This is a genomic window from Planococcus massiliensis (assembly GCF_000821325.1).
Taxonomy (GTDB): domain Bacteria; phylum Bacillota; class Bacilli; order Bacillales_A; family Planococcaceae; genus Planococcus; species Planococcus ruber.
This window is the reverse complement of sequence record NZ_CCXS01000001.1, coordinates 2607029-3068401: the sequence shown is the minus strand read 5'-3', so window position 1 is coordinate 3068401 and position 461373 is coordinate 2607029. Positions and strand designations below refer to the sequence as shown.

450 protein-coding genes, 10 tRNA genes, 1 rRNA gene, 2 pseudogenes, 4 riboswitches and 2 other annotated features (2 of these 469 only partly in view) are annotated in these 461373 nt (G+C 46.6%); of the genes and pseudogenes, 340 read left to right on the top strand and 123 right to left on the bottom strand.

The genetic code is table 11. The features are described from left to right. Nucleotides 1-442 carry the end of a zinc-binding dehydrogenase gene (locus BN1080_RS15305; protein WP_052654680.1) on the top strand. The gene continues 545 nt to the left of window position 1, outside the view, so only the last 442 of its 987 coding nucleotides appear in the window; the start codon falls outside the window, past its left edge; it ends in the stop codon at nt 440-442. A gap of 67 nt (nt 443-509) precedes the next feature. Next, nucleotides 510-818, top strand: coding sequence for a DUF4870 domain-containing protein (locus BN1080_RS15300; RefSeq protein WP_052653442.1), 309 nt, complete (start codon nt 510-512; stop codon nt 816-818). Between the two features lie 279 nt (nt 819-1097). On the opposite strand, the gene BN1080_RS15295 is transcribed toward BN1080_RS15300, so the two are convergent. Together BN1080_RS15295 and BN1080_RS15290 are read right to left on the bottom strand one after the other, a co-directional pair. Next, complete coding sequence (locus BN1080_RS15295) at nt 1098-1538, bottom strand: YtoQ family protein (protein WP_052653440.1); 441 nt, start codon at nt 1536-1538, stop codon at nt 1098-1100. A 54-nt stretch (nt 1539-1592) separates the two neighbouring features. Beyond that, nucleotides 1593-1814: a hypothetical protein gene (locus BN1080_RS15290; protein WP_052653439.1), complete on the bottom strand. Its 222-nt coding sequence runs from the start codon at nt 1812-1814 to the stop codon at nt 1593-1595. Between the two features lie 128 nt (nt 1815-1942). Here BN1080_RS15290 and BN1080_RS15285 point away from each other — a divergent pair, with 128 nt between their 5' ends. The 7 genes from BN1080_RS15285 (at nt 1943) to BN1080_RS15255 (ending at nt 10268) form a co-directional block, all read left to right on the top strand. Next, on the top strand, nt 1943-3106 hold the full coding sequence (locus BN1080_RS15285; RefSeq protein WP_052653437.1) for an exonuclease SbcCD subunit D: 1164 nt from the start codon (nt 1943-1945) through the stop codon (nt 3104-3106). Further along, nucleotides 3107-6199: an AAA family ATPase gene (locus BN1080_RS15280; protein ID WP_052653436.1), complete on the top strand. Its 3093-nt coding sequence runs from the start codon at nt 3107-3109 to the stop codon at nt 6197-6199. A gap of 96 nt (nt 6200-6295) precedes the next feature. Then, complete coding sequence (locus BN1080_RS15275; RefSeq protein ID WP_052653434.1) at nt 6296-6949, top strand: hypothetical protein; 654 nt, start codon at nt 6296-6298, stop codon at nt 6947-6949. 12 nt (nt 6950-6961) lie between these two features. Further along, on the top strand, nt 6962-7174 hold the full coding sequence (locus BN1080_RS15270; RefSeq protein ID WP_052653432.1) for a hypothetical protein: 213 nt from the start codon (nt 6962-6964) through the stop codon (nt 7172-7174). Between the two features lie 99 nt (nt 7175-7273). Beyond that, on the top strand, nt 7274-8542 hold the full coding sequence (locus BN1080_RS15265) for an acetyl-CoA hydrolase/transferase family protein (protein ID WP_052653430.1): 1269 nt from the start codon (nt 7274-7276) through the stop codon (nt 8540-8542). Nucleotides 8543-8665: 123 nt separating this feature from the next. Next, nucleotides 8666-9100, top strand: coding sequence for a MarR family winged helix-turn-helix transcriptional regulator (locus BN1080_RS15260; protein WP_052653428.1), 435 nt, complete (start codon nt 8666-8668; stop codon nt 9098-9100). After that, the gene (locus BN1080_RS15255) at nt 9093-10268 is read left to right on the top strand and encodes an MFS transporter (protein ID WP_052653426.1); all 1176 of its coding nucleotides are present in this window, start codon (nt 9093-9095) and stop codon (nt 10266-10268) included. Before BN1080_RS15260 ends, BN1080_RS15255 begins: the two co-directional genes overlap by 8 nt. A gap of 62 nt (nt 10269-10330) precedes the next feature. Here BN1080_RS15255 and BN1080_RS15250 read toward each other — a convergent pair whose 3' ends face one another. Continuing rightward, entirely contained in the window at nt 10331-11110 is a 780-nt protein-coding gene (locus tag BN1080_RS15250; RefSeq protein WP_110925667.1) for a 2-keto-4-pentenoate hydratase, read from the bottom strand. A gap of 108 nt (nt 11111-11218) precedes the next feature. Further along, nucleotides 11219-11866: a PAQR family membrane homeostasis protein TrhA gene (gene trhA / locus BN1080_RS15245; protein WP_052653424.1), complete on the bottom strand. Its 648-nt coding sequence runs from the start codon at nt 11864-11866 to the stop codon at nt 11219-11221. Nucleotides 11867-12004: 138 nt separating this feature from the next. Here trhA and BN1080_RS15240 point away from each other — a divergent pair, with 138 nt between their 5' ends. Together BN1080_RS15240 and BN1080_RS15235 are read left to right on the top strand one after the other, a co-directional pair. Beyond that, nucleotides 12005-12580, top strand: coding sequence for a DUF1836 domain-containing protein (locus tag BN1080_RS15240; protein ID WP_052653422.1), 576 nt, complete (start codon nt 12005-12007; stop codon nt 12578-12580). Further along, a complete protein-coding gene (locus tag BN1080_RS15235; RefSeq protein ID WP_052653420.1) occupies nt 12577-13023 on the top strand; it encodes a YaiI/YqxD family protein in 447 nt (148 codons plus the stop codon). The genes BN1080_RS15240 and BN1080_RS15235 overlap by 4 nt, the downstream gene beginning before the upstream one ends. A 56-nt stretch (nt 13024-13079) precedes the next feature. Here BN1080_RS15235 and BN1080_RS15230 read toward each other — a convergent pair whose 3' ends face one another. After that, a complete protein-coding gene (locus BN1080_RS15230) occupies nt 13080-14183 on the bottom strand; it encodes an S-layer homology domain-containing protein (protein WP_052653418.1) in 1104 nt (367 codons plus the stop codon). Between the two features lie 228 nt (nt 14184-14411). On the opposite strand from BN1080_RS15230, the gene BN1080_RS15225 reads away from it, so the two are divergent. The 6 genes from BN1080_RS15225 (at nt 14412) to BN1080_RS15200 (ending at nt 19300) form a co-directional block, all read left to right on the top strand. After that, nucleotides 14412-15131, top strand: a complete 720-nt coding sequence (locus BN1080_RS15225) for a type 1 glutamine amidotransferase domain-containing protein (protein ID WP_199876634.1) — start codon at nt 14412-14414, stop codon at nt 15129-15131. 269 nt (nt 15132-15400) lie between these two features. Then, nucleotides 15401-15679: a hypothetical protein gene (locus tag BN1080_RS15220; RefSeq protein ID WP_052653414.1), complete on the top strand. Its 279-nt coding sequence runs from the start codon at nt 15401-15403 to the stop codon at nt 15677-15679. A 93-nt stretch (nt 15680-15772) separates the two neighbouring features. Continuing rightward, a complete protein-coding gene (locus BN1080_RS15215) occupies nt 15773-16870 on the top strand; it encodes an AI-2E family transporter (RefSeq protein ID WP_052654677.1) in 1098 nt (365 codons plus the stop codon). 109 nt (nt 16871-16979) lie between these two features. After that, entirely contained in the window at nt 16980-17771 is a 792-nt protein-coding gene (locus tag BN1080_RS15210; protein WP_052653412.1) for a transporter substrate-binding domain-containing protein, read from the top strand. A gap of 159 nt (nt 17772-17930) precedes the next feature. Next, on the top strand, nt 17931-18575 hold the full coding sequence (locus BN1080_RS15205) for an amino acid ABC transporter permease (RefSeq protein WP_052653411.1): 645 nt from the start codon (nt 17931-17933) through the stop codon (nt 18573-18575). Continuing rightward, the gene (locus BN1080_RS15200) at nt 18572-19300 is read left to right on the top strand and encodes an amino acid ABC transporter ATP-binding protein (RefSeq protein ID WP_052653410.1); all 729 of its coding nucleotides are present in this window, start codon (nt 18572-18574) and stop codon (nt 19298-19300) included. The genes BN1080_RS15205 and BN1080_RS15200 overlap by 4 nt, the downstream gene beginning before the upstream one ends. Before the next feature lie 174 nt (nt 19301-19474). On the opposite strand, the gene BN1080_RS15195 is transcribed toward BN1080_RS15200, so the two are convergent. Then, nucleotides 19475-19918 carry a peptidylprolyl isomerase gene (locus tag BN1080_RS15195; protein ID WP_052653408.1) on the bottom strand — a complete coding sequence of 148 codons (444 nt, stop codon included), beginning with the start codon at nt 19916-19918 and terminating at the stop codon, nt 19475-19477. Nucleotides 19919-19993: 75 nt separating this feature from the next. Continuing rightward, a complete protein-coding gene (locus BN1080_RS15190; RefSeq protein WP_052653406.1) occupies nt 19994-20785 on the bottom strand; it encodes an SDR family oxidoreductase in 792 nt (263 codons plus the stop codon). Between the two features lie 178 nt (nt 20786-20963). Here BN1080_RS15190 and BN1080_RS15185 point away from each other — a divergent pair, with 178 nt between their 5' ends. The 12 genes from BN1080_RS15185 to BN1080_RS15135 all read left to right on the top strand — a co-directional run bounded on the left by BN1080_RS15185 (nt 20964) and on the right by BN1080_RS15135 (nt 30825). Next, a complete protein-coding gene (locus tag BN1080_RS15185) occupies nt 20964-21950 on the top strand; it encodes an NAD(P)/FAD-dependent oxidoreductase (RefSeq protein WP_052653404.1) in 987 nt (328 codons plus the stop codon). A 243-nt stretch (nt 21951-22193) separates the two neighbouring features. Further along, entirely contained in the window at nt 22194-22973 is a 780-nt protein-coding gene (locus tag BN1080_RS15180; RefSeq protein ID WP_052653402.1) for a 3D domain-containing protein, read from the top strand. 208 nt (nt 22974-23181) lie between these two features. Beyond that, nucleotides 23182-23940, top strand: a complete 759-nt coding sequence (locus tag BN1080_RS15175; protein ID WP_052653400.1) for a gluconate 2-dehydrogenase subunit 3 family protein — start codon at nt 23182-23184, stop codon at nt 23938-23940. Nucleotides 23941-23958: 18 nt separating this feature from the next. After that, nucleotides 23959-25671, top strand: a complete 1713-nt coding sequence (locus tag BN1080_RS15170; RefSeq protein WP_052653398.1) for a GMC family oxidoreductase — start codon at nt 23959-23961, stop codon at nt 25669-25671. Between the two features lie 53 nt (nt 25672-25724). After that, nucleotides 25725-25928: a twin-arginine translocase TatA/TatE family subunit gene (gene tatA, locus BN1080_RS15165; protein WP_052653396.1), complete on the top strand. Its 204-nt coding sequence runs from the start codon at nt 25725-25727 to the stop codon at nt 25926-25928. Between the two features lie 10 nt (nt 25929-25938). Then, a complete protein-coding gene (tatC, locus tag BN1080_RS15160) occupies nt 25939-26802 on the top strand; it encodes a twin-arginine translocase subunit TatC (protein ID WP_052653394.1) in 864 nt (287 codons plus the stop codon). A 166-nt stretch (nt 26803-26968) separates the two neighbouring features. Further along, the gene (locus tag BN1080_RS15155; protein WP_052653392.1) at nt 26969-27442 is read left to right on the top strand and encodes a GNAT family N-acetyltransferase; all 474 of its coding nucleotides are present in this window, start codon (nt 26969-26971) and stop codon (nt 27440-27442) included. Between the two features lie 63 nt (nt 27443-27505). Continuing rightward, entirely contained in the window at nt 27506-28012 is a 507-nt protein-coding gene (locus BN1080_RS15150) for a GrpB family protein (RefSeq protein ID WP_052653390.1), read from the top strand. Next, complete coding sequence (locus tag BN1080_RS15145; protein ID WP_052653389.1) at nt 28012-28425, top strand: NUDIX hydrolase; 414 nt, start codon at nt 28012-28014, stop codon at nt 28423-28425. Before BN1080_RS15150 ends, BN1080_RS15145 begins: the two co-directional genes overlap by 1 nt. A gap of 29 nt (nt 28426-28454) precedes the next feature. Further along, on the top strand, nt 28455-29594 hold the full coding sequence (locus tag BN1080_RS15140) for a PstS family phosphate ABC transporter substrate-binding protein (protein WP_110925666.1): 1140 nt from the start codon (nt 28455-28457) through the stop codon (nt 29592-29594). Nucleotides 29595-29644: 50 nt separating this feature from the next. Then, nucleotides 29645-29812: a hypothetical protein gene (locus BN1080_RS17285; RefSeq protein ID WP_199876633.1), complete on the top strand. Its 168-nt coding sequence runs from the start codon at nt 29645-29647 to the stop codon at nt 29810-29812. Nucleotides 29813-29868: 56 nt separating this feature from the next. Beyond that, nucleotides 29869-30825 (top strand): magnesium transporter CorA family protein, encoded by a 957-nt coding sequence (locus BN1080_RS15135; RefSeq protein ID WP_052653383.1) that lies wholly within the window; start codon nt 29869-29871, stop codon nt 30823-30825. A 22-nt stretch (nt 30826-30847) separates the two neighbouring features. Here the strand turns inward: BN1080_RS15135 and BN1080_RS15130 are convergent, their stop codons facing one another. After that, the gene (locus tag BN1080_RS15130; RefSeq protein ID WP_234398978.1) at nt 30848-31159 is read right to left on the bottom strand and encodes a hypothetical protein; all 312 of its coding nucleotides are present in this window, start codon (nt 31157-31159) and stop codon (nt 30848-30850) included. A 179-nt stretch (nt 31160-31338) separates the two neighbouring features. Between BN1080_RS15130 and BN1080_RS17280 the strand changes: the two genes are divergently transcribed. Then, complete coding sequence (locus BN1080_RS17280) at nt 31339-31476, top strand: hypothetical protein (RefSeq protein WP_199876632.1); 138 nt, start codon at nt 31339-31341, stop codon at nt 31474-31476. A 96-nt stretch (nt 31477-31572) separates the two neighbouring features. Next, complete coding sequence (abc-f, locus tag BN1080_RS15125; protein ID WP_052653379.1) at nt 31573-33213, top strand: ribosomal protection-like ABC-F family protein; 1641 nt, start codon at nt 31573-31575, stop codon at nt 33211-33213. 51 nt (nt 33214-33264) lie between these two features. Here the strand turns inward: abc-f and BN1080_RS15120 are convergent, their stop codons facing one another. After that, nucleotides 33265-33588 carry a winged helix-turn-helix transcriptional regulator gene (locus BN1080_RS15120; RefSeq protein ID WP_052653377.1) on the bottom strand — a complete coding sequence of 108 codons (324 nt, stop codon included), beginning with the start codon at nt 33586-33588 and terminating at the stop codon, nt 33265-33267. A gap of 128 nt (nt 33589-33716) precedes the next feature. Here BN1080_RS15120 and BN1080_RS15115 point away from each other — a divergent pair, with 128 nt between their 5' ends. Continuing rightward, nucleotides 33717-34568: a VOC family protein gene (locus BN1080_RS15115; RefSeq protein ID WP_052653375.1), complete on the top strand. Its 852-nt coding sequence runs from the start codon at nt 33717-33719 to the stop codon at nt 34566-34568. Nucleotides 34569-34614: 46 nt separating this feature from the next. Here BN1080_RS15115 and BN1080_RS15110 read toward each other — a convergent pair whose 3' ends face one another. Then, nucleotides 34615-34902: a hypothetical protein gene (locus BN1080_RS15110; protein ID WP_052653373.1), complete on the bottom strand. Its 288-nt coding sequence runs from the start codon at nt 34900-34902 to the stop codon at nt 34615-34617. A gap of 130 nt (nt 34903-35032) precedes the next feature. On the opposite strand from BN1080_RS15110, the gene BN1080_RS15105 reads away from it, so the two are divergent. From BN1080_RS15105 to BN1080_RS15095, 3 genes are all read left to right on the top strand, one after another. After that, nucleotides 35033-36109 carry an NAD(P)H-dependent flavin oxidoreductase gene (locus tag BN1080_RS15105; RefSeq protein ID WP_052653371.1) on the top strand — a complete coding sequence of 359 codons (1077 nt, stop codon included), beginning with the start codon at nt 35033-35035 and terminating at the stop codon, nt 36107-36109. Between the two features lie 113 nt (nt 36110-36222). Beyond that, the gene (locus BN1080_RS15100) at nt 36223-37902 is read left to right on the top strand and encodes a sulfite exporter TauE/SafE family protein (protein WP_052653369.1); all 1680 of its coding nucleotides are present in this window, start codon (nt 36223-36225) and stop codon (nt 37900-37902) included. A gap of 108 nt (nt 37903-38010) precedes the next feature. Beyond that, nucleotides 38011-39138 (top strand): CAP domain-containing protein, encoded by a 1128-nt coding sequence (locus BN1080_RS15095; protein WP_052654675.1) that lies wholly within the window; start codon nt 38011-38013, stop codon nt 39136-39138. Between the two features lie 65 nt (nt 39139-39203). On the opposite strand, the gene BN1080_RS15090 is transcribed toward BN1080_RS15095, so the two are convergent. After that, nucleotides 39204-40034, bottom strand: a complete 831-nt coding sequence (locus BN1080_RS15090) for an undecaprenyl-diphosphate phosphatase (protein ID WP_052653367.1) — start codon at nt 40032-40034, stop codon at nt 39204-39206. A 142-nt stretch (nt 40035-40176) separates the two neighbouring features. On the opposite strand from BN1080_RS15090, the gene BN1080_RS15085 reads away from it, so the two are divergent. From BN1080_RS15085 to BN1080_RS17530, 9 genes are all read left to right on the top strand, one after another. Then, a complete protein-coding gene (locus BN1080_RS15085) occupies nt 40177-41256 on the top strand; it encodes an AI-2E family transporter (protein ID WP_052653365.1) in 1080 nt (359 codons plus the stop codon). A gap of 111 nt (nt 41257-41367) precedes the next feature. Continuing rightward, nucleotides 41368-41820, top strand: coding sequence for a MarR family winged helix-turn-helix transcriptional regulator (locus BN1080_RS15080; protein WP_052653363.1), 453 nt, complete (start codon nt 41368-41370; stop codon nt 41818-41820). Then, entirely contained in the window at nt 41821-44448 is a 2628-nt protein-coding gene (locus BN1080_RS15075; RefSeq protein ID WP_052653361.1) for an MMPL family transporter, read from the top strand. It begins immediately after the preceding gene. Nucleotides 44449-44652: 204 nt separating this feature from the next. After that, complete coding sequence (locus BN1080_RS15070) at nt 44653-45576, top strand: VanZ family protein (RefSeq protein ID WP_199876631.1); 924 nt, start codon at nt 44653-44655, stop codon at nt 45574-45576. Nucleotides 45577-45691: 115 nt separating this feature from the next. After that, nucleotides 45692-46144: a hypothetical protein gene (locus BN1080_RS15065; RefSeq protein ID WP_052653357.1), complete on the top strand. Its 453-nt coding sequence runs from the start codon at nt 45692-45694 to the stop codon at nt 46142-46144. Then, nucleotides 46144-46611, top strand: a complete 468-nt coding sequence (locus BN1080_RS15060; protein ID WP_052653355.1) for a GNAT family N-acetyltransferase — start codon at nt 46144-46146, stop codon at nt 46609-46611. Before BN1080_RS15065 ends, BN1080_RS15060 begins: the two co-directional genes overlap by 1 nt. A gap of 103 nt (nt 46612-46714) precedes the next feature. Beyond that, a complete protein-coding gene (locus tag BN1080_RS15055) occupies nt 46715-47746 on the top strand; it encodes an ATP synthase beta subunit C-terminal domain-containing protein (RefSeq protein ID WP_052653354.1) in 1032 nt (343 codons plus the stop codon). A 303-nt stretch (nt 47747-48049) separates the two neighbouring features. Then, nucleotides 48050-49321 (top strand): serine/threonine transporter SstT, encoded by a 1272-nt coding sequence (gene sstT, locus BN1080_RS15050; protein WP_052654672.1) that lies wholly within the window; start codon nt 48050-48052, stop codon nt 49319-49321. Nucleotides 49322-49440: 119 nt separating this feature from the next. Then, nucleotides 49441-51087 (top strand): serine hydrolase, encoded by a 1647-nt coding sequence (locus BN1080_RS17530; RefSeq protein WP_110925665.1) that lies wholly within the window; start codon nt 49441-49443, stop codon nt 51085-51087. Nucleotides 51088-51520: 433 nt separating this feature from the next. Here BN1080_RS17530 and BN1080_RS15035 read toward each other — a convergent pair whose 3' ends face one another. After that, entirely contained in the window at nt 51521-51721 is a 201-nt protein-coding gene (locus BN1080_RS15035) for a cold-shock protein (RefSeq protein WP_006830093.1), read from the bottom strand. Nucleotides 51722-51948: 227 nt separating this feature from the next. Here BN1080_RS15035 and BN1080_RS15030 point away from each other — a divergent pair, with 227 nt between their 5' ends. From BN1080_RS15030 to BN1080_RS14985, 10 genes are all read left to right on the top strand, one after another. Further along, entirely contained in the window at nt 51949-52470 is a 522-nt protein-coding gene (locus BN1080_RS15030; protein WP_052653350.1) for a P-loop NTPase family protein, read from the top strand. A gap of 109 nt (nt 52471-52579) precedes the next feature. After that, nucleotides 52580-53290, top strand: a complete 711-nt coding sequence (locus BN1080_RS15025) for a hypothetical protein (protein WP_052653348.1) — start codon at nt 52580-52582, stop codon at nt 53288-53290. Nucleotides 53291-53445: 155 nt separating this feature from the next. After that, complete coding sequence (locus BN1080_RS15020) at nt 53446-53979, top strand: NfeD family membrane protein (RefSeq protein WP_052653345.1); 534 nt, start codon at nt 53446-53448, stop codon at nt 53977-53979. Between the two features lie 15 nt (nt 53980-53994). Next, nucleotides 53995-55524: a flotillin family protein gene (locus tag BN1080_RS15015; protein WP_052653344.1), complete on the top strand. Its 1530-nt coding sequence runs from the start codon at nt 53995-53997 to the stop codon at nt 55522-55524. A gap of 232 nt (nt 55525-55756) precedes the next feature. After that, the gene (locus BN1080_RS15010; RefSeq protein WP_052653342.1) at nt 55757-57247 is read left to right on the top strand and encodes a UDP-N-acetylmuramoyl-L-alanyl-D-glutamate--2,6-diaminopimelate ligase; all 1491 of its coding nucleotides are present in this window, start codon (nt 55757-55759) and stop codon (nt 57245-57247) included. Between the two features lie 92 nt (nt 57248-57339). Continuing rightward, the gene (gene fumC / locus BN1080_RS15005; RefSeq protein WP_052653340.1) at nt 57340-58722 is read left to right on the top strand and encodes a class II fumarate hydratase; all 1383 of its coding nucleotides are present in this window, start codon (nt 57340-57342) and stop codon (nt 58720-58722) included. Between the two features lie 151 nt (nt 58723-58873). Beyond that, nucleotides 58874-59536 carry a Dph6-related ATP pyrophosphatase gene (locus tag BN1080_RS15000; protein WP_052653338.1) on the top strand — a complete coding sequence of 221 codons (663 nt, stop codon included), beginning with the start codon at nt 58874-58876 and terminating at the stop codon, nt 59534-59536. A 5-nt stretch (nt 59537-59541) separates the two neighbouring features. Continuing rightward, the gene (locus tag BN1080_RS14995; protein WP_052654665.1) at nt 59542-60540 is read left to right on the top strand and encodes a GNAT family N-acetyltransferase; all 999 of its coding nucleotides are present in this window, start codon (nt 59542-59544) and stop codon (nt 60538-60540) included. An 18-nt stretch (nt 60541-60558) separates the two neighbouring features. Then, nucleotides 60559-61068 carry a glycine/sarcosine/betaine reductase selenoprotein B family protein gene (locus BN1080_RS14990; protein ID WP_052653336.1) on the top strand — a complete coding sequence of 170 codons (510 nt, stop codon included), beginning with the start codon at nt 60559-60561 and terminating at the stop codon, nt 61066-61068. Between the two features lie 15 nt (nt 61069-61083). Further along, entirely contained in the window at nt 61084-61317 is a 234-nt protein-coding gene (locus BN1080_RS14985) for a hypothetical protein (protein WP_052653334.1), read from the top strand. A gap of 237 nt (nt 61318-61554) precedes the next feature. Here the strand turns inward: BN1080_RS14985 and BN1080_RS14980 are convergent, their stop codons facing one another. Continuing rightward, the gene (locus tag BN1080_RS14980; RefSeq protein ID WP_052653332.1) at nt 61555-62601 is read right to left on the bottom strand and encodes a bifunctional glycosyltransferase family 2/GtrA family protein; all 1047 of its coding nucleotides are present in this window, start codon (nt 62599-62601) and stop codon (nt 61555-61557) included. Between the two features lie 231 nt (nt 62602-62832). Here BN1080_RS14980 and BN1080_RS14975 point away from each other — a divergent pair, with 231 nt between their 5' ends. Together BN1080_RS14975 and BN1080_RS14970 are read left to right on the top strand one after the other, a co-directional pair. Beyond that, entirely contained in the window at nt 62833-63531 is a 699-nt protein-coding gene (locus BN1080_RS14975; protein ID WP_052653331.1) for an ABC transporter ATP-binding protein, read from the top strand. Then, nucleotides 63521-64798, top strand: a complete 1278-nt coding sequence (locus tag BN1080_RS14970) for an ABC transporter permease (RefSeq protein WP_052653329.1) — start codon at nt 63521-63523, stop codon at nt 64796-64798. The genes BN1080_RS14975 and BN1080_RS14970 overlap by 11 nt, the downstream gene beginning before the upstream one ends. A 171-nt stretch (nt 64799-64969) precedes the next feature. Here BN1080_RS14970 and BN1080_RS14960 read toward each other — a convergent pair whose 3' ends face one another. Then, nucleotides 64970-65524: a M15 family metallopeptidase gene (locus BN1080_RS14960; protein WP_052653326.1), complete on the bottom strand. Its 555-nt coding sequence runs from the start codon at nt 65522-65524 to the stop codon at nt 64970-64972. A gap of 102 nt (nt 65525-65626) precedes the next feature. Between BN1080_RS14960 and BN1080_RS14955 the strand changes: the two genes are divergently transcribed. Genes BN1080_RS14955 through BN1080_RS14945 form a run of 3 tightly spaced genes read left to right on the top strand, consistent with a single transcriptional unit; the run spans nt 65627 to nt 67739 of the window. Next, nucleotides 65627-66358, top strand: a complete 732-nt coding sequence (locus BN1080_RS14955; RefSeq protein ID WP_052653324.1) for an NADPH-dependent oxidoreductase — start codon at nt 65627-65629, stop codon at nt 66356-66358. A gap of 26 nt (nt 66359-66384) precedes the next feature. Then, nucleotides 66385-66999: an NAD(P)-dependent oxidoreductase gene (locus BN1080_RS14950; RefSeq protein ID WP_052653323.1), complete on the top strand. Its 615-nt coding sequence runs from the start codon at nt 66385-66387 to the stop codon at nt 66997-66999. Next, nucleotides 66996-67739: an alpha/beta hydrolase gene (locus BN1080_RS14945; RefSeq protein WP_052653322.1), complete on the top strand. Its 744-nt coding sequence runs from the start codon at nt 66996-66998 to the stop codon at nt 67737-67739. Before BN1080_RS14950 ends, BN1080_RS14945 begins: the two co-directional genes overlap by 4 nt. Before the next feature lie 490 nt (nt 67740-68229). Here the strand turns inward: BN1080_RS14945 and BN1080_RS14940 are convergent, their stop codons facing one another. Both BN1080_RS14940 and BN1080_RS14935 read right to left on the bottom strand, forming a co-directional pair. Next, a complete protein-coding gene (locus tag BN1080_RS14940; protein ID WP_234398977.1) occupies nt 68230-69183 on the bottom strand; it encodes an ABC transporter permease in 954 nt (317 codons plus the stop codon). After that, nucleotides 69152-70075 carry an ABC transporter ATP-binding protein gene (locus BN1080_RS14935; RefSeq protein ID WP_052653319.1) on the bottom strand — a complete coding sequence of 308 codons (924 nt, stop codon included), beginning with the start codon at nt 70073-70075 and terminating at the stop codon, nt 69152-69154. Before BN1080_RS14935 ends, BN1080_RS14940 begins: the two co-directional genes overlap by 32 nt. A 182-nt stretch (nt 70076-70257) precedes the next feature. On the opposite strand from BN1080_RS14935, the gene BN1080_RS14930 reads away from it, so the two are divergent. Beyond that, nucleotides 70258-70656 (top strand): hypothetical protein, encoded by a 399-nt coding sequence (locus BN1080_RS14930; protein WP_052653317.1) that lies wholly within the window; start codon nt 70258-70260, stop codon nt 70654-70656. Nucleotides 70657-70819: 163 nt separating this feature from the next. Then, a complete protein-coding gene (locus BN1080_RS14925) occupies nt 70820-71062 on the top strand; it encodes a hypothetical protein (RefSeq protein WP_052653316.1) in 243 nt (80 codons plus the stop codon). A 57-nt stretch (nt 71063-71119) separates the two neighbouring features. On the opposite strand, the gene BN1080_RS14920 is transcribed toward BN1080_RS14925, so the two are convergent. Together BN1080_RS14920 and BN1080_RS14915 are read right to left on the bottom strand one after the other, a co-directional pair. Then, a complete protein-coding gene (locus tag BN1080_RS14920; RefSeq protein WP_052653314.1) occupies nt 71120-71374 on the bottom strand; it encodes a hypothetical protein in 255 nt (84 codons plus the stop codon). Then, a complete protein-coding gene (locus BN1080_RS14915; RefSeq protein WP_052653312.1) occupies nt 71371-72528 on the bottom strand; it encodes a class I SAM-dependent methyltransferase in 1158 nt (385 codons plus the stop codon). The genes BN1080_RS14920 and BN1080_RS14915 overlap by 4 nt, the downstream gene beginning before the upstream one ends. 163 nt (nt 72529-72691) lie before the next feature. On the opposite strand from BN1080_RS14915, the gene BN1080_RS14910 reads away from it, so the two are divergent. From BN1080_RS14910 to cydC, 4 genes are all read left to right on the top strand, one after another. Beyond that, the gene (locus BN1080_RS14910; protein WP_199876630.1) at nt 72692-74332 is read left to right on the top strand and encodes an AMP-binding protein; all 1641 of its coding nucleotides are present in this window, start codon (nt 72692-72694) and stop codon (nt 74330-74332) included. 191 nt (nt 74333-74523) lie between these two features. Continuing rightward, the gene (gene wrbA, locus BN1080_RS14905) at nt 74524-75138 is read left to right on the top strand and encodes an NAD(P)H:quinone oxidoreductase (protein WP_052653311.1); all 615 of its coding nucleotides are present in this window, start codon (nt 74524-74526) and stop codon (nt 75136-75138) included. A gap of 599 nt (nt 75139-75737) precedes the next feature. After that, a complete protein-coding gene (gene cydD, locus BN1080_RS14895; RefSeq protein ID WP_052653309.1) occupies nt 75738-77462 on the top strand; it encodes a thiol reductant ABC exporter subunit CydD in 1725 nt (574 codons plus the stop codon). Next, on the top strand, nt 77459-79165 hold the full coding sequence (gene cydC / locus BN1080_RS14890) for a thiol reductant ABC exporter subunit CydC (RefSeq protein ID WP_052653308.1): 1707 nt from the start codon (nt 77459-77461) through the stop codon (nt 79163-79165). The genes cydD and cydC overlap by 4 nt, the downstream gene beginning before the upstream one ends. A 113-nt stretch (nt 79166-79278) precedes the next feature. Here cydC and BN1080_RS14885 read toward each other — a convergent pair whose 3' ends face one another. Continuing rightward, entirely contained in the window at nt 79279-79527 is a 249-nt protein-coding gene (locus tag BN1080_RS14885; protein ID WP_052653306.1) for a hypothetical protein, read from the bottom strand. A 301-nt stretch (nt 79528-79828) separates the two neighbouring features. On the opposite strand from BN1080_RS14885, the gene BN1080_RS14880 reads away from it, so the two are divergent. The 3 genes from BN1080_RS14880 (at nt 79829) to BN1080_RS14870 (ending at nt 82668) form a co-directional block, all read left to right on the top strand. Further along, entirely contained in the window at nt 79829-80848 is a 1020-nt protein-coding gene (locus BN1080_RS14880; RefSeq protein WP_052653304.1) for a Delta(5) desaturase DesA, read from the top strand. A gap of 90 nt (nt 80849-80938) precedes the next feature. Next, complete coding sequence (locus tag BN1080_RS14875; RefSeq protein ID WP_052653302.1) at nt 80939-82072, top strand: sensor histidine kinase; 1134 nt, start codon at nt 80939-80941, stop codon at nt 82070-82072. Further along, nucleotides 82069-82668, top strand: coding sequence for a response regulator transcription factor (locus BN1080_RS14870; protein WP_052653300.1), 600 nt, complete (start codon nt 82069-82071; stop codon nt 82666-82668). The genes BN1080_RS14875 and BN1080_RS14870 overlap by 4 nt, the downstream gene beginning before the upstream one ends. Before the next feature lie 224 nt (nt 82669-82892). On the opposite strand, the gene BN1080_RS14865 is transcribed toward BN1080_RS14870, so the two are convergent. Then, nucleotides 82893-83258 (bottom strand): DUF2188 domain-containing protein, encoded by a 366-nt coding sequence (locus tag BN1080_RS14865; RefSeq protein WP_052653298.1) that lies wholly within the window; start codon nt 83256-83258, stop codon nt 82893-82895. A gap of 108 nt (nt 83259-83366) precedes the next feature. On the opposite strand from BN1080_RS14865, the gene putP reads away from it, so the two are divergent. Further along, nucleotides 83367-84899 (top strand): sodium/proline symporter PutP, encoded by a 1533-nt coding sequence (putP, locus tag BN1080_RS14860; RefSeq protein WP_052653295.1) that lies wholly within the window; start codon nt 83367-83369, stop codon nt 84897-84899. A gap of 60 nt (nt 84900-84959) precedes the next feature. On the opposite strand, the gene BN1080_RS14855 is transcribed toward putP, so the two are convergent. Beyond that, nucleotides 84960-86516, bottom strand: a complete 1557-nt coding sequence (locus BN1080_RS14855) for a BCCT family transporter (protein ID WP_052653293.1) — start codon at nt 86514-86516, stop codon at nt 84960-84962. A 185-nt stretch (nt 86517-86701) separates the two neighbouring features. On the opposite strand from BN1080_RS14855, the gene BN1080_RS14850 reads away from it, so the two are divergent. Both BN1080_RS14850 and hflX read left to right on the top strand, forming a co-directional pair. Further along, nucleotides 86702-87430 carry a VOC family protein gene (locus tag BN1080_RS14850; protein WP_052653291.1) on the top strand — a complete coding sequence of 243 codons (729 nt, stop codon included), beginning with the start codon at nt 86702-86704 and terminating at the stop codon, nt 87428-87430. Nucleotides 87431-87523: 93 nt separating this feature from the next. Then, nucleotides 87524-88795: a GTPase HflX gene (hflX, locus tag BN1080_RS14845; protein WP_052653289.1), complete on the top strand. Its 1272-nt coding sequence runs from the start codon at nt 87524-87526 to the stop codon at nt 88793-88795. 104 nt (nt 88796-88899) lie between these two features. Here hflX and BN1080_RS14840 read toward each other — a convergent pair whose 3' ends face one another. Next, a complete protein-coding gene (locus tag BN1080_RS14840; protein WP_052653287.1) occupies nt 88900-90621 on the bottom strand; it encodes an ABC transporter ATP-binding protein in 1722 nt (573 codons plus the stop codon). A gap of 150 nt (nt 90622-90771) precedes the next feature. On the opposite strand from BN1080_RS14840, the gene BN1080_RS14835 reads away from it, so the two are divergent. The 9 genes from BN1080_RS14835 to BN1080_RS14795 all read left to right on the top strand — a co-directional run bounded on the left by BN1080_RS14835 (nt 90772) and on the right by BN1080_RS14795 (nt 98814). After that, nucleotides 90772-91638, top strand: a complete 867-nt coding sequence (locus BN1080_RS14835) for a DUF6612 family protein (RefSeq protein WP_234398976.1) — start codon at nt 90772-90774, stop codon at nt 91636-91638. Between the two features lie 250 nt (nt 91639-91888). Further along, complete coding sequence (locus tag BN1080_RS14830) at nt 91889-92839, top strand: ABC transporter permease (protein ID WP_052653285.1); 951 nt, start codon at nt 91889-91891, stop codon at nt 92837-92839. Beyond that, on the top strand, nt 92832-93782 hold the full coding sequence (locus tag BN1080_RS14825) for an iron chelate uptake ABC transporter family permease subunit (protein WP_052653283.1): 951 nt from the start codon (nt 92832-92834) through the stop codon (nt 93780-93782). The genes BN1080_RS14830 and BN1080_RS14825 overlap by 8 nt, the downstream gene beginning before the upstream one ends. After that, complete coding sequence (locus BN1080_RS14820) at nt 93779-94540, top strand: iron ABC transporter ATP-binding protein (RefSeq protein ID WP_052653281.1); 762 nt, start codon at nt 93779-93781, stop codon at nt 94538-94540. The genes BN1080_RS14825 and BN1080_RS14820 overlap by 4 nt, the downstream gene beginning before the upstream one ends. A gap of 21 nt (nt 94541-94561) precedes the next feature. After that, nucleotides 94562-95521 carry a siderophore ABC transporter substrate-binding protein gene (locus tag BN1080_RS14815; protein ID WP_052653279.1) on the top strand — a complete coding sequence of 320 codons (960 nt, stop codon included), beginning with the start codon at nt 94562-94564 and terminating at the stop codon, nt 95519-95521. 366 nt (nt 95522-95887) lie between these two features. Then, complete coding sequence (locus BN1080_RS14810; protein WP_052653277.1) at nt 95888-96190, top strand: antibiotic biosynthesis monooxygenase family protein; 303 nt, start codon at nt 95888-95890, stop codon at nt 96188-96190. A 158-nt stretch (nt 96191-96348) separates the two neighbouring features. Continuing rightward, nucleotides 96349-97416, top strand: a complete 1068-nt coding sequence (locus BN1080_RS14805) for an ABC transporter permease (RefSeq protein WP_052653275.1) — start codon at nt 96349-96351, stop codon at nt 97414-97416. 4 nt (nt 97417-97420) lie between these two features. After that, entirely contained in the window at nt 97421-98098 is a 678-nt protein-coding gene (locus tag BN1080_RS14800) for an ABC transporter ATP-binding protein (protein ID WP_052653273.1), read from the top strand. Between the two features lie 101 nt (nt 98099-98199). Next, entirely contained in the window at nt 98200-98814 is a 615-nt protein-coding gene (locus BN1080_RS14795; protein WP_052653271.1) for a phosphatase PAP2 family protein, read from the top strand. A gap of 45 nt (nt 98815-98859) precedes the next feature. On the opposite strand, the gene BN1080_RS14790 is transcribed toward BN1080_RS14795, so the two are convergent. Beyond that, on the bottom strand, nt 98860-100143 hold the full coding sequence (locus BN1080_RS14790) for an ammonium transporter (protein ID WP_052653269.1): 1284 nt from the start codon (nt 100141-100143) through the stop codon (nt 98860-98862). Between the two features lie 12 nt (nt 100144-100155). After that, nucleotides 100156-100497: a P-II family nitrogen regulator gene (locus BN1080_RS14785; protein WP_052653267.1), complete on the bottom strand. Its 342-nt coding sequence runs from the start codon at nt 100495-100497 to the stop codon at nt 100156-100158. Between the two features lie 148 nt (nt 100498-100645). Here BN1080_RS14785 and BN1080_RS14780 point away from each other — a divergent pair, with 148 nt between their 5' ends. From BN1080_RS14780 to BN1080_RS14685, 20 genes are all read left to right on the top strand, one after another. Next, complete coding sequence (locus BN1080_RS14780) at nt 100646-101287, top strand: uracil-DNA glycosylase (RefSeq protein WP_052653265.1); 642 nt, start codon at nt 100646-100648, stop codon at nt 101285-101287. Nucleotides 101288-101448: 161 nt separating this feature from the next. Further along, entirely contained in the window at nt 101449-102258 is an 810-nt protein-coding gene (zupT, locus tag BN1080_RS14775) for a zinc transporter ZupT (protein ID WP_052653263.1), read from the top strand. Between the two features lie 52 nt (nt 102259-102310). Beyond that, entirely contained in the window at nt 102311-103258 is a 948-nt protein-coding gene (locus BN1080_RS14770) for a DUF4003 family protein (protein WP_052653261.1), read from the top strand. A gap of 109 nt (nt 103259-103367) precedes the next feature. After that, entirely contained in the window at nt 103368-104585 is a 1218-nt protein-coding gene (locus BN1080_RS14765) for an MFS transporter (protein WP_052653259.1), read from the top strand. Nucleotides 104586-104738: 153 nt separating this feature from the next. Beyond that, a complete protein-coding gene (locus BN1080_RS14760; RefSeq protein WP_052653257.1) occupies nt 104739-105593 on the top strand; it encodes a GNAT family N-acetyltransferase in 855 nt (284 codons plus the stop codon). Nucleotides 105594-105814: 221 nt separating this feature from the next. Then, nucleotides 105815-106783, top strand: coding sequence for an ABC transporter ATP-binding protein (locus tag BN1080_RS14755; protein WP_052653255.1), 969 nt, complete (start codon nt 105815-105817; stop codon nt 106781-106783). Further along, complete coding sequence (locus BN1080_RS14750) at nt 106783-107418, top strand: ABC transporter permease (protein ID WP_052653253.1); 636 nt, start codon at nt 106783-106785, stop codon at nt 107416-107418. Before BN1080_RS14755 ends, BN1080_RS14750 begins: the two co-directional genes overlap by 1 nt. A 12-nt stretch (nt 107419-107430) precedes the next feature. After that, complete coding sequence (locus BN1080_RS14745; protein ID WP_052653251.1) at nt 107431-108333, top strand: glycine betaine ABC transporter substrate-binding protein; 903 nt, start codon at nt 107431-107433, stop codon at nt 108331-108333. Nucleotides 108334-108489: 156 nt separating this feature from the next. Next, complete coding sequence (locus tag BN1080_RS14740; RefSeq protein ID WP_052653249.1) at nt 108490-109638, top strand: thiolase family protein; 1149 nt, start codon at nt 108490-108492, stop codon at nt 109636-109638. Nucleotides 109639-109656: 18 nt separating this feature from the next. Next, the gene (locus BN1080_RS14735; RefSeq protein ID WP_052653247.1) at nt 109657-110427 is read left to right on the top strand and encodes a 3-hydroxyacyl-CoA dehydrogenase; all 771 of its coding nucleotides are present in this window, start codon (nt 109657-109659) and stop codon (nt 110425-110427) included. Nucleotides 110428-110457: 30 nt separating this feature from the next. Continuing rightward, complete coding sequence (locus BN1080_RS14730; RefSeq protein WP_052653245.1) at nt 110458-111606, top strand: acyl-CoA dehydrogenase family protein; 1149 nt, start codon at nt 110458-110460, stop codon at nt 111604-111606. A gap of 1 nt (nt 111607) precedes the next feature. Beyond that, nucleotides 111608-112585: a CaiB/BaiF CoA transferase family protein gene (locus BN1080_RS14725; protein ID WP_052653243.1), complete on the top strand. Its 978-nt coding sequence runs from the start codon at nt 111608-111610 to the stop codon at nt 112583-112585. 112 nt (nt 112586-112697) lie between these two features. Further along, nucleotides 112698-112930 (top strand) — a binding site (T-box leader). 62 nt (nt 112931-112992) lie between these two features. Beyond that, complete coding sequence (gene trpD, locus BN1080_RS14720; protein ID WP_052653241.1) at nt 112993-113985, top strand: anthranilate phosphoribosyltransferase; 993 nt, start codon at nt 112993-112995, stop codon at nt 113983-113985. Further along, nucleotides 113982-114755, top strand: coding sequence for an indole-3-glycerol phosphate synthase TrpC (gene trpC, locus BN1080_RS14715; RefSeq protein ID WP_052653239.1), 774 nt, complete (start codon nt 113982-113984; stop codon nt 114753-114755). The genes trpD and trpC overlap by 4 nt, the downstream gene beginning before the upstream one ends. Next, entirely contained in the window at nt 114752-116548 is a 1797-nt protein-coding gene (gene trpB / locus BN1080_RS14710) for a tryptophan synthase subunit beta (protein WP_110925664.1), read from the top strand. The genes trpC and trpB overlap by 4 nt, the downstream gene beginning before the upstream one ends. Continuing rightward, entirely contained in the window at nt 116545-117315 is a 771-nt protein-coding gene (gene trpA, locus BN1080_RS14705; RefSeq protein ID WP_052653237.1) for a tryptophan synthase subunit alpha, read from the top strand. Before trpB ends, trpA begins: the two co-directional genes overlap by 4 nt. Nucleotides 117316-117338: 23 nt before the next feature. Further along, on the top strand, nt 117339-117929 hold the full coding sequence (locus BN1080_RS14700; protein WP_052653235.1) for a DNA-3-methyladenine glycosylase: 591 nt from the start codon (nt 117339-117341) through the stop codon (nt 117927-117929). Nucleotides 117930-118000: 71 nt separating this feature from the next. Beyond that, on the top strand, nt 118001-118522 hold the full coding sequence (locus tag BN1080_RS14695; protein ID WP_052653233.1) for a type 1 glutamine amidotransferase domain-containing protein: 522 nt from the start codon (nt 118001-118003) through the stop codon (nt 118520-118522). Nucleotides 118523-118670: 148 nt separating this feature from the next. Next, entirely contained in the window at nt 118671-119000 is a 330-nt protein-coding gene (locus BN1080_RS14690; protein WP_052653231.1) for an ArsR/SmtB family transcription factor, read from the top strand. A gap of 15 nt (nt 119001-119015) precedes the next feature. Then, on the top strand, nt 119016-120311 hold the full coding sequence (locus BN1080_RS14685) for an arsenic transporter (RefSeq protein WP_052653229.1): 1296 nt from the start codon (nt 119016-119018) through the stop codon (nt 120309-120311). Between the two features lie 31 nt (nt 120312-120342). Here BN1080_RS14685 and BN1080_RS14680 read toward each other — a convergent pair whose 3' ends face one another. Next, a complete protein-coding gene (locus BN1080_RS14680) occupies nt 120343-121146 on the bottom strand; it encodes a GNAT family N-acetyltransferase (RefSeq protein WP_052653227.1) in 804 nt (267 codons plus the stop codon). Between the two features lie 329 nt (nt 121147-121475). Here BN1080_RS14680 and BN1080_RS14675 point away from each other — a divergent pair, with 329 nt between their 5' ends. The 3 genes from BN1080_RS14675 (at nt 121476) to BN1080_RS14660 (ending at nt 125299) form a co-directional block, all read left to right on the top strand. Continuing rightward, nucleotides 121476-122402 carry a manganese-dependent inorganic pyrophosphatase gene (locus BN1080_RS14675; RefSeq protein WP_052653225.1) on the top strand — a complete coding sequence of 309 codons (927 nt, stop codon included), beginning with the start codon at nt 121476-121478 and terminating at the stop codon, nt 122400-122402. A gap of 522 nt (nt 122403-122924) precedes the next feature. Continuing rightward, on the top strand, nt 122925-123635 hold the full coding sequence (locus BN1080_RS14665) for a DsbA family oxidoreductase (RefSeq protein ID WP_052653221.1): 711 nt from the start codon (nt 122925-122927) through the stop codon (nt 123633-123635). A gap of 116 nt (nt 123636-123751) precedes the next feature. Next, the gene (locus BN1080_RS14660) at nt 123752-125299 is read left to right on the top strand and encodes an FAD-dependent oxidoreductase (RefSeq protein WP_052653219.1); all 1548 of its coding nucleotides are present in this window, start codon (nt 123752-123754) and stop codon (nt 125297-125299) included. A 41-nt stretch (nt 125300-125340) separates the two neighbouring features. Here BN1080_RS14660 and BN1080_RS14655 read toward each other — a convergent pair whose 3' ends face one another. Then, complete coding sequence (locus BN1080_RS14655; protein ID WP_052653217.1) at nt 125341-125862, bottom strand: YceI family protein; 522 nt, start codon at nt 125860-125862, stop codon at nt 125341-125343. Between the two features lie 249 nt (nt 125863-126111). Here BN1080_RS14655 and murB point away from each other — a divergent pair, with 249 nt between their 5' ends. The 4 genes from murB to BN1080_RS14635 all read left to right on the top strand — a co-directional run bounded on the left by murB (nt 126112) and on the right by BN1080_RS14635 (nt 130265). Beyond that, complete coding sequence (gene murB, locus BN1080_RS14650; protein WP_052653215.1) at nt 126112-127029, top strand: UDP-N-acetylmuramate dehydrogenase; 918 nt, start codon at nt 126112-126114, stop codon at nt 127027-127029. Between the two features lie 163 nt (nt 127030-127192). After that, nucleotides 127193-129550: a penicillin acylase family protein gene (locus BN1080_RS14645; RefSeq protein WP_052653213.1), complete on the top strand. Its 2358-nt coding sequence runs from the start codon at nt 127193-127195 to the stop codon at nt 129548-129550. Nucleotides 129551-129585: 35 nt separating this feature from the next. Next, nucleotides 129586-129939 carry a fluoride efflux transporter FluC gene (locus BN1080_RS14640; protein ID WP_052653211.1) on the top strand — a complete coding sequence of 118 codons (354 nt, stop codon included), beginning with the start codon at nt 129586-129588 and terminating at the stop codon, nt 129937-129939. Then, nucleotides 129936-130265 (top strand): fluoride efflux transporter FluC, encoded by a 330-nt coding sequence (locus tag BN1080_RS14635; RefSeq protein ID WP_052653209.1) that lies wholly within the window; start codon nt 129936-129938, stop codon nt 130263-130265. The genes BN1080_RS14640 and BN1080_RS14635 overlap by 4 nt, the downstream gene beginning before the upstream one ends. Before the next feature lie 36 nt (nt 130266-130301). Here BN1080_RS14635 and BN1080_RS14630 read toward each other — a convergent pair whose 3' ends face one another. Further along, nucleotides 130302-130721, bottom strand: coding sequence for a universal stress protein (locus BN1080_RS14630; RefSeq protein WP_052653207.1), 420 nt, complete (start codon nt 130719-130721; stop codon nt 130302-130304). A 14-nt stretch (nt 130722-130735) separates the two neighbouring features. Further along, nucleotides 130736-132199, bottom strand: a complete 1464-nt coding sequence (locus BN1080_RS14625; RefSeq protein ID WP_110925663.1) for a SulP family inorganic anion transporter — start codon at nt 132197-132199, stop codon at nt 130736-130738. 173 nt (nt 132200-132372) lie between these two features. Between BN1080_RS14625 and BN1080_RS14620 the strand changes: the two genes are divergently transcribed. The 3 genes from BN1080_RS14620 to BN1080_RS14610 are packed head-to-tail and all read left to right on the top strand — an operon-like array spanning nt 132373 to nt 135934. Then, nucleotides 132373-132744, top strand: a complete 372-nt coding sequence (locus BN1080_RS14620; RefSeq protein WP_052653203.1) for an ArsR/SmtB family transcription factor — start codon at nt 132373-132375, stop codon at nt 132742-132744. Next, a complete protein-coding gene (locus BN1080_RS14615) occupies nt 132701-134791 on the top strand; it encodes a heavy metal translocating P-type ATPase (protein WP_052654658.1) in 2091 nt (696 codons plus the stop codon). The genes BN1080_RS14620 and BN1080_RS14615 overlap by 44 nt, the downstream gene beginning before the upstream one ends. Before the next feature lie 21 nt (nt 134792-134812). Continuing rightward, a complete protein-coding gene (locus tag BN1080_RS14610) occupies nt 134813-135934 on the top strand; it encodes a GNAT family N-acetyltransferase (RefSeq protein WP_052653201.1) in 1122 nt (373 codons plus the stop codon). A gap of 49 nt (nt 135935-135983) precedes the next feature. On the opposite strand, the gene BN1080_RS17070 is transcribed toward BN1080_RS14610, so the two are convergent. Next, nucleotides 135984-136139, bottom strand: a complete 156-nt coding sequence (locus tag BN1080_RS17070) for a lmo0937 family membrane protein (protein WP_110925662.1) — start codon at nt 136137-136139, stop codon at nt 135984-135986. Nucleotides 136140-136301: 162 nt separating this feature from the next. On the opposite strand from BN1080_RS17070, the gene mntR reads away from it, so the two are divergent. From mntR to BN1080_RS14580, 6 genes are all read left to right on the top strand, one after another. Continuing rightward, complete coding sequence (gene mntR / locus BN1080_RS14605) at nt 136302-136724, top strand: transcriptional regulator MntR (protein ID WP_052653199.1); 423 nt, start codon at nt 136302-136304, stop codon at nt 136722-136724. A 23-nt stretch (nt 136725-136747) separates the two neighbouring features. Continuing rightward, nucleotides 136748-137608 carry a CvfB family protein gene (locus tag BN1080_RS14600; protein ID WP_052653197.1) on the top strand — a complete coding sequence of 287 codons (861 nt, stop codon included), beginning with the start codon at nt 136748-136750 and terminating at the stop codon, nt 137606-137608. A gap of 53 nt (nt 137609-137661) precedes the next feature. Beyond that, nucleotides 137662-138549, top strand: coding sequence for a DUF1002 domain-containing protein (locus BN1080_RS14595; protein ID WP_052653195.1), 888 nt, complete (start codon nt 137662-137664; stop codon nt 138547-138549). A 129-nt stretch (nt 138550-138678) separates the two neighbouring features. Continuing rightward, the gene (locus tag BN1080_RS14590; protein ID WP_052653193.1) at nt 138679-139647 is read left to right on the top strand and encodes a ring-cleaving dioxygenase; all 969 of its coding nucleotides are present in this window, start codon (nt 138679-138681) and stop codon (nt 139645-139647) included. Between the two features lie 16 nt (nt 139648-139663). Next, nucleotides 139664-139945: a GNAT family N-acetyltransferase gene (locus BN1080_RS14585; RefSeq protein ID WP_052653191.1), complete on the top strand. Its 282-nt coding sequence runs from the start codon at nt 139664-139666 to the stop codon at nt 139943-139945. Between the two features lie 333 nt (nt 139946-140278). Further along, nucleotides 140279-140896 carry a DUF4064 domain-containing protein gene (locus BN1080_RS14580; protein WP_052653189.1) on the top strand — a complete coding sequence of 206 codons (618 nt, stop codon included), beginning with the start codon at nt 140279-140281 and terminating at the stop codon, nt 140894-140896. An 18-nt stretch (nt 140897-140914) separates the two neighbouring features. Here BN1080_RS14580 and BN1080_RS14575 read toward each other — a convergent pair whose 3' ends face one another. After that, the gene (locus BN1080_RS14575; RefSeq protein ID WP_052653187.1) at nt 140915-141406 is read right to left on the bottom strand and encodes a GNAT family N-acetyltransferase; all 492 of its coding nucleotides are present in this window, start codon (nt 141404-141406) and stop codon (nt 140915-140917) included. A gap of 96 nt (nt 141407-141502) precedes the next feature. Here BN1080_RS14575 and BN1080_RS14570 point away from each other — a divergent pair, with 96 nt between their 5' ends. Then, entirely contained in the window at nt 141503-141955 is a 453-nt protein-coding gene (locus BN1080_RS14570) for a GNAT family N-acetyltransferase (RefSeq protein ID WP_052653185.1), read from the top strand. Nucleotides 141956-142033: 78 nt separating this feature from the next. Continuing rightward, the gene (locus BN1080_RS14565) at nt 142034-142375 is read left to right on the top strand and encodes a hypothetical protein (RefSeq protein WP_052653183.1); all 342 of its coding nucleotides are present in this window, start codon (nt 142034-142036) and stop codon (nt 142373-142375) included. Nucleotides 142376-142507: 132 nt separating this feature from the next. On the opposite strand, the gene BN1080_RS14560 is transcribed toward BN1080_RS14565, so the two are convergent. Further along, complete coding sequence (locus tag BN1080_RS14560; protein ID WP_052653181.1) at nt 142508-143635, bottom strand: MFS transporter; 1128 nt, start codon at nt 143633-143635, stop codon at nt 142508-142510. Nucleotides 143636-143736: 101 nt separating this feature from the next. Between BN1080_RS14560 and BN1080_RS14555 the strand changes: the two genes are divergently transcribed. The 4 genes from BN1080_RS14555 (at nt 143737) to BN1080_RS14540 (ending at nt 146949) form a co-directional block, all read left to right on the top strand. Continuing rightward, nucleotides 143737-144630 (top strand): diacylglycerol/lipid kinase family protein, encoded by an 894-nt coding sequence (locus BN1080_RS14555; protein WP_052653179.1) that lies wholly within the window; start codon nt 143737-143739, stop codon nt 144628-144630. A 294-nt stretch (nt 144631-144924) separates the two neighbouring features. After that, nucleotides 144925-145710 (top strand): helix-turn-helix domain-containing protein, encoded by a 786-nt coding sequence (locus tag BN1080_RS14550; protein ID WP_052653177.1) that lies wholly within the window; start codon nt 144925-144927, stop codon nt 145708-145710. 159 nt (nt 145711-145869) lie between these two features. Next, the gene (yidC, locus tag BN1080_RS14545; protein WP_052653175.1) at nt 145870-146652 is read left to right on the top strand and encodes a membrane protein insertase YidC; all 783 of its coding nucleotides are present in this window, start codon (nt 145870-145872) and stop codon (nt 146650-146652) included. Between the two features lie 51 nt (nt 146653-146703). Further along, nucleotides 146704-146949 (top strand): hypothetical protein, encoded by a 246-nt coding sequence (locus BN1080_RS14540; protein ID WP_052653173.1) that lies wholly within the window; start codon nt 146704-146706, stop codon nt 146947-146949. A gap of 223 nt (nt 146950-147172) precedes the next feature. On the opposite strand, the gene BN1080_RS14535 is transcribed toward BN1080_RS14540, so the two are convergent. Then, the gene (locus BN1080_RS14535; protein WP_052653171.1) at nt 147173-148324 is read right to left on the bottom strand and encodes a 3-phenylpropionate MFS transporter; all 1152 of its coding nucleotides are present in this window, start codon (nt 148322-148324) and stop codon (nt 147173-147175) included. A 123-nt stretch (nt 148325-148447) separates the two neighbouring features. Between BN1080_RS14535 and BN1080_RS14530 the strand changes: the two genes are divergently transcribed. Further along, nucleotides 148448-149398 carry a M15 family metallopeptidase gene (locus tag BN1080_RS14530; protein ID WP_052653169.1) on the top strand — a complete coding sequence of 317 codons (951 nt, stop codon included), beginning with the start codon at nt 148448-148450 and terminating at the stop codon, nt 149396-149398. A 63-nt stretch (nt 149399-149461) separates the two neighbouring features. Here BN1080_RS14530 and cls read toward each other — a convergent pair whose 3' ends face one another. The 5 genes from cls to BN1080_RS14505 form a co-directional block, all read right to left on the bottom strand. After that, on the bottom strand, nt 149462-150916 hold the full coding sequence (cls, locus tag BN1080_RS14525) for a cardiolipin synthase (protein ID WP_052653167.1): 1455 nt from the start codon (nt 150914-150916) through the stop codon (nt 149462-149464). Nucleotides 150917-151066: 150 nt separating this feature from the next. Continuing rightward, entirely contained in the window at nt 151067-151897 is an 831-nt protein-coding gene (locus tag BN1080_RS14520) for a squalene/phytoene synthase family protein (protein WP_052654656.1), read from the bottom strand. 187 nt (nt 151898-152084) lie between these two features. Further along, the gene (locus BN1080_RS14515; protein WP_052653165.1) at nt 152085-152804 is read right to left on the bottom strand and encodes an HAD-IIB family hydrolase; all 720 of its coding nucleotides are present in this window, start codon (nt 152802-152804) and stop codon (nt 152085-152087) included. Then, complete coding sequence (locus BN1080_RS14510) at nt 152749-154011, bottom strand: glycosyltransferase (protein ID WP_052653163.1); 1263 nt, start codon at nt 154009-154011, stop codon at nt 152749-152751. The genes BN1080_RS14515 and BN1080_RS14510 overlap by 56 nt, the downstream gene beginning before the upstream one ends. 178 nt (nt 154012-154189) lie before the next feature. Next, nucleotides 154190-155041, bottom strand: a complete 852-nt coding sequence (locus BN1080_RS14505) for an MBL fold metallo-hydrolase (protein WP_052653161.1) — start codon at nt 155039-155041, stop codon at nt 154190-154192. A gap of 150 nt (nt 155042-155191) precedes the next feature. On the opposite strand from BN1080_RS14505, the gene BN1080_RS14500 reads away from it, so the two are divergent. Then, nucleotides 155192-156310: an NAD(P)/FAD-dependent oxidoreductase gene (locus BN1080_RS14500; RefSeq protein ID WP_052653159.1), complete on the top strand. Its 1119-nt coding sequence runs from the start codon at nt 155192-155194 to the stop codon at nt 156308-156310. An 8-nt stretch (nt 156311-156318) separates the two neighbouring features. Next, on the top strand, nt 156319-157869 hold the full coding sequence (locus tag BN1080_RS14495; RefSeq protein WP_407674791.1) for an aminotransferase class V-fold PLP-dependent enzyme: 1551 nt from the start codon (nt 156319-156321) through the stop codon (nt 157867-157869). A gap of 22 nt (nt 157870-157891) precedes the next feature. On the opposite strand, the gene BN1080_RS14490 is transcribed toward BN1080_RS14495, so the two are convergent. Beyond that, complete coding sequence (locus BN1080_RS14490) at nt 157892-159118, bottom strand: helix-turn-helix domain-containing protein (RefSeq protein WP_052653155.1); 1227 nt, start codon at nt 159116-159118, stop codon at nt 157892-157894. Between the two features lie 118 nt (nt 159119-159236). Here BN1080_RS14490 and BN1080_RS14485 point away from each other — a divergent pair, with 118 nt between their 5' ends. After that, a complete protein-coding gene (locus BN1080_RS14485; RefSeq protein ID WP_052653153.1) occupies nt 159237-160526 on the top strand; it encodes an MFS transporter in 1290 nt (429 codons plus the stop codon). A gap of 123 nt (nt 160527-160649) precedes the next feature. Beyond that, entirely contained in the window at nt 160650-161507 is an 858-nt protein-coding gene (locus BN1080_RS14480) for an SDR family oxidoreductase (RefSeq protein ID WP_052653151.1), read from the top strand. Nucleotides 161508-161637: 130 nt separating this feature from the next. On the opposite strand, the gene BN1080_RS14475 is transcribed toward BN1080_RS14480, so the two are convergent. Then, entirely contained in the window at nt 161638-162798 is a 1161-nt protein-coding gene (locus BN1080_RS14475) for an MFS transporter (protein WP_052653149.1), read from the bottom strand. Between the two features lie 314 nt (nt 162799-163112). Between BN1080_RS14475 and BN1080_RS17480 the strand changes: the two genes are divergently transcribed. Next, on the top strand, nt 163113-163244 hold the full coding sequence (locus tag BN1080_RS17480) for an Lmo0850 family protein (protein WP_251477275.1): 132 nt from the start codon (nt 163113-163115) through the stop codon (nt 163242-163244). A 54-nt stretch (nt 163245-163298) separates the two neighbouring features. Here the strand turns inward: BN1080_RS17480 and BN1080_RS14470 are convergent, their stop codons facing one another. Beyond that, nucleotides 163299-164486, bottom strand: a complete 1188-nt coding sequence (locus BN1080_RS14470) for an FtsW/RodA/SpoVE family cell cycle protein (RefSeq protein ID WP_052653147.1) — start codon at nt 164484-164486, stop codon at nt 163299-163301. 161 nt (nt 164487-164647) lie between these two features. Between BN1080_RS14470 and BN1080_RS14465 the strand changes: the two genes are divergently transcribed. From BN1080_RS14465 to BN1080_RS14425, 9 genes are all read left to right on the top strand, one after another. Next, nucleotides 164648-165418, top strand: a complete 771-nt coding sequence (locus BN1080_RS14465) for a hypothetical protein (RefSeq protein WP_052653145.1) — start codon at nt 164648-164650, stop codon at nt 165416-165418. 80 nt (nt 165419-165498) lie between these two features. Next, complete coding sequence (locus BN1080_RS14460) at nt 165499-165858, top strand: DMT family transporter (RefSeq protein WP_052653143.1); 360 nt, start codon at nt 165499-165501, stop codon at nt 165856-165858. Then, the gene (locus BN1080_RS14455; protein ID WP_052653141.1) at nt 165846-166163 is read left to right on the top strand and encodes a DMT family transporter; all 318 of its coding nucleotides are present in this window, start codon (nt 165846-165848) and stop codon (nt 166161-166163) included. Before BN1080_RS14460 ends, BN1080_RS14455 begins: the two co-directional genes overlap by 13 nt. Before the next feature lie 115 nt (nt 166164-166278). Then, complete coding sequence (locus BN1080_RS14450) at nt 166279-167349, top strand: D-alanine--D-alanine ligase (protein ID WP_052653139.1); 1071 nt, start codon at nt 166279-166281, stop codon at nt 167347-167349. Between the two features lie 13 nt (nt 167350-167362). After that, nucleotides 167363-168721: a UDP-N-acetylmuramoyl-tripeptide--D-alanyl-D-alanine ligase gene (locus BN1080_RS14445; RefSeq protein ID WP_052653137.1), complete on the top strand. Its 1359-nt coding sequence runs from the start codon at nt 167363-167365 to the stop codon at nt 168719-168721. 76 nt (nt 168722-168797) lie between these two features. Further along, nucleotides 168798-169493 (top strand): alpha/beta hydrolase, encoded by a 696-nt coding sequence (locus BN1080_RS14440; protein WP_052653135.1) that lies wholly within the window; start codon nt 168798-168800, stop codon nt 169491-169493. Nucleotides 169494-169827: 334 nt separating this feature from the next. Beyond that, on the top strand, nt 169828-171327 hold the full coding sequence (locus tag BN1080_RS14435; protein WP_110925661.1) for a degradosome RNA helicase CshA: 1500 nt from the start codon (nt 169828-169830) through the stop codon (nt 171325-171327). 147 nt (nt 171328-171474) lie between these two features. Continuing rightward, entirely contained in the window at nt 171475-171954 is a 480-nt protein-coding gene (locus tag BN1080_RS14430) for a PH domain-containing protein (RefSeq protein ID WP_052653133.1), read from the top strand. Continuing rightward, nucleotides 171947-173506, top strand: coding sequence for a PH domain-containing protein (locus BN1080_RS14425; RefSeq protein ID WP_052654653.1), 1560 nt, complete (start codon nt 171947-171949; stop codon nt 173504-173506). The genes BN1080_RS14430 and BN1080_RS14425 overlap by 8 nt, the downstream gene beginning before the upstream one ends. 2 nt (nt 173507-173508) lie before the next feature. On the opposite strand, the gene BN1080_RS14420 is transcribed toward BN1080_RS14425, so the two are convergent. Continuing rightward, nucleotides 173509-174117: a rhomboid family intramembrane serine protease gene (locus tag BN1080_RS14420; RefSeq protein WP_052653131.1), complete on the bottom strand. Its 609-nt coding sequence runs from the start codon at nt 174115-174117 to the stop codon at nt 173509-173511. 66 nt (nt 174118-174183) lie between these two features. Between BN1080_RS14420 and acpS the strand changes: the two genes are divergently transcribed. The 28 genes from acpS to tsaD all read left to right on the top strand — a co-directional run bounded on the left by acpS (nt 174184) and on the right by tsaD (nt 188887). Further along, complete coding sequence (gene acpS / locus BN1080_RS14415; protein ID WP_052653129.1) at nt 174184-174534, top strand: holo-ACP synthase; 351 nt, start codon at nt 174184-174186, stop codon at nt 174532-174534. An 18-nt stretch (nt 174535-174552) separates the two neighbouring features. Beyond that, a complete protein-coding gene (gene alr / locus BN1080_RS14410; RefSeq protein ID WP_052653127.1) occupies nt 174553-175653 on the top strand; it encodes an alanine racemase in 1101 nt (366 codons plus the stop codon). A 97-nt stretch (nt 175654-175750) separates the two neighbouring features. Beyond that, complete coding sequence (locus BN1080_RS14405; protein WP_110925660.1) at nt 175751-176035, top strand: transcriptional regulator; 285 nt, start codon at nt 175751-175753, stop codon at nt 176033-176035. Between the two features lie 4 nt (nt 176036-176039). Further along, complete coding sequence (locus BN1080_RS14400) at nt 176040-176390, top strand: type II toxin-antitoxin system PemK/MazF family toxin (protein WP_052653123.1); 351 nt, start codon at nt 176040-176042, stop codon at nt 176388-176390. Between the two features lie 194 nt (nt 176391-176584). Then, complete coding sequence (locus tag BN1080_RS14395) at nt 176585-177415, top strand: RsbT co-antagonist protein RsbRA (protein WP_052653121.1); 831 nt, start codon at nt 176585-176587, stop codon at nt 177413-177415. Continuing rightward, nucleotides 177412-177774, top strand: a complete 363-nt coding sequence (locus tag BN1080_RS14390) for an STAS domain-containing protein (protein ID WP_036807366.1) — start codon at nt 177412-177414, stop codon at nt 177772-177774. Before BN1080_RS14395 ends, BN1080_RS14390 begins: the two co-directional genes overlap by 4 nt. Nucleotides 177775-177776: 2 nt before the next feature. Next, nucleotides 177777-178178, top strand: a complete 402-nt coding sequence (locus BN1080_RS14385; protein ID WP_052653119.1) for an anti-sigma regulatory factor — start codon at nt 177777-177779, stop codon at nt 178176-178178. 12 nt (nt 178179-178190) lie between these two features. Beyond that, nucleotides 178191-179192, top strand: a complete 1002-nt coding sequence (locus BN1080_RS14380; RefSeq protein ID WP_052653117.1) for a PP2C family protein-serine/threonine phosphatase — start codon at nt 178191-178193, stop codon at nt 179190-179192. Nucleotides 179193-179285: 93 nt separating this feature from the next. After that, on the top strand, nt 179286-179615 hold the full coding sequence (locus BN1080_RS14375) for an anti-sigma factor antagonist (protein WP_052653115.1): 330 nt from the start codon (nt 179286-179288) through the stop codon (nt 179613-179615). Between the two features lies 1 nt (nt 179616). Further along, nucleotides 179617-180087: an anti-sigma B factor RsbW gene (rsbW, locus tag BN1080_RS14370; RefSeq protein WP_052653113.1), complete on the top strand. Its 471-nt coding sequence runs from the start codon at nt 179617-179619 to the stop codon at nt 180085-180087. Further along, a complete protein-coding gene (gene sigB, locus BN1080_RS14365; protein WP_052653111.1) occupies nt 180065-180847 on the top strand; it encodes an RNA polymerase sigma factor SigB in 783 nt (260 codons plus the stop codon). The genes rsbW and sigB overlap by 23 nt, the downstream gene beginning before the upstream one ends. Next, on the top strand, nt 180847-181446 hold the full coding sequence (locus tag BN1080_RS14360) for a PP2C family serine/threonine-protein phosphatase (RefSeq protein ID WP_052653109.1): 600 nt from the start codon (nt 180847-180849) through the stop codon (nt 181444-181446). Before sigB ends, BN1080_RS14360 begins: the two co-directional genes overlap by 1 nt. 108 nt (nt 181447-181554) lie before the next feature. After that, nucleotides 181555-183726, top strand: coding sequence for a Tex family protein (locus tag BN1080_RS14355; protein WP_052653107.1), 2172 nt, complete (start codon nt 181555-181557; stop codon nt 183724-183726). Between the two features lie 82 nt (nt 183727-183808). Continuing rightward, nucleotides 183809-184261, top strand: coding sequence for a SprT family protein (locus BN1080_RS14350; protein WP_052653105.1), 453 nt, complete (start codon nt 183809-183811; stop codon nt 184259-184261). A gap of 92 nt (nt 184262-184353) precedes the next feature. After that, a tRNA-Asn gene (locus BN1080_RS14345) sits at nt 184354-184428 on the top strand. 4 nt (nt 184429-184432) lie between these two features. Next, nucleotides 184433-184507: transfer RNA gene (locus BN1080_RS14340), tRNA-Glu, on the top strand. Between the two features lie 217 nt (nt 184508-184724). After that, nucleotides 184725-184801, top strand: a tRNA-Met gene (locus BN1080_RS14335). Between the two features lie 3 nt (nt 184802-184804). Next, nucleotides 184805-184880: transfer RNA gene (locus BN1080_RS14330), tRNA-Asp, on the top strand. Nucleotides 184881-184887: 7 nt separating this feature from the next. Then, nucleotides 184888-184962 (top strand) — tRNA-Gln (locus tag BN1080_RS14325). A gap of 120 nt (nt 184963-185082) precedes the next feature. After that, nucleotides 185083-185168, top strand: a tRNA-Leu gene (locus tag BN1080_RS14320). Between the two features lie 9 nt (nt 185169-185177). Then, nucleotides 185178-185254: transfer RNA gene (locus BN1080_RS14315), tRNA-Arg, on the top strand. 27 nt (nt 185255-185281) lie between these two features. Continuing rightward, nucleotides 185282-185355: transfer RNA gene (locus BN1080_RS14310), tRNA-Gly, on the top strand. Nucleotides 185356-185616: 261 nt separating this feature from the next. Continuing rightward, nucleotides 185617-185843: a sequence feature (23S ribosomal RNA rRNA prediction is too short), on the top strand. Between the two features lie 96 nt (nt 185844-185939). Beyond that, nucleotides 185940-186055 (top strand): 5S ribosomal RNA (gene rrf, locus BN1080_RS14305). Nucleotides 186056-186069: 14 nt separating this feature from the next. Beyond that, nucleotides 186070-186142, top strand: a tRNA-Asp gene (locus BN1080_RS14300). A 136-nt stretch (nt 186143-186278) separates the two neighbouring features. Next, nucleotides 186279-186731: a tRNA (adenosine(37)-N6)-threonylcarbamoyltransferase complex ATPase subunit type 1 TsaE gene (tsaE, locus tag BN1080_RS14295; protein WP_052653103.1), complete on the top strand. Its 453-nt coding sequence runs from the start codon at nt 186279-186281 to the stop codon at nt 186729-186731. Beyond that, entirely contained in the window at nt 186728-187423 is a 696-nt protein-coding gene (tsaB, locus tag BN1080_RS14290; protein WP_052653101.1) for a tRNA (adenosine(37)-N6)-threonylcarbamoyltransferase complex dimerization subunit type 1 TsaB, read from the top strand. Before tsaE ends, tsaB begins: the two co-directional genes overlap by 4 nt. After that, on the top strand, nt 187420-187875 hold the full coding sequence (gene rimI, locus BN1080_RS14285) for a ribosomal protein S18-alanine N-acetyltransferase (RefSeq protein ID WP_052653099.1): 456 nt from the start codon (nt 187420-187422) through the stop codon (nt 187873-187875). The genes tsaB and rimI overlap by 4 nt, the downstream gene beginning before the upstream one ends. After that, on the top strand, nt 187868-188887 hold the full coding sequence (gene tsaD / locus BN1080_RS14280; protein WP_052653096.1) for a tRNA (adenosine(37)-N6)-threonylcarbamoyltransferase complex transferase subunit TsaD: 1020 nt from the start codon (nt 187868-187870) through the stop codon (nt 188885-188887). Before rimI ends, tsaD begins: the two co-directional genes overlap by 8 nt. 356 nt (nt 188888-189243) lie before the next feature. On the opposite strand, the gene BN1080_RS14275 is transcribed toward tsaD, so the two are convergent. Next, a complete protein-coding gene (locus BN1080_RS14275) occupies nt 189244-191184 on the bottom strand; it encodes an ABC-F family ATP-binding cassette domain-containing protein (protein WP_052653094.1) in 1941 nt (646 codons plus the stop codon). Between the two features lie 128 nt (nt 191185-191312). Between BN1080_RS14275 and BN1080_RS14270 the strand changes: the two genes are divergently transcribed. The 3 genes from BN1080_RS14270 to tatC (BN1080_RS14260) all read left to right on the top strand — a co-directional run bounded on the left by BN1080_RS14270 (nt 191313) and on the right by tatC (BN1080_RS14260) (nt 193011). Then, entirely contained in the window at nt 191313-191945 is a 633-nt protein-coding gene (locus BN1080_RS14270; protein WP_052653092.1) for a redox-sensing transcriptional repressor Rex, read from the top strand. Between the two features lie 91 nt (nt 191946-192036). Further along, nucleotides 192037-192231, top strand: a complete 195-nt coding sequence (gene tatA / locus BN1080_RS14265) for a twin-arginine translocase TatA/TatE family subunit (RefSeq protein WP_052653090.1) — start codon at nt 192037-192039, stop codon at nt 192229-192231. 12 nt (nt 192232-192243) lie between these two features. Beyond that, the gene (tatC, locus tag BN1080_RS14260; protein ID WP_052653088.1) at nt 192244-193011 is read left to right on the top strand and encodes a twin-arginine translocase subunit TatC; all 768 of its coding nucleotides are present in this window, start codon (nt 192244-192246) and stop codon (nt 193009-193011) included. A 100-nt stretch (nt 193012-193111) separates the two neighbouring features. On the opposite strand, the gene BN1080_RS14255 is transcribed toward tatC (BN1080_RS14260), so the two are convergent. Next, complete coding sequence (locus tag BN1080_RS14255) at nt 193112-193909, bottom strand: CPBP family intramembrane glutamic endopeptidase (protein WP_110925712.1); 798 nt, start codon at nt 193907-193909, stop codon at nt 193112-193114. A gap of 194 nt (nt 193910-194103) precedes the next feature. Between BN1080_RS14255 and groES the strand changes: the two genes are divergently transcribed. The 4 genes from groES (at nt 194104) to BN1080_RS14235 (ending at nt 198368) form a co-directional block, all read left to right on the top strand. Next, nucleotides 194104-194388 (top strand): co-chaperone GroES, encoded by a 285-nt coding sequence (gene groES, locus BN1080_RS14250; RefSeq protein ID WP_052653086.1) that lies wholly within the window; start codon nt 194104-194106, stop codon nt 194386-194388. Between the two features lie 35 nt (nt 194389-194423). Further along, nucleotides 194424-196055, top strand: a complete 1632-nt coding sequence (groL, locus tag BN1080_RS14245) for a chaperonin GroEL (protein WP_052653084.1) — start codon at nt 194424-194426, stop codon at nt 196053-196055. Between the two features lie 202 nt (nt 196056-196257). Next, nucleotides 196258-197196, top strand: coding sequence for a sensor domain-containing diguanylate cyclase (locus BN1080_RS14240; protein WP_052653082.1), 939 nt, complete (start codon nt 196258-196260; stop codon nt 197194-197196). A gap of 197 nt (nt 197197-197393) precedes the next feature. Next, nucleotides 197394-198368, top strand: a complete 975-nt coding sequence (locus BN1080_RS14235; protein WP_052653080.1) for a tRNA dihydrouridine synthase — start codon at nt 197394-197396, stop codon at nt 198366-198368. A 52-nt stretch (nt 198369-198420) separates the two neighbouring features. Here BN1080_RS14235 and BN1080_RS14230 read toward each other — a convergent pair whose 3' ends face one another. After that, nucleotides 198421-199140 (bottom strand): excalibur calcium-binding domain-containing protein, encoded by a 720-nt coding sequence (locus tag BN1080_RS14230; protein ID WP_052653078.1) that lies wholly within the window; start codon nt 199138-199140, stop codon nt 198421-198423. 237 nt (nt 199141-199377) lie between these two features. Here BN1080_RS14230 and BN1080_RS14225 point away from each other — a divergent pair, with 237 nt between their 5' ends. The 4 genes from BN1080_RS14225 (at nt 199378) to BN1080_RS14210 (ending at nt 201639) form a co-directional block, all read left to right on the top strand. Further along, nucleotides 199378-200142 (top strand): aquaporin, encoded by a 765-nt coding sequence (locus tag BN1080_RS14225; RefSeq protein ID WP_052653076.1) that lies wholly within the window; start codon nt 199378-199380, stop codon nt 200140-200142. A gap of 333 nt (nt 200143-200475) precedes the next feature. Beyond that, nucleotides 200476-200613, top strand: a complete 138-nt coding sequence (locus BN1080_RS17275) for a hypothetical protein (RefSeq protein ID WP_199876629.1) — start codon at nt 200476-200478, stop codon at nt 200611-200613. Nucleotides 200614-200739: 126 nt separating this feature from the next. Then, on the top strand, nt 200740-200958 hold the full coding sequence (locus BN1080_RS14215; RefSeq protein WP_052653072.1) for a hypothetical protein: 219 nt from the start codon (nt 200740-200742) through the stop codon (nt 200956-200958). A gap of 162 nt (nt 200959-201120) precedes the next feature. Further along, nucleotides 201121-201639, top strand: a complete 519-nt coding sequence (locus tag BN1080_RS14210; RefSeq protein WP_052653069.1) for a YehS family protein — start codon at nt 201121-201123, stop codon at nt 201637-201639. A gap of 193 nt (nt 201640-201832) precedes the next feature. Here BN1080_RS14210 and BN1080_RS14205 read toward each other — a convergent pair whose 3' ends face one another. Beyond that, a complete protein-coding gene (locus tag BN1080_RS14205) occupies nt 201833-202258 on the bottom strand; it encodes a hypothetical protein (protein WP_052653067.1) in 426 nt (141 codons plus the stop codon). Nucleotides 202259-202446: 188 nt separating this feature from the next. Next, nucleotides 202447-202551, top strand: a riboswitch (SAM riboswitch). A gap of 72 nt (nt 202552-202623) precedes the next feature. Here BN1080_RS14205 and BN1080_RS14200 point away from each other — a divergent pair. Both BN1080_RS14200 and metH read left to right on the top strand, forming a co-directional pair. Next, complete coding sequence (locus tag BN1080_RS14200; protein ID WP_052653065.1) at nt 202624-204483, top strand: bifunctional homocysteine S-methyltransferase/methylenetetrahydrofolate reductase; 1860 nt, start codon at nt 202624-202626, stop codon at nt 204481-204483. Further along, nucleotides 204464-207901, top strand: a complete 3438-nt coding sequence (metH, locus tag BN1080_RS14195; protein WP_052653063.1) for a methionine synthase — start codon at nt 204464-204466, stop codon at nt 207899-207901. Before BN1080_RS14200 ends, metH begins: the two co-directional genes overlap by 20 nt. A gap of 168 nt (nt 207902-208069) precedes the next feature. Here metH and BN1080_RS14190 read toward each other — a convergent pair whose 3' ends face one another. After that, nucleotides 208070-209680, bottom strand: a complete 1611-nt coding sequence (locus BN1080_RS14190) for a glycoside hydrolase family 43 protein (RefSeq protein ID WP_052653061.1) — start codon at nt 209678-209680, stop codon at nt 208070-208072. Nucleotides 209681-209884: 204 nt separating this feature from the next. After that, nucleotides 209885-211093 (bottom strand): ROK family protein, encoded by a 1209-nt coding sequence (locus BN1080_RS14185; protein ID WP_052653059.1) that lies wholly within the window; start codon nt 211091-211093, stop codon nt 209885-209887. A 179-nt stretch (nt 211094-211272) separates the two neighbouring features. Here BN1080_RS14185 and BN1080_RS14180 point away from each other — a divergent pair, with 179 nt between their 5' ends. The 3 genes from BN1080_RS14180 to BN1080_RS14170 all read left to right on the top strand — a co-directional run bounded on the left by BN1080_RS14180 (nt 211273) and on the right by BN1080_RS14170 (nt 214389). Then, a complete protein-coding gene (locus BN1080_RS14180; protein WP_052653057.1) occupies nt 211273-212571 on the top strand; it encodes an extracellular solute-binding protein in 1299 nt (432 codons plus the stop codon). Between the two features lie 102 nt (nt 212572-212673). Next, nucleotides 212674-213552 (top strand): carbohydrate ABC transporter permease, encoded by an 879-nt coding sequence (locus tag BN1080_RS14175; protein WP_052653055.1) that lies wholly within the window; start codon nt 212674-212676, stop codon nt 213550-213552. 15 nt (nt 213553-213567) lie between these two features. Beyond that, nucleotides 213568-214389, top strand: coding sequence for a carbohydrate ABC transporter permease (locus BN1080_RS14170; RefSeq protein ID WP_052653053.1), 822 nt, complete (start codon nt 213568-213570; stop codon nt 214387-214389). Nucleotides 214390-214607: 218 nt separating this feature from the next. On the opposite strand, the gene BN1080_RS14165 is transcribed toward BN1080_RS14170, so the two are convergent. Next, a complete protein-coding gene (locus BN1080_RS14165) occupies nt 214608-215237 on the bottom strand; it encodes a YesL family protein (RefSeq protein WP_052653051.1) in 630 nt (209 codons plus the stop codon). A gap of 307 nt (nt 215238-215544) precedes the next feature. Between BN1080_RS14165 and xylA the strand changes: the two genes are divergently transcribed. From xylA to BN1080_RS14120, 8 genes are all read left to right on the top strand, one after another. Then, nucleotides 215545-216867, top strand: coding sequence for a xylose isomerase (gene xylA / locus BN1080_RS14160; protein WP_052653049.1), 1323 nt, complete (start codon nt 215545-215547; stop codon nt 216865-216867). A 29-nt stretch (nt 216868-216896) separates the two neighbouring features. Then, entirely contained in the window at nt 216897-218396 is a 1500-nt protein-coding gene (gene xylB / locus BN1080_RS14155; RefSeq protein WP_052653047.1) for a xylulokinase, read from the top strand. 80 nt (nt 218397-218476) lie between these two features. After that, nucleotides 218477-219460, top strand: a complete 984-nt coding sequence (locus BN1080_RS14150) for an aldo/keto reductase (protein ID WP_052653045.1) — start codon at nt 218477-218479, stop codon at nt 219458-219460. Nucleotides 219461-219519: 59 nt separating this feature from the next. After that, nucleotides 219520-220617: an ABC transporter ATP-binding protein gene (locus tag BN1080_RS14145; protein WP_052653043.1), complete on the top strand. Its 1098-nt coding sequence runs from the start codon at nt 219520-219522 to the stop codon at nt 220615-220617. A gap of 109 nt (nt 220618-220726) precedes the next feature. Continuing rightward, nucleotides 220727-221701 (top strand): Gfo/Idh/MocA family protein, encoded by a 975-nt coding sequence (locus BN1080_RS14140; RefSeq protein WP_052653041.1) that lies wholly within the window; start codon nt 220727-220729, stop codon nt 221699-221701. A gap of 72 nt (nt 221702-221773) precedes the next feature. Next, the gene (locus BN1080_RS14135; RefSeq protein ID WP_052653039.1) at nt 221774-222760 is read left to right on the top strand and encodes an LLM class flavin-dependent oxidoreductase; all 987 of its coding nucleotides are present in this window, start codon (nt 221774-221776) and stop codon (nt 222758-222760) included. A gap of 401 nt (nt 222761-223161) precedes the next feature. After that, nucleotides 223162-224634 (top strand): aldehyde dehydrogenase family protein, encoded by a 1473-nt coding sequence (locus BN1080_RS14125; RefSeq protein ID WP_052653012.1) that lies wholly within the window; start codon nt 223162-223164, stop codon nt 224632-224634. Nucleotides 224635-224751: 117 nt separating this feature from the next. Next, nucleotides 224752-225495, top strand: coding sequence for an SDR family NAD(P)-dependent oxidoreductase (locus tag BN1080_RS14120; protein WP_052653010.1), 744 nt, complete (start codon nt 224752-224754; stop codon nt 225493-225495). Nucleotides 225496-225697: 202 nt separating this feature from the next. Here BN1080_RS14120 and BN1080_RS14115 read toward each other — a convergent pair whose 3' ends face one another. Both BN1080_RS14115 and BN1080_RS14110 read right to left on the bottom strand, forming a co-directional pair. After that, nucleotides 225698-226159, bottom strand: coding sequence for a universal stress protein (locus BN1080_RS14115; protein ID WP_052653008.1), 462 nt, complete (start codon nt 226157-226159; stop codon nt 225698-225700). 95 nt (nt 226160-226254) lie between these two features. After that, on the bottom strand, nt 226255-226737 hold the full coding sequence (locus tag BN1080_RS14110) for a universal stress protein (RefSeq protein WP_052653006.1): 483 nt from the start codon (nt 226735-226737) through the stop codon (nt 226255-226257). Between the two features lie 248 nt (nt 226738-226985). Between BN1080_RS14110 and BN1080_RS14105 the strand changes: the two genes are divergently transcribed. The 5 genes from BN1080_RS14105 to BN1080_RS14085 are packed head-to-tail and all read left to right on the top strand — an operon-like array spanning nt 226986 to nt 231521. After that, nucleotides 226986-227942 carry a sugar kinase gene (locus BN1080_RS14105; protein ID WP_052653004.1) on the top strand — a complete coding sequence of 319 codons (957 nt, stop codon included), beginning with the start codon at nt 226986-226988 and terminating at the stop codon, nt 227940-227942. Nucleotides 227943-227963: 21 nt separating this feature from the next. Further along, nucleotides 227964-228584, top strand: a complete 621-nt coding sequence (locus BN1080_RS14100; protein ID WP_052653002.1) for a bifunctional 2-keto-4-hydroxyglutarate aldolase/2-keto-3-deoxy-6-phosphogluconate aldolase — start codon at nt 227964-227966, stop codon at nt 228582-228584. Between the two features lie 15 nt (nt 228585-228599). Beyond that, a complete protein-coding gene (uxuA, locus tag BN1080_RS14095) occupies nt 228600-229676 on the top strand; it encodes a mannonate dehydratase (protein WP_052653000.1) in 1077 nt (358 codons plus the stop codon). Continuing rightward, entirely contained in the window at nt 229673-230509 is an 837-nt protein-coding gene (locus BN1080_RS14090) for an SDR family oxidoreductase (RefSeq protein ID WP_052652998.1), read from the top strand. The genes uxuA and BN1080_RS14090 overlap by 4 nt, the downstream gene beginning before the upstream one ends. Before the next feature lie 7 nt (nt 230510-230516). Next, nucleotides 230517-231521: a LacI family DNA-binding transcriptional regulator gene (locus BN1080_RS14085; protein WP_052652996.1), complete on the top strand. Its 1005-nt coding sequence runs from the start codon at nt 230517-230519 to the stop codon at nt 231519-231521. A gap of 69 nt (nt 231522-231590) precedes the next feature. On the opposite strand, the gene BN1080_RS14080 is transcribed toward BN1080_RS14085, so the two are convergent. Next, nucleotides 231591-232919 carry a TrkH family potassium uptake protein gene (locus BN1080_RS14080; RefSeq protein WP_052652994.1) on the bottom strand — a complete coding sequence of 443 codons (1329 nt, stop codon included), beginning with the start codon at nt 232917-232919 and terminating at the stop codon, nt 231591-231593. Nucleotides 232920-233158: 239 nt separating this feature from the next. On the opposite strand from BN1080_RS14080, the gene nagE reads away from it, so the two are divergent. The 12 genes from nagE to BN1080_RS14020 all read left to right on the top strand — a co-directional run bounded on the left by nagE (nt 233159) and on the right by BN1080_RS14020 (nt 245014). Further along, entirely contained in the window at nt 233159-235066 is a 1908-nt protein-coding gene (nagE, locus tag BN1080_RS14075) for an N-acetylglucosamine-specific PTS transporter subunit IIBC (protein WP_052652992.1), read from the top strand. A gap of 67 nt (nt 235067-235133) precedes the next feature. Next, a complete protein-coding gene (nagA, locus tag BN1080_RS14070; protein WP_110925659.1) occupies nt 235134-236303 on the top strand; it encodes an N-acetylglucosamine-6-phosphate deacetylase in 1170 nt (389 codons plus the stop codon). After that, nucleotides 236300-237040 carry a glucosamine-6-phosphate deaminase gene (nagB, locus tag BN1080_RS14065; protein ID WP_052652990.1) on the top strand — a complete coding sequence of 247 codons (741 nt, stop codon included), beginning with the start codon at nt 236300-236302 and terminating at the stop codon, nt 237038-237040. Before nagA ends, nagB begins: the two co-directional genes overlap by 4 nt. Before the next feature lie 5 nt (nt 237041-237045). Continuing rightward, entirely contained in the window at nt 237046-237765 is a 720-nt protein-coding gene (locus BN1080_RS14060; protein WP_052654648.1) for a GntR family transcriptional regulator, read from the top strand. 15 nt (nt 237766-237780) lie between these two features. Next, the gene (locus BN1080_RS14055; protein ID WP_052652988.1) at nt 237781-238047 is read left to right on the top strand and encodes a phosphocarrier protein HPr; all 267 of its coding nucleotides are present in this window, start codon (nt 237781-237783) and stop codon (nt 238045-238047) included. A 234-nt stretch (nt 238048-238281) separates the two neighbouring features. Further along, the gene (locus BN1080_RS14050) at nt 238282-240396 is read left to right on the top strand and encodes a BglG family transcription antiterminator (protein WP_052652986.1); all 2115 of its coding nucleotides are present in this window, start codon (nt 238282-238284) and stop codon (nt 240394-240396) included. Between the two features lie 33 nt (nt 240397-240429). Then, a complete protein-coding gene (locus BN1080_RS14045) occupies nt 240430-240873 on the top strand; it encodes a PTS sugar transporter subunit IIA (protein WP_052652984.1) in 444 nt (147 codons plus the stop codon). Further along, entirely contained in the window at nt 240870-241139 is a 270-nt protein-coding gene (locus BN1080_RS14040) for a PTS sugar transporter subunit IIB (protein WP_052652982.1), read from the top strand. Before BN1080_RS14045 ends, BN1080_RS14040 begins: the two co-directional genes overlap by 4 nt. 47 nt (nt 241140-241186) lie before the next feature. Further along, the gene (locus tag BN1080_RS14035) at nt 241187-242482 is read left to right on the top strand and encodes a PTS ascorbate transporter subunit IIC (protein ID WP_052652980.1); all 1296 of its coding nucleotides are present in this window, start codon (nt 241187-241189) and stop codon (nt 242480-242482) included. Nucleotides 242483-242506: 24 nt separating this feature from the next. Further along, the gene (locus BN1080_RS14030; protein WP_052652978.1) at nt 242507-243499 is read left to right on the top strand and encodes a phosphotriesterase family protein; all 993 of its coding nucleotides are present in this window, start codon (nt 242507-242509) and stop codon (nt 243497-243499) included. 12 nt (nt 243500-243511) lie between these two features. Then, on the top strand, nt 243512-244246 hold the full coding sequence (locus BN1080_RS14025; protein ID WP_052652976.1) for a creatininase family protein: 735 nt from the start codon (nt 243512-243514) through the stop codon (nt 244244-244246). Nucleotides 244247-244279: 33 nt separating this feature from the next. After that, nucleotides 244280-245014, top strand: coding sequence for an SIS domain-containing protein (locus BN1080_RS14020; protein ID WP_052652974.1), 735 nt, complete (start codon nt 244280-244282; stop codon nt 245012-245014). Nucleotides 245015-245235: 221 nt separating this feature from the next. On the opposite strand, the gene BN1080_RS14015 is transcribed toward BN1080_RS14020, so the two are convergent. Then, nucleotides 245236-245562, bottom strand: coding sequence for a four-helix bundle copper-binding protein (locus tag BN1080_RS14015; RefSeq protein WP_052652972.1), 327 nt, complete (start codon nt 245560-245562; stop codon nt 245236-245238). Nucleotides 245563-245729: 167 nt separating this feature from the next. On the opposite strand from BN1080_RS14015, the gene BN1080_RS14010 reads away from it, so the two are divergent. The 3 genes from BN1080_RS14010 to BN1080_RS14000 all read left to right on the top strand — a co-directional run bounded on the left by BN1080_RS14010 (nt 245730) and on the right by BN1080_RS14000 (nt 248147). Further along, nucleotides 245730-246275 carry a GNAT family N-acetyltransferase gene (locus tag BN1080_RS14010; protein WP_052652971.1) on the top strand — a complete coding sequence of 182 codons (546 nt, stop codon included), beginning with the start codon at nt 245730-245732 and terminating at the stop codon, nt 246273-246275. A 121-nt stretch (nt 246276-246396) separates the two neighbouring features. After that, nucleotides 246397-247122 carry an ABC transporter ATP-binding protein gene (locus BN1080_RS14005; RefSeq protein ID WP_052652969.1) on the top strand — a complete coding sequence of 242 codons (726 nt, stop codon included), beginning with the start codon at nt 246397-246399 and terminating at the stop codon, nt 247120-247122. After that, the gene (locus BN1080_RS14000; RefSeq protein ID WP_052652967.1) at nt 247119-248147 is read left to right on the top strand and encodes an ABC transporter permease; all 1029 of its coding nucleotides are present in this window, start codon (nt 247119-247121) and stop codon (nt 248145-248147) included. Before BN1080_RS14005 ends, BN1080_RS14000 begins: the two co-directional genes overlap by 4 nt. A gap of 57 nt (nt 248148-248204) precedes the next feature. On the opposite strand, the gene BN1080_RS13995 is transcribed toward BN1080_RS14000, so the two are convergent. The 4 genes from BN1080_RS13995 to BN1080_RS13980 all read right to left on the bottom strand — a co-directional run bounded on the left by BN1080_RS13995 (nt 248205) and on the right by BN1080_RS13980 (nt 252002). Further along, nucleotides 248205-249560 (bottom strand): tripartite tricarboxylate transporter permease, encoded by a 1356-nt coding sequence (locus BN1080_RS13995; RefSeq protein ID WP_052652965.1) that lies wholly within the window; start codon nt 249558-249560, stop codon nt 248205-248207. Beyond that, nucleotides 249557-249979, bottom strand: coding sequence for a hypothetical protein (locus BN1080_RS13990; RefSeq protein ID WP_052652963.1), 423 nt, complete (start codon nt 249977-249979; stop codon nt 249557-249559). Before BN1080_RS13990 ends, BN1080_RS13995 begins: the two co-directional genes overlap by 4 nt. Before the next feature lies 1 nt (nt 249980). Beyond that, entirely contained in the window at nt 249981-251246 is a 1266-nt protein-coding gene (locus tag BN1080_RS13985) for a hydroxymethylglutaryl-CoA reductase, degradative (RefSeq protein WP_052652961.1), read from the bottom strand. 183 nt (nt 251247-251429) lie between these two features. After that, nucleotides 251430-252002, bottom strand: a complete 573-nt coding sequence (locus tag BN1080_RS13980) for a helix-turn-helix domain-containing protein (protein ID WP_110925657.1) — start codon at nt 252000-252002, stop codon at nt 251430-251432. Between the two features lie 95 nt (nt 252003-252097). Between BN1080_RS13980 and BN1080_RS13975 the strand changes: the two genes are divergently transcribed. From BN1080_RS13975 to BN1080_RS13960, 4 genes are all read left to right on the top strand, one after another. After that, nucleotides 252098-252856 carry a class I SAM-dependent methyltransferase gene (locus BN1080_RS13975; protein WP_052652957.1) on the top strand — a complete coding sequence of 253 codons (759 nt, stop codon included), beginning with the start codon at nt 252098-252100 and terminating at the stop codon, nt 252854-252856. Between the two features lie 213 nt (nt 252857-253069). Next, nucleotides 253070-255835 (top strand): bifunctional diguanylate cyclase/phosphodiesterase, encoded by a 2766-nt coding sequence (locus tag BN1080_RS13970; RefSeq protein ID WP_052652955.1) that lies wholly within the window; start codon nt 253070-253072, stop codon nt 255833-255835. Nucleotides 255836-255973: 138 nt separating this feature from the next. Further along, the gene (locus tag BN1080_RS13965; protein ID WP_052652953.1) at nt 255974-256420 is read left to right on the top strand and encodes a DUF4385 domain-containing protein; all 447 of its coding nucleotides are present in this window, start codon (nt 255974-255976) and stop codon (nt 256418-256420) included. 77 nt (nt 256421-256497) lie between these two features. Beyond that, complete coding sequence (locus tag BN1080_RS13960; protein WP_052652951.1) at nt 256498-257412, top strand: TIGR01777 family oxidoreductase; 915 nt, start codon at nt 256498-256500, stop codon at nt 257410-257412. Nucleotides 257413-257530: 118 nt separating this feature from the next. Here the strand turns inward: BN1080_RS13960 and BN1080_RS13955 are convergent, their stop codons facing one another. Beyond that, nucleotides 257531-257986, bottom strand: a complete 456-nt coding sequence (locus BN1080_RS13955) for a GNAT family N-acetyltransferase (protein ID WP_052652949.1) — start codon at nt 257984-257986, stop codon at nt 257531-257533. Nucleotides 257987-258058: 72 nt separating this feature from the next. After that, on the bottom strand, nt 258059-258862 hold the full coding sequence (locus BN1080_RS13950; protein WP_052652947.1) for a DUF817 domain-containing protein: 804 nt from the start codon (nt 258860-258862) through the stop codon (nt 258059-258061). Nucleotides 258863-258974: 112 nt separating this feature from the next. Between BN1080_RS13950 and BN1080_RS13945 the strand changes: the two genes are divergently transcribed. Both BN1080_RS13945 and BN1080_RS13940 read left to right on the top strand, forming a co-directional pair. Next, entirely contained in the window at nt 258975-259751 is a 777-nt protein-coding gene (locus BN1080_RS13945; protein WP_052652945.1) for an alpha/beta fold hydrolase, read from the top strand. A gap of 93 nt (nt 259752-259844) precedes the next feature. Next, nucleotides 259845-261320 carry a protein adenylyltransferase SelO gene (locus BN1080_RS13940; RefSeq protein WP_052652943.1) on the top strand — a complete coding sequence of 492 codons (1476 nt, stop codon included), beginning with the start codon at nt 259845-259847 and terminating at the stop codon, nt 261318-261320. 191 nt (nt 261321-261511) lie between these two features. On the opposite strand, the gene BN1080_RS13935 is transcribed toward BN1080_RS13940, so the two are convergent. Then, on the bottom strand, nt 261512-262096 hold the full coding sequence (locus tag BN1080_RS13935; protein WP_052652941.1) for a biotin transporter BioY: 585 nt from the start codon (nt 262094-262096) through the stop codon (nt 261512-261514). A 231-nt stretch (nt 262097-262327) separates the two neighbouring features. Between BN1080_RS13935 and BN1080_RS13930 the strand changes: the two genes are divergently transcribed. The 16 genes from BN1080_RS13930 to BN1080_RS13855 all read left to right on the top strand — a co-directional run bounded on the left by BN1080_RS13930 (nt 262328) and on the right by BN1080_RS13855 (nt 284243). Next, entirely contained in the window at nt 262328-263935 is a 1608-nt protein-coding gene (locus tag BN1080_RS13930) for a glycoside hydrolase family 13 protein (protein WP_052652939.1), read from the top strand. A gap of 45 nt (nt 263936-263980) precedes the next feature. Then, complete coding sequence (locus BN1080_RS13925) at nt 263981-264856, top strand: ROK family protein (RefSeq protein WP_052652937.1); 876 nt, start codon at nt 263981-263983, stop codon at nt 264854-264856. Nucleotides 264857-265028: 172 nt separating this feature from the next. Further along, entirely contained in the window at nt 265029-266327 is a 1299-nt protein-coding gene (locus BN1080_RS13920) for an ABC transporter substrate-binding protein (RefSeq protein WP_052652935.1), read from the top strand. 104 nt (nt 266328-266431) lie between these two features. Continuing rightward, nucleotides 266432-267292, top strand: coding sequence for a carbohydrate ABC transporter permease (locus BN1080_RS13915; RefSeq protein ID WP_052652933.1), 861 nt, complete (start codon nt 266432-266434; stop codon nt 267290-267292). Beyond that, the gene (locus tag BN1080_RS13910) at nt 267292-268107 is read left to right on the top strand and encodes a carbohydrate ABC transporter permease (protein WP_052652931.1); all 816 of its coding nucleotides are present in this window, start codon (nt 267292-267294) and stop codon (nt 268105-268107) included. The genes BN1080_RS13915 and BN1080_RS13910 overlap by 1 nt, the downstream gene beginning before the upstream one ends. Before the next feature lie 12 nt (nt 268108-268119). Further along, nucleotides 268120-269139 (top strand): LacI family DNA-binding transcriptional regulator, encoded by a 1020-nt coding sequence (locus BN1080_RS13905; protein WP_052652929.1) that lies wholly within the window; start codon nt 268120-268122, stop codon nt 269137-269139. Between the two features lie 13 nt (nt 269140-269152). Beyond that, complete coding sequence (locus tag BN1080_RS13900) at nt 269153-270772, top strand: glycoside hydrolase family 13 protein (protein ID WP_052652927.1); 1620 nt, start codon at nt 269153-269155, stop codon at nt 270770-270772. Nucleotides 270773-270872: 100 nt separating this feature from the next. Further along, nucleotides 270873-272900, top strand: coding sequence for a penicillin-binding transpeptidase domain-containing protein (locus tag BN1080_RS13895; protein ID WP_052652925.1), 2028 nt, complete (start codon nt 270873-270875; stop codon nt 272898-272900). A gap of 695 nt (nt 272901-273595) precedes the next feature. Beyond that, nucleotides 273596-274075, top strand: coding sequence for a MarR family winged helix-turn-helix transcriptional regulator (locus BN1080_RS13890; RefSeq protein ID WP_052652923.1), 480 nt, complete (start codon nt 273596-273598; stop codon nt 274073-274075). Beyond that, nucleotides 274069-275793 (top strand): ABC transporter ATP-binding protein, encoded by a 1725-nt coding sequence (locus tag BN1080_RS13885; protein ID WP_052652921.1) that lies wholly within the window; start codon nt 274069-274071, stop codon nt 275791-275793. Before BN1080_RS13890 ends, BN1080_RS13885 begins: the two co-directional genes overlap by 7 nt. Next, nucleotides 275790-277646, top strand: coding sequence for an ABC transporter ATP-binding protein (locus BN1080_RS13880; RefSeq protein WP_052652919.1), 1857 nt, complete (start codon nt 275790-275792; stop codon nt 277644-277646). Before BN1080_RS13885 ends, BN1080_RS13880 begins: the two co-directional genes overlap by 4 nt. A 517-nt stretch (nt 277647-278163) precedes the next feature. Further along, nucleotides 278164-278706 (top strand): helix-turn-helix domain-containing protein, encoded by a 543-nt coding sequence (locus BN1080_RS13875; protein WP_052652917.1) that lies wholly within the window; start codon nt 278164-278166, stop codon nt 278704-278706. A 26-nt stretch (nt 278707-278732) separates the two neighbouring features. Further along, nucleotides 278733-280778: a hydantoinase/oxoprolinase family protein gene (locus BN1080_RS13870; protein ID WP_052652915.1), complete on the top strand. Its 2046-nt coding sequence runs from the start codon at nt 278733-278735 to the stop codon at nt 280776-280778. A gap of 10 nt (nt 280779-280788) precedes the next feature. Beyond that, nucleotides 280789-282516 carry a hydantoinase B/oxoprolinase family protein gene (locus tag BN1080_RS13865; RefSeq protein ID WP_407674807.1) on the top strand — a complete coding sequence of 576 codons (1728 nt, stop codon included), beginning with the start codon at nt 280789-280791 and terminating at the stop codon, nt 282514-282516. A 2-nt stretch (nt 282517-282518) separates the two neighbouring features. Then, nucleotides 282519-282848 carry a cupin domain-containing protein gene (locus BN1080_RS13860; RefSeq protein WP_110925655.1) on the top strand — a complete coding sequence of 110 codons (330 nt, stop codon included), beginning with the start codon at nt 282519-282521 and terminating at the stop codon, nt 282846-282848. Nucleotides 282849-282887: 39 nt separating this feature from the next. Continuing rightward, nucleotides 282888-284243, top strand: a complete 1356-nt coding sequence (locus BN1080_RS13855; protein ID WP_052652912.1) for a purine-cytosine permease family protein — start codon at nt 282888-282890, stop codon at nt 284241-284243. A gap of 329 nt (nt 284244-284572) precedes the next feature. Here BN1080_RS13855 and BN1080_RS17270 read toward each other — a convergent pair whose 3' ends face one another. The 7 genes from BN1080_RS17270 to BN1080_RS13825 form a co-directional block, all read right to left on the bottom strand. Then, on the bottom strand, nt 284573-284740 hold the full coding sequence (locus BN1080_RS17270; protein ID WP_199876628.1) for a hypothetical protein: 168 nt from the start codon (nt 284738-284740) through the stop codon (nt 284573-284575). A gap of 53 nt (nt 284741-284793) precedes the next feature. Then, on the bottom strand, nt 284794-285063 hold the full coding sequence (locus BN1080_RS13850; protein WP_052652910.1) for a hypothetical protein: 270 nt from the start codon (nt 285061-285063) through the stop codon (nt 284794-284796). Between the two features lie 49 nt (nt 285064-285112). Then, entirely contained in the window at nt 285113-286051 is a 939-nt protein-coding gene (gene hutG, locus BN1080_RS13845) for a formimidoylglutamase (RefSeq protein ID WP_052652908.1), read from the bottom strand. A gap of 120 nt (nt 286052-286171) precedes the next feature. Further along, the gene (locus BN1080_RS13840) at nt 286172-286561 is read right to left on the bottom strand and encodes a hypothetical protein (RefSeq protein ID WP_052652906.1); all 390 of its coding nucleotides are present in this window, start codon (nt 286559-286561) and stop codon (nt 286172-286174) included. Nucleotides 286562-286575: 14 nt separating this feature from the next. Next, on the bottom strand, nt 286576-287964 hold the full coding sequence (locus BN1080_RS13835; protein WP_052652904.1) for a sensor histidine kinase: 1389 nt from the start codon (nt 287962-287964) through the stop codon (nt 286576-286578). Further along, on the bottom strand, nt 287961-288632 hold the full coding sequence (locus BN1080_RS13830; RefSeq protein WP_052652902.1) for a response regulator transcription factor: 672 nt from the start codon (nt 288630-288632) through the stop codon (nt 287961-287963). Before BN1080_RS13830 ends, BN1080_RS13835 begins: the two co-directional genes overlap by 4 nt. A 66-nt stretch (nt 288633-288698) precedes the next feature. Then, nucleotides 288699-290798 (bottom strand): MMPL family transporter, encoded by a 2100-nt coding sequence (locus BN1080_RS13825; protein ID WP_052652900.1) that lies wholly within the window; start codon nt 290796-290798, stop codon nt 288699-288701. 207 nt (nt 290799-291005) lie between these two features. On the opposite strand from BN1080_RS13825, the gene BN1080_RS13820 reads away from it, so the two are divergent. The 3 genes from BN1080_RS13820 (at nt 291006) to BN1080_RS13810 (ending at nt 293522) form a co-directional block, all read left to right on the top strand. Further along, nucleotides 291006-291608: a type 1 glutamine amidotransferase family protein gene (locus tag BN1080_RS13820; RefSeq protein ID WP_052652898.1), complete on the top strand. Its 603-nt coding sequence runs from the start codon at nt 291006-291008 to the stop codon at nt 291606-291608. A 598-nt stretch (nt 291609-292206) separates the two neighbouring features. Beyond that, complete coding sequence (locus tag BN1080_RS13815) at nt 292207-292536, top strand: ArsR/SmtB family transcription factor (protein ID WP_052652896.1); 330 nt, start codon at nt 292207-292209, stop codon at nt 292534-292536. 35 nt (nt 292537-292571) lie between these two features. After that, a complete protein-coding gene (locus BN1080_RS13810) occupies nt 292572-293522 on the top strand; it encodes a cation diffusion facilitator family transporter (RefSeq protein WP_052652894.1) in 951 nt (316 codons plus the stop codon). A gap of 60 nt (nt 293523-293582) precedes the next feature. Here the strand turns inward: BN1080_RS13810 and BN1080_RS13805 are convergent, their stop codons facing one another. Both BN1080_RS13805 and BN1080_RS13800 read right to left on the bottom strand, forming a co-directional pair. Continuing rightward, complete coding sequence (locus BN1080_RS13805) at nt 293583-293843, bottom strand: hypothetical protein (protein ID WP_052654645.1); 261 nt, start codon at nt 293841-293843, stop codon at nt 293583-293585. 61 nt (nt 293844-293904) lie between these two features. After that, nucleotides 293905-294249, bottom strand: a complete 345-nt coding sequence (locus tag BN1080_RS13800) for a hypothetical protein (protein ID WP_052652892.1) — start codon at nt 294247-294249, stop codon at nt 293905-293907. A gap of 291 nt (nt 294250-294540) precedes the next feature. Between BN1080_RS13800 and BN1080_RS13795 the strand changes: the two genes are divergently transcribed. The 8 genes from BN1080_RS13795 (at nt 294541) to BN1080_RS13760 (ending at nt 307285) form a co-directional block, all read left to right on the top strand. After that, nucleotides 294541-296103 (top strand): response regulator transcription factor, encoded by a 1563-nt coding sequence (locus BN1080_RS13795; RefSeq protein WP_052652890.1) that lies wholly within the window; start codon nt 294541-294543, stop codon nt 296101-296103. Further along, nucleotides 296063-297871 carry a sensor histidine kinase gene (locus tag BN1080_RS13790; protein ID WP_052652888.1) on the top strand — a complete coding sequence of 603 codons (1809 nt, stop codon included), beginning with the start codon at nt 296063-296065 and terminating at the stop codon, nt 297869-297871. The genes BN1080_RS13795 and BN1080_RS13790 overlap by 41 nt, the downstream gene beginning before the upstream one ends. A 147-nt stretch (nt 297872-298018) precedes the next feature. Beyond that, nucleotides 298019-299311: an ABC transporter substrate-binding protein gene (locus tag BN1080_RS13785; protein WP_052652886.1), complete on the top strand. Its 1293-nt coding sequence runs from the start codon at nt 298019-298021 to the stop codon at nt 299309-299311. 111 nt (nt 299312-299422) lie between these two features. Then, nucleotides 299423-300370 (top strand): carbohydrate ABC transporter permease, encoded by a 948-nt coding sequence (locus BN1080_RS13780; RefSeq protein WP_110925654.1) that lies wholly within the window; start codon nt 299423-299425, stop codon nt 300368-300370. Beyond that, a complete protein-coding gene (locus BN1080_RS13775) occupies nt 300367-301194 on the top strand; it encodes a carbohydrate ABC transporter permease (RefSeq protein ID WP_052652884.1) in 828 nt (275 codons plus the stop codon). Before BN1080_RS13780 ends, BN1080_RS13775 begins: the two co-directional genes overlap by 4 nt. A 68-nt stretch (nt 301195-301262) precedes the next feature. Then, the gene (locus BN1080_RS13770) at nt 301263-303473 is read left to right on the top strand and encodes an alpha-galactosidase (protein ID WP_052652882.1); all 2211 of its coding nucleotides are present in this window, start codon (nt 301263-301265) and stop codon (nt 303471-303473) included. 26 nt (nt 303474-303499) lie between these two features. Further along, nucleotides 303500-305224, top strand: a complete 1725-nt coding sequence (locus BN1080_RS13765) for a glycoside hydrolase family 35 protein (protein ID WP_052652880.1) — start codon at nt 303500-303502, stop codon at nt 305222-305224. 30 nt (nt 305225-305254) lie between these two features. After that, the gene (locus tag BN1080_RS13760) at nt 305255-307285 is read left to right on the top strand and encodes a beta-galactosidase (RefSeq protein ID WP_052652878.1); all 2031 of its coding nucleotides are present in this window, start codon (nt 305255-305257) and stop codon (nt 307283-307285) included. 350 nt (nt 307286-307635) lie between these two features. On the opposite strand, the gene BN1080_RS13750 is transcribed toward BN1080_RS13760, so the two are convergent. The 4 genes from BN1080_RS13750 to BN1080_RS13735 form a co-directional block, all read right to left on the bottom strand. Beyond that, nucleotides 307636-308733 carry an ABC transporter ATP-binding protein gene (locus tag BN1080_RS13750; RefSeq protein ID WP_052652874.1) on the bottom strand — a complete coding sequence of 366 codons (1098 nt, stop codon included), beginning with the start codon at nt 308731-308733 and terminating at the stop codon, nt 307636-307638. Nucleotides 308734-308880: 147 nt separating this feature from the next. Further along, nucleotides 308881-310359, bottom strand: coding sequence for a UDP-glucose--hexose-1-phosphate uridylyltransferase (gene galT / locus BN1080_RS13745; protein ID WP_052652872.1), 1479 nt, complete (start codon nt 310357-310359; stop codon nt 308881-308883). Between the two features lie 2 nt (nt 310360-310361). Next, the gene (gene galE / locus BN1080_RS13740) at nt 310362-311357 is read right to left on the bottom strand and encodes a UDP-glucose 4-epimerase GalE (RefSeq protein WP_052652870.1); all 996 of its coding nucleotides are present in this window, start codon (nt 311355-311357) and stop codon (nt 310362-310364) included. 2 nt (nt 311358-311359) lie between these two features. Further along, complete coding sequence (locus tag BN1080_RS13735; protein ID WP_052652868.1) at nt 311360-312538, bottom strand: galactokinase; 1179 nt, start codon at nt 312536-312538, stop codon at nt 311360-311362. A 126-nt stretch (nt 312539-312664) separates the two neighbouring features. Here BN1080_RS13735 and BN1080_RS13730 point away from each other — a divergent pair, with 126 nt between their 5' ends. The 5 genes from BN1080_RS13730 (at nt 312665) to BN1080_RS13710 (ending at nt 316784) form a co-directional block, all read left to right on the top strand. Continuing rightward, nucleotides 312665-313819, top strand: coding sequence for an ROK family transcriptional regulator (locus tag BN1080_RS13730; RefSeq protein ID WP_052652866.1), 1155 nt, complete (start codon nt 312665-312667; stop codon nt 313817-313819). 42 nt (nt 313820-313861) lie between these two features. Then, the gene (locus BN1080_RS13725; protein ID WP_052652864.1) at nt 313862-314752 is read left to right on the top strand and encodes a PucR family transcriptional regulator; all 891 of its coding nucleotides are present in this window, start codon (nt 313862-313864) and stop codon (nt 314750-314752) included. 83 nt (nt 314753-314835) lie between these two features. Further along, the gene (locus BN1080_RS13720; RefSeq protein WP_052652862.1) at nt 314836-315423 is read left to right on the top strand and encodes a hypothetical protein; all 588 of its coding nucleotides are present in this window, start codon (nt 314836-314838) and stop codon (nt 315421-315423) included. A gap of 2 nt (nt 315424-315425) precedes the next feature. Continuing rightward, nucleotides 315426-316265: an RCC1 domain-containing protein gene (locus tag BN1080_RS13715; protein WP_052652860.1), complete on the top strand. Its 840-nt coding sequence runs from the start codon at nt 315426-315428 to the stop codon at nt 316263-316265. Nucleotides 316266-316304: 39 nt separating this feature from the next. Further along, the gene (locus tag BN1080_RS13710) at nt 316305-316784 is read left to right on the top strand and encodes a DinB family protein (RefSeq protein WP_052652858.1); all 480 of its coding nucleotides are present in this window, start codon (nt 316305-316307) and stop codon (nt 316782-316784) included. Nucleotides 316785-316833: 49 nt separating this feature from the next. On the opposite strand, the gene gltS is transcribed toward BN1080_RS13710, so the two are convergent. Together gltS and hutG (BN1080_RS13700) are read right to left on the bottom strand one after the other, a co-directional pair. Then, complete coding sequence (gltS, locus tag BN1080_RS13705) at nt 316834-318039, bottom strand: sodium/glutamate symporter (RefSeq protein WP_052652856.1); 1206 nt, start codon at nt 318037-318039, stop codon at nt 316834-316836. Then, nucleotides 318023-319009 (bottom strand): formimidoylglutamase, encoded by a 987-nt coding sequence (hutG, locus tag BN1080_RS13700; RefSeq protein ID WP_052652854.1) that lies wholly within the window; start codon nt 319007-319009, stop codon nt 318023-318025. Before hutG (BN1080_RS13700) ends, gltS begins: the two co-directional genes overlap by 17 nt. Before the next feature lie 132 nt (nt 319010-319141). Between hutG (BN1080_RS13700) and BN1080_RS13695 the strand changes: the two genes are divergently transcribed. The 4 genes from BN1080_RS13695 (at nt 319142) to BN1080_RS13685 (ending at nt 320740) form a co-directional block, all read left to right on the top strand. Then, nucleotides 319142-320038, top strand: a complete 897-nt coding sequence (locus BN1080_RS13695; RefSeq protein WP_052652852.1) for a LysR family transcriptional regulator — start codon at nt 319142-319144, stop codon at nt 320036-320038. After that, nucleotides 320010-320114, top strand: a tRNA-Val gene (locus tag BN1080_RS17265). Before BN1080_RS13695 ends, BN1080_RS17265 begins: the two co-directional genes overlap by 29 nt. 103 nt (nt 320115-320217) lie before the next feature. Then, on the top strand, nt 320218-320493 hold the full coding sequence (locus tag BN1080_RS13690) for a type II toxin-antitoxin system Phd/YefM family antitoxin (protein WP_052652850.1): 276 nt from the start codon (nt 320218-320220) through the stop codon (nt 320491-320493). Next, nucleotides 320486-320740 carry a Txe/YoeB family addiction module toxin gene (locus tag BN1080_RS13685; RefSeq protein WP_052652848.1) on the top strand — a complete coding sequence of 85 codons (255 nt, stop codon included), beginning with the start codon at nt 320486-320488 and terminating at the stop codon, nt 320738-320740. Before BN1080_RS13690 ends, BN1080_RS13685 begins: the two co-directional genes overlap by 8 nt. A gap of 183 nt (nt 320741-320923) precedes the next feature. Here the strand turns inward: BN1080_RS13685 and BN1080_RS13680 are convergent, their stop codons facing one another. After that, nucleotides 320924-321238: a PH domain-containing protein gene (locus BN1080_RS13680; protein ID WP_234398975.1), complete on the bottom strand. Its 315-nt coding sequence runs from the start codon at nt 321236-321238 to the stop codon at nt 320924-320926. 312 nt (nt 321239-321550) lie between these two features. Between BN1080_RS13680 and BN1080_RS13675 the strand changes: the two genes are divergently transcribed. The 14 genes from BN1080_RS13675 to BN1080_RS13610 all read left to right on the top strand — a co-directional run bounded on the left by BN1080_RS13675 (nt 321551) and on the right by BN1080_RS13610 (nt 340359). Next, nucleotides 321551-322465, top strand: a complete 915-nt coding sequence (locus BN1080_RS13675) for a hypothetical protein (protein WP_052652844.1) — start codon at nt 321551-321553, stop codon at nt 322463-322465. Continuing rightward, entirely contained in the window at nt 322458-323732 is a 1275-nt protein-coding gene (locus tag BN1080_RS13670) for a hypothetical protein (RefSeq protein WP_052652842.1), read from the top strand. The genes BN1080_RS13675 and BN1080_RS13670 overlap by 8 nt, the downstream gene beginning before the upstream one ends. Nucleotides 323733-323801: 69 nt before the next feature. Further along, complete coding sequence (locus BN1080_RS13665; RefSeq protein ID WP_052652840.1) at nt 323802-324248, top strand: hypothetical protein; 447 nt, start codon at nt 323802-323804, stop codon at nt 324246-324248. Between the two features lie 251 nt (nt 324249-324499). After that, a complete protein-coding gene (locus BN1080_RS13660; protein ID WP_052652838.1) occupies nt 324500-327259 on the top strand; it encodes a type I restriction endonuclease subunit R in 2760 nt (919 codons plus the stop codon). Nucleotides 327260-327277: 18 nt separating this feature from the next. Further along, nucleotides 327278-328861, top strand: a complete 1584-nt coding sequence (locus BN1080_RS13655; RefSeq protein ID WP_052652836.1) for a type I restriction-modification system subunit M — start codon at nt 327278-327280, stop codon at nt 328859-328861. After that, complete coding sequence (locus BN1080_RS13650) at nt 328836-330065, top strand: restriction endonuclease subunit S (protein ID WP_052652834.1); 1230 nt, start codon at nt 328836-328838, stop codon at nt 330063-330065. Before BN1080_RS13655 ends, BN1080_RS13650 begins: the two co-directional genes overlap by 26 nt. Nucleotides 330066-330146: 81 nt before the next feature. Beyond that, nucleotides 330147-331259 (top strand): toll/interleukin-1 receptor domain-containing protein, encoded by a 1113-nt coding sequence (locus BN1080_RS13645; protein WP_052652832.1) that lies wholly within the window; start codon nt 330147-330149, stop codon nt 331257-331259. A gap of 32 nt (nt 331260-331291) precedes the next feature. Beyond that, a complete protein-coding gene (locus tag BN1080_RS13640; RefSeq protein WP_052652830.1) occupies nt 331292-331789 on the top strand; it encodes a hypothetical protein in 498 nt (165 codons plus the stop codon). 251 nt (nt 331790-332040) lie between these two features. After that, complete coding sequence (locus BN1080_RS13635) at nt 332041-332574, top strand: hypothetical protein (RefSeq protein ID WP_052652828.1); 534 nt, start codon at nt 332041-332043, stop codon at nt 332572-332574. Between the two features lie 14 nt (nt 332575-332588). After that, nucleotides 332589-333704 carry a DGQHR domain-containing protein gene (locus BN1080_RS13630; protein ID WP_052652827.1) on the top strand — a complete coding sequence of 372 codons (1116 nt, stop codon included), beginning with the start codon at nt 332589-332591 and terminating at the stop codon, nt 333702-333704. A gap of 722 nt (nt 333705-334426) precedes the next feature. After that, the gene (locus BN1080_RS13625; RefSeq protein WP_052652825.1) at nt 334427-336382 is read left to right on the top strand and encodes a DDE-type integrase/transposase/recombinase; all 1956 of its coding nucleotides are present in this window, start codon (nt 334427-334429) and stop codon (nt 336380-336382) included. Then, nucleotides 336379-336987, top strand: a complete 609-nt coding sequence (locus BN1080_RS13620; RefSeq protein ID WP_052652823.1) for an ATP-binding protein — start codon at nt 336379-336381, stop codon at nt 336985-336987. The genes BN1080_RS13625 and BN1080_RS13620 overlap by 4 nt, the downstream gene beginning before the upstream one ends. A gap of 238 nt (nt 336988-337225) precedes the next feature. Beyond that, complete coding sequence (locus BN1080_RS13615) at nt 337226-338566, top strand: PQQ-dependent sugar dehydrogenase (protein WP_052652821.1); 1341 nt, start codon at nt 337226-337228, stop codon at nt 338564-338566. A 314-nt stretch (nt 338567-338880) separates the two neighbouring features. Continuing rightward, nucleotides 338881-340359, top strand: coding sequence for a phytoene desaturase family protein (locus tag BN1080_RS13610; RefSeq protein ID WP_052652819.1), 1479 nt, complete (start codon nt 338881-338883; stop codon nt 340357-340359). 110 nt (nt 340360-340469) lie between these two features. Here BN1080_RS13610 and BN1080_RS13605 read toward each other — a convergent pair whose 3' ends face one another. Then, nucleotides 340470-341759 carry an aminotransferase class V-fold PLP-dependent enzyme gene (locus tag BN1080_RS13605; protein ID WP_052652817.1) on the bottom strand — a complete coding sequence of 430 codons (1290 nt, stop codon included), beginning with the start codon at nt 341757-341759 and terminating at the stop codon, nt 340470-340472. A 27-nt stretch (nt 341760-341786) separates the two neighbouring features. Continuing rightward, the gene (locus BN1080_RS13600) at nt 341787-343052 is read right to left on the bottom strand and encodes a dicarboxylate/amino acid:cation symporter (protein ID WP_052652815.1); all 1266 of its coding nucleotides are present in this window, start codon (nt 343050-343052) and stop codon (nt 341787-341789) included. Between the two features lie 129 nt (nt 343053-343181). Between BN1080_RS13600 and BN1080_RS13595 the strand changes: the two genes are divergently transcribed. From BN1080_RS13595 to BN1080_RS13575, 5 genes are all read left to right on the top strand, one after another. After that, nucleotides 343182-344078 (top strand): LysR family transcriptional regulator, encoded by an 897-nt coding sequence (locus tag BN1080_RS13595; RefSeq protein ID WP_052652813.1) that lies wholly within the window; start codon nt 343182-343184, stop codon nt 344076-344078. 220 nt (nt 344079-344298) lie between these two features. Beyond that, nucleotides 344299-345141, top strand: a complete 843-nt coding sequence (locus tag BN1080_RS13590; RefSeq protein ID WP_052652811.1) for an aldo/keto reductase — start codon at nt 344299-344301, stop codon at nt 345139-345141. A gap of 269 nt (nt 345142-345410) precedes the next feature. Then, entirely contained in the window at nt 345411-346034 is a 624-nt protein-coding gene (locus BN1080_RS13585) for an EcsC family protein (protein WP_110925651.1), read from the top strand. A gap of 188 nt (nt 346035-346222) precedes the next feature. Beyond that, nucleotides 346223-346816, top strand: a complete 594-nt coding sequence (locus BN1080_RS13580; protein ID WP_052652801.1) for a DUF4230 domain-containing protein — start codon at nt 346223-346225, stop codon at nt 346814-346816. Between the two features lie 268 nt (nt 346817-347084). After that, entirely contained in the window at nt 347085-349355 is a 2271-nt protein-coding gene (locus BN1080_RS13575) for an ATP-binding cassette domain-containing protein (RefSeq protein ID WP_052652800.1), read from the top strand. A gap of 103 nt (nt 349356-349458) precedes the next feature. Here BN1080_RS13575 and BN1080_RS13570 read toward each other — a convergent pair whose 3' ends face one another. From BN1080_RS13570 to BN1080_RS13560, 3 genes are all read right to left on the bottom strand, one after another. Further along, nucleotides 349459-349914 (bottom strand): hypothetical protein, encoded by a 456-nt coding sequence (locus tag BN1080_RS13570; RefSeq protein WP_052652798.1) that lies wholly within the window; start codon nt 349912-349914, stop codon nt 349459-349461. 142 nt (nt 349915-350056) lie between these two features. Then, on the bottom strand, nt 350057-351079 hold the full coding sequence (locus BN1080_RS13565; protein ID WP_052652796.1) for an STAS domain-containing protein: 1023 nt from the start codon (nt 351077-351079) through the stop codon (nt 350057-350059). Nucleotides 351080-351261: 182 nt separating this feature from the next. Next, entirely contained in the window at nt 351262-352062 is an 801-nt protein-coding gene (locus BN1080_RS13560) for a CPBP family intramembrane glutamic endopeptidase (protein ID WP_052652794.1), read from the bottom strand. 261 nt (nt 352063-352323) lie between these two features. Here BN1080_RS13560 and BN1080_RS13555 point away from each other — a divergent pair, with 261 nt between their 5' ends. Continuing rightward, the gene (locus BN1080_RS13555; protein WP_052652793.1) at nt 352324-352899 is read left to right on the top strand and encodes a DUF2269 family protein; all 576 of its coding nucleotides are present in this window, start codon (nt 352324-352326) and stop codon (nt 352897-352899) included. A 51-nt stretch (nt 352900-352950) separates the two neighbouring features. Here the strand turns inward: BN1080_RS13555 and BN1080_RS13550 are convergent, their stop codons facing one another. Both BN1080_RS13550 and BN1080_RS13545 read right to left on the bottom strand, forming a co-directional pair. Next, entirely contained in the window at nt 352951-353943 is a 993-nt protein-coding gene (locus BN1080_RS13550; RefSeq protein ID WP_052652791.1) for an MsnO8 family LLM class oxidoreductase, read from the bottom strand. 144 nt (nt 353944-354087) lie between these two features. Further along, on the bottom strand, nt 354088-355299 hold the full coding sequence (locus BN1080_RS13545; protein WP_052652789.1) for an EAL domain-containing protein: 1212 nt from the start codon (nt 355297-355299) through the stop codon (nt 354088-354090). A 277-nt stretch (nt 355300-355576) separates the two neighbouring features. Here BN1080_RS13545 and BN1080_RS13540 point away from each other — a divergent pair, with 277 nt between their 5' ends. Beyond that, on the top strand, nt 355577-355918 hold the full coding sequence (locus BN1080_RS13540; RefSeq protein ID WP_052652787.1) for a hypothetical protein: 342 nt from the start codon (nt 355577-355579) through the stop codon (nt 355916-355918). Nucleotides 355919-355969: 51 nt separating this feature from the next. Here BN1080_RS13540 and BN1080_RS13535 read toward each other — a convergent pair whose 3' ends face one another. Beyond that, the gene (locus tag BN1080_RS13535; protein WP_052652785.1) at nt 355970-357013 is read right to left on the bottom strand and encodes an aromatic acid exporter family protein; all 1044 of its coding nucleotides are present in this window, start codon (nt 357011-357013) and stop codon (nt 355970-355972) included. A 179-nt stretch (nt 357014-357192) separates the two neighbouring features. Continuing rightward, on the bottom strand, nt 357193-358296 hold the full coding sequence (locus tag BN1080_RS13530) for a threonine synthase (protein ID WP_052654643.1): 1104 nt from the start codon (nt 358294-358296) through the stop codon (nt 357193-357195). 239 nt (nt 358297-358535) lie between these two features. Next, nucleotides 358536-358627, top strand: a riboswitch (cyclic di-GMP riboswitch). A gap of 46 nt (nt 358628-358673) precedes the next feature. Between BN1080_RS13530 and BN1080_RS13525 the strand changes: the two genes are divergently transcribed. The 3 genes from BN1080_RS13525 (at nt 358674) to BN1080_RS13515 (ending at nt 360753) form a co-directional block, all read left to right on the top strand. Beyond that, nucleotides 358674-359555: an amidase gene (locus BN1080_RS13525; protein WP_052652783.1), complete on the top strand. Its 882-nt coding sequence runs from the start codon at nt 358674-358676 to the stop codon at nt 359553-359555. A 146-nt stretch (nt 359556-359701) separates the two neighbouring features. Then, nucleotides 359702-360253, top strand: coding sequence for a PadR family transcriptional regulator (locus BN1080_RS13520; protein ID WP_052652781.1), 552 nt, complete (start codon nt 359702-359704; stop codon nt 360251-360253). 2 nt (nt 360254-360255) lie between these two features. Next, a complete protein-coding gene (locus tag BN1080_RS13515; protein WP_052652779.1) occupies nt 360256-360753 on the top strand; it encodes a DUF4188 domain-containing protein in 498 nt (165 codons plus the stop codon). A gap of 244 nt (nt 360754-360997) precedes the next feature. Here the strand turns inward: BN1080_RS13515 and BN1080_RS13510 are convergent, their stop codons facing one another. Continuing rightward, nucleotides 360998-362530, bottom strand: a complete 1533-nt coding sequence (locus BN1080_RS13510) for a tetratricopeptide repeat protein (RefSeq protein ID WP_052652777.1) — start codon at nt 362528-362530, stop codon at nt 360998-361000. 342 nt (nt 362531-362872) lie between these two features. Between BN1080_RS13510 and BN1080_RS13505 the strand changes: the two genes are divergently transcribed. Continuing rightward, complete coding sequence (locus BN1080_RS13505) at nt 362873-363190, top strand: hypothetical protein (protein ID WP_052652775.1); 318 nt, start codon at nt 362873-362875, stop codon at nt 363188-363190. 51 nt (nt 363191-363241) lie between these two features. Here the strand turns inward: BN1080_RS13505 and BN1080_RS13500 are convergent, their stop codons facing one another. Beyond that, complete coding sequence (locus BN1080_RS13500; RefSeq protein ID WP_052652773.1) at nt 363242-363886, bottom strand: peptidoglycan-binding domain-containing protein; 645 nt, start codon at nt 363884-363886, stop codon at nt 363242-363244. 135 nt (nt 363887-364021) lie between these two features. Here BN1080_RS13500 and BN1080_RS13495 point away from each other — a divergent pair, with 135 nt between their 5' ends. After that, nucleotides 364022-364687, top strand: a complete 666-nt coding sequence (locus BN1080_RS13495; protein ID WP_052652771.1) for a GNAT family N-acetyltransferase — start codon at nt 364022-364024, stop codon at nt 364685-364687. A 50-nt stretch (nt 364688-364737) separates the two neighbouring features. Here BN1080_RS13495 and BN1080_RS13490 read toward each other — a convergent pair whose 3' ends face one another. Beyond that, on the bottom strand, nt 364738-365091 hold the full coding sequence (locus BN1080_RS13490; protein WP_234398974.1) for a sensor histidine kinase: 354 nt from the start codon (nt 365089-365091) through the stop codon (nt 364738-364740). A gap of 3 nt (nt 365092-365094) precedes the next feature. On the opposite strand from BN1080_RS13490, the pseudogene BN1080_RS13485 reads away from it, so the two are divergent. From BN1080_RS13485 to BN1080_RS13445, 9 genes and pseudogenes are all read left to right on the top strand, one after another. Beyond that, nucleotides 365095-365652 (top strand): annotated as a pseudogene (locus tag BN1080_RS13485) (ABC transporter ATP-binding protein); the annotation flags it as partial. Nucleotides 365653-365858: 206 nt separating this feature from the next. After that, nucleotides 365859-367250, top strand: coding sequence for a YfcC family protein (locus tag BN1080_RS13480; RefSeq protein ID WP_052652767.1), 1392 nt, complete (start codon nt 365859-365861; stop codon nt 367248-367250). A 25-nt stretch (nt 367251-367275) separates the two neighbouring features. Beyond that, entirely contained in the window at nt 367276-368400 is a 1125-nt protein-coding gene (locus tag BN1080_RS13475) for a M20 family metallopeptidase (protein WP_052652765.1), read from the top strand. A gap of 182 nt (nt 368401-368582) precedes the next feature. Beyond that, nucleotides 368583-369251 carry a vWA domain-containing protein gene (locus tag BN1080_RS13470; RefSeq protein ID WP_052654640.1) on the top strand — a complete coding sequence of 223 codons (669 nt, stop codon included), beginning with the start codon at nt 368583-368585 and terminating at the stop codon, nt 369249-369251. A 90-nt stretch (nt 369252-369341) separates the two neighbouring features. Next, complete coding sequence (locus BN1080_RS13465) at nt 369342-369851, top strand: YfiT family bacillithiol transferase (RefSeq protein ID WP_052652763.1); 510 nt, start codon at nt 369342-369344, stop codon at nt 369849-369851. A gap of 108 nt (nt 369852-369959) precedes the next feature. After that, entirely contained in the window at nt 369960-370946 is a 987-nt protein-coding gene (locus BN1080_RS13460; protein WP_052652761.1) for a YhdH/YhfP family quinone oxidoreductase, read from the top strand. A gap of 27 nt (nt 370947-370973) precedes the next feature. Next, entirely contained in the window at nt 370974-371783 is an 810-nt protein-coding gene (locus BN1080_RS13455) for a tryptophan-rich sensory protein (RefSeq protein WP_052652759.1), read from the top strand. 144 nt (nt 371784-371927) lie between these two features. After that, nucleotides 371928-372911, top strand: a complete 984-nt coding sequence (locus BN1080_RS13450; protein ID WP_052652757.1) for an aldo/keto reductase — start codon at nt 371928-371930, stop codon at nt 372909-372911. A gap of 163 nt (nt 372912-373074) precedes the next feature. After that, complete coding sequence (locus tag BN1080_RS13445; protein WP_052652755.1) at nt 373075-374211, top strand: NADH-dependent flavin oxidoreductase; 1137 nt, start codon at nt 373075-373077, stop codon at nt 374209-374211. Between the two features lie 60 nt (nt 374212-374271). Here the strand turns inward: BN1080_RS13445 and BN1080_RS13440 are convergent, their stop codons facing one another. Further along, nucleotides 374272-375399, bottom strand: coding sequence for a 5-methyltetrahydropteroyltriglutamate--homocysteine S-methyltransferase (locus tag BN1080_RS13440; protein WP_052652753.1), 1128 nt, complete (start codon nt 375397-375399; stop codon nt 374272-374274). Nucleotides 375400-375515: 116 nt separating this feature from the next. Then, nucleotides 375516-375616: riboswitch (SAM riboswitch) on the bottom strand. 201 nt (nt 375617-375817) lie between these two features. On the opposite strand from BN1080_RS13440, the gene BN1080_RS13435 reads away from it, so the two are divergent. Further along, nucleotides 375818-376225, top strand: coding sequence for an Ltp family lipoprotein (locus BN1080_RS13435; protein ID WP_052652751.1), 408 nt, complete (start codon nt 375818-375820; stop codon nt 376223-376225). Between the two features lie 51 nt (nt 376226-376276). On the opposite strand, the gene BN1080_RS13430 is transcribed toward BN1080_RS13435, so the two are convergent. After that, a complete protein-coding gene (locus BN1080_RS13430) occupies nt 376277-377152 on the bottom strand; it encodes a YitT family protein (protein WP_052652749.1) in 876 nt (291 codons plus the stop codon). 257 nt (nt 377153-377409) lie between these two features. Here BN1080_RS13430 and BN1080_RS13425 point away from each other — a divergent pair, with 257 nt between their 5' ends. Further along, nucleotides 377410-378486, top strand: coding sequence for an alpha/beta fold hydrolase (locus BN1080_RS13425; RefSeq protein WP_324607161.1), 1077 nt, complete (start codon nt 377410-377412; stop codon nt 378484-378486). A 102-nt stretch (nt 378487-378588) separates the two neighbouring features. Here the strand turns inward: BN1080_RS13425 and BN1080_RS17260 are convergent, their stop codons facing one another. Next, nucleotides 378589-378735, bottom strand: coding sequence for an SGNH/GDSL hydrolase family protein (locus BN1080_RS17260; RefSeq protein ID WP_199876627.1), 147 nt, complete (start codon nt 378733-378735; stop codon nt 378589-378591). 322 nt (nt 378736-379057) lie between these two features. Here BN1080_RS17260 and BN1080_RS13420 point away from each other — a divergent pair, with 322 nt between their 5' ends. Next, the gene (locus BN1080_RS13420) at nt 379058-379483 is read left to right on the top strand and encodes an OsmC family protein (RefSeq protein ID WP_052652747.1); all 426 of its coding nucleotides are present in this window, start codon (nt 379058-379060) and stop codon (nt 379481-379483) included. A 59-nt stretch (nt 379484-379542) separates the two neighbouring features. Here the strand turns inward: BN1080_RS13420 and BN1080_RS13415 are convergent, their stop codons facing one another. The 4 genes from BN1080_RS13415 to aldA all read right to left on the bottom strand — a co-directional run bounded on the left by BN1080_RS13415 (nt 379543) and on the right by aldA (nt 385125). Next, a complete protein-coding gene (locus BN1080_RS13415) occupies nt 379543-380259 on the bottom strand; it encodes a 3-ketoacyl-ACP reductase (protein ID WP_052652745.1) in 717 nt (238 codons plus the stop codon). Nucleotides 380260-380392: 133 nt separating this feature from the next. Continuing rightward, a complete protein-coding gene (ade, locus tag BN1080_RS13410) occupies nt 380393-382120 on the bottom strand; it encodes an adenine deaminase (RefSeq protein ID WP_052652743.1) in 1728 nt (575 codons plus the stop codon). Nucleotides 382121-382257: 137 nt separating this feature from the next. Then, a complete protein-coding gene (locus BN1080_RS13405; protein WP_052652741.1) occupies nt 382258-383487 on the bottom strand; it encodes a dicarboxylate/amino acid:cation symporter in 1230 nt (409 codons plus the stop codon). A 186-nt stretch (nt 383488-383673) separates the two neighbouring features. Beyond that, nucleotides 383674-385125 carry an aldehyde dehydrogenase gene (gene aldA, locus BN1080_RS13400; protein WP_052652739.1) on the bottom strand — a complete coding sequence of 484 codons (1452 nt, stop codon included), beginning with the start codon at nt 385123-385125 and terminating at the stop codon, nt 383674-383676. A 205-nt stretch (nt 385126-385330) separates the two neighbouring features. On the opposite strand from aldA, the gene nadX reads away from it, so the two are divergent. After that, nucleotides 385331-386110, top strand: a complete 780-nt coding sequence (nadX, locus tag BN1080_RS13395) for an aspartate dehydrogenase (protein WP_052652737.1) — start codon at nt 385331-385333, stop codon at nt 386108-386110. 85 nt (nt 386111-386195) lie between these two features. Here the strand turns inward: nadX and BN1080_RS13390 are convergent, their stop codons facing one another. The 3 genes from BN1080_RS13390 to BN1080_RS13380 form a co-directional block, all read right to left on the bottom strand. Next, complete coding sequence (locus BN1080_RS13390) at nt 386196-386702, bottom strand: DUF2812 domain-containing protein (protein ID WP_052652735.1); 507 nt, start codon at nt 386700-386702, stop codon at nt 386196-386198. Then, nucleotides 386689-387018, bottom strand: a complete 330-nt coding sequence (locus BN1080_RS13385) for a PadR family transcriptional regulator (protein WP_052652733.1) — start codon at nt 387016-387018, stop codon at nt 386689-386691. Before BN1080_RS13385 ends, BN1080_RS13390 begins: the two co-directional genes overlap by 14 nt. Before the next feature lie 193 nt (nt 387019-387211). Continuing rightward, nucleotides 387212-388291, bottom strand: a complete 1080-nt coding sequence (locus BN1080_RS13380; protein WP_052652731.1) for a CdaR family transcriptional regulator — start codon at nt 388289-388291, stop codon at nt 387212-387214. A gap of 132 nt (nt 388292-388423) precedes the next feature. Here BN1080_RS13380 and BN1080_RS13375 point away from each other — a divergent pair, with 132 nt between their 5' ends. The 4 genes from BN1080_RS13375 (at nt 388424) to BN1080_RS13360 (ending at nt 394065) form a co-directional block, all read left to right on the top strand. Then, nucleotides 388424-389554 (top strand): glycerate kinase, encoded by a 1131-nt coding sequence (locus tag BN1080_RS13375; RefSeq protein ID WP_052652729.1) that lies wholly within the window; start codon nt 388424-388426, stop codon nt 389552-389554. 13 nt (nt 389555-389567) lie between these two features. Beyond that, nucleotides 389568-390917 carry a GntP family permease gene (locus tag BN1080_RS13370; RefSeq protein ID WP_052652727.1) on the top strand — a complete coding sequence of 450 codons (1350 nt, stop codon included), beginning with the start codon at nt 389568-389570 and terminating at the stop codon, nt 390915-390917. Between the two features lie 255 nt (nt 390918-391172). Beyond that, on the top strand, nt 391173-392369 hold the full coding sequence (locus BN1080_RS13365; protein ID WP_407674787.1) for a M14 family zinc carboxypeptidase: 1197 nt from the start codon (nt 391173-391175) through the stop codon (nt 392367-392369). Nucleotides 392370-392559: 190 nt separating this feature from the next. Beyond that, nucleotides 392560-394065 (top strand): phytoene desaturase family protein, encoded by a 1506-nt coding sequence (locus BN1080_RS13360; protein ID WP_052652725.1) that lies wholly within the window; start codon nt 392560-392562, stop codon nt 394063-394065. A 116-nt stretch (nt 394066-394181) separates the two neighbouring features. Here BN1080_RS13360 and BN1080_RS13355 read toward each other — a convergent pair whose 3' ends face one another. Together BN1080_RS13355 and BN1080_RS13350 are read right to left on the bottom strand one after the other, a co-directional pair. Further along, nucleotides 394182-395324, bottom strand: a complete 1143-nt coding sequence (locus BN1080_RS13355) for a hypothetical protein (RefSeq protein ID WP_199876626.1) — start codon at nt 395322-395324, stop codon at nt 394182-394184. A 227-nt stretch (nt 395325-395551) separates the two neighbouring features. After that, nucleotides 395552-396448 carry a sulfurtransferase gene (locus BN1080_RS13350; protein ID WP_052652721.1) on the bottom strand — a complete coding sequence of 299 codons (897 nt, stop codon included), beginning with the start codon at nt 396446-396448 and terminating at the stop codon, nt 395552-395554. A 138-nt stretch (nt 396449-396586) separates the two neighbouring features. Between BN1080_RS13350 and BN1080_RS13345 the strand changes: the two genes are divergently transcribed. Both BN1080_RS13345 and BN1080_RS13340 read left to right on the top strand, forming a co-directional pair. After that, complete coding sequence (locus BN1080_RS13345) at nt 396587-396943, top strand: hypothetical protein (protein ID WP_199876625.1); 357 nt, start codon at nt 396587-396589, stop codon at nt 396941-396943. Between the two features lie 184 nt (nt 396944-397127). After that, nucleotides 397128-398030, top strand: coding sequence for a hypothetical protein (locus BN1080_RS13340; RefSeq protein WP_110925647.1), 903 nt, complete (start codon nt 397128-397130; stop codon nt 398028-398030). Between the two features lie 239 nt (nt 398031-398269). Here the strand turns inward: BN1080_RS13340 and BN1080_RS13335 are convergent, their stop codons facing one another. Next, a complete protein-coding gene (locus BN1080_RS13335) occupies nt 398270-399052 on the bottom strand; it encodes a glucose 1-dehydrogenase (protein ID WP_052652719.1) in 783 nt (260 codons plus the stop codon). A 157-nt stretch (nt 399053-399209) separates the two neighbouring features. Between BN1080_RS13335 and BN1080_RS13330 the strand changes: the two genes are divergently transcribed. Genes BN1080_RS13330 through BN1080_RS13320 form a run of 3 tightly spaced genes read left to right on the top strand, consistent with a single transcriptional unit; the run spans nt 399210 to nt 400833 of the window. Continuing rightward, a complete protein-coding gene (locus BN1080_RS13330) occupies nt 399210-399806 on the top strand; it encodes a TetR/AcrR family transcriptional regulator (RefSeq protein WP_052652718.1) in 597 nt (198 codons plus the stop codon). Then, nucleotides 399799-400290 (top strand): GNAT family N-acetyltransferase, encoded by a 492-nt coding sequence (locus tag BN1080_RS13325; RefSeq protein WP_234398973.1) that lies wholly within the window; start codon nt 399799-399801, stop codon nt 400288-400290. Before BN1080_RS13330 ends, BN1080_RS13325 begins: the two co-directional genes overlap by 8 nt. A 21-nt stretch (nt 400291-400311) precedes the next feature. Next, complete coding sequence (locus BN1080_RS13320; RefSeq protein WP_052652716.1) at nt 400312-400833, top strand: YcxB family protein; 522 nt, start codon at nt 400312-400314, stop codon at nt 400831-400833. A 49-nt stretch (nt 400834-400882) separates the two neighbouring features. Here BN1080_RS13320 and BN1080_RS13315 read toward each other — a convergent pair whose 3' ends face one another. Together BN1080_RS13315 and BN1080_RS13310 are read right to left on the bottom strand one after the other, a co-directional pair. Next, nucleotides 400883-402715, bottom strand: coding sequence for an FtsX-like permease family protein (locus tag BN1080_RS13315; protein ID WP_052652714.1), 1833 nt, complete (start codon nt 402713-402715; stop codon nt 400883-400885). After that, complete coding sequence (locus BN1080_RS13310) at nt 402712-403467, bottom strand: ABC transporter ATP-binding protein (RefSeq protein ID WP_052652712.1); 756 nt, start codon at nt 403465-403467, stop codon at nt 402712-402714. Before BN1080_RS13310 ends, BN1080_RS13315 begins: the two co-directional genes overlap by 4 nt. A 236-nt stretch (nt 403468-403703) precedes the next feature. Here BN1080_RS13310 and nhaC point away from each other — a divergent pair. Both nhaC and BN1080_RS13300 read left to right on the top strand, forming a co-directional pair. Further along, nucleotides 403704-404948: pseudogene (gene nhaC, locus BN1080_RS13305) on the top strand (Na+/H+ antiporter NhaC). Between the two features lie 91 nt (nt 404949-405039). Further along, nucleotides 405040-405471 (top strand): hypothetical protein, encoded by a 432-nt coding sequence (locus tag BN1080_RS13300; protein ID WP_052652710.1) that lies wholly within the window; start codon nt 405040-405042, stop codon nt 405469-405471. A gap of 49 nt (nt 405472-405520) precedes the next feature. Here BN1080_RS13300 and BN1080_RS13295 read toward each other — a convergent pair whose 3' ends face one another. The 4 genes from BN1080_RS13295 to BN1080_RS13280 all read right to left on the bottom strand — a co-directional run bounded on the left by BN1080_RS13295 (nt 405521) and on the right by BN1080_RS13280 (nt 408774). Beyond that, nucleotides 405521-406270: an amino acid ABC transporter ATP-binding protein gene (locus tag BN1080_RS13295; protein WP_052652708.1), complete on the bottom strand. Its 750-nt coding sequence runs from the start codon at nt 406268-406270 to the stop codon at nt 405521-405523. A 15-nt stretch (nt 406271-406285) separates the two neighbouring features. After that, nucleotides 406286-406969, bottom strand: coding sequence for an amino acid ABC transporter permease (locus BN1080_RS13290; protein WP_052652707.1), 684 nt, complete (start codon nt 406967-406969; stop codon nt 406286-406288). A 60-nt stretch (nt 406970-407029) separates the two neighbouring features. After that, entirely contained in the window at nt 407030-407878 is an 849-nt protein-coding gene (locus tag BN1080_RS13285; RefSeq protein ID WP_052652703.1) for a transporter substrate-binding domain-containing protein, read from the bottom strand. Between the two features lie 130 nt (nt 407879-408008). Further along, a riboswitch (SAM riboswitch) is annotated at nt 408009-408117 on the bottom strand. A gap of 99 nt (nt 408118-408216) precedes the next feature. Then, nucleotides 408217-408774 carry a DUF4256 domain-containing protein gene (locus BN1080_RS13280; RefSeq protein ID WP_052652701.1) on the bottom strand — a complete coding sequence of 186 codons (558 nt, stop codon included), beginning with the start codon at nt 408772-408774 and terminating at the stop codon, nt 408217-408219. A 178-nt stretch (nt 408775-408952) separates the two neighbouring features. Here BN1080_RS13280 and BN1080_RS17385 point away from each other — a divergent pair, with 178 nt between their 5' ends. Together BN1080_RS17385 and BN1080_RS17380 are read left to right on the top strand one after the other, a co-directional pair. Then, nucleotides 408953-409324, top strand: a complete 372-nt coding sequence (locus BN1080_RS17385; RefSeq protein ID WP_234398972.1) for an NAD-dependent epimerase/dehydratase family protein — start codon at nt 408953-408955, stop codon at nt 409322-409324. After that, nucleotides 409321-409971 (top strand): NAD-dependent epimerase/dehydratase family protein, encoded by a 651-nt coding sequence (locus tag BN1080_RS17380; protein WP_234398971.1) that lies wholly within the window; start codon nt 409321-409323, stop codon nt 409969-409971. The genes BN1080_RS17385 and BN1080_RS17380 overlap by 4 nt, the downstream gene beginning before the upstream one ends. Before the next feature lie 61 nt (nt 409972-410032). On the opposite strand, the gene BN1080_RS13270 is transcribed toward BN1080_RS17380, so the two are convergent. From BN1080_RS13270 to BN1080_RS13260, 3 genes are read right to left on the bottom strand one after another with little or no spacing between them, the layout of a single operon-like run. Beyond that, nucleotides 410033-410752: a hypothetical protein gene (locus BN1080_RS13270; RefSeq protein WP_052652699.1), complete on the bottom strand. Its 720-nt coding sequence runs from the start codon at nt 410750-410752 to the stop codon at nt 410033-410035. A gap of 1 nt (nt 410753) precedes the next feature. Then, the gene (locus BN1080_RS13265) at nt 410754-411626 is read right to left on the bottom strand and encodes an ATP-binding cassette domain-containing protein (protein ID WP_052652697.1); all 873 of its coding nucleotides are present in this window, start codon (nt 411624-411626) and stop codon (nt 410754-410756) included. Further along, entirely contained in the window at nt 411626-412000 is a 375-nt protein-coding gene (locus BN1080_RS13260; protein WP_052652695.1) for a GntR family transcriptional regulator, read from the bottom strand. Before BN1080_RS13260 ends, BN1080_RS13265 begins: the two co-directional genes overlap by 1 nt. A 159-nt stretch (nt 412001-412159) precedes the next feature. Between BN1080_RS13260 and BN1080_RS13255 the strand changes: the two genes are divergently transcribed. The 3 genes from BN1080_RS13255 to BN1080_RS13245 all read left to right on the top strand — a co-directional run bounded on the left by BN1080_RS13255 (nt 412160) and on the right by BN1080_RS13245 (nt 417853). Beyond that, nucleotides 412160-413095 carry an NADP-dependent oxidoreductase gene (locus BN1080_RS13255; RefSeq protein WP_052652693.1) on the top strand — a complete coding sequence of 312 codons (936 nt, stop codon included), beginning with the start codon at nt 412160-412162 and terminating at the stop codon, nt 413093-413095. Nucleotides 413096-413325: 230 nt separating this feature from the next. Continuing rightward, nucleotides 413326-417096, top strand: coding sequence for a DEAD/DEAH box helicase (locus BN1080_RS13250; RefSeq protein WP_052652692.1), 3771 nt, complete (start codon nt 413326-413328; stop codon nt 417094-417096). A gap of 4 nt (nt 417097-417100) precedes the next feature. Then, on the top strand, nt 417101-417853 hold the full coding sequence (locus BN1080_RS13245) for a hypothetical protein (protein WP_052652690.1): 753 nt from the start codon (nt 417101-417103) through the stop codon (nt 417851-417853). A 240-nt stretch (nt 417854-418093) separates the two neighbouring features. Here the strand turns inward: BN1080_RS13245 and BN1080_RS13235 are convergent, their stop codons facing one another. Beyond that, nucleotides 418094-419122, bottom strand: coding sequence for an NADP-dependent oxidoreductase (locus BN1080_RS13235; protein ID WP_052652685.1), 1029 nt, complete (start codon nt 419120-419122; stop codon nt 418094-418096). A 147-nt stretch (nt 419123-419269) separates the two neighbouring features. On the opposite strand from BN1080_RS13235, the gene BN1080_RS13230 reads away from it, so the two are divergent. Both BN1080_RS13230 and BN1080_RS13225 read left to right on the top strand, forming a co-directional pair. Beyond that, nucleotides 419270-419992 carry a class F sortase gene (locus tag BN1080_RS13230; RefSeq protein WP_234398970.1) on the top strand — a complete coding sequence of 241 codons (723 nt, stop codon included), beginning with the start codon at nt 419270-419272 and terminating at the stop codon, nt 419990-419992. Further along, nucleotides 419976-420470 carry a GNAT family N-acetyltransferase gene (locus BN1080_RS13225; protein ID WP_052652684.1) on the top strand — a complete coding sequence of 165 codons (495 nt, stop codon included), beginning with the start codon at nt 419976-419978 and terminating at the stop codon, nt 420468-420470. Before BN1080_RS13230 ends, BN1080_RS13225 begins: the two co-directional genes overlap by 17 nt. A gap of 47 nt (nt 420471-420517) precedes the next feature. Here BN1080_RS13225 and BN1080_RS17475 read toward each other — a convergent pair whose 3' ends face one another. Together BN1080_RS17475 and BN1080_RS13220 are read right to left on the bottom strand one after the other, a co-directional pair. Beyond that, nucleotides 420518-420652: a hypothetical protein gene (locus BN1080_RS17475; protein WP_267882918.1), complete on the bottom strand. Its 135-nt coding sequence runs from the start codon at nt 420650-420652 to the stop codon at nt 420518-420520. Nucleotides 420653-420720: 68 nt separating this feature from the next. Then, nucleotides 420721-421209 (bottom strand): hypothetical protein, encoded by a 489-nt coding sequence (locus tag BN1080_RS13220; protein WP_052652682.1) that lies wholly within the window; start codon nt 421207-421209, stop codon nt 420721-420723. Nucleotides 421210-421404: 195 nt separating this feature from the next. Here BN1080_RS13220 and BN1080_RS13215 point away from each other — a divergent pair, with 195 nt between their 5' ends. The 3 genes from BN1080_RS13215 (at nt 421405) to BN1080_RS13205 (ending at nt 425248) form a co-directional block, all read left to right on the top strand. Next, nucleotides 421405-421974 carry a sigma-70 family RNA polymerase sigma factor gene (locus tag BN1080_RS13215; RefSeq protein WP_234398969.1) on the top strand — a complete coding sequence of 190 codons (570 nt, stop codon included), beginning with the start codon at nt 421405-421407 and terminating at the stop codon, nt 421972-421974. Continuing rightward, on the top strand, nt 421949-423031 hold the full coding sequence (locus BN1080_RS13210) for a DUF4179 domain-containing protein (RefSeq protein WP_052652678.1): 1083 nt from the start codon (nt 421949-421951) through the stop codon (nt 423029-423031). The genes BN1080_RS13215 and BN1080_RS13210 overlap by 26 nt, the downstream gene beginning before the upstream one ends. A 267-nt stretch (nt 423032-423298) precedes the next feature. Continuing rightward, nucleotides 423299-425248 (top strand): lipoteichoic acid synthase, encoded by a 1950-nt coding sequence (locus tag BN1080_RS13205; protein ID WP_052652676.1) that lies wholly within the window; start codon nt 423299-423301, stop codon nt 425246-425248. Nucleotides 425249-425563: 315 nt separating this feature from the next. Here BN1080_RS13205 and BN1080_RS13200 read toward each other — a convergent pair whose 3' ends face one another. After that, on the bottom strand, nt 425564-426295 hold the full coding sequence (locus BN1080_RS13200) for a ZIP family metal transporter (protein WP_052652674.1): 732 nt from the start codon (nt 426293-426295) through the stop codon (nt 425564-425566). Nucleotides 426296-426505: 210 nt separating this feature from the next. Here BN1080_RS13200 and BN1080_RS13195 point away from each other — a divergent pair, with 210 nt between their 5' ends. The 14 genes from BN1080_RS13195 to BN1080_RS13130 all read left to right on the top strand — a co-directional run bounded on the left by BN1080_RS13195 (nt 426506) and on the right by BN1080_RS13130 (nt 439098). Continuing rightward, nucleotides 426506-427096, top strand: a complete 591-nt coding sequence (locus BN1080_RS13195) for a hypothetical protein (RefSeq protein WP_052652673.1) — start codon at nt 426506-426508, stop codon at nt 427094-427096. 169 nt (nt 427097-427265) lie between these two features. Continuing rightward, nucleotides 427266-428168 carry a ribokinase gene (gene rbsK / locus BN1080_RS13190; protein ID WP_052652671.1) on the top strand — a complete coding sequence of 301 codons (903 nt, stop codon included), beginning with the start codon at nt 427266-427268 and terminating at the stop codon, nt 428166-428168. Between the two features lie 98 nt (nt 428169-428266). Beyond that, entirely contained in the window at nt 428267-428485 is a 219-nt protein-coding gene (locus BN1080_RS13185) for a hypothetical protein (RefSeq protein ID WP_052652669.1), read from the top strand. Between the two features lie 169 nt (nt 428486-428654). Further along, nucleotides 428655-429038: a VOC family protein gene (locus tag BN1080_RS13180; RefSeq protein WP_052652667.1), complete on the top strand. Its 384-nt coding sequence runs from the start codon at nt 428655-428657 to the stop codon at nt 429036-429038. A gap of 187 nt (nt 429039-429225) precedes the next feature. Continuing rightward, the gene (locus BN1080_RS13175; RefSeq protein WP_052652665.1) at nt 429226-430716 is read left to right on the top strand and encodes a BCCT family transporter; all 1491 of its coding nucleotides are present in this window, start codon (nt 429226-429228) and stop codon (nt 430714-430716) included. Nucleotides 430717-430916: 200 nt separating this feature from the next. Then, complete coding sequence (locus tag BN1080_RS13170) at nt 430917-431633, top strand: PspA/IM30 family protein (protein WP_052652663.1); 717 nt, start codon at nt 430917-430919, stop codon at nt 431631-431633. A gap of 48 nt (nt 431634-431681) precedes the next feature. Continuing rightward, a complete protein-coding gene (locus BN1080_RS13165; protein ID WP_052652661.1) occupies nt 431682-432710 on the top strand; it encodes a TFIIB-type zinc ribbon-containing protein in 1029 nt (342 codons plus the stop codon). Continuing rightward, nucleotides 432704-433486 carry a TPM domain-containing protein gene (locus BN1080_RS13160; protein WP_052652659.1) on the top strand — a complete coding sequence of 261 codons (783 nt, stop codon included), beginning with the start codon at nt 432704-432706 and terminating at the stop codon, nt 433484-433486. The genes BN1080_RS13165 and BN1080_RS13160 overlap by 7 nt, the downstream gene beginning before the upstream one ends. A gap of 31 nt (nt 433487-433517) precedes the next feature. After that, nucleotides 433518-434477 (top strand): SPFH domain-containing protein, encoded by a 960-nt coding sequence (locus tag BN1080_RS13155; protein WP_052652657.1) that lies wholly within the window; start codon nt 433518-433520, stop codon nt 434475-434477. Nucleotides 434478-434548: 71 nt separating this feature from the next. Next, nucleotides 434549-435337, top strand: coding sequence for a class I SAM-dependent methyltransferase (locus tag BN1080_RS13150; RefSeq protein ID WP_234398968.1), 789 nt, complete (start codon nt 434549-434551; stop codon nt 435335-435337). Between the two features lie 152 nt (nt 435338-435489). Further along, nucleotides 435490-436347 carry a YitT family protein gene (locus BN1080_RS13145; protein ID WP_052652655.1) on the top strand — a complete coding sequence of 286 codons (858 nt, stop codon included), beginning with the start codon at nt 435490-435492 and terminating at the stop codon, nt 436345-436347. Between the two features lie 483 nt (nt 436348-436830). Continuing rightward, a complete protein-coding gene (locus tag BN1080_RS13140; RefSeq protein ID WP_052652653.1) occupies nt 436831-437280 on the top strand; it encodes a PTS sugar transporter subunit IIA in 450 nt (149 codons plus the stop codon). A gap of 134 nt (nt 437281-437414) precedes the next feature. Then, on the top strand, nt 437415-438794 hold the full coding sequence (locus tag BN1080_RS13135) for a PTS galactitol transporter subunit IIC (RefSeq protein WP_199876624.1): 1380 nt from the start codon (nt 437415-437417) through the stop codon (nt 438792-438794). Nucleotides 438795-438813: 19 nt separating this feature from the next. Further along, the gene (locus BN1080_RS13130; protein ID WP_052652650.1) at nt 438814-439098 is read left to right on the top strand and encodes a PTS sugar transporter subunit IIB; all 285 of its coding nucleotides are present in this window, start codon (nt 438814-438816) and stop codon (nt 439096-439098) included. Between the two features lie 141 nt (nt 439099-439239). Here the strand turns inward: BN1080_RS13130 and BN1080_RS13125 are convergent, their stop codons facing one another. The 4 genes from BN1080_RS13125 to BN1080_RS13110 all read right to left on the bottom strand — a co-directional run bounded on the left by BN1080_RS13125 (nt 439240) and on the right by BN1080_RS13110 (nt 443556). Further along, nucleotides 439240-440604 carry a YjiH family protein gene (locus tag BN1080_RS13125; protein WP_052652649.1) on the bottom strand — a complete coding sequence of 455 codons (1365 nt, stop codon included), beginning with the start codon at nt 440602-440604 and terminating at the stop codon, nt 439240-439242. 167 nt (nt 440605-440771) lie between these two features. Then, complete coding sequence (locus BN1080_RS13120; RefSeq protein ID WP_052652647.1) at nt 440772-441308, bottom strand: cupin domain-containing protein; 537 nt, start codon at nt 441306-441308, stop codon at nt 440772-440774. 27 nt (nt 441309-441335) lie between these two features. Then, nucleotides 441336-442562 carry a DUF819 family protein gene (locus tag BN1080_RS13115; protein WP_052652645.1) on the bottom strand — a complete coding sequence of 409 codons (1227 nt, stop codon included), beginning with the start codon at nt 442560-442562 and terminating at the stop codon, nt 441336-441338. A gap of 25 nt (nt 442563-442587) precedes the next feature. Then, on the bottom strand, nt 442588-443556 hold the full coding sequence (locus BN1080_RS13110) for a dipeptidase (protein WP_052652643.1): 969 nt from the start codon (nt 443554-443556) through the stop codon (nt 442588-442590). A gap of 169 nt (nt 443557-443725) precedes the next feature. Here BN1080_RS13110 and BN1080_RS13105 point away from each other — a divergent pair, with 169 nt between their 5' ends. From BN1080_RS13105 to BN1080_RS13090, 4 genes are all read left to right on the top strand, one after another. Continuing rightward, the gene (locus BN1080_RS13105) at nt 443726-444223 is read left to right on the top strand and encodes a pyridoxamine 5'-phosphate oxidase family protein (protein ID WP_052652641.1); all 498 of its coding nucleotides are present in this window, start codon (nt 443726-443728) and stop codon (nt 444221-444223) included. A 186-nt stretch (nt 444224-444409) separates the two neighbouring features. Beyond that, nucleotides 444410-445792 (top strand): NADP-specific glutamate dehydrogenase, encoded by a 1383-nt coding sequence (gene gdhA, locus BN1080_RS13100; RefSeq protein ID WP_052652639.1) that lies wholly within the window; start codon nt 444410-444412, stop codon nt 445790-445792. Between the two features lie 381 nt (nt 445793-446173). Beyond that, nucleotides 446174-446911: a glycoside hydrolase family 16 protein gene (locus BN1080_RS13095; protein ID WP_052652637.1), complete on the top strand. Its 738-nt coding sequence runs from the start codon at nt 446174-446176 to the stop codon at nt 446909-446911. A 24-nt stretch (nt 446912-446935) separates the two neighbouring features. Next, nucleotides 446936-448510, top strand: a complete 1575-nt coding sequence (locus tag BN1080_RS13090) for a glycosyltransferase family 2 protein (RefSeq protein WP_052652635.1) — start codon at nt 446936-446938, stop codon at nt 448508-448510. Nucleotides 448511-448604: 94 nt separating this feature from the next. Here the strand turns inward: BN1080_RS13090 and BN1080_RS13085 are convergent, their stop codons facing one another. Then, nucleotides 448605-449111: a DUF2798 domain-containing protein gene (locus tag BN1080_RS13085; protein WP_052652633.1), complete on the bottom strand. Its 507-nt coding sequence runs from the start codon at nt 449109-449111 to the stop codon at nt 448605-448607. Nucleotides 449112-449495: 384 nt separating this feature from the next. Between BN1080_RS13085 and BN1080_RS13080 the strand changes: the two genes are divergently transcribed. From BN1080_RS13080 to BN1080_RS13070, 3 genes are all read left to right on the top strand, one after another. After that, nucleotides 449496-450695: a Bcr/CflA family efflux MFS transporter gene (locus BN1080_RS13080; protein ID WP_052652631.1), complete on the top strand. Its 1200-nt coding sequence runs from the start codon at nt 449496-449498 to the stop codon at nt 450693-450695. 81 nt (nt 450696-450776) lie between these two features. Next, the gene (locus tag BN1080_RS13075) at nt 450777-451739 is read left to right on the top strand and encodes an Abi family protein (RefSeq protein ID WP_052652629.1); all 963 of its coding nucleotides are present in this window, start codon (nt 450777-450779) and stop codon (nt 451737-451739) included. A gap of 20 nt (nt 451740-451759) precedes the next feature. After that, on the top strand, nt 451760-452308 hold the full coding sequence (locus BN1080_RS13070; protein WP_052652627.1) for a DUF1697 domain-containing protein: 549 nt from the start codon (nt 451760-451762) through the stop codon (nt 452306-452308). A 175-nt stretch (nt 452309-452483) separates the two neighbouring features. On the opposite strand, the gene mug is transcribed toward BN1080_RS13070, so the two are convergent. Beyond that, a complete protein-coding gene (mug, locus tag BN1080_RS13065; protein ID WP_052652625.1) occupies nt 452484-452990 on the bottom strand; it encodes a G/U mismatch-specific DNA glycosylase in 507 nt (168 codons plus the stop codon). A 161-nt stretch (nt 452991-453151) separates the two neighbouring features. On the opposite strand from mug, the gene BN1080_RS13060 reads away from it, so the two are divergent. Next, on the top strand, nt 453152-453712 hold the full coding sequence (locus BN1080_RS13060) for a DUF488 domain-containing protein (protein WP_052652623.1): 561 nt from the start codon (nt 453152-453154) through the stop codon (nt 453710-453712). A gap of 46 nt (nt 453713-453758) precedes the next feature. On the opposite strand, the gene BN1080_RS13055 is transcribed toward BN1080_RS13060, so the two are convergent. After that, nucleotides 453759-454508 (bottom strand): SDR family NAD(P)-dependent oxidoreductase, encoded by a 750-nt coding sequence (locus BN1080_RS13055; protein ID WP_052652621.1) that lies wholly within the window; start codon nt 454506-454508, stop codon nt 453759-453761. A 184-nt stretch (nt 454509-454692) separates the two neighbouring features. Here BN1080_RS13055 and BN1080_RS17470 point away from each other — a divergent pair, with 184 nt between their 5' ends. The 4 genes from BN1080_RS17470 (at nt 454693) to BN1080_RS13040 (ending at nt 456862) form a co-directional block, all read left to right on the top strand. Next, nucleotides 454693-454824 carry a hypothetical protein gene (locus BN1080_RS17470; protein ID WP_267882917.1) on the top strand — a complete coding sequence of 44 codons (132 nt, stop codon included), beginning with the start codon at nt 454693-454695 and terminating at the stop codon, nt 454822-454824. A gap of 27 nt (nt 454825-454851) precedes the next feature. Beyond that, nucleotides 454852-455064 (top strand): protein kinase family protein, encoded by a 213-nt coding sequence (locus BN1080_RS17375; RefSeq protein ID WP_052652619.1) that lies wholly within the window; start codon nt 454852-454854, stop codon nt 455062-455064. 7 nt (nt 455065-455071) lie between these two features. Then, a complete protein-coding gene (locus tag BN1080_RS17370; RefSeq protein WP_052652617.1) occupies nt 455072-455302 on the top strand; it encodes a protein kinase family protein in 231 nt (76 codons plus the stop codon). Nucleotides 455303-455500: 198 nt separating this feature from the next. Continuing rightward, nucleotides 455501-456862, top strand: a complete 1362-nt coding sequence (locus BN1080_RS13040) for a VWA domain-containing protein (RefSeq protein ID WP_052652615.1) — start codon at nt 455501-455503, stop codon at nt 456860-456862. Nucleotides 456863-457073: 211 nt separating this feature from the next. Here BN1080_RS13040 and BN1080_RS13035 read toward each other — a convergent pair whose 3' ends face one another. Further along, entirely contained in the window at nt 457074-457511 is a 438-nt protein-coding gene (locus BN1080_RS13035; protein ID WP_052652613.1) for a VOC family protein, read from the bottom strand. Between the two features lie 231 nt (nt 457512-457742). Between BN1080_RS13035 and BN1080_RS13030 the strand changes: the two genes are divergently transcribed. Continuing rightward, nucleotides 457743-458618, top strand: coding sequence for an AraC family transcriptional regulator (locus BN1080_RS13030; RefSeq protein ID WP_052652611.1), 876 nt, complete (start codon nt 457743-457745; stop codon nt 458616-458618). A 49-nt stretch (nt 458619-458667) separates the two neighbouring features. Here the strand turns inward: BN1080_RS13030 and BN1080_RS13025 are convergent, their stop codons facing one another. Further along, nucleotides 458668-459132: a BsuPI-related putative proteinase inhibitor gene (locus tag BN1080_RS13025; RefSeq protein WP_052652609.1), complete on the bottom strand. Its 465-nt coding sequence runs from the start codon at nt 459130-459132 to the stop codon at nt 458668-458670. A 423-nt stretch (nt 459133-459555) separates the two neighbouring features. Here BN1080_RS13025 and BN1080_RS13020 point away from each other — a divergent pair, with 423 nt between their 5' ends. Continuing rightward, entirely contained in the window at nt 459556-460155 is a 600-nt protein-coding gene (locus BN1080_RS13020) for a YdcF family protein (RefSeq protein WP_199876623.1), read from the top strand. A gap of 41 nt (nt 460156-460196) precedes the next feature. On the opposite strand, the gene BN1080_RS13015 is transcribed toward BN1080_RS13020, so the two are convergent. Then, nucleotides 460197-461093, bottom strand: coding sequence for an oxidoreductase (locus BN1080_RS13015; RefSeq protein ID WP_052654624.1), 897 nt, complete (start codon nt 461091-461093; stop codon nt 460197-460199). A 150-nt stretch (nt 461094-461243) separates the two neighbouring features. Between BN1080_RS13015 and BN1080_RS13010 the strand changes: the two genes are divergently transcribed. After that, nucleotides 461244-461373, top strand: partial view of an ABC transporter ATP-binding protein gene (locus BN1080_RS13010; RefSeq protein WP_052652605.1) — the start only. It continues 599 nt past the right edge of the window; the window shows 130 of its 729 coding nt (coding positions 1-130); it begins with the start codon at nt 461244-461246; its stop codon lies off the right edge, out of view.

Here is a 461373-nt window from a genome sequence, read left to right as displayed (position 1 = left end):
GATCGTGACTTCCCAGAGTGAAGAAAAGAGAAAGCGTGCGCTGGAACTTGGAGCGGATAGAGCAATTGACTCCAATAGCGATTGGGAAAAGGAACTGGCAGATGAAACGATCGACTTGGTCATTGACAGTGTCGGGCGTGCAACGTTCAATCGTTCGCTGGAGGTGCTAAAGCCGGGCGGACGCATCGTCATTTTCGGTGCAACGACAGAAGACAATGTGGATTTCAATTTGCGCAAATTTTTCTACGGCCAATACCAATTGTTTGGCTCGACCATGGGCAGCCGGGAAGAATTGCGGAACTTACTTTTGCATATCGAAAAATTTGATATGCACCCGATTGTGGACCGCGTTTTTGAGCTGGAAGAAGCCCAGCAAGCATTCGATTATCTCGCAGAAGGCAAGCAATTCGGCAAAGTGGTCTTGAAAATAAATTCTTATTGATTTTTGAAACCATTCATCTCTTGGGCCGTATAATAAAGTAATAGAAAAAAGACTGGAGATGAAATGTATGCAAAACACAGGGATGAAAATTCTTGTTCACGCGAGCGCGTTTTTCGCACCGTTTTTAGTGCCGTTTATCGTGTTCCTTGTATCGAATGATGAAGAAGTGAAAAAACTGTCCATTCAGGCGTTGCTGTTCCAACTGGTGATGGGCGTCTTATTGTTCGTTTCAAGCTTGCTGGTGATCGTGCTGATCGGTATTCCAATGCTAATTGTACTCGGCATCGTTACTTTGATCGTACCGATTTTGGGCATTATCCGCGCATTGAACAACGAAAAGTTCGATTACCCGATCGTCGGTGCGTGGTATCAATAAAAAAGTCCCTTTGGGGCTTTTTTTATTGAGCTGAAATGGATTTTCAGGTGAGATTTTAGGTTGCGCGCGTTCGTAGAGAAATGCGCTCGCTCAGTGAAAAATGCGCGCGTTCGTGGAGAAATGCGCGCGTTCAGAAAAAAATACGCGCGTTCAACGAAAAATGCGCGCGTTCAGATGAAAATCCGCGCGTTCACCGAATTTCCACGCCGCCCGACCACATCCAGCCACTGACATCAGCCAAAACAAAAAACCTATCCTACGTGCGGATAGGTTTTTTGCTTATTCAACAATATAAGCCAATGCTTTGATTGCCTGGTCGACGGTTTCGACCGTGGCATTCGCTTTTTGCGACAATTCTTTCAGTGGATGGTGGAGCTTTCCCGGACGAATCAAAATGACGGGTTTGCCGGAAGCGAGAGCTGAACTCGCATCCATGGCGGTATTCCATTGTTTGTATTGTTCGCCGAAGAGCGCGATGACCAGATCCGCTTTCTGCATCAAGACGCCCGTCCGTAAATTGTTGAAACTGGATGCGGCTGCGTCCTTGAATACGGCATTCGGCTGTTCGCCTAAAATTTCTTCGCCGATATTGTCGGAGCGGTCGTGGTTTTCCATCGGGCCGACAAAATCGATCGGCAAATCTAGGGCAAGGGATTTCTTTTTGATTTCTTCGCGCCACGTGCTGTGGATTTCTCCAGCAAGGTAAACGGTTAATCTCATCTTCGATTCCTCCCAAAATAGACATTTGTTCCAGTCTATCATAGTTGGAGCCGCTCAGATGATCAGGCGTTCTTTTTGCGTTACCGGAATCAATGAAAGCACATTCTCCATTTTGAACGTGCGTTTCTTATGCCGGAGAAAGCAATAGGCTTGGAAGGATTCGCCGCTGACTTTTAAAATCTTGACGCGCCGTTTGCTGATTGTGCCATCATTCGCCATGTACATCATATCCACAAGCTGCTGATGCTTAAACGCTTTAAGTATCTGTGCTTTCATCGTTTTCACTCCTTTAATCGAACGTTTGTTCTTATTATATCCCATAAGTTTAAGGGAAACAAGCAATGTGTTTTCGTGTATAATAGAACGAACATATATTCTTTTATTTGAAGGAAGGGGCTCATTTTATGAAGTTTTTCCATACCGCCGACTGGCATTTAGGGAAGCTTGTGCAAGGCGTTTACATGACCGAAGACCAGCGCCATGTGCTTGATCAATTTATCGCGGCAATAGAAGAGGAACGGCCGGATGCCGTTATTATTGCAGGGGATTTGTATGACCGCGCGGTTCCGCCGACAGATGCCGTCAATCTCTTGGACGAAGTGCTGGCGAAAATTGTTTTGGAGTTGAAGACGCCGGTTTTTGCTGTCGCTGGAAACCATGACAGTCCGGGACGCCTGAATTTTGGCAGCCGGTTGATGAAGACGAATGGCATTCACATTGTCGGGCAGATGAATGCGGAGATAGCGCCTGTCGTTTTGCAGGATGCATTCGGGCCGGTGCATATTCATTTGATCCCGTATGCCGATCCGTCCCAAGTTCGCTATGCCCATGATAATCCGGAAATCCGTTCGCATAACGATGCGATGATGGCCATTACGGAAAAAATCCGCAGCACCATGGATTCAAGTGCTCGCCATATTGCAGTCGGCCATGCATTCATTACGCCTCATGGAGAGCCGGAGGAAAATACGAGCGATTCAGAGCGCCCGTTATCCATTGGCGGAGCTGAACACGTGGCAGCCGAGCATTTTCACCCGTTCCACTATACAGCGCTCGGCCATTTGCACCAAGCCCATTATGTCTTGAATGAAACCGTGCGCTATGCAGGGTCTCCTATGAAATATTCCATTTCAGAAGAGCATCACCAAAAAGGGTTTTTGGTTGTGGAGATGGATGCAGTTGGCGCCGTTTCCGTTGAAAAAAGGCCGCTCGAACCGAAAAGAGACCTTCGGACAGTAGAAGGCTTTATGGAAGACCTACTTACTCACGAAATCAATGAAGATTATGTCTTTGTGAAATTGCTTGATGAGACGCCGATTTTATACCCAATGGAAAAAATCCGTTCCGTCTATCCGAATGCGATGCATGTAGAGCGCAAACATTTCGGGCAAGTTTCAAAACAAAGCGATTCGGGTTCGCGCCGGGAAATGGACCCCCTGGTTTTATTCAATGCATTCTACGAGGAAGTGAAAGGCGAACGGGCGTCAGAAGAAACAGAAGCGATTTTCAAAGACGTGCTGCAGGAATTTCTGCGCGAAGAAACTGATGAGAAAGAGGGGGTGAAGTAAATGCGTCCCTTGAAATTAAAACTGACTGCGTTCGGTCCATATAAACATACCGAGACCATTGATTTTGCCGATTTGAAAGGCAATCAATTATTCGTCATTTCCGGAAGCACAGGATCCGGGAAGACGACTATCTTTGACGGCATTTGTTTTGCGCTTTACGGTGCTGCAAGCGGTTCGGACCGTGCCGAGACGCGGAATCTGCGGAGTGATTTTGCAGAAGACGGGACCCATACCTGCGTTGAAATGGAATTTGAGATACATAGGAAAGTCTACCGGATTCTCCGGCAGATGGGCCATGTGAAAAAAGGCAATAAAAGCGCGACAGGAGAAAAATATGAGTTTTTCGAAGTGACGGAAAAAGGCGAAGTGCCTTGCGTGGAGCGGCAAATCGTCTCGGAAATCAACCGCCGCGTAGAAGAAATCATCGGCTTGTCGCAAAACCAATTTAGCCAGATTGTGATGCTGCCGCAAGGTGAATTCCGGAAGCTCCTCACTTCCGAAACAGACAATAAAGAAGAAATCCTCCGGAAAATCTTCAAAACGGAACCGTATAAAATGATCAGCGAACGCTTGAAGCATCGAAAAGATGCTGCGGCTAAAGCTTACCAATACGAAGAGCACGCGCTTGCAAGCTTGATCAACGGAATTGCATCCGTCCTGCCGCAACGGGATTCTGAGCTATTTGAACTGCTGGAACGCGAACATTTCAATGTCAATCAAGTACTGAATGCGCTTCGCCAGGAAGCTGTCTATTATGGAGAGAAAGCAGCAAAAGATGAACAAGCATATTTGGCCGCTTACGGGCTGCATGACGGCAAATTAGCGGAATTCCATGAAGCGAAGAAATGGAACGACCGCTTGCAGGAGCTCGAAGAAAAAACCAAGCGCTTGGAAGCGATGAAAGAGCAGTTGCCGCAAATCGCTGATCAAGAACGGCGGCTGCAGCAGGCGGAACGTGCCGCTTTGATTGAAGGAAGCGAAAACCTGTTCAAGGAATTGCAGGCTAATGAAACGACGAAAAGACAGGCATTTGAAAGAGCGGTCGACGATGAAGCGCGGGCAAGCACACAACTTGGAAATGCAGAACATGCTTTTTCCATCGAGCAAGGAAAAGAAAAAGAGCGGGAAGACATCAGCCAAGAGCTGCATCAGCTAGAGAATATCCTTCCGTCCGTTCGCGAAATCGATGGCAAAAAACGGGAATTGAAAGCAATGGAAGCATCCGTTGCGTTGGCACAACAAAACCTCTCGGAAGCGGCTTCGAAGTTCCAATTGGAAAAAGAAGCGCATCAACAGCTTGGCGAGGCCGCTGCAGCTTTGGAGCAGAAACTCGAGCCTTTTGATGCGAAGAACAGCGAATGGAATTCGTTGAAGGAGCAAAGCCGCATTCTCAAGGAATGGCTTGCGGCAGAAAATGACTGGCAGGCCCAGCAGCAGACCCATCGATTAAAAGAGCAGCGGTTCACCGAATTGAACGCCTCCTATCAAGCGTTAGAGAACGGTTGGTTAGCCAATCAAGCACAAATTTTAGCGGCTTCTTTGCATGATGGGGAAGCTTGCCCGGTGTGCGGAAGCACCGAACATCCGCAGAAATCTTCAGCAGCCCATCACTCGGCAGTTACGAAAGAAGAGCTGGAAGCGGCAAAAGCGGAATTCAGCCAAGCAGACGGAGAATACCGAAATGCGGCCGCCAAATTGAATGCCTTGGAAGAACAATTAACTTTGAAAAAGGGCATTGCAGCCCAGTTCGGAGAACTGGCGGAAGATGCAGCTTCTGCATATGAGCAAGCGGAGAAAGAAAGAAGAGCATTGGAGCTGGAAGTAGCAGCCTTGTCCGCCGATAAAAAGCAGCTTCGTTTCCTGAAAGAACAACTGAATCTCCAAACAGAAAAAGTGGAAGCTTTAGAAGCCGGCAAAAATGCAGCTGCAGAAAAAGCGCAGCAATTGGCTGCATCTTTCCAGACAGCCGCTGCTGTGTTTGAACAAAGCCTATTGGCGATTCCGGAAGGCCTGCAGCATTTAGAGATTCTGGAAAAGAAAATACGCACCGTGAAATCCTTGAAAACCGAACTGGCGGAGGCCTGGAAAAAAGTGCAGCAGCAGTTGCAGGAAGCGAAAGAACGGCAGGCAACGGCCGTGATCACTGCCAAGCACACGAAAGAAGCGGCAGAAGAAATTCGATTGAAAAAAGAAAAAGCCGAACAGCAATTTAAAGAAGCGCTGCAGAAATCGGATTTCGAATCAGCGGAAGCGTACCAGCAAGCGAAATTATCTGACCAGCAGCAAACGGCGTTAAAGAATGAAATTCAGGAATTCAAGCAAAGCCATCATACATTGCGCGAGCAAGTGAAGGAATTGCAGGAAGCACTCGAAGGAAAAGCGAAAGCGGATTTGCCGGGAATGGAAGCGGAACTCGCCCACTTGAAGCAAGCCTATGAAGACTCCTTGACTACGTGGAACCGTGCGAAAGAATGCCGGCTCCAGATCAGCCAGCTGTCGGACAACATTTCCAAAGCTTCTAGGCAAACCGCTGAAATGGAAAAGCAGATGAACCGGGTCGCTGATTTGTATGATATGGTCCGCGGACAGAATCAGCTGAAGATTTCATTTGAACGCTATTTGCAGATTGAATACTTGGAACAGATTATCCATTCAGCGAATGAACGACTGAAGAACCTATCCAATGGCCAGTTTTACTTGATCCGGAGCGACCGCCAAGAAGCAAGAGGCAAACAGAGCGGCCTCGGGTTGGACGTTTATGATGCCTATACGGGGCAAACACGCGACGTGAAAACTTTATCCGGCGGCGAAAAATTCAATGCTTCGCTTTGCCTGGCGCTCGGCATGGCAGATGTTATCCAAAGTTTCCAAGGCAATGTCGCCATCGATACGATGTTCATCGATGAAGGTTTCGGTTCGCTGGATGACGAGTCATTGAACAAATCGATCGACACGCTGATCGATTTGCAGAAGTCAGGCCGAATGATTGGCGTCATTTCACACGTCCAGGAACTAAAAGCGGCGATCCCTGCTATTCTGGAAGTGAAGAAATCGAAAGAAGGATTCAGCCAAACGAAGTTCGTCCTGAAATAAAACAGCATAGAGGAGGGGCCAAAAGCATCGATTGTTTAAAGGCCTTCCGTTTAGTGAATGGTAAAGTAACACCCACTTTTCGGAAGGAAGGTGCATATGGATACCCTTCTCTATTTTTTATTTACAGCTGCTTATATGGGGCTTGTGATAGGGGGACTCCGGCGGCAGCGTTCGTGGAATTTCATGTCATTCATCTACCTCGTCCTGCTTGGGCTGATTTATGACAATGGCATGATTGCCCTCGGAAAATTCATCGGCGAAGGCCCGCTTCTTGAAAACTTGAGCTTGCTGCGTTTTTGGAGTCATGCTTTCTTGACGCCTGCTTTAGTGTTGTTTTCTTATGGTGCCTTGCAGGAAGCTAGAGTAGAATGGAGCAGAAAGAGGATTATCGGCATCGCAGCGATTTTCTATACTGCCGCTTTGATTATTGCTGAACTGCTGCTGGAAACGATAGGCATGGAGCTCATGATTGAAAAAGAATACGGCGTTTTGCGCTATGTGTCTGCCGATCCGGCATCCGGCCCGCCTATTATGGTATTGCTGGTTTCTGTCGTGCTTCTTGCAGCAGGAGCGATTCTTTGGAAAAGGCGTGGATGGAAATGGATGCTGGTGGGAGCGGTAGTGATGACGATCGGCAGCGCAGTTCCCATCCCAGTAGAGAGCTCAGCAGCAACCAATGCATTTGAACTTTTCTTGCTGGCGGCATTAGTCTCGACGAAAGTGCATTTGGAACGACGACACGATACATGAAGGAGCATCGCTATGAAAAATTTCACGGTTAAAACACGGATGATCTATTTTGCGGTTATCGCGCTTATCAGCATCGCTTTCTTTGTTCTGCAACTATATGCGAACTCAAGCGGAGATTATGGAATGGGTTCCATTATCGTTTTAATCCTTTGGGCATTGCTCGCCCTCTTTGGAATTGCAGGGCTTATTTTCACACTTTCAAAACGGGACCGTCATCAAAAATGACGGTCTTTTTTTGAATAGAATGGCTATTTTGCTTTTATGGAGCGCCAAAGGAAATGTGATAAAATTTAGACATCCAGACAGTCGGGAGTGAACCAATAAATGACTAGAAAATTGAGTGCACAAGAAGTGGTTGGCTTAATCGATCAAGGGGCAGATATCATCATTCCGATCGCAAACGGCGAACCGATCCAATTGCTTGATATATTGGAAGAACACGCAGACCAGCTGCAAGGCGTGAAAATCCATCAAATGCTGGCGCTTCGCAACCGCCCTTACATTGAAGGCGCATACGAAGGGCTCAAGCACGTTTCTTATTTCTTGAGCGGCGCTACACGGAAGGTCTATCAACAGGCAAAAATGGAGCTTGTGCCGAATAACTTCCATGAAGTCCCGCGCATGCTGCAAAAAGTGACCAAGATGTCGATGATGATGACAGTCGTGTCGCCAATGGACGAGCACGGGTTTTTCACAATGGGCACGCAAGCCGACTATGTTTCTGAATTTGTTGGAAAAGTTCCGTTCATTGTCGAAGTGAATGACCAGATGCCGAGAACTTATGGGCGCAACCAAATCCATATTAGCCAAATTGCGGGGTATGTGGAACATAACGCGCCATTGACTGAAGAAAAAGCGTCGCCGATCGGAGATAAAGATCTTTTGATCGCTTCTTCCGTCATTGAAGACATCGAAGACGGCGATACGCTGCAGATTGGCATCGGTTCTGTTCCGAATGCCGTCATCAGCATGCTGAAAGACCACCGCCATCTGGGCATCCATACCGAAATGCTGCCAGACGGCATTGTGGATTTGATAGAAGCGGGAGCCGTAGACGGCACCCGCAAATTCACAAATCCCGGAAAAATCGTCGCGACTTTTGCATACGGTTCTAAGAAACTGTATGATTTCATCGACGACAACCCGGTTGTCGAATTCTTGCCGGTAAGCATTGTCAACGATCCGCGGGAAATTGCCTTGGAAAAGAACATCGTTTCCATCAACGCCACAACGGAAGTCGACTTGTTTGGCCAATGTGCATCTGAAACCGTTGGCGGCAAATATTATTCTTCAAGCGGCGGCCAAATCGACTTTGCGCGCGGCGTGCGTTTTGCCGAGAACGGCAAAGGCTATATTTGCATGACGTCGACCGCGAAGAACGATGAGATTTCCCGCATTAACCTTCAATTGACTCCGGGATCGGTCGTCACTACAGGCAAAAATGATGTAGATAACATCGTGACGGAATACGGGATGGCCCGCTTGCACGGCGTCTCCATTTCAGAACGGGCGAAGCGCCTCATTTCAATTGCGCATCCGAAATTCCGTGATGAACTGATGTTTGACGCAAAAAAACAAGGGATCATTATTTAATAATAGCGTGTTGAACAAAGCCTTTCCTGCACTTCTGCGAGGAAAGGCTTTGTTTTGTTCTCTATACAAAAGCACAGAATTCATATATACTTACCTAAGTAAGTAATTTAAGGGCGGATGACGATGCAAAAATTACTGTTCCATGAAATTCATCAAAAATCTCGGCTTTCTGTGAAAGAAGTGAATGAAGCGCTTAAAGAGTTCGATTTATACAGTGCCCAATGGTCAATCCTTTTTTGTATCAAGCAATTTGGTTCTATGACGCAAAAGGAAATTTGGCAATATTTGAATGTGGAAGCTCCGACCATCACCAGGACCGTAGCAAGGCTTGAAGAAAGCGGTTGGGTTGAACGGAAAGAAGGCGCTGATAAGCGGGAACGTATCGTATTTTTATCGGACCGCGCAAAAAATACAGTTCCTAAAATTGAAAAGCGCATTTTGGAAGTGGAAGAGCGGCTGCTTTCGCTGCTCTCAGAAGGTGAACAAGCGCAGCTGATCGAGTTATTGAAGAAAATAGGAAATGCAGCAGAATATGAAAAGGATGGAAGCAATGACTGAAAAAAGACCAATTTGGACAAGAAGTTTTATCAATATCTCCATTAGTACATTTTTTATTTTTACCGTATTTTATGCATTGCTGACGTTCCTGCCAATTTACGTCATGAACGAGCTTGGCGGGACAGCGAGCCAAGGAGGGATGGCGGTCTCCGTCTTCCTGGTTTCTGCTATCATCATGCGCTTCTTTGCCGGAATGATCTTGGAGAAGTACGGAAAAAGAAGAATTTTGATCCTCAGTGTGCTGATGTTCGCAGTCAGCACTATTTTCTATGTGTTTGTAGATGATTTTGCACTCTTATTGGGACTGCGGTTTTTCCATGGGATTTGGTTCAGTTTGATGACGACGGTTGGGGGAGCCATCGCTGCCGATATTGTCCCGCCGGAACGGCGCGGGGAAGGGCTTGGCTATTACGGCATTGCAATGAACATTGCGATTGTCGCAGGCCCTTTCATTGCGTTAACGCTGCAGCCTTTCATGGCAGCAAGATCCATCTTTATTATTTTTAGCGTCATCATGGTGATCGGCTTTTTCTGTGCTTTAGCGGTTCGGGTGGAAGAAGCGGCACCGGTGCTGCGCGAAGGAAAACGCAAACTGTCTTTGCATGACTTTCTTGAAACAAAGGCGATGCCCATCGCAAGCGTTGGATTTTTTGTTTCCTTTGTGTATGCAAGCATTGTTTCTTTCATCTCTGTTTACGCGGAATCATTAGGATTGCTGAAAACGGCCAGTTATTTCTTCTTGGTTTATGCAATCGCCATGCTGGTGGTGCGGCCATTCAGCGGGCGGATATTCGACTCAAGAGGGCCGCATATCGTTATCATTCCTTCTTGCATCATGTTTGCCATCGGGCTGTTTTCATTGAGTATTACGCAATCGCCTTGGATGCTCCTCTTATCAGGTGCGTTAGTCGGCCTTGGCTACGGCACTTTGCTGCCAAGCTTTCAGACGCTTGCCATCCAATCAGCGGATAAGCACCGAAGCGGCTATGCGACAGGCACGTTTTTCGCTTTCTATGATACGGGCATGGCCATCGGTACAGCATCGCTTGGCATTATTGCCGTCTCACTCGGCTACGCAAATCTGTATTTAATGCTTGCCGTTATGGTCCTGTTAATCGCCCTTTATTACGTATGGATTATGAAAGGCCACAAGCAGGCAGTTGAATAAACTAAACAAAAAGGCGTCCTGCGAAGCAGGACGCCTTTTTTAGATAGTAGAGAAAGCAAAACTTAAATCACTTTTAAGGAGACTTCTCCGATTCCTTCATAGCTTGCTGTATAAAGGCCTTTTTCAAGCTTTTTCGGCAAGATGAACGTACCGGAGGAAATCGCCATGCCTTTTTTGATCGCTAACCCGTGCTTAGCCAATTCTTCAGCCAGCCATTTGACTGCATAAACGGGATGTTCTAGCACGGCTTTCGAGGAATCTGAAGCGATTTCCTCGCCATTGAATGTTAAACGGCCTTGAATATCGTCCAAGTCAGCAAATCGGACGCCTTCTTTCGGCTTGCCGATTACAATTTTTCCTGCCACGGCACTGTCGGCGATGACTTGGCCAAGCGAAAGATGCGGAAACCAATCTTCAAAACGGGAATCCGGAACTTCGATTCCTGGGGCAACCAAAGTCTTTTGAAGAATGGCTTCTACGCTATCTTCTGCAGACAAATCCTCCTGTGCAATGAAAATCAATTCGAGTTCGATTAAAGGGGAGCTCATCGCAGTAAGTTCAATGGTGCCGCCGGAAATCGCAGGAGAGGTCAAAGCCCCGTATAAAGGAGTTTCAGAATTAAAAAGTTCCTGTGTTTCCTTGCTCGTCAAGCTGATTTTATAGCCTTTCAATTCTTCATTGGCTGCTTCGGCTTTTTTTGCCGTTAAGGCATGTTGAATGCCGTACGCTTTTTCTTTTTCCAGAAAAGCGGGAATCTGGTCTTTAGAAAGTGGTTTGTTCTGTATGTATGCTTCAAATAAGGTGTCGGCTAATCGCTGATCATTTAAGTCGAATTGTTCCATTCGTTCTCCTCCTCATAAATTATTAGAATAATCATATCATTTAATCGGAGAGAAAACAGGGAGGATGAGAAAATGCCCTTTCTCCAACTTTGAAGAAAGGGCATTTCTTTATAAAACATAGAAGTAAACAGAAAGGAAATGGCAAAGGCTGCCGGCCAAAATGAAAAGATGAAAAATTTCATGGAAACCCAAATGCTTGGATGACAGGAAATCCGGTTTCATTCCATAGATAATGCCTCCAACTGTGTAAAGAAGGCCGCCTCCGACGAGCAATGACAAGCCCGGTACAGATAAACTGTCTGCTAAAGGGACGACCGCAAAGATGATAATCCATCCCATGGCAATATAGATGGCGGTAGACAACCAGCGCGGCGAATGGAACCATACCATTTTAAAGAAAATCCCGCTGATGCCAAGGACCGCAACGATTGCAAACAAGATGGTGCCGAGCTTGCCGTTAAGCGCAATCAAGCAAAAAGGAGCATACGATCCAGCGATCAAAGCGAAAATCATGGAATGGTCCAATTTCCGGAGAAATGCAATGGTGGATGGCATTGCAAGTGCGCTATGGTAAATCGCTGAAGCCGAATAAAGGCAGATCAAACTCACACCGAAAATAATGACAGAGCTGAGATGCGAAGCTGGGGCCTGGCCATAAGCCGCTTTAATCACCATGGCCAGTAAGGCAATAAAAGACAACACAGCGCCCAGAAGGTGGGATAAGGCATTGAATGGTTCTCTTATGTAAGTTCTCATTAATATATGCTCCTTGTTATACGTAGTTATTGAAACTACTTAAGATAATACTCTTATTTAATTCGGTGGTCAAGCTTGGAGGATTTTGAATAATCATGTAGAATAAACAGTAATAACTGACAGGGTGAAGGTGAAAATGTGGCGGATATAAAAAAGCTGACAGAGGATTTGGCGCTTGAAAAAACGATCCTTCTAGAAGATATACCCAAAATTGACTTATATATCGATCAAGTCATTCAATTGTTTGAAACGAGTTTTGAAGAAACGAAAAGAACCGGCGCAGAAAAAATTCTGACGAAGACGATGATCAATAACTATGCAAAAGGAAAATTGTTTTACCCTGTGCAGAACAAAAAGTATTCGCGCAACCACATTATGCTGATCCACTTGATCTACCAGATGAAAAGCGTCTTATCGATAAATGATGTGAAGCAAGTATTGGATGGGTTGAATGAACGGGCGGAAAAAGAGCAGCTGAATTTAGAAAGCTTCTATGAAAGTTATTTGCATATTCAACAAGGCAGCATTGCCTCTTTTAAAGAAGGGCTTGGCCGCCAAGCAGAATTGGCCGAAAAAGAAGGGGCTGCCATAGAAGATCCGAACGAATTGGAACAGGTTTTATTAATTGCCTCTCTGGTGCATACAAGCAATTTATACAAAAGGGCAGCTGAAAAATTAGTGGATGATCTGGTGGAACGGAGGAAATCGCGATGACGAAAGTATTGATCGATGCGGACGGCTGCCCGGTTGTAGATTTGACCATCGCTTTGTCGAGAAAATTCGACCTGCCGGTGCTGCTGATCTGCGATACTTCCCATATAATGCAGCGCGAAGGAGCGGAAACGATTACGGTATCCAAAGGTGCGGATGCAGTCGATTTTGTCTTAGTCAACCGTGTAAAAAAAGGCGATGTCGTCGTAACGCAGGATTATGGGCTAGCTGCCATGGTCCTTGCCAAGCAAGGATATCCGATTGACCAGAACGGCCGAATCTATTCTTCGGAAAATATTGATCAATTGCTCCACGGCCGCTATGTTGCCAAAAAAATCCGGCAAAGCGGCGGGCGCATGAAAGGCCCGAAAAAACGCAAGCCCGAAGACAATGAAAAATTCCAGCAAAGTTTAGTGGAACTCTTCAAAACAATTGCTTCTGAATAACGAAAGGCCCCAGGAATCTGATTCCTGGGGCCTTTTTTTGTTCTCTTCGTCAACTGTCAGATGGTCCAGCGATTGTTCACAATTGCGATCAAAATCCATTCACCTTCGCTGTTTTTTTCAAAGACCATGTTTAAGTTTTGCCAGTTCATGTACTCGAATTGTGCTGTGCCGGGATTATAGAATTCAACAACGGCCGCATTTGGGAAGCGTCGTGCAATCTGCTCTCTCGTCATCGGCTGCTCTGTCCGTCCGTAGCGTTCTTTTTCCTCATAGTCGGCGTCCATCAAATATTCATCATAATACGCAGCCGGCGTTAACTCGATGGGAAATCCGCTGCCGTCTTCATAGCCCCATAGATATTCTTTCTGGTCTGCCATAAAAGCGCTTACTTGGCTTTTGGAGAATGTCTGTCCATTGCCATCCAGGCACCCGCCGCTATATGGGCAGAAGGCCAATCCTTTGGAAGAGCTGACGTACTTGGAAACTTCAACAAAATTCTTTTCCTGCAATGCCCCTAAAATCTCATTAGCGGCTGCAAGCAATTCACGTTTGTCTTCAATGAAAGTGGGTTCAATTGCCCGTGCAAGGAACGCTGCGAATTGGGCGCGCGTGACAGGGCTTGACGGCCGGAACCGGTTGTCCGGAAAACCTTTTGCGACGCCTTGATGGGCAAGTCTGGCTACCGCTTCATTGGAAACGGTATTCGGTCCCATATCCAAAAAGCCGGATGGCGGAGCCGCTGGGAAATCGAAGGCCCGGTCAAGGAACATCGCTGCCTGGCCACGGTTCAATTGACCGTTCGGGCGGAACGTATTGTCCGGAAAGCCGAAGGCGATGCCTTCTTTAACTGCAGAATCGATGTAGCCGGAAGCTGGGTGGCCGGCACTTACATCTTTAAATGGCGTTTTGCGCTGTTTGCCATCCAATTCGAGTGCACGTCCGATCATCACAGTGGCTTGGGCGCGGCTTACTGTGGCATTGGGCCGGAATGTTCCGTCCTCGTAGCCGGACACAATTCCTTGTTCGTGGAGATAGATGATCTCAAAGGCGAATCCATGGGTTGCCGGAACATCATCAAACGTGACAACAGCGGAAGCGGGAAGAGAAAACATACTGAATGCAAGGATGATGGATGCTGCAAACGACAAAAGCGTTTTCATCTTTAATCCCTCCCTAGTTACTGTAATTTTATCATAAATAAAGGCGAAAATATATAAAAAGACTGTATTTTCTGACAATAAAAGTGTTTAATAAGAGCTGACGAGAATGCTTTTAGAATCTCTTGCAGGCAAACTTGGCAGCGGAAGAAACGTACGATGGGTGGACGTTTTTCTTCATTTGGGAAAGGGAATACGAAGAAAAAGAACGAAGCAGGAAAGGGGATCACGATGGAAAAACTATTGATTGCAGTCACCAATCATGCAGCCCTTGGAACAGGAGGCAAAAAGACCGGATTATGGCTGAGGGAATTGACGGATTTTTACCATGAAGTGAAAAATGATTTTGAAGTGGACATTATTAGTACATCGCGAAAGCGAGTTCCTCTGGATCCAAGAAGCTTGATGGCAGTCCTGACAAATAAGAAAACGCGTGCTTACTATATGAACGACGAGTTGATGGACAAAATAAAAAATCCATTCGTCCCCGAGGATATTGATGCACAGGATTACGCCGCCATTTATTTTGCCGGAGGGCATGGAACAATGTGGGATTTTCCAGATAACAGCGAGTTGCAGGAAATTACAAAAACGATCTATGAAAATGGCGGAATGGTTTTAGCCGTATGCCACGGGCCGAGCGGTTTGCAGAACGTCAAGCTGTCAGACGGAAGATATCTTTTATCAGGGCATGTCGTTACGGGGTTTTCCGATAAGGAAGAAAAGTTAATGGGGTTATATAAGCATATTCCTTTTTCTTTGGAGCAGGCATTGAAAGATCGGGGCACTTTATACAAACAGAGCACGTTTCCAATGGCCGCTTGCGTGCTGCAGTCCGGCAGGCTGATTACAGGCCAGAATCCAGCTTCCACAAAAGGCGTCGCGCAAAAGTTTCTTGAACAATGGCCTGAGCTCAAAAAAGAACAAGCTAAGCATGAGCAGGAAGCTTAAGCATTGCCTTTCCATTTCATTCCCCTGCAACATCCATATTACAAAGTTAGCTGCAGGCAATGATTGTATGAAGTGTCCATTAAAAGAAAGAACGAGCAAAAACAGGCAGGGCCGCGTGGTATTCATTCGGCAAACGGCGGTTGCAAACAGGCGCAGGAGCTAAAAGAATAAATGGCGCCAAAAAATCTTTTCAATGAGTAGTTAAAAAGTAGTTTTAAGGGTATACAGAATAGAAGACAGTCTATCAGTTTCTATTTGGAGGGGTATACATGAAAAAATCTACTATGAATACAGTCATCGGCAGCGCCTTAGCAGCGGCTGCAGGAATTTTTGTTTTTAAAGCGTATCAGGAAAAAAATAGCGTAAAGGTTCAAGAAGACTCGGACTTGCGCAATAGTGTAGAAGCAGATCGCCGGGAAAGTGTAGAAGCGGATTTGGATCCAGCTGAAAAAGGCTTGACGCAATTGGATTCCGCTTACCGTGATGAATGGCAGGCCAATGGCTTCCCGCAAACGCATAAAGAGATGAAAGAGCTTGAAGAAGAATAAACAATTCCGGCAAAAGAGTGAAGGCGGAGGCAACTCTTGCTTTCGCTCTTTTTTGCTGGAATTTTTAAATTGAAAAAGGAAGGAGGAGGTTCCATGTGGATTAAAAAACCATTTTTTGAATATGCGACCGGAACGCTATTAATTGTTATTATTCTATTCTTTTTAGGAAAGATCGACTATGCTTTTTGGCCGTTCAAAGTCATTATTGCCACCGTGTTTGCGCCAATTGTGATTGCTGGCCTTCTGTATTATATTTTGCGCCCTCTATTAAAGCTGCTGACGCGCTACATACCAAAGCTCGCAGGAATTGCCCTAATCTTCTCATTGATCGCCATTATTTTAATTTCCATCACTTATTTCTTGGGGCCGCTATTGAAAGGCCAAGTGACAAGCCTCGCAGAGCTGGCACCCGAAACAATTGAGGAAGTGACAACAGATTCCGGCCAAGCTGTTTCTAAATTTGAATTTGCCGGAGTAAGTGGGACGGAATTGAAAAATTATTTGACTTCCTACACGGAAGATTTATCGGACGGCTTGCTGGAAAATGTGATGGGGATTCTGGGGATGTTGATGAACGTAGCCGTTGTCTTGATCGTAGTGCCGTTCATCCTGTTCTTTCTATTGAAGGATGATGAAAAATTAAATCCTCATTTAATGAAATACCTTCCTGAAGAACATCGGCTTGAGGGAAGGAAGCTGTTGCGGGATCTTGACCAGACCCTTTCCGATTACATTGTCGGACAAGCCATTGTCGCATTTACGGTTGGGGTGTTGATGTATATCGGCTATATCATCATTGGCCTCGATTACGCCTTTACGCTGGCAGTCTTTGCGATGTTCTTGATTATTGTCCCCTTTTTAGGCCCATTGATCGGCATTATCCCGGCTATATTTGTCGCCTTGATGAGCGGAGAGCCGTTGATGGCCGTAAAAGTTCTCGTTGTGCTTTTAGTGGTCCAGCAATTGGAAGGAAACTTGGTGACGCCGAATATCATGGGAAGCCGGTTGAATATTCACCCCTTGACGATCATCCTGCTGCTGCTTATTGCCGCAGCACTTTACGGTTTTGTCGGAATCTTAATTGCCATTCCATTATACGCCGTATTAAAAACAGTAGTTCATAACTTCCGTTTATTTATTCGGCTTAGAAAAAAACGTCAAATTTCAAAAGAAGTAGCTGAAAAGAACTAGACAACTAAGGAATTGGTTGTCTTTTTTTTATTTTGAAGGTTCTGATTTGCTGAAAATTATGATATATTGTTGAAGAGATGAATCTCATTTATATTAAGGGGGAAATGAATTGAAAAAGATCAGTTTATTCATGCTTCTTATGGCAGTCATGCTAATTATTGCGGCCTGCGGTTCAGACGACGCAGCTGATAACTCAGGCAGTTCGTCGGGAGACGGCGGAAGCGAAGGTGCAAAGTATACAGTTGGTATCGATACTACATACCCACCATTTGAGTTTGAAGAAGACGGCGAATACACTGGAATCGACATCGATTTGATTACAGCGATTGCCGAAAACCAAGGTTTTGAGATCGAATTCAGCCCAATGGATTTCAGCGGCATTATTCCGGCATTGCAAGCAGGCCAATTGGATATTGCAATCGCGGGGATGAGTATTACAGATGAACGTAAAAATGTGGTGGATTTCTCAGATCCATATTTTGATGCAGGGCTAACTTTGGTCGTTTCTTCAGACAATACGGAAATTGAAACGTTAGAAGATCTACAAGGCAAAACAGTAGCAGTTAAAAGCGGAACGACTGGAGCGGAATTTGCGAGAGCAAACGAAGGCGAATACGGCTTCACGGTTTCCCAGTTTGAAGACAGCCCGTCAATGTTCCAGGAAGTTTCAAATGGCAATGCTGATGTTTTAATCGAGGATTATCCGGTTATCGCCTATGCGATTTCTGAAAGTGGATTAGACTTGAAAACGGTTGGAGAACGCCTAAATGGTGACCAATACGGAATCGCTGTATTAAAAGGCGAAAACGCCGATGTGTTGGAACAAATCAATGCAGGTCTTCAAGAATTGCGCGACAGCGGAGAATACGATGAAATTCTTGGCAAGTACATCGCAGAATAAGAATGGATTGCAGCGCGCAATTGTGCGCTGCATTTTTTGTACAGCATAGAAAAATGATTTGCGCATTCGGTGTCTAGACTCTAGCGCCCGGTCCTCGAAACCTTAAGCTTTTTGAGGCTGGATGGGCGCTTGCGCTTTTCTTACAAAGGAGATGTGTTGATGGATACGATTAAAAATGCCTTTCCCTATTTAATGGAAGGCTTGCAAGTCACGCTTTATATCTTTGTAATTGCTATTATTCTTGGGTTCTTAATCGGTTTGCTTGTCGCATTATTAAGGCTCGCCCCGATTAAAATCTTGAACTGGATCGCAAAAATCTTCGTTGATGCCATTCGGGGAACGCCGTTCATCGTTCAGTTGTTCTTCATTTATTTTGGATTGAATTCCCTCCAGATTTTCTCAATGGACAATACGACTGCGGGGATTGTAACCGTAGCCATCAATGCCGGAGCCTATTTCTCGGAAATTATTCGAGCGGGCATCCAGTCAATTGATAAAGGGCAGACGGAAGCGGCGCGTTCGCTCGGATTAAATGCTACGCAAAACATGCGCTTTATCGTTTTGCCGCAGGCATTTAGACGAATGCTGCCAACCATTACGAACCAAGCCATCATTTCTTTGAAAGATACGTCGCTCTTGTCGGTCATCGGAATTGCGGATTTGACGCAAGAAGGACGGATTCAAGCCAGTGCCACATTTGATGCGTTTAATGTGTATTTGATTGTCGGCGTCATTTATTTTGTGGTCATTTACTTGCTTTCATTGCTGGCTAGTTTTGTGGAAAGGAAGTTTGTATTGCGATGACAATGATCAGAGTAGAGAACTTAAAAAAATCATTCGGCAAGCTGGAAGTTTTGAAGGATATCAGCACGGTGATCGAAGAAAAAGAAGTGGTATGTGTAATCGGTCCGTCTGGATCAGGAAAAAGTACGTTTCTCCGGTGCTTGAACCGTTTAGAAGATATTACCGGGGGCCATGTGTATATTGAAGGCGTGGATATCACCGAACCGAAAAATGATATCAACAAAATTCGCCAGGATGTGGGAATGGTGTTCCAGCAATTTAATTTGTTTCCGCATAAAAGTGTATTGGAAAACGTCACATTGGCACCGATGAAATTAAAGAAGAATGATAAAAAAGCAATTACGGAAAAAGCGTATGAGCTATTGGACAAAGTCGGTTTGCGTGAAAAGGCGAATGTCTATCCAGGCCAACTATCCGGCGGACAGAAACAGCGGGTGGCGATCGCCCGGGCGCTGGCAATGGATCCGAAAATCATGCTTTTCGATGAGCCGACTTCTGCACTCGATCCGGAAATGGTCGGGGATGTGTTGGACGTTATGAAGCAATTGGCGGTAGAAGGGATGACGATGGTCGTTGTAACGCATGAAATGGGGTTCGCACGTGAAGTGGGCGACCGTGTCATGTTTATCGACGGCGGCTATATCGTTGAAGAAAATGTGCCAAGTGAATTATTTGGCAATCCGCAGCATGAGCGGACAAAATCATTCTTAAGCAAAGTATTATAGAAAACACGCCTTGTGCGTGTTTTTTTATGGAGTTTTTCGGTTAGAAGCGTATTTTGTCAGCATTGGGGCGTATTCTCGGCTGGCTTCTATACGTATTTGCGGGATAACTGTGCGTATCTAGAAAAAATCATAAAAAAGCCCGGCTTGATTATTCAAGCCGGGCCATTCGCACTCTTATTCTTCGTCGAATACGTGGACTTTCGTCATTTTGTCGCCGTTTTTCATTGCGCGTGCGATTTTCACGCCAGCTTCGTCAACTTTTCCGAAGACTGTGTGGACGCCGTCAAGATGCGCCTGTGGTTCATGGACGATAAAGAACTGGCTAGATCCAGTGTCTTTGCCGGCATGAGCCATCGAAAGGCTGCCTGCTTCATGCTTATGCGAGTTGCCTTCAGTTTCGCATTTGATTGTTTTGCCGCTGCCGCCAGCACCCGTGCCGGTTGGGTCGCCGCCTTGGCTTACGAAGCCAGGAATTACGCGGTGGAATGTTACGTCATTATAGAAACCTGAGTTTGCAAGCTGCTCGAAGTTTGCTACAGTGTTTGGTGCTTCATTTGGGAAAAGTTCGAAATTGATGATTTCGCCGTTTTCCATGTGGATGTGACCTTTTTTAGCCATTAAAAACATCTCCTTTTTAATTGGTTCATTTTCCAGTATATCGATTTTTCGGTTGGCTGTATAATCATTTGCCGTTTAAAGTGCTTTCAGCAAGCCGCCTTCCACGACCAACGATTGCCCGGTCATATACGTATTGGCGGAGGAAGCAAGAAATACCACGACTTTCGCAAATTCTGCCGGTTGTCCGTAGCGTCCGATCGGCAGGCCCGCTTCCTTTTGTTTCGTCAGTTCTGCGAGCGGAAGCTGCTGTTTGTCGGCTTCCAGCTGATCCAGTTCGGTGACCCGGTCTGTCTCTATCCGGCCGGGGCCGATGGTGTTGACTAAGATATTGTCGCTTGCCACTTCACGGGCCAAGGTTTTTGCGAATCCCACCATGCCTGCGCGGAAAGTATTGGATAAGATCAAGCCGTCCAGCACTTCTTTCGTCGAAGAAGACGAGATATTGATGATGCGCCCGAATTGCTGCTCTTTCATAGAAGGAAGAACAGCGCGGGTGGTGCGGATATAGGATAATAAATTTTGTTCGAATGAGGCGTACCAGTCCTCATCTGTCACATCGCTGAATCCGCCTGCTTTCGGTCCGCCTGTATTATTGACGAGAATATCGATTTTGCCGAACTCGCTCAGGATGGCGTCGAAGAAAGCGCTGATGTCCTTCTCTTTTGACATGTCGCAGACTTTTGCATGCACGGAAGCACCTGGGCTTTGCTGTTTAATCTCTTGGCATGTTATGTCCAGTTCTTTTCGATGCCGGCTCGAAATGATGACAATCGCTCCTTCTTGCGCGAACTCCAAAGCCGCAGCTTTTCCCAGCCCTTTGCTGGAAGCCATGACTACCGCTACTTTATCCGTTAAACCTAAATCCATTGCCCCTCATCCTTTCTCCAACACTCTACCACCCAGTGTACGCAATAAACGCCTAAAAAGCAGTTAATAAACGAAATTCTCCGACTTTAACGTTTTCAATTTCAATCAATAGTCTGATTGCGTGAAATAGGGGACAATATGATAGGATATAATTATTGAGTAGATTAGGAGTGTTGAAATGGAAGAGCGTGAAATTTTTGATATAACGATCATTGGCGGCGGTCCAACCGGCTTATTTGCTTCTTTTTATGGCGGCATGAGAAAAATGAAAGTGAAAATTTTAGACAGCTTGCCTCAATTGGGCGGACAGCTGACTGAATTATACCCAGATAAATTTATTTATGATGTTGGCGGATTTACGAAAGTCCTTGCGAAGGATCTAGTAGACAATCTAGTTGTCCAAGCAAATTACGGAGATCCTTCCATTTGTTTAGAAGAAACGGTTTCCACGGTTGAACGTCAAGATGACCATTTTGTGATGCAGACAGATAAAGGTCTGCATTACACGAAGGCTATTCTTTTGACTGCTGGAGTAGGGGCATTCCAACCGCGTAAATTGGGTGTTGAAGGTTCTGAAGCATTTGAAGGTACGTCTTTGCATTACGGAGTAAAAGATTTGACGATGTTCAGCGGCAAGAAAGTGGTCGTCCTTGGCGGAGGAGACTCGGCTGTTGACTGGGCAATGATGCTTGAAAATGTTGCTTCCCATGTTACCTTAAGCCATCGCAGAGACAAGATGACTGCACATGAGGCAAACATTGACACGTTGATGGAATCGAAAGTTGAGATTAAAAAACCTTACGGCGTCAAGGAATTGGTCGGCGAAAACGGGCAAGTCCGTGAATTGGTGCTGATTGACAAAGAAGGAAACGAAGAACGCCTTGAAGTGGATCACGTCATCGTGAACTATGGCAATATCACTTCACTTGGGCCAATCAAAGAATGGGGCCTTGAAATGGAGAAAAACTCCGTGGTCGTAAATTCAAAAATGGAAACCAGTGTTCCAGGAATCTACGCAGCAGGAGATATCGCGACGTATGAAGGAAAAGTGAAGCTGATTGCGGTGGGCTTCGGTGAAGCGCCAACAGCGATTAATAACGCAAAAGCGTATTTGGATCCAAAATCGAAAATCCAGCCACTTCACAGTACAAGCGTATTCAAATAAGAAAAAACGGAGGCTCAGAGCAGCTTCCGTTTTTTTGTGCTGAAAATGCCGGTTTTTTCAACGAAAACATAAAAATGTAAATAAAATCCTTATTTCATTGGCGAAATCAGATTTATTACAGATTGTAATATAGAAGAAGATGACGTAACGTAATTGTTATTTTATATCTATCGGTTTGTCATTGTCTTGAAATCTGTGGGTGGTATGATGACTCCTGTTAGTGAAAAGGAGGAAATTCATTTTATGAAGAAGCAAATCATTACACTAACTGCAATTGCAGCATTAAGTGTAGGAGCAGCCAGCCAAGCTAGCGCTCAATCATCTTATACAGTAGAATCCGGTGACACGCTGTGGAGCATTTCACAAGCGCAGAACGTTACAGTAGAACAATTAAAGGGATGGAACGAATTATCATCCGACATCATTTACCCGAAACAGCAGCTTGAAGTTGCATCAGCAGAAAAGGTTGAAGTGTCACAAGAAAAGTCTACATACACTGTAGCAAGTGGCGACACCCTATTCAAAATTGCACAAGCCCATGGTATTTCACTTGATACGCTAATGAGCTGGAACGGAATTACAGGACATTGGATTTATCCTGGCGACAAATTAGTAGTCAGCGGCGGATCTCCAATTTCTGTGCCGAAAGCACCTCAAGAAGTAGCGCCGGCAAAAACGGCATCTCAAGCAGCTCCTGCTAAAACAGCAGCACCTGCAGCATCAGAGCAATCTGGTAAAGAAATGACGGTTTCAGCAACAGCTTATACAGCTTATTGTGCAGGATGCTCTGGCGTAACTGCAACAGGAATCGATCTTCGTTCAAATCCGAACCAAAAAGTCATTGCCGTAGATCCAACTGTCATACCGCTTGGTTCAAAAGTTTGGGTTGAAGGATACGGAGAAGCAATTGCCGGCGATACTGGCGGCGCAATCAAAGGAAACAAAATCGACGTTTTCATCCCGACTCAAAGCGGAGCTTTGGACTGGGGACGCAAATCGATCAACATCAAAATCTTAAACTAATATAGTACATGCTACAAAGCCGAGGTGACCATCCCCTTGGCCTTTTTTTATGGAAAATAAAAGAGCGGAAGCCAGCATTAGAGCCGCTTAGTCTGTTTCTTTCTAAAAAATTTAAAACTTTTTTCTCACAATGCGTGTATTTTTTTTTCAAAAGGGTATTATACGAAAATATTCATTATTTTTAATTTATGAAAAGGGGGCAAGGAAAATGGCAAAAGAAACTAAAAATTATTCAAGGCGCGACTTTCTGAAGACTTCAGGAATTGCGACAGGAGCTCTTATCGGCGGTGGAATTATCGGCGGTCTTATTGGCGCGAATTCAAACAACAACAACGCTTCCTCCAATGCGCCAGCCCCAAGTGGGGAACAGCACGGGGAAGGGTCAGCCGGCGGAGTCAGGGGATTAATATTCTTTAAAAATGATGCTGAATTCCAAATTTTAGCAAATGCAACAGAACGTATTTTTCCCGAAGACGATCTTGGACCAGGAGCCATTGGACTCGGGGTGCCTTATTTTATCGATAAGCAATTGGCAGGAGCCTACGGCGAAAATTCAAAAGAATATATGCAAGGGCCGTTTGAAGAAGGCCAAACTACGCAAGGCTACCAGAGCCGTCTGAAGCGAAATGAAATGTTCCGCCAAGGGTTACAATTAATGCAGCAGGAAGCGCAAAGCCGCTTCGAAACGGATTTCGTAGAGCTTGAAGGAGAGCAGATGGATGAAATTTTAACAGCGTTCCAGGAAGATGAAATCGAAATGAAAGGTGTTTCGGCTTTGTTTTTCTTTAAATTACTGCGCATGGCGACGCTTGAAGGAGCCTATGCAGATCCAATCTATTCAGGCAATGAAGGAATGGAAGGCTGGAAAATGAAAGGCTTCCCAGGGCATCAGGCTTCCTATATTAATCAAATTGAAAGCGAAGAATATGTAGAAATCGAACCGAAATCTCTCGGTATGCAGCATTAACAAGGAGGGGGAATCTCAATGGTCACAACTTTGGATAAAGTGGACGTCGTAACAGTCGGAGTAGGCTGGACGGGCGGCATTGTTGCTGCTGAATGTGCAAAAGAAGGACTGAAAGTCGTGGGCCTCGAACGTGGGCGAGAACGCGGAACGGAAGATTTCGCGATTGTCCATGACGAATACCGCTATGCGGTCCGTTATGAATTGATGCAGGATTTGTCGAAAGAAACGATTACGTTCCGCAATAGACGGGACCAAAAAGCCTTACCTATGCGCCAAATGGGTTCATTTTTGCTCGGAGAAGGCCTTGGAGGATCTGGTACGCACTGGAATGGCCAAAACTGGCGGTTTCTGCCGTATGATTTCCAAATTAAAACAATGACAGATGAGAAATATGGAGCCAATAAACTTCCTCCTGAATACACAATTCAAGACTGGGGCATAACTTATGATGAGTTAGAGCCTTATTTTGACCGTTTTGAAAAGACCGCAGGCATCTCCGGAGAAGACAAAAATCCATTCGCTGGCAAACGCTCAAGCGATTACCCGACTCCGCCAATGAAAAAGACGCCGATATTGAAAAAGTTTGAGTCAGCAACAACTAATCTCGGCTATTCGCCGTTTATGATGCCGTCCGCAAACTTATCTGAAGCTTATGAAAATCCGGATGGCCAGCAAATCAATGCTTGCCAATACTGCGGTTTCTGTGAACGTTTCGGCTGTGAGTACGGAGCGAAAACTTCACCGGAAATTACGGTTGTCCCAACGGCAAAAGATACAGGGAATTATGAAATTAAATTTAATTCAAATGTAGTGGAAATCATGAAAGAGGGAGACCGGGTAACAGGAGTCCGTTATTTTGACACCGTTACTTTCGAAGAATTTATCCAGCCGGCAGAAGTGGTGGTATTGACCAGTTACATGCTGAACAATGCAAAACTTCTCATGGTATCAGAAATCGGCGAAATGTACGATCCGGAAACTGGAAGAGGAACGCTGGGCAAAAACTATGGCTATCAAATCCTTCCAGGAGCATCCGGCTTCTTTGATGAGAAGATGAATGTCTTCATGGGCGCTGGCGCGTTAGGAATGACCATTGATGATTTTAATGGCGACAACTTTGACCATAGCGATTTGGACTTTATCCATGGAGCGAGTTTGTCGATTACCCAAACCGGGAATCGTCCAATTTTGACCAACCCTATTCCGCCGGATACGCCGTCATGGGGAGCCGATTTTAAGAAAGCTTCCATAGAAAACTACTTGAAATCTTTATCGATTGGCGGGCAGGGTGCTTCCATGCCGCACCGTGACAATTATTTATCTCTAGACAGCACCTATAAAGACATTTATGGCGTGCCATTGCTGCAAATGACGTATAACTTTACCGACCAGGACCGGGCGATGCATAAATACGTATCAGAACGGGCTGCAGAAATCATGCAGGAAATGGGTGCGAAGACGGTAGTAGGAGGAAGCCCGATTTCCGATTACGACATCGTGCCTTACCAGACGACCCATAACACCGGCGGTACGATTATGGGAGCAGAGCCTGAAACGAGCGTAGTCAACAACTACCTCCAGCATTGGGATATGGAAAACCTCTTCGTAGTAGGAGCAGGGAACTTTGCGCATAACGGCGGTTACAACCCGACCGGAACCGTAGGCGCTCTAGCTTATCGCTGCGCAGAAGGAATCATCAACTACAGCAAAAATGGAGGATCCTTAGTTTAAAAAGAAAAGCGGATTGAAAGACTATTTAAGCAAGAAAAAGGAGGAGACATCTTATGGGCGGCTTAGCATCAATTGGAGTTCCAGGATTGATTATTATTTTGGTGATTGTTCTGATTTTATTTGGACCGAGAAAATTGCCGGAAATCGGTGGGGCAGTCGGAAAAACCCTGTCTGAATTTAAACGTTCCGCAAAAGACATTATGGATGACGACGAAAAACCGGAAGTGAAAGAAGAAACAAAATCCGAAAAAATTTGAAGGTGGTTAAATGGATCCGTATGGCGAACGCAAATTAATCAGCCCGCTGCATAAAAAAGCGGTACAGCCAGAAATCCCTGCGGAGAAGATTCCAGAGGCCCCTGCTGCAGAAATAACTGCAGCAGAGCCGCCGACGGAACCGCCAAAAGGGCCTTCTGAAGAACCGGTAGAAACTTTGGTGGACCATCTGGGAGAATTACGCAAGCAATTAATTAAAAGTGCTTTTGTTTTTCTGTTCTTCCTGCTGTTGGTCTTTTCCACTTTGAATTTTTGGTTTCCGTATGTGGTGAGAGGGCATGATCTTGTAATTCTTGGCCCGCTGGAAATTATTAAATTCTATACATCGATTTCTGTCACTTTGGCACTCGGTTTGTCATTGCCGTTTTTAAGCCATTTTCTTTGGCAGTTCGTAAAACCGGGATTAAAAGAAGAAGAATCGAAATTTCTCGGTTTGTATTCACCGGTCATGCTCTTGTTATTCATACTCGGCGTAGCATTCGGCTACTTTATCTTGAATCCGTTAAGTTATCAATTCCTCGTGGGTCTTGGAGCGGCCAATTTTGCCGTAATGATTTCAGCGAATGAATATGTACATTTCTTGATCATGACCACTGTACCTTTGGGATTATTGTTTGAATTGCCGATTGTGGCATTGTTTTTATCTTCCATTGGAATTTTGACTTCCGCCTCGATGAAAAATGTAAGAAGGTGGTCTTATCTTGTGCTGGCCATAGTCTCGGCTTTGATTACTCCACCGGATTTCATCAGCCAATTGCTGGTGTTGATTCCGATGGCGATCCTTTATGAAGCAAGCATTTACCTCGTCAAAAAAATGGAAGCCAAAAAAGCGGATATTGAATCTTCCGCGGTATAAATGCAGACAGGAGCCTTGTAAATACAAGGCTTCTTTTTAATCTATTCGAAAATTCACTCTTTTATGGATTGTTCAGCGCTTTTTCTATACACTAAAAGAGCAAGGTGAAAGAAGTGTTGGAATCCGTAAGAAATGGCAATTCAAAACCATGATGAGGAGGAGCGACATGACGAATAACTTAAAGCAAATAACTGATTTGAAATCGGTGGATGTCTCAAAACTGGTGGAAGAAAGTGAAGCCGAAGGCTATCGCTTTCTTAGAAGGCTCGTTAGCCAGTATGAAGATGGCACCAATACGTTTAATCAAGAAGGCGAAGTGCTCTATGGTGTATGGGACCATCATGATCATTTGGTTGCCATTGGCGGTTTAAACCGGGATCCGTATTCGCCAAAAGAGAGTGTGGGGAGGCTCCGGCGCTTTTACATTTCTCCGAGTGCGAGGCGACAAGGCATTGGCACGGAACTATTAAAAGAAATCATTAATTATGGGCGGGGCCATTTTAAAGAGATCGTGGTCCGCACAGACTCATCAATGGCTGATGCGTTCTACCGGGCCAATGGATTTTCGGCAGACCTGGGGCTTCCGGAAGCGACGCACGGCATTACTTTGGATCAGGAAGCGTCTAAAGCTGCCCAATAATAAAGAAGGAAGAGCGGCTTGCGCCTGCAAGCCGCTTTTTACTGTCTGCGAGAGGATGTTTAGATGCGAAAAGTAGAGATTTGCGATTATCAAGAAGAATGGGAAGAGCTGTTCCGGCAAGAAGCAGAAGAAATTAAGAGGATTTTGGGAGAGGAGTGTGTAGCGGTTCATCATATCGGCAGCACAGCTGTGAGAGGATTGGCGGCTAAACCTGTCATCGATTTGCTGCCGGTTGTAAAAAACATTGAAACGGTTGATCGATTCAATCCCAAATTTGAGCTATTGGGTTATGAAGGCAAAGGAGAAAACGGATTGAAAGGCAGAAGGTATTTTCAAAAAGGCGGCGACTTACGCACTCACCATATGCATATCTACGAAAACGGCAGCGGTGAAATTTATCGCCACTTAGCATTTCGGGATTATTTGAAAAAACATCCCCAAGAAGCGGAAAAATATGGTACTTTAAAAAAGGAATTGGCCATGAAATACCCGACGGATATCGAACGGTATATCGAGGGCAAAGAATCGTTTGTGAAAGAAATGGAAAAAAGGGCATTGGAGGAGTTTTAATGGAAATGGCGAACTGGAAAGGTGCAGCAGGCGTCTGTATAAACGACAAGCAAGAAGTTTTGCTGGTTCTCCAAGGGCCGCCTGATGAAGATAAAAGATGGTCAGTGCCGGCAGCAGGACTCGAAGCAGGAGAAAGCCTCCAAGGCTGCTGCAAACGAGAGTTTTTTGAAGAAACCGGACTCCAGGTTATGGTCCAGGAAGAACTGAAAGTGAGAAACGGCGAATACGAGAATTCCGCTGTCTCATTTGAAGTGCATTATTTCCGAGTGGAAATCATCGGAGGTGAGATCCACGTAGATGAAAACGATCCGTGGATTCAGGAAGTCGCCTGGAAACCGATTGCTGGACTGGCAGAACTGGATATGGCTTATCCCGACGACCAGGAATTGTTTGAATCGTTGATTGGGCAATAGCCAAAATACGAAGAATGTTAGGAGATTGCATGAACGCTTTTGTAAAAACACTGATTACTTTATTGGGCATTGCCGGCATGTTGGCGGTTTTTGTTTTTGGCGGCTTATACGTCTTTAATACCGCAGAAGAGGGGCTGCTCGTAACTTTAGGAGCGGTCCTTGTTTCGATGATGATACTGCTTATCTATATCTTAGAACGCCGCAACGGCAAGAAAACGGCGATCTGGATAGCGATATGTATGCTTGTAGGGATCGGGTTTGCGGCCCCTTATTACTACAAAGAAAGCTTTGCGAAAGTCAACGATTCGGAAGTGGACCTTTTTGTTTATGAACCGTTTCAAGGAAATGAGAAACTGGCTAGGCTGGACAGCAAAGCTTCGTTTGCCATTGAAGGCGAACTTCCGATTCTAGACGGTGCAACGGCGCTTTATCCGTTATTTGCCGCATTCGCTGAAGCGACTTATCCAGAAGGGGTGTATGAGCCTTACCGGGGGCCGGTTGATACGACGACCACTCCTTCTGCTTATAGCCGCCTCATTAAAGGGAATGCCGATATTATTTTCGCTGCAGAACCTTCAAGCGGCCAGCTGCAGGAAGCGCAAGAAGCGGGTGTGGAGCTGAAGTTAACGCCGATTGGACGTGAAGCTTTCGTGTTCTTCGTGAATTCCCGCAATAAAATAAATGATTTGTCGACTGAAGAGATTCGCGGCATCTATTCCGGGGAGATTGAAAGTTGGAAAGAAGTCGGCGGGAAGAACCATGAAATCAGGCCGTTCCAGCGTCCGGAAGACAGCGGCAGCCAAACCATGTTCATCAAATTTATGGGAGATGCGAAAATTGAAAAACCTGAGACGGAAGACCTGACGGGCGGGATGGGCGGCGTTATTGAAGAAGTGGCCAGCTATCGGAACTATAAAAACGCGCTGGGCTATACGTTCCGGTTTTATTCCACGGAAATGGTCAAAAACGATAAAATCAAGCTGTTGTCGATTGATGGCATTGAACCAAGCCGCGAAAATATCCGCTCAGGCGACTATCCGCTAGCTTCGGAATTTTATGCGGTGACTGCCGGCAGCGAAAATCCGAATGTCGAGCCATTTCTGGAATGGATTCTGTCAGCTGAGGGGCAAAAGCTAGTAGAAGAGACAGGATTTGTCCCGCTTAATTGAGGATTAGAAAGCAACGGAAGGGGTATTTACAGGAGTAGGGAGGGATGGTTATGAAAAAGGATAAGCAAGACCATGAAGGGGAAGAATTGCTTCCGGAAGTGGAACCGCGCCGAAATATGCCAGATGAAAAAACCCTAGACCCGATGCCTGACCGAGACTTGGAATACGAAGAAAATTCAAATGAAAAATACAGAGACCATACGAGCGAAAAAGATTGAACAAGCCGAAACTGGCTTGTTTTTTCATATAGTGAAAATGCCAAGGAGGGGTTTGAGTGCCTCAATATCATTTCAAACATGCCATTTGGAAAGAGGAAAGAAATATTACGGACGAAGAATTTCAACAGCATTTGCCGAATAGCCATAAAATGCGAAGCTGGATCCAGGATTCCCAAAACTTAACGGTCAACATTTTGCATATGGAAACGGCGGTTCCGGGATCCGAGGTCATATGGGGATCGCTTATTTACCGCCAAAATGCTGAGAAAAAGCATGACATCCAGGCTTTTCATTTTTTCTTGTCCAACGATTTTCTGCTGACCAGCAAATTGGATTTTGAATCAGACGAAGATTTAAGGAAAGAGCCGCTGCTTGAGCAGATGGAATCCGCCGCATCTGCCGTTGAGCTGATGATGATCATTTTAGGGCATATGGTTAGCTCCATCCTACATAAAATCGATGTATTCGAAGAGCAATTGCGCAATCTGCTATGGGAGATCCGGGAAAAGAACGACCGCGACACGTTGAACAAAATTGAAACGCTGAGGCACCGCATTTTGCTGTGGAAAAATTTAATTCTCGGGTTCCGGGAGATCAAAATGGCCATTCCTGAAACGTTCGGAAAGGAAGTAATGGAGGGAGCCGAATTCAACCGGACATCTATGCGGATTGACCGCTGCCAAATGCTTATCAATTCGTATAAAGACGAGATCAACAACATGGTGGATATGGAGAATGTTGTCGCCAATTACAGAGGAAATGAAATTATGAAAACGCTGACGGTGCTGACCACTTTATTTACACCGGTTATGGCGTTTGGCGCTTTATGGGGGATGAATTTCGACCATATGCCGGAGCTCAAATGGAAGTACAGTTATTTAGCGTCCATCCTACTAATTATTGGCTCTACACTCTTCATGTATTGGTACCTGCGAAAACGCGGATGGACAGGCGATATTCTGAAATCTCTAAGCAGCAAAAAGGAACGAACAAAAGAGCGGATAGGCCGGTAACTTGGTCCATCCGCTCTTTTTGCTACGAATACTTCGGCTTGTCTTTTTCCAGTTCCGCCAATAATTCAGCATAGCGCTGCAAATCCTGGTCGCCATGCTTATCAATATAGGAGGTGATTAAGGTTTTTAATTCTTTTCGCTGGCGTTCGACCGTCACCAGCTTTTCTTTCAGCGACTGCCTTCTCCACAGTTCGGCATCCTTCACATCATCCATTTTTTCGAACATATCAATTTCAGCGAGCAAAACGAGCGCTTCGTTCTTTTTATCCTCGTACTTCTTCAATGCTTTTTCGACTTTTTTTGTGTCGTTTTCAAAAGCCATTCTCGAATACATTGACAAAGTCTCCACCGCCTTCCTCTCAACTTGTTCTTAAAAATCTTTTCCCTATCTAATTCGCATTTATGCCCAAAAACCCTTTTATTTTCGAATAAAATATAAAGATTCTGACTTTTTATTGACGGATTTTTGCGTTTCCCTTATGATAAAAGAAATGAACGAAGGAGGTGGGTATGATGAATCAAACTGGTAAGCGCATGACAGAATGTCAAGAATATCTCTATATTCTGCATGGCGTTACTTTCACTTTAGCAGCTGTACGGGATAAGTCTGTCTTTTTTCAGACAACTGCATCGAGTGAAATAAACCAGTGAGAGACATCTGCCTGCAAACGGATTTTGTAAAAAGGCATGCGTCTTCGCATGCCTTTTTATGATGCGCGCGTCTCTCGGAACGAAAGGGAGAGAACGATGATTATTAGCCAATTTCAACAAATCATGTGCCATTTTGCGAATCAAAAATTATTTAATCAGATTAAAGGAGATATAGCGGAAGGCCAACGAATCGGATTGGTTGGACGCAATGGGGAAGGGAAGACCTCCCTGTTAAATATATTGGCGGGAGAATTGCAGCCGTCGGAAGGCTCAGTCACTTGGAAGAAAGGCTGCCGGATTGGATTGTTAAAACAGTCACCGGAGGAGCCGGATGATTGGACGGTTGCAGACCTATTAAAGACGGCTTTTTCTGACCTTGTCCGAATTCAGGGAACACTGGAAGCGATGGAAATGCAAATGGCCACGGCTGACCCGGAAGAAATGGAGCATTTGCTTGCCCGCTACGGCACAGTTCAAGAGGATTTTATCCAACGCGGAGGATATGAAATTGAAGCTCGCATTGACCAAGTGTTGAATGGATTGAAGATCAAAGCTTTGAAATTTGAAGCTTGGGGCCATTTAAGCGGAGGCGAACGGACGAAAGTCGGTTTGGCAAAATTACTGCTGCAAGAGCCGGACCTTTTGCTTCTCGATGAACCGACGAACCATCTGGACTTAGAAGCGATTGAATGGCTCGGTGCATTTATTAGCCACTACAAAGGCACCATTGTACTCGTGTCGCATGACCGCTATTTCCTGGATGAAGCCGTCACCCACATTTGGGAATTGGATCAGGGAGACCTCATTCAATACAAAGGAAATTATTCGGCCTACGTCAAAGAGCGGGAAGCCCGATTATTGATCGAGTTTCAGCAATATCAGGACCAGCAGAAAAAGATCAAAAAAATGAAAGATACGGTGAAGCGGTTGAAAGAATGGGCAAATCGCGCGAATCCGCCGAATGCCGGCATGCACAGGCAAGCGAAGAGCATAGAAAAGGCAATTGCCCGCATCGAATTGCTTGACCGGCCAGTGCTCGCGAAAAAGCAGATGGCGCTTGGTTTTCAGATGGCCGAGCGAAGCGGCAAAGATGTGGTGCGCGTTGAAGAGGTCTGGAAAGAGTTTGGAGAAAGAACGCTGTTCCAAGACGTCAACATGCATATCCGTTTTGGTGAACGAGTGGCGATTGTCGGCTCGAACGGCACGGGGAAATCTACGCTGTTGAATATGATTCTTGGAAAAGGCGAACCGGATGCAGGAGAAATTAAACTTGGCAGCGGTGTATCGATCGGCTACCTTTCCCAGCATACGCTTGAAATGGACAACAATCGGACAGTAATCGAAGAGTTCCGGGATGCTATTGCCGTTTCTGAATACGATGCGCGTCCGATGCTGGCAAAGTTTCTATTCTTTGGCAATATGGTCTTTCAGCCAGTTCGCCAACTGAGCGGTGGAGAAAGAATGCGCCTGAGATTGGCGCAGCTGATGCATATGAACCACAATCTATTGATTTTGGATGAACCGACCAATCATTTGGACTTGGAAGCAAAAGAAGTGATGGAAGAAGCCCTTGCCGAGTTTCCGGGGACCCTTATATCGGTCTCCCATGACCGCTATTTCCTGGATAAAATTTTCCCGGTCACTTATTGGATCCATGACCAGACAATGGAACGGTTTGACGGAAGCTACTCTTTTGCCCGTGAAAAAAAGAATGCCATCAGTGTGGCAGGAAAATAAGAAGAAACGAACAAAAATAAAACAGCTTATCCGCTGAAAGGATAAGCTGTTTTATTTAGTCTCAATAGGGTCGATCCAGACTTGAGACCAGTTTTGGATTTCATCCATGACCGGTTTTAATGAAAATCCTTTTTCAGTCAACTCATATTCAATCCGTACTGGCGTTTCCGGATAGACAGTGCGCGTCACAATTCCTTGTGCTTCTAAATTTTTTAAGCGTTCGGATAGGAGGCGGCCGCTAATGCCGATCACATCCGTTAAATGGCTGAATCGTTGAGGCCCTGATAAAAGTTGATAAATGATCAAGCCGGTCCAGCGTTGGCTTAAAAGAGAAATCGCACTTTCAAACCGTGGACAAATAATAGCAGTATCCATATCAATCACTCCTTTATTTTATCATAGCATATTTACTCTGTGGAGCAAAAGAATTAAGTTACTTGACATATATTTGTTCCATTTATATAATTGGTTACATAAAGTAACTAAAGAAAGAGGGATAGTGCATGAACTTTCATCAAAAGCCGGTCACTTACGTGGGCGAAGTCGGATTAAAAGTAATGGATCTGGAAGGAATGGTCCAATTTTATACAGAAACAATCGGTTTTGAATTGCTTTCTAAAAGCGATGCGAAGGCAGCATTAGGCGTACAAGGAAAAACTTTATTGAATTTGGAAACTTTTGAAGGAGTGGAACCGAAAACGGGCCGCTACGCCGGTTTATATCATTTCGCGATTCTTTTGCCAAGCCGAAAAGAGTTGGGGAAAATTTTGATCCATCTCCACAATAACGGAATTCGCCTCGGTTCATCGGATCACTTGGTAAGTGAAGCGTTGTATTTATCGGATCCGGAAGGCAATGGGATTGAAATTTACCGGGACCGTGAACCGGAACAATGGGACTGGGACGGAAAAGAGGTCAAAATGGCAGTGGATCCTTTAGATGCCCAAGGCGTCGTGCAAGCAGCCGCCGATTCAGGGGAAGCATGGATGGGCATGCCAGCGGATACGGTCATGGGGCACATCCACCTCCATATTTCGAATATGGCAGAGACACAAAAATTCTACGTCGATGGACTGGGATTTGAAGTGCTGACTTCAATGGGAGCGCAAGCGATGTTCTTAGGAGACCAAAAATATCACCACCATATCGGCGTGAACGTATGGAACGGCGTTGGAATTCCGGCGCTTCCTGAAAAGACCGCAGGCCTGCATTATTACACATTGGTGATGGCAGATGAGGCGAAGCAAGCAGAAGTTGCTGAACGCCTTCATCAATTGGGAGCAAAAGTGGAGGATCGCGGAGATTATATGGAAACCCAGGATCCAGCAGGAAATTGGATCCGTTTAGTCGTTTAAATCAAAGAAAGCCGACTCATTTAGAAGAGTCGGCTTGTTTTTTTCTTCAAGGAGCTGCCTGGCCGCAGCTTTCAGCGAGATTGATATAGCTTGGCTCCTCGCTTTTGGCCATCGCTTTTAACGGAGCCGCCTCAGCAACAGAACTTGTTTCCAGTTCACTTAGGTCTTGAATCGTATGATGGTCCGTGGAATGATTTTCACGTGTTTCCATATATGCGTACATTCTTTCCTGGCTATTCATTTCTTCCAATGGATTGCCGTAGAAAGATAAGAGGATCAGTCCAAATGCCCCGACGATTAAAGTGATGCCTAAAAGGGAAAGAAACCCTTTCATAATAACCCCCGCTTTCTTTTGTTGCTTCTTAGTAATCTTTAACGTATTTTCTGTTGAAAAGTTCCCGTTTGCGCCATAATGTAAGTTAAACAAGGTTTCGAAAATCGGGAAACCGCAAGGAGGCAAAAGTATGCTCACATGGAAAACCGATATATGCAAACTGTTCAACATACGATACCCCATCATTCAAGCGGGGATGGCAGGAGGGCCGACAACGGCAGAATTGGTTGCGGCTGTCTGTGAGGCAGGCGGGCTTGGAACTTTGGGAGCTGCCTATCTCACTCCGGAGGATTTGCGAAAAGCCATTCGACAAATAAAAGAACGGACCAGCCAACCGTTTGCGGTGAATATTTTCTCGGAAAGCTCAGAAGACGATTATAGCCGTCTCGCTGAAGTGCAGCAAGCTTTAAATCCTTTTCGAAAGGAATTGGGAATCGAAGAAATTCCTGCGGCATATGCTTCACCGAATTGGAGCCGGCAGCAATTCGACATTTGCCTGGAGCTTCAGGTGCCGATTATCAGTACAGCGTTCGGATGCTTGCCAACTGAACAAACGATCATGGCGAAAGAACAGGGAATCCGATTAATTGCGATGGCCACGACGGTAAGAGAAGCGATCGAAGCGGAACAAGCAGGAGTCGATGCCATCGTTGCCCAAGGCAGTGAAGCGGGCGGGCATAGAGGCACCTTTTCACTTGAAGAACATCCGATGGGTGCGTTGGTCGGGACGATATCCTTGGTGCCTCAAATCGTCGATGCAGTGAAAGTGCCGGTGATTGCAGCGGGAGGAATTGCGGATGGCAGAGGACTTATCGCTTCGCTCGCACTGGGAGCGAAAGGCGTTCAGATGGGAACCCGGTTTTTGCTGGCAGCTGAATCCGGTGCGTCCAGCTCCCATAAACAGGCGGTCGCCGAAAGCACGGAAGAAAGCACCGTAATCACAAAAAGCTTCTCCGGCAGGCCGGCAAGAGGGCTGCGAAACCGATTTATCACCGAGTTCGAAGAAGCTGGAATCGCACCCTTGACGTTTCCTTCCCAAAATACCGTCACAAAAGATATTCGCGCGGCAGCGGCACAGCAAGGAAATAGTGAGTTTATGTCTTTATGGGCTGGGCAAACGACCCGGATGCTGGAGGATGGCCGAAGCGCCAAGGAAATTATCGATTCCATCATGAAACAGGCAGAAGCGCTTTGTAAAACGGAATAAGTTTTGTTTTGGCGGCTGAGCCTATCGGCCGCTTTTTGTTTGGTTGAAACTTTTAGATGATTGAATCGTATAAAAGGTATCAAGAAATCAGCAAGTATAGAGGAGAATTCGTTATGGGAAGTATTTTATTATTTTCAGTGGTTGTTGCAATCGCAGCCGCTGTTATCATTGTTCCGTTAACCGGTGCAAAAGGGGAAGAGGAAAAGGGCAAGTCATTAGTAGTCCCGGCACTTTTGTTTACTGCAGTGATTGGGGCAATCGTTATTGCGCTCGCTTATTATTTCCTCAATATTGACCGGAATTTAACGTCGCTTTGGCCCGTGCTCGCAGTAGCAGCCGGCCTTGGCGCATTATTTTCAAAAGGGTTGGAACAAAAAGCAAAAAGCGTTTTGTTCGGTGCCACACTCTTGTTTGCAGCCTATCTATTTGCAGCGCCGCTCTTAAATGCAGATGAGAAATTTAAAATGGTGGAGATGGATCAGGAAGTGGAAATCGAAGCATTTGATGAAACTCAGACTCCAGCCAGCGTACCGCCAAAATTTGCACGAAATAAGATGAAGAAAGCATTTGGACAAGTGCCAAATACGAGCTACTATGAATTGGGGCAGCTGCAAGTACAGAAAGTGAACGAAGAATTCGTTTATATTGCGCCAGTCGAATTTTCGGGTTTCTTTAAATGGTGGAACGCGGATGTCACCCCGGGTTATTTCACTATGAGTGCAACAGATGCATCAGCTAATCCAAAATTCATCCAATCTGAAATGAGCTATACGCCTTCTTCTTATTTCAATAAAAACATCGAGCGCCATATGCGTTTGGAAAATCCGGAAGCAATTTTCTATGGAGAAGTTCAGTTGGAAGTAGATGATGAGGGCAAGCCATACTATATCCGGTCATACGGTGATTTCGTCACTGCTAGAAACGGCTTTGATGTAAAAGGAATTGTCGCAATCGATCCATCTTCCGGGGAAAGCATTACGTATAAACTGGAAGACGTACCCGCATTTATCGATGGAGCCGTTTCGCCGGAATCGGTGAGTTTGGAGAACAGCTACTACGGGAACTATGTACATGGTTTTTGGAACAGCAAATTCGGCAAAAAAGACGTGAAGCTTCCTTCGGATGAAGGCACAGAAGCGAATGTCAGCCCGATTTTTGACGCTGATGGCGAGATGTATTATTTCACCGATTTCACAAGTCCGAAAGAAGGCGTGGATTCGATGCTGGGCTATTCATTGACGAATGCCCGCAGCGGGGAATCGACTTATTTTACAGGAAGTCTGGAAGATTCCTATATGGACTCGCAAGGGAATTTGCAAATCATTGAAAAGCAATTTATCGAGAAGGAGTGGTCTGGTGAAATGCCGGTCCTCTATAACTTCTACGGGGAAGCTAGCTGGTTGACGCCGGTTCTCGATTCAAACGGTTTCCTGCAAAACTATTTTATCGTTTCAGCAGCAAATCCGGAGATCTCCGTTTACGCAGGAACGCCAAATGAGGCATTGAAACTCTATAAGACCGCGTTGCAAAGAGGCGGCAGTACAGTAGACGGAAGTTCTGAAGCGGAAGAAGCAAAAACTTCTGGAGTAGTAGAGCGGGTATTTAAAGAACAGGTCAGGGATTTCACTTCCGTTTCGTTCTTGCTTGAAGATGGAACCAACTACATCGTCTCTTCTGAAAATGTGCCGTTAGCCATCTATTTGAAGGAGAATGATCAAGTGAATATGACTTATTTCCAGACAGGCGATATCTTCCTGCCGGTGAAGGAATTGGTGATTGAAGGAGTCAATTGATTGAACGGAAAGCCATTTGCGAATGCAAAGAGGCTTTTCTTTTTCGAGAAATTCTTTTTGCTTTATTGAATAGGGTTTTGCGATTAAACTGATGGAGAGGTGATGCGCGTGCGAAAAGTTTTTTGGTTGGTTGTCTTGCTGGTGCTTCTTTTTTTCGCACGGCCGTTGTGGGAAGAAAAAGCCAGTGAGTATGTGGATGTCAGTTTTTTAGAGTCGATTGATGAAATGATTGAACAAGTAGCCGGGAATCCTTCCATTACGAAAGCGGTCGATCAAGCAAAAGAATTCACCGCAGATATCGGCGGGCAATTGCAGACTTTTGTCGGCCAAAGTTCGGCGGAGATGCCGGAGCAAGTGGATAAGCCGGAGCTTGAAGGAACGGAATCATTAGTTGCGATCCATAATATTACGCTCGGAATGTCCAAAGAAGAAGCACAGACGATTGTGGGCTTGCCGTTGCGCTTGATGCGAAATGAGTATGGTACCGACTGGCATAGCTATCATCAAGATTATCAGAACTACATGCTTCTTTCTTATAATGATAAGGGCCAGGTCAACGGCATGTTTACAAATCAGGACCTGATTTCTTCTACCAAAGGGATTACGATGGCTTCGGATCGGGAAGCGGTCAGAGCTGCCTTTGGGAAGCCGTTAAAGAGCCTTCAAAAAGGCAATGTGCAATACATTCTTGATACACGGAATGAGTACGATATGTTTAAAGTAAACCATCTCTATATTACGGTTTTTTATGATATACATGAAGAAAATACGGTCACAGCTATCCAAGTGATCGATGAGAAACTTGAAGCGAAGCGGCCCGACATCTATGCGGAGCCGGATAAGGAATTGAAAGAAGGCTATGAGTTCCTGTTGTTCGAATTGACCAACTCAGCCCGCATCCAAAGGGAACTTCCTCTATTGAAATGGGATGAAACCGCGCGCGGTACAGGGCGCAAACACAGCCAGGACATGGCAGAGAACGATTATTTCAGCCATACCAATTTGGCCGGCCAGTCGCCGTTTGACCGGATGGGCGATGACGGCATCACGTTCTTTGTGGCAGGCGAAAATTTGGCCTATGGACAGTACAACAGCATTTTCGCCCATGAGGGCTTAATGAATTCAGCCGGGCACCGGGAAAATATCGTGAAGCGTGATTTCGGCTATTTGGGAATAGGCGTCGCTTACAATAGTGAAAACCAGCCCTATTACACAGAGAACTTTTTTAATCGGTAGTTGTATAAAGCTGCTATGAGCAAAAATGAAAAAACAGCATCCGCAAGCAATGCGGATGCTGTTTTTTAGTTCATCAAATACCAAGCGAGCAGGACAAGCGGCCCGACAATGAAGCAATAGAGGGCAAAATATCTCAATTTTCCTTTTGCCATGATATTCATAAACCATTTTAATGAAAAATACGTGGCGACAAGCGAGCCGAGGAAAGCGACCGTATAAGGAACCGCCATCTCTGCCAAGTTATCGGCATTCAAAATGTCGGTAAAGCTTAGCATGGCCCCGCCAAAACTGATCGGAATAAACAACAGGAAAGAAAAACGCAATGCCGTCTCTTGATTAATTCCGCGTGCCATCGCGGCCACAATTGTGGCTCCGCTCCGGCTGATTCCCGGAATCAATGCCACGGCTTGCGCGCAGCCGATAATGACGGCATCCTTCATAGTCATCTGGCCGTCTTTGCGCTGGCCATGCATGTTGCGGATCAGCCAGAGGCCAACCCCTGTAATGATTAATGTGCAGCTGACCGTTACAACGGTTGAAAGGTTAGCATCAATCTTTTCTTGGAAAAGCACCCCTATCAGACCTGCTGGAATTGTCGCAACCACTAAGTACACAACAAACATAAAGTCGCGTTTCGTTTCTTCATTTTTCACTTTGAAATAGCTTAGCCCATTTATCACCAGCCGTTTAATATCCTTGCGGTAAACGATCAAGACCGCAATTAAGGATGCGCTGTTCACTAAAAGAGCGAATGTCGAGTTGCTTCCTTCAATTTCCACGCCCAAAAAGTATTGGGCAATCAGCAGATGACCGCTTGAAGAGACGGGGATTGGCTCGGTCAATCCTTGGAAAAGCCCGAGCAGTAAAAATTTAATTGTTAGCCATAATTGGTCCATAGAATAAGTCCTCCAAAAATTTCATCATTCGCCTATTATACGGGACGCATAGCGGCTCGAAAAGTTCTGGCGGACAGAAATATAAATTGATATTTCATGGTAAACTGGGTATACACGTATAGAAGAAAGGAAGTGAACCGCTTTGACAAATAAATTATGGTTTCAAGTAGGGGTTGGAATTATATTAACTTTAGTAATCATCCGATTATTCATCGAAGTCCAATCCATATTTGATCCGTTATTCATCATTGCCCAAACTGTATTTGTGCCGCTATTGCTTGGTGGAGTCCTTTTCTACTTAAGCCGGCCAATCCTGCACTTTTTAGAGAAGAGAAAATTTCCCCGATGGGCGGGCGTCCTTACGATTATCCTATTAATCGTTCTCGTATTTTATCTGTTTTATGTGATGATCGGCCCAATGGTGACAAAGCAGGTCAATTCTTTGGTTGATAATGCACCTGCAATCATCGAAGATGTAGAAGATTACGGCATGTACTTATTTGATCAGCGGGACCGGCTGCCGGATTCCATTGAAGAGCAGATCAATGGGCTGCAAGGGCGTGTCGGAGAGTTTGCCAGCAATATCGGCGGCTGGGTCATTTCGTTCCTGGCAAGTTTTGTATCGGGCGTCGTTACGTTGGTGCTCGTTCCATTCTTCTTGATCTATCTGTTGTTGGATCATGAGAAGTTCGCTCCTTTTATCGCCGGATTCTTTAAAGGAGAGCGCAAAACCTGGATTCGCAAAACTATGAGTGATATAGATGAAACGCTGCAAGCTTATATTCAAGGGCAGCTATTCGTCAGTTTCCTTGTAGGGGTTATGCTGCTGATCGGCTATCTGATCATCGGCTTGGATTATGCGTTATTGCTGGCGCTGATCGGTATGGTGACCAACGTCATCCCGTTTTTAGGGCCGTATATTGCGGTCTTCCCGGCTATCGTTATTGCACTCGTACAAGATCCGATCATGGCCGTTTATGTAGCCATTATTATGCTTGTCGCCCAGCAGATTGAGAGCAATTTCATTACGCCGAATGTCATGGGGAAATCGCTGGATGTTCACCCGCTTACGGTTATTACCCTAATTTTAGCAGCTGGGAATATTGCCGGATTATGGGGGATTATTCTCGCTATTCCGGTTTACGCGGTTATTAAAACAATCGCAAAAAATATTTATGCACGCAGACAGGAAATTCGTCGTACCGCAACAAAAGAAGTTTAAAAGAGTCCCAGATGGCCGCCGTGCCTTCTGGGATTTTTCTATAGAGTATATTGCTTGACTCGAACTAGTCTACCCCCTAAACTAACAGTATTGGTTTAGGGGGTGAACTAGTTGGATGACCGAATAAAAGAAGCCGTGGATCTTTTTCAGGAAGTGATGTTTTACGGAACGGAAAAAGTCATTAAAGGCGTCGATAATCCGCTTTGGAAAGAATATTCTCCGGAACAGCTGCAAATGCTGAAGCTGATCGGCAAAGAAGGGAAAACCACTTCGAGCAGGCTGGCCGTTTTGCAGTCGGTGCATAAAAGCGCCATTTCCAGCCGGATTAAAAAGCTGCTTCAAAAAGAAGTGATCCGAATTGTCCAAGAGGATCAAAAAGATCGAAGAGAGAAGTTTATCGAACTGACCGATAAGGGAAAAGAGATCTTTATGAAATCGGATAAGGCGGTAAATGAATATATTGAAAACCTTTTAGCCCGGAATATTGAAGACGAGGAAATCGAACAGTTCTTGTCGTTTTTTCGGAAACTGAGACATATTATCAAAATGGATGGAGTGGAGTAGATGAGAACGGTATTGAAATTGAAATGGCCGATCACGATTGTCATGATCGCCTTGACGGCAGCTTTGTTTTTGCTCGCCCCGAACTTAACGGAGCAGGCCGAAGAAGCCGGGTCGTTCCAGCTTTCTGAGGAAGCATCTTCTCAACTGGCAGCTACGATCCTGTCAGAGGCGGGGGCCGCTGAACAGACGATTTCCTTAGTCATTGATCTGGACGAAGATTTGGATGAAAGCATGAGAGACTCGCTTTCTTCCATGGCTTCGGAAATTGAGGCATTGGGCGATCCGATTACGGGTGTATTAAATCCGGTAGAAAGCCCGGAACTGGAAGAACAATTGATTTCAGAAGACCAGAAAACGGTCTTGATTCCGGTGACGGTCGATGGAAACGATGAAGAAGTAAACGAGGTAGCGGATGAAATCCGTGAATCGATCCTTCCGGATGATTTAACAGCGTACATTACAGGCGAAGCCATTATTAATAATGATGTCAACATTAGTGCGCAGGAAGGATTGAAACGGACAGAAGTCATTACGGTCATCTTGATCTTCGGTCTGTTGCTTGCTGTATTCCGTTCGATTGTAACGCCGTTCATTCCGCTTGTTGCAGTCGGCATTTCCTATTTGTTGAGCCAATCCATCGTGGCCTTTTTCATCGATTGGTTTGGTTTCCCGGTATCGAACTATACGCAGATATTCCTGGTCGCGATTCTTTTCGGAATCGGGACGGACTACTGCATCCTGCTGCTGAGCCGCTATAAAGAGGAATTGGCTGCAGGGCATAGCGTTGAAGAATCGATCATCAATACGTATAAAACAGCAGGCAGAACACTGCTGATCAGCGGAATCGCCGTGTTTATCGGTTTCTTCGCTATTGGGTTTGCGGAATTCCCGATTTTTAAATCCGCTGTTGCAGTGGCGGTCGGCATTTTTGTGCTGCTTCTGGTTTTATTCACAGTCGTACCGTTTTTTATGGCGTTGCTAAAAGAGAAATTATTCTGGCCGGCGAAAAAATCGGCTGCCCATAAAGACAGCAATCTTTGGATTGCGATGAGCAAACTGTCCATCAACCGTCCGTTGTTGTCGATGCTAGTCGTAGCGGTCATTACGGTACCGCTGCTGTTTACGTATAACAACTCGCTGTCGTTTAACACGGTAGATGAAATCGGTTCGGAATACGAATCGGTGAAAGGGCTGCGCGCCATTGAAAAAGGCTTCGGCAAAGGGGATTCTTTGCCGGTGGAAGTGGTCGTCAAATCGGACGAATCGTTAGTGGATGAAACGACCGTTCCTTATTTCGAAGCGTTGAGCAGAGAAATCGAAAAAGTGGACGGAGTTGAAAGCGTCCGCGCCATTACGCGCCCAACCGGCGAAGTGATTAACGAATTGTATGTGGATGAACAGCTCGGCTTATTGGCGGATGGATTAACGGAAGCCCGCGACGGCCTCGGGGAAGTTCAATCCGGCCTGACGGAAATCGAAAACGGCCTATCTGGCGTTAGCGGCCAAACCGGCGGAGCAGGCGGCCTGGGCGATGCAGCAGCGGGCCTCGCCCAGTTGAATGGACAGCTCGGCCAAGTGACGCAAGGATTGCAGGCAACAGGCAATATCCAGCAAACGGTAGGTGCCCTGTCACAAATTAGCGGAGGACTTACCCAAATCCAGCAAGGGCTGGAAGGTGCGGCCGGCCAAGCGGGAGAACTTGGAGCAGGCATTGCCCAGCTCTCAGAAGGCATCAGCGCTGCAAATAGCGGCTTGGGAGAGATTGAAGCTGGACTCACGGAAGCTGTCGAAATGATGCAGGCAATGAGCGATAGCGAGACGGTTCGCGATACAGGCTTGTTCATCCCGGAAGGCACTCTTGAAAGCGAAGATTTCGAACAAGTATTAGACCGCTATACATTTGCAGAAGGGACTGGGGTGACGATGGAAGTCATTCTGTCGGACGACCCTTATTCCCATGAAGCGATCGAAACAACGGCTAATATTAAAGAGGCGGTAGAACGGAGTGCGAAAAACACGCCGCTTGAAGATGCAGAAATTGCGTTCAGCGGAATTTCAAGCATCAACAGCGATCTTCAAGATGTATCTTCCAATGACTTCACCAACACTGTGACGATCATGTTGATCAGCTTGTTTGTCGTATTGGCGATCCTCTTCCGTTCGTTGATCATGCCGCTCTACATGATCGGGTCGTTGTTGCTGACCTATTACACATCCATTTCCATTGCGGAACTGATTTTCGTCAACGGCCTTGGCTATGACGGCATCAGCTGGGCAGTGCCATTCTTCGGCTTCGTGATGCTCGTTGCGCTTGGAGTCGATTATTCGATCTTCCTGTTGGACCGTTTCCGCGAAGAGTCATTCAATGGCATCAGCGTGCGCGACGCGATGAGAACATCGATGGCGAAAATGGGGACAGTCATCATTACAGCAGCTATCATTCTGGCAGGTACATTCGGTGCAATGATGCCATCAGGTGTCTTAAGCCTCGTGCAAATAGCGACGATTGTCATCACGGGCTTGCTGCTATACGGCTTGATTGTTCTGCCGCTCCTGATTCCGGCGATTTCAGTTTCCTTCGACCGCGGAGTCTGGTGGCCATTCGGCAATAAACAAAAGAAACGTTAAACGAAAAGGCTGCCTCCGGGCAGCCTTTTTTTATTTGGATGCAGCAAAACGGAGGAAATGACATCTGAATTTGGGATTTAAGAAAATCTTAAGGTTTTTCCTGCTAAATTCTTTAATATTATCGGCTATTTTTAGAAATAAGCAGAAGACAAGTTGAGCTCAGAAAATATTATGGGCGGCTTGGTGCAGAAAGGCAGGAAACTGATGAGTACAAAACAACGCAAGAGGATCTGGGCCATCTTGGCCATCTATTCACTTCTCATTGTCTATTTCATGTTCTTTGGCTTTGGAAGGCCGACAGCAGCAGGAGGACTTCAGGAATATCAATTTAATCTCATGCCCCATACACTCGCGCTAAAATTTCCGAATTTCTCGGATTTAAAATATTTCCACATTTGGTTTTTTAACTTAGGCAATTTAGTCGCTTTTATTCCTTTTGGCATCTTGATCCCGTTGCTGCTGCGCTTGAAATTTCCAACATTCATCGCCTTGTTTTTTAGCGGTATTCTTATTTTAGAAACGGTGCAGATGCTTACATTTCTCGGCAGTTTTGATATAGATGACGCTTTAGTAAATACTTTAGGCGCAAGCATCGGTTTTTATGCATACGAGCTTGGCTCCCGCTATACAGATAGAGGGAAGAGGGCCATTGCCATCCTTTTGTGGGCCGGAGTCTTTTCGTTTGCCGTGATTGGTTTTTCAGAACTGCTAAGCAAAATGGCGGCTCCGGTAGAAGGGCCGGAACAGGTTCTAAGTGAAGCCGGATCCCTTCCTTATGAACCCGACCAACGTTTTCAAATAGGCTCAGAAAGAATCGAACCCGCTAAAAACTTGTATAGCGGAAATGCTGAAGGCCCAACAGAATTTGTTTATCAATTAGACGGAAAAGATATTTTGCTTTCTTTAAATTACGGAATTCCGGCCGCTGCAAAAAGCGATACGGGACAAATCCACATTTCTGTTGATGGCAAAGAAGTAGACACTTACTCCGTATATAAAGAGCCGAATTCTGCCAATGCTTCGGAGACCGCGATGGAAAAAGTCAATGAATTGGTGATCACGATTGAAGGAGAAGTGATGTTATGGGATGTGACTTTTAAAGAGATGGGGCATTGGTGGAGCGACTGAATCTCGTCCGCAGGGAAAATCAGGAATCACCCCGTTCATCTACAGTTCTGCTGTCGGAATCAAGTGGCCGTGTTATACTAATGGCAGAGTGAACTTAAGAAACGGGGTAAATCTATTGCTAACATTTGAACAGAAACTGGCGATTATTGAATCGTTCCCAGAATTGACGCGCAAGGACGTATCGATGAAACGTGTGAATTTCCATTACGAAGAAAGCTTGTACGACAAGAAAATTGTGGTCTACCATTTGCATCCGAACGGCAACGGCTTCGTGTATGTCGGAAACTTGCCGCAGTATGAAGCGGATGACCGCGGCTTTGTGAACGTCCGCGATTTCTCTGAAAAGGAACTTCGCAGCATTATTGCCGATTCATTGGATTATTTATCTCTTGAACCCGAACCGCCCTACGACAAGACGTGGACAAACCGCGACAACGAAAAGCTGGATTTGGTTTATGAAGAGCCTTTCTGGAATATCTACACCGGCAAAAACCTGGAAGAAAGCTTCGGAACGTTTAGCGATGCCGAAGATTATTTGATCGACCAAGGTTTTAAAGAGCCGAAGTAATGGACATCCGCCAGCTTGCAAAAAGTGAAGCGCCGCCGATGGACTTGCTGCTTGAAGCTGACCCTTCTGAAAAAATGGTCCGCCTTTATTTGGATGAAGGGCAGTGCTATGTTGCAGAGGTGAATAGCCGAGTGGTGGGCGTTTACGTGCTTATGCCACTGTCAGAAGCAGCCGCGGAAATCAAAAATATAGCGGTTGCCGAAACCGAAAGAGGCAAAGGCTATGGCAAAAGAATGATTAAGCATGCACTGGATGAAGCCCGAAAAGCCGGGTTCCGGCATGTGGAAATCGGTACAGGCAATTCAAGCTTTGAACAGCTGGCCTTGTATCAAAAATGCGGTTTCCGGATGAAATCTATTGACCGCGGCTTTTTTACCCGCAATTATCCCGAGCCGATTGTGGAAAACGGCTTAATGTGCCAGGATATGGTCCGTCTGGAATTTACTTTTCAAAACCCTTCAATTTGAAGGGTTTTTCTTTTTGGAGTAAAATAATTTACGTTATAAAGAAATTTATGTTGCTTTTTAACGTAATCTTATTTACTATATAAAGTAACAAGGAGGAGGGGAAATGGAAGATATCCGATTGAATGTCCCATTGCTTAGAAAAAGAGTTCCTAATTTGACGACTGCCGCAAAAGAAGCAGGCATTCGTCCCGCAACAGTCTCAAATTTATGTACAGGTAAAATCGATCTCGGGAAAGCGGAAGTAAAGACCTTGGTCGGCCTTGCAAAACTTGCCAATTGCACAGTAGATGAATTGATCCTTCGAGGGGAGAAGATGAAGATGATTGAAACCGGAATCAAAGCATTAGATTTTTTCGCACCCGTTGTCAAAAATGGCTCGACCGGCATTGTCGCACGTCCTGGAATGGGGCAGTTGGTCATTGTTGCAGAACTCTTGCATCGATATAAGGAACAGGGACTTGCCACCGTGTTCTTAGTTCCAGCCGGTTCTCCTGCAGAACTCGAGGGCATTGCTGAACTGGCAAGCTGGGTGGCGGACACGATTGAAGAGGCGATAGATAAGTTAAAAGAAATCGGAAAAGAAGCAATTTTCGTGACGGACAAAAGCTATGTGGATTCAGGAGCCCTTTTTGAAATACAGGAGCAACTGGGACATGATTCTATGACTACTTTGCTGGTCGATTTATCTGGTGAAGTGGTAGATGACGATTTTCCTTTTGGCCCGCTTGAGACCGTTTGGCAATTGGATGCGGATTTAGCAGCCCGCCATCAGTATCCTGCACTAAGCCCGCTCCATTCCACTTCTTCTTTGCTGGAAGACGCGCAGCTGGATGAACGCCATTTCCAATTGCGCCAGCGCACACAGAAAGTGCTGCGCCGTTACCGTGAGCTTCGGCCGCTCGTGCAGATGCGCGGGTTAGACAAAATCAGTGATGCGGATTTGGCAACTTACCGAAAAGGAGAACGGCTCGAAGCCTATTTCACACAAGCGTTTTATACTGCGGAAGAATTTACCGGACAGAAAGGCCAGAAGGTTTCTCTGGAACAGACTCTGGCGGATGTCGAGAGTCTCTTGAATGACCAGTCTGATGGGCGAAGCGTGGAAGAATTGCGTTATATCGGTACCTTGTCTTAAAAAAACGTCCACTTTTTGTGGACGTTCTTTTTTATGGAAAAGGAAGAGATGATGAAATCCGAACGGCTTACATTTAGTGCCTAAATTATAGTCGGCCAAAAGAAAACAACGGTCCATAAGAATCAAATTATCAAATTAAATTTGATTTTATAAAAAATTTGTTTAATTCACATCCTTCTTTCTATAGAATAGGATTAGATTTATTATTTGCCGTGATTCGAAAGGGAGATGCTGCAAGAGACGAAAAGCAGAATGATCAAAGGCATGCAAAGCTATTTGAAAAATCATCAAGGGGGAACGGATATGAAAGTATTGAAGATGTGGAATCGGATAAGCTTAGTGAAACAAATAATGATCGGTTTGGTTCTAGGGGTTTTAATGGCTGTTTTAATTCCGGAGATAGCCAAATCCTTCACCATTCTTGGAACATTATTTGTCGGCGCTTTAAAGGCAATCGCGCCGGTACTGGTTCTGTTCTTGGTCATGGCATCAATTGCCCAGCACAAAAAAGGGCAGCAAACCAATATGAAAGCAATCGTCTTCCTTTATTTATTAGGTACATTTTTAGCAGGTTTAATCGCAGTTGTGGCTAGTTTCATCTTCCCGGTAAGCATTACGCTTACGCAAGGAGCAGAAGGGTTGGAACCTCCAGGCAATGCAATTGAAGTCATCAAAACTTTAGTGCTGAATATAGTGGATAATCCGGCAAATGCGTTGATGAACGCCAACTACATCGGCATTTTAGCTTGGGCAATTGTTCTTGGATTGGCACTTCGAAATGCTGCTGATTCAACGAAAACAGCCATTACGAATTTCTCAGAAGCCATTGCGAAAGTGGTCGGCTGGGTCATTAAATTGGCTCCGCTTGGCATCTTTGGCTTAGTAATAGAATCGATTACCGCAAATGGCCTTTCTTCTTTATTAAGCTACGGAAAGCTATTGGCTCTATTAATCGGCTGTATGCTTGTGGTGGCGTTGGTCGTCAATCCGATTATCGTCTTCATCAATATCCGCCAAAATCCGTATCCGCTTGTCTTCAAGTGCCTAAGAGAAAGCGGCATTACGGCATTTTTCACACGGAGCTCGGCTGCGAATATTCCGGTCAATATGACTTTATGTGAAAAGTTGGGTCTCGATAAAGAAACGTATTCCGTATCGATTCCACTTGGCGCAACGGTTAATATGGCAGGTGCTGCTGTAACGATTTCAGTTTTGACGCTTGCTGCTGTAAACACGCTCGGCATTCAAGTGGATCTGCCGACAGCCGTCATCTTGAGTGTGCTGGCAGCCGTATGTGCATGTGGTGCTTCAGGCGTTGCAGGCGGTTCGCTCTTATTGATTCCGCTCGCGTGCAGTTTGTTCGGAATTCCTGCAGATGCGGCCATGCAAGTAGTAGGAGTGGGCTTCATCATCGGCGTCTTGCAGGATTCATTTGAAACATCGCTTAACTCGTCGACAGACGTTCTTTTCACAGCGACTGCTGAGTACAAGAAACGTTTGAAAGAAGGCGAAAAAGTAAATTTCAAAGAAGTATTTGAGCTTAGCAAAGTTTCCAATGACTTAGCGAAAAATTAATCAGGAAAGGCTGTTCGTCTCCTTGCGTGAAGGAAACAAACAGCCTTTTTCATTGTCTGATAAATTGATGGAGGAAAAAAAGGAGCAAGTTCGGTATGCTTAAAGCAAGAGGTGATTTCATGTTCAAAAAAGTCGTTTTATATACAAACCGGTTAGAAGAGATGAAAGGTTTTTATGAATACCAAATGGGCTTTCGCATTGTGGAAGAAGATGCAGCGAGTTTTACTTTGGCTATCGGGGATTCCCAGCTCGTTTTCGCAGAAAGTGACCGGGCTGCGATCTATCATTTCGCATTAAACATCCCGGGCAATCAGTTTTCGCTGGCTAAAAGCTGGGCAAGTTCACGGGTGGCCTTGAACCGGCAAGAAGGCATGGATGAAATCTATTACGCGAACTTTGATGCGGATGCTTTCTATTTCCAAGACCCAGCAGGCAATGTGGTGGAATTGATCGGCCGGCGGAATGTGGACCGAATGGGGAACTTCTCCATCGATTCGCTGCTGAACATCAGCGAAGTCAGCATTACAACACCGCATGTAAAAGAAGTGGGGGAACAGCTGGAAGATTTGGAAATTCCGGTTCGGGGCAATAAAGGAATCGATCCTGCAGCATTAAACTTTCTGGGCAGCGGCGATTCGTTTATTCTCCTCGTTGCACCTAAGCGGATTTGGTATTTTTCAAAACAGAAAAGCGAAGTGCATCCGCTGTCCATTGAATTGATGGACGGCCGCCAGATTGTAATCGATGAAGAAGGAAATTACCAGCAAGCTTCAGCCTACAATCCCATTTCGGATGGCATGGAGGAACTGGACTTCTCGGGAGCGGTTTTATGGAAAAAAGAAGAGCCGTGGTCGACGGCAAAAGGCTGGGCGGACCGGGCGAATGAACGGCCGAATGCCATTGATACCCGTTTCGGCATCGCTTCCGGCTGTAAAATCTTTACGGCGGTAGCCATCTGCCAATTGGCGGAAGAAGGGAAGCTTGCGTTTGAAGATCGGCTTTCAGCCTTGCTGCCGGAAATTTTCCCGGATTTTGGTGTCACAATCCATCAATTGCTGACCCATACTTCAGGGATTCCGGATTATTTTGACGAAGAAACAATGGATGATTTTGAAGAATTATGGATTCAGCATCCGATGTATTTGATGAAAACGGGAATGGATTTCGTGCCTTTATTCAAAGACGCGCCTATGATGTTTGAGCCTGGAGCGAAGTTCCACTACAATAATGCCGGGTTCATTGCACTTGGGCTTGTGGTTGAAAATCTTACTGGAATGGCCTTTACGGATTATGTAGAAGAGCGGATTTTTGCACGGGCAGGAATGGCTGCTTCGGGGTATTTCCGGATGGATCAGCTCCCGGCGCAGACCGCTTTCGGTTATATTGAGGAAGGCACTTCGTGGCGCACGAACCAATACGCTTTGCCGATTAAAGGCGGGGCGGACGGCGGCGCATACGTAACGGCTGAAGACATGGCGTCTTTTTGGGAGTCTCTGATGGGGGCTGAATTAATGTCCAGGGAGATGGCAGAGCGGCTGCTGACACCGCACGCTGGAGATGAAGAGGGCGAATACGGATACGGCGTCTGGATTGACCGGCATGAAAGCGGAGTGAAGAAGTTCCATGTCATGGGCTATGACCCGGGCGTGAGTTTCCACTCTGCCTATTATCCGGAAGATGGCAGCAGCCTTACTGTATTGTCCAATAGAAGCAAAGGCGCTTATGATGTTGTAAAATTAATTGAAAGGATACGCTCAAACGATTAAGGTCGCTCTTAAGCGGCAGCGAATCTCGTAAATGAAGGAGTGAAGAGCATGGACGGAAAGAAATTAGCCTTGTTTGTGATCATCGGCACCATTCTGGCATGCGCGCTGATTTTCTTTGGATTCCAGCTATACTTTAAAATGAATCCGACCCAATAAAAAGAAGGCGGGAGATTATTTCCGCCTTCTTTTTTATTTTCGCTGAAAGTGGAGAGGGACGGCTGGATTTAGCCGGGTTGAGAAGAGTGGAGCGATTGCGCGTTCGCGGCAATTTGCGCGCGTTCAAAAGAAAATACGTGCGTTCAAAACGATTTGCGCGCGTTCAAAAGAAAATGCGCGCGCTCAGAGAAGAATACGCGCGTTTGCCAAATACGTCGCGAAAAAACCATAAAAAAACGGACCCTCCAAAAGGAGAGTCCGTAATAAGAGCTTAAAATTAAGCTTTTTGTACGTTAGTAGCTTGAAGACCGCGTTGGCCTTGCTCGATGTCGAAAGTAACTTCTTGACCTTCGTCTAAAGATTTGAATCCTTCGCTTTGGATAGCTGAGAAGTGTACGAATACGTCGTCTCCGCCTTCGCGCTCGATGAAGCCGAATCCTTTTTCTGAGTTAAACCATTTTACTTTACCTTGTTCCATGTGTGTTTCCTCCTCGTATGCAAATGCATACATTGTATTACTATCCTTGCTCAAATCTTGCAGATGAATATCTGACACTTTATAAAAAGTTATCCGAACAAAAATAATTCTTCCTTAGAATAACATGGGGTTACAGATATTGCAAGTACTTAGATGAAATTAGGCCATCTATTTTTTTGAAATGATTTTCTATATACTAAAAAGACTGCGGAAAAGGGGGATGGGCAATGAAAAAAATCATGGTTGTCGGCGTATCGGCGGGAGCAGGGAAATCGACGTTTGCTGCGGAATTGGGGAAAAGGCTGGAATTGCCGGTCCATCATTTGGATTCGTATTACTGGAAGGCGGGATGGGTTGAATCCGAGTTGGCGGAATTTCGGGCAGCACAGGAAGAAATCGTCAAAGGCGATGCGTGGATCATTGAGGGGAATTACAGCAATAGCTTTGACATTCGGACAGCGCAGGCGGATACATTTATTTACTTAGAGCTTCCGCTTTGGGTTTGCCTTTATCGAGTATTGAAAAGGTGGGCGACCCATATCGGACAGAATCGCCCCGATATGGCAGACGGCTGTACAGAAAAAATGGATTGGGCATTTTTGAAATTTATCGTGACCACATATGCCGAGCGCAAACGCAAAATGCATAAACGGATGCAGCAATTTTCACAAGCCGACCCTGCCCGCCAATCGATTTACCTGGCCAATAAAAAACAGATTTCCGGATTCCTAAAAACGCTTCATAAATAAACATGCTAATTTTCTGATAAAAATTTAGAGTTTCTCTTAAAAGGGCAACACGGGCGACTTTGGAAATGGTATTCTAAAATTAACATATCAAGACAGTGGGGGAATGGCGATGAAAGTTTTATATGAAGGCACCATCAACAATCAAGTGCTTCGTAAAAAGCAGCCTTTCTATATGAAGCGACTTTACTTGGAAGATTTGCCTGCTATAGAGAAAGTGCAGGATGCAGTACTCAAATCGCTTCCGGAAAAAGCGGTGCTTCAGCCATTATCGACGGAAGAATTTCTTTTCATTTTAAATGAACGCGGGCTCTTGATCGGCGCCTATGTAGACGATCAGTTAATCGGCTTTCGAGCTTTGCTGATACCGGAAATCGATGAAGAGCATCTGGGCCTGGACATTGGTTTGACGGAAGCCGACTTGCCGCGCGTCATTTACCAGGAAATATCAGTCGTTTTGCCGGAATACCGCGGCAATCGCCTGCAGCAAAAACTGGCTGAAGTCATCATGAAAGAATTGCCGAATTTGAAAGAGCAGTTCCAATACGTTTGCTGTACGGTAGCCCCGATGAACATCCCGAGCTTGAAAGATAAATTTACACAGGATATGCGCATTGCGGCATTAAAAGAAAAATACGAAGGCATGCGGCGCTACATTTTAGTGAAAGACCTGAAAAATCCTGCTCCACATTATACGAACCATACAAGTGTGAAACTCGATGATTTGCCGATGCAGCAGCAATTATTAGCGGATGGCTATCTGGGAATCGGTTTCCGGCTCGTCAATGGTTTTCATGAAATCGAATTTGCAAAGGAACAATAGGTTCTCTCTGCGTTTTGTTTAGAAGCAAGAGGCTGTCCAATAAGTCATTACTCGACTTATTGGGCGGCCTTTTTATTTTTTTGTTCAATAATTCTGAAACTTTTGCAGGTCTTATCCGTAAATAGGATAGAATGTCTAAGATGGGAGGTTCTGGAATGGAATGGTTCGGATTGCCGATGGAACAGTTCTACATGTACACACTTATTTTTGCCGGAGCACTTACGATCTTATATGTATTTTTTGGAGATATTGCAGAAGCGGGAGAAGGCATTCCGTTCTTCAATCCAGCGGTCATTCTGGCATTTTTCACCTTGGTTGCAGCGATCGGCTTTGTTTTGGAAGCAACAACGGGGCTTAGCGGTATGGCGGTTCTCGGCATTTCGGTTTTAGGTGCCGCCGTTCTTGATCTCTTGCTTTACTTCTTTGTTCTCTTGCCGATGTCCTCGGCAGAAGCATCTCTTGCGTACACGGAAGATTCGCTTCTCGGACAAGTCGGGAAAGTGATCATTCCGATACCGGCAGACGGCTACGGAGAAGTGGTCATCGAAACCTATAGCGGCATGATCTCTAAAAGAGCGGCTGGCTATGACAATGAAGCGATTGGACAGGAGCGGCAAGTGCTGATCATCGAGGTGCGCGATGGAACTTTGTATGTGCGGGATTATGAACCGGTGACATTCATTAAATAAAAAGGGGGAATTAAGATGGAAATGACATGGATTGCAATTGGAATAGCGGCCTTCATTGTACTCGCGATTGTCGGGGTTTACATTACGAAATACAAAACGGTCGGGCCGGACGAGGCGCTGATTGTCACAGGAAGCTATTTAGGGTCGAAAAATGTGCATACGGATGATTCGGGCAACCGGATCAAAATCATTCGCGGGGGCGGAACGTTCTTGCTTCCTGTATTCCAGCAGGCAGCTCCGCTGAGCCTTTTATCAAGCAAGCTTGAAGTGACCACGCCGGAAGTGTATACGGAACAAGGGGTGCCGGTCATGGCGGACGGAACGGCCATTATCAAAATCGGCGGATCCATTTCAGAAATCGCGACCGCCGCTGAACAATTTTTAGGGAAGTCAAAAGAAGACCGGGAAAATGAAGCGAAAGAAGTGCTGGAAGGCCACCTTCGTTCAATCCTAGGATCGATGACCGTAGAAGAAATCTATAAAAACCGCGATAAGTTTTCGCAGGAAGTGCAGCGTGTCGCTTCACATGATTTGGCGAAAATGGGATTGATCATCGTCTCTTTCACAATTAAAGATGTACGCGATAAAAACGGCTACCTGGATTCCTTAGGGAAAGCGAGAATCGCTCAAGTGAAACGGGATGCGGATATTGCAACGGCCGAGTCTGAAATGGAGACGCGCATTAAACGCGCTGAAGCCGGCAAAGATGCGCAGCGTGCGGAAATTCAGCGCGCAACTGAAATTGCCGAAGCGGAAAAAGAGAATTTATTGAAAGTGGCTGAGTACAAGCGCGAGCAGGATAGCGCGAAAGCACGCGCCGACCAAGCGTATGAACTTGAAACAGCCCGTTCCAAGCAGGAAGTAGTCGAACAGGAAATGCAGATCCGCATCATTGAACGCCAGAAGCAGATCGAACTGGAAGAAAAAGAAATTCAGCGCCGTGAGCGCCAATACGATTCAGAAGTGAAGAAAAAGGCCGATGCCGACCGCTACTCGGTTGAGCAAGCTGCCGAAGCGGAAAAGTCGAAGCAATTGGCTGATGCCGATGCCCAGAAATACCGCGTTGAAGCAATGGCGAAAGCCGACGCAGAAAAAATCCGTTTGGATGGTTTGGCGAAAGCCGATTCCCAGCGTGCACAAGGTGAATCGGAAGCGGACGTTATCCGTTTGAAAGGTCTTGCAGAAGCGGAAGCCAAACGCAAAATTGCGGAAGCCTTCGAAATGTACGGCCAAGCGGCAACACTTGATATGATCGTCAACATGCTTCCTGAATACGCGAAGCAAATTGCTAGCCCACTCAGCAATATCGATAAGATCACGGTCGTGGATACGGGCGGCGGTGAAGGCGGCGGAGCGAACAAAATCACCTCTTACGCAACGAATCTGATGTCGTCGCTGCAGGAAACCTTAAAAGAATCCTCCGGAATCGACGTACGCGAGATGCTGGAGAATTTATCCGGGAAAAATGACTATAGCCAGACAATCGAACAATTGCGTTATGAACTGACAGAGAAAGAAAAAGAAGCGATTGAAACTGAAATTTAATTTTTAATTCCGCCTGAAAAGCAGAAATGCGCTTCAGGCGGTTTTTTATATTGAAATTAGGGTAATAAAAGATAGGCAGAAGGTATGAAATATTAATTTATAGAAGACTTGATTTTGCAAGCTTTTGAGTTTATAAGTAAAATATTGAGTGAATATCATAAGCCCAATGAATTATGGAATGTGCGGCTTGGAAAATGCCGACACGAAAAAATAGATGTTTAAGGGGTGTCCAATGGATATTCGATTCAATCGCATTCCGCGTCTTTCGACTACTGGGCTTTATGGAGCGGAGACACAGGAAATCAATGCGCTCGCTTACAACTCGGCAGATGTGGAAAAAGGGACTGCCTTTTTTTGTATTGCCGGGGAAAATACGGACGGCCATTTATACATTCAGGAAGCCATCAATAAAGGGGCTTCTGCCATTATCGGCACAGATGCCGAAGTTCTCAGCCGTTTTGCCGATACCTATGCGGAGCTGACGTTTCTTGTGGTTGAAGATTCCAAAGCGGCGCTTGCGTGGACGGCTATCCACTTTTTCGGAAATGCCCAAGACCGTTTGATAAAGGTTGGTGTAACCGGAACGAACGGCAAAACCACCACGTCTACATATGTCTATAATCTGTTTAATCTTCTCGGCATCCCGAGCGGCTTTTTAGGGACGACGGGAATTTGGAATTCCAAAGGGAAGATGCCGGTTAAAAAAAGCACTCCGACTACCCCGATGTCTTCGGACATCCATCAAACTTTTTCACAGCTGGCTGCATTGGGAGACAAAGCAGCTTCTATGGAAGTTTCTTCAATTGCCCTCGATCAGAAAAGAGTGGAAGGCATCATTTTCGATGTAGCGATCCATACCAATATTTCAGAAGAGCATTTGGAATATCATCATACGTTCGAACATTATTTAACATCGAAACTCGCCTTATTCAAACAAGCCAAGTCGGCCGTCGTCAACATAGATGATGCAGGTATGTCTAAAGAGATTTTAGCGGTTGTCGATTATCAGGCTTTGACGTACAGCCAGCACCGCGATTCGGGTGCAGATCTCGTTTGGGATAATATCCGGGTAATGCAGAACGGCATGAATTTCGATTTGCATTATCAAGGGCAGAGCTATCTCGTGGACGTTCCGCTTTATGGCGAGTACAATGCGGGGAATTTAACAGCGGCGATTGGCGCCGCATTGTTAACTGGCGCCGAACTGGAAAGCATCCTCGAAGTCTTGCCGCAGATGCCGCAAGTGGAAGGCCGCTTTCAGGTGATCGAAGGGCCTGAATCCCGGAAAATTATTTTGGATTATGCGCATACGCCAGTCGCACTGGATTTTGTGCTGCGTGAAGTGAACAAGCTTCCGCATAATCGGTTGATCGCTTTAATTGCGGGCATCGGCATCCGTGATTTTGCGAAGATGCCGAAAATGGCAAAAGCTGCTGAAGGAAAGGCCGATGTTCTAGTGGTGACCGTTGATCACCCTGGATACAATGATCCAAACGAAGTGGTGGATGAAGTATTGAAAGGCTTCACGGTCCCGTATAAGCAGGAAGTGGTGACGGCCACTTCCAGGCATGACGCCGTAATTGCGGCGCTGAAAGAAAGCGGACCGAATGATATCGTCCTCTTGTCGAGCGGCTGCATCAACGGCGCGCAAATCGTCAAAGGCGAGTACATCCCCCATTCAGATGAAGAAATTATCGAAGGATTTTTCTTAACGCAAAATTAGCGGCTTTTTCATGTGAAAGGTCGCTTTTTTTGGCATGTTTGTGTTTAATAGAAGAGAAGGATGCGTATAGAAAATGAATTGGAGTGAATGGAATGCAATATCGTACAGAGAAAGACACGATTGGTGAAATTCAGGTAGAAGCTGACAAAATGTGGGGAGCTCAAACTCAACGCAGCGTGCAGAACTTTGCCATCGGCACTGAGCGTATGCCGCATGAAGTTGTTATGGCATTTGCTCAATTGAAAAAAGCGACAGCGAAAGCGAACCATAAACTCGGAAAATTATCCGAAGCGAAAATGAAAGCGATTGTAGCCGCTGCTGACGAAGTGATCGAAGGCAAATGGAATGACCATTTCCCATTAGTCGTTTGGCAAACCGGAAGCGGTACGCAATCCAATATGAACATGAACGAAGTGTTGGCGCGCCGCGGCAATGAAATCTTGGCTGAGCAGTCTTCAGAAGAGAAATTGCATCCGAACGACGACGTCAACATGTCTCAAAGTTCAAACGATACGTACCCAACAGCGATGCACGTTGCGGGCGTTGTGGCGGTTACTGAAAACTTGCTGCCAGCAATCCAGCAGCTGAAAGCGACATTGGATGAAAAAGCGAAAAAATTCGATGACATTATCAAAATCGGCCGTACGCATTTGCAGGATGCAACGCCGCTTACGCTTGGCCAGGAAATCAGCGGCTGGAAGCATATGCTTGAGAAAAGCGAGCGCATGATCCGTGCGAGCGTTGAAGAAATGCGCGAACTTGCGATCGGCGGAACCGCTGTCGGAACAGGCATCAACGCGGATGCGACATTCGGTCCTTCGGTTGCAGAATTTATTACAGAAGCGGTGGGCACAGCCTTCACTTCAGCTGAAAATAAATTCCACGCGCTGACAAGCCATGACGAAATGGTTTACACGCATGGCGCGATCAAAGCGTTGGCAGCGGACGCAATGAAAATTGCCAACGACGTACGCTGGTTGGCAAGCGGCCCTCGCAGCGGCATCGGCGAAATCACGATTCCGGCAAACGAGCCGGGAAGCTCGATTATGCCAGGGAAAGTCAACCCGACGCAAAGCGAAGCGTTGACGATGGTGGCTGTTCAAGTCATGGGGAATGACGCAGCGATCGGTTTTGCTGCAAGCCAAGGGAACTTCGAATTGAACGTCTTCAAACCGGTCATCGCTTACAACTTCTTGCAATCTGTGCGTTTATTGACTGACAGCTTGATCAGCTTTGACGAGCACTGTGCAGTGGGCATTGAAGCGAACTTGGATGTTATCGGCAACCACGTGAAAAACTCATTGATGCTTGTTACCGCATTGAACCCGCATATCGGCTACGAAAAAGCGGCAGCTATTGCGAAGCAAGCGCATGCTGACGGGTCGACTTTGAAAGAGTCTGCTGTAAAGAGCGGCCATTTGACGGCTGACCAGTTTGACGAATGGGTTAAACCTGAAAACATGGTAGGAAAATAAAATGATCGGCGGCCAGAGAATGTCTGGCCGCTTTTTTATTGCATTGGTTGAAGGGGATCATGCAGGAGTCGCTTAAACTGCAGAGCTCCAAAAGGATTTATTTTTCCAATGTCGAAATTACTACAAGAGAAAACAGATAAAGAGGTGCAGCATGCAGAAAACATTTGTCATGTCATGGAGCGGCGGGAAAGATTCGGCGCTCGCGTATTACCGGGCCGTAATGGAGGGGCATGTGCCCATCGTTTTGTTCACGATGTTTGAAGAAGATGGCACAAAATCGCGGTCGCATGGTTTGCCGCCTGACGTAATGGAAGCTCAGGCTGAGCGGATGGGCTTGCCGCTCGTAATCGGAAAAGCCGATTGGTCCGGCTACGAAAGAGAGTTTATCGCCCATTTGAAAACATTCAGCGAGCAAGGAATCCAGATGGGGGTTTACGGGGACATCGATTTGGAGGATCACCGGACGTGGGTCCGGAAAGTCAGCACAGAAGCAGCGTTGGAAGTGCATCATCCGCTCTGGCAGGAAGCCCGTAAAGCATTGCTTAAAGAGTTAGTGGAAGAGGGCTTTAAAGCCGTCATTACGGTAGTGGATACAGCACGGTTGGATCCCAAGTTTTTAGGCCGGGAGTTTACGCTCGATTTGATCGAAGAACTGGAGGCAGCCGGGGTGGACGCTTGCGGGGAAGAAGGCGAATTTCACACGGTGATCGTGGATGGACCGATTTTTGTCGAACCGGTGCCGCTTGTTTTCGGAAACCCAGTTGATGCAGGAAATTATCGTATGCTGGAGGTTAAACTTCAATCCGGGGAGTGATTTCATTGATTCAGTTTATGGGTGTCGAAGATCGCCATGTCCGCCAGATGGCCGTGCTTTTGGCGAAACGCCAAGAACGTGAGCGAAAGCGGTTTTCTTTTTTAAAAGCTGCATTTGAAGAAATTGACGAAACGGAAGTCATTCTGCGCACGTTATTGGATCGCCCTTACGTCAGCGGCATTGTGGCGATAAGGGGCATTGATGTCATCGGCTATCTCCTCTATGAATTCAAGGAAAGTGCTGAACGCGGCCGGTATGTGTTCATCGACTACGCCTCGATGGCGATCAGCGAAAACGAGCATCCACGGCTTTTGCGCTTGCTTTATGCAGATGTTGGAGCGGAATGGGTCAAACATGGCTATTTCCATCACGTCCTAATGGCGCCGCTTGGCCAGCCCTTGCTTGTGGAAGAAATGCTGGATCAAGGTTTTCGCTATGAACAGAAATATGCGGTCCTGCCGCTCAAGGATTTCACTCCGGCAGAAAGCGGACGGGAGCCGGGGCTGGAGTTTCGAAAAGGAACGCCGGCTGATGGGCCGCTGCTCAAGAAAATGGCTGCATGGAACAGCATCCACCAGGCAACGGCACCATCTTGGAATCCGATCACGAAAGAAACCTTGGATGATATTAAACAAAGCTACAGCGAAGTGCCGGACGACGAAGAAACACTGTTTTGGCTGGCTGAACAAAGCGGACGGATTGCCGGTTTCCATATTTACTACCGGAAAGAAGATTCTCAGAATTTAGCGGTTCCGTCCAATTGTGCGGAACTCCCGGCTGCATCAACGAATCCGGAAATGCGCGGGAAAGGAATCGGCCGCGCGCTTGCCACCTATTGCTTTGGAGAAATCAAAAAGATGGGCTTTGATTACATTTATACCGATTGGCATACGCCCAATCACCTCTCTTCCTATTTTTGGCCGCGTATGGGCTTTGAACCAGTCATGGTGCGCATGTCCCGCCAAATCGACCCGCGAATTGCCTGGGCACATGGACAAGAATAAGGAGCGGAGGCTGAAGGCATGAAACGAAAAACGCAGATCAAATCGAAACTTTCTGTCGCCTTTTCAACGAATTTCCCTGAAGCGTATAAGAAATTCACCCTAAAGCATGTGAACGAACGGCAAGGCAGCCCGGAAACCGTGTTGGCGAAACCTTTGACCGAATGCAAAATCGCGCTGATCACCACTGCCGGCGTCCATTTGAAAACGGATCGCCCTTTTGATGTGGATAACCCGGCGGGCGACCCCACGTATCGCCTGATTCCAGCCGCGGCGCAAGAAGAGGAATTAACGGTCACGCATATTTACTACAATACGAAATTTGCGAAAACCGATCCGACGATCGTCTTTCCTTTGCCTCAGCTAAGAGAACTTAAAGACAAAGGCAGCATCCATTCCTTGGCAGATGTGAATATTGGGTTGAACGGCGGCATTCTTGACACGAGTAATGTGGAGCAAGAAGCGATTCCCCAAGTAATGGCACTTTTCGAAAATGAACAAGTGGACATCGCTTTATTGGTTCCTGGCTGAGGTTCTTGCCATAATGTGCTTGGGCTGTATGCCCGGGCTTTAGAAGAAAGTGGAATCGCCACGGCGATGATCACCATTTTGCCGGAAGTCACCGATGCCGTCGGCGTCCCAAGAACCATGCACGTGCCTTTCAAATTGGGACGGCCATGCGGAGAGCCCTTTGATTTTGAAACCCGGAAAAAAGTCGTCGATCAGCTTCTCGCATTGGCTTTGAAGCCAAGCGGGACCCGAATCGAATATGAAGGATAAATGACAAAAACTCCGTTTTCCTCAAAAAGGAGAACGGAGTTTTTTAGGCGGCGGAAAAGATAAAACCGGAAATGAATTTCATCTGTGAAAAGGCAGGAGACAAAGCAGCGAAGTTTTAATTCCTATTTTTGAAAAGTTCTTCAGCGCCGAAGTGCTCTATTGAAGGCGGCGCTTTGATTCAACCAGATTCTCTACAACCCGAAACTCCGTCTTCCCCAAAAAGGAAAACGGAGTTTTTTACTCTTTTCTGAAAACCCATGCACGCTGAACGACAAATCCGAAAATGAACAGCAGCGTGTCGACAAGCACTTTGAGGACCACTTCGCCTCGGCCTAGCCATTCGGCATAGAGGAAGTGGACCGATCCGGCAGAGACCAGCATGATAAAAGCAGCCAGCAGGTAGTAGCGGATCAGTGACTGGCGCGAACCTTGGCCAAATACTTTGTGCCGGTTGACGTAATAATTGAATAGGGACGATAAGACCCGGGCGGCAATCGTCGCCAATACGATGAATAATTGCGGGGCTTCCGGCCGGAATAACTGCAGGAAAATCCAATACAACCCGATATCGAGGCCGAACGATGCGGCGCCTGAAAGGCCGTATAGCAGAAAAATCTTATAGATATGAAAAGAGTCGCGCAATGGATGGAAATGCGAAGATTTATTCTCATCGATATATACGGTTTCGATCGGCACTTCAGCTATTTGGATCCCTTTCGGTTTTAACGCAGCGAGCATATTCATTTCGTATTCAAACCGTTCCCCGAGTACTGTCAGCAGGAGGCGCAGCTGGCTGACGGGAATTCCGCGAAGCCCTGTTTGGGTATCTGTAAGCGAAGTACCCGTCGATAAGCGGAACAGCAGGCGAGTAAAACGGTTGCCGAAACGGCTCCGGAAAGGCACGTCTTTCTGAGTGAAATCCCGAACGCCCATTACGAAACGATGGGGAGTGCTCGATAATTGCGCGGCAATTTTCAGCATGTCGGAAACTAAGTGCTGGCCATCCGCATCCGCCGTAATTACGGCTTCATATGGAAGGTTCTGATTGAGTATGTAATGGAAGGCGGTTTTTAAGGCGCGCCCTTTTCCTTGGTTGGCTGCATGGCGAAGCACGGTCACTTCCGGCAGCGGCATCAAAGAATCAAAAAAAGGTGCGTATTCGGGGCCGCTCCCATCATCGACCACAATAATCCGTTGAAATCCGGCTGCCAAGATTTCGGTGATCAGTTTTTCGCATTTATGGTCCGGTTTATAAGCCGGAATAATGATAGCGAATTGTTTCACGAAATCCCTTCTTTCTTTTCTCTTGGGATAAGAGTTATTTTATGGACGAGGGTTCTGGTCTACTTCGAGAATTGCATATTCTCATTGGCAAGTCAAAAACCTTATTAGAAAAATACCCTCCTTCTTTCCTATTTATCCCTCTTCTTAAGAAATTCTTCATAAAACTCCTCGGGAATCGTTAAGATTTGCTCTCTATACTTGATTTATCCAGTAAGAGAGGGGCATTCAGCCATGATTGAAATCCAAAACCTGCGCCATACGTTTGCAATTGGCAAAAAAGAGCACGAACGGAAAGTTCCGGTGTTAAAAGGAGTCACGCTAGACGTCCAAAAAGGGGAGATTGTTGCGATTCTTGGAAAGAGCGGATCCGGCAAATCGACGCTATTGCACATTCTAGCCGGCTTCATGACGCCCGAATCGGGTTCGGTTTTAGTGAATACAAAAGAGACCGCCAAGATGAAGGAAGAGGAGAAAGCGGATTTCCGCTTAGCCAATTTCGGTTTCATCTTTCAGAATTTCCAATTGATGCCGGGCCTCACTGCATTCGAAAATGTGGAACTGCCGTTGAAGATTAAAGGAGAGACGGTGAAAAAGCGCCAGGCGAAAGTTCGCGCATTGCTTGAAAAAGTAGGGCTGCAGGACGTCGCTGACCATTATCCGAATGAACTGTCAGGCGGCCAGCAGCAACGCGTCAGCATTGCGCGGGCGCTTGTCACCGACCCGCCGATATTGCTGGCAGATGAGCCGACCGGGAGTTTGGATTCGGAAACTGAACAAGATATTCTGATGTTGATCCAATCGCTGAACCAGTCGCTCGGACTGACTTTTGTGATTATCACCCATGACGATGAAGTCGCAAATGTCGCCCACCGGCAATACCGTCTGCATGACGGGGAATTAGTGAAAGGGGAAAAACGCCATGCAATTTAAAGATCAACTGGATTTTATTAAACAACATATGAAACGCAATAAACTTCGGGTAGCCACAACCATTTTAGCTGCCATGATGGGCTGTGCTTTTCTGATCATTCTCGCATCGGTCGGATTCGGCATGCAGCAGACGGTCACGGACCAGGTGCTCGACAATCAGATTGTGACAGAAATCGAAGTGGCAGGCAGAGAAGACGGCGATTCCATTACTGATCAAGAAGTGGAAGCGATGCACCAGATTGCACACGTGAAAGCCGTGACAGACCGGACTTCGCCAAATGCTGATGCGGTTGCAAAAATAGGCGATCGGAGCGGATTCGTAGCCGCTGCTACGGCTGATATGGAGCAGGAACAAAAAGCTGGATTGAAACTGTCGGAAGGCAAGATGCCTTCTTCAGCGAACGAAGTCATTATCGGCTATCATTTTGCACAAAATTTGTTGACGGAAGAAGAGCGGAAAAAAGTGGACGACGGCGAGGAAGTTTCGGGCGGATTTGCCGGAAGCCTTATTGGGCAAACGTTTCAGCTGGAATTGACCCCTTATGAAGGAGAAACAGAAGCCGGCGTATGGGAATTCACTGTGGCTGGTATTAAGGAAGAGCCGGGCAAAGATTGGATCAGCGACAATACGCTGTTGATCGATGATTCGTGGGCTCCCGTGTTCCAGGAAGAGTTGGCGCTTGAAGAAAGCGGGCGGCAAGTGCTCGTTTATGCAGACGATCTGCAGAACGTCGCGGACATCACGCAGACGTTAAAAGATAAAGGCTATTACGTTTACTCGGTTACAGAAGAATTGGGCTCGATGAATATGTTCTTCACCGCCTTGAAAGCGGGACTGATTGTCGTTGGGACCGTCGCGGTTTTGATTGCCTCCATCGGTATTTTCAACACGATGACCATGGCCGTGACAGAACGGACACGTGAGATCGGCGTCATGAAAGCGATCGGCGCGAAGCCGAAGCTGATCCAAAAGCTATTCCTCATGGAAAGTGCGGCCATCGGCATTATCGGAACGGTGCTCGCTGTTTTGGTTTCCTACGGCGTCAGCATCCTCGCAAACTGGCTCGTGCCGAAAATCATCATGAGTTCTTTAGGCGAAGACGGCGAGGGGATGGGCGATGTCAGCATTTTGATTTCGGTCATTCCGTGGCAATTGGTTGTGATTTCAGCGATCATCAGTATTGGCGTCGCCATGATTTCAGGCTGGCGGCCTGCGCGTAAAGCCACTCAAATTGACGTCATTCAAGCTTTGCGCCAAGAACTGTAGGAAAAAGCGGATCGTGCAAATAAAAGCGGAGATTGCGCAAGTAAAGCTGTGGATTCCGCAAGTAATCACAGGGATCGCGCAAGTAACCGTCCGGATTCCGCAAATAAAACAAGAAATTCCGCAAATAAACTCAAAAAACCAGCGTGGTTCCAAGCGAACCACGCTGGTTTTCTATTCCAGGACGTCTTCCGGCCGATAGCCTTGCTGCAATTCGCCGATCGACAAGCCGAACGTCATCTCTAGATGCGGATAATCCTTGAAACGCTGCCAGTCGCCGCCCCAAGCAAATCCGAGTTCTTTGCCGATGGCCGCCACTTCGTACCAATCGCGTTCGCCGTTGCCGTTATCATCCCGTTCAATGTCCCAGACGACATCGCCGTTATCAAGGCGAAGGGCAAAATCGATGGCGAGGCCGTAATTATGATAGGACTCACCGCCGCGTGCATAGGTCACGATATTGCCGGCAGCGCTCCGTCCTTGATTGTGCAAATCATTCTGTTCTTCAGCAGACCGGAACCCGTCCGTGATTAAAATGTCGATGCCGATGCTTTGCGCTTGCTGGACCAATTGATCGGTTTTCTCTGCAACAATCGGATGCAGTCCGGAAGGCGCCGGACGCTTGGCCAGCTCTTCCTGGAATTCCCGCTCGTTTTGGATCCAAACAAACAGAAAACCGCCGAGCATCAATAAAAAAAGAATCGAAAAAATGGCTTTCGCTCGCTTCAACCTGTTCACCTCATCTGCTTTTATTGTAGCAAAAATCGTTGGAAGAGTATCATCTCAGATTATTTGATAGGATAAGAGAATAGAGTCAAAGGAGGAAGAAGAATGGTTATTGAATTGATGAAATCCCACGCTTCGGTGCGTGATTATAAAGAAAAGCAGCTGACAAGAGAAGAGGTCAGTGAATTGATCCAGGCAGCGCAGCATGCGGCCACGTCCCATTTTGTCCAGGCTTATTCCGTCGTCTGGGTGACGGATCCGGAAAAACGCAAGAAATTGGGCGAGCTCTCACGCAACTCGAAACAGATGGAAGGGGCCGGCGCAGTGTTCCTAATGTGTGCGGACTACAACCGCTTGAAGCATGCGGGCGAAATACAGGGGGAGAACATTGTTTTTGACCAAGCGGAAAATCTGCTCGTCGCTGTTACAGATGTCGGCTTGCTTGCGCAGAATTTAGCCTTGGCTGCTGAATCGAAAGGCTACGGAATTTGCTATATCGGCGGCGTCCGCAACAATATGGAAGCGATCAGTGAACTGGTCGGCTTGCCGGAAGGCGTATTCCCGGTCTACGGTTTGACGGTAGGCGTGCCGAACGAAGGCAACGAAGTGAAGCCGAGACTGCCGGTCGAAGCGATTCTTCATGAGAACGAATACGACGAAGCGAAATATGAAACCTTGCTTCCTGAATACGATATGGCCATCCAGCAATATTACGAGCGCCGCAGCACCAACCAGAAATCAGAGACGTGGACGCAGCAAATGGCGAATTTCCTGAAGCGCCCGCATCGCCAAGACTTGAAAGGCGTGCTGGCCAAAAAAGGATTCTTATTCAAGTAAATCAGTCTGTGGAAAGGAGAATGAAGATGAACATCACAATTTTCGGGGCAACCGGCCGGGTCGGCCAAGAAATCCTAAAGCATGCGCTAGCGGATGGGCATCAGGTAAAAGCTTTAGTGCGTTCGCTTAAGCTGGAAGGCCATGACAACCTGGAAATGATGACGGGCGATGTACGCAATCAACAAGACATTGAACGCGCCATCCAAGGCGCCGACTTGGTGTTTAGCGCACTAGGCACGGACCGGACAACCACTTTGTCGGAAGCAGTTCCGTTCATTAAAGAGGCCATGGAAAAGCAAGGCATCAAGCGTTTGATTACGATTGGAACGGCAGGAATCTTGAATAGCCGGATGACGCCTGGCGTATTGCGCTACCAAGGCGGCGATTCCAACCGCAAATTGACGTTCGCTGCAGAAGAGCATGAGAAAGTGTACCGTTTGCTGGAAGCGTCGGAATTGGATTGGACGATTGTCTGCCCCACATACTTGCCGGACGGGGAAGCACGCGGCAGCTACCGGACAGAAAAAGATTTTCTGCCGGAAGAAGGACGGGAAATCACAGTAGGCGATACGGCTGATTTTGCATACAAACAAATGGAGAGCGCGGAGTTTTCCAAATCCCGCGTCGGAATTTCCTATTGAGTGCGGGGAAGCGCCGGGCGAAACGATGGGCCATCCGGATTTTGATCGGCTTTATTGCGCTGATTGCTTTGATCATTATCGGGTTTGTCGTCTATAGCCAATTCGATTACGGACCGAGTGAAGTGCTGAAAGAACAGGTGGATCTCGAAGCGGTCGAACGGGACGGCCAAGGCATTATCTTTATGCCGGAAGACCCGAACGGCCAAGGCCTCATTTTATACCAAGGCGCCAAAGTGGAAGCGGAAGCCTATGCGTATCTTGGGGAGAAACTGAGCGAGCAAGGATATACAGTATCGATTCCGGATCTGCCGCTGAAGTTCGGGATTTTCGGAGTGGATACAGCAGAAGCGGTGATTGGGGAGTATCCGGAAATCGATTCTTGGTTTATTGGCGGCCATTCGCTTGGCGGCGTCGCAGCTGCGATGTATGCCGAAGACCATCAAGATGAATTGGCGGGCTTGTTTTTCCTGGGTTCCTATCCTGCAGGGGATTTCGCTTTAAGCGATTTGCCGATGCTGTCCGTTTACGGAGAAAAGGATGGATTGACATTGCTCGCTGATATCGAAGACAACCGCATCCTGTTTTCAGCCAATAGTGAATTTGTCGAGATTCCAGGAGGCAACCATGCCCAGTTCGGCCTGTATGGCGAACAAAAAGGCGATAACCCGGCGACGATCTCGCCGCTCGAGCAGCAGGATTTGGTGGCTGAGGCATTGCTGAACTGGATGGATGGCAAATGAAAAAAGGATCTGGACGTCAGTAAGCTGACGGTCAGATCCTTTTATTATTAAAAAGATAGAATTCGTTTAGAAACTCGATATTCTGCAAAGTAGCTGCGAAGCGATTGATTGTGGCTTGCGAGCTCGATCGCTTTGCTCCATATCGTTGGCAAGTGTTCCAGCACCGGTGCGGTTCCGGACAGGGTGGAGCAATAAGACGAGTGGTTTTCTCGGCTTATTGTGGGAACTCTGTCCATAGCGCCGTTGTGCGGCCTACAGAAACAAATGCTCGAATCCAACTAGCTTCTCGACAGTGGAAGGATCTGGACGTCAGTAAACTGACGGTCAGATCCTTTTTTTTGTTTTAGAGACAGCCTGCGCTTTTCTATTGTCCAGACTCCGGCAGCTAGCCCCTCGAGGTCGCTTCAGTCTTATCAGCAATGGCAAAACCGCCATTACTGCTAAGACTTCCAGCGCTTGTCGGGGCTAACGAGCTGCCTGCGCTTTTCGCTTACGCCGTAACATCTCTTCTTGAGAACGTCCAATAGCTGACGGCCATGAAAATGAGGAAGTAAACAGCGAGAACAATAAGCGACATAGTCATGGTGATATCCGGTACAGGCATAAAGCCGGTATAGAATTGCGTTAAGTCCGTATGGGTGAACAAATAGTATTTGACGATTTCGTAATTAGCGAGCAAGTAGACGGCCTGGATCCCGGTGAACATCAGGAAGATCGATAAGCCGATCGCAAGCGAGCTTGAACGGAAAACAGTCCCGAGCATGAAGGCGAACGTTCCGATGATCCACACGCTGGCAAAACTCAACCCCGCCATTTTCAGCGCTTCCATCCAATAAGATCCTTCAACGACTTCTGAGCCGTTCCAGACAAGGAAAGTTCCGTCGCCGATGCCAAAGAAAATCAAACCGGCCAGTGCACTGACGGCAATCGTTAAAATGGACAGCAAAATAGCATAAATCATCGTGGTGATGTATTTAGATGTTAGTATTTTCCATCTTTTAACAGGGCGTGTTAACAGCATTTTGATGGTGCCCTGGGAAAATTCCGAAGCGACAATCCCGGCAGCCACTATCACCGTAAACAGTGTGACAAGCGACAGCATCATATGGGCATCGATGACTTGCTGCTGCATGCTCGCATATTCAAAGGCAGGGACTTCATTCGCAAGCCGATATTCTGCAATTGCGGCTTGGCCTTCGTAATATTCCTTCTGCGGGTCGCTCAAGTTCGGATCCTGCAGCATTGCTTCTGCATTAGCCTGCTGGTTCGTGGCGACTTCTTGCCACGTTTCTTCTTGATTGGCCATCATGCTGGAATTGACCCATTTTGTAATGCCCATGGATGCGAATAAAATGACCACCAGCAAAGCGGCCATGATCCAGCTGGATTTCTTGCTCCATAATTTCATCCATTCATTTTGAATGAGTTTCAGCAATTTGGCCACCTCCGGTCATTTCAAGGAATTGATCTTCAAGCGTTGCCCGGTGCGGTTGAACAGCATAGATTTTCGCACCGGCAGAGACGAGCATATTAACGGCTCCAGGAATGTGCTGCGATTGCGTATCGATCAAATAGCCTTTGTCATGCGCAGTAACCGGGAAGCCGGTGCCGCTCAAAACTTCGTGCGCAAGCTCATTAGGTTCCGCATGAATATAATAGCGCGAAACATTGAGTTCTTTGACGTTCTTGATATCAATCAGTTCGCCATTTTGAATCACGGCAATCCGGTCGCATAATAATTCGATTTCTGATAAAAGATGGCTGGAAACAAAAACAGCGACGCCATTTTCGCTTGCGACTTTTTGCAGGTACATTCGGAATTCCCGGATGCCTGCGGGGTCCAGGCCATTTGTCGGTTCGTCCAGGATCAAAAATTTCGGGTCATGCAAAAGTGCCTGTGCGAGGCCGAGCCGCTGCCGCATTCCGAGAGAATAGGAACTGACTTTTTCGTTGATGCGATTCTGCATGCCGACTTGTTGGACGACTTCATCAATGCGTTTTTTGGAAATCCCTTTGTGCATTCGGGAAAAATGCAAAAGGTTTTTGTAGCCGGTCATGTACTTGTACATTTCCGGATTTTCAACAATGACGCCGACTTTTTGAATACTGCCTTCGAAATTGGTTTGGATTGATTGCCCATCAATCAGCACTTCGCCTTGGGTCGGGCGCATCAATCCGACCATCATGCGAATGGTCGTCGTTTTACCGGCGCCATTTGGCCCGAGAAAACCAGTGATTTGGCCTTTATATAAGTCGAGGCTCAGATTCTTAATGATATTCTTCTTTCCAATTGTTTTCGAAAGGTTCTTGATCTGCACAATCGGTTTTTCTGTCATCTTCTACCACCCGCTTTCCGCAGCTTGATTCCGCTGCGTGTGTCATTATGTATTAACGATTGAAAAGGCCTGAAGTTTCAAAAATCCCTTTCTTATTCAACAGATGGAATGAAAATAAAAGCATAAACAAATTGAAAAGGGGAATAATGAGACTAGAAACCAGGAAATCGGAGGGATCGATCATGAAGGAACTTCAAGACAAAGAGCAGATCTTAATGGCTTACTACACGCAATACTACACAGCTGCCACGACTGAAGATGTTCAAGCGCTGGATGCCCGGTTAGCTGAAGGAATCGGAACCGAGCCGTATAAAAAAGCGATGGAAGAATTAAAAAAAGAAGGGCTCGTCAATGGATTGGATGAAATTCAAAAAGAAGACGGGGAAGGCCCTCCGCTGCCAATGGCAACCAATGAAGGAATGCTTTACATCAATAACACCCTAAATCTTCAATCCGATGCAGTAGAGGACCATCAATTGGATTACTTGGACAATAATCTAAAGACAAGCGGATTGGAATTGACGCTGGAGCCCGTTAAAGCCTATATAGAAGAAACGATTCGCCAACAAAAGAAAATGTGAAATTAAAGAAGCGAAAACCGCGGCACCGCCTGTCTAAGGCGATGGCGCGGTTTTTTATGCTTTATTCCTTGCATTTCAAATGTTAAGAAATTGTGAAAAAAATAATTTCTTCTTTTGTTTTAAAGAATTATGTTTATAATGCTTATATTGGGGGTATGAGCATATGAATCATTTTTCGATAACAGAAATTAAAGAGCGCAACAGTCAATCTGCTCAAGCAATCGGCTTTTTGATCGCTGGAATTCTCGCAGCACTCGTCTATGGAATTGTCCAACTGTCAGTGCCAGCCTTTTTACTGGTGCTTGTTTTCGCTATTAATCTTTTCCTGGAAACCCGTGAATACAAAAAGAGCTACAAGATTGAATTGGAAGCTGCAAAATATAATGAAGAACATCTGAATTCCTAACCGCTTATATAAGAAAAGCCGCCTGCCTCTAATCGGAGACAGGCGGCTTTTTCCGCTTTAGAGCCCAAAAATGAAAAATACCAGGAAAATCGAAATGACGACAATGAAATTGATGGCCATAGCGCTTTTTTTGCCGACCGGCTTTTCAAGAGAAGGGAAACGGTTTAGCAATTTCATCAACCCGGCGATCAAGCCGACAATCACCAGCACATTCACGATTAAATGCATATCGTAGATTTTCACATCGATAAATCGGACGAGGATGACGGTAAAAGCGAGAACGATGCCGTTGGCCAGATTTTTCCGTGTCATAGGAGCTCCTTCAATTCGTTTTCAAGGAAAGGTTTGGCTGATAAGAGCTGCGTGAATTGCTGGTAGCGTTCAAATTGTCCGGGCGCAGGTTTTTTTCCTGTTTTATAAGCGCGGATCAAAATATTTTTGGGTGTATGTTCCATATCGATGAATTCCATCAATTGAGTTTCATAGCCGACAAGCGACAATAATTCCGCACGGATGGAATCCGTTGCGAGTGCACTGAAGCGCTCTTTGATCAAGCCATGCTGAAGCATGATGCCAAGCTCCGGTGCTTCGATCTGGCTATTGAGTTCATGCTGGCAGCACGGCACGCTTAAAATGACGTTCGCATTCCACTTGACAGCGCGGGATAACGCCATGTCCGTAGCAACGTCGCAGGCATGAAGCGTGACCACCATATCGACTGCAGATTCCTCATTATAGTCGTTAATGTCGCCGACTAAAAACTCTAATTGATCGTAATTCAAGTCATCAGCAATGCGCTGGCATTCTTCGATGACTTCTTTTTTTAGATCGAGTCCCGTGACCCGCAAATCCAGTCCTTTTTCAACCCGCAAATAATGGTAAAGAGCGAATGTCAGATAGGATTTGCCTGAACCGAAATCGAGTATGCGCACCGTCCGGTCTTTTGGCAAATGCACAAGGGCATCATCGATGAATTCGATAAACCGGTTAATTTGGCGGAACTTATCGTATTTCTGTTTTTTGACTTTGCCGTCCGGGCTTTGGACGCCAAGGCGCACCAAAAACGGATAAGGCACGCCGTCTTCCAGCAAATACTGCTTTTTGCGGTTATGGGAAAGCTCGGCTTTTTTCGCTTCCGTCTGTTCCGATTTCCAGGTAACTTTGAATTTCTTAGAAAGCTGAATTTGCACTTTTTCTTCAGTAAACTGAAAAAGCCCTTGGCGGAACTCTTCGAACAAAGACGCAAGCTTGGCAGAGGCATCCTCAATGGAAAGGTTTTCGTGTTTCAAGACGTGCTCATATTGATATTCAAACTGAATAAAATATGCATTTTTTATTTCAACGGGCTTGAGTTTCACCCGTTTGATGCTATTCGATTTTAAGCGCGGCTGGCTGATGGTGGCGGAAACAAGTTCCTGCTGCTGCAAACGAGCAGCGAGCGAATCATGCATTGATTGTATTTCCATTTCAATTCCCTTTCGTGGTCCAGAATACTTCCATTTTATCATGCTTAGCACTTAAAGGGCGAAAGCTTAGTTTGGCGCTCGTTTGCTAAAAATAATATTGTTGGAATTTTATGATAATATGATAAAGTGAAATGAAACCGTTTACACAATGGAGGGATTTAAAATGGCGATTTTAGAAAAGACCGTAGGCCAAATTGTGCGAGAGCAGGCAGCACTCCATCCGGAAACAGAAGCTTATGTGTATCCGGAACATGGCATCCGCAAGACATACCGGGAGTTTGATCAGGAAACAGACCGCCTGGCAAAGGCTTTTATGGGAATAGGAATCGAAAAAGGCGAGCACATTGCGATATGGTCCGATAATAAGCGCGAGTGGCTGCTCAGCCAATATGCGACAGGGAAGATGGGCGGAGTCCTAGTAACCGTTAACACGAGCTATCAGGCGAATGAGCTTGAATATCTTTTGAAGCAATCGGATGCGACAACCTTGGTTCTCGGAGAAGAGTTCAAAGGCTCCAACTATATCGAAATTTTGAATACCATTTGTCCGGAACTGAAAACAGCAGAGAAAGGCAATGTTACAAGCAGCAAACTTCCGTATTTCAAACGTGTCATCGTAATGAGTGAAAACCAGCATCCGGGAATTTATACGTGGAGCGAATTTGAAGCATTTGCGGACCGGGTGGCTGATGAGGAACTGGAAAAGCGTTTTAACTCAATGGATCCGGATGAGGTCATCAATATTCAATACACTTCAGGAACGACCGGTTTTCCAAAAGGAGTCATGCTGACGCATTTGAATGTCGTCAATAATGGCAAACTTGTCGGCGACACGATGAACTTAACGGAAAACGACCGCTTATGCATACCGGTGCCTTTTTTTCATTGCTTCGGCTGTGTGCTCGGAACGATGGCCGCTGTGACGCATTCGACTACGATGGTCATTGCGGAGCAATTTGAACCGAAACGGGTGCTTCAAATGGTACAGGATGAAAAATGTACAGGCTTGCACGGCGTTCCGACAATGTTTATTGCCGAACTGAATTATCCCGACTTTAAGAGCTTTGATACGTCGACTTTGCGGACAGGCATCATGGCAGGTTCGCCTTGCCCGATCGAAGTGATGAAAAAAGTGATCAGCGAAATGGGTGCTTCGGAAATCACCATTGCTTACGGCCAAACCGAATCTTCGCCGGTGATCACGCAGACGCGGGCTGATGATGCGATTGAAAAACGAGTCGCTACGGTCGGCAAGCCGCACGCCGAAGTGGAAGTGAAGATTGTGGATCCCGTGACGAATACAGAAGTCGCGATTGGAATGCCGGGCGAGCTCTGTACGAGGGGCTACCACATCATGAAAGGCTATTATCAAAACGAGGAAGCGACGAAGCAGGCCATCGACGAAGACGGCTGGCTGCATACGGGTGATATTGCCGTGGAAGATGAGGATGGCTATATCGCAGTTACAGGACGCATCAAGGACATGGTGATCCGGGGAGGCGAGAATATCTACCCTCGGGAAATTGAAGAATTCCTCTATCAGCACCCTTCGGTCCAAGATGTACAAGTAGTCGGCGTGCCGGATCCAAAATACGGCGAAGAGCTGATGGCCTGGGTCATTTTAAAAGACGGCGAGAAACTGCAGCCGGAAGAGTTGCGGAATTACTGCAAAGGAAAAATTTCACATCATAAAATTCCGTGCTATATCGAATTTACAAAAGAATATCCGATGACTGCCTCCGGGAAAATCCAAAAATTTAAATTGCGGGAAATGGCCATAGAGCGCACTGAAAAAAATGAATAGAAGAAATAGATTGAACCTCTGTGAGTGCTGACAGAGGTTTTTTATCCTGTTTTTTCGCGTGTATAAATGAATAATAGTTGTTTAATTTTGGGGAGAAAGGGGAAAGTTTAAACGTAAGAAAAATCTCAAATTCAGGATAATTTTGTCTTTACGTATCAGTCACGGACTTTATACAAAAAGGAGAGAAAATTATGGAAAACATCAAATTGGCAATCTTGTATTACAGTTCAACAGGAACAAATTATCAAATGGCGCAATGGGCGGAAGCTGCTGCAAAAGAAGCGGGCGCAGAAGTCAAATTAGCGAAAGTGAAAGAAACCGCTCCACAGGCAGCCATTGATTCAAATCCTTTATGGAAAGCCCATTCAGAAGCAACAGCAGATGTGCCCGAAGCAGATGTTGGCATGCTGGAGTGGGCAGATGCCATCATTTTTAGCGTTCCTACACGGTTTGGACACGTTCCTTCGCAGTTCCAGCAATTTTTGGATACGACAGGAGGATTATGGGCACAAGGAAAACTGGCGAATAAAGTGGTAAGTGCTATGTCTTCAGCTCAAAATCCGCATGGTGGACAAGAAGCGACCGTACTGGCTGTCTATACGTCCATGTTCCATTGGGGAGCGATTGTTGCGGCACCTGGCTATAACGATCCGGCCTTGTTCAAGGCGGGAGGAAATCCATATGGCACGAGTGTTAGTGTGGATCAAAACGGAAATATGGTAGAAGACGTGAAAGATGCCGTGGTTTATCAGGCAAAGCATACAGTAGAAGTAGCACAATGGATCAAAAATGGCAGAAGCCAATAAAAGTCAAAGAAAGCAGGCAAGCTATAAATTAGCTTTTGCCTGCTCTAACTTTTTTATATAGGGTATAGATATAATAGGGATGAAAAGTTAACAAACGGTCAAATTATAAATAATTCCATTCCGAATATTATAATAAAAGCCCTATATAATTTGACTTTTCTGAAAATAATTGGTACGATAACACAAAAGTTTAGGTACATATGCTTGGGTCTTTGAAACTACCGTGAAGTGGGGTGAGGATCTTGATGACAAAAGAGGAACAAGCAATCTTTGAATACGAGCTATATAAACTGAGCATGGAATATCAGAAATGCATGGACGAGTATTTAAAATCGCAAATACAGCAAGATATTTCTTTTTTGTCATCAGTCCTTCAAGGATCGCAGAAAAGGAATTCGCAATCGCGTTCGACGCGTTATTAAAATCACAGCGAAAAGCCGCTGTGATTTTTTTGTGTGACCTTCTTTTTCCTTCCAGTGTGTTTGTGAACAGATTTGTAACAAACGCCTCAGAAAATTGCTTGGCAGCGGGCGGCTGGAGCGGAATTTAGCCCTGCGTGCTTTATAATAGAGGCAACAGCAGCTAAAGGAGAGAATTGCATGCTTGATCTTAAACAGCTAGCGTATGAACGGAAAAATAGAATGGCTTGGTTGATTGTCGCTTCTTTGCTAAAAGGAGTTGCGATGATTGGGCAAGCATTGTTTTTTGTCTGGATTGCCGATGCGGTGTTTTTAAAAGATGCCTCATTCCGAGAAGTTCTGCCCTATTTTTGGGGGCTGCTTGCGGCTATATTAATTCGTGCAGCCAGCGGCTACGCGATCGGCAGAACGGGCGTAAATCTAGCGTCTGAAGCTAAAAGCACTTTGCGCACAAAGTTGACTGCCTCTTTTGCAGGAAATCCGCTTCAAGCATCTGTCCAAGGGCAATCTGGCGAAAAGGTCAGCCTGCTTTTGGATGCGGTCGATGAAGTAGACGGCTATTTCAGCAAATACATTCCTCAAATGGTTCAAAGTGCCATCATTCCCGTTCTTCTATTGATTGTGATTTTTTCACAGCATTGGGTGACGGGCCTGATCATCTTGATCACAGCTCCATTTATTCCAGTATTTATGGCGCTTGTCGGGATTAAGACCAAAGAAAAAGCGGATGCCCAAATGGAAAAGCTGGGCCGTTTTTCAGGAACTTTTTTGGATGTCCTTCAAGGGTTGACGACGTTAAAACTGTTTGGGCGTGCCGAGCAGCAAAAACAAGTCATCAAAAAAAGCAGCCTCGATTTCCGGGATGCGACCATGGAAGTTTTGAAGTCGGCGTTTTTATCTTCGCTGATGCTGGAATACATTTCGATGCTCAGCATGGGGATCATCGCGCTGGAAATCGGTTTGCGTCTAGTTGTTTATGATAATTTAACTTTCTTCACGGCCTTTTTTGTGATGATCCTGGTGCCGGATTTCTTTAATTTATTAAAAGACTTCGGCAGCGCGTTCCATACAGGGCGCGGCAGTGCAGCGGCAGCAAAACGATTGGCTGCCGAACTTGAAAAAGAACAGCGGCCTGTTGCTTTTGGCCAGGCTGAAATGCCCGAGCAGCCCTTTGCCATTAACGTAAATGCTTTGTCTTTCCAATATGAAGATGGATTTGGATTAGGCCCAATTGAGATTGCGGCATCTCCGGGAAGCCGGCTCGCGATTATCGGGAAAAGCGGTTCGGGAAAAACGACTTTGCTTCATGCCATTGCTGGCCTGTTGCCGCTACAGGATGGACAAATTTTAGTGAATGGCATCCCGAGAAGTGAAATCGCTGAGACATCCTGGTTTGACCACCTAAGCTATATCTCACAAAATCCGTACTTGTTTGCGGGGACGATCAAAGAAAATATTTTAATCGGCACAAGCCGCCAAACGTCAGAAGAAGAATTAACGGAGGCTGCCCGAAAAGCGGGAATTCTGGAAATGGTTTATTCATTGAAGCAAGGATTCGAAACGCCTGTCGGAGAAGCGGGGAGAGGATTGTCCGGAGGGGAAAAACAGCGCATTGCCTTGGCCCGTGCTTTTCTCAAGAAACCGTCTCTTATTCTTTTTGATGAACCTACCTCAGGATTGGATTTGTACACTGAAAAAGTTCTTCAAGAGGCTATTGAAGAACTTGGCCGTGATGCGACGATCGTTACCGTAGCGCACCGCTTGCATACAGTGCGGAATTCGGATGTGATTTTGGTGCTTGCTGACGGGAAAGCAGCGGCAAAAGGCAGCCACGAAGAGCTGTTGGAAACGTATAGCCCTTATCGGGAGATGCTGGCTATTCAGCAAGGAGGGGTTTTGCAATGAAGGAATTAAAGCAAGTGATGCTGCTGACAGTCCGTGAAAAAAGAGACGTCAGCATCGCCATCTTCTTTGGTTTTCTAGCGGGAATCGCAGGAGTCGCCCTTATGGCTTCAAGCGGTTACTTGATCTCGAAAGCAGCACTGACTTCACAGATGACCATCTTGATCGTGATGGGAGCCTGCCTGAAATTATTCGGCCTCGTATCAGCGTTAAGCCGTTATGCAGAGCGTTTATTTTCGCATCGGGCAACTTTTACGATGCTGAGCAATTTGCGCGTATCCTTTTTTGAACGGCTTGAACCGCATGCGCCGCAGCTCTTTCAGAAGTATCGAAGCGGAGATTTATTGGCGCGTATTGTAGGAGACGTTGAAAGCTTGCAGAACTTTTTGCTGCGTGTGTTTTATCCGCCGGTCGTTCTTGGCATCGTCTTTTTAAGCACTATTTTCTTTGCCTCTTTCTTTTCATTCACCATTGCGCTCGTGATAGCAGCAGGCATGATGTTGACAATTGTTGCAGTGCCGGCCGTTTTTGCGTGGCGCCAAAGAAAAATCGATTCCGCCACTCGGACAAGCCGGGCAGCTTTATCATCGGAAGCGGCTGAATTTCTTTTTGGTTTCCGTGATTTGAAAATCTACCAGCAATTGGACACGAAAGAGCAGCAGCTGGCTGCTTTTTCGAAGGACTACGCAGAACAGCAGCGAAAAGTGGGGCTTGAGGAGAATTTAAGCCAGTCTGTGAATGGTTTTGCAGCCCTCCTTGTTTCTTTTTTCGTATTAGGATTAGGAACTTATTTTGTAGCCACGGACCAGTTGGACGGCCTGTATTTGGCTATGCTTGTGATGATTTCATTGGCTGTATTTGAAAACGTTCCGCCAATGGCTGTATTTCCAGCGTATTTCGAAGACAACCGCAAAGCGGCTGTCCGTTTAGAAGAGATAGTAGCAGAAGAGCGAAACAAGGGGAAATCGCTTGAATTGTCTAACGGACCGCTGGATTTTAAACTGGAAGGAGTGTCTTTTGCCTATCCGGACGAGGAGCGTCCAGCGCTCCAGGATGTCTCGCTTACGATTAAAGCGGGAACGAAAACAGCGATTGTCGGACCAAGCGGTTCAGGGAAGTCGACTTTGCTGCAGGTTCTGTTAAATATTGCAGACGTGGATTCCGGGGATGTGGCTGTCGGGGGCATCCCGCTTCAAAAGGTGCGCCAAGAAAGTTTATGGGCGGCCATGAATGTCGTGCTGCAGGAAAACCATTTCTTCTATGGGACCATCCGCAGCAATTTGATGATTGCCAATGAAGAGGCGACAGAGGAAGCGATGCGGAACGCATTAAACAACGTTCAGCTTGGCCACTTCGCGCTGGACATGAAGGTCAGTGAAAAAGGGGCGAACTTGTCCGGCGGCGAAAAGCAGCGGCTGGCGATTGCCAGAGCTTTATTGAGATCGAAGCCGATCTGGCTGCTTGATGAACCGGTCTCATCTGTCGACAGCAGCACGGCCCACGCCATCTATCAAGAACTTTTTGCCCAAGGCAAAGGGGATACTTTCGTCATCATCAGCCATGACTTATCCGGTCTGGAGCAGATGGATCAAATCGTCGTCATGGAACAAGGCCGCATCATTGAAACCGGCACTTACGAGGAAATCATGAAGCGGCAAGGGTATTTCTATGGGTTGAAGCAAATTGAAAAAAGTATATTTGCCTAAATCAAAACGGAAGGCATCGCGATCAAGCGATGGCCTTCCGTTTTTTATGCGGGCCCGTTTAGCAAATTTCAAAGAAAAAAGCCGATTGGCTGAACCGGCTCTTTTGAAAGAGGCTATAAAAGCGTTTTTTCCTTTTCGATAAAGAAATGCTGCTCTCTTTTTGCATCTTCAAGTTTCATCTGTTCTAATTCTAATCGCATCTTCTGCGTCTCAATCACAAAGTTTTCATGTTTCAGCCGTTCAAGCTCCAGTTGGCTTTCGATCATTTTGTTTTTAAGCTTCGTTTGGGTTTGGAAATGGGAGGTAATGATGCCAGCGAGTGGAATTGAAAAAATCATAATCACAGCTACGAGCCCAGTCACACTGTTCACCTCTCTTTGAATTTTCTGATTTATTCCAGTATACCTGATGGAGGGGAAATGAAAAAGAATATCGACGGTATTGAATGGAAGAATTCTTCGTTTCTTTACTGGTATTCCACAAACCGGCGCTGCTAAAACCAGCATGCCTCTTAAAACGGATTCTTTAGGGCGTCGTATTCGCTAATATATGACAAGTGTCATACAACATCCATGCGTTTGTGCCTTTTTTGCCATAACTGGATTCTTTATGATTAGGATAATAAGTTATCCGGGCAGACAAACCCGTATAAGGAGGAAGAACATGAGCAAAGAAAAAACAGCGCAATTACGCAAATTTGTAAAGCCATTTGAAACGGCAGATGTAAAAGCAAGTGTACGGCAATTGGTGAATACGATTCCGCCATTCATCATCGCATGGACTTTGGCTTACCTCGCTCTTGACGTTTCCATCTGGTTAACGATCGCTTTATGTATCGTTGCTGCAGGTTTTGTCGTTCGTACGTTCATCATTTTCCACGATTGCACACATGGTTCGTTCTTTAAGAACAAAAAAGCCAATGCCGTTGTCGGGACCATTACAGGAATTATGACATTATTCGCTTATGAAAAATGGAAACGCGAGCACTCGATCCACCATGCTTCAAGCGGAAATTTAGATAAGCGCGGCGTCGGCGATATTTGGGTCATGACGATCGAAGAATATGTAGAAGCTTCTAAATGGGAACGCTTCAAATACCGTATGTACCGCAATCCGTTAGTGATGTTCGGTCTCGGGCCATTATTCTTAGTATTGATTTCAAGCCGCTTCAACCGCAAAGATGCACGTAAAAAAGAACGCAACAATACGTATTTGATCAATATTTCTCTTGTCGTGATCTATTCCCTCCTTATTTGGGCAATCGGCTGGCAGGCATTCCTGATCGTTCAAGGAATAACGATGTTTACAGCCGGCGCTTTAGGCATTTGGCTGTTCTACATCCAGCATACATTTGAAGATTCGTATTTCGAAGATGAAAGCGAATGGGATTATGTAAAAGCGGCTGTAGAAGGAAGTTCATACTATCAGCTTCCAAAAGTCTTGCAGTGGGTGACCGGAAACATCGGTTTCCACCACGTGCACCATTTGAGCCCGCGGGTGCCAAACTACAACTTGGAAAAAGCGCATGAATCGACTCCGCCGCTTCAACAAGCAACAACAATCAACCTTAAAACAAGCCTTAAATCATTGCGCTATAAAGTGTACGATGCGAAAAACAAAACGTTTGTCACTTTCGGCGAAATTAAGCATTTGCTGAATGAAAACAAAATTACAGCACAATAACGAAAGGAAAAAATCATTCGCTCTGAATGGTTTTTTCTTTTTTTAGTTGTTTGGTATGATGGATAGTACTAGAAGAGAAGGAGCCGTGTTATGCATAGCTGGTATCAAATATTTCCGAAAAACCCGTGGCTCAGCCTTTATGCATGGGTCATATTCTGCATCTTGCCGTTCTTTTTCATTTTCCGTTCTTCGTCTTTTATTGACGTCCTGCTCGGCGTCATGTCGCTGCTGATTTTCTTTATCGCCTACCGGCTGTCGTTTAACTCAAGAACAGGGTTTATTTACTTATGGATTGCTATTGAAATGATGGTCAATATTGCGATGACGTTTTTATTCGGATATGTCTATTTAGCTATTTTCCTCGCGTTTTTTATCGGCAATATCCGCAATAAAATCGGGTTTTTCATCATTTACGGATTCCTTATCGGTACGACAACCCTGGCTGTCGTGCTGGGGATGATTGAACACAGCACGCTTTATTTATCGCAATTGCCGTTTATCGTGCTCACGATCCTCGGTGTCATTCTGCTGCCGTTTAATACTTACAATCGCAATAAACGCGAGAAGCTGGAGGGGCAATTGGAAGATGCCAACAAACGGATTTCCCAGCTTGTGGTCATCGAAGAACGGGAGCGGATTGCCCGGGATCTCCATGACACTTTGGGCCAGAAACTTTCGCTGATCGGCTTAAAAAGTGACTTGGCCGGGAAATTGCTCTATAGAGATGCCGATGCGGCGCTGAATGAAATCAACGACATCCGGCAGACCGCGCGCACCGCGCTGAAAGAAGTGCGGGAATTGGTGTCCGATATGCGCGGCACCAAATTGGAAGATGAACTGCTGCGGATCCAGCAAATTTTAAAAGCAGCGGAAATCGATTTTGTTTTATATGGCAATGCAAAGTTGAACAATACGCCGCTTTTGGTAGAAAATGTGCTGAGCATGTGTTTGAAAGAAGCGGTAACGAATGTCGTCAAGCACAGCCAAGCGACGCGCTGCAGCGTGTTGATCAAGCAAAAACCGGAAGAAGTGCTCGTCCAGGTGCAAGATGACGGCATCGGCTTTGAAGGAAATAAAAAACAGCAAGGCAACGGCCTTGCCGGAATGCGCGAGCGCTTAGAATTTGTAAACGGCAGCGTGGATATCCAGACGATGGATGGGACAACCTTGAACATCCGTGTGCCGAATGTGATTTTATATGAAACGAAAGGGGAAGTCAGATGATTCGAATCGTGTTGGCTGAAGATCAGCGGATGATGCTCGGGGCACTTGGTTCCTTATTGGACTTGGAAGAAGATATGGAAGTGATCGGAAAAGCGAGCAATGGCGAAGAAGCCATTGCGCTCGTAGAACAGCATCAGCCGGATATCGTCATTATGGATATCGAAATGCCTTTGAAGAGCGGCTTGGATGCAGCGGAAGCTTTAAAAGACCATCCGTGCAAAATCATTATTTTAACCACTTTTGCGCGTTCCGGTTATTTTGAACGTGCAAGAAAAGCTGGGGTGAGCGGCTATTTGCTGAAAGACAGCCCAAGCGAAGATTTGGCGACCTCGATCCGCACGATCATGGATGGACGCCGGATCTATGCACCGGAACTGGTGGACTTGGCATACTCGGATGAAAATCCGTTGACGGAACGCGAAAAACAAGTGATGGAATTGATTGCAGAAGGCAAAAGCACAAAAGACATCGCAAAAGAATTATTCATCACGAGCGGAACCGTGCGCAACTACATTTCCACCATCCTCGACAAACTAGAAGTCGGCAACCGAATCGAAGCCATTTCGCGTTTTAAAGAAAAGGGTTGGTTTAAGTAAGAAAAGCGGAAACGCCTGTCCAGCTTCGAAAGGCATAAGACGGATTGCCGAAGCGGCGTTTTTGGCCGCACAGGCAAGACGGCTTATGACCCGAGAAGCTAGGCGTTGGAGTCTGGACAATGAAGAAAAGCGGAAACGCCTGTTCAGCTTCGAAAACTTAACCAATAGAAAATGCCGCTGTCAATGAGACAGCGGCATTTTCTATTGGCCGAAAGAACTTCCATCTAATCTTCGTACAAAGTGTCTTCCAAGGAACCGTCTTCGGTGTAAATATGCAGCTCCCCGTGGTTTTTGTTCACGTAGCGCTTGGCTTCGCCCATCAACTCTTTTTTGGTTTCTTCGATGAGAATGGCTTTTTTGCTGTCTTTTTTCTTTAGCTGCCATCCGTCATCATGCGAACGGATTTCATAGATGATTTTTTCTTCATCGCCTTCGACCGTTTTCTGTGCTTGGCTCATCGCGATCGGAATCGCACGGCCTTCCTCATAGCCATCCCGCAGCAGGGCATTAGCGATTTCAATCGCCTTGTCACGGACATCGGCATTCAAGTTTTTAAAGGAATCGGGATAGTCTTTTTTGCTCCATGGCATAGTGATCGCCTCCTTGATTTTCTTTTCCCAAATCCCCTTAATAAAAAACAAAAATCTACTGGTATTAAAGACTTAGGGTGATACAATAATGGGAAAGGAGGGGATGAAATGTCGGATACAACGTATCAAATAATTGCATTGATCATTTATATGGCTGCCATGCTATTTATTGGCTGGTATGCCTATCGCAAAACAGTTAATCTCACCGACTATATGCTTGGGGGAAGAGGATTAGGAGCAGCAGTCGGGGCGTTAAGTGCTGGAGCGGCAGACATGTCCGGCTGGCTACTGATGGGTCTTCCAGGCGCCATCTACGTGAGTGGCCTTGTGGAAGTATGGATTGCCATCGGATTGACGATCGGTGCTTACTTAAACTGGTTCTTCGTAGCTCCGCGCCTTCGCATGTATTCATTTGTGACAAGCGATTCAATCACGATTCCGAGTTTCTTGGAAAATCGTCTGAAAGACAACTCGCGCTTATTGCGCATTGTTTCCGGAATTATTATCTTAATCTTTTTCACTTTTTACGTGTCATCAGGAATGGTGGCCGGCGGAGTATTCTTTGAAAGCTCTTTCGGCCTTGATTACCACCTTGGATTAGTCATCGTATCGGCCGTGGTTGTGGCTTATACCTTGTTTGGCGGATTCCTGGCGGTAAGCTACACGGATTTCGTCCAAGGCTTGATGATGTTCTTGGCCTTGATTCTTGTTCCGCTTATTGGGGTATTTGTGACAGGAGGATTCAGTGAAACGGCTGACAGCATCCGTGCGGTCGACTCGACGCTCTTGAACTTCACAACCGGCGCTTCGTTTATCGGCATTCTTTCAGCTGTCGCTTGGGGCTTGGGTTACTTTGGCCAACCTCATATCATTGTCCGCTTTATGGCGATCAAGACATTGAAAGAAGTACGCCAAGCCCGCCGCATCGGCATCAGCTGGATGATCTTGAGCTTGCTTGGAGCCACTGCCACTGCATTGGTGGGGATTGCTTACTTCCAGCAGAATCCGAATTTGAAATTGGGCGATCCGGAAGGCGTCTTTATTGTCCTCGGACAGATTTTCTTCCACCCGCTAATTGCCGGATTTATGTTAGCTGCGGTACTGGCTGCGATCATGAGCACGATTTCGTCTCAGCTCATCGTTACCTCTTCAGCCTTGATTGAAGATCTTTACAAAATCGCATTCAAGAAAGTTTCGACGGATAAGCAGTATGTAAGTTTGGGCCGATTAGCCGTGTTGGTGATTGCCCTAATCGCCGCTTTCCTAGCCTGGGAACAAAATGAAACCATTCTCGATCTGGTCGCCTACGCTTGGGCAGGTTTTGGTGCTGCCTTCGGTCCGCTGATTTTGCTTTCGCTGTTCTGGCGCAAATTGACGACTTGGGGAGCCCTTGCCGGAATGGTGGTGGGTGCGGCTACTGTGATCATTTGGGATGCGATCGGCACGGCTTCCGACGAAAAAGGGGCAACGGCGCTTACGAATTTCATCGGCAGCGTTTATGAAATTATTCCAGGGTTTATCCTTTGTTTGCTTGGAGCAATCATTATCAGCTTGATCACTTATAGAAAGAATGCTGAAATTGAAAGAGAGTTCAGCGAAACTGAACGCTTGATCAAAGAAAAAGAAGTACCGGTTAAGTAATTTGAAAAAGGCTTCAGCGATCCCTTGGGATCGCTGAAGCCTTTTTATTTTGATAAACGGTTAACGTTTTTTCTCTTGCATTCTTCTTGCTTCTCTTTGTAATCTCTCGAAGCGGCGAAGGTCTGCCTGACGAATCGGAATGGTTTCGCCTTTAATGATTTTCAAGAAAGAGAAGACCATGAGCAGGAGCAGCAGCGTAAATGGCAAAGCTGAGATCAGAGATGCGGTCTGCAGCGCTTCAAGTCCGCCTGCATAAAGCAGGACGGCAGCGATTGCTGACATCAGAACGCCCCAAACAATTTTAAATGCCGTAGGGGGATTCAAACTTCCAAAGCTGGTCATGCTCGCTAGAATATAGGTAGCGGAGTCGGCTGAAGTGACAAGGAAAGTAAAAATCAACAGAATTGCCAGCACGGACATAATGCTGGTTAACGGCAGCTGGTCGAATGTTTGAAATAGCGCTGAAGTCAAATCAGCATCGACTGCTTCGGCAATGCTTGTACCTTGCTTTAAATCATACCAAAGCGCTGTTCCGCCAAATACGGCGATCCAGACACAGGCAATTGCAGGGGGAATGACCATGACGCCGAGGATAAACTCGCGGATGGTCCGTCCTCTTGATACCCGGGCGACAAAAGCACCGACAAACGGCGACCAGGCGATCGCCCATGCCCAGTAGAAAATGGTCCAACCGAGGACCCAATCGCCGCCTTGATAAGGCTGGAGGCGCAGGCTGTATTGCACGAAATTGGTAATGTAGTCGCCGATTGCCAAGGTGAATGTCTCTAAAATGAAGACAGTAGGTCCGGCGAAAAAGACGAAAATCATCAAGACAAGCGCAAGTCCAAGATTTAAATTGCTAAGGTAGGCAATGCCTTTATGTAATCCGGTGGATGAAGAAAGCGTATAGGCGACAAACATTACACCAATAATTGCTAATTGAATGCCGAAAGAATTGTCAATTCCCCAAACTGCATTTAGTCCGCCGTTCATTTGGAGAACCCCAAGGCCGAGCGAAGTGGCAATTCCCATTACGGTAGCGATGACTGCTAAAGAATCAACGGAGTGTTTGACGAGAGGCTTGCTGCCGACGACCGGCTCAAGGGCTGCTGAAACCAGACCAGGTTTCTTTTTGCGGAATTGCAGAAACCCGATGACGAGGCCGACGATGGCAAAAACGGACCACTGGCTAATGCCCCAGTGGAAAAAAGAATAGCCCATGGCGATTCTTGCCGCTTCCTCTGTCTGCGCGGGATTATCGAATGGCGTCGTGAAAAAATGGCTCATGGGTTCGGCTACGCCCCAAAAGACAAGGCCGGCTCCGAATCCGGCTGAAAATAGCATGCCGATCCAAGTGAAAAAAGGAAACTCGGGGCGATCGGAATCAGCTCCTAACCGGATGCTGCCGTATTTGCTGACGGCAATGAAGATTAAAAATAGAATGATGATAAATACAGCCAATAGATAGAACCAGCCGAAATTAATGGTCGTGAAGTTGAATAAGGTTCCAGCCACACTGCCAAAGCCGATCGGATTAATGGCACCGATCAGGACCAGCAATAAAATAACGGCAGCGGAAACGATGAATACAGGATTTCGAAGTAATTTTTTATTCATAATTTCCTCCTTTTTTATTTTCGTCTGTTTCCTTATACCCTACCGTAACGAAAAATACTCAGCAAAACCACCCCTTATCGGCAATTGCCTAAAGAGTTTGCCTTCATCTGCAAACACCAGCATAATAAAAGAAACAAGCAAAAATTATGGACAACTCACTAAAATGCCAGTTATGGAGGTAAGTTATGCTATTAGATCATATCGTTCATTTTATTGAAGAAACGCCGGAACAGGCGGCTGCACATTGGAGAGGAAAAGGGTTTTACGCAGCGGTCGGCGGCCGGCATGAGCAATGGGGAACGCATAATGCGCTTCTCTATTTGAAAAACTGCTACATCGAATGGCTCGCCGTTGAGAAGATGGACGTCGCCCGGAGCGCCGATCACCCCTTAACGGCCTTGCTTCTCCATGACCGTAAAGGCTTTGGAACGGTTTGTTTCCGGACGGATCGCATCGAAGCATTGGATGAGCGGTTAACAAAAGAAGGGTTTAAAACTTCCGGCATCTTGAATGCCCAAAGAAAGACCGGAAGCGGTGAAGTCATCCGTTGGAGAATGCTCTTCCTGTCAGAAGAGATATCCGATCAATTGCCAGCCCCTTTTTTTATTGAATGGGAGGAGACGGATGAAATGCGGTATGAAAGTTTGCGGGAACGGGGAGCCATTCAGCCGGCCAATGAAGAACTGGAATTGGATTTGTTGGTTTTCGGCGTCCGTGACCCTGAGGAAAGCCGTGCCAAATGGAAGCGTATATTGGGCGGTTCATTAGCGTTGCCGAATGGCCAGATTGAGTTCGAAAAAATTGCAGGGCAAAAGGAAAGGCTGCAGAAAGTGGTATTTAAGCAAAGCGGCAAAGAAGAAACCTATGAAGCTGGCGTTTACCGGTTGCCGGTGCAAGGGAATATAGAGAACTAAAGGATGAAGCTGGATAGAAGTTTACGGGAAATAACCCGATTTTCTTTTGCCTTTAGCAGCAAGTTTTCCGCTTAGCATGAAGGAGGAAAATAAATGGATGAATTACATGAAAAAGCCGTGTTAGTTGGCGTGCAATTGCAAAAAGACCTCCATTTTGAATACGAAATGGAGGAACTGAGGAATTTAGCAGAAGCCTGCAATGTGGAAGTGATGGGGGAAGTCCATCAGAATTTAGAACGGATCAATCCTTCTCATTATGTTGGAAAAGGAAAAGTGGATGAAATTAAAGTGTTTTATGAGGAAACGGATGCCAATTTGGTGATTTTCAATGATGAACTTTCGCCGTCGCAGATCCGCAATCTGGAAGAAGATCTGGAGTGCAAAGTCATCGACCGGACGATGCTGATCTTGGATATTTTCTCGCGCCGCGCCAAAACGCGTGAAGCGCAAGTACAAGTGGAGCTGGCGCAATTGCAATACATGCTGCCTCGCCTCGTCGGCTTGCGCGCCTCGCTCGGCCGCCAAGCAGGGAGCAGCGGCGGCGGATTAGCCAACCGGGGGGCCGGTGAAACGAAACTGGAGCTGGACCGCCGGAAAATTGAAGAGCAATTGTCGAAGCTTCATAAAGAGCTGGAACAAATTCGTGCGCAGCGGGAAACGCAGCGCAAACAACGCAAAAAGACAGGCTCGCCGGTCGTTTCGCTTGTCGGCTATACAAACGCCGGAAAATCCACTATCATGAATGAGCTTTTGACTAAATCTGGCCAGCAGGAAGAAAAACAGGTTTTTGAAAAAGACATGCTGTTTGCTACATTAGATACCTCCGTCCGACAAATCAGGCTGGAGGACAATAAAAACTTTCTGCTGACTGATACGGTCGGGTTTGTCAGCAAATTGCCGCACCATTTGGTCAAAGCTTTCCGCTCCACATTGGAAGAAGCACGGAATGCGGACTTGCTGCTGCACGTCGTTGATGTGTCCAACGAAGAATATCGGCATATGATGAATGTGACCCACGCGACGCTTCATGAAGTGGGAGTCGAAGGCGTACCTACTGTTTACGTCTACAACAAAGCGGATTTAGCCGGTGTTCCTTATCCAAGAGTAAACGGCGACAGTTTGTGGATTTCTGCAAAAGAAGGGCGCGGCCTGGATGAATTGGTGGAGATGATCAAGCAGCACTTGTTCTCAGGCCATGTCACGTGCCGCATGGTCGTTCCTTTCGAACGGGGAGATGTGGTGGCTTACTTGAATGAGCATGCGACTATTCTAGATACCCAATACGAAGAAGAAGGAACGCTGCTGAAAGTGGAATTGGGCAAAGTTGACTACGACCGTTTCGAGGAATTTGTCATCGGCAAATAAAAACAGGCTTTTCGCTTCGCTGTCACAGGGACCGGAAAGCCTGTTTTATTTGATGGGCCACTGCAAAAAAAGCCGGCCCTCCAAAGAGAGCCGGCTTTTAGCCGTTAAGATTGCTGGAATTGGATGCGGTGAAGATTGGCGAAGATGCCGTTTCGTTCGATCAACTCGGCGTATCCGCCTTGTTCGGCAATGCCGTCTTCAGTCACTACAATGACCCGGTCTGCGTCGCGGATGGTTGCCAAGCGATGGGCAATGACCAAAGTCGTTCGGTTTTCAGCGAGCTCCGTAAGAGCTTCCTGGATGACGCGTTCTGTCTCCGTATCGAGAGCGGAAGTCGCTTCGTCCAAAATCAGGATTGGCGGATTTTTCAAGAACATGCGGGCGATCGCAAGGCGCTGTTTTTGGCCGCCGGATAATTTCAATCCGCGCTCGCCGATCTGTGTTTCATAGCCTTGAGGAAGCTTGTTGACGAAGTCTTCCAAATGGGCTTTTTTCGCTGCGGCCAGAATTTCTTCATCAGTGGCGTCACGCCGGCCATAAGCGATATTTTCGCGGATCGTGCCCGTGAACAAGAACACATCCTGTTGGACGATGCCGATATGGGAACGGAGCGAGTGCTTCGTCATATCGCGGATATCGATGCCGTCAATCGAGATGCTGCCTTCTTGAATATCATAGAAGCGTGGAATCAACGAACAAATTGTTGTCTTCCCAGCACCTGAAGGTCCAACAAAAGCGATTGTTTCGCCAGCGCGCAGCTGCAAATTGATGCCGTTCAATACTTGTTTATGGTCATCATATCCGAAATGGACATCATCGAAGACGATATCGCCTTTCAATCCGCTGACATCCACAGCATCTTTGCGGTCGACAATATCGGGCGCTTGCTCAAGCAATTCCTGGAAGCGTCCAAATCCGGCCATTCCTTTCGGATAGAGCTCCAACAACGCGCTGATTTTATCAATCGGTTTAATCAGAACGTTTAAGAATAGGACGAAGCTGACCAATTCCCCGTAGGAAAGCTGGCCTTGGTAGTTCAGCCATGCGCCGTAGACAAGAACGATCAATGTCAACAGCCGGGTCATCATATAAATGCTCGAATGAGTCGCAGCCATGACTTTATAGGCGACAAGCTTCGCTAAGCGGAAGCGGCCATTGTCATTCTTGAATCGGCTGATTTCAAATTCTTCATTCGTGAACGATTGAACCACGCGGGCTCCGGAAACGCTGTCTTCCACACGTCCGTTAACGTCTGCGATTTTCCCGTACATATTGCTCCAAGCGGTGTTCATCTTAATATTGCAGTAAGTGATGAGCCAGATCAGGAACGGGATGACAATCAGCGTCACAAGCGCAAGCTGTGGGTTGATCCAGAACATAATGCCGAATGCGCCGAAGAACGTCATGATGGCAATAAAGAAATCTTCCGGGCCGTGGTGGGCGAGCTCTCCGATATCAAACAAATCGTTTGTGATGCGGCTCATGACATGACCGGTTTTCACATTGTCAAAAAAACGGAAAGATTGGCGCTGCACATGTGTGAATAATTCTTCCCGCATATCCGTTTCGATATTGATCCCGAGCTTATGCCCAAGGTAGCTGACGATGTATTGCAGGAAAGTGCTTAAAACGAATACCGCGAGCAACAGCACACTGACGGTGACGATGCTATTCCATTCGCCGCTTGGCAAAAGTTCATCGATAAACCACTGGACTGCTACAGGGAAAGCTAATTCCAAAATGGCGACAATTACAGCACTCGAAAAGTCGATGATGAATAATCGCTTATGCGGCTTGTAATATTTAAAAAAGTTTTTTAATCTCATTTCGACGTCTCCTCATGAAGTTTCTACTTGACCTAAACAAAAGTATAAGCGATAAATCAAAAATAAACGAATGCAATTTCAAAATTCGAAATAAATATTGAAACTTTTTCCAAAGATTTTCGTATTAGTAGACAAGACGAATTGGAAAGGATGATTCAATTGAAAAAATGGGCAATGGCAATGAGTGCGGGGATTTTAACGCTCGGCTTGGCTGCATGCGGAGAAACGGCAGAACCGGCACCGGGCAGCGAAGGCGAGAAAGGCGCAGACAGCGATTTAACTTTAGAAGAAGTTTTTGCAAAAACAAATGCTGCTTCTGAAGAAATCAACAGCTTGCATGCCGATATGACAACGAGCCAAATGATGACAGTAGAGTCAGCGGGAATGGAAATTGAAACGGTTTCCGATATTTCAATGGACATGACAATGGAGCCGATGGCGTTTTATCAAACAGGCGAAACAAAAATGAATTCTGAGGAAATGGGCGAGATGCCGCCGATGGCGATGGAGATGTATTACACAGAAGAAGGCATGTATATGTTCGAACCGACCATGCAGACATGGATGAAAATGCCGTCAACTGAAATGGAACAGCTGCAAACCATGATCGATCAGCAGACAGCAGATCCGTCTAAACAAATGGAGGAGCTGGAAGCTTTCAAAGATGATTTTACATTTGAACAAACGGCAGATGATTACGTGCTGAAATTAAATGCTTCCGGTGAAGAGTATCAAGAATTGATCGGTGAACAGATGGAGCAGATGCTTGGGCAAATGGATATGGAAGTGCAAACGGTTTTGGAAGGCATGACGATCAATGAAGTAGCTTATGAAATCTTCATTGATAAAGAAACGTTCTTGCCGAGTGTGATCAACATTGATATGGATCTGGATATGGAAATTGAAGGGGAATCCATGAACATCAAATCAGTAGTGGATTCTGAGTACAGCAAATACGGAGAAATCGATGCCATTACAGTACCTGCTGAAGTTGTAGAGCAGGCGCAAGAAATTTAATCGGACAGTTAAGAAGCTGCAAGCTTGCCGTATCCGGCAAACTTGCAGCTTTTTTTCTAACATTCGAATACAGATTTGAAATAAGGAAAGGAAAGGTTAAAACGGCCCTTTCTCATCTAAATGAAAATTATTCTCAATTATTCATTGACTCTTCTCATCAAACTGCTATACTAAAACTTGTGAGTAAGTGATAATGATTATCACTCTCTAATCAATCAATAGTTTTATTGAACACGGATGAGGGGCAGTTATGAAAAAACGTTATTTAATACCAGCACTGATCATACTGTCTGTTATTTCGCTGTTTGTCGGCGTCAGCAGTATCAGCATCATTGATCTGCTCGACTTCCAATCGGAGGAGACGCAGATTTTCCTGATCAGCCGTCTGCCAAGGCTGGTCGCCATATTGTTGGCGGGTGCAGGGATGAGTATGGCAGGACTCATCATGCAGCAACTGAGCCGCAATAAATTTGTGTCTCCGACGACGGCAGGTACACTCGATGCCACTCGACTGGGGATTCTCGTCTCGATGCTATTGTTCGCCAATGCTTCGATGCTTGAGAAAATGGCAGTGGCATTCGCATTTGCACTTGCCGGAACGTTTCTGTTTATGCAAATTCTTGACCGCATCAAATTCAAAGATGCTATATTCATCCCGTTAGTCGGACTGATGTTCGGAAATATCCTTTCATCCATTACGACATTCTTCGCTTATAAAGCGGATGTCATCCAAAACATGTCGGCATGGCTGCAGGGTGATTTTTCGATGATCATGAAAGGGAGCTATGAGCTTCTCTACATCAGCATTCCGGTCTTTATCATCGCGTATATTTATGCAAACCGCTTTACCGTAGCCGGAATGGGAGAAGATTTCTCGAAGAACCTTGGATTGAAATACCGTAGTGTTGTCAATATCGGCCTGGTGCTTGTGGCATTGATTACCGCAACTGTCGTCTTGACGGTCGGTATGATTCCGTTTCTTGGGTTGATCATCCCGAATATCGTTTCGATTTTCAAAGGCGATCACCTTCAAAAAACATTGCCGCACACGGCGATGCTTGGGGCCATTTTCTTGCTGGCATGCGATATTTTAGGAAGAGTATTAATTTACCCGTATGAAATTTCCATCAGTTTAATGGTCGGTGTCATCGGCAGCTTTATTTTCCTCTTCCTTCTGTTTAGGAGGAAAGCCTATGCGTGATTTACATAAGATGCTCATATTGGTCGGTTTGGCATTAGCGGCTTGCGGCGTCTACCTGTTCCAAGACTTGAACGGAAGCTTCGATTATGCCTTGCCTAGGCGCGGCGTAAAAGTATTCGCCATGGTCCTTACCGGAGTGGCGATTGCGTATGCGACCGTGGTTTTCCAAACCATCACGCATAACCGGATCCTGACTCCGAGCATCATGGGCTTGGATTCGCTTTATATGATGCTTCAAACGCTGCTGATCTTCTTCTTGGGATCAGACCATATCACCATTATGAACAAACAAGTCAATTTTGTTTTATCGATTGCAGCAATGATTGTTTTTGCTTTGCTGTTCTATCATCTGCTTTTTAGAAAAAACAATCAGCCGATTTACTTCCTTTTATTAATAGGCATCATTTGCGGAACTTTTTTCGGAAGCATCTCGACGTTCCTGCAAGTGCTGATCGACCCGAATGAATTCCAGATTGTCCAAGATCAGATGTTTGCGAGTTTCAATAACGTCAATTCGGATCTGGTCTGGCTTTCGGTCATCGTAATCGCCTTATTGATCGTGTTTGCCTGGAGGTATAATTCATCTTTGGATGTATTGTCTCTCGGGCGCGATACGTCAATCAATCTCGGCGTCGACTACGATGCACTCGTAAAAAAAATGCTCGTATTGGCTGCAGTACTGATTGCCATTGCGACGGCTCTTGTTGGACCGATTACGTTCTTCGGTTTGATTGTGGCCAACTTATCGTATCAATTCTTTAAAAGCTATAAACATTCGGTTATCATTCTCGGTGCTGCTGTCATTAGTATTGTTGCGTTAGTGGGCGGCCAATGGATAGTGGAGCGTGTGTTCACGTTCAATACTACCTTGAGTGTCATCATTAACTTCATCGGTGGAGTTTACTTCATCTACTTACTATTAAAGGAGAGTCGATCTAATTGATTCAAGTTCGCGAACTGACAAAGTTATACGGCAAAAAGCAAGTGGTGGAAAATGTTTCGGTTGATATTCAACGCGGCCAGATCACGTCCTTCATCGGACCGAACGGCGCGGGGAAATCCACGCTGCTTTCAATGGTCAGCCGGCTGTTGGATGCAGATACAGGAGAAGTGCTCATCGATTCGACGAACACGAAAAAATTGAAATCCAATGAGTTCTCCAAGCGTGTCTCGATCCTGAAACAGTCCAACTTCATGAATGTCCGTTTAACGATCCGCGAACTGGTTTCTTTTGGCCGCTTTCCGTATTCAAAAGGCCGGTTGAACGAAGAAGACGAAAAAATGGTCGATCAAGCGATTGACTACATGGATTTGAAGGAACTGGAGAATTCCTACATGGATGAATTATCCGGCGGCCAGCGCCAACGCGCTTTTATAGCCATGGTGATTGCACAAGATACGGATTACGTTCTGCTTGATGAACCGTTGAATAACCTGGATATGAAGCATTCCGTTCAAATCATGAAAATCCTTCGCCGCCTGGTCGATGAACTGGGCAAGACCGTTATCATTGTCTTGCACGACATCAACTTTGCATCCGTCTACTCCGACCGCATTGTCGCCTTGAAAAATGGCCGTGTCGTCAAAGATGGTCCGACAGAAGAAATCATTCAAAGTGCAGCATTAAAAGAAATCTATGACATGGATATTCCGATTCAGCAAATGGACAATTGCCGCATCTGCGTCTACTTCAATTCTTAAAAAAGAGGAGCTCGAATAAAAATGAAAAAATGGTTATTGATCGCATTTACATTAATGATGGTCGCTTTCTTAGCAGCTTGCGGTTCAGATGATGCAACAGATGCCAACGCAGCTAAAGCAGATACAAAAGAAGAAGCTGAAACTGAAACAGTTACAGTGGCACATGAACTTGGCGAAACAACTTTTGACAAAAATCCTGAAAAAGTAGTGGTCTTTGACTTCGGAATTTTGGATTCAATGGACAAATTGGGAATCGAAGCAGTAGCGGGAGTTCCTCAGGCAAACATTCCAACGTATTTGGAAAAATACAGTGATGCAGAGAAATATGAAAATGTCGGCACATTGAAAGAAGCTGACTTTGAAGCTATCCACGCATTAGATCCGGACTTGATCATCATCTCAGGGCGCCAAGCGGCAATGTACGAAGAATTTGCGGATATCGCGCCAACCATCCACATGGGTGTGGACACAACAAAATACATGGATTCTTTCACACAAAACATGAACACGCTTGGAGAAATCTTCGGTAAAGAAGACCAGGTTAAAGAAGAATTAACAGCAATCGATACGCAAATCGAAGACTTGAAAACAAGTGTAACGGACGAAAAAGCATTGATCGTTTTAGCGAATGAAGGCAAAGTAAGTGCATACGGTGCGGCATCACGCTTCGGGATCATCCATGACGTATTTGGTGTAAAACAGGCTGACGAAGGCATCGAAGCTTCAACTCACGGCCAAAGCATTTCGTTCGAATACATTTTGGAAACAAACCCGGACATGATGTTCGTGGTGGACCGCAACGCGGCAGTAGGAAATGATGCAAGCGCCAAGGACTCACTTGAAAACGAATTGGTGGAAAAAACAACAGCTTATCAAAATGATAAAATCATCTATTTGGATCCAGACTTCTGGTACCTATCAGGCGGCGGATTGCAATCTGTCAGCCAAATGGTAACAGACATCCAATCTGCATTTGAGTAAGAAAAGCGGAAGCGCCCGTGTAGCCCCGAAAGGCATAAGACGGACCGGCGAAGCGGCGCATTTTGCCGCATAGCTGGGATGGCTTATGACCCGAGGGGCTGGGCGCTAGAGTCTGGACAGAAAGAAAAGCGGAAGCGCCCGTGTAGCCCCGAAAGGCATAAGACGGACCGGCGAAGCGGCGCATTTTGCCGCATAGCTGGGATGGCTTATGACCCGAGGGGCTGGGTGCTAGAGTCTGGACAATAAGAAAAGCAAAGGGCCTGCGGAACCAGGTGCTGGAGCTAGCTAGAAAAACAACACTTAGCGGGCTGCTTACCGCTGAGTGTTGTTTTATAAAATGCGAAAACCGGGAATGGAGAGTTGGATATGTTTGTACAAATGAAGCGTTTTATCGTGAAAGAAGGAACGTCCGATCTTGTAGTTAATCGTTTCGCAGGGCAAAATAAATTGGCGGAACAGCCAGGGTTTATCGACCGGACGATTCTAAAGAAAAACATTCGCCGCGGCGATGAAGAAGTCATTTTGTATGTGCGCTGGGAATCGCAGGCAGACTGGAAAAATTGGGAGAAGCACCCCGACCACATTGCCGGGCATAAAGCGAACATCGGCAAGCCGAAGCCGGAGCACATCCTTCAGGTAGAGCAAAACACATACCATGTGATGGAATAGCGTACTCAAAGACAGACTGTCACAAGTTTGTCTTTTTTCATTTTCAAAAAGAGGGTTTAAATCGCGAAAATGGGTATATAATAAATGTATAGGTTTTGTATAACTTAATAGGCAGTTTGGAAAAGTGCCTAACATATCAAATAATAGGAAGTGGAAAGATGTTTTTAGCCTGGAACGAAATTCAAAAAAATAAGCTTAGATTCACTTTAATCATTGGCGTCTTAATGCTTGTCGCCTATCTCGTGTTCTTTTTATCGGGTCTCGCCAACGGCTTGGCCAGTTTAAACCGGGAAGCGGTGGACAAGTGGGATGCTTCTGCAATTGTCTTAACCGAAGAATCGGATAAAAGTTTAGTGGCTTCAACGATGACGATCGACGAAGCGGAGGCGATGGAGGCTGATAAAACAGCAGTTCTTGGACAGATCAACGCCATTGCCCGGACGGATGACCAAAAAGCGAACGTTTCTATTTTCGGTATTCGGGAAGATGAATTCATCATGCCGGAAGTATCGGAAGGTGAAGCTTTTTCAGCGGACAATGAAGTGATTGCGAGTGACACCATCAAAGAAGATGGATTTGCTTTAGGCGATGAATTGGAGTTGTCCTCTACGGATGAAAAGCTGACGATTGTCGGTTTTACAGAAGATGCCCGCTTTAATGCAGCGCCGGTTCTCTACGGAGATTTAGGCACTTTTCAACGAGTGAAGTTTGGTGAAGCGGCTGAAGCGAATGAAGACCAAATCAATGGAGTGGTCGTGCGTACCGATGACATCTCGGCCGTTACAGACAATAGCGAACTGGAAGCGATCGAATCGGAAACGTTCATTGAAAACTTGCCGGGCTACACGGCGCAAAGTTTGACGCTGAACTTCATGATTTATTTCTTATTCGCCATTTCTTCCGTCATTGTTGCGATTTTCTTATATGTGCTGACGGTGCAGAAAATCAGCATGTTCGGGGTGATGAAAGCGCAAGGAATTCCAAGCGGCTACTTGGCGCGGTCAGTCGTCGCCCAGACATTCATCTTGGCAGCTATCGGGGTAGCCATCGGGCTCATCCTGACACTGGTGACAGGAGCATTCCTGCCGGCAGCTGTACCGGTTGCGTTTGCAATTCCGACCATGTTGATCTACGGCGTCATTTTAGTGGCGGTCGCAATTATCGGGGCTGTATTCTCTGTATTGACCATCGTCAAAATCGATCCTTTGAAAGCAATTGGAGGCTAAACAAATGGCAGTATTGGAAATGAACCAAATCAATAAAACGTTCGGCAGCGGCCACAAAAAAGTGGACGCCCTTAAAAAAACCGATTTTCAAGCAGAAAGAGGCGAATTGATCGCCGTCATCGGGCCTTCGGGTTCCGGGAAAAGCACATTTTTAACGATTGCCGGCGGCTTGCTGTCGCCGACGAGCGGAGATATTTTCATCAACGAGAAAAATATTGCTTCGCTAAATGAAAAAGAGCTTTCCAAAGTGCGCCTGAAAGAAATCGGCTTTATTCTTCAAGCGTCGAACTTGATCCCTTTCTTAACAGTGGACAAGCAGATGAAGCTGTTGGATAAAGTGAAAAAAGACAATATGAACAAACAGGAACTGGAACAGCTTTATGAAGACTTGGGCATTACAGATCTGCGCAACAAATACCCATCTGATTTATCCGGAGGGGAGCGCCAGCGCGTAGCGATTGCCAAAGCGCTCTACAGCAATCCGTCGATTATTTTAGCGGATGAACCAACGGCATCTTTGGATTCAGACCGCGCTTATGAAGTGATGCAGCTTTTAAGAAACGAAACGAAAAACAAAAAAACGACTACCATTGTTGTAACCCATGACATCCGGCTGATCGAGTATTGCGATAAAGTCTATAAAATGGTGGACGGCGTTTTGAAATTGCACGAACAAAGCTGATGTGAGAAGCCCTTGGCAGCAAAAACTGCCAGGGGCTTTAATTTTGCACCAGCGGCTAAAAAAGCTATCATTGATAGTAAGAAGAAAGGGAGGTAAGGACCATGAAGCGTTTGTTTTATCCGCTCGGAATGGCGACTTTACTCGGCTTTTTTGCAATCCTTTTCAGTTATTCCAGCGAGCCTTTTCGAGAAATTGACCGCGCGATGTCGCAAAGTTTGAAGAGTATGCGAGCGTTGGACGGAATGTCGCTGCTTGGCGACCAATGGGTAATCTTTGCGGTCAGTGTAGCGCTCTTCTTATATCTTTGGCTGTCCCAGCGAAATTACAGGGCAATGCTCTTTGTCGTTTTATCCGTAGGGGCAGGGAATGCGCTGAACCAGTTGCTGAAGCATCTTTTTGAGCGGGAACGCCCGGATTTTCCGCACGGATTGGAAAGCTTCAGTTTTCCTTCAGGGCATGCGATGGTTGGCCTGCTTTATCTGTTCACTGCGGCTTATTTTATTTCTGAACAGAGCCTCTCCAAAACGGCGAAATGGATTGTCTGGCTTGTTGCAATTGGCCTTACCGTAAGCGTAGGCTTATCGCGGGTCGCTGGCAGTGAACATTATTTTTCGGATGTTTTGGCAGGCTGGTGTGCGGGCTACACTTGGTTTATCGCAGTAGCGATTTGGTATGAAGCAAGGTTCCGCGCATTGAAGAAAAAAAGAAGAACATAGAAAAGCTGGCTGCGAATTTTTCGCGCCAGCTTTTTGGTTAAAGTATTATGAATTTTTTGGTGCCACGGTGTGCTTTCCAAGCTGATTAAGCCGCTCTGCAAAACTTTCGTTTACTGGGGAAGTACCGCTTAAAACATCTTGCATGGCATAAGCTTGAGATCCGTGTTCTGAGAAATCGAGTCCGCTCTCTTCGTCTTCTGCTGTGACGCGAAGCGGGATGATGGCATTCACGGCAAATAGGACAATTCCAGCTGTGACGGAAGTCCAGGCGATGACCGCGAGGATACCGACTGTTTGAATCCCCAATATTTCTGCGCCGCCGCCGTATAATAAGCCGCCTGTTGTATCAAAGAAACCAAGAGCGAGGGTTCCCCAGATGCCTGCTACGCCGTGGACAGCGACAGCACCGACCGGATCGTCCACCCGTATTTTAGAATCGAGCAAGCGAACTGCTTCCGTCATGATGATGCCTGCTAAAAGGCCAATTGCGATTGCGCCGATAAACGAGACATTGGCAGCGCCGGCGGTAATGCCGACAAGGCCGGCGAGTGCTCCGTTCATCGTCAAGGAAGGATCGATTCGTCCGAAGCGGAAACGGGTATAGACAGCTGTAGATAGAACAGCGGCAGAAGCTGCGAGTAATGTATTCAAAATGACTGGCGGCACGAGTTCCGGATCCGCAGCGAGCGTGCTGCCGCCATTGAAGCCGAACCAGCCGAGCCAAAGGATGAATACGCCCAGTGCGCCAAGCGGCAAGTTATGGCCGGGAATTGAATTGACGATTTTCCCGCTGTATTTTCCGAGGCGGGGACCAAGTTTCCATGCGGTGATGAATGCAGCAGTTGCTCCTGTCAAATGCACAACTGTCGATCCGGCAAAGTCGATAAATCCGATTTGGGACAACCAGCCGCCGCCCCATACCCAATGTCCGACCACCGGATAGATAACGGCTGTCATTGCGATCGTGACCAGGACATAAGCGCCTAATCGCATACGTTCAGCAACTGCTCCTGAGATGATGGTTGCGCAAGTAGCGGCAAAAACAGCTTGGAAGACAAAGAATCCGATATCTTCACGCCCTGCGAGTAAAAATCCGTCTGTTCCAATGAGTCCGAAACCTGAAGTGCCAAACATAAGTGCAAATCCGACGAAAAAATAAAGGATGGAGCCGATGGCCACTGTAATCAAGTTTTTCATTAAAATATTCAAAGTGTTCTTAGAACGGGTAAAACCGGTTTCGAGCATCGCGAATCCTGCGTGCATAAAGAATACTAAGATGGTGCCGAGCATCACCCACATCATATCGACTGAACTTTGGACTGCTTCCATTTGAATTCCCCCTTATCCGACTGCGACTACGCCGCGTTCTTTTGTTCTGATTCGTATGGCTTCTTCAACAGGCAGAATGAAAATTTTTCCGTCTCCAACTTCGCCGGTTGAAGCATACTCAAGCAGCGCTTCCACAATGTCTTCGACTTTCGAATCGTCGACGACCATTTCCAGTTTGAGTTTCGGAGAAAATTCCATGGTATAAGCGTTTCCTCTGAAAAGCCCGACTCGGCCTTCCTGTTTGCCGATTCCGGCGATTTCCGTAACGCTTAATCCATCGATGCCTTCTAGAGCCAAGGCTTGGCGCACATTGGCGAAAACGGAAGGGCGGATAATCGTTTCGATCTTTTTCATAGTGTCTCCTCCTTGATACGAGTTTTCTAACATTTATAATGTTAGGTTTGTTAACATATTAAACAATATATTCTGACAACGCAAGCATTAATTTTAATTTATGTTAGAAAATCTAACATTAATTTTGATTAAAGAATGGAGTGGTGAAATGTATAAATTAGCAGATGAACTGGTCGAGCTTGGAATTGAAAGGATTAAAGGGTTTCCGGTGGAAGGATTTGTCCGGGGGAGAGGGCCGGAACATCCAGCGATTATGCTGGTCGGGGAAGCTCCTGGAGAAAATGAGCTGGAAACGGGCATCCCTTTTACCGGAAGAGCAGGAAAAGAGCTGATGGCTTCGTTAAAAAGTGTGGGATTGGAAAGAGAAGACGTCTACATAACGAGTGCGGTCCGGAGCCGCCCGTATAAATGGGGGAAGAAAAAGGAGCGGGATGGGCGGATTACGGAGAGAAAATACAACCGGGCGCCTAAAAAGCAAGAAATTATAGCGCATGCTCCGCTGCTTGATGCGGAAATAAAAGACGTAGCGCCGCCCATCATTGTGACTTTGGGGAATATCGGATTGCGGCGCTTGATCGGCCCGGAAGCTAAAGTAACTCAGCTTCACGGCGTATTAATGGAAACGCCGATTTTAAGATGGGATGAAGGCAGCAAGCAATTTGTGGAAACGGAAGAAATTTATCATGTTTTTCCGACTTTTCATCCGGCAAGTGTGTTCTATAACCCGCCGGTCCGCACATTAAAAGATGAAGATTGGCAGAAGCTTGGAGAGTTGTTGCGCATGAAATAAATAGAGGGCCCTAACGGCCAATTAGCTGAAAAAGCAACTAACCGCTAAATGATCCATTAATACGAATACTTAAAAATCTTTCTTAGTTGAAAAATGTTGCATAAAGGAAACATTTATCGTACAATTACCCTATTCAATTTGAATGGAAGGAAGTCGGGATTATGGATAGTGCAGTCTTGTTTGCCCTCGGTTTGACCTTGCTTGCCGGCTTGGCAACGGGGATCGGGAGCTTAATTGCTTTTTTTGCATCTAGAACAAACACAAAATTCTTATCGGTCTCCCTTGGATTTTCTGCAGGGGTCATGATTTATGTTTCCTTAATTGAAATTTTTGTTAAAGCTAAAGATTCATTGACGAATGCCCACGGTGAAAGCACGGGCTATTGGTTGACTTTGGTCGGATTTTTTGGCGGGATGATTTTTATGGCAGTCTTGGACAGGATCTTGCCGCAGTTGGGAAATCCTCATGAAGTCAAAACGATTGAAGATATGGATGAGGGTCCGACAAATGATGAATACGCACGCTTGCGGAAAATGGGAATCTTTACAGCGCTGGCAATTGGAATCCATAACTTTCCGGAAGGGATTGCCACATTTATGTCGGCTATACAAGATCCCACTTTGGGTGTTGCGATTGCGATCGCAGTAGCTATCCACAATATTCCGGAAGGGATTGCGGTATCCGTGCCAATTTATTACGCAACCGGAAGCCGGAAAAAAGCATTTCAGTACAGCTTTCTTTCCGGAATCTCTGAGCCGGTCGGTGCCTTCGCAGCCTGGCTGATTTTAATGCCTTTCTTAAGCGATACGCTGTTCGGGCTTGTTTTCTCGGGAGTAGCCGGCATCATGGTCTTCATTTCGCTGGATGAATTGCTTCCTGCCGCTAAACGCTATGATGAAGCGCATCTTTCCATCTACGGCTTAGTGGCGGGGATGGCGGTCATGGCGATCAGCCTGGTCTTAATCGTATAAAATGAAACTTTACGCCTCCTGATCTCGTATGTTGAGAAAAGGAGGCGTTTTTATGGACATCGAAAAAATTGAAAGAACAGTGGCTGAAGTTTCCAAAACGCTCGGCTGGTCTGTCGATAAACGGATTGCCGTTGCCGTTGCTAATTTGTATTTGATTCACGGAAAAGATTTTGATAGTAAAGGGCATATGGAAAGTTCAAAGGCCATTAAGAAAACCGAAGGCTGGACATCGCCTTTGAAATCGTATATGCATCATATTGCCGCCGCTTTTCTTACGTTGCAGGAGGAAGCGCCGGAAGAAGGATTGAAAAAAATCAATGAGCGGCAAGATGAATTGAATGCGGCCGGTTTCCGGCGGTCCCCCTATACTTATATCGCGGCCATGATCGTTCAGCATCCTGGAGAAGCGGAAAAGGCGAAGCGGCTGCATGAGGAAATGAAGCAGCACCATAAATTTCTGACGTCGCAGGAAGATATTCCCTATGCAGTGCTGCTTGGGCGGTTAGAAGGCGATGTGAAAGAACGGGCGGCTACCATGAATGCTTATTACAAAGACTTGCGGGAGCATGGATTTTATATGGGCAATGACCTGCAATGGCTTTCGCAGATCATGACATTCAATTCTCCCATTTACCGTCCGGATGTTGTGGGGCGGGTCGTTGCCATCCGGGATTTTTTCCAGAACGAAAAGCTGAAAATCAGGGGTGCGCAATATCCGATTTTAGGGATTTTAGCCGTTGCCGAAGCAAATGGCCAAGCCTTAAAGGGAATTATTGAAAACACGCGCCAACTGGAAAAAACGAAATCATTCAAATGGTATAAAGATCTGGCGTTTACAACAGCTGTCCAATTCGCCATGAAGGATATGGTGAAAACGCAGGAAGTGTCAGCTGTTTCTGTTTCGACATCGCTCGAAATGCTTATGCAAGCTCAACAAGCCGCCATGTATTCCAGCATCAATGCCGCCATTATTGCGAGCAGCAGCAACAATGGAAGTTGAATAGATTGAAAAATTGAACTTTTTAAAGTTCCTTGTCATCATAAGGGATAAACGGTATAGTTACTGTGTAAAGACAGTAGTATACATGTGTAAAGACAGGGGAGTTCAAATGGCTACTATAAGTGAAAAAAATACGGCGCCCATCTCAAGAAATAAATTACTGGGCGTTGCAGGCCTCGGGTGGCTTTTCGATGCAATGGATGTCGGAATCCTATCGTTTGTCATTGCGGCGCTGCACGAAGATTGGAATCTGACTACCGCTCAAATGGGATGGATCGGCAGTGTCAATTCAATTGGAATGGCTGTCGGTGCTTTTATATTTGGCATCTACGCTGACCGTGTCGGCCGAAAAAAGATCTTTATCATCACCTTGCTGCTCTTCTCGTTGGCGAGCGGAGTTTCCGCCCTTACGACGACACTTGCAGCCTTCATCATTTTGCGTTTCTTTGTAGGGATGGGATTAGGAGGCGAACTGCCGGTGGCTTCAACACTTGTGTCTGAAAGTGTGCCGGCGAAAGAACGGGGCAGAGTCGTGGTGCTGCTCGAAAGTTTTTGGGCAGCCGGCTGGCTGATCGCGGCATTGATTTCGTACTTTATCATTCCTTCGTACGGATGGCGCATAGCCTTGCTGCTGACCGCATTGCCGGCATTATATGCGCTTTACTTGCGCATCAACTTGCCGGATTCACCGCAATTTTCAGCGAAAAAAGACGTCCTGCGCTCGATTTCGACGAACATTAAAGATGTATGGTCCAAGAAATACCGCAAGCCGACATTGATGCTTTGGATTGTCTGGTTTACCGTCGTCTTTTCTTATTACGGCATGTTCCTTTGGCTGCCGAGCGTCATGGTATTAAAAGGGTTCACATTAATCCAGAGTTTCGGCTACGTTTTGATCATGACGCTGGCACAGTTGCCCGGCTATTTCTCGGCTGCTTGGCTCATTGAAAAAATCGGCCGTAAATTTGTGCTGGTGACGTATTTAATCGGTACGGCTGCGAGTGCGCTCGTTTTCGGGAATGCGGAAACGGTCGGCATGCTTCTCGCTGCCGGGGCGTTCTTGTCTTTCTTCAACCTTGGAGCTTGGGGAGCTTTGTATGCTTACTCGCCGGAACAGTATCCAACGGTCATCCGAGGGACCGGAACGGGCATGGCGGCGTCATTTGGACGCGTCGGCGGGATATTGGGGCCGTTATTGGTGGGTTCAATGTTAACTGCAGGCTACGGCATTGAATGGATTTTCGGCATTTTCTGCGTTTCGATTATCCTCGGTGCTTTGGCTGTTGCTTTCTTGGGAATAGAGACGAAACAAATGGAATTGGAATAATTTTTGCATAGCCTAAACCGCGCATCCGGTTTAGGCTATTTTTTATTGATTGCAAAAGCAAAGCATGAAAAAATCCTGGCGAAAAAAAGGGATTTTCATCCTTATGGCTAATACAGTATAGAACAGAGATACGAAAAGAAATGAGTGAGGGAAATGGAATGGATCGTTTGGACGGAGCCGTTTGCGTTTGCAAATAAAGTCGAGGGCCCGCTTTATCAGCGTGAAGACGTGCACAGCTTATTTTTGGGGATTCTTAGCCAGATCAAAGAAGGAAAATATGAAGAATATTTCTTGGCCACTGCAGAAGAAAACGGAAAAGTCGCAGCAGTCTGTTTGATGACGCCGCCCCACCCGCTGCAGCTCATTGTTTTGGACGAGGTGCCAGGCATCGAAAAGTGGATTGCCCGCCATCTGTTGAATCTTGAAGTTGAAGTGGGGGCCGTCATAGGAGATCAAGCGGTTGCCTGGAATTTTGCGGATGCCTGGACGGAGAAAAAAGGCGGAACGGCCCGGGTCTTCATGGACCAAGGGTTATATCGCACCGATTCGGTCAAACCGGGGCTTTCTAAAAGTCCGGGCGCTTGGCGAGTGGCAAATAGGAAGGATGCACCGCGCTTGGAACAATGGTATCTGCTGTTTGAAGAAGAAACCGGGATTGGTGTTTCTTCCGAAGTAGAGGCCGGCCGCAAAATTGCCTCCTTCATCGAAGGCAAAGAAATTTATGTGTGGGAAGTGGATGGAGAAATGGTTTCCTGCATGAAAAAGTCTCGCCCTTCCAAAAAAGGGATCACCGTTTCATTTGTATTCACACCAAAAGAGCATCGTCGCAAAGGCTATGCAAGAACACTTGTGGCAGAAGTGACGGAAGAGCTGTTGAACGAATATGATTTTGCCATGCTTTACACCGATTTGAAAAATCCGACCTCCAATAAAATCTATCAGGAAATCGGCTATGAACAAATTGCGAACCCGGTACATTTGGTAATAGAAGAATCTTCGGACAAATAAAGTTTTGGTTCTGCAGAAACCCAACAGACAGGCGGCGGTCAAATTGAAGGGGCTAGCTAATTTCAAGGATTCTGCATGGGCAATCTGACGGGTGCATCTACTGAATCCTCCATCATTAAAAGGAGGATTTTTTTATTTTTTGCAAAGTGGGAAGGCGAGAATAATTCGCCTGGCTTAAGGGTAAAGGATTAGGTGGTGTTTGAGAGAAAGGAGCGGATGCAATGATCCGTTTTGAAGGAGTCACAAAACAGTTTCCCGATGGAACAGAAGCATTGAAAGAAGTCAGTTTGACTTTTCCATCCCATCAGTTGACCGCTATTATCGGGCCAAGCGGCTGCGGGAAGACGACGCTGATGAAGATGGTCAATAAACTTGAAAAGCCGACACAGGGCGAAATATACATTGACGAAAAGCCGATAACCGGCTTGGAAGAAGTTGAGCTTCGCCGGAAAATCGGCTACGTTATCCAGCGTATTGGGTTATTTCCCCATATGACCATTAAAGAAAATGCCTCGCTGGTCCCTAAAATGTTGGGCTGGCCAAAAGAAAAAACAGCTTCCAGAATTCAGGAATTGATGGAGTTGACGGGATTAGACCCGGAAACATATTTGGAGCGCTATCCGCTGGAATTGAGCGGCGGCCAGCAGCAGCGCGTCGGTGTTGTTCGGGCGCTTGCGGGAGATCCCAATATTATTTTGATGGATGAACCTTTTTCGGCACTTGATCCGATCAGCCGGGAGCAGCTGCAGGATGAACTCCGGAATCTACAGCAGACCATCCAAAAAACCATTGTTTTTGTTACCCATGATATGGACGAAGCACTGAAAATAGCCGATACCATTGTGGTGATGCGTAAAGGGCAAGTGGAGCAAATCGGATCGCCTGCTGAAATATTGGGCAATCCTGCAAACGATTTTGTCCGCAGCTTTATCGGCGTCGAGCGAATCCAGCGGCAGCGGCCATTTGGAGATAAGAGTTTAAGTGAATTTATCGGTTTGTTTAAAACGGAAGGGACAGGCAGTGCCCATGAAGTATCCGGCTCGCTTACGGTAAAAGAAGCTTTCGAAGTGCTGGAACAAAGCGGCCAAACCCATTTGGCCATTCGTCTAGGGGAGAGCCGCCATGTATATGCCGGTGAACGGGAATTGCTGAAAGCTGCTTTGGCGAAAGAAGAAGGTGAATTGGTTTGATGAATTTCTTCGATACATTAGTCAGCCGGCAAGACATGATCCAAACGGCTTTTCTGGAACATATTTATCTGTCTTTTGTGGCCGTGGCCATCGGCATCGCCATTGCCTTGCCTATTGGAATCCTCATTGCGAGATATCGGCGTTTTGCCGAACCGATCATTGCGGTGACCGCTATTTTTCAAACCATTCCCAGTTTGGCGCTGTTTGGGTTTTTGGTGCCTTTGCTTGGCATCGGCTCGCCGACAGCTTTGATTGCACTCATTATCTATGCCTTGCTGCCGATTTTGCGGAATACCTATACGGGGATTACAGGAGTCGACGGTTCTGTCATTGAAGCAGGCCGCGGCATGGGAATGACGCGTACACAAATTCTTCGGCAAATCGAATTGCCGCTCGCGCTGCCTTTTATTATGGCGGGCATTCGGACTGCGACTGTATTGACGGTGGGAATTGCGACGCTGGCCACTTTTGTCGGAGCAGGCGGACTTGGGGATATTATTTATCGCGGGCTGCAATCCTACAATAATTCATTAGTTCTGGCTGGAGCTTTGCCGGTTGCGCTTTTGGCCATCGGCTTTGATTTGATATTGAAATGGATTGAAAAAAGAACTACGCCGAAAGGCCTTAAACTTTAGGGGGAATCATTGATGAAGAAATCTATATTAGGAATGGCCTTGCTCACTTCTGCTGTGCTGTCGGGCTGCGGTTCAGGATCATCTGAAAGCGAACCGATCGTTATTGGCGGGAAGCCTTGGACAGAGCAGTATATTCTTCCGCATATTCTCGGGCAGTATATTGAAGCGAATTCTGAATACAAGGTGGAGTATGAAGATGGACTTGGCGAAGTGTCGATTCTAACGCCGGCTCTTGAAAAAGGCGATATTGATTTGTATGTGGAATATACGGGCACGGGATTAAAGGATGTACTGAAAGAAGAAGCCGTTTCGGGCCAGTCTTCAGAAGAAGTGCTCGAGCGTGTGCGTGAGGGATATGAAGAAACGTTGGATGCCACATGGCTTGAACCGCTGGGCTTTGAAAATGGCTATACGTTAGCTTTTTCAAAAGACAGCGGCTATGATGCAGCAACCTACTCGGACCTTGCTGAAATTTCGAAAACGGAAGACATGACTTTTGGCGCTCCGCATCCATTCTATGAACGCCAGGGCGATGGCTATGATGACATGATCGCCACCTATCCATTCGAATTTTCGGCTACTGAAAGTTTTGACCCGGCGATTATGTATGAGGCGGTGAAAAACGGGGATGTCGATGTCATTCCGGCATTCACCACGGATAGCCGGATCGGATTGTTCGATTTAGAGACGACTGAAGACGATCTCTCCTTCTTTCCGAAATACGACGCGGCACCTGTTGTCCGCTTAGAGGCACTGGAAGAATATCCGGAGTTGGAAGAAGTGCTGAACGGGCTTGCCGGTCAGATTACGGAAGAGGAAATGCTGGCGATGAATGCGAAAGTGGACATTGACCAGGAAGTGGCAAGCGACGTTGCGCGCGAATTCTTAATTGAAAAAGGATTGATTGAAGAATAATAGGCTTGAACCGCGGGAGAATCCGCGGTTCTTTTTTTATGGTATTTCGTAAATCCTTCTTGTACAATGATTATAATGAGTGAATAGTCATTCAATTCAATCAAATGAAAACGATTTCATTTCAATAGAAGAAAATACTAAGACGAGGTGAAAACAGTGAGAGAAGTTGTGATTGTTGAAGGAGTCCGTTCGGCGGTAGGGCGAAGAAAAGGGATGTTTTCAGAAACGCGGCCGGACGAACTGGCTGCTTTAGTGCTTGATGAACTGGTGGAGAGAGCCGGAATAAGTAAAGGGCAAGTGGAAGATATTATTTTAGGCTGTGTTTCGCAAGTGGCGGAACAAGGGGGAAATGTTGCCCGCACTGCTGCTTTGATTGCGGGATTTCCCGATTACGTGCCGGGGGTTACGATTGACCGCCAATGCGGGTCGAGCCAGCAAGCCGTGCATTTTGGGGCCCAAGCCATTTTAGCGGGAGATATGGATATTGTCATTGCCGGTGGTGTAGAAAGCATGACACGGGTGCCGATGTTCTCAAATATGCAAGGAGCCAAACCCAGCACAAAACTGACCGAACAGTACGAAATCATCAATCAAGGCTTATCGGCGGAGCGGATTGCTGCAAAATGGGGATTGAGCCGCGAGCAGCTGGATGCTTATTCTGTCCAGAGCCATCAACGGGCGAAAACCGCGATTGACAACGGCCATTTTGAAAAAGAAATCGTTCCAATCGAAATTGAAAGTGAAGGCGGCGTAAAGCAGTCGGTGGCTGTAGACGAAGGGCCGCGCCCTGGGACGACGATGGAAGTGCTGGGTGGGTTAAAGACCGTTTTTGATGAAAATGGCGTGATTACGGCTGGCAATGCGAGCCAGATGAGCGACGGCGCTTCGGCGGTCCTTCTGATGTCGCGCGAAAAGGCGGAGGAACTTGGGCTAAAACCGCAAGCGCGCATTATCGCGCGGGCAGTTGTCGGATCTGACCCGACGCTCATGTTGACCGGTCCGATTGCGGCGACAAAAAAAGTGCTGGAGAAAGCAGGGCTGAGCATTGATGATATGGATCGCTACGAAGTCAATGAAGCATTTGCGCCAGTGCCGCTTGCATGGCTTGCGGACACAGGTGCGGATCCGGAGAAGCTCAATGTCAATGGCGGTGCCATTGCGCTGGGGCATCCGCTTGGTGCGACCGGCACGAAACTGCTGGTTTCTTTGCTTCATGAGCTGGAGCGGACAGGTGGCAAGTATGGGCTGCTGGCTATTTGCGAAGGAATGGGAATGGCGAATGCGACGATTATTGAGCATTTATAAAGGAATGGAGGGAAATGCATGAAGTTAGCGGAAATTAGAGCAGTCGTCACAGGCGGTGCTTCAGGGCTAGGCGAAGCGACGGTGCGCCGCATCGTGAAAGCGGGCGGACAAGCGGCCATCTTCGACCTCAATAGGCAGCGGGCGGAAGCATTGATCGAAGAACTTGGAGAAGAACGGGTCGTATATTTCGAAACAGATGTCACCAATGCAGGGCAAGTAGAAACGAATTTAGCTCGAGTGGTTGAGCGGTTCGGTTCAGTTACTGCTGTTGTCAATTGCGCAGGCATTGGGACGCCGGGCAAAGTCGTATCGAAAGGCGAACCGATGCCGCTCGAGCAATTTGAAAAGGTCATCAGCGTCAATTTAATTGGGTCTTTCAATGTGATCCGCGTGGCAGCAGCCACAATGCAAAAAAATGAACCGAATGCAGAGGGGGAGCGCGGGCTGATCGTTTCCACAGCTTCAGTTGCGGCTTACGAAGGGCAAATCGGCCAGGCGGCTTATAGCGCTTCCAAAGGAGGCATTGTGTCCATGACTTTGCCGATTGCGAGAGAATTTGCGCGTGACGGAATCCGGGTCATGGCGATCGCGCCAGGTTTGATGCAGACGCCGATGTTCGATGGGCTGCCGGAAGCGGCTGTCCAGTCGCTATCCGCTTCCGTACCATTTCCGGCAAGGCTCGGGCGTCCGGATGAATTTGCTCAATTAGTGGAAAGCATTGCTGAGAATCCAATGCTGAATGGGGAAGTCATCCGCCTCGATGGTGCGATCCGCATGCAGCCGAAATAAATAAAAAGCAAGGGATAAGGGGGAATTACTATGGCAAAATACCGGTTTGAAGAAGAAGAACACGAAATGTTCCGCAAGTCGCTGCGCAAGTTTCTTGAAAAAGAAGCGATTCCGCAATACGGTCAATGGGAGAAAGACCATATCATTCCGAAATCGTTTTGGAGCCGACTGGGCGAAATGGGCTTTTTATGTCCACAAGTCGAAGAGCAGTACGGAGGCTTAGGCCTCGATTTCCGCTATGCGGTCATTATTGGCGAAGAATTGGAGCGGGTAGGTACGAGTTTGACCGGTGTCGGTCTTCATAATGATATTACTGTGCCGTATATCGAAGCATATGGCACGGAAGAACAAAAGCAGCGCTGGCTGCCGGGCTGCGTGACAGGAGAATACATCACAGCCATCGCCATGACCGAACCCGGTGCAGGATCTGATTTGGCGAATATCTCAACGACTGCGGTGAAAGACGGCGACAATTACATCGTCAATGGCCAAAAAACTTTTATTACAAATGGCATCAATTCGACGCACGTTGTAGTGGTCGTAAGAACAGATCCGAAGGCGGAATCCAAGCACCGCGGCATTTCCTTGCTGATGGTGGAAGAAGGGATGCCTGGGTTTACGAAAGGGCGAAAACTTGAAAAAGTCGGATTGCACGCCCAAGATACGTCGGAGCTGTATTTTGAAGACTGCATCGTGCCTGCTGCGAACCTGATCGGCGAAGAAAACAAAGGCTTCACTTATTTGATGGAAAAATTGCAGCAAGAACGCCTTGTTGTGGCAATCGCTGCTCAAACGGCTTCTGAAGAAATGCTGAAGATGACGCTTGATTACGTAAAGTCCCGTAAAGCTTTCGGCAAAGCGGTCGGCTCTTTCCAGAATACCCAATTTAAATTGGTGGAAATTGCTACGGAAATTGAACTCGGCCATTCGTTCCTGGAATCGCTGATTGAAGATCATATGGCCGGCAAAGACATCGTTTCAAAAGTATCGATGGCAAAATACTGGCTGACGGACCGGGCAAAAAAAGTGGCGGCTGAATGCATGCAGTTGCACGGTGGATACGGCTATATGGAAGAATACGAAATTGCGAGGCGCTACCGTGATACGCCTGTAGCCGCTATTTACGCTGGATCCAATGAAATCATGAAAACCATTATTGCCAAACGAATGGGCCTTTAAAATGGATGGGGCATTGCAAGGAATCCGGGTTCTTGATGTCACTTATTATGTCCCTGGACCATATGCCGGTATGAGATTGGCGGAAATGGGAGCGGAAGTCATCAAAGTGGAGCCGCCTACAGGCGATCCGGCCCGCTATATGAGCGGAGGCCATGTCCATACGGCCAACAATAAAGGGAAAACCATTGTGCATCTTGATTTGAAGTCGGCAGAAGGGCGGCGGCAAATGCTTGAGTTGGCCAAAGAGGCCGATGCGTTGATTGAAACTTTCCGTCCGGGCGTGATGCGGAAGCTTGGCCTGGATTATAAAACGCTGTGCCAAATCAATCCGGGCTTGGTTTATTGTTCGCTCTCCGGCTACGGGCAGGATGGCCCGCTTGCACACCTTGGCAGCCATGATTTAAATTATTTGGCATTGTCCGGCGCGCTGGATCAAATGGCGGATGCTTCAGGAAAGCCGATCCACCCAACAAACACCTTTGCCGATTATACAGGCGGACTGCTTGCATCGGAGAAAATCATTGCTGCGCTATTTGGCAGGATCCGCACCGGCAAAGGGGTTCATTTGGATATTGCCCTTGCGGAAGCGATGGCGGAATTTCAAGGCAATCATGATATCTACTTTGAAAAAGGCGTTTCGGAAAACGGCGTTCCTGAAATTTCAGGGGCGATTCTGAATTACGCCATTTATGGAACAAAAGATGGCCGCTACGTCACATTGGGTGCGCTTGAAGAAAAGTTTTGGCATCAATTCTGCGATTTTGCGGGCAAGCCGGAGTGGGAAGCTTGGTACGGCAAAGCACAAGGAACTGCCGAGCATGCTGAAGTTGCTACCTATTTCAAAACAAAAAATTGGCAAGAATGGTACCGGCTATCACTGGAAATCGATTGCTGCCTGGCGCCGGTATTGAAAGGTTTTGAACGGCATGCACATCCTTTCTTCCGGCAGCGTTCTGCCTCCATAAATTCAGCCCTGTGAAATGAATGACTTGACAGAATAAACAAAAGAATTTAATATGAGGGACAACTTGTTGGACGAGCGGCAAGTCTATTTGAGAGAAGAGCTTAGAAGAGTTGAGAATAGAAGAGTGTTCAAATCGAGGATTGAGACGAGTAGGCAAGCACATCTATGTAGAGAGTCAGCGGCTGGTGGAAGCTGATTGGGTGACTTGCGCGAATGGACTTAGGAGAGCTGGCCTGAAAGCGGAAGCGAGTAAGGGAGACGTAGGCCCTGCGTTAAAGGGAAAGGCGTAAGAGCCTGTTTTAAGTGAGTGCAGAATTGCATTAATGCGTGGTGGTACCGCGGTTAACCCCCGTCCCCGCAACCGGATTTTCTTCCGGTTGCGGGGATTTTTGCATTTAAAATACGAGCTGAGGAGAGAGAGTATGAGAAGAGCAGAGAATTTATCAGAGCAGAGCATGTATGAAAAATCATTGGATTTATTGGACGGAGCAATTCCGGAACCTGAAGTGAAACAGTTTTTGGTCGGCCTTCATGAAAAAGGTGAAACGGCAGATGAGTTGGTCGGAATGGTGAAGGCTATGCGTGAAAAAGCGGTGGCGTTGCCAGACATCCAAGGTGAACTGGTAGACGTGTGCGGCACGGGCGGCGACCGCTCCTATAGTTTTAATATCAGCACGTTGACCGCATTTGTCTTGGCAAGCTGCGGCATGGCGGTTGCGAAGCACGGCAACCGGAGCGTATCGAGCAAAACCGGAAGTTCCGATGTGTTGGAAGAACTCGGCATCTCCACTAGAGTGGATGTGAATTCAATTCCAGAAATGCTGGATCAAACAGGGATTGTGTTTTTATTCGCGCCGGCTATCCACCCGGCACTCGGCAATTTGCGGGCTGTCAGAAAATCGATTGCGACTCCGACGATTTTCAACCTGGTCGGCCCGCTGGCGAATCCGTTGCCGATCACGGTGCAAATGACGGGTGTTTACCGCCGGGACATGATGGAGCCGATGGCGGAAGCTTTAATGCGGCTTGGCAGAAAGCGCGGAGCGGTCGTTCACGGAGCAGGCGGGCTGGACGAATTGTCGTTAGCGGGCATTAACGAAATGATGATATTTGATGAAGAAGGGCTACGGAAAATGTCAGTCCATCCAAATGATGTCGGGCTGGAGCCAGCGCCGATCAGTGCCATACGCGGAGGCGACCCAAAACGCAATGCCGAAATCTTTTTAGAAGTTTTAGGTGGCAAAGAAAGCCCTTATTTAGATACGGTGGCATTAAACGCAGGAGCGGTGCTCTATATTAGCGGACGTGCACAAACCTTGTCTGAAGGCGTACATCAAGCACGAAAATCCCTTATTGACGGGGAAACGGCACGAGTATTTGAACTTCACCGTCTGGCTGCGGGGGTGTTGGTGTGAACATTCTCGATAAAATCATCGCAACGAAACGGCAGGAAATACAGGCTTACAAGAAAGAAGAGCAAATGTCCCATGTATTTCCCGGGAAATCAAAGCTGCTAGACCATCTTAAGAAAAAGAATGGGGTCATTGCGGAAATCAAACGGGCATCTCCGTCCAAAGGGGCCATTCAAATGGAAGTGGACATTGTGGCTCAGGCACAGAAATACGAGCATGCCGGTGCAGCGGCCATTTCAGTTTTGACGGATGAAACATATTTTAAAGGGTCGATCAAGGACTTGCAAAAAGTGGCGCAAGCCGTATCAATTCCGGTTCTCTGCAAAGATTTCATGATCAGTGAAATTCAGATTGACCGGGCAAAAGGAGCCGGAGCGACGATTGTTTTGTTGATCGCGGCAGCTTTGGAAGATCAGGAGCTGCAGCGATTATACCGCCATGCTACGGCAATTGGGCTGGAAGTTTTAGTGGAAGTCCATGACGAAGAAGAATTAACGAGCGCTTTGGCAGTGGACGCCCGATTAATCGGCATCAATAACCGGGACTTGAAAACATTTGACGTATCGCTTGAACGCACGGCTGAATTGGCAGCGAGATTTCCTTTCGACGGCGAGCGTGTATTAATCAGCGAAAGCGGGCTTCGGACAAAAGAAGACGCCGCGTTTGTTTACGGCTGCGGCGCTTCTGGGATTTTGGTCGGCGAGACGCTGATGAGAGCAGAGGATCCAGGGCAATGGATCGAAGAAGCCACGGCAGTGGAGGCGATCAAATGACGAAAGTGAAAATTTGCGGACTGATGGAAGAGCGGCATGTGGAAGCAGCGAAAGAGGCCGATGCGATTGGGTTTGTTTTTGCGCCGAGCAAAAGGCGCGTATCGATCGAACGGGCAGCGGAACTGGCGAAGCATGCGCCGGTCAGTGCAGAAAAAATCGGCGTCTTTGTCAATGCTTCTATAGAAGAAATTGAAGAAACGGTTGAAAAGGTGCCGCTGACAATGGTGCAGCTTCATGGCGATGAACCGGATGAACTAGTGCGGGAGATTAAAGTTCCTGTCATTCAGGCATTTTCCATTCGCGGGAAAGAAGATGTGGCGCGGCTTGAGAATTCTGTTGCGGATTTTGTATTAGTTGATGCGCCCGGAACGGATTACCGGGGAGGGAGCGGACACGTTTTTGATTGGACGCTGCTCGAAGAGGCAGAAATTGAAGCGTCCCGCCTAATTTTGGCTGGCGGCTTGAATGCGGAAAACGTAAAAGCGGCTGTCCATCAAACCGGGCCTTATATGGTCGATGTATCAAGCGGCGTCGAAACGGACGGAAGAAAAGATGAAGTGAAAATCCAGCAATTCATTCAACAGGCAAAGGGTGATTCGATGCAGCAGACAGCAGACAAAACAGGATTTTTCGGAAAATACGGCGGGCAATTCGTGCCCGAGACCTTGATGAAAGCAGTAAAAGAATTAGAGGATGCTTATATGGAAGCGAAAGGCGATCCTGCCTTTAAAGAAGAATATCACCATTATTTAAGCGAATATGTCGGCCGTGAACAGCCTTTGACGTTTGCGAAGCGGTTAACAGAAGCGTGGGGCGGACCGAAAGTTTATTTGAAACGGGAAGATTTAAATCATACAGGCGCCCATAAAATCAATAATGCGATTGGGCAGGCATTGCTTGCGATGCGGATGGGGAAACGGAAAATCGTAGCGGAAACGGGAGCCGGCCAGCACGGTGTGGCGACTGCCACCATTTGTGCGCTATTTGATTTGGAATGCGTCATTTTCATGGGAGAGGAAGACATTAAACGCCAGCAGCTGAATGTATTCCGCATGAAACTATTGGGGGCGAAAGTGGAAAGTGTGACAAAAGGCAGCTCGACATTAAAAGATGCCGTCAATGAAGCGCTGCGCTACTGGGTCACAAATGTAGAGGATACACATTATTTAATCGGCTCAGCATTAGGGCCGCATCCGTTCCCGACGATGGTGCGGGATTTCCAGAGCGTAATCGGTGAAGAAACGAAGCGCCAAATCGTTCAGCATGAAGGCCGGTTGCCGGATACGGTTCTCGCTTGTGTCGGAGGAGGGAGCAATGCGATTGGCATGTTCTATCCGTTCTTGAAAGACGAATCCGTCCGTTTGATCGGCGTAGAAGCATCCGGTGAAGGGCTCGATACGGAAAAGCACGCGGCAACAATGACGAAAGGTACGGAAGGTGTCCTGCACGGCGCGTTTATGAAATTGCTGCAGACCGATGCCGGCCAAGTGTTGGAAGCCCATTCCATTTCAGCGGGGTTGGATTACCCGGGAATCGGTCCGGAACATGCGTATTTAGCGGATATCGGACGAGTGGAGTACGAATCCATTACCGATCAGGAAGCGCTTGAAGCTGTCGTTTCCTTTTCGCGCCTCGAAGGGATTATTCCGGCGCTCGAATCTGCACATGCTATTGCACAGGCGGAAAAAACAGCCAAAACGATGGGCAAGGATGAAATTTTGGTGATCTGTGTATCAGGCCGCGGCGATAAAGATATGGCCACCTATGCAGAGCGATTGGAGGGCTTGTCATGAAGCGGTTGAAATTGCTGAAGGAACAAGATGCAAAAGCGTTTGTGGCATATATTATGGCGGGAGACGGCGGTCTTGAAAAATTAAGCGAACAAGTTCTTTATCTGCAGAAGGCGGGCGTGACTGCCATCGAAATCGGGATTCCATTTTCAGATCCAGTGGCAGACGGGCCGACGATTGAAGCAGCTGGCAACCGCGCGCTAAAAGCCGGGGTCACTTTGGAAAAAGTGCTGAAAGAAATGGCGAGTTGGACGTTTGAGGTGGAAGTGCCATTGCTGATCATGACTTATTTAAATCCCGTCATTAGTTATGGGGTAGAGCGTTTTGCGAAAGAATGCAAGAAAGCGCGGGTCTCCGGTGTCATTATTCCGGATTTGCCTTATGAGCACCGCCAATTGGCTCATGCGTTTTTAAAGAAAGAAGATGTGGCGTTGATCCAGTTGGTGACCTTGACTACTACAGAAAAGCGTTTGGAAGCCATTCTTCAGGAAGCGGAAGGATTTGTCTATGCGGTTACGGTAACGGGGATTACCGGAGCGCGCGACCAGATTTCGGAGGACGTCCGGACATTTACAAGAAAAGTGCGGGAAAAGAGTCCGGTGCCGGTTTATGCCGGTTTCGGAATCTCCAAAGTCCAGCACGTCGATATGCTGCGGGAAGATGTGGATGGATTTATTGTAGGAAGTGCCATTGTAGAGGCTTTCCGAAATCAAACAATCGAAGAAATTGAACCCCTTATTCAAGCGGTAACCGCCCCTCATTCGGTATAATTGCGGATAGGAGGGATGCACGAATGTTTACACCTTTAACAGCGGACTTCTATGAAGCGCCGACTCTTGAATTATCGCGCAGTTTGCTCGGGCAGATTCTTGTCCATGAACTGCCAGAAGGCATTGTAGCCGGGAGGATTGTTGAAACGGAAGCTTATATGGGAGCAGAAGACCGGGCCGCCCATAGTTTCGGCAACCGCCGGACGAAACGGACCGAGGTGATGTTCGGTCGAGCCGGCCTCGTTTATACGTACCAGATGCACACCCATACGCTCATTAATGTAGTCAGCGGACCCGTGGATACACCGCGTGCGATTTTAATACGCGCGGTCGAGCCGGTTGAAGGCATCGATTTGATGGCAGAGCTTAGAGGGCGCCATCTGCCGATCAAACAATGGACAAGCGGTCCAGGGAAATTGACAAAAGCGATGGGCATTACGATGGAATATTATGGCCATCATTTTACAGAGCGCCCTTTGTATATTGCGGAAGGCGAACCGGTCCATGCGATTGCAGCAGGGCCGCGCGTCGGCATCGGGAATTCACTCGAAGCGGTCAGTTATCCGTACCGGTTCTTTGAACAGGACAATCCATTTGTTTCAAAATTTCGTTGAACCTCATGTTTAAAGTGGCACTCACGTGGAATAATAAGGGAGAACACTTAAAACAGAAGGAGTGGAAGATAGTGGCTAAAATTGCAACTTTAATTACCGATATGTTCGAAGATGTGGAATATACAGATCCGCAAAAAGCATTCAATGATGCAGGTCATGAGGTCTTTACGATCGAAGAGGAAGCAGGCAAAGAAGTGACAGGCAAACAAGGCGAGGCTGTCGTTACAATCGACAAAGGGATTGATGATGTAAATCCCGAAGACTACGATGCGCTATTCTTGCCAGGCGGATTCTCTCCGGACCAATTGCGTGCGGACGACCGTTTTGTTGCGTTTACGAAAGCATTCATGGATGCGAAAAAACCGGTTTTCGCCATTTGCCATGGCCCTCAGTTATTGATTACGGCTAAAGCGCTTGAAGGGCGTAAAGCAACTGGCTATAAATCCATCCAAGTGGACATGGAATATGCAGGTGCGAAATTAGTAGACGAAGAAGTGGCTGTCTGCCAAGATCAATTGGTAACGAGCCGCCAACCGGACGATATTCCTGCCTTCAATCGCGAATCACTTCGCTTGCTTGAACAATTAGCATAAACTGAATGGAAGCCCCGCCGGCATTTGCTGGCGGGGCTTTTTCGTGTAGAAGTTGCAGTGCGTTGATCCGTGCTCCTTCAAATGCCTATTGTATCAATAAGCGAATGCTTATATAATGAATGGATTATAGAAAAGAAGGTGAAGGGGATTGGATTACCTCCAAATGGAATTGTACTTGAAAGCAATTGGAGACAGCAGCCGGATGCGGATCTTAAAGTATTTAATGAAAGATTCATTGTGCATCTGCGAATTTACAGAACTGATGAATATGACGCAGCCTGCAATCAGCCAGCATATGAAGAAGTTAAAGCAAGCGGAGCTGGTGCTGGAAGAAAAGCGGAGCCGTTGGACGATATGGTCGTTGAATATCCGGCATGCCCAGTATCCGATATTGCTTCACTTATTAAGTTTGCTTCCGGAACCGGAACGGACGGTCCAAACGTTGAAAGCAGAAGGAAAGAAAGTTAGTTGTGAATAGGGAGTTGTAGAGAACGTGGATGTTTGGTTAGCCGTCTTTATTTTTGCTATTACGTTATTTTTGGTCATTGCCCAGCCGCGAAATTTATCGATTGGCTGGTCTGCGATGGCCGGTGCTGCTGCAGCGTTGCTTGTGGGAGTAGTTGACTTTGGCGATGTTTGGGATGTGACAGGCATCGTTTGGAACGCCACATTGACATTTGTGGCGCTTATTGTCATTTCCTTGATTTTGGACGAAATCGGCTTCTTTGAATGGGCAGCGCTGCATACAGCCAGATTTGCAAAAGGCAGCGGGCTGCGGATGTTTTTTCTCATTATTATCCTTGGTGCAGTGGTTTCGGCATTATTTGCGAATGATGGAGCAGCGCTGATCATTACGCCGATTGTCCTGGCGATGGTCCGGGCGTTGAATTTCAAAGACGCGATGATTCTTCCGTTTATCATGGCTTCCGGATTTATTGCCGATACGGCATCGCTGCCGTTTGTCATCAGCAATTTGGTCAATATTGTCTCTGCCGACTTTTTTGGCATCAGTTTCACGGAATATGCCATCCGAATGGTCATTCCGAACTTCTTTAGCATCGCTGCGAGTATGCTTGTGCTGTATCTTTATTTCCGGAAATCCATTCCGAAGCAATTCGATGCCAGCGCACTAAAAACGCCGGCTTCAGCCATAAAAGATTTGAAGATGTTCCGCTTGTCTTGGGGTGTTGTGGCAATCTTGCTTGTCGGCTATTTCATCAGCGGACCGCTTGAAATTCCCGTATCGTTAATTGCGGGTGCTGTCGCTGTCCTATTCTTGGCGATTGCCCGAAGAAGTGAAGCGGTACACACAAAAGCGGTATTGAAAGGTGCCCCATGGGCGATTGTCTTTTTCTCTGTGGGAATGTATGTGGTGGTTTATGGCTTGCGGAATGCAGGGCTTACGTCGGTGCTTGCAGCAGCGATTGAATGGACAGCCGGCCATGGCTTATATGCGGCGACGATTGGAATGGGCTTTATTGCAGCACTTCTGTCTTCTGTCATGAACAATATGCCAACCGTCATGATCGACGCATTGGCGATTTCTGAAACGAATGCAACGGGGGCGGTAAGGGAAGCGTTAATTTACGCGAACGTCATCGGTTCGGATCTTGGGCCTAAAATCACGCCGATCGGTTCTCTCGCAACGCTTTTATGGCTTCATATCCTTAGAGTAAAAGGTGTGAAAATCAGCTGGGGCTACTATTTCAAAATCGGAATCATCTTGACGCTTCCAACGCTATTCATCACCCTGACCGGGTTGTATCTCTGGCTCAAGATTTTGCATTAAATAGAAAGAGGCTCGCGGATGCGAGCCTCTTTTAATCTAGAAATTTAGCTAAATACACTTCATTCAAAGCCTGGTCGTTAATAATCAATGAATTTTTGCGAGTGCCTTCTTTTACATAGCCGGCTTTATCATAAAGTTTGCGGCCAGCGGTATTCCGTTCGACAACGGTGGTCTCGAGGCGGGTCACGCCTTTAGTGGCTGCCCATTCTTCGGCTTTTTCGAGCAGCGAAGTGGCAATGCCTTTTTTATGGGCATGTTTTTGAATGCCTAATTCAAGAGATGCACGATGGGCTGCACGTTTCGCTTCATTGCCCATGATCATCAAATAGCCGACAGGTTCACCGTTTAAGATGGCAATCAGGATGGTCGAATGGCCCTGCTGCTTCCAGTCGATGATTTGTTTGCGGACGCTTTGGGTAGACTGGTGGCGCTCATCTTTTCCGTACAGCATATATTCGGATTCTGCTTCTACGATTTTCTGTAAGGTGATCAGCGAACGGGCGTCCCCATGTCCGGCAGAACGAATCAATAGAATGTCTTCATTTCGGTTATGGTGTTTTGAATGGCGATCGCCTGATGCATCGATTTTTTCAAATCGGACAAAGCGGTTGGTTTCCACTTGGCTGACATAGTAGCCCGCATCCATCCAGGCATGGAAATGTTTGGCCGGCGGTTTTGTCTTTTTCCACCAGCTTCTATTCAAATAGGCTGCATTGGGCAATTGCTGCCCCATAATTTGTTCGATTTCTGTAAATGTCAACGTGATCACGGGATTGGAAGCAGATGAAAAATAGTCGGACAAAGGAATGTATTTTTTTTCCAGTAATATAGTCACAAAAAATTTCCCCTTTCTATTTTTATTGCTATAAGTTATGAGAATTATATCATTTGTCCTATTGGAATGTATATAATTTTTTAAATTTTATGAAATGAATTTTAAAATACCTATAAAAAGGTAAGAAAATGTATAATAGTAGTAATAAATTAGCCTAATTGTATTAATAAATTTGATAATTTAGAAATTTTTATTTCTTTTTAAAAAAATCCGTTGAAATTTCCAATGGAAAATATACAATAAATTATCAAAGGCCAAATGTATTTTGGCTCCACTTCTACTTGTGGTAAAATAAGCACGGAAACTAACATTAATCAGGGGGCAAAATCATGTCAAACGTTTTTGTATTAGGCCATCAAAATCCAGATACGGATTCCATTTGTTCGGCTATTTCATATGCATACTTAAAAAACCAACTCGGAATGGACGCTGAGCCGATTCGGTTAGGTGATCTGAATAACGAAACTTTATTTGCATTGGAGAAATTCTCAGCAGCTGAACCGCGTCTTGTCAAACGTGTTTCAGAAGAAGTATCGCAAGTTATTCTTGTCGACCACAACGAGCGCCAACAGAGCGCTGAAGATATTGGCGATGTTCAAGTGATCGAAGTGATCGACCACCACCGGATTGCCAATTTCGAAACAACGGATCCGCTTTATTTCCGTGCGGAACCTGTCGGCTGTACAGCAACCATTCTGCTGAAATTGTTCAAGGAAAACGAAGTGGAGGTCCCGGCGGATATGGCAGGCCTTATGCTGTCAGCCATCCTTTCGGATTCTCTTTTGTTCAAATCGCCGACGTGCACGCCTCAAGATGTGGCAGCTGCAAAAGAGCTGGCTGAAATTGCCGGAGTCGATGCGGCTGAATATGGTTTAGCGATGTTAAAAGCAGGGGCGGATTTGAGCAATAAAACATTGGAAGACTTGATGTCTTTGGACTCAAAGGAATTTGAAGCCGGCGACCACCGTTTTGAAGTGGCTCAAGTCAATGCGATTGATGTCAATGAAGTCATTGGCCGCCAAGCTGAATTGGAAGTATTGATGGAACAAGTCATTGCGAAAAAAGAATTGGACCTGTTTACTTTTGTGGTAACCGATATTTTAAACAACGATTCAGTAGCCATCGTTCTTGGCAAAAAAGCAGGAATCATTGAAGGTGCATTTAAAGCAAGTGTGGTCGATAACCGAGTGCTGTTGCCAGGTGTCGTTTCCCGCAAAAAACAAATTGTTCCAGTCATCACTGAAGCATTAAGCTGATCCCTTTATGGGGTCAGTTTTTTTATTGCGGTTTTCTGGCAGGTGTAGTCGCCTTTCGGAGCTAAACGGGTGCCGTCGCTTTTCGGTTGTCCAGACTCCGGCGACCCAGCTCCTCGAGTCATAAGCCAGCTCAGCTATGCGGCAAAGAGCGCCGCTCCGCTGAACCGTCTTATGCCTTTCGGAGCTAAGCGGGTGCCGTCGCTTTTCGGTTGTCCAGACTCCGGCGACCCAGCTCCTCGGGTCATAAGCCAGCTCAGCTATGCGGCAAAGAGCGCCGCTCCGCTGAACCGTCTTATGCCTTTCGGAGCTAAACGGGTGCCGTCGCTTTTCGGTTGTCCAGACTCCGGCGACCCAGCTCCTCGGGTCATAAGCCAGCTCAGCTATGCGGCAAAGAGCGCCGCTCCGCTGAACCGTCTTATGCCTTTCGGAGCTAAGCGGGTGCCGTCGCTTTTCGGTTGTCCTAAGCAAAAAAATTGAGGGTCTTGTTTTTCGTTGTTATAGTTATTTAAAGAGGTGGATATAATGAAAATCGAAATTTGGTCAGATTACGTATGCCCGTTTTGCTACATAGGCAAACGAACACTTGAACAAGCATTGAAACGAACTGGGTTTGAGCCGCAGGCTGAAATTTCATTTAAAGCATATCAGTTAAACCCCGATACACCCGTCGATTCCACGATTTCAACTTACGAATCGTTAGCGAAGAAAATGGGGCAGACAGTAGAGCAAGCGAAGGAAATGACGAAAGGCGTAGCGCAGCACGCGCGTACTGTGGGCCTTGAATATAATTTTGACGGCATGGTCGAAGCCAATACCATGGCCGCCCACCGTCTAGTGAAATGGGCGGAAGAGAAAGGCAAAGCTCCTGAGCTTACGGAAAGTTTGCTGCACCATTACTTTATCGAAGCCAAAAATATTGGTGATGCAGAAGTTTTATTGGCTATTATTGAAGAGGTCGGCTTGGACCGGATAGAAGCGAAAGAAGTTCTTGCCTCTGACCGTTTTCTTGCAGAAGTAGAGGCGGACATTATGGAAGCCCGCCAAATCGGTATTCAAGGTGTGCCATTCTTTGTGGTTAACCGCAAATATGCCATTTCAGGCGCTCAGCCGCTGGAAGCATTTGTGGATTCGATCCGTCAAATCGCGGACGAAGAAGGCATACGCCCGGCTTTAAAACCGATGGGCAAAAGCAAAACCAGCTATTGCACTGGCGATTCTTGTGAAAACGAATAATGGAGCGGCAGAGAACCCGGAAGCGAATATCGCTTCCGGTTTTTTTGTACGGATTAAGATAGCGGGGGAGGGGGTAGACAACTAATAAGCAAAATTACGGTTATAGGAGGATGGGCATGACACAAGAAGAAAAGCAAAGCCGCGTTCCGGAAATGCCAAAATCATATTGGAGACAATACAAAGAGGTTCCGAGTTTTCCTGCGCTTCAAGCAAATGAATCCACAGATATCGGCATCGTTGGCGGAGGAATTGTAGGAATCATCAGCGCTTATCTATTAGCGAAAGCTGGAAAAAAAGTGACGTTGATTGATGCCGGGAAATTAATCGACGGAGTCACAGGCTACACGACTGCCAAAATCACGGCCCAGCATGGATTGTTTTATTTCCCGTTAATCAAGCTGATTGGAGAAGAACAAGCGAAATTGTATTACCAAGCGAATATGGACGGCCTGGACTTTATCGAAAAAACGGCCGCTGATTTGGATATCGACTGCGACTTTTCTCATCAAAATGCTTTTGTCTATGCCAATACCGCAATTGGCGCCAAATTGGTTGAAAAAGAGGCGGAAGCCTACCTGCAGCTTGGAATTGACGGCGGTTTAGCGAAAGACGAAGTAGAGCTTCCTTTCGATGTGAAAGAAGCGATCGTCATGCGCAACCAAGCGCAATTCCACCCGGTAAAATTCTTGGCGAAGCTTGTCGAAGAAATCGAACGCCTCGGCGGCAAGATTTACGAACAGACCCGGGCAGTAAAAATATTGAGCAAAAACGATCCCGTGATCCAAACAGAAAACATGTCGCACTTGTCCTGCAACAAAGTCATTGTGGCTACGCATTATCCGTTTAATGATTTTGACGGCATGTATTTTTCGCGCCTTTCCGTTACCCGTTCTTATGTGGTCGCGGCCAAAGTCAAAGGAGAAGTTCCAAATGATATGTATGTAAGCTGTGATATGCCTTCCCGTTCGCTGCGGTACGCAACAGATGAAAACGGCGAAAAATTATTATTGATCGGCGGAGACGGCCATGGCAGCGGCAAAAGCAAACCGCCGACCATGAAGCATTACGAAAACTTGGAGAAATTCGGCGAAGAGCATTTCGGCATCGAGGAAATTCCGTACCGCTGGTCTGCCCAAGACATCACAACGCTGGATCAAGTGCCGTATATCGGGACGATTACTGCCGGGTATGACAATATTCTGGTGGCGACCGGTTTCCATAAATGGGGCATGTCGAACGGAGCGCTTGCAGGGCTTATGCTGACGGACCAAGTTCTAGGGAAATCCAATCCATATGCCGCGCTTTTCAATCCGACGCGCACGAAAATGAAAGCGGTGGATGCGGCAAGCTTCATCAAAGACAACGCATCTGTTGCTAAAGAATTGGTGAAAGGCAAATTGAAGATGCCGTCTAAAACGGTGGAAAACTTGCAGAACGATGAAGGCGGCTTGGTGAAAGTCGGCAACAAAAAAGCAGGCGGCTACCGCGATCAATACGGCCAAGTGCATCTGGTCAATACGACGTGTACGCATATGGGCTGTGAAGTCGGCTGGAATGACGCCGAACGTTCGTGGGATTGCCCATGCCACGGTTCGCGATTCTCGTACACCGGGGAAGTGCTGGAAGGGCCGGCAGTAAAGCCGCTGAAAAAACTTGGAGATTAAAAAAAGCAGTGCGGTGGGTTCCGCACTGCTTTTTTCTATCTTTATGCCGGGTTCGCTTCAAGTTCCAATGAAATCTTGATATCTTCGCCGACTAATACGCCGCCTGTTTCAAGTGCTTGGTTCCAAGTAAGGCCGAAATCTCTGCGGTTTACTTTGCCTTCAGCGCTGAAAGCGACAACTTCTTGGCCCCAAGGGTTTGTGCCTTTTCCGCCGTACTCAACTTCGAAAGTTACAGGGCGCGTTACGCCTTTGATTGTCAGATCGCCTGTCAATTCGTATTCGCTGCCTTTTTTGGTGATATCGTTTGCACTGAATTTGATTTCCGGGTAGTTTTCTACGTCGAAGAAATCAGCAGAACGCAAGTGGTTGTCGCGGTCTTCGTTGTTTGTGTTGATGCTTGCAACATCGATTTTGAAATCGATCAATGCGCCGCTCAAGTCTTCTTCGTTCGCTTCTACGACAGCGTCGAAAGATTCGAATGAACCTTTCACTTTAGAGATCATCATGTGTTTGACTGAAAAGCCGATTTCTGAGTGTGCTGGGTCGATTGTCCATTTTTTCATTGTATAATTCCTCCTAGAATGTACTAACTAAATGTAACTATATCCGACTGGCATCTTGATGTCAATTGTTTTTAAATAAAAATTCTCGAATTCGAGATATTTTTATCGCAAGAATGACTTTTTCTTTCGAATTGTCTGTACTTTTTTTATTTATCGTACTTTAGACCTTATCATCGGGGTTTCACTTGTCAAATTCCCAATAAAATCGGATACTTATAGAAGTTAAAGTTTAGAAGGGATTTGCGTGGAATGACGAAAGAAACATGGCTTCACGATCTTCGCCGTTTTTTGGCGGATGATCACGTAAAAATGGACGAACCGCTACACCTGCATACCTTAACAAGAATGGGTGGGCCAGCTGATATTTTTGTTGCACCAACGACTGAAGATGAAACGGCTTATACCGTGAAATATGCATATGAAAACAATATTCCGTTATTGCTTCTCGGCAACGGGTCGAATATGGTCGTCCGTGACGGCGGCGTACGGGGCATTGTCTTGAACTTGAAGAGTTTGCACACGATCCGCATCGAAGGGACAACGGTTTACGCACAAGGCGGCGCTAATATTAAGGAAGTCTCGAAAGCGGCAGCTTCTAACCGGTTGACGGGCTTGGAATTTGCTTGCGGCATTCCAGGATCAATCGGCGGTGCGATGGCGATGAATGCCGGAGCTTACGGCGGAGAAATCAAAGATGTGATCCGCAAAGCTACGGTACTGACGAAAGAAGGCAACAAGCTTGAGCTTTCAAAGGAAGATTTGGAACTGGGTTACCGCAAGAGCATCATTACGAAAAAAGGCTATTATGTCTTATCGGCAGAGTTCGAATTGGAATTCGGCAATCAGCTCGTCATTGATGCGAAAATGAGCGATTTGACGATGCAGCGCGAAACAAAGCAGCCGCTGGAATTTCCATCAGCAGGAAGTGTTTTCAAGCGGCCGCCTGGAAACTTTGCCGGTAAGCTGATCCAGGAAAGCGGGTTGCAGGGCAAAGGATTTGGCGGAGCGGAAGTTTCGACGAAGCATGCCGGATTTATTGTCAATAAAAACAATGCTACAGCGAACGATTACATCAAGACGATTGAAATGGTCAAGTCAGCGGTCCGTGAAAAATTCGGAATTGACTTGGAGCTGGAAGTGAAAATTGTCGGCGAAGATATGGCCTAACGACGAAAAGGCGCTAGATGCCTTTTGTTTTGCAAAGGAGTTGTCCCGAGTGATTTTGGGGCAGCTCCTTTTTTGTTTGGAAATTTTTCACTGGCGCCATTTCATTGGAGGATTTTCATTTCGGCTGTCGAATAGACAAAGGTACAGAAAAGGGGGAAGTTAGATGGGGAAAAAGAGAAGATGGCTGAAGTGGGTCTTGGGAACAGTCGGGGTGCTTGCTTTAATCATCGTTGCAGCATTGATTTTTGTAAACGTTTACATAGGGAAGTCGGAAGCAGTAATTGAAGGGAAGATGGCCGTAAAAATATTGGATGAAGATGTGACGGTCATCCGCGACGAGATTGGCGTACCGCATATTGAAGCGGAAACGGACGCGGATTTATACCGGGCGCAAGGGTATGTCCAAGCGCAGGACCGCATGTTCCAAATGGATTTGTCGCGGCGGCAGGCAAGCGGGCGCCTGGCAGAAGTGGTAGGCGCCGCTGCGGTGGATACGGATAAACGTTTCCGGACGTTCAGTTTGAGGGATGCCGCTGAAAAATCCTGGGAGGGCTACGGCGACGAAGCGAAGCAAGTATTGGAATGGTTCGCAGAAGGCGTCAATGCATACATGGAAGAAGCGAAAGCGGAAGGCACATTAAGCTATGAGTTCGCTCTGCTCGGCTATGAACCGGAAGAATGGACGCCGCTCGATTCGCTGACAATCGGAAAGTACATGGCCTATGATTTAGGGGGGAATTGGAACACACTGGCAGTCCGCCACTGGGCGCTAAATGCATTCCCGGAAGATAAAGCAAAAGAATTGTTTATTGCTTATCCGGATAATGCGCCTTCCATTCTTGCTGCAAATAAAAAGCAGCCGGTGAAAGTGGCCGGAGAATTCGATGCCTCGGTCATTCCGCCTGAATTCAATGGCAGCAATAACTGGGTCGTCTCGGGAGACAAAACGGAAAGTGGGCTGCCGCTGCTTGCGGATGATCCGCATTTAGGTCTGAGTACGCCGTCCATCTGGTATCAGATGCATCTTCAGTCGCCGGAGCAGAACGTCAGCGGCGTGATCTTTGCCGGCATTCCGGGAATTATTCTCGGCCATAATGAAGAAATCGCCTGGGGTGTAACAAATGTTGGGCCGGATGTTCAAGACCTTTATATTGAAACTCCGAATCCGGAAGATTCGACGCAATTTCTGTATGAAGGGAAATGGGAGCAAGCGGAAGTGCGGGATGAAACCATCAGTGTAAAAGGCGAGGAAGATGAAGCGTTTGAAGTAACCGTAACGCGCCATGGACCTATTATTTCGCCTATTCTTTATAAAGGAGAAGATCCGGGGGCTGTATTTTCGATTCAATGGACCGCTCTTGAGCCGACTTTAGAGCTTCAGGCAGTACTCGGCTTTAATAAAGCTTCCAATTGGGAGGAGTTTGAAACCGCGTTGGAAGATTTCCAGGCGCCGGCCCAAAACTTTGTCTTTGCTTCTACGGACGGGACCATCGCTTATAAGGCTAACGGACGCATTCCGCTTCGGAAAACGGGAGATGGGCAATTGCCAGTTCCGGGAGATTCTGCCGACTATGGCTGGGAAGGCTATGTGCCTTTTGATGAATTGCCGAGATCTGTCAATCCGGAGAGCGGGTTTATTGCAACGGCGAACAATGAAGTTATAGACGATTCCTACCCTTATCACATCACGGATTTTTGGGCGCAGCCGTATCGCTATGAGCGGATCGCTGAAGTGTTGGAAGCATCGGACGATTTGACGCCGGAAGATATGATGGAACTGCAGATGGACCAAAAGAATTTATATGCAGCTGAATTTTTAGACGGCATGATTGCAGCAGTCCGGAAAGACACGAAGGAATACGATCCGCTTCTTGAAATGCTGGAAGAATGGGATCAAGTGGATGGCGCAGACCAAGCGGCACCGCTCGTTTTCCATAAATGGATGAAGCAATTGCCCGACACCATCTTGAAAGGGGAATTCCCGGAAGACGTTTATGAAATGTTCGCAGGGAAAAACCACATCACCGATGAAATGATGAGACAAGCATTCGCTGGCAATGAAGGCGCATGGGTGTCCGAATATGGCGGCGTTGAAAAATGGCTGACGGATGCTTTAGCGGAAAGTGTGGATGAAATCGAAGAACAATTTGGAGATAAGTTTGAAGACTGGGAGTGGGGCGAGTACCATCAATTGACTTTCCCGCATCCGCTTGCCAGTGCTTCTCCGATTTTTGCCCAGTTATTAAATCCAGCTCCTGTGGCCATTGGCGGATCCAATATTACAGTTCAGGCTGCTGCCTTTAAAGAAGACGGCAAAGTGAACCACGGAGCTTCTTGGCGATTTGTAGCCGATTTGAGCGATTTGACGGGGGCTTATCATATTGTTGGACCAGGGCTTAGCGGGCATATGAAATCCGACTTCTACCACAATCAAGTGGACGACTGGGCAGAAGGAGACTACCATAGAACGGAAATTGAAAAGAAAGCAGCAGGGACAGAGTTAATTTTAACTGCCGATTAAGCTATACTGGAGAAAAATGATGCGAGGCGGTTCAAGTGAAAAGGTTTTTAGCAGTAGGCGTCGGCGGGATGCTTGGGGCACTGGCACGTGCCGGAATTTTCGAAGCCATCTCATCAACGGCGGGACTCTGGGCAGTCAACTTATTCGGAAGTTTCGTCATTGGCTATGCAGCTGCCCGCTTCCCTAAAAAATCTGCCGAATTTCGGCTGTTCATTTCAACCGGATTCGTTGGCTCTTTTACTACATTTTCGGCTTTTTCAGCCCAGTGGTTTAGCTTGTTGGAAGCGCAGTATATGGCTGCAATAGGTTTTGCTCTTGCGATGACAGCAGCTTCGGTCTTGATGGCAGCTGGCGGACTGGCAATCGGAAGGCAGGCGATGGCAAAATGATTTCCATTGCAGCGGGTGGTTTCTTCGGAGCTGTAGTCCGGTACGTTTTTTACCTTATTGCAGAAAGCCGTTCCAAGCATCCGAAATGGGCGACATGGGCAGTCAACAGCCTCGGATCTTTTTCGATGGGCTGGCTGCTTGGAAACGGCAGCCCATCCGCTTTTTGGCTTACGGGTTTTCTGGGCGCTTTTACCACGTTTTCAACGATGGCGCTTGACGCCGTGAAAGATATAGAGGACGGAGAATGGCTAAAAGCGGCAGCGTATTTAAGTGCAACGTTGATCAGCGGGATCCTGTTGTTCAGTTTAGGGTATTTAGTTTTATAAGAAAAAGGTCTTTCCGAAAACCGGAAAGACCTTTTTTTATTTCACAATGATCACAGGTGCCTGTACGCGTTTCGCTACTTTGTGGCTGACGCTGCCAAGCACCATTTCCTGCAAGGCGTTTAAGCCTCGGCTGCCGATGAAAACGGCATCGTAGCCGGTTTCATTGGCATGCTTTACAATGGTCGGCCCGGGGGCTCCATGCAGAATTTTGGTTTCAAAGGGGACACCGGCAGAACGGCAAATCTCTTCAAGCGGCTGGAGGTGCTTGCGCCGCTCGAGATGAAGCCCATCCGGGCCTTGGCTTTGAAGGATTTCATTGCGTGCTTTTTCATAGTCGATGACGTAAAGAAGCGTCACATTTGCTCCTGGGTTGGCTTTTGCCATTTTCACCGCTTCTTGCACGGCGCGTTTTGAATGGTCCGAGCCATCAGCGGCTACGAGAATTTTCTTATACATCTAAGAATCCCCCTTTAATGCTGGCCTGCTTTTTTCCCTGAATTTGCATAGGCGGCCAAGGTGTTGACCAATTTTTCGCTGGATGAGTTTAAGCCTGTAATTTCAATCGAACCCACTTTCGGTTGAAGCCGGCCCATGATGCGGTCGATGGCGCCGACACCGGAATCATCCCAAACGGTCGCATCCGAGAAGTCGATGATGATGCGGTCGGCAGGTTCGATGGCATCGAAGGCTGAAACGAAATCTTGCGAAGAAGCAAAGAATAATTGGCCGTGTACTGTATAAACATTCGATGCTTCGGCATTCAATCCTTTATTCCGGACTTCGACTTTTGAAATTTTAGCCGCAAATAAAATCGCGCTCAGCAGAACGCCGGCGAGTACGCCTTTGGATAAATCGTGTGTATAGACGACCACCACGACGGTCAGCAGCATGACAACTGCATCTGATTTCGGAGCGGTCGCCATGTACTTGAACGAACCCCAATTAAAAGTGCCGATGCACACCATCACCATGATGCCGGCAAGGACGGGCATCGGAATCTGGACGACCCAATTGCCGAGGACGATGATCAGGAAAATCAGGACGACGCCTGCAGTAAAGGTGGAAAGGCGTCCGCGTCCGCCAGATTGGACGTTGATGCCCGACTGGCCGATCATTGCACAGCCCGCCATTCCGCCGAAAAAGCCGGTGACGAAGTTGGCGATGCCTTGCCCGCGGGCTTCCTGATTCTTATCGGAATCCGTTTCTGTTGCATCATCCAAAATGGATGCCGTCAATAAGGATTCGAGCAAACCAATGATGGATAAGGCAAGCGCAGTGGGAAAAATGATCTGCAAAGTTTCAAAATTAAACGGAACATCCGGGATGAAGAAAGTGGGCAGGGATTGGTTAATCGTCCCTAAACTGCCGACATTCTGCATATCGATGCCGGTATACATGACAATGGCGGACAATACGAGTATGGCGATAAGCGGTGCCGGAATCGCGGTAAAGAAACGCGGCACGATGTAAACAATGGCCAAAGTGACACCGACAAAAACATACGTAATCAGATTGATGCCGAAAATGAACGGCACTTGCGCCATGAAAATCAGGATAGCGAGCGAATTAACGAAACCGATCATCACAGCACGCGGGATGAACTTCATGAAACGGGCAATTTTCAAAAATCCGAAGATCACTTGCAGCACCCCGGTTAGAATGGTCGCAGCGAGCAGATAGTCAAGGCCGTGGTCCCGGACGAGCGTCACCATCGCAAGAGCCATCGCGCCCGTAGCGGCCGAAATCATCGCGGGGCGCCCGCCGACAAAAGAAATGATGACGGCTATGGAGAACGAAGCATAGAGGCCGACCATCGGATCCACTCCGGCAATAATAGAAAAGGCAATGGCTTCGGGAATTAACGCGAGCGCCACGACAATGCCGGAAAGAATGTCCGCGCGGATATTGCCGAACCATTGCTCTTTATAAGACATAGTCTTCAACTTTCCACTTCCTTTATCAAAATTCGATTAACTTCTGAAAACAATAGCATTCTTTTTAAAACCCGTAAATAGAACTCATTCAAATCCCTGTTTGATTATTATTATCAGAAGATTTATACTGCAAGTAACAAACAAAGGAACATTTGAATGAAGGTGGGATCGCGATGAAAGAAATTTGTGAAGTGACAAAAGTCCATCCGGAAGTGGTGGATAATGTTCAGCAATATATGCCCGATTTATCCGAAGTCGTCCATTTGTTTAAAGCACTGGCTGATGAAACCCGTTTGAACATTGCCTATGCTTTAACCATCGAAGAAGAAATGTGCGTCTGCGATATCGCGGCCGTCATCGGTTCTTCGACCGCGACTGCCTCCCATCATCTACGGTATCTGAAGGAACGTGGATTGGCAAAATCCCTCCGCAAAGGGAAACAAGTCTATTATTCATTGTCCGACCGCCATGTTCACCAACTCGTGACCATTGCCCATGAACATGCGAAAGAAGGTGGCGAGCTTGCAAAAGACATACCGTCTTGAAAATTTATCATGCACGAGCTGTGCCGCGAAATTTGAAAAGAATGTTCGGGAGCTTCCCGATATTAAAAATGTCAGTTTGAACTTCGGTGCTTCCAAGCTGACGGTCGATGGCAACGTCTCCATCGAAGCCTTGCAAAAAGCGGGAGCATTTGACCATATCCGGGTTTTTCCGGAAAAAGAAAAAGTGGTGCATATCCCTTTTTATAAACGGCGCCAAACCATTGAAGCGGCCATTTCATTTTTATTGCTGATCATCGGAGCGGTAATTTCTTTCCAGGCTTCTGAAACACACCCGGCAGCCATCGGATTATTCGGCGCTTCCATTTTAATCGGAGGCTATCAGCTGTTCTGGACAGGCCTTCAAAATTTAACGAAACTGCAATTTGACATGAAGACATTGATGACCATTGCAATTATTGGCGCAGTAATTATCGGCGAATGGCGTGAAGGCGCAGTTGTGGTCTTTTTGTTTGCGGTCAGCGAAGCGCTGGAAGCCTTTTCGATGAACAAAGCCCGCCAGTCGATCCGTGGATTGATGGATTTAGCACCGGCCAGGGCGCTGATCCAGCGGCAAGGCGAAGTTATCGAGCTGGATACGGAAGATGTCCGCATTGGCGATGTGCTCATCGTTAAACCCGGACAAAAAATTGCGATGGACGGAACTGTGCTCCGCGGCACAAGTTCCGTTAATCAGGCAGCGATTACAGGCGAATCCATGCCAGCGAGTAAGAATCCGGGAGACGAAGTGTTTGCCGGGACGTTAAACGGCGAAGGCGCACTGGAAGTCACAGTGACCAAGCGGGTGGAAGACACCACCATCGCCAAAATCATTCATTTAGTCGAAGAAGCGCAGGCGGAAAAAGCGCCTTCCCAAAAATTCGTCGACCGTTTTGCGAAATATTACACGCCGGCTATTATAGCCGTCGCTTTTTTAGTGGCCATCCTCCCAGGGTTCCTGACCGGCAACTGGGAGTTGTGGGTTTACCAAGGGCTTGCCGTGCTTGTAGTTGGCTGTCCTTGTGCTTTAGTTGTGTCGACGCCAGTCGCTATTGTGACAGCTATCGGGAATGCTGCGCGGCAAGGCGTTTTGGTGAAAGGCGGCATCCATTTAGAGGAAACAGGGCATATTAAAGCCATTGCATTTGATAAAACCGGCACGCTGACGAAAGGCTATCCGGAAGTGACGGATGTCTTTGCCCAAGAAATGTATTCCCAGGAAGAAGTCCTGAAAATTGCAGCAGCAGTCGAAACCATGTCGCAGCATCCTTTGGCGCGCGCCATTTTGGACAAAGCGGGCGAACCCTATGGTTCCGAAGGGTTTGGGTCGGTTACCGGAAAAGGCGCCCACGCAGTTGTGAACGGCGTACAGGTCTACGTCGGCAGCTTTAGCTGGGCAGAAGAATACGGCTTTGCCATTCCGCGGGATTACCGTGAGCTTCAGGAATCCGGAAAATCTGTCGTAGCGGTCTTTTCGGAAAAAGAATTGATCGGTGCAGTGGCAGTGGCGGATGCCATCCGAAATGAAAGTTCGGAAATCATTCGCGGATTGAAGGCGATGGGCATTGAAAAAACGATTATGCTGACAGGCGACCACCCTGCAACTGCCCGGGCGATTGCAGCCCAAATCGGTGTCACGGACGTCCGTGCTGGATTGATGCCGGAAGACAAGTTAGCTGCCATCAAAGAACTCCAGCAGATCCATGGCCGGGTCGCCATGGTCGGAGACGGAGTCAATGATGCGCCTGCCTTGGCAGCTTCGACGATCGGCATTGCCATGGGCGGCGCCGGAACCGATGCGGCTTTGGAAACAGCGGATATCGCCTTGATGGCTGATGATTTAGAAAAACTTCCCTATACAATTCGACTCAGCCGAAAGACTTTGCGTATAATAAAGGAAAATATTCTTTTTGCATTAGGGTTAAAAATCATTGCTTTGCTTTTAATCATTCCAGGATGGCTGACATTATGGATTGCCATATTCGCAGACATGGGGGCAACGCTTCTCGTAATCCTCAACGCGCTGCGCTTAGTCAAGATTCAAAAGTAAACAAACATGGAGGACAAAGTGTTGAAGCTGACAGAATGGACGATGGAAGAACAGGAACAATTAATCGAATTTATGACAACTAACTCATGGCCGTTTCACGGCATTGAACATCCTGTCCGGGAATTGATCGAGAAGACGATTGAAGAAGGCGGATATAAATCAGACCAAGTGAGAACGTTTTGGATCGAAAACGATGAAGGGCAGCAAGTGGGCGTCGTGAAAATTTTTGACTTGCAGGATGACATCCCGCTGTTTGACTTGCGGATTGCAGATCCATATCGAGGAAAAGGCTATGGCCCGAAGGCGTTGAAGTTGATTGCTGATTTCGTCTTCTCTTTGCCCGAAAAGAAAATACGCCTAGAAGGCAACACGCGGCACGACAATTTCGCGATGCGAAAAGCATTTGAGCGGACCGGTTTTGTCAAAGAAGCCCATATCCGCCAAACATGGTTCTCGCCGCGAGAAAACCGCTATTATGATGCAGTGACTTACGGCATGACACGGGAAGACTGGGAAGCGGGCATTACGACGCCTGTCCACTGGGATGATGCATTGATAGAAGAAAAGAAATCGCAATTCAATCCGGTTCTATTTCAATTTCCGGATGAATTCGAGTCGGAGCGCTTGATCATCCGCAAACCGAAAAGGGAAGATGCGGCGCTCAGCTATGAGGCGGTCATGCGCTCACTTGCTTCATTGCGGCCGTGGATGCCGTTTGCCCAGAAAAAACCGGTGCTTTCGGAAATGGAAGCAAACTTGGTGGAAGCTGAAGCGGATTTTATGCTGCGCAAAGATTTGCGGCTGCATTTCTTCTCGAAAGAAACCGGAGAATTTATTGGCTCTTCAGGCCTTCACCGCATTGATTGGGATGTGCGGAAGTTTGAGATCGGCTATTGGGTCGATAATCGCTTTGAAGGAAAAGGCTATGTAACAGAGGCAGTAGAACGCATTACCCGTTTTGCGTTTGAAGAATTGGAAGCAAACCGGGTTGAGATCCGCTGCGATCCGGACAATGTGCGAAGCCGGGCAGTGGCTGAGCGTTTGAACTTCGAGCTCGAAGGCATTCTCCGCAATGATACGATTTCAAGAGTGAGCAATAAATTGCGCGATACATGCGTTTATGCAAAAATCCGGAAACAATAAAAAAGCTGAGGACATTTGTCCTCAGCTTTTTTTATGGCCTGCATTCCGGCTATAAGCCTTTTCTGCCAGAGATCAAATTAATAACTAAAATGATAGCTGCGATGATAAGAAGGATGTGGATTAATCCACCAGCGACGTCCATTAAAAATCCAACTAACCAAATAACAATAATAACTGCTAAAATAATCCAAAGAATACGTCCCATGTTCCTCACCTAACCTTTCGTTGTCGATAGTAATAACTACCCCGGATTTTCACAGGCCAAACATGCAGAAAATTGAATTACTGCCGGAATGCCGTAAGCTCAGTTGTTTAGCGGGTTGGGGTATAGTAAACTGAAGAGAGTCATGTTAGGGAGGAACGAATCGTGCCTACTCCAAGTATGGAAGACCACATTGAAATCATTTATTCATTAATTGAACAAAAAGGATATGCCCGAGTGTCGGATATTGCAGAAGCGTTGTCAGTTTTGCCGTCATCGGTCACCAAAATGGTGCAAAAACTTGATAAAGATGGGTACTTAATTTATGAGCGCTACCGCGGGCTGATGTTGACGCCGCGCGGGCAAAAACTTGGAAAACGCCTTGTAAAGCGCCATGACCTGCTGGAACAGTTTCTTCGGTTGATCGGTGTGGAAGAAGAACGGATCTACGGCGACGTGGAAGGGATCGAGCATCACTTAAGCTGGAATTCCATTGAGCGGATCGCTGATTTGGTTCAAGTGCTGGAAGAAGATCCGGCGCTGCTCCAAAAACTTGAAAAACTAAAAAATGACCAAAAAGAAAATTAAGTTGAATTGAAGGAGGCTGCATAATGGCATTGCATCCAGGAGAAAAAACCACATTGCGCATCATTGACCGATCAAGTTCCCAGTGGATCTTGACGAATAGTTCAGGTGATGAAGTGTTAATGAACGCATCAGAAATTGAAGAGGGACAAGAAATCGGTGAGGAAATTGAAGTATTCCTTTTCCGCAACCGTCAAGGCGGGGTTTCTGCTACTCCGATGATTCCCCACATTTTGCCGAGCGTATACGGCTGGGCGAAAGTATTGAAAGTATCCAGACGAGAAGGGCTGGTCGTTGACATCGGGACTTCCCGCGAAGTTTACGTACTTCCCGAAGACCTTCCGCAAATCGAAGAACTGTGGCCGCAGCAAGGCGACCATATCTTCATGACCTTGCGTACGGACCGCTATGGCGATTTATACGGACGCCTGGCGACCGAAGAGAAAATCGGCGAATTGTATGTACCGGCTCCAACTTCTGTGTTCAATGAAAACATTCAAGCACGTGCTTACCGTTTGTTGCCAGTCGGCACATTCATGCTTTCTGTGCCTGAAATGTATCGGATTTTCGTCCATGAATCGGAAAGAGAAGAAGAACCGCGTTTAGGCGAAGAAAAAACCGTGCGCATCATCGGCGTAAAAGACGATGCGACATTGAACGGTTCGTTGCTTCCCCGTAAACAGGAACGCCTATCGGATGATGCACAGAAAATTATGGATTTCCTGGATGAGTCCGGCGGGCAAATGCCGTTCACAGATAAATCGACTCCGGATGAAATCCAGGAAATCTTCGGCATGAGCAAAGCGGCATTCAAACGTGCGCTCGGCAGACTGTACAAAGAACGCAAAATCATCCAAGAAGACGGATGGACCAAATTAGTACGTTGACGCAACCTTTTCACACAAAAAGCGTATTAATTTGTGGAAGGGGGCAATAAATAATGAAAAAAATAATTCCTGTACTGTCATCTATATTAGCGTTGTCACTTATGCTGCCAAGCATCAGTTCTGCGAACGTCGGCATCAATGAAAAATTCGGTTTGCCGATCGTCGTCTATGGAGGCAATCTATCCGAAGCAGAAAAAGAAAGCGTAGCGAAAAGCTTGGATGTAGCCGGTGAAGCGGACGTGGAAGAAATCGAAGTGACCGGCCAAGATCTGATTACTTATATTAAAGACGGAGATTCGCGTGCGAATATGTATTCTTCTGCAAAAATCACGCGCAAAGATGCAGGAGAAGGTTTGGTTATCCAAATCGTCACGCCGGATAACATTACGCAAGTCACAACGGAAATGTACGCCAACGCCATGCTGACGGCAGGCATTGAAGATGCATCGGTCGAAGTCGCTGCTCCAAAAGCGGTGACAGGCCATTCGGCGCTTGTTGGCATCTATAAAGCTTACGAAGTGAACGGGGAAGAATTGGATCCAGAACGGACAGATGTGGCTAACGATGAATTGACCGTAGCAACAGAACTCGCTGACAGCGGAGTTGAAGACGCAAAAGTAAGCGAGCTTTTGACAGAGATCAAAAAACAGATCGCTGAACAAAATCCGGCTACCCGTGAAGAAGTGGAGAAAATAGTCGAAGATCAATTGACGAAGCTTCAAATCGAGTTAAGCCCGGAAGACCGCAAATTGTTGACGGATCTGATGGACCGCATCCGTAAACTGGATATCGACTTTTCAAAATGGTCGACCCAATTGGAAGACTTAAGCAAAACCATTGAAGACAAAATTGGAACGATCGTCAATGACGAAGGTTTTTGGCAAAGTGTGAAAAGCTTTTTCCAAAAGCTTGCGGATTCTGTCCGTGGATGGTTTAACTGATTTATCGAAGCAGCCAGGCAGTAAATTGCCTGGCTGTTTTTATTTGAGCCAATTCAGTTGCAGGGCAGAAGGAGCGGTGATAGAATAAAATAATTATCTCGAATTCAAGATAATTGAGGAGGAAGAAAAATGAAACTAGAAGGCATTCACCACGTTTCGGCAATTACCGCCAATGCGGATAAGAACCATGATTTCTTTACACGGATTCTAGGCATGCGTTTAGTAAAAAAGAGCGTCAATCAGGATTCAACTTCGTCTTACCATTTGTTTTACGCTGATGCAGTCGGAACGCCTGGAACCGATATGACGTATTTTGATATTCCGATGGCTGGCCGCACGTATCCGGGCGTTTCTTCCATCAGCAACACGGCATTTCGAGTGAAAAGTGAAGCGGCGATTGCCTATTGGATGAAACGTTTTGATCGCTTCGCTGTTCCGCACGGCGAAGTGGAAGAAGTTTTCGGCCGGCCATCGCTGACTTTCCAGGACTTTGAAGGATCCCGGCTAATGCTGGTAGTGGATGACGGAAAAGGAATCGAATACGGCATTCCTTGGACGAAAGCAGATGTTCCGGAAGAGTATGCGATTGTCGGACTGGGCCATGTGCGCTTGACGGTCCGCAAAAATGAAAAAACAGCTGCCGTTTTAAGCGATATACTCGGATTCGAGCAAATCGGCTCTTATCCGTCGAAAATTGAAGGAATGAAAGATATTTTAGTATTTTCAACAGGAAAAGGCGGCCCGGCTGGCGAAGTACACTTAGAAGAACGGACCGATTTGCCGCCTGAACGCCCTGGGAGAGGGAGTGTGCACCACGTTGCTTTCCGTGTAAAAACGTATGAAGAGTACAGCAAATGGAACACATACTTGCGCTCCAATGGATTCATGACTTCAGGTGAAGTGGATCGCTATTATTTTAAAGCCATCTATTTCCGTGAGCCGAACGGCATTCTTTTTGAATTGTCGACGGATGAACCGGGCTTCGCGACCGATGAACCATTGGAAACGATGGGAGAGACGCTTGCATTGCCGCCGTTTCTTGAGCCGAAGCGGGCTGAAATCGAAGCTTCGCTGCGTCCGTTGTCCATCAATCAATAATTAGGGGGAGTAAGATATGGAATTACAGCTAATAGAATTGGGTAATGATGAATTTGCTTACCGCTATGAAGAAGCGGGGATGCTTAAGGCGGAAATTACGTGGACAGAGCTTGCGAATGTCATGGTGATTGAACATACTTTTGTAGATGAATCGATGCGCAACCAAGGCATTGCGAAAAAGCTGCTCGATCGGGCGGCTGATTATGCCCGCGAACATAATTATAAAATGGAGCCGGTCTGTTCCTATGCAGTTGTAGCATTCGACCGCTATAAAGATTACGACGACGTGAAAATTTAAACACACAAAAAGCAATCCTCTTCAATTTTGAGTGGATTGCTTTTGCTATGTCGCCAATATGTAGTTTTCCATCTTCATCCTCCAGATTATAGGCTTGTCATGAAGAAAACAATCGCAGTTAAAATAGAAGCGCCGCCGATTCCGTACATAAAGTCTGCTTGATTAAAGATTAACTTTTTTTCCATTAATTTCATCTCCTTTAAAATCTTTGTTAATAATTAATTACCCTAGCTACAAAAGCTTAAACAGGTTTTATTCATAATAATCAGGGAAACTGTCTATAAGAAGGCTTTTATTTCGAGCCGGAAGAAAAGTGAGAAAGAGGTGCATCAAATGAATAATGGAGTTGTCAGCAGAGGTGCAGAAAAAACATTAGGTATAATCGGCATTATTTTTAATCTTTTAACCATCGCCCTATTGGCAATCGGTATCCTTAGTTTCGACAATGTGCAAAACACGGCAGAATTCCAGGATTTTGAGCAGGAAGTCTTAAATGACTCCACATTTGCAAGCCCGGAAGACGCACAGCTCTTTTTGGATACTTTCATTTCCAGCTTTAGCATTATCGGATGGGTCCTTGTGGCAGTGCTTGCGATCAGCACCGTTTTAGCGATTCTTGCTATTGCGAACCTGCGGAATAACCGCAATCCGAAAGCTGCGGGAGTGCTTTTCATCATTGCAGGGCTATTCGCAGGCCTGCTTTCCTTGACGTCGATCTTATTCTACATTGCAGCAATTATGTGCTTTGTGCGAAAAGGGACGCGACGAGATGACTACCAGGCGCCGCGCGACGATTTTGGCAGCCGAAATGGCGATGCGAAGCTAAAAGAAGAACAGCGAATCCGTGAAGAAGAACGAATTCGCCAAGAAGAGCGCCTTCGTGAGGAAGAGCAGCGGAGACAAAATGATAATTTGCTTCACAAAGATGACGATACGTATCGTCCGTTATAAACAAAAACACCCGTCCTTTCAAAGGACGGGTGTTTTTAGGTAATAAATATATTTGGCAGTCTGCAGCGGGTAGCCTTCAAAAACTTCCTCGAATTCCTCTACCAATTCAAAGCCATTTCGTTCGTAGAACTTCCGGCCTTTTTCATTTTTGCTTTCCACATAAACGAATAATTGCGAGCCTTCTTTTAAATGGGAAAGTCCGCTCGACAATAATTGTTTGCCGTAGCCATTGCGCTGGAATTCCGGCTTCAAATAAAGTGCAATCAGTTCCGCGTCGCCATCTTCATCAACGCGGGTAAAGTTGGCAAATCCAACAGGTTCCGCATCGTGGAAAGCGAGCAGGACAATGGTTTTCTTCAATCTCATTTCCATCATTGGCGTAGAGTACGATTTATCTAAAAATTGTTTTTGGACAGTTGGAGGAATAATGCCTTCATAAGTATCAACCCAGCTCACGTGTGCGATTTCCTGGACAGATGCAATATCATCAATCGTGCCTGCACGAATCATTTGCTCACCTCTAAAATTCTTTCCGTTATCATATCAAAAAACCATCCAAATAGCCACTAATGTGAAATAATGAAAAGAGACAAGGAGGCGAAGAAATTGGAGTGGAATACCTATCATTTTGATGAACTGACTGCCCGGAAATTATACGAGTTTTTAAAATTGCGGGTGGACGTATTTGTAGTGGAGCAGAATTGCCCTTATCCTGAGCTGGATGATTTGGATCAAGAATCTATCCACATTGCTTATAGTGAAAATGGAAAAACACTGGCTTATGCCCGGTTGGTTCCGGCAGGAGTGAAGTATGAAATTCCGTCAATCGGGCGGGTTATCGTCCGTGCTGAAGCCAGAAGCCGAGGCCTCGCCAAACAATTGATGGTGCAGGCAATGGAGTATATCTTGAACGAATGGCAAGCCAATGAAATTCAATTGCAGGGGCAAGTTTACCTGCAAGAGTTTTACGAATCCTTCGGCTTTCTGCCGATTTCGGAAGCATACGATGAAGACGGGATTCCCCATGTGGATATGAAGTTTACAAACAATAAAATGTAATGCTTTTGACACGTGAATGTTGCATAAATCTAGTAGAATAGGGTAAACAAGTTTTAACAGAGAATAGGAGTGAAGTAAATGGCCAAAAGAAGAGGAATCTTACTGGCAGGTTTAGCTGCTGGAGCGTATGCATACTTCAAGAAACCAGAAAATCGTGAAAAAGCCACTGTAGCTTTTAATAATGCGAAAACGAAGGTGAATTCATTTATGGAATCTCAAAACTTGGATAAACTAAACAAAACATCAACTGACACAGAAGAACCGGCGAATGAGGGCGGAGAATCAGGCGTCCAATATTACAATGAAGATAAGAAAGCAGATGAAAATTCAAAGCTGTCGCCAAATGACACGAGCGAAGAGAAATCAGAAAACACAAAGACGGTCTCACCCGAGCCGCGCATAGGCACTGATAACATTTAAATGATCTGCCTTGCTTCTAATACTACGCAGGGGAAGTCTAGTGCCCGTGTTTCTGCATCGCTGCGCTAGCTTCGAGACATAACAAGAGTTGTCCCGAATTACTTTTGGGACAACTCTTTCCTTTGCTGTATTTTATCTTCCAGCCGCTAATCCATTAAATGCTGCTATGAGGAGCAGCAAACTTCCGCTTAATATAAACCCTTCATTGGCCGACAGTTCCAAAGCTCCGGTGACACTGGAGCCGGCAACCACACCGAATGAAAAGAAGGCATAGAAATAGCCATATGCCCGTCCGCGCGATTGCAAAGTCGTAGAATCGATCAACAGCGAATTGATGGAAGGGAAAAGAAGGGCGAAACCGATGCCGTAGCTAGCCATGACGATATACATAAAGAGCGCCAGTGAAACTGCGCTTAAAAGAAATAGGGAAAGCGCCATACATGAAAAGCCGGCGATCAATGTATAGACTGGTTGTATGCGGTCAAATAAGCGATTGACGGGCAGCAGGAACACCAAAATGGCAGCAATGCCGAAAGTGCTTAACAGCAAGCCGCTCATTTCTGCAGGCAATTGAAGCGCCTCAACTTTAAGGGGGAGCATATAAGCAAGCACCCCTTGTGAAAACATTAAGAAAAAAGCGCCAGCAAATGCCTGGAATAATCCAAGGGTGCGGACGGACTCCATAAATGGCGCTTTAGGGGCTTGGACAGATTCTTTCTTGGGAGCTTCCTTTTTCAGAAGGAAATAGGAAATGGCCCCCAGCAATAGCAGAATCGTGCCGGTAATCCCCATCATTTCCGGGACGCTTGTGCGGCTCGCGTAGATAGCGCCGAAAGCGGGACCGACAATAGCGGCTAATCCGACAAAGGCTCCCGAAATCGCTGCGCCTTTTCCTCGCCGGTTCTGTTTGGTCCGATTGGCCAGAAAAGTGAAAGCGGCCGGGACTGCAAAGCCGGCAGCCAGGCCGTGGAAAAAGCGGATGGCCAGCAAACTGTACGGACCGTCTGCTAAGTGGTAAGAAAATAAGACCACTCCAGTGGAAACCAGGCCAAAAATCAGCACCGCAAAAGGGCCGCGGCGGTCAGCGAATATTCCGGAAATCACATTGCCTGCCACATTGGACAGAGAATACATGCCCACCGCCAGCCCGGCTAAAAAAGGTGTGGCTCCTAAATCGACGGCAAACGGGCTCATGATTGGCAGCTGAGCAAACAAGTCGAAAAAAGCGAAGAAAATGATCAAATAAATGTAAATGCGCATGGCCGTCCTCACTTTCAATATTAGAAAAACAGAAGGATTAACTTCACCCTAAGAGAGGGTAAAGATGAATATGGTTATATCATACCACCGGAGGTAACTAAATGAAAAAAGCGATGTTTATCTTGAATCCATCTTCAGGAAAAGAGAAAGCGGCTCAATACCGTACCCAAGTGGAAGCAACGTTAGTGGACATGGGCTACAGCGTGGATACGAGAACGACGGAAAAGCAGCACGACGCTACGGATTTTGCCAAGGAAGCATGTGAATTGAAATACGATTTTGTCGTGGCGATGGGCGGCGACGGCACCATCAACGAAGCTGTTTCCGGTTTAGCGGAACAAGAGCACCAACCTTTATTTTCCTTAATCCCTCTCGGAACGGTGAATGATTTCGCCCGGGCGCTGGGGATTTCCTTAGATCCTCCTGAAGCCATTGAAGCATTGAAAACAGGGCATGAAAAAAGAGTGGATATTGCAAAAGTAGGCGACCATTATTTCATGAACATCTTAGCGCTCGGCCAAATTGCGGAATCCACTTATGAAGTATCGCCGGAACAAAAAACCCGGTTGGGCGCTTTGGCTTACTTTATAGAAGGTGTAAAAGCAATTACTTCGGATGCGGAGCAATATTTCAACATCAAGCATGACCAAGGCGAATGGGAAGGCGAAGCGAAATTGGTGCTTGTGGCTTTGACCAATTCAGTAGGCGGGTTTGAAAAATTGGCGCCCGAAGCCTTGACGGATGATGGGCTGCTGCATGTCTACATTGTAAAAAATGCAGCTTTGCCGGCGTTTATTCGAATCGCGGGGGCTATGCTAAGAGGCAAGCTTGAAAAAGATCCTGCAGTAGAAGTGATCCATACAACGCAAGTCTCAATTGATACAAGCGAGCCGGTTTCATGCAATATTGACGGCGATGAAGGTTCTCAAACACCGTTTACAATCGAAGTTCTTCCGCGTCATATTCGCGCATTAATTCCGCCGGATAACGAATAGAAACAAGGGAGCAAAAGCCAGCCTTTCTTAGGAAAGGTTGGCTTTTAATGGTGATTTTTAAAATATTGGAAATTTATTAGTTTCCAGAGAAACCCTTTTGACAGATATTCGTCATTTGTAGTATAGTTTTAGGGAAAATATTTCCTTTAATAAGGTATTAAAGGTAAAATGGTAATAAACCATATTACATAAAAAATTTAATAAGTTCTACTTTGAGCTATGTTCATCTCGAACGTTTCAGTATATAGTTGAAGTAACTGCTTAAAATCTAGAACTTAGAAAGACGGGGAAAAAATGAATATACTAGCTGCGCCATCGATTCAAGAAACCATTTCCAAGATTTTTATGAATGAAAGTGAAAATCTGAATCAGTATGAGGGAATTGAAAAGTTTTTTGAAATCGAAACACAATTAATTTATGAAATCCACCATCTTGAAAAAGACCGGGCGAAACAAACTTTGCGCCTTTTGATCGATTTGATCGGAATTAAAGCAGGCAAAGATACCATTCGCCAAGTCCGTAATTATTACATAGTCCTTTCATCTGTAATGGCCCGTAAACTATATGAAATGCGCGTGCCGCCTAAGAAAGCATTTGCTTTCAATACGGCGTGCATTGAATTGGTTGAAAAGCACATGAACGATTCCGAATTTCTTTACGTCGCTGATGAGTTGATCGAGTTCTTTGTGTCGGTTATTTCTGAACGCAAACAACCATCGTTCGGCCATCAAACCGTAAACAAAGTCGTGATGTTCATAAACGATGAAGTGGAACGCGATTTGTCGGTAGAAGACATTGCAAAACATTTCCACATTTCTACAAGCCATCTGTCCCGTATTTTCAGAGAGCACGCCGGCATCACCCTGGTGGAATATTTGAATGTGCGCCGTGTGGAAGAATCTCAATATTATTTGCGCCATTCAGACAAAGGAATTTCAGAGATTTCAAAGCAATTCCATTTCTGCAACCAAAGCTATTTCACTCGGATTTTCAAAAAGTACACGACTGTCACGCCAAAGCAATTCCGCGACAGCCAGCACATCCCATACTTCCGCTACAATTTGCCGAATTCAAATTAAGGAGAATTTTTCTCCTTTTTTTCTTGGAGAAAATGGGGGGCCGCATTCGCTATTCCGTCACACAATGCGATAAAATTTGCTAATTCAGAGTCACGGATTGAATTTTATCAACCATATAGGTATACTTCTTTATAGTTAAAAAAGGTGAAGGTGACTAATTTGAAAAAGAAAATGATATTGCTGTCCTTTCTGGCAATGGCGGTTCTCGTATTAAGCGGATGTTCAGCTGTAGAGAATCAAGAAGGGTTTTTCTATACGGTTTTTGTAAAACCATTTGCTAGTTCGCTGATTTACTTGGGCGACTTGTTTGGTGGAAACTACGGTTTGGCGATTGTGGCAATCACAATCGTGATTCGCTTAGTGCTAATGCCATTTATGCTGCGGACATACAAACGCCAGCAAGGCATGAAAGTCAAAATGGATAAATTGCGTCCGGAAATGGAAGATATCCAAAAACGGTTGAAACAGACAAAAGACAAAGAAGAGCAAATGAAAATCCAGCAGGAGATGATGGGCCTTTACAAAAAGCATGACGTGAACCCATTGAATATGGGCTGCTTGCCAGTCGTCATTCAAATGCCGATCATCATGGGCCTCTATTTTGCGATTCGCTACGCACCGGATTACGTGAAAGACCATGAGTTCCTTTGGTTTACCCTTGGTTCTCCGGATATTTTGATGACCTTGATCGCTGGAGCGGTTTACTTCTTCCAGGCAAGAGTTTCATTATGGACGATGCCGGAACAGCAGCAGCAGCAAATGAAAATCATGGTGTATATTTCACCAATCATGATCATGTTCGTGTCCTATTCGTCAATGGCTGCATTGCCAGTATACTGGGCAGTCGGCGGGATCTTGCTGATCATCCAAACATACATTGGACGCAAATTCTACTCGAACCACCCGGAAGTGGCACTTGAGTCTGTAGAAGATAAAAAATAACAACAAAAAGCCGGCATCTTTTGCCGGCTTTCTTTTTTAGGAGTGAAACAGATGAATTCAAAATGGATACAAGGGATTGCGATGGCGGCATTAAGTGTGGCAGCGCTCGTTTTCCTCATCATGGGCAACTTGGAAATCACCGTATTATTCATGACCTTGCTTTTTGTGCTGACCAATTCGTTCCGCTACCGCCAGATGAAAGCGCAAGGCATGGATCGTGAAGCGAAATGGATGCGCGGAATGGCCATTATTTTTGCCGTGCTTTTTGTCATCGTTTTAATTACCGTAATCGTTTAAGGAAAATGTGAAAAACGGCAGCAGCCTAATTGGCCGCTGCTGTTTTTTTATAGTGGTATTTTTCTTTTTGGCGTTCTTCAAGTAAGGTATCTAAGCGTTCCATCAAGCTCGCGATATCCTTTTGTGAAATTCGTTTCAATATACCCAGCTCCCTGTAACAGTTGATACTCATTTATTCGCAGGTAAATTCGGGATTATGGGGGTAGTTGGTAGGAAATTTAATTTAATATGAAAATCTTTTTCGAGTGAGCAGCACCAATAGGATGGCCGGACCGGAAAATAGCACCATGCCAAGGAACGAAAGGCCGGGAGAAATTTCGTAAAGAAAACCGCCGATGATGGTCAAGGCCGCAACGCTTAGACTCATGGCAATGGCCGCGTACATTCCTTGTGCGGCGGGAATGTGGAGCGGGTCGAGCTTTTGGAAAATGTAGCGGATGAATGCAAAATGCGCGACTCCGAAAGACAAGGCGTGAAAAACCTGGCTGAAGATGAAGACCCAGACTGACGGAAACAGAAAGATTAGTATCCAGCGCAGCGTGGAACCGATGCCGGCAATTAAAAACATGGACGAAACGGACCAATTGGCAAACCAGGCATCCGCTTTTGCGAAAATCAGAATTTCAAAAAGGATGGCTACATTTAAAATGAGGCCGATATAGAAGCTATTGACGCCTACATCCTGCAAATAAATAAATCCGTAATTATAGTAAGCTGCATGGGCTCCTTGCAGCAAAGTGGTGATCAGCAGCATGAGCATAAATGGTTTTGAACGCAGCAATTCTTTCATTGCGTTTCCTGAAGCTGTTTTTCTAGGTTCAGGTTTTGCCTGCAAGGGAATAGGGGAAGTAGCCGATTGGGTAAGAGCCATGAAGAGCAGCCCGGCGAGCATGACCCAGTAAATCGCGCTTTCCTGCCAAACGGCTGTAGCTCCGCCGACAATCAATAAGGCGATGGTATAGCCGACTGAACCATAGGACCGGCTTTTGCCGTAATGGATATGGTCGGTTTTCATCAATACGGTTGCGCCGCTTTCCATCGCCGGCAGCAAATTCGGATAGACGAAGCTGAAAGCGAACGTCAGAATGAATAGCCAGAGGTAAGAGTTGGCGGGCATATGTAAGAGCATGAGGACAAAAGATCCGATTGCCAGTCCTTGCATGAGCTTCCCTAACGAAAAGATGCGCGTCATCAGCGGGAAGAAAATCAGGGTGGAAAGGGAACGGGCGAACATGCCGGCACCCATGATGAGGCTTGCACCTGAAACACTGATGCCTTTATCATTGGTCAGCCATCCGGTCCAATAAGGCAGGAAGACACCCCACGTAAAAAAGAAAGCGAAAAAATTAAGCGACAGCCATTTTTGATTGTTCATATTCTTCCCTCATATCTTGTAAAAACTTCTAGTTAAAGTATACCGAATGTTCATTTGTTTAGGGAGAAATTATACGAGAGTAATGGTAGAATAAAAAAGAACTTTAGAGAAAGAAGGAGAACCATGCAATCGCGGTATTCGATGAATCAGAAAAATAAAAAGCCTTTTCTAAAATGGATCCTTATTAGCCTTGGAATTGTAGTGGTTTTAGCCGGAGGGGTTTCCGCTTACTGGATGTCTCTCCATAATTGGGATATAGAAGAAAGTTTAGAAGCGTTGTCGCCATCCGAAGCGGCGGTCGAAACAGTTGAACCGAAGGAAGATGTCTCATCACAAGAAGGGGAAGCGCCAATGCCCGAAGAGCCTCAATCTCCTATAGAATCAGAGAAGCCGGCTGAGCCGGAATCAGCGGAAAAACCGGAAACTCCACCAGCTGAAGATCCTCCAGCAAGTGAAGAAGGCAAAGCGCCGGAGCAGGAGGAGACGCCTCCTGCGAAAGAGCAGCCGGTAAAAGACGCAACGATATACCAGGATAATTTAAAATTGCCGGCCCAACCGACAATCATCAACAATGTCGTAATTGCCAACAAACAGCACCCGTTGCCGCAATCATACGCACCGGGTGAAAGCAAAGAAGCCAGAGCCGCTTTTGAAGCGATGCGGGCGGAAGCGTTAAAAGCGAAAATCGACTTGACGGCATTCAGTACGTATCGTGATTTTGCACGCCAAAAAGTTTTATACGATGGCTATGTGGCGAAAGACGGCCAGCAAGCGGCTGACCGCTATAGTGCACGGCCTGGATATTCTGAACATCAGACAGGGCTTGCCTTTGACATCGGCGAAACCGGGCAGGAACAGCATTGGGCTTCCGCTACGTTCGGCGACACGAAAGGCGGCAAATGGCTGATGGACAACGCGCATCGCTACGGATTCATTCTCCGCTATCCGGAAGGTGCGGAAAAGATTACCGGCTACATGCATGAATCTTGGCATTATCGCTACGTCGGCAAAGAGATGGCTGCGGATGTCTATGCTAAAGGCGTTACATTGGAAGAATATTTAGGCATATATTGAAAAAGCGTTTCCCTCTTTAATTGGAGGGAAACGCTTTTTTGCTGCTTTTTTTAAAGAGCAGTCTTATAAGATTGGCGATAAAAGCCGGGCAATCGACTCTTTTGTTTTGATCAATTTGGTTCTGGACAGATAGATATCCATGGTCAGTTCCGTAGACAGTTCTATGTCCTGGTGGAATAATTCCGCAAGATCCGAGGAAACTTTTTCATCATAGATGAAGGCGTTGATTTCGAAATTCAATTTAAAGCTCCGGACGTCGATATTAGCCGTTCCAACGGTGGATGCTTTGCCATCGATTACAATCATTTTCGTATGGATAAATCCATTGTCATAAATATAGACCCGCGCGCCCGCCTTCAATAGCTGGCCGGCATAAGAGTAAGTAGCCCAGTAAACGAAAGGATGGTCAGGCTTATTGGGGATCATGACGCGCACATCGATGCCGGATAAGGCAGCAATTCGAATCGCGTCATAGAAACTGGCATCCGGGATGAAATAAGGCGTTTGAATATAAATCGATTCGGTTGCCATATTAATGAGCTTCAGGTAACCGTCTTTAATCTGTTCCCATTCCTCATCGGGGCCGCTTGAGACAATCTGCATCGTGGTCACGCCTTTTTCCGGAATGGCAGGAAAGAAGACTTCATTATATTCGATGTCGTGGCGGGCAGAAGCCTGGTTCCAATCCAAGATGAAGCGGGTTTGAAGCGGGTGGACAGCACTGCCTTCTACACGAAGGTGAGTGTCCCGCCAATAGCCGAATTTCCGGCTCAGGCCGATGTACTCATCCCCGACGTTAAACCCGCCGATATAGCCGACGCGGCCATCAATGACCACAATTTTGCGGTGATTTCGATAATTCAAGCGCGGATTGATAATCGGCAAGACGGAAGGGAAGAAAGTTTCCACTTCTCCACCTGCTTGGATGAATTCTTTGAAATGCCTTTTGCTGAGGCGGCGTGATCCCATGTCGTCATAGAGCAGCCGGACTTTGACGCCTTCTTTCGCCTTCGCAGTCAACGTCTTTAAAAGGCGGGTGCCGAGGCCATCTAAACGGAAGATATAGTACTGCATATGTATATGGTCTTTTGCCTGTTCCATATCGGCAATCAATGCATCGAATTTCTGGCGGCCATCATTAAAGATCTGGACAGCGTTGTCCTGGGTCAATACGGCCCCGTTATTCCGCAAGTGAAGATAAACCAATTCTTTGTATTCGTGCACATTATCATCGCGAAAATGGAAATCGTCCTCATCTAATGCATGCAATTGATGCTTGATCAAACTGTCGATTCCGACTTTTGTCCGGCCTTCCCATTTAAAGAGCGTTTTTTTTCGGAGTTGGCGGCCTAAAAGAAGGTAGACAAAGAATCCGAATATCGGAATGAAGAAAAGAACCAATAGCCACGCCCAAGTGGAAGAAGCATCGCGCCGTTCCAGAAAAACCAGCGCTGCAGCCAGGAAAATATTGAGTATGAGAGTAGCTGCGGTCAAAACACTAATAATGGAAATTGTCATTTTTCTCCCCCGTTTACAGTTGCTTCGCTCCTTTTAGTATAGCCTATTTGGCCGAAAGGAAGAAGGAAAGTGAAGCAGGACAAAAGCATCCCTTTCTGCAGTTGCAAACTAAAAAGGCGCATTTGATGAATTCTCAAATGCGCCTTTTGTTCAATTTAGTTGTTCTTCCTGCTTTAACTGTTCTACGATGCCTTCCACTTCTGACCGGGACATTTTCTCTTTTCCGGATTTCAAAGCTTTAAGCGTGCTATGCGCCAAAGCGAGCGGTACTTTACAGAACATCAAAATCCGCTTGTTTTTAATTGCTTTGACGTATTCATTGGCTTGGGCCAAATTGTTATTGGCGTAATTGAACATGTCTTCACGAGTCCAGCCGTCTGGAACAAACGTAACTCCGCGCTCTAAATCTTCATCATAATTGCGCAGCATATTCACCGCTTGGAGGCCGCGGCCAAAAGCGATGGCCAGCTCTGGATCCGTTTCGGTATTGTCGTACCACTTCCATAAATCGGAAAGCATCGTTCCAACAAGGCCGGCCACGTAATACGTATAGTCATCCAGGTCTTCCTTCGTTTCAATGATCCACTTTTTCTCCACCCATTTGGCCATTCCGCCTGCCATGATGGAAGTGGATTCTTTTACTTTTTCAACAATTTCCGGCGGGCAGACACTGATCCAATCCGCCAAACGTTTTGTCACCGGCGGCAAAAAGCTGTCGTATGGTTTGATCAATGCTTCATAAGCGATCCGGTCGAATGGGGCTTTCAACAATTCGCTGGTTGCGGACAAAAGATGGATCTTTACGTCATCGGCCAATTCCGGATGGTCTTCAATTTCATCAATTGCCCGCATGCATAGATAGGCAGAGGCAACGGTCTTTTTCAAATGAGATTCTAAAAAATTGATTGGGATGAAAAAAGTCCGGCTTGTTTCCTTTAACATGACCATGGACTCTTTTTGCAAATTCGCGACTTTACTCATCTCAATTTCCTCCTGTTCATAGGCAAATCTGGTTTTTTCGTTTTGAAACACGAAAATATCTTTAGAAATCACGAAACTGCCTTTCCTTTAAATATAAACGAATTAGCTAAAAAAACAAATGATTGCTTAGATAAGCATAAATTATGTATAAAAATAGCCTTCCAAGGCCGTAGAAGCGGCTCGAAGGCTATTCTGAGTGGAAGTGTTTCCAACCTTCCTGAATTCCGCCGGCATACCCTTTAGTGGCGCGGAAAATAAGGGGATGTTCTTCGCTTTCCAAAAGTTCCGGAAGGGCATTGCCGACAATGACAGAAGGAAAGCCCAAGGTCAGCATCTCCAGGTCATTTCCGGAATCTCCAGCTACTAAAAGTTTGGCATCGCGGATATTGTACTTATCTAAAATGTATTGCAAGGCTTGTCCCTTGCCGCTTGGCAACGGCACGATATCAACGTCGCGTCCGCCGCTGAAAATCAATTTATAGGGAATTCCCGAACTTTCCAGCTTCCTCTGAAATTCTTCAACAGGCTCTTTTTCTTCGACGTAATAAGAGCAGCGATTTTCCAGCAAAAGAGGCTGTTTTGTCAGTCCGGAAACGGTGGAAGCAATCTCGTCGATTTCATCAGGCTTCCAATTTTCAAGCATCCGGGCTTCCCAAACTTCGTCTTTTTCAAAATTCTCGCCGATATGAATCGTCGTACCGACATCTGTAACCAAAATATCAGGCACCGGCAAATTCTCGCTTTCAATCAAAGACAAGGCGGAATCATAATAACGGCCAGTAATATAGATGAGCGAGACGTCGTAAACTTGTTCTTCATAGAATTTCAGCAATTGCTGAAGGCCTTCGGAGTCACCAACCAGTGTTCCGTCCAGGTCTGTTGCCAATATATGCTTTGCTTCGTGCATTGCTAATCACCTCATACATAGAATCGATGCGGGCGGAAATTGAATCCCAGTCAAAATCTTTTTTGGCAATTCTCACGGCTTGCCGGCTCAAGCGTTCAACCAGCAGCGAATTGACGGATAAGACTTCCATGGCAATTCCCAAGTCGATTTCATTTTTTGTTTCCACAAGCAATCCGGTAATGCCATCCTGCACGACATTTTTCAATCCGCCGACGTCTGACGCAATGACCGGGCTGCCGCAGGCTTGTGCTTCTGCAGCGACCATGCCGAACGATTCGTAATAGCTTGGAACAATCGTAGCTGTTGCAATGTTAAACAACATGGCGAGCTGTTCCTGTGATTGCGGACCAAGAAATTCCACATGGCCTTCAATGCCTTTTACAGCTTCGCGCAGCTTAGGGTCGAGCGGCAAACGTGTTGCAGGGTCAATCGCATCTTGTTCTCCGCCGGCAATCAAAAGGCGAGGCTTGAATTTGGCTTCGCTCTTGTTGACCAATAGCTGAAACGCATTCAGCAGGGTGAAGATTCCCTTAGTTTCTTCCAATCTTCCGGCGAAAACGAAGAGAGGAGCTTCAAAGCCGGATTTTCTTCTGAGATGTGAACGGATTCCATGCACAGTAAATGCCTGGTCCACCCCAATGGGGATCACGCTGATAGGAGAAGGCGATTCAAGGTTTTCTTGAATCAATTGTTTCTCATTATTGGTAGTGGCAATGACTTGATCTGCCGTAATTAAAATGGATTTTTCCGCTTTGATGCGGCGTGCATCTTTAATGCCCGTCGCTTTCGCTTTTGCCCATCCAAGAGAATGGGAAGTGTGGATAAGCGGAAGGCCGAACTCTTCTTTTAATTTCTTCCCGATTAAACCGGACAGCCAGTAGTGGGTGTGCACCAAATCATAGGAAGAAAGGTCAAGGGCACTTTTCATATCTTTATAGAAATCCGGAAGCATGGTGTACATTTCATCTTTAGAAACGAATCCTTTATGGCCGGCTTCAACACGGATGACGCGGCAGGCAGTTCCGAATTTCTCAATTCTTGGCGCTGAAGCGTCGCACCAATGCGTAACTACATCTATTTGCCAACCTCTTTTTTCAAGAGCAAGGGCTAATTGTTTAACATAATTATTTTGTCCGCCGGCTTGTTTGCCTCCGAGTGTTGCCAAAGGATCGCCGTGGTCTGAAACAAAAAGCGCTCTTTTAATCATTGTGCTCATCTCCATTCGATGTCATATCAGTTTCAAAAAATAAACGGAACTGGACTCTTTCAATACCCGTTTTCTGAAATGTTAAAACATATTTTTCATTTTATTTGGCTGAACAGTTTTATTTTCACTAGCCAGAGAAAACCTCTTAGAAGAGGAATCTTCCAAGAGGCTGGTAGTTTTAAGGATGCAGCGTATCGGCAAACTTCCCGTATTTTGGAACGGCGACATCGGGGAAGTTTTTGGCTAACTCCACCAGCCCTTTGGCCAAAGCGGAGCCTCTCATCGGCTTGCCATGGCCTGTAGCGGCAACAGAAGGGCGGAGGTCAGCAAGCTTTGCGACGGATTCCCAAGCAGCCCGCCAGTCCGGCGTCAAGTATACCGGCGGTCCGTAAACGCCTTTCTTCTGGGTCAGAACCCGGTAAAGGGAATCTTGCTTCACAGTGACAAAGGCATCTCCTGCAATTAGGATGCGCCCGTGTTCTCGGAAGAGGGAAACGTGGCCTTCTGTATGGCCGGGGGTATGAATCCAGCGCCATCCAGGCATGTCAGGTACTGAGCCGTCTTCCGGCAATTCATGGAGCCGGGTTGAAATATCAATAGCTTTCACAGGGAAGGCTTTTGACATCTTGGCGATCCATCCGCCTTCTGCCTCAAAGTCCGGTTCCGGGTAATCTGTAATTCCTTTCAAATAGGAAAATTCCAAGGGATGGGCATAAACGGGTACATCGTGGGTTTCCAAAATGTCAATCAACCCGCCGACGTGGTCGAAATGGCCATGCGTTAAAATGATGGACTTTAATTTATGGCCGGGACCGAAATGGTTTTCCGCTTCTTTTAAGATGCGCTCTCCAGAAGCGGGCATTCCTGCGTCAACGAGCACCCATTCATTGCTGATAGCAGGATTTCCGATGAAATACACATTCGCTACTTGAATGGTGTAGCAATAAATATCGGGTGCCACTTCAAAACCGGATCCGCTTCTGAATGAAGTCACCGGCAACACTTTTTCCGTGGAAGAACTTTTTTCCATAACAACGCCTCCTTGATTTCCGCTTAACGATTCTTTCTTATCTCTACCCCTATCCCCGAATTTTAAATCCATCTCCAGGCAGAGGCATTTGAGTATGGCTGCCAACTCCAGTAAAATGAAGATAAGAAATTTTAGAGGCTGGGTGTTCAAATGAAGTCAGTAATTATTATCGGCTCCGGAATTTTAGGGGCGTCAACCGCATATGAAGCTGCAAAACGAGGGGCAGAAGTAACATTAATCGATCGAGAAGATCCGGGACAAGCAACTGGTGCGGCAGCAGGAATTGTTTGCCCTTGGATTTCGCAGCGAAGAAATAAAGCATGGTACGGACTTGCGAAAAATGGAGCGGCTTACTACCCTGAACTGATCCAGGCGTTGGAAGCGCTTGGCCAGCAGGAAACAGGCTATAAGCAAGTGGGCATCGTCAGCATCCATGAGGACAGCAAATTGGACAAAATGGAGGAAAAGGCACGGGAACGCCGGGAAGAAGCGCCGGAAATGGGAGAAGTGGAGCGGCTTTCGCCGGAAGAGACGCAACAGCGCTTTCCTTTCGCAACCGGGTCGTATGGTTCCCTTTATGTCAGCGGCGCAGCAAGAGTCGAAGGGCATTCTGTCCGTAATGCATTGATCGGGGCAGCAGTAAAACTGGGAGCGGAAAAAGTCCATGGCCATGCAGAATTGGTTGTAGAAGGAACGAAAGTGGTCGGGGTAAAGGCGGACGGACGTGAATTTTATGCGGACAGCATCGTTTCAACGGGCGGTGCTTGGGCGGCCGAACTTTTCGAACCGCTCGGTCTTCACATGAAAGTGGTGCCGCAAAAAGCGCAAATTCTTCAGCTGCATGCTGAAGGGGCACCGACAGAAGATTGGCCGGTGGCAATGGTGCCTTATGGATTGTACATTGTGCCGTTTTCTGATGGGCGGATCGTTGCCGGTGCGACGCACGAAAACGATGCCGGGTTTGACACGAAGCTAACGGCTGGAGGCATCCATCACATACTCGATAAAACGCTGGATGCCGCTCCCGGATTGGCGGCAGCTGAATGGACAGGAGCCGCGACCGGTTTTCGCCCATCAATCCAAAGTGCCTTGCCGGTCATTGGGTCAGTGCCGGGCCATGCCAATCTGTTTGCAGCGAATGGCTTAGGGTCATCGGGCCTGACAGCAGGGCCTTTCTTAGGCCAACAATTAGCAAAGCTGGCAATAGGGGAACCTTTGGATATTGATTTGAGTCTCTATGGAATAGAAGAGATTTTCGAACGCGAATAGGGGAGGGAATGGCTGTGTACTGGTGCAAAATTGCCCGAAGCGAGGAAGAGTTCCATGCGATTGCCCAATTGAATTATGAAACCTTCGTTGAAGAAATTCCGCAGCATGAAAGAGATGGTTCAGGGATAAGGATAGACCCTTTCCATGCACAAAATACGTATTTAATTGTGTTGGCGGATTCAACGCTTGTGGGAATGATTGCCCTGCGCTCGGAACGCCCTTTTTCATTGGATCGGAAAATCGGTAAAGTAGAGCAGTATTTGCCAGATTCTCGTAACATTTGCGAAATCCGATTGATGGCTGTCCGGAAAGAGCACCGGAATGGCCGCGTGTTTTTCCTGATGGCCCGTGCCCTCTCGGATTATTGCTACGCCGAAGGATTTGATGCGGCCGTTATTTCGGGAACGACGCGGCAATTGAAATTATACGGCCAATTGGGCTTTCAGCCGATTGCCCCTCCTGTAGGAACGGGAGAGGCCGTATTTGTGCCGATGGCGACAACGCGCCGCCGGTACGCAGCCTCTGTCGCTTCGCGGCTCCAGACGGGACGGAAACTATTTTTGCCGGGACCTGTAAAACTAACGGCGCCGCTTGCGGCTCCGTTTGCCGAAGCGCCTGTTTCCCATCGTTCTGCCGCTTTTCAGGCCGTATTTGAAGAAGTGAAAGAAAAGTTGAAAGAGATGGCCGGCTCCCATCCGTATTTTCTATTCGGCAGCGGGACGCTTGCGAATGAAGCCATGCTTGCGCAAATAAGCCGCCTCGGAAGCCGCGGACTCATTCTGGTGAACGGGGAGTTTGGCAAGCGGCTAAAAGAGCAGGCGGACAGATGGCAACTGAATTTTGACGCCCTGGAACAGGAATGGGGAGCAGAATTTTCAACGAATACGATTGAAGAACAGCTGCAGCGGCAAAATTATGGCTGGCTGTTAATGGCACATGGGGAAACGTCGACTGGAGTGCTCAATGATTTCGAAAGCTTAGCCGCGATTTGCGAACGCCTTCAAGTCAAACTGTGCGTCGACGCCGTCAGCAGTTTTGGTGCAGTGCCGGTATCTTTTAAAAAAGCATGGCTTGCGACAGCGGTTAGCGGAAAAGCGGTCGGAACGAGCAGTGGACTGGCCATCGTTTTTGCCGGGCACAATATTCTGCCGGATCTAAAGCTGCCGGCTTACCTCGATTTGGGCCATTATGGCGATAAAGTGCCGTATACTTTTTCATATGCTTTGCTGAAAAGTTTTTCGCTTGCGCTAGATGCGTACCCGGAGCGGTATGGGCAATTAGCCGAGCGTTTAGAGAAGGTAAAGCGGGATACAGCCGATTGGCCGCTGCTCGGAAAAGGGTTTCCGACTGCTATTACATTTAAAGCGGAGCATCCTTATGAACATTTTGCTCTAGATGCGCATTTATCGGGTTTGGAACTGCATGGGTCGAGTTCTTACCTTCAGGAAAAGAACTTGTTTCAAGTATCCTGCATCCAACCGGATTTTGATGCGGATTGGCAGCAGCTGATGAAATTCCACGAACGTTATATAAAGCAGGGAAACAAAATAAAAGCCTGACCGATTCTTTTTCGGCAGGCTTTTATTTGTGTAAGTTTCCAATTTGGCGGTAGACGTCCAAGATGAATTTTTTGTAGGGAAGTTCCGGCATCGGAAGGATATTTTCTTTAGCGATGCGGGCATGCTCGACTGCGAGTTCATGCTGGCCTTGCTGTTCATAGATCAAAGCCATATACGCATCTTTTTCGTAATTCATCGCCAAGTCATACGGATGGTGTAGGAATTCCCAGATCTTATGGCGCTTCAGCCAACCGAGCGCTTCTTCACTGCGTCCTTGGCCATACAACGCCTTTCCTTTTTCCAGAAAGAATTGAGAAATTTCATCTTCTTTGTATTTTTCCAGGTTTCGGTCGACAACTGCCTCCGCTTTTTCGTATTCGTGGGTAAAAGAATTTAAATAATGGGCTTCGAGCAGATCCAAGGTAATGGTGATTTTTTCGTCGTCTGAGAACTCGGCAAACAGCCGAAGTTTATGGACGTAATAATCTTTCATCTGCTGGTCATTTTTCAAAATGGCATGAAAGCTCATGACGCGGTAAAGGTCATTCATCTTATAGAAAATTTGATGTTCTTTCGAATACTCCACAGCCTCATTTATAATGCGTACAGCATCTTCATCGTCCCCAATAGCGAAATATAGAATTGCTTCCACAAAATCAAAATCCAGTTTTTTTAACGAATCCAACACCACATCCCGCGCTTCAAACGATTTCCGCGATTCCTGGATCATGGCTAACGATTCATGGTAGCGATGTTCGTTGAATTTAAGGGTAGAGCGGAACATGTGGATATCCGCACTGTTGTTCATCAGATGAAGCCCTTCGTACATTTCTTCCGCTTTGGAAAGAGGGACTTGCCAGCCTTCTTTCTTAGCGTAGTATAGGCTCCTGCTGTAAAGTTCCAGAAGCCGGGCAGATTCGTAGCGGTATGGCAGGGAAGCCACATAAGGCTCAATTTTTTCAGCTATATGAATAAATCCTTCGGTGAAATTTTCAGCCTCAATTCGATACATTTTCTCGACTTCCTGCAAAAGCTCACGCAATTCACTGGTCGGGATTTCTGCCAATAGCTCATTTTTATCTATATCTAATCGCTCGGCTATATAAGATAAGCTTTCCATGGAAGGATTGGCTTTGCTGTTTTCGATCAAACTCAGCATTCCTTTAGTCAGGCCGCTGCCGGCAAGTGCCTCTAAGGTCAACCCTTTTTCCTTGCGCAGTTTCCGGATGCGTTCACCTAAAGTTTCCAATTGATTCACCTCTTTTTAATATTAGTTTAATTATATTAAACTTTTTCTTGCAATGCTAGTTTTGGCGTGTTATATTTTGTTTAATTAAATTAAACTTTTTTTCAAAGGGGATGAAAAAATGTCAGAAGCAGCAAAAATCAAACGGGCGAGCTACCATCTTTACACTTTTACCATCAGTAAGTTAATTTCCACATTCGGCAGCAGTGTCTATGCTTTTGGGATCAGTTTGTATGTCTTGGCGCTCACTGGGTCGGCCGCGAATTTTGCGGTCAATTTGATCTGCAGTATTTTGCCGCGTTCTTTGCTCGGGCCGCTCGCAGGATATGCCGCAGACAATTATTCCAAGAAGAAATTGATCATCTTGTCTCAGCTTGGCGGAATAGCAGCGGTAAGCGGATTATTGATTTATAGCTTGGCATTTGGCCTTTCGCTGCCAGCCATTTATACCGCAACAGCGTTGGTATCGGTATTTTCAATGTTCAATGGCGTGACGTTCTCCGCTTCGATTGCGAACTTGATCGATCCGGACCGCATCCAAAAAGCGATGGGGTTCAACCAATCGGCTGTTTCCATTGCAGCCATCGGGGGGCCGGTCATTGGCGGCATGCTCTTTGGCTTTGTATCGATGAATGTCTTTCTCCTCATTGAAATCGGAGCTTATGCTATTGCGCTGGTGCTCGAAGCTACGATGAATTTCAGGCTATTTACAAAAGCGGCTCCAAAAACAGAAAGCGGCGAAAAGCAATCCATCATCCAGGGAATGAAGGAAGGTGTCGCATATATGCGCACCAACCGCGTCATTATGGTCATCGTCTCGACAGCCATCGGGTTGAATTTCTTCTTCTCTGCCATGATGATCGGATTGCCGTTCATTGCAGTTCAGCAATTGAAAGTGGAAGCGACCCATTTCGGCATCATTGAATCGATGGTGGCGGTCGGCATGCTTCTAGCATCCATTTACTTCTCGATCCGAAAAGAAGTCAAGTTTCCGCTGTTGTTTTCAAAAAGAGCCATTTTAGTAATGGCGGTGCTTTTGGCTGCCTTGGCCTTCCCGTTAGTCCTTCACATGTCCTATAAAGTGAGCGTCGCTTATTTCATTATGTTAATGCTGTCGTTCGGCTTATCGAATGTCTGTGTGAATACGCCAATCGGAGTCATGATGCAAAAAGATGTGGATGAAGAATACCGCGGCCGCGTATTCGGCATATTGGAATCGATGGCGATGGCGATGATGCCGCTCGGTTATTTACTGTTCGGCTTATTGTATGATTTGGTGCCGGCCCAATACGTGGTATGGGGAAGCAGCATTTGTTTGGTCATCTTAACGGCCTATATGATGAGAGCGAGCATACTGAAAGAAGCTTATCCGGAGCTTGGCGGCAATGTGCCGGCGAAACCGGTCCTTTAAAAGTAAAGCCGCACTTCCGGTTTGATTCCGGGAGTGCGGCTTTTTGGCTGGTTTTCATGTTTAGAGAAGAAAGGAACGGGAAAAGTCTAGAACATGAAATCAATCTGAAAGGGTGACGTTAGAATGGAAAAAGACAAACCAGAAAATTTACCCGCACAAGAGCAGGAACGGCAACCGGGATTTGAATCGGAAATGACGCCGGAACCGGACTTTACCGGAAACCTTGCTGGGAAAGCGCAGCGCCTTCCTGGAAAAACGGCATTGATAACAGGAGGCGACAGCGGAATCGGCCGGGCCATTGCCGTGGCTTTTGCAAAAGAAGGGGCGGACGTCGCCATTGCCTACCTGGATGAACATGAAGATGCGGAAGAAACCAAAAAGCACGTGGAGCAGGAAGGGAAGCGCTGCTTATTGATTTCGGGCGACATCGGAGATGAAGCTTTTTGTAAGGAAGCGGTGCAAAAAGTAATTTCCGAATTCGGAAAGTTGGATGTGTTGGTTAATAATGCCGGCGAGCAGCATCTTCAAAACTCGCTGAAAGATATCACGGCGGAACAATTGGAGCGGACTTTCCGGACCAACGTTTTCGGGATGTTCCATTTGACGAAAGCGGCACTCGACCATTTAAAGCCGGGAAGTTCAATCATCAATACGACGTCCATTACCGCTTATCAAGGAATGCCGACATTGATCGACTACTCATCGACAAAAGGTGCGATTCTTTCATTTACGCGCGCCCTTTCAGGATCGCTCGCAGAAGAAGGAATCCGGGTGAACGCAGTAGCGCCAGGACCGATTTGGACGCCGCTGATTCCAGCCTCATTCCCGGCGGATCAAGTAGAAGAGTTCGGCAAAAACACGCCGCTCGGCCGTGCAGGGCAGCCGGATGAATTGGCGCCTGGCTATGTTTACTTGGCATCCGACGATTCTTCTTATGTCACAGGGCAAGTTATCCACATCAACGGCGGCACCCCTCTTTAAAATATAGGACAAAAAAGCAAGCGCCTCATGAAGAGGTGCTTGCTTTTTCAGCGTGTCGAAAAACTGGTTGAATTGCAGCAGCTGCTCCTGCGCAAGCTCGTCGCAAAGCCATTGGCCTCGCGAGCTTCAGTTACTGGTTTTTTAAAGTTTTAGCCGAGCCGCGGTAAAGCACGATCAGCAAAATGCTGAGCAGCGCCAAAGATGCGGATAAGTAATACACGGAACCGGATTGGATCGTCAAGAGCCAGGTGAAAAAGAGCGGGCCAATGATGCGCCCCATATTGTCCATGGAGTAAGTCATGCCGGCTGCCGTTCCGTATTTTCCGCCGGATTCTTTGGAGGTGAGCGAAACAAGGACGGTTCTGGCTAATGCGTTGCCGGCTGTGAACACGTTTAGGGCGACGCCTGCAAAGAGGAGGCTGTCGGTGAATGGCAGCATCAATAAGCCGATCGCCGTCACAATTTGCGCCCCGATGATCCATTTGGTTTCAGTGCCATCTTTGACTCGGCGCACGACGCCGCCTTGAATCGCTGCATCCACAAATCCGCTCGCCATGAACAGATAGCCGAGCTGGAGCGGAGTGATTTCAATCTGGTCAATCTGGAACAATTGAAACGTCGATTCCAGTCCTGCCAATAAAAAGGTGACCGCAAATGAAAAGAGGAACAGATAGCGGATCCGGTAGTGCCAAAGAAGACTGCCGCCTTTCGGCAAAAGTTTCCGCTTTACAGCTTCGCCTTGGCGAACCGGCTCTTTTAATACAAGGCTTGCATAGACCATCAACAGCAGCACCAAAACAGCGGAAGCGGTGAAAGGAAGCGACAAGGAAACAGCTCCGAGCACACCGCCGATTGCAGGCCCGAAGATAAAGCCGAGCCCGATCGACATGCCGAGCAGCCCCATGTATTTATTGCGTTCTTCGTCTGTTGTAATATCTGCCACATAGCCGGTGACGGCCGTATATAGGGCACCGGAGAACAATCCGCCGATGACCCGCGAGGCATAAAGCAGCACGAGGTGATCAAGAAACAGTGAGAAAAGGAAAAAGCTCAGGCCAAAGCCGGCCAAGCCGGCTAAGATCAGTTTTTTTCGGCCAGTCTGGTCAGACAACCGTCCCCATAACGGTGCGGTGAAAAAAGAAGAGAGGGCATAAATGGTGATCAGGCCGCCGACATGGATATCGGAATAGCCTTGCTGCACAACGACTTCAGGCAGCACGGGAATAATGATGCCGAATCCCAAATAGACGAAAAATTGCACAGACATCAGTAAGAGAATGGTTTTCTTCATAGATAAAATTCCTGCTTTCTAAAATAAAGGCTTTGGTGCCATTTTACCTTTGTTTTCACCGGGCGACAAACGTATTTGCAAAGAGTTGAAAGTGGAACAACCAAGTTCTTCAGGGGATGAATGAATGCTGCAAATGAAAGAAACGGGTTTCTTCACAAATTATTTACTTTGTCATCAAAATGATAAGTTTAAAAACTTGAAATGATGGTATTATAACAGAGACACAGAAAAGTCAAACATTATGTGATTTAAACGAAACTAGGCAACTAGGCTAACGTCTTAATAAATAACTAAAACATAAAGAGGTGATCTGGATGGCGAAAAAAGTAGAAGTTCGCAAAATCGTTTCAAATTTATCGAAACTGGGAATCCAAGCAAAAATCACAAAACCGCGCGTAGAACTCTTTAGAGCATTAGCATTGCCGCAAACCCAATCACAAACATAAAAACTCCGGCGCAGGGCGTCGGAGTTTTTATGTGGAGAATAGGTTGCCGTTTCGTTATTCGGCTTCTTTCTCGTTGCCGAACATATAAGTTTTGTGGTGGAACTTCATACTGAAGACAATGCCGAGAGCGAGCATATTCCCGATCAGCGAGCTCCCTCCGTAGCTGATGAACGGAAGCGGAATTCCTGTAATCGGCAAAATCTGGATGGTCATGCCGATGTTTTGGAATACGTGGAACGTGATCATGGCGATGATGCCGGCGCATACATAAGTGCTGAATGTATCTTTCAGCTCCAGCGTAATTTTGGTCAAATGATAAATCAGCATAAAGAACAAAATAATGACGGCACTGGCGCCGATAAAACCAAAGTCTTCCGAAATGACCGTGAAGATGAAATCGGTGTGGTTTTCGGGCACATATACTTCACGCCCCTGGAATCCTTTGCCGAAAACTTCGCCGGAACCGATGGCGTTCATGGCAGCAATCAAATTATAGCCGTCCGTATCTGCATACTCATACGGATCGAGCCACGTGTAAATCCGGGCAAGTGCATAAGGCTTGATGCCCAGAGCATTGGAAAGGAAGTCCTGCATGTAGACGGCCATCCATAAAAGAGTTCCTCCAATGACCGCTACTCCGCCAAAACTTGGCAAGATGATTTTCCACGAGATGCCTGCGACGACGATTAAAGCGAGCGTAATCGCGATAAATACAAGCGCAGTTCCAAGATCGGGCTGGGTCATGATAAAGGCCAGCGGAATAAACAGCATGACGCCGATTTTTCCAAGAAGGACAAAATCCGTCTTCAAGGTTTTCAAGGGATTTTTTTCGTGATGTGCGGAAATCATTTTGGCCATGGCGAGTATATAGAAGGTTTTCATGAATTCAGCGGGCTGAAGATTGACGACGGGTGTATGGAACCAGGCTTGCGCCCCGTTGACCGGTTCCGCAATTTGCCCTGGGCCGCTTGGAGAAATCATCAAGACAAACAACAGGAAAATCCCGAAGCCGTAAAGGTAGTAAGCCATTTTTTTATATTGATCTGAATCAAAATACATAAGCACAGAAATCATGCCGATTGAAACTACGTAAAAAACTGCTTGCCGCGGGACAAAGTTGGTCGGATATATTCCGGCGGTTTGCGCGGAAGATATCGCCATTAAACTGACGACGAAAAATAGGAATAATATGAAAGCTAACGGCCAATCAATGCGATCGGCGAAGCTTTTATTCGTTTGCATGAGCGTTCACCTGTACTTTTTTATTATTATAAGCCGGATTACATTATAACGTATTCCCTTCGAATATGCCTATACCAAAAGTAATGACGCAAATAGAGCTAGGATGTTTCATATTTCGGTGGAATGGTCGTATAATAGTTGAGGAGAATGGAGTGGGGAATATGGTGAAAAAACCGTTAAACGCGGATTATTATATACAGCACTTATATATTTATTTAAATGACGCGGATCAATTCGCTCTTTTCAGCGGACTCACCTTTGCTCATTTTATCGATGCGATGAAAATGCCGAAAAACCTTTTATTATTAAAGCATACTTATGACGATGCTTCGTTTAATATGCATACTTATATGGAGTTTGTCGCAGAGGAAGAATATGCGCAGCTTCGGAAAGCTTGGCTGAATAAGAAAAGCGAGTTTTGCTGGATCGACTTTAAAAGTGAGAGGCAATTAAATTCATTGACGCCCCAAGAACAGGCGGAGCTTCTCTACATTGGCCACAAAAAAGAAACGGTGCGCCCGCCTTTTTATTCGACGCTGCAAAACGAATTTGTTTACTTGTCCAGTGAAGAAGAGCAGACGACGAAGATTTACTTCCGCCATTTGGAGAGGCTGAACGAATTGGTCGGGAATTATTTTACCCAAGTGATTCGCAGAGAAACGTCAGGGCAGAACTTCTGGCGCCGCAAAACGCGTGATTTGGTGCCGGAATTGCCGAGGGAAATTCTGGAGTCGCTGAAACGTGACTACCGGGAAGGCGCTTTGATTTCTTTGGCCGATCCTGAAAAAACGAAAAATACAATCGAATTGCACATTCGGTCCGTAGAGGAAATTTCGTTTCTGGATGAATTTTGGTCGGACATCAAACACTACACGAAGCAGGACGTCACCCGGAAGATTGTATTTGACCGCAAAACGAAGCAATGGAAATAACGCTCGGAAACGAGGGTTATTTTTTTTGAAGAAGCTTAAGGTATCGTGCCGCGGAAAGAGAAAGGAATGAGTGAAAAAATATGGCGTGGATCTATTTGATGATTGCCGGATTGACAGAAGTCGTCTGGGCAATTGGATTGAAGTTTGCGGATGGCTTTACCAATGTCGGGCCATCGATCGTTACTTTATTGTTTATCGTCGTCAGCTTTCTATTGTTTGCAAAAGCGATGGCTGCTATTCCAATTGGGACGGCTTATGCCGTTTTCACAGGAATTGGGGCAGCTGGCACGGCTGTACTCGGGATTTCGCTGTTTGGCGAAAATGCCAGCTTTGAAAAAATCGCTTTTTTAGGGCTGCTGATTTTCGGGATTATTGGATTGAAAGTCGTGGACGGGAAAGAAGCGGCAGGTGAAGGAGGCGATTCTGAATGGCGTGGCTGATTTTGGTGATCGCCGGATTGTTTGAAGTGGCGTTTGTCACAACGATGAAATTATCCGATGGCTTTAAAGTGAAAAAGTTTACGGCGCTGACTATTTTGAGTGGAGCGCTCAGCTTCTATCTACTGTCCCTGGCGCTGACGGAAATTGCAGTCGGCACCGGCTATGCGGTATGGACCGGAGTTGGCGCAGCAGGCAGTGTAGTGGTCGGCATGCTGTTTTTTAAGGAAAGCCGGCAGCCGGCAAAATTATTTTTCTTGGCATGCATCATCGCAGGGGTAGCTGGCTTGAAAATCTTTGGCGGTTAACAGAAAAAAATTTTCGTCTTCCGCTGTTCGTGATAAACTAGTCATTATGCAAAAAGAATTTAACAAATGCACAAGCCAAAATTTCAGGCTTACATACTAGCGGAGGTTTTTCAGAATGAAAAAACGAATCGGTTTATTATATGGAGGCAAGTCAGCAGAACACGAAGTCTCGCTATCCACTGCACAAGCCGTTACCCAAGCATTGAACTTCGAGAAATACGAAGTTTTCCCAATTTATATTACACATGAAGGCGAATGGAAAAAAGGCGCGATGCTTGAAGGGCCTGTCCAAAGCATTGAACAGCTTCAATTGAGTGAAGAGACTTCTTCTCCAAATGATATTTCCGGGTTTCTGCCAAGTGAACAAGAAGAAAGTCTGGAAGTCATTATCCCGCTTCTTCACGGGCCAAACGGCGAAGACGGTACGGTACAAGGGCTGCTGGAAGTTTTGAATCTGCCGTATGTGGGGAATGGAGTACTTGCTTCATCAGCGGGTATGGATAAAGTAGTCATGAAGCAATTATTTGAAATTGCTGGCTTGAAACAAACGCCTTATGTTTATTTTATTCGCAGAGATTGGGCGGCTGATTCGAATTATTGGGTAAACAAAGTCGAGAGCGAATTGCAATGGCCGGTATTTGTAAAACCGGCGAATCTAGGATCCAGCGTCGGCATCAGCCGGGCAGAGAACACGGAGGAATTGATGGCGGCTGTTGAAGAGGCCTTGAAGTTCGACCGCAAAATCGTTGTGGAGCAAGGCGTTGTGGCAAGAGAAATCGAAATCGGCGTTCTCGGAAACGATGTGCCTGAATGTTCGGTTGCCGGGGAAATCAAGCCGCTGAAAGCGTTCTATGATTACCAGGCGAAGTACAAAGACGGCAATACGGCAATGATTATCCCGGCGGAACTGGACGCAGAAGTGTACCAAGAATTGGTGATTGCTGCTAAGAAAGCTTTCAAAATTCTGGATTGTTCCGGGCTTGTCCGTGCGGATTTCTTTGTTACTGCTGAAAATGACCTATTGATCAATGAAGTCAACACGATGCCAGGATTTACGCCTTACAGCATGTTCCCGCTTTTGTGGGAAAATACAGGATTGCCTTATCCGGAGCTGATTGAACGCCTGATCGAACTTGCGGTCAAACGCCATGAGGAAAAGCAATTACTACAAGTTAAAATAGATTGAGTGGAGAAGCCGAATGAAAAAAAAGATTGAACAAATTGCGAAATGGCTTGGGACGAAGACGAGTTTTAAAGGCATCGAGGTGACAGGAGCCTCGATCAATACAAGAACGCTGAAGCCGGGTGATCTATTCATCCCGTTCCGCGGCGAAAACGTCAACGGACATAAGTATGTAGAACAGGCATTTGAAGCGGGAGCCGCTGCGGCCTTATGGCAGCGCGATGAACCCAATCCGCCTGAAAACCTTCCGCTATTGATGGTAGATGACTGTGAAGCTGCCTTGCAGGAAATGGCCAGAGCTTACCGCGATGAACTGTCGGTTACCGTTATCGGCATCACCGGCTCAAACGGCAAAACGTCAACAAAAGATTTAGTGGCGAGTGTGTTGAAACCGTATTTCAAAGTCCAGAAAACCCAAGGCAATTACAACAATGAAATCGGTTTGCCGCTGACGATTCTGTCGCTGGATGAAGATACGAAGTTCGCTGTCCTGGAAATGGGCATGAGCGGATTTGGGCAGATTGAGTTCTTATCGGAACTTGCACGCCCGGATTATGCCATCATCACCAATATTGGCGAAGCGCATATGCAGGACCTCGGATCAAGAGAAGGCATTGCGCAGGCGAAGTTTGAAATTACAGCCGGACTTGAAAGCCACGGCAAGCTTTTCTATGATGGCGATGAACCGTTATTGCTTCCGTTCGTGGAAAATTTCCCGCAGGCCGTGTCTTTCGGGTTTGACGACAATAACGAATTGACTGTAACGGATATCAAAGCGACTGAGAACGGCAGCAGTTTCCTGGTCAGCGGGATTATTGATGCGGCTTTCACCATTCCGGTACTGGGCGAGCATCAAGTGAAGAATACGTTGTCTGCGATCCTGGTAGCACTCGAAGCTGGTCTCTCAGAAGAAGACATCCGCAAATCCCTCAAAGATGCAGCGCTCACAGACATGCGCATGCAGATCATCAAAACGGAACAAGGCGCTACGTTTATCAACGATGCTTACAACGCCGCACCGTCATCGATGAATGCCGCTTTGAATTTCATCCGCGAAACGACGATGAAAGACGATAAATGGGTGGTCCTCGGCGACATGCTGGAGCTTGGAGAAAATGAACAAGCTTACCACGAAGCCTTAGCAAAAAATATTACGGAAGATATTGCCGGAGTTTGCTTATACGGACCGCGTATGAAATGGCTCTATGATAAAATGGCCCCTTCGTTTAAAGGGGAGCTTTTATGGAGCGAAGACGATTACGCACCTATCGTTTCACTGCTTAAAGAAAAAATCACGCCGGATTCCATCATCTTGGTCAAAGGATCACGCGGCATGGCCTTGGAACATATTATCGAGCCTTTTACCGGGCAATAAGAAACTCTGCTGGGCAGGAAGCTTTTCCCGCCCAGCAGAGTTTCTGTTTATCTTGAAATGAAAGCGGGGAGCAGTTTTGAAGACAGGCGTATTGTGCATCCACGGCTTTACAGGCGGCCCTTTTGAAGTGCAGCCCTTTGCCGATTACATAAAAAAGCATACAGACTGGACAGTGGAAGTGACGACATTGCCGGGGCATGGCGAAAAACTCAACTTGAAGAAGATGACAGCGGAGCACTGGATGATGGAAGCGGAGCTCGCGATGCGGAAGTTGAAGAAAAAAGTCGACCGCGTCATCATTGTCGGTTTTTCAATGGGCGGCTTGATTGCCATGTATTTATCGCTGCGCTACAAAGTGGAGCGCCTTGTTTTATTGAGCGCCGCTGCCAAATACATTAGCGCCGCCCAAATGCTGAAAGAAGTCAAAGAAGCGGCAGCCGATGCCATCAATGGGCGTCTCGCACAAAATCCGCTGTTCCATCTCTATGAGTATAAATTGACGCATACCCCTGTCAGTTCCGCTGTTGAATTTCTGCGGGTGGTTAAAATGGTTGAACCTTATTATAAAACGATCAAAATTCCGGTGTGCATTGTCCAAGGCAAAAAAGACGGCATTGTTCCGGCTTCTGCTGCAGACTTTATTTACGAAAATATCGGCTCCCTTGATAAACGCATCATCCATTCTGATTCCGGCAAGCATTTGATCTGCTACAGCGATGATTGCGAAGACTGGTTTAGTGAAGTGCTGTTTTTCATGAAACAAGAAGAGTAAACTGATTATTGGAACCTTTGCGTATTGATTGCAAGGAAGAGTAAATCGTGCTATTCTATTGAAAGCAATGGATACATTTTTGAGACACTCTTCCCTGTGAAGAGTATTTTTTTGAGCAAAACGGTTTGTTCTACTTACAGGGCATGAAAAAACCCGCCGACAGACCGCTCGGCAACGCCCGAGCTTTTTCTGTTCACACATCCCCTCTGACTTAAAACTACAGAGTATGATTTTCGACGTGAAACTTCCTCATAAAGGCTCGACTTTGTCACGATTTCATCTAAAATGTACACCATTTGTAAATAAGATGAAGACAAAAGGAGATTGAAAAAATTTGGTAAAATTTTCAGAGTTAAATATTAGCGAAACATCTTTAAAATCCGTAAAACGTATGGGGTTTGAAGAAGCAACACCAATCCAAGAAGGCACGATCCGTCTGGGTATGGAAGGCAAAGACATTATCGGCCAAGCGCAAACAGGTACTGGTAAAACAACTGCATTCGGTATTCCGTTGATCGAAAAAATCGACACTAAAGACGGCAATGTCCAAGGGTTAGTAATTGCGCCAACTCGCGAATTAGCAATACAGGTTTCAGAAGAGCTATACAGACTGGGCCAAGATAAACATGTGCGCATTCTTTCAGTTTACGGAGGCCAAGAAATCGGCCGCCAAATCCGTGCACTTAAGAACCGCCCACAAATCATCGTCGGTACACCAGGGCGCTTACTGGACCACATCAACCGCCGTACGCTTAAATTGGATAATGTAAACACATTGGTCCTTGACGAAGCGGACGAAATGTTGAACATGGGCTTCATTGAAGACATCCAAACAATCATGGCAAGTGTTCCTGAAGAACGCCAAACCTTGTTGTTCTCTGCAACAATGCCGGATCCGATCCGCCGCATTGCAGAAAAATTCATGAAGACACCGGAAATCGTTAAAATCAAATCAAAAGAAATGACTGTTGAGAACATTGAGCAGTTCTTCGTTAAATCGGTAGAGCGCGAGAAATTCGACATCCTTTCACGTCTTTTGAACGTTCACCAGCCGGAACTTGCCATCATCTTCGGACGCACAAAACGCCGGGTTGATGAATTGGCGAAAGCGTTGAACATCCGCGGCTATGTAGCTGAAGGAATTCACGGCGACCTTAGCCAAGCAAAACGCATGTCTGTTTTGAAGCAATTCAAATCAAACAAAATCGATATCCTTGTAGCAACTGACGTAGCTGCTCGCGGACTTGATATCTCAGGCGTATCACACGTATACAACTTCGATATTCCACAAGACCCTGAAAGCTATGTTCACCGTATCGGCCGTACTGGCCGTGCAGGCAAAAAAGGTGTCGCAGTCACATTCGTAACTCCGCGTGAAATGGGCTACTTAGGCATCGTTGAACGCACAACGAAAAAGAAAATGCAGGCATTGATTCCACCAACTGCTGATGAGGCTGTTCTTGGCCAAAAACGCGTGGCGATGGAACAATTGCAAGAAATGACTGAGAAAAACAACTTGGGCGACTACCGTACATTTGCGGCAGAAATGCTTGAAAAGTTCGATGCAGTTGATTTGATTGCAGCTGCACTTAAAACAATGACGAAAGAGCCGGAAGACATTCCAGTTCAAATTTCTGAAGAGCGTCCACTTCCATCACGCGGAGGCGGCGGCTATAAAGGCAAAGGCGGACGCAGCGGCGGTGGCTATAAAGGCAACCGTTCATCTGGTTCAGGCCGTCCATCATCAAGCCGTTCATCTTCAGGTGCTGGCCGTCGCCGTGAAGGCGGAAGCGGTTCAGGGCGTCCAGGACGCACACGTCGCCACGAATCTTAAGACTTTAAATATAGAAGGCGGATGCGGAAACAGGAAACTGTTGCCGCATCCGCCTTTTTTGCTTATTCATTTTAAGCTACAATAGAATGAAACATTTACCGCTTTGAATCGTATTAAGAGTTATTATATAGAAACGGGGAGAAGCAAATGGATACACAACCAAAAAACCAAATTTCTGTAAAAGGGCTTAAAGTCTGGCGCTTGTACGGAATGATTGAAACCTTGGTCATTGCTTTGCTTGCGATCGGAGCAGGTGTGCTTACATACTTTTTTGACTGGCCGTCTTGGCTTTATGCAATTTACATAGCGGTTCCTGTGCTTTTCGGCTTCCTCTTTATTTATCTGTTTCCGAAAATCCGTTGGCAGCGCTGGCGCTACGAAGTGCGGGAGCAGGAAATTGAATTGCAGCATGGCCTTTTTATCATCAAGCGTACGCTAGTTCCGATGGTGCGTGTGCAGCACGTCGATACGGAACAAGGACCGATTTTACGGAAATATAATCTAGCAGAGATCTCCATTTCGACAGCGGCGACCACTCATACCATTCCGGCTTTGATCACAGAGGAAGCGGATGATTTGAGAGCCCGCATCTCTGTGCTTGCAAGGGTGGCGGAAGATGATGTCTGAAACCTACTATAAACTGCATCCGATTTCAGCCCTGATCAATTTTTTAAAAAGCTTAAAAGAATTGCTGATTCCTTTTCTCGTCATTTTTGGCGTGAATTTATTTAGAGACGGCGGCATCAGCGGCATGTTTTCCAATGGCTGGCAAGGCTTGATCCCACTGATTGTGGGCGGGGTGGTCCTGGTGTTTACTTTGGTCGGCGGAATCATTAAATGGAAGCGGTTCGTCTATTGGTTTGAAGATGGCGAACTTCGCATTGAATATGGCTTGTTCGTCAAGAAAAAACGATACATCCCATTTGACCGCATCCAAAGCCTGAATTATACAGAAGGCATCTTCCACCGTCCTCTTGGGCTTGTCAAGGTGAAGGTTGAGACTGCGGGATCGGGCAAAACAGGGGAAGCGGAAGCGGAATTGACCGCCATTTCCCGGGAGGACGCGGACCGGATCGAAGAAAAGATGGAAGAAGCAAAACGCGGATTCTACAGAAGAGAAGCCCTTATAGCGGAAAGCGACGTTGAGGGCGAAGCGGCAGTTCCGGAACCTGAAGTGGCTGAGAAAAAGGTGCTCCGCACACATTACCGCATGACCATGAAAGAATTGCTGATTTTGGCGACAACTTCAGGGGGGATTGGGGTTGTCTTGTCGGCAGTAGCTGTGTTCTTTTCCCAGTTCTCAGAGTTAATCCCTTATGATGCGATTTATGAAGAAGTCATGATCTTCCTGCGTTTCGGCTATTTGATTGTGGCACTGGCCATTTTTATGGGACTGCTCGCTGCATGGGCCATTTCGGTCATTTTGACCATTTTGGCCAATTATCAATTCACGATCCAGACAGACGATGACCATATTTACTTGACTCGCGGATTATTGGAGAAAAAGAAAGTATCCGTGCCGTTTAAACGGATACAGGGCATCAAGATTTCCCAGAACCCTTTGCGGGAATGGTTCGGTTATGCCACGGTAACTGTAGAAAGTGCGGGAGGATCGATAGGGGACAAAGACGAAAAGATAAGGCTTTTTCCTTTAGCTAAAAAAGAAACGATCCTGCCGATTTTAAACGAGCTGTTCCCTGAAATGGAATGGCGGCCGGAAATGGTCAAAGCTCCAAAGCGAAGTGTCCATTTCTTCTATCGGCTAGATTTTATTTGGATGCTCCCGGTGATCGGATCATTGGGCTATTTCTTTTACCCATATGGGCTTCTGTCTCTTATCATTGTGCCATTAACCGTTGGCCTAGGAGTCTGGCAGCACCGGACGGCCGGCTATTCCTTGACGGAGCGGCAATTGACGATGGAATTTAGAGGTGTCAGCAAGCATACATTCTTCATGATGAAAAAGAGAATCCAAGCAGTGGAAATTTCGAGCAGTTATTTTCAGCGACGGAAAGGCTTGGCTTCCGCTCAAGCGACGATCATGTCAGGGCTGCTCGGAGCTGCAGCTCGCGTCGAGCATATGGAACGGGAAGATGCGAGCCGCATCCTTGCCTGGTATGAACCTTCCAACCAAAAGGCCGAAGAACATGAAAAAAGTCAGCCGGAATTATCCGGCTGACCTTATTTTTTTGTTTTCCAGCTGACAATCCGTTTTGGATGGAAATAGCTCAAGCCGATTATGAAACCGGTGATCATTCCGGCAATATGCGCAGTCGCATTCACGTTAGGCGTTAAAAACGTCATAATGATGCTGATCACAATAATTGGGAGTATAATTTGTCTCAGCTGCGGCAATGAGCGCCGGCCGTAGTAAAGCAGCGCGCCGTATGCGCCGAAAATCCCAAAGATGGCACCGCTTGCTCCTACGTGGAGATAATCCAACGGCTGAATGAAATAAGTGGCTACTGTGCCAAATAAGCCGGCCGATAAGTAAATTGTGATAAACCGGACTTTTCCAGTCAATCTCTCCAGTTCAGGCCCGAATAGGAAGAGCGAGAACATATTGAAAAGCAGGTGCATCAACCCGCCGTGCAAGAACATCGGCGTAAGGAATCGCCACCATTCACCGGCTTCGATCAGGAGATTGGAACCTACTCCATAATAATAGAGAAGATTGCCGATGCCAGGAATCCAAGTCAGAACATGGACGATGAGATTCAAGGCAATTAAAGTGGAAACTACAGGATAAAGACGCAAGTATTGCGAAAAACTTTCAGTACGTAAAAACATTTGGTCACCTCAATTTCATAAATCCATTATACCTTTTTCAGGTTTACTATTGAAAGGAGAACGTCTATGATAAATGGAATCGGCCTGGATATCGTGGAGCTTCACCGCATCCGCACGTTGGATGAACGGTCAAGCAAATTCCGCCGGCGCATTCTGACCCAGCGGGAAATGGGCGAATACGAACAATTGTCGCCTGCCCGAAAGGTGGAATTTTTGGCTGGCCGCTTTGCCGCGAAAGAAGCCTTTGCAAAAGCAAACGGCACCGGAATTGGAAGCGCCTGCTCATTTCAGGAAATTGAAATCCGCAAAGATGAAAAAGGAAAGCCAAGCATTTATTTTCAGCAGCAAGAAATCGGACTTGTATCCATAACCCATACAAAAGAATATGCAGCAGCACAAGTTCTTTTGCAATCCTAAAGTAAGTGGTGATGACAAATGGTAAACTACCGTCCAACAAAAGCAATCATCGATTTGGCGGCAATTGAAAAAAATCTCGAAGTGTTCAAGAAACAGGCAGGGAAAGCGGAAGTTATTGCCGTAGTAAAAGCAGATGCCTATGGCCATGGAGTTGTAGAAGTCTCCCAGCGTGCAATTGCTTCAGGCATCCGTTTTCTTGCAGTGGCTACGCCGGACGAAGCGTTGTTTCTGCGGAAGCAGGGCATCGACACTCGTTTGCTTGTTCTCGGAGCTACGCCCGAAGCTTTTATTCCGGTGGCGCAGCAGGAAGAAATTACGCTAGCGGCCATCTCGCTTGCTTGGCTTGAAATGGCGTCAAAAGCAGCCAATCCTAAACTCCGGCCTTTGAAAATTCATTTGAAAATCGACAGCGGCATGAGAAGAGTCGGCGTATTTCCGGAAGATACAGAACAGGCCATCAATTTTATCCGCCAAAACCACTTCTCATTTGACGGCTTATTTACGCACTTTGCAACAGCCGATGAAGAAAGCGGAGCGCTGTTTCAACAGCAAGTAAAAGAAATGAGAGCAGTAATTGCATCGGTATCCGATCCTTCCGTGATGATCCATGTGTCAAACAGCGCTGCGGCGATTATGCATCCGGACCTTGCTTATGACGGTGTCCGCATCGGGATTTCTTTATATGGCATCGCTCCTTCTGCCTATGTGGAAAACCAGATGGCCATCGGATTAACGCCCGCGATGAGTTTAGAGACTGAAATCGTACATGTAAAAAAAGTGAAAGCCGGCGAAGCATTAAGCTACGGCGCGACCTACCGTGCCAAAGAAGATGAGTGGATCGCTACCTTGCCGATCGGCTATGCGGACGGCATGCTGCGCGGGCTGCAAGGGCAGGAAGTTCTTGTTCGCGGCATGCGGATGCCGGTCGTGGGGCGGATATGCATGGATCAATGCATGGTCAAGCTGACTGAAGAATTCCCTATCGGAGAAAAAGTGACGTTAATCGGCAAGCAAGGGAATGAGCAGATCCGCATGGAAGAATGGGCAGAAAAATTGGATACGATCCCATACGAAGTCCCATGCATTTTAACGAAAAGAGTGCCTCGAATTTATTGTTAAATAATGTTAGCCCTTTTATCACCTTTTCAACAGAGCGGTTCGATGTTAAGATGGAAGGGTGAGAAATAGAGAGAACGGTATGTTGGAGGTGTCGGCTGTGTACGGGAAGTCAAAGACAAAAGAAGTGGTTGTGAAACTGCCGAAGCAAATGATCTCAGAATTGACTGCTCATTCAGATGAACAAATTCAAGAACGCGGTGACTATGTTTATGTTTCGACCCAAAGGGTAACCAAGAACATATACGATTCACATCATATTCGGGAAGCAATGATCAAAGGCTACGTGGAGATGTCACAAATCAATCTTTCAATCGCTTGTGAATGTTCTCATGCAGAATACGAAGCGGAGCACACGACCGTGCGACTCGTAAGCGGGGGTTGACAATTTGATTGTAAAACGTGGTGACGTTTTTTTTGCAGAACTATCGCCAGTGGTCGGGTCCGAACAAGGCGGGACCCGTCCGGTGTTAGTGATTCAAAACGATATAGGAAATCGCTTTAGTCCCACTGTTATTATCGCGGCGATTACGGCACAGATTCAAAAAGCAAAATTGCCGACTCACGTTGAGATCAATGCCAAGAAATATGGCTTTGAGCGTGATTCTGTTATCTTGCTTGAGCAATTGCGCACGATTGATAAGTCGCGGCTGACAGATAAGATTACACAGCTGGACGAAACTTTGATGGAAAAAGTGGATGAAGCTTTGGAAATCAGCGTTGGTCTTGTGAAGTTTTAAGCATACATACTCCGAAAAAAGCTCGAAGCTTCTATGCTTGGAGCTTTTTTTCATGTACTTTGCCGCTTTTCCGCAAGCGTCTGACAAAATAGATGTGAAAAAACATATTTTCCGATACAATAATAGATAAGCTATTTTGAATACAATATAAGGTCTACAGTTATATAGAGCAATAGGGAGGGTTTTTCAAAAAAATGAATAGACAAATGGCAGGATATATCCAGGATAATTTCACCGAAATTATCTCAAGTTGGCAGGAGCTTATGAAAAACGAAAAGAATGAACGTTCTTTTCAAGTGATGCCGACGGATTTAATGAACCAAACCAGCAAGGAATTTGCTGATCTTATGGTTTCGAATTTGTTGGAAAGCCACCAAGCTTATGAAAATCGCTTGAATGATTTTGCAGAGAAAGTCGTCCGTTTAGGCTGGTCGATGACGTTTGTCACTAAAGCAATCACTCATTTTTCAGAAGTGGTCTTTGATGGCATGGAACGTGCAGGAATCATCAATGAAAAAAACTTCCGTGCTTTCTCGAAAGAATTTACGAATTGGATCAATCCAATCCGGGACAGCACGATTGATACATATTCGAAAACCTGGGAGCGGACCGTCAGTCTGCAGAAAATTGCTTTGCAGGAGCTATCAGCCTCATTGATACCTGTTTTTGATAAAGTATCTGTTATGCCACTGGTCGGAACAATTGATACGGAGCGGGCGAAACTGATTATGGAGAATTTGCTTGAAGGAGTCGTCAAACACCGGGCGGAAGTTGTGCTTCTGGATATTACCGGGGTGCCGGTCGTCGATACGATGGTCGCACACCATATTATTCAAGCGGCTGATGCGGTCCGTCTTGTTGGAGCGAAGTGCATGCTGGTCGGAATCCGTCCGGAAATCGCCCAAACAATCGTGACGCTTGGGATTAACCTCAATGAATTCACCACTACCAGCACTTTGCAGCGTGGAGTAGAACAGGCACTGGCATGGACAAATCGCAAAATAGTGGAGGTTGATGAACAATGAATTTTCGAATTCCAATTTTAAAGCTAAGAGATACATTGATTGTTTCGATTCAATGGGAGCTTGACGATCAGACTGCCATTCAATTCCAGGAAGATTTATTGACAAAATTGCACGAAACCAGCGCCCGTGGAGTTGTCATCGATTTGACCTCCATCGATTTTATCGATTCGTTTATCGCAAAAGTCTTAGGAGACGTCATTAGCATGTCAAGCCTAATGGGGGCGCGAGTGGTTATTACCGGTATCCAACCAGCAGTTGCTATCACTTTAATCGAGTTAGGAATTCGACTTGAAGATGTTATGACGGCACTGGATCTAGAAAATGGTTTGGATAAACTTCAACTGGAATTGGAGGCTTAAGAATGAGCAACCAGTCTTCGGTGGAAATTTTAACGGAATGGGATATTGTCGCTGCAAGACAACTTGGGCGCAATGTGGCAAAGGAGCTTGGCTTCGGAACTGTCGATCAAGCGCGGATCACGACAGCCATCAGCGAACTTGCCCGCAATATCTACTTGTATGCTGGACAAGGAAAAATTGAAATCCAGCAATTAACTGAGAACGGCTTGAAAGGGATTTTAATTATCGCCGCCGACCAAGGACCGGGGATTCCGGATATCAGAAAAGTGATGGAAGATGGCTTCTCAACGTCGGGAGGGCTTGGCGCCGGGCTGCCGGGTGTCAAACGTTTAATGGATGAGTTCAGAATCGAAACGATTCCAGGCGAAGGGACAGATATAAGAGCAACAAAATGGCTTCGATAGGAGGAGCGCATTATGGTTCAAAAGATTGAAAATCAGTATAAAGAAATTTTAAACCAGTATATGCAAAGACAGTCGGAGCAGAATCTTTACGTTGGCCAGAATTTTAGCCGCCAGTTGATCTCTGAGAACATTTCGCCAGAAGAAGTAATCAGTGTGCACAAAGCGGCCATGCAGGAAATATACAGGGAATTGCCAGAGGTTGTATGGCATTCCTTTGATTTTCTGATTGAAATGATGATTAACTACGGGTTAGCGCTTCAAGAACGGCAAAGTCTTTTGCAGCGCCAGGAAGAACTGCGAGTGGAAATGGATTTAGCCGCCAATGTGCAGGAAACTTTATTGAAAACACCGATGCCTGCTTTAGCGGGGCTTGATATCGGGTTGCTTTCAATTCCGGCACGCAAGATGAACGGCGATTACATATATTTCATCAGTGACTCAGAAGGCCATGCAGGAATTGCGGTTGCGGACGTCATCGGCAAAGGGCTGCCGGCTGCACTTTGCATGTCCATGGTGAAATTCGGGATGGATAGCCTGAATAATTCTCCAGCAGATCCAAAGGAAGTGCTTGGGGTCATCAACCGGGTAGTTGAAAAGAGCATTGACGATGCCATGTTCGTTTCCATGTTCTATGGAAAATACGACTCGAATGATTCAACGCTCACCTATGGTTCAGCTGGGCATGAACCGGCTATCTTATACCGGGCAAAATCGAATAGCTTTGAAGAATTGTATGCCAAAGGGCTCTTGCTGGGTGTTTCCCCGGCAGCTTCATACGAACAGCATACCGTCCAATTGGAAAAGGATGATCTGGTGATCATGATGACTGATGGGGTAACGGAAGGCCGGACGGATGAAGGGTTTATCGAACGGGAAGTCATTTTCGAATTGATTGACCAGAAAAAAGATGAACCTGCCCAGCGGATTGTGCAATTTGTCTACGATGAACTCGAACGCATGCAAAATGCAGAATTAAGAGATGATTTCACGCTAGTAATTTATAAAAAAGTCTAATCAGGTTTACGTGAAGAGTCATTGTGGTAAATACACTTACGATGGCTTTTTTAAATGCCTGTGAATTATAGAAAAACGGGGTGTCAAAAAAAGATGAATATTCAAGTTAACTTAGAAGAAATAGATAATAACCTGACTGGCTTTATCCGCGGTGAAATCGACGCGCATACAGCACCAGTATTACGGGAAAAATTAGAAGCATTTCAAACTCAGGATGGATTAAAAGCAGTGTTGGACCTTTCCGACGTTGAATATATGGATAGTACAGGGCTAGGCGTTTTTGTCGCATTTTATAAATCGGTCAATGCAAAAGGCGGCCACGTGAAGCTAAAAGGCCTCTCGTCTCGGCTAAAACGGCTATTCGATATTACCGGGCTAGGCGAAATCATGGATATCGAATCCGCTGGAAAAGGTGGTAATTAATATGCGTCCTTTCGATTATGTTGAAATGAGAGTGCCGGCGAAATCTCAATATGTCGGCGTGGCACGACTGACCATCTCTGGTTTGGCCAGCCGCATCGGCTTTTCGTTTGACGATATTGAAGATTTGAAGATCGCTTCAAGCGAAGCAGTAACAAATGCTGTTCAACATGCTTATACTGAAGGTGAAGAAGGCGAAGTAGTCATTGGCTGCGCTTTGTACAGCGATAAAATCGAAATCATGGTGGCAGACCATGGACAAAGTTTCGATTTTGAAGAAACAAAGGCGAAAGTTGGCCCTTACCATGATCAAGAAGAAGGCGCGTTTCTCCGTGAAGGAGGTCTTGGCCTGTACTTGATCGAAACCTTAATGGATGAAGTAAAAGTCCATCATCAAGAAGGCGTTACGGTCTTCATGACAAAGTATGTTGGAGGAGAGCAGGTGGAAGAGGATGTCGAAACGATCTCATCCTAATCAGCCGACCAAAGAGCAGGTGCTTGAATGGATCGAGGCTTATCAGAAGACGGAAGACGAAGAAGCCCAAACAAATCTTGTTTTGAATTACAAACGTTTAGTCGAATCAATTGCACGTAAATATTCAAATGGAAAATCTTACCATGAAGACATTGCGCAAGTGGGAATGCTCGGCCTTTTGGGAGCCATCCGGCGCTATGATCCTTCATTCGGCAGAAGCTTTGAAGCCTTTGCAGTACCGACAATCATCGGTGAAATCAAACGGTTCCTGCGCGACAAGACATGGGCTATCCATGTGCCCCGCCGTATCAAGGAATTAGGGCCGCGCATCAAATCAACGGTAGAAGTGCTGACCCGGGAACTTCAGCGTTCTCCGCAAGTTTGGGAAATTGCAGAATACTTGGACGTAGATGAAGATGACGTGCTAGAAGCGATGGAGATGGGGAAAAGCTATCAGGCCTTATCCATGGACCATTCGCTCGAAGCCGATTCCGATGGCAGCACCGTCACGTTATTTGACGTGGTTGGACAAGAGGATGATGGCTATGAAAAAGTGGATCAGCGCATGCTTGTAGCAAATGCGATGAACGTGCTTTCAGAACGGGAAAAGCAGATCATCCAATACACCTACATAGAGCAGCTGAGCCAAAAAGAAGCTGGAGACAAGTTGGGAATTTCGCAAATGCACGTTTCCCGATTGCAGCGAAAAGCCATTAAGAAGCTGCAGGAAGCGATTTTAGCAGCTGGTGGAGTTTCCTAGTGGAGAAAATTCAGCATAGTTTCGTAGAGGCCTGTATCTTCAATGAAGCAAAAAAAGGGAATTATGAGTCCGGAGACAGCTATCATACTGTATTGACGGATGATTATTTCATTTGCTCCATAGCCGATGGATTGGGGAATGGCCCGGTGGCGCGTGAATCGTCACAAGTCATTCCGCAAATTTTAAAAGAATATCACCATGAAACGATTGATGAGCTTATGCAGCGATTCAATAAATTAATGGTGCAAAAACGCGGGGCAGCTGTCGCGATATTCAAAGTCGATTTCAAGAAAAAGACGTTGGAATACAGCTGTGTAGGGAATATCCGTTTTTACCTTTACCGAAAAGGTACAAATGAGATGATTTATCCGTTGCCGGTCATGGGATATCTATCCGGCCGCCCGCAAAAATTGCGTACCCAGCTCTACACTTACGTAGAAGATGATTTATTCTTGATTCATTCAGATGGAGTCGAGTTAAGAAACCCAAAAGCGATGATGCGCCAAGCCGGGATTCCGGAGCGCCTTTACTACGATATTTTGCGGTCAATCGAAACTGGAGATGACGCAACGTTTATAGCAGGAAGCCTACTCAAATGAGGAGGCTTCTTTTTTCTGTGTTAAAATAGAGAAGGGCATTAGCCGCAGATAAGCGGATGAAACCAGCAGAATGGACGGCTTTTTACGAAATGAAAGGAAGTGTCTGGAATGGAAATGCAGCAAATCCATGCAATGATTGCAAAAGAAACAGGGGTACGCCCGAATCAGGTTGCCCAAGTCATCGAATTAATCGAAGACGGCAATACCGTGCCGTTTATCGCACGGTACCGAAAAGAAGCGACAGGGTCACTCGATGAAGTACAGATTAAAGCGATCGATGATCGTTATACATATATCCAAAACCTGGAGCAGCGGAAAGTTGAAGTCATCCGTTCGATTACGGAGCAAGAGAAAATGACTGAGGAATTGGAGAAAGCGATCCAGCAAGCGACGGTTCTTCAGCGTGTAGAAGATTTATACCGCCCTTTCAAACAAAAGCGCCGTACAAAAGCGACAATTGCAAAAGAAAAAGGGCTGCAGCCGTTAGCGGATTGGCTCATGACTTTTTCCCGCGACGATGTGATGAAAAAGGCAAAGGAATTTGTCAGCGATGAAACGGGAGTGGCGACAGCAGAAGAAGCAATCCAAGGCGCGCAAGACATTTTGGCGGAGTTATTTGCAGATGATGCGGATATCCGCGAAAAAGTCCGCTACATGACAAGAAAAGATGGGAAGATTTCGACCGCTGCTAAAAAGAACCATGAAGACGAGAAGCAAGTTTTTGAAATGTACTATGAATACGAAGAAGCCATTCAAAAAATTGTGCCGCACCGGATTTTGGCGATTAACCGCGGAGAAAAAGAAGAGGTGCTGCGAGTAGCAATCAACCCGCCTGTTGACCGGATCCTCACGTTGATGAAAAACAAATGGATTAAAACGTCTGGCCCTTCGGCGGAAGTGGTAGGAGCTGCAATTGAAGACAGCTACAAACGGTTGATCCAGCCCTCTGTGGAACGGGAAATCCGCACCGAGTTGAATGAAAAGGGAGAAACGCAGGCCATTCATATCTTCGCTGAAAACTTGCGGAATTTATTGCTGCAGCCGCCGATGAAAAACAAAATGGTGCTTGGCGTCGATCCAGCTTACCGCACAGGCTGCAAACTGGCTGTCATTGATGAAACCGGCAAGCTTCTTGAAGTTGCCGTAATTTATCCGCATGCGCCCAAAAATGATCAAGCTGGGGCGAAAAAGACGATGCAGCGTTTGGTTTCAAAGTACCCCATTGAAATCATGGCCATCGGGAACGGCACGGCTTCACGCGAAACGGAGCAATTCGTCGCAGATTTCATCACGGAAACCGGAGCGGACATTTCCTACGTGATCGTCAATGAAGCGGGAGCGAGCGTTTATTCGGCATCCGATATTGCCCGTGCAGAATTTCCGGACCTTCAAGTAGAAGAAAGAAGTGCGGCGTCCATTGCACGCCGCCTCCAAGATCCTTTGTCGGAACTGGTGAAGATCGATCCGAAAGCTGTGGGGGTCGGCCAATACCAGCATGACGTGTCCCAAAAGAAATTGGCGGATCAACTGACTTTTGTAGTCGAGACGGCAGTTAACCAGGTTGGAGTAAATGTCAACTCGGCCTCTTCGTCTTTATTGCAGTATGTTGCAGGGTTGAGCAAAACCGTGGCGGAAAATGTTATCAAAATGCGTGATGAAAACGGACGGTTCCAATCGCGTGCGCAATTGAAGAAGATTCCACGCTTGGGCGCGAAAACCTATGAACAGGCGATCGGCTTCCTGCGGATCCCTGAAGGAAAAAATCCATTGGATGCAACGGGGATTCACCCGGAAAGCTATAGCATAGCCGAAAAACTTTTGGAATTGGTGGGAGAAGACAAGAAATCAGTTGGACATCCAGAAATAGCCGAGAAATTGGAACAGCTTCAAGTGGATGAGCTCAGTGAAAAATGGGAAGTCGGCGAAATTACGTTGAAAGATATTTTGGATGCGTTGAAGAAGCCAAACCGCGATCCGCGTGATGAATTCCCGCAGCCTTTATTAAAAAGTGATATCTTGAAAATGGAAGATCTGCTTCCGGGCATGGAAGTTCAAGGAACGGTACGGAACGTTGTAGACTTCGGTGCTTTTGTTGATATCGGCGTGAAGCAAGACGGCCTGGTCCATATTTCGAAATTGAAAAAAGGGTTCGTGAAGCATCCGCTCGATGTCGTTGCAGTCGGTGACATTGTGACCGCCTGGGTGGATAAAGTTGAAAAAGACAAGGGGCGCATTGCTTTGACGATGTTGCCGCCAGCGAAACAAACTGAACAAGGTTAAGAAATGCTCATGTACAAACAGCCGCTTCCTGTTAAAATGGAGGCGGCTGTTTTATTTGAATACGCGAAATAGGGGAGTTACAATGACCAACAACGAATTGACCGAACTGATTAAAGAAATCTCGAACAGCGTCTTTCAAAAACCATTTCTCCATCAGGGAAGTTTTAATGCGCGATTAAGAACGACAGGCGGACGGTATTTGCTGAGATCCCACAACATCGAAATCAATCCGAAATCTTATGAAACATTCGGCTTCGCAGAATTGGAAGGAATCATCAAACATGAACTTTGCCATTATCATTTACATATAGAAGGAAAAGGATACAAGCATCGCGATGCAGATTTTAGAGAATTGCTGCAGCAAACCGGAGCGCCGCGTTTTTGTTCAACCATTCAACGCCCGAAAGCCGCTCGCTCAAGCAAGCGCTATGTATACGAGTGCATTTCGTGCAATGCAAATTACGTTCGGAAAATTCGGATGAATGTCGAAAGATACCGCTGCGGCAGATGTTCTGGAAAGCTTTCTCTGAAATAATAAAAGAAATGAAAAAAAGTGTTGACGATTCTTATAGACCTCTTTATAATAAGAAAAGTCGACAAGTACTTAAACAGTTCTTGCAACACTATTCCGAAGTAGCTCAGTGGTAGAGCACCGCACTGTTAATGCGATGGTCGTAGGTTCGAGTCCTACCTTCGGAGCCATTGAGGCCCCTTGGTCAAGCGGTTAAGACACCGCCCTTTCACGGCGGTAACACGGGTTCGAATCCCGTAGGGGTCACCATTCATTTTGAGATAGCTTATATAGAATGTTATTGTGAAATACATACTTAATGAGAAGTTTTGAAAGATGAATTTAAGTGGAGAATGAAATATTATTGTCGCGGGGTAGAGCAACGAGCCGTACGAAGACGGCGAAGTAACACCGGAGCAGGCGCAGCCGATGCAGGTGTCATCTGCGATAAGCAACGAGTAAGAAAAATCTTCGTATATACTATTGTCGCGGGGTAGAGCAGTTCGGTAGCTCGTCGGGCTCATAACCCGGAGGTCGCAGGTTCAAATCCTGCCCCCGCAACCAAATGGTCCCGTGGTGTAGCGGTTAACATGCCTGCCTGTCACGCAGGAGATCGCCGGTTCGATCCCGGTCGGGACCGCCATTTTTATTGGGGTATAGCCAAGCGGTAAGGCAACGGGTTTTGATCCCGTCATGCCCTGGTTCGAATCCAGGTACCCCAGCCATTTTAATCAACCGAATCAATCCAAATGAGATTATTATCTACGGCGAATTAATTAAGAAAAAATTATTGACTTCAAGTTGGTAATGTATTATAATAGAATTTGTCCCTAAAATAATTTTAGGCGGTCGTGGCGGAATGGCAGACGCGCTAGGTTGAGGGCCTAGTGGGAGAAATCCCGTGGAAGTTCGACTCTTCTCGGCCGCACCATATCGCATTGCGCCCGTAGCTCAATTGGATAGAGTACTTGACTACGAATCAAGCGGTTAGAGGTTCGAGTCCTCTCGGGCGCGCCATACTTTATTGATTAAAAAATACGATTTGCGGGTGTAGTTTAGTGGTAAAACCTCAGCCTTCCAAGCTGATGATGAGGGTTCGATTCCCTTCACCCGCTCCATAATTTTAAAACATGAACCTTGAAAACTGAACAGCAAAACGTCAACAAAAGACGTCACGAGCGCTTCGGCGCGAGAACGGCTTTTGCGAGGGTTGCCGTTAGGCAATCGGAGCAAGGCTGCTTTCACCCGGGTGTTCGTGACTTACCATACTGATCAGGCTTTGCCAGATCAAAGCGAATCGTGCGTCTTTTCGGAGGCGGCGATGCGCCAGCATTGAGCAATCAATACTACTCTATAATGGAGAGTTTGATCCTGGCTCAGGACGAACGCTGGCGGCGTGCCTAATACATGCAAGTCGAGCGGAACTGGGGGAGCTTGCTCCTTCCAGTTTAGCGGCGGACGGGTGAGTAACACGTGGGCACGAAGCCCCCCTCAAGATGAGATTTCCCATTGCGCAAGCAAGTAAGATCCCTCAAAGACGATGAGGTAGATAGGTTCGAGGTGGAAGCGTGGCGACACGTGCAGCTGACGAATACTAATCGATCGAGGACTTAACCAACTTTGTTTACGGAAACCAACGGTTTCACCCGTTTCAATGTCGCCTATCCAGTTTTGAGTGAACAAGTCACTCTGAAAAAAAGAGTCCAGTGATGATGGCAAAGAGGCCACACCCGTTCCCATCCCGAACACGGAAGTTAAGCTCTTTTGCGCCGATGGTAGTTGGGGGTCTCCCCCTGTGAGAGTAGGACGTCGCTGGGCTGATTTTTTTTTTTGGTCCCGTGGTGTAGCGGTTAACATGCCTGCCTGTCACGCAGGAGATCGCCGGTTCGATCCCGGTCGGGACCGTAATCTTTCAAGTAAGCACAGCGATCTCGCTGTGCTTATTTTTTTGTTTCAAAAATCGTTTGCAAAAGATTATGTTTTGATTTACTGCGCCATCTTCGCTAAACTATGGTAAGACTCAATCGAGGTGACAGAAAGAATGAACTATACATTAGAAGTGGCATCACCCCATGAAACAGAAGCTTTCGCTGAAAAGCTTGCTCAGTATTTAAAACCTCAAGATGTTTTGACGCTTGAAGGCGACTTAGGTGCGGGGAAAACGACATTTACTAAAGGCGTTGCAAAAGGATTGGGCATCAAACGAATGGTCAACAGTCCTACCTTTACTATACTTAAACAATATGAGGGGAACTTGAATTTAAATCACTTCGATGTTTACCGCTTAGAAGACAGTGACGAAGACATCGGTTTTGATGAATTGTTTGAAAGTGAAGCAGTATCTGTTATCGAATGGGCACAATTCATCGAAGATTATCTTCCGAAGGAGCGTTTGGAAATAACGCTTATCCGTCTATCAGATGAAGGGCGCAAAATTGAAATGAAACCAATTGGAACACGGTATGAATTACTGTGCAAGGAGTTAAATATATGATTTATTTAGGAATCGATACTTCAAATTCCCCTTTAACGGTCGCGTTAATGAGAGATGAAAGTGTTTTAATAGAAGAAACAACGAATTTGAAAATCAATCATTCTTTAACAGCAATGCCTGCCGTTGAAGAAATGATGAAGAAAGCAAAAATTTCTCCTGCTGATTTGACACATATTGCTGCAGCCAGCGGACCTGGATCTTATACGGGCGTCCGCATTGGTTTGACGATTGCCAAGACGCTAGCTTGGTCATTGAAGATTCCGCTTCATACTGTATCCAGTTTAAAAGTACTGGCTGCAAATGGCCGGTACTTTGAGGGGCATATCTGTCCCATCATGGATGCACGGCGGGGCACTGTTTTTACAGGTCTCTATAACGGATCGGATTTATCGACGGTGATTGAAGATCAGCATAGCGATTTAAATGAATTTTTAATAAGAGTAAAAGAACAGAATAAATCCGTATTATTCACAGGGATAGATGTGGCTATACACGAAGAGGCCATTCGTGAAGTGTTGGGAGAAGCAGCTTTTTTCAGTGGACCGCAAGACCGGCTTCCTCGCGCTTCCAATTTGATCGTCTTGGCAAAAGAAGAGAAAGCGCAAGATATCCATCATGCTGTCCCAGAATATCAGCGCATTACAGAAGCCGAAGCCAATTACCTCAAAAGCCAAGAAGGTAAAAAGCTATGAACGCAGAAGTCAATATTCGAAAAATGACAGTCGAAGATGTAGAACAAGTCTTTGAAATTGAAAAATTGTCTTTTACCTTGCCTTGGACAAAAGATTCTTTTTACTATGAAATGACTACAAACGAGAGTGCTTATTACGTAGTAGCAGAAACCGAACGAGGGGTTGTCGGCTATTGTGGAATGTGGCTTGTTTTAGACGAAGCGCATATAACCAACATCGCTATTTTGCCTGAAGAAAGAGGCAAAAAACTGGGTGAGCGCTTAATGAGAGCGGCGATGGAGGCCGCTAAAAGCCAAGGGGCAGTCTTGATGACACTGGAAGCACGCGTCAGCAATGAACCAGCTCTGAATTTGTATCGAAAACTAGGATTTAAAAATGGTGGCATACGAAAACGGTATTATACCGACAATTTCGAAGATGCTATAGTGATGTGGGTGAATTTTAATGAATAAAGATATTTATGTATTGGGGATTGAGACCAGTTGTGATGAAACAGCCGCTTCCGTTGTAAAAAATGGAACTGAAATCATATCGAATGTGGTAGCATCTCAAATCGAAAGCCATAAACGTTTTGGCGGGGTCGTGCCGGAAATCGCTTCTAGGCACCATGTTGAACAGATTACGATTGTTATTGAAGAAGCTCTGGCACAAGCTAATCTAGAGCCTAAACAATTGAGTGCAGTCGCGGTTACGGAGGGGCCTGGCCTAGTGGGGGCATTGTTAGTCGGGGTAAATGCAGCGAAAGCTTTTGCCTTTGCCCATCAATTGCCGATAGTTGGAGTCCATCATATTGCTGGGCACATCTATGCTAATCGACTTGAGCAAGAAATGGAGTTTCCGCTGTTGGCCTTAGTGATTTCAGGGGGCCATACCGAATTGGTCTATATGAAAGAGCATGGAGATTTTGAAGTGATCGGGGAAACACGGGATGATGCAGCAGGAGAAGCTTATGATAAGGTAGCAAGAACCTTGAATCTCCCTTATCCTGGAGGCCCACATATTGACCGGTTGGCTCATGAAAGCGATGGGGCTGTTGAATTTCCGCGGGTGTGGCTGGAGGAAGGCTCATACGATTTCAGTTTCAGCGGCTTGAAATCATCTGTTTTGAACTATATGCATAATGCAGCTCAACGCGGTGAAACGGTACCGCCAGAGCACGTAGCTGCAGGGTTCCAAAACAGCGTAGTGGAAGTGGTTACGGCAAAGACGCTACGTGCTGCAACACAGTATAAAGTAAAACAAGTTATAGCGGCCGGAGGGGTCGCTGCCAATAAAGGCTTAAGAACCTCTTTGACGGATACCTTTAAAGAAAAGGGCCTACCTTTCTATATCCCTTCTTTGAAACTATGCACGGATAATGCAGCAATGATCGCTGCTGCAGGAACCGTAATGTTCGAAAAAGGACATCGGGGGACGATGGCAATGAACGGCCGGCCAGGAATGGCCATGGCCTCCTGGAACTAAAAAGCTCAGCATACCTGATAATCCATCAGGTATGCTGAGCTTTTCCCTTTAAATTCTGACTTTATTTAGATTCTAGAAATAAATTTTGTCAATAGAGAACATTTGTACTTATGCACAAAATGTGTATAACCTGTTCATAACTATCTGACAACTAGGGGATTACCCAGATATTGTGTACACGAAAGTGGAAAACTTTGTGCATAATATTTTGCATGGCTGTGGATAATGTGTATAAACCTGTTGATAGCCGTTTTTATCACTTTTTAGCTGTGCACAACTTTGTGGAAATAAATATTTTGTTAAAGGCTATTGACCTATATCTAGTGAAGAGAAAAACCGTATACAAAAGTATACGGTCAAGAGTGGACATTTTCAATCTTTTCTTGTAATTCCAGCCATAGAGCCATTTTCTCTTCATGGGCTTCTTTGAGCTTCTCTAATTCGGTTTGAAGCGGCAATACCCGCTCGTGGTCTTGGAAAACTTCAGGAAGGCAAAGCTGTTCCTCGATTCCAGCAATTTGGAGGTCCAATTGTTCCATTTCCGATTCGGTTTCTTCGGACTGGCGCACCAATTGGCGTTCTAGTTTTTTCGCTTCTTTATTGATCTGCGAAGTGGTCGGTGCTGCGGAAGTTTGAGTGGCAGTTTTCGATTCCTCTTCTTCCAATGCTTTCAGTTCTTCGAGTTCGAGTTTTTTCTCCAGGTAGTAATCGTAATTCCCGAGGTATTCAGTCGTTCCGTCACGGGTCAGCTCGATGACTTTCGTCGAAATCCGGTTCATGAAATACCGGTCATGGGAAACGAATAAAATCGTGCCTGGATAGTCAAGAAGAGCATTTTCCAATACTTCTTTGCTGTCGAGGTCCAAGTGGTTGGTCGGCTCATCCAGCAAGAGGACATTGGCTTTTTGCATCATCAGTTTTGCCAAAGCGACACGGGCTTTTTCGCCTCCGGAAAGGGTGGAAATGGGTTTTAGCACGTCATCTCCAGAAAAAAGGAAGCGGCCGAGCACACCCCGAATGTCTTTTTCGTTCACATGCGGGTAATCGTCCCATAGCTCATTTAATAGAAGCTTATTGCCTTTTAGATTCGCTTGTTCCTGGTCGTAGTAGCCGAATTGAATGCCCGTGCCGTAATGGATTTCACCGGCAAGCGGTTCGAGTTCTTTCATAATGGTCTTCAATAGCGTGGATTTGCCGACGCCATTTGGACCGACCAATGCCAAGCTTTCCTGGCGGTAAAGTTTCCATGAAATGTTCTCGGACACCGGCGCGTTGCCATAGCCAATCGCAAGCGAGCGAACATTTAGGACGTCATTCCCACTCTGCTTTTCAATGCTGAAACCGAAGCGTGCCGATTTTTCGTCGCCATTCGGCGCATCCATCCAATCGGTCTTTTCCAGAATCCTTCTGCGGCTTTGGGCCATTTTGGTGGTCGAAGCCCGCACGAGATTGCGCTGGACGTAGTCTTCGAGCTTTGCTTTCTCGCTTTGCTGTTTTTCGAATTGCTTTAAGTCATGTTCGTATTGCTTCGCTTTTTCATCCAGGTAGCGGCTGTAGTTTCCTGTGTACTTCTTGACGCGGTGTCGCGATACTTCATAGACAAGCGTCACGACTTGGTCAAGAAAATACCGGTCATGGGAAACGATCAATAAGGCACCTGGATAATTTGTCAAGTAATTCTCGAGCCAGCTGAGTGTTTCGATGTCCAAATGGTTAGTAGGCTCATCGAGGATCAGCAATTGGGGTTTGCTCAAGAGAAGCTTGGCCAGCATTAAGCGGGTTTTCTGGCCGCCTGACAGCGAAACGATTTTCTTCTCGTAGTCTTCCTGGTAGAATTTCATGCCGTGCAGGATGGTCCGCGTGTCCGCTTCGTACTGATAGCCGCCTGCCTCTTTGAAATCATGCTGCAGCGTATCATACTCTTGCATCACTTTTTCGTATTGAGCCGTATCTTCATAAACGGCTGGATCAGCCATTTGGGCTTCAAGCTGGCGGAGTTTGGCTTCCTGTTTACGGAAATGTTTGAAAATCGTCATCATTTCTTCCCAAATGGTCGCATCGGTTTCAAGGTCCGTCTGCTGTTCCAGGTAGCCGATGGTCAAATCTTTCGGCATGATGATGTCGCCGCTATCGTATGACATCTCGCCGGAAATGATTTTCAATAAAGTCGATTTGCCCGCCCCGTTGCGGCCCACTAATGCAACACGGTCGCGGTGTTGAACTTCCAATTTGACGCCCGAAAGAATTTCGTCTGCGCCGAACGATTTATGGACTTGGTTAACTTGTAAGACTATCATGTGGGTCACCTCTATTCTCTCTTAGTTTAGCCTACGGAAGGGCGCTTCGCAATCAAGCTAGCTTTACATATGGGCTCTCCTCAGGTAAGATAATATCGATTTGATACGACCTCAGGAGGTAACCTTGCATGTTGCATGAACCATCAAAAATTCCGCAAGCCACGACCAAAAGGCTGCCCTTGTACTACCGGTTTCTCCAAAACTTTGCCAACGCTGGACAAAAACGCATTTCTTCACAGGAACTGAGTGAAGCGATGAAAATCGATTCAGCTACCATCCGCAGGGATTTTTCGCATCTCGGGGCATTTGGGAAAAAAGGCTATGGCTATGATGTCCAGGATTTGTTGGTCTTTTTCCGCAAAACGCTTGATCAGGATGAAGCAACCAATGTTGCGTTGATCGGTGTCGGCAACCTTGGCAGCGCATTTTTAAAATATAATTTTCAACGCAATCACAATACGAAAATTGTCTTGGCGTTCGATTCCAACAGCCCGATAGAAGGGGAGAAAATCAGCGATATCGATACGTTCCATCCAGACCGGATCGAAGAAAAGATTGAGGAATACGGCATCGAATTGGTGATACTGACAGTCCCTTCCCGTTCTGCCCAGGAAGTGACAGATCGGCTCTCAAAAACACAAATCAAAGGGATTTTAAACTTTACGCCGGTACGTATTGCCGTGCCTCCCCATATCCGTGTCCAAACCATTGATTTGTCGGTTGAACTGCAGACGCTCATCTACCAAATCAAGCAACAATGACTCAAAAAATTCACATTTGGCCAGCCGTTTGAAATAGCCAAAGGGGTTTGAATGATGTAGAATGAAACCATTAATACAGGAGGTGTCTAATATGGCTCCAGGTCCAGTTAGTTTGATAGTAATTGCTATTGTGGCATTAATCATTTTTGGCCCGAAAAAGTTGCCTGAATTTGGTAAAGCTTTCGGTTCTTCATTGCGTGAGTTTAAAAACGCAACTAAAGGTTTGACAGATGACGACGATGCAGCAGACGTGAAGAAGAAAGAAGAGCAAAAGGAAATACGATAGGATGTTTGTCTGATGAATCAAAAAGACATGACTTTAGTTGAACATATAGGCGAACTGAGAAAACGGCTGACCATCATCGCCGTTTTCTTTGTGTTAGCGCTCATTGGCAGTTTTTTCTTGACCGAACCGTTGATCCAGTATCTGCAGTTTACCGAGGAAGCGAAAAACTTAACGCTTAACGCTTTTAAGATAACCGATCCCATTAAGATCTATATGCAAGTCATGATGGTTTTGGCCCTTGTCATCATTTCCCCAATCATCATGTACCAGTTTTGGGCCTTTATCAGCCCGGGCTTGCACGATACAGAACGGAAAGTGACATTAAGCTATATTCCATTTTCCGTGCTGCTGTTTTTAGGCGGAATTGCTTTTTCTTATTTTATCTTGTTCCCATATGTCATCGGGTTTATGCTAAACATATCCGATAACCTGGATATCCAAGATACGATTGGAATCAATGAATACTTCCAGTTCCTGTTCCAGATTACGCTGCCTTTTGGTATCGTGTTCCAACTGCCGGTGCTCATGCTGTTTTTGACCCGTCTTGGCGTCATTACACCGATGTTGATGAGCAAATACCGGAAATACGCATATTTTGGGTTAATTACGCTGGCTGCTTTTATCACGCCGCCGGATATCGTTTCCCATATGATGGTGACGGGGCCATTGCTCTTGCTTTACGAGTTCAGCATCGTTATTGCGAAAATCGGCTACCGCAAGTTTTTGAAAGCCGAACAGAATTTAATCATCGAAGAACAAAAACAAGGCCTTCACGAATAGTTCGTGAAGGCTTTTTTGTGCTTTCTTTATGTCCAGCTCCGGTGTCCAGCCTCTCGAGGTCTTAAGCTTGTCGAGGCAAAACGGGCACCTTTGCTTTTCTTTATGGCTGCAAGCCCTCCAAATATTTGGTGAAGGCTTCGATTTTGTCCATATTCAGCTGAATGATCATGACGAATGCATTCAGCAGGATATGGGAAATGATCGGTGTAATGATGCGTTTTGTTTTCTGATAGACGAATGCCAGCACAAGCCCTGTCGAGAAGTAAACAAGCAAGTGGCTGAATTCCAAGTGGACGAGCGCAAACATCAGCGCACTGATCGCGGTCGCAATAAAGAAATTCGTCGTTTGGTTTAGGGAACCGAAGACGACGCGGCGAAAAACGAGCTCTTCCATGACCGGTCCAAAGAAGACGATGGCAAGGACGGTCAGCGGCACCACTTCAGCGACGTTCACGAGCGACATCGTATTTTCAGAGCCGGGCTCGATGCCAAGAACTTTCATTTCAATCAGCGAGGCGATGATCTGTCCGAAATAGACGAGGAAAAAGCCCAGGAAGCCCCAGCCGATCGAGGCCCAAATCCCTGCTTTTTTGCCGTTCCAGATATTGAAGAAGTTTTTGTCGCGCAACACAAGGATCATCATTACGATAAAGCCGATGGCCATGCTCGACACGATGAGCCAGCCGGAAGTGGTGGCTTCTGCCGTGTCCGGATCCAGCCCCTGGCCGATGAAATAATTATAAGTCGGCACGACGACGAGCGCCGGCGCCAATTGAATCACGATAAAGGTCAATAAAATATAGAGAGGAGTCCTCGGCATTTTGCGGCCGTATTTTTTCTTCGCCGATTTTGAGGAAGAAGGGTCTCCGTTCTTTTTTTTCAGGGAAGTTGATTTCATAGAGGCATTTCCTTTCATCTTTGAATTCTTCTTTCATTGTAGAGGTTTCAAAACATTACCGCAAAGAATAAAAAACACGGAAGGTTTTGACTTGCAAAACATAACGGATTTTATTAAACTGAGAAGTGGGTTAGCACTCGAAGGTTGAGAGTGCTAATCGAGAACATTTAGATAATTCGAGGAGGGTGTTTCATTTGTTAAGACCATTAGGAGATCGCGTAATTATTGAGCTTTTAGAAGCGGAAGAAAAAACTTCAAGCGGAATTGTACTGCCGGGTTCAGCGCAGGAAAAACCGCAGGAAGGCAAAGTGATCGCTGTAGGTAATGGAGTCATCCGCGACAATGGACAGCGCACTGAACTGGAAGTCAAAGAAGGCGACCGGATCATCTTCTCTAAATACGCAGGCACTGAACTTAAATATGAAGGAAACGAATACTTGATCTTGCGCGAAAACGATATTTTAGCAATTTTAGGCTAATACATTTCAATAGACATTGAGGAGGAAGACTAAACATGGCAAAAGATATTAAATTCAGCGAAGATGCACGCAGCTTAATGCTGAAAGGTGTAGATAAATTAGCAGATGCAGTCAAAGTGACATTGGGGCCAAAAGGGCGCAACGTCGTTCTGGATAAAAAATTCGGCTCACCGCTCATCACAAATGACGGGGTAACGATCGCAAAAGAAATCGAACTTGAAAATACATTTGAAAACATGGGAGCGCGGCTTGTTGCGGAAGTTGCTTCTAAAACGAATGACATCGCTGGTGACGGTACGACAACTGCAACGGTTCTCGCTCAAGCCATGATCCGTGAAGGCTTGAAGAACGTTACAGCTGGTGCGAACCCTGTAGGAATACGCCGTGGAATCGAACTGGCTGTGGAAAGCGCAGTCACTGAATTAAAAGCGATTTCGAAGCCAATCGAAGGCAAAGAATCGATTGCACAAGTTGCCGCGATTTCATCCGGCGACGAAGAAGTCGGCAAATTGATCGCTGAGGCTATGGAGCGCGTCGGCAACGACGGCGTGATCACGCTAGAAGAATCACGCGGCTTCACAACGGAACTGGATGTTGTGGAAGGGATGCAATTCGACCGCGGCTACCAATCTCCATACATGGTGACGGATTCAGATAAAATGGAAGCGGTTCTGGATAACCCGTTCATTTTGGTGACAGACAAAAAAATCGGCAACATCCAGGAAATCCTTCCGATCCTTGAGCAAGTGGTGCAGCAAAGCAAGCCATTGTTGATCGTGGCTGAAGACGTGGAAGGCGAAGCGCTTGCGACATTAGTCGTGAACAAATTGCGCGGAACGTTCAACGCGGTAGCGGTTAAAGCTCCAGGATTCGGCGACCGCCGCAAAGCGATGCTTGAAGATATCGCGGCACTAACGGGCGCTGAAGTGATCACAGAAGATTTAGGCCTTGAGTTGAAATCAACAAACATCACACAGCTTGGACGCGCTTCAAAAGTGGTTGTTTCGAAAGAAAACACAACGATCGTAGAAGGCGCTGGCGACCAAGAGAAAATCGTTGCCCGCGTAACGCAGATCCGCAACCAATTGGAAGAAACATCTTCTGAATTCGACAAAGAGAAATTGCAGGAGCGTTTAGCGAAACTTGCTGGCGGCGTTGCAGTCATCAAAGTCGGAGCAGCTACTGAAACTGAGTTGAAAGAGCGCAAACTTCGCATCGAAGACGCATTGAACTCAACGCGTGCGGCTGTAGAAGAAGGAATCGTTGCAGGTGGGGGTACGGCGTTAGTGAACGTCTACAACCGCGTAGCAGAGCTTCTTGAATCACAGGAAGGCGACGTAGCAACAGGCGTCAACATCGTGCTTCGTGCACTTGAAGAGCCGGTTCGCCAAATCGCGACAAACGCAGGCCTTGAAGGCTCGATCATTGTTCACCGCCTGAAAACAGAAGAAGTCGGAGTCGGCTATAACGCGGCAAACGGCGAATGGGTGAACATGGTTGAACAAGGAATCGTTGACCCAACAAAAGTAACGCGTTCAGCACTTCAAAACGCAGCTTCTGTTGCAGCAATGTTCTTAACAACTGAAGCAGTTGTTGCAGACATCCCGGAACCAGCAGCACCAATGGGTGGCATGCCTGATATGGGCGGCATGGGCGGCATGATGTAATTCAAATAAAAACGACTCTCAACTCCTGGCATTACAGGAGTTGAGAGTTTTTTTGTTCAAGCAGCTGCTAATTTCTTTGAAGGAACGCCGAGAATATAAAATTGCTGATTTTTTGGGGGGCATTTAGGGTAATGGTGTATCAACAAGCAGAATTAAAATTGGTACTCATGACAGAGGAGCCTACTAATCGAGGTGTGCTGGGATGACGACATTGCAAGAAGTGCAGATGTATAAGAATTTCAATGAATTGGTCCACGATGTTTTGGAATTGGCAAAAGAAGTTTTTCCGAATCAGTTGCTTTATTTATCGTCCATCAGTGAGATGGAGCAGGTGATCCTTGAACTTTCACAGGAATCCAGTACCATTGGGCTGACCAAAGGGATGGAGCTGGATCCCGATGAATCCCTCTGCGGACTCGTGGATTTTCAGAAGAACCGTCCGCTTGTCTATGAAGACATTCAAAAAGAGCGCGATTTGGATCGTTTTCAACAGACGCTGCAGGAGCTCAACATCCGTTCCTATTTGGGAATTCCGATTTCCCTTGTTTCTGGCGAAAAGTTTGGCACCCTGTGCGCGGTCAGTGACAAGGCCCAGCATTTCGATGAGAAAAGCATCCAGTTGCTGCAGAAAATTGTCCGGCTGTTTTCGTATTATTTGGACCTTGAACATTTGGCGTACCGGGATATGCTGACGGGTTTATATAACAGACGTTACTTAACCCAAGTTTTTGCCGAACGTCCTGCAGAGGAAGGCGCATTATTTTTCCTCGATTTGGATGGCTTTAAAAAGATCAATGATGTCTATGGCCATGAACAAGGCGACTTTGTCTTAAAGGAAGTCGCTTTGCGGCTGCAAAAGATCGTGTCTGAAATTCCAGGTGCTTTTGCTGTCAGGTTAGGAGGAGACGAGTTTATTGTCCATTTTTCCGAATTGCTTTGCAGAAAAGACCTGGAGAGCTACGCTGAACGCATTCTCAGCGATTTAAATATCTGGAAGGAAGGCTATGCGATTTCAGCAAGCATCGGAATTGTGCCGTATGGAAGCGATCAGGCAGGTGAGTTGAATAACGTACTGAAACAGGCAGACGCGGCGCTGTACCAAGCTAAAACTGCCGGAAAGAACACCTATACTTTTTTCTGAAACTTTTTGGGCTCTTCACCATTTTCAAAGGGTGGAGAGTTTTTCGCGTTTTGAGCACAGCTCTTTCCACAAGCAAAAGACTCAGGTAAACTAGATAAGGCTAATAAATGCAAAGTTGTTTCCTGCTATTAATTGAACTTATTATCTTCAGATAGATTTATAAAGGAGATTTTCAACGAAAGGATTGAAATCTGTACATGAAAGAGAATTTTTGGCGTGATTTGCCGCGGCCGTTCTTTATACTCGCGCCGATGGAGGAAGTCACGAATGTGGTATTCCGGAAAGTGGTAGCGAAAGCTGCGCGGCCCGATGTGTTTTTTACGGAGTTCACGAATACGGAAAGCTATTGCAACCCGGACGGCGTTTTCAGTGAAGAAGGGCGATTGGTCTTTACCCCCGATGAGCAGCCGATGGTCGCACACATTTGGGGCAATAAGCCCGAACAGTTCCGCGAGATGAGCATCGGGATGGCGAAGCGGGGCTTTAAAGGCGTCGATATCAATATGGGCTGCCCTGTCGCGAACGTTGCGACGAAAGGGAAAGGCAGCGGCATGATCCGTTTTCCGGACAACGCCGCGGAAGTGATCCAAGCGGCAAAAGCGGGCGGATTGCCGGTCAGCGTGAAGACCCGCCTCGGCTATACCGATGTGGAAGAATGGAAAGGGTGGCTTGCACATGTGCTCGACCAGGACATTGCGAACTTGTCGATCCATTTGCGCACCAAAAAAGAAATGAGCCGTGTGCCGGCGCATTGGGAATTGATTCCCGAAATCAAGAAGCTCCGGGATGAAATTGCACCGGATACGCTTTTGACGATCAACGGGGACATTCCGGACTATCAGACAGGACTGGAACTGGCCGAGAAATACGGCATTGACGGCGTCATGATCGGGCGCGGGATTTTCCAAAACCCGTTTGCTTTTGAAAAAGAGCCGCGCGCGCATAGCGACGAAGAAATGCTGGAACTGTTGAAGCTGCAGCTGGATCTGCACGATCATTATTCTACCGAAGAAGAGCCGCTGCCGTTCCGGCCGCTTCGCCGCTTCTTTAAAATCTATGTCAGCGGCATTGCAGATGCCGATGATTTTAGAAGCCAATTGCTGAAGAGTGAATCGACGGATGAGGCACGGGCGTTGCTTGCAGAATTTCAGCAGAAAATAGCAATCGGATAACAAAATCCCGCATCGAATTTTCATTCGATGCGGGATTTTTTAATTGCCGGATTTATTCGCATCCGATTCCATCGCCGTCACGGTCCAGGTGGCTTCCATAACCGGGATCTCCTTTATAAATAGGCGCTGCACCTGCCGCGCGGACGGCGGAGCAGTTTTTATAGGAAACCGGGGATGCAGCAGCACTTGCAGTTTCTCCTGAAGAGCTAGAGGAATTGCTTGAACCCGCTGAGCTGGAAGCAGCAGCGGCTGCAACGGATACGCTTTGTGCTTTCGCCTGTGACTTCAAGTCCTCAACTTCGCTTTCTAAAGCAACTGTTACAGACTCGGCATTGGCAACTTGCTCTTCCAGGCTTGTGATTTTAGCAGTCAACTCTTCTTTTTCTTTTGCAAAAGCTGTTTTTTGTTCTTCAAGCTCTTTCGCCGCATTTTCATTTTCAAGAATTTCCGCCGATGCTTCTTCTACCTTTATTAAGCTTTCCTCGTACTTTGCGGAAAGCGAAGCAATTTCATACTCCAAGTTTTTGTTTTTTGAGGTAAGTTCTTCTTTAGCAGCTTTTAATTCCTGAAGTTCCGCTGCTCTTTCACTGGCTCCAGATGCATCGAAGCCGACAAGCGCTAAAATCAGCACCAACAGTGCAATTAAAGAATTTCTCCCATATTTATTGGCAGGGCGGTTTCTCTTGATAAATTTAAAGACAAACCACATGATTCCAAGACCTACAAAAGTAAACCAGGCAATTGCGACTAATAAAACTAATAAAAATTCCAATTTAATCCCCCTTTTTTTACATGATAAACCATTAATGATTGAAAAAGAATAAAAATATTAAATAAATAATAATTCTTAGAGTAGTAGGTAGTATTTTAAAAGACGCTCGGAAAATTTTCGATAGGTACGAAGAATATGGATGGATTCAGGAAAAATCCATGCTATAATAATCAAAAATTTCTGATAATTAATTGATTTTCCTTTAGTAAAAATCTAACAAAGTTAGGGGAGCTAGAGATGAAGAAGTATTTAGCAGAATTCATTGGTACGTTTATCTTGGTGTTTCTTGGAACAGGGGCGGCTGTGGTTTTAGGCGGGTATTCGGGAGGGACGGACAGCGGGTTTTTGGGAGTTTTAGCCATTGCTTTTGCGTTCGGATTGTCGATTGTGGCAGCGGCTTACGCAATCGGGCATATTTCCGGATGTCATGTGAATCCGGCGGTTTCACTGGCTGTCTGGATGTCGGGAAATTTGACTGCTAAAGAGTTTGGCGGTTATGTGGTTGCACAAATCGTCGGCGCCTTTGCAGGAAGTACATTTCTCGCATTTGTGGCTGCCAATTCGACCAGCCTTGAAGGGTATGGGGCAAATGGCTACGGGGATTTGAGTGCGGTCGGGCTGAATGGGCTCGGCGCTTTTGGCGTGGAAATCGTTCTTACGTTCATCTTTGTTCTGGCGATACTCGGTGTGACTTCCAGCAAAGCGACTTCGCATATGGGCGGAATCGTCATCGGGTTGACCTTGACGCTGGTCCACATCATCGGCATTCCATTGACCGGCACATCCGTCAATCCGGCAAGAAGCCTGGCGCCTGCGGTTTTTGCCGGAAGCGATGCCTTGGCTCAAGTGTGGCTATTCCTCGTCGCGCCGCTGGTCGGAGCAGCTCTTGCGGCTTTGGTATTTAAAACATTCTTTTACGTAAAAGAAGAAACGGGCCTGGAAGTCGCCGGCGATCCGGGAATTGAAGGAAAAAACACACGGCCTGACAGAAGCCGGAAATAAACAGAAAGACTGTTCTCCGGTGAAGGGAACAGTCTTTTTCACTTAAGCTACAAATTGCAAGGAAAATGAAGAAATCTCATATAGCAATGATTATAGCTTTTGTAATTGCGGTCTGCATGCTTGGAAAAGCGTTTGCCATGAATGAAGACATTAAAATGTATTTGTTGATTTTCTGGGGGATCGGGATGGCGCTAGCGTTCTTGCGATTGTTTGTAAATAATTCGATCAAGAAGGAAGGGCAAGAACTGGAAAGTAAAAGTCGCGTTTTTTGCCGTCCTGTTAGGCTTCGGTTTGCCGTTCCAGTCGTGGTTCCGAAATGCGGTGCTCTTTAAAATGGATTCGGCATACTTAGGCGGCAGCATCACCATGCTGGTCGTCGGAATGGTCTTCATGACGTTCTTTTCCGGCTATGCGAAAGGGAAGTACGTGGAAAGAAAAGCGGGAAGCAGCCAGGTGATGGCAAAATCGTAAACGCACACCATCATTTATTGTTCTTATTGCGGGCCAAGCCGTGTTATAATAAGACACTTAGGATGAACTGAACATTCAACGGAAGCAGAGCCTTCCGCCTGCAAATAAACAATAGAGGTGTACAAAATGAACAAACGATGGACAATCGATAAAATAAGAGAATTTACAGAGAAGAACTCGGACAGCAAATTGCTGTCAACGGAATACCACGGATTTTCACAGAAGCTGCTGTTCAAATGTTCTTGCGGCAATAACTTTGAAAAAACTTTTACGAAGTTCAACAAAAGCAATCAGCGCAAATGCGATACGTGCCAACCGCCGAAAGCGCCGCGCGGCGAAGCATAAAAAAGAGGCGCCTTTTCCAATACTGGAAAAGGCGTTTTGGTTTTTGATAAAGTAAGGAATAGAAAAGCGAACTCACGGTATCCGTTGCGGCGACGCGCGAGTCAAGTGAAGGGTGCCAATTGCTTTCTTAGATGAATGAGAACGGACAATGGAGGGTGACTGATGGACAATAACGATATTCTGATTAGGCTGCGCTACGCACTTGATATTAAAAATAATGATATGGTAAAGATTTTCAAGGAAGGCGGCATTGAGCTGTCGAAAGAGGATGTACTGAAAGTGTTGACGAAGACGCCGGAAAGCGAAGACGATGACATGGACAGCGTCTGGGATGCACCGGAAAACGAAGACCATATTCGCGTTGACAACCGGATGCTGGAATCTTTCTTGAACGGGTTGATCATCTTCAAGCGGGGACGCCAGGAGCCGAAACCGGGGCAGCCAGCCACACCGCCGATGAGCAACGAACCGGCAAACAACTTATTGTTGAAGAAAGTGAAAATCGCCTTGCAGCTGACGAGTGAAGATATGCTGGAATTGCTTGCACTTGCTGGGGTCACCGTGTCGAAAAGCGAAATGAGCGGCATCTTGCGAAAGCAAGGCCACAAGAATTACAGCGTCTGCGGCGACCGCTATGCCCGCAATTTCCTAAAAGGCTTGGCAATCAAATATAGAAAATGACTCGTGGTCCGCTTCTTTAATTGGAGGCGGATTTTTGATTTAGAGGATGGGAATTGGAGAGTTGGGAGTATTCGGGGTGAAGTTGGGAGTATTCGAACGAAAGTCGAGCGTATTTCAGAAAAAGTTGGGCATAAACGAAAATGGCTTCCCGCTCGAAAGCAAAAAAACTGGACAGCCTGTTGCTGTCCAGTTTTTATTGCCACGGATAGGTGGCGAGCAGTTTGGCGCTGAGCACCATAAAATCTTCTTTTGGCGACGCTGCTTTTTTCTGTTTCAGCAAGTCGTTGCCGGCTGCAAAAAGCGCTTCCGTCGTCGGGTAGGAAAGCGTTTCTTCAGATTCGATGAACGCCACAGAGTTGTCGGTATAGCGGAACAGGAAATTTTGGTAACGGGTTTCGCTTGCCGGATGAAAACTCGACGGAATGGTGTAGTCGATGTCAGCAGTGAGCACGCCGACGCGTTCATAGATGGCAAGCGGGCCAGCACTTTTCGCCATTTGCTGTTCGGCGCCTTCCACTAAGGCGTTTGGATCTTTAGCAATCGAAGGAAAGAGGCGGTTCTCGAGCAACACGAAATAATTGCGCGGATCGTTGACGTCAAGCAGGTATTTTTCAGACATTCAGAAATTCCTCCTAAAAGCGGTGATTGATTCCCATGATAGCGGAAATGTGCGAAAAGGGGAACGGAGAGAAACCGGGACGGTAAATGTCTTTCTTAACAGAAAGTTCGTTTATTTCTGTCAAAGCGCCTTGATTTTCCATCCTGAACCAGTTACCCTTATAAAAAGCCAAAATTGAATAACGTGAATTCTTATCGAGAGAAGTCGAGGGACTGGCCCTATGACGCTTCAGCAACCAGCCGAAAGGTCAGGTGCTAAATCCAGCAGGCAAGCGATTGCCTGAGAGATGAAAAGGAACGAGTGTGAACTCATAAAGCCTTCTTTTTCATGGAGGGCTTTTTTTCTATATATAGGAGGCAGAGAATATGGGATTATTAGAGGAATTAAAAACGAGGATTCTGACGGCAGACGGGGCAATGGGAACGCTTTTGTATTCATACGGGATCGAATACTGCAACGAGGAATTGAATTTGCAGCGGCCGGACATTATTGAAAAGATCCACGAAGAATACATCCAGGCAGGTGCGGATATCATTCAGACGAACACTTACGGCGGCAACGCATTGAAGCTTGCGCGCTACGGGCTGGAACATCAAGTGAAGGAAATCAACGAAGCGGCGATTGAAATTGCGAAACGGGCGGCTGCACCAGGCGGCCAATTTGTCTTCGGGACGATTGGCGGCATCCGGGGCATTCGGCGGAGCGATGCAGCGCTCGATGAAATCATCGCGATGGTGGACCAGCAATCCGGTTATTTGCTTGCCGGGAATCCGGATGCGCTATTGCTTGAGACGTATTATGACTTTGAAGAATTGGCAGCGACCGTTACGCATTTGCGGAAACGGACAGATGTTCCGCTGATTGCGCAAGTATCGATGCATGAACCGGGAATTCTGCAGAACGGCATGGCGCTGAATGAGGCCCTCCATCAACTCGAAGGTCTGGGCGCCGATATTGTCGGCGTGAATTGCCGCTTAGGCCCTCACCATACCATTCAGGCCCTTGAAGGAGTGGAATTGCCGAAAAAAGCTTTTCTTTCGGCTTACCCGAATGCGAGTTTATTGGATTTGGAGAATGGCCGCGTCGTCTACGAATCGGAAGCCGATTATTTCGGACGCGCCGGTTTGCTCTTAAGAGAAGAAGGGGCGCGCTTGATCGGCGGCTGCTGCGGCACGACACCGAAGCATATTGAAGCGTTGAAAAAGCAGATTGGCCATTTGGAGCCGATTACGGTAAAAGAAGTGGAAACGAAAAAGCCGATTGTCATCCGGGAAGCGGAATTATCCAATGAAGTGCCGCTCCATGAAAAAGCGAAGACGGAACGGACGATCATCGTAGAGCTCGATACGCCGAAGCATCTCGACACGACAAAGTTTTTGGAAGGCTCAAAAGCGTTGAATGCAGCGGGCGTCGACGCTGTCACCATGGCGGATAATTCACTGGCATCGCCGCGGGTCAGCAACCTTGCGATGGGTTCGATCTTGAAGCATCAGGAACAGATTCGGCCGCTTGCACACATTACGTGCCGCGACCGGAATTTGATCGGACTGCAATCGCATTTGATGGGATTGGATGCACTGGGCATCCGTGATATCCTGGCAATAACAGGAGACCCGACGAAGGTCGGGGATTTCCCAGGAGCGACAAGTGTCTATGATGTTTCCAGCCTGGAATTGATTCAATTGATCAAAAAGCTCAACGATGGAATTTCTTTTTCAGGAAAGCCACTGCAAAAGAAAGCGAGCTTTTCAGTAGCAGCGGCATTCAATCCGAATGTGCGTGTGCTCGACCGGGCAGTTGCTCGGCTTGAAAAGAAAATTGAAAGCGGAGCGGATTATTTTATTTCACAGCCGGTTTATACGAAAGAGAAAATCATCGAAATCCACAAAGCGACGAAGCATTTGGAAACGCCGGTTTTCCTTGGCGTCATGCCGCTGACGAGCATCCGAAGCGCCGAATTCCTGCATAATGAAGTGCCGGGCATCAAACTGTCGGAAGAAGCGCTTGAGCGGATGCGGGCATGCGGCGAGGATAAGGAACGGGCAACCGCGGAAGGCATCCAAATTGCAAAAGAACTGATTGACACAGCGGCTGACTTGTTTAACGGAATCTATGTGATCACGCCGTTTTTCCGCTATGATATGTCAATTGAACTGATCCATTACATTCGGAAATTAGATCAACAGAAAGAGAGCGATCACAGCCATGTCCAAACAGCGAATTGAAGAACAGCTAGAAAAAAGAATTTTGATCATTGACGGAGCCATGGGGACGATGATCCAAAACGCCGACTTGTCTCCGGAAGATTTCGGGGGAGAAGAGTTCGACGGCTGCAATGAATACTTGAACATCGTAAAGCCGGAAGTTATCGAAGGCGTCCACGATGCGTATTTGCAAGCTGGCGCGGATATTCTCTGTACGAATACGTTCGGCGGAACGCCGGTCGTGCTGGATGAATACGGATTGGGCAAAAATGCGGCGGACATCAACCGGCGTGCCGTTGAAATTGCGAAGAAGAGTGCAGCGAAATTCGCGACGCCGGAATGGCCTCGGTTTGTCGCCGGAGCGATTGGGCCGACAACGAAAACCTTATCGGTGACAGGCGGCATCACATTCGATGAACTGAAAGAGAACTTCTACGTGCAGGCGAAAGCCTTAGTTGAAGGCGGCGCCGATTTGATTTTGCTGGAGACGAGCCAGGATATGCTGAATGTGAAAGCGGCGACGATCGGCATCAAGCAGGCATTTAAAGAAACGGGCGTTGAATTGCCGATCATGGTTTCCGGTACGATCGAACCGATGGGAACGACGCTTGCCGGGCAAAGCATTGAAGCGTTCTACATTTCCATTGAACACGTCAAACCGCTGTCGGTCGGCTTGAACTGTGCGACGGGTCCGGAATTTATGACGGACCACATCCGTTCGCTGGCAGAACTGTCGGACGGCTATGTCAGCTGCTATCCGAACGCCGGTTTGCCGGATGAAGAAGGGCATTACCACGAAACGCCGGAATCGTTGTCGAAAAAGCTGCGCGGCTTTGCAGAAAAAGGCTGGCTCAATGTCGTCGGCGGCTGCTGCGGGACGACGCCTGCCCATATCAAGGCGGTCAAAGAAGCGGTGGAAGGGATAGCGCCGCGGAAACCGGAAGCCGTTTCGCATGGCCATGTCGTTTCCGGCATCGAACCGCTGCAATACGATGAAACGATGCGGCCGCTGTTTATCGGAGAGCGGACGAATGTCATCGGTTCCCGAAAGTTCAAGCGGCTGATTGTGGATGGCCAGTTCGAAGAAGCGGCAGAAATTGCGCGGGCACAAGTGAAGAACGGAGCACACGTTATCGACATCTGTCTCGCGAACCCGGACCGCGATGAACTGGAAGACATGGTGAATTTCATGCAGGAAGTCGTCAAAAAAGTGAAAGTTCCGCTTGTCATTGATTCGACGGACGAAGAAGTGATTGAAGCGGCGTTGAAATTTTCGCAAGGAAAAGCCATCATCAATTCGATCAATTTGGAAGATGGGTTGGAGCGTTTTGAGGCAGTGATGCCATTGGTGAAAAAATACGGAGCTTCGGTTGTGGTCGGAACCATCGACGAAAAAGGGATGGCGGTGACCCGTGAACGAAAGTTGGCCATTGCGGAACGCTCGTATGATTTATTGGTCAACGAATGGGGCTTGGCACCGGAAGACATCATTTTTGACCCGCTCGTCTTCCCGGTCGGAACCGGCGACCAGCAATACATCGGATCCGCGGTGGAAACGATTGAAGGCATCCGGCTGATCAAAGCGAAATTCCCGCGTACTTTGACGATTCTTGGCGTCAGCAATGTCTCATTCGGCTTGCCGCCGGTTGGCCGTGAAGTGTTGAACGCCGTGTACTTGTACCATTGCACCCAGGCCGGGCTCGATTATGCCATCGTCAACACGGAAAAACTGGAACGCTACGCGTCGATTCCGGAAAATGAAGTCCGCATGGCCAATGAGTTGCTATTTACGACCACGGATGAAACCTTGGCTGACTTTACAGCATTCTACCGGGACAAGAAAAAAGAGAAGGCAGAAGACGATATCCCGAAAACAGTGGATGGACGGCTTGCCTATTACATTATCGAAGGAACAAAAGAAGGTTTGATTCCGGATCTTGAAAAAGCGCTGGATCTATACGACACGCCGCTTGATGTCATTAATGGGCCGTTGATGGAAGGGATGGCGGAAGTCGGGCGTTTGTTCAACGACAACCAATTGATCGTTGCGGAAGTGCTGCAAAGCGCCGGCGTCATGAAAGCGGCCGTTGCCTTCCTGGAACAATATATGGAGAAAAAAGAAGATGACAGCGGCAAAGGCAAAATCGTTTTGGCAACCGTCAAAGGCGACGTGCACGATATCGGGAAAAACCTCGTTGAAATCATTTTGAGCAATAACGGGTTCAAAGTGGTCGATGTCGGCATCAAAGTGACGCCGGCCACGTTGATTGATGTCATCCGGAAAGAGAAGCCGGATATGGTAGGCTTGTCGGGTTTATTGGTTAAATCTGCGAAACAGATGGTGTTGACGGCCCAAGACTTTAAAGAAGCAGGCATTGATGTGCCGATTTTGGTCGGCGGCGCTGCCTTGTCGCGGCGCTTTACCGAAACGAAAATAGCGGCCGAATACGACGGGCCGGTCATTTACGCAAAAGATGCGATGCAGGGGCTCGACCTCGCCAATCGCTTGCAGAGCGATGCGGGAAAAGCGGAATTGTTGAAAGAACTCGACGCCCAGCAGCAAAAACGGTTAGCTTCAGAGGCGGCCCGTGCGGCGAAGCCGGCAGTCGCAGTCGCGGAAAAGCCGGTCAAAACGGTGCGCGAAGACGTGCCGGTCTATGTACCGCACGATCTGCGCCGGCATGTATGGAAAGATTATTCGGTGTCGCATTTGTATCCGTACGTCAATATGCGCACGTTGATCGGCCATCATCTCGGCTTGAAAGGCTTTAACGACAACACGTTGGCAAAAGGCGATCCGCGGGCAGTCGAGCTCCATGAACTGGCGACGGACTTTTTGCAATCCGGCTTGCTGAAGCCGTCCGGCATGTATCAATTTTTCCCGGCGCAATCGGACGGCGATGATGTCATCATTTACAGCCCGGCAGATGGGAAAACCGAAATTGAGCGCTTCACGTTCCCGCGCCAATCTTCTGCGCCGTTTCTATGTTTGGCGGATTACTTGAAATCGGTCGACAGCGGCGAAATGGATTATGTCGCATTCATGCAAGTGACGGCAGGGCACGGCGTACGAAATGAAGCGCAACGCCTGAAAGAGCAAGGGAAGTTTCTTGAAAGCCATGCGCTGCAAGCGACCGCGCTGGAACTGGCCGAAGGCTTTGCAGAACGCATCCATCAGGAGATCCGCGACCAATGGGGCTTCCCGGATGCGACCGATTTCACGATGCGCGACCGTTTTGCCGCCAAATACCAAGGCCAGCGTTTTTCATTCGGCTACCCTGCTTGTCCGAACCTGGAGGATCAGGCGAAATTATTCGGCTTGATCAAACCGGAAGACATCGGCGTCCAATTGACGGAAGAATATATGATGGATCCGGAAGCTTCGGTGTCAGCCATCGTCTTTGCCCATCCGGATGCGCGTTATTTTGTAGTGGATTGAGTGGGGGAAGTCGTTTAGACAGTAAAAAGGGAAGATTGGACAGTATTCACTTAGAATTGGACAGTATTTAGCTAAAAACGGACAGTATTTCGCAGCTAACGGACAGTATATCCAAATAACTGGAAAAAGAGCGGCTCAGACCATCCTGAGCTGCTCTTTTTATTGGGTTTATTCGCGTTCCTTATAAATAAAATAATCGAAATCGGCCGCCAGGTTTTGGCCGGACGTGTCTTGGCATTGCATGCCGACAAATGCGCCGGTGAAGAATCCGCCGCCTTGGATGTAGTCATCCGACAGTTTATGCGAACCGAAGCGGATCGGAATCAAGTGCCAGTCCTCCCCATCGAACGAATAGGAATACTGATAGATGTCCGCATCGACATCGACGCGCATGTGGACGTATTCGACGCCATCCGGCACAACGATTTCTTCGCCTTGCAGCGGCTGGTCGTAAGCAAAATTATCGCAGACAGAAAGATCCAGGATGCGTCCTTTTTCTTCATGCCAGGTGATTTGAAGAGCCGTCCAGTTTTCCGTGTTGTAATAGTTTACAAGGCCTGCTGCCTGCTGGAATGTATCGGGCCGGAATGCCACTTTCGTTTCCGCCGTAAAGTGGAAATGCTGCCAGCGTCTCGCGACAAAAGCTTGAGTAAATTTAGATGTCAACGACTCGCGTCCGTGGATGCGCAAGTGGCCCGGATTTTCTTTCAGTGAAACGATTTCTTCGCCTAACGGAATGCGCAGCGTCTGGAAATGCGGGTTCAAAGCATCCGTGTCAAAATCGTCTTTTTCCGGATAATCGCGATCCCATACCACTTCATCGATGGCCGGCCCTTCGATTTCGAGCGATGGTGCGTTGCCGCCGACAACATACGGCCAATCGTTTTTCCACTCGACTCGCTGGATGGCTGTTTCCCGCCCAAGCGGGCAATAGCCGCGTGGGTCAAGCAAGGCTTGTCCTTTTCTGGAAAGCGGGCGTCCTGTCAAATGCACCAAGAACCACTCGTCCGTATGCGTGTGGACGATGGAGGCGTGGCCTGATTTCTGCAGCGGATTTCTTGGCGAGAAGAACGATGTGATCAACGGATTTTCCGGATGAACTTCATACGGTCCACGCAAATCCTTCGAACGTGCAATCGTCGCTTGGTGGTCATACTTCGTGCCGCCTTCAGCCGTCAATAAATAATAGTACTCGCCGATTTTGTAAAGATGCGGTGCTTCCACAAGCGCGACATCGGTGCCTTTGAAGATGATTTCGGATTTGCCGACCAATTTCTGCTCTTCGACGCTGTATTCCTGAAGCGCAATGCCATAGAAATTGTGGTGGCCATTGCGGTGGTCCCAATACATATTCACCAAATATTTCTTGCCGGATTCATCGTGGAACAGGGAAGGGTCGAATCCTGAACTGTTCAAATAAATCGGTTCGGACCATTCGCCGTCAATTGTCTCGCAAGTCACGAGGTAATTGTGGCAGTCTTTCCATTGTCCTTCTGTCACTTTCACATCTGTGAAAATCAGCCAGAACTTTCCGTCGCTGTAGGAAAGGGCCGGTGCCCAGACGCCGCCGGAGTTCGGATTGCCCATCATGTTCAATTGGCTCAACCGGTTGAGCGGACGAGAGATCAACCGCCAATTTTTCAAGTCCTTGGAATGGTAGATGCCGACACCTGGGAACCATTCAAAAGTGGACACCGCGATGTAATAATCTTCTCCTACACGGCAAATGCTTGGATCCGGATTGAATCCCGTTAAAATCGGATTTTGGATAATCGCCATTTTTCGTCACCCTTTATGTATGATTTTGTGGATCTGCTGCTTGGCAGAACAAATGTAAGTGCTTTCAAAAAAAGATGCCAAAACAGCATAAGCAAAGATTTTTAATCCAATTAAATCGAAAATTAAAAATCTTCAGCTGATATAAACAATCATACACTACTTAGTACGATTGGTAAACTAAGTGTGGTGAAAGTTTATAACAGCTTAAGAAAAAATGGCTTGCTGCGGCTGCATGCGGACACTCAAGAAATTCTCAATGGTAAAAGCAGCGACGCCAAGTGCCGTTGGCAGCGTATCAAGTTCCGAAAAGCCGATGATCAAATCGTTTTGCTGGAACCAAAGGGCTTGGTTTGCCACGCGTTCATTCAACGATTCGCTCAGCCAATTTTTGGCGGAAGCCATCCGGTTGCCGATTACGACTTGCTGCGGGTTAAAAGTGTTGACGATGTTGTTGATGCCGACGCCTAAATAATCGCCGCTTTTTTTGAAGAGGGCAATGGCTTCTTCATTGCCGGATTCTGCAAGCTGGATCAAATGCGGCAAATCCAATTCTTCATCAGTGGAAGCGAATAAACCGGACTGCACCGCTGTATTGAGCAAAGCTTGTTCCGACGCGTATAATTCCCAGCAACCTTCATTTCCGCAGCGGCATTTTGGACCGTTTACTTGAATGGTCATGTGGCCAAGTTCACCGGAGAATCCGTTCGACCCTTTATAGAGGGAGCCGTTCAAGATCAAGCCGACGCCGATCCCGATTCCTGCGCTGACGTAAATGATGTTTTCGCATTTTTGGCCGGCACCGAAACGTTTTTCGCCGTAAGCACCGGCGTTCGCTTCGTTTTCAATAATGACGGGAAGCCTGTATTTTTCTTCCAAAACGGATTTTAAATCGAGGTTCCGCCATTTTAAATTGGGCGCAAGCAAAATTTCGCCGTCTTTATCGACCACGCCTGGGACGCCGACGCCGATGCCTACAACGCCGTGCGGGCTGTCGGGTGCAGAAGCGATTAATGAATCAATGGTGGAAAACATTTTTTCTTTGATTTCTTCATAAGAAAGATTTTTGAAGCTGCATTCTTTCTTCAATTGGATGTTGCCGCTGAGATCGGTCAGCACGCCTAGCAGATAGTTGACGCCGATATCGATGCCGATGGCGTAGCCAGCCAGGGCATTGAATAAGAGCATAACCGGTCGGCGGCCGCCGCTTGATTCGCCAGGGCCGGATTCGTAAATCAAATGATCATCCAGCAAATCGCTGACAAGAGAAGAGACGGTTCCCTTGTTCAATCCGGTTTGGCTGGCGACAGCTGCCCGCGAAATCGGCGAATTGTTTTTGATCTTATCCAGTACCAATGATTTGTTGCCTTCTTTGACGACTTGATGGTTCCAGGTCTTGGTCACTTTTACATTCATCCTGCTCAGCTCTTTCTATCATTTTTAAACCTATTCTAACAGATACTTGAAAACGAAAGTAGTTTAATAAAAAACTTTGTTTAGCCACTAGACGAACATGAAAACGCTTGCTATAATGAAAACGCATACAACAATCTGAATATTGTTGTAATAGCACACAAAGTGGGGGGAAGAAAAAAATGAAAAGGAAGAAAACGCTTGCACTGCTATTGTCCGTTGCTATTTCATCGTTACTGTTAGTAGGGTGTTCAGATTCTGATGAAGCATCATCAGGTTCAAGTAATGCAGACACGGAAATCAAATTTATGCACTTATGGCCGGAAGGCAGCTCGAAAAAGCATTTTGACGTGGTAAACGACATTATTGCGGATTACGAAGCGGAAAACGAAGGCGTCAAAATAGATTTAGAAGTTTTAAGCAATGAGCAATACAAAGATAAATTGCGTGTCCTTTCGACATCAAAAGAATTGCCGGATGTCGGCCTGACATGGGCTGCCGGATTTCTTGAGCCTTATGTAGGCGGCAATATGTTCGCTCCATTAGATGATGTCATCGAGTCTGAATTGTCCGATGCATTTGTACCAGGAACTGCTGAAGCTTATGCGCTTGACGATGTAACATACGGATTGCCATTGGAATTGAACATTGTCAGCATTTATTACAATGAGAAAATGTTCAAGGATAACGGCATTGAAGTTCCGGAAACATACGAAGAATTGCTAGAAGCATCAAAAGCATTCCGTGAAGAAGGCATTCAGCCGATTGCACTAGGAAACAGAGATTCATGGACAGGCTCTATGTGGTATATGTACCTGGCTGACCGCATCGGCGGCGCTGATACATTGAATAAAGCAATCGACCGTTCAGGCAGCTTCGAAGATCCTGCCTTGATCGAAGCGGCTGCAGAAGTTCAAAACCTGGTAGACAGCAAGGCGTTCGTTGACGGATTCAACGGCCTTGCTGACGAAGAAGCGAAGAGCATGTTCATGAGCGAACAAGCGCCAATGTACATGATCGCAACTTGGGATCTTCCAAACTTCACAACGAATGAAGACGTTCCACAAGAATTCAGAGATTCTGTAAAATACATGAACTTCCCGACAGTTGACGGGCAAGGCGACATGAGCAGCTTTGTCGGCGGCCCTGGAGTTGGCTTGTTCGTAGCAGAAGATTCAGAAGTAAAAGAAGAAGCGAAAGACTTTTCTGCTTTCTTTGTCAAAGAGTGGGGCGAAAAAGCAGTTGAAGAAGCAGGCGTAATTCCAGCGACAAAAGTGGATGCTGCTTCAATGGATCTTCCGCAAATGTACATCGACATTTTGGAAGAATTGAATCAGGCAAGCAACATCACGATGTTTGCGGATGTTCAATTGAGCCCGGAAGTGGCAACAGTCCACTTAGATGCAATTCAAGCCCTATTTGGCAACGAAATGACGCCTGAAGAATTTGCAAAAGCCCACGAGGACGCTCTTTCGAAATAAAAAATGATCCAAACAGTTTGAAAAGCTAGAAGAACAAGAGGGGGGCATATCCAGAATTCAGGATTGTCCCCTTCTACTTTATAAGATATGGGGTTGAATGTTATGAACAAAGTGATGTCCAATAAGCTTTATATCGCGTTCTATATTGCGCCCGCTTTTATATTGCTGATGGTCCTGATCTTCATCCCGCTGCTCCTGTCCGGCTATTACGGCTTGATGGACTGGGATGGAATCGGAGAAAAAACTTTTATTGGCCTGGACAATTATATAGAAGGAATCCAAGATAAACTGTTTTGGAACAGTGCTTTGCATTCGTTCTTATTGGCCCTTTTCTCGGCATTGAGTTTAATCATCTATTTAGCAGTATCGATCATCCTGGCTTCAAAAATCAAAGGGGCGGATTTGCTTCGCAAAATCTACTTGATTCCGATGCTCTTGTCATCCGTCGCTATTGCCCAATTATGGGTTAAAGTCTACAACCCGTCCAACGGGATTTTGAATTCTTTCCTTAGAACTATCGGAGTTGAAAATCCACCATCTTGGCTCGCAGATCCAAGCTTGGTTTTGTTTGCCATCTTCGTTCCAATCCTATGGCAATATGCAGGGTTCTATATCCTGATTTACTATGCAGCGTTGAAAAACATTCCGGAATCTTTGATTGAAGCTGCAAGAATTGACGGCGCGACGCCATTCCAAATTGCCATGCGCATCAAATTGCCGTTGATCAAAGAAATCGTGAGTGTCACTATCGTTTTGGCAATTGTCGGATCCTTGAAATACTTCGATTTGATTTACGTAATGACGGCCGGCGGGCCAAACGGAGCCAGCGAAGTAATGGCTTCTTATATGTACAAACTGGCTTTCTCTAGCTACAACTTCGGCTACGGCAGTGCCATCGGATTCTTGCTATTGATCATCACACTGATCGTTACGTTGATCATCCGTAAAGTGACCGAAACAAAAGAGAAGCTTGAATACTAGGAGGAGGTTTGTTTAATGAGACGTGTTGGATATTTCTTTCTATACTTGGCTTTGATCGTAGTGGCATTATTTCAAATCCTCCCACTCATCTGGCTGTTCCTGTTCTCTTTAAAGAGCAACCAGGAAATCTTTGCAGGTTCACCGTTTTCTTTGCCGTCAGAATTCAGATGGGAAAATTACCAGAAAGTCTGGGACGGGGGAATCGGCACGTATTTCTTCAATAGTGTCTGGATTACGATTGCGGCCATCATCTTTACGGTGCTATTCGCAAGCATGGCCGCATTCGCTTTGACGCGCATGAAATGGAAATTGAGCGGCCTCGTCCTCGGCCTCTTTATGGTCGGCTTGATGATCCCGATCCACTCGGCGTTGATCCCGCTCTACAGCATGTTCTTGAGCGTCGACATGATTGATAACCCGTGGTCGATTGTCATCACGTACACGGCGTACAATTTACCGATCACGCTAATGATTTTACTCGGTTTTTATTACACCTTGCCGCACGAAGTCGAAGAAGCGGCAATCATCGATGGCTGTTCGATCCATCGCATGTTCTTCCGCATCATCTTGCCGATGACGACGCCGATCATGGCAACAACCGTCGTTATCAACATGATCTACAACTGGAACGAATTCGTTTTCGTCAACACATTCATCAGCTCGGAGAAATACAAAACGCTGACCGTAGGAATCCAGAACTTCATCGGCCAATACATGACCGACTGGGGTGCAATCGGTGCCACGCTGATCATCAGCGTCTTGCCGATCATCATCGCCTTCATCTTCTTCAGCAATAAAGTCGTTGAAGGGATTTCATCGAGTGCGGTGAAGGGGTAAATAGAAAAGCGGAAGCGACTCGAGAAGCTGGCCATCGGAGTCTGGCCAAAAGAAAAGCGGAAGCGCCTGGTCAGCTCCGACAGGCTTAAGGCAGCACACGGAGGAAATCCTGATTTCCATAGTGGGCTGACTTAAGATCCCGAGGAGCTAGGCGCTGGAGTCTGGACAAAAGAAAAGCTTCACCTCATCAGGAATCGTATCTGAGAGGTGAAGCTTTTTTATTCGGGAAGGCTGCTTGCCGTCTTCGCAGTGGTTTTATTGAACGCATTTAAAGAAATCCACATCGTGATGAAAGCATAGGAGCTGGCGCCGAAGATAAACGCGAGCGCCGGCAGAGCTTGCATGATCAGAAACAGAGGCACAAGGCAAAGCAGGATCAGCAAACTGTGAAGCGGGTGAATCAGCATGATCAAAAAAGCATTTTTAAGCACTTGCGGGACGCGGATATCAAAATGCACAAAGGTCGGGAACAGATAGAACAGGAACAGCGCAACCAAAAGCATGAAAGCGAATAAAGGAATCGACGTCCAAGTTAAATGGGCAGTGTCCAACGTTAATAGGTAGAAGACGTCAGCGGCAATCAATGCCAAAAGCAGCCAAACCACGAGGCCCATCACATTGCTTTTGGCAAAATCTTTCCGGTAATAGTCCCAGAACGTCCGGAAAACGGGTACGTCCGTCTGTCCGCGCAGCCATTTCCGGCAAACGGAAAACATCGCCGTCGTAGCAGGGAACAGCCCTAAAACAATTGCGCCTGCTAATGTGAAAACGACCCACAGCAAATTTAAATAGGCAAAGCGGGTGATCCATTCGGTAATCTGATAAACGGTATTTTTGGTGGAATTCATCTATGACCTTCCTTACATTTCGATTTTCTGAAAATCCAACATCTAACTTATTTAAAAGCATACACCAAGTCGGAAAATTGGACGAATAAATGATGCTGCGGATAGAGATGAGGACCTTTTGGACGCTTTGAACAAAATTACCGCTGTTTATAAGTCGAATAGTCGAATCATTCTAAATAAAACTTTGTTTAACCAATAGACAAACTAATTGTAACTTGTTATAATATCAAATGAAAGCCTTTTCATTAAGGATAAACCTATTTATTTATCAAAATTACCAGAACCCAATACCTAGGAGGCAAAAACTATGGCATATTTCGAGAACATTGACAAAATTAAATTTGAAGGTGCATCTTCAAAAAATCCATTCGCTTTTAAATTTTACAACCCGGAAGAAGTAGTCGGCGGCAAGTCGATGGAAGAAATTCTTCGCTATGCGGTTTCATACTGGCACACATTTACAATGGATGGATCGGATCCATTCGGCGCTGGGACGATGAACCGCCCATGGGATAAATTCAGCGGAATGGACTTGGCAAAAGCGCGCGTAGATGCAAGTTTCGAATTCTATGAAAAAATGGATGTGCCATTCTTCTGCTTCCATGATGTCGATATCGCACCAGAAGGCAGCAACTTAAGAGAATCGAACCAAAACTTAGACGTCATCGTTGCCATGATCAAAGATTACATGAAAGACAGCAAAGCGAAATTGCTTTGGAACACTGCCAACAATTTCACGCACCCGCGCTTCATCCATGGTGCTGCAACATCCAACCATGCGGATGTTTTTGCTTATTCAGCTGCAAAAGTGAAAAAAGGCTTGGAAATCGGCAAAGAGCTTGGGGCACAAAACTATGTGTTCTGGGGCGGCCGCGAAGGCTACGAAACTTTATTGAACACGAACATGAAGCTGGAGCTTGATAACTTGGGCCGCTTCTATCATATGGCTGTCGACTATGCGAAAGAAATCGGCTTCGACGCACAATTCTTGATCGAGCCAAAACCAAAAGAGCCGACAACTCACCAGTACGACTACGATGTGGCAACTGGCCATGCTTTCTTGCAGAACTACGGTTTGGAAAACCACTTCAAATTCAATATTGAAGCGAACCACGCGACGCTTGCAGGCCACACATTCGAGCACGAATTGCACTATGCACGCATCAACAACATGCTTGGATCCGTCGATGCGAACCAAGGCGATCCGCTTCTTGGATGGGATACAGATGAATTCCCGACAGATCTTTGGTCAACGACGCTTGCAATGTATGAAATCCTTAAAAACGGCGGACTTGGCAAAGGCGGCTTGAACTTCGATGCGAAAGTACGCCGCGGTTCATTCGAGCCTGAAGATTTGTTCCACGCACATATTGCGGGGATGGACGCATTTGCTGTCGGCTTGAAAGTCGCTCAGCAATTGATCGACGACAAAGTATTGGATTCCATCATGGAAGACCGCTACCAAACCTACACAGAAGGAATCGGCCTAGACATCGTCGAAGGCAAAACGGATTTCCACAAACTAGAAGAGCATGCACTTGGCTTAACGGAGATCAAACAAACATCTGGCCGTCTTGAGCAGATCAAATCAACAATCAACCAATACTTGCTGCAAGCTTTCGCTAAATAATAAGTCTGAACGTCAGGAGAGCTGTCGCTATGAAATACGTGATTGGAGTCGATCTTGGAACGAGTGCCGTGAAAATCCTGCTGGTCAACCAGCAAGGAGAAGTGGTGCACAGCGTTTCGAAATCATATGCATTGATACAAGAAAAAACAGGATACAGCGAGCAGAATCCAGAGGACTGGGTGGCTCAAACAACTTCCGGGCTGCTTGAGCTCCTCTCCGGTTTTGATGGGGCTGCTGAAGACATCGAAGGCATCAGCTTCTCGGGGCAGATGCACGGCCTTGTGCTGCTGGATGAAAACAATGAAGTCTTGCGCCCGGCCATTTTATGGAACGACACAAGAACAACGGCCGAATGCCAGCAGATCTACGATGCTGTAGGCAATGAACGCTTACTCGAAATCACCAAGAATCCGGCGCTTGAAGGTTTCACACTGCCGAAAATTCTTTGGGTCCAAAAGCACGAGCCGGAAATTTTTGCGAAAGCGAAATCGTTCGTATTGCCAAAAGACTATTTACGATACCGCATGACCGGCAAGTTGGAGATGGAATTCTCGGATGCTGCCGGCACATTATTGCTCGATATCAGCAAAAAACAATGGAGCACAGAAATCTGTGAACTTTTGAATATTGATCCAAACCTGTGCCCGCCGCTTGTCTACTCGCATGACGAAGTGGGTACGGTCACGGCTGAATATGCAGCAGCATCAGGGCTTGCACCGGCAACCCGCGTTTTTGCAGGCGGTGCGGACAATGCGTGCGGCGCAATCGGGTCTGGAATTCTAGAAGATGGCAAAACGCTTTGCAGTATCGGTACATCCGGTGTTGTGTTATCTTATGAAGCAAGCAGCGACAAGGATTTTGGCGGCAAGGTCCATTACTTCAACCATTCGGCGCCGGATGTCTATTACACGATGGGCGTCACGCTGGCAGCCGGCTACAGTTTGACTTGGTTTAAAGAAACCTTTGCACCGGATGAATCGTTTGACGATTTGCTTGCTGAAGTGGGCACTGTGCCTGTCGGCTCGAACGGCTTGCTGTTTACGCCGTATCTCGTCGGTGAACGCACACCCCATGCAGATGCTGCCATCCGTGCAAGTTTTATCGGAATGGATAGTTCCCATCGCCGAAAAGATTTTGCCCGGGCCGTACTGGAAGGCATTACGTTCTCTTTAAATGAATCCATCGAGATTTTCCGCGAAAGCGGAAAAGAGATTGATACGATTGTATCGATCGGCGGAGGTGCACAAAACAAGGACTGGCTTCAAATGCAGGCAGATATTTTCAATGCGAAAATTGTCCGCCTGACAAGTGAACAAGGTCCGGGAATGGGCGCAGCCATGCTTGCTGCTTACGGCAGCGGATGGTTTGCTTCATTAAAGGAATGTGCAGATGCATTCTTGAAAGAAGATGCGCAGTATGAGCCGAATCCGGCGAATGTAGAAAACTATCAAAAACTATTTTCTATTTATCAAGAAGTTTACGGACAGACAAAAGCGATGAACGAAAAGCTTTTGGCGTTCCGTAAATAGCAGGTTAAATAAGAGTCTCAACTCCTTTAGTTGGGACTCTTATTTGTAACTATTTATCAAATAGAATGGGAGTGGCATCGATGGAATACCGGCAAATCGGCAAGACGGATTTAAAAGTGAGTGAACTCAGTTTTGGCACATGGGCAATTGGCGGTTCGTGGGGGAAGACAAATGACCAGGAATCGTTAAAAGCTTTGGACTATGCGATGGCGCAAGGCGTCAATTTTTTTGACACCGCTGACGTCTACGGTGACGGCCATAGTGAAGAACTATTGGCAAAAGCGACAAAAGGCAGACACGATGAAATCCACATTGCGACAAAGTTCGGCCGCGCAGATGATTTTGCGGATCCGAAAAACTATACGATGGAAAGTGTCGCGAAATACTGCGAAGACAGTTTGAAACGTCTCGGACGTGAGCAGATTGACCTGTTCCAAATCCATTGTCCGGCCACTGACATTTTACGCGATGGCCAGGTATTCGACGTGCTGGACCGCTTAAAAGAACAAGGCAAAATCCGCTATTACGGCGTGAGTGTCGAAACAGTGGAAGAAGGGCTGATTTGCCTGGAAAACCCGAATGTCAGCAGTTTACAGGTGATCTTTAATTTATTCCGCCAAAAGCCGTTGGAGGAATTATTCCCGAAAGCGAAAGAGCAAGGGGTGGGCATCTTGGCGCGCGTGCCTTTAGCGAGCGGATTATTGACCGGGAAATTCAAAGCGGATGCTGAGTTTGAGCAAGATGACCACCGGAATTTCAATCGCAACGGCGATGCTTTCAATGTGGGAGAGACGTTTGCCGGACTGGAATTTACAAAAGGTGTTGAATTGGCTGAAAATTTAAAATGGATTGCAGAAAATAGAGGAAATATGTCGCAAGCCGCGTTAAAATGGATATTAGAACACGATGCGATTTCAACTGTAATTCCGGGCTTTAAAACCATTGCCCAAGTGGAAGACAATCTGAAGGCAGTTGAGGCTGCACCTTATTCTTCAGAAGAAATGGACAAGCTTGCCAAATTCTATAAAGAACAGGTGGCTTCTGAAATTAGAGGAGCTTATTAAAGAAAAGTAAGCGCTTTACCGGCTCGCATGAGAGCCTTACACAATTTGGAGGGATGAAAATGGCGGGGTTAAACTTAGTGAATGTAAAAAAAGTCTACGATAAAGGGGTTGTATCGGTTCAGGACTTCAACTTAGAGATTCGCGACAAAGAATTTCTGGTGCTTGTCGGGCCGTCCGGCTGCGGGAAATCCACTACTTTGCGCATGATTGCCGGGCTTGAAGACATCACCGAAGGCGATTTATTTATCGGGGACCGTCGCGTCAACGACGTGTCGCCGAAAGACCGCGACATCGCGATGGTGTTCCAGAACTATGCACTGTATCCGCACATGAACGTCTACGACAACATGGCGTTCAGTTTGAAGCTGCGCAAGCTGAAAAAAGCGGAAATCAAAGAACGTGTTGAGAACGCTGCGAAGATCTTAAACTTGGAAGAATACTTATACCGCAAGCCGAAAGCCCTGTCCGGCGGTCAGCGGCAGCGTGTGGCCTTGGGACGCGCCATTGTGCGCGATGCGGAAGTGTTCCTGATGGATGAACCGTTGTCCAACTTGGATGCGAAATTGCGCGTACAGATGCGGGCGGAGATCCAGAAATTGCACCGCCGCCTGCAGACGACAACCGTTTACGTAACGCACGACCAGACGGAAGCGATGACGATGGCCACGCGCCTGGTCGTCATGAAAGATGGGTTTATCCAGCAGATCGGCACGCCGAAAGAAGTCTACGATTTGCCGAACAACATGTTTGTCGGCGGCTTTATCGGTTCGCCGGCGATGAACTTCTTCCACGGCAAATTGGAAGGCAACCAATTTGTCATGGGCGACCAGCGTGTGATGGTGCCTGAAGGGAAATTGGCTGTATTGAAGGAAAATGGGTTCGCTGATAAGGAAGTAATTCTCGGCGTGCGTCCGGAAGACATTCATGACGAGCCGCTCTTCCTGGACCACTCGCCGCAAACGAAGATCAAAGCGCCGATTGAAGTGGCGGAATTGATGGGCTCGGAAATCGTCCTTTATTCGCAGCTAAACGGCGAAAGCTTTGTCGCGCGCGTCGATGCCCGCTTCAACGTGGAAGCCGGGCAAACAATCGACATGGCAATGGACTTGAACAAAGCCCATTTCTTCGATCCGGCGACGGAACTTCGCATCAAATAATCAGTGATAGGCAAGAAGCGCAGAGCTGTCTTGAAATCCAAAGCCGCTACGGGACAGTTTATGCGCCCCATAGCGGCTTTTTATAATTAAAAACAAAGGAGATGAGGAAATGGAAAAAATACGATGGGGCGTTTTAAGCACGGCGAATATTGGCAGAACGCAAGTCATACCGGCAATTTTCCGGGCTGAAAATGCGGAAATGTCCGCGATTTCGAGCAGAGGCGACCGGGTTTATGCAACGGCAAGGGAATTAGGGATTCCAAAAGCGTATGAGAGCTACGAAGCATTATTGGATGATCGGGAAATCGATGCCGTGTACATCCCTCTCCCAAACAATCTACATAAAGAATGGGTCATCAAAGCGGCTGAGAAAGGCAAGCATGTGCTTTGCGAAAAACCGGCGGCGCTGTCGGCTCAAGAAGCGAAAGAAATGATTGCAGCTTGTGAAGCGCATGGCGTCAAATTCATGGAAGCTTTCATGTATCAACTGCACCCGCAGCATGCCCGAGTCAAAGAAATTGTGGCTTCCGGAGAAATCGGCGAAATGAAGCTCATTAAATCCAGCCATTCGTTTTACCTGAACAACCGGGAAGGGGATATCCGGATGGACAAAAAAATGGGCGGCGGAAGCATCTACGATGTCGGCTCCTATTGCGTCCAGGTCATTCGCCATTTGACGGATTCAGAACCTGTAAAAGTCCAAGCGATTGCCGAACTGGATGAAGCGACCGGAATCGATTTGACGTCGACCGTCTATATGAAAATGGACAATGGCGTCAAGGCGGTGTTCGACTGCAGCTTTGATATGATCAACCGCAACGAATACGAAGTCATCGGGACAGAAGGCAAGATCAAAGTGCCGTTCGCTTTCCGCCCGGACATCAACGGCGGCATCGGCAAAGTCATTGTCCAAAACAATAGCATGACCCGCGAGGAAAAAATTTACGGCGATATTTACCGGATGGAAATCGAACAGTTTTCACGGGCGATTTTGGACGGCGGGGAACCGGTCATCACGACGGAATCTACGCTCAAGAATATGGCCGTGCTGGACCAATGCTACGAATCAATCCAAAATGCCTGAAACAAGGTGTTTTGGGTCCGAAGGTTCTGCATGCTAAACTGGAGCCATTAACCGAAAAAAGGCGGGAATGGCATGCTGGCATTGAATCTTCTGGATTATTCACCGATTGATGAAGGGAAAACGGCGCGGCAAGCGCTGCTCGAGACAACGGAACTGGCGCAGCTTGCCGAACGCTCGGGCTACAAGCGGTTCTGGGTAGCGGAACACCATAAAGTGGCATCAGTTGCCGGGAGTTCGCCGGAAATGCTGATGATGCATTTGGCCGCTTCTACGTCGAGCATCCGCATCGGTTCGGGCGGCGTGATGCTGCCGCATTACAGCGCGTATAAAGTGGCAGAGAATTTTCGCATGCTGGAAGCCCTGCACCCAAACCGCATTGATCTAGGCATCGGCCGGTCACGCAGCTATCAGGCGGTCAATAAGGCGCTGAACAGCATGCGTGAAAGAGCCGTGCCTTATGAAGAACAGCTGGATCTCTTAAAACAGTATTTTGCAGACGAAGCCGCGTTGTCTGCTATGCCCATTACCGATACTGCGCCGGAATTGTGGCTGCTCGGGACAGGGGAAGGCAGCGCCGTACTGGCGGCTGAAAAAGGCATGGCGTATTCCTATGCGCATTTTGCACGGCCTTCGATCGATGGAATGGACATCATCCGGAAATACCGCAGCGCATTTAAAGCTTCTCCGTTTTTAGAAAAGCCGAAAGTGATGATTGCTGTATTTGCCGTCGTAGCGGAAACAAAAGAACAAGCGGAAGAAATTGCAAAAGCCTTCGATCTTTGGCTGCTATTTGTTGAATCGAATACGCCTCCGCCTTATTATCCGTCAATTGAAACGGCAAAATTACGGGGCTTCAGTGCAAATGAAGCGGAAAAAGTACGGGCCAACCGCAAACGCATGATCATTGGAGATCCCGATTTCGTGAAGGCGGAAATAGAACGGATTGCCGATCGTTATGGAGCAGATGAAGTGACCGTCATCCCGAACGTAGCAGGTGCAGAAAACCGAATGGAAGGCATCCGGCTATTAGCTGAAGCTTTTGGGTTAGCTCATCTATAAGGAGTGAAACTTTATTGCATTCTTTTCGTATAATTGGGCGACACTGGAAAAGCGAGGGGATGCGCAAGTGAGAAAGAAAAGGAAGAAGAGGGAGAAAAAAGACCGGTGGTCATGGATATGGGATTTGATAGACTTAGCAGAATTGATTTACGATATTGTCCTGCTGATTCCGCGTATCCTCCTGAGAATCATAAAAGAACTATAGCGAAAGCTCTTGCCGCATGCGGCAGGAGCTTTTTCTTCATCCAAAAGACTGAAATGAAAATATCCTAGTTTTAGTATTTTTCAAAGGGGTAAAGAGAAGAGTGGCAAAAAATACAAAAAATCTTTTTTAACAACCGCTGCGGCGTTAATGAATATCAGTCAACAAATTCCATCAATCAGAAAGAGGAGTGAACCAAATGAAAACGGATTTTTCGAAAGTGTATATAAACGGGGAATGGCGCGACGGGTCAAGCGACCAAATGATGGGCAACACAAACCCTTTCACAGGCGAGGATTTAATCGCTACGAAAGCAGCCAATAAAGACGATCTGGATGCCGCTTACAAAGCGGCAGCGGAAGCACAAATCGAATGGGCGAAGGAATTGCCGCAGAACAAACGGGCGATTCTGGAAAAAACCGTCGAAGTTATGCAGGAAAATAAACAATTGATTATCGACTGGCTAGTGAAAGAAGCCGGCAGCACCGTCATCAAAGCAACTGTTGAATTCGGTGCAGCGCTGGATGTTGTAAAACAATCCACTGCTTATCCATTCCAGATGGAAGGAAAGATCCTTCCATCCCAGCAAGCAGGAAAAGAAAACCGCATTTACCGCAATCCGATCGGTGTCATTGGCGTCATCAGCCCGTGGAACTTCCCGTTCCATTTGGCGATGCGCTCCATCGCACCAGCACTTGCGACCGGCAACGGAGTCGTAGTGAAACCGGCTACGGATACACCGATTACCGGCGGTTTGATTTTCGCCAGTATTTTCGAAGCAGCTGGGCTGCCGAAAGGCCTCTTGAATGTCGTTGTCGGCCGCGGATCTGAAATCGGCGATGACATCGTTACCCATCCGGTGCCGCGCATGATTTCCTTTACTGGATCGACGGAAGTCGGCATGCACATCGGGGAGTTGGCCGGCGGGCGTCTGAAGAAAACCGCATTGGAACTTGGCGGCAATAATGTCTTTGTCGTTTTGGACGATGCAGATATCGACCAAGCGGTGGATTCGGCGCTGTTCGGTAAATTTTATCACCAAGGACAGATCTGTATGGCAATCAACCGGATTTTTGTCCACAAAGACAAGTACGATGAATTCGCTGAGCTCTTTATTCAGCGTGCCGGCAAGTTAAAATACGGCAATCCGGCAGAACAGGATACCAACGTGGGACCGCTCATTAACCGCAAGCAAGTCGATCGCATTTTGGAAGACTTGGAAGAGAGCGTGAAGCAAGGAGCGGAAATCCGGTTAGGCGGAAATGCTGACGGCAACGTTCTTGAGCCGACAGTAGTGACTAACGTGACGAATGAGATGCCGCTTGCAGTCAATGAAATCTTCGGGCCGGTGGCTATTTTGATTCCGTTTGAAGATGACGATGATGCAGCGGAAATGGCCAATGCTTTGCCGTACGGATTGAGCGGCGCGGTTCACTCTTCTAATTTGGAGCATGGTGCCGCATTCGCGCACAGAATCCATACGGGCATGATCCATGTCAACGACCAGCCGGTCAATGACGAATCGCATGTGCCGTTCGGAGGCGAAAAGAACTCCGGCCTTGGCCGTTTCAACGGCGAATGGATTCTGGAAGAATTCACGACGCTGAAATGGATTTCCCTGCAGCACCAGCGCGGGGATTACGGTCCATTCATCAACCAATTAAAAGAATAAATGACAGGGACCTTTGCTTCGGCAGAGGTCTTTTTTAGTTTCGAAAATAATATGACTAAATAGTCTGATAATAATATATACTAGGGGTGTATGAGATTCGAAAAGGGAGGAATTGGAATGGACTTGCAAGGGAAAGTGGCAGCTGTAACAGGAGGAGCATCGGGAATCGGATTGGCTACGGCAAAAGCGTTTATTGCCAAAGGGGCAAAAGTGGTCATCGCTGATTTCAATGAAGAAGGCGGGGAAGCGGCAGCCAAAGAATTGAGCGGCAGCGGGGGAGAAGCGGTATTCATCAAAGTGGATGCTTCTCAGGAAGCTTCCGTTGAAAACTTGGTAGCGCAAACGGTCAGCCGCTTTGGCCGAATTGACATCATGGTCAATAATGCAGGGATCGGCGCTTTGAGCGAAACGCATGAATTAACGGATGAAGATTATCAAAAAGTGATCGGGGTCAATCAGGACGGCGTGTTTTATGGCATCAAGTATGCTGTTCGGGAAATGCTGAAGAGCGGCGGCGGGGCGATCGTCAACACTTCTTCGATACTTGGAAGCGTCGGGGAACCGCAAGCTTTTGCCTACAATGCTTCTAAAGGGGCGGTCAACTTGATGACCAAATCAGCTGCCCTCCAATACGGAGACAAAAACATCCGCGTTAACGCTGTCGCACCTGGCTACATCGAAACTGCCATGGTGAACCGGGAAGCACTGGGTGATGAGTTCTATAATGGATTAGTGGCGAAGCATCCGGCAGGGCGTTTAGGAAAAGCGGATGAAGTGGCGCATGCGATCGTGTTCCTGTGCGAAAATGATTTTGTAACAGGCACTACCATAATGGTGGACGGCGGATATACAGCTCAATGATTCCACTCCAATGTATGGGGAAAAGAGACTTTCTGCGGAAAGTCTCTTTTTTTACAGGTTGACGAGTTTCTAAACAAAATCCTTTCTGTTTCTTTTTTTGTGGAGCTCAGCAACAATTTTCCAGTGAAATAGAAAAGTCCAGCCCACTTAGTGCTCCAGTCGGCCAGACTTTTTTCGCGCAGTTCAAATGGATGCAGCCAATTTAATTTGCTTCTTTTGCAGGATATTCGCGGCGAACAACTAAAACGTCGCAGGAACTGTTGCTGACGATATGCTGGGAGACACTGCCCATCAAGTATTTTTCGAAGGCATTCAAACCTTGGGCTCCGCAGATAATTAAGTCCGCATCGACTTGATTGGCAAAGTCCCGTGAAATGACTTTTTTCGGAGAGCCAGGCGCTACGAAAGCGGAAACATCAGAAAGTCCGGCAGAAATAGCTTCGTTCTTATACTTTTCAATCAGAGCTCGCCCTTCTTCGAAAATCGTATCGCTTTCCGAAGGGATGCGCTTCGTCATAGCCGTGTAGGAACGGGTGTCCACCACATGGATCAGATTCAATGAAGCGTTGTGTTTTTTCGCCATTTCAATTGATTTTCTGAACGCCCATTCCGCTTCTTTGGAGCCATCGACCGCAACTAAAATGTGTTTGTATTCCAAAGCCATCTGAATTCCTCCTCCATTTTTTCGGTTTACCACCTCTTTCTTGATGAGCCATAAAAATCCCTTCTTTTTAAATTGAATATTCAGAAATTAAAAGGCTATTCGTACCGGATCGTTTCTCTCTCTGCTTTCTTTTTCGGACCGTCCAAGCGAACGACCAGTACATCGCATGGACTGCTGCGCACGATATTTGTCGAGACGCTGCCGATGAGAAAATACTCCAATGCGTTTAACCCTTGAGCGCCGCAGACGATCAAATCCGCTTGAAGCTGCTTTGCGTAATCGCGTGAAATAACTTTTTTAGGGGATCCGGGAACGGCATAGACATTGACTTCGGAAACGCCGGCAACCAGCGCTTCCTTTTTATAATCCTCCAAAAGATTTTGGCCGTATCTGAATGCAGCATCTTCCAAATACGGCTCATGCAGCCGAACAGGCGTATGCCCCCGTAAATCTATGACGTGAATGATGTTCAAGATCGCTTTGTTCCTTTTGGCAATGCCGATTGATTTTTTAAAAGCTGCTTCGGCTTCCTGCGATCCATCCACTGCTACCAAAATCCGATGATAGACAAGCGTCATGTCCATTCCTCCTGTCATAATTTAGCTTAGCAAATAGTTCGCTATGTGAAGCGGAATTTCCTGCACACGAAGGGATCATTCGAGCAAATAGAAAAAATCTTAATCAGGCGAAAAAGGGACTTCGGTTTATTTTTCAGAAATTATTAGCAATCGGTTGATTCTGAAAGCACTTTCATTTATAGTGTTACTAAACCGATTTACTAAACCGATTTATAATAAAGAACAGTCGAAAAGAGAGGGGTCATGTTTTGTCTAACCAATATACTGTCTTCACATTAGGAGATGCCTTGATCACGTTCAATCCTTCTGAAACCGGGCCGCTGCGCTATGTGCCTTCTTTCACCCGGAAAGTCGGCGGGGCTGAACTGAATTTTGCAATCGGCTGCGCCCGGCTCGGATTAACTATTAAATGGGCAAGCCGACTCGGCGGCGATGAATTTGGACGAGTCATTTATAATTTTGCCCGCGGCGAAGGCGTCGATTTATCGCACGTTGAATTTGTAGAAAACTATCCAACTTCCTTGAATTTCAAAGAAATCCGGGAAGACGGTTCCGGCAAAACTTTTTACTATCGCTACCAATCGCCGATCTTAACGATGGAGCCGGACGATATAAAAGAGGAAATGTTTGAAGGCGTCGATTTGATTCACTTAACCGGTGTGTTCCTGGCGATCGATCCGAAAAACTTGGAAATCGTCAAGCGGGTATTGAACATTGCAGCTCAGAAAAATATCCGCATTTCATTTGATCCAAACATTCGTTTGAAGCTTTGGACGCTGGAACAGGCGAAGGCTGCGTATATGGAAATTCTGCCGGCTGTGGATATTTTGCTGACCGGCTTGGATGAAATCGAAATGATTGTCGGGGATTCTGCAGACAGCGCACTTGAAAAATGTGCCGAAGACTTCCATATCGAGCAAATGGTCATAAAAGACGGCGGCAACGGAGCCCGTGTCTATCAAAATGGAACATGGCATAAAAAAGAGGCATTCCCAGTGACGCCGATTGATACAGTCGGAGCCGGAGACGGTTTTGATGCAGGGTATGTTTATGCAGCGCTTCATGGCTATTCGCCGGAAGATGCGCTCGAATTTGCAAACGGCGTCGGTGCGTTGGTTACGACAGTATCGGGCGACAACGAAGGACTGCCGTATTTAGAAGAAGTGACGGCTTTGATCCGTAAAGAAAAAGTTGTAGAACGTTAAATAGAAGAGGAGCTGAATAGCATGTTGAAACATGAAGTGTTAGCAAAGTTGACCAAAACGAAAGTTGTTGCAGTAATTCGCGGGACTAGTGAAGAAGAAGCGATTGAGTTGTCAAAAGCGGCAATCCAAGGAGGCATTCCCGCAATCGAATTGACGTATACGACACCACAAGTGCAGAACGTCTTTGAAGCATTAAAAGATGAAGATGTGCTGCTCGGTGCAGGGTCGGTCTTGGATCCGGAAACAGCGCGCCACGCCATTCTCGCCGGAGCAAAGTTCATCGTCAGCCCGCATTTCAATGAAGACATTGCGCCGGTCTGCAACCGTTATGGCGTTCCGTATTTGCCTGGCTGCATGACCATCCGTGAAATGGTCAAAGCACTTGAATCCGGCAGTGACATTATCAAATTATTCCCGGCGAATAACTTCGAGCCGTCATTCATCAAATCAGTCAACGGCCCGCTTCCGCATGTACGGATCATGCCGACAGGCGGCATCAACTTAAACAACATCCAAGACTGGATTTCCGCTGGAGCAGTAGCAGTAGGAATCGGCAGCGATTTGAACAAAGCCTATGCAGCTGGCGGATTTGAAGCCGCAGTGGAGTTAAGCAAACAATACATGGAAAAAAGTGCACAATAGAGGAGGAAACCCCGAATGAACATGACATTCCGTTGGTACGGCAAAGACAACGATACCGTGACTCTTGAAAACATCAAACAAATCCCTGGCGTAAAAGGAATCGTCTGGGCATTGCACGATGTGCCAGCAGGAGAAGTTTGGACGAAAGAAGCGATCAAAGCAGAAGTGGATTATATTGAGTCCTACGGTTTCCATACAGAAGTGGTGGAGAGCGTGAACGTCCATGAATCGATCAAGCTTGGGAACGCAGAGCGCGACCGCTATATTGAAAACTACAAAGAGTCGATCCGCAATTTGGCGGAAGTCGGCGTCAAAGTGATTTGCTATAATTTCATGCCGATCTTTGATTGGACGCGTACGGAAATGTTCCATCCTTTAGAGGACGGTTCAACGGCTTTATTCTTCGAGAAATCGAAAGTGGAGAATTTGGATCCACAAGAGTTGGTGCGCACAGTAAGTGAAGCATCAGATTTAACGCTGCCAGGCTGGGAACCGGAAAAATTGGATCGTTTAAGCGAATTGTTCGAAGCGTACAAAGAAATAGACGAAACGCAATTATGGGCGAACTTGGCCTACTTCCTGAAAGCCATCTTGCCGACGGCGGAAGAAGCCGGCATTAAGATGGCGATCCACCCGGATGATCCGCCGTATTCGATTTTCGGTTTGCCGCGCATTATCACAGGCGAAGAAAGCTATGAGAAGCTGATCGAGATCTCTGATTCACCATCCAATGCCTTTACGATGTGCACAGGATCCATGGGCGCGAGTTTATCGAACAATATGGTCGAAGTGGCACGCAAGTATGCAAAGCGCGCGCCATTCGCCCACATCCGGAATGTAAAAGTTTACGGCAACGGCGACTTTACGGAAACGTCGCATTACACGCAAGACGGTTCGATTGATATTAAAGGCGTCGTGAAAGAATTGCACGAGCAGGAGTATGATGGATATGTGCGCCCGGACCATGGCCGCCACATCTGGGGCGAAGTTTGCCGCCCAGGATACGGTTTATACGACCGTGCACTTGGCATCATGTACTTGCTGGGGTTATGGGACGCTTACGAAACGAAAAGAACGGAGGATGCAAAATGATTCCAATCCATGAAAATTTAAAAGGCCGTACGGCAGTGATTACAGGTGGCAGCGGAGTGCTTTGCTCGGCGATGGCACGCGAATTGGCTCGCCACGGCGTAAAAGTGGCGATTTTAAACCGCACTGCCGAAAAAGGGAAAGATGTGGCAGAAGAAATTAATGCGGCAGGCGGCGAAGCACTGGCAGTAGCGGCGAACGTTCTGGACCGGGCTTCTCTTGAAGAAGCGAAAGCGGAAATTTTAAAAGCTTTCGGCAAAATCGATATTTTGATCAACGGCGCAGGAGGAAACCATCCGGACGCCATCACAGGTCCCGAAACTTATGATGAATCGGCAGAAGGGAAATCATTTTTCGACTTGGAAGAAGAAGGTTTCTCTAATGTATTCTCGGTTAACTTCACTGGAACATTCCTTGCAAGCCAAGTGTTCGGCAAAGAATTATTGAAGAGTGAGTTCCCGGCTATCGTCAACTTGTCTTCAATGAGTTCGTATGCACCGATGACCAAAGTGCCTGCATACAGCGCGGCAAAAGCATCGATCAATAACTTCACAATGTGGATGGCGGTGCATTTTGCGGAAACGGGCTTGCGCGTCAACTCCATCGCACCAGGCTTTTTCCTAACGACGCAAAACCGTGACTTGCTGCTCGATCCAGAAGGCAATCCGACATCGCGTTCAAAGAAAATCCTGACAGCGACGCCGATGAAGAAATTCGGCCAGCCGGAAGATTTATTGGGGGCACTGCTATTCTTAGTGGATGAATCGTACTCATCCTTTGTTACCGGCACGACACTCGCAGTCGATGGCGGCTTCATGGCATACTCAGGGGTTTGATGCGTCCATGAAAAACGTGACCATCGCAGAAGTGGCGGAACATGCAAAAGTATCTAAAAGCACCGTTTCGCAGTATCTGAATAAACGCTATGAATACATGAGCGAAAACACCCGGAAACGAATTGAAGCGTCAATCGAAGAATTGAACTATCATCCGAATGTCATTGCAAGAAGTTTGAAGCAGAAGTCGACATTTACGGTCGGTGTGATCGTGGCAAATATTCTTCACAGTTTTTCTACGCAGATCCTCCGGACCATTGAAAACAATTTCAATGGGCAAGGATTTCATACGATTATCTGCAATGCCGATGACGAACCTGAAAAAGAGCGGAATTACATTGAAATGCTCCTGGCGAAACAAGTCGACGGGTTGATCATCTTCCCGACCGGTGGAAACTTGGACTTATACGAACAAATGAAAAAAAGAAATTTTCCAGTTGTCTTCATGGACCGGAAAATTGAAGGGCTGGAAATCGAAACGGTCATGCTGGACAATCACCGGGCAGCTGAACTGGCGATCCGCAAATTCACCGAGAGCGGCTATTCAAAAGTTGCGATTGTGACGACTTCCATCATCCGCAATACGAGCCCGCGGGTGGAACGGATTGAAGGATATCGCAAAGCGCTTGAAGATGCGAACCTGACAGCCAATCCGGCGTATATCCAAACAGCCGATGCAGAGAAAATCCAAAATGTGCTGGAAGATTTGTTTGCTTTGGAAGAGCCGCCGGAAGCCATTCTTGCCGGCAATGATATTGTCTTGATCGAAGTGCTGAAATTCATGAAAGAGCAGCAGCTGCATATTCCAAAAGATGTCGCAGTCATCGGCATTGACGAAGTGCCGTTTGCAAGCTTCTACTCACCTCCGCTTACCGTCGTTTCGCAGCCAACCATTGAAATGGGGAACTTGGCAGCTGAGCTTTTGTTGAAGCAGATCAACGGAACTTCGGAAAAAGAAAGCTCGGTTGTGCACCGGCTTCAACCAAGCCTGATCGATCGGGATTCTTGTTGAAGAAAGAGATAGTCTGGAATCCAGTCGCATTAAAATAGCCTGCCGGCTTTTGCCGGCAGGCTATTTTTCTTAACCCGTAAATACTTGGTCGTACGGATAGCGGAAATGGTCTTTCTTCGGTTTCATTAAGATGAAAAACAAAGTGAGCGGACCAATTCGGCCGACGAACATCACGAGGCTTAAAAGAATTTCGCCGAGATCAGATAATTGTGCCGTGATTCCCATGGAAAGCCCCACTGTCCCGAATGCGGATACAACTTCAAACACTAAAGGCAGAAAAGGGATTTTCTCTGTCACGGTCAGCAAGAAAGAAAACAATAGCACGAGCAGAAGGCTGATGGTTGTGATGGCGAGCGACCGGACAATGGTTTCGATCCGTATTGCACGGCCAAAGATCTCCGGTTCTTTTTGTGAGCGCAAAAAAGCATAAGTCGATAGCAGCACGACGATAAAAGTGGTCAGCTTAATCCCGGATGCCGTCGAAGCACTGCCGGCGCCAATGAACATTAATGCCATCGTGAATAACAAGGTCGGATCTTCCAATGTTCCGTAATCGAAAACGTTGAATCCTGCGGTTCTCGGCGTTACGGCTGCAAAATAGGAAGACAAGATTTTTTCTCCCCACGACTTTCCGCCAAGTGATTCCGGATTGCCAAACTCCAAGGCGAGAATGATCAAGGTTGCGCCTAGATTCAAGGCGAGCGTTCCCCACACCATCAATTTTGTATGGAGCGACCAGGAGCGCAAAGATTTTTTTTGATAAATATCGACGACGACAGTAAATCCTAAGCCACCAAGAATAAACAGGCTGGACAACAGTACCAGGACAAAAGGGTCATTGCCGAAGCTCATCAAGTTGTCCGGGAACAAAGAAAAACCGGCATTGTTGAAAGCGGAAATAACGTGGAAGACGCTTAAATTCACTGCTTCCTGAAAGCCATAGTCCGGCAGCCAATAAATTGTCAGCATGGCGATAGCGATCGCTTCCACACTTAACGCGAAAGTAAGGATCATTTTCACGAGTTTGACAATTCCCCCAATGGAGTTTTGAGAGAAGGATTCTTGCAGGTAGATCCGATTTTGGAGGCCGATTTTCCGCCGCAGCAAAATCAGGGTTGCTACTGCAAAAGTCATCAGCCCGATACCGCCGCACTGGATTAGCAAGAGCAAGACCATTTCACCGAATAGGGTCAACGTGGTGTCAGTGTCAAATACGCTAAGTCCAGTGACCGTAGTGGCCGATGTGGCAGTAAACAAAGTGTCTGTCCAGGAAATCGGTGCAGTTGTAGCAATCGGCAGCTTTAATAGCAGGGTCCCTAAGGTGATTAAAAACAAAAAGCTGCTAGCAATGACGATGGGTGGAGAGATTTTAACTTGCTTTTTTTTGGATGGCTTCACAATGGCACTTCCTATAGATAAGAGTGAAATAATAGCTAACTGTATGCCTGTTTTTTGAAGCTGTCAACAGAAGTCTTTTGTCTCGAAAATCTAGGGACCTTCACCAGAAAAAAGAATTATTCCATTAAATAAAAAATAGTATTGAAAACGCATACATATAGGAATAGAATTGGTATAGACATCTATACATTTTCTCGTCATAGTGACGGCTAAAAACCAATAAGAAGGGTGGAATTAACTTGTTCAGTTTTCTGCAAAAAATCGGGAAGTCGTTAATGTTCCCCATTGCAACATTGCCTGCAGCCGCTTTGCTGCTGCGTTTAGGGCAAGATGACCTCTTCGGCATTCCGTTTCTGTCAGCGGCAGGAGCAGGGATCATCGACAACTTGGCCATCATTTTTGCGATCGGGATTGCTTTCGGGCTTGCCCATGACAGCAACGGAGGAGCCGCACTCGCCGGTGCCGTTGCATATCTTGTTTTAACTTCAGCGATCGTAACGATCAATGAGTCCATTAATATGGGCGTTTTTGCCGGGATTCTCTCAGGGATTGTCGGGGGGCTTCTATACAACAAGTTCTATAATGTGAAATTACCGACCTGGCTCGCTTTCTTCGGCGGCCGGCGTTTCGTTCCGATTGTCACCGCGGCAACCATGACCGTACTTGCCGGGATTTTAGGCTATGCATGGCCGCCAGTGCAAGATTTGATTGACGGAGCCGGCGATTGGATCTTGAATGCCGGCATGTTCGGCGTCGGGGCTTATGGTTTCTTGAACCGTTTGCTGTTGCCGACCGGTTTGCACCATGTCATCAACACGATTGTCTGGTTTGACTTTGGGACGTTTACCGATGCAACAGGCGAAGTCGTGCGCGGCGAGATCAACCGTTTCCTAAAAGGGGACCCGACAGCGGGGCCATTCCTTTCCGGTTTCTTCCCGATCATGATGTTCGGCCTGCCTGCTGCTTGCCTTGCGATGTATGCAGCTGCTAAAAAAGAACGCAAAGCCCTCATCGGCGGAATGCTCTTCAGTATCGGTTTCACCTCGTTCCTTACAGGGATCACAGAGCCGATTGAATTCTCATTCATGTTCTTATCGCCATTATTATATGTGGTCCATGCGCTGTTAACCGGCGTATCAATGATGGTCGCTTATGCACTGGATGTCCATCACGGCTTCGGCTTCTCGGCCGGCGCCATCGATTATGTGTTGAACTACGGGCTTGCCCAGAACCCGCTTGTCTTGCTCGTTATGGGCCTTGTCGTAGGTGTGATTTACTTCTTCATTTTCTATTTCCTGATCATCAAACTGGACTTGAAAACGCCAGGGCGTGAAGATGAAGACGAAGAAAACGGCAATGCGGATACAGGCAATAACGGAATCGACATCCGCGCTTACCACACGATCAACGCACTTGGCGGCAGCGATAACATCCAAACCGTCGATTATTGCACGACGCGTTTGCGCCTGACAGTGAAAGACGCAGACAAAGTGAACGAAAAAGAATTGAAGCGCCATGGCGCAATGGGCTTGATGAAAGTCAATAAAACCAATGTCCAGGTAGTAATCGGAACAGCGGTTGAGTTCTTGGCGGATGCCATGAAGAGCCGTTTGGCAAAAGGAAATCCAACTCCGGAAAATCTGGATGCACCGATTGAAAAATTGCCGGCTGAAGCGGATCTTCCGAAAGTCATCATCGACAAAGATTTCTTTATGCCGATTGACGGTAAAATCATTCCGCTCGCTGAAGTGCCGGATGATGTCTTTGCAAAAGAAATGATGGGGCCAGGATTTGGCATCATCCCTTCAGGAAATATGCTGCATTCACCGATTGACGGAAAAGTCGTCACGGTTTTCCCGACAAAACACGCGATCGGCATCCAAACGGATACAGGAGTCGAACTTCTTATTCATGTGGGGCTGGATACGGTAAAATTAAAAGGCGAGGGGTTTGAAGCTTTAGTCGAGCAAGGGCAGCTCGTCCAGGCAGGAGATGCGTTATTGAAACTTGATCTTGCCTACCTCGAAGCCAATGCACCGTCTATTGTCACGCCGGTCATCTTTACGAACTTAACCGGACAAAAATTGCAGATGCTAAAAGACGGCAATCAGAAGCAGGGAACTGCGTCTATTCTAAAAGTCGAATAAATAAGAAACCGTCTAGCCAGGAACTCGGATCTCGAGTTTCCTGGTTTTTCATAAGGAGCGGATAAAAATGAAGAAGACCATGAAAATCTCGCGTGTATGGATTGCCGATGCCGTAAATGAAAGCTTTATGGGCGACATTTTTATAGAAGGAAAAGAAATAATTGAAATAGCACCTGAAATCTCGCGTCCTGCTGATATCGAAATCGATGGCAAGGACAAGAATTGGACCGCGGCTCCCGGATTTATCGATGTCCACATCCACGGATCTGCCGGACACGACGTCATGGATGCTACGCCGGAAGCTTTGGATGGAATGGCGGCGTCGTTGCCTAAAGAAGGGACAACCAGCTTCCTTGCAACATCGATGACCCAATCGGACGAAGCCATTTCAAAAGCGTTGGAAAACGCCAGCACGTTTGAAGCGGATGAAAACCAGGCAGAAATGCTGGGAATCCATTTGGAAGGGCCATTCATTTCACCGGAGCAGCCAGGCGCGCAGCCAGCAGAATTCATCACGCTGCCATCGGCTTCGCTTTTCAATAAATGGCAAGTGCTCAGCGGAAAGCGCATCAAAATGATTACGATGGCACCCGAAATCGAAGGCGGTTTCGCTTTTGTCAAACAGCTGAAATCGGCGGGCATCATCGCTTCAATGGGCCATTCAGATGCCACTTACGATGAGATGCAAAAAGCGATTGGCGCAGGCGCAAGCCACATCACGCATTTGTATAACCAGATGAGTGCGTTTCACCACCGCGATCCGGGTGTAGTCGGGACCGCGCTATTGGAAGAAAAATTGACCGTCGAACTGATCGCTGATTTTATTCACAGCCATCCGAAATCGGTTGAAATGGCATATCGGCTAAAAGGGCCGGACCGGCTCATCCTGATCACGGATGCGATGCGGGCGAAAGGGTTGCCGAATGGCGTTTATGACTTGGCGGGACAGGACGTCCACGTGACAGAAACCGGGGCACGGCTTGAAAGCGGCGCTTTGGCCGGGAGCATCTTGACGATGGACCGCGCGATTCGCAATGTGCGCTCCGTGACCCATTGCAGCATTTCAGACTTGGTTGCGATGACTTCTTCCAATGCCGCCAAAGAGCTGGGGCTGGCGAAAAAAGGGAAGATCGAAGCGGGAAGAGACGCGGATCTTGTCCTATTGGATGAGGAGTTAAACGTTCAGATGACAATTTGCAGGGGGACGATTGCTTTTGCAAAGGAGGAAATGCAATGAACACGATCGTAGTTGAAAATTACGAAGAAATGAGCAGACGCGCTGCGGAAATTCTGGAACAGCAAGTTTCTGAAAATCCGCATTCGGTTCTTGGGCTTGCGACCGGTTCCACGCCGCTCGGGCTATATGCGCGAATGATTGAAGGCCATCAGCAACGCGGCATTTCTTATGAACATGTCCAAACTTTCAATCTGGATGAATACAGAGGGCTCAATAAAAACCATCCGAACAGCTACCGGATTTTCATGATTGAAAACTTGTTCAAGCAGATCGATATCTCCATGAGCCATACGTATATCCCGAATGGCCAGGCACATTCGGTGGAAGAGGAATGCTTGCGCTACGAAGCATTGATTGACCGAATCGGGCCGATTGATCTGCAAATTCTCGGGATGGGGACAAACGGACATATCGGTTTCAACGAACCCGGAACCGCTGAAGAGAGCTTGACGCATATCATTGAACTGGACGATTCGACCCGCCAGAACAATGCCCGTTTTTTTGAATCGCTTGATGAAGTGCCGACCCATGCCATTACGATGGGCATTGCTTCGATATTAAAGAGCAGGAAGATTCTCTTGCTGGCTTCCGGCGAACAAAAAGCCGAAGCGGTGAAAACCTTATTGGAAAAAAACATCAGCGAGGATTTTCCGGCTTCATTTTTATGGAAGCATGCCGATGTCACGTTGATTGCAGACCGCGAAGCCTATCGGTTGGTTGAGGCAGAAGGGCTGTGAACGAATTGCTCGATAAGCAATCTCCCATCCCCATCTATATTCAAATCGAAGAACAGTTGAGAGCCCGTATTTCAGCGGGAGAATTTGAAGCAGGTGCCGCGATTCCGTCAGAACGCGAGTTGACGGAAAGCTTTGGCGTCAGCCGCATGACGTTGCGGCAAGCCGTCACGAATCTAGTCAATGACGGCCTGCTCTACCGTGAAAAGGGCCGCGGCACCTTTGTGGCCATCCCGAAAGTGGAACAACCGCTGACCGGGCTTACGAGCTTCACAGAAGACATGAAAGCCCGCGGCATGACTCCGAGTAACCAACTTATCGAGTTCAAGGAAATCGACCCGGAACCGGACGTTGCCGGGGAACTGGGCCTCCAGAGCGGAGAAAAAGTGTTTTCCTTTAAACGGATCCGCTACGCAGATGACAAGCCGATGGCCATCGAACGGACATTTTTGCCTGTAAAACTTTTCCCCGGACTAACGGAAGAAGCGCTAAAAGGCTCACTTTATTCTATAATAGAAGAGCAGCAGTTAAGGATCAGCCATGCTTCCCAGCGAATGGAAGCTGCTCTGGTGAAAAAGGAAGATGCCGAGCTTTTGAAAATTGGCATGCCGTCCCCGGTGCTGTGCATTGAACGCCTCAGCTATTTGGGGAATGGCAGTCCGTTTGAACTTGTTCGAAGCATTTACCGGGCGGACCGCTATAAATTCATCACCGATATTAAACGATAAAGAGGAGATTAGAAAATGATTGAAAAAAATTACACGATTACAAGCGACGAAGGGCTTCATGCACGCCCAGCAGCAAAACTAGTAGCGAGCGTTTCATCATTCGCATCTGAGGTCAAATTGGAATTCAAAGAGAAGCAAGTGAACATGAAATCGATTATGGGCGTCATGTCTTTAGGGATTTCAAAAGGCAAGGAAATTAAAGTGATCGCGGATGGAGCGGACGAAGAACGCGTCATCGAAACCGTAGATGAATTGATGAAAAGTGAAAACCTGGGAGCGTAAAACCTTCCAGAGAAGATGATAAATGAAAGCAGCAGGCCAACCATTATAAGCAATGGGGGCTTGCTGCTTTTTTTATTTCCAGTGATGTGAAATCCTTACAGTCCAATTTTGCACAAACAACAAAGCGATATTTGGTCTCTACATAAAAGGAAGGAGAAGTTAAAATAGAAGTAATTAATAATTCTGAACAAAACGCATCCTGGCCGTTTCAATGCGAAAGAAGGAGGTGAGGTCATGGCCTTGGATCAGCGAAGCAGCGCCATATTGGCGTATTTGTCCGAATCGCAGAGCTACGTTTCCCCTCAGGAAATTATGGAGAAGTTTAAGATTTCAAAGCGGACCGCCTATTACGATATCGAAAAAATTAATGGCTGGCTGGAAGAAAATAAATTGCCGCGGGTTGAACATGTCCGTTCGGCAGGATTTCATTTAAAGAAAGAAACGGCGAAGGAAATCCCGGAACGGCTGCACAATATGCCGAAATGGCATTATGAATATTCGCCTAAAGAACGGAAAGCTTGGCTCGCGTTGTATTTGATGGCAAAGAGCCAGCCGCTGTATTTAGAAAATCTGATGGAAAAAGTGAGAGTCAGCCGCAATACCGTCATTGAAGATTTAAAAGACTTGAAAAAAGAACTGCAGAACTTTGAAGTGGACATGCAATTTGAGCGCGCAGCGGGCTATCAGGTAAAAGGAAAAGAAGAGGATAAACGGAAAGTGATTGTGTATTATCTTCAGCAATTATTGCCGAAGCAAAGCTGGGAGTCTTTGCTGCTTCAGCTCCCCATCTTGTTCAATGAACAGCACGAAGAAATGGATCCGTACATTTTTGAAAAAATGAAGGCAATTAAAGAAATTGCGATAGAAAGCGAACGGAAGCTGAACATCCGGTACACGGATGATTTCCTGCACAGCCTTACGCTCCGGCTATTGCTGTTCGGGAAACGGTTGACAAGCGGCAAGGAAATTGTGGTGGATCCGATCGAAAAAGAAGTATTGAGCAAGACCATCGAATACCAAGCCGCACAAGAAATCGCGGTGAAACTGTCAAAGCTGTTTGATACGGTTTTCCCGGAAGACGAAGTTTTCTACATCACGAAGCATTTGCTCAGTTCCAGAGTGCAATTTGCGGACAGCCTATTTGAAAACAACAGCGTCCATCTCATGAAGGTTCTTGCAGACACCGTAGCCCATATGGTGTCGGATTTTCAGCAGTACGCCTGCATTGTCTTTGAAAACCGCCATGAAGTGGAAAAAAGCTTATTCTTGCACCTCAAATCCGCTTATTATCGGGTGCTTTACGGATTGGAAGCCGATAGCCAATTGGCGAATTCCATTCAGGAAAAATATCCGGATACGTTCCACATTACCAAGAAAATCATCAGCCACCTGCAAAGCATTACCGGAAAAGAAGTCAATGATGAAGAAATTGCCTTAATCGCCATCCATTTTGGCGGGTGGCTGGAAAAGATGGGGAAAAAGCCGGTCAGCCGGAAATCGGTCCTGCTCGTATGCAACAACGGAATCGGGACGTCGAGACTGCTCCAGCATCAGCTGGAAGGGCTATTTTCAACCGTGGATATCGTCGGCTGCGTTTCGCTGAGGGATTTTGAAAACAACTCCTATGAAGTGGACTTTGTCATTTCGACCATTCCGCTTGAAGAGAAAGGCACGCCGGTTTTTGTGGTCAGCCCGATTTTGACAGAGATTGAAAAAGAGAAGCTTCTCAAAAAAGTAAATGCTTTTATTGGCGTCCAGCCGGTAAAGGTGCATTCGATTGAAGCGCTTCTGTCGATCATCGGTAACCATGCGGATATTCATGACCGGGAAAATCTCCAAAAGGAGCTGCGTGAGTACCTGTATCCGAATCCGGGTTATTCCCGCAAGGAAGAAAAACCGAATTTGAGCAGCTTGTTGAAGGTCCAGCATATCCAAAGCGTGAAACGCGTACCGGATTGGCGAAAAGCCATCCAGCTTGCAGCCGCGCCGCTTTTGGAAAATCGGTTCATCGAAACCGAATACGTCAAAGCCATGATTGATGTACTGGATGAAACCGGGCCGTACGTAGTCGTTTCTCCTCTCGTCGCCATTCCGCATGCGCGGCCGCAAGACGGCGTCCATCGGTTGGGGATGAGCCTCCTGCAGCTGAAAAACAGCATCTCTTTTTCAGAAAGAGGAACCTATCCTGTGAAATTGCTCATTGTGCTGGCAGCGGTGGATGGCGACAGCCACTTGAAAGCGCTTGGGCAACTGACGAAAATATTGAACGATAAAAGATTGAAAGAGCAGCTCATTGAAGCGGAATCGGCAGAAAAAATTTATGAATTGATCCAAATACATTCACTTTGACATACAGGATCTCACACAGAAAGGGTTATGAATATGAAATTCCTTGAGGAAAAGCTAGTGGCGTTGGATGTTTCGGCAGAAACGCCGGAAGCCGCCATCCAGGCGGCAGGCCAATTATTGGTTTCAGGCAATTTAGTCGAACCGGGATATGTCGAGGCGATGGTTGAATCGTACCGGCAGAACGGCCCATATTTTGTCCTGGCTCCCCAAATCGCCTTGCCGCATGCACGGCCGGAAGACGGAGTCAAAGAAGCGTCGGTAGCTTTTGTCCGATTAAAAGATCCGGTAGTCTTTGGAAGCGCGGCGAATGATCCGGTTTCTTTAGTGTTTGCCCTTGGCGCATCGACGAGCGACGAGCATTTAGTGGTAATGAAGGAATTGGTCATGCTATTGAACAATCCGGAAAAAGTCGAACGATTGAAAAGCATTGCCAGCTATGAAGAACTAAAAATTGTGTTAGGGAGGAATGAAAGATGAAAATTTTATGTGTATGTGGGTTAGGGCAAGGAACAAGCTTAATTTTGCGAATGAACGTTGAGCAGGCTTTGGGAGAGAAAGGAATCACTGCGGACGTTGAACACATCGACTTGTCCTCTGCGACCAGCATGGGCGCCGATTACATCATTACCAGCAACGAACTGGCAGAAAGCCTGCAAGACCATCCGGCGAAAGTGATTATCGTCAATAATTACTTTGACATGGATGAAATCAATGCAGCGATAGAGAACAACATACCTGCATAACAAGGGGAGCCACTATTACTTTAATGGGATAAAGGGGATGAATGAGAATGGATGCTATTTTTTGGATTTCTAACAACGTGTTTGGGACACCTGCCATCTTGCTTGGCATCATCGTATTGATCGGATTGCTGCTGCAGAAAAAAACCGCCAGCCAGCGCGTGAGCGGAACGTTCAAAGCCATCATCGGCTTTTTGATCATCAGTGCCGGCGCCAACATTATCGTTGGGGCTTTGACCGTCTTTGAACCGCTTTGGAAAGAAGTGTTCAATCTGTCCGGCGAAACTTTAGGGGAGTATATGGGACAAGAACTCTTCAACTCTGAATACGGGAGTGCAGTGACGCTGGCGATGACGATCGGTTTCCTGATCAACGTCTTGCTTGCCCGTTTTACACGGCTGAAATACATTTACCTGACCGGCCATATGATGTTCTGGACCACCACAATTTTTGCGGGGATTGCCGTCCATGCGGCACCGGAGGTCTCTTTCTTTAAACTGGTCGTCTTCCTGTCGGTCATCATGGGGATTTATTGGACCGTTCAGCCGGCACTAGTCCAGCCTTTCGTCCGGAAAATTGTCGGCAACGACAATATCGCCCTCGGCCATACGTCCGCTTCAGTCGGGCTGCTTGCGGCATTCGGCGGCAAGCTTTGGGGCAATAAAGAAAATGATTCAGAAAAGATCAAATTGCCGAAAGGCCTTGAATTCCTGAGAGATTCCAACGTGATTACCGCCTTGACGATGGGGCTATTGTTCTTGACCGGCGCCATCATCATTTCGTTCAAAGACACACCGGGTGCTGCAGAATTAGTGGCAAGCTCCGGTAACCAAAGCTTCATCGTCTACGCCATAATCCAGTCGTTCACGTTCACAGCCGGGATTGCAGTCGTCTTGACGGGTGTCCGGATGTTCATCGGTGAAATTGTACCGGCGTTCAAAGGGATCGCGACAAAAATCGTACCGGGTGCAAGACCGGCCCTGGATAACCCGATCCTTTTCCCGTATGCACCGAATGCGGTCATTTTAGGATTCCTCGGATCGTTTGTCGGGGCTTTGCTCTGGCTCGTGGTATTAGGAAATACGGTCGGCTACATTTTCGTGCCGACGATGATCGTCCTTTTCTTCCACTCGGCAACTGCCGGGGTGTTCGGAAACTTGACGGGCGGCGTCAGAGGCGCGGTCATGGGCGGCTTCGTCACAGCCACCGTCGTTGCTTGGGGACAATACATTACCGTGAAAATGCTCTTATCCGATACGATTCCGGATACCGCAATGTGGGCAGCCGATTCGGATATGTTCATCTTAGGCCCGATCATCCGCTTGCTCGCGCAATTACTGCTCTAGAAAAAAGAACGGAGGGTGAACAACATGAGTTTTATCCGTACGCTTCGCGGCGACATCAAACCGGAAGAACTTGGATTTACGTATTCCCATGAACATATCGTCTGCCGCCCGGCTTACTGGGCGGAACGGGATGCCGACGATCTGCTGCTGGACGATAAAGAAAAGTCCAAACTTGATGTGGCGGATTTCAAACATCACGGCGGCCGATCGATTGTGGATGCTACTGCGATCGATTACGGCCGGGACGTTGAAGCGGTTAAAGAAATCTCAGAGGAACTGGATGTTCATATTGTCGGCACAGCCGGATTCAATAAAAGCTTCCTATGGGATGCCGCTATTAAAGAAAGCCTGAAGCCGGTTCTTGGCGACTACCCGACGTATAACGACTGGATAGAAGCGAAAAGCATCAACGAGCTGACGGAATTCGTCATCGGAGAAGTGGAAGAAGGGCTGGAAGGCACCGCTTATAAAGCGGGGCAAGTAAAATTCGGCACCGGCTATAACCGGATCACACCGCATGAAGAAAAGACTTTGCGGGCTGTTGCAAGAGCGCATCTGGAAACAAAAGCGCCTTTGCATTCACATACGGAAGCCGGGACGATGGGGCTCGAACAGATCGAGCTGCTGAAATCGGAAGGCGTGGACTTGTCGTTCATGAGCTTCGGCCATATGGACCGGAACCCCGACCCATACTACCATGAGCAGATTGCCAGCACTGGTGCATACCTCAGCTTTGATGGAATTGCAAAAATAAAATATGCTCCGGAAAGCACCCGGATCGCCTGTATTTTGGAGCTGGTCAAAAAAGGCTATGAAAATCAGATCTTGGTGAGCGGAGATACAGCACGGAAGAGCTATTACAAACATTATGACTACGGGCTTGGGCTGGAATACATCATCGCGAAATGGGTGCCGCGGTTTGTGGATGATGCAAACAGGCAAGGGTATGATGGAGAAGCGCTCGTGAAAAAATTCTTCATCGAAAATCCTGCACGCTGCTTTACATTTAACCGGTAGGAGGCGGAAGCTTTGGATTTTCAACAGGAGAATTCTTACGAAGTAAAAGAAAAAATTGAAACCAGCCGAGTGGCTCTCTTGCCGATTGGCGCGGTAGAAGCCCACGGGCCGCATTTGCCGCTGGGCACCGATAATTACTTAGCGGAGCGCCTGGCAAAAAGAGTGGCGGAAGAAACGGGTGGTTTTGTCTTGCCGACGATGCCTTACGGGCAAGTCTGGAGCTTGAAGAATTTCCCGGGCAGCATCAATGTCAGCAATGAATCCCTCATTGCACTTTTGGTGGACATCGGTGTGAGCCTGCACCATCAAGGGTTTCGGGTGTTCGCCATGATCAACGGCCATTTGGGCAATGCTGTGGCGTTGAAAGAAGCGGCGAGAAAATTGGCGGAAGCCGTACCGGAGCTAAAAGTTCTTTACTTGTTTTATCCGGGCGTCAAAGAAGCGACAGACCGGGTCCGTGAAACGCCGTCTTCGCATTCGAGCTATTTCCATGCGTGCGAAATTGAAACGTCGTATATGCTGTATTTAGCAGATGAACACGTCGACATGTCAAAAGCCATCACCGATATTCCAACGATTCCGATGATGGCAGATGTGACGCCGACGCCGTGGGAAGAATTTACGGAGTCGGCGGTCCTTGGCGATGCGAAACTTGCAACCAAAGAAAAAGGCCGGCAAATTATTGAAGTGGCGATTTCAAATATGGTCCGGTTGATAAAAGAAGCTAAAGGGAATAGAAACGTATAGGATTCATTGGAGAAATTGAGGAGCTGATAGGAAATGTTGAAGGCTTATTTTGAACAGGCAAAAGAAAGGCTCGAGCTAGTCGAAAAGAATGAAAGCGAACGGATGAAACAAGCCGCACAGAAAGTGGCAGACGTGATCCAGGCCGGCGGCATCATTCAGCTTTTCGGCTGCGGGCATTCGCATATTTTGACCGAAGAAGTGTTTTACCGGGCAGGCGGCTTGGTGCCGATCAAGCCGATTTTTGTCGAACCGCTGATGCTTCATGAAGGAGCCGTCCGATCCTCTCAATTGGAGCGGAAAAACGGTTTTGCCAATACGTTTCTGGAAGATCAGGATTTCAGGCCGGAAGATCTCGTTTTTGTCCTGTCCACTTCGGGGCGCAATCCCGTGCCGGTGGATGTGGCAGAAGCCGCTCGCAAGGCCGGGGCTTTTGTAATTGGCGTCACGTCAAAAGAGTATTCTCAAAGCCAGACATCGCGGCATGAAAGCGGCAATTATTTATTTGATTCGGTAGATCTCGTGATTGATAATTATTCGGTCGTCGGGGATGCTGTGCTGAGCTACGACAAAGTGAAAGTTCCGTTTGGGCCGACTTCAACTGTTGTCGGGGCAACTATCCTGAATGCCATCTTTGCTGAAGCGATCCAGCTGATGGCAGACAACGGCTTTGAACCGCCGATCTTCCTCAGCGGAAATGTCGATGGGGCAGACAGGCATAACCAATTATTGATTGATCGATACCGAGAACGGATCGAGTTATTGAGATAAAAAAGAAATCCCGCACCTTTTCGAGGTGCGGGATTTTAATGTGTTGAAAAAGGCAGAAATAGAAAAAGTTTCGTTTAGAAACTCGATATTCCGCAAAACCGCTTGCTCCATATCGTTTGAAAGTACTCTAGCACCGTCCGGAGCCGCAGTGCGGATTCCAGAAGCAGATACATTAATCCTGCTAGTTTCTCGACAATCTGATATTCCCAGGGTGCAGTTTTTTACGCGACGCTGCGGCAAGCTTCTGCGCATTTAAAGCAAGCTTCCGCACATTTTTGGCAATGGTCGTGATCGTGTTTCTGGCATTCTGTTCCGCACGCTTCGCAAATGGCTGCACATACGGCAGCCAGTTCGCTTACGAAAGGCGAATTGCGGGTAATCGCATGTTCCAAATAAGAGCAAATGTCTGCGCATTCCCGGTCTAAACGGATGCACCCTACCATCATTTTCACGTCTTCTTCCTGCAAGCAAGCATCAAAGCAATGGTTGCAGGCAGCGGCGCAGTCGTGCAGCGCCTTGATCAGTTCTGCATGTTGTTCATGTGCCATTTTCGAAAACCTCCATTTTCTATTTTTAGATTCAATCTGTAGATTTCCCTTTTACAGCGGCTTTAAACGAAAACGATGGAAAGGGCAGAATGCAAAGAAAAAGTATGCCTTTCCTATTCGTTATTATGCTAACATAGAGAATAATCTAAAAAGAGGAGAGATCTTCCATGTTTATACATAAGATTGATGAAGAACTATCGCTGAAAGTAGTGGAAATGCGGGATGCGGAACGGATTTTCGAGCTGACCGACGGTTCACGGGAACATTTGAAAGCATGGCTGCCGTGGCTGGACTTCACCACTGAATTAAAAGATACACAAGATTTTATTCAATCCGGCAGCCGCAATTTCATCGAAGGGAAGAGCCTGAACACGGCGATTCTCTTTAAAGGCGAAATTGTCGGCGTAGGGGGGTTCAATCAGATCAATCCGGCGAACAAAACTGCGTATATCGGCTATTGGATCGGAAAAGACTATCAAGGCCACGGCATTATGACGCGGACGGCAAAAGCGTTGACGGATTATGCCTTTTCCGAATTGAAGCTCAATAAAGTCGAAATCCGGGTAGCTGTTGGAAATACGAAAAGCCGCAGCATTCCGGAACGCCTTGGCTTTGTGCAGGAAGGCACCATCCGGCAGGCAGAATGGCTATACGACCATTATGTCGATCATGTCGTATACGGCATGTTAGCGGAAGAGTGGAATAAAAAATAACGAAGAAATAACGGCTCATCTGCAGCCGTTATTTTTTTCTTTAAAAAGATAACAGATTAATCTGAAAAGAGTAGAATGGAAGTACATAACACCATTCCTTTTTAGAGATGGGGTGCTTTTCGTGTCCATTGAAATTGATGTGAAAGGGGTCAGCAAAAGCTACGGAAAAACGAAAGTGCTGCAAGGCATCAATCTCCAAATCCAGCCAGGGCAGATTTACGGGTTGATTGGGCCATCAGGTTCAGGAAAGACGACACTCGTCAAATTGATCGTCGGCATTGATTCGGCAGATGAAGGGCAGGTAGAGGTGTTCGGCAAAAGCATGCCGAATCTGGAGCTGCTGCAGGATATCGGCTACATGGCGCAGGCGGATGCGCTTTATCTTGAACTCACGGGATATGAAAATCTCGCGTTTTTCGCTTCGCTTTATCCGATGAAAAAAACGGAATTGACCAAGCGCATCGCGTATGCTGCAGAACTCGTCAAACTGACGGGGGAGCTGAAAAAGAAAGTGGCGGCTTATTCCGGCGGGATGAAGCGCCGGCTGTCGCTTGCCATCGCGCTCGTCCATGATCCGCAGATCCTGATTTTGGATGAACCGACAGTCGGCATCGATCCGGAACTCAGGCTCTCTATCTGGAATGAATTGATGCATTTGAAAAATGAGCATCAAAAGACCATCCTGATCACTACCCACGTGATGGATGAAGCCGAGAAATGCGATATTGTTGCAATGGTGCGAAGCGGTGCGCTTCTCAAAAGCGGTTCACCCGCCGACCTAAAAGCGGCATACGGCGTCCGTCAATTGGAAGAAGTCTTTTTGCAGGCGGGGAGGGAGCAGCCATGAGAATCCAGGCGCTGATCAAGCGCATCATCAGACAGATGCTGCGCGACAAAAGAACGTTGGCGCTCCTGTTTTTTGCTCCTTTGATCGTTCTGACATTGATGTATTTTTTCTTTAACGGCAATGGCAATGACCCGGTAATTGGAGTTGTTGGTGCAGATGAGCGATTGGCCGCACTTTTGGAAGAACGTGAAATTCAATTCGAGCGCTTTGAAGCAGCGGATCCACAAACTGTGATCGAAGAAGAGCTCGATGGATTATTGGCCGTTGAAAACGGTTCGTTGAAACTGACGTTATTGAATGACGATCCGTCCGTGGCGAGGTCGATCCTGGTGCAAATAAACCAGGCGCTTCTTATGCAAAATCCTGCAGTTGGCGGGAATGCCTTGGCTTTAGAAACCGAGTATATCTACGGCAGCGAAGACACCGAATTTTTTGACGTTCTGAGTCCGGTGCTGATCGGATTTTTCGTGTTTTTCTTTGTGTTTTTAATTTCGGGAATCGGCCTCCTGAAAGAACGGACATCCGGCACCCTTGAACGGCTGATGGCCACGCCGATCCGCAGATGGGAATTGGTGGCTGCTTATTTAGCGGGATACGGCTTATTCGCCATTATCCAAACGGTCATCGTCGTCAGCTTTTCCGTTTTAGTCTTGGATGTCGTCTTAGTAGGGTCTATTTGGCACGTTATCCTGACGAATCTGCTTTTGGCACTCGTGGCTTTATCACTCGGCACGTTGCTGTCTTCCTTTGCCTCATCAGAGTTCCAAATGGTGCAATTCATCCCGGTGGTCGTCATTCCGCAAATTTTCTTCGCCGGCATTTTCCCGGTGGACGGCATGGTGGACTGGCTCCAGGGAATTGGACGAATCATGCCTATCTACTATGCGGCAGATGCCTTGAAAAGTGTGATGTATAAAGGACAAGGGCTAGCGGATATCAGCGGCGATTTATTGGCATTAGGCGTGTTCGCCATCGTGTTCATCGGTTTGAATATCGTTGCGTTGAAAAAGCATCGGAAATTGTAGGGGCATTAAGAAAGGACATGCAGCACCCATTTTCTTGGGTGCTGCATGTCCTTTCTTTTAAATTCCGAATAAGGTCAAGATGATCCAAGATGATGCATAGAACACCATGAACTGGACACCTGCACCAATGCCGAGTATGCGATTCAACAAACCGCCGACTGCAGCTACTGTGAAGGTTAAAACAACTCCGACAAGCTGCGCTTCGTGGAAAGCAAGAAGGCAAGCAAGTCCGATGAACATAGCAACAATCGCTTCTTGGCTGACAAATTTCAGGACAATGACTGAAGCTTTGCGTGCATAATTCATAGAGAATGGATAAGCGATCAAGGAAGCGATGATCAAACCGATTGCTCCGTACAGGAAAAAGTCCCATGACGTCAAATAAGTATGGAGGTTGTTGATCGGATCAACAGTAAAGACTGGCGGCGCATTGAATAACGGCGAACCTGGACCCAATGCGACAGGGCTTAGCGGGATACCGAATGCAATCAAAGGAATGATGACTTCAGCGATATAAGTAGATTCCGTCACCCCGTTCATAACAGTCAAGCTGGTAGTGGATTTTTTATAGGCGCCTTTCGTCCGTGAACCGACGATTTCACCCATCAACGCCGTCATCCCGACCGGACTGAACACAAAAGTCAGCGATGAAATGAAAGTGGTAATGGAAGTGAAAATTTGCTGTCTGCCTGTCAAAATCTTAAACGGATTCGGGAAATAGCCCTTCCAGGATTTTGTTTCAGGCGCAAGATGGTATTCTTTCGGCCGATCTCGTTCGATCGACTTTTTCGCGCTTGAAGAAGTTGCGAACAGAAGATCTGCAAAGATCGGTCCGATTGCAATTCCGAGGAAGAAACTAATCGACAAGTGCTTATCTAAAACCGTAAAACTCAATAAGTCCAAACTTTTGATAAAGAATGCAAAAGGAATGATCATCAATACGCTGACCCATTTCCCTTTAGAGAAATAAGCGATTAAAATAGCGGCTAATGTAAAGATGATGCCGGTAGAAGATTTGAAGAAATCAGCAAACTGGCCTAAAAACTGGCCAAGCAGAACTGCTGTCGGCAATGCGATAAAAGCACCGATAATCCCGCCAGAGATCATTTTGCGGAGTGCGATATGCGGCATTCCCATTCTTCGAAGCGTCGTGGCATGATCCAGCAAAGGAACTGCTGTCGTATCCCCTGGAATTCCCATTAACGCTGTTGGAACTGCATGCGTTAAATGTTTTGCGAGAACCGCTGCCATGAAAAATGAAAAGACAGCAGCCGGAGGAGCACCCAGTAAGATGACCAGTAAAGTAAGAGGGACCATAATAGCGGTCTCATCTGTTCCGGATATAAGCCCGATCAATGAAAAAACAATTGCGCCAAGCAAGGCGAATAACATAGCTGTCAGTAATAAGCTCATTTTTTCGGTTCGCCTCCAATGCTTCGGAAGCTTTCCAGTACGCCTAATTCCTCGAGTTCCTTGCTTGTAATCGGATCATTTTCAATTAACGCCCATTCTTCTGCAGGATCAAGTTGAAGATCTTCAAAAACTTCACGCATGCTTTCAGAAGAAGTTTCTTCTTCCACTAAAATCCGTTTCGGCTTGAACAGTGCGGAACAGAGAATTAGGGATAGCACACTTCCGCCAATGCCAATCAATAAGGAATAAGAAGGCACCATGCTTTCACTGGCAAAGGAAGGCAACAGCCAAAGGCCGATATTATATCCGCCTAAACTGATGGCGACGCTGATAATGACCGCAAATAATAATTGATTGGGTTTGATCGTGTCTCCTAAAATCTCTAAATAGGATTTGGTTTCTTTTACAGGCTGAGCCAACTTATTCACCTCTTTGAATGGATTGAGTAATCTCCAGGATACGATCATAGCGCAGATCTTTTTCTTGGACTGCTTGAGCGACAATGCGGTCGATGTCAGCTGCATCTGCTCCAGCCATCACCGCTAGATTTCTTGCATGAAGCGACATATGTCCACGCTGAATTCCTTCCGCTGACAAGGCGCGCAAACTAGCTGCATTTTCAGCAAGGCCTACCGCTGCGATGCAGCCGGCTAATTCTTCAGCAGAAGAGATATCCATGATTTTCAACGCAGCTTGTGCAACCGGATGGGTTTTGGTGGCACCACCGATAATGCCGACAGCCATTGGCAGTTCGATGGATCCAGAAAGGTTGCCATCTTGTGTAATTTCCCATTTTGTTAATGATTTGTAGCGGCCAGAAACGGATGCATATGCATGGGCTCCAGCTTCCACTGCGCGAGTATCATTGCCGGAAGCGAGCACTACGGCAGAAATGCCGTTCATGACGCCTTTGTTGTGTGTAGCGGCACGATAAGGATCTGCATCTGCAAACTCGAAAGCGCTTACAATGTTTTCCACTACTTCTTTTCCGCCCATTGCTTCAGCTGAAAATACAGCACGTGCTCTTGCCAGCCGGCGATCTGCCAGGTTTGAAATGATTTTGCAGACGACTCTTCCGCCAGTAATGCTTTCAATTGTCGGTGCAACAAATTCTGCCATTGTATTGACTGCGTTAGCACCCATTGCATCTTTCGTATCGACAATCAGATGGATGACCAGCATCATATGGTTCGCAGTAGGAATAATATGCACTTCCAAATCAATCGCACCGCCGCCGAATGAAACCAATGTCGGATCTTTTTCATTGCATAAATCAAGAATTTCTTGTTTATGTTCAAAGATTTTCGCACGGGCGGCAAAAGGATCCGCAATATTCAACACTTGAATTTGGCCGCGCATAATTGTGCCGCTTAAAGATGTGAAAAATCCTCCTTCGCTGTACGCGGCTCTTGCTGCGTTGCTGGCAGCTGCTACGACAGAAGGCTCTTCCGTAGCCATCGGAATAAACTTATCTTGTCCATTTATTTTAAAGTTTGCTGCAATCCCAACTGGAATGGCAATTTGGCCAATCACGTTTTCAATCATGGCATCTGCTAACTCCATCGACATTGCTTGTTCACCGGATAGGTAGGAAAGTTCCTTTTCTGTTAATCCCCGTTCTTTTGTGACAATCTCCCGTCTTTCTTCAACAGATAGCTTATAAAAGCCAGAAATTCTGCTAGACATATATTCCACCCCTTACTTTGTATATTCATATTCAACCAAGTTGAATATGAATATACAAAGATTACATTAAAAAAATATGCTTGTAAATACTAAAAAACTTTATTTTCGGAAAACTAAATAGTTGTGATTGAAAGAGAAAATAAAAAGCCAGCCCAGTAAATTGGGCTGGTGAAGCAGAAAGAATCAGATAAAGATGCTTAGCACTTTGGCTTCCCCTTCTTCATCGTTTAAGAAAATATGTGGAATGCTGCCGTCTAAATACGCACTGTCCCCTTCAGCTAAAATGTGCAATTGACCGCCGTATGAAAGTTTAATGGACCCGGATAAAACATAGATGAATTCATCTTCCAAATGGGTAAAAGGCTCAACGTGCTCCGCTTCAGGCAATACCGTAATGATCACAGGCTCGATTTTGCTGAAGTGGGGACGATTGGCTAATGCTTCATACATATAGCCAATTTCAGCATTTCCCATTTTTAGAGAACGGCTGGATTTTTTGACGATGGACAACTGCGCTTCTGAATTAGATTCCAAAAACCAGGAAAGAGGGGCGTCCAACACTTGGGCAATTTTAGATAATGTCGCAATTGCAGGAGAGGTTTGGCCATTTTCGATCTTCGAAATATGACTTTTCGTCAGATTGCATAATGCAGCCAAGTCTTGCTGCGTATAAGATTTTGTTAAGCGGGCTTCTTTCACCCTTTTACCGAGTAACTCAAGATGAATGATAATCTCCTCCAGTAGTTGAAGTTTCATATGGATTGAAAATAAGTCTATTACGTCTCAGTATATCTAATTTTTTCCTTGAATTCCTGCTAAACTTACTTTACTAAGGAAAGAGGGGGAAAGCGATGTTCGGATATTACAGCATTTTATCTTCAGAAGTGTATGACTTGGATAAGCCGATCGGCCATTCGTTTGGGGACGTGGAGTATTATGCGGAGCGGTTAAAAGGATGTAAGGGGCCGATTCTGGAGCCGGCAACGGGCACGGGAAGGATTCTGATTCCTTTGCTTGAACAAGGATTTCAGGTTGAAGGTTTTGATATCTCAACAGAAATGCTGGAGCATTGCAAACGGAATTGCGCAGAGAAAGGACTCGCGCCGAAACTGTCGATTGAACGGATGGAAGCGTTCAAAACGGATACACGCTACGAAGCCATTATTATTCCGACAGGTACTTTCCTTTTACTGCATGAGCGGGAATCGTCTATCCGGGCGCTGCAGAATTTTTACGAGCATTTACAAGATGGCGGACGGCTGATCGTCGATTTGTTGTTTGAAACGGATATGGAGCTTGGCAAAGTTTCTGAACGGTTTTGGGAAAGCCCGGCCGGCGATGTGCTGACAGTCGAGCATCGAAAAGTGAAAAATGATTGGATCCATCAATATTCTGTAGCACATAACCGCTACGAACGCTGGAGAAACGGGAAACTTGTAGAAAGTGAATTGGAACGGATGCCGATCCGCTGGTACGGCATAGAAGAGTTTAAAGAAATATTAGAGAAAATCGGTTTTGCCGACATTTCCGTATCAGCTGATTATCAATATGGCAGAAGGCCGACTCATGGAAATCAGCTATTAAGTTTTGAAGCGGTGGCCAATAAATGAGCAAACAGGCGAAGAACAAAAGTTCTTCGCCTGTTTTTGTCGAATTTTGCGAAAAACCGGGAATTTTAACTTCTAAAATATTGCTTATTAGTGGTAGTATAGGCTTATCTGCTCTGTTACAAATGAGCGGGATGTTATAAGATTTTCACACGAAATGATAAAAAATACAGCAGAGAAACAGCAGGTCAGTTTAATGGATTGGAGCATGAATAAATGCAGAGAGAACAGACGCGCTATTCGCGGCTTGCACATATAACGAAGATGATCAACACCAAATTAGAGCTCCGCGAATTGCTGGAGCATGTAGTCACGGCCATTTCAGAAGAAATCGTCCAATGCGATTCTGTCGGCATTTATCTGCCGGAAGAGAACGGTGATTTTAGAGGCTTCGTTGGAAAGCCGAAATACATCAACGGCATGACGCTGGATATGCACGTGGTGGATATGGAATATGACCGCTTGGCAAAAGAAGTGGTGGAAACGAAGAAATCGATTTACATACCGGATACATCTGTCGATAACCGGCCGGACCCGCGGGCCGTTGCCGGCTTCCAGATTAAATCGCTTTTAGGCCTTCCAATTATGTATGAAGATGAATTATACGGCCTCGTGTTTTTATTCGATTACGGCATTCCGATGAATTTGACGGAAGAAGAAATTCAGTCGGTCGAAGCGTATGTCAATATGGCAGGCGTAGCGATCCGGAACGCGAAGAATATGAACCGAAAAGAAAACCTGTTGGCGGAAAAGCAGCTGCTGTTGGATTTCACGCGGGAATTGTCGATGTGCGCCACGATGCCGGAAGTGTTGGATAAATGCTTTTCTTACGTGGGCACGGTGCTGAACAATTCAAATGTCGGTGTGCATTTGCTGGATCCGTCCGTCGAAGAGAAAATCAAGCCGGCAAATCTGAGCAAGAACAGCGATTGGACAGAAGAAGAGTGGCTGGAAACGCATGAAAAAGCGAAAATGGATGCTTCGAGTGACCCTGTTTTCCTGGAAGTAGTCCGGACCAAAAAGCCCCTGCTTATCCCGAATGTCCATGAAGATGACCGGCCGAACCACGAAATTTGCAAGAACTTCGGCATTAAAGGCATGTTCATGATTCCCCTTGTTTCAATGGGGAAAGTGCTCGGGGCTTTGGCGATCGTAGAATTAGAAGCTGAGCGATTGTATTTCCGGGAAGCGGATATCCAGCTTGCCCAATCGATTGCAGACGCAACAGCTTCTACTTTGTCAAATTTGATTTATATGGAAAAGCAGGAAATGCTCATTGAAACAAGAACATCTGAACTCACGTTGAAGAACTTGGAGTTGGAGCGGGTAGTCGGAGAATTAGGAAATCTGAGCCGCGAAAAAGAATTGATCTTGAATTCTGCCGGGGAAGGGATTTTCGGTTTGGATCTTCACGGCCATATCACATTCTGCAACCCGGCCAGCGAATCCATGCTTGGCTACATGCCTGGAGAATTGATCGGAAAGCGAGTCACGGCGATTTTCAGCCATTATGAAAAGACGCTTTCTGACGGTTCCTATTCCACTCAAAACGAACAATTCATTAAAAAGGACCAATCCAATTTAGCCGTGGAATATGTGATTTCCTCAATCAACGAGGGCGACAAGCGAATCGGGGAAGTCGTTACATTTAAAGACATTACAGAACGCCAGAAACTGGAAGAAGAAATCAAGCATTTAGCTTATTACGATAGTTTAACCGATTTGCCGAACCGTGTTTTATTGAACGACCAGTTGAAGAAATGGCTGTCGGAAGCGGAAGAAAGCGGCAAAAAACTGGCACTTATGTATTTGGATTTGGACCGTTTCAAAATGATCAATGACAGTCTTGGCCATAGCTACGGCGATATATTGCTCAAAGAAACCGCGACACGCTTGAGAACCAATATTCCAGACTGTGCACTTGTTTCACGGCAAGGCGGAGATGAATTTATGATCATCTTGCCGGAATTGGAAGCCAAGAAAGACATCTATCCGATTTTAACTCAAGTCATCGAGTCGTTTACTGCTCCTTTTTCATTGAAGGAAAACGATATCTATATCAAGGCGAGCATCGGCATCAGCATGTATCCGGAAGATGGAGAGACAGCTGAAGAGCTCATTAAAAATGCGGATTCTGCCATGTACAAATCGAAAGAAATGTCCGGGTCGTATTTCCATTTTTTCAAGAGTGAAATGAATAATCGCAACTTGGAGAGCATTTACATCGAAAACTCATTGTATAAAGCATTGGACTTGGATGAGATGGTGATTTACTATCAACCGCAAATCGATGGGCGCACCCACGCCATTACTGGAGCAGAAGCACTTCTCAGATGGAACCATTCAAAACTTGGCATGATTTCGCCGGTCGATTTTATTCCGCTTGCGGAGGAGACGGGCTTGATCATTCCAATCGGCAAATGGGTATTGGAAAATGCCTGCAAACAGCTGAAGCAATGGAAGATGGATGGGCACGACCAATTGACGATGTCAGTCAACTTGTCGGGTCGCCAGTTTGAAGAAGCGGATCTTGTCCCGATGATTGAAGAGACTTTGGAGAGCTTGGAGCTGGAGCCGAGCTGCCTGCACATTGAATTGACGGAGAACCAGATTGTGCGGAACACGAAAGTGGCGATCGAGAAAATGAAGCAGTTGAAGAAACTGGGCGTCAAAATTTCCATCGATGATTTCGGCACGGGCTATTCGTCGCTCGGCTATTTGAAGGATTTCCCGCTGGACACCTTGAAAATTGACCGTTCGTTCATCATGGACGTAACAGAAAATGCAGCGGATGCAGCCATCACGAATACGATTATTACACTGGCACAAAATTTAAACTTGAACGTCGTGGCTGAAGGGGTAGAAACGGCTGAACAATTGGCTTTTCTCCTTTCGAAAGACTGCCGCACCATGCAAGGCTTCTACTTCAGCCGGCCGATTGAAGCGGCTGCGCTCGAAGAAAAATACTTGTCGAAGAAATAAAGAAAAGCTTCATTCCGCTCCTTGCTTCCATTCGTGGAAGCAGGGAGTTTTTTGTTTTTACACACTTTCATTTCACTGCATTTTCTGGTGCTTGAGAGGGTATGGAATCCGTAAAGAGGACTAAAGGAGTGGAAACGTATGGCGTTCGACTACGATTTGGATTACGAAAATTTGGACCTCCGCAAGCATCCGGAACTCTACCGGGTCGGCAAAGGAGAGCAAGGCGTGCTGCTCGTCCAGCCCTATAAGAATGAGATTTTGCCGCATTGGCGGTTCAAGACGCCGGCTATTGCCCAGGAATCGTGCGATAAAATTTCGGAAATGTTCGAAGAGTACCGGAAACAGGACGATTTCGTCGGCATGGACATGGCACGGAAATTCATCCAGATGGGCTACACGCGGGCACGCCGCTATACCAATTACAAAGGCGGCCGAAAATACAACGAAGACGGCAGCATCAAAGAACGGCAGATCGATTCGGAAAAAGCGGAATCGGCGGCGATTTTCAAGAAACGCTGGGATGAAATCCGGGAAGATGAAGATTACTTGAAACGCAAAAAAGAGCATCAGAAAAAGTATGGGTGAGTAGGGTATAATAGGAATCCTAAAGACTGCAACTATCGTCTACTGAAGTAAGAAGATAATGGAAACGGGGTCATGGCATGAGAAAGAAAGTTGTACTAGCAGGAGGCACGGGATTTATTGGCCAATACCTGGAAAAACGCTTTAAAGAGCAAGGCTACGAAGTGCATATCGTCTCGAGGCAGTCGAACCAGATTTTATGGAACGACCACCGGGGAATCGTAGCGGCGCTTGAAGGGGCGGAACTCGTCGTCAATTTAGCCGGCAAGTCAGTGAACTGCCGCTACAATGCCAAAAACAAAAAAGAGATCATGGATTCGCGCATCAAAACGACCAAACTGCTCGGAAATGCTGTCGCAGCGTGCGAAAATCCGCCGCCGCTTTGGGTGAATGCGAGTACGGCAACCCTTTACCGGCACGCGGAAGACCGTCCAATGACGGAAGATGACGGCGAAATCGGCGAAGGGTTCTCGGTAGAAGTCGGCAAGGCTTGGGAACAGGCTTTTTTCGATTTTCACTTGAATCAAACCCGCCAAGTGGCGCTTCGGATTTCAATCGTCCTCGGAGCGGACGGAGGCGTGATGGGCCCTTACCGAAACATGGTGCGCTTTGGATTGGGCGGCAAGCAAGGGCCGGGCAAGCAAATGTTCAGCTGGATCCATATTGAAGATCTGTACCGAATGCTCGTTTTCCTTCAACAGCACGCGGAAATCGAAGGGCCGGTCAACGCGGCGACGCCGTATCCGGTGACGAACCGCGAATTGATGGAACAGATGCGGAAAGCGATGAACCGCCGAATCGGGCTGCCGGCTCCGAAGTTTATCCTAAGCACAGGGGCTGTATTAATCGGAACAGAAACCGAACTCATTTTGAAAAGCCGCTGGGTGCTGCCGAAGAAGCTCCAAAAAGCAGGCTTTGAATTCGAATACGATACCATCGATAAAGCATTGGACCAAATTAACCAGAAGAAAAAGCCGGAACCGCAAACGAAATAAGGGAGAAAGGAGCATCCTGCTGAAAGGATGCTTTTTTTAATAGGGAAAGTAGAGTTTGGCGTATTCAGGGCAAAGTTGAGCGTAAAGAACAAAACTCAGCGCTTGCGCAGAGTTTCGATCAAAGCTTCAACTTCATGCCTTCATGCGTCGCGGAAAACCCGAGCTGTTCGTAAAATCGAAGCGCTTCCGGACGCTGTATGTCAGTGGTCAGTTGAACCAGATGGCAGCCGCGCGCTTTAGCGCGTTCGATGGCAAAGCCAATCAATTGGCGGCCGATGCCTTGCCCGCGGACAGATGACGCCGTCCGGATGCCTTCGATGGTAGCGCGCCATCCGCCTTGGTGAGTGAGGTAAGGCGTGAACGTCACTTGCTGGACGCCGACAATTTCACCGTCCAAACAAGCAAGGATCAACTCATTATTCGGATCGCTGTCAATCGACGAAAAGGCCGCGTAATAACTGGCAGGCAAAGGCGTTTCAAAGCGTTCGCGCTCCCGGCCGAGTTTGTCGTCCGCAAGCATCTCGACAATCCTTGCCACATCTTCCCTCCGTGCATTCCGAAATTCAATTTCCATTCCATCCGCCTCCTTTTCCTCCATGCTACCCCGTCTATAGAGATAAGTGAATTCGGAATAAAAGAAGTTAAGCTATAAGATTTTCTTATATCTCGCGTTTACGCCGCTCTTTTCGCGCGGCAATTCCAAAGAAGATTTCACCCGTTTCAATTGTGCCACGATAATGATGGAGATGATCACCAGCAAAAACCAGGAACTGATTTTGCTGAGGTGAACGAGCGACCAGGCGGCTTGCTGATCCGGATATTGCCATGCGCCAAGGAAAGTCGTGATGTTTTCAGCAATCCAAATGAAGAAGCCAATCAGCAGAAACGACAGGATCATCGGCATTTTATAGACGGTTTTATTCACCTTGAACGTCACGAAAGTCGGGAAGAAGATGAAAAACAGCAGCACTTTCAAGCCCCAGCGGACGTCGTAAGTGAAATGGTGGGTGAAGAAATTCAGATAGATCAAGCCGCTGATGGCTACTTTATAAAAAGGCTTCGGCCAGCCGTAAATATGGAGGTCCATCCGCCGCCACGCCTGGCAAATGTAGCTGGCGACGCTGGCGTACATGAAGCCGCTGTAAAGCGGGACGCCGAAAACCTTGCTGTAAGCTTCTTCCGGATAGGCCCAAGAGCCCATATGCACTTTGAAAATTTCCAGGGCAAGGCCGATCACGTGGAACACGCAAATCACTTTGAATTCATCCCATGTCTCCAGTTTTGAAACGAGCATGAACATTTGTGCGGCAATGCAGACAATCAGAATAAAATCATAGCGCGGCAAAAAGGGAATGGCGATCCATTTGGACAAGGCGAGCGCTGCAAAAATAATGACAGGGAACAGGCAGGACAGCGCCTGCAAATAACCGAAGCGCAGGAAGTTTTTCATGATCGCACCTCTTTTCCAGGGAAAGGCTTTGGAGTTAAAGACGAAAAAAATCATGCCGAGTTTCCTGATTTTCGGGTATAGAACGGTAGATTGAAAAAGAGGAGGAAACAAGATGCCGAAAATTGCAGTCAACGGCTTGGAATTGGTTTACGAAGAAACGGGGCAAGGTGAACCGCTTGTCTTCATCCATGGCCTCGGCTCGAGCCATGCGATGTTCGAAGCGGAGGCGGAACATTTCCAAAACGGATTCCGTGTTATACGCTACGACGCGAGAGGGCACGGCCAGTCTGGGAAGCCGGGGAAGTATACTTTGAATGACCACATTGAAGATCTGCGGGCGCTGCTCGATTATCTTCAAATCGATCAAGCGCATATTCTCGGGGTCTCGATGGGCAGCTACATTGCGCAAGGGTTTGTGCTTGCGCATCCGGAACGGGTAGAGAAACTGATTCTGGTCGTTTCCAAATCGAACGGCAAAACGTCTTCGACACAGGAATTGATCGAACGCTACCAGGAGGAAATCGACGGCATGGATGAGCTCGAAACGATGGCTCATTTATCCCAATACATGTTCCACAACCTGAAAGCGGTCGGCAGATGGCAGGCGGACCTCGCGAAGCTGGAAAAGCCGCTGACTTTGACCCAACAGGCTGCGGCCAATAAAGCACTGGAAGGCTTTGATTTCCGCGCATCGCTTCCGTCCATCACCGCGGACACATTAATCATCAGCGGGACGCATGACGGCTTGAATCCGCCGGAGCGCGGCAGGGAAATTGCCTCGTTTATTCCCGGATCGCGCTTTGTGGAATTTGAGAAATCCGGCCATGCGCCAAATGTCGAAGAGCCGGAGAAGTTTTTGCAAGTGATCGGCGAATTTTTGGAAGCCTAGCTTAAGCACGAAAAGCGTCATTAGCGGCCGGAAAGGGTATAGTAGAAGAACAGCGAAAGCCTTTTGAGGGCTGGAGAAAGAAAGGGAGATCTGATGACGAAGCGAACAGAAATGACTCAACTCGGCTGGAACTTCGACAATAGCTACGCCCGTCTGCCGCAGGCTTTTTTCACGAAACTGAAGCCGGAGCCGGTCACAGCGCCGGAACTGGTTTTATTCAATAGACGCTTGGCAGAAGAGCTTGGATTAGATGCAGCAGCCTTGCAGACAGAAGAAGGAACCGCCGTTTTTGCGGGCAATGGCATTCCGGAAGGCGCCGCGCCGCTTGCCCAGGCTTACGCGGGGCACCAATTCGGCAATTTGACGATGCTTGGCGACGGGCGTGCCGTACTGCTCGGCGAACAGCTTTCGCCAAACGGCCGCCGTTTTGATATCCAATTGAAAGGCGCAGGACGGACGCCGTATTCAAGAGGCGGCGATGGCCGCGCAGCACTTGGCCCGATGCTTCGCGAATACATCATCAGCGAATCGATGCACGCACTTGGCATTCCGACGACACGGAGCTTAGCCGTTGTGTCGACAGGGGAAGAAATCCGCCGCGAAACCCGCTTGCCGGGTGCAATTTTGACGCGGATTGCAGCGAGCCATCTGCGGTTCGGCACGTTCCAATACGCTGCCAGCCGCGGCAACCTGGAAGAATTCAAGCAGCTTGCCGACTATGCCGTCGAGCGCCATTATCCGCATATCGAAGCGGGCAAAGACCGGTATTTGGCATTCTTCAAAGAAGTGGCGGAACGCCATGCACAGCTTGTCTCCAAATGGCAGCTCTTCGGATTTATCCACGGCGTCATGAACACCGACAACATGACAATTAGCGGCGAAACGATCGATTACGGGCCCTGTGCATTCATGAACGAATACGACCCGGCAACGGTTTTCAGCTCGATCGACCAGCAAGCCCGCTACGCGTTCGGCAACCAGCCGCAAATCACAGGCTGGAATTTGGCGCGGTTTGCGGAAACGCTCGTGCCATTCCTGCATGAAGACAAAGAGAAAGCGATCGAGTTGGCGCAAGGCGTACTGAAAGAGTTTATCGAATCGTATTATGCGCATTGGCTGAACGGCATGCGGGCAAAACTTGGATTGTTCGGAGAAGAAGCGGAAGATGAGGCGCTGATCGGGGAATTATTGACGCTGATGCATCAACAGGGCGCCGATTACACGAACACTTTCCGGGCGCTTACGCTGGGCGAGTTAAATGGCGAGGGTTTATTTGAAGCATCTGAATTTAAGGAGTGGCATGCGAAATGGCAAACGCGGCTGGCTCGCCAAGGGGAAGGGACGGACGCATTAACAGCTTTGATGCGCCGCAGCAATCCGTCCATCATTCCGCGCAACCACCGTGTCGAAGAAGCGCTTGACGCCGCCGTGCAAAACGGCGATTACAGCGTCTTGGAGAAGCTGCTCGAGGTGCTCGCCGATCCGTACGCGTACAGCGAAGAGCAAGAAGAATACACGAAATTGCCGCCGGAAGACGACGCACCTTATCAGACCTTCTGCGGAACATGAACAAATGAGAAAGACCATTCGCTGGGTGCGAATGGTCTTTCTTAGTGAATTTATTTGGAAGCTGCAGCTGAACGCAAATAAACGCGGGTTAAGCGCAAATAAAAATTTTTTAGCGCAAATAAACTCAGGTTAAACGCAAATAAACTTCCGTTAAGTGCAAATAAATGCAGTTTAAGCGCAAATAAACGATCTCACTTGAATCGCTGCACAATCGGACGCAAGCGGAAGCCGAAAATTCCGGCAAGCACAGCCAAGATGAGGTCTTTTGGCAGCGGAACGGCCATCCATGCCCAAGCAAGCTGATACGTAAAGCCTTCTGGAGCGGAGAACCACAATTTATAGGCTACGTACATCCAGTTCGTGCCGATCAAATAATTCACCGCTGTGCCGACTAAGGCAGCAGCGATAAAGCCCGTGCGCGACGGGAATTTCTTCACGACCATGCCGGCAATATAGGCGACAAATACGAATGATACGATAAAGCCGAATGTCGGCGAAATCAACGTGTCCATGCCGCCGGAAAATCCGGCAAAGACAGGAACGCCTGCCAGTCCGATAAAAGCATAGACGACCATTGAAATGGCGCCCATGCGGCTGCCGAGCAAGATGCCGGCAAGAATGGCGAAGAAAGTCTGCAGCGTAATCGGCACCCCTCCGATGATTAGAAATGCTGAGATATTTGCCCCGATGGCCATCAATGCGGAGAACATGGCGATATGGATTAAATGCAAAGTTTTCGAATGATTAGCCGTTCTCGATGTTGTCGTTGTCGTCATAATTTCTTTCCATCTCCCTTTGGTACTTGGTGTAATCCGGTAAATCTATTTTCAGTATAATCAAGCAAAATATTTGAGTCAACTATATTTTTAATTAGGTTAACACATAAAAATGCTTCATCTATCTTTTTTCACATTACGCTTCTATTTCATCCCCCCTGCAAAATTCGCAATTCCAAACTATTCGCGCATTATGTTAGAATAACGAAAACTTAAGGGAAGAGGGATAGAATGGGAGAATGGTGGAAGAAATCGGTTGTGTATCAAATTTATCCGCGCAGTTTTATGGATGCAAACGGCGACGGAATCGGGGATTTGCAAGGGATTAATCAGAAACTGGATTATTTGGCGGGGCTTGGCGTCGACATCCTATGGCTGTCGCCGATCTACGATTCGCCGAATGACGACAACGGCTATGATATCCGCGACTACCAAAAAATCATGGAAGAGTTTGGAACGATGGAAGATTTTGAAGAGCTTCTCGAAAATGTACATCAGCGCGGCATGAAACTTGTGATGGATTTGGTGGTCAACCATACATCCGATGAACACGAATGGTTTACGAATCACCCTGAATATTACATATGGCGCGACGAACCGAACAATTGGCGGTCAATTTTCAGCGGACCGGCATGGGAATACGATGAACGCCGCAAACAGTATTACCTGCATTTATTCTCCAAAAAGCAGCCCGATTTAAACTGGGACAATCCCGTAGTGCGCGAAGAAGTGTACCGCATGATGCGCTGGTGGCTCGACAAAGGCATCGACGGTTTCCGCATGGACGTCATCAACATGATTTCAAAAGACCAATCGTTCCCGGATGCTATTGACGGCAACAGCGAACCGTATTTTCTCAACGGCCCGAAAGTCCACGCGTACTTGAAGGAAATGAACGAACAAGTGCTGTCGCATTATGACATCGTCACGGTCGGCGAAACGCCGGGTGCTGCGACGGAAGATGCAAAGCGCTATACTGCAGCCGACCGGAAAGAACTGAATATGATTTTCACGTTTGAACACATGAACCTGGATCAGCATTCCGGCGAGAAATGGGATTTCAAGCCGCTTGAACTGACAAATCTGAAAAAGAACCTGGAAAAATGGCAGCATGCGCTTCACGAAGAAGGATGGAACAGCCTGTACTGGAATAACCACGACCAGCCGCGCGTCGTCTCGCGATTTGGCAACGACGGCGAGTACCGGATCGAATCGGCGAAGATGCTCGCCACTTGCCTGCATTTCATGCAAGGGACTCCGTACATCTATCAAGGCGAGGAACTCGGCATGACGAATGTGCAATTTGAAACGATCGGCGATTACCGCGACATCGAAACGCTGAACATGTACAAGGAAAAACGGGAACAAGGCGTGCCGGAAGAAGACATTCTGAAAAGCATCCACGCAAAAGGGCGCGATAATGCCCGCACTCCGATGCAATGGTCGGATGCGCCGAATGGCGGGTTCACGACAGGAACGCCGTGGCTCCAGGTAAACCCGAATTATCCGGAAATCAATGCAGAGCATATCACCGATGAAGACTCGATCTATGCGTGTTACCGTTCGCTGATTTCATTCCGCAAAACGCTCGACATCATTACGGACGGCGATTTTACGTTGCTTCACCGGGAAGATCCGGAGCTGTTTGCTTACACGCGGAAGGCGGGCGGAGAAAAGCTCACGGTCTTCTGCAACTTCTCAGAAAATACGAGACGCGTGGAACTGCCGGAAGGCGAGCGGTTGATCGGCAACTATAAAGCGCTTGAAGAAAACGGGGAGCTCGTGCTGCGCCCATACGAAGCTTGCGCGTTTTTGAAAAAAGGATCGACGCTTTCCTAAAATCAGGTATGATGGAATTAATTCGGACACATTCAGGAGGAGTTTATGAGAAAAGTATTGGGCGTAGATATCGGCGGAACGAAAATCCGCATGGGAGTCATTGATGAAACCGGGAATGTCGAAGTGGACGAACAAGTGCCGACGCTGTTCCCGCTCTATGAATACTTGGAGCAGCAAGTGCTCAGCATGTTGGCCCGGCATCCGGAAATCGATGCGATCGGCATCGGGACGCACGGATTTGTCGACCCGAAAGAGGGCCGCATCATTTATTCCGCTGAAACTTTGCCCGGGTGGACCGGCACGAATTTGAAAGAGCAGATGGAAAAAGCGACGGGCAGACGGGTTGAAGTGGAAAATGACGCGAACAGTGCGGCGCTCGCTGAAGCAAAATTCGGCGCAGCAAAAGGCTATAGCCGCGTTCTTTGCTTGACGCTTGGAACCGGACTTGGCGGCGGCGTCATTTGGGACGGCAAGCTGCTGAGCGGCGGACCGCACGGCGGGGCAGCGGAAGTCGGCCATATGATCCTGCACCCGCACGGCGCGCTATGTGCTTGCGGACGCCACGGCTGTTTCGAGCAATACGTATCCGGCACTGGGCTTCGCCGGCGCATCAAAGAAGCGGGGCTTGATATTGCGCCGCAGGATTTATTCGTTGAAGCGGCAGCCAACCCGCAAGCAGAGGCAGTCGTTGAAGGCTTTACGGAAGATTTGGCGCTCGTCATCAGCTCGATACAGGCGATGCTGGATATGGAAGTAGTCGTCATTGGCGGCGGTGTTTCCGAGTCAGCGGGCTTGTGGTGGGATTCATTGATGAAGCACATGGAACCGCTCCTTTTGAATCCATTGGAAGTCAAAGTGGCCCAGTTCGAAAACGAAGCCGGCATTTTAGGCGCAGCCTTATTAGTGCTCGACCAAGCATAAAAATAAAATCGTAGCACGATGAAAAATTTTTAAATTTGCATATTGTGCAAACGTTTTCATTGTGTTATGATTCTTTTAATCAATAACGGAAGCGCTTAGAGAGTTCGTTTCCATTTTTTATTTGCCGCTTTGTGCAATCGTTTGCACAAATAAACCAAAGGGGGATTTGCACATGAAGGAGTTTAAGTTCAGCAAAGGGTTGCTCGCATCATTGCTTCTGACGACAGGGATTTTGGCAGCATGCGGAAACGGGGAAGAGGCTTCCTCATCGGACGAAGATAAAGTCACGGTTGATATTTTCCAATTCAAAGTGGAATTCAAAGACCAGTTTGAAGATGTAGTCGCTTTATACGAAGAAGAAAACCCGGATGTTAACATCGATATCACAACGGTCGGCGGCGGCGAAGACTACGGCGCGGCTCTTCGTTCGCGCTTCGCTTCAGGCAACGAACCGGCCATTTTCAATATCGGCGGACCGCAGGATGTGGCGGACTGGAAAGACAACTTAGCGAATTTGACGGATACAGATGCAGCAGGCGCGGCGCTTGATGGAACGCTTGATGGTGTGACAGTCGACTCTGAAGTTCTTGGGTTGCCGTATAACCAGGAAGGATACGGGTTCATCTACAATACGCGTTTGTTTGATGAAGCAGGAATCGATCCAGCATCGATCACGGATTTTGCAAGTTTAGAGGAAGCGGTGAAAACGCTTGATTCGAAAAAAGACGAACTTGGGCTTGATGCGGTATTCGCATTGCCAGGGAAAGAAGCTTGGGTAACGGGGCTTCACTTATCCAACACATTCATCGCACCGGAATTCGAGCACAACGTACTGGATGCATTCGATGCACCGAAAGTGGAATTTGAATACGGCGATGCATTCAAAAAGATTTTAGACCTGCAAAACGACTATTCAGCTCAGCCGACTGTGAGCTTGGACTATTCGCAGCAAGTGGAAGAATTGTTCTCGCTTGAACGCGTTGCGATCATCCAGCAAGGAAACTGGGTTTACGGTTCAATCGCCGGCATTGACCAGGAACTTGCGGACAGCGGCATCGGCTTGATGCCGATTCCGGTTGAAGGCTACGAGGAAGGCGGACTTCCAGTCGGCGTTCCAATGTATTGGGGCGTAAACTCGAACCAGGACGAAGAAGTGGTAGAAGCATCCAAAGACTTCTTGAACTGGCTGTACACTTCAGATGCAGGGAAAAAAGCCGTACTGGAAGACTTTAAATTCATCCCGGCTTACGAAGGCTACGATACAACGAAAATCACTGATCCAATGTCTAAAGCGATCTATGAAGCAGCTGAATCCGGCAACACAATCGGCTGGGTATTCATGGGCTATCCAACTGGATGGGGCGAAGATGTTCTTGGCGCCAATATCCAGAAATACTTGAGCGATGAAGCGGACTGGGAAGAAGTCGTGGATTCTGCAAAAGAAGCTTGGGAAACTGAACGCAGCAAATAATTCAGTGGGCGCTTCTGCCCAACTGGCCAACCGAGCAAAGCAGCCCCAGTGCTGCTTTGCTTTCTCTTTACCGTTTTTCTCCAATGAAAGGAAGTGCTCTCCAAATGCGCATAAAAGATATTTCCTACTGGCTGTTCCTGGCTCCGGTGCTGATCGCGCTATTCTTGGTCGTTGTCGTGCCGATGCTGCTAGGCGTCTATTATTCATTCACTTCTTGGAACGGCATTGTCACAGGCGACTTTGTCGGACTTCAAAATTACATCAACCTGTTCAAAGACGAGCGTTTCATGGATGCGCTCTGGTTCACGACGAAATTCTCGGTCGTATCCGTTATTTTGATCAACGTCATCGGTTTGTCGCTTGCGTTGCTCGTGACGTCTTATTTAAAAACGAGCAAATTGCTGCGGACGATTTTCTTCATGCCGAACTTGATCGGCGGTTTGATCCTCGGATTCATCTGGCAGTTTATCTTCATTAAAGTATTTGCGGGCGTCGGTGAAATGATCGGCATGGAAAGCCTGCAAGGCTGGCTGTCGACAACCGAAACCGGATTTTGGGGGCTGGTCATCCTGATGAGCTGGCAAATGGCCGGCTACATCATGGTCATCTACATCGCTTACTTGGAAGGCATGCCGAAAGAATTGCTGGAAGCGTCAGAAATTGACGGAGCATCTACGGTCCAGCGCTTCCGCTATATCGTTTTCCCGCTTGTCGCACCCGGATTCACTGTCAGCATGTTCCTGACATTGTCGAACGCGTTCAAGCTATACGACCAAAACTTGTCGCTGACAGGCGGCGGGCCGTTCAACTCGACGGAAATGGTCGCGATGGAAATCTTCAAAACGGCCTTTACGCAAAATGACTTTGCGTTTGCCCAAGCGAAAGCGGTCGTGTTCTTCATCATCGTCGCGATCATTGCCCTCCTGCAAGTTTATTTCAATAAACGCAAGGAGGTCGAAATGTAATGCGCAAAAAAAGAAATTACAAATTAGAAATCCTGGGGATTTTCCTGGCGTTGATCTGGCTGGCGCCTTTTTACTTGATGCTCGTCAACTCGTTCAAATCCAAACGGGAAATCTTCACCAATACGATCAGTTTGCCGGAAACATGGAATCTGGATAATTACATTGAAGCCTTCCAGGAACTCGATTTTCTCCGGACGCTCTTCAACTCCTTGCTGATCACCGTTTCAAGTGTGGTCTTGATCATCATCTTCTCGGCGATGGCAGCGTACGCGCTGTCCCGCGTGAAAAGCAAAATCAGCACGGTGCTGTTCTTCACATTTGTCGCAGCGATGCTGATCCCGTTCCAATCGGTGATGATTCCACTTGTGACGGTATTCGGACGATTTGAAATGCTGAACCAAGGCGGATTGATTTTCATGTATATTGGATTTGGCGCAAGCCTTTCAATCTTCTTGTATCACGGGGCATTGAATAACATTCCGAAATCATTGGATGAAGCGGCGACGATAGACGGGGCGAACCGCTTCCAAGTGTTCTGGTTCATCATCTTCCCGATTTTGAAGCCGATCACGGTAACGGTCGCGATCCTCAATATCATCTGGATCTGGAACGATTACCTCTTGCCGTCACTGGTTATCAATACGCCAGGCAGTGAGACGATTCCGCTTAAGATGTTCTTCTTCTTCGGCGAATATACGAAGCAATGGCATTTGGCAATGGCGGGGCTGACTTTGGCCATCGTGCCGGTCATCATCTTCTATTTCTTTGCCCAACGGTCGATTATCAAAGGTGTATCCGATGGAGCGGTGAAATAAGGAGGTGCGGGCATGGCGATTACGATTAAAGATGTAGCAAAGCGCGCGGCCGTGTCTCCGGCAACGGTGTCCCGGGTCATTGCGGACAATCCGCGCATCAGCGAAAAGACCAAAAAGAAAGTCCGGGAAGCGATGGAAGAGCTCGGGTATTACCCGAATTTCCAGGCGCGAAATTTAGTCGTCCAACGGAGTCAAACCCTTGGAGTAATCATGGCAAACTCTGCTACACTGGCCTTCCAGAATCCTTTCTTCCCGGAAGTGCTGCGCGGGATTTCGGTCAGTGCGCACAACAGCCAATTTGGCCTTTACTTGTCGACAGGTGCGACCGAAGAGGAAGTTCTGCAGGAAGTGAAAGCGATGACGCAAGGGAAAAAAGTGGATGGCATTATCTTGCTTTATTCGCGCATTGGCGATAAAGTCATGGAGTATTTAAATGACAGCGGCTTGCCGTTTTCGATGGTCGGCCGCCCTTATAAAAATGTGCACCAGATTTCATACGTCGATAATGACAACGTCCGAAATGCCCGCGAAGTGGTCGAGTACTTCATCGGCCTCGGACATAAACGCATCGCTTTTGTCGCAGGCGGAAATGATTTTGTCGTTTCGATCGACCGGTTGGAAGGCTATCAACAGGCACTGGCTGCCCATTCACTGGATTTTGACGCTCAGTACATCGTCACACAGGAAATGATGCAAGGCCACGGACCAAATGCGATTCTCCAGTTGATGAACCTTCCCGAACCGCCCACTGCAATCGTGACGCATGACGATTTGGTGGCTTACGAAGTGATCGGCTATTTGGAGGACCTTGAAATCAATGTGCCTGGCGATGTATCGATTATTGGGTTCAACAATCATACATTATCGGGACATTTAAAGCCGCCGCTCAGTTCCGTCGACATCTCCATTTACGACTTGGGGCTCGAAGCGGCGAATTTAGCCATAGAAAAAATAATGGACAAGACAGCACCGGCAAAACAAGTCATCGTCTCGTCGCGGTTGATTGAACGTGGCTCGTGCCAACGTCTTTGAAAGGGATTTAGTTATGAATAAGAAATGGTGGAAAGAAGCAGTCGCATACCAAGTGTATCCGCGGAGTTTTATGGACTCAAACGGCGATGGCATCGGAGATCTGAACGGCATCACAAGCAAATTGGATTATTTGAAAGACTTGGGCATCGATGTGATCTGGATTTGTCCGATGTACAAATCGCCGAACGACGATAACGGCTACGACATCAGCGACTACCAGGGCATTCTCGAAGAATTCGGAACGATGGAAGATTTCGACCGGCTGCTCGCTGAAGTGCATGCGCGCGGCATGAAACTCATCATCGATTTGGTGATTAACCATACGAGCGACGAGCATCCTTGGTTTATCGAATCGCGTTCGTCGAAAGACAACCCGAAACGCGACTGGTACATCTGGCGCGACGAACCGACCAACTGGGAAAGCATTTTCGGCGGTCCGGCCTGGGAATTTGATGAAGGGACAGGGCAATATTATTTGCACCTTTTCTCGAAAAAACAGCCGGATTTGAACTGGGAAAACCCGGAAGTCCGAAGAGCTTTGTTCGATATGGTCAATTGGTGGCTCGATAAAGGTGTTGACGGGTATCGTGTAGATGCCATCAGCCACATTAAAAAAGACTTCACCAATATGCCGAATGCAGAAGGCAAAGAATATGTGCCGGCTTGGGAGAAAATGATGAATGTCAATGGCATCCAGCCGTTGCTCGCAGAGCTGCGCGATGAGACGTTTGCCAAATACGACATCATGACGGTCGGCGAAGCGAATGGCGTCCAAGCGAAGGATATTGAAGAATGGGTCAGCGAAAAAGACGGTAAATTCAATATGGTCTTCCAGTTTGAAGACATGGGCCTTTGGAACACGGAACTCGAAAATGGCATCAATGTGCGCGGCGTGAAGGAAGTGCTGACGCGCTGGCAAAAAGGCGTGGAAGGCATCGGCTGGAATGCGCTGTTTATTGAAAACCACGACCGTCCGCGTATCGTCTCTACTTGGGGCAACGACAAAGACTATTGGCGGGAAAGTGCAACAGCCCTCGCTTGCATGTATTTTTTCATGCAGGGGACGCCGTTCATCTACCAGGGCCAGGAAATCGGCATGACCAATGCGCCATTCAATGAAATCGAACATTATAATGACGTGAAGACCCATAATCTTTATTTTTATAACCGTGCAAACGGCATGGACCATGATTCCGTTATGACCTTGATCAAAGCGACAAGCCGCGACCATTCCCGCACACCGATGCAATGGAATGCAAGCGACCATGCCGGATTCTCAACAGCGCTTCCGTGGATCGGCGTCAACCCGAACTACGATTGGCTGAACGTGGAAGCGCAGCAGCAAGATCCGCGTTCGATCCTTTCTTTCTATAAGCAGATGATCTGGATGCGCAAGCATATGGACGTTTTGGTTTACGGCAGCTACGAACTCGTCGAACTCGGCCATGAAGCGGTCTATGCGTATCTCCGGGAAGACGAGAACGACAAAGTGCTCGTCGTTGCCAACCTCGGCCAGCACGCTTGCCTATGGGATGAGCCGGAAGAGGCGAACCTGCTGCTCGCGAACTACTCGCATATCGAACCGCAGCAATTGCTTCCATACGAAGCGCGCGTCTACAAACTAATCAAATGATTCCAGCACCCGGCAGCCTCTCAAACAGGCCGCCGGGTTTTGTTTTCTTCTGATAAAAATATTGGTAATATAAAGAAAAGAATTTATGAGGAGGTTCAATATGAAGAAAGCCTTGTTCGGCCTCTTGATTTTATTCCTCATGGCCGTGCTTGCGGGCTGCCAGGAAAAAACGACGCCGGAAGAGCGATTGGCCGAATACATAAGCCATTGGAACAAAGGTGAATTCGCTGCGATGTATAAAGACTATTTAAATGCCGGAACGAAAGAGGCTTTTCCAGCGGAAGAGTTTGTCGACCGGCAAGAAAAGCTGCAGGAAGACCTTGGCATAGATAAGATCGAAGTGACGTATGACAAACCCGCGGAAGATGCCGAATGGGATGCGGAAAAACCGGCGGATTTTCCGATACAGGTGAAGATGGAGACGCTGGCAGGGCCGGTGGAGTTTGAGAAAACCATTACGCTGTTAAATGAAACACGGGACGACGAAGCGAACTGGTTCGTTGAATGGGACCAGTCGTACATTTTCCCTGAGCTTGAGCCCGATGACGAAATCGGCTTTACCCGGATTCCGGCATACCGCGGTGAAATTGTGGACCGCGACGGCTTGGTATTGGCGAAAAACGGCACGGGCTACAGCATCGGCATCGTACCGGAGAAATTGGCGGATCCGTCGAAGAAAACGGAAATCGCCAAATTGCTCGGAACGACCGTCGAAGCGATTGACGCGCAATTGAACCAGTCATGGGTTAAGCCGGAGTTGTTTGTGCCAATCGGCAAAACGGCTGCAACGAACGGCGCCTTGATCGACAAATTGGTCGCGATTCCGGGAGTCGGGGCACGCACCATTGAAATGCGCGAATATCCATACGGTCCGGCCATGGCGCATCTCACCGGCTATACCGGCGCGATTTCAGCGGAGCAGCTGGAAGAGCTGAAAGACAAAGGCTATACAGAAACCGACCAGATCGGCCGCCGCGGTTTGGAAAGTTTGCTTGAAGACCGTCTGCGCGGAACGGATGGCATGCAGATCTATATTAAGAAACCGCAGGAAAACGCAGAGCCGATCATTATTGCAGAGCAGGAACCGGTAGAAGGCGAAACGGTCAAGCTGACGATCAACGCATCGCTTCAAAAAGCTGCCTACGATTCCATGAAAGGCGAAACGGGAGCGGCGGCTTCGGTCGATCCGAAAACAGGGGAAGTGCTGGCGCTTGTCAGCTCGCCTGCCTATGATCCGAACGAATTTGTCACGGGCATCAGCGGCGCCCGCTACAAGGCACTAGAAGAAGATGCGAAAAATCCGCTCTTCAACCGCTTTGCCCAAAGCTACGTGCCAGGCTCCACAATAAAGCCGATCACAGCCGCGATTGGCATGGAAGCAGGAACGCTGAAGCCGGACGAAGGCTTGACGATCAACGGCAAGACGTGGCAAAAAGATGATTCGTGGGGCACGTACCGTGTTTCCCGCCTGCATCCGGAAGCGCCAAATCCGATCGATTTAAACAAATCCCTGATTTACTCAGACAATATTTATTACGCCCAGCAAGCACTGAAAATGGGGCGTGAAACGTTCACCGAAGGCTTGAAGCAATTCGGCTTCGGAGAAACCGTGCCGTTGGAAGCGATGGAATTGACGGCTTCGCAAATTTCCAATGACGGCAGCCTTGGCTCAGAAGGCCAGCTCGCGGATTCTTCGTTCGGCCAAGGGCAGATGCTGACGAACATCCTGCACCTTGCGATGATGTACGAGCCGTTCTTGACGGATGGCACCATGCTGAAGCCGACGCTCCTGTTCGATGAAGAGGATGCGCAAGTATGGAAAAAGGATTTGATGAGTGCAGATACAGCAGCGACGCTTCGCACGGCGATGCGCAATGTCGTCGTAGATGGCTATGCCCAGTCCGCGAATCTCGATAACATCCCGCTTGCCGGCAAAACCGGCACTGCCGAACTGAAAGCGGCAGGCGAAGCGCGCGGCAAAGAGAACGGCTATTTCGTTTCCTATAACACGAAAGACCCGAAATTCATCTTGGCGATGATGGTCGAAAACGTCGAAGACAACGGCGGCAGCGATTACGTCGCCGCAATGGCCGCCGAAGTCTATAAACTGATGGCCACGAGCCCTTAACCGAATAAAGGAAGGAACTGCCACACGGCGGTTCCTTTTAAAGTGTTGAAAAAATAGAAACTAAAGCAAGTTTCGTTTAGAAACGCGATATTCCGCAAAACCGTTTTGCTTGCCGAAAACATGTGCTCCTTGTATTGCTTCGCTAGCTTCGTCGCAAACAGTTGACCCTCGCAGGCTTCGGCCAACTCTTGGCTCGCGCTGAGCTAACTCGGGCTTCATGCCCGAGTGGATCTCAGCACTTCGCTTATTCCCCAAGGCGTCTCCGCTGTTTTGCTCCATATCTTAAGAAAGTGCCCAAGCACCGGCGCGGTTCCGGACAGGGTGGAGCAATAAGACGAGTGGGTTTCTCGGCTTATTGTGGGAACTCTGTCCATAGCGCCGCAGTGCGGATTGTAGAAGCAGAAGCTTAATTTCACCCCTTTTTCAACAAGCTAAGGAACTGCCACGCGGCGGTTCCTTTTTTATGGGTGAAAGTTGATTTCGGAAGGGTTTAGGGTGATTTCGCAGCGTGCAGGGGTGATTTCGAGATGCTTTGGGGTAATTTCGTCAACATGTTGGGTGATTTCATCATTTCAGAAGGTCAAAGCATCAAGCTCAATCAATTGACTATCACCAAAATTAGCAGTATATTAATAAAACCAAAACGAACAGTTCCAAAATGAACAGTTTAATTTCGAATAGAAAGAGGCGGCGATATGATTCAGCAAGATGAAAAGTTTTTAAAGTCGGCGCAGTTACTGCGTTCATTTGCCGGCATTCACCGGAATATGATTCGCTACGTCCAGAAGACGGCAGCGGACCACGGGTTGTCGATGCCGCAGTACACGATTCTGATGGCGCTCGCGAGAACGGCAGAAATGACCCAGAAAAAGATTGGGAAGAAGACCATGCTTCCAAAAAGCACCTTGAGCCAAGCAGTTGACGGATTGGTGCGGGATGGCTTGATTGACCGAGAACAAGTGGAAGGCAACCGGCGGGAAACGCTGCTGTCGCTGAGCCCGCTCGGTGCCGAATTGATCGAGAAGATTCATCAGCATGAAGGCGGCGTCCATCAAGTGTTTCAGGAAGTCACGGAGTCGCTGACGGATGAGCAATACGAAAAATTGCTGGAAGTCCATCAGCAAATCAACGAAAAGTTAACGAATACACGACAAGAGGAGCGGCATAAATGCTGAAAATATTAAAGAATTTAGCACCGTATAAATGGTTTGTCGCAGCCGTTGTTTTATTGATCTTCGGGCAGTCGATGGCGGATTTGTTCTTGCCGACCTTGATGGCCGATATTATCGACAACGGAGTAGTCAAAGGCAATATTCCGTACATTTGGGAAATCGGCGGCTGGATGCTGCTCATCTCGGCTCTTGGAGCTGTCGCAGCAATTTGTGCCAGCTTTTATTCATCCAAAGCGGCAATGGGGATGGGACGCGATTTGCGCCGCAAAGTCTTCAGCCACGTCGAGAAATTTTCGCTGCAGGAATTCGATGAAGTCGGAACGGCGTCGCTTATTACGCGGACGACGAACGACATCACGCAAATCCAGCAAGTGGTCATCATGCTCCTGCGGATGGTCATCAGCGCACCGATTATGCTGACCGGCGGATTGATCATGGCGATTTCAAAAGATGCGAAGTTGTCGCTGGTCATTGTCGCTGCAATGCCGGTGCTGGTCGGTGCCATCCTGCTCATCCTGAAAAAAGGGGTGCCGCTTTTCCAGGAAGTCCAGAAACGCTTGGACCGCTTGAACTTGGTGCTCCGTGAAAACTTGACGGGCATCCGGGTCGTGCGTGCGTTCAACCGGGAAACGGAAGAAAAAGCACGGCTCCAAAAAGCGAACCGCGATTTGACCGATGTGTCGATTCGGGTCAATAAAATCATGGCGTTCATGATGCCCATCATGATGCTCGTCATGAACTTGACGGTTGTCGGAATCATCTGGTTCGGCGGCATCCGCATCGACAACGGCGGCATGCAGATCGGGGATTTGATGGCGTATATCCAATACGTCATGATGATCATGTTCGCGCTCGTCATGGCATCCATGATGTTCATGATGGTTCCGCGTGCTGCCGTTTCAGCGAAGCGGATCAATGAAGTATTGGAAATGAAACCGGCGTTCCAGGATTTGGGCAATAAAACAGCGGACCGCGAACGCGGCACGCTGGAATTCGACAACGTCACTTTCAGCTACCCGGGTGCGGAAGAGCCAGCGTTATCTAATATCAGCTTCAAAGCGAAGCCGGGTGAAATCACGGCAATCATCGGCGGGACCGGTTCCGGCAAATCCACTTTGATCAATTTGATTCCGCGCTTCTACGATATTTCAGAAGGGGCCATTCGCGTCAACGGCGTCGATATTCGCCAAGCGACGCAAGATGAAGTCCGTTCGAAACTCGGCTTTGTGCCGCAGAAAGCGATTCTGTTCACAGGTTCGATTGCGGACAATATCCGTTTCGGCAAGCCTGATGCAACGCCAGCCGAACTGGAGCACGCGGCATCGATTGCCCAGGCAACCGAATTCATCAGCGGGTTAAAAGAAGGCTATGAAACGGAACTGGAGCAAGGCGGCTCGAATTTATCCGGCGGGCAGAAACAGCGGCTCGCGATTGCGCGTGCGCTTGTCCGGAAACCGGATATTTATATATTTGACGACAGCTTCTCTGCGCTGGATTTTAAAACCGATGCCAAGCTGCGTGCAGCATTAAGAGACGAAACAAAAGATGCGACCGTTCTATTGGTGGCGCAGCGCGTCAGCACGGTCGTCGATGCCGACCGCATCATCGTTCTTGAAAAAGGGCGCATAGCGGGCATGGGCACACACGAAGAATTAATGAAAAACAACGAAGTTTACCGAGAAATCGCGTATTCCCAGCTGTCAGAGGAGGAAATCGCATGAGCAATGGAAAACGGCCCCAAGGCCGGCCCGGCGGCGGACATCCGGGCGGGCCTCCTGGCATGTCGATGCCCGGGGAAAAGCCGAAAAACTTCAAAGCGACATTCAAGCGTTTATTGCGCTACTTAAAACCGCGCCAAAACCGGCTGATCGCTGTATTTATTGCCGCCATCCTATCGACGGTCTTCATGATCGTCGGCCCGAAAATCATGGGGATGGCCATCACCGAATTGTTTGAAGGGGCGTACAATAAGCTGACCGGAACCGGCACGGGCATCGATTTCGGCACCATCGGCCAGATCCTGATGCTGCTCGCGGGGCTCTATGTGTTCAGCAGCCTTTTCAATTACATCCAGCAATACGTCATGTCGACGGTCGCGCAGGATACGGTTTATGACCTTCGGCAAGATGTGAATAAAAAATTGGAAAAGCTGCCGCTCCATTATTTCGACAGCCGGCCAAACGGCGAAATCCTGAGCCGCATGACAAACGACATCGATACGATCGGCAGCACCTTGCAGCAAAGTTTGACGCAATTCATCACGTCCGTCGTGACGCTCGTCGGGATCATCATCATGATGCTGACGATCAGTCCGTGGCTGACGCTGATTGCCTTCGTTTCGCTGCCGCTATCTTTATTCGTCATCCAGCCGATTTTGAAACGGTCGCAAAAGCAATTCGCGAACCAGCAGAAATCACTCGGTGAATTGAACGGCCACATCGAAGAAATGTACACCGGCCATTCCGTCGTAAAAGCATTCGGCCATGAGAAAAAAGCGGTTGCGCAATTCGATGAAGTCAATGAAGAATTGTACGAAGCGGGACGGAGAGCCCAGTTTATCTCGGGGATCATTCAGCCGCTGATGACGTTGATCGGGAACTTCAGCTACGTCGTCATCAGCGTCGTCGGCGGGATTCTTGTCACCCAGCGGGCCATTTCGATCGGGGATATCCAGGCGTTCATTACCTACTCGAAACAGTTTACGCAGCCGATCATGCAGACGGCGAACATCGCAAACATCATCCAATCGACTGTCGCTGCTGCGGAACGCGTCTTCGAGCTGCTCGATGAAGAAGAAGAGAAGAAAGAAAGCACGGCGCTGCACTTGGAACGCGCGAAAGGCGAAGTCGTTTTCGAAAACGTCGATTTCGGCTACGGCGAAGACTTGCTGATCGAGGACATGAACATCCAAGTTGCACCAGGCCAGACCGTCGCGATTGTCGGGCCGACCGGTGCCGGCAAGACGACGTTGATCAATTTGCTGATGCGGTTCTATGAATTGAACGGCGGCAAAATCGAAATCGACGGCCTCGACACGCGGGACATGTCGCGCAATGAGCTGCGCCAAAACTTCGGGATGGTGCTGCAGGATACGTGGCTCTTCAACGGCACGATCCGCGACAACATCGCCTACGGCAAAAACGGCGCAACCGAAGAAGAAATCGTCGCCGCAGCGGATGCGGCGCACGCCGATCATTTCATCCGGACATTGCCGGACGGCTACGATACCGTATTGAACGAAGAAGCGTCGAATATTTCGCAAGGCCAGAAGCAATTGTTGACGATTGCGAGAGCGATCCTCGCCGATCCGCCGATCATGATCCTGGACGAAGCGACATCAAGTGTGGATACGCGCACCGAAATCTTCATCCAAAAAGCGATGAACCGCCTGATGGAAGGGCGCACAAGTTTTGTCATCGCCCACCGGTTGTCGACTATCAAAGACGCGGATCTGATTCTGGTGATGGACAAAGGGAATGTGATCGAACAAGGAACGCATACAGAATTGCTCGAACAAGACGGCTTCTATGCCGATTTATACAATAGCCAATTTGATGAGAAAGTGGCGATTTAAGAGGAGACCCCTTGCGCAGGTGATGCGTGAGGGGTTTTTATTGTGTGGGGTGATTTCGAGATTGAATGGGGTGAATTCAGATGGAGTTTGGGTGATTTCGCAAGGGAAAAGGGTGATTTCGAGTGAGTTTGGGGTGATTTCGCAAAGTTAGGGGGAACTCATCGTAATTATAGAGCAACTCATCCAATTTTGAGGGAAACTCAAGAAAATTTGCGAGCAACTCGCCAAGAAAATCAAAAGATCAATTTGAAAAAGCCATCGCCAAAGCGAGGGCTTCCTTTTAAGAGCTTGGCTGTTTTTCGCGAGCGAAAAACAGCCAATTTTAGGCATACAGCGGGTTTTTGCAAACAAAGATTCTCTTACCTGAAAGTGTCAACAAAGCATAAAAAATAAAATAATTTTAATTTAAAAAATATTCTACCAATTTAAAAGTGATTATGCTATCATGGTAAAAAGTTTAATAAAACTAGAATTATTACTGTTGCACTGTATTTTTGGAAGGGAAAGGTACTCGAATATGGATGGAATTTATCAAAAAATCAAGAATTTAAGAATTGAGAAAGGTCTTACTTTAAAAGATCTTAGTGAGAAAACAGAACTATCCGTCAGTTTTTTGTCTCAAATTGAAAGAGGTTCTTCTTCCCTTGCCATTACTTCTTTAAAGAAAATTGCCGATGCGTTTTCAGTCCCAATCACTTTTTTCTTTGATTCAGATACAAACCATAATTACATGCTGAAGGAAGAAGACCGCAAGCCGTTTAAATTAGAAGGAGCTTCAACCACGTATACACGGTTGAACGGGGAATTCGGAGGGCGTTCGTTAGAACCCTTGCTTGTGACCCTAGCTCCTAAGCAAACACAAACACAAACTTCAGATCATCCTGGTGAAGAATTTTATTACGTATTAAAGGGTGCAGCTTTATTTAAAGTAGATGGAAAGGAATATTTCGTCAGAGAAGGGGATTCTATTCACTATCCTTCAGAAGTTCCGCATTCTTGGGAAAATCCATTAAATGAAGAGACGGTTATTCTCTGCGTACTGACACCAGTGATATTTTAAATCAATAAGAAAGAAGGGGAATATTGATGAGAGTGGCTACTGATATTGGAGGAACTTTTACGGATTTGGTTTATGTGGATGATAACGGAAAAGTCGGAGTGGCAAAAAGCCATACGACACCTCCGAATTTTGAACAAGGGGTCATCGATGTAATTGAAAAAAGCGGCATTGACCAGCAGGACATTGAAACATTCATTCATGGAACCACGGTCATCATTAACGCCTTAACTGAACGTAAGGGAGTTAAGACAGGTTTAATTACCACTAAAGGGTTTCGAGATGTAATTGAAATCGCGCGGGGAAATCGGCCGGATCTCTTCAATGTCCGCTACAAGAAACCGGTTCCATTTGTAGAACGTTATTTACGCCAAGAAGTTGAAGAACGCCTGAACCAAAAAGGGGAAGTCATAACTCCACTCAATATTAACCAGATTACCGAACTCATCGAATACTTTAAAAAAGAACAAGTTGAAGCACTCGCAGTTTCTTATTTGCATGCCTATAAAAATCCTGAGCATGAACAACAGACTGTTGAGTTGATCCAGCAGCTGTGGCCGGAAGTTGCTGTGACGGCTTCCCACGAAGTCACTAAAGAGTGGCGCGAATACGAGCGCACGAATACAGCAGTTTTGAACTCTTATGTAAAGCCAATCGCTTCAAGCTATATTAACCGCTTGAACAATAAACTCGTCGAGAACGATGCTGACAGTTTCAATTATATTATGCAGTCGAATGGCGGTACAACGACGTTCGAACAGGCAAAAAAGACACCAATCAATATGGTGGAATCCGGACCTGTTGCAGGGATTTACGGTGCAGCATATCTTGGGGAAATCATCGGGGAGAAAAATGTTATCGCATTTGACATCGGTGGGACAACTGCCAAATGTTCATTGATCAGCAACGGGGAAGTTAAAGTTTCCACAGATTATTACATTGAAAAAGATGATTTAAATGCAGGATATCCGATCAAATCACCGGTGGTTGATATTGTTGAAATCGGCAATGGTGGAGGTTCTATCGCCTGGATCGACGAAGGCGGTTCGTTGAAAGTCGGCCCGCATTCAGCTGGAGCGGTGCCGGGGCCGGTCGCTTACGGACAAGGTGGAACTGAGCCGACAACTACTGACGCTAATTTGCTGACTGGACGCTTGTCGCCCGAAAACTTCGACTACCAGGTCAATTTGGAATCGGTGAAGCAAGCGATCCATGACAAAGTATCTAAAGTTTACGGTTTGACCGAAGAAGAAGGAGCACTCGGCATCATCCGTATCGCTAATGCTAATATGCTAAATGCTTTAAAACTCATTTCGGTCCGCAAAGGCTACGATCCGAGGGATTTCACCCTAGTGGCATTTGGTGGAGGAGGTTCTATGCATGCACCAGCCCTTGCGCGTGATTTGGGAGTAAAAAAAGTCGTTGTTCCAGTTGCTTCATCTGTCTTTTCTGCGTGGGGAATGCTCATGACAGATTTGCGCCATGATTACATTCAGACATACATCAACCGTCTTCAGGATATTGACTTAAGCGAGTTGAATAACGAATGGAATAAACTCGAATCACAAGCGAAAGAGCAGTACGCAGAAGAAAATGTAAAAGAAGAAGAAATTGTCTTCAACCGATTTGTTGATATGCGCTATTCAGGACAGGAACATACAGTGAAAGTGCCATTGGCAGGAGGGGTTATTAACGGAGAGACAATCACAGATGTGATTGCTCTGTTCCATGAATTGCATGAGCAGAGTTTCACATTCAAATTGGTCGAAGCACAGACAGAAATTGTCAATTTACATTTAACTGCTTTTGGTTCTGTCCAAAAGCCCGAACTTCAAAAACTTGAAGTGGAGAATCGGCCGTTAGAATCGGCATTGAAAGAAACAAGAAATGTTTTCTATGAAAATGAAGGCTGGGTGCCGACTAAAGTTTATCACCGTGATTTGCTTGTACCTGGGATGAAGATCGAGGGACCGGCGATTGTCGAAGAACCGACAGCCACTACGGTTTTCTATACCGGACAAACCTTGTCGGTTGATGCTTACGGAAACTTACTAATCGAGTTGGAGGTGCAATAAGATGACAGCTATGAGCCAAGTGAAGGTCGATCCGTTTACGATTGAAATCGTCAAAGATTCTTTAATTGCCATTGGGGACGAAATGTTTCATGCACTGGCACGTACATCGATGAGTCCGATTATCTATGAAGTTTTGGATTATGCGAGCGGTTTAACAGATGCTAAAGGACAGTTATTGACCCAAGGAAATGGTGTTACCGGATTTATTGGAATGTTGACGTTCATGGTGAAAGAAACTTTAAATAAATTTGGCGAAGAAGGATTAAATGAAGGGGATATCATTATCATCAACGATTCGTATGTTGGCGGCGGTTCACATTTATCGGATGTCGGATTGGTGATGCCGATTTTCCACGAAGGAAAACTAGTTGCATTTTCTGCCAACAAAGCACATTGGACTGATGTCGGAGGTAAAGATCCTGGTTCATTCAGCAATGACGCTACAGAAATTTACCAGGAAGGGCTGCAATTTCCATGCGTCAAATTATTCGATGAAGGCAAACTGAATCAATCAGTTCTAGACATTATAAAAGTGAATATCCGTTTCCCGGATTTATCAATCGGGGACTTATGGGCTCAAGTAGCGGCGCTTCGGACAGGTGATAAACGCGTGAAAGAACTATGTGAAAAAAATGGAGCAGAAGTTGTGCAAGCATCCATTGACCACCATTTGGACCATGGAGAACAGATGGCAAGAAAAGAATTGGCCAAACTGCCAAAAGGTGAATTTTATGCAGAGGATTTCGTCGATGACGACGGTTTCGAAAATGGTCCTTTTCCAATTAAAGTGAAAGTGACCATTACTGATGACAAATTCATCTGTGATTTCCGCGGAAGCCATCCGCAAGTGCCTGGTCCAGTAAACTGCACTTATACAGGGCTTGTATCTGCTGTTCGCACAATTTTTCTGGCAGCTACAAATCCCTCGCAGGATGTAAACGATGGAGTTTTCCGTCCGCTTGAAATCATTACCGATCCGAAATCAATTCTTGCTGCCGAGCGCCCAGCTCCGGTATCGATTTACTGGGAGAGTATGCAAGGAGGCGCAGATCTTGTGTGGCAGGCATTGGCACCTTCCCTTCCGGAACGATTGTCTGCGGGCCAATTATTATCAGTTTGTGCAGTGACTTTATCAGGAGATCACCACGAAACAAATGAACCATTCCTGATTGTAGAGCCTTCAGCAGGCGGGTGGGGAGCTGCGAAAGGGCAGGACGGTGCAAGAGGACAGTTCTGCATCGGTGATGGCGAAACCTATAACGTTCCAGTTGAAGTAGCCGAAACACGCTATGGTGTCATGATTGACGAATACAGTCTCCGGACGGATGGAGCAGGGGCAGGCCAATATATTGGCGGGGCAGGAGTGACCCGAGCTTATCGCGCTATGGCAGATAAACAATTCGTATCAGCGACATTCGGCCGCAATAAATATTTGCCATGGGGATTAAATGGCGGGGAACAAGGTTCTCCGAATGAATTCACTATCGAAAAGGCTAATGGCGAAAAAGATGGTCCATTTGGCATTTATCCACGGTATCCGTTAAATAAAGACGACGTCGTCAAACTGATGACGGCAACAGGCGGCGGATACGGAGAGCCGAAAAAACGACCGGCAGAACAAGTTGCAAGAGATGTGAAGAATGAATACCTCACGGTCGAACAAGCAAAAGAAGTATTTGGAGTCATTGTCAATGAAGAGACATTTGAAGTGGACGGTTTAATCGGGAGAGGAGCATAAGCATGGACATTTTAAACATCAAAGAGTTGGAACAGCAAGGCAATGAAGCATATTCAATGCATACCATATTTGAAGAGAAGCAATCTGAAATGACAGTCAAGGTAGGGCATGTTGTCATACGTCCCGGCGAAACAGTGCCATTATCCGGAGTTTCAAAACATGAAGAAAACGAATACTCAGTTATTGTCAAAGGCTCACTCGTTACTGAAATCGATGGCAAGCAATATCGCGTTTCAGCCGGACAAGCCACCTACATTCCAAAAGGAGAAGAACATATAGCGGTTAATGATGGCAAGGAAGACTGTGAACTGGTCTTTGTCATGGTCGGTTAATTAGATAAACAAATCATCAAACCAAAAGGGGGATTGAAAATGGGAAAAAAGGGCTCAACAAATGCAGTAGGAAAAGATGAAGCTTTAGCAGCGATTCCAGGGGATAAACGTCAGCACTGGCTGACACCAGCAATGATTTTTGGAGGATTGGAATTTACAATACCTGTCCTGATGGTAGGGGCGACACTTGCAGGTGCATTCGGCATGTCGGAGATTTTCTGGATACTGCTTGTTTCTTTATTTATTATCCAATGGATCGGCAATGCGGTTGCTGGATACATCGGTGCCAAAACAGGCCGTTCTTCTTCCGTTATTGCCCGTACCAGTTTTGGAGCTGCCCAAGCTAGATTTATCGTCGGAATGACCATTTTCATTGTGTCTCTCGGATGGTGGGCTTTACAGACAGCGGTTGCCGGAAATGCCATATCAGCCATGCTCGGCATTGACTATGAAAATGAATTTATGCCGTGGGCGATTGTTACTGTAATTGTAGGCTTGCTGTTCGCAATCCCATCTATCATTGGTTATGGTTCAATGAAATGGACCGATTACATTGCAGTTCCAGCAGGACTTTTGTTAATCATTGGCGGTATTTTTTATGCGCTTCAAAATACAGGCTGGAGCACTATTATGTCATGGCGTCCGGAACCATCCATGACTTTCCTTGCTGCATTGAGCCTGGTAATCGGAATCAATGTTTCGCAGTGGGTGATCGCTTCCGATTATACACGTTATGCAAAACCGAAAGTTAAAGACAACGTTCTAATTCCGCTGGGTATTATCGCTGTTGGGTTCCCGTTATTCTATGTCGGTGCTATCATGTCAGTCGGTGTTGGAGATGCAGATATCGTAAATGTCATGATGAATCTTGGCTTCCCGGTTTGGGGCTTCCTGATCCTTTGGTTTGCGACTTGGACAAGCCAATTAGTCAATAACTATAGTATGGGCTTGGCTATGGCGAATATCTTCAATGTCAATTCTAATAAAGGCCGTGCTATTTTGACATTGATCGGTACTATCATCGCGATCATTATCGCTTTAGCAGGAATTCTGGATTATTTCATGGACTTCCTTTATATGACGGCATTGATCTATCCAGCTATTGCAGGAGTCATGATGGCTGATTTCTTCTTTATCCGAAAGCAGCAATGGGTGGACAATAAAGGGTGGAACTGGATGGCAACGATTGCGCTTGTAGTTGGGGTGCTGGTCGGTTATTTAACACAGTACGTCAATACGTTCGGAATTCCAGCTGTCCAATCGTTAATCGCATCAGGAATTGTTTACTTCGCAGTAATGAAAGTAAAAGCGGCCGTCAAACCTGATCACTTCACAGGGCTAGTTAAGGCAGAAGCAACAAATCCTGAATTGGATCAGAAGACAGAATTGGTTTAAAAGATTAAGGAATTTATTTTTTACGAGCACCTGATTGAAATATTAGAATAAAAAAGCCATCGCCAAAGCGATGGCTTCCTTTTAAGAGATTGGATGTTTTTCGCGAGCGAAAAACATCCGCTTTTAGGCATACAGCGGGTTTTCGCAAACAAACTGGCGGATTCCGCAAACAAACTTCAATATTGCGCAAATAACCATGCGTATTGCGCAAACAAAAGCAGTTATTCCGCAAACAAAGTCTAAAATCCCGCAAACATACCACATTCCGCCGTCACTCAAAACGCCCTCAAACTAAAAAAGCCTGAAGAGGATCCCATCCTCTCCATGCCTTATGTATCGCTTCTCAAACCAAGCTCCAATTTCTTTTTTTCAAGCGCTACTTGATCGCGCTTCAGTTCAATCTCAGCCAACTTCACTTTTGCCTTTTTGTTCATTTCAAAACCGATCAAGAAAAGAAAGCCGAGGCCAAGAATGGTGCCCATCATCAATAAGTCCATCAAATCGCCTCCGTAATTAAAATACGGAAGAGCACGTGAAAAGTTTCAAATGATTAACAAATTGTCATTTCGCCCATTTCAATCTCGCCGCTTTGGTCGTTGACAAAGTCTTTGCCGGACGCGCAATTCGCCTCGTTTTCCCACTCCACGACATACCTGCCCTTGGCATGTTCGACGGAAACCAATTGAACCTTGCCGATAGGTCCTTCATGATCATCAAGCACAATTTCCACTGCTTGTGTCTCGGTAATCTTCGCCTCTCCATAAAAGCAGCCTGATAAAACCAAAACCGCACCGCTCAATAAAACCAGCAAGCTCTTCATTGCCATCACTCCTTTTCCAGTAGACGGAAACGGCTCAAAAGAAGTTACATCAATGGAACGCCGCCAGCATTTCAGCCAGCAAATAAGCCGCCAGTTTTGCCGTCTTGCCGTGTTCATCAAGTTCCGGATTGACTTCACATAAATCGAAGCTGATGATCTTTTCGTTCGCGACGATATGCCACAGCAATTGCCGCACGATGGCCGGCTCCAATCCGAAAGGCGACGGGGCCATGACGCCGGGTGCATACAACGAAGACAAGGCATTCATCGACAGGCTTAAGAAAACCGCATCGTGTTCACCGCAAAATGCATCGATGACGGATTGCGCTTGCTGGATATTGCCCATGGCAAACTCTTCCGCCAAGACAAAGCGGACACCCAATTCTTCAGCTTTATTGAACAATGTGCGGGTATTCGCAAGCGGCTGGATGCCGAGTGCCAGCACTCCGCTGTTTGCATCGGCTTCAAGAATTTGGCGGAACATCGAGCTTGCGTTCGGCGGCTCCGCATCGCGCAAATCAAAATGCGCATCGATGGTGATGATGCCAATTTTTGCTTCAGGCCCAGCAAAACGGCGAACGCCTAAATAATGGCCATATGCCGTTTCGTGGCCGCCGCCCAGAATAATCGGAATCGTCGATTGCAGCAGGCGTTCGACATGTTCGCCGAGTTCGCGCTGCGCTTTTTCCATCGCATCGCCTTTGCACATCACGGCACCGGTATCGATCGTCTTTCGGTCGCCGAGGTGATAAGGGAGATCGGCCAAATGGCGGCGGATTTCGTTCGAAGCTTCCGCAGCCCCCGGTTTGCCGCCGAGGCGCCGAACGCCTTCGTCGCATTCAAACCCGAGAATGGCAAAAGGCGAGCCTTCAACCGGCACTTCATCGGTGCCCAGAAACTCGATTGCCTGGTGAAAATAAAAACTGTTGCGGTCGGTTTTACTGTCGATGCGGCCATGCCAAAAATGTGATTTCGGTAATTTATACAAATCCAACACCCCCGGATTGATGGAATTTTATCGTGTTCTTATTCCTTATTGTAATGAATTTTTGATTTCTTTGCTCAAAAAAATCCCCTCAGAAAGAGAAATCTGAGGGGATTGCGTGTTTTATTCTTTTTCGGTCACGAACGTTACAACCAAGAACAGGAAGAACGCGATCAGCAGCAAGCTGCCGCCGACGATAAAGTAAATCATAACGAAGGTTTCATTCCAATTGAACGGGTTCAAATTATACAGCCACATGCCGCTCGTCAGCATGAACGCACCAGCCATAGCGAAGATGCTGTGAATCGTGACGAGCATTTTGAAGCGAACTGTGTAGACGCGGTAGAAAATGCCCCAGGCAAAAACCGACAGCCAGCCGACTAGCAAAATATGTGCGTGGATCGGGCGAAGGGAATAGTCCATTTCCCCGGCCATCATCGATCCGATAAATGTACCGAACAGCCCGAAGACTGCTGCAAATTGAATCAATCGTAAACTCCAAACTTTTTCCATGAAAAAAATTCCTCCTAATGTGTTTCGTCTAATGTAAAACGGATGGTGAAGAGGCTGCCGACACCGACTTCACTGTTAACGTCAACCATCCCGTGATGCAAAGCGACAATCTGTTGGACAATGGATAGCCCAAGTCCCGTGCCGTCTTTTTTGCGGGCGGCATCGACCCTGTAAAAGCGGTCGAACAGCTGGCCGATTGCCGGTTCGCTGATTCCGATGCCGCTGTCTTTAAACTCCACAACCACTTCCTGCTCGAATGATTGCAAGGTGATTTCAATGCTGCCACCGGGTTTATTGTACTTAATGGCATTGGTCAATAAATTCTCCCAGACGTTTTCGAGCAGTTCAGCATCCCCAAAGAACGAGAGGGGGGCGAGCTTATAAGAAATGTCGATGTCTTCTTCTTCCAGGCGCCAGCGGTATTTCTGGACGACGCGCTTCAATTGTTCATCGAGCGGGAACGCTTTTTGTTTCATCGGATACGCGCCTTGGTCAAGTGAAGTGAGCAGCAGCAATTGCCGCGTCAAACTCGATAGCCGCTTCGCTTCCTGGTCGATGATGGCGGTGTAGGCGAGCCGGTCGCTTTCCGGCAGGTTCGGCGACGCCAGCAGATCCGCATAGCCTTGGATGTTCATAAGCGGCGACTGGAAATCGTGCGACACATTGCTGATAAATGATTTGCGCGCGAGATCGTTATGCTTCAATTGCGTCTGCATCAAGTTAAAGCTCTCCGACAATTGGCCGATTTCATCGTTTCGCTGGATATCCAGCGGGTAATTGTAGTTTTCCTGCGCGATGTGTTTGGTCGCTTCGGTCAATTGGACAATCGGGCGGGTCAATTGCCGGGCGAGCCAAATCATGCCGGCAATGCTGACGATCGCAATGGCCAAGACAAAAGCGATCAACACCGAATGGATATCAGCGCCGACCAATTTCGTATCTGGACGGATAAAGAGCCCATACGCATCACCTTCAAAAGTGAAAGGCACCCCGACGGTATTATGAAGCTGGTTGGTAAAATGGGCAATCATGAAAATCCTGCTCGACAAATTGTCGAGGCCCTTATAAATTTCGCCATCCGTCAAGACGCGCTCGGCTTCCTCCGGCAATTCGGTATTGTCAAAAGCGTCTCCGTAAAAGGTCTTTTGCCCAGTACTGTCAACGATGGCTATTTGATAGCCGAGATTCGACACCGACTCCAGGTAGCTGTTAAAACTGTCTTGAGAATGCGGTGCCATATTCAGGCTGGAGACAATTTCTTCTGCAATATCAAGATTCTGTTCGGTTGCCTGTTCTTTCATGACCGTCAAATAGAAGGCGTTCGCCAATGTAAAGCCGATCACAACGGCAACGAGCAAAATGAACAAGGTTGCAACGATAAACTGGCGGTATAAAGTTTTCATTTCGGTGCCTCGAGCTTATAGCCGATGCCGCGAAGCGTATGGATTTCAACATCGGCCCCGTAGCGTTTCAGCCGGTCGCGGATGCGGTTGATATGCGTATTCAAGGTCATTTCGTTGCCATCATGGTCTTCGCCCCAGACATATTCCATCAAAAGGGGGCGCGGCGTTGCCTGATTGGCGCGCGACACGAGAAGCGACAGCAATTCGAACTCCTTCAGCGGCAAGATCAAAGTTTCATGGCCGATCGCCACTTCGAAATTGCGGCGGTTAATCGACACATTGCCCGCCTGCAAGTTTTCCTGCACCGCACGTTCAGAACGCCGAAGCACGACCGCTACCCGGAACAGCAATTCTTTCGGCTCAAACGGTTTCACCATATAATCTTCGCTACCCGATAAAAAGCCTTTTTCTTTGTCTTCCAACTGGCCTTTCGCGGTCAATAAAATCACCGGAATCGATAAGTCCTGCGTCAGGATCCGGGTCAATTCAAAGCCGTCCATGCCGGGCATCATCACGTCGACAATCGCCAAATCGACCTGGACTTCCTCTAACAGCAATAAGGCTTCTGCCGCATCATTGGCGCGGAACACCATATAGCCTTCTTTTTCAAGGTGGATTACGACCAATTGCTGGATATATAAGTCGTCGTCAACGACTAGTATTTTCATTGAGAATCCTCCTGTCAGTAAAAAGTCCGGCGCATACGCCGGCCGGACTCTCTTATTATGAAGGGTTTACTTATCTTTTTCAAAAAACAATATCAATGCCGGAAGCAGCATGCCGCGCACTAAGAACGTATCGATCAAAATACCGATCGAAACCATGAAGCCGAAAACGAATAAATCGGCGATAGGCATCGTCGTCAAAGCGGCGAATGTAGCGGCCAAGATGATGCCGGCAGAAGAAATGACGCCGCCGGTATTCCGAATGGCGATTTCAAGGGCATCTTTGACTTTGTGCATTTTGCGTTCTTCCATGAAGCGTGAGACCAAAATGATGTTGTAATCGATGCCAAGCGCGACCAGGAAGATGAACGCATAGACCGGAACGCGGGTACTGATCGCTTCATAGCCGAATAGCACATCGACAAGGAAAATCCCGAGACCAAGTGCCGATACATAAGACAAGAGAATCGTTGCCATCATGTAAATCGGCATTTTCCACGAACGGGTCAAGGCGAACAGCAGCACAAGGATCAATAAAGTCTCGAGTATGACAATCTTATAAATGTCGCTATTATTTACTTCGCGTTCATCAACGAGTTTCGGTGTGATGCCGCCGAAATACGTATCGCCGTCAATTGACGCGTCTTCAAGCAAGGCGTCGCTGTCGCCGCGCAATTTCTCGACGAAATCAAGCGCTTCGGTCGAATACGGGTTGAGCGACAAGGCGACGCTGTATTTCACAGCGGTGCTGTCTTCCGTCTGGCCGGACAAACGGGCCGACGCAACTTCGTCGTAAGCCATCAATTGTTCAGAAAGGGCAGCAGCTGCTTCTTCTGAAATCGGTTCATCGCTTTCCACCAGCAAAGTGGACGGGGCGATTTCGCCTTTATCGAAATTTTGTTCAACAATTTCATAGCCGACACGGGAAGGCATGTCTTCAGGGAATGACTTCACCGTATCAAATTCAAAATCCAGGTTCAGCACGTTCAAAGCTGAAATAATCATCAAGACAGCGACAAGTCCACCGGAAAGCAGGGGTTTATTGACCACAAATTTTGCGACCGGCCCCCAGATGCCGTGTTTCACTTCTTTTGCTTGGCCGTATTTCGGCACTTTCGGCCAGAACGCCTTGCGGCCGAATAGCGTGAAGAGCGCAGGGATCAACGTTATAGACGCAATCATGATGATGAATACAGCGGTTCCGAAGATCGGTGCGAAGTTCGCATAATCGCGGAAGTCTGCAAAGAACAAGATCAACATCGCTGCAAGAACGGTACCGCCGGCGAAGAACACCGGTTCACCCGTTGCGCGCATGGCGAATTTCATCGCTTTGTATTTGTCTTCGTAATGATTCAATTCCTCGCGGTAGCGGGAGAAAACGAATAGCGAGTAGTCGATGACTGCCGCAAAGAGCAAGATGCTCATGATCGACATCGTTTGGCTCGTCAATTCAAGTCCGGCAGATCCCATAAACGCCAATGTCTGGTTCACGACCTGGTACACAATGATGGTCGCGAGCAGCGGGATGAACGCGAGTAATGGCGAACGGTAAATCACGATCAACAGAACCAAAATGATCAACACCGTCGCGATCAATAAAACAAAATCCGCTTCTTCAAATAATTTCACCGTATCGCCGGCAATTCCAGCCGGCCCGGTGATGTAAAATTCCATATTGTCGTAGCCAGCAGCAATGTCGCTGCCGATATCAGAAGCTTCGTCGTTGATTTCCGCGAAGTCCGCACTGCCGAGTCCGGCTTCAAGCGTCATCGGGATGATCATCGTCGATTTGTCTTCAGAGAAGAATCCTTCAAGAGCAGGCGGGGGCAATTGGCTAATGTCGACAATCGAGTCGACGCCTTCAAGATTTGCCTCAGTGATGCCCGCAAGGATCTCCTTAGTGGCTTCCGGATCCACTTCGCCTTCGCTATTATGGAAGACTAAAATTCCCGGTGTCCCTTGGTCATTCGGGAAGTATTCCTTCAGTTTGTTGTCGGCGATGATCGATTCCGCATTATTCGGCAGCGATTGGAAATTCGCCACTTTGTAGTCGTTGAGGCGCAGGCCCATGCTGAGTCCGAGCATCAAGACCACCCAGAAGATCAACGTGATCGTCATCCCTTTTTTCGTCGAGACCCAATCCGTGATCGGGTTCAAAAATTTGTTCATCTTATGACACTCCTTTTCCAGTTTAAGAATGATACCTTCCATAGCATAGCCGACCAATATAAATTGAATATCAATTTTTCGTGGCGAGAATTTGAATAATAAAAGAAAGAATATTGTGTATAATCTCGCTTTAAAAGTGGTATAATTTGAATGAATTAGAAAGTATGTTCGGTTTTGTGGAGTCGATTTTGAAAGGGAGCGATTAGAGTGGAGAAAGTTTTATTCGTGGTGCTTGAAGAATATGCGGATTGGGAAGCGGCATCCGTTGCGGCAGCGTTGAACGAAAAGCCGGAACAAGGGGAAAAGAAGTATGAAGTGAAAACCGTATCGCTGACGAAAGAGCCCGTGACTTCCATCGGCGGCTTCCGGACATTGCCGGACTACGCACTCGATGAAGTGGAAGATGATTTTGCCGGATTGATTTTGATCGGTGGAAATTCGTGGCGGAAAGAAGAAAGCAAACCGGTCATTGAGCTGGTGCAACAAGCGTTGGATGCAGATAAAATCGTCGGAGCGATTTGCGACGGAACGGTCTTTCTTGGGATGAACGGCATTTTAAATAGCGGCGACCACACGAGCAATTATTTGCCGGAGCTGCAGGAAGCAGCAGGTGAAAATTACACAGGCGAAGGCCGCTATCTTGAGCAGCAGGCTGTGCGAGACGGCAACCTCATCACAGCGAACGGCTCCGCCTATCTGGAGTTCGGAAAAGAAGTTTTAACGGCACTCGAATCGGCGCCCCAAGAAGAAATCGACGAATGGTACGATTTCTTCAAAAAAGGCTATTACGAATTTTACGCAAGCAAATAAGGTTTTATTCGCATGCAAAAGCATCCTTTTGAAGGGTGCTTTTACAGTGTGTTGAAAAAGACAGAAACTAACTTAAGTTTCATTAAAGAATCTGATATTCCGCAAAACAGCTACGCTTTCCAGCGGGCTCACGCCCAATCCTCCTCGTTCGCTGCGCTCTCTGCGGTGTATCGGTCGACTCGCTAAGCCGCAGGAGTCTACGCTGTTTTGCTCCATATCTCTAGCACCGGTGCGGTTCCGGACTGGGCGGAGCAATAAGACGAGTGGTCTTCTCGGCTTATTGTGGGAGCCTTGTCCATAGCGCCGAAGTGCGGTTTATAGAAGCGGAAGCTCTAATTCAACGAGTTTCTTGACAACCTGCAACAGCATCCTTTTGAAGGGTGCTTTTTTGTCTGTCTGTGGGAGTTGGGAGTATTCAAGCGAAAGTCGGGAGTATTTCATAAGAAGTTGGGAGTAAATCAACTTCAAGATCCATCACAAAAAAAATAAGCGCGGTAAAAGCTTATTCTCACTAAGGATGTTTGAAATAATCTATATATGAGTATATACTAATATATACATATAGAAGAATCACCCGACAGAAAGCGAGGCGGAAGAGATGAAAGAAACCAACGATGCGCTAGCGCTCGACAACAACAGCGATTTGGACGAAAAGACTTTATTCGTCGTGTCCCAGACTTTTAAAGCATTGGGGGACCCGACGCGGATCCGGATTTTGAACTTGCTGGCCGAGCGGGAGTATGCGGTCAATGACATTGCCGAGACGTTGGATTTGCGGCAGTCGACGGTTTCGCATCAGCTCCGCTTCCTGAAGAATTTGCGGCTCGTGAAATACCGGCGTGAAGGCACGACCTTGTATTATTCGCAGGACGACGACCACGTCATGAGCCTGCTCAAGATGACGATCGATCATGCGAGCCACAACTAAGAAATAAATTAAACGACAGCGGGGAGGTTTTTCAGTTGGCGCATAACCATGACCACGGGCATGACCATACGCACGGAGCCAATAAAAAGACATTGATCATCAGCTTTATCATCATCACCACCTATATGGTTGTCGAAGCCATCGGGGGATATTTGACGAACAGTTTGGCGCTGCTCGCGGATGCCGGACATATGCTGAGCGACTCGATTTCGATGGGCGTCGCGATTCTTGCCTTTACACTGGGCGAGAAAGTGGCGGACTACAGCAAAACTTACGGCTATAAGCGATTTGAAATTTTGGCGGCGGTGTTTAACGGCGTGACGCTCGTGTTGATTGCGCTGTACATTTTCTACGAAGCGTACCACCGTTTTGCGAATCCGCCGGAAGTGGCATCCGGAGGCATGCTTGCCATCGCATTTGTCGGCTTAGCAGTCAATGTCGTCGTGGCCTGGATTTTGATGCGCGGCGGCGACACGGAAGAGAATTTAAATGTGCGTGCGGCTTTTCTCCATGTAATCGGTGACCTTCTCGGTTCAGTCGGAGCGGTCGCGGCAGCCCTCCTCATCATGTTCTTCGGCTGGGTCTGGGCAGATCCGCTTGCCAGTGTCATTGTCGCGGTCCTCGTATTGATCAGCGGCTGGCGCGTGACAAGAGACGCCGTCCATATTTTGATGGAAGGCACACCGAAAAACATCGACCTCGACGATATCATCCAAACGATGGAGGCCGTCCCAGGCATTGAAAGCATCCACGATCTTCATGCCTGGTGCATCACGAGCGGGCAGAATGCGCTGTCCTGCCACGCAGTCGTTGATGGGAATTTATCGGTGCAGGACAGCCAGAAAATCCTGCGGACCATTGAACACGAACTCGCCCATAAAGGAATCGGCCATGTTACCATCCAGATGGAAAACACCGGCCATCCGCATGAAAACGAATTGCTGTGCCAGAACGAAGACGAAGCCCATCACGGGCACGCCCATTAAAACATGAGGCAAATAAAAAACGCGTAGACCAAAGAATTTCCGGTCTACGCGTTTTTTGGTTTATCTCAGCGCTTGATGTGCCAAGTGCTCGTCTTCTTTCTTTACATAAAAATCGTATTGCGCATTATTGGTTTCGGCAGCGCGGACAAAAGGAATATCGCTGCCAGCTGACCCTAAGGAACTTGCGTTTATTTTCCGGACGGCATCAAAGGGAACACCGTTCGCTTGAAGCTGACCGGCGGCGCGGAAATACATCTCATGGCCGAACGCCGAATGAACCAAGCATTTCTTTTTGAAAAAGAGAAATCGAATCAGTCCCATCATGGAAACCCCTTCCTGAAACGGCTTTCTCTAACATACGGCTAAAGCAGGGGAAAGTTTCCTATTCAGCAAATATTTCTTCTTCCGGCTGGCCGAGCTTATCAGTCAGCGTCCGGTAAATGTCTTCAAAATGCTTGCCTTCGTACCACATTTCGCTGTACGCAGCGGAACGGATCAGCGCTTCTTTATCCACTTTCACGACTTCAATCTGGACCGTATTGCTGCGTCCGGTTTCATCGATTTCCCGGCGCTTTTCTTCGATGAAAGCAGCAGAGTTCGGCGGCTCGTATTCCTTGAAAGCTTCTACGACTTCATTGAATACCGTAATGGTGTCTTCCTCGCTTCGAAACAGCCAATAATAGTCTTTCTTTTCCTGCGCCAACCGCAAGTTCAATTGATAATGCATATGCGTTCCTCCTCGGGTCCTAAAATCTGCAATGTAGTCATTCTATACCCGAAACGGCAGCGTTGAACCTTTGTTCTTCAGAATAGAAGAAGGCCTATAAAAGCAATTCAATCCTATATTTTCTGTTTGAGCAACAATTTTCACTGCTTAAGTAAGGAGCTGAGAATTTCGATTTGATGACATGATCTTATGAAAAGATGGTACGATGTCTGTAGATTACCGAAGCGGATAAAGGACAGCGGCTTCGGAAAAAAACTTTTGATTCGACCAGATACAAAAGGGGGCAGATGCATGGGGGATGTGTGCAAAGTTCTCATTGTCGATGATGAAATGCTTATTCGGCAAGGGATCATCAATTACATTGATTGGGAGCAGGAAGGGTTTCAAATTGTGGCGGAAGCATCGAACGGCAAAGAAGCGCTTCAGCTGATGGAAGAGTTTTCTCCGCATATCGTCATCACGGACATCGTCATGCCAATTATGGACGGCATCGATTTAGTGCGGGAAGGAAAGAAAGCTTTCCCGGACATTGAATTTATTGTGCTCAGCAGTTTCGAGAACTTCGATTATGTGCGGGCGACATTTCAGAACGGCGTTGCCGATTACATCTTGAAGCCGAAGCTGAACGGGGAAGAACTGCTGGGCAGTTTAAACAAAATCGTGAACCGGATGCCCGGCCTCTGCCAAACCGCTGCGTTGGCAGAACCGACTCGCTCCGTAGAAGACATGCTGGAGCACTTCATACTCGGCTACGACTCGGCAGTGGATAAAGCGAGTTTGGCTGCCGCATTTGCCAATAGCCAGTTTGCATTGGTCGGAATTCATCGGAAACAGTTAGAAGCGGCCAAAGCAAAGCGACAGCTTGAACAGCTTCTGCCGGAAGGAACGTCCGTATTTTTGGCAGCTTCCAGTGAAACGGACGCAAAGTTTTTGCTTAACTTCTCTCCTTATCAATTTGAAGAAATTAAAAAAGCGATTGCCGCAGAAGCAGCGAACCGCTCGTCTGCATCGTGGCTGGTCTGTGAACCGTTCGGTGCGATTGACGACTTGAAAAAAGTCCATGACGAAAGTTTAAAGAAAATCGAAAAGTATCTCTTCTACCTGCCGGACCAGACTTTGTTCTTTTACGACGAATTGCCGGCAGAAGGAGCAAAACAAGCCAATTTTGATTTGAACCATTTTATCGAATTGTTCAAAGACCATCTGTTCAATACGGCTTTTGATTATTTGGAAAACCATATTGAGTATCTGGGGGGGCGATACAGCAACGACAGTTTTGAGTTCAAATCATTTTTAGGCAATATCATCTTCAATATTATTGTCTTGTTGGATAGCTTGAAATACGACATCCATGAGCTCGAGCGGAATAAATACAGCTATTTCTCGAACATCAACGAAGCGGAATATGCAAAAGAGGCGGTAGCCGAATTCCACGGATTTATGGCGGAAGTGCGGAAAATCATGCTGCTGCACGCAGGCTCCGAAGAACAAGCCAATAATTTGGACAAGATCCTTTCGTATATTGAACAGCATTACACTGAGCCGCTCCGGCTATCGGAAATTGCCAATCATTTCCATTTCAATACATCGTACCTGTCGTCTTATTTCAGTACGCACCATAAAGAAGGCTTCAGTGAATACTTGAACCGCATCCGGATCAAGAAATCGATGGAACTGCTGGAGAACAGCCCGGTTACCATCTCGAACATCAGCGGCATGGTGGGGTATTCGGACCATAGCTACTATTGCAAAGTGTTCAAGCGCATTACGGGGATGTCTCCGGGTGCTTATCGAAAGGAGTACCATGCCCACCATGAAAATGAAGCAAAAGGCCTTGCGCATCTTAAGAAATAACAGCCTGTTCGTTAAGATGTTTTTAATCATGGTCATCAGCATTGTGGCGGTTTCGCTCCTCATCACGTTCAGTTCGATCCGCATGTCGTCCGATCTGTTCATGGACACATTCAGCATTTCAAATACGAAAGCGCTGGAACAGATCGAAACGCGTTTTGAAGACTACAGCTTTGCCATCGTCAGCGCAACCAACGAAGTCCAAAATAACGGCACCATCAAAAAGGTATTGACCCAGGAAAACGAAAGCGCCATCGAAACGTCGAAATCCTACCACGACATCAGCCGGCAGATTGAACGCATTTATCCGACTGTCGAATCGTATGACACCAATATGATCGTGCTCGGTGAAAACGAGCGGCTCTACAACATGAATTATTCGAATTGGCCGGTTTCCTGGGAAGTGCTGCGCAACCATCCGATCACCAAACGGTCGATCGAGCAGCCCAATCGCTTGCTTTACCAATTCATGCCGTCGACTTCGTTCAATGACAAACCGATGATTGTCGCCACGAAAGCGCTCATGGAAAGGTCGACCGGCGAAATTTACGGCGTGCTTTATTTTCCAATCCGCGAAGAAGATTGGAAGCGGCTCTATGAAGGCTATACGAGCACCGAAAACGAAGTGCTGCTGGTCAACCAAGACGGCAAGATCGTTTCCAGCAACAAGGACGAAATGATTGGCGATTTGGAGCCGGAACTGCTCGCACTGGCCGAAGAAGTCGAAGAAGAACAATTGGATCTAAAAGAAGTCAATCTCTTTGAAACGAATTATTTGCTGATGTCGCAGTATTTGCCGACGTATGATCTTTATCTAGTCAATCTCGTCAACAAAAATGCCGTGCTGGCCAATTTGATCAATACGAAGGAAATTCTGCTCATCAGCCTCGGAATTGTGCTGGTGGCAGTCGTCATCGTCTTCATCATTTCGCGGAGAATGACGAATTCGATCAGCCGCCTCGTCAAGCAGATTTCGTCTATGGCCAAACACGATTTCAATCGGCCGGTTGCGGAGACCGGCGGGTACGAAGCGAAGAAAATTGCCAATGCGTTCAATTCCATGCTCAGCGAATTGCAGGAATACGTCGACTTGGTGGTACAGGCACAGCAAAAGCAGCGCACGGCCGAACTCTTGGCGCTGCAGCATCAGATCAATCCGCATTTTCTCTACAATACATTGGCTTCCGTAAAGTTCATGGTCCAGCAAGGCAAAAAGGAGAAAGCGACCGAGATGATCCATGCGCTGATTTCTTTATTGCAGAATGCCTTGAGCAACGTGGACCAGACGATCACGGTAGAGCAGGAAATAACGGATTTGAAAAACTATGTGCTCATCAATCAGGCGCGCTACGGCGACGGCATCAAAGTGAATTTCTTTGTTTCACCCGATTGCCTGGACTGCCAGGTGCCGAAGCTGATTCTTCAGCCGTTCATCGAAAATGCGTTTTTCCATGCGTTTAATGAGAAGAAAGAAGGGTTCGTCCAAATTTTGGTGTCCCAAAAAAGGGGCAGCCTCATCTGTGAAATTGTCGACAACGGCGACGGCATGGAAATGAAAGGCGATTACACGAAAGAAGACATTAAAGAGAAACGCCACTTGTTCAGCGGGATCGGCATCCGCAATGTCCATGAACGCATCCAAATGATTTACGGGGGGCAATACGGCGTCGAAATATCGAGCGAAAAAGGCGAAGGCACGAAAGTGAAAGTGGAATTGCCGGTTCAAAAGCTGAATGCTTCTGTGAAATCCAATGAAATTACCAATATCTAAAAATAGTCCAAGAAGTATTCAGTGAAGTTTGAACTATCTAAAAATTTTTGGATAAACACCTAAAGATTGTGCTAACAATCTTTTTTTTTATGTCGTTATACTGTAGGAAAGGTGCGAAGTAAAGCGCTTACAAAAGGGGGATATCAAATGAAGAAGTTCTATCTTATGTTTGCATTGCTTATCAGTTTGGCCGTATTGGCAGCTTGCTCTTCTGGGGATGATGAAGCAAACGGTGCCAGCGGATCCGAAGGTTCATCCGGTGCAGACAGCATCACAGCATGGGCTTGGGACCCTGCATTCAACATTGCAGCTCTTGAAAAAGCAAAAGAAGCTTACGACGGCGACGTTGAAGTGAAAATCATTGAAAATGCACAAGATGATATTATCCAAAAACTTAACACGGGGCTTAGCTCGGGTACGACAAAAGGAATGCCGAACATCGTTCTGATTGAAGACTACCGTGCACAAAGTTTCTTGCAAGCGTATCCGGATGCGTTCTATCCATTGACTGACGTCATCAACTCGGACGACTTTGCAGACTATAAAATTGCCACAACAAGCTTTGACGGCGAACAATACGGATTGCCGTTCGATTCCGGCGTAGCTGGCTTGTATGTCCGCACGGATTATTTGGAGGAAGCGGGCTATACACCTGAAGATCTGACGAATATCACATGGGACGAATACATTGAAATCGGTAAAAAGGTAAAAGAAGCAACAGGCAAGAACATGCTGACATTGGACCCGAACGATTTGGGACAGATCCGCATGATGATCCAGACAAATGGTTCATGGTACGTGGATGAAGACGGTTCGACACCAAACCTTGAAGGGAACGTATCACTTGCGAAAGCATTTGAAACGTACAAAAAGATGATGGATGCGGACATCGGCAAAATCGTTTCCGACTGGAGCCAGTTTGTCGGCGCATTCAACAGCGGCGATGTAGCGAGTGTACCAACCGGAAACTGGATTACGCCGAGCATCAAGCAAGCAGAAGACCAATCAGGGAAATGGGCAGTCGTGCCAATGCCGCGCCTTGATATGGAAGGAGCAGTCAATGCGTCGAACTTAGGCGGCAGTTCATGGTATGTCTTGAACGTAGACGGCAAAGAAGAAGCGGCAGATTTCATGCTGCAAACATTCGGTTCCAATGTGGACCTTTACCAAACACTTGTCAAAGACATCGGGGCCCTTGGAACTTACTCAGCAGCAGCTGAAGGCGATGCTTATGCAGTAGAAGATGAATTCTTCGGCGGCCAGCAGCTTCTAGCAGATCTATCGACATGGACAGATGAAATTCCAGGCGTTAACTACGGTCTTCACACATACGCAATCGAAGACATTTTAGTAACGGGGATGCAGGATTATCTGAACGGCACAGAGCTGACAAAAGTACTTGAAAACGTTCAGGCTCAAGCAGAAGCGCAGCTGAAATAAGCAAAGGAAAACAAACAAAGCCTTGAGTTGCCGCTAACGGATTGGTAGGAGTGCTTTCCCACTTGCCAGCCATAGGCAGCTCAAGCTTTTTTTATAGGAGGAATGAGAAGTATGAACCAGCCATCATCAGAAAAAAGCAAACTGGATCTCCCGGTAAGCTTGCGCTACAAAGAGACCAAACGCGAGAAAACAGGCGTGTTTTTCAAGAAAAAAGTCGGTTGGTTGTTTGTTATTGTCTCCGTCATCGCCATTACCATCTTCAACTTCTACCCTATGGTCCAAGCCTTTCTTCTATCATTCCAATCCGGAATGGGCGGCAATCTCGAATATACGGGGCTGGACAACTGGCAGCGATTATTCAGTGATCCAACCTTTATCGCAGCGCTAACCAATACATCAATTTATCTTTTGATCCAAGTTCCTTTGATGATTGTATTGGCGTTAATTTTCTCGGTTCTGTTAAATGATCCTAAATTGAAATTCAGAGGCTTTTTTAGAATCGCGATTTTCTTGCCATGCGTCACTTCACTCGTTGCCTACTCCGTCATCTTCAAATACCTATTCGGCGTAGACGGCATCATCAATCAGTTTTTGCTCAATTTCGGCTTTATTTCTGAAACCATCAACTTTCTGGCCGATCCGTTTTGGGCGAAAGTGGTCATCATTCTCGCCATTACGTGGAGATGGACCGGCTATAACATGATTTTCTATTTGGCCGCTTTGCAAAATGTCGACAAATCGATTTACGAAGCAGCAAAAATTGACGGAGCGAATGCATTCCAGCAATTTTTCCAAATCACGATTCCAATGCTGAAGCCGATCATTTTGTTCACGTCGATCACTTCGACGATCGGGACTTTGCAGATTTTCGATGAAATCGTCAATATCACAAACGGCGGACCCGGAAATGCGACAATCTCCATTTCGCAGTACATCTACAACCTTTCGTTCGAATACACGCCGGACTTTGGATACGCTTCAACCGTATCGTATGTCATCGTGATTCTCGTTGTGATTCTTTCCATACTTCAATTCAGAGTGGCAGGTGAAAAGAAATGAAAAATTTGAAAAGAATCTTTATCTACACATTCCTAAGCCTGGCAGCGCTCGTTTCCATTTTTCCGTTTCTTTGGATGCTCGTCAGCATCACCAATAAATCAGTCGATGTGACGCAAGGACGCCTTCTTCCCGGCAGCCATTTGGTTGAAAACATGAAGACGCTTTTCGAAACGGTAGATATCATCCCGGCTCTCACGAACTCAGCAATCATCGCAGTCATCACGACCTTATTGACGCTTCTATTAGCATCGCTTGCCGGCTACGGCTTTGAAATCCACCGCAGCAAAGGAAAAGACATCGTCTTCAATATTTTGCTCCTGTCGATGATGATTCCGTTTGCGGCAATTATGGTTCCGCTGTACCGCATGTTCGGAAGCATCAGCGACACTGCGCCATTGTTCGGCATCGATTCGCTGGCAGCAGTCATTTTGCCGACAGCGACGACGGCGTTCTTCATCTTTTTCTTCCGCCAAAATACGAAAATGTTTCCGAAAGATTTGGTGGAAGCGGGAAGAATCGACGGCTTGAGTGAAATCGGGGTCTTTTTCCGGATTTACATGCCGACAATGAAAACGACATATGCAGCAGCGGCAATCATTTCATTTATGAACAGCTGGAACAACTATTTATGGCCCCTGGTCATTTTGCAGTCGCCGGAAAAACGCACCATCCCGCTTTTGATTTCCAATTTGGGATCGAGCTATTCCCCCGACTACGGCGTCATCATGTCTGCCATCGTCATCGCAACTTTGCCGACAGCCCTTGTTTTCTTCCTCATGCAGAAGCATTTTGTAGCAGGCATGATGGGATCGGTGAAAGGCTGACAAATTTGCCTTCTGATGCCGAAATGCGTTCCATCCTAATTTTTTGACTAACGAGCAGGAGGTATAATGTGCCGATTTTATATAACGATGCAACGAAAGAGTTTCACCTGCAAACCGAAAAGACCAGCTATATTCTGTCCATTTTGCAAAACGGGCAGTTAGGACAGCTTTATTACGGCAAAAAGCTGCGCCACCGGGAGTCGTTTGAGCGTTTGTTCCATATCGAAGAAATGCCGAATACCGCCTGTACCACAGAAGGCGATCCCGTATTTTCCTTGGATTTGATCAAACAGGAATACCCGGCTTTTGGAACGACCGATTTCCGGGAACCCGCTTATCAGGTGCTGCAGGAAAACGGCAGCCGCATCACGGATTTCATCTATAAAGGGCACGCCATCTTTAAAGGCAAAAAGAAACTCGACGGATTGCCTGCAACGTACGCAGAAGAAGAGGCGGAAGCAACGACGTTGGAAATTACGTTATTCGATGAGGAGATCGATGTAGAAATCTGCCTTTCGTACACCGTTTTTGAACAGCTGAATGCGATTGCGCGTTCTGTGAAATTCACGAACCACGGGTCAGCCGAAGTGAATCTAACAAGAGCATTAAGCGCGAGCCTGGATTTGCCGGATTCCGATTTTGAACTGGTGCAGCTATCCGGTGCATGGGTGAGGGAGCGGCATATGAAAACACGCAAACTCGTGCCCGGCCTTCAAAGCATCGCTAGCACAAGAGGCACGAGCAGTGCCCAGCAAAATCCCTTTTTAGCGTTGAAGCGTCCGGAAACGACCGAGCATCACGGAGATGTCTACGGCGTAAGCCTCGTCTACAGCGGAAACTTCCTTGCCCAGGTGGAAGTGGACCACTACGATGTGAGCCGCCTGATGATTGGCATCAACCCGTTCGATTTCAACTGGCTGCTGGAAAGCGGCGAAACCTTCCAGACGCCCGAAGCGGTTTTCGTCTATTCGGCGGAAGGGTTGAACGGCATGAGCCAGACGTACCACCAGCTTTACCGGACACGCCTCGCGCGCGGCAAATGGCGCGACCGGGAACGTCCGGTGCTGATCAACAACTGGGAAGCGACGTATTGGGCGTTTGATGAAAAGAAAATTTTCGAACTGGCCCAGTCGTCGAAGGAATTGGGTGTAGAATTGTTTGTGTTGGACGACGGCTGGTTCGGCAAGCGCGATGACGACACCACGTCGCTCGGCGATTGGACGGAAGACAAGCGGAAATTGCCGAGCGGCATCACGCAGCTCGCCCAAAACATCACGGATTTAGGAATGGAATTCGGCTTGTGGTTCGAACCGGAAATGGTTTCAAAAGCGAGCGACTTGTACCAAGCCCATCCCGATTGGGTGCTGCATGTTCCGAATCGCCGGATGTCGCATGGACGCAATCAGCTTGTGCTTGATTTTTCGCGGCCTGAAGTGGTGGACCATCTCTACGGAATGATGGCAAAGGTGCTGAACGATGCGCCGATTTCCTATGTGAAATGGGACATGAACCGCTACATGACCGAAGTGGGCTCGTTGGAATGGCCGGCGGACCGCCAGCGTGAAGTGGCGCATCGCTACATTCTCGGCGTTTATTCGCTGTACGAACGGTTAACGGCGGAATTTCCGCATGTGCTGTTCGAATCGTGCGCAGGCGGCGGGAGCCGGTTCGACCCCGGCATGCTTTACTATGCGCCCCAAGGCTGGACGAGCGATGACACCGACGCGGTGGAACGCTTGAAAATCCAGTACGGAACGTCCATGGTCTATCCGCTTTCATCAATGGGCGCACACGTTTCCGCAGTGCCGAACCATCAAGTGGGCCGGGTGACGAGCCTGGAAACGCGGGCAAATACCGCGTATTTCGGCGCGTTCGGCTACGAACTCGATGTCACGAAAATGACGGATGAAGAAAAAGAACAAGTGAAGCAGCAAATCCTTTTCTATAAAGAAAACCGGAAGCTGATCCAGCAAGGGCAGTTTTACCGGATCAAAAGCCCGTTTGCAAAAGACGGCAATGAAGCGAGCTGGATGGTCGTGTCAGACGACCAAGAACAAGCGCTGCTCGGCTATTACCAAGTATTGGCGCGTCCGAATCCGGGCTATAACCGGATTTTCTTTAAAGGCTTGAACGCTGAATTTGCGTATGCGATTGAAGGCGTAGACGATACATTTTACGGCGATGAATTGATGGAAGCCGGTGTGCAGCTGAACCGCTGCCGGAAACAAGCCCATCCGGCTGATTTTTCTTCCGCCCTTTTCAAGCTGAAGCGAGTTTAACGAAAACGTACATAGGAGGCGTCGAATTGCTGACTGTCAAAAACGATTCTTTTTATTTGAATGAACAGCCGTTCCAGATTTTATCCGGTGGCGTCCATTATTTCCGGACCGTGCCGGAGCATTGGGAAGACCGGCTCCTGAAACTGAAGGCGCTTGGATTGAATACGGTCGAGACGTATATTCCGTGGAATTTCCATGAACCGAAAAAAGGGGAGTTCCATTTCGAAGGCATGGCGGATATCGAACGTTTTATCGCGCTTGCCCACAAACTTGGCCTGTATGTCATCCTGCGGCCGGCGCCGTATATTTGCGCCGAATGGGAAATGGGCGGTTTGCCGTCCTGGCTCCTAAAAGAAAAAGGGCTGGTCATGAGAAGCAGCCATTTCGCATTTCTTAAGCATGTGGAAGAATACTTCAACGAGCTGTTGCCGAAATTTAAAAAGCACCTGCTTCAAAACGGCGGGCCGGTCATCGCGATGCAAATCGAAAACGAATATGGCGCCTACGGCAACGATCTGGACTATTTGGCATTTTACCGGGACCAATACGAGAAACATGGACTCGATACGTTTTTATTCACTTCGGACGGGCCGGATTTCATCACGCAAGGTTCGCTGCCGGACGTAGCAACGACGCTGAACTTCGGTTCGCGCGTGGACGAATCGTTCAACGCGTTGGAAGCATTCAAACCGGGCTCACCGAAAATGGTGGCGGAGTTCTGGATCGGCTGGTTCGACTATTGGAGCGGCGAACATACGGTGCGAAGCGGCGACGATGTGGCGGCCGTGTTCAAGGAAATCATGGACAAGAAAATTTCCGTGAACTTTTACATGTTCCACGGCGGCACGAATTTCGGCTTCATGAACGGCGCCAATCACTACGACATCTATTATCCGACGATCACGAGCTATGACTACGACAGCTTGCTGACGGAAGGCGGAGCGATCACCGAAAAATACAAAGCCGTCAAAAAGGTATTGAGCGAGTACACGGACGTACCTCCGGATATCGAAGAGGCCGTTTCTGCCAAAGAATACGGTTCGGTTACGGTGAATGAAAGCGTCAGCCTGTTTGATGTGCTGGAATCCATCAGCGAAAAAGTGGAGCATATTGTGCCGCTTCCGATGGAAGATATCGGCCAGGCGTATGGCTATACCCTCTACCGCACAACGGTCAACCGCCAAGGGGAGTTGAAATTCAACTCAGGCAATATCCGCGACCGCAGCTCGATTTACGTAAATGGGCGCTGGGCAGCAACGACTTACATTAACGATGAAAATAAAACCGTCGTGCTGGATTTTCCGGAAAAAGTGAATACGCTCGAAATCCTTGTCGAGAATATGGGGCGCGCCAACTACGGTGAACACTTGACCGATCCGAAAGGCTTGATCCAAAACATCTGGCTTGGCGAACAGTATTTCTTCCACTGGGAAATGTTCAAAGTGGAAATGGACCGCTTGCCGGCAGATTATGGGCTGAGTGGAGACGAACGCTATCCGAAATTCTTCCGCGGTTCGTTCGATGCGGCAGAAGGGCTGGATACGTACGTCGATACAAACGGCTTCACAAAAGGCAATGTCTTTATCAACGGTTTCAACCTCGGCCGCTACTGGAACGAAGCTGGCCCGCAGCAGCGACTATATTTACCGGGGCCGCTGCTGAAAAAAGAAAACAATGAAATCGTCGTACTCGAACTGGAAAACACGGCAACCGACAAAATCCAATTGCTCGCTCAGCCGAAGCTTAGCTGATGGGGCCGATCATAGAAGGGACGGAATCGAATGATTAACAGGAAATTACCGAAAATCTGGCACGGCGGGGATTATAACCCCGAACAATGGGACGGGAAAGAAATCTGGGATGAAGATGTGCGCATGTTTAAACTGGCCGGGATTGACGTGGCAACGTTGAATGTCTTTTCGTGGGCGCTCAATCAGCCCGACGAAGAAACGTATAATTTTGACTGGCTCGATGACAAGATCAACCGCTTGTATGAAAACGGGATCTACACATGCCTGGCAACGAGCACCGCGGCGCATCCGGCCTGGATGGCGAAGAAATATCCGGACATTTTGCGCGTGGATTTCTACGGCCGCAAACGGAAATTCGGCAGCCGCCACAATTCGTGCCCGAACAGCCCGACGTACCGCGAATACTCGGAGAAAATCGCCGAGAAATTAGCCGAGCGCTATAAGGACCATCCAGCGGTATTGATCTGGCACGTATCGAACGAATACGGCGGCTATTGCTATTGCGACAATTGCCAGGATGCTTTCCGCGGCTGGCTGAGCGATAAATACGGTACGCTTGAGAAGTTGAACAAAGCCTGGAACACCGGCTTCTGGGGACATACATTCTACGATTGGGACGAAATCGTTCCGCCGAATATCCTAAGCGAAGAACGCGAAAACAACGAATCCGATTTCCAGGGCATCTCGCTCGATTATCGCCGTTTCCAGTCGGATAGCCTATTGGATTGCTATAAACTGGAGTACAACGCCATCCGTAAACACGTGGCGGATACGCCGATCACGACCAACTTGATGGGCACGTATCCGATGCTCGATTATTTCAAATGGGCAAAAGAAATGGATGTCGTGTCGTGGGATAATTACCCGGCGATCGATACGCCGTTCAGCTACACGGCGATGACGCATGATTTGATGCGCGGGCTGAAAAGCGGGCAGCCGTTCATGCTGATGGAGCAGACGCCGAGCCAGCAAAACTGGCAGCCGTACAACTCCTTGAAGCGTCCGGGCGTCATGCGCTTATGGAGCTATCAGGCAATCGGCCGCGGCGCGGATACGATCCTGTATTTCCAATTGCGCCGTTCGGTCGGGGCTTGCGAGAAATACCACGGAGCGGTCATCGAGCATGTCGGCCATGAAAATACCCGTGTGTTCAATGAAGTCGCGCAGCTTGGACAGGAATTGAACCAATTGGGCGATACGCTGCTTGATGCACGCGTCAAAGCCAAAGTGGCGATCGTCTTTGACTGGGAAAACCGCTGGGCGACGGAACTGTCAAGCGGACCGTCCGTGTCGCTCGACTACGTCAACGAAGTCCATAAATACTACGATGCGCTCTATAAACTCAATGTCCAAGTCGACATGATCGGCGTCGAGGAAGATTTGAGCAGATACGATGTCGTCATTGCGCCGGTCCTTTACATGGTGAAAGAAGGCTATGCAGCAAAAGTGGAACAGTTCGTCCAAAACGGCGGCACGTTCCTGACGACGTTCTTCAGCGGCATCGTCAACGAAACCGATATCGTAACGCTTGGCGGCTACCCGGGCGAACTGCGCAACGTGCTCGGCATTTGGGCAGAGGAAATCGACGCGCTGCATCCGGACATGACGAACCAGATCGTTTTGAAGGGGGCCCGCGGCAACATGAGCGGCAGCTATTCGTGCAACTTGCTGTTTGATTTGATCCATACAGAAGGCGCAGAAGCGGTCGCAGAATACGGCTCCGATTTCTATAAAGGCATGCCGGTCCTGACCGTCAACCAATTCGGAAAAGGGAAGGCCTGGTACGTCGCTTCCAGCCCGGATGCAGAATTCCTGGTCGACTTCCTGCAGACGGTCTGCGAAGAAGCAGGCGTTGAGCCGCTGCTTGCTGTACCGGCCGGCGTGGAAACGACGGAACGGGTGAAAGACGGCCAGACCTATCTGTTCGTGTTGAACCACAACAATGAAGAAGCTACGATCGAATTGAAAGATGCCCGGTACAAAGAAGTGCTGACAGATGAACAAGTGAGCGGCAACCTTGTCCTGAAAGGAAAAGGCGTGCTCATTTTAGCGAAAGTGTAAAAAGATTCATCCCAAAAATAATTTAGGACGACACAGACTGCAGACAAATTCGATTGAATCGAGTTTGTCTGCATTTTTTTTAATGGCTTGAAGCCGTTAAACCGCTCGGGTCGCTTAGGGGACGGCTCCCGCAAGAAGCCAGGAAGAGCGACTGTCTTCTTGCTTCGCCCACCCCATGGACGCGCCTTCGCTTAGTTTCTTGTTACACGAAGAAAGTAAGGAACATATTCGATTCATTTATCTACTGTCTCCTATCAAAATCTCTCCATACAAAAAACCGGACGAGGGGGGTCGTCCGGTTTTTGCGTACACCATCTATGAAATTGAATCGCTGCCTGTTCTGGTTGCGGTTATTTGATGCGCAGCTCGGATTCGCTGTCGAAGAAATGCGCTTTGTTCATATCGAAGGCCATGTCGATCGTTTGGCCGGCTTGTACGTTAAAGCGGGCGTCCACACGCGCCACAAAATCCTGGTCGTTCACTTTTGAATAAAGGACGATTTCCGACCCCATCAATTCGGCCACTTCGACGTACGCTTTGATCTTCGTATGCGGGGAGTGTTCAAGGAAGAGCGGCTCATCGTGAATGTCTTCCGGACGGATGCCGAGGACGATTTCTTTGCCGACGTAGCCTTGGTCGCGCAGGACTGACAGTTTGCCTTCAGGCACCAGCACTTTGATGCCTTCCATTTCAAACGAATCCCCGACAATCTTGCCGCGCAGGAAGTTCATGGAAGGCGATCCGATAAAGCCGCCGACAAACATGTTGTCCGGTAAATCGTATACTTCCTTCGGCGTGCCGACTTGCTGGATATAGCCGTCTTTCATGACGACCAGGCGCGTGGCCATCGTCATCGCTTCCGTCTGGTCATGCGTTACGTAGATCGTTGTCGTCTGCAGGCGGCGGTGAAGCTTCTGGATTTCCGTCCGCATCTGCACACGCAGTTTCGCATCCAAGTTGGACAATGGCTCATCCATCAGGAACACTTCCGCGTCGCGCACAATGGCACGGCCAAGAGCGACACGCTGGCGCTGACCACCGGACAGGGCTTTCGGTTTGCGGTTCAAGTATTCGTCAAGGCCGAGAATTTTCGAAGCGTTCGCTACGCGTGATTTAATTTCGTCTTTTTTCATTTTGCGGAGCTTCAGGCTGAACGCCATGTTGTCGTAGACGCTCATATGCGGGTAAAGCGCGTAGTTCTGGAAGACCATCGCGATGTCGCGGTCTTTCGGCGAGACGTCGTTGACGCGCCGGTCGCCGATATACAAGTCGCCGTCTGTAATGTCTTCAAGGCCAGCGATCATGCGAAGCGTTGTCGATTTCCCGCAGCCGGAAGGGCCGACAAGAACAAGAAACTCTTTATCGCGGATTTCCAGGTTGAAATCTTTTACAGAAACGACGCCTTTTTCATATTCTTTTCGGACATTCACTAAATTTAAACCTGCCATGTAAATTCCTCCAATTTGTGTAAGTGCTTTCATTTATTAAATAAAGCATACCGCAGGAGGGGAGAAAGGGTGAATGGCAAGTGTGCACAAAATTCAGCGCAGCCTTCGTGCACATTTGCCAACCGGCCAAAAGCCTGCGGCATCGATTCAGTTATTCACAGCATCGATAAAGCGGTCGAACGCTTCCTTGTCTTTTAACACGCCCGCATCTTCAAGGACCCGGACGAACTTTTTGCCGAGCTCTTCCTGTAAAATCGCATCGGCATCTTCCGAAGTCTGAAGCGTGCCGTACTGCGCTTTTAGCTGTTCTGCCCATTCCAGGTGCGGAGAGGCGATCGTGTGCGGCTTGCCAAGCAGGAACGCCTGGATTTCTGCGAGCTCTTCTTTCAGGCGCGGCGGCAGAACCGCAAGCCCCATCACTTCAATCAATCCGATATTCTCTTTCTTGATGTGGTGGACATCCTCGTGCGGATGGAAAATGCCGGATGGATGAGCTTCTGACGTCCGGTTATTGCGCAGCACCAGATCGATTTCAAACAGCTCGCCGCGTTTTCTCGCAATCGGGGTGATCGTATTATGCGGAACGTCTCCTGTGAACGCGAGCACGTCTGCTTGTTCATCGGAATAAGTTCGCCATTTCTGCAAAATCGCATCCGCCGCGTCCACAAGCGGCTCGATCGCGGCCGCTTTCAGGCGGATCACGGACAACGGCCATTTCACAACGGAAGCAGTGATTTCCGGATAGGCAGCCAAGTTAAATCTAAAAGCATCTTCCGCCCGGGTCATGGCGAATTCATAACGGCCTGCCTGATAATGGTCGTGGCTTAAAATCGAGCCGCCGACAATCGGCAGATCCGCGTTCGATCCGACAAAGTAATGGGGGAAGCGTTCAGTAAAAGCAAGCAGCCGTTCAAAGCCGGAGCGGTCGATTTTCATGTCGCGGTGTTGTTCCGACAGCAGGATGCTGTGCTCGTTGTAGTAGACATAAGGCGAATATTGCAAATACCAATTTTCGCCCCGAAGCGGAATTTTCACAATCCGGTGGTTGGCGCGTGCAGGGTAGCCGATCCGGCCGGTGTAGCCTTCGTTTTCTTTGCACAACAGGCATTTCGGATAGCTTAAATTCTGTTTCATTTCCCGTTCCCGTTTGATCTGCATCGGATCTTTTTCGGGCTTGGATAAATTGATCGTAATATCCATCTCGCCGTATGGCGTATTTGTCTGATACGAAATGTTTTTCCGGATCCGGTTCATCTGGATGTAATTGCTGTTCTGGCTTAATCGGTAAAAATAATCGGTCGCAGCGACCGGCGATTCTGCGTATTTTTCATTGAATACGGCATTGATCACGGAAGGTCGTGCGACAAAGCAATTCATGATATTGGCCGACAGCATTTCCTTGTCGTCCAGCATATCTGAGATTATGCCTTTTTCGACCGCATAATCGACCAACTCTTCCAGAAGGTTCGGGATCGTATCTTCTGCCGGCTGAACCGGCTCTTCCGGAAACGATTCAAGGCCGAGCAGATGCATGGCCTGGTTGCGCGCATAGTCCTGGTCCGCGGGTTCGATCAACCCGGCTTCCAGCGTTTTTTGGAGGAGTCCTGCAAGCGTTTCGTAGACCATGTTTACACATCCTTTTCGTAGCCGGCGGGATGCGCCGAATGCCAGCGCCACGCATCGCCAATGATTTTTTCAACGGACGTGTGGACCGGCTTCCAGCCAAGCACTTCGCGCGCTTTGTCTGAGCTGGCGATCAAGGTTCCCGGGTCGCCGGCTCTGCGAGGGCCGATTTTCACCGGGATGTCTTTGCCGGTCACGATCCGCGCAGCGTCGATCATTTCGTTCACGGAAAAGCCTTGGCTGCTTCCGAGATTGAAGACGTCGCTTTCGCCGCCGTTTCGAAGATAGCTAAGCGCCAACAAATGCGCTTGGATCAAATCCTCCACATGGACGTAATCGCGGATGCACGTTCCGTCGGGCGTATCGTAATCGTCGCCGAATACCGTAATGTCGCTCCGCTGGCCAAGCGCCGTCTGCAAAATGAGCGGTACGAGATGCGATTCGGGACGGTGGTCTTCGCCGATTTCCGCTGTTTCGCGCGCACCTGCCACATTGAAGTAGCGCAGCGAGACAAATTTCAAGCCGTGGGCGAGTGCGGTCCATTTCATCATTTTTTCCATCGTGAGTTTCGTTTCGCCGTACGTATTGCCGGGGTTGGTCGGCATCGTTTCCGTAATCGGCACCATTTCCGGTTCGCCGTAAGTGGCTGCCGTAGAAGAAAAGACGATTTTCTTCACGCCGTGGTTGACCATCGCCTTCAATAAAACCTGCGTGCCGTACACATTGTTATCAAAATACTTGAGCGGATTCTCCATCGATTCTCCGACAAGCGAATTCGCCGCATAATGCAGCACTTCATCAATCGCTTCTTTTTCAAATACCGAATCCAAAAACGCGGCATCCCGGATATCGCCTTTGTAGAAGACCGCTTTCGGATGCACCGCTTCCCGGTGTCCGGTTTCCAAATTGTCGACAACTACAACTTCCATTCCTTGATCAATCAATTGGTAGACTGCATGGGAACCGATATAGCCGGCTCCGCCTAGTACTAATATCCGCATCATCAAAACTCCTCTGTCAGTTCTTTTGCACCGTCGGAAATTTTCGCTTCATAAAACGAAGGGGCATAGCCGAATGCTTCGGTGTACTTCTGCGTAATCTGTTCCTTGAAGTTCGCGACTTCCGCGCTGTGGACAATCGCAATGGCGCATCCGCCAAAACCGGCGCCGGTCATGCGCGCACCGATTACGCCGGGCAGCTGCCAAGCCGTTTCGGCAATGGTGTCGAGTTCCGCACCCGTCACTTCGTAGTCATCACGGAGCGAAATATGGGATTCATTCATCAGCTTGCCGAACTGTTGGAGCCGGCCTTGCTCGAGTTCCTGCAATGCCAGCAGCGTCCGCTCATTTTCATAGACGGCGTGCTTGGCGCGTTTCAAGTTCGTGCCGTCTTGGATCAAGTGCTTCACTTCTTCAAATTGCTCCGAAGTCAATTCGCCGAGGCTGGCCACCGAAACTTCCGTCCGGAGATCCGTCAGCGCTTGTTCGCACTCTGCCCGCCGTTCGTTGTATTTGGATCCGGCTAATGTCCGCTGCTTGTTGGAATTGATGATGACGATTTCGTGTTCGCCTAAATCCACCGGGGCGTAGCGATAGTCGAGCGTTTGGCAGTCGAGCAGCATCGCCGCATCTTTTTTCCCTTTGCCGATCGCAAACTGGTCCATGATGCCGCTGTTGACGCCGATGTAATCATTTTCAACCTTTTGCCCCAGCTGGATCATTTTCAGCCGGTCGATCGCTAAATCGAATAAGCCTTCGAGCACGACGCCGGTTGCCATTTCAATGGAAGCGGAAGAAGAAAGGCCGGCGCCGTTTGGAATGTTTCCGAAAAACAGGATATCCATTCCGTGGGGGATAGGGAAGCCGTTTTCATTGAACAACTGAATCATGCCTTTCGGAAAGTTCGCCCAGCTGTGGTCCGGGTTGTGGGACAAATCGGCAAGATCGCATTCAATGACGCCTTCGTCCGAAAAGTTCAGCGAGTAGAAGCGCAGCTTCTGGTCGCTGCGCTTTTGGGCAGCTGCATAGGTGCCGAAAGAAATCGCTGCCGGAAACACATGTCCGCCGTTGTAGTCCGTATGTTCGCCGATCAAATTGATGCGCCCGGGGGCAAAAAAGAAACGAGGCGAATCCGTCGTTTCAAAGACTTCCTGGAACGCCTGGGACAATTGCTGCTGATTCATCTTCTTCCACTCCAATACTTTATAAATTAATTTAATTAACTAGAGTATAAAGGAATTTGGTAAACTATTCAATAAGAAGATTGAAAATTTCAAACTACAGGAAATGAACGATACGGAGGGACCTTTATGCGCCATGGCAGCTTTCAATGGATGAAGTCGATGAACAAATCGATCATCCTCAATAAAATACGAAAAGACGGACCGATCTCGAGAGCACAGATTGCGCGGGAAACGAATTTGACGCCGCCGACTGTCAGCAGCAACGTCAAAGAACTGATTGACCAGCAAATCGTCGAAGAGCGCGACATCGGCGAATCGCAAGGCGGCCGGAAACCGACGATGCTTGTCATCAATGACCAAGCGTTCTGCATCATCGGTGTGGACGCAGGGCCGGAAAACATCGAATGCATTGTCTCGGACTTAGCGGGCCGAATTTTGAAGCGAACCAATATCAAGCTGGAGCTGCCGGTCGATAGCACCGAATTTCTTGATGCCTTGAAACAAGGAATCGCCGCGTGCCTAAACGAACTGCCGAAGACCGCGAACGAAGTGATCGGCATCGGGATCGCCATGCACGGCGTAGTGGATGTGGAAAGGGGCGTTTCGTTAGTGGCTCCGAACCTCGGCCTGTCGAATATTCCGATCAAAGAAGAATTGGAGAAAGCGTTCGGGCTGGAAGTGAAAGTGGAAAACGATGCGCGGGCGATGGCGCTCGGCGAGTACTGGTTCGGCCAGCACGGCGACGTAAGGAGCATGCTTGCGGTGAATGTCGGCAGAGGCGTCGGCGCAGGGCTGATCATCGACGGCAAGCTGTATCACGGCGCCTCAGACATTGCGGGGGAAATCGGCCATATGACGATCGATTTGCACGGGGAAAACTGCGAATGTGGAAACCGGGGCTGCCTGCAGACTTTTGTCACCGGACCGGCTATTGCACGAAAAGCACAAGGCGCGGAAAATCCGCTGACAGCGGAAACAATCTATGAACTGGCTGTTGGAGGAAACGAAGACTATGCGAGTCTCTTGACTGAATCTGGGCGAGCAATGGGCATCGGTCTCACAAATCTTATCCATATCATCAATCCGGAAAAGATTATCCTCGGCGGAGGCGTATCAAAAGCGGAAAAGTTTTGGCTTCCGGCGATCCGTGAAACGATTGGGCAATCGGCACTGACAGAATCGGCAAGCCGGACCCGGGTGGAAATCACGAAGCTCGGCGACGGTGCGACGCTGATCGGCGCCATCACCTTATTGCTTGTGGATGTTTTTGAGCTGGCATGAACCAGGCTGCAACGAAATTTCTTTAGAGAAAGAAGTGTTTCCATGACTGACCAATTGAAAAAAATCTATCCTTCTTTGATTCAATATGAAGAAAGAGGCAGTGGAGCGGACGACGGCTATCACTGGTTCATGACTGCGGACAATGACATTATTGGCATTCACGAAAGCGAAGTGGACGACAAAAACCTGGCCGTGCTCACCGCTTTCCTGAAGCCTTACCATAATGAATTTCCGGAGATGACGGCGGAAGAACTGAAATGGCGTCAGGCGATTGAATCCGGGTTGGCGGCAGAGGATGCAGAAACCGCCAATCCTTACCGCTTTGTTTATTTTTCCATTAAGGAAAACCAGATCAGCCCGGAAATTTTCAAAGAAGCGGTCCATGAATTATTCCCGGGAAGCGTACCGATTTTATGGGACAACGGCCACGAAGGCATTTTGATCGAACATACAGAAATCGGCAGCGACAGCATCGTCTACGAGGAGATCATCGATATTTTGATGAGCGATTTGTACATCAAGATCAACTTCCTGGTCGGCCCATTTAAAGAAGGGATGGAAAAAGCGGCCAGCTACCACGCCTTCATGAAAAAGGCGGCCGCTGCCATTTTCGCTTCTTCCGATAAAGCGGTAGCGAACCTCAGCGACGCGGTGCCGTATATGCTGATCGGCCAAGCGGACAGTGCCGGACATCAGCACATCCGCGAAATGATTCTGCAGGATTATGCAGAAGACGAAGAGACCTTGAAAATGATCGACGTGTTCACGCGTTACAATTTGAATGTCTCAGAAACCGCGAAAGCTTTGCATCTACACCGCAACAGCCTCCAATACCGGCTCGATCGTTTTGCGGAAAACACCGGCATCGACATCCGGAAATTCCACCACGCGATGGCCGTTTATTTGGCGATGCTGGTGGAACCTTCGAATTGAATAAAAGAGGCAGGAAATCGCGCTTTGGCTGTGGAATAACTAGCTAATTGTGCAGGGAACTAAACAACGGGGAGGGAGATGGAGTGAAGAAAGTCCTTTATTTGAGTGCGGCTATTCTGTTGCTGTCAGGATGCGGCGATGAAGAAGACGGGCCGTTTATGAATGCGAATAATCAAGAGACGGCCGTAGAAGAAACAGAGCCAAATGAAGAGGAAACTCCAGCAAACGAGGAGGAAACGGAAATGGACAAAGAGCCGGAAACGACGCCGGAAGCTGCCGATGAAACCGCCTTATCCGAATATTCCGCAGAACAAATCGAATATGCCCGCGTCTGGCTGCAGCTCGGCGCCAACCAGGAAATCGACGGCTTGTATGTGAATATAATTCCGGAAGGCACGCCGTTAAATCCAGACGATGAAACGAGTGCCGCTTATCCGGAAGACGTCATCCAACTGGCAGGTTCCCGCCTCGTGGATGGTTCCGTCACATATAGCGGCAACGGCGACGGCACGGTCAATTTATACAATGTGCCGCTCCGCTGGGACGGCGAGTACCCGGCAGGCGAAGAGTTTTATACGGAGATCATCGAGAACACAGAGCTTGTCGCAATCGACCCGGGAAATGACGAAGAAGTGATCCGGCTGATCGAATTATTGCAGGATCAGCCGTGAGTATGGAAAAACGAAACAATATCATTGCAGCCGGCTATCGCCATAGCGCGGCGTTAAAAGCAGACGGAACGGTGCTTGCAACAGGAGACAATAAACATGGCCAATGCGAAGTCGATGCTTGGCGCAATATCCTTTCCGTTGCGGCAGGCAGCGCCCATACCGGAAGCTCGCATACCGTTGGTTTAACATCTGATGGCTCGGTTTTAGCGGTTGGATGGAATCAATACGGCCAGTGCGAAACAGGTGAATGGCGAGAAATGGCGTCCATAGCTGCAGGGTGGCGCCGGACAATTGGCGTAAGAAAAGACGGCACAGTGCTTGCAATTGGCAGGAATAACGAAGGGCAATGCGAAGTCGGCGATTGGCGGGAAATCGCAGCCGTTTCTGCAGGCGACTGGCATACCATCGGCCTTAGGAGAGACGGAACGGCCATCGCTGCCGGAAATAACCGCTACGGGCAAAGCAAGGTGTCCGACTGGCACGACTTGGTCGCGGTCTCTGCCGGCTACCTTCATACTGTCGGATTAAAGTCAGACAGAACGGTGCTTGCAACAGGGTTGAATGGAGACGGGCAATGCGATGTGAGTGATTGGCGCGATATCGTCGCGATTTCTTCAGGGAGCCATCATACGCTTGGTTTGAAATCGGATGGCACAGTTGTAGCCGCTGGCCGAAATAGAGATGGCCAATGCGACATTCATCAGTGGCAGAATATCTGTGAAATTGCAGCCGGCAATGCCCATACGCTCGGACTGAAAGCGGACGGGACCGTAATCGCTGCAGGCCGGAATAATGAAGGGCAATGCAACGTGAATGGTTGGGTCATTCTGGCAGATGAGTAGGCAACTGAAAATGAGCTCCATAAAAAAGGAGGACACTCAATGAAGATGTTTTTCCACTACAACTGGATGGTCAGAGAAGATTGGTATCGCTGGTGCGAAGGGCTGACGGACGAAGAGCTCTTGCAAAGACGGACGGGCGGCCAAGGCAGCATCCTGAAAACCCTTTTCCACATAGCGGACGTCGAGTGGAGCTGGATCCGTCTGCTCGAAGGGAAAGATGATTTCCAGGAAGACTTCGAAGGCTACAACACCTTACGAAAAGTCCGTGAACTCGATGCGAAATTCCGGCCGGAAGTCGAGAGTTTTATCGCAAACTGGGATGGCAGCATGGAACACCGGATCCTCAAATCGGAAGGGCGGGACGGCACGATCGATATCGATCAATGGGGAGAAGTAATGCGGCATGTCATCGCGCACGAAATCCACCACATCGGGCAGTTGTCCATCTGGGCACGGGAGATGGGGAAAGAACCGGTGAGTGCGAATCTGGTGGGGCGTGGGCTTGCGGAAACTAAATAAGAAGAGAGAAAGCCCGTTCGGATGAGTTGATCCAAACGGGCTTTCCTTATTAACTGAATAGATTAATCGAAGTAAGAATGATCGGCATCGCAAAAACATCAATCAGGAACGCACCAACGATCGGCACGACGAGGTAAGCTTTTTGCGAATGGCCGTATTTCGAGACGATGGCATCCATATTGGCCATGGCATTCGGTGTCGCACCGAGTCCATGTCCCGTGAATCCGCCGACCATAACTGCAGCGTCGTAGTTTTTGCCAAGCAGACGGAACAGCACGAAAATGCCGAACAGAGCAATGAACACCACTTGCGCCAAAATGATGATGAAGAGCGGCAATGCCAAGTTAGCGACTTCCCATAGCTTGATGCTCATCAACGCCATCGATAGGAAAATGCTCAAGGTAATATCGCCGATGATGCCGATGGTCCGCATCTCGATCAAGTTGCCGTTCAGCCGATCCAGGATGTTCCGGACGATGACTGCAACGAACATCGCACTGACGTAATTTGGCAAGGCGAAGTCGGTAAGATTTGTGAACGCCGTACCGACGTAAGATCCGGCAGCCATACAGAAACCGATGATGAACAACTGGATCATGAATGTTCTTGAAGTGATCGGAGCCAACACAGAAGAGACCGCCGATTTCTTCGGAGCTGCTTCTTCCAGTTCCGCATCTTCCGTCGACTTCAAATTGTATTTATTGATCAAGTATTTGACGACCGGGCCGCCGATCAAACCGCCGGCAACGAGGCCGACTGTCGCAGCGGCAAGGCCGATTGACAAGGCACCGTCAACACCGAGCTCTTCAATCGTCGTTCCAAAGGCAGTCGCAGCACCGTGGCCGCCTTCCATTGAAACCGCACCGACCATGACGCCAATCAACGGATCCAAGTTCAAGAGGGAAGCAAGCGAGATGCCGATGACACTTTGCACGAGTGCAAGGAATCCACATGCGAGCCAGTAGATGACGAGCAGCTTGCCGCCGAGTTTAATGAGGGCGAAGCTCGCACCGAGTCCGACTGTCGTGAAGAACGTCAGCATGAACAAACCTTGAAGCGATGTATCGAGCACGATTTCGACAAGGCCCGTGCCGCGCAGCACCGTCAAAATAATAGCGAGCAAGAGACCGCCGACAACAGGAGCCGGGATGCAGTACTTATCGAGAATCTTGATTTTTGAGTTTAAATACGAGCCGACCATGAAGACGGCCAAAGCGAGAAAGATCGTGGTGACTTGGTCAAGTTCGAGAATCATCGTGCCACTCCTTTATGTCCGATTCGTGATGGAAGCTGTCCATGACTTCTGCAACGAAATAAGCGGCCAGTTTCACAGTCTTTTCCTGGATATCAAGATCAGGATTCACTTCCGAAATATCAAAGCTCAAGAGCTTTTGTTTGGAGGCCACATGCCGCAGCAATTGGCGCACGACGAGCGGATCCAAGCCGAACGGCGAAGGGGCACTGACGCCAGGGGCAGCAGATGCCGCAAGCGAATCGGTGCACAAAGTCAGAAGCAAATAATCATACTGGCTGCTGAAAGCATCGATGACCGCAGTCATTTCAGGCAAATTGTGGAGTGTCAAAATCTCCGCAAGTATGTAGGCACAATTCAGTTCATCCGCTTTCTTGAACAAGGCCTTCGTATTGCCGAACGGCTGGATGCCGAGCACGAGGTAGCCGGCATTGGCGTCGCTTTCAAGAATCTGCCGGAACATCGTGCCGGACGACGGCTGTTCTGCTTCCCGCATATCAAAATGCGCATCGATATTGATCAGGCCGAGTTTCGCATCCGGTCCGATAAATTCCCGCACACCGAGGTAATGGCCGTACAGCGTCTCATGGCCGCCGCCTAAAATGATCGGGGTCAAGGATTTAGCCAATAAACCATTTACATAGCTGCCGAGTTCCGCTTGCGCCTGCTCCAAGTTTTCCCCTTCACAGACAACGTTTCCGACATCAACGGTTGGAACCGAACATTGGATGTTGTAAGGAATCGGTGCCAAGGCTTTCCGAATGGCATCCGGTGCTTTTTTTGCACCGAGACGGCCTTTGTTTCTGCGGACGCCTTCTTCCGATTCAAAGCCGATCAGCGAAAAGCCGTTTTCTTTATCGGCCAATTCATCGACGCTTGAATGCTTGACGACTTGATGGAAACGGAAGGTCGCAGGATCCGTTTCGCTGTCCACGCGGCCCGTCCATAAAGCTTTATTTGGTAGTGTATACATGCGAGCACCTCGAATTCCTTTATTAGTTTTTTCAGAACTATGTGTATTTTTATTGTAAAAGAGTTATTCTATTATTACTAATACCGAAAATTGATGAATCCATAGTTTGAAACTATAAAGGAGAGCGCTTACATGAATATGACTCATTTGAAATACTATATTACGCTTGTTGAACAAGCATCTTTTACAAAAGCGGCAAACGAACTGCTCATCGCCCAGCCGTCCCTCAGCATGGCGATCAAAAAGCTTGAAACTGAATTGGAATTAAAACTGCTTGACCGCAGCAAACGCGATCTCTCATTAACGAAAGAAGGGGAGATCCTCTACGAAGAAGCAAAGAAATTGATGAACCACGTGAACTACGTCGAAGGTGAAATGAAGCGGCTGAAAGACCAAGGCCCAATGGAACTCGCCATCGGCATCATCGAATCCGCCAAGTTCTGGATTCCGAAAATCCTGAAAGCCATCAAAGACGAATACCCGGGCGTCCGCATCGAAATCGTCGAAGTGCTAGGACTCGACGATGTCCATAAAGCCTTAAACAATTACGACATCCATTTCGCCATCACAAACCAGCTCATGTCGAAGCAAGAAGTCAATGTCCTTCCTATATATAAGGAAAACTTTGTCGCACTGCTTCCGACCGGCCATTCGCTCACCAAAAAAGCGCAGCTCGACGTCACCGACCTGATCAGCGAATCGTTCATCATCTTCAAGGAAGGCTTCCAAACGCGCCAAGACATCCTGAACGCATTCCGCCAAGCCGGCAGCAAGCCGAACATCCAGTTCGAAGTCGAGCGCTTCGAAACGGCCATCAGCTTTGTCGAAGAAGGACTCGGCGTCACCCTCGTGCCGGAGAATTACATCAAGTCGTTTCAGAACAACCGCTACGAAGTGCGCGAACTGAACGACCATAACGTCACGCGCACCGTTTTCCTCGCGCACGATACGAGAAGGTATTTGCCGCCGCTCGTGAACCGGTCGATTGAGTTGATTCGGGGGTTTTTTGAAGGGGAGCTTAGTGAATAAAAGAGATTCGAATGATTTGTTAAAGAGCGCTACCTTGACAAGGTAGAAGTCACCGGTCTGAATCCGGCAGAAATCAGGGTACTTTTGGATATGCAAAATAATAAGTACGATGATATTAGTCTATTTCTTTAATTTGTATAACGTGTACGTTATAATGTACATAAAAGGAGATGGTGAAAATGTCAGCAATTACTGCAACTACACCTACCAATCTGAGAAAAGACTTATTTAATATTCTTGAAGACGTTACAGAATCTAACACTGAAGTAATCATTACGCTGAAGTCAGGTAAAAACGCGGTATTAATATCTGAAGATGAATTGAATGCTTATCGGGAAACAGCTTATTTGATGTCCACCAGAGCGAATAGAGAAAGACTTAATGACGGAATTAGTCAGTTAGAAAGTGGCAAAGGGATTGTCCGGGATTTAATCGAAGACGATGCAGATGCTTAAAATATGGGCTGATCAAGCATGGGAGGATTATCTTTACTGGAAAGATAATGAAAAAAAGAACGTAAAAAAAATCAACCGACTCATCAAGGAAATCGAACGCCACCCCTTTACAGGACTGGGAAAACCGGAACCCTTGAAACATGAATGGAAGGGTTATTGGTCCAGGCATATTACGCAAGAACATCGATTAGTTTATAAAGTTGAAAACGATTCGATATTAATTGCGCAAGCAAGATTTCATTATTAAGCGCAATCCTAATTTGAAGCGGATCCCCATGGATTCGCTTTTTTCATGCAATAGAATTGGCTGCATGAAGAGCGCAGTCTCTTACAATCATAATATGAAATTTAACTGAAGAGAAAAAAGGCCTTTCCAACATTTTATGTTGGAAAGGCCTTTTTTATTCTATAACGATACGTTCAATAAAACTTACAAAATTGCTTCTGCAATCACTTTATCCAGCTTCCGGATATCCACTTTTTTCGCCAAATTCAATTTGAACTTGCCAAGCGTCGTCCAAAGCTCGAGCTCTGTATTGAAATCGAAGGTGCCGGCATTCTCCGACGAGTACATGATGATCGACTTGAACGGAATCGTGTAGACTTCCACTTTCTTGCCTGTCAATCCTTGCTTATCGGAAATGATGAACCGCTTGTTCGTGACAACCGCTGTATCGCGCACAGTCTTATAGGCGATTTGCGCCACTTCGCCTGGAACCAACAATTCTTTTACCGAATCGGGCACTTCAATTTCCTGCGTGAACGTCCACGTAACATTGCATTTAGAGCTGACATTAAAATCTCCATTTTCCTGTTCATTACTTTACGTAAGTTAATTTACACCCTTGCCTACTTAACGAGGCAATATAATTATTAATATCAACCAATTTGTACGAATTATATCACAATATAAAATACATCTAATAATAAAAAAGTTGTAGATTATTTTTATTAAAAACAGTATTATTTAACCATTAACATATTTTTTCCTTTTTAAAATAAAAATGTAAATTTATGTTTAAAATTCAAAGTGAAATTACAAAAAAGGAATGATTTTATGAGCGGCTTAAATATGGCGGAATCTTTATTACTTATGGAAAAGGACAGTTTAAGATTTAATTATGCCCTTCTTCATGATTCGAACATTTTGAAAATGCTTTTACCATTTGCAAAAGAAAAGTTAAGCAAGAGTAAAAAATCTGAAATTATGGAAATGATCAATGATGAAGCAAATAAATATAAGTATACCCCAACACCCCAATTGAAAAGAGGATTATTAAAAGAGCTTGGAGATTTATATAATATTCCACATCGAGAATATGTTGTAAAACAAGACATAGTAGATCAATGCGAACGTATTATCGATAGAATGTTCCTAGATATGAAAAGTAGTAATAAAAAGTTTAAAGCTTTTTTGAATAATTCTAACTTAAGTGAAAATCCTTTAGATGCCATTACTAAGTATCAAATGATGAATTTAATCGAATCTATTGGAGATCATAAATTTGATCCGCGACAAATGAAGGAAGTCGGAGATTCTTTAGAAGAATTCTTTAATGATTTACCTGAAACCCAACAAAAAAGAATTGCCGAAAAGTTAGGAATAAATAACATTACTAGTTCATCGATTCAACAACTTATAGCAACTAATGGCACTGCTGTAGTTTTTGCAGCTATTGTACAGGTGGCCGGATTTGCTTTTTACACGACCCTTACATCGGTTGTTGCCGGGATTTTTGGATTTGTAGGAATCACACTGCCATTTGTTTTTTATACAACTATGACATCGCTAGTAGCTGTAGTGGCTAATCCGTTAATCTTTTTACCAGCTTTATTGATTGGAGGAAGCTTCTTATTGCATAAACAAAATATAAAGATGAAAAAAGCAATTTCTCCAGTGGTTTTAATGCAAATTTTGACTAGTGCAGATTCAGGAAAAGAACCAGAATGGGAAGAAATATTAAATGGATAATTTACAGTGGGAATCATTTTTACAATTTTGGGAGAATGGAGACTATGAGAAGGCCGCCTCAATTCCTTTAGAAGATAAACAGCTTGGTGGAACAGGAGTGATTAATAAACTATTTCGTTCGCCCTCCATTGATTCTCATACAATTGCAGGCATTTCTTTTCTAGATGTTATCTATGATTATGCAATGGTAGATCCGTCTATTATACAAGCGGTAGACTTTGCTAGAAAAGAGGATTTAAGTAATTTCTTTGCATTTCAAATTTTTGCAAAAGAATTAGATTTAGAACAAAGTGGAGAATTAATTCGGCTTAAGGGGTATGCTGCTGAACGTTTAATAGCCCTAGAGTTACAAGGGAAAGGTCATGAAGTGAGTTTTCCAGAAAGTTCAAATCAAAAAGGATTTGATTTGCTTGTAGATGGACAACAGTTTCAAGTAAAATGTCTATCTTCGGTAGGTGGAGTCCATGAGCATTTTCGGAAGTATCCGGATATTCCGGTCTTAGTTAATAGTGAATTAACAGAGAAACTAGAAGCGAATCCATTAGTTTTTGGAACTGGAGTATCGAATGAAGTTGTAGATAAAGCAACTTATTCTTCTTTAAAACATGCAGCAGAATTTGGAGATTTAAATATACCTTTAATAGCTACCGGTATAGCAACTCTAAAAAACGGACATAATGTACTAGTGAATGGATTGGATTTAAAAACGGCGGGGTTAAATGTGGCCAACGAAGTTGGTGCCAGGGGTGTCGGAGGGATTGCTGGCAAAGGGGTGGGATTAATGATAGGGCCTTTGCTTGGTCCAGCAGGTGTAGTTGTTCTACCTATTATTTTTGGAATTGGGGGCTCATATGGTGGAAAGAAATTAACAAACTCTATTAAGAAAATTTACACCCAAAAAGAACGTCAGATGGCTTTGACGGCTTTAAAAGTATTAATAGAGACTATATTGAAAATTATTCCTAAAAAAATTGAATTACATGAAGAGAATTTCAAGAAACTTAATTATGAGGTTTCTCAAAATAAAATATTGAATAATTTAAGTGGACTGTTCGATAAAAAATCAAAAGACAAAAAGAAATACCTTAATAACAAAGAAAACGAATTAAGAGAATGGCTCTCTAAAATAGATATGAATAAACTCGCCATTGAAAAAGAATCATTACATGTTTTAGATACTATTGTAAAAACGCAAATCCATCCATCACTTTATCAAGTTGAATTAACTAAGTTTGGCGATGCATATTCTGCTTTAGGAAAGCTTTGAAATTATTAAACTAAAATCGACTAAAAGTATTTTTAGATTCGTAAAAAATCTAGGAGTGAGAGGGGAATTATGTTAAGTAGATTTAAAGACAAATTGAGTAGTATTTCGGCAAATGGTTTGGAGATCCCAATTACTTCTTCTGTCATAGAGCAATTAATTAAAATGAAGCTAGGTTTACAGGATGTTAAAGTGAAAATAACGCCAGAGTCTCTTACTATCCAAGGAACCACAGAAGTAAAGAAACTAATGCTTAAGAAGATGGTATCGTTCAGAGTAACGTTAAAACCGATTCATTTAGATAAAAGAACTATTCAGTTTGAATTGATCGATATGAAGCCTGTTGATATAAATTTTATTAGCGATAAAATCTTTAACAGACCGCCTTTTTTAGGATATGCAGATCGAACGATTAAAATGGATTTGAATGCCTTGGATGTTGTAAACAAAATTCCTGTAGGAAATATTAAATCTTATGAGATGGTTGAAGATGCTATAAATATTAGATTTTCTTTGTGAATACAGAAGAACCTTACTTAAAATAATATGTATTATGCTTTAATCTGCCAACAAGTCTTGTATGGACTAAGTATAAAACGAATGAAAAAGCGGATCCAGATGGGTTCGCTTTTTCTTTGCGATAAAATTATATGCATGTCAGGCATTAGTGGCTAAAACTGCCATTTCTTTATCATGAACGCGGTTACATCCTCCTCATTATGTGGTAAAATTATGTAACTAATAGCGGCTTATTGAAAGGGGGCATTTCCATGGTTTATCAATCCCGGACACAGTCCGAAGCTCAGCTGGAGAATGAGATGATTGAGCAGCTTGTTCAATTGGGGTATGCAAAAGTCTCGATTCCTTCCATCAAAAACTTACAAGAGAATTTCCGAATCCAAATGGATCGATTAAATAAAGAAAACCTCAACGGTATCCTTCTGTCTGATAAAGAATTTGCGCGCCTCCTTTTGAAAATCGAAGGGAAAAGCGTCTATGAATCAGCGAAGCTGCTGCGTGACAAGCAGACTATTACGCGTGACGACGACAGCACGCTATACCTTCAATTAATGGATACTCAAAACTACTCAAATAACCTTCTCCAAGTTACGCATCAAACGACTGTCGTTGGCCGCTACACGAACCGCTACGATGTAACTTTGCTCGTAAACGGACTGCCGCTTGTGCAGATTGAACTAAAAAGAAGAGGCCTTCATTATATGGAGAGCTTCCACCAAATTATGCGCTACCGAAAAGATTCCTACGGTGGCTTATTTAACTTTCTGCAGGTTTTTGTGGTTTCAAACGGCGTCGATACAAAGTACTTCGCGAACTCAGATCGGCAGCCGCTGCAGAGTATGATGTTCTTTTGGTCGGATGACCGCAATAAACGCATCACGAAACTAGACGCCTTCACAGCTTCTTTTCTCGAGCCGAAGCGCATACAAGATATCATCACAAAGTATATGATCATCAACGACACCGATAAGCATTTGATGGTCATGCGTCCATATCAAATCTATGCCGTTGAACAAATTTTACAACAGGCGATTGCAAAAGAAGAAAACGGCTACGTTTGGCATACGACAGGGAGCGGGAAAACGTTGACCTCGTTTAAAGCGAGTGAATTGCTAGCACAGGAAGAAGACATCAAAAAAGTTATTTTCCTCGTCGACCGGAAAGACCTGGATTCCCAGACCATGGAGGAGTTCAATAAATTCGAAAAAGACTCTGTCGACCGGACAACGAAAACCGGGGTACTCGTGAAACAGCTGAAAGACCCTCAGCGAAAACGCATCATCACAACGATCCAAAAAATGGCGCATGCTGTGAAGACCGAGAAATACAAAGACATCATGGCGCTATATGAAAATGAGAAAGTCGTCTTCGTCATCGATGAATGCCACCGTTCACAATTCGGCGAAATGAGCTTGCTCATCAAACGCCATTTCAAACGTGCACAGTATATCGGATTTACCGGCACGCCGCGTTTTGTCGAGAATAGGAGCCAAGACGGCCGCACAACTTCTGATTTATTCCAGGACTGCCTGCATACGTATTTGATCAAAGACGCCATCCATGACGGCAACGTCCTTGGATTTTCGGTTGAATATATCCGGACGATCAAAGAAAAAGAAGGTATCGACGACGTCACAAAAGTGCCTGGTATTGACCAGAACGAACTCTGGATAGCCGATACCCGAATCAGCATGATTGCAGAACATATCGCAAACATCCATCACAATAAAACCCATAACAAACAATATACCGGCATGTTGACAGTTGAAAGCATTCCAGCTGCGATTAAATATTACGATGCTTTCAAAAAGCTGGACACAAATATGAAAATCACGACAATCTTCAGTTACGGAACCAATGAAGAAAGCGTCGAGAACCAGGAACATTCGCGCCACTCATTAGAGCGCGTCATAGGCGATTTCAATAATGAATTCGGCACGAATCATAAGACCGATAACTTCTCATATTATTTTGCCGATGTCTCAAAGAAAGTGAAATTAGGGCATATCGATTTGCTCATCGTCGTCGATATGTTCTTAACCGGCTTTGATGCGAAAACTTTGAGTACGTTATACGTCGACCGGCCGCTGAAACATCATGGACTCATCCAGGCATACTCCCGGACAAACCGCGTCGAGGGGCCGAAGAAGATGTACGGCAATATTGTCTGCTACCGCAATTTGAAAGACGAAACCGACGCAGCGGTCCGCTTGTTTTCGCAAACGGGCGACACAGACACTGTGCTGATGAAAGAGTATAATCATTACTTGGCAGACTTCAAAGATCAGCTCGATGTTTTGTTGGATATCGCCATCACGCCGGACGCTGTCGATGAGCTCGAAGGTGAGACAAGCGAAAAAGGATTCGTCATCGCATTTCGCGATTTGACGCGGATTTTGACAAAGCTGAAAACCTTCGTCGAATTTGACTTCAACCCGGAAGACATGGGAATCAGCGAGCAGACCTATAAAGACTTCCGCAGCAAATTCCTACATCTCTATGAAAAGACGCAGAACGTAAAAGAAAAGGTCTCTGTCATTAACGACGTCGACTTTGAAATCGAATTGATGCAAACCGACCGCATCAACGTCGATTATATTTTGGAACTGCTGCGCAACATCAATTATGAAAATAAAACCGAGCGTGATACGGCAGTCAGACGCGCCATCAAGGAAGTCAACGAAGCATCAAGCGACGAAATGCGCTTGAAACGCGATCTTCTGCTTGAATTCCTGCAAGGCGTCGCACCGACTTTATCCAATAACGACTCGGTGGATCAGAAATACCTCGACTTTGAAAGTGAGCGGCGCCAACGAGAAATCCAAGCGATGTCGCAGCAAGTGCAAGTGGCAGAAGACAAGCTGGAATATTTCATGAAGGAATACGAATTCAGCGGCGTCTCGCCCGATCAAGAAATTAACGATGCAATCAAGGCGCCTTTCAAAGAGAAGCGGAAACGCGTTCAGGCATTAAAAGATTTCATCTATAATAATGTGAAAAAATATTCGTAATAAGAGGAGCAAGAAACCATGACAACTTCAGAAAAACAGCGTCAGCAGCAGGCTGAATTGCATAAAAAGCTATGGACGATGGCCAATGATTTGCGCGGCCAAATGGAAGCCTACGATTTCAAGAACTACATCTTAGGCTTGATTTTCTATCGCTATCTGTCCGAAAAGACGGAAGCACGCATTGCGAAATTACTCGAAGAAGACAATATTTCGTATGAAGATGCATGGAAAGACGAAGAATACAAAGAGGGCTTGATCGATGCGCTGCTTGAAGAAATCGGTTTTGTCATCGAACCCGAATACCTCTTTTCATCGATGGTTCGCGAAATTCCAAAAGGCGACAAAGGAACTTTCGACGTCGAACTTTTGCATAAAGCGATCAAAGCGGTCGAAGAATCCACACTTGGCACAAATAGCCAACAGGACTTCGAACATCTTTTTGATGACATGGATTTGACTTCAACAAAACTTGGCCGCGATGTAAAATCTCGCTCGAAACTGATTGCCAAAATCATCTTGAGCATCAACGATATTCCGTTCTTGCACGATGATGTGGATATCGATGTGTTGGGCGATGCCTATGAATACTTGATTTCGCAATTTGCGGCGAATGCAGGGAAAAAAGCGGGCGAGTTTTACACGCCACAGCAAGTGTCCAAAATCCTGGCAAAAATCGTGACACATGATAAGCCAAACTTGAAAAACGTTTACGATCCGACTTGTGGGTCGGGTTCTTTGATGCTGCGCGTTGCTAAAGAGTCGAAGGTTCGCTTGTTCTATGGACAAGAACTGACAACGACAACTTTCAACTTGGCGCGTATGAACATGCTGCTGCATGATCTGCGCTATACCGATTTCGATATCCAGAATGACAACACATTAGAAAACCCGAAACACGTCGGAATGCGTTTTGAAGCAGTTATCGCTAATCCGCCGTATTCCGCCAATTGGAGCGCGGACGCAAAATACCTGGACGATGAACGCTTCAGCGATTACGGAAAATTGGCACCGAAATCAAAAGCAGATTTTGCATTTGTGCAGCATATGATCCATCAGTTGGATGATAACGGCACAATGGCAGTCGTCTTGCCGCACGGTGTTTTATTCCGCGGAGCGGCCGAAGGGGTTATCCGTAAATTCCTGATCGAAGAAAAAAATTACCTGGATGCGGTCATCGGCTTGCCGGCTAATGTCTTTTTTGGCACATCTATTCCGACATGCGTGCTGGTCTTCAAGAAGACGCGGGCAGCGGATGCCAATGTGATTTTCATCGATGCATCGAACGAGTTCGAAAAAGGCAAGAACCAGAACAACCTGACAGACGAAAACGTCGACAAAATCGTCGATACCTATAAATCACGCGAAACAATTGAACGTTATTCATACGCTGCAAGTTTGAAAGAAATTAAAGAGAACGACTATAACCTGAACATCCCGCGTTATGTCGATACTTTCGTTGAAGAAGAGCCGGTGGATTTGGATGCGGTTCAGGTAAGACTGAAAGAGATCGACCAGGAGATTGAAGAGATTGACCGGGAGCTTGAGGAGTACTTTAAGGAACTGGGGGTTGGTTTAGGTGAACGTACCTCAGTTGAGATTTAATGGTTTTAAAGGTGAGTGGGACATTTCAGAGTTAAAAAAGCTAGTTAAATTAGAAGGTGGAGCTACTCCTTTAAAATCTGAGAAAAGATATTGGCAGGATGGACATATCCCTTGGGTTTCTTCTCAAGAGGTAGGACCAAAAAAAATAGACAAAACCACATTTAATATTACAGAAGCAGCTGTTTCAGAAACATCAACCAAGATGGTTGGTAAGAACACTATTTTATTGGTGGTTAGAAGCGGTATTCTTAATAGAACAATTCCGTTATCTATAACAATGATTCCCATGGCAATAAATCAGGATATTAAAGCTATGATTATTAAACATGAAAAACTTCATCATTTATTTTTATATCAATGGATGAAGAAAAATGAAAAAGCAATGTTGAGTAATGTCGTTAAGGGAGGAACTACAGTTCAATCTGTAAATACTCCAGATCTCCAGGATTATCTAATAAAAATTCCAAGTGCAAGTGAGCAACACAAAATTGCAGATTTCTTCGAGCTAATAGATGGGAAAATTGAAAAGCAACAAGAGAAGCTTGATAAGCTGACACTGTTAAAAAAAGGTATGATGCAGAAGATTTTCTCGCAGGAGTTACGGTTTAAAAATGAGGATGGTGAGGAGTTTTCGGAGTGGGAAACAAAGCAATTAAAAGAGTTTGCAATGAAAACAGTAAAGAAGAATAGAGATATGAAAGTTACGAATGTAATATCTAACTCAGCCAAACAGGGTTTAATTTCTCAGAGGAGTTATTTTAAAAAAGATATTGCTAACGAACTTAATATAGACGGTTACTATGTTATTTCAAAAGGCGACTTTGTTTATAATCCTCGGATATCTAGTGAATCTCCATATGGTCCGGTTCATATTTATGAATTAGAAGAGGATGGAATCGTTTCACCGCTCTACCTCTGTTTTAAAACTAAAAACATTGATTCTAAATTTCTAAAGTATTTCTTCATGAGCTCTCAATGGTATAAGCATGTATATACTCAAGGCGATAGTGGAGCGAGACATGATCGTGTCAGCATTAAAGACACAGCTTTTTTTGAAATGAAAATTGCTGTGCCTAGTTTGGTTGAACAAGAAAAAATCAGTGATTTCTTAACCTCGCTTAATCTTAAGGTTGAAAAAGAAAGAGAGAAGTTGATGGTTTTGGAGGAGCAGAAGAAAGGGTTTATGCAGGGGATGTTTGTATAAGGATTATCAGTGTCACCCACCCGATGCTGAAATTCTCATATCTTCGATAAACTATAATAAGGAATAAAGTGAGGGGCTCCAGTGGAAGCGCAAATTAAATTGGAAGAATTAATTAGAGAAGGACATGAAGCTAAGAGTGAATGTTTGCAAGAAGGTTTATATGGCCTATATTTCATTAATGGTCCTGAATATGTGACATGGATTGAAAAATGCAAAATGTTTCTAAAAAAGTATGTCCATGATGAAGAAATTAAATCAAACTTTTTTGATGCTGCTAGACAAGCAAATGGTAACGGAGATTCTCATTTCGATCAAATGATAGGGATTTTATGGGCCTTGAAAGAATATGAATTTGTAGAAAATTCTAGAACAGATGTAGAAGGAAACAGCAAAATCGATAAAATCTTCATCAGTCATTCTTCAAAAGACTTTGCTTATGTCGACGCTTTAGTGTCCTTATTAAACGACATTGGAATTAAAAAAAGTAGTAAACACATCTTCTGTAGTTCTTTGCCAGGTTATGATATCCCCTATGGAGAAACAATATACGACTTTTTAAAACAAGAACTTAATAATAATATCATGGTGTTATTTGTTTTATCGCATAATTATTACGAAAGTGCCCCTAGCTTAAACGAAATGGGAGCAGCTTGGATAACATCAAAGCAGTATAATACAATTCTCACACCTAACTTTGATTTTAAAAAAATTGAGGGGGCAATCGATCCAACTAAAATATCTTTTCATATGAATGATGAAGATGGCTTAAATAAGTTTAGAGACAAAATGGTTAAAGTTTTTGAATTAGGTGAAGTTGATTATAAAATTTGGAATAGAGACAAGAAAGCCTTTATTGAAAAGGTGAAGGTGATTGCCGAAACCGAGTCACTAAATTTAAATACTCAAGTGAAGATTGAAAAGGTTAAAAAACTTAAAGATCAGGAGTTTGAATTGCAGCTTAGATTTATCAATGTCACTGACAAGATAATCGAGTTTAGATATATTGACTTTGAGCTTTCAGATTCAAATGGGAATAAATCAATTCATTCAGCTACAGATGAAATGCTACATGATTTTTCTTTATATCCTAAAGAAAACAAAGTAGTTAAATGGAGTTTTAATTATAAATCTTCCTATGATCCTCAAAGAGATGACAATAATAAAACAAAAATTAAATTTGGTGTCTATAGTTAAGTGGAAAAAATAAAAAAATGGAGGAGATTTTAATGGATCCATCATCAATTGATTTGGCAATTAGATTTAATGAAGCAAAAGACAGAACTTCTGTATCATGGGTATCTGATAAAATGACACAAGCAAAAAGCTATAAGGAGATATCAGCTCAGCAATCTGTTTACGACGAAATCATTTCTAAACTTTTAGATGACAAATCTGAATTAGAGATGTTAGCACGTCAATACAAAGACTTATACGAAAAGGTATCTATTAGTGATGATGATATTGAATACCTTCAAAAAACAGTTGCTGGAGCAGTGAGAGTATTGTCTTCTTTAGGATCAACAAGTTCAAAGAATGATGGAATTGACACTGATGCAATAGTTCAATTAATAAATAAAGATACTTTAAAAACTATGCAGTTATTAGGTTTTAATTATAAAGAAGCGATAGGCGAACCACTTACAGAAGCTTGTGCTAACGTAATTAGAAAAAAATTAGGAGGAAGTAAATTGGCTCAACAAAATCCGAGTAAAAAAAGTAGATAATACAAAAATCTATGAAGCGAAGTTCTGTTTTATTTATGCTCATAAATGGTTTGAAATAAAGTAAGTTCCTGAGAAAGAATAAACTCTCAGTATTCTGATAATAATCTATGATATATATTTCATACATTGTCCCATGCACAATATTAGATGGACAAAAAAAATAAGTCATCGATATATTTTTGGGAAATTATGTAATTATAAAAGATAAGTTTATTTCCATAAAAATTGTTATAAGGAGGTGTTCAAGAGAAGTGTCAAAAAAGATTTGGTGGCTAAAAAAATGGTGGTTTTTACGTGCTTCATTGAAAGAAATAGGAAACATTATTGCGTTAATATTCATTTCCTATTTATCAATATTAATTAATGTCTTTCTTATTTATGGGATTAAAAATGATACTCTTGCTGAAATTTTGCAAAGGCAAGATATTTTAAATGTTATTTTAACCACTGGAATAAGTATGTTAGCAGGTATTTTACTGCTTGAATTTAGCAAAGAGAGAGAGAAAATTCGCAAAGGAATTATTATCACAATAATAATTAATTGCCTCATAGCATTAATCATAAGCATTATATTAACCATACAAATAGAAATAAGCATGATTTTCTTTAACGTAAACTTAATTTATTCTGTTACATTATTCTGCTTTGTTTTTACTTTAATTGTTGTGTTTAGATCAAATTATAGTCTTCAAAAAGTTAATGAAACAGTTAGTGTCCAATTAAGCGCTACTAAAAGTAGGAACGTAGAGAAGGTAAAAGTAGATGACGAAGAATATAAGTTATAGAAAGGAGGAATAGTATGTCAGAAATTAATCTAAAAGTAATAACAACGCATCAGCCCATTGGATCGTTTTATGCGTCAAAAATAAACGCAAAAACTTTATACGATTCTTCTAGAGTAGATAGATTAATGATTGAAATGCAAGAAGATATTAATGAATTAAATTATAGTGGTATTCAAAGAAATTTAAATGAAAAAAAAATAGAGAGTTTACAAGATTATCTTGAGTCCCCAGATGCAACTTTTCCAAATTCAATTATTCTAAATGTAGATGAAAAGTATATTATTTCAAAGACAGAGGATAATTTGATTTTAAAAAGTACTACCGAGACCTTTAGTGTAATAGACGGTCAACATAGATTAGAGAGTTTTAGAAACTCAGAAAATACAGATTTCGAGTTAGTAGTTTCAATCTTTTTAGGACTTTCAATTGAAGAACAAGCGAGAATATTTATTACAATAAATTCTGAGCAGACTAAAGTAAATCCTTCGGTCCAAATATTTCAAGAGCTTCACGATAAAGTATATACTCCAAGAAAAATGGCCGCTAATATAGCTATTTTATTTGCTAAAGATTTTGATTCTCCATGGCTCAATAAAATTAAACTTTTAGGAGTTAAAGATGACATAGCAAGCGAGGGGATAATTAGTTTAAGTGCCTTCGCAAAACCTTTAATAAATCTTATATATGATGATGAAAAATATCATTTTATAAGAACACTTTTATTAAAAAAAGATAAACAGACATTAATGGAATTACCTGTTACAAGAGGTTCTCTTTCTTTATTTTGGAAATTGTATACACAAGAGAATGAACTTGCATTATATAAAATTTTATTCAATTACTTTAAAGCTATTAGCGACATACTTCCGAAAGACTGGAAAAGTAAATCTAGTTTATTAACTAAAACGACCGGCTATAATGCATTAATTCTTCTGTTTAAAGACTTATATGAAATAACTGAACCCCAAAAAGATTTTTCATATGAGAATTTTTATAAATTATTAAAAGGACTTAAAAAAATGGACGGAACAATTAATTCTAGTATTTATGGAGCGAGTGGTGACAAAGCAGCTTCAGATTTATATAAAAGTTTTAAAACTAAATTAACACAATCTCGTTTAAACGAATAAATTGCCTTTGGAAAATCGCGTTCCCACTAGCGTTGCATTACACAGGGCGATTTAGGAACTGCTGGGAATAAGTGAAATATAGGAAATACGAAAATCAAGAAGGCAAACCTTCAAAAACCGACGGAGTTAGTGAAGCATGACTTTGTCCAGAAATTGACGGTTTTTTGTCTCGAACCTGACAGCCGGGTTGTCCAAAAAACTGAGAAGAACGAAGGGAACTAAACTAGTTTTTCATCATTCAATTTTTTTGTCATCTCATCCAAGACACTTCAATCAGCATGCAATGTGCCGTTCGAATAAAAAGTTACACCCCAGGAAAGGGAATAATAATGCCAGTCGGTCAATTCCCTTTGTCATATTGACTACTCCTTTACGAGAAAAGGAAAGCGGTAGAAATGAGGAGTTGAGCTGGTCGGAAGAAACGATCCATGTCCTTAAAAATCACGTCCCTGTGTCACACACAATTCCTAGCATACAAAAATATTGCATGAAGAATCAGCCCGCTATTGAAATGGGAAGGATTCTTCATGCATTTTTATGTCTTAGCGAAAATAGGCATAAATGTTTGGCACACAGGGACTATCTGGGGACAGCTGGAAACAAAGCACCTATCTAGGCTGTTTCATTATATTCCCACTAACAACTTAGCTGGCTCACCCAATAAGAACTTCCTGTTCAACCCCGAACCTCCACAGGTTATAATCGAGCCAGGGGGAATTCTCATGAACTTAAACAACCTGAAAACAACCGTGCCGGCAAAGCTTTATAAGCGCGGCCTAGATTATTTTGAACAGGATTTTATTGAGCAGTTGACGGAAGACGCGCCGAATCGGTGGCATGCGCTAGTAATGGGCACGCGGGATTACGAGGTGTCCGTCAATTTGACGAAGGATGGGACGATTGTGGGTTCTTACTGCACCTGCCCGTTCGAATCGGATTCTCTGTGCAAGCATGAAGTGGCGGTGTGCCTGGCGATTTGCGAATATAAAAAAGAAAACAGTTCGTCTGCAGTGGATGTACAGGCGCGATTAAAAACGCTGAAAAAAGTGGAGCTGCTGGAAATCCTGGAGGAGCTGGTAGAGAAGCAGCCAACCGTCCAACTTTATTTGGCGGAGAAGTTTGCGAATCCTAATGGCATGGATGAAGAAAAGGCGCGTCGACTTATACAGAAGTCGGCTTACCGCGCCAGCCGTAGTGGATTTATCGAATGGGACCGGACAGACCAAGCACTCGAAGGGGTATGGGGAGTCCTCGAATATTTGGATGGATTGAACTCGCAGCATGATGCGGAGAGGATTATCCGTCTCAGTTTGATTATCGTCAAGGAATGTACTGAAATGCTGCAAATCGCGGATGATTCATCCGGAGGCATCAGTTCGGCGATTTACGAAAGCTTGGATAAGATTAGCGAAGCGCTGGCAAAGTGGCCGGAAGATCTGGATGAAGCGACTGTCGATGATATGCTTGTCCTGCTCTATCCGCATATTCTCTTCGCGCTGGAGCAGGATGTCACAGATGCGGCGAGTCATCTGGTGGAAGCGGTCCTGCAATGGAATGAAAGAGGCGGTTTCACCGAAAAGTTTTATAATTTCATTGCGTTTATCTTATCCCATTCCCGCTATAAATACGTTGAGTGGCTCGATCGTCCATTTCGGACAGCTGATGTCGTGAGGTGTCATGAAAATGCCTTTACATATTATGAAGGGATGCCAGTGGAGATGGTCTACGACCAGGATGCTTTACTCGCCGTGAGTGAAAATGCGGGAGATCTGATTTTGACCGCGGAATTCACCAAATACCAGGCGGCTCGCGGCTTTAAGATTTACCTGTGTCGGAAAAGTGATCCCGAATCAAAAGGAAAGATCGAACAGGTCGTGAAATTTGTGAAATACAACTTCAGCAAAAACCGAGTGTTCGATCAGTTGGACTCCTGGAATGAAGCCAGCTTGGCTTGGTTAAAACGCACCGGCAATCATAAAGTTCATCACAATATAAAAAAGAGACCTTCCGAAGTGCACGCCCTGGAAAAGCAACACTTGCGAAAAGTCTCCACCACTTATCTGTTTGAGAATACTCTCACGTCCAGTATAACAAGAAAAATTCACAAGGACAATGTCATCCGCTACCTGCAAAACCGGTATAGCGTACCGTCAGGAACGTATCAAGAAGGTTCGGCAAATAAGGCCTACCTTCAACTTGGAGAAGATCAGACATTCTTGATTCGTTTGAAACCAACGGGTCCCGTATTGGCGAAACATGAGCTTTCAGCTGAAAAAGGATTGGTCATTTCAGATCCGCTGCACCGAGCGAAAAGTGAGTCGAAGCGTAGCCTGTTGATCCATCAATTGGCGGATGCCTTTTCAAACCAAGAGGACATTCAGTGGTTTATCAAGGCACTCACTGAGAAGTATCCACGCCATTTGATTGACCAACTGAAAGTGATTCAAAAGGCCATCCGCGATCATCCAAACAGCGCAGGATCCGCTTTGAAGGAAGTCCGGAAACTGCAATTGATCAGTGGTAACGATTTTCGCGATATCGCTTATTCTCTAGACCTGCAGGTCCAGCAACCACCAGCCCCTGAAATCCAACTGAACCAAAAATATATGGCGTTGAAAGCGCCTGAACGGTCCAGCGATACATACCTCAAAGTGTTGAGTGGAGGGCGAATGCGATGAGCCATCCTTTCGATGCGTTACAGCAGCAATGCCGAACCTTGCGGTTGGCAGAGACAGCAAAAGAGCTGCCTGCACTTCTTCGGAAAGCAGAAGCCAAAGGTTGGACATACCATGAGTTCACGCATGAATTGTTATCTTATGAACTACAGTGCCGTGAACAGAAGACCACGGAACGCCTGATGAAGTGGGCGGAGTTTCCGGAGCTAAAGACGTTGGATACCTATGATTTGAAAGAACAAAACGCTCTAGGTGAAAAGCAATTCAATGTGTTAAAAGAGCTGAATTGGGTGGAGGAGGATTTTACACTGATTTTAATGGGACCGACAGGTGCAGGCAAGACGCATTTGTCCGTCGCATTAGGTGTGCATGCCGTGCAGCAAGGATTCCAAGTCTCCTTTGTTGCCATGGCCCATCTCATGTATATCCTGAAAACCAAAGAACACATCAAAAAATCCAATACCCGCTATAAACGGATAATGAGGTATTGCCTCCCAAGGAAAGAAAAAATTCTAAACGATGTTGACTATAAACTACAATTGCATATAAAAGATACTCTATCCTTTGAATATATGGTTCTGAGGGATAGAGTTTTATTATTTGTGTAGAAATTAGAATTGTCAGGAGATGCGCCACTCCTAGAGAAGCGTTTACAAGAATTTAGTAAATTCATGAAAAAAGCAAAGTTATTATTTATTTTCAAATAATTATGATAACATTATTTTCAAATGGGTTTTGTATTTTTAATGATGATATAGGGTGTCTTAATCAATTTTTGATACTGGGTTTTAGGAGCTGCACTTTAATAGATAGTCAGTTTAATATTTTGAAGAGGGAGGAAAAACGATGACGAAGGTTTCGTGGTCAAGGTTTTTATTCTTTTCAATGCTGATCTTTATATTGGCTTTGGCAGCATGTGGCAATGAGGATACTTCAAACGAAGAATCAACGGATGATACGAATGCTGCAACAGATGAAAGTGCTGACGAGAGCCCTGAAACAGCAGAAGGTACTGAAGAGGGGGTTGAGGAAAGTGCAGATACAGAATCTGCAGAAACTGAACCGAAAGTTACTGAGTTTGAACCGGCATTTCCAGAACAAACAAGAGCACCTGCAGTAGTGACGGAAACAGAATATGATGTGGAAGTTATTGCTGAGGGTCTTGGCGTGTCTTGGGGCATGGAAGAGTTTGAACCGAACCGTTTGTTTGTTACGCAAAGAGATGAAGTAGAACTTCTTATTGTAAACCTTGAAGATGGATCTGTTTCAGATCCAATCGAAGGTACTCCAGAAGTAGCTAACGGAGGTCAGGGCGGTTTGCTTGATGTTGCCATTGCCCCTGATTTTGACGATTCAAGAATGGTATTTTTGACGTTTTCTCAAGACGTTGAAGGTGGTACTGTAACGGCTCTCGGTAAAGGTGTTTTATCAGAAGATGAAGCCTCACTTGAAGATTTTGAAGTAATCTTCCAAGCGGAACCAGCATATGATGGTGACTTACACTATGGTGGACGTATTATCTTTGATGAAGAAGGCAACCTGTTTTTAACAACGGGTGAACGTTCAGATGATTCCATTCGCGAACGTGCACAGGACTTGGATGCTTACTTAGGTAAAGTCATTCACATTACACAAGACGGTGAAGCAGTAGAGACAAATCCATTTATCGAAGATGAAGACGCATTGGACGGTATTTACAGCTACGGTCACCGGAATATTCAAGGTGTGGACTTCCATCCTGAAACAGGAGACTTATGGATTGTCGAATTCGGTCCACAAGCTGGGGATGAACTGAATATTGTTGAACCAGGCAATAACTATGGATGGCCGATTGTTTCTTATGGCATCGAGTATACGGGTGAATTAATCAATGATGGTATTTCAGAACACGAGGCACAAGGCTTTATTGAACCAAGATATTATTGGGACCCGACAAGTGCACCAAGTGGCAGTTCATTTTATGATAACGACGCAATTCCTGAATGGGAGAACAACTTGTTCATCGGCGGTTTAGTGTCGAGCTATATTGCGCGTGTCGTTATTGAAGATGACACCATCGTTGGAGAAGAACGTCTACTGACTGACGAAGGCGAACGTTTCCGCGATATTCTTGTAACGGAGGATGGCGCGCTTATTGCAGCCACTGATGGCGGTAAGATTTATAAGGTTTCTGCAGCAGGTGAATAAAAAAAGCGTCCCTACGTCAAAAGGGTTCGGTTTATTAACTAGAATTGTATGAAGAAATAGCCGTATCTGCTAACCGCAATGGTTAATGGATACGGCTTTCGTATTTTTATCAGTAAAATTTATTGTTCATGAATGTTTCGGCACAATAACGATTTGAAGACAGCTGGAAAGGTAATCTTCCTGTTGTGCTTTGGAGATTGCCTTCGTAAAGACATCCATTGTAAACATTCTGAAGCCCGGCTCTTGCAGTCGGTTTTTTTAGTAGCTATTTTTATTGATTATCGGCATGATGAAAGAAAAAGGGAGGCTGGATCATGGGCAAACGGGTTTTGATCGTTGGAGCGGGAATCGGTGGATTGACGGCGGGTTCGCTGCTCGCGAAGCATGGCATGGAGGTGACGCTGCTCGAAGCATCGGCGGAACTGGGCGGATGCGCGAGCAAGTTCAAGCGTAAAAAGCTGCTGTTTCCGGTCGGCGCCACGCTTGGCATGGGGCTGGAGGCGGGCGGCATTCATGAGCGGGTATTCCGTTTCCTGGACAAGTCAATGCCGCTCGAACCGCTCGACCAAGTGATGGAAATGGTGCATCCTCATGCAACATTTGTATTTTTGAAAGACCGCAAACAGCATGTCGATCGCATTGTACAGGAATTCCCAAAATATGAACATAATATTCGCAAGTTTTATAAAGAAATCTATCGGACCGCTTCAACTGTTCGGACGCTGATGGGGCCGCTTCCTGCTTTACCGCCTGCAACTCTCAAGGAATGGGCGTTTCTGTCCGCCTCCATCCGCCCTCGCCATGCGCGGCTTCTGCCATTTGCCAATCAAACCTTGGAGCAGCGCCTGCATAAGCATGGACTGGATCATCTGGCCGCTTTTCGTCACATGCTGGACGGCTTGTTGATCGACAGTATGCAAACGGGCAGCGAAGACGTCTCGTATCTGCTTGCAGCAGTGGCTCTCGATATCTACCATGAAGGCGCCTATTACGTGCCGGGTGGGCTTTACCGTCTGGCGGAAGAGATGGCCGAAAGCATCAAGGAGCATGGCGGCATCATAAAAAAGCCGCGCACCGTCCAAAAACTCGAACGGCACGGCGGCGTGTGGCAAGCGTGGGATCAACGCGGCAATGTATATGAAGCGGAAGATGTGGTGCTTAACGTCCCGGTCCATCAGTTGCCGAAAATCCTGGCGCCGGATAACTTAAACCAAATGAAAAAACCGTTGCGCGAAGCGATCGTAAAACCGATGTGGACGACGCTGACGCTGTATATTGCAGTGGATTCGACGAAGCTCGGCGAACCGCTGCCGCCGTTCCGCCAAATTTCCACTGGCGAACGTATGTCGGAAGGCGGCCACTTTTTCATGTCAGCATCACTTCCGGATGACCGGCTGCGCGCCCCGGAAGGCATGCAGACGATAACGATTTCCACTCATACCGAAGCACAGCATTGGAATACGAAAGAAAAATACGACGCCACCCGCAGCATGCTGACCGAACGGATGCTGGAAGCTATTGAAGCAGTGATTCCCGGTTTCCGAGATGCGATCGTCCACATGGAAACCGGCGCGCCGAAAGGCTGGGAACGTTTCACCGGACGGCCGAACGGCTTTGTCGGCGGATTTCCACAAACATTGGATGCCTCCCTCTTCAATTCCGTTTCCCACCACTCCGGGCTGCCGGATCTCTACATCTGCGGAGATCATGTGTTTCCGGGCGGCGGCACAATTGGCGCTGCGACCAGCGGCATCCATGCCGCGCGGTCGATTGCCGGACGGCGGCTGATTTGATTCGGTTGCTGCGGATTTTAGCTTGTACAATATAATTCAAATCATTTTAAAGAAAAGCAAAAGGCTTTCTCTTCAACATCTTGTGATGCTGAAGAGAAAGCCTTTTAACATTAGGAATGTACGTTGGCCGCAAGTAAGATTTCTTGAGTCGTTTTTAAAAATGCATCCACATCCTCTTTCGAATGGCAATGGATCGGTGACACTCTTACGATTTCTTTAAGCTCGACCGCTTCCAAAATTCTTTTGGAGTAATGGCTGCTGGATTCTCGGGCGTAAACAAGAATATTGTGTTCGCCGTACTTCTGGACGGCCTCGGCACAGGACATGTTTTCGAAAGTCAGCGCTAAGATCAGATCCTGGTTGATCCCATTTGCTTCTTCGAAATGAATGGTGACTGCAGGCATCTCTTTGATGCCCATCGCATCCGCAGATCCATGAAGAAAACGATGGAGGATTGCTTGTTCTTGCAGGTGAATACGTTTCATCCCTTCGACAATTAAAGTTCGGCGATCCGTTGATTCAGTGTAGTAGCTGCCGATGTGGCAAATGTATTGGATGATTTCGGTAAACCCTGCGAAATGAGCAGGCGTCGGGCTGCCGACATTCCAATTATCTGTATCGGTTGCAAGCAAGCGATGGTGCGGCAGGGAAGCGATGCGGTCTGAAAGGTAAGCATAGCCGACTCCGCGGTTGCCGAACATTTTATATGGCGCTATGTTCAATGCATCAATTTTCCAATCATCGACGTCGATCACGCCATGAGGTGCCCCTTGAACCGCATCTACGACAATGACCGTGTCGGGATTTTTTTCTTTGATTGCTTTTGCGTATTCTTTAATATCATGCATCGCTCCCGTGATGTTTGAAGTTAGAATGACCGATACTAACACCGTCTTTTCGTCAATCAACTCAAGGATATTCAAAAGTGGTATGCTTCCCGAAGCCGGGTCCGCTGCTGCAACGCGCAGTTCATGATCATACTGTTCTGAAGCAAATTGGCAGGCATCGAATGACGATGGATGCTCAATTGCTGTCGTGACAATATTTCCGCCGGATTTTGAAGCAGCGACTGCAGTAATGATTTCAAACATGATTTTCGAAGCAGTAAGCGATGAAGCGATCGCCCCGTCTTTAGCATTCAGGAACAAGCGGATGTCTTCCGTTCCTTGTGCAATGACGTTGCGAATATCTAACGCCACGTCATGATTGCGTTCTGGGCAATCTGGAAATGCAGAATACTTGGCTTGAGCATCAACTGCCGCCTTTAAACGCAAGGAGCCGCCTGCGTTTTCAAAAAAAATACGGTCATTGCCATACACATCTTGCTTTAAAAAATAAAAGTGATCGTTTAACTGATCCTGGAGCTCCTGCGGGAAAAATTCTGTATTGCGTTCTGACATGTGACACACGACCTTTCAATGCTTTTCTTAGAATACTTCTTCACTTGATGTATCGATTTTTGGATTGTTGGTAGAATTAAAAACAGCTTCATTTAAATCAGCATTTTTCTTAGCGACAACGGTAGTTCCAGTCAAATCTCCTGCAATATTAAGGGTGGTATGCCCCATATCGATGACCGGCCAAATCGCTGCCAGGATCGGGATGATCAATAAGGGCATGCCTAGCGCTTCAAGAAGCACGATCGACATGACAATACCTGCACCGCGTACACCTGCAGCCCCAATGGATAAAACAAGGCCCAATAAAACAAATTGCAGAATCATGCCAATCGTGATCGGGATGTTGTACAAATTGGCTGCAAACACTGAAATAACTCCGATGGCTACTGCAAAGCCGTCCATATTGGCAGTGGCTCCAAAAGGAATAGTAAAGCCGGACGTTTTTTGGCTGATTCCTAAATTATTTTTAGATACCTGCATCGAGACCGGAATGGTCGCGGTACTCGTTGAGGTAGTAAAAGCAAAAAGCATGGATGGATAGATGTTTTTATAAAACTGAACTGGGTTTAAGCCTGTTGTGACTTTGAGGATAATCGGATATACGATTAAAAGAACCAAAATCAATGCGATGTAATCCGCTATAACAAATTTGATAACAGCAGAAAGCATTTCCGATCCGAACGTTCCAACCAAGCTCGCAAGCAGGGCAAATATGCCATACGGGGCAAGCAAGATTACGTAACTTGTCAATTTGAGCATGATGTTAGCGCTCTCATTTACAAACTTTGTGACGGTAGGAACGCTGTTCTCTCCCAAAGTAATCATGACCAATCCAATGAAAACGGTGAAAAGGATAATTGGCAGCATGTCCATATTCGCGAGGGACTGGAAGATATTCGTCGGAATCCACGTCATGAAATGCTCGACAAAACTGAATTCTGCCGCTTCTACAGTTTCCCCGTGGTCCAGTAAAGATTGAAGCCCTTTTCCTGGTTGTAAAATAAGTGCCACGATGACTCCGAATGATGTAGCGATGAAACTTGTAAGAACTAAATACAGCAAAAATCCTCCCCCGATTTTTCCGACTGATTTAGCATCTTTCATTTTCAAAATTCCCGCGAGAACCGAAGTTACGACAAGCGGGATGATCAACATTTTCAAAAGGTTGATAAACAACGTTCCAACGGGTTCTAAGTACTTTGCGTTTTCCCCTAATAAAAACCCGACGATGATGCCGATTACTCCTCCGATTGCGATTTGCGTATATAACGGCAAATTCAACCACCATTTCATAAAGCTTCCCCCTTTGTAAGAAAATTAAGAAATAACTTTCTGTTTTAAGTATAGGAGTTCAAATAAATAGTGTAAAATTAAATTTATTGGTATTAAATATAAGGAAAACAGATATATGAGGTGGGAAGCATGAATTACAGCCAAATTGAATCGTTTCTCGCGATTATTAGGTTGGGCAGTTTATCGAAAGCGGCCGAGCATTTGTATGTATCGCAATCAACCATCAGCCAACGGCTTCATTCGATTGAGAAAGAATACAATGTAACATTATTGAACCGGGAAAAGGGCGTCAAAAGCGTGACTTTGACAAACGAAGGAGAACGTTTTTACCAGATTGCCGAGAGGTTTGAAACTTTGTATTCAGAAACGAGGAATTTAAAAGCCGGCAGCGCAGAAGCGACCATTAGCATCGGTGCAGTAGACAGTGTCCACAACTACGTATTAAAAGATATTTATTCAGCAATCGTGCATCGGGTGCCCGATATTCGGTTGGCTATTCATACACATCAATCCAATGAAATCTACTATTTGATCGACCAGCGAAACATCGATATCGGATTTTCCCTGCAGGACCGGATTTTGAAAAACGTCAAAGTTCAAAAGCTGTTCGAGGAACAGATGGTCTTGATCCAGAAAAAGAATCCAGGGATAACCCAATATGAAATGGACAATAGTTCGTTGAATCCGAAGCGACAACTGTTTATCAATTGGGGGATGAACTACCAAATTTGGCATGAAAAACATTGGGGGCCAACAAGCAATACCTTTATCCAAATAGATACTGCCAAAATGCTCGGAGACTTTTTGGAAGATGAGATGATGTGGGCAATCGTTCCCGTTTCAATTGCCAGGGATTTTCACGCGAAAGGTTTGGTGGATGTATTTCTCTTAACGGATCCCCCGCCAAGCCGCTCCTGCTTTCAGGTTGAAAAGGAAGGGGGCAATAGCCAAGTGAAAGAGGTCAGTAAATTAATCCTTGGTTTAAAGGTTGAAATTGAGGAGGTAGTTAGACCGTGGAGAAGGTGATTGCAATTATCACTGATAGGTACTATTTTTAATCTTCTCCATGTGAAAAAAGTTTATCTCTTTCTATACGAACTTTCTAACATTTTAAGTAGCTCTGTTTTCTCCTTTTAAAATCATTTTTTAACTTCATTCTTATAGATTAAATCATAAAGTCTGAATAATTTGAGTTCACACCTCCTTAAGAGTACTCTTGAACTATACTTGAGAGGAGTGAAAGTGAATGGAAAAAGCGATACCAGAAGTGACATTGAATGATGGAACGAAATTGCCGGTGACGGGGCTCGGTACATATGGACTTTGGGGCAATGCCGGAGCGAATGCGGTGAGCAGCGGAATCAACGCCGGTTATCGGCTGATTGATACGGCTTATAATTATGAGAACGAGGGAGCCGTCGGGGAAGGCATCAAGCGCAGCGGCATTTCGCGCGAAGAGCTATGGATTACGTCGAAGCTGCCAGGACGCTATCATAATTACGAGAAGGCAATGGTTGCGATTCAGGAATCGCTGTATCGTTCGAATCTTGATTACTTCGATCTATACGTCATTCATTGGCCGCTTCCGAAACAGGATCTTTACGTAGAAGCGTGGCAAGCCTTGATTGATGCGCAGAAGTGGGGACTGGTCCGCTCGATCGGCGTCAGCAATTTCTTGCCGGCACATTTGGAGCGCATTATTCAGGAAACAGGGGTTACACCAAGCATTAATCAGGTGGAACTGCATCCGTTCTTTAACCAGGAAGAGCAGCGGCACGTGCATGAAAAACTTGGGATTCAAACACAGTCCTGGAGCCCGATTGCGCGAGCGGCCGATATCATGTCGGAAGAAACGGTTCAAAAGATTGCCGAAACCCACCATAAAACGATTGCGCAAGTCGTACTGCGCTGGCAATACCAGATCGGTTCGGTTTCAATTCCGCGCTCCACTTCGCCGGAGCGGCAGCGCGAAAACATCAACATTTTTGATTTTGAGTTAAGCGAATCAGAAATGGCGGCGATTGCCGGAATGACTCGGCCGGACGGCAGATTGTTCGGGATGGATCCGGCGACGCATGAGGAGTTTTGAGAATTTTTAGCTTATAGGGTATAGAGACTATACAGACTTAAAATCTTAATTTACAAGGAAGCGCTCGGTTAGAAAGGGCGCTTCTTTTTTTGTGGTTAAATCTGAATGACCTAACAAATCACAAATTATAATTAAAGAATGAGACTATCAATTTAAGACTAACTGAATTAATTACTTTTTTATCCTTTTATTAAAAAATAAGGAGTTAATTTATTGAATACCTGTTAAACTAATATTCAATAAACTTAGTGTTATTTAGGAGGAATAGCGTGGCTGCAAATGAAGTTTCCGTAAGCAAGATAGAAAAAATTTTGGATTGGGCATATGAGAAATCATTGGATGGAATTCCAGGGACGGATTCGGCTTATGAAATGGCCGAGAATTTTTTATCAAAACATGACACTGCTGATCAAGCTATCGATAGTTTGATTCGGTGGCAGAATACGAAAGCGGCTACTAGTGGCTTTTTAACCGGGCTCGGTGGGATAGTTGTTCTGCCGGTTACATTACCCGCCAATATTGCTTCTGTTATGTATGTCCAAGTTCGCATGATTGCAGCTATTGCACACATGAAAGGTTATGACTTAAAAGACGATCAAGTTAAGACATTTGTTTTTGTTTGTCTAACAGGAAAATCAGCTTCGGATATATTGAAAAAGGCTGGTATTCAAGCAGGTAACGCCTTTGCTAAGCAAGCTGTCTTGAGAATACCTGGTGAAGTCATTAAAGCAATAAATAAAAAAGTTGGTTTTAGATTAGTAACTAAGTTTGGACAAAAAGGTGTAGTAAATTTAGGTAAAGCAATACCTGTAGCTGGGGGAATTATTGGGGGTACAGTTGACGGAATAGGGACAGGGATCATTGGAAAGACTGCTAAGAAAGTGTTTGTTTGACTACCGTATATAAGAACACCTTCTCAGGAATAATACTTCCCAAGCTTCGTACTGAAAGACTATCACTTCTGAAAGACAAGAATTTTAAGGGTTAAATTAATCTAGGTATATTCATTCGAATTAAAAGTAGAGAAATCGATTAGCTCGCTGCATTAGTGAGTGCAATAATACATGAGGAGCACAGATAAATGAAAAAAAGATTAGTAGGCGTTTTTATTTCGATGTTACTTCTTGTAATCGTTGGTTTAGTTTTTTTCATTCAATTTAAACCAGCTGGAAGTACTTCTAGCCAAAGTTCTCATACATCATTACTCCAAGAAAGAGTGGTAGAGATATCAGAATTGGCTACATTAGAGTATGAGTATAGTAAAGCAATGATTAACCGAGACGACAAAAAGATTCCATTGACTGATATTCGCTTTGCAGAGACGATAAAGCTCGTAGAGTATAAGGGGTATTTGAAAGCCGGATCGGATCTTTCGAAAGTAGAAATAACGGACGATGAAGAGGCAAACCAAGTGACAGTCAAAGTTCCAAAAGCAAAAATTCTTGATAATGTTGTGGAACTCAAAGACATGAAGATAGAAGATGTGAAAGGTAATATCTTTTCAGATCCTCCTACTCAGAAAATTATTGATGATATATACGCCGAATCGAAGAAATTTGAAGAAGAGAAAATCGGTCAAGGATTTTTGAAAGAGGCAGATGAAAGAACAGAGAAAGTCTTGAAATCTTTCTTAAAAGTCGATGAAGAAGATGAAATTATTATTGAGTTTTATTAAAAATAGTGTTTTAGGAGAAGCGGAGTTCTGAAAGACATTTACTGCTAGATAAAAATAAATTGGACCTGTTACTTAACGTGGGGTAGCGGGTCTTATTTTATGTTTAACATAAATTACATGGTTTCCTAAGAAGTGCACTACACAAACGAACATCTCTATCAAAAAGCGGTCCGCCTACAAAGCAACTTTTGGTGTAACCCTCCCCAAAACAGGGAACCCTTTTAATTAGCAGGGAAACCCTGATCGAATTTTGGAGGAGGCTTTCAAAATGCCAGATAAAAGAGATGAAATCATTTTGCGGGGGCTCCGTGAAAATAATTTGAAGAATATTGATTTGAATATCCCGAAAGAAAAGATAAATGTGTTTACCGGGCTGTCCGGTTCAGGGAAAAGCTCGGTCGTCTTTGATACGCTGGCAACGGAAAGCAGACGGCAGATGACGTTGAATTATCCGCTTTACGTCCGGCACCAGATGCCGCGTTATGAGCGGCCGGAAGCGGATTTGATGCAGAATTTAAGTCCGGTGGTTGTAGTGGAACAGAAACCGGTGCGGGGCAATTCGAGATCAACAGTAGGCACTTACACGGACATTGATCCGCTCATTCGGCTGCTGTTCTCCCGAATCGGTAGTCCGTCGATCGGTTCAGCGACCGAATTTTCGAGTGACTCATCTTTCGGGAAATGTCCGGAATGCAGCGGGTTCGGTGAAATCGTGGCACCGGATGTCCATAAACTTATTGATCACTCAAAATCGCTGCGGGAGCGCGCGGTGAGATTCAAACCGCTCGCACCTCCCGGCTGGCAAGGCCGGTGGATGGTGGACGGCGGCTTGTTCGACCCGGATCTTCCTATCAAAGATTACCCGGAAGATCAATACAATCTGCTCGTCTATGGTCCGAAGGAAGGCGAACAGGCATTTAGCAGATACTACTACAAAGTGGGGAGCCGAAACATCGAATGGGACGGCATTCTGCCCCGGTTTATTCGTTTGTACATCAACCGGGATCTCACGAAGCTGAAAAACGTTTCCCAGGATGATGTGCTCGCAGTGACTTCCCATACGCCATGCCCGACTTGTGAAGGTTCCGGGTTAAATCCGAAAGTGCTGGAATCCAAAATCAACGGCCTCAACATCGCGGATTATGCCCGTTTGGAACTGACGGAACTGCTCGGGGAACTCGAAAACATAAAAGATCCGGTCGGCACATCGATTGCCGAACAAGCCTATCCGGGTGTCAAACAGCTGGTGGATCTCGGTTTGGGCTATTTGAGCCTTTCGCGGAAAATGGGGACGTTGTCTGGTGGGGAAGCGCAGCGCGTAAAAATTGCCCGCCACCTCGGCAGCAGTTTAAACAACATTACGTATATTTTCGATGAACCGAGTGCCGGGCTTCATTCGGAAGAGATTGATATGCTGACGCGGATGCTGGAGGATTTGCGGGACAACTACAATACGGTCGTCGTGATCGAACATAATTTGGCGGTCATTAAAACGGCGGATGAAATCATCGAACTTGGTCCGAAAGCGGGCGTGGGGGGCGGTGAAGTGGTTTATCAAGGCACGCAGGACGGCTTAAAAAAAGCTTCTGCGATTACCAACTTGGATCACAAAGTCACCCTCAACAAAAATCCGCGAAAGGCGGACGAGCACTTCTCCATCCAAAATGCTTCGGCGAATAACTTGAAGGATGTCGGCGTGGAAATTCCGAAAAACGTGCTGGTGTCGGTGTGCGGCGTTTCCGGTTCCGGCAAAAGTTCGCTGCTGTTCGGCGCATTTGCGGACAACTACCCTGAAACCATCGCGGTGAATCAAGGCAGCATCGGCACGTCCAGCCGTTCGACACTTGCAACCTACATGGGCATCATGGATGACATCCGGTCGATTCTCGCAAAAGAAACCGGACAGCCGGTGGGCTTGTTCAGCTTTAATTCACTCGGTGCTTGTCCGGTCTGTGAAGGAAAAGGCGTCACTACGCCAGACGTGGCATTTGCGGATCCCGTGACCGTCACTTGTGAAGCGTGCGGAGGAACGAGGTATTCCGACGAAGCCTTGTCGCATCGTTACTTAGGAAAAAATATCGTGGAAATCTTAGAGTTGTCGATCGAAGAAACCAATCAGTATTTGAAAATGCCGAAAATCATCAAGAAAGTGGATACGCTAAAAGACGTTGGCTTAGGCTACCTGACACTCGGACAGACGACCAGTTCACTCAGCGGGGGCGAAGTGCAGCGCTTGAAACTTGCGAGCCACCTGAAAAAAGAAGGACAGATTTATTTGTTGGATGAGCCATCTTTAGGACTGCATACACAGGATAATGCGCAGCTGTTGGACGTTTTCCAAGGGCTCGTCGACAAAGGGAATTCGGTCATCCTTATTGAACATAATTTAAACTTTATCGCTGCGAGCGATTGGGTCATCGAAATGGGCCCAGGCGGCGGGAAAAGGGGCGGTGAAGTCTTGTTTGAAGGAACACCGGAAGAGATGTTAGAGGCTGGTACGTTGACGGCGAAGTGGTTGAAGAAGGGTGTGAAGGGGTGAAAGCTTTTTATTTAACTCTCTCTAGATCAACCATACAGAAAAACCTCCCTAAGCTTGGGAGGTTTTTCCTTGTCTTATTTTCTTATCTAAAGCAAACCATTATTCACTGATGAACTTCCGTAATCTCTTTCATCAACTCGATCCAGTCTTCCCGCTTAAAGTCATACAGGTCCAGTTCGATTTTGCGCAGAACCAAGTGGATGCTGTCGAACTGTTCATTTGACCGGAATCGCCACCAGCTTTTTACGGTCGGCGCTTTGACGCCAGGCGCATAATACATCAAGGTGCGTTCCGGGTTGATGATGTCTTCGGCGCGGTCTACGTCCAAATAATCATGCGGAAAATCGATGTAGAGGCCGAGAGATGCTTTGTGCGGTGTGATGTACCCGATTTTATGCAAGGATGTGCGGTCTTTCTTTTCAAGGGAATCGCTCCAAAGAACCGGATTGCGGCTAGCGATTAGATAGCGGCCGTCTTCCTGTTCTTCCACTGTGCAATTCGGCATACTGTTAAAAATATCGAGCACTTCGCCCATTTGTTTCATTACCGATCTGTTCATGTTGCCACTCCTTCAACTAAGCTATTCGCCCAATCATAAGATAAAACCGGACAGCTGTAAATACGGACCCCATTCATGCTGCGTTTATTCAATAAGAAAACCGCCCACACTTTTCAAAAGAAAAGGGCAGGCGATTTGATTATCAGTCTGCTTTTGAAATGGTCCGTCCGCTTTTGCCAAGCGCGTAATAGATGCCATGCTGGAGACTTTTCAGGCATTCGAATTTATTTAAATCGTTTTCGGATTGGGCAATGACCATCGCCAGTTCCGGCGACACGCCGACGAGTATCGTTTCGATGCCGAGCAGGCGCGCAGAAGCGCCGAGTTTATCGATCAGCCTCGCGGTGTGTTCAGAAATGTGTTTGTGGAGGCCGGTCAGATCCAGCAGCAAGTAATGCGCCCGGTGTCTCGGCAATTCGCTGAGCGTATTGAGGATCAGGTCTTCCGAACGCTCTTCGTCGTAATTGCCGATCATGGGCACGACAACGATATTTTCCAGTACCGGAATGATTGGAGACGAAATTTCTTTTATCAGTTTCTGCAGCATCATCGTTTTCTCATCGACCATTCGCTCCAGTTCTTGAATCTTCAGCGCTTCCTGTTTTCGCGAAAGGTCATGGATGTTCGATTGCACCGTGATGTCGGACGGATAATATTCAACGATGCTGTAGGGGTTTTCGTCGTTTTGATATTGGATGGTTTTGTACCAGAAGTTCGTGCCGAAAAGGCCGGTCAAGACGCCGGCGTAATGGGCATGAACAAAAATGCCTTCGAGACCTTTTTGTTTTCGCTGATTCATTTTGTATTCCCAATCGTCTTGGATGTGGAAAGTGAACTGCTTCGTCTCTTCGTCCATCTTGACGATTTTCGCTTTTCCCCAGCCTGCGGGGGCGTATGTATTGGCCAGCCATTCAATGATATTGGATGTATTGATATTTTTCATGTGGAGAAATTCTTCACCCACGACGACGCCTTGGCGGAACCCGGTTGTTTCCAACACCAGTTTGGTGGCTTCCGTTCCGGCGATTTCCCGGATCGAGTCAAAAAACGTTTCCATCGCGGAAATCCAAAAGAACACGACGGCTCCGCCGTCAAACAAGACTTCCGCTTTCTCCAAATCCCACTGTAAATCCACATCGCCGACTGTCAGTTGTTTTTTTGTCATCTCAAGTCTTCCTCCGATTTGCTGGCTGCTCCCATTATTTGTGTGAAGGCCGTTAAGTATAATAAGTTTTGTATCTTATTCCCTAAGTTGCAGAAAACTATGCAGGGCGAAATAAAAATTATAATTGACCGATACCTTACTTATTTATATCCATAACCAAAAGCTTGCGGGTATGTTTTATTTCAAGAAACTTTTTTCTTCAAATCCCGGGCGAGCCAAAGGATAAAGAAGAGCAGCAAAGCGGAACTGGCAATGAGCGCAATCAAATTCGGCACAGCTTTCGTATACAGATCATTCGTGCTCGTCACCATCAGCCATTCGGGAAAAGCGGGATTGACGGCGTACTGGAAAACGGAGAGGGTGTTGTTGAACAGGTGGAGCAGAATCGGCACGAGCAGCGTACCGGTTTTTAAATACAGGAGCGCGGCCACTACGGCAAACAGGAAGGCGCCTAAAATGTTGATGTGGAATGCGCTGAAAATGAGGCTGGATAAGCCGATGCCTTTCCATAAACCGAGCGAAGCAATCAGCCGGTGCATGAGCACACCGCGGAAGACGAATTCTTCGGCAATCGGTGCGAGGACCGCGATGATAAGACCGTTCGCTATGAGGTACCAGAGTTCACCGGGAATCGGCTCCGGCGTAAGCGCGATTTCCACTGCGGCCGGGGAGACAGACACGAGCCCCCGCAGCATCAGCCAGTAGATGCTGATGGAAAATACCAGGACGAGTAAAGTGAGGCCAGCTACAGGGGGGATCCAGCGCGCTGTGCCGGTGAAGAAAAAAATCCGGCGCACTTTAATGCCATACTTCCGGAAATAGGAGCTGCAAATCCAAAGGGGCAGGACGGTGTAGAAAGCCAGGAGAAAAACAATAAACTGAAGATAGGCGTTGCCCGTGGCTTGCAGCAATAAAGAAACCGAAACGATGGCCGCGACCGTCATAATGCCGATGACAAACCGGGAACGCATTTCTTCAAACATTGGCCTCGCCGCCTTTTGGAGGATTTTATTGCGGTATTTCCACTTCATCATATCATTTTAATCAAATTAATATCAAAATATTCAGATAACATGTAGATTTTATTAATCATGAGGCGTATACTGGTTACGAAAATAATTGCACCTTAGCGCGGATTACGAAAAAAGGAGGGAAGTGCACCAAAAACAGAAGAATCGCAGCGTTTATTGCCGGCAGTTTGAAATCCTTTTACAGACGACTGAACTGGAGAAGAGGAAAGAACAATGCTTTATAATGTTGTATTGTTTCTTCATATCTTAGGTGCGGTGATCATGTTTATGGCGATTGCGATTTTGGCTTTGTCGATGCTGTCGATGCTGCAGTCGAAAGACACGGAAAACGTCAAACGCTGGTCGGGGCTCGCTGTGAAAACGGACGGGCTATTTCCGATGAGCACGGTGCTGATCCTGTTGCCCGCGTTGTATCTCGTCTTTTCCGCTTGGGGATGGGGCACCGCTTGGATCAACGTGTCGTTGGCGGCGCTTCTTGGCACCAGCATTTTGGGTCCGGTCATCAACCTCCGCCGGCTGAAAGGAATCTTGGCCGCAGCGGAAGCGGAAACGGATGCAGTGCCATCGCCCGCTTTGATGAATAAAGTCCGAGACCGCGTTCTGTGGAATTCCGTCTCGATTATGTCGATGCTCGTATTGGGCATCCTGTTCCTAATGGCAGTGAAACTCGCATTGCTCGGCTCGCTCATTACGATGGTGCTCGCAGTAGCATTTGGCTTTGGCATCGCGCAGGTGATCTTAAGCAAAACGCGACCGGAAACGTCGACCGACACCGTGTCATTTCGATGAAACCAAAGAAAAAAGCCGTATCCTGAGGAGGATACGGCTTTTTCGAATGAATTACAGCAAGTGCTTCGCGAGCAGCCGGTACGCATCCAAACGCTTCTCCTGCGAATGCGGGATGCTGCAGATCATCGCTTCTTCGAAGCCGTATTGCTGCTGTTCCTGCTGCAATTGCTCCGCGACGTCTTTTGCGGCGCCGACTAGATGGATGTTGCGGCTCGCCTGGATTTGCATGCGATCCATTTCGGTGAGCGCAGAATTTTGCGCTTCTTCCGGTGTCATGAGCGGCATGATGCGGCCGCGCATAAGCATCAAACGCGAAATGTCCTGCGGCAATGCTTCGTATTCTGCTTCTTCGGCAGTTTCTGCGGTCGTCACCAAATACGACACCGAAATTTCGGGTTTTTCCATGAAAGCGGAAGGGACGAAATTCGCCCGGTATGAATCCAAAATGTCTTTCGTCATGCCGCCGGTGAAGAACTGGGCAAACGAATAGCCGACGCCCATTCGGCCAGCTTCATATGCGCTGTTGCCGCTTGAGCCAAGCAGCCACGCTTCGGGCAATTGGATATGGGTCGGGGTGGCGATGGTTTTATTGTAGAGCGTTTCTTCCGGCACTTCGTCGTTGATCAGCTTTAATGCCGTATCGAATTTGCCGTACATATCATCGGTCATCGGACGGCGTCCTTGCGACAAGGCGTAGATCGAACTGTGGTCGCCTCCCGGTGCACGCCCGACGCCGAAGTCGATGCGGCCCGGTGCAAGTGCGCTCAAGGTTTTGAACACTTCCGCGAGTTTCAGCGGCGAATAATGCATCATCATGACGCCGCCCGTACCGATGCGGATCCGTTCCGTTTTCGCGCTTAAGTGAGCAGCCGTGACTTCCGGAGCGGAGCTAGAAAAAGCACCCGAGCCGTGGTGTTCCGCCATCCACATGCGCGTGTAGCCTAACTCATCAGCGAGAACGGCGAGTTCCACCGCTTTGTTCATGGCTGCTTCTGCTGTATTTCCTGCCGTCACCGGCGCTTGGTCGAGTACACTTAATTTCATTTATTTAACTTCCTTCCTTATATTGCTAGTTTGCATAATAAGGAGTATAGCAGTCCGGCCACGCGAAATCACTTTATCTGTTTGAGGGGCAAAAAGCCATTCCGCACGTCCTGTTTAAGGCCCGGCAGAATGGCTTTTCGTCTTTCATTGAAACAACAAATAGTCTTTGTCGCTGATATAGGAGGGGCTGATGTCGACGAACAGGAAATACTGGTCCGGCAGCGGATAGCTGAACGTGCGGATCATTTCGCCGGTTTCAATATCCGAATACGTGTCGGACAGGATGCCGTGGTGCAGCGTGCGCATGCGCATTGTGTTCTCTAAGAAATACGGACGGAATGCCCAGTGCGAGCCTTTTTGCTCCGGTTCGATTTCCCAGTGCCCGTCGCGCTTTCGGAAGTTGGAAGACACTTGCTGGCCTTCGCTGTCGCAAATGTACATCCGGAAACTTTCTTCATTAAAAGGCGCTTTGATGTTCTCGAGAAAACGGTCTGCATCGGGTTCGCCGCGCCACTCCGGAATCGCCTTTTTCACTTTGTCTTCACAGGCGGATGAAAACGCGAGCCGGGCATCGATGAGCGATTTCTCGCGTTTAACGAATTCCTGGACATGCGCTCTCGTGTCGGTAGCCAAGGAATCGGCCAATTGGAAATCCGGTTTGGCCAAATAAAATCCTTGGTAGTAACGGCCACCGTGTTTCCAGGCGAACTGCAGCTGGTGGCTGTCTTCGATGTTTTCATACAGGAAAACCGCTCCGATCCGGCGTGCCAACACCGTGAGTGTGTAAATGATGTCTTGAAAAACTTCGGGGCGGTTGCTGCGGATCAGCCCCGTATCGATTTTGAAAATATGCGGCTTTAATTGGCGGATGCGGTCGATATTGGAGCTTTTGGCGCCGACATGATCGACCGCGATTTTGATGCCGTACGTTTTATAGTAGAGAAGCAGATGGTTTAAGACATCAAAATCCTCTTCAAAATCGTGCTCGGTGATTTCCAGCACGATCCGTTCCATCGCGAACCCTTTTTGTTCAAGCTGCCGCAAAGTATGCAGGAAATCTTCGCCGCCGTTCGTTAAGAGCTGCTTGGCGTTGCGGTTAATGAAGAGAAATCCGGAATTGCCCGCTTCGAGCATTTCAGCTGCTGCTTTTTGCAGAAGGTCCTGATCGACTTCAATTTTAAATTCATCCGGCACATCCGGGTCGTGGAAAAAATCGCCGAGGCTTATCCAAGTGCCGTCGTCTTCATAGCGCCCAAGCACTTCGTAGCCGATGACTTTATGTTTTTCTGCGCTCACGATCGGCTGGAAGGCCGGCTTCGCTTTATGCAGATTTTCAAGAAGCGTTAACGGATCCATTGCGGGACCTCCTTTGTATCGTCACGAATATTTAAATAGTTTAGCTGAATTGAAGGAATTGTTCAAATAGCGATGCAGTTTTATGGATGTGTGATTTCGGCATAATGAAAAGAGGAATACAAGATTATTGAGGCGTTTGACAAAATGTTGTCAAATTTCTATGGGAATTGATCTTCATTTGCCAAAACCATATTGATTCCGGATAAGTGGAGAATAATAATAGATAGGGCAAGACAAAATACATGAAACAACGATTCATTGGAAAGAAGAGGACGAAATGAAATTGACGAAACACGCAGCACGGCTCATTCTGTTTTTGATGGTGATGCTCGCAATCGCGGGTTGTTCTTCAGCGGCCCCAACTGCGGATTACACAACAGCGGAGTTTGAGGAAGCATTAAACGCTGGAGAAGAACTTGAAGGGAAAACCGTATCCTTTACAGTCGATGCAATCGAACCGGCAAGCGCCTTCGGCTACAACCTTCAAACAGGAGAGCATTTGAACTTTGTATCATCCAAAAACCCGGGAGTGGAAGTCGGGGATGAACTGATCGCAAAAGTGGACGAGGTCCAAAGCATGCTGGGCTCGTTTATCATTACGTACGAAATTGTTGAATAAACCAAAAAATCGGCCGCACCGGAAACTTCCGGTGCGGCCGATTCTTATTTTTCATTCCGCTTCTGCCGCAGCCTTCACCGTACCCGGATTGAAAAACTTGTCCACCAGATCGTAAATCATGATGAGCTCATACAGGATCTTGAACTCTGGCGGAAACAGGGTAGGGTGGAGCGTATCGCTTGTCGAAGCGCTTTTGCTGTCGTCCCAGAAGAAATCGGTAATGATTTTTAACTGCTGCTGATGCTTTTCGTGATTGTAGCTCGTGGAATTCTGCAAATCGTCCGCAAGTTCTGCCACGGCGTGCATAATGATGTTCCGCTCGGCCGGCGTCCACTTTAAATGGTCCGATGGGGTCCGAAGCAGCGCGTCCAAATGGAATTCGAGGTTATGTAAAAACAGCAATTGCCGTTCTGCCATCTGAAGTTCCGTTTGCCGGTTCCGGACTTTTGCGTACAAACTGAAATCGTCCCGCTGAAAATGAATGAGCTTTTCGGTCTTTTGGATTTCCGTCGTCAGCCGCTTCACGAGCTCTTTGTCTTCTGGAAGATTCGCATCGCCTTCAAAAAGGGTCGTATGGAAAGTGTGTTCGAGCATTCTTCCGGCATGTGCACTGATGCGCTGGATGCTTTTTAGAATGTCCCGCTGGTAGTTCGGCGGGAAAATGAGCATATTCACAGCCGTGGAAACCAGCAGCCCGATCGTCGTGGTACCGAGGCGAATAAAGAAGGCGATCAAGACATGGTCATGGATGACTTCAATCATCGCAACAGCTGTCAATGTAGCTACGAGCAAGCCGTCATGCAGCTTCAGTCTGGAACAGACCAAAATCGTTGCAACGGCAGCGAGCGCATACGTAATCGGGGAATTCCCGAACAAGGTGATGAACAGAACCGCAAAAGCAGAACCGATCGCCGAAGCAGGAAATCGGACAAGTCCTTTTTTAATGGAATCGCTGACGGTCGGCTCGATTGTCACAATCGCTGTAATGACCGCAAAGACAGGCGGCCAGCCGAACCATTCGCAAATGATGGCCGTTAAAAAAATGGCGATCCCGGTTTTTAAAATCCGGCTGCCATTGAAATGAAAGGGGCGCATAAGATTTTGACCACCTCTCCTTTTCTTAAGAAATTTTACCGAAGTATAGTATATCATTCCTTTCTGCTGCGGCTCTACAACAATCGTATTTTGGCATGCAAAAATATAGCCGCCTTCAACTTTAATCTGCAGAGTGCGTACAAAGTTGAAGGCGGCTGCTAAGGACTATTTGAAAGAAATTATTCTGATTTGATTCCTGCTCCGCAAAGCGGAAGGACGATTTTCTCTTCAGCTGCTGATCTGTAGGCTAAATAGCCGGCATAGTTTATGGCCGATGTCACTTCGACATAAAATCCTTTATCGGCCAAAAGCTGGCGGGCCGTTAAGATTTCTTTCTCACTGATTTCGATGAAGGTCCCGCCTGTGCCGCGCACCGCTTCGAGAATTTGCTTGGAGCGGGCAGGGGCTGCAATGGCGATTCCTTCTGCAAGCGTGCCTTTATTCGCCACAGCTTCCGCTTTCTGTTGTCCATTGCGGTAAGCCGTGGCAAGCGGCGCGCAGTTTTCGGCTTGGACGGCGATGATTTTCGGCATCCTCTCAATCAAGCGGTTAGCAAGCAATTCTTGAAAACCGTAGTAAGCGCCGAGCAGGAGCGTGCCGTTGCCGACCGGAACGATTAAAGCGTCCGGAGTTTCCGCGAGCTGCTCGTAAATTTCATAAGCATAGGTTTTCGTTCCTTCATAGAAGTACGGATTGTACACATGGCTTGCGTAGAAGACATTTTCAGCTGCGACGGCTTGCTGGGCAGCGGCTGCGACATCTTCACGCGAGCCATGGATTTCTTTGATTGTGGCGCCGTGTGCTTCGACTTGTGCGATTTTCTTCGGAGAAGTCGTATCGCTCAAGTAAATATCGCAGGGAATGCCGCAGCGGGCTGCGTAAGCCGCAATCGCTGTCCCGGCATTTCCGCTGCTGTCGGCAATGACTTTGGCTGCTCCGAGTTCTTTGGCTTTTGCCATCAAAACCGCGGCGCCCCGGTCTTTGAAGGATAAGGTCGGCATCATGTAGTCCACTTTTACGTATGTATTCGGCGCTTCAGCATCTAGCAGAATCAAAGGGCTCTGGCCTTCGCCCATTGTGACGGATTTCCAGGTATCCGATCCTTGTTCAAAAGGCATCGTTGCAACATAGCGCCAGAGCGAATTCGGATACTGGTTCCAAGAAGCGGGATCAACCTTCGGCGTTTCTTTGACGATATCCAAGACACCGCCGCATGTACATTTCCAAAGCGTCGCCGTTACCTCATGCATTTTTCCGCATTCATTGCAGACAAACTGTTCCATCACTATCATTCCTTTCAAAATTTTTTCAACAAGGCCATTCGGTCGTGAAGATGTTTTAGCTTTCGACTTCATCTTGCTTTTCGCTAAATTTCTTATATTTTCTATAAGTGTATCAAAAGAAAAGAAAGGTGATTAAAGAAGCCGTTTATTGTAATGATAAATATAAGGGACACCGCGAATTAATAGGACCATAGCCTTTAGATTTAGGGCATTTAGATGCAGTAGAATTAGAAAAAATCATCTGAAAAAGGCAAACTTATCCGAAAGGGAAGGACGCAAAGCCATGAGCCTAACCACTGGAATTCCAGTGAACGGTTGTCAGGCTGCCAGGCGCACATTCTGTGAGCCGCGGTTCACAGAATGGAGGAAAATAATCAATGTTCAAAAATATGGTGATCGTTGCGATGGCATTTTTTTCTTTAGCGGCTTTTTGCCTGCCGGGCCAAGCTCATGCAAATGAAATACCCGAGCCAGTCCATGCGACATGGCTATGGAATCCGTGGATGTTCGTAAGCGACGAAGCGGCAACATTAGCCTTCTTGGAAACTAAGCAAGTAAATAAAGTGTACGTTCAAATTGATCGGGACATTTCAAAAGAGCTCTATAGAAGTTTCATCAAAAAGGCGAAAGCTGCTGGAATTGATGTCTATGCACTGGACGGAGCTCCTGCATGGGCAGCGCCGAAAGGCTATACTAACCAAGATCGTTTCTTGGCTTGGGTGGCCGACTATCAAGCGGAGGCGCTGGAAGACAGCCGGTTCGCAGGGGTCCATCTGGACGTGGAACCGTATCTCTACAGCGGCTGGAATACGAACCAGGCAGCCACCGTTAAATCTTACCAGTCGCTGCTCCAAAGAGCCGCTAATAGCACAGCTGAATTAGGTCTCCCGTTGGAAGCCGACATGCCTTTCTGGTTTGACGAAATCACTTACAAAAACACTTACGGCAAAGGCTTGCTGGCAGATTGGGTCATTGCCAATACGGCCGGCGTAACCATCATGGCTTACCGTGATTCAGCGCCGATGATTATCGAAATCGTCAAAAGCGAAATGGCCACGGCGCAGCGCCTCGGCAAAAGCATCGTGGTAGGCGTTGAAACCGGAGAAACCGATGAAGGCAGCATCATCACTTTTGCGGAAGAAGGCGAAGCCTTTATGAATCAGGAGCTGGCGAAAGTAGCTGCTCATTTTGCCGGAAACCCCGCTTATAAAGGAAATGCGGTCCATCATGTTGGCAGCTGGATGACATTGCAACCATAAAGTGAGACAAGATATATGTAAAAAGAACAAGTCCCTTCGGCAGGGCTTGTTCTTTTTTATTTTTTATCAAAAAAGACTTTCAATTCTGTCAATTGAGAGTTATTATATATCTAATAGATATATATCTTTTAGATAGGGTGAATGAGTTGAAGAATTATAATCATACGACGTATGCGATTCTTGGATTATTAACGACGGATTGCAGGTCAGGCTATGCCATCAAGCAAATGATTGACCGAAGCCTGAACCATTTTTGGAAAATCAGCTATGGCCAAATTTATCCGACGTTGAAGCTGATTGTAGACGAAGGCCTGGCAACCGTTAGTGCATCGTCCGAAGATTCGAAGCAAGGCAAAAATGAATACGAGCTGACGCCTAAAGGAAAAGAAGTGCTGAAAACTTGGCTCGAAGAACCGATTGAGCAAATTCCGGTGGAGCGGAATGAAATTTTACTGAAGCTATTTTTCGGTAGCCACCAGTCGAAAGAAACAACCACTGATCAGTTGGAGGAATACAAGGCAAAGCTGGAAAACCGCTACGCGGCGTATACCGGAATTGAAGAGATGCTGCAAAATAATTATGGGGAAGGAGAGGACACGAAGTATTGGCTTTTCACCTTGGATTACGGAAAGCGAACGACAAAAGCGGCAATCGAATGGTGCACCGTGACGCTTGAAGCGATTTCGAAGGAGGAATAGAAATGGGCAAAGAAGTTTTCCCCGGACGTTTCACGACCGAAAACAATGAAAACATCGTCATCTTTCTAATTGGCATGCGGATCAACAAACGGCGCGCAGTGACTAAATGGCTCCCGGTTTTTAACGCCATGCCCGGGATGATCAAAGAGCTCTATACCCATAAGGAAGAGCTTGGGTTCATCTCAATGGAAAATTATTTCGGCCTAAGAAGCACCGTCATGATCCAATATTGGCGCTCGACTGAAGACCTCATGGCGTATGCTAAAAACGACAAACACTTGGCTGCATGGAAAAACTTCAACAAAAAAATCGGCAATAACGACGCGGTCGGCATCTATCACGAAACTTATGAAGTGCCGGCAGGAAATTACGAATCCCTTTATGGGAATATGCCGCTCTACGGATTAGGAAAAGCATTAAACCACATTCCGATCACGGCAGCACGCGGTTCAGCGCGAAAGCGGTTTGACAGCGGGAAATTGAAGCAGGCGGATGTTTAATAGAAAAGCCAATCTATAAAAAAGCTTGCCTTCAAAGAGACAAGCTTTTTCCAGGTTGTCGAGAAACTAGTTGGATGAGCGCATCGACTTCTTGAATTCGCACTGCAGCGCTATGCACTTGCCCAAGATATAGAGCAAAATACGGAGAGGATGTTTCTTGAATAAAACCTTTTACATTTCTATCTTTTTCAGAACACTGAAAAAAGCCTCCGCACACACAAATGCGGAAGCTTTTGTTTATCGATCAACTAGCTGCTGGAAACTCGTTCTCCATCTTCTCCGTCACTTCCTCTAAAATGGTCTCATTGTAAATCAGTTCTTCGTCCAAAAGAATTTCATAGCCTTCCTGCGGTGAAGGGGAATTGATCAATCCGTAAGCTTCTAAGTATGCCTCCAGCTCGTAAGCGTATGAGTCGTCAATGGCTTCTTCATCTGCTTGCTCGATCAATTCCAACGATTTTTCAGGATCGGTGAGTACGTAAAATTCGGCAAGTGTCATCAAATCGTCCGTCCGGTATTGCGGGCCGCTTGTTTCCAACCGTTTTTCCATAAAGGCAATCGCTTCATCCAGTTGGTCCTGCATGAGGTAAAGGTCTGTCTGCATCCAAGCGAGCCGAGCCAGCTCTTCGTCAGAAGCTTCTGCAGACAGCTCATCAATCAGTCTTTGTGCTTCTTTATGGTTTTTATTTTCCAGCGCTTTGTAGGCTGCGTCGTATGCTTCAGACTCCGCTTTGCTTTCTGCGATCAGGTCATCCAGAAACGTTTTTTGGAAGTCAGCGAGCTTCATCTCCGTTGTTTCTTCCAGCATTTTATAAAATTCGCTTGGCATTTTCGCTGCGAGGAACGATTGCAATTGGTCTTCGCCATACGCATGGGCAAGCGATTCGACCGCGAGTAAACTTTGGACGTAAGGGTCGAAGTCGCGGGTGTACGTATCGTGGAACGTAAAGTTGTGGTCCATGAGATGAAAATCAATGGCTTCCACTTCCTCTATTTCATACCAGTCGCTGCTTTCGCCTGCCAAGTATTCAGCGGTTCCTTCTTCAAACCAAGCCGGCAGACGTGTTTCCGACAAGCCTTGTTCCGTGGAGTACAGATGGCTTTGATGATGGGTGTATTCGTGAAGCAGCGTCACGTCCCATGAATACTCGTCCGGAACGAGATGAATTTCCTGCGTGTAGTAATCATAATAGCCCAGTGCGTCTTCAATGCCGGAGGCTTCAGACAAGGTGTCGAAATCATCATGGAAGACAATCGTCAGCTCGCCTTTGCTTTCATTGCCGAAAAACGCATCAATCCGTTCTTTTTCCTGGCTGAGGAGTGCATCGACTTTATCGATTTCATCTTTTGTGGCAGTCGTATACGAATATGAAATGCCGTTTTTCTCGATTGTGCCGACGACGTTTTGGGAGGAAGCGCTGTTAAAAAACGATAAAGCCAGGGTTTGTGTTTTTTCTGCCGCTGTAAAATCTTTCGTCAAATCTTTCGCTTCGATCAAGGTATTGGCGAGTGCAAACAGGCCAACCGCTGAACTGAAGTAGACCGTCAAAATCAGCAGGCTGGCAACTTCCATCCGGTTAGCCAAACGCAGCTTGGCGAGCTGGCCGGTGTGGAGGCCATAGAGGCTCAGGGCTACTACCGCTAAACAAAAAATGAGCAGCACCAAAGCAAGGAATAGTCCGAGGATCAACCCTTGGCTAAAGATGAGCCAATAACTGCCGATGCTGATGCCGGTGAATAAAATCAGTAAAAAGAATGCTTTTGCCAGAAACTTCATGTTGTTCTCTACTTTCTATAGGAAATTCAAACTGAATAGATGCCGGATGATAGGAACAGAATGCTCACGGAACAGCGATCTAACTTTAACCATAACAAGGATGAATATGAATATTCTTCTATTAAGTTTTCTATAGATTAACATTTATATGTGATGGAATATATCACTTTTTTATAAGCATTTAGACCTTATTTACCGCGAAAGACCGCTATAAAAACGAAGAATTGCTTTCGATTTGTTTACAAACGTTTTAGGGATTGCTATAGTGGGCACTAATAGATTTTTACAGAAAATTGGAAAAACTGATTTTGAATGGGACTGCAAATGAAAGGAGTTTTTCTTATGGAAAATGCTATCGGCATTGCTTTTATCCTGCTGCCTATTGTCATCGGCGGGGCCATCGCGCTCTTTGTGATTCAAAGCCTCAAAGCAAAGCAAAAGAAGGGGACACTCGGCAACAAAAAAACAGCAGAAGCTCAAACCTGGCTTAACAGCTTGATTCCGCTCGGCCTGGTTTTTGGAAGCACTGGCGGTGTACTTTTCAGCCTCTTTTCCCCCGTTTTCATGGGGACAGCCATTTCGCTAGGTGCGGCACTTGGTTTATTGTGCGGCTATTTTGCTTACGATCATTACAGCAAAACGAAAGAAACGCCTTCTTGAATAAAACAGGAAAAAGCCCGTCCGATTTTGCCGGACGGGCTTGATTTAATGTTACCGATATTCTGCGTATAGCGCTGCCCATGTATAGGTGCCGACTACGCCATCGACTTTCAAACCTTTAGCGGCTTGATACTTTAAAACATTTTGTTTGGTCTTTGGACCGAAGATACCATCGACCGTGGTGGGCAGTCCATATTCATTCAGAGTCCATTGAAGCAGTTGGACTTCAATGCGTTTGCTTCCTTCACGCAGGATAAACTGATGCTCCGGCGCAATGTCCATTAAGTTCCGGAGTTTCGCCGGCAGTTCACCGTCCGGCTCTGCAGGTTTCTCGTGTTCCGCATAAAGTGCGGCCCATGTATACATGCCGACGATGCCATCGGCTTTCAAGCCTTTTTCCGCTTGGTATTTCCGGACATTCGCCAAAGTTTTGTTGCCGAAAACGCCATCAACCTCTGTTTTTAATCCGTAATGATTCAAAGTCCATTGGAGGAGTTTCACTTCAATCCGTGTGCTTCCTTTGCGCAGGGTGAACTGATGCTCCGGGGCAATTTTCATGAGATTTGCCAAGTTGGCTGGCAGCTTGTTTTCCTGGACAGCAGTGGTGTGGCTAGTTGCTTCCGCTGGTTGAATAGCTATGGGAGATGCGGCCAATAATCCGAATGCCAGTAGCGCGGGAATCCATTTTTTCTTCACGGTTGATTCCTCCTGGATTTTATTTTGCCATCTGTATACCCGGATCATTCAGAATCGAAACGATGAGTGATGGCTTTAATTTACTTATTTTTTATTTCCTTCATAATGAAAACAAACGTTTCTGGAGGGAGAGCCATGTACGAAAAAAAGCAATACGTTTTTGACGGTGAAAAGCCTGTCGCGGCAGTGGTCCGCAATTACAGCCGGACTGATTTTCCCGAATTGATCGCGATCCAGCAGGAAAGTTTTCCGCCGCCGTTTCCGTCGGAGCTCTGGTGGAATGAGGGGCAATTGGCGAATCACGTGGCATTGTATCCGGAAGGGGCCATCTGCGTGGAAATCGATGGGGAACTTGCCGGATCGATTACGGCGCTGCTGACGGATTTTGATCCGGCGCACCCTGAACATACGTGGGAAGAAGCGACGGACAACGGCTCTATCCGCAACCATAAGCCGGACGGCAAGACGCTTTATGTCGTCGACATTTGCATTCGCCCGAAATTCCGTTCGCTGAAGCTTGGCCATCTGTTGATGCAAGCTCTATATGAACGCACTGTGCAGGACGGGTTGGAGCGCGTGCTTGGCGGCGGCAGGATGCCGGGCTACCATCGCTACGCCGATAAACTTACAGCCGAACAATACGTGGAAAGCGTGATCGAAGGGAAATTGAAAGACCCGGTCATTTCGTTTTTGCTTCGCTGCGGACGAACGCCGGTGAGCGTGGTGCCAAATTATTTGGAGGACGAAGAATCGAAAGGGTATGCTTTGCTGATGGAATGGAAGAACCCTTTTGGGGGATAAAAGAAAAAACCCGTCATGTGCAGAATTTCTTTGCACATGACGGGTTTTGTTTATGAATTTGGAAGTTTGACGGTCACAGTCGTGCCTTTGCCGAGTTCGCTTTCGATCTCGAATTCGGCCCCGTGCCGTTCGATGATTTCCGCGACAATCGCGAGGCCCAAGCCGCTGCTTTGGCTCGAACGGGAAGCGTCGACGCGGTAAAAGCGTTCCTTCACTTTTTCAAGCGCGTCTTCCGGGATGCCGATGCCGCGGTCCGGGATGGAGACGATAGCGTAGTCGCCTTCACGAGCGCACGTCACGACAATTTTGCCTTTTGGTTCGCTGTAGCGGATGGCGTTTGTCAGGAGATTGTCCCAGACTTGTTCCATTAAATGCTCATCGGCGTAGATGTCGATCGGTTCCAATGTCCGTCCGGCTCCGGGAAAAGTACCTTGCTTTCCATCGCAGGCGCTTTGCTGCAGCCTTCGTCTGGTGAAGTACTCGTAAACGGCACGAATATCGGAGAGATGAAAGAAACGGATCTTTCGTCGTTCCGCCTGACCGATATCGGATTCATCCTGCAGACAGCGAACTTGATCCCGTACTTGAACGTATTGGACCAACTGTTGCTGGTTCGCCGAATGAAAGGCAAAGTGACTTCGAAAGACGTGGAATTTGCCAAAACCTTGTTGAACGACCTGGGGCTTAGCCAAAAACTGACGAAATTCCCGAACGAATTGTCCGGTGGGGAACGGCAGCGTGTAGCAATCGCCCGTGCGTTCGTCAACAACTCCAACATCATTCTGGCCGATGAACCGACGGCAAGCTTGGATTCCAACCGGGCCTTTGAAGTCGTGAAGCAAATCCGCAAAGAAGTAAAAGACCGCAACAAAGCGGCCGTCATGGTAACGCATGATGAGCGGATGCTGGAGTTCTGCGATAAAGTCTATCGCATGGCTGACGGTGTCTTGACGCTGCAAGCATAATAATAGAAGAAAAGATTGGGCAGTTTTTCTGCCCAATCTTTTTTTCGTTCTATCGACCCCAAAGAAGATGGCGCCTCCATTTGACAGAATAATGTCTCATTGTTACGCTTGTTATCGGAAAATAATGATAATAAACAGAAATTGTTATCCATAATATGGCAGATAATGAGGGCATGAATGGAGCGGTTTCCAAAGGGGATTAGAAGATGGAGAAGGTGAAGAAAAGAAGGTTTGAAATGCCGGATGCGTTTGTCATCATCTTTGCAATTTTATTGCTGGCGGTTCTTTTGACGTACATTGTACCTGCTGGAGAATTTCAGCGGGAAGAAGTGGATGGCCGCAATATTGTAATAGAAGGAACTTATGAACGCATCGAGAACGATCCAACGACGCTGCTGTCGATTTTCACTTCGATTCAGCAAGGCTTGGTTGATTCGGCACCGATTATTTTCATGGTATTGATCATCGGCGGTGCGGTCGGGGTTATTGATCATACAGGAGCGATCAATTCGGGCGTCAACGCATTGATCGGCCGGGCGAAAAACCAGAAATACGTGCTGGTTGCTGCGTTTATCATGATTTTCGCTGTGATGGATTTTGTCGGCATTAGCGGAAATGCCATTATTGCTTTTATTCCGATTGGGATTATTTTAGCCAGGGCACTGAAACTGGATCCGATCATCGGTGTCGCGATGGTGTATCTCGGGCAGTATGTCGGCGTTGCAACGGGGACGTTCGATCCGGTCATCACGGGGCTTGCTCAATCGATTGCGGAGTTGCCGCTGTTTTCTGGCTGGCACTTGCGGCTGACAGCCTTCTTTATTTTGTTGGTTATTACGATGACGTACATATTGCTTTATGTAAAACGCATCAGCAAAGATCCGTCTAAAAGCATCATCAAGTTTTCGGAGACGGATGGAACAGATCAACCAAAAGTGGAAGAATTCGGGCCGTTTACCGGCCGCCACAAATTGGTGCTTCTCACATCATTATTATTTATGGCATTTTTCATTTACGGTGTGTTCCAGTTTGAATGGAGTACGAACGAATTGGCCGGAATTTTCATCATGATGTCGATTGCGGCAGCGATTGTCGGGCGCCTCAGAATGAACGAATACGTACAAGTCTTCATCAAAGGGGCTCAAGGAATTGTCTACGGAGCGCTCGTTATTGGACTGGCACGAGCGGTCGTAATTGTCCTCGAGAACGGCAAAGTGCTTGATACGATCGTCAATGCAGCCTTTATCCCGATGGCGGAGCTTCCGCTGTTTCTCGCAGCGATCGCCATGTTCATCTTCAATTTGCTGTTCAATCTGATCATCACATCGGGCACGGGCCAAGCAGCGATCGTCATGCCGTTCATGGTGCCGCTTGCAGATATGCTGGATATTACACGGCAGACAGCCGTCCTTGCCTTTAAACTTGGCGACGGTACGACAAATATCATAGCGCCGACTTCGGGAATTTTGATGGCGGTTCTCGCTGTCGGGAAAATTCCATATTCAAAATGGTTTAAGTTTGTCTTGCCGCTTATGCTGCTGTGGACAGTTGTCGGCATCGCTATGGTCGGCATTGCCGTCCTTACCGGCTATCAATAAATCGAAAAAGAAAGAAGGGCTACCGATGGATTCAGTGTTGAAGTATATGGAAGAACACCAAAAAGAAATATTGGAAGACATCCGTTATTTGGTGGAAAGCGATTCGCCTTCACTTGATAAGAAAACAACTGACCGCTGCGGAATGCGCATCCAGGAATTGCTGGAACGCCATATCGGCAACCAGGCAGAAGTGATTCCGGAAAAAGAATACGGGAATCACTACAAGCTGGAGGTTGGTGAAGGGGAAGAATCGGTCCTTATCCTCTCCCATTTTGACACAGTGTGGGACCCGGGCGAGCTGCCATACCGGTTGGAAGGGGATACCGCCTACGGACCAGGCATCCTCGACATGAAAGGCGGTTTGGTCCAAGGGATTTGGGCGTTGAAGGCGATCAAAGAACTTGGGCTTCCGCTGCAGAAGAAAATCGTCTACTTGTTTACGAGCGAAGAAGAAATCGGCAGTCCGTCTTCAAGAGACGTCATCCGCCGTACAGCTGAAGGATGCAGCGCAGCTCTTGTAACCGAGCCGCCTGTCGTCGGAACCGGTGCGCTGAAAACTGCGCGCAAAGGATCTGCCCGCTACACAATCCGCTTTACCGGAAAATCCGCCCATGCAGGAAACAACCATCACGAAGGCGCCAATGCACTGCGTGCAGCGGCACGTGCGGTCGAGTATTTGGAGTCGCAGACGGATTACGAAAAAGGGACGACCATCAATATCGGATTGGTCAAAGGCGGCGGCAAACTGAATGTCGTGCCGGACAGCGCAGAAATCGGTGTGGACGTTCGGGCCACTTCGACCAGCGAACAGGAGCGAATTGACAAGCTGATCCGCGGGTTGAAACCGTTTTTAGAAGGCACGGAACTTACGGTAGAAGGGGACATTTCACGCCCGCCGATGGAACGTACCGAACAAACTGCCCGGCTTGTTGAAATGGCGAAGGCAGCCGGAGCTGAACTTGGCTTGGAGCTTGATGAGGCATCGGTCGGCGGGGCGAGTGACGGCAATATTACCGCGGCTATGGGCATTCCGACAATTGACGGCTTAGGTGCGCTAGGTGTCGGAATCCATGCACGCAACGAACAAATCGTCATTTCGGAACTGCCGAAGCGGGCGGCCCTTATCGCAAAATTGTTAGTGAAAATGTAGAAAGATTTGCCAGGCACAGTGGAACTATTTTCCGCTGTGCTTTTTCTTTTTACATTTTTAGGAGAAGCTGTCATTTCGTTTGGGAACTCGGTATACTTGAACCAAGAACAGTACAGGAGGCGGATGCGTTGGGTTTATTTGATAAATTAGGCCTTTTCAAAAAGCCGGAGAAAGAAGAGAAAATCAGTGGAATCGATTTAAAGAAAAAATCGGCAACGATTGTGCTTGAAAAGAAAAAGCTGACCGGAGTCAAAGCAAGAGTCGGTGTGGTCCTCGACATTTCCGGGTCCATGAGAAGATTGTACAAAGAAGGCGTTGTGCAGGAAGTGGTCGAGCGGGTGCTCGCAGTCGCGAGCCAGTTCGATGACGACGGTGAGTTGGATGTCTGGGTGTACGACAACGAATTTTCCCGGTTGCCGGCAGCGACTGAAGCCACTTTCATGGGCTACGTGGAAAAGAACATCCTGTCGAATAGCGGCGTCCATAAATTTGGCCGCAACGATGAGCCGAAAGTGATGGAAGATGTGATCCGCAAGTATACGAAGCAGGATCCGAGCGATGAGCCGGTGTTTCTGGTGTTCATCAATGACGGCGGATGCAAATCCGGCATCAAGAAATTCATCGTGGAGTCCTCGGACAAGCCGATTTTCTGGCAGTTTGTCGGCATTGGCGATTCGAATTTCGATGTTTTGCGGCGGCTGGACACGATGGACGGCCGGGTCGTCGACAATGCGAACTTCTTCCATGTGGACGATATCAGCCAAGTGTCGGACGAGGAATTATACAATCAGCTGCTGAACGAATTTCCGATGTGGCTGAAAGAAGCGAAAGACAAAGGGATTTTAAAGTAAAGCATTCGGTTTACAAAAGCCCGCCCCGTTGGTATATTGAGCGTGAACCGAACGATTTTCAAATACGCATAAGGGAAAGAGGTTGAACAAATGGATGTGAAATTTCCGATTGGAAAATTAGAAGTTCCTGAACACGTAAAAGCGGAAGATCTGAATGGATGGTTCGAAAAAATCGAAAGCTATACCACGCGCCTTCGCGAAACGGTAGATTCGTTAACTGATGAGCAGCTGGGCAAAAGGTACAGAGAAGGCAGTTGGACAGTCCGCCAACTCGTGCACCATATTGCGGATTCCCAGCTGAATATGTATCAGCGCCTGCGACTCGCATTGACGGACGACAATCCGGCCGTTCCGGCTTTTGACCAGGAAAAATGGGCGGAGCTTCCCGACAATGAATTGCCGGTGGAAAGTTCAATTCGAATGCTCGAAGGGCTGAACGAACGGATCGTGGCACTTGGGAAGCACGTGACAGAAGATCAATTGAAGCGCGTTTTCACTCATGAAACTAATGGTGAGATCAGTGTCGCGACCAAACTTGCAAAGCTGTGCTGGCATGAAGAGCATCATTTGGCACATATTAAAATAGCGTTGGAAAACTGAATGGGACGGAGAAGCACACCTGTAAAAAAGCAGGTGTGCTTTTTATCTTCTCTATCGTGTTTTGCCGCAAAGCCTATTAGGGAAGAGAGAAGGAAGGAGGGATTACGAATGGATTCTTTTAAAGCGATTGTGGTGAACGAAAAGGAAGGCGAACTGGCTTACGGAGTGGAGCAAATTAGGGAAGGCCAATTGTCGAAAGGCGAAGTTTTCATCAAAGTGGCGTTTTCTTCGATCAATTATAAAGACATGCTGGCGGTGCAGAAAAACGGCGGCGTGATCCGGAACTACCCGATGATTCCCGGAATCGATTTGAGCGGCACGGTGATGCGTTCAGAGGATGCCCGTTTTACAGAAGGACAGGAAGTCATCGTCACCGGATTTGAAATGGGGATGAGCCATACCGGCGGATTCGCTGAATATGCGCGGATTCCAGCCGATTGGGTGGTGCCGTTGCCGGAGCAGTTAAGCTTACGGGATGCGATGGTTTTCGGGACGGCTGGATTCACAGCGGTCCTGTCGATATTGGCGCTGGAGAAAGCGGGGATGGACCCGGCGAACAATCCGAAAGTTCTCGTGACCGGTTCAACTGGCGGCGTCGGAAGCATTGCCGTACAGATGCTCGCGAAAATCGGCTACGGGGACATTACGGCATTGGTCCGGAAAGACCATCAGGCAGAGGTGGCCAAATCACTCGGTGCCCATACGGTCATTTTCCCGGATGAGTTGGGCGAGCTGAAAAAGCCATTGAATAAACAAAAATTCGATTTTGTATTGGATACAGTCGGAGGCGATGTGACGTCTGTCTTGATTCCGCAAATTTCCTACGGCGGCAGCATCAGCACTTGCGGAATGGCTGCCGGCGTCGAACTGAAGACAACGGTCCTGCCGTTTATCTTAAGAGGAATCAATCTGCTCGGCATCGATTCCGTAAACGTGCCGATTGAAAAGCGCGCTCCGATTTGGGAAAAAATCGCAACGGATTGGAATATTGCCGGCACAACTTTGGTGGATGAAGTGTCGCTTGAAGAAGTGCCCAAAACCATTGATGCCTTGAAAAATGGAGAGCATTTAGGCCGTACGATTGTAAACTGCTAATCATAAATAAGAAAGGATGGAGCCATTGTGACAGATCAAATGTTGAAAAAAACGCAATTGTTTGCAGTATTGAATCTGGTGTTTTATTTTTTGACGCTCGGCGTGAATTATCTCGGTTCGTCCGGCTTCTTTAACGGACAGAGCCAAGGGGACATTTCCGACCAGTATTTGACCTTGATTTCCCCGGCGCCATTTACGTTTTCGATTTGGGGCGTTATTTATAGTCTGCTGTTCATTACGTTAGCGTATCTCTTCATCAAGCGGAAACAGCGGAACGTCAGCGAACTGATCTTGCTGATTTCGCCCTGGTTTATCTTGAGTTCCATTTTTAATATGGCGTGGATTGTGGCGTTTTCCTATGAACGCCTCGGCATCTCGACGCTGTTGATCATCGGTATGCTGTTTTCCTTGCTCGTCATCATCGGGAAGATCTATACGCACCGCTTTGAAGTGCCATCGACACTTGCAGGTCTTAGTTTTACCCTCTACTGTGCATGGGTGACGATTGCGACCGTCGTCAACACTTCACTGCTATTGGTGCAGCTGGAATGGAACGGCTTCGGCATTTCCTATTCGGTATGGACCTTGATCATTCTTGTGGTAGCAATCGCATTTGTCTTGATTTACATCTCTCGGTACAAAAATGCGGCTTATCCGCTGCCTTTGGCCTGGGCATTCTTCGGCATCTACGGCTCGTATAACAGCGGACGCGTCGATCCGGAGCTTTCAACGGCCATCCAAGGGCTTTTGATTGCAGGCATCGTGATTTTCCTGATCGCCGCCATTTATCGATTCATCAAGAACGGAAATTCCCTTTTCCTAAAACACGCGCGGTAAAAGCATATTGCGAATCAAACAGGCATAAGGTTCTTGTGCCTGTTTTGTTTATGGAAAGAAAGCCATTCGTTTATCTCCATTGGCAAAGGGTAAATAGGAATTGTGATTTCCTTTAAACCCATTTCCTAAAAGAGGTGTTCAATCATGAAAAACGAATTGACGATAAAGAACAAACTTGGACTCGGAACTGCGCCGCTCGGCAATATGTTCAGAGAAGTTCCGGAAGAGGAGGCGCTTGAGACGATCCGTTCTGCCTGGGATGCTGGCATCCGCTATTTTGATACAGCGCCGTTCTACGGGGCGGGACTTGCTGAAATGCGGCTCGGGGAAGTGTTGTCCACTTACAACCGCGATGAATTTATCCTGAGCTCGAAAGTCGGCCGAATCATCCTCGATGAAAAGGAAGAAAAAGAAGGGCTGTTTGAAGATGGCCGGCAAAATAAAATCAAGACGGATTACACCGAAGACGGCACGTTGAAATCGATCGAAGACAGCTTGAAGCGCTTGAAAACTGATCGCCTCGATATGGTTTTCGTCCACGATCTGTCTCCCGACTTTTTAGGGGACGAGTGGATTACAAAGTTTGACGAAGCGCGCCGCGGAGCTTTTAAAGTGCTGGATCGCCTTAGAGATGAAGGGGTCATTAAAGCATGGGGGCTCGGCGTCAATACGACAACGCCGATCGAAGTAGCGCTTGAACTGGAAGAAGCCCACCCGGATTTGAGTTTATCTGCGACCCAATATACGATCCTCCAGCATGAACGGGCGCTTGAACGCATGATGCCGCTCGCGCTTGAAAAAGAAGGCGGGCTGATCATTGGCGGTTCCTTCAACTCCGGTGCTTTGTTTGGCGGAGATTATTTTGACTACAAAGAAATCACGCCTGAACAGAAAAAGAAAGTCGAGCACTTTACAGAAGTCGCCAAAAACCACGGCGTAAATTTAAAAGATGCAGCGATCCAGTTCTCCACAGCACACCCAGCTGTGAAAGCTGTCGTAACGGGTTCTACACGGCCGGACCGTATCAAGGAAGACCTGCAGGCATTGAACGCGACGATTCCCGCTGCGTTCTGGGAAGAGCTGCTTGAAGCGAAGCTGATTTCTCCAAAAGCGGTCTTGCCAAAATAAACACTTCATGAAAAAAGGAGAAGGAATCCGAAATGGCACCTGTGCCTTTCGGGTTTCTTTTATGGTTGGAAAATCCGTTATTACGTAAGCTAGAATTCTTGTAGTCGAGAAGCGCCTATGCTAATTTGGATAAATGAGCCAAAAGAAAAGGGGAATACAATAGATGAAACCAGAATTCAATGCATTATTCGAAGAAATCACATTGCCGAACGGCGTCGTTTTGAATGACCGATTAGGCGTTGCACCCATGACAACATACTCAGGAAATCCGGATGGTACGGTATCGGACGAAGAATTGCTTTACTACCGCCGCCGCTCGAATATCGGCAGCTTGTTCATCACTGCCTGCATCGCCGTTTCAGAGAATGGCATCGCATTCCCGGGACAATTCATCGCGTTCAAGGAAGACCTGATTATGCCACGTTTGAAGCAATTGGCCGCTGAAATGAAAACTAACGGCAATAAAGCCATTCTGCAAATGCAGCACGGTGGACGCCAAGGGCAGCCGGAACTGATTGAAGCAAATGAAACGGTAGCACCAAGTTCAGTTGGGGGAACGCCTGAGAAAGCAGCACCCCGTGAATTGACAGCTGAAGAAATCACGAACATTATCCGTGACTTCGGCGAAACGACGCACCGTGCAATCGAAGCCGGTTTTGACGGCGTGGAAATCCACGGAGCGAATACGTATTTGCTTCAGCAATTTGTCTCGGAAGCGACCAATCGCCGCGAAGACGAATGGGGCGGAAGCTTTGAGAACCGTTTGAAATTCCCGCTCGCTGTTCTAGCAGAAGTGAAGCGCGTAGTGGCAGAATTCGGAAATGAAGAATTCATTATCGGCTACCGGTTGTCTCCGGAGGAATACAGCGATTTGGGTGTTGGCTATACGATCGAAGAAACAAAAGTCCTGACTGAGAAGTTAATCGTAGGCGGCATCCACTATTTGCACGTATCGTTGATGGATTATAAAAAACGTCCGCATAACGAAGCGATTGAAGGGACAATTGTGGAGATTCTGTCTAAGCAAATTGCAGGCCGCGTGGCGTTCGTCGTTGTCGGAAACATAAGAAAACCGGAAGACGCCGTTGCAGCACTTAAAGAAGGCGCGGATATTGTCGTGATGGGCCGCCAAGCATTGGTTGATCCGGAATGGACGGAAAAAGTGAAACAAGGAAAAGAAGACGAGATTTTCCACAGTGTTCCAAAAGAGCGCAAAGGCAAGCTCGATATCCCGGGACCGCTTTGGCAGTTGATGTCGATGTACAAAATGGTCGAAATCGAAGAAGAAGTGAACGTTTAATTTTTGATAACTTTCAAAACAAGAGGCAAGCGCCATTTTCTCAGCGCTTGCCTCTTTTATTTATTTTCCGAAAATCTCTTCAGATATTTCGACGATATAGCGAAGCTTGTCCCATTGCTGCTGTTCAGTGAGGATATTGCCGTGGTGGGTTGAGGCAAATCCACATTGCGGACTGATGCATAGCTGCTCAAGCGGGACATATTTGGCCGCTTCTGCTACACGTGCTTTAATGATTTCTTTGTCTTCGAGTTCGCCGTTTTTCGAAGTAAAGACACCAAGCACCACTTTTGGCCCGCCAGCGGGAATGTGTTCAAGCGGTTGGAAACTGCCGGAGCGGTCGTCATCGTATTCCAGAAAGAAGCCGTCCACTTGTTCTTTGGCGAATAGGGTCGGGGCGATCAGCGCGTAGCTTCCTTCAAATGCCCAGTCGGACTGGTAGTTGCCTCGGCACAGATGGGTCGTTACGGTAAGGTCTTCCGGTTTGCCTTCAAGGACGCCGTTTGCGACGCGAAGTGCAAGATCGATCAAGTATTCGCGGCTATACTGGCCGTCGTTGAACGGGATATCCGGAGACGATAAGCCGGCAATATAGACATCGTCAATTTGAATATAACGGGCGCCTAAATCATAGAACGTTTTAAAAGCATCGCGGTAAGCTTGGATCACGTCTGTCGCGTAGTCTTCAAGATCCGGATAGAGATTTTTGTCACGGATGCCTTCATTGAAGAATTGGTTCGGACTTGGAATTGTCAGTTTCGGGATTGCACGGCCGCCGACAATTTCTTTGAACTCGGTAAAGTCTTTGATAAAAGGGTGATTGTCGTTAAAGGAAATTTTGCCGATATTCCGCACATCATATGCTTCCGTTTCAACATTTTTGAATCGGTAGCCCGTTTCCGGCGTATAGCCTTCAAAACCGTTGATATGGGCCATGAAATCAGTGTGCCAGAATGTTCGGCGGAATTCGCCATCAGTCACAGCCTTTAAACCGACTTCAATTTGTTTGTCGACGATGCGTTTGATTTCAGTCGTTTCCACTTCCCGCAGCTGTTCCGCTGTGATAATGCCTTCTTTAAATTCTTTTCGTGCTTGGTGGATGCTGTCCGGACGGAGGAGGCTGCCGACGTGATCTGCTTTGAACGGAGCATTAACTAAAGTTTTCGGTGTTTCGGTAATTGGGTTTGTCATGTGGAATTCCTGCTTTCTGTTTTTAGTTTGGGTCAAGCTTGTTTTACAGGGCTCTCATGCAAATGAAAAAGAGCCCTCTTCAATAAAGAAGAAAGCTCCCGCCAGGAAATCTGTTCTTCTCATCTTCTAGGCTCTCGCCTATTGGAATTAGCACCTTGCCCGTGGGCGGTTGCTGAGACATCGTAGGGCCAAATCCCTCCGTCTCTCTTGATAAGAAATCGATTATTCAGTTTGTTGTGATTTGATGTTTATAACTATAGGCCAGTTCGGAAGGAAATGCAAGGATATTTGGAAAATTTATTTTTCTAAATGGATGAAGCGAACATCAGCAGAGCGTGAGGCGTCTAAAAATGCTGCCTGTAACCACCCGGTTATACTACAATAAGTGGAGAGAAAGAAGAAAAAGAGGGAATCGAAGATGGAGAAACAAACGGCATTCTTTAAAACAAAATGGAAGTATCTATTGGCTGTCGCCATTGCGTTTGCAGTCGGCGGAGGCATCGGGTTCTTACAATCCCCAGCCCATAGTTCTACAATCGAAAATCAAAAAAAGCAGGAAAAGCTCGAAGTGGCGACTAAAGATTTGGCAGCAGAAGTGGAAATGTTGGAAGCGGCGAACAGCGAGTCTAATGAAAAAATCAATAGATTGAAAGCGCAAATGAAAAAAATGGAGACACCTTCGCAGCAGCAGGCAGTCGCTCGCGCAAAGAATTTCTTGAAATACTCGCCTTTTTCAGAGAGTGGGTTGATTGACCAATTAGTGGTTGAAGGCCATGGCGAGGAAGATGCCGCATATGCAGTAGATTCCATAGAGGATAAAAAATAGACGCTGAGCTCCCGGTTTTTAGGGAGTTTAGCGTCTTTTATGAGGAGAGGATTAATGGATATCCCGTTTTTTAAAGTTTCCGCCTCTGACTTCAGCGACGTCATAAACCGCTACGAATGCATTTTTGTCGATTTCGTAGATGATTTCTTTCATTTTGCTGTCTTCTAAACGGTTGATAATGCAAGTAATTTCTTTATACTGATCGTTTGTATAAGCACCTTTTACCAAGCTGTAAGTGGCATTTCGGCCAAGGCGGTCGTAAATCGTCTGCACAAGAAGATCGGGTTCTTGTGAAATGATTTTATACGTTTTCGAGCCGCTGAAGCCTTCTTCAACCAAGTGGATGACTTTGGAAGCGATAAAATAGGCGATTCCGGAAAGGAAAGCCCCTTGCAGTCCGAAAACGAACGAAACGACGATAAAGACAAATAAATTTAAGAATAAAATCATGTCACTCGTACCGAACGGCAGTTTGCGAGCAAGCAATACAGCGAGCATATCGATTCCGTCTAAAGCGCCGCCATTCCGCAAAGCAAGGCCCATTCCGAAACCGATGATGATTCCTCCGATAACTGTGACGAGCAGCGTATCGCCTTCGATGATGGTTGGAATGTGGTGCATGACGGTTGTCGCATAAGCTAAGGAAGCAATGCCGGTAATGGAGTAGATGGCAAAGCTTTTCCCGATCTGTTTATAGCCGAGATAGACGAACGGAATGTTGAGGACAGCGATCAGCAAGCCAAGCGGCAAACCGAATAATTGCGAGCCGACGATGCTGAGGCCTGTGACGCCGCCGTCTGAGACATTGTTTGGAATTAATACAGCTTCAAGTCCATAGGCTGTGATAAAGGCACCGATGATGATCGGCAATGCTTTTTTGATGATTCTTCCGATGCTCATTTTACGTTTTTGGGGTATTGCACTCATATACTATTCCTTCTTTCCAGCAATTTCTTGAATATCTTTTACTCTAACTATTAAATATAAACTTTTTTATCTTATTTTAACAGAGAAAATGGGGAAATAGCAGGACATGAAAAATCGCAATCTTTCTTTTTATAAACAGAAAATTCTGTTTTATTTAAGGCGTTAGGCATGTATAATTGACCTGGGAAGTAGTTAGACTTTCTCCATACCTGAACACCTTGCTTCCTAAATTGAGGGAAATCCAGGGGAAGGGCGGAATGTTGATGATTGAGAATCTGTTTTATTCACAAGAAAATCACGGGCCATTTGAGATTTATGAGCTGGGGGATTTTGAGTTGGAAGAAGGTGGCCTGATTCCTAATTGCCAATTGGCGTATGCGACGCATGGGCAATTGAATGAAGCGAAAACGAATGCCATTCTGATACCGACTTGGTTTTCAGGAACGAGCAAAGATTACGAATCTTATATCGGGGAAGGCAGAGCGCTTGATCCGACGGAATATTTTATCGTGGTGGCCAACCAAATCGGAAATGGCTTGTCGAGCTCACCGCATAATAGCCCGGACGCGATCAGCATGAGCGGTTTCCCGAAAGTGCGGATTGGGGACGATGTGCGGGCGCAGCATCAATTGATCACGGAAAGATTCGGAATTGAAGAGTTGGCTTTAGTGGTCGGCGGTTCGATGGGGGCGCAGCAAACGTACGAATGGGCCGTCCGTTTCCCGGATATGGTAAAACGGGCGGCGCCGATTGCCGGCACTGCTAAAAATACGGTCCATGATTTTCTTTTCACGCAGACATTGATGGATGCCATCACTTCGGATCCGGGCTGGAACGGCGGCAATTACACGTCCCATACAGAAGTGGCGGACGGCTTGAAGCGCCATGCGGATATCTGGGCCGTTATGGGCTTTTGTCCGGAGTTTTTCAATCAGGAAAAATGGGATTTGTTTGGCGTAGCCTCAGTGGATGAATTGGTTGGCGGATTTTTGGAGCCGTTTTTCCAAGCGATGGACCCGAATGCATTGCTTGCCATGGCATGGAAATGGCAGAGAGGCGACGTTAGCCGGTTAGCGGACGGGAACCTTGAAGCGGCGCTTGGGCGCATAAAAGCTGTCACGTATGCCATGCCGATCGATACCGATATGTTTTTCCCGCCAAGCGATTGCGAGCGGGAACAGAGAATGATTCCGAACAGCGAGCTCCGGGTGATTACGAGCATTGCCGGTCATTTTGGATTGTTTGGCGGCGAAGGGGAAGCGTACCACGGGCAAATCGACCGCCACTTGAAAGAGCTGCTTGCGGTGCCGGTTAAACAAGGTGTCCATGATTGATCAGACTATAAACGCATTTCGACCAACTCATCGAGGGGAACGATAAAAGAAAAATATACGGAAAAAAGCGGCCTTCAACATGAAGGCCGCTTTTTCATTTCGTTAACGGTGTTGGTGTACGTGTTTATGGCTTAATGCTTTTAAGCCGATTTTCGCAAGCTTTTCATGGCCGGCTTTGGTCGGGTGAATGTCTCCTTTGATCAAATACTTCGCTTGGTTATCGCCAAATGCCTGGTAGGAATCGGCCAATTTCACATTCTTATGCGAGTTAGCGACGTCTTATTACATGGCGTTAAGTTCCGGCAAGTACAGATCAGCGACATTATGAAATGGGCTGTTTAAGTGGAACAGATTGTATAAGTTGTACAGCATAACTTTCGTTTTCGTCAACGAGCGAATTTCTTTGACGATGTTTACTCAAAGTGTAATCCCCTGTATGTAGAATGTCTGTAGTTAGAAAATAATTTTTTATTAAAGTAGCAAATTAATAATATTTTTTATTGTGCAACTTACCGGATGAAACATTTCAATAAAAGGGTATAGGGAAGAAAACTGGAAAGGGTGATGGGGAATGAAAGCAAGATTGAACTGGAACGGTGGAATGGCTTTTGATGGCTTGACGGAATCGGGCCACCGGGTGCTGCTCGATGCGGGGGAAGAAAGTGGGGGCGCGAATAGCGGGCCTCGGCCGCCTGAAGTATTATTGCATGCGGCGGCGGTTTGTACCGGAATGGACATTGTCTTAGTGCTCAATAAAATGCGCTTAAAAGTGGATGAATTTTATATGGATATCGAAGGCACTCGTGCTGAAGAACATCCAAAGCGTTTCACTGAAATTGCCATCACGTATTATTTAAAAGGCGATCTTCCGGAAGACAAAGTCATTCGGGCAATCAAACTTTCAAGCGAAACGTATTGCACCGTCATTCATTCACTTAATGCCGCGACCAGCTATCATTATGCGATCAATGATGAACCTGTAAAAACATTGGATTAAGGAAGGCAATTCAAAAAACACCTCCGATAAAAATCGGAGGTGTTTTTGTATACCGTTTATTACGGGTTTGTTGACCAAAGGCCAGCTGATTTCAAGAGAACGCGCGGGTGGAGTTTCAATTGCGCCACCATCATTTCAGCCAAATCTTCCGGCTGCAAGACTTTCTCCGGATTGCCGTCTGTCAGGTTGCTTTCAATCGCAAGATCCGTAGCCACGGTGCTTGGCGTCAAAGCCGTTACGCGGATGTTGTGCTTTCTGACTTCCAGCATCAACGATTCCGTTAATCCCATCACGCCGAATTTTGATGCGCTGTATGCGCTTGTGACGGGAGCACCTTTTTGTCCGGCTGTTGATGCAACGTTGATGATATCGCCTGATTGGCGTTCGATCATTTGCGGCAATACTGCGCGGGTTGCGTAATAGACACCCATCAAGTTCGTATCGATCGTGTTTTTGAATTCTTCAGCCGACAGCTCAAGGAATTTACCGAATTTGCCGATTCCGGCATTGTTGATCAAAATGTCGATCGGGCCCAGTTCCGCTGTGATGTGTTCGACGGCTGCATTGACCGCTTCCTGATCGGCCACGTCTGCCACAGCATATACGGTTTTCACCCCGTATTGCTCAAGTTCCGCGGCTGTTTTTTCCAAGTTGGCTGCCGTACGTCCGACTAGCCCTACATTAATGCCTTCTGCGGCAAAAGCCATAGCTGCTGCGCGTCCGATTCCTCGGCCGGCTCCCGTAATCAAAGCTGTTTTTCCTGTTAAGTTTTGCATCTATCTCGCTCCTCTATTTATAAAGAAATAAGTTCCATTCATTAGTGTAGCAAAGCGCGGCAAAAAAACTAACTGAAGTGCTCAGGAAATAAGAAATACTGCAGGAAAAGTTCCTGCTGCGATCAGATCGGGTTTATTCGGCTTCTGCAGCGACTTCGATATGCTGGAAAGTTGCGACATCGAACAAGCCGCGGTCGGTCAATTTCAAGTGAGGGATGACCGGCAATGACAAGAACGATAAGGTAAGAAATGCATTGAAGTGAGTGGGCGCACCGATTTGCCGCAAACTTTCATCCAGGATTTTGAGCTGGCGGTAAACGGCAGGGAACGGTTCTTTCGACATGAGCCCGGCAATCGGCAGCGACAGGCTGGCCAAAATTCTGCTGTTTTGAACGACAACGAGTCCGCCTTGCAAATGGTGGAGCGCATCCGCAGCACATAGGATGTCTGCATCATTCGTCCCGACGGCAATGATATTGTGCGAATCATGCGCAACGGTTGTCGCAATCGCTCCGTTTTGGATGCCGAGCCCTTTGACGATGCCAAGCCCGATACTGCCGGTAGCCCGGTGGCGTTCAATCACTGCCATCTTCAATAAATCCGCTTTGGCATCTGAATTGAAGAAACCGTTTGATTCAGATGCGGTTTCAATTAAATGCTCCGTGATGAGATTATTCGGATTAATGCCAATGATGTGGGCTTGCTTGTTTTCGCCTAAAGGAATCTGCAAGTCTTGAATCGACAACTCCGCCATTTGAACGGTGTCTTGGACGGAAGAAGCGTCGCTCATGTCTTCCATTGGACCGGTGTACTGGCCATCTTTTGCGGCCAGCACGCCGCCTTTGTAAACTTCCGCAATCGTGAAATCCTCCAAGCTGTCGAGCAGGAGGAAATCAGCTTCATAGCCTGGGGCAATGGCGCCTTTTCGAGTTAATCCAAAGCATTGCGCCGCGTTGAAACTTCCCATTGAAATAGCGGTGATCGGCTGGATTCCTTGCTGGATCGCCGCACGGACATTGTAATCGACGCTGCCTTCTTCCACTAAATCATCCAGATGCTTATCGTCTGTGCAGAACAAGCAGCGATGCGCATTTTGTTCTGTGACGCCTTCAAGAAGTGCATGAAGGTTTTTGGCGACCGATCCTTCCCGCAGCATGACGTACATCCCGCGCTCAAGGCGCGAAACCATTTCTTCTTTGGAGACGCATTCGTGGTCAGTTAAGATGCCCGCCGTCCCGTATACATTAATATCGTTTTCAGAAAGGCCCGCTGCGTGGCCGTCGATCTGCGGACTAAGCAATAGCTTATCCAGCACGGCGTCGTCTCCGCGCAACACAGCCGGGAAATCCATCACTTCCGCTAAGCCGAGAACTTGGCCGCGCTGAAGAAAAGGGGCCAAGTCTTCTGCAGATAGCTTCGCTCCAGCGTTTTCAAAAGGAGTGGAAGGGACACACGAAGGCAGCATCACTTTGATGTCGAGCAACGTGGATTCTGCGTCTTTAAGCATGAATTCAATTCCTGCTATCCCGCTGACATTGGCGATTTCATGGGGATCTGTAATCACTGTCGTGACGCCTCGGGGCAAGACTACTTGCGAAAACTGGCGAGGCGTCACCATCGACGATTCGATATGGACGTGGGCATCGATTAAGCCGGGAGCGATGAACTTTCCGGCAGCATCGATTTCAACGGCTCCTTCGTACTGGCCGATGCCGACAATCATGCCGTCTTTAATAGCTACATCTCCAGTCGTTAAGCTTTTGGTAAAGACGTTGACGATGGACGCGTTTCGAATGACGAGGTCCGCTTTTTGTTGCTTGTTGGCGGCGTCGATTCTTTTTTTCAATTGGGCTTTATTCACAGTGCTCAGGCTCCTTTGAGTGGTTTCGAGTAAAATAAACTATGCTTCATTTTACATGAAAATAAAGGGCTGGCTAGCCTTTTAATGAGAAAAAAGCGTCTGCCTCTGTGGGCAGCCGCTTTCTCCATTATTTCGGTTTATGCTTTCACAGTCGCTCGTTTCTTTTCGTTTTGGTCGATGACCGCTGTGCCCACTAAATCGCCGGTCACGTTTATTGCCGTACAGCCCATTCCGACAAGTGCATCGATGGCTGTGAGCAGCGCTACCGCTTCCATTGGCAAACCGAGCTGAACGAAGACGGTTGCAATCATGACGATGCCCGCTCCTGGAATCCCCGCCGTTCCGATGGAAGCAAGCGTTCCGACAAGCACGACCAACAACATATCCGTAAGGCTCAGTGGATCGCCGATTAGATTAGCGGCAAACACAGCCGACACAGCGATTCGGATCGCGGCGCCGTCCATATTGATCGTCGCACCGAGCGGAATGCTGAAGCCATAGAGACTTTTCGAGATGCCCAGATTTTTCGCAGCTGTCAATGTCAGCGGCAGCGTCCCTGAACTGCTTTGTGTGACAAAAGCCGTAAGCATTGGGGTACGCGCTTGTTTAAAGAAGCGGCCCGGTTTAACTTTGAACAGGATTAATAGTAGGGTGTAGATGCCGATTTGGACTGCGAGTGCCGCGTACAGGACAAGAATCATTTCCCCTAAAGAGAAAAGCGTATCCAAGCCTTGGCTTCCGACTGTTTTTGCCATGATGGCAAAGACTCCGATCGGCACGTATTGAAGGACGATTTTCAAAATCAGCAGCGTTGCTTCATTCAATGCTTCGATTGATTTATAAAGGTGCCCGCCGAGTTCTCCGAGTTCTGAGGAACTGCGCATATAAGAAATGGCGATGCCGAACGCGAAAGCAGTGAAAATGATGCCAAGCAGATTGAGTTCACTGAATGCTGTGAAAATATTAGACGGCACAATGCTCAATAAAACACTCAGGATGCCTGGATTATCGGGAACATCAAACGTTTCGCTCCCATCCAGCTGCATGCCGGTTCCGGGCTGGAAAATGCTCGCTACTGCTAACCCGACTATGATGGCAAATGCAGAACTGAACGTGTAGTAGAGGAATACTTTCCCGCCCATGCGCCCGAGGTCGCCGATTTGGGTCTGATTCACGCCGACAATCAGCGTAAATAAGATGAGCGGAATGATTAAGAAGGTCAGCAAGTTCAACAGCAAATCGCCGAACGGCGCAAGTGCCACAGCGTCTTCACCGAAAACGACGCCAACCACGATGCCGAGAATAAGGGCAACGGTAATTTTTAAAATTAACGAGGCATCTAAATATTTTTTCCAAATGACTTTCATAAACTAAGGTCCTCCTGAAGGGGTAATTAATTATCTAGTTAATACTGATAGATTTACTAGGAATTATACCTTAAGTTATAGCACAAAAGGAATCTTGTCAAAATGAATGCTCAAATTACAGGATTATCAGAAGGTAGCAAAAGAAAAGATGCAAAGCAACGATCGCTTTGCACCTTTTTCAATTCCTTACTGTTTATCATTTTTGTATTGCATATAGACGACTTGAGTGGCCAAGAAATCTTCCATGCCGTGTTTACCGTCGGCCCCGCCAAGTCCGGATTGGCGCATGCCGGCATGATAGCCTTGGATGGCTTCGAAATTCTCCCGGTTCACGTAAGTTTCACCAAATTTCATTTCGTTGACGACACGCATCGCTTCGTTCAAATCATCTGTGTAAACGGAAGACGATAAACCGTAGAGGGTGTCATTCGCTTTTTGGATCGCTTCATCCAATGTTTTAAATGTCGTGATTGGAAGGACAGGGCCGAAAATCTCTTCCTGGATGATGGCGGAATTATGTTCGACGTTTGTCAGAATGGTTGGCTTATAGAAAAAGCCGTTGTCAAAATCAGGTCGCTCTCCGCCAGTCGCGACTACAGCACCTGCAGCTACGGCTTCTTGAACCATTTCTTCAACCGTTTCAAGACGGTCTTCGCTAATTAGCGGACCTACTTCGACGTCTTTGTCCTGTCTCGGATTTCCGAGTTTTTTCGCTTCAAATGCTTTGATCAATTTCTCGGTCAATGCTTCCGCTACGCTTTCATGGACATAAACACGTTCTGCATTTGTGCAGGCCTGGCCGCCATTTGCAAGACGCGAAGTGGTGATCGCTTCAGCTGCAAGGTCCAAATCGGCATTCTGTGTCACGATTGCTGGTGCTTTGCCGCCCAGTTCCAAGTTTACTTTCGTGATGTTCTGCGCTGCCGCTTCCATCACTTTCGTCCCGGCCTGGACACTGCCCGTCATGGTGATCAATTGCACTTTTTTGTGGGAGGCAAGTGCGTTGCCGATTTCAGAACCGGTACCCATCACCACGTTGTAAACACCGGCCGGAATTTCTTCCATTGCATCCACGATCTTGGTGAATTCCATTGTGGTATTTGGCGTCTGCTGGCTCGGTTTGATAACAATCGTACAGCCTGTCACTAAAGCTGTCGCAACTTTACGCGCTAAAATGAAGACTGGGAAATTCCATGGAATGATTCCCGCTACAACGCCGATCGGCTTTTTGTAAATGAGGATATTTTCATTCGGGCGGTCGCTTGGCACGATTTCGCCTTCAATTCTTCTTGCCCATTCGGACATATAATGGAAATAATCAATAGCTAAATCCACTTCGCCGCTCGCCAATTCATAATCTTTTCCTTGTTCTTCCTGCAATAAGTCGATAAACGTATCGCGTCTTTTCGCGATTTCGTCGCCTAGTTTCCGGACGATTTTCCCGCGTTCGATGTTCGGCGTCAATTCCCAGGCCTGCTGTGCCTGAAAAGCCGCTTCTACGGCTTTATCTACATCTTCTGCCGTGCCTTTTGGGATTCTGGAGATGACTTCTTCAGTGGAAGGATTGAGGATATCAATCCATTCAGTGCCTGTGGATTCTACGTATTTGCCGTTCACATACAATTGATGGTTTTGCAAATCAATTCCTCCTAATATTTTGAGTTTAGTGTATTTTTCCCTTAAACCAATTTACTAAACTGAGGACAATACACTAAAAATAGGATAAATTCGTTGTACAAGAAATTTTTATACTGGAAAAGGTTAAACGCAATGGGATATGGAACTTATGTATAATAGGGGCAATTAAAAGCGGAATTGTTTACTTTCCAAAAGGAGGCTAACTATGAACATTGGAATTATCGGAACGGGCAATATTGCTTCATATCTCTTAGAACAGATCAATAAACTGCAACGGGCCGAGGGACAAGTCATCGCCATTTTTGGGCGCAACCAAGAAATGGGCCAGCAATTGAGCGAGCGCTTTGAAGCCGATTTCTATACGGATTTGCAGGGTTTCTTGGATTTGCCGCTCGATATTGTGGTCGAAGCAGCGACGGTTGAAGCGGCGGGCATTTATGTGAAGCATGTCGTCGAACATCAAAAAGACCTCGTTGTCAGCAGCATCGGCGTCTTTAAAGACATCGCTTTTCTGGAAGAGCTGAAAAGGTTGGCGGAAGCGAAAGGCACCCATATTTATTTGCCGTCCGGTGCGATTGGCGGGCTCGATGTGCTGCAATCGGCGAAAGCGGCGGATGCCTTAGACCATGTTCAGATTACGACGCGGAAATCGCCGGCATCACTTGGGGTGGAGGCGGAGGAAGAGAAAGTGATTTTCGAAGGCTCTGCATTTGAAGCCGTCGAGAAATTTCCAAAGAATATCAATGTTGCGCTGGTGCTTGCGATTGCCGGAATCGGCGCCGAAAAAACGAAGGTACGCATCATCGTCGACCCGGACATCGAGCAGAACACGCATACGATTGAAGCGGAAGGGGTGTTCGGCCGGATGGAGCTGCAGGTCCAAAACAATCCGATGCCGAGCAATCCGAAAACAAGCCTGCTTGCGGCCTTGAGCATCTTGTCCGTACTGCAGAATCGGGGAAGTGCGCTGCGGATCGGCAACTAATCATCGGAAATAAACCCTCAAATTTTCAGCCTTAAACAAAAGGTTGGCGATTTGAGGATTTTATTGACGGAAGAAAACCGGAAAGTTAAATCAGTTTTTCATATCTGCGCATTTGCCGTAGCAGCTTGATAAAAAGATAAATGTATAGAAGAATGACAGCGCCTGCAAAGATGGCCACGGATGTTGACAGCAGATTGCCGTTCCATGTCAGCAGGATGCCGATTTGGCTGACGACCAAACAGAGGAAAATGACGGCGTAAAAAACCAGCATCCGTTTGTACATGCCTTTAATCGACGCGGGTTCCGAATAGATTCGCTGATCGCCGATGCTGTTTTTGTCGGCTCTGAAATAATGATACTGTCCAATTTCAGTTTGAATATGCTCCCAGCCGGCTTCTTGATAAAGCTCGAAATACTCGTCGCTCGCTTCCTGAAAATCAGTTTGGTAAATATACGATTTTGATGGATTTTCTTCGAAATAATAAAATCCCCAACGGTATTTATAGAAGTGGAACCCTTTGGCGGACATATCCGTCAGCCATTTTGCTTCTTTTTCAATATCATATGCGAGCGTAAAATTAAATTTCTTCATCGTCTTCAGCTCCCTTCAAGATTTCATCGCTAATGGTCAGCATCTTTTTGAAACGCAGGTACTCGAGTTCCACTACCGCCTGTCCTTCAGTTGTCAGCCTGTATATTTTCTTTTGCCGGCTTTCTTTTTCCGCTGCGACGAGTTCGATCAGTTTCTGTTTTTGCAGATTGGTCAAGACGCCATATAGAGTTCCAGGCGCCAACACAAGTTCCCCGTCGCTGTACTTCTCGATTTTCTTGATGATGCCGTAGCCGTGCAACGGTTTTTTCGTTAACGCTAGTAGGACCAGATATGTGGATTCCGATAAAGCTTGCATGCCATCACCTCTTTCGTTAATACCTTGATACTCGATATATCGTTACTCGAAGTATAACTGCTGATATATCGGGTGTCAAGGTATTAGAAAGCAGCCAAAAGCCTAGGGAGCAGCACAGTAAAGAAATTCTTAATGCATTTTTTCACCTCAAACTTAAAAAGGCCCGGTAGATGATTCCATCTGCCGGGTTTTTTTAGGAATTTCGCAATGCAAGCGCAAGGTAAATGACAACCGCGTCTTTGAATTCGGTGGGATCCAGTCCGGTCAGCTCACGAATTTTCTTCAAGCGGTACGTCAGCGTATGGCGGTGGATCTTCAAGCGCGCAGAAGTGTCCGCATGGTTTTTGTTGCACGCCAGGAATTCGGTCAAGGTTTGGCACAATGTGTCGCTGAGCCCGTTCAGGATCCGGTCCGCGAATTTCTCTAGTTTGTCTTGCGGATTTCGCTTCAGGAGGGCCATCAGTTCCACATCTTCAAAATAGATCAGCTGCTGGCCAGGCTTGCCGAATTTCAAAGCGTTTCGTGCGGCCAAATAAGAAGTGCGGATATCGAAAATGCTGTCGACCGGGATGCCGACGCCGATCCGTCCGGGAGCGGTTTTCTGCAGAAAATGAAGCAGGCTGTAAAGTTCTTCTTCCAGGTTCAGGGTTCCGGCACCTGCAACGAGCAGGAAGATTTCGTTCAGCTGCGAATGGCCAGCGATTACTGTATGGCTGTCGAAATGCGCTTCCAGCTGTTCAATGATCCGCTGCGAAGAAGAGGGCGGCTTTTTCAGTTCAATCAACAGCGTCATGAACGACATTTTCCCTTCGAGGCCGATTTGGAAGATGCGTTCATGGACAGCAGCGGATAAAGGCTTGCCGCTCGTCAATTCTTCGAAAATCAATTCGTTGCGTTTCCGGTTCCATTCAATATGAGAGGTGATGAGTGATTGGTGGACCATCATTTCAGTCGTCAGCTGCACGAGTGTCGAAATTTCTTTCAGTTCTTCCGGGTTTCCGGTGATGCCGATGACGCCGACGAGGTTTCCTTGAAAGTGGATCGGCATATTGATGCCTGGTTTGACGCCTTGCCAATCCGAAAGGTTGGCTTCTGAAATCGCTACGGTTTCACCGGTTTTGGCCACCCGGGCAGCGCCCTCATGGATCTTTTCAATCCGCTCCGCTTCCCCCGAAGCCAAAATCATTCCTTTCGTATCCATGACATTTAAATTCCGGTTTAACCGGATCGTGGTCTGTGCAACGATTTCCTCCGCTAACTGTTTTGTGATCATGATTTCTCCTCAATGTATAGAAATTCTTATTATTTTGTAAATAAACTTATACATCAAGTATAATGTATCCCGTTTGCCTTTTCACTATAATTCATGTAAGCGCTTTATTTATACGGTAAGGAGGCTGGCGCAGTGAAGGTTTTAGTGGCACCGGATTCATTTAAAGGCAGTTTGTCTGCGATGGAAGCAGCACAAGCGATAAAAGAAGCCATAGAAGAAGTGGAACAGCATGCAGAAATCGTTTTGCTGCCGGCAGCGGACGGCGGGGAAGGCACCATGGCGACGATGGTCGAAGCGACTGAGGGCCGTTTGGTCAGCCATTCCGTTGAAGATCCGCTTGGCCGAAAAGTGGCGGCATCTTATGGCGTGTTGGGCGATGAAAGCACTTGCGTGGTTGAAATCGCGGAAGCATCGGGACTCATGCGCCTCGAATACGAAGAACGGGATCCTTATAGAGCATCGTCATACGGAACAGGGGAATTGATCCGCCATGCACTTGATGCCGGGTTCCGGAATTTTATCATCGGGCTCGGTGGAAGCGCCACCAATGACGCAGGTGCAGGAATGCTTGAAGCACTCGGCATGAAACTTTTGGGAGAAAATGGGGAATCGCTTCCGCGCGGCGGCGGCTCGTTAAGCAAGCTCGCGTGGATTGATGATTCCGGGTTTGACCGGCGAATAAAAGAGAGCCGTTTCGTCATTGCGAGTGATGTGGAAAATCCGCTGGTCGGCGCAAACGGCGCCTCCGCTGTATTTGGTCCGCAAAAAGGTGCACCTCCAGAAGCGGTCGGAAAACTCGATGCCAATCTGCGGAACTTTGCAGACGTTGTCGAAAGGCAGATAGGCATTGCCCTGCACGACCGAAAAGGAGCGGGAGCTGCTGGTGGAGCTGGCGGTGCCATGCAAGCGTTTTTCTCCGGCCAGATGCAGCGGGGCATCGATGTCGTACTTGATGCTATTTTGTTTCACCAGCATGTAGGCACCGTCGACTTCATTGTAACGGGAGAAGGGAAAACCGATAGCCAAACGCTGTCCGGAAAGACGCCGCTCGGCATCGCAGAAGCGGCACAAAAAGCTGGGAAGCCCGTCATTTTGATTTCCGGCATGGTGGATAGAGAAAGCCTGCCATTGCTCGGCCCTTATTTTACAGAAATCCATTCGGTCGTTGGGGAAGGGGTGACGGCTGAACAGTCCATCGCTGAACCCTACCGCCAATTGAAATTAAAGACAAAAAAAGTTATGGCAGCGTATTTAAAAAACTAAAAGGGGTGTTCAAATGTTATTTGTGATTATTGCGTTGAGTGTTGTTCTCGTTGTGTTGCTGACGGCCGTATTCAAGCTCCACCCATTCTTATCGCTATTGATTGGTGCGTTCTTCATGGGAATCGCTTCCGGCATGCCGCTCGCAGATGTGGTTTTGAGCGTCAACGAAGGCTTCGGCGGTTTGATGACCAGCATCGGGATCGTCATTGTGGCGGGAACCATTATCGGCGTTATCTTAGAAAAATCGGGCGCTGCTTACCGGATGGCGGAAGTGGTTCTTCGATTGATTGGCGAAAAACGGCCGCAGCTTGCGATGTCGATCATCGGCTTTATCGTTTCGATTCCTGTTTTTTGTGATTCTGGATTTATTATTCTATCAAGCTTGAAAAAAGCATTGGCGAAACGTGCAAAAGTCTCGATCGCTTCGATGTCTGTTGCACTCGCCACCGGTTTATATGCGACGCATACGTTAGTGCCGCCGACGCCGGGCCCAATTGCAGCTGCCGGCAATATCGGCGCTGAAAATTACCTCGGCACGATCATTTTAATTGGGCTGATCGTCGCGATTCCTGCTGCTGTGGTCGGTTACTTCTGGGCCGTCAAAGTCGCTTCGAAAATTGAAGTTCCTGAAGACACGGTAAAAAGCGGAGATTTGAGCTATGAAGAAGTCATTAAGTCGTTTGGCGAAATGCCTTCCACTTTTAAAGCGTTCTTGCCAATCGTTCTTCCGGTAATTTTAATCGGTGCCGGTTCTGTAGCAAGTGTGCTGGGCGGAGAAGATGGCTTTACAAATTTCTTGAAATTCTTAGGTTCTCCGACGGTCGCACTTTTAATTGGTGTATTTGCAGCGTTCTTCTTGCTGCCGAAATGGAATGAAGCGAATTTAACGGGCTTGATCGGAGAAGGGCTTGTCAGTGCCGCACCGATTCTGTTGATTACCGGTGCCGGCGGAGCATTCGGACGCGTTATCACAAATTCCGGAGTTGCCGATTTAATTGCGGAAATGGATATGTCGGCGCTTGCCGGCGGTTCGCTCTTCCTATTGATTCCGTTCTTGATTGCAGCTGCATTGAAAACCGCACAAGGTTCTTCTACCGCTGCACTTGTCATTACTTCCACGTTGATCGCGCCGCTTTTGCCATCGCTTGGCGTTGAAGGGGCTGTGCCGCTTGCACTTGTCGTAATGGCGGTTGGCGCCGGCGCGATGACCGTGAGCCACGTCAACGACAGTTTCTTCTGGGTCATCACACAGTTCAGCGGCATGAAAGTGACCGATGCTTATAAAGCGCAAACAGTGGCTACTTTGCTGCAAGGGGTTACCACAATTGTCTTCACGATGATTTTGTGGACGATCCTCGTCTAACCTTAAAACCATTTTCCTTCGGGAAGATGGTTTTATTTTTGTCTACTATTTAGTGGGTCGAAGTATTTAAGGCCTTTAGTCTTTGGGGGGATGAATTTACAGTGGAATGGCTAGAATAAATGACTAAAGAATTGAAAATTCAAAATACATTTACTATTCATTTTAGAGTTGATATGCTGAGGTTGTTAAAGTAAATAATTTGAAGAAAAAAGAGTCAAAAGGTAATAATAACCAAAGTCAAAGGAGTGGGTGTTTTTGAAGGGGAAGTTTGCGACGACATTAGGTGTGTTAAGTTTATGTACGGCACTGGCGATGCCGGTATATGCGGTAGGCAATGATGCAAAGCCGGCCACACATCATCACGACAACAATATTTCTGGATTTATCGATTATCAGGAACTGCAAAAAAGTTTACGGCAAATCGAATCGACAAGCAAAGGCGTTGTCCAAGTAGATGTAGCTGGACAGTCGCATGAAGGCTTGGACATTTATACTGCAAGAGTCGGGACCGGAGAAAAAGTGCTGCTGGTTCAAAGTGAAATTCACGGCAATGAAAAGACCGGAACGGTAGCGATTTTGAACTTGCTGAAAACTTTGTCCGGCAATTCGAAGCAGGCACGTGAAATTCGCGAAGAAGTCACGCTTGTATTCATGCCTATGATGAATCCAGACGCTTCTGAAGCCGACAAGCGCCGCAATAGCCTGACATGGACTGAAATGCTTGAGAGCTTCCCGCAATTAGAAGGTGCAGCAAAATCATGGAATTATCTTGACCGGGGCATCAGCCAAAATTACGACTACGGTGCGAATCCTGGATTTGATGTGAACCGCGACTTTAATCCGGATCTCAATTATGTGCCAGAAGCCCAAGATTTTCCGGGTGCATCCGATCAGCCGGGCTGGTTTATCACTCCTGAAGCGCAAACTTCCCGTGATGTCTACAAATCTTTGCAGGAAGAGTTTGGCAAGGTGGATGTATTTGTCGATTTGCATCATCAAGGGCTCTATTATGTCGACGGAACGGCTGATCCTGTAACGCTTTCCTTGTCTGCCGAATTTGTGCCGGATCCGACAACGCCTGCTGGTTCGAAATACGCAGACTATGCGGATAACTACAATTTCGATTTCTCGAGACAATTGAATTTATTGGCCTATAACGAACTTCAATCTTTCGGCAACTCGAAATTTACGAATATCTCCCTGTATTCGCAAGACCTGGATCTGCCAGGGACGGCGCTCGGCTCGTATGCACTCAATGGCAGCGGAACGGTACTTTTTGAAGTGCGGGGACAGACGCAGAGCCTAGGGCAGAAGGAAAAAGGGCAGCTGGTCAAATCGGTTGAGCGCGGACTTTCCGCTATTATCGAAGGGGTAGCCGATGATTCGGTCAACCAATTGAATCCGGAAGACTATGAAGATATCCCGCTTACTTCCTATACTCCTTCTTTTTAAAACAGGTAAAACCTGCAATTCCTTGAATGGAATTGCAGGTTTTTTCGTGTGCTGAGCTTATACAAAAACTATATACAACAGGTTTTAAAAGGCCCTGCCAGGGAATAAAGAGGATTATGGCTCCAGCTGAAGAAGTAAGTTAAAAGGGCAGCAACAGAAGAATATTCGGGGGAAGAAGGGCGGTACATATATGGTGAATCAGAAAAAATCCGTAATTGTGATCGGGGGAGGCCTTGGCGGGCTATCTGCTGCAATTTCCCTTGCACAAAAAGGCTACAAGGTTTCGTTATATGAAAAAAATGACCACATTGGCGGCAAAGTAAATCGCTTGGAACAAGACGGCTTCGGCTTTGACCTCGGTCCGTCAATTTTAACAATGCCGCATATTTTTGACCGATTGTTTCAAGGCAGCGGCAAACGCTTAGAGGACTATGTCCCGATTCAGCGGCTGGAGCGGGAATGGCGCTCGTTTTTCCCGGACGGCACAGTGCTTGACCTTTTCCACGATCTTCGGTTGATGGAACGGGAAAACCCGTCCCTGTCCAAAAAAGACATGAAAGAATACTATGCGCTTTTGAAATATGCTCGCCGAATTTATAAGACAACCGAGCACAGCTATTTAAACGAAGGATTTGAATCGCCTAGAGAAGCGGTTGCACAAAACGGCATCCTCGCGACATTGACGGGTTTTGATCTGACGTCGACGATGTACAGCGCAATTTCCAAGCGCATCAGCAATCCGCATCTGCGCGATATGCTGTCCTACTACGTCAAATACGTCGGTTCATCGCCGTACAGCGCACCGGCCGTCTTGAATATGATGATTTACATGCAGCATGCGCAAGGGTGCTGGTATGTCAAAGGCGGCACGCATAAACTGGCAGAAGGTTTAGAGAGGCTGGCGCGGGAAGAAGGCGTACACATCCATACGGGGGTTGGCGTTGTTCGTGCCCATACCAATCAGAACAAAGAAATCGCAGGCATTGAGCTGGAAGACGGTTCCTTCCAAACAGCTGACTACTACGTCTCCAATATGGAAGTCATCCCATTCTATAAAAAAATGGTCAAAACGGATGAGAAGTTTGTCGAAAAGCTGGAGAAGAAATACGAACCGGCAAGTTCCGGCTACGTGCTGCACCTTGGCGTTAATAAGTTATATCCGCAGCTGAACCACCATAATTTCTTCTTCTCCGAAAATTTAAAAGAACAGATGGATAAAGTATTCGAGAAGCACGAGCTGCCGGACGATCCGACAATTTATCTTGTCAATGTCAATAAAACCGATCCGGCGCAGGCGCCGCCAGGTCATGAGAACATCAAAATCCTGCCGCATATTCCATATATCCAGGATAAGCCGTTCACACCGGAACAGTACCGGGAATTTGAAGAACGCGTGCTTATCAAATTGGAACGAATGGGCCTTCATGGCTTGCGCGACCACATTGTGACGCGCGATGCCTGGACGCCGCATGACATTGAACGCGTCTACGGCTCAGATCGCGGCGCCATTTACGGGACCGTTTCCGATAAAAACAAAAACGGCGGCTTCAAGCACAAAAAGCAAAGCGACCTTTACAACAATTTGTATTTCGTCGGCGGCACCGTCAACCCTGGAGGCGGCATGCCGATGGTGACACTCAGCGGCATGCAAGTGAGCGACAAGATTGTGAAGCGGGATCACTCCAAGAAGCGATAAATTAAAGTTTGATATTGAAATGTCATTTTGTTGAACCAAATCGGTTTCAATGGAATGGCATTTTAAAATGCTAAAAAAGAAAAGCCACATCAAAAGATGCGGCTTTAAAAGGAAATTTATTTTGTTATTTCAAATTCTACAATTTGATCATCTGAAAGGTTTTCATAGCTTTCTGTTGCGTAAGGTCCTGCAATAACTAAGCGTACTTTTTCAACTTTAGCAGGATCGGTTTTTATCACTACACCGACTTCACCAGATTTGCTGACAGCCCCATAGTAATCTGGGTCTTGTGCTTCGTCATAGTCGATGAAGTCTTTCCAGTCAGTAGCGATATCAATTTTTTCTTGTTTGCCTTCTGAGAATAAAACAATTTCGCTGATTCCATTAAAGGAAACATCTTGGTCTGAAGTGTTCTCGGCATTATACTTTACATAAAAATAATTGAATTCAGAACCTATTGGTTCATCTGTATACATACCATTTATGGAGGACTGCTGATCTTCAGAGACATTGCTTGCTTTTTTGATCGAAGCCTCTTCAATCGTCAAATTTATTGGTTTTGCATCATAAGGTTTATTTTCAGCAACAATTGTTAATACTTCCGAAGTTTGCTCTGGCAAGTCTTCAGCATCTTCTGACTCAATATCGCTGCTATCCTCGTTGAACATATCTTCTAACTGAGATATATTTGCAAAAAGAGCTTCTGTTAAGCTTTCATCATCTACAATTTTAAAATTGCCTTCATCATCTTTTTCTAAATTAAATTCAATTGTACGGGTAGCAAGGGCAGCATCTTCCGCCGTCATGTATTTCATCATCGTCTTTTCAGTCATTTCTTCAAAAGCGGCATCGGATGCTTCGCTTTCTTCATCAAATGCGCTCGCGAAAGCTAGTGGCATGATTTCAGCCATTGTGCTTGCCATAACGGTGCCCATATCAAGAGAAGTAATTTCGGCTTTAACGACAGCTTTGTCTCCGTCGGCCGATACTTCCTCAGGTTTTTTGAATTCATATGTCTTTGAAATATTTTCAATCATCGTTAAAGCCAATTCCTCATCCGCTTTATCGCTTTCTTCTTGTTTAGTTGTTAGACTTTCTGTGCCGCCTTGCACAAAATTACCAGCTTCTTCAAAGTCATTTTTCTGAATAGCAGTTAAAAAACTGTCAACTGTCGCAGTAGGATTTTCTTCCCCGCAACCCGTCAATAATCCTAAAACTAAGCCACTAAACATAACACCACTTAAAAATTTCTTTCTCAAGTTCTATCCCATCTTTCATTTTTACTGTAAAGCCTAATAAATAGTAGCATTTACTGGATTATAATGGAATAGTAAATATGATATTTGTAATAATTATATATTTTGAATGTAGCCTTTTATTTGTTTGAGATTAACCGAATCATTCATAATGTGTTTTACATTTGTCATAAAAGACAAAATCTCAGTATCTCTACTTAGAGATACTGAGATTACTTTTTAGTTTGCGGTTACTTCGTACTTTTAACGATCGGACAAGAGGGGTCGCTCGCCCATTCGTTCATCGAGCCGTCGTAGACGGCGACGTTCGGCTGCCCGAGTTTATTCAAGATCAAGGCATTCCATGTAGCTGCAATGCCGCCGCCGCAATAAGTGATGACTTTTTTATCGGGATCCAGTGCGCCTGTATGTTCAAATAAAGCACGTAGCTTGTCATCATCATAAAGCGCTTTTGTTTGTTCATCCGCATGAAGCCCGAAAAAGACATTTTCACTGCCCGGAATATGGCCGCTTCGCGGGTCGTCCGTTTGGGTGCCGGCAAATTCCTCCGGCGACAAGCTGTTGATCAGAACCGTTTGTTCATCGTCTATCGCTTTTTGGACGTCTTCTTTCGTGGCCAGCATATTTTCCTGGCGTTGGCCTGTAAAGTCCGCTTTTGGAAAAGCTGGAACATCCGTCGACAAGTCGCGGTCTTCCGCCAGCCATTTCTGCAGGCCCCCTTCGAGTATTGCAATTTGGCCGAATCCCTCGTAGCGCATTTGCCAAGCGAGTCGAGAGGCCCAGTAGGAAGCGGCGACGGATTCACCGACCAAAGCGTTTTGGTCGTAAATGACAGTATAGACCCCGTCGCCGATTCCGAGCGCCGTCAATTTTTCGACGAAGGTTTCACGCGGCGGAACCGTGAACGGAAGAGCCGAATCTGTATCCGACAGTTCACCGACAATGTCTGCATAAACCGCTCCTGGAATATGGCCTTTCCCGTAGGAAGCTTTCCCAGACTCGACTTCAGGCGGTCCGCCAGCTTCCGGGAATTTCATGAAGACCGTTGCATCCACGATCCGCAGTTGTGGATCGTCGAGATGCTCTGCGAGCCAGTCGGTTGTCACAATCAATGGAAATTCTTTCATTTGAATTCCTCCTTTGCCTCATGCTTTCCACTCTACGCTGTAGGAAAGAAAGTCGTCAAAAGTTATGCATTTTTAACCGTTATTTTAAGAAAGGACAATAGAATGGTAGGTGATATAAAAAGAGAAAGGGTGAAAGCGTTGAAAAAAGTCATTGAAGTCAGTAATATTACCTCAATCAAGCATAACCATTTTGCGTTTAAGGACAGAACGAAGACGATTGAATCCCCACCCTTTATTGTTAAGAGAGCACCAGATGGCAGCGGGTATCATTTCGACAAAGAAGATTTGGAGCGGATGAGCGCATATGAACGCGTCCTCGCCCCGCACGACGATAGAGATCAAATGACTAGAACAGAATACATTCAGAGCATGAAACAAGAATTCTTCCACCAGATCCGTTCAGGGAATATGAATGAGGTTTTAACGAAACTTTATAACTTGGAAGAAGGAAGCCTCGAATTAAAATGGGTGGGGCCCATTGACCCGGAATTTTAAATATGAATAAAAATGAGATGAGCAGAGGAGCTTCTTAAATTGAAGCTCTTTTTTGTAGAGATTTTATCAACTGATTTGAATCTTAAGTTTTATTAACTGAAGAAAATAATAGGTATTTTGTTTTATTTAAATTTATAATAAATGAGTAAGTATAATTAGGAATCGAAAGGGAGTCTAAACAAAGATGAAGAGTAAAACCAGTTCAAAGAATTTTGTGTTGATCGGCCTTGCTGCAAGTTTAATCTTTACTGGAGGAATGGGAAGCGTTTCTGCAAAAGAAAATCCCGCACCATCCGCTTCCTATGAATCGATGCAGGAAAAGCAGGAAACGAAGTATTCAAAGCAGGCCATGCGCGCTTTGCGCGAGGCTTTGGATATGGATAAAAAATCAACAAAGCGCGACAGTGAAATTGAAGCAATGCCGAAAGTGCAGGCCATGGACCTTTACCTGGCTTCATTCGGCAAAAAAGTAAAAGGCAATGAAGTGCGAAAAGCGGTTGAGGAAATTTTCTTTGTCGATCTTGATGTGATTTCGAAAAACAATTATGGATCGCAAGTGAGCATCTATCCAGAAGAAGTCATGAAGAGCTTGCGTCTTTCATTCAACGAAAAGCCGGACTCGACGAAGCAAGACGCACGCATCATGAAGCTGAAGAAAAGCGACGTGATGGACCGCTATATTAAAGAACATGATTATCAATTGACTGGAGCAGAGAACCGTATTCTGATCAACCAGATCTTTGGGGTAAATCTGGACGGCATTTCGACTTTGGAGTATTCACAGCTTGCCATCTCCTCTAAAGGGCAATGGATTTTGAAAAGCGACACGGATCTCTTCATCCTCGAATCGAGTCTGGACGATGTCGATGTTTCAGTTTATGCAACACCTCACTTCGAACAACTGACAGGCAGCAAGAAACTGCCGGAATCGCTGAAAACGAAGCTGATGAACCTTGGATTCACCTACAACGAAGAAACTGAGCTTCTGTACTATGTGAATCCAACCGGCGAATCGGTTCCGGATGCGTTCAAGGGGCAAGTACTTGGCATTATTGTAGGGACGATTATGGGGGAGTATAAGAATTAAGGCTGCAGATAGGCTGGGCCTTCCATTGTTAGAGAGGATTTCAGGAAAAATTTTCTTGATTTCTTTTAGTTATTTCAAGTAATCGGATTTACAATCCGTTTGTTCATAAATACTGTCCGAATGCTTCGAAATACTGTCCAACAGCAGTTAAATACTGTCCGCCAGCCCATAAATACTTGCCGATCGCCGAATAAAATAAAAAAAGCGCACTCCATTTTCAGGAGTGCGCTTTTTCATGCTTAATATTTGTAAGATTGGCCGCCATCGATCGGAATAACAGTGGCATTGATGAATTTCGCTGCGTCGGATAGAAGGAAGGCGACGAGGTTGCCGACTTCTTCCGGTTTGCCGAAGCGTTTCATCGGGTTCACGCTGACAAATTCTTTGCCGGCTGCTTCCCAGTTGTCGCCAGCCATTTGTTTCAATGAGCCTTCGACCATTGGCGTCATGATGGCGCCGGGTGCGATGGCATTGATGCTCACGCCGAACTGGCCGTATTCGATGCCGGAGTTGCGAGTCAAGCCGACAACGCCGTGTTTGCTCGCTGCGTAGCCGGATTGGTTGCCGACGCCGCGGATTCCGCCGACGGACGCCGTATTGACGATCGAGCCGTAGCCTTGTTCTTTCATGACTTTCAATACGTGTTTCATTCCGTAGAACACACCGTTCAAGTTGACGCTCACGACTTTTTCGAATTCGTCGGAACCGAAGTCTTCTGTCAGGTTCTGTTTGCCTTCGATGCCGGCGTTGTTGAAGAATCCGTCGATTTTGCCGAATTTGTCGATGGTGAATTGAACGTAGTTCTTCACTTCTTCTTCGTTCGTCACGTTTGCTTCAACCAGTTCAACTTGGGCTTCCGGAGCCGCTGCCAGGATTTGTTTTTTCGTATCTTCCAAGCCGTTTTGGTTCATGTCGACCAGCACGAGTTTGCCGCCTTGCTGTGCGATGGAAAGTGCCGCCGCGCGTCCAAGGCCGGAGCCGCCGCCTGTGATAATAACCACTTTGTCATTGTAATTAATCATCTGATCTCTCTCCTTTTTCATGGGTATGCTAAACTGAATTTATTGGATCTATCGCCAGCGTAAGCCTTTGCACCAAAAGCTTCAATCCGTAAAAATGGCGAATGTGTTGAGTAATGCGACAGTTTTATTGAAACTGTCGATTTTGGAGGAAAAAGAGATGGAAGTGAAGAAAGAAAAGCTTTCTCCGCAAGCAGAACGGACGAAGCACCAGTTCAAGCAAGCATTCACCGAGTTGATCAATGAAAAAGGGTATAGCCATGTCACGGTGACAGATATCGTACAGCGTGCCCAATATAACCGCGCAACTTTCTATCTTTATTATTTGGATAAGCCGGATATTACGGAAGAGCTGCGGAAAGAAATGTTCAAGCAGATCAAGCGGACGAGCATGGAGCGCTATGAGCCGGGCAAGGTGATTTCCACGGCATCTATGGACGCCAATTCGTTTGAACTCGTGTCATTCATCTACGACAACCGTTTGTTTTTCAATCTCTATTTGATGGAAGATACCATTCCGGGCCTTTATCAGGAATTGCCGCGCGCCATCTTCGAGCTGTTCGAGGAGCAGTTCACGTTTACGCCGATCGGCCATCACGATATCAACTCCTCTTCCTTTAAATTATATATGGCGCATGGGACAGCGGGGCTCATCCTTGACTGGGCGCGAAACGGCTATCAAAAATCGCCGATAGAAGTGTCGCAGGAATTGATCGGAATTCTGCAGTCATTTGCGGCGGGATTCAGGGTTGGATGATTCGAACGATAAAGGACGTGAAGTGTTTCTTATGGAAATGAATCTATTTACCGAAAAGGATCTTCAAAAATGCATAGCAGCTTTTATGGAAGTCTTCAACGCGGAACCATGGAACGACCAATGGGAGCCGGAAAGAGCAGAACGCTACCTGATGGATTTTGTCCGCACCCCGGGATTTATGGGTATTGTCGCAACGGAAGGCGAAGAAGTTATCGGTTTCCTTTTTGGTGCAAAGCGCGCTTGGTGGAGCGGGGACGAATTTTTCATTTATGAGATGTGCGTCAAAGCGACTGTACAAAATCAAGGAGTCGGGAAAGCGTTGCTCAAGCATCTGCTTGAAAAGCTAGAGTCAGATAACGTAGCCACTGTTTCTCTTTTGACCGACCGGGGCATCCCCGCAGAAGCATTTTATAAGAAAAATGGATTTGAGGAAATTGAACGGCTCGTGTATCTCAGCCGGGAAGTTCGGATGAATTTATCCTAATTGAAAAGGGAGTAGACTTAAATGATGGAAATAAATTACGACGTGACGGAAGAAGCATTTATTGATTTTAATTTATACCATTCGAAAAACTCGAAAACCTATAGAAAGTCGATGGCATTGCAGCGTTTTCTGATTCCCGTGATGTATGTGATGCTGGCGGTGATTTTCTCTCTTATTTTGGATATGCCGCTGCTGTTTTTATTGATCCCCTTTTTGATCCTTTCAATTGTATGGGTGATTTTTTCACCATCGCTGTATTATCGGATGATTAAAAGGACAGCCCGTAAGATGATTCGTGAAGGGGATAATGGAAGCATGCTGGGAGAGCATTCGATGGTATTTACAGAAGAAGGCCTCAAAGAAATCAGTAAGACTGGCGTAGCTTCGGTTTCATGGTCCGGGATTGTGGATTTCGGAGAAGATGATTCGAACTTCTATCTGTACAATAGCAGTTTGTCCGCATATATATTGCCGAAAAAAGATCTGCAGGACGCAGAAACGTTAAGAAAGCTGATCCATGAGAAAGTGAAAAAAACAGCTTGATACATAAACAAACCCGCACCAGCCTATTGCTGGTACGGGTTTGTTCGTTTTATCCTTTCGGCAATACGAGCTTTCGGTACAGGTGGACGGTGAAGAAATAATAACTGCCGTAGATTGCCAAGAAAATGAGCAAGGAAATCCACAACCGGTAATACGGATCGATGATGACGAACGTGAACATCCGCATGCCGACGAATACGTGGAGCAGGCCAAGCAAGGCAGGAAATGAAAAGACGATGAAGATTTCTTTTGAGATGATTGCTTCCAAGGCTTTCTTTCGGACCCCAAGTTTTCGGAGGCTGTCATAGCGGCGGATATCGCTGTTTGCCCCTGAAAGTATTTTGAACATCAAGATGCTTGCCATCATAGTCAAGAAGGCAAGGCCGAGGAAGAAGCCCATGAAAAACGTGCCGCTTGCAAATGCATATTGGCTTTCGAAATTCGAATACTTGCTGGAAAGCGATTCGTACTCAAGGTCCAAGGGGATATACAGTCTCGATTCTTCCTGCAACTGCAGCCGGTCCAGTGTTTGCCATTCTTCAATATAGCGAGAAAACCCTTCACTTTTTGCAAGGACGATCGTTATTTCTTCTGCATCAACTTGTTCGAATGCTTCCGTTGAAACAAGCCGGTGCATCCCTAAAGTGGAAAAGGCGGGATTAATCGTCTCAAGGGCGGTTGTCCAATCATCTCCAAGATTTTGGTAGCCTCCTTCATCAATTTCAAGATTTTCAGGCAGCGGCTCAGGCCGCTTTGTTTTATAGCTGATCCAATCGACGATCCAAGGCGGATTGGCCTCAAGTTCATCCTGGACATAATAAACAAATTCTTCGTCCATTTTAAAACGGTAAGAAAGCCGTTCTTCTAACGGAATTGTCTTCAATACCTCTTCTTCTGCCTCCCCGGGATTGTAAAGGGCTGCATCGTATAGCCGCTCTTCGTCAACAGATAACAAAGCATTGTTCTTGAAAGCGAAACCGCCCGCAATGGCGCCAGCCGATAAAGCGATCAGCATAGCAATCGTTGCAAGCACCCATTTCAATTCATTCAGCCGGAAACTGAGCTGGGCGAATGTGAACGCGTTGAGCCCTTTGAAATTCAAGGCTTTATTGCGCTTCCATTTTCGGACGATGATCGGCAATAGCGAAGCAAAGAGCAGATAGGTGCCAAGCGTCGTGGCTGCCGGCGCGGCAAAAAGACCGATAAAACGCAGGATCTCCATGAAGAAGAGAGCGGCATAGCCAATGCCGAGCAGAACAATTCCAGAAAAGATCATCAGCGCCGAATTTTTAGGCTGTGACGGCAACGGATCGTGCTTTACTTCCGCTTTCAGCAAATCATTGATTGAAGCTTTCGCAAGCTTTCGGTTGTTGATGAAAGAAACCGCATAGGCAACGGCTAGAAAATAGACCATCGTCCAAAAGGCAGCCGGCCCGTAGAAAACTTTAAAAGCGATAAATTCGACATTCAATTGGGCGGCTAACAGGCTCGAAACAAGCCAGGAAAGAAGTGCGCCGAGGAAGATGCCAGCCCCGAGAGCGGCCGCTGCAATCAGCATCGTTTCAAGCAGGAACACCTGCTTGATTTGCTTCTTCTTGGCGCCGATCAGTTCATACATGCCAAATTCTTTTTTTCGTAAGGAAAGAAGGAATGCATTTGTGTAAAAGAGGTAGAAAAAAGTGATTACGGATAAGAGAACAATGCCGACGATGAACACCAACTGAATGTGGTTGATGACCGAATTGCCGGTGATGAATTCTTTGTTTAAACCTAAAGTCAGGAACATATAAAAAACCGCGATGGAGACAATGAGTCCGGTAAATAAGATAAAATAATCGCGTTGTTTCCGCTTTAAGCCTTCAAGCGATAATTTTAGGATCATCTTGCACCACCTGTGCCAGCAAGCACTTCCAAGATTTCTTTGTAGAATTGTTCCCGGCTGTTTGAGGCATGGAGCTCCTGATCGATTTCCCCGTCCTTGATGAATAGGAGGCGGCTGCAGTAACTGGCACTAAGCGGATCGTGCGTCACCATCAAGACGGAGACTTTTTGTTCTTTGTTCAGATCGCTTAAGGTTTCCATTAAAATTGCGGCATTTGTTGAATCCAGTGCGCCGGTCGGTTCATCCGCAAGAAGCAAGGCGGGATTATGGACAAGCGCCCGTGCAATCGCTGTCCGCTGTTTTTGCCCGCCTGAAATTTCTGCAGGGAACTTTTCGAGGATGCCGCTGATCCCGAGGAGTGTTGAAGCCTGTTGAACGGTTGCAGAGATCCTCGGAACCGCTGTGTTCCGGAGAGAAAGCGGCAAAGCAATGTTTTCAAAGACACTCATGTTTTCGAGCAGATTAAAGTCTTGGAAGATAAAACCCAGCTGTTGGGACCTGAAATCGGACAGCTGCTCTTCATTCATGGCAGACAAGGACGTTCCGCCGATGATGATTTCGCCTTCAGTGACGGGATCCAATGTGGCAATCGTGTTCAGCAAGGTCGTCTTGCCGGAACCGGAAGGGCCCATGATGCCAATGAATTCTCCCTTTTCCATCGTGAATGATAAATTGCGGATGGCGGTATAGGCGTTAGCCCCTTTTGTTCCATACGTCTTTGAGATGTTTTTTACATTTAAAATAGCCGTCATGTAAATTCCTCCATTCATTGTTATTCCTTACTATAGAGAGGAGAAATGAAGAAATTCGGTAGGGAAAAATGAAGGATTTCTTAAGATTCACTAATGAGTTGAGAATAAATTTTCATTTTTGCCGTTACAATTGCTGCAGTTTGGGGGATATAAAATTTAAGTGCCGTAAGCACCATAAAATTATTCAGTCGTTAGTTGACCGAAGTTCAGACTCTAAAAAGCTAGGAGTACATAGAATGAAGAAAAAACAACAAGATATTGAGATACCGTTTCTATTAGCTCTTATTCCACTCGTTACCATGATAGCTATTATGGCGGTCACAATTAATTTATTTGAAGGCAGCCCGCATATTCCGCTGGCTGCGGGCAGTGTCGTTGCCGCATTTATCGCTTAGTGGCTCGGCTATAAATGGAAAACGATTGAACAAGGCGCTTATAAAGGCATTCGTTTGGCGCTTCCGGCAGTATTGATCATCATCGTGGTGGGAATGATCATTGCTTCATGGATTGGCGGCGGTGTGATTGCTACGATGATTTACTATGGACTTCGAATCATTACTCCATCCCTCTTTTTAGTGACAATCTGCCTTATTTGCGGTGTCGTCGCTTTTGCCATCGGGAGCTCATGGTCAACAATGGGCACGATCGGAGTTGCCGGCATGGGAATTGGCATGAGTATGGGAATCGCGCCTGCCATGGTAGCGGGGGCGGTTATTTCGGGTGCTTATTTTGGCGATAAAATGTCGCCGTTGTCGGATACGACCAATATGGCGGCAGGTGTGACAGGGACGAATCTGTTTGAACATATGACGTATATGACGATTCCAGGACTTGTTCTGGCTTTGATTGTCTACTTTGTGCTTGGCCGGCAGTTCGGCGGAGCGGATGTGGATGAAGAAAATATTCAAGGCAACTTAACCGCGCTCAACAGCAATTTCATTATTTCACCATGGCTAATGTTGGTGCCGGTTGCGATTGCTGTGCTGGTGATCATGAAGGTACCTGCGCTTTCTGCGTTGATAGTTGGGGTAGTTTTAGGTTTTCTTTGTGAGATTTTCGTTCAAGGCGGAAATGTCGGAAATGCAATCAATGCGCTTCATGATGGTTATGTGATGTCATCCGGCAATGAAATGGTGGATGAACTGTTTAACCGCGGCGGCATCGAATCGATGATGTTCACCGTCTCATTGGTTATTTTCGCCATGGTATTTGGCGGCATATTGGAACATACGGGAATGCTGCAAGCAATTGTAAAACAGATATTGAAAGTCGCGAAATCGGCAGGCAGCCTGATTGCGGCTACCATCGTTTCTGCGTTTTTCACGAATGCGACTGCATCAGAACAATACATATCTATTCTGTTGCCGGGCAGAATGTATGCAAAAGCCTATCAGGATAAAGGACTGCATCCGAAGAATTTGTCGCGTGCCCTTGAAGACGAAGGTACGGAACTTCACCATTGTTTGTGCGGCTTATATTGACTCTCGTAATTGGCATTAAGGAAAGAAACGTAGCAGCAAGCAACTATTAATTTTGCCCATTATTCGATTTGGCAGGAGGGTGCATTGGCTTATGAATTATCAAGAATTGGTTGAAAAAGAGGCATATCATCTTACTTTTCAAGGGTTTGAACAGACAAAGGGAGCAAACAAATCATTAACTGTTCGTTTCGATGGAAGCCCTAACGAAACGGAGTTGCTCATCGGGAATCCGCAGACTTTGGAACGCTGGCAAATCAGTTTTTCTTCCTATGCATTCTATTCGGCAACGTTTGAAGACTTTACAGTAGCCAAGGAACATGAAGTGTATCAAGGATATGCGTTTCGGATCTATGAAAAGTCGGATTTGATGGATCGATTAAGAACGGATGCAAACTTAGAGGTGCAAGAGAGGAATAGAGGGAAAATCTACCGGCATTATTCATTTGCCTGTATGGAACATCAGGTTGATGTGGTGTCTTGTGATGAACCCAGTACAAAAATGCTCTGTTCTTATTCCAATTAAAACAGCCGAGCTCTCCGCTTTGATGGACGAGTTCGGCTGTTTTTATGAATTAAGCTCTTTTCAGCAAGACCTTTTGCAGAAATTTCTTTGTCCGTTCTTCTCTAGGGGCTGTGAAAATATCTTCGGGCTTTCCTTGTTCGACAATGTGCCCATCTGCGATAAATACGACGCGATCCGAAACTTCTCGTGCAAAATCCATCTCATGCGTTACGATAACCATGGTTTGTCCTTCTAACGCGAGCTCTTGGATGACCGTCAACACTTCGCCAACAAGTTCAGGATCTAATGCAGAAGTCGGTTCATCAAATAATAAGAGATCCGGTTTCAGTGCGAGAATCCGGGCAATCGCCGCCCGTTGCTTTTGGCCGCCCGACAATTGTTCCGGAAACTGGTTTTTATGTTCCAAAAGTCCAACTTTTTCCAGTAATCCTTCTGCTTCACGCACCAATTCCTGCTTGTTCCGTTTTTGCACGACAAGCGGTGCTTCAATAATATTGTCAATCACGGTTTTATGCGGAAATAAATGAAAATGCTGAAAGACCATACCAGAAAATTGGCGAACATCAACTTTTTGCTTTTTACTTGGTGTTTTCCCAGTGAATGAAACATGGACATTATTGATTTGAAGTGAACCGCCTGAAGGCGTTTCTAAGAGATTCAGGCATCTCAGTAAGGTTGTTTTGCCAGAACCGGATGGGCCAATGATGCTGACAACTTCGCCTTTTTTTATTTCCAATGAAATGGATTTCAAGACTTCTACCTGTTTGAATTGCTTGCTTAAATTTTCAACTTTGATCAATTTGGAAACCTCCTATCATGCAGTGACATAGCGATTTGCTTTTTTCTCTAAATAATCTTGAAGTAAGGTGACGAGGATGCAAATGGACCAGTAAATGAGTGCCACGAGAATATATAAGGTTAGGCTTTCATAAGTTTGCCCGACCACCACTTTAGCGCGGTAGAACATTTCAGAAACAGTGATGACCATCGCTAGCGAAGTTCCTTTGATGATATCCATGAAAGTGCTCGATAGTGGAGGCAAAGCAATGCGCGTTGCCTGCGGCAAAATGATGCGCGTCATAGTTTGCCAATAGCTCATTCGAAGCGTCTCAGCAGCTTCCCATTGTCCTTTCGATACAGAAGAAATGGCAGAACGGATAATTTCGGCCGTATAGGCAGAAAAATGAATACTGATGCCGATAATGGCAGCAGTAAGCGGCTGCATTTCAATGCCGATCATGGGAAAGCCGAAATACAGGATAAACAGCATCACCAAAAGCGGAGTGCCGCGCATAAAGGAGATAAAAAGCCGGGCTGGGAGAGACAGTCCGATAAAGCGGTTCATTCGGGCAAGGGCTACAAATAAACCGAGGATCAAAGCAAATACTAGGCTGACCAGTGCAATCAAGATGGTTTGCCAAGCTCCTTCCAGAATAAAAGGAAGAGAATCAATTGCGATTTCTACATTAAAAAGATATTTCCATTTAAAGTCGGCCATTGGAAGACTCCTTTACTTAGTATCTAGAAAAGAGGAATCCAAGGATTCCTCAAAAAATGTTTATTCTTCTTCAAGCGGCTGTGTTACATCAGCACCAAGAAATTTAGTTGAAATTTCTTTCAATGTGCCATCAGCAAGAAGCTCCTCAATAGCACCGTCAAGTTTTCCTTTCAGCTCCGGGCTATCTTTCGGCATTACGATAGCACTGCTGCTGAATGAGAATCTAACATCTTCAGCCAGTTTCAATCCCGGTTTATCAAACTGTTCAAGTGAGCGCAACAAGACAAGATAGTCATTTAGCGTAGCATCGACGCGGCCGCTGACGATTTCTGGAAGCACCGTGTCAGAGCCTGTGTAGACAATCACTTCAGCCCCTTGTTCTTGAGCAAATTTTGAGTAATTGCTGGTCGCGGACCCCCCGACTTTTTTGCCTTTCAAATCTTCTACTGATTCAATGCCGGAGTTGTCACTTTCACGGACAATGGCTGAACCATATGAATGCTTGACTGGAATCGTGAAATCAAATATCTCTTTGCGTTCGTCGGTAATCGAAAAATCATTCGCGGCAATATCAATTTGGCCATTGCGAAGAGCTGGCAGCAATCCGTCAAATTCCATTTCTTTGAATTCAACTTCCAATCCAAGCTTTTCTCCTAAGGCACGAGCAAGTTCTACATCATATCCTGTTAATTCTTTTGTTTCTTCATCGTGATAGGTAATCGGGTAGTAAAGCCCTTCTGTGCCGACAACGATTTTGCCTGCTTCTTCAATTCGATCCCAAGTGTTCTGTTCCTTGTTTTCTGTTGAAGCATTCACTTCATTTGAAGATTCATTGCTGCTGCATGCAGTTAGAAATAAACCGATTACTGTAATTGCGACGAGCCATAAAAGCTGTTTGGTGTTTTTCATGTCTTTGCACCTTCCTTTTCTATTGGTTTACTTGGTTTTAAGTTAATAGAATTTTCCAGATATGAGGGCAAACAAAAAGCCTCTTCTATAAGAAGAGGCAGGCATGCGACATCACATTGATATTCTGCTCTTCTTATCTCTCAAGCTAATCAAAGCTTGTTGGATTTGGCACAGTGCTCTAAAGTGAGCCCGCTGCCGAGGTTTCGTAGGGCCAATCCCTCCACCTCTCATGATAAGAACAAATTGCTATTAAACTATGTTGACAACTGTATCATCATTATATTTTACCGTCAACACAAAATTCTGATAAACCTCATCTTATTTTTTATTAGAAGTTGTTAAACGTTCAACGATCCCCTGAATCCCCTAGCGGCATAATACGAATCCGCTCCGTTATGATACAGAAACACTTGCCCGTAGCGGAAATCACAGAAAAGGGCGCCGCCGCGATTTCTGATTTCAGCAGGAGTCTGCACCCAGCTCGATGTCTTCATATCAAATTTCCCTAGCGTCTGAAGCTTTCGGTACTGCTCTTCCGTCAGCAATTCAATGCCCATGTCCGCCGCCATGCCGACCGCGTTGTTTTCAGGCTTGTTTTTCTTACGCGATTCCAATGCTTCCGGGTCATAGCAGACGCTTCTTCGGCCAGTCGGGCTTTCTGCGGAGCAATCAAAGAAAATGAATTCATCTGCTGCAGCGTCATAATCCACGACATCCGGTTCGCCGTCAGTCCGTTCCATTTCATGGAGCGACCATAATTTGTCTTCATTCGCTTCCAGTTTGTCCTGGATTTTGGCCCATTCGAAATTTTCGTGGCGGGTGATGTTTTTCTCGAACCGCTCTTTTAACGTGTTGAGAAATGCTTCGCGTTGTTCGGGTGATAATTGCTTGCTCATGCTAATTCCTCCTTTAATGGGTTTTGCTATTGTTGGTTTTAGTATATAAGAAAGCAGCAGGGTTTTGGAGAGGTGCATCTATTTTATTTTCAGTAGAGGATTGTCTGGAGCTTTTGCAGAATAAAAGAAGCAGGAAAGCAGATCGTTTTTCATTCAGTAAATTGAAGGAGGAGTGTACGTGAATATCTTGATCCTTGGAGGCACCCGCTTTATGGGGCGATTTCTGACCGAGGCGGCTCTCAGCAGCGGCCATGAAGTGACCTTATTCAATAGAGGGAAAGCGAATCCGGATTTGTTTCCAGAAGTGGAGAAATTGATCGGCGACCGGTACGGGGATTTACAAGCGTTGAAGGGGCGGAGATGGGACGCCGTTATTGACACATCCGGCTATCTTCCATGGTCCGTTCAGGAATCTGCGGAACTGCTGGCAAAATCCGTAGGACATTACACATTCATTTCAAGCGCATCGGTTTACATCGATTTAGAATCTCCGGGGATAAATGAAGAACACGCAGTCGGCCGGCTTTCAGCGGAAAGCTGGGAGAATTGAAAACAAAAGAGGCGGAAGTTGCCATCAATGAACATTACGGTGAGTTGAAATTTTTGTGTGAACAAGAAGTGGAACGTGCATTTCCGGAAGGTGCCCTGAATATCCGGCCGGGACTTATTGTCGGCCCTCATGATTTCACGGACCGTTTTACGTACTGGGTTAACCGCGTAGCAAAAGGCGGTGAGGTGTTGGCGCCTGGACGGCGAGACAAGGAAATCCAGTTTATCGACGTCCGGGATTTGGCAGAATGGATCCTCCGGCTGGTCGAAGAACAACGGACAGGCACATTTAATGCGACCGGCCCCGACTCCACACTGACGATGGAGAAATTTTTGGAGGAATGCAACTCAACTCTTGAGAACGATGCGGATTTTGTTTGGGTGGATGAGCAATTTCTGTTGGGCCACAAAGTGGAAGGGTGGTCCGAATTGCCGCTGTGGATTCCAGACAGCATGTACATGAATGGCTTTCTTGGAGTGGATATCCAAAAAGCTTTACAGGCCGGATTAAGGTTCCGCCCGCTCACTGAGACCATTCGGGCCATCCGCGAATGGGAAATGACAAGGGAAACGGCTGAACGAAAAGCGGGGATGGATCCGGAAAAAGAGCAAGCCGTGCTGAAAGACTGGCAGCAGCGTGCGCTTTAATAGGAAAAAAACGAGTTTCCACGGGATGAAATTTATCCAGTGGAAACTCGTTTTTAATTTATTACAGTTTAATCGGTATGCGTTTTGTCAGCATGCGGGTAGCTATGATCAATACGGCAATCAAAAGGAGCGAACCGATCACGGACATCAGCAAGCTTGTTTCAGTTAAAATGTACGGAATCCAAGGGATGATGGTGCTTAAGCCTGCTTCTCCCCAGAAGAATCCGTTCAAGCTGAGGGCCACAATCGCGAGCCCGACAAACCCGAGTCCAATCAGCCAATTAAAGCGGTAATAGCCGATGCCGATCAGCCAGCCGACCAAATAATAAGTGAACACGTTCAGGAAGAAGACCCCGATGGCAGAAAACCAGCCGCTTGTCCGTTCGAAAATGGTCAGGCTGTCTGATTTCACAGGCATGGAGATGAAGTTGGAAATAAGGTGTTCGATGGCATGGATAGCAAGCGGCACCACAGTGACAGCAATTGTGAGTCCGAAAGCGCCGATGACTACCCCGAAGAACATATCTTTTCGGCTGATTCCCTGCTGGACAAAATACGCCATGAAGCCGAAAGCAGCGATGATTCCACAGACGAGCATGAAAATAGCGGCTGAGTAGCTGGAGAAGACGAAGAACCCTTCCACATTTGCGTCATTGCGATTGGCGATAAACATGCCGATGACATGGGCAAGTGTCAGAAATGAGAAAAACCAGATGCTCCATTTAAATTGCTCCAAGAAAGAATCCCTTGCGATTTTCGGATAGAGTTTGACCGATTTCATATCAGTGTACCTCCTCTGTTAAGTGGATGAATAAATCTTGCAGGGAAACCGGGCCGATTTCTAAGCCGAGCTGCTGCGCTTTTTGTTGGTCTTCTTCACTTAAAGCGCCGTAGACCATTACGGATTTCGTACCGCCAAGCTTTTGTTCGTTCAAAACTTTTAATCCGGCGACAAATGCATCGACTTGATCCGCTGCACCTGTAATAGAAGCGCCGCGGGAAGCGATTGTTTCGTAATCTTCGTTCAGCACGAGGCGGCCTTGGTCGATGATGACGACTTGATCAAACAGATAATCCATTTCCGATACTAAATGAGTGGAAAGAATGAACGTACGAGGATGCTTCGCCTGATCAGCCAGAATTTCCTGGTAAAAGATTTCACGCGCGGGAGCGTCCATGCCTACATAAGCTTCATCAAAAATCGTAATCGGGGAACGGCTCGCCAGTCCGATGACGGCATTCAACGCAGACTGCATCCCTTTCGACAATTTGCTGATCGGTTTATCCAATGGGAGTTTAAATCGTTTCAGCAGATAGTCGGCATATTCTTTATCGTAATTTGGCCGGTAATATTCCGGAAATTCAAGAAACTGCGGAATTTTCTCGTACTCTTCTTTGTAGTCTTTGTTGTAAATAAAAGATACTTGCAGCATTTTATCGGCGTTTTCAAATACAGGTTCGCCGTCAATGAAAACTTGGCCTTCCGTTGTGTCCCGGAAAGCGGCGATTAAAGACAGAAGGGAGGTTTTACCTGCGCCGTTTCGTCCGATTAAGCCGTGGATCCGATTCGATTCAAGTAATAGTGACAAGTCTTTTAACGCTTCAAATTTACCAAATTTCAATGTCACGTTAGCCAATTTGATTTGAGCATCCATCACGTGTCACTTCCTTTCGCATTTTTGATCAGTTCAATGATTTCTTCTTGGGAGATACCGAGTTTCTTTGCTTCTTGTACTAATCCAACAACGTAATTGTCGACAAATGATTTTTTGCGTTGATTTACCAATGTTTTTTTCGCTCCTTCTGCTACAAACATGCCAATCCCTCGCTTTTTAAATAAGATGCCTTCATCCACTAATTGCGTGATGCCTTTTGAAACGGTTGCATGGTTAATTTTGTAGAAACTTACAAGCTGGTTGGTCGATGGCGCCTGATCGCCTTCTTTTAATTGGTCATTCACAATTTGGTCTTCGATCAATTCACGGACTTGAAGAAAAATGGGTTTGTTCGAATCGAATGGACTGCTCAATGGATGCACCTCCTTTTTTGTATAGGATGTATGGTTATATACTTATGTGTATAACCGTACATCCTTATATTCGTTTTGTCAATCATTCTGTTAAAAAATAAAGACAGTGTTTGAAAATGAAATAAGGGGAAAAGAGAAAGGAGGAAAGGGGAGATCCAGATGAAAGCAATCGTAATTGAAGAGTATGGTGGAAAAGAACAACTGAAAGAAAAAGATATGCCCATGCCAAAAATGGCAGACAACCAAGTGCTGCTTGAAGTCCATGCGACTTCGATCAACCCGATCGACTGGAAACTGCGGGAGGGGTATCTGAAAGAGATGCAGCCTTTTGAGTTTCCCATCATTCTTGGGTGGGATGCAGCGGGAGTCATTGTTGAAACTGGGAAAGATGTGAAGGATTTCAAAGTGGGCGACCGCGTATTCGTGCGGCCTGAACTCACAAGAGAAGGGACTTATGCCGAATTTATTGCGGTGGAAGAGCATCTGCTTGCGAAAATGCCCGATGCGATGACATTCGAAGAAGGTGCGGCGATTCCGTTAGTAGGGTTGACCGCATGGGAATGCCTGGTTGAAGTGGCCGGGGTAAAAGAAGGCGATAAAGTATTGGTGCATGCAGGGGCAGGCGGTGTCGGAACGAATGCGATCCAAATCGCAAAAAGTTTCGGCGCTTATGTCGCAGCGACCGCCAGCAGCCAAAACAGAGAGCTGCTGGAATCACTCGGTGCCGACCAAGTCATCGATTATAAAGAAGAAGCGTTCGAGGAAGTCATCAACGATTTTGATATCGTCCTGGATACAATGGGAGAGGACGTTCAAGAAAAAAGTTTCGGTGTCTTGAAAAAAGGCGGAATGCTTGTATCGATTGCGCAGCCGCCGGATGAAGAAACAGCCAAGAAGCACGGCGTCAAAACCGGCTATGTGTTCCTGCAGCCGGAAGGTGAAAAGCTGCGGAAGTTGGCGAAGCTCTATGAAGAAGGCAAGCTAAAGCCGGTCATTGGCGAGACGTACGGATTTTCTGCAAAAGATTTGCAGGATGCGCACGCTTCGAGCGAGACGCATCACGCGAAAGGGAAGATTGTCATTAAAGTAAAGTAAGAGAGGAAGCAGGTCAAAAGAGGCCTGCTTTTTTATGTGGGCTGCTCGTTGAGGGGGGGGGCTCTTGAAGCTTGGTGCGTTCTTTCTAAAATAATTCACAACATAAACAAGCAGAAATCCATCAATAAATGATATGATTAGAAGATGACCAACTCGCGCAGGCTGGAATTTTGATGAGCCGCAAGATTGGGGAATAGTGGATTTTTTCAGTTTTAAGAACAGGTGATTAAATGAGTCAGGCAAAAACAAATGCATACAAAACTTCTATACGAATGACCAATACAGCTTCGGAAAAAATGAGCGGGTTCGGAATCAGCGAACGCTCGTTTTTTGTTGTGGACCGTCCTTTCAAGGTGTTTCTCGAACGCTATCCGGCAGCAGCGGACGGCTCGCTTTCAGTTGCGTTGATTTTTGACCGTACAGAAAACGAACGGCTGTCTTCAAAAGAGTTGGGGCAATTGGTGGTGTTTCACTGTGTATTTGCGAATCACCGCCTCTTGGTGACGAACGTGACGCTGCGGAAAGCCTATCAAACGCTCGGAACGAATTGGCAGCGCGAAGCATATATCACGTTCCAGGATTCCCGTGAACCGGCTCCGGTTGCACTGATCAACATGATCAACCGCATGACGCCGGCGAAGGAAAGCTCGGAATACGTGAAAAAACGGATTTCGAGCTGGGAAGGCTATTTGAAGATCCAGGAACGCGGCATGGATATTCCGGATATCAAATCTTCCTATACAAAGCTTGCATTCAGCCATGATTTCAGCCGCATAACGCTGGCGGGATGCCAGATGAAAGATACGGAATGGAAGTCGCTCAGAAATTTAAGTGTGCGGCTCACCGGGATTGACGGCGATGTCGGAACCGTCATAAAAGCAGCGAACCGCACCGTAGAAATTGAACTTCAAAACTACGCAGTCAAACAAATGCGGGAAAAAGCGCATACGCTGAATAAAAAAGAAGTGGTGTTCAGCAATTTTGCCGCACTCAGCCAGATCAGAAGGCTGCGCCAAGGATTTACGAATCTGGAAAAAGGCTTGGCAGTCAATCCGAATCTCGACCGTCTTTTATTTGAAGAAAAGCCGCCCGTGAATCCGCTCCAGCAAATCGACAAGCTGCAATTTCACAACCGGCTGAATGAGTTCCAGCAGCGGGCGGTCTCCGGTGCTGTTGCGGCGGACGATTTGTATGTAATTCAAGGGCCGCCGGGAACCGGCAAGACCACGGTTATTGCGGAAATCTGTTTGCAGAATGCGAAAAAAGGCTTGAAAACGCTCGTCGCTTCGCAGTCGAATTTAGCGGTCGATAATGCACTCGGCCGGCTGCTCGTGAATAAAGACATCCGAATTTTACGTGTAGGCCGGACGGAAAGTATCGAAGAAGAAGGCAAGAAATTTATCGAGGAAAACGTTGGACAGTATTGGAAAGACAATACGCTGAAAGAAGTATCAGCGCAGTATGAAATCCGGAAAAACCGGGAAGCGGTGCTGGAAAGCGAATTGGCAGCGAACGAACAGGCGTATTTGGAAACGCAGCCGATTTATGAAAAACTGGCGATTCAAATCGAAGAAAAGAAAAAGGCGCAAGAACAGAATCGACAGCTTCAAAAAGAGCTGGAAGAGCTGCAGTCAAAATGGCGGTCATTGGAGACGCTCGGTGAAGGAGCCGAGCGGCAAAAACAGGAAATCGAGCAAAAGATGCAGGCTCTCCAGGAAACGATAAATGAAAATCAGGCCTTTATTGAACAAAAAGCACCGGACTGGTTTGAAGAGCAGCAGGAGCGCATTATGGATGAGATCCGCCAGTTGGAACGGGCACGGAAGCATAAAGAAGTAGAACGGGAGCTCGAGTCCAAGAAACAGGAAATCAGCGTAGTTGTGGGTAAGCGAAATCAAGTAGAGGCGATTATTCAGCAAAAGCAAGCCCTCATAGATGAAGTGGATACCTTCAAGAAAATCGATGGCCTGAACCGTTTCATGGTCGAGCAGAACATTGAGGAAACGCCAGCCATTGCGTATTCGATCAACAAGCTGGAAGTGACGCGCGAAAAAATGGGCGAATGGCAGAAACTCAGTAAATACAACGAAAGCATAGCTTCGGCGATTTCGTATGTGGAGAAGCTGCTGGCGCCTTCTTCCATAGACTTAGCGAAGCTAAAAGAACACGCGTTAGCTTCGGTCCAACTGTATACTTCCGCGGAAGTGGATGCCTTTATGGAAAAGCTCCGGGTATTGTTGAAGGGCCCGCAGCGAACCGATTCAGCGATTTTGTCAAAAGCGCTTGCCGGGCTGTATCAACGCCAGAATCATTTATGGCACCGTGGGTCGAAGCTCAAGCCGGCTGAAACGTATATCGAAGAATCGAAACGGACGTTCCAGCAGCTGAAAGCGGCACTCGCTGCAGAATTGGTGAAGCAGCAGGAACAGTACACGGCGGCTGACCGCAAATGGCAGGAACAGCTGGAGAAACTGCAGCAGGCGATGGCGCCGGTCGAGCAGCAATTCAAGCAAATGCCGAATGCCGCCTATCTTCCTTCGGATATTGAAAGGGCGATCACCGGGCTGAAAGCGGAGCTCGGCGAGTTGGAAAATGAAAAATTGCTGATGGAAAAAGCGCAGCAGCAATTAGCAGAGTCCAAACAGAAGCTGGCGGAAGAAGCGGCTGCTTTAGAGAAAAACAACGCCCGAATCGTTGAAATTACGGGTGAAACTGCACGTTTGAAAGAGGAAATTTCTGCGAAAGAGCAGGAAATAGGAAAGCTGGCAGAAATTCTGTCGTCACGTCCTGAACAATTATATGAAGAAACAGCGAAAAAACTGGCAAGCTTATCCTTTGAGAAAGAATCGCTCAAGCAGGAAATGAAAAACCTGCCGATGCTGCAAGCCGTCCAGAAAAAATGGCTGGATTTATTGGCAGGGGCGAACGAGCACGATTTGGACGAAATCCGCAAACTCTACATCAAGCATGCCAATGTGATCGGCACGACTTGCGTAGCTTCCGCACGCAAAGATTTCATCGACAATTATCCGGTATTTGATGTCGTTATCATAGATGAAGTATCGAAAGCGACGCCGCCCGAATTATTGCTGCCGATGCTAAAAGGCAAGAAAATCATCCTTGTCGGCGACCACCATCAATTGCCGCCGCTTCTTGGCAATGACACTCTTGAAGAAACGCTGGAAGAGATGATCAAAGAAAACAGCGGCTTCGAAGAAAAGCGCGAACTCGAAAAGTTATTGGAAGAATCCCTCTTTGAACGGCTCTACAAAAACTTGCCGGAAGCCAATAAAACCATGCTGGCCATTCAGTACCGGATGCATGAAGACATCATGGAGACGATTTCGCCGTTTTACCGCTTGGAAAACAAGCAATTGCAATGCGGCCTCCAAGATTCGGATCAGGATCGCGACCATTTGCTGGAATCCAAAACGGTGTCGCGCAGCAATCATTTAATGTGGCTCGATTTGCCGAATGAATCTGCGTTTTTCGAAGAACGGATGAGCGGCGGAAAAAGTTTGTATAATCCGGCTGAGCTTAAAGAGATCTCAGGGTTGCTCGTGGAAATGGATCAGGCTGTTGCAGAAGCGAAGCAAGCCGGAAGACTGGAGGCTGACTATCAGAAAAGTGTCGGCGTCATCAGTTTTTACGGCGAACAGGTCAAGCGCCTGCAGCGCATGATCGATCAAGAGCTGAGGCTGCCACATTTGACGATCCGGACAGGAACAGTTGACCGGTTCCAGGGAAGCGAAATGGAAATCATCCTGCTCAGCATGGTGCGGAACAACCACAATCCGCATGGCGATATCGGTTTTGCGAAAGACTATCGCCGCTTGAACGTGGCGTTGTCGCGCGCCAAACAATTATTGGTGCTGGTCGGCAGTTCCGATATGTTCACAAAGCGCGCCAAGCGAAACGAAACAAAACAAATGTATAAACATGTGCTTGAAACCGTCAAAAAGAAAAACGGCTTAAAAGTATTGGAAAGCAGCAGGGGGTGAAGGTGTGGAGAAACTGATAAACGAGCTCCGGGCCAATCTCGAAGCGAATGCCGATGTTTCAGTTGTGAAACAGCAGACGTGGAAACTGCCCATCGTTTTCTATGACGTCGGCTTTAGCCGGGTGAAACGGTTGAAGATGGATGTCCTGATGAAGATGCTGCTGTTTGCTTTTCAGGAAACGGAAATCCACCGGGCTGCCAATCTTACGGAATTCTTGCTGGTGGAGGAATTGTTTATCCGCGATTTGATGGAGAAGATGCAGCGCACCGGGCTGATCCAACTGGAGAAGCGCGGATACCGTTTAACGGCAAAAGGCTTTGATTACCTTGAAAAAGGGATTTTCGATGAAGAAATGGAAGGGGACGACACGGTGATGTCGTTCAGTTCCGTCCATGATGAATATGCCCTTGCTTCACAAAACGGCCATCCGGAAGCGAGTGAGGCGATGCCGCTTTACCGCTATTTCAAAAAAGCTGCCTTGAATAAAGAACGCGTGCAGCAATTGCTGTTGGCTGAAATGATTTTCCCGGAGGAAGAAGGCTTCCAAATTATCGCAACCGATGTCACGAGCTGCATCGAGCAGGAAACGGATTTTGTTCCTTGCATCGAATTCCAGCTGCATGATGCCAAGCAAGACCTGTTCTATGCCCGCATCTGGAATACGTGGAGCGGGTCGTGGGATGAAACACTCGCGAAGCAAATCGAAGAGCGCGAAGTAGTGAGTTGGCGAAAAGCAATGGGAGAATTGAAAAAATGACAGCTGCACAGGAATGTGCGGCTGTTTTTTATTTGATTATTGGAAAATATTTCTTTTTAACGCATCGTCATCTCCAGAAATCGGATTTACTTCCCTTGGGCTGTAAAATACTTTCCTTCCCGCCTCAAATACTATCCCAACTAGAAGATTTACTTTCCCATCGCGTCCATTTACTGTCCAAGTTCCGAAAAAAGGCAAAGCCGATGCATAAAACATCGGCTTTGCCTTCAAACTTCAAGATTAAAGCTTCGCAATTTCCGGATCGGCGACTTTCACCAATTGTTTTCCGAGATTGCTGCCTTCGAATAAGCCGCGGAACGCTTCAAGTGTCTGGTCGAAGCCTTCGATGATGGTTTCTTCATATTTCAATTTGCCTTCCTGGAACCACTTGGCCATTTCCACTGCACCGGTTTTCAGTTCAGAAGCGTAGTCGCCAAGCGTGAAGCCTTTCATCATCGAGCTGGTCGTGATGAATTTCCACTGGATGCGCGGTCCAAGGTCTTCTGCAGGATTATTGTAAGAAGAAATGGTTCCGCATAAGACAACACGCGAATTCCGGTTAAGTTCCAGAATGACGGCATCGGAAACGGGGCCGCCGACGTTATCGAAATAGACGTCTACGCCATCAGCAACCGCTTTTTTCAAATCGTCTTCAAAGCTGTCTTTCTTGTAATTGACGGCAGCGTCGAAACCGAGTTCGTTGACGAGGTAATCCACTTTCTCATCAGACCCTGCAATCCCGACAGCACGCGCGCCTTTCAGTTTTGCAATTTGCCCAACGATGGAACCGACTGCTCCGGCAGCTCCGGAAACAACAACCGTTTCGCCGGCTTGCGGCTTGCCGATATCAAGCAGGCCGAAGTAAGCAGTGAGGCCAGTCATGCCAAGTACACCGAGGCGAGTCGTGATCGGTGCGATGGATGGATCCACTTTTTGGACCGCATTCGCTTGGACGATATTGTATTCTCCCCAGTTCAGCGTACCAGTCACGATATCCCCTTGTTGGAAACGATCTGATTTCGAATCCAGGACCTCTGCCAATACACCGCCGTTCATCGGCTCGTTTAATTTATAAGGTGCGACATACGATTTTACATCGCGCATCCGCCCGCGCATATAAGGGTCGACGGAGAGATATAAAGTCTTCAATAATAATTCGTTTTCTTTTATGGAAGGAATGTCTTTCTCGACAAAGGCAAAATCCTGATCTGTCGGTGTTCCTTCCGGACGATTGATTAAATGGATTTCTCGGTACGTTTTGACTGCCATGAAAATTCCTCCTTCAATTCTATTCGAAGAAGAGCTTACCATTGCCTAGACAGTGAATCAAAAATTTTAGTCTCCTAAGTTTATATTCTTGCACCTGTACAATGGCTATGATAGTTCAACAGAAAAAGAACACAAAATAAATCCCTATTGATCTTAGCGGTTTCGTTCGTTTTCCTGTCAGGTTGCCAAGCGCAGGCAGACGAAGTCAGTGACCGGATGGAAGAAGTAGGATTTATCACAAAACAGCCACAGCCTGCCAAAACGCTTGAAATGAACAAGACAGCGCCGGCAGAAAATCCGATCAACACCCTTTCAGTGAATAAAGGCAATAAACCGGAAACGCTTTCCATTCCGGCAATCGGCATTGAGGCAGAGGTTCTGCCTCTCGGTACAGAAAAAGACGGCCGAATGGCAGTCCCGAAAACACCTGACGAAGTCAGCTGGTTTGAACCGGGATACCTGCCTGGAGAAAATGGGCGGGCTGTGATAGCGGGGCACGTAGATGCAGTGGGTGACCCAGCTATCTTCTGGGACTTGGCTGACCTCAAAGCTTGCGATGAAATTATGGTTGCTGGTGGCGAGAAAGAGTTGAAGTTCAAAGTATACGCAATGGAATCCGTTGAGCTGGACTTAGCTGATATAGAGGATATATTCGGCTGCCGGTCCACTCCGGAATTGGTCTTGATTACTTGTTCAGGCGAATTCGATTTTGAACGGGGGACAAGGAGAGAACGGCAAAAGCGCACTCTGCTAAATAGAATGCACTTTTTGCATTTCTTTTTTCTCCCTTCTCTAACTAGAAAGAGTTTTGATATGCTAAATTTAAATGAAAAGAGGGGCAGGAGGAAGAGAAATGGAAATCGAAATTAAAAAGCCGGAAGCAAGGCATGCAGAAAAAATTTCGGAAATTTGTTCCATAGGGTGGCGGCAAACAGTCGAAGGAAAATTAAGTGAAGAATATCAAATACAGAACACTGTGTTTTGGTATAACTCTGAACGGGTCAGAGAGGATCTTCGTGCAGGCGTTTATTCGCATATTGCACTGGCTGGAACGGAAGTGGCGGGTGTCATCGGCGGCGGAATGACAGCACCCGATACAGGGGAAGTTTTCGTTTTATATATGGATGAACGTTTCCGTTACCAGGGGATCGGCCGGCTGCTTCTGGAAGCTTTAACTCGCGATCAATCGGCACAAGGGGCAAGCGAACAATGGGTATCGGTTCAGGAAGGCAACCAATTCGGCATTCCATTCTATGAAGCAAGAGGTTTTAAACTCCAAGGAAAGAAAACCGAAGAAACGGACACGGGAGAGCTGCAAGTGTCTCTTCGCTATTCTCGGCCAATTTAAAAACCCTGCAGGACACAAGCAAGTGTCTAGCAGGGTTTTCCTATTCTTTAGTTTAGTTGGTCGTCCATTTTCTCTTTGCTCATCATAAAGGCTGCGACGAGTGCAAGTGCAGCTGGGACAATCGTCAGAAGGAACGTGCTCGCAATCGAAGAGGATAAAGCTTCGGTCAATTGGTTTGTCACCGCATCAGCGCCAAAACAAAAAAGCCTTCATTGTAGCGAAGGCTTTTAACATTGCTTTACTTTTGGCGTTATAAGTTTTTCAAATCGGGATGATTTTTTGTTTCTTGGTCGGACAAGATTTCCGGTTTGAAGCCATTTAAATCGATAATTTCTCGACCTTCGCCGCGATAGACAATTACATAGCCTTCGTAAGGCGTCGCTTCGAGCCGGTCGAATTCCAATTGTTGCTTGGCATAGAAATCGGTAATTTTTTGGTTGGCTGCTTCACTGACGACTGGTTCATCCGCTTGCCATAATGCCCGGTGCCCGCCAGATGGGACAGATATTTCACCATCGATTTTCGGCTCGCGCTGATTGAACAACCCTTGCATTAAACGGATGACTTCTCCGAAACCGAGAAGCAGCGATCCGTAAATGGCCCCTTGAAGGAAAATTTCAAAAGCGGCTTGTCCACCAAGCCATTCAACGGAATTTATCGCCCGGAATAGATTAATCACGATAATAAGCAAGCCGACGCCTTGCAGAATATAGGCCACGACATTTTTGGTGTTGGTCATTTTCTCTCCCCCAAATGATCTTTTTCTTCTATATATAGAGTTTCGCTGCCGGGAAAGAATTTCCTCTATATTCCTAAATAGGAAAGCCTTTAATAATAGGAACTTTAAACCAACAATAGGTAAACTCTTTAAAAAATAGTAATGTTTTACTGGAAATTAAAAAGAGTGAAACGTTTTAAAGAGCAGCGGACTCTAATGAATAAAGAGAGTATGAGGCGGATGGAGCACGATGAGGAAATGGTTGCAGCGGCAATAAAAGGCGACCGGGTGGCACTCCAGCATTTATTGAAAGATGAAAAAGAAAAATTGTACCGCATGGCATTTACATATGTGCGAAATGAAGAAGATGCCATCGACATTTTCCAACAAACCGTTCTTCAAGCAATTGAGTCGGTGCACCAAGTGAAAGAAACGGCTTATTTTTCGACATGGCTAACACGCATTTGCATCAATAAAGCATTGGCGCTATTAAAGAAAAATAAAAAACTGATTGTCCTGGATGAATTGGAAGAGAGAAAAGCCCCATCCGATTCCATGGATATTGCTCAGCAATTGGATATGGAAAAGGCGCTTGGGCTGTTGCCGGAGAAATACAAAACGGTGCTGCTGCTTCGCTTCTACCAGGATTTTACTGTGAAGCAAATTGCCGATTTTATGGAATGCCCGGAAGGTACAGTAAAAACTTTGATCCACCGGGGGCTTGCGATGCTGAAAAGAGATTTGAAAGGAGTGTATGCAGATGAATGGCAAAGAGAATTCAATTAAAGAGGCTTTAGAAAATATCGAAGTTCCGGAAGCACGTCTGGATGCCATCATCGAAGAATCGTTTTGGGAAACTTCGGCTGCTCCAGTGAAAGAAAAGCGTCGAAATCGATGGATGCCAGCAGTGGCAACTGCCGTTTTGGTTGCCGGCATTTCTGCGGCTACTTTGTCAGCGACGCCGGCACTTGCACATTATATGGCTCAATTGCCAGTGATCGGCAGTGTCTTCTCGATTTTTGCGGAAAATCCGCGAGGGGCGGCTGCGTTTGAGGAATTCAGTGAAGACGTGGCGCTTACCCAAACAAGCAATGGCATCACCATCAGCATTGATGAAGCGGTTTATGACGGCACCAAATTGACTTTTACGTATCGGGTTGCTTCTGAAGAACCATTAGCCAGTTCCGCTTATTTGACCAATTCGCCTCAGCTTCTGGAAGCCGAAGGGCCAACGGGCGGAATGCAGTGGGAAATAGTGGACGGTGCCATCGTGGGCATCTCGGAAATCACTCATTTAGATGAAGAGGCGGAATTTGTAAATGTCATATGGGAACCCCAAACCCTGTATACCGAAGAGAAAGAAATTCCGGGAGATTGGAAATTTGAGTTTGCCGTGAAGCAGTTGAAACAGACGCCGGTACCATTGGACGAAAAAGTATCATCGGACGGGGTGACGATCCATTTGCAGGAGTTGACGATTACAGATGTCGCTGTCAATATCGCCTACCAGCAATTGGTCGATCCGGCAATTGTAGAAGCGGGCAATTTTGTTGAAGCCGAACTTATCGCCAAGGACAATTTAGGAAATGTCTATGAAATGCCATATAGTGGCGGCAGTACGCCGGGAGACGCGCTGACTGCGGAAGATTTTGAGTGGACTGCATCGTTCAGCGGGTTGGACCCGAATGCGTCGACGCTGACTTTTTATCCTTTCGGCCATATTAGCGGGCCGGCCATCGAGCCGGAGCGGGTGGAATTTGATGCGCTTCAATTTAATTTGAAGGACGGGACGCATCGCCTCATCGAAGATCCAACGGTTCCAAAACCACCTCCAGTTGAGTAATTAAGGCGAAATCCGCTCTTGCAGGAAGCAGAGCGGATTTTGTTATGCAAGGACGGGAATCCCGCTATTTTTGAAACTTTTGCTGAAGTTGTTTCGTCTTACTAATTAGTGGCTAGATAAGGTATTGTGAGAACAATCTTTAAACTGTCATTCTTCCCCAAAGTTTAGTAGAATAGAATATGTCATTCTTTGTAAAACTACAAGAGACATTTTAATTTTGGTGGTTCAGTTCCATTCCAATAATCCTCAACAATGAGAAGGTGCAATATGAATAAATTTAAAAAAATCGATCGAGAAATGTTCAATAAGTTTATCCCTTTCTATTTACTGGCTGTGGTTATGCTTTGGCTGAAAACGTATATTTCTCAAAAAACGCAATTTAAATTGGATGTCGATGGATTCTTGCAGGAATTCCTGCTGTTGATCAATCCGCTTGGCTCCGCTTTATTGCTATTGAGCTTATCGTTCTTTTTCAAAGGGACGCGGAAGTACTTTTCGCTATTGCTCATTTATACGCTGATGACAATCTTGCTGTACGCGAATGCGGTTTACTACCGGTTCTTCAGTGACTTCATCACGCTTCCGACGCTCTTTCAAACGCAGAACTTCGGCGATTTGGGCGGCAGTGTCATGACGCTTATCCAGCCATGGGACGTTTTGTTCTTTGTGGATGTCATTTTCTTGGCGGTGCTCATCTTTTCAAAACGCTTCAAGAAAGACAAAACCAATTTCAGAACCAAAGTGGTGCTTCCGATGATCACCGCTGCATTAGCCATTTCATTCTTGAACTTGGCAATGGCAGAAGGGGACCGTCCGCAATTGTTGACGCGCGGTTTTGACAGAAGCTATATCGTGAAATATTTGGGAATGTACAACTACGCTCTGTATGACACAGTGGAAAGTTTGAAATCGTCTTCGCAGCGCGTTATGGCTGACAGCGACGATGTAACCGAAATCTTGAATTATACGAAATCCAATTATGCATCACCAAATGAAGAATACTTTGGTGCAGCGGAAGGCATGAATGTGGTTTACCTGCATTTGGAATCCTTCCAGTCCTTCTTGATGAATTATGAATTGAACGGCGAAGAAGTGACGCCCTTCCTGAATTCGATGATAGAAGAGAAGAACACACTTTACTTCGATAACTTCTTCCATCAAACAGCACAAGGGAAAACGTCGGATGCGGAATTCATGCTAGAGAATTCATTGTTCGGTTTGCCGAAAGGTTCAGCTTATATTACAAAAGGCCAGAACACTTATCAGGCAGCACCGGCCATCTTGAAAGACAAAGGCTATGAATCGGCCGTTTTCCACGGCAACAACGCAACCTTCTGGAACCGTTCAGAAATCTACAAATCATTCGGATTCGATAATTTCTTTGATATCGAGTCTTATACGAACCTGGAAGAAGGGGACATGGCCGAATATGGCGTAATGGACAAGCCGTTCTTCGACCAATCCATGGACATTCTAAAAACTTTGCCTGAGCCGTTCTATACGAAGTTCATCACGGTCGCGCATCATTTCCCTTATGATATTGACCAGGAATTGACGACGATCGGCAAAGGGACAACAGGCGACAAGAGTGTGGATAATTACTTCCAGACTGCCCGCTACGCGGATGAAGCGATTAAACAATTCTTCACAGACCTCGAAGAATCAGGTTTGGCGGACAACACTATGATCGTCATGTACGGCGACCATTACGGAATTTCTGACAATCACAACAAAGCAATGGAGCAGGTGCTTGGAAAAGAAATCACGCCTGTAGAAAATACGAACTTGCAGCGGGTGCCGCTCTTTATCCATGTTCCAGGAATGGAAGGTGGAATCAATCACACATTCGGCGGCCAAATCGACTTGCTTCCGACGTTGATGCATTTGCTTGGAATTGAAACACAAGATTACTTGCATTTCGGCACTGACTTATTATCGGACGAGCATAAAGAATTGGTGACATTCCGAAACGGCGATTACGCAAGTCCTGAAATCTACTCGATCGGTGAAGTATTCTATGATCCGAAAACCGGCTTGCCGCTTGATGAAAGCAAGCAGGCACAGGCAGAAGAACTTCAAAACCAAGGCAACATGAAATTGCAGCTGTCTGACGAAATCGTCAATGGCGATTTACTGAGATTCTACACGCCTGAAGGATTCACGCCGATCGACTCGGCTGATTACAATTACCAGACGGATTTAAATGAAGAAGAATAAAATAAAGAACGGATCCCTTGCATAGGGATCCGTTCTTTTCAGTATGTAGAAAAAGATGGAAATGGAAAAAGTTTCGTTTAGAAATTCGATGTTCCGCATAACCGCTTCGCTTGGTCCCCCAGGTGTCTCCATTTTTTGCTCCATGTGTTGGGGAGTACTCCAACACCGGCGCGGTTCCGGACAGGGTGGAGCAATAAGACGAGTGGTTTTCTCGGCTTATTGTGGGAATCCTGTCCATAGCGCCGCAGTGTGGTTTCCAGAAGCAGATGCACTTATCCCATTAGTTTCTCGATAATGTGTAAGAACGGATAAATGTTATTGGAGCAATAATGTGATGAAGATTCCGCATGCCGTAATGAAACCGACAATCGGACCTGCTTTTTCGTAAGCTTCCGGCATCATCGTCGAGCAGATCATAGCAATAATCGCGCCTGCTGCGAATGAAGAAAGGATGGCTTGTGCGTCTTCCGTCATCAAGTCAAGCAGTGAATATCCTGCGAGAGAGCTGAGCGCTGAAGCAACCAGGACAAACCCCCACATCGACAAGACTCTCGTCGTGCTGAATCCGCTCTTCTTTAAACCGGATGTGCTCGAGATCCCTTCTGGCAAATTGCTGATGAAAATCGCCGCGATTAAAGCCACGCTGACGCCATTGCCGCTCGCTAGTGCAAGGCCGATCATGGCCGTCTCGGGAATGGCATCCATAATGGTTCCGACGAAAATGGCCACCCCTGAACTTGAGCCTTCCGGTTTTTCATCGCTATGTCCAGAGCGTTTGCGGTGCCGAGCACCTTGTTTGTTAATGAGAATATCAAAGACCGTGAAAATGGCCGCTCCGCCAAGGAAGCCAAGTGCAATCTGGGTCAATCCGCTGATTTCCATTGCCTCCCCTAACAGTTCATAAGCAACTGCGCCGATTAAGGCGCCGGTGCCGAGCGCCATGATATAAGCGATCAGCCGCTGCGGAAGTGAAACGAGCAGTACGATAATTGCGCCAAGTAAGTTGGCTGCTCCCGCAATGCCTCCCCATAATAATGCCTCTCCCATATTCATTCACCTTCCGTTTGCGTGTTATAAAGACTTCTACCCTTTCTGCCGATTTTCAAGCCCAAGCGTTCAGAAGTGGACAAAATAATAGCGGCGACGGCAAATGATTGGCATATGAAAAGACAGGAATCAAGGTATAATTAAGTAGAATGGAAGGCACCGTAAAGTTCGTTTTCATAATGGAAATCCGGAAAGAAGAGTGGACGGAACATGAAAGCATTCATCATGTACGCAGTTGCCGTAATAGGCGGTTATGCATTAAGTGAAGTTTCCCAACAATGGTTTGGAAGAGAATGGATTTTCGGGCTATTGATTGTTCTCTTGTTCGCCTTGTTTTTGGAAGCCTGGAAACGTGTGAAGCCGGGCGGTGCCGGATTGATCTTTGTGACAATTGCCACATTGCTCAATATCGGCTACGTTTTTTTCGTGCAGTATACGGCCAAAGCGATTTGCAGTTTGTTCATCGTTATCTTGCTGATCCGGTTATACAAACAGCATAAAGATGTAGTGTTGACAGCGATTGCATTTGCAGCAAGCTATGTGGTCCTTAACCTTGAAACTGGAAACTTTCTGATCGCTTGGTCTTTATTTTTAATCAGCGGTGTGGCAACGGCAATTGGCTTCAAGTATCATTTCCGGTGGCTGAAGCGCTGCTTTGCCGTTGTATTCGGAATCTCTACCCTGCTCTTATTGATATTGGGTTCAAGCATCCAATCCCATTTCCTGGTTTTTGCCATGGTCCTTGCTGTAGGGGGAATCTCTTATAATTCCTTTGGCAAACCACTTAGAACCGCCAAATGAAAAAGCTGGATTTCCTTGTCATGGGAAGCCAGCTTTTTTAGTTTGACCGAAAGGGAATGGTGAAGAAACGGATAGTTTACTGGCAAAAAGGGTAGAGTCAGGGAAAGGACACCGATAAACAAATCAAATGGACCTTGCTTACAATACATGAATGATTGGAGAAATGTTAATGGATATTGCAGTTATCGGGTCGAATATGGTCGACCTCATCACGTATTTGGAGCGGATGCCGGAAGAAGGCGAAACGCTTGAAGCGCCGGAGTTTGAAATGGGCTGCGGCGGAAAAGGAGCAAACCAGGCAGTGGCTGCCAGCCGGCTAGGTTCCGATATATTGATGGTGACAAAAGTGGGAAACGATCTGTTTGGACAAAACACGATTGAAAATTTCAAGGCCAATGGTGTACGAATTGAAGGAGTTGAAGTGGGCACGAAAACGAGCGGTGCTGCACCGATTTTCGTCGATCCGAATGCGAAAAATCGCATCATCATCATTCAAGGCGCCAACAGTGAATTGGTTCCGGAAACGCTTGAGAACCACCGGAGCCGGATCAAGCAAGCGAAGCTGATCGTGCTTCAATTGGAAATCCCTTTGGAGACGGTCTACCATGCCATTCAGATGGGCGAAGAACTTGGAATTCCGGTTCTCTTGAATCCCGCACCCGCGAATCCCGAACTCGATATCGCCTATGTAAAGAAATGCACGTATTTCGCACCGAATGAATCAGAACTTGGCATTCTTACCGGCATGCCGGTGAAAACAGTGGATGAAATCAAATCAGCGGCAGTTTCTTTAGTACATAAAGGTGTACAAAATTTAATCGTTACAATGGGCGACAAAGGGGTATTATGGATGAATGCAGAGAAAGAAGTTTTTATCGAAGCTGAGAAAGTCAAAGCGGTGGATACGACCGGTGCCGGAGACTCGTTCATCGGCTGCTTTGCCCATTTTGTGACGAAAGGCAGCCCGGTTGAAGACGCGCTTCAACAAGCGAATCGCTACGCTGCACAAGCTGTCCAAAGACGCGGCACCCAAACCTCTTACCCAACTTTGGAAGAGTTTAGAGCCAATTAAGTAGCCGGCATTCGTTCCGCCAGCGGCTCTCGGCTTTAGGGTTAGTTTTCCTGCAATCGGGTAAAGAATAGAATAACGCATCTACAGGAGGGATTGCAATGACGAGAAAAGGCACAGCGGGCCGTACACCGGAACAGCACAATGGCGCCCCTGACTCTGCGATTGACCAAGTGATCAAAAAAACGAAAGAAGTTTTCGACGGTGAAAACGATGCCGTGAATTATGACGATCTTAAAGGCCAAGACGAAAAAGAAGCAGCAAAAGAATATTCGAAAAAAGTAGCAGATGATCCGTCAACGGATTCCCCTAGAGATTAAAAGCTGACAGTGAATGGAATAGAATGGTGATAGGAAATGCCGCATCCAAAGAAAAAGTTTTCTTTGGATGCGGCATTTATTTTTTGTCGAATTTTACAGCAGATGGGGAGGAAAACGATGCGGCTCTTCGAATTATAAGGGAAGAAGATAAATTCAAGGAGGGATTAAGATGATCGCAAAATTAGGGCAAGTCATGCTGTATGTCAACAATCAGGATGAAGCCGTACGGTTCTGGACAGAAAATGCAGGCTTTCAAGTGATGGCAGATGAAAGCAATGGCGAGATGCGTTGGATTGAAATCGCACCTGAAAGTGGAGCTGGAACCACCTTAGTCATCCATGACCGGAATACAGTGGCCCGCTTATCTCCCGGTTTAGATCTGGGCACGCCTTCATTGATGTTCTTTACGGAAAAGCTGGACCAGTTTCATCAGAAATTATCGGAGAACGAGGTCACAGTCGGTGACATTGTCGAAATGCCGGAGGGCCGTGTGTTCAACTTTGCAGATTATGAAGCGAATTATTTTGCGGTAATGGAGATGAGAAAAGCTTAGAAAATGTTTTAAGCGGCGGCAAGCAGTGAATAAGGTAAGAGAAAGATGGAAAAGAACGCCTGTAAAGTAGCGCGGAACTTTACGGGCGTTCTTTTCTCAGCACAAAAGCAAGGTTCTGTTTAGTATGTTATCATTGTAAAAATATACGGTTATATTAAATCGAATCAATTCTAATGAGAGGTGAAGCATGAAAAAAGCAACACAGGTCTTTTATTACTCAGTCATCATTTCAGTTATTGTCGTTGTATGGGGAGCATTTGCTCCCGAAAATCTTGAAGCTGTCACGGCTTCTGTGACAGCCGGAATTACGAGCAAGTTCGGCTGGTTTTACTTGCTCTTGGTCGTCGGTATTTTAGTATTTTGTGTTTACATGATGTTTTCGCGTTTTGGCAATATCAAGCTCGGCAAGAAAGACGATGTCCCGGAATTCAGCCGAGGCTCTTGGTTCGCCATGCTTTTTAGCGCAGGAATGGGAATGGGGCTGGTTTTTTGGACCACCGCAGAACCGATTTCCCATGCGTTCATCAGCAGCCCTTCGGCAGAACTGGGCTCTGACGAAGCCATCCAGGATGCCTTGAAGTATTCGTTTTTCCATTGGGGCATCCACGCATGGGCAGTCTATGGCATTGTTGGCCTTGTTCTGGCCTATTTTAAATTTCACCGGGGGACGCCAGGGCTCATTAGTGCGACCTTAACTCCGCTGTTCGGCGAAAAATTGATGCAGGGGGCACTGGGAAAAGCGATTGATATCTTAGCAGTATTTGCGACCATCGTCGGTGTAGCGGCAACGCTCGGCTTTGGTTCAGCGCAGATTACCGGAGGCTTGTCATTCCTGTTCGGCACGCCAAATAATTTCACCGTCCAATTGATTGTGCTGGTCGTTTCAACCGCATTATTCATTTGGTCAGCCTGGTCCGGAATCGGACGGGGCATCAAATACTTAAGCAATATCAATATGGTTTTAGCCGCGGTTTTGCTTGTCCTGCTCTTTATCGTCGGCCCGACCATGTACATTGTCAATATGTTCACGCATACGCTCGGCAGCTACGTCACGGATTTCTTTAAAATGAGTTTGCGCTTAGCGCCGCTCAATGAAGAAAATCGGACTTGGATCAATGGCTGGACCATTTTCTATTGGGCTTGGTGGGTTTCGTGGGCGCCGTTTGTCGGCATTTTCATCGCCCGCATTTCAAAAGGGCGGACGATCAAGGAATTCATGTTTAGCGTCTTATTATTGCCGGCGCTTGTTTGCTTCATTTTCTTCTCCGTATTCGGAGTGTCTGCCTTGAATTTGGAGCAGAAAGGAATTTCTGCGATTTCGAGCTTTTCTCTCGAAACATCGACTTTTGGTGTGCTGGCTGAATATCCGCTTGGGACTTTGCTATCATTTATCACGATTTTCGTGATTGCGATTTTCTTTATCACCTCAGCAGATTCCGCTACCTTTGTACTCGGCATGCTCAGTACAAATGGATTGCTGAATCCGGCAAATTCCGTCAAAATCAGCTGGGGATTGATTCAATCCGCAGTTGCGGCAGTCGTCGTCTATTTCGGGGGAACCCAGGGGCTGCAGAATATGCTGATTATTGCTGCCTTGCCTTTTGCGATCGTCATTATCTTGATGGGCGCTTCGTTCCTGAAGGATATTCAAAAAGAAGTGCAGCCCAGAAGGAAGTAAAAAGAAAATTTAAAAAACAAGGTTGTTCCATTTCATAGAGTTGTGGGAAAATAAAATAAGAGAGCGCTGCTGATACCTACAGGTTGTCGGCAGCGCTCTCTTTGTTTAAAGGATTAAGGCGGGCAGTTATAGGGTAATCTTTGCGTATAAGAACACTGCTTGCCAAGCAGAAAAAAACCACTGGTAAAGGAGAAATGATGATGGAAATTTTAAAACGGTTCAGAGATATTATGACGAGCAATATTCATGCCCTATTGGACAAAGCCGAAGACCCTGAAAAAATGATCGATCAGTATTTGCGCGACCTGAACAGTGATCTTGGAAAAGTGAAGTCGGAGACGGCTGCCATTATGGCAGCAGAAAAGCGGGAGCGCCGGGAGCTTGAGGAACTGCAAAAAGAAATAGAAGATATGCAGCGGTATGCGAAGAAAGCAGTAGAAGCTGGAAATGACGACGATGCACGCAAATTCCTGCAGCGCAAAGCGGAGCTCGCAGAACGTGAGAAAACGATGCAGACGTCGGTCGAACTGGCAGCAGCGAATACGCAGCAGATGCGCCAAATGCACGAGAAGCTGGACTCGGACATTGCCGAGCTTGAATCGCGCCGCCAAGAGCTGAAAGGAAAAGCGGCAGTTGCGAAAACGCAGAAGCGCATGAACGAGTTCAATTCATCAATGGGCAGCGCTGGAGACCGCTTGTCCGCATTCGATCAGATGGAGCAGAAAATCAATCAGGAATTGGATGAGGCCATGGCGATGCAGGAGCTTAATAAAGGTTCAGGAACAGATATTAAAGACCTCGCAGCAAAATATGAAACCAAAGCCGATGTGGAAAGCGAGCTTGAATCGCTGAAATCAGGCATTAATGTGGACGATGAATTGGCAGCACTGAAAAACGAAATGAATAAGAGCGAGTGATGGAATTATTGAAGGCCATTTCCTGGAGCGCGAAAGGGGGGACATGGAATGGTCACTCAATATAAATGTCCGAACTGCGGGTCGGATATGGCGTTTGATGCCGATTCGGGCAAGTTATCCTGCCCGAACTGCGGCCGCCAAGACGACATCGAAACGTTTCCGGAAGAAAACATCGTACCCGAATTCGATGCCGAAGAGGCAAAGGAATACCATTGCGAAAACTGCGGCGCCGTGATTCTCACAGAAGCGAATACGACTGCGACGCATTGCAGTTTTTGTGGTGCGCCGGTGGTATTGGCAGAGCGCTTAAGCGGTGAATTCGCACCGGCAAAAGTGATTCCGTTCACCATCAGCAAGGAAGAAGCGGTGGAAGCGTTTAAAAAGTGGACACGAAATGGACGGCTGACGCCGCGAGGATTTATGAACGGCGACCGGATCAAAAAAATGACTGGCATGTATGTGCCTTTTTGGCTCTATGATATTAACGGAACGGCAGAAGTGGCTGCAATCGGCACGCGGGTCCGGAGCTATACGAGAGGCGATACGATTTATACGGAAACGGATTTCTACGATGTATACCGCGGAATAGACCTCAGTTATTTGAAGGTGCCGGCCGATGCTTCGGAAAAGATGGATGATGAGTTAATGGATAAACTTGAGCCTTATGACTATTCAGCTCTGAAAGATTTTAAGATGCCTTATTTAGCAGGCTTTTTATCGGAAAAATACGATTATGACGATGAAGCCCTTTTCTCACGGGTAGAATCCAAAATCGTCCCTTATATCGATTCTTATATTCAATCGACCATTACAGGCTATACGACAGTCAGCTATACGAACAAGCAGATCCAGACCCATAAAAGCAAAGTCTATTACACACTGTTTCCGGTCTGGATGGTCTATTATGATTTTGAAAATAAGGAGCATACCTTTGCGATGAATGGGCAAACCGGAAAAGTGGTCGGTAAGCCGCCGATCAGTTCCGGCAAAGTCGCTGCGTGGTTTGCCGGTATTGCCGTGTCAGGATTCATTGTATTAAAAGGCCTCTCTTATGCAATGGGAGGTGTGTTATGGTGAAGCGTTTTAATTGGGAAGCAGCCTTGCTGTTTTGGGCGCTGGTTTTGGCACTGTTTGCCGGGGGATCGGCTGTTTTTGCTGTGGAGCCGCACATCTACGACAACGCAGGGCTTCTCACGGAACGCGAAATCGTTGAACTGGAAGCGCTCGCTGCGGAACTTAGCGAAAAACAGGATGCAGATTTTCTCTTTTTGACTACGGACAGTACAGATGGCCAGTCGATTATATCGTATATGGGCGACTTTTTCGATGATTGGGCAGAGGAAAACAATCAGGAAAATGCGGTGCTCCTGACGATTGATATGGGAAGCCGTGAAGTCTATCTTGCGGGCTTCGGCACTGCTGAAACTAAGCTCGACAACGACCGTGTGCAGCAAGTGCTGGACCGCATCATGCCTTATATGGGCGCTGGGGATTACGGCGGCGCTTTCCGTGAAACGGTTACGACCGCCAGCCGTTATATGGAGTTCCGTCCGGGTGCCAATCCGGAAAGCATTATCCATAAACTGTGGTTTCAAGCAGGGGTTCCGTTATTGGCAGCTGCTGTAATTGTCGGCTCGATGGTCATGAATGCAGGCGGCCGGGTCACGACCACGGCACGTACGTATGTAGACGGCACGAATACAAGAGTCAGAAGCCAGCAAGACCGGTTCCGCAATAAAACCGTTTCAAGGCGCCGCGTGCCGAAAAGCAATGGCGGGGGAGGCGGTTTCGGAGGCGGCGGTGGAATGACCGGTGGCGGCCGCTCGTTTAGTGGAGGCGGCCGCAGTTTCTAAACCAAGGGCTTTAAAGGAAGGGATGAACAATATGGCTTTTTTCGGAAATCAATTTTCAGATGTGGTCGAATGGAATGAATTCAGGGATGATATGATCTTTTGGAAGTGGAACAACGACGAAATCAAAAAAGGCAGTAAGCTGATTATTCGGCCAGGACAAGATGCCATCTTTTTAAACAATGGAAAAATCGAAGGGATTTTTGAAGATGACGGCGAGTATGACATCGAATCGCAAATCGTGCCGTTCCTTTCTACTTTGAAAGGATTTAGGTTTGGCTTTAACAGCGGCATGCGCGTCGAAGTCCTGTTCGTCAATACGAAAGAATTCACCGTCCGCTGGGGAACTCAAAACCCGATTAATATACCGGCTCCTCAAATGCCGGGCGGTATGCCGATACGGGCAAATGGCATGTTCCAGTTCACCGTAAATGACTATACGACTTTGATTGATAAAATTGCCGGAGTCCGCAACAGTTATCTGGTTGAGGATGTAAAAATCCGGATTACGGCCATTCTCGATCAACTGCTCATGAAATGGGTGACAAGGGAAGGCAAAGATATGTTCAATTTGCAGGCCAATGCACATGAAATCGGCAAAGGCATTTCAGATGACCTCAATATGGAACTTATGGATGATGGCATGAAAATCACCGGTTTCCAAGTCATGAGCTTTAATTATCCGAAAGAAATCCAGGACATGATCAACAAGAACGCTTCGATTGGCATGGTCGGGGACGTCGGTAAATACCAGAAAATCTCAGTGGCAGATGCGATGGCAAAAGGCGGGTCTTCCGGTTCAAGCAGTGCAGCCGATATGGCGGGCATGATGGTCGGGATGAATATCGCCAAAGATATGGTGGAAACGATGAAGGAATCAAATGGCGGCAATCAACAAGCAGCAAACGGTCAAGGGCCGAATTTCTGTCCGAATTGCGGCCAGAGAAATGAAGGGGCTAAGTTCTGTCCAAATTGCGGACAAAAGCTGGTTTAAGTTTCTAAAAGACTCCCCTTCGATTGGATTCATCCAGAAAAGATTTTTAAAAGCGGGAAAGAGGAAGCGACTTGGAGCATTTAATCGAAAGTATGAAAATCATTGGAGATGATACGATTCAGCGCACGCAATTGAAGCATCGGATGTCTTTAGTGGATTCTTTTGCGATCCAAAAAGGAATGTCCGTCATTGAAATCGGCTGCGGCCAAGGAGACACAACGGTCGTTTTAGCGGATGCGGTAGGAGAAACGGGGCGAGTGCTCGCTGTGGATATCGCCTCTGCGGATTACGGCGCACCGATTACACTCGGGGAGGCCACTGCTGCCATTTCAGCATCCAAGCTTGGAAAGCAAGTGGAATTCCTGCTGGAGACCGATTTGCTGGAGTTGCCGGAAACGAAGTTCGACGCGGCGATTTTGTCGCACAGTTCCTGGTATTTCCGGAATCCGGATCAATTGCTGGCGTATTTGACAAAATTGCGGAGCATGGCTGACCGCCTTTATCTGGCTGAATGGGATCTTGCTTTTAGCCGGATTTCTCAACGCAGCCATTTTGCCGCAACTGCGATTCTTGCTTTATACAGCGAGTTTATAGAAAATGAAGGGAATATCCAGTATGTCTTCGACCTTGCACAATTTCAAAACTTACTGGAAAAAGCGGGATGGACGATCCAGCAAACCGAAATCGTAGATGCCTATTATCTGCAAGATGGAAGTTGGGAAGCGGCTTATGCAAAATCGATTCGGCAGGAATTTGCCCAAACTCCGCCGCGTATCCAAACACTGGTCAACAGCTTGTATTCTTTGTTAGTGGTTGAAGGCGCCGACAGTTTGGATAGTTTGGTGATATCCGCTGACTGATGTTGGCTAAGCGATAAAACTTGCATTTTAACGGGACACTACCTATAATTTGATACATTGTGTTTGAGTTTCGAAAAGGCTGAAAGAATTATGCAGCCTTTTTTTGCTGCAATTTTCTAAGCACGGAGATTCGTAGGAATGGAGATTTTTAAATGGACAAACTATACAATTGGCTCATTATTTTCGCGGGATCGATTTTACTGGGATTCGCTTTTAATATGTTTTTATTGCCCCATGAGATTTTGTCTGGAGGCGTTACCGGGATTGCGATGATATTCAGTTTGATGCTGCCGCTCAATGCGGGGATTTGGCTATTTGTTTTGAACATCCCGATTTTAATCCTTGGCTGGATGAAACTTGGCAAAATGTTCATCCTCAATAGCATTTACTCGGTAGCTGTCACGTCTATCTCCATGTTGTACATCCCGGTCATGAAAGTAACAGAAGACGTACTGCTGTCATCTGTATTCGGAGGCGTTCTTGTCGGCATCGGGGTCGGATTCATCATCCGTTCATACGGATCGACAGGCGGCTTTGACGTCATCGGCCTGCTCTTGACGATGAAACGGGACATTCCGCTCGGCTTTATGGTCTTTGGCTTGAACAGCCTCGTCGTATTCGTATCCGGTTTTATCTTTACGTGGGAGCTTGCGATGTATACAATGGCCTCTATCTACATCACAGGCTTGGTCGTTGACCGCATCCATACGCGCCACATCAAACTGAATATGCAAGTGGTGACAAGCAAAGGCGACGAAGTCAAAAAGCACTTGCTCGAAAACCTGTATCGCGGCATCACGGTCACGGACGGCGAAGGAGCTTATTCAGGCAATAAAGTCAAAATCCTGCACAGCGTCATCACACGCTATGAGCTGGCCTATGTCCGTCCACTGATTAAAGAAGTGGATCCGGATGCATTTGTCAGCATCAGCGAAACGATGGAAGTCATGGGGAATTTCCGCAGAGACGAAAACTTCAAGAAAGTTCCCGGACATCCTCAATCGCTGTAAACCATATGCTTGAAAATAGAGCTCCGATTCGAAAGAGTCGGAGCTGTTATTTTATCTTTATAAAACAGAATATTTAGAAAATAAATGTTTTATTATGGGCTTATAAGCGTTATGATAAAAGAAAAGGAGGGGAACGGAAATGGATGCCACCTTTGGCCTCGTGCCGATGCTTGTCATTTCCATTATTGTGGTCGCGCTCATCCTGGCCTACTTCGTTTTCCATAACTGGGCTAAGTAATGAAGAAACAGAAAAGCCGCAGCTGCTAGCTGCGGCTTTTCTGCTTTAAAAAACGAACCCATAACATTTTCTCCAAGCATACATATAAAAAGCTGATGGTGTTACATGTCTAAATATTCAAAATTATATTGATTTAAATTGAAAGCGATTTTATAATGAAATTGACATCAAATGTGCTGATAGTGAACAAATGTAAAAAGGAGGGATTTAACTACTTTGTTGCTTTAGGGGAGGAGGAACAGGAAATGGAAATTGAAAAAGAGCTGGTGGCCATTGAATTGGAAATCGATTCCAAAGAAAGCGTAATAGCCTTCTTAGGCAATAGGCTATTGGAAAAAGCGTATGTGAAAGAAGGATTTGTCGAAAGCGTGCTTAAACGTGAAGAAACTTTCCCTACAGGTTTGCCTACGATACCATTCGGAATTGCTATTCCACATACGGATGGGGATATGGTGAATGAGTCAAAAATAGCTTTTGCCACGTTGAAAAACCCGGTGAAATTTTTAGCGATGGGGCAGAGCGGAGAACTGATCGATATTAAAGTGGTTTTTATGTTAGCGCTGAAAGAGCCAGCTGCCCAACTGGCTACTTTGCAAAAACTGGTCGGATTGTTCCAAAATCCAGAAACTGTTTCAAAGTTAGCCGCAATCACAAGTGCCGAAGAGCTGAATGATTTAATCAATATTAAAGCTTAGAGGCAGCAGAGCTTTTCATCTATCGTTTTACAAGCATTTCTAACCTGCATTCATGATTTTATCAACCCATAAAAGAATCATTTTAATCACGTCTTTCTGCTAGAGAATACCAAAAGCAAAGGGGGAGAAAGTTGATGGGAATTCTGCAATGGTTCGTGGATCTTGGAGCGACAGTTTTATTGCCGATTTTAATTTTTATTTTTGCGCTGGTATTGGGAACTAAACCTGGAAAGGCTCTACGTGCCGGGATCATCGTCGGCATCGGATTTGTAGGGATCAATTTAGTGATCGGTTTGCTTGTAGACAGTTTAGGGCCTGCCGCCCAATCAATGGTTGATAATTTTGGATTTAACTTAAATACAATTGATGTTGGCTGGCCAGCAGCTGCGGCAATTGCTTACGGCACTTCCTTGGGCAGTTTAGCGATACCGATTGGCGTGGGCGTTAACGTCTTGCTGCTGACTTTCGGTTTAACGAAAACGTTGAACGTCGATATTTGGAATTTTTGGCACGTAGCTTTAACAGGGTCGCTTGTTTATGCTTTGACAGCCGATTTTTGGTTGGGCATTTTGACAATCATCGTCCACTTGCTTTTGCTGTATTTAATGGGAGATATTTTAGCCAAATACATCGAGAAGTTTTATGGTTTCCAAAACATTACTTTTCCGCATGGCACCTCCGCTCCATCTGCATTTGTCGCAATGCCGATGAACTGGGTCTTTGACCGCATTCCAGGATTCAATAAGCTGGAAGCGAATCCCGAAAATATCCAAAAGAAATTAGGGGTGCTTGGCGATTCTACCATTATCGGGGTAATGATCGGGATCTTAATTGGAATTTTGGCAGGCTACAACGTCCAGGGAATTTTACAGCTGTCCATTCAGACAGGAGCTGTTATGGTCTTGCTGCCCCGAATGGTAGCTCTATTGATGGAAGGCCTTATTCCTGTTTCGGAAGCGGCAGGGGCTTTTGTGAAGAAACGGTTCCCGGGAAGAGATTTGTACATTGGAATGGACAGTGCACTTGCCATCGGACATCCGGCAGTCTTGTCATCCGCCTTGCTATTAATACCCATTACCATCTTTTTAGCGGTTCTGCTGCCTGGAAATTCCGTTTTGCCATTTGCTGATTTAGCTTCCATTCCATTCCTGATCTGCTTGATGGTCCCTATTTTCAGAGGGAATATCATACGAACTGTGATTGGCGGATCGATTTATATTGGCGTCGGCTTATATATAGCGAGCTGGGTTGCGCCGTTGTTTACACAGTCAGCGATTGCTTCAAACTTTGAAATGGGAACGAATACGAGCATCTCTTCATTGATTGATGGTGCGGTATGGACCACGTTCATCTTTGTCTGGCTGTCGAAGATTTTCAGCTGGTATGGAATGAGTGCTTTAGGATTGCTGGTTCTTTTTGGCCTGATTTACCAGAACAAAATCAAACCTAATCGCCATAAAGCCAATCCGGAAAAATCAGGGAATCCGGCAGCAGCACCTATAGAACACGAATAATAGAGGGGGAAGCAATTAAATGAAAAAACTATTGATTATTTGCGGTACCGGTATAGCAACTTCCACTGTCGTGAAAGGAAAAGTGGAAGAATGGCTAAAAGAAAATAATCTCACTCAAGATGTGAAAATCTATCAGTCAAAAGTCAGTGACGAGATCAATCGAATTGACGAATACGATATTGTGTTATCGACGACATTGGTTCCGGATAATATTAAAGACCGTGTAATTGACGGCATTCCTCTTTTAACTGGGATTGGCATCGATCCAATGTTTGAAAAAGTTTTAGCCGAAATAAAGCGGTAAGCAGATGGTGAAAATCGCTTTGAAAGAAAAGCTGCAAAAGCCAAGGCCAAGAGCTGCGGCTTTTGCGTTCATCTCTATTGAGTTCCAAAAGCATACATAAAAACAATCCATCTCCTCATCAAAGGAGATGGATTGTTTTGTTTAGACGAACAGATGAGCGAACAACACAAGGATTGGCAGCGTAATGATCGTGCGCAAGACGAAAATCACAGCAAGTTCCCAGAACTTAATGGGAATATTCGAGCGTAAAATCAGAATGCCGATTTCAGACATGTAAATGATTTGAGTCAAGGAAACCCCAGCTAAAACGAAACGCGTCAATTCACTTTCAATGCCGCTCCCGAGGACAGCTGGCAAGAACATGTCGGCGAAACCAACGAGCAGAGTAGGCGCTGTTTCAGCAGCTTCTGGCAACCCGAATAATGTCAGCACGGGAATCAACGGATAAGAAATAATTTTAAAGAGCGGCGTATATTCTGCGACGATTAAAGCTGCCGTACCAAGCGCCATAACAAGCGGAATCAGGGCCAGCCAGATATCGAGAACAGTTTCAACGCCTGTTTGGACCAGCTTTTTCGGACTTGCTGCTTTACTTGCTTTAAGGCGGGCTTCATCAAAGCCCCATTTCACGAGTGAAACACCTTCAGGAATCGTGTCATCAACTTGTTTGCCAACTGGCTCGTAATAGGTGTCCTTTTTGCGGGATAAGGGCGGAATTCTAGGCATAATCACAGCAGCCACTATGCAAGCGACAGATACTGCTAAGTAAAAGGGCAGGAACAAATGGCCGATGCCGACAACATTCGCAACAACAAAACTGAAAGCGACTGAAGCGATGGAGAATGTTGTGGCGATGACCGCAGCTTCACGCTGCGTATAATTGCCTTCATCGTATTGCTTCATCGTTACTAATACGCCAACCGGTGCAGCGCCCATCCATGAAGCCATGGCATCGATAGAGGAGCGGCCGGGCAAAGTGAAGACCGGGCGCATAAACTTGTTAAGCAAGGCGCCGACAAATTCCATTAGGCCAAATTCGACCAATAAGGGAAGCAGGATTCCGGCGAAGAGGAACCAGGTAAGCAACACCGGTGCAAGATCGTACAGTACTACGCCGCCTGTTGCCCGGGAAGAAATCACTTCAGGACCAACTTCGTAGAACGCCATCAAACCAAAAACAAAAGCAAGTACACGGACAACCAGTCCGAAGGGTCCGTTAATGAATGTCGTACGCAAGAAAGGGGAGTTCTGAACAAAAGCGGGTTTAATAGCAGTCGCTGCCAAACTGGCAAGGGCAGAAAATCCAAGCAAGAAGACGATGAATGCGGGAATCGCTTCGCCAAAAGTGGATTGGAGGAAAGATGCCAGAATACCGACGCCGATGGTTACTTCGCCGTTATAAGAAATTGGACACAAAAACAGCAAAGCCCCGATGATAGAGGGAATTAAAAACTTCCAGGTGTCGATGGGAGAAATAGTTTTCTTATTATTTTGAATCAATGTCATTTTCTTGCCTCCAAAGAATTACTATAATGTATTGAATATACGTTATATTGAGTATTTATTCAATAGTAAATGAAAAGTTCTCCCACTTGGCATAATCGAAACCCGAGTAAAGCGGCAAATGCAAAAACGCCAGCCCCATTCATTTGAATGGAGCTGGCATTTTTAGATTAAACGGTCCATCCAGTCATGGCCCATACTGATACAGCACGGCTTTCAGAGTGGTTGTAGAACCGATGGGGCAGGGTGCTCTTAAATCGAATGCTGTCTCCTGCCTTTAAGATGTGAGATTCGCCATTTAAATGGACGGTCATTTCCCCTTCCAGCACGAGGCCGCATTCTTCGCCCGAATGTTCTACGAGCTGCCGGTCTTCCTGTCCAGGTTCCAAATAGATCATAATCATTTCGATTTCGCCTTTATTGGTCGGAGTTAACAGCTCGTATTTGGAATGCGAAACAGGGAAATGAAAACTTTTCCGTTCCCTTTGTCTTATAATTTGAGAAGAAGGTTCATCTGTCCCGAGTAAAGCAGAAATTGAAATATTCAAGCCGGCGCACAGTTTGTACAAGGTTGTCAGCGTAGGATCCGTGTTCCGTCTTTCAATTTGGCTGATCATGCTGACGCTCACGCCAGATTTTTCGGAGAGTTCTTTCAGTGAAAGAGAACGTTCAGTCCGCAATTTTTTAATTTTTTGTCCATCAAACATTTTACGTCTCCAGTCTAAAGAAAGTATTTACATGAAAGTGGCGAACCACAGTCCCAACGTCGTGCCAACATAATTGCCAATAATGTAGCCGATGGTTCCCACAACTAAAATAGGGCCGATCAGCTCTTTCCATCCCTTGGCAATGGCCATAGCCGCAGCCGTAGTCGGCCCGCCGATATTGGCATTGCTGACAAGCAGGATTTCTTCTAAATCATATTTCAGGAGCTTTCCGGCTGTCAATGAAATAAGGAGGTTAAAGCTGACGATGATGAAGACGAATACCAATAACAATGGTGCATTTTGAATGATCAATGGGATAGAAGCCGGAATTCCGATTACCACAAAGAACAAGTAAATTAAAAACGTTCCAATTTCCTGGCTGCCGTTGATGTTTTCAAAATATCGCGGGAAAAATGCCAAGGCGATAAAAGTCAACGTCGTCAAAATGAGGTAATTATCGCCAAACAAACCATTGAGTAAATTCCAGCCGAATGAAACATCGTCTCCGGAAGGAATAATGCCGCTCAGGAAGCCAGCAATTTTAAAAGATACGATGACCAGGAAAAAAGCAGTCCCAACAGATAAAGCGATGTCTTTTAACGAAATATCCTGGCGTTTCCAGAAACTCTCGGCATTTGTTTTTCCGGCCCCGGCTGCTTCCTCGCTATCAGCCTGCTGCACATGTGGATGAGGAAAAAGCTTTTTGAAAAATTTAAGGGTCGGGATTGTCATCAGAATGATAAAGAATAATGCCATCATCAGGTTATCCGCAACAATTGCTGAGGAAACCATATCTTCGGGCGCATCGAATTTTGCGGTCATGGCTGCAAAGTTAACGCCGCCGCCGACATAGGAAGCACTCATCATCCCGCCGATTTTATCCAGAAACGGTATATAGTCTTTTAATAGGAAAAAGCTAATGATGGTCCCGGCGATCGTCCCAATGGAACTCAGGAGGAAAATAATCAGCATTTTACCGCTTTCCTGCCAGATTTTCTTGAAGTTCACATGAAACAGCAATAGAGGAATGGCAAGAGGAATGATAAATGCCCAAACAGCATCATACACAGGTGAAGCAACTGGAATAATGCGGGTATTTGATAAGATAATCGCGGACACGAGAGCAATGATAGCTCCTGAAATTTTCCCGGCCCAACTATATTTTTGTTCTAATACAATGCTCATGGCTGCAATAATCACGATAATTCCCCAAAGTGTGATTAAATCATCCGATTTGATTAACGTGTTTTCCATAAAAAGTCCCCTTTATGTAGCGTATTTACTTGCTTTCGATAAGCCGTATGGCATTTTGATAACCAATGGCTTCAAGTTCCTTATTTGTAAATCCCCGTTTCGCCATCTGCTCAAGCAAGGCGGGAATTCTCGTGATGTCTTCGAGCCCTTTTGTCGAGCCCGCCATTTCCAAGCCGATCGCGTGGCCTTTCAAATAATCCATGAAATCAAAGCCGAAAGCCAAATGCTCCGTTCCAATCAGATCAGCGATATAAATAGCGTGATCGACAAAGCGGTCGAGTGTAGGTTTTTTAGGATCAATAAATCCCCAATAAGAATTGAGTCCGACGATTCCATTTTTCTCAGCAATCGCTTTTAACTGTGCATCGGTTAAATTTCTTTCATGGACGCAAAGCGTGCGGGCATTGCTGTGCGAAGCAATGATTGGGCGATGGCTGTAATGGTATAGATTCCAAAATGATTCATCGTCAAGATGGGAAGCATCGACCAGCCATCCGAACTCATTCGCTTTATTGACTGCAAGGTTTCCTAAGTGTGTCAGTCCGGATTGAAGATGACCGGATCCGGTGCCGCTGGCAAAATCATTGCGTCCATTCCACGTAAGGCTCATATGATTAATTCCGATTTCATCCAATCTGCTAAGAGATTCGGGCAGCTGATGCAGCGATGAACCAAGAAAATCAAGGCCTTCCAAACCCATAATCAAGTTTATCTTGTCTGAAGGGGGCGAAAACAGAGCGTCGCTTAAAGAACGGCAAATCTGCGCATACTTCGAATGCTCCAAGTCCTCCATCACTAAACGGTAAACGGTTTGGATGCGTTCAAGCGGTGCCTGCTGAAAAACAGGTTCTACCCAAAATACACAAATAACCGTTTCCACTAAACCGGCTTTAAGTTTTGGATAATGGTAGGCATCAAAGATATTGCTTTCCCCTCGGCTTTTCCGCCAAGCAATATCTGTAAACAAATCTGAATGCATATCGATTATTTTCATTCTATTCCCCATTTTCATTATAGTATAATTATTTTATTATATTGTAAATATTTTAAAGCAATCAATCGAATTTATCCACATCCTCGCAGGTTTAATCCATTTTCGGCAGGGAAAACAAGAACCATTAGCAGAAAAGAGATTCCATAAGTCATGAGGAGGAGTAAATAAAATGGCAGAAATTTCAACCCATGAAGAAGCAATAAAAACGGTAAATGATTTGATTAAAGATGTAGAAGTCGCCATGCTGACGACGATTACAGACGGAAAAGCTGTATCAAGACCAATGCAGACGCAAGAGGCAGAGTTTGACGGCGAGCTCTGGTTCTTAACGTTAAAAGATACAGCAAAATACTTGGAGATCATTGCGAACCCTTCGGTAAATCTTGCATATGCCGGGAAATCCTATGTATCCATCAGCGGGACAGCAGAATTCTCAGAAGACCTTGAGCGGAAAAAAGAGTATTGGAATCCGATATTCGAAAAAATGCTGGAAACCACGTATGATGATCCGAATGTCGTGCTGATTAAAGTAACAGCAGACACAGCAGAGTATTGGGAATCCGGCAATAAATTAAAAGCAGTGAAGCAATTCGCTAAAAAGCTCACGAACAATGAACGAGCAGGCGATGATGAAGAAATGAACGAAACAGTAAAATTCAATAACTAAGCAAGCCCTTGGCCGCATTTTCTTAAAATAATGGAAATGCGGTTTTTTATGGGGCCTGCATTTTTAATCGAAATTTGATTTGCTTCCGCTTCGGGCAATTTGTATAATGGAATTTAATATTAATTTTTCCGAATAATTATTCATATCTGCCAAATCCATCAGTATGCAATTGAGGGGGAAAATAGAGTGAAAGCAGTCAACGAAAGCATCCAGACTAAGGAGCCATCTGCTCATGAATACATAAAAGCGGTCCACAAGAAAGTAAGAGACCGCAATCCAGGCGAACCTGAGTTTTTGCAAGCAGCGTGGGAAGTTTTTTCTTCGCTGCAGCCCGTATTTGAACAGCATCCGGAATATGTGGAAGAAGGAATTTTAGAACGCATTTCGGAACCGGAGCGGTTTATTGCATTTCGGGTGACGTGGGAAGACGACGCTGGAAACGTGCATGTGAATCGCGGCTACCGGGTGCAGTTTAATAGCACACTTGGGCCTTTTAAAGGAGGCCTTCGTTTCCATCCGACCCTTACAGGGAGTGTTGTGAAATTTTTGGGATTTGAACAGATTTTCAAGAATGCTTTAACAGGCCTGCCAATCGGAGGCGGTAAAGGCGGCGCGGATTTCGATCCGAAAGGACGGTCTGACCGTGAAATCATGCGGTTCTGCCAAAGTTTCATGACGGAACTGAGCCGCCATATCGGCCCGGATATTGATGTGCCGGCTGGCGATATTGGAGTTGGAAAACGCGAAATCGGTTATTTATTTGGCCAGTATAAGCGGATTCGCAATGCATTTGAAGCGGGTGTATTCACAGGCAAAAATCCGGATAATGGAGGAAGTTTGATCCGGAAAGAAGCAACAGGCTACGGCACCGTCTATTTTGTAGAAGAAATGCTAAAAGGTGAAGGGCTTTCGTTTGAAGGCAGCCGGGTTATCGTCTCCGGATCTGGCAATGTTTCCATCTATGCCATGGAAAAAGCGATTGAGTTCGGTGCGACGGTAGTCGCCTGCAGCGATTCGGAAGGGTATATTTACGACCCTGAAGGAATTGATGTCAATACAGTCAAACGGCTGAAAGAAGTGGAGCGCAAACGAATTTATCATTATTTGGAGCATCATCCGAAAGCGCGCTTCGGAAAAGATAAATCGGATATTTGGAAAATCCCTTGTGACATCGCACTTCCTTGTGCAACTCAAAATGAGATTGGCCGAGAAGGGGCAGAGGCATTAGTCGACAATGGAGTGAAGGCCATCGGTGAAGGAGCGAATATGCCATGTGATGAAGAGGCAGTCCGTATTTTGACCAATAACCACGTATTGTTCGCGCCTGCAAAAGCTGCAAATGCAGGCGGAGTCGCCGTATCCGCCATGGAAATGTCCCAGAACAGCATGCGCTATTCCTGGACTTCTGAAGAAGTTGATGAGAAACTGCATCAAGTGATGAAAAACATTTATCGCAACTGCATCGAAACTGCAGAAAAATATGGGGCACCTGGAAACTTAATTGCCGGTGCCAATATCGCCGGATTCAAAAAAGTGGCAGATGCCATGCTTGAACATGGGTTAAACTAACTTAAATTTCATATTGCTTGCAAAAAACGCTTAGACAAAAAATGTCTAAGCGTTTTTTTTATGGATTTTATCGCCATTGCCCCTATTATTTGTGTCTTCGATAATACCCATTTTTTAAGAAACTTTGTAAAAAAAGCGGAATTCATATATTTTTAGCATAAAACATTCTAAATATTAAGAAAATTTAACTCAATTTTAACCTTAGCACTATATTGTAACCTCTATGACTCAGAAAATAAGGTTTAACTAGTCATATAGTATCGGATGTCAAAAATAAACAAGTTTTTTATTACTTTTAGGCAGGGTGATGGAATGAACGTTTTGAGCGGCACAATTTGTGCATCAATGGCGCTATTTTGTTTAGCGGGAGGAGGAACGTATATGGATTATTTGCCGCCGCCATCATCAGAATCTCCATTAGTGAATAACGGGGGAGTGTTGGAAGATCACAATACAGTACCCTGGAAGATCGTCTGGAATGAAGAGTTTGATGGGGAAGCGCTCGATCCAGCTCGTTGGAATGTATTGGACGATCCTTATGGATACGGAAACAGAAGCCAGCATTACAAGCCTGAAAATGTGGAGGTGAGTGAGGGCAATTTGAAAATCCACACAAAAAAGGAGATGTCTCAAGGATTTCCATATACGTCAGGGGCGGTCACAACAAAAGGAAAAGTCGTATTTAAATATGGGAAACTCGAGGTGAGAGCGAAATTTCCAGCAGGGACGGGATTGTTGCCTGCCATATGGCTTTGGAACAATGCTGGGAAGGCTTTTCCGGAAATCGATATCGTAGAAATACTCGGCCAACAGCCAGGTCAAGTTTGGAGCACAATCCATTATGAAGTGAACCGAATATATGGAAAGGATTATAACCTTTCGGATTTGCCGAATTTGACGACAGATTATCATACGTTCGGCATTGAATGGTATCCCGAAAAGATTACATTTTTTGTTGATGGAACGCCTCTGTATACAAGCACGACTTTTGTACCTGATGAAGAAATGTACTTATTCATCAATACGGGGGTGGGAGGCGATTGGGTCGGAGAACCGGATGAAACTACACCATTTCCAGCACAGCTGCTCGTCGACTGGATTAGATATTACCAAAAATAAAAATAGAGTTAAGGGGATGGAATTATGAGTGTGTTTTTAATCATATGTTTAATACCGTGGGCCGTATTCTTCACGATTCAATTATTGTACTTGGTTTTAGCGTTAAAAATGACGAAAAAAGATACGAGCATCAGGAAAGATATAGAGGAATCTAAAATGTCGATTCTTGTGCCCGCCTATAACGAAGCAAAAGTTTTAGCGAGTTGCTTTACAGGTTTTCAAAATTTGGATTATAAGAATTTCGAATTGATTTTAATAAACGATGGTTCAGATGATGAAACAATGAAATTATTAGTGGATTTATTGGATTTAAAGGAAGAATTGCTCTTAGCAAAAGACAAATTGGCTTATAATCCAGTCATCCGTACCTTTGTTTCTGCCACTTATCCTCATGTAAAAGTGCTCGATAAGGTGAATGGAGGAAAGGCGGATGCATTGAATGCAGGAGCAGACTATGCTTCTGGCGACATCATCATTACTTTGGATGCGGATAGTATTTTACAAAAAAATGCCTTGACCCATATAAATGAAGCGATGCAAGATCCGAATGTAATCGCGGGAGGCGGTAAGGTGCATGTTGGGCAAATGTATAAGGAATCGAAACCGTCTTTTAAAGGCAACGGACTGACTCGTTATCAATTGTCTGATTATATGCTGTCGTTTTACGTCAAACGATTTGTGCAATCGAAATTCGGAGTAGTTTCTGTCGTATCCGGAGCGTTTGGTGCATTTAAGGCTTTTGCTTTATATGAAGCGGGAGGATATAAAAAGACAATTGGAGAAGACATGGAAATCACGCTCAGAATGCAGCAATTGATCAAAAACACCTATACAAAAGGCAAGTTGGTTTTTGTACCGAAAGCGGAATGTTATACAGAAGTACCGGGCGACTTTAAAAGTTTATCCAAGCAGAGAGTTAGATGGCAAAAAGGCTTTATCGATGCTTTGAAGATGTATCATAAGGGGAAAGTGGAAAAGCTGGGCTTCAAACTCGTTTTCTTTATCTTTATTGATTCATTGCTGCCTGGAGTGGCTGGCATTTTCACAACGGCGTTTCTTGCTTACGGCTTCATAACAGCTACAGTGTCGGATTTGACACTTTTGTTATTAGCCATGACCGCAGTGCTTCAAATTACGCAGCGCGTCGGATCATATGTGGTTTCAAACAGATATGGGCATGCCTATCCGAAATTCGATTACTTCAAAATCACTTTATTTTCCGCTATCGAATTGGTTAGTTACCGTCTATTGGATGCTTATTATTTCTTATATGGTTCAATGGCATACGTACTTGAACGGGAACATACGTGGAACAAGCTAGAACGGACGGGAATCGTTTCCATCTATCCAACTGAACCTACTATCTCTACGCCGCTTCCGCTAGTTGGGGCTTTGCCGATTAAAGAAGTGGCGATGGAAATAGCAGCCGTCATTACTCCGACGCCTGATTTCCAAGAAGAGCCAGAAACGGTGCCTGAGTTGCTCCAAGAACTAGTCACGAAAACAGTGCTGGATCCGATCGAAGATTTAGTGGCAGAGGTAAGCCAAGAAAGTTTCCATGCGGCTCAAGGAGATGAACAACGCATGAATCTGCACTAAAATATCTGAAATTTCAGTTATTTATTATTGATTTTCTTTTATCTCTTCCTGAATATAGAAAACTCCCGGACTTTTACAGACTGGGAGTTTTTTATTATCCTGCAATTGAAGCTAGCGCTTTTTTATCTTGTATGTCATGCATTTTAACCATCACGAAACGGGCAATCGGCTGAATGACTAAGCTTTCAGCAGCAAGGACAATCAGAAAATTGCGTGGCCAATACTGCAGCCAATTGCTGAAGATTTCAGTATGGTATCCATTTCCGACAAGGTCGCCAAGGAAAGTCATAGCCGCTGACATTCCGAGGACCGTGAAAAGGATGCGAAAAAGAATTTTTGAATTGAAGCTATCAGTGGGCTTAGTGAATTTAGCTGTCAATGCTTCAGCAAGGCGCCCAAAAATAGCAGGTTCGATAATCATTACGATGATCCACATGATGGGCACCATTTTTAAAATTGAAAAGGCGATGTCTCCGTTGAAAGTTCCGGCAAAATAGATCGTACTGAAGGAGGTCATGAACAATACCGTCATCGTGGAAATCAAGGTGCCGTATAGCAAGCCTTCTTTCGGGTTTCTTGGCAGTCTTTTTTCTTGTTGCATGTTTTACTTCCTTTCAAAAATCATTTTTGACTGCATATTCCAGTAAGTCTTATCTAAATAAAGCATTCGTTCCAGCAATGAAAAAAAGCTTGAAGTGCATCAAAGGAAAAAAGCATAGAATAGAAAGTGAAATATTCTGGTTTGCATCCGCTATATTCACCATTGTCAACATACACTTTTGTAAACCTGGCAATCAGGAGCACACTCAATTTAAAGACATTAATTGGTTCAGTCTGTTTACTACGATACCAATATGGCTAGTTTCGAGGTAAGTGTCCATTTTGTGTCTTTTTAAGTTTGGAAAGAAAAATCAGGAGATTGCTGAAACTGTTCCTGTAATTCATGTATAGTTAATTAGATCATTTAGTGAGAGGTGTTTTATACATGCTGCATAATCCAAAAGGAAGAAAAAGATTGGGGCTCGCTTTGCTGCTCAGTATGCTTGGGGTATTGGCTCCATTGAATATTGATATGTATTTGCCTGGTTTTCCTTTAATCGCACAAGATTTGGACGCTCATATATCATTAGTCCAGCTTAGTTTGACTGCTTGTTTGATTGGACTGGCGGCGGGGCAGATTGTGGTCGGGCCTTTGAGTGACGCCCACGGCAGAAGGAAACCGTTGATCATTTCGGTCATTCTCTTTGCGTTGTCATCGCTTCTTTGTGCTGTAGCCCCGACGATTGAGTTATTGATTGCCGCCCGTTTTCTGCAAGGCTTTACTGCTGCAGGAGGAGTGGTCTTATCAAGAGCCGTAGTCAGCGACGTTTTTACGGGAAGGGAAATGACGAAATTCTTTGCTTTGCTGATGGTCATCAACGCCGTAGCGCCGATGATAGCACCAATTGCTGGAGGAGGCATTCTCGCATTGCCATTTGGAGGATGGGAGAGCATCTTTTACTTTTTAGGGCTGCTTGGCTTTATCATGGCAGCCATTGTCATTGTCCGGCTGCCGGAAACTTTGCCGGCTGAAAAACGTATGCCAAGTTCCATTGGAGCCTCGATCCGGACAATGGGCAGTTTGTTTAAAGCGCGTCCCTTTATCGGCTATGCCTTAGTCGTGGGCCTGATTCATGGAGGAAGTTTTGCTTATGTGGCAGGGACGCCGTTTGTCTATCAGGAAATTTACGGCGTTTCTCCGCAAGTGTTCAGCGTACTTTTTGGCATCAATGGCATTGCCATGATTTTGGGCAGTACCATCATCGGGAAATTCGGCGGAATCGTCTCCGAGCACCGCTTGCTGCAAGGTGCTGCGCTGACTGCAGCCGCAGCGACTTTCATTTTGCTGGTCATGACGATTATCGAAGGTCCGCTCGCTGCTCTTGTCATTTCGATTTTTATTTACATGATTGCAGTCGGAATGACATTTACCAGTTCGTTCACGTTGGCGATGAAAGACCAAGGGCATCGAGCTGGAAGCGCAAGTGCGGTTGTCGGCATGCTGCCGCTGGTCATCGGATCGATCGTGTCGCCGCTTGTCGGCATCAATGAATTATCCGCTGTTCCAATGGGCGCCATTCTCTTCGGATCGTCCGTTCTCGGGCTGCTTGCTTTTGCAGCATTGACAGGAAAGCCTAAAAGGTAAAAGCCGCATTTATTGCGGCTTTTTTTAGTTTATTTCTTAGCGGCACTCGATTACAGTAAGAGAAAGAAGTAATTACAGAGGATGAGAATTGTGAAGTTTTTCGCTGACCATGACGAACAAATACAGATTTTGCGTGAACGGGGGCTTCTTGTAAAAGATGCAGCTAAGGCGAAGCGGATTTTATCGCGTGAGAATTATTACGCCTTGATCGACGGCTACAAAGAGCCGTTTCTGGAGCATGAGGAGCGCTTGAACCCGTATGGACAGGAGCGCTACCGCGAAGGCACCGAATTCAGCCAGATTTATGCACTGTACCGTTTCGACCGCGAGCTGCGTATGCTGCTGCTGAATGAATTGCTGAAGTTTGAAAAGAACATGAAATCCAAAATTGCCTACCGTTTTTCTGAAAAGTTCCGGGATAAGGACAGCTTTTTAGAGCCGGACAATTACAGTGAAAATCCGGATCATCACCATGAACGCGACCGCATCATTTCGACGCTGGCAAATCTGATCAAAAGCCATAAAAAACGTGACCGGGTGAGGTATCCGGCCATCCACGAATTTTTTGATAAGCACCGCAATGTGCCGCTATGGGTGCTCGTCAATTTTCTCTCGCTTGGGCAGATCATTAATTTCTATCAAGTGATTGATGGCGAGCTTAGGGAAGGAATAGCGGAGGACTTTGCAGAAGAATTCAGTGAAGAATATACAAGCTTGAGTTTAGCGGCAAGTGAACTCGATGCCATTTTGCAAGTGGCCTTTCCTTACCGCAACAAATCGGCGCATGAAGAAGTGCTCTACCGCTTCCGCCTGCCGCATCCCGTTGAGCTGGGGAATTTGGAAAGCAGGCTGGATATGGAAGCCGGGAGCTTAAAGCAAGGTACTGTATTTTCAGTTTCTGCTTTATTGAAGTTAGTGCTGGCGAAGGAAGAATACGAAGTGTTTTCATCGGAACTCGAGCGTTTATTGAATGAATTGAAAGCGGAAGTACAAGGCCAAGCTTTTGGCATCATTATGAAAGATGCGGGGTTTTATTCTCTTTAACTGAAGGGGAGTGTGGAGTAATGGATGATACTTACATTGCGCTGCTCAGAGGCATAAACGTCGGCGGAAACAATAAAATCGATATGAAGGCATTGAAACTGGCGTTTGAGCAAGCAGGTTTCACAGCGGTCAAAACTTATATCAATTCTGGAAATATCCTTTTTAAAAGCGGCCATTTGCCAAAGAAGGAATTGGGGCCGATAACGGAAAACGCCATCCTTGAGCACTTCGGGCTGAACATCAAAGTCCTGATTTACGCTGCCAAGGAATTTCTCTCGATTGCTAAAGCGCTTCCGGAAAATTGGGTGAATGACAAGGAAATGAAAAGCGATGTCCTGTTCCTTTGGGAAGAAGTGGATGATGAAAAGGTCATGGAACAGCTGCAGCTGAAGCCGGAAGTTGACCAAGTCATCTACGTTCCAGGCGCGATCCTATGGACGGTGGCGAGAGAAAACGTCGCCAAAAGCGGCATGGTGAAAATTGTCGGAACGGATATTTACCGCAAAGTCACGATCCGCAATATCAATACGGTCCGTAAACTTGTGAGTCTAATAGAGAATTTAACCTAATAAAAATGGCCATCCTTTCGGTGAAAGGACGGCCGTTTTTATTGAGAAGCGTATTTTAAGGATTACTGGGCGTATTTTAGCATCAATGGGGCGTATTTTTCACTCAACTGGGCGTATTTCACAAAAACTGAATAAATCCGGTTGAAATGAATATGGCCAGAAAACCTGGAGATATTCAGACGTAGCGCTTTAAGTCCTCGTAGATTTGGACGATTTCATCGAATTTCATGCGCACAAGGCCGGATGAGGAAGGGGCGACGTATTCGATGACTCCAGGAAGTACCGGCTCTTCCTGAAGGCCCCATGGAATTTGGCGCTTTTTGCTGTATTCCTGATAGACACCTTTTCCGACAAAGCAGACAGCCGTCGGTTTGAATTTCAAGATTTTTTCTTGGAGCAATGCCGCGCCTTCTTTGTATTCTGCTTTCGTTATCTCGGCCGCTTCTTTTGTGGGGCGGGCCACAATATTCGTTAAGCCGAACCCTAAATCGAGAAGCTTGCTGTTTTCTTTTGGTGCAAACTTCCATGGAGTTAGGCCAGCTTGATATAGGATTTTCCAGAATCGGTTCGTAGGGTTGGCATAGTGATAGCCAGTTTCTGAAGAGCGGATGCTCGGATTAAAGCCGACAAAAAGAATTTTTAAATTTTCTTTTAGATGATCGGAAATCGGTTCGAATTGCAAGAACGGATGCCTCCTTTATTGGATAATTCATAGTAATTCACTTTACCGTATTGTAGCATCCTTTCACGTACAGAAAAAACTGTCGGGTACTGCATGGTTTAATTTGAGGCAGAGCAAGGAATAGGAGAAGCAAGCGGATAATGAAACGAGGAGAGCTTGCAATGATCATTTACACCATCGGGCATTCCAGCCATTCAAAAGAATTTTTCCATAAAATGCTGAAAGAACAGGAAATCGAATTATTGGCCGATGTCCGGGCATTCCCTGGCAGCAAAAAATGGCCGCAGTTTTCGAAAGGCGTTTTTCCCGAATGGCTTTCAGCGGAAGGCATCACTTATGAACACTTCGGCAAACTTGGCGGCAGGCGAAGAAAATCGAAAGAAGTGGACGAGGAAGTGAACGCGGGCTGGCGCAACCGTTCTTTCCAGAATTATGCGGACTATACTTTGAGTGAAGAATTTCAGCAAGGGATTGAAGAATTGCTGGAAAAAGCTTCTCAAAAACGCGTGGCCTATTGTTGTTCAGAACGCCACCCATCCCGCTGCCACCGTTTGTTGATCAGCAATTGGCTCGTGGCAAACGGACATGAAGTCCAGCATATTATTGATGGCAAGGATGAAGCGGTAGAGCTAGTCCTGCATGAAGTAGGGATATGGGGAGCGCAAGCTGAAGTCAAAGAAGACGGTTCGGTCGTTTATCCGAAAGAAGGATCGGTTGAATAGAAAAAGGCAAACCCTCATAAAGAAGGTTTGCCTTTTGTTCTATTTCTTATTTTACGTTCGTGAACCCGCCATCGATGCTGATGACTTCGCCGTTGATGTATTGTGCTTTAGATGTTAGGAGGAAAGCGACCAGTTCTGCCACTTCTTCTGCTGTCCCTAAACGTTTTTGCGGAATGCCGGCTGTTGCATTGGCTTTCATTTCCGGGTTCGCTTCGTAGAAAGCTTTTACCATTGGTGTTTCGGTTGGGCCCGGAGCGATTGCATTGACGCGCAATCCATCTTTCGCATATTCCGCTACCATGCTTTTCGTCAACCCGACGATGCCGTGCTTCGTTGCAGAATAAGTGACAACTGAATCCTGCCCGATGACGCCAGCGCTAGATGCCGTGTTGACGATAGAGCCTCCGCCATTTTTCAGCATAGCTTCCGCTACATAGCGAACGCCGTACAATGCACCCATTAAGTTAATGCCTACAATTTGTTCGATTTCTTTGATTTCTGTTTCCATAAAGTATTTTCCGCTGCCAGAAATGCCGGCGTTGTTGAAGAAATACTCAATGGAACCAAAATGCGCTAGTGTTTGATCCACGTAGTTTTTAACATCTTCCGATTTTGAAACATCCGCTTTGATGAAAATAGCGTCTGGTCCAAGCTCTTTTACCATCTCAACCGTTTCGTTGCCGCCTTTTTCATTCACGTCAACAATCGCGATGTTGATGCCGTCTTTTGCTAAACGAAGGGCAGTAGCTTGTCCTAAGCCACTTCCGCCTCCGGTAATAATTGCTGTTCCACTCATGAAAATCATCCTCCGTTTTTTGTTAAAAAGAATTGTTCGTCCTATACCTTTTTAACTATACCCCTTAAAAATTTTAAAAAACAATGATGTGCTCACGCTTCGAAAATCCGGAATTATCAATAAAATAAAGGGATTTCCGATACAATGAAGAAAAGATTACAAAAGTCTTGAAAGGCGGAGAGTCATGAAAAAAGAAGAAATAAAAGCGTTGGCAAATAAGTACGGCTTTGATCTGGAAGCGGGAGAATGGCAAGTGAACGAATCCGGCCTTGATTTCTTAGTAGTCCTTTTTAAAGACGCAGCACATATTTCTTAGGTTCTGCGAATTCCGAGAAGAACAGATGTGCAAAAGGAAATTGAAAAAGAACAGAAGATACTGAGACTGGTGCAGCCGAATCTCAGCGTACAAGCACCAAAATGGGAAGTGGCTTCAAATGACCTAATTGTTTACCAGGCATTGGACGGGTTGCCTGCTGGGACGATCAATAAGGAAGAACAGCGCTATGATTGGGTGATTGGCCCGGAAAATTTACCGGTGATTTATAGACTGGACTGAAGGGAAAGTGGCAGACGTTTCTACTGATTTTATCGGTCATTTGCGCACCTATGGCGAGCGTGAATTGAGAAGGCTGATTCAAGCGTATGAACAGGCAGGCGGCATCGTTTGGCCGAAAATGCATGAGCATATTGTGGAGCTTGCGGCCACTTATCCAATTGATATTGCTGAATTTGCCATTAAGTCAGGGAGCGAAGAATATTTGGAGATGGCGAGAGCGGCGCTGAATGAAGCGTGAGGCGCCATAAATGTCTTGAGCCATTCAGCTGATCAGTTGAATGGCTTTTTAAGATGCATATCTCTTTTAAATAAACTTCGAATTAACTAATCGAATGGGAATAAAGCAGTCCGTAAGAACCAAAAATGGTGGGAAATGAAACTTCCGTCAGAGAAAGGCGTAAATGACTCATCACATAAGCAAAATGGAGGAAGCAAAATGAAAAATGCTAGATGGCTATTGGCAATTGGGTTAGTGTTCGCATTTCTTCTTGTTGGCTGTTCTGAAGAAAAGAATACCAGTGCAGAAGAAAAGCCAGCGGCTGAAAAAGAAGCAGCCGAGCCGAACGAAGAAACAGACACAGAATTAGACATACCGGAAGCGGCTATACATAATGTTGATGAAATCGTAAAAGAAAAAGGACAGTATAATACCCAAGAGTTAACCGAAGAAAATCAACAAGAAATTTTGCAAGAGCTTGAAACTTTGCCGGACAATTTGACGGGAGAGGAAGCTTATTCAATCGCTGTTTCTTTGTTTGCGGCGAATATTGAAGAGGAAGCCCGTAAATTCGAGGAGTTGGATCCGACCATTCAAATCGATTCTTCGACGCCTGAAGATGAAATTGAGATTCCAGAACAAGAAACGGTCAATGTCGCGATCTTACTGGATGCAAGCGGCAGCATGGCAGGGGAAGTATCTGGCGGGCAAAAAATGAAGTTGGCTAAGCAGGCGATTCAGCAATATGCATCTGACCTGCCGGAGGGTTCGAATGTGATGCTTCGCGTTTATGGCCACGAAGGCACTGGGACTGAAGCGGCAAAAGAAATGTCCTGTAAGAGCAACAGAGTGGTATATGAATTAGCTCCATATGGAGAACAGGAATTCACAGCGGCATTGGAAAAGTTCGATCCGGCCGGCTGGACTCCTTTGGCAGGGGCTATCCAAGCGGCTGAGCAAGATCTAAATCAGCAGACCGGCGAAAATGTGCGCAATGTCATTTATGTCGTCAGTGATGGCATTGAAACGTGCGGAGGCGATCCAGTAGCAGCAGCGTCGTCATTGGCAAAATCCAATATCCAAGCTGAAGTGAACATCATCGGCTTCGATGTGGACAATGAAGGGCAGGAGCAATTAGAAGCTGTGGCAAAAGCGGGCAATGGGCAATACAAATCGGTGTATTCGGAAAGTGAGTTGAATGACTATTTAAAGCAGGAATACAGCCGGCTTTACTGGGAATGGCTGGCTTGGGGGAATGACCGTTCTTTCGATATCCTGGCCCAAAGCAATGATATCTATTTCGAGCTGCTGGCGCTCAATAATGACATTTCGTTTAAAATCCTGTCAGCCAAAAATGAAATGCATAGCTTGCGCTACGATTTAAAGGAGCTGGATAAGTTTAAGGATGAAGAAGCGGTCAAACGATATCTCGAACTGATTAATATCCGCCATGACACGGTCAATCATTACTTCGATCAGGAAAAAGAACGGAAAGACAGTATCCGAAAAGAAATGAAAGCAGCCCTCGAGAAGAAAGTGGATGAAATGAAAGAAGAAAAGCAAGAGACGTATAAACAATAAAGAAGTTTAAAAAAGGGGTTGTCCCAAAATTAATTTGGGACAACCCCTTTTGCGGCGAAGCTAGCGCAGCGATGCAATTTTTTCATGTCTCGAAGCTAGCATAGCGATGCAGAGACAGGAGCAATAGTATAATCATACGCTTTATTAGAAACGAAGGGGCTGTCCAATAAGTCAAATAAAGACTTATTGGACAGTCCCTTTTTCTATGGGGTCATTCGGTATTGGCATCCACTGAGATTTGCCATTCTATGCCAAACTTATCTGTCAGGGCACCGTACAGCGGACTCCAGAACGTTTCCTGCAAATCCATCATGACAACTCCACCGTCAGCCAATTTGCCAAACATTCGCCGGGCTTCTTCCATATCGTCCAATGTGACAGTCAACGAAACATTATTTCCTTTTTGAAAAGACATGCCCATGCCAGGTGGAACATCAGAAATCATCAGCATATCCCCGTTTTTCAAATCAATCTGCGCATTCATCACTAAGTCCCTTGCTTCTTCCGGGAGGCCTTCCATATTGCCTTCATTGGCTTCGCCGTACGTCGTTATTCCGGCCAACTCGGCATCCAATACGTCGACATAAAAATGGGTTGCTTCTTGGCCATTGCCGTCAAAATTAAAGTAAGGAAACAATTTCGTGATCATCCTAACCCTTCTTTCTATATTTTTTTTGCCCGAAGGCATGCTGCGCAAAGGGTTGAAAAACTTCCAAGATGACGAGGGACCCATTATGATTAGAGTATAGCAGTTTTGAACGAAAAAATAATCGTATTTATTGAAAATTTAATCTTTTTAAAGGCGATAATTTCCGTATCGAAAATATCGGTTAGGCTGAAAAAGAATCCGCTACGATTAAGGCAGAAGGAAGGTGAAGGCATGGATATGCTGAAAGGGATGAATGAAGCGCTGGCGTATATTGAAAGCCAGCTGGATGGGCAGATTGATTTTGGCCAAGTCGCCAGAATTTCCGGCGTTTCCGAATTTCATTTCCGGAGGATGTTTTCCTATCTGTCGGGGATGAGTTTGGGCGTCTATATTCGAAATCGGCGTTTGTCGAAAGCTGCAGTAGAACTGCAGCAAGGAACAGAGCGGGTTATTGATGTGGCTGTAAAATACGGCTACGAATCAGCGGATGGCTTTAGCCGGGCTTTCCGCGACTGGTCAGGAATACTTCCTTCCGAAGTGAAAAACAGTTCTTCTTTTAAAGTGTTTCCGCGTCTGACTTTCCAACTAACGATTCAAGGAGGAATGGATATGGAATATCGCATTGAAGAAAAAGAAAGCTTTAAATTGGTCGGCTTGAAAAAACGGGTGCCGATGGTCTTTGAAGGGCAGAATCCAGAAATTATGAAAATGGTGCAATCGTTGACTTCAGAGCAGCGGGAGATGCTTGGGGCATGGCGAAATACAGAAGTGAAAACGGTCGTGAACGCATCTTTCCATTTTGATGAAGGGCGGTTTGAAGAAAAAGGGGAGCTTGATCATCTTATCGGTTCTATGACGACACTCGATGAAGATTTTGGTGAATTTGATGTAGTCGAAGTGGCTGCAGGCGAATGGGCGATTTTTAACGCATCCGGGCCGTTTCCGCAAACGCTTCAAGAAGTATGGGGCAAGATCTTTTCGGAATGGCTGCCATCGTCAAATTATGAGTTGATAGACGGACCGGAAATTTCCTTTAACGGCAGCTTTGCAGATATGCAGAATGTAGAAAGTGAAATCTGGATTCCGGTTAAGAGAAGGGAAAACTAATAGCGAAAGCCGCGTTCGAAAAATCGAATGCGGCTTTCGTTTTTTATTGTTATTGGACATTGTAGTCCGTTTTTGCTTCGAACGCCGGGCCTTCTTCAGGCGTCAGCCACGCTTCAAGCGTATACGTGCCGGGCTCCAGATCGAGTTCAGGGACTTCCAGATCGTAGCTCAGCTTATCGCCGGCAGCGACAGTTTCTTCACCGAGTGCTTGCGTAAACATGCTGACTGAAGAGAAAAGAAACACTTGGTCGCCTGCTTCATTGGATAGGGAAAAATCAAAGCGTTGTCCGCTGGTAAAATCGAATGTTACATCTTCGCTTGTCTCGTTGTCGAGCGTATAACGGAAAGTTCCATCTTGTTCTGTTACGGCAGGCTTCATTTCTCCGGCCTCCTCATTTTCGATATTGTCGCTATTGCCTTCTGAGCCTGTCCCGGCATCAGAGGTTCCGCAAGCGGTTAAGATGAAGCAGAACGCGAGGAATGCCAGAAACAGCATGCCAGTTTTTAATTTCATCGCAAATTCCTCCTTTGGGCCATTTCGCAGTGATGAGCGTGTGCTTATACATGAGAACGTTCATGTTCACGAAAAGTTACAAAGTTTATCGGCAAAGGACACCAAAAAAACGGGGAACATGATACAGTGGAAACAAGAGAATCAAAGAGATAGGTTGTGGAAAAATGGGAAGTTCGCTGATTGTCGTTGGGATTGTGTTAGCCATCATGATATCCGTTCCGCTTGCACTCGTGTTCCTCGTTTGGAAAAATACTAAAAAAGGCTAAAGAAATTTCAGGGCCGGCATCGTTGATGATGCCGGTCTTTAATGTTGCAGCCGTATTGTTTATGTGACTATTTAATGTTTTTTTACGATAAAGTCTTTTCAATGGCTTACTGACGCTAGATAATGGTGAAAGAGAAGAATAGTAAAGGATGAACAGATTGACGAAAAAGATTTCCCGTAAATTGATTGCTACCGCGCTTTTGTCTTTGGTTTTATTTACTGGTTTTTCAGCCTTCAGTATCTGGACTTACGCTGCTGAAAATGAAACGACGCATGCTGATGCTGCAATCGTATTAGGCACAAAAGTTATTGACGGCGAACCTTCGCCTGCTCTGAGGGAACGGATCCGCCATGCGGTTTCTCTTTATGAAGAAGGTTTTGTAGAAAAGCTAATTTTCACGGGCGGCAAAACGGACGGTTCGGATGTTGCGGAATCGGAAGTCTCGAGAGATTATGCGATGCAGCTGAATGTGCCGGAAGAAGCGATCTTGATCGAGACGGAATCGATGGTAACAGAAGAAAATTTCCTGTATGCCCATGAAATAGCGGATGAATATGGAATGGATGATTTTTTGGTGGTCAGTGATCCCTTACATATGAAACGCGCATTGCTGATGGCTAAACTGGCAGGCATCGAAGCGCATTCCTCGCCTACTGAAACCTCTATATTCAATGACATCAAAAGCAAATTGCCATTTTTCGCTAGAGAAACGGTCTGTTATGTCGGCTATGTGCTGTCTAAAGCGATTCAATTTTAATTATACAAAAGGCATTTCCACTCCTAGGTGGAAATGCCTTTTTAATTTTTTTGGAAGTCAAAAACGACGCCTGTCAGTCTTTCGGAAACGGCCCATAACCTTTGGGAAACGGCTGCATCTTGTGCAATCGCATGGGGCATATCAAGCGCGGGATAGCCGCGTATCCGGCCGGGACCATCGGGGCCAATATATTCACCACCCTTAAGCGATTCTTCAGTAGCTGCATAGATTGTCGGCAAGGCACCGAGTTCCGGAGGCTGAAGAAAGCGGTTTGCTAAGTTTCGGACTGCTGGCGGTGCAGATCGATTGCCGAATTTAAAGATATTGGTCACTGAAATGCCGGGATGGCAAGCGATGCTTCGAACCGGCAATCCATTTTGTTTCAAGCGTTTATCAAGTTCGAGTGCAAAATAAAGGTTGGCTAATTTGCTTTGATTGTAAAACTTCTTTGCTTTATAGCCTTTTGCACCATCCAAGTTTTCGAAATGAATCTGGCCTCTGTCATGGGCGCGGCTGCTCACGGTAATGATGCGCGATCCAGGCGTGTTTATGAGAATCGGCAATAAGAGGCCAGTCAAAGCGAAATGCCCCAAATGATTGCTGCCGAATTGAAGTTCGAAGCCGTCTTTTGTATAAGACAGCGGCGGCATCATAATGCCTGCATTATTGATCAGTAAATCCAGTTGGTGAAAGTGTGTACGGAAGTTGTCCGAAAATGTTTGGATACTCGCTAAATCCGCCAAATCAAGCGGCATCACTTCGATGGCTGCACCGGGAGTTTGGCGAAGAAGTTCATCTTTCGCGATGCGCCCTTTTTCTATATTGCGGACTGCGAGCATAACGGCTGCACCGCAGCCCGCAAGAATCTTAGCGGTCTCTAACCCGATGCCGCTGTTCGCTCCTGTGATCACCACGGCCTTTCCGGATAAGTTTGGCATTTCCATAGCATCAGCTCCTATTGCCTCTATTATGCTGGATACAGAAACGGTTCTCAATGCTTTTGGCGTTTCCCATCCTGCCAATCGGGAACACTGTAATAAAAGCTTCTGCAGCATCAAAACAAGCTGCGGTCATTAGGGGAATGTCGAATGGTCATTGAAATCAAGGAATTGACGAAAAAATTCAACGGCGAGCTGGCAGTCGACCGTTTGTCGCTGACGATTGAACAAGGGGAGTTTTTCGCGCTTCTCGGAGAAAACGGGGCGGGAAAAACGACCA

Coding starts and splice junctions, on each gene's coding strand:
- BN1080_RS15300 (WP_052653442.1), top strand. CDS start 510: ATGCAAAACACAGGGATGAAAATTCTTGTTCACGCGAGCGCGTTTTTC.
- BN1080_RS15295 (WP_052653440.1), bottom strand. CDS start 1,538: ATGAGATTAACCGTTTACCTTGCTGGAGAAATCCACAGCACGTGGCGC.
- BN1080_RS15290 (WP_052653439.1), bottom strand. CDS start 1,814: ATGAAAGCACAGATACTTAAAGCGTTTAAGCATCAGCAGCTTGTGGAT.
- BN1080_RS15285 (WP_052653437.1), top strand. CDS start 1,943: ATGAAGTTTTTCCATACCGCCGACTGGCATTTAGGGAAGCTTGTGCAA.
- BN1080_RS15280 (WP_052653436.1), top strand. CDS start 3,107: ATGCGTCCCTTGAAATTAAAACTGACTGCGTTCGGTCCATATAAACAT.
- BN1080_RS15275 (WP_052653434.1), top strand. CDS start 6,296: ATGGATACCCTTCTCTATTTTTTATTTACAGCTGCTTATATGGGGCTT.
- BN1080_RS15270 (WP_052653432.1), top strand. CDS start 6,962: ATGAAAAATTTCACGGTTAAAACACGGATGATCTATTTTGCGGTTATC.
- BN1080_RS15265 (WP_052653430.1), top strand. CDS start 7,274: ATGACTAGAAAATTGAGTGCACAAGAAGTGGTTGGCTTAATCGATCAA.
- BN1080_RS15260 (WP_052653428.1), top strand. CDS start 8,666: ATGCAAAAATTACTGTTCCATGAAATTCATCAAAAATCTCGGCTTTCT.
- BN1080_RS15255 (WP_052653426.1), top strand. CDS start 9,093: ATGACTGAAAAAAGACCAATTTGGACAAGAAGTTTTATCAATATCTCC.
- BN1080_RS15250 (WP_110925667.1), bottom strand. CDS start 11,110: ATGGAACAATTCGACTTAAATGATCAGCGATTAGCCGACACCTTATTT.
- trhA (WP_052653424.1), bottom strand. CDS start 11,866: ATGAGAACTTACATAAGAGAACCATTCAATGCCTTATCCCACCTTCTG.
- BN1080_RS15235 (WP_052653420.1), top strand. CDS start 12,577: ATGACGAAAGTATTGATCGATGCGGACGGCTGCCCGGTTGTAGATTTG.
- BN1080_RS15230 (WP_052653418.1), bottom strand. CDS start 14,183: ATGAAAACGCTTTTGTCGTTTGCAGCATCCATCATCCTTGCATTCAGT.
- BN1080_RS15225 (WP_199876634.1), top strand. CDS start 14,412: ATGGAAAAACTATTGATTGCAGTCACCAATCATGCAGCCCTTGGAACA.
- BN1080_RS15220 (WP_052653414.1), top strand. CDS start 15,401: ATGAAAAAATCTACTATGAATACAGTCATCGGCAGCGCCTTAGCAGCG.
- BN1080_RS15215 (WP_052654677.1), top strand. CDS start 15,773: ATGTGGATTAAAAAACCATTTTTTGAATATGCGACCGGAACGCTATTA.
- BN1080_RS15205 (WP_052653411.1), top strand. CDS start 17,931: ATGGATACGATTAAAAATGCCTTTCCCTATTTAATGGAAGGCTTGCAA.
- BN1080_RS15200 (WP_052653410.1), top strand. CDS start 18,572: ATGACAATGATCAGAGTAGAGAACTTAAAAAAATCATTCGGCAAGCTG.
- BN1080_RS15195 (WP_052653408.1), bottom strand. CDS start 19,918: ATGGCTAAAAAAGGTCACATCCACATGGAAAACGGCGAAATCATCAAT.
- BN1080_RS15190 (WP_052653406.1), bottom strand. CDS start 20,785: ATGGATTTAGGTTTAACGGATAAAGTAGCGGTAGTCATGGCTTCCAGC.
- BN1080_RS15185 (WP_052653404.1), top strand. CDS start 20,964: ATGGAAGAGCGTGAAATTTTTGATATAACGATCATTGGCGGCGGTCCA.
- BN1080_RS15180 (WP_052653402.1), top strand. CDS start 22,194: ATGAAGAAGCAAATCATTACACTAACTGCAATTGCAGCATTAAGTGTA.
- BN1080_RS15175 (WP_052653400.1), top strand. CDS start 23,182: ATGGCAAAAGAAACTAAAAATTATTCAAGGCGCGACTTTCTGAAGACT.
- BN1080_RS15170 (WP_052653398.1), top strand. CDS start 23,959: ATGGTCACAACTTTGGATAAAGTGGACGTCGTAACAGTCGGAGTAGGC.
- tatA (WP_052653396.1), top strand. CDS start 25,725: ATGGGCGGCTTAGCATCAATTGGAGTTCCAGGATTGATTATTATTTTG.
- tatC (WP_052653394.1), top strand. CDS start 25,939: ATGGATCCGTATGGCGAACGCAAATTAATCAGCCCGCTGCATAAAAAA.
- BN1080_RS15155 (WP_052653392.1), top strand. CDS start 26,969: ATGACGAATAACTTAAAGCAAATAACTGATTTGAAATCGGTGGATGTC.
- BN1080_RS15150 (WP_052653390.1), top strand. CDS start 27,506: ATGCGAAAAGTAGAGATTTGCGATTATCAAGAAGAATGGGAAGAGCTG.
- BN1080_RS15145 (WP_052653389.1), top strand. CDS start 28,012: ATGGAAATGGCGAACTGGAAAGGTGCAGCAGGCGTCTGTATAAACGAC.
- BN1080_RS15140 (WP_110925666.1), top strand. CDS start 28,455: ATGAACGCTTTTGTAAAAACACTGATTACTTTATTGGGCATTGCCGGC.
- BN1080_RS17285 (WP_199876633.1), top strand. CDS start 29,645: ATGAAAAAGGATAAGCAAGACCATGAAGGGGAAGAATTGCTTCCGGAA.
- BN1080_RS15130 (WP_234398978.1), bottom strand. CDS start 31,159: ATGTATTCGAGAATGGCTTTTGAAAACGACACAAAAAAAGTCGAAAAA.
- BN1080_RS17280 (WP_199876632.1), top strand. CDS start 31,339: ATGAATCAAACTGGTAAGCGCATGACAGAATGTCAAGAATATCTCTAT.
- abc-f (WP_052653379.1), top strand. CDS start 31,573: ATGATTATTAGCCAATTTCAACAAATCATGTGCCATTTTGCGAATCAA.
- BN1080_RS15120 (WP_052653377.1), bottom strand. CDS start 33,588: ATGGATACTGCTATTATTTGTCCACGGTTTGAAAGTGCGATTTCTCTT.
- BN1080_RS15115 (WP_052653375.1), top strand. CDS start 33,717: ATGAACTTTCATCAAAAGCCGGTCACTTACGTGGGCGAAGTCGGATTA.
- BN1080_RS15110 (WP_052653373.1), bottom strand. CDS start 34,902: ATGAAAGGGTTTCTTTCCCTTTTAGGCATCACTTTAATCGTCGGGGCA.
- BN1080_RS15105 (WP_052653371.1), top strand. CDS start 35,033: ATGCTCACATGGAAAACCGATATATGCAAACTGTTCAACATACGATAC.
- BN1080_RS15100 (WP_052653369.1), top strand. CDS start 36,223: ATGGGAAGTATTTTATTATTTTCAGTGGTTGTTGCAATCGCAGCCGCT.
- BN1080_RS15090 (WP_052653367.1), bottom strand. CDS start 40,034: ATGGACCAATTATGGCTAACAATTAAATTTTTACTGCTCGGGCTTTTC.
- BN1080_RS15075 (WP_052653361.1), top strand. CDS start 41,821: ATGAGAACGGTATTGAAATTGAAATGGCCGATCACGATTGTCATGATC.
- BN1080_RS15070 (WP_199876631.1), top strand. CDS start 44,653: ATGAGTACAAAACAACGCAAGAGGATCTGGGCCATCTTGGCCATCTAT.
- BN1080_RS15060 (WP_052653355.1), top strand. CDS start 46,144: ATGGACATCCGCCAGCTTGCAAAAAGTGAAGCGCCGCCGATGGACTTG.
- BN1080_RS15055 (WP_052653354.1), top strand. CDS start 46,715: ATGGAAGATATCCGATTGAATGTCCCATTGCTTAGAAAAAGAGTTCCT.
- sstT (WP_052654672.1), top strand. CDS start 48,050: ATGAAAGTATTGAAGATGTGGAATCGGATAAGCTTAGTGAAACAAATA.
- BN1080_RS17530 (WP_110925665.1), top strand. CDS start 49,441: ATGTTCAAAAAAGTCGTTTTATATACAAACCGGTTAGAAGAGATGAAA.
- BN1080_RS15035 (WP_006830093.1), bottom strand. CDS start 51,721: ATGGAACAAGGTAAAGTAAAATGGTTTAACTCAGAAAAAGGATTCGGC.
- BN1080_RS15030 (WP_052653350.1), top strand. CDS start 51,949: ATGAAAAAAATCATGGTTGTCGGCGTATCGGCGGGAGCAGGGAAATCG.
- BN1080_RS15025 (WP_052653348.1), top strand. CDS start 52,580: ATGAAAGTTTTATATGAAGGCACCATCAACAATCAAGTGCTTCGTAAA.
- BN1080_RS15020 (WP_052653345.1), top strand. CDS start 53,446: ATGGAATGGTTCGGATTGCCGATGGAACAGTTCTACATGTACACACTT.
- BN1080_RS15015 (WP_052653344.1), top strand. CDS start 53,995: ATGGAAATGACATGGATTGCAATTGGAATAGCGGCCTTCATTGTACTC.
- BN1080_RS15010 (WP_052653342.1), top strand. CDS start 55,757: ATGGATATTCGATTCAATCGCATTCCGCGTCTTTCGACTACTGGGCTT.
- fumC (WP_052653340.1), top strand. CDS start 57,340: ATGCAATATCGTACAGAGAAAGACACGATTGGTGAAATTCAGGTAGAA.
- BN1080_RS15000 (WP_052653338.1), top strand. CDS start 58,874: ATGCAGAAAACATTTGTCATGTCATGGAGCGGCGGGAAAGATTCGGCG.
- BN1080_RS14990 (WP_052653336.1), top strand. CDS start 60,559: ATGAAACGAAAAACGCAGATCAAATCGAAACTTTCTGTCGCCTTTTCA.
- BN1080_RS14975 (WP_052653331.1), top strand. CDS start 62,833: ATGATTGAAATCCAAAACCTGCGCCATACGTTTGCAATTGGCAAAAAA.
- BN1080_RS14970 (WP_052653329.1), top strand. CDS start 63,521: ATGCAATTTAAAGATCAACTGGATTTTATTAAACAACATATGAAACGC.
- BN1080_RS14955 (WP_052653324.1), top strand. CDS start 65,627: ATGGTTATTGAATTGATGAAATCCCACGCTTCGGTGCGTGATTATAAA.
- BN1080_RS14950 (WP_052653323.1), top strand. CDS start 66,385: ATGAACATCACAATTTTCGGGGCAACCGGCCGGGTCGGCCAAGAAATC.
- BN1080_RS14935 (WP_052653319.1), bottom strand. CDS start 70,075: ATGACAGAAAAACCGATTGTGCAGATCAAGAACCTTTCGAAAACAATT.
- BN1080_RS14930 (WP_052653317.1), top strand. CDS start 70,258: ATGAAGGAACTTCAAGACAAAGAGCAGATCTTAATGGCTTACTACACG.
- BN1080_RS14925 (WP_052653316.1), top strand. CDS start 70,820: ATGAATCATTTTTCGATAACAGAAATTAAAGAGCGCAACAGTCAATCT.
- BN1080_RS14920 (WP_052653314.1), bottom strand. CDS start 71,374: ATGACACGGAAAAATCTGGCCAACGGCATCGTTCTCGCTTTTACCGTC.
- BN1080_RS14915 (WP_052653312.1), bottom strand. CDS start 72,528: ATGGAAATACAATCAATGCATGATTCGCTCGCTGCTCGTTTGCAGCAG.
- BN1080_RS14910 (WP_199876630.1), top strand. CDS start 72,692: ATGGCGATTTTAGAAAAGACCGTAGGCCAAATTGTGCGAGAGCAGGCA.
- wrbA (WP_052653311.1), top strand. CDS start 74,524: ATGGAAAACATCAAATTGGCAATCTTGTATTACAGTTCAACAGGAACA.
- cydD (WP_052653309.1), top strand. CDS start 75,738: ATGCTTGATCTTAAACAGCTAGCGTATGAACGGAAAAATAGAATGGCT.
- cydC (WP_052653308.1), top strand. CDS start 77,459: ATGAAGGAATTAAAGCAAGTGATGCTGCTGACAGTCCGTGAAAAAAGA.
- BN1080_RS14880 (WP_052653304.1), top strand. CDS start 79,829: ATGAGCAAAGAAAAAACAGCGCAATTACGCAAATTTGTAAAGCCATTT.
- BN1080_RS14875 (WP_052653302.1), top strand. CDS start 80,939: ATGCATAGCTGGTATCAAATATTTCCGAAAAACCCGTGGCTCAGCCTT.
- BN1080_RS14870 (WP_052653300.1), top strand. CDS start 82,069: ATGATTCGAATCGTGTTGGCTGAAGATCAGCGGATGATGCTCGGGGCA.
- BN1080_RS14865 (WP_052653298.1), bottom strand. CDS start 83,258: ATGCCATGGAGCAAAAAAGACTATCCCGATTCCTTTAAAAACTTGAAT.
- putP (WP_052653295.1), top strand. CDS start 83,367: ATGTCGGATACAACGTATCAAATAATTGCATTGATCATTTATATGGCT.
- BN1080_RS14855 (WP_052653293.1), bottom strand. CDS start 86,516: ATGAATAAAAAATTACTTCGAAATCCTGTATTCATCGTTTCCGCTGCC.
- BN1080_RS14850 (WP_052653291.1), top strand. CDS start 86,702: ATGCTATTAGATCATATCGTTCATTTTATTGAAGAAACGCCGGAACAG.
- hflX (WP_052653289.1), top strand. CDS start 87,524: ATGGATGAATTACATGAAAAAGCCGTGTTAGTTGGCGTGCAATTGCAA.
- BN1080_RS14840 (WP_052653287.1), bottom strand. CDS start 90,621: ATGAGATTAAAAAACTTTTTTAAATATTACAAGCCGCATAAGCGATTA.
- BN1080_RS14835 (WP_234398976.1), top strand. CDS start 90,772: ATGATTCAATTGAAAAAATGGGCAATGGCAATGAGTGCGGGGATTTTA.
- BN1080_RS14830 (WP_052653285.1), top strand. CDS start 91,889: ATGAAAAAACGTTATTTAATACCAGCACTGATCATACTGTCTGTTATT.
- BN1080_RS14825 (WP_052653283.1), top strand. CDS start 92,832: ATGCGTGATTTACATAAGATGCTCATATTGGTCGGTTTGGCATTAGCG.
- BN1080_RS14815 (WP_052653279.1), top strand. CDS start 94,562: ATGAAAAAATGGTTATTGATCGCATTTACATTAATGATGGTCGCTTTC.
- BN1080_RS14810 (WP_052653277.1), top strand. CDS start 95,888: ATGTTTGTACAAATGAAGCGTTTTATCGTGAAAGAAGGAACGTCCGAT.
- BN1080_RS14805 (WP_052653275.1), top strand. CDS start 96,349: ATGTTTTTAGCCTGGAACGAAATTCAAAAAAATAAGCTTAGATTCACT.
- BN1080_RS14800 (WP_052653273.1), top strand. CDS start 97,421: ATGGCAGTATTGGAAATGAACCAAATCAATAAAACGTTCGGCAGCGGC.
- BN1080_RS14795 (WP_052653271.1), top strand. CDS start 98,200: ATGAAGCGTTTGTTTTATCCGCTCGGAATGGCGACTTTACTCGGCTTT.
- BN1080_RS14790 (WP_052653269.1), bottom strand. CDS start 100,143: ATGGAAGCAGTCCAAAGTTCAGTCGATATGATGTGGGTGATGCTCGGC.
- BN1080_RS14785 (WP_052653267.1), bottom strand. CDS start 100,497: ATGAAAAAGATCGAAACGATTATCCGCCCTTCCGTTTTCGCCAATGTG.
- BN1080_RS14780 (WP_052653265.1), top strand. CDS start 100,646: ATGTATAAATTAGCAGATGAACTGGTCGAGCTTGGAATTGAAAGGATT.
- zupT (WP_052653263.1), top strand. CDS start 101,449: ATGGATAGTGCAGTCTTGTTTGCCCTCGGTTTGACCTTGCTTGCCGGC.
- BN1080_RS14770 (WP_052653261.1), top strand. CDS start 102,311: ATGGACATCGAAAAAATTGAAAGAACAGTGGCTGAAGTTTCCAAAACG.
- BN1080_RS14765 (WP_052653259.1), top strand. CDS start 103,368: ATGGCTACTATAAGTGAAAAAAATACGGCGCCCATCTCAAGAAATAAA.
- BN1080_RS14760 (WP_052653257.1), top strand. CDS start 104,739: ATGGAATGGATCGTTTGGACGGAGCCGTTTGCGTTTGCAAATAAAGTC.
- BN1080_RS14755 (WP_052653255.1), top strand. CDS start 105,815: ATGATCCGTTTTGAAGGAGTCACAAAACAGTTTCCCGATGGAACAGAA.
- BN1080_RS14750 (WP_052653253.1), top strand. CDS start 106,783: ATGAATTTCTTCGATACATTAGTCAGCCGGCAAGACATGATCCAAACG.
- BN1080_RS14745 (WP_052653251.1), top strand. CDS start 107,431: ATGAAGAAATCTATATTAGGAATGGCCTTGCTCACTTCTGCTGTGCTG.
- BN1080_RS14735 (WP_052653247.1), top strand. CDS start 109,657: ATGAAGTTAGCGGAAATTAGAGCAGTCGTCACAGGCGGTGCTTCAGGG.
- BN1080_RS14730 (WP_052653245.1), top strand. CDS start 110,458: ATGGCAAAATACCGGTTTGAAGAAGAAGAACACGAAATGTTCCGCAAG.
- BN1080_RS14725 (WP_052653243.1), top strand. CDS start 111,608: ATGGATGGGGCATTGCAAGGAATCCGGGTTCTTGATGTCACTTATTAT.
- trpD (WP_052653241.1), top strand. CDS start 112,993: ATGAGAAGAGCAGAGAATTTATCAGAGCAGAGCATGTATGAAAAATCA.
- trpB (WP_110925664.1), top strand. CDS start 114,752: ATGACGAAAGTGAAAATTTGCGGACTGATGGAAGAGCGGCATGTGGAA.
- trpA (WP_052653237.1), top strand. CDS start 116,545: ATGAAGCGGTTGAAATTGCTGAAGGAACAAGATGCAAAAGCGTTTGTG.
- BN1080_RS14700 (WP_052653235.1), top strand. CDS start 117,339: ATGTTTACACCTTTAACAGCGGACTTCTATGAAGCGCCGACTCTTGAA.
- BN1080_RS14675 (WP_052653225.1), top strand. CDS start 121,476: ATGTCAAACGTTTTTGTATTAGGCCATCAAAATCCAGATACGGATTCC.
- BN1080_RS14665 (WP_052653221.1), top strand. CDS start 122,925: ATGAAAATCGAAATTTGGTCAGATTACGTATGCCCGTTTTGCTACATA.
- BN1080_RS14660 (WP_052653219.1), top strand. CDS start 123,752: ATGACACAAGAAGAAAAGCAAAGCCGCGTTCCGGAAATGCCAAAATCA.
- BN1080_RS14655 (WP_052653217.1), bottom strand. CDS start 125,862: ATGAAAAAATGGACAATCGACCCAGCACACTCAGAAATCGGCTTTTCA.
- murB (WP_052653215.1), top strand. CDS start 126,112: ATGACGAAAGAAACATGGCTTCACGATCTTCGCCGTTTTTTGGCGGAT.
- BN1080_RS14645 (WP_052653213.1), top strand. CDS start 127,193: ATGGGGAAAAAGAGAAGATGGCTGAAGTGGGTCTTGGGAACAGTCGGG.
- BN1080_RS14635 (WP_052653209.1), top strand. CDS start 129,936: ATGATTTCCATTGCAGCGGGTGGTTTCTTCGGAGCTGTAGTCCGGTAC.
- BN1080_RS14630 (WP_052653207.1), bottom strand. CDS start 130,721: ATGTATAAGAAAATTCTCGTAGCCGCTGATGGCTCGGACCATTCAAAA.
- BN1080_RS14625 (WP_110925663.1), bottom strand. CDS start 132,199: ATGTCTTATAAAGAGCAATGGTTCGGCAATATCCGCGCGGACATTCTT.
- BN1080_RS14620 (WP_052653203.1), top strand. CDS start 132,373: ATGAAAGAAATTTGTGAAGTGACAAAAGTCCATCCGGAAGTGGTGGAT.
- BN1080_RS14615 (WP_052654658.1), top strand. CDS start 132,701: ATGCGAAAGAAGGTGGCGAGCTTGCAAAAGACATACCGTCTTGAAAAT.
- BN1080_RS17070 (WP_110925662.1), bottom strand. CDS start 136,139: ATGGGACGTATTCTTTGGATTATTTTAGCAGTTATTATTGTTATTTGG.
- BN1080_RS14600 (WP_052653197.1), top strand. CDS start 136,748: ATGGCATTGCATCCAGGAGAAAAAACCACATTGCGCATCATTGACCGA.
- BN1080_RS14595 (WP_052653195.1), top strand. CDS start 137,662: ATGAAAAAAATAATTCCTGTACTGTCATCTATATTAGCGTTGTCACTT.
- BN1080_RS14590 (WP_052653193.1), top strand. CDS start 138,679: ATGAAACTAGAAGGCATTCACCACGTTTCGGCAATTACCGCCAATGCG.
- BN1080_RS14585 (WP_052653191.1), top strand. CDS start 139,664: ATGGAATTACAGCTAATAGAATTGGGTAATGATGAATTTGCTTACCGC.
- BN1080_RS14580 (WP_052653189.1), top strand. CDS start 140,279: ATGAATAATGGAGTTGTCAGCAGAGGTGCAGAAAAAACATTAGGTATA.
- BN1080_RS14575 (WP_052653187.1), bottom strand. CDS start 141,406: ATGATTCGTGCAGGCACGATTGATGATATTGCATCTGTCCAGGAAATC.
- BN1080_RS14565 (WP_052653183.1), top strand. CDS start 142,034: ATGGCCAAAAGAAGAGGAATCTTACTGGCAGGTTTAGCTGCTGGAGCG.
- BN1080_RS14560 (WP_052653181.1), bottom strand. CDS start 143,635: ATGCGCATTTACATTTATTTGATCATTTTCTTCGCTTTTTTCGACTTG.
- BN1080_RS14555 (WP_052653179.1), top strand. CDS start 143,737: ATGAAAAAAGCGATGTTTATCTTGAATCCATCTTCAGGAAAAGAGAAA.
- BN1080_RS14550 (WP_052653177.1), top strand. CDS start 144,925: ATGAATATACTAGCTGCGCCATCGATTCAAGAAACCATTTCCAAGATT.
- BN1080_RS14540 (WP_052653173.1), top strand. CDS start 146,704: ATGAATTCAAAATGGATACAAGGGATTGCGATGGCGGCATTAAGTGTG.
- BN1080_RS14535 (WP_052653171.1), bottom strand. CDS start 148,324: ATGAACAATCAAAAATGGCTGTCGCTTAATTTTTTCGCTTTCTTTTTT.
- BN1080_RS14530 (WP_052653169.1), top strand. CDS start 148,448: ATGCAATCGCGGTATTCGATGAATCAGAAAAATAAAAAGCCTTTTCTA.
- cls (WP_052653167.1), bottom strand. CDS start 150,916: ATGACAATTTCCATTATTAGTGTTTTGACCGCAGCTACTCTCATACTC.
- BN1080_RS14520 (WP_052654656.1), bottom strand. CDS start 151,897: ATGAGTAAAGTCGCGAATTTGCAAAAAGAGTCCATGGTCATGTTAAAG.
- BN1080_RS14515 (WP_052653165.1), bottom strand. CDS start 152,804: ATGCACGAAGCAAAGCATATATTGGCAACAGACCTGGACGGAACACTG.
- BN1080_RS14510 (WP_052653163.1), bottom strand. CDS start 154,011: ATGATTAAAAGAGCGCTTTTTGTTTCAGACCACGGCGATCCTTTGGCA.
- BN1080_RS14505 (WP_052653161.1), bottom strand. CDS start 155,041: ATGGAAAAAAGTTCTTCCACGGAAAAAGTGTTGCCGGTGACTTCATTC.
- BN1080_RS14500 (WP_052653159.1), top strand. CDS start 155,192: ATGAAGTCAGTAATTATTATCGGCTCCGGAATTTTAGGGGCGTCAACC.
- BN1080_RS14495 (WP_407674791.1), top strand. CDS start 156,319: ATGGCTGTGTACTGGTGCAAAATTGCCCGAAGCGAGGAAGAGTTCCAT.
- BN1080_RS14485 (WP_052653153.1), top strand. CDS start 159,237: ATGTCAGAAGCAGCAAAAATCAAACGGGCGAGCTACCATCTTTACACT.
- BN1080_RS14480 (WP_052653151.1), top strand. CDS start 160,650: ATGGAAAAAGACAAACCAGAAAATTTACCCGCACAAGAGCAGGAACGG.
- BN1080_RS14475 (WP_052653149.1), bottom strand. CDS start 162,798: ATGAAGAAAACCATTCTCTTACTGATGTCTGTGCAATTTTTCGTCTAT.
- BN1080_RS17480 (WP_251477275.1), top strand. CDS start 163,113: ATGGCGAAAAAAGTAGAAGTTCGCAAAATCGTTTCAAATTTATCGAAA.
- BN1080_RS14470 (WP_052653147.1), bottom strand. CDS start 164,486: ATGCAAACGAATAAAAGCTTCGCCGATCGCATTGATTGGCCGTTAGCT.
- BN1080_RS14465 (WP_052653145.1), top strand. CDS start 164,648: ATGGTGAAAAAACCGTTAAACGCGGATTATTATATACAGCACTTATAT.
- BN1080_RS14460 (WP_052653143.1), top strand. CDS start 165,499: ATGGCGTGGATCTATTTGATGATTGCCGGATTGACAGAAGTCGTCTGG.
- BN1080_RS14455 (WP_052653141.1), top strand. CDS start 165,846: ATGGCGTGGCTGATTTTGGTGATCGCCGGATTGTTTGAAGTGGCGTTT.
- BN1080_RS14450 (WP_052653139.1), top strand. CDS start 166,279: ATGAAAAAACGAATCGGTTTATTATATGGAGGCAAGTCAGCAGAACAC.
- BN1080_RS14445 (WP_052653137.1), top strand. CDS start 167,363: ATGAAAAAAAAGATTGAACAAATTGCGAAATGGCTTGGGACGAAGACG.
- BN1080_RS14430 (WP_052653133.1), top strand. CDS start 171,475: ATGGATACACAACCAAAAAACCAAATTTCTGTAAAAGGGCTTAAAGTC.
- BN1080_RS14425 (WP_052654653.1), top strand. CDS start 171,947: ATGTCTGAAACCTACTATAAACTGCATCCGATTTCAGCCCTGATCAAT.
- BN1080_RS14420 (WP_052653131.1), bottom strand. CDS start 174,117: ATGTTTTTACGTACTGAAAGTTTTTCGCAATACTTGCGTCTTTATCCT.
- acpS (WP_052653129.1), top strand. CDS start 174,184: ATGATAAATGGAATCGGCCTGGATATCGTGGAGCTTCACCGCATCCGC.
- alr (WP_052653127.1), top strand. CDS start 174,553: ATGGTAAACTACCGTCCAACAAAAGCAATCATCGATTTGGCGGCAATT.
- BN1080_RS14395 (WP_052653121.1), top strand. CDS start 176,585: ATGAATAGACAAATGGCAGGATATATCCAGGATAATTTCACCGAAATT.
- BN1080_RS14390 (WP_036807366.1), top strand. CDS start 177,412: ATGAATTTTCGAATTCCAATTTTAAAGCTAAGAGATACATTGATTGTT.
- BN1080_RS14385 (WP_052653119.1), top strand. CDS start 177,777: ATGAGCAACCAGTCTTCGGTGGAAATTTTAACGGAATGGGATATTGTC.
- BN1080_RS14380 (WP_052653117.1), top strand. CDS start 178,191: ATGGTTCAAAAGATTGAAAATCAGTATAAAGAAATTTTAAACCAGTAT.
- BN1080_RS14375 (WP_052653115.1), top strand. CDS start 179,286: ATGAATATTCAAGTTAACTTAGAAGAAATAGATAATAACCTGACTGGC.
- rsbW (WP_052653113.1), top strand. CDS start 179,617: ATGCGTCCTTTCGATTATGTTGAAATGAGAGTGCCGGCGAAATCTCAA.
- sigB (WP_052653111.1), top strand. CDS start 180,065: ATGTCGAAACGATCTCATCCTAATCAGCCGACCAAAGAGCAGGTGCTT.
- BN1080_RS14355 (WP_052653107.1), top strand. CDS start 181,555: ATGGAAATGCAGCAAATCCATGCAATGATTGCAAAAGAAACAGGGGTA.
- BN1080_RS14350 (WP_052653105.1), top strand. CDS start 183,809: ATGACCAACAACGAATTGACCGAACTGATTAAAGAAATCTCGAACAGC.
- tsaE (WP_052653103.1), top strand. CDS start 186,279: ATGAACTATACATTAGAAGTGGCATCACCCCATGAAACAGAAGCTTTC.
- tsaB (WP_052653101.1), top strand. CDS start 186,728: ATGATTTATTTAGGAATCGATACTTCAAATTCCCCTTTAACGGTCGCG.
- rimI (WP_052653099.1), top strand. CDS start 187,420: ATGAACGCAGAAGTCAATATTCGAAAAATGACAGTCGAAGATGTAGAA.
- tsaD (WP_052653096.1), top strand. CDS start 187,868: ATGAATAAAGATATTTATGTATTGGGGATTGAGACCAGTTGTGATGAA.
- BN1080_RS14275 (WP_052653094.1), bottom strand. CDS start 191,184: ATGATAGTCTTACAAGTTAACCAAGTCCATAAATCGTTCGGCGCAGAC.
- BN1080_RS14270 (WP_052653092.1), top strand. CDS start 191,313: ATGTTGCATGAACCATCAAAAATTCCGCAAGCCACGACCAAAAGGCTG.
- tatA (WP_052653090.1), top strand. CDS start 192,037: ATGGCTCCAGGTCCAGTTAGTTTGATAGTAATTGCTATTGTGGCATTA.
- tatC (WP_052653088.1), top strand. CDS start 192,244: ATGAATCAAAAAGACATGACTTTAGTTGAACATATAGGCGAACTGAGA.
- BN1080_RS14255 (WP_110925712.1), bottom strand. CDS start 193,909: ATGAAATCAACTTCCCTGAAAAAAAAGAACGGAGACCCTTCTTCCTCA.
- groL (WP_052653084.1), top strand. CDS start 194,424: ATGGCAAAAGATATTAAATTCAGCGAAGATGCACGCAGCTTAATGCTG.
- BN1080_RS14240 (WP_052653082.1), top strand. CDS start 196,258: ATGACGACATTGCAAGAAGTGCAGATGTATAAGAATTTCAATGAATTG.
- BN1080_RS14235 (WP_052653080.1), top strand. CDS start 197,394: ATGAAAGAGAATTTTTGGCGTGATTTGCCGCGGCCGTTCTTTATACTC.
- BN1080_RS14225 (WP_052653076.1), top strand. CDS start 199,378: ATGAAGAAGTATTTAGCAGAATTCATTGGTACGTTTATCTTGGTGTTT.
- BN1080_RS17275 (WP_199876629.1), top strand. CDS start 200,476: ATGGATTCGGCATACTTAGGCGGCAGCATCACCATGCTGGTCGTCGGA.
- BN1080_RS14215 (WP_052653072.1), top strand. CDS start 200,740: ATGAACAAACGATGGACAATCGATAAAATAAGAGAATTTACAGAGAAG.
- BN1080_RS14210 (WP_052653069.1), top strand. CDS start 201,121: ATGGACAATAACGATATTCTGATTAGGCTGCGCTACGCACTTGATATT.
- BN1080_RS14205 (WP_052653067.1), bottom strand. CDS start 202,258: ATGTCTGAAAAATACCTGCTTGACGTCAACGATCCGCGCAATTATTTC.
- BN1080_RS14200 (WP_052653065.1), top strand. CDS start 202,624: ATGGGATTATTAGAGGAATTAAAAACGAGGATTCTGACGGCAGACGGG.
- metH (WP_052653063.1), top strand. CDS start 204,464: ATGTCCAAACAGCGAATTGAAGAACAGCTAGAAAAAAGAATTTTGATC.
- BN1080_RS14190 (WP_052653061.1), bottom strand. CDS start 209,680: ATGGCGATTATCCAAAATCCGATTTTAACGGGATTCAATCCGGATCCA.
- BN1080_RS14185 (WP_052653059.1), bottom strand. CDS start 211,093: ATGAATGTAAAAGTGACCAAGACCTGGAACCATCAAGTCGTCAAAGAA.
- BN1080_RS14180 (WP_052653057.1), top strand. CDS start 211,273: ATGAAAAGGAAGAAAACGCTTGCACTGCTATTGTCCGTTGCTATTTCA.
- BN1080_RS14175 (WP_052653055.1), top strand. CDS start 212,674: ATGAACAAAGTGATGTCCAATAAGCTTTATATCGCGTTCTATATTGCG.
- BN1080_RS14170 (WP_052653053.1), top strand. CDS start 213,568: ATGAGACGTGTTGGATATTTCTTTCTATACTTGGCTTTGATCGTAGTG.
- BN1080_RS14165 (WP_052653051.1), bottom strand. CDS start 215,237: ATGAATTCCACCAAAAATACCGTTTATCAGATTACCGAATGGATCACC.
- xylA (WP_052653049.1), top strand. CDS start 215,545: ATGGCATATTTCGAGAACATTGACAAAATTAAATTTGAAGGTGCATCT.
- xylB (WP_052653047.1), top strand. CDS start 216,897: ATGAAATACGTGATTGGAGTCGATCTTGGAACGAGTGCCGTGAAAATC.
- BN1080_RS14150 (WP_052653045.1), top strand. CDS start 218,477: ATGGAATACCGGCAAATCGGCAAGACGGATTTAAAAGTGAGTGAACTC.
- BN1080_RS14145 (WP_052653043.1), top strand. CDS start 219,520: ATGGCGGGGTTAAACTTAGTGAATGTAAAAAAAGTCTACGATAAAGGG.
- BN1080_RS14140 (WP_052653041.1), top strand. CDS start 220,727: ATGGAAAAAATACGATGGGGCGTTTTAAGCACGGCGAATATTGGCAGA.
- BN1080_RS14135 (WP_052653039.1), top strand. CDS start 221,774: ATGCTGGCATTGAATCTTCTGGATTATTCACCGATTGATGAAGGGAAA.
- BN1080_RS14125 (WP_052653012.1), top strand. CDS start 223,162: ATGAAAACGGATTTTTCGAAAGTGTATATAAACGGGGAATGGCGCGAC.
- BN1080_RS14120 (WP_052653010.1), top strand. CDS start 224,752: ATGGACTTGCAAGGGAAAGTGGCAGCTGTAACAGGAGGAGCATCGGGA.
- BN1080_RS14115 (WP_052653008.1), bottom strand. CDS start 226,159: ATGGCTTTGGAATACAAACACATTTTAGTTGCGGTCGATGGCTCCAAA.
- BN1080_RS14110 (WP_052653006.1), bottom strand. CDS start 226,737: ATGACGCTTGTCTATCATCGGATTTTGGTAGCAGTGGATGGATCGCAG.
- BN1080_RS14100 (WP_052653002.1), top strand. CDS start 227,964: ATGTTGAAACATGAAGTGTTAGCAAAGTTGACCAAAACGAAAGTTGTT.
- uxuA (WP_052653000.1), top strand. CDS start 228,600: ATGAACATGACATTCCGTTGGTACGGCAAAGACAACGATACCGTGACT.
- BN1080_RS14090 (WP_052652998.1), top strand. CDS start 229,673: ATGATTCCAATCCATGAAAATTTAAAAGGCCGTACGGCAGTGATTACA.
- BN1080_RS14085 (WP_052652996.1), top strand. CDS start 230,517: ATGAAAAACGTGACCATCGCAGAAGTGGCGGAACATGCAAAAGTATCT.
- nagA (WP_110925659.1), top strand. CDS start 235,134: ATGAAGAAGACCATGAAAATCTCGCGTGTATGGATTGCCGATGCCGTA.
- nagB (WP_052652990.1), top strand. CDS start 236,300: ATGAACACGATCGTAGTTGAAAATTACGAAGAAATGAGCAGACGCGCT.
- BN1080_RS14055 (WP_052652988.1), top strand. CDS start 237,781: ATGATTGAAAAAAATTACACGATTACAAGCGACGAAGGGCTTCATGCA.
- BN1080_RS14050 (WP_052652986.1), top strand. CDS start 238,282: ATGGCCTTGGATCAGCGAAGCAGCGCCATATTGGCGTATTTGTCCGAA.
- BN1080_RS14045 (WP_052652984.1), top strand. CDS start 240,430: ATGAAATTCCTTGAGGAAAAGCTAGTGGCGTTGGATGTTTCGGCAGAA.
- BN1080_RS14040 (WP_052652982.1), top strand. CDS start 240,870: ATGAAAATTTTATGTGTATGTGGGTTAGGGCAAGGAACAAGCTTAATT.
- BN1080_RS14035 (WP_052652980.1), top strand. CDS start 241,187: ATGGATGCTATTTTTTGGATTTCTAACAACGTGTTTGGGACACCTGCC.
- BN1080_RS14030 (WP_052652978.1), top strand. CDS start 242,507: ATGAGTTTTATCCGTACGCTTCGCGGCGACATCAAACCGGAAGAACTT.
- BN1080_RS14020 (WP_052652974.1), top strand. CDS start 244,280: ATGTTGAAGGCTTATTTTGAACAGGCAAAAGAAAGGCTCGAGCTAGTC.
- BN1080_RS14015 (WP_052652972.1), bottom strand. CDS start 245,562: ATGGCACATGAACAACATGCAGAACTGATCAAGGCGCTGCACGACTGC.
- BN1080_RS14010 (WP_052652971.1), top strand. CDS start 245,730: ATGTTTATACATAAGATTGATGAAGAACTATCGCTGAAAGTAGTGGAA.
- BN1080_RS14000 (WP_052652967.1), top strand. CDS start 247,119: ATGAGAATCCAGGCGCTGATCAAGCGCATCATCAGACAGATGCTGCGC.
- BN1080_RS13995 (WP_052652965.1), bottom strand. CDS start 249,560: ATGAGCTTATTACTGACAGCTATGTTATTCGCCTTGCTTGGCGCAATT.
- BN1080_RS13985 (WP_052652961.1), bottom strand. CDS start 251,246: ATGTCTAGCAGAATTTCTGGCTTTTATAAGCTATCTGTTGAAGAAAGA.
- BN1080_RS13980 (WP_110925657.1), bottom strand. CDS start 252,002: ATGAAACTTCAACTACTGGAGGAGATTATCATTCATCTTGAGTTACTC.
- BN1080_RS13975 (WP_052652957.1), top strand. CDS start 252,098: ATGTTCGGATATTACAGCATTTTATCTTCAGAAGTGTATGACTTGGAT.
- BN1080_RS13970 (WP_052652955.1), top strand. CDS start 253,070: ATGCAGAGAGAACAGACGCGCTATTCGCGGCTTGCACATATAACGAAG.
- BN1080_RS13965 (WP_052652953.1), top strand. CDS start 255,974: ATGGCGTTCGACTACGATTTGGATTACGAAAATTTGGACCTCCGCAAG.
- BN1080_RS13960 (WP_052652951.1), top strand. CDS start 256,498: ATGAGAAAGAAAGTTGTACTAGCAGGAGGCACGGGATTTATTGGCCAA.
- BN1080_RS13955 (WP_052652949.1), bottom strand. CDS start 257,986: ATGGAAATTGAATTTCGGAATGCACGGAGGGAAGATGTGGCAAGGATT.
- BN1080_RS13950 (WP_052652947.1), bottom strand. CDS start 258,862: ATGAAAAACTTCCTGCGCTTCGGTTATTTGCAGGCGCTGTCCTGCCTG.
- BN1080_RS13945 (WP_052652945.1), top strand. CDS start 258,975: ATGCCGAAAATTGCAGTCAACGGCTTGGAATTGGTTTACGAAGAAACG.
- BN1080_RS13940 (WP_052652943.1), top strand. CDS start 259,845: ATGACGAAGCGAACAGAAATGACTCAACTCGGCTGGAACTTCGACAAT.
- BN1080_RS13935 (WP_052652941.1), bottom strand. CDS start 262,096: ATGACGACAACGACAACATCGAGAACGGCTAATCATTCGAAAACTTTG.
- BN1080_RS13930 (WP_052652939.1), top strand. CDS start 262,328: ATGGGAGAATGGTGGAAGAAATCGGTTGTGTATCAAATTTATCCGCGC.
- BN1080_RS13925 (WP_052652937.1), top strand. CDS start 263,981: ATGAGAAAAGTATTGGGCGTAGATATCGGCGGAACGAAAATCCGCATG.
- BN1080_RS13920 (WP_052652935.1), top strand. CDS start 265,029: ATGAAGGAGTTTAAGTTCAGCAAAGGGTTGCTCGCATCATTGCTTCTG.
- BN1080_RS13915 (WP_052652933.1), top strand. CDS start 266,432: ATGCGCATAAAAGATATTTCCTACTGGCTGTTCCTGGCTCCGGTGCTG.
- BN1080_RS13910 (WP_052652931.1), top strand. CDS start 267,292: ATGCGCAAAAAAAGAAATTACAAATTAGAAATCCTGGGGATTTTCCTG.
- BN1080_RS13905 (WP_052652929.1), top strand. CDS start 268,120: ATGGCGATTACGATTAAAGATGTAGCAAAGCGCGCGGCCGTGTCTCCG.
- BN1080_RS13900 (WP_052652927.1), top strand. CDS start 269,153: ATGAATAAGAAATGGTGGAAAGAAGCAGTCGCATACCAAGTGTATCCG.
- BN1080_RS13895 (WP_052652925.1), top strand. CDS start 270,873: ATGAAGAAAGCCTTGTTCGGCCTCTTGATTTTATTCCTCATGGCCGTG.
- BN1080_RS13890 (WP_052652923.1), top strand. CDS start 273,596: ATGATTCAGCAAGATGAAAAGTTTTTAAAGTCGGCGCAGTTACTGCGT.
- BN1080_RS13885 (WP_052652921.1), top strand. CDS start 274,069: ATGCTGAAAATATTAAAGAATTTAGCACCGTATAAATGGTTTGTCGCA.
- BN1080_RS13880 (WP_052652919.1), top strand. CDS start 275,790: ATGAGCAATGGAAAACGGCCCCAAGGCCGGCCCGGCGGCGGACATCCG.
- BN1080_RS13875 (WP_052652917.1), top strand. CDS start 278,164: ATGGATGGAATTTATCAAAAAATCAAGAATTTAAGAATTGAGAAAGGT.
- BN1080_RS13870 (WP_052652915.1), top strand. CDS start 278,733: ATGAGAGTGGCTACTGATATTGGAGGAACTTTTACGGATTTGGTTTAT.
- BN1080_RS13865 (WP_407674807.1), top strand. CDS start 280,789: ATGAGCCAAGTGAAGGTCGATCCGTTTACGATTGAAATCGTCAAAGAT.
- BN1080_RS13860 (WP_110925655.1), top strand. CDS start 282,519: ATGGACATTTTAAACATCAAAGAGTTGGAACAGCAAGGCAATGAAGCA.
- BN1080_RS13855 (WP_052652912.1), top strand. CDS start 282,888: ATGGGAAAAAAGGGCTCAACAAATGCAGTAGGAAAAGATGAAGCTTTA.
- BN1080_RS17270 (WP_199876628.1), bottom strand. CDS start 284,740: ATGGACTTATTGATGATGGGCACCATTCTTGGCCTCGGCTTTCTTTTC.
- BN1080_RS13850 (WP_052652910.1), bottom strand. CDS start 285,063: ATGAAGAGCTTGCTGGTTTTATTGAGCGGTGCGGTTTTGGTTTTATCA.
- BN1080_RS13840 (WP_052652906.1), bottom strand. CDS start 286,561: ATGGAAAAAGTTTGGAGTTTACGATTGATTCAATTTGCAGCAGTCTTC.
- BN1080_RS13835 (WP_052652904.1), bottom strand. CDS start 287,964: ATGAAAACTTTATACCGCCAGTTTATCGTTGCAACCTTGTTCATTTTG.
- BN1080_RS13830 (WP_052652902.1), bottom strand. CDS start 288,632: ATGAAAATACTAGTCGTTGACGACGACTTATATATCCAGCAATTGGTC.
- BN1080_RS13825 (WP_052652900.1), bottom strand. CDS start 290,798: ATGAACAAATTTTTGAACCCGATCACGGATTGGGTCTCGACGAAAAAA.
- BN1080_RS13815 (WP_052652896.1), top strand. CDS start 292,207: ATGAAAGAAACCAACGATGCGCTAGCGCTCGACAACAACAGCGATTTG.
- BN1080_RS13805 (WP_052654645.1), bottom strand. CDS start 293,843: ATGGGACTGATTCGATTTCTCTTTTTCAAAAAGAAATGCTTGGTTCAT.
- BN1080_RS13800 (WP_052652892.1), bottom strand. CDS start 294,249: ATGCATTATCAATTGAACTTGCGGTTGGCGCAGGAAAAGAAAGACTAT.
- BN1080_RS13795 (WP_052652890.1), top strand. CDS start 294,541: ATGGGGGATGTGTGCAAAGTTCTCATTGTCGATGATGAAATGCTTATT.
- BN1080_RS13790 (WP_052652888.1), top strand. CDS start 296,063: ATGAAAATGAAGCAAAAGGCCTTGCGCATCTTAAGAAATAACAGCCTG.
- BN1080_RS13785 (WP_052652886.1), top strand. CDS start 298,019: ATGAAGAAGTTCTATCTTATGTTTGCATTGCTTATCAGTTTGGCCGTA.
- BN1080_RS13780 (WP_110925654.1), top strand. CDS start 299,423: ATGAACCAGCCATCATCAGAAAAAAGCAAACTGGATCTCCCGGTAAGC.
- BN1080_RS13775 (WP_052652884.1), top strand. CDS start 300,367: ATGAAAAATTTGAAAAGAATCTTTATCTACACATTCCTAAGCCTGGCA.
- BN1080_RS13760 (WP_052652878.1), top strand. CDS start 305,255: ATGATTAACAGGAAATTACCGAAAATCTGGCACGGCGGGGATTATAAC.
- BN1080_RS13750 (WP_052652874.1), bottom strand. CDS start 308,733: ATGGCAGGTTTAAATTTAGTGAATGTCCGAAAAGAATATGAAAAAGGC.
- galT (WP_052652872.1), bottom strand. CDS start 310,359: ATGGTCTACGAAACGCTTGCAGGACTCCTCCAAAAAACGCTGGAAGCC.
- galE (WP_052652870.1), bottom strand. CDS start 311,357: ATGCGGATATTAGTACTAGGCGGAGCCGGCTATATCGGTTCCCATGCA.
- BN1080_RS13735 (WP_052652868.1), bottom strand. CDS start 312,538: ATGAATCAGCAGCAATTGTCCCAGGCGTTCCAGGAAGTCTTTGAAACG.
- BN1080_RS13730 (WP_052652866.1), top strand. CDS start 312,665: ATGCGCCATGGCAGCTTTCAATGGATGAAGTCGATGAACAAATCGATC.
- BN1080_RS13725 (WP_052652864.1), top strand. CDS start 313,862: ATGACTGACCAATTGAAAAAAATCTATCCTTCTTTGATTCAATATGAA.
- BN1080_RS13715 (WP_052652860.1), top strand. CDS start 315,426: ATGGAAAAACGAAACAATATCATTGCAGCCGGCTATCGCCATAGCGCG.
- BN1080_RS13710 (WP_052652858.1), top strand. CDS start 316,305: ATGAAGATGTTTTTCCACTACAACTGGATGGTCAGAGAAGATTGGTAT.
- gltS (WP_052652856.1), bottom strand. CDS start 318,039: ATGATTCTCGAACTTGACCAAGTCACCACGATCTTTCTCGCTTTGGCC.
- hutG (WP_052652854.1), bottom strand. CDS start 319,009: ATGTATACACTACCAAATAAAGCTTTATGGACGGGCCGCGTGGACAGC.
- BN1080_RS13695 (WP_052652852.1), top strand. CDS start 319,142: ATGAATATGACTCATTTGAAATACTATATTACGCTTGTTGAACAAGCA.
- BN1080_RS13690 (WP_052652850.1), top strand. CDS start 320,218: ATGTCAGCAATTACTGCAACTACACCTACCAATCTGAGAAAAGACTTA.
- BN1080_RS13685 (WP_052652848.1), top strand. CDS start 320,486: ATGCTTAAAATATGGGCTGATCAAGCATGGGAGGATTATCTTTACTGG.
- BN1080_RS13675 (WP_052652844.1), top strand. CDS start 321,551: ATGAGCGGCTTAAATATGGCGGAATCTTTATTACTTATGGAAAAGGAC.
- BN1080_RS13670 (WP_052652842.1), top strand. CDS start 322,458: ATGGATAATTTACAGTGGGAATCATTTTTACAATTTTGGGAGAATGGA.
- BN1080_RS13665 (WP_052652840.1), top strand. CDS start 323,802: ATGTTAAGTAGATTTAAAGACAAATTGAGTAGTATTTCGGCAAATGGT.
- BN1080_RS13660 (WP_052652838.1), top strand. CDS start 324,500: ATGGTTTATCAATCCCGGACACAGTCCGAAGCTCAGCTGGAGAATGAG.
- BN1080_RS13655 (WP_052652836.1), top strand. CDS start 327,278: ATGACAACTTCAGAAAAACAGCGTCAGCAGCAGGCTGAATTGCATAAA.
- BN1080_RS13640 (WP_052652830.1), top strand. CDS start 331,292: ATGGATCCATCATCAATTGATTTGGCAATTAGATTTAATGAAGCAAAA.
- BN1080_RS13630 (WP_052652827.1), top strand. CDS start 332,589: ATGTCAGAAATTAATCTAAAAGTAATAACAACGCATCAGCCCATTGGA.
- BN1080_RS13625 (WP_052652825.1), top strand. CDS start 334,427: ATGAACTTAAACAACCTGAAAACAACCGTGCCGGCAAAGCTTTATAAG.
- BN1080_RS13620 (WP_052652823.1), top strand. CDS start 336,379: ATGAGCCATCCTTTCGATGCGTTACAGCAGCAATGCCGAACCTTGCGG.
- BN1080_RS13615 (WP_052652821.1), top strand. CDS start 337,226: ATGACGAAGGTTTCGTGGTCAAGGTTTTTATTCTTTTCAATGCTGATC.
- BN1080_RS13610 (WP_052652819.1), top strand. CDS start 338,881: ATGGGCAAACGGGTTTTGATCGTTGGAGCGGGAATCGGTGGATTGACG.
- BN1080_RS13605 (WP_052652817.1), bottom strand. CDS start 341,759: ATGTCAGAACGCAATACAGAATTTTTCCCGCAGGAGCTCCAGGATCAG.
- BN1080_RS13600 (WP_052652815.1), bottom strand. CDS start 343,052: ATGAAATGGTGGTTGAATTTGCCGTTATATACGCAAATCGCAATCGGA.
- BN1080_RS13595 (WP_052652813.1), top strand. CDS start 343,182: ATGAATTACAGCCAAATTGAATCGTTTCTCGCGATTATTAGGTTGGGC.
- BN1080_RS13590 (WP_052652811.1), top strand. CDS start 344,299: ATGGAAAAAGCGATACCAGAAGTGACATTGAATGATGGAACGAAATTG.
- BN1080_RS13580 (WP_052652801.1), top strand. CDS start 346,223: ATGAAAAAAAGATTAGTAGGCGTTTTTATTTCGATGTTACTTCTTGTA.
- BN1080_RS13575 (WP_052652800.1), top strand. CDS start 347,085: ATGCCAGATAAAAGAGATGAAATCATTTTGCGGGGGCTCCGTGAAAAT.
- BN1080_RS13570 (WP_052652798.1), bottom strand. CDS start 349,914: ATGAACAGATCGGTAATGAAACAAATGGGCGAAGTGCTCGATATTTTT.
- BN1080_RS13565 (WP_052652796.1), bottom strand. CDS start 351,079: ATGACAAAAAAACAACTGACAGTCGGCGATGTGGATTTACAGTGGGAT.
- BN1080_RS13560 (WP_052652794.1), bottom strand. CDS start 352,062: ATGTTTGAAGAAATGCGTTCCCGGTTTGTCATCGGCATTATGACGGTC.
- BN1080_RS13555 (WP_052652793.1), top strand. CDS start 352,324: ATGCTTTATAATGTTGTATTGTTTCTTCATATCTTAGGTGCGGTGATC.
- BN1080_RS13550 (WP_052652791.1), bottom strand. CDS start 353,943: ATGAAATTAAGTGTACTCGACCAAGCGCCGGTGACGGCAGGAAATACA.
- BN1080_RS13545 (WP_052652789.1), bottom strand. CDS start 355,299: ATGGATCCGTTAACGCTTCTTGAAAATCTGCATAAAGCGAAGCCGGCC.
- BN1080_RS13540 (WP_052652787.1), top strand. CDS start 355,577: ATGAAATTGACGAAACACGCAGCACGGCTCATTCTGTTTTTGATGGTG.
- BN1080_RS13535 (WP_052652785.1), bottom strand. CDS start 357,013: ATGCGCCCCTTTCATTTCAATGGCAGCCGGATTTTAAAAACCGGGATC.
- BN1080_RS13530 (WP_052654643.1), bottom strand. CDS start 358,296: ATGGAACAGTTTGTCTGCAATGAATGCGGAAAAATGCATGAGGTAACG.
- BN1080_RS13525 (WP_052652783.1), top strand. CDS start 358,674: ATGTTCAAAAATATGGTGATCGTTGCGATGGCATTTTTTTCTTTAGCG.
- BN1080_RS13515 (WP_052652779.1), top strand. CDS start 360,256: ATGGGCAAAGAAGTTTTCCCCGGACGTTTCACGACCGAAAACAATGAA.
- BN1080_RS13510 (WP_052652777.1), bottom strand. CDS start 362,530: ATGAAGTTTCTGGCAAAAGCATTCTTTTTACTGATTTTATTCACCGGC.
- BN1080_RS13505 (WP_052652775.1), top strand. CDS start 362,873: ATGGAAAATGCTATCGGCATTGCTTTTATCCTGCTGCCTATTGTCATC.
- BN1080_RS13495 (WP_052652771.1), top strand. CDS start 364,022: ATGTACGAAAAAAAGCAATACGTTTTTGACGGTGAAAAGCCTGTCGCG.
- BN1080_RS13480 (WP_052652767.1), top strand. CDS start 365,859: ATGGAGAAGGTGAAGAAAAGAAGGTTTGAAATGCCGGATGCGTTTGTC.
- BN1080_RS13475 (WP_052652765.1), top strand. CDS start 367,276: ATGGATTCAGTGTTGAAGTATATGGAAGAACACCAAAAAGAAATATTG.
- BN1080_RS13465 (WP_052652763.1), top strand. CDS start 369,342: ATGGATGTGAAATTTCCGATTGGAAAATTAGAAGTTCCTGAACACGTA.
- BN1080_RS13460 (WP_052652761.1), top strand. CDS start 369,960: ATGGATTCTTTTAAAGCGATTGTGGTGAACGAAAAGGAAGGCGAACTG.
- BN1080_RS13450 (WP_052652757.1), top strand. CDS start 371,928: ATGAAAAACGAATTGACGATAAAGAACAAACTTGGACTCGGAACTGCG.
- BN1080_RS13445 (WP_052652755.1), top strand. CDS start 373,075: ATGAAACCAGAATTCAATGCATTATTCGAAGAAATCACATTGCCGAAC.
- BN1080_RS13440 (WP_052652753.1), bottom strand. CDS start 375,399: ATGACAAACCCAATTACCGAAACACCGAAAACTTTAGTTAATGCTCCG.
- BN1080_RS13435 (WP_052652751.1), top strand. CDS start 375,818: ATGGAGAAACAAACGGCATTCTTTAAAACAAAATGGAAGTATCTATTG.
- BN1080_RS13430 (WP_052652749.1), bottom strand. CDS start 377,152: ATGAGTGCAATACCCCAAAAACGTAAAATGAGCATCGGAAGAATCATC.
- BN1080_RS13425 (WP_324607161.1), top strand. CDS start 377,410: ATGTTGATGATTGAGAATCTGTTTTATTCACAAGAAAATCACGGGCCA.
- BN1080_RS13420 (WP_052652747.1), top strand. CDS start 379,058: ATGAAAGCAAGATTGAACTGGAACGGTGGAATGGCTTTTGATGGCTTG.
- BN1080_RS13415 (WP_052652745.1), bottom strand. CDS start 380,259: ATGCAAAACTTAACAGGAAAAACAGCTTTGATTACGGGAGCCGGCCGA.
- BN1080_RS13405 (WP_052652741.1), bottom strand. CDS start 383,487: ATGAAAGTCATTTGGAAAAAATATTTAGATGCCTCGTTAATTTTAAAA.
- nadX (WP_052652737.1), top strand. CDS start 385,331: ATGAACATTGGAATTATCGGAACGGGCAATATTGCTTCATATCTCTTA.
- BN1080_RS13390 (WP_052652735.1), bottom strand. CDS start 386,702: ATGAAGAAATTTAATTTTACGCTCGCATATGATATTGAAAAAGAAGCA.
- BN1080_RS13385 (WP_052652733.1), bottom strand. CDS start 387,018: ATGCAAGCTTTATCGGAATCCACATATCTGGTCCTACTAGCGTTAACG.
- BN1080_RS13380 (WP_052652731.1), bottom strand. CDS start 388,291: ATGATCACAAAACAGTTAGCGGAGGAAATCGTTGCACAGACCACGATC.
- BN1080_RS13370 (WP_052652727.1), top strand. CDS start 389,568: ATGTTATTTGTGATTATTGCGTTGAGTGTTGTTCTCGTTGTGTTGCTG.
- BN1080_RS13360 (WP_052652725.1), top strand. CDS start 392,560: ATGGTGAATCAGAAAAAATCCGTAATTGTGATCGGGGGAGGCCTTGGC.
- BN1080_RS13350 (WP_052652721.1), bottom strand. CDS start 396,448: ATGAAAGAATTTCCATTGATTGTGACAACCGACTGGCTCGCAGAGCAT.
- BN1080_RS13340 (WP_110925647.1), top strand. CDS start 397,128: ATGAAGAGTAAAACCAGTTCAAAGAATTTTGTGTTGATCGGCCTTGCT.
- BN1080_RS13335 (WP_052652719.1), bottom strand. CDS start 399,052: ATGATTAATTACAATGACAAAGTGGTTATTATCACAGGCGGCGGCTCC.
- BN1080_RS13330 (WP_052652718.1), top strand. CDS start 399,210: ATGGAAGTGAAGAAAGAAAAGCTTTCTCCGCAAGCAGAACGGACGAAG.
- BN1080_RS13320 (WP_052652716.1), top strand. CDS start 400,312: ATGATGGAAATAAATTACGACGTGACGGAAGAAGCATTTATTGATTTT.
- BN1080_RS13315 (WP_052652714.1), bottom strand. CDS start 402,715: ATGATCCTAAAATTATCGCTTGAAGGCTTAAAGCGGAAACAACGCGAT.
- BN1080_RS13310 (WP_052652712.1), bottom strand. CDS start 403,467: ATGACGGCTATTTTAAATGTAAAAAACATCTCAAAGACGTATGGAACA.
- BN1080_RS13300 (WP_052652710.1), top strand. CDS start 405,040: ATGAATTATCAAGAATTGGTTGAAAAAGAGGCATATCATCTTACTTTT.
- BN1080_RS13290 (WP_052652707.1), bottom strand. CDS start 406,969: ATGGCCGACTTTAAATGGAAATATCTTTTTAATGTAGAAATCGCAATT.
- BN1080_RS13285 (WP_052652703.1), bottom strand. CDS start 407,878: ATGAAAAACACCAAACAGCTTTTATGGCTCGTCGCAATTACAGTAATC.
- BN1080_RS13280 (WP_052652701.1), bottom strand. CDS start 408,774: ATGAGCAAGCAATTATCACCCGAACAACGCGAAGCATTTCTCAACACG.
- BN1080_RS13270 (WP_052652699.1), bottom strand. CDS start 410,752: ATGAAATCGGTCAAACTCTATCCGAAAATCGCAAGGGATTCTTTCTTG.
- BN1080_RS13265 (WP_052652697.1), bottom strand. CDS start 411,626: ATGGATGCTCAAATCAAATTGGCTAACGTGACATTGAAATTTGGTAAA.
- BN1080_RS13255 (WP_052652693.1), top strand. CDS start 412,160: ATGAAAGCAATCGTAATTGAAGAGTATGGTGGAAAAGAACAACTGAAA.
- BN1080_RS13250 (WP_052652692.1), top strand. CDS start 413,326: ATGAGTCAGGCAAAAACAAATGCATACAAAACTTCTATACGAATGACC.
- BN1080_RS13235 (WP_052652685.1), bottom strand. CDS start 419,122: ATGGCAGTCAAAACGTACCGAGAAATCCATTTAATCAATCGTCCGGAA.
- BN1080_RS13225 (WP_052652684.1), top strand. CDS start 419,976: ATGGAAATCGAAATTAAAAAGCCGGAAGCAAGGCATGCAGAAAAAATT.
- BN1080_RS13220 (WP_052652682.1), bottom strand. CDS start 421,209: ATGACCAACACCAAAAATGTCGTGGCCTATATTCTGCAAGGCGTCGGC.
- BN1080_RS13215 (WP_234398969.1), top strand. CDS start 421,405: ATGAATAAAGAGAGTATGAGGCGGATGGAGCACGATGAGGAAATGGTT.
- BN1080_RS13210 (WP_052652678.1), top strand. CDS start 421,949: ATGAATGGCAAAGAGAATTCAATTAAAGAGGCTTTAGAAAATATCGAA.
- BN1080_RS13205 (WP_052652676.1), top strand. CDS start 423,299: ATGAATAAATTTAAAAAAATCGATCGAGAAATGTTCAATAAGTTTATC.
- BN1080_RS13200 (WP_052652674.1), bottom strand. CDS start 426,295: ATGGGAGAGGCATTATTATGGGGAGGCATTGCGGGAGCAGCCAACTTA.
- BN1080_RS13195 (WP_052652673.1), top strand. CDS start 426,506: ATGAAAGCATTCATCATGTACGCAGTTGCCGTAATAGGCGGTTATGCA.
- rbsK (WP_052652671.1), top strand. CDS start 427,266: ATGGATATTGCAGTTATCGGGTCGAATATGGTCGACCTCATCACGTAT.
- BN1080_RS13185 (WP_052652669.1), top strand. CDS start 428,267: ATGACGAGAAAAGGCACAGCGGGCCGTACACCGGAACAGCACAATGGC.
- BN1080_RS13180 (WP_052652667.1), top strand. CDS start 428,655: ATGATCGCAAAATTAGGGCAAGTCATGCTGTATGTCAACAATCAGGAT.
- BN1080_RS13175 (WP_052652665.1), top strand. CDS start 429,226: ATGAAAAAAGCAACACAGGTCTTTTATTACTCAGTCATCATTTCAGTT.
- BN1080_RS13170 (WP_052652663.1), top strand. CDS start 430,917: ATGGAAATTTTAAAACGGTTCAGAGATATTATGACGAGCAATATTCAT.
- BN1080_RS13165 (WP_052652661.1), top strand. CDS start 431,682: ATGGTCACTCAATATAAATGTCCGAACTGCGGGTCGGATATGGCGTTT.
- BN1080_RS13160 (WP_052652659.1), top strand. CDS start 432,704: ATGGTGAAGCGTTTTAATTGGGAAGCAGCCTTGCTGTTTTGGGCGCTG.
- BN1080_RS13155 (WP_052652657.1), top strand. CDS start 433,518: ATGGCTTTTTTCGGAAATCAATTTTCAGATGTGGTCGAATGGAATGAA.
- BN1080_RS13145 (WP_052652655.1), top strand. CDS start 435,490: ATGGACAAACTATACAATTGGCTCATTATTTTCGCGGGATCGATTTTA.
- BN1080_RS13140 (WP_052652653.1), top strand. CDS start 436,831: ATGGAAATTGAAAAAGAGCTGGTGGCCATTGAATTGGAAATCGATTCC.
- BN1080_RS13135 (WP_199876624.1), top strand. CDS start 437,415: ATGGGAATTCTGCAATGGTTCGTGGATCTTGGAGCGACAGTTTTATTG.
- BN1080_RS13130 (WP_052652650.1), top strand. CDS start 438,814: ATGAAAAAACTATTGATTATTTGCGGTACCGGTATAGCAACTTCCACT.
- BN1080_RS13125 (WP_052652649.1), bottom strand. CDS start 440,604: ATGACATTGATTCAAAATAATAAGAAAACTATTTCTCCCATCGACACC.
- BN1080_RS13120 (WP_052652647.1), bottom strand. CDS start 441,308: ATGTTTGATGGACAAAAAATTAAAAAATTGCGGACTGAACGTTCTCTT.
- BN1080_RS13115 (WP_052652645.1), bottom strand. CDS start 442,562: ATGGAAAACACGTTAATCAAATCGGATGATTTAATCACACTTTGGGGA.
- BN1080_RS13110 (WP_052652643.1), bottom strand. CDS start 443,556: ATGAAAATAATCGATATGCATTCAGATTTGTTTACAGATATTGCTTGG.
- BN1080_RS13105 (WP_052652641.1), top strand. CDS start 443,726: ATGGCAGAAATTTCAACCCATGAAGAAGCAATAAAAACGGTAAATGAT.
- BN1080_RS13095 (WP_052652637.1), top strand. CDS start 446,174: ATGGATTATTTGCCGCCGCCATCATCAGAATCTCCATTAGTGAATAAC.
- BN1080_RS13090 (WP_052652635.1), top strand. CDS start 446,936: ATGAGTGTGTTTTTAATCATATGTTTAATACCGTGGGCCGTATTCTTC.
- BN1080_RS13085 (WP_052652633.1), bottom strand. CDS start 449,111: ATGCAACAAGAAAAAAGACTGCCAAGAAACCCGAAAGAAGGCTTGCTA.
- BN1080_RS13080 (WP_052652631.1), top strand. CDS start 449,496: ATGCTGCATAATCCAAAAGGAAGAAAAAGATTGGGGCTCGCTTTGCTG.
- BN1080_RS13075 (WP_052652629.1), top strand. CDS start 450,777: ATGAGAATTGTGAAGTTTTTCGCTGACCATGACGAACAAATACAGATT.
- BN1080_RS13070 (WP_052652627.1), top strand. CDS start 451,760: ATGGATGATACTTACATTGCGCTGCTCAGAGGCATAAACGTCGGCGGA.
- BN1080_RS13060 (WP_052652623.1), top strand. CDS start 453,152: ATGATCATTTACACCATCGGGCATTCCAGCCATTCAAAAGAATTTTTC.
- BN1080_RS13055 (WP_052652621.1), bottom strand. CDS start 454,508: ATGAGTGGAACAGCAATTATTACCGGAGGCGGAAGTGGCTTAGGACAA.
- BN1080_RS17470 (WP_267882917.1), top strand. CDS start 454,693: ATGAAAAAAGAAGAAATAAAAGCGTTGGCAAATAAGTACGGCTTTGAT.
- BN1080_RS13040 (WP_052652615.1), top strand. CDS start 455,501: ATGAAAAATGCTAGATGGCTATTGGCAATTGGGTTAGTGTTCGCATTT.
- BN1080_RS13035 (WP_052652613.1), bottom strand. CDS start 457,511: ATGATCACGAAATTGTTTCCTTACTTTAATTTTGACGGCAATGGCCAA.
- BN1080_RS13030 (WP_052652611.1), top strand. CDS start 457,743: ATGGATATGCTGAAAGGGATGAATGAAGCGCTGGCGTATATTGAAAGC.
- BN1080_RS13025 (WP_052652609.1), bottom strand. CDS start 459,132: ATGAAATTAAAAACTGGCATGCTGTTTCTGGCATTCCTCGCGTTCTGC.
- BN1080_RS13015 (WP_052654624.1), bottom strand. CDS start 461,093: ATGCCAAACTTATCCGGAAAGGCCGTGGTGATCACAGGAGCGAACAGC.